This window comes from Parasphingorhabdus flavimaris (assembly GCF_013371215.1).
GTDB classification, from domain to species: domain Bacteria; phylum Pseudomonadota; class Alphaproteobacteria; order Sphingomonadales; family Sphingomonadaceae; genus Parasphingorhabdus; species Parasphingorhabdus flavimaris.
Map to the genome: position 1 here is coordinate 284,103 of NZ_JABWMH010000003.1, position 358,398 is coordinate 642,500.

The 358,398-nt window shown below is 57.1% G+C and carries 332 protein-coding genes, 4 tRNA genes and 2 pseudogenes (2 of these 338 running past the window's edge); 212 read left to right on the plus strand and 126 right to left on the minus strand.

The window, feature by feature from the left end; translation table 11 throughout:
- On the minus strand, nucleotides 1-88 hold the 5' end (the start) of the coding sequence (locus tag HUO14_RS10290; protein WP_176279812.1) for an alpha/beta hydrolase. 1,157 nt of this gene lie to the left of the window's left edge; the window shows 88 of its 1,245 coding nt (coding positions 1-88); its start codon is at nucleotides 86-88; the stop codon falls past the left edge of the window.
- A gap of 8 nt (nucleotides 89-96) precedes the next feature.
- Nucleotides 97-1,071: a class II fructose-bisphosphatase gene (glpX, locus tag HUO14_RS10295; protein ID WP_176279813.1), complete on the minus strand. Its 975-nt coding sequence runs from the start codon at nucleotides 1,069-1,071 to the stop codon at nucleotides 97-99.
- A gap of 61 nt (nucleotides 1,072-1,132) precedes the next feature.
- Between glpX and HUO14_RS10300 the strand changes: the two genes are divergently transcribed.
- Nucleotides 1,133-1,609, plus strand: coding sequence for a hypothetical protein (locus tag HUO14_RS10300; protein WP_176279814.1), 477 nt, complete (start codon nucleotides 1,133-1,135; stop codon nucleotides 1,607-1,609).
- Here the strand turns inward: HUO14_RS10300 and HUO14_RS10305 are convergent, their stop codons facing one another.
- Nucleotides 1,610-2,908 carry a homoserine dehydrogenase gene (locus HUO14_RS10305; protein WP_176280175.1) on the minus strand — a complete coding sequence of 433 codons (1,299 nt, stop codon included), beginning with the start codon at nucleotides 2,906-2,908 and terminating at the stop codon, nucleotides 1,610-1,612. It lies immediately after the preceding gene.
- Between the two features lie 87 nt (nucleotides 2,909-2,995).
- Complete coding sequence (locus HUO14_RS10310) at nucleotides 2,996-3,832, minus strand: hypothetical protein (protein WP_246255487.1); 837 nt, start codon at nucleotides 3,830-3,832, stop codon at nucleotides 2,996-2,998.
- A gap of 266 nt (nucleotides 3,833-4,098) precedes the next feature.
- On the opposite strand from HUO14_RS10310, the gene HUO14_RS10315 reads away from it, so the two are divergent.
- The 5 genes from HUO14_RS10315 (at nucleotide 4,099) to HUO14_RS10335 (ending at nucleotide 7,501) form a co-directional block, all read left to right on the plus strand.
- Nucleotides 4,099-4,755 (plus strand): energy transducer TonB, encoded by a 657-nt coding sequence (locus tag HUO14_RS10315; protein ID WP_176279815.1) that lies wholly within the window; start codon nucleotides 4,099-4,101, stop codon nucleotides 4,753-4,755.
- Between the two features lie 79 nt (nucleotides 4,756-4,834).
- Nucleotides 4,835-5,605, plus strand: a complete 771-nt coding sequence (locus tag HUO14_RS10320) for a MotA/TolQ/ExbB proton channel family protein (RefSeq protein ID WP_176279816.1) — start codon at nucleotides 4,835-4,837, stop codon at nucleotides 5,603-5,605.
- A gap of 108 nt (nucleotides 5,606-5,713) precedes the next feature.
- The gene (locus tag HUO14_RS10325) at nucleotides 5,714-6,235 is read left to right on the plus strand and encodes an ExbD/TolR family protein (protein ID WP_176279817.1); all 522 of its coding nucleotides are present in this window, start codon (nucleotides 5,714-5,716) and stop codon (nucleotides 6,233-6,235) included.
- A gap of 38 nt (nucleotides 6,236-6,273) precedes the next feature.
- The gene (locus HUO14_RS10330) at nucleotides 6,274-6,726 is read left to right on the plus strand and encodes an ExbD/TolR family protein (protein WP_176279818.1); all 453 of its coding nucleotides are present in this window, start codon (nucleotides 6,274-6,276) and stop codon (nucleotides 6,724-6,726) included.
- 175 nt (nucleotides 6,727-6,901) lie between these two features.
- Nucleotides 6,902-7,501, plus strand: a complete 600-nt coding sequence (locus HUO14_RS10335; RefSeq protein ID WP_176279819.1) for a hypothetical protein — start codon at nucleotides 6,902-6,904, stop codon at nucleotides 7,499-7,501.
- Nucleotides 7,502-7,546: 45 nt separating this feature from the next.
- Here HUO14_RS10335 and HUO14_RS10340 read toward each other — a convergent pair whose 3' ends face one another.
- Nucleotides 7,547-9,361 carry an ABC transporter transmembrane domain-containing protein gene (locus HUO14_RS10340; RefSeq protein ID WP_176279820.1) on the minus strand — a complete coding sequence of 605 codons (1,815 nt, stop codon included), beginning with the start codon at nucleotides 9,359-9,361 and terminating at the stop codon, nucleotides 7,547-7,549.
- Between the two features lie 260 nt (nucleotides 9,362-9,621).
- Here HUO14_RS10340 and HUO14_RS10345 point away from each other — a divergent pair, with 260 nt between their 5' ends.
- The 3 genes from HUO14_RS10345 to HUO14_RS10355 all read left to right on the plus strand — a co-directional run bounded on the left by HUO14_RS10345 (nucleotide 9,622) and on the right by HUO14_RS10355 (nucleotide 11,213).
- Nucleotides 9,622-10,170, plus strand: a complete 549-nt coding sequence (locus tag HUO14_RS10345; RefSeq protein WP_176279821.1) for a TspO/MBR family protein — start codon at nucleotides 9,622-9,624, stop codon at nucleotides 10,168-10,170.
- Between the two features lie 49 nt (nucleotides 10,171-10,219).
- The gene (locus HUO14_RS10350; RefSeq protein WP_176280177.1) at nucleotides 10,220-10,564 is read left to right on the plus strand and encodes an accessory factor UbiK family protein; all 345 of its coding nucleotides are present in this window, start codon (nucleotides 10,220-10,222) and stop codon (nucleotides 10,562-10,564) included.
- A 142-nt stretch (nucleotides 10,565-10,706) separates the two neighbouring features.
- Entirely contained in the window at nucleotides 10,707-11,213 is a 507-nt protein-coding gene (locus HUO14_RS10355) for a type III secretion system chaperone family protein (RefSeq protein WP_176279822.1), read from the plus strand.
- Nucleotides 11,214-11,239: 26 nt separating this feature from the next.
- On the opposite strand, the gene HUO14_RS10360 is transcribed toward HUO14_RS10355, so the two are convergent.
- Complete coding sequence (locus HUO14_RS10360) at nucleotides 11,240-11,752, minus strand: MarR family winged helix-turn-helix transcriptional regulator (RefSeq protein WP_176279823.1); 513 nt, start codon at nucleotides 11,750-11,752, stop codon at nucleotides 11,240-11,242.
- Between the two features lie 102 nt (nucleotides 11,753-11,854).
- Here HUO14_RS10360 and HUO14_RS10365 point away from each other — a divergent pair, with 102 nt between their 5' ends.
- The 7 genes and pseudogenes from HUO14_RS10365 (at nucleotide 11,855) to HUO14_RS10395 (ending at nucleotide 20,321) form a co-directional block, all read left to right on the plus strand.
- A complete protein-coding gene (locus HUO14_RS10365; RefSeq protein ID WP_176279824.1) occupies nucleotides 11,855-12,952 on the plus strand; it encodes a branched-chain amino acid aminotransferase in 1,098 nt (365 codons plus the stop codon).
- A 92-nt stretch (nucleotides 12,953-13,044) separates the two neighbouring features.
- Nucleotides 13,045-13,119: transfer RNA gene (locus tag HUO14_RS10370), tRNA-Gln, on the plus strand.
- A gap of 682 nt (nucleotides 13,120-13,801) precedes the next feature.
- Nucleotides 13,802-14,557, plus strand: a complete 756-nt coding sequence (locus HUO14_RS10375) for a helix-turn-helix domain-containing protein (RefSeq protein WP_100093760.1) — start codon at nucleotides 13,802-13,804, stop codon at nucleotides 14,555-14,557.
- Nucleotides 14,558-16,804: an AAA family ATPase gene (locus HUO14_RS10380; protein ID WP_100093761.1), complete on the plus strand. Its 2,247-nt coding sequence runs from the start codon at nucleotides 14,558-14,560 to the stop codon at nucleotides 16,802-16,804.
- A gap of 147 nt (nucleotides 16,805-16,951) precedes the next feature.
- Nucleotides 16,952-17,653 (plus strand): annotated as a pseudogene (locus HUO14_RS16540) (type IIL restriction-modification enzyme MmeI).
- Between the two features lie 185 nt (nucleotides 17,654-17,838).
- Complete coding sequence (locus tag HUO14_RS10390; protein ID WP_123906289.1) at nucleotides 17,839-18,414, plus strand: hypothetical protein; 576 nt, start codon at nucleotides 17,839-17,841, stop codon at nucleotides 18,412-18,414.
- A 962-nt stretch (nucleotides 18,415-19,376) separates the two neighbouring features.
- Nucleotides 19,377-20,321 carry a LysR family transcriptional regulator gene (locus tag HUO14_RS10395; RefSeq protein ID WP_159645595.1) on the plus strand — a complete coding sequence of 315 codons (945 nt, stop codon included), beginning with the start codon at nucleotides 19,377-19,379 and terminating at the stop codon, nucleotides 20,319-20,321.
- Between the two features lie 21 nt (nucleotides 20,322-20,342).
- Here the strand turns inward: HUO14_RS10395 and HUO14_RS10400 are convergent, their stop codons facing one another.
- The gene (locus HUO14_RS10400) at nucleotides 20,343-20,714 is read right to left on the minus strand and encodes a DUF983 domain-containing protein (protein WP_159645592.1); all 372 of its coding nucleotides are present in this window, start codon (nucleotides 20,712-20,714) and stop codon (nucleotides 20,343-20,345) included.
- 344 nt (nucleotides 20,715-21,058) lie between these two features.
- Between HUO14_RS10400 and HUO14_RS10405 the strand changes: the two genes are divergently transcribed.
- A complete protein-coding gene (locus tag HUO14_RS10405; protein ID WP_201295655.1) occupies nucleotides 21,059-21,988 on the plus strand; it encodes a DMT family transporter in 930 nt (309 codons plus the stop codon).
- Between the two features lie 620 nt (nucleotides 21,989-22,608).
- Here the strand turns inward: HUO14_RS10405 and HUO14_RS10410 are convergent.
- From HUO14_RS10410 to HUO14_RS10460, 11 genes are all read right to left on the minus strand, one after another.
- Nucleotides 22,609-23,955 carry an APC family permease gene (locus tag HUO14_RS10410; RefSeq protein ID WP_236553978.1) on the minus strand — a complete coding sequence of 449 codons (1,347 nt, stop codon included), beginning with the start codon at nucleotides 23,953-23,955 and terminating at the stop codon, nucleotides 22,609-22,611.
- Between the two features lie 17 nt (nucleotides 23,956-23,972).
- Nucleotides 23,973-24,320: a hypothetical protein gene (locus HUO14_RS10415; RefSeq protein ID WP_100093767.1), complete on the minus strand. Its 348-nt coding sequence runs from the start codon at nucleotides 24,318-24,320 to the stop codon at nucleotides 23,973-23,975.
- Complete coding sequence (locus HUO14_RS10420; RefSeq protein WP_100093768.1) at nucleotides 24,317-24,778, minus strand: hypothetical protein; 462 nt, start codon at nucleotides 24,776-24,778, stop codon at nucleotides 24,317-24,319. The genes HUO14_RS10415 and HUO14_RS10420 overlap by 4 nt, the downstream gene beginning before the upstream one ends.
- A gap of 82 nt (nucleotides 24,779-24,860) precedes the next feature.
- Nucleotides 24,861-27,989, minus strand: a complete 3,129-nt coding sequence (locus HUO14_RS10425; RefSeq protein WP_100093769.1) for an efflux RND transporter permease subunit — start codon at nucleotides 27,987-27,989, stop codon at nucleotides 24,861-24,863.
- Nucleotides 27,986-29,476 (minus strand): efflux RND transporter periplasmic adaptor subunit, encoded by a 1,491-nt coding sequence (locus tag HUO14_RS10430; RefSeq protein WP_100093770.1) that lies wholly within the window; start codon nucleotides 29,474-29,476, stop codon nucleotides 27,986-27,988. Before HUO14_RS10430 ends, HUO14_RS10425 begins: the two co-directional genes overlap by 4 nt.
- Entirely contained in the window at nucleotides 29,473-30,702 is a 1,230-nt protein-coding gene (locus HUO14_RS10435) for a TolC family protein (RefSeq protein WP_240616931.1), read from the minus strand. The genes HUO14_RS10430 and HUO14_RS10435 overlap by 4 nt, the downstream gene beginning before the upstream one ends.
- Before the next feature lie 819 nt (nucleotides 30,703-31,521).
- Nucleotides 31,522-32,211: a DsbA family oxidoreductase gene (locus HUO14_RS10440; RefSeq protein WP_100093773.1), complete on the minus strand. Its 690-nt coding sequence runs from the start codon at nucleotides 32,209-32,211 to the stop codon at nucleotides 31,522-31,524.
- A gap of 169 nt (nucleotides 32,212-32,380) precedes the next feature.
- Nucleotides 32,381-32,836 (minus strand): hypothetical protein, encoded by a 456-nt coding sequence (locus HUO14_RS10445; protein ID WP_100093774.1) that lies wholly within the window; start codon nucleotides 32,834-32,836, stop codon nucleotides 32,381-32,383.
- Nucleotides 32,837-33,032: 196 nt separating this feature from the next.
- A complete protein-coding gene (locus HUO14_RS10450) occupies nucleotides 33,033-33,290 on the minus strand; it encodes a DUF5676 family membrane protein (protein ID WP_100093775.1) in 258 nt (85 codons plus the stop codon).
- A gap of 105 nt (nucleotides 33,291-33,395) precedes the next feature.
- Nucleotides 33,396-35,762: a heavy metal translocating P-type ATPase gene (locus tag HUO14_RS10455; RefSeq protein ID WP_100095515.1), complete on the minus strand. Its 2,367-nt coding sequence runs from the start codon at nucleotides 35,760-35,762 to the stop codon at nucleotides 33,396-33,398.
- A complete protein-coding gene (locus HUO14_RS10460) occupies nucleotides 35,755-36,042 on the minus strand; it encodes a hypothetical protein (protein ID WP_100093776.1) in 288 nt (95 codons plus the stop codon). Before HUO14_RS10460 ends, HUO14_RS10455 begins: the two co-directional genes overlap by 8 nt.
- 128 nt (nucleotides 36,043-36,170) lie before the next feature.
- Between HUO14_RS10460 and HUO14_RS10465 the strand changes: the two genes are divergently transcribed.
- The gene (locus tag HUO14_RS10465) at nucleotides 36,171-36,443 is read left to right on the plus strand and encodes a metal-sensitive transcriptional regulator (protein ID WP_100093777.1); all 273 of its coding nucleotides are present in this window, start codon (nucleotides 36,171-36,173) and stop codon (nucleotides 36,441-36,443) included.
- Nucleotides 36,444-36,490: 47 nt separating this feature from the next.
- On the opposite strand, the gene HUO14_RS16425 is transcribed toward HUO14_RS10465, so the two are convergent.
- From HUO14_RS16425 to HUO14_RS16295, 3 genes are read right to left on the minus strand one after another with little or no spacing between them, the layout of a single operon-like run.
- Nucleotides 36,491-36,832 (minus strand): hypothetical protein, encoded by a 342-nt coding sequence (locus HUO14_RS16425; protein ID WP_201295654.1) that lies wholly within the window; start codon nucleotides 36,830-36,832, stop codon nucleotides 36,491-36,493.
- Nucleotides 36,833-36,857: 25 nt separating this feature from the next.
- Nucleotides 36,858-37,325 carry a DUF411 domain-containing protein gene (locus tag HUO14_RS10475; RefSeq protein ID WP_100093778.1) on the minus strand — a complete coding sequence of 156 codons (468 nt, stop codon included), beginning with the start codon at nucleotides 37,323-37,325 and terminating at the stop codon, nucleotides 36,858-36,860.
- Between the two features lie 55 nt (nucleotides 37,326-37,380).
- Nucleotides 37,381-38,178: a DUF2231 domain-containing protein gene (locus HUO14_RS16295; RefSeq protein ID WP_236553976.1), complete on the minus strand. Its 798-nt coding sequence runs from the start codon at nucleotides 38,176-38,178 to the stop codon at nucleotides 37,381-37,383.
- Between the two features lie 128 nt (nucleotides 38,179-38,306).
- On the opposite strand from HUO14_RS16295, the gene HUO14_RS10485 reads away from it, so the two are divergent.
- From HUO14_RS10485 to HUO14_RS10520, 8 genes are read left to right on the plus strand one after another with little or no spacing between them, the layout of a single operon-like run.
- On the plus strand, nucleotides 38,307-38,603 hold the full coding sequence (locus HUO14_RS10485) for a hypothetical protein (protein ID WP_100093779.1): 297 nt from the start codon (nucleotides 38,307-38,309) through the stop codon (nucleotides 38,601-38,603).
- A gap of 13 nt (nucleotides 38,604-38,616) precedes the next feature.
- A complete protein-coding gene (locus HUO14_RS10490; protein ID WP_100093780.1) occupies nucleotides 38,617-39,054 on the plus strand; it encodes a periplasmic heavy metal sensor in 438 nt (145 codons plus the stop codon).
- Complete coding sequence (locus HUO14_RS10495) at nucleotides 39,055-39,633, plus strand: RNA polymerase sigma factor (RefSeq protein ID WP_236553974.1); 579 nt, start codon at nucleotides 39,055-39,057, stop codon at nucleotides 39,631-39,633.
- A 52-nt stretch (nucleotides 39,634-39,685) separates the two neighbouring features.
- Nucleotides 39,686-41,509, plus strand: a complete 1,824-nt coding sequence (locus HUO14_RS10500) for a copper resistance system multicopper oxidase (protein ID WP_100093781.1) — start codon at nucleotides 39,686-39,688, stop codon at nucleotides 41,507-41,509.
- Complete coding sequence (locus tag HUO14_RS10505; protein WP_100093782.1) at nucleotides 41,506-42,663, plus strand: copper resistance protein B; 1,158 nt, start codon at nucleotides 41,506-41,508, stop codon at nucleotides 42,661-42,663. Before HUO14_RS10500 ends, HUO14_RS10505 begins: the two co-directional genes overlap by 4 nt.
- Nucleotides 42,664-42,683: 20 nt before the next feature.
- Nucleotides 42,684-43,157 (plus strand): YybH family protein, encoded by a 474-nt coding sequence (locus HUO14_RS10510; protein ID WP_100093783.1) that lies wholly within the window; start codon nucleotides 42,684-42,686, stop codon nucleotides 43,155-43,157.
- 47 nt (nucleotides 43,158-43,204) lie between these two features.
- Nucleotides 43,205-43,933, plus strand: a complete 729-nt coding sequence (locus HUO14_RS10515) for a PepSY domain-containing protein (RefSeq protein WP_159645589.1) — start codon at nucleotides 43,205-43,207, stop codon at nucleotides 43,931-43,933.
- A gap of 51 nt (nucleotides 43,934-43,984) precedes the next feature.
- The gene (locus HUO14_RS10520) at nucleotides 43,985-44,509 is read left to right on the plus strand and encodes a DUF305 domain-containing protein (protein ID WP_100093785.1); all 525 of its coding nucleotides are present in this window, start codon (nucleotides 43,985-43,987) and stop codon (nucleotides 44,507-44,509) included.
- Nucleotides 44,510-44,818: 309 nt separating this feature from the next.
- On the opposite strand, the gene HUO14_RS10525 is transcribed toward HUO14_RS10520, so the two are convergent.
- Entirely contained in the window at nucleotides 44,819-45,217 is a 399-nt protein-coding gene (locus HUO14_RS10525) for a MerR family transcriptional regulator (RefSeq protein ID WP_100093786.1), read from the minus strand.
- A 103-nt stretch (nucleotides 45,218-45,320) separates the two neighbouring features.
- Between HUO14_RS10525 and HUO14_RS10530 the strand changes: the two genes are divergently transcribed.
- The 4 genes from HUO14_RS10530 to HUO14_RS10540 are packed head-to-tail and all read left to right on the plus strand — an operon-like array spanning nucleotide 45,321 to nucleotide 47,636.
- The gene (locus HUO14_RS10530) at nucleotides 45,321-45,680 is read left to right on the plus strand and encodes a mercuric transporter MerT family protein (protein ID WP_100093787.1); all 360 of its coding nucleotides are present in this window, start codon (nucleotides 45,321-45,323) and stop codon (nucleotides 45,678-45,680) included.
- Between the two features lie 10 nt (nucleotides 45,681-45,690).
- On the plus strand, nucleotides 45,691-46,044 hold the full coding sequence (locus tag HUO14_RS10535; protein WP_100093788.1) for a cation transporter: 354 nt from the start codon (nucleotides 45,691-45,693) through the stop codon (nucleotides 46,042-46,044).
- Complete coding sequence (locus tag HUO14_RS16430) at nucleotides 46,044-46,262, plus strand: GDCCVxC domain-containing (seleno)protein (RefSeq protein ID WP_100093789.1); 219 nt, start codon at nucleotides 46,044-46,046, stop codon at nucleotides 46,260-46,262. The genes HUO14_RS10535 and HUO14_RS16430 overlap by 1 nt, the downstream gene beginning before the upstream one ends.
- 15 nt (nucleotides 46,263-46,277) lie before the next feature.
- Nucleotides 46,278-47,636, plus strand: a complete 1,359-nt coding sequence (locus tag HUO14_RS10540) for a dihydrolipoyl dehydrogenase family protein (protein ID WP_100093790.1) — start codon at nucleotides 46,278-46,280, stop codon at nucleotides 47,634-47,636.
- 246 nt (nucleotides 47,637-47,882) lie between these two features.
- Here the strand turns inward: HUO14_RS10540 and HUO14_RS10545 are convergent, their stop codons facing one another.
- The 12 genes and pseudogenes from HUO14_RS10545 to HUO14_RS10600 form a co-directional block, all read right to left on the minus strand.
- Nucleotides 47,883-48,431: a manganese efflux pump MntP gene (locus tag HUO14_RS10545; protein ID WP_100093791.1), complete on the minus strand. Its 549-nt coding sequence runs from the start codon at nucleotides 48,429-48,431 to the stop codon at nucleotides 47,883-47,885.
- 156 nt (nucleotides 48,432-48,587) lie between these two features.
- Nucleotides 48,588-49,412, minus strand: a complete 825-nt coding sequence (dmeF, locus tag HUO14_RS10550; protein WP_217907992.1) for a CDF family Co(II)/Ni(II) efflux transporter DmeF — start codon at nucleotides 49,410-49,412, stop codon at nucleotides 48,588-48,590.
- A complete protein-coding gene (locus HUO14_RS10555; RefSeq protein ID WP_159645583.1) occupies nucleotides 49,409-49,684 on the minus strand; it encodes a metal/formaldehyde-sensitive transcriptional repressor in 276 nt (91 codons plus the stop codon). Before HUO14_RS10555 ends, dmeF begins: the two co-directional genes overlap by 4 nt.
- A 120-nt stretch (nucleotides 49,685-49,804) precedes the next feature.
- A complete protein-coding gene (locus HUO14_RS10560) occupies nucleotides 49,805-50,473 on the minus strand; it encodes a phosphatase PAP2 family protein (protein ID WP_100093794.1) in 669 nt (222 codons plus the stop codon).
- A 126-nt stretch (nucleotides 50,474-50,599) separates the two neighbouring features.
- Nucleotides 50,600-52,612 (minus strand): annotated as a pseudogene (locus tag HUO14_RS10565) (heavy metal translocating P-type ATPase); the annotation flags it as partial.
- Complete coding sequence (locus HUO14_RS10570) at nucleotides 52,588-52,926, minus strand: DUF190 domain-containing protein (protein ID WP_100093796.1); 339 nt, start codon at nucleotides 52,924-52,926, stop codon at nucleotides 52,588-52,590. The gene HUO14_RS10570 and the pseudogene HUO14_RS10565, both read right to left, overlap by 25 nt.
- Nucleotides 52,927-52,939: 13 nt before the next feature.
- Complete coding sequence (locus tag HUO14_RS10575; RefSeq protein WP_100093797.1) at nucleotides 52,940-56,209, minus strand: efflux RND transporter permease subunit; 3,270 nt, start codon at nucleotides 56,207-56,209, stop codon at nucleotides 52,940-52,942.
- A gap of 28 nt (nucleotides 56,210-56,237) precedes the next feature.
- Nucleotides 56,238-57,389 (minus strand): efflux RND transporter periplasmic adaptor subunit, encoded by a 1,152-nt coding sequence (locus HUO14_RS10580; RefSeq protein ID WP_100093798.1) that lies wholly within the window; start codon nucleotides 57,387-57,389, stop codon nucleotides 56,238-56,240.
- Between the two features lie 211 nt (nucleotides 57,390-57,600).
- Nucleotides 57,601-58,830 carry a TolC family protein gene (locus HUO14_RS10585; RefSeq protein ID WP_236553972.1) on the minus strand — a complete coding sequence of 410 codons (1,230 nt, stop codon included), beginning with the start codon at nucleotides 58,828-58,830 and terminating at the stop codon, nucleotides 57,601-57,603.
- A gap of 65 nt (nucleotides 58,831-58,895) precedes the next feature.
- On the minus strand, nucleotides 58,896-59,261 hold the full coding sequence (locus tag HUO14_RS10590) for a hypothetical protein (RefSeq protein ID WP_159645580.1): 366 nt from the start codon (nucleotides 59,259-59,261) through the stop codon (nucleotides 58,896-58,898).
- A gap of 140 nt (nucleotides 59,262-59,401) precedes the next feature.
- Nucleotides 59,402-61,342: a cytochrome c/FTR1 family iron permease gene (locus HUO14_RS10595; RefSeq protein WP_100093801.1), complete on the minus strand. Its 1,941-nt coding sequence runs from the start codon at nucleotides 61,340-61,342 to the stop codon at nucleotides 59,402-59,404.
- Nucleotides 61,335-61,970 carry a cation efflux transmembrane domain-containing protein gene (locus HUO14_RS10600; protein WP_100093802.1) on the minus strand — a complete coding sequence of 212 codons (636 nt, stop codon included), beginning with the start codon at nucleotides 61,968-61,970 and terminating at the stop codon, nucleotides 61,335-61,337. Before HUO14_RS10600 ends, HUO14_RS10595 begins: the two co-directional genes overlap by 8 nt.
- 82 nt (nucleotides 61,971-62,052) lie before the next feature.
- Here HUO14_RS10600 and HUO14_RS10605 point away from each other — a divergent pair, with 82 nt between their 5' ends.
- The 10 genes from HUO14_RS10605 to HUO14_RS10650 all read left to right on the plus strand — a co-directional run bounded on the left by HUO14_RS10605 (nucleotide 62,053) and on the right by HUO14_RS10650 (nucleotide 71,945).
- Nucleotides 62,053-62,508 (plus strand): MerR family transcriptional regulator, encoded by a 456-nt coding sequence (locus HUO14_RS10605; RefSeq protein WP_100093803.1) that lies wholly within the window; start codon nucleotides 62,053-62,055, stop codon nucleotides 62,506-62,508.
- A gap of 55 nt (nucleotides 62,509-62,563) precedes the next feature.
- Nucleotides 62,564-62,956 (plus strand): MerR family transcriptional regulator, encoded by a 393-nt coding sequence (locus HUO14_RS10610; RefSeq protein ID WP_100093804.1) that lies wholly within the window; start codon nucleotides 62,564-62,566, stop codon nucleotides 62,954-62,956.
- A gap of 339 nt (nucleotides 62,957-63,295) precedes the next feature.
- Complete coding sequence (locus HUO14_RS10615; protein WP_123906290.1) at nucleotides 63,296-64,303, plus strand: hypothetical protein; 1,008 nt, start codon at nucleotides 63,296-63,298, stop codon at nucleotides 64,301-64,303.
- Nucleotides 64,304-64,442: 139 nt separating this feature from the next.
- On the plus strand, nucleotides 64,443-64,946 hold the full coding sequence (locus tag HUO14_RS10620) for a hypothetical protein (RefSeq protein WP_100093806.1): 504 nt from the start codon (nucleotides 64,443-64,445) through the stop codon (nucleotides 64,944-64,946).
- On the plus strand, nucleotides 64,943-67,561 hold the full coding sequence (locus HUO14_RS10625; RefSeq protein ID WP_100093807.1) for a relaxase/mobilization nuclease domain-containing protein: 2,619 nt from the start codon (nucleotides 64,943-64,945) through the stop codon (nucleotides 67,559-67,561). Before HUO14_RS10620 ends, HUO14_RS10625 begins: the two co-directional genes overlap by 4 nt.
- A gap of 135 nt (nucleotides 67,562-67,696) precedes the next feature.
- Nucleotides 67,697-68,587, plus strand: a complete 891-nt coding sequence (locus tag HUO14_RS10630) for a 3'-5' exonuclease (RefSeq protein WP_100093808.1) — start codon at nucleotides 67,697-67,699, stop codon at nucleotides 68,585-68,587.
- Between the two features lie 70 nt (nucleotides 68,588-68,657).
- On the plus strand, nucleotides 68,658-69,500 hold the full coding sequence (locus HUO14_RS10635; protein ID WP_100093809.1) for a 3'-5' exonuclease family protein: 843 nt from the start codon (nucleotides 68,658-68,660) through the stop codon (nucleotides 69,498-69,500).
- Between the two features lie 165 nt (nucleotides 69,501-69,665).
- Entirely contained in the window at nucleotides 69,666-70,244 is a 579-nt protein-coding gene (locus HUO14_RS10640) for a hypothetical protein (RefSeq protein ID WP_100093810.1), read from the plus strand.
- Nucleotides 70,245-70,444: 200 nt separating this feature from the next.
- On the plus strand, nucleotides 70,445-71,125 hold the full coding sequence (locus tag HUO14_RS10645) for a hypothetical protein (RefSeq protein ID WP_100093811.1): 681 nt from the start codon (nucleotides 70,445-70,447) through the stop codon (nucleotides 71,123-71,125).
- Nucleotide 71,126: 1 nt separating this feature from the next.
- Nucleotides 71,127-71,945, plus strand: a complete 819-nt coding sequence (locus tag HUO14_RS10650; protein ID WP_100093812.1) for a hypothetical protein — start codon at nucleotides 71,127-71,129, stop codon at nucleotides 71,943-71,945.
- Nucleotides 71,946-72,784: 839 nt separating this feature from the next.
- Here the strand turns inward: HUO14_RS10650 and HUO14_RS10655 are convergent.
- The gene (locus HUO14_RS10655) at nucleotides 72,785-74,599 is read right to left on the minus strand and encodes a site-specific integrase (RefSeq protein WP_236553969.1); all 1,815 of its coding nucleotides are present in this window, start codon (nucleotides 74,597-74,599) and stop codon (nucleotides 72,785-72,787) included.
- 528 nt (nucleotides 74,600-75,127) lie between these two features.
- Between HUO14_RS10655 and HUO14_RS10660 the strand changes: the two genes are divergently transcribed.
- The 16 genes from HUO14_RS10660 to HUO14_RS10735 all read left to right on the plus strand — a co-directional run bounded on the left by HUO14_RS10660 (nucleotide 75,128) and on the right by HUO14_RS10735 (nucleotide 90,530).
- Nucleotides 75,128-75,910, plus strand: coding sequence for a DUF2569 domain-containing protein (locus tag HUO14_RS10660; protein ID WP_176279825.1), 783 nt, complete (start codon nucleotides 75,128-75,130; stop codon nucleotides 75,908-75,910).
- Nucleotides 75,911-76,034: 124 nt separating this feature from the next.
- Entirely contained in the window at nucleotides 76,035-77,060 is a 1,026-nt protein-coding gene (locus HUO14_RS10665; protein WP_176279826.1) for a phosphatase PAP2 family protein, read from the plus strand.
- 323 nt (nucleotides 77,061-77,383) lie between these two features.
- Complete coding sequence (locus HUO14_RS10670) at nucleotides 77,384-77,617, plus strand: Flp family type IVb pilin (RefSeq protein ID WP_343046090.1); 234 nt, start codon at nucleotides 77,384-77,386, stop codon at nucleotides 77,615-77,617.
- A gap of 114 nt (nucleotides 77,618-77,731) precedes the next feature.
- Nucleotides 77,732-78,652 (plus strand): Flp pilus assembly protein CpaB, encoded by a 921-nt coding sequence (gene cpaB / locus HUO14_RS10675; RefSeq protein ID WP_176279827.1) that lies wholly within the window; start codon nucleotides 77,732-77,734, stop codon nucleotides 78,650-78,652.
- Nucleotides 78,639-80,123 (plus strand): type II and III secretion system protein family protein, encoded by a 1,485-nt coding sequence (locus tag HUO14_RS10680; RefSeq protein WP_176279828.1) that lies wholly within the window; start codon nucleotides 78,639-78,641, stop codon nucleotides 80,121-80,123. The genes cpaB and HUO14_RS10680 overlap by 14 nt, the downstream gene beginning before the upstream one ends.
- Nucleotides 80,113-80,400: a hypothetical protein gene (locus tag HUO14_RS10685; RefSeq protein WP_176279829.1), complete on the plus strand. Its 288-nt coding sequence runs from the start codon at nucleotides 80,113-80,115 to the stop codon at nucleotides 80,398-80,400. Before HUO14_RS10680 ends, HUO14_RS10685 begins: the two co-directional genes overlap by 11 nt.
- 23 nt (nucleotides 80,401-80,423) lie before the next feature.
- Nucleotides 80,424-81,980 (plus strand): pilus assembly protein TadG-related protein, encoded by a 1,557-nt coding sequence (locus tag HUO14_RS10690; RefSeq protein ID WP_343046091.1) that lies wholly within the window; start codon nucleotides 80,424-80,426, stop codon nucleotides 81,978-81,980.
- A gap of 41 nt (nucleotides 81,981-82,021) precedes the next feature.
- Entirely contained in the window at nucleotides 82,022-82,477 is a 456-nt protein-coding gene (locus tag HUO14_RS10695) for a TadE family protein (protein ID WP_343046092.1), read from the plus strand.
- A complete protein-coding gene (locus tag HUO14_RS10700; protein ID WP_176279831.1) occupies nucleotides 82,474-83,097 on the plus strand; it encodes a TadE/TadG family type IV pilus assembly protein in 624 nt (207 codons plus the stop codon). Before HUO14_RS10695 ends, HUO14_RS10700 begins: the two co-directional genes overlap by 4 nt.
- A gap of 52 nt (nucleotides 83,098-83,149) precedes the next feature.
- Nucleotides 83,150-84,310 (plus strand): CpaE/TadZ family protein, encoded by a 1,161-nt coding sequence (locus tag HUO14_RS10705; protein WP_176279832.1) that lies wholly within the window; start codon nucleotides 83,150-83,152, stop codon nucleotides 84,308-84,310.
- A gap of 95 nt (nucleotides 84,311-84,405) precedes the next feature.
- Nucleotides 84,406-85,701 carry a TadA family conjugal transfer-associated ATPase gene (locus HUO14_RS10710; protein WP_335646960.1) on the plus strand — a complete coding sequence of 432 codons (1,296 nt, stop codon included), beginning with the start codon at nucleotides 84,406-84,408 and terminating at the stop codon, nucleotides 85,699-85,701.
- Between the two features lies 1 nt (nucleotide 85,702).
- The gene (locus HUO14_RS10715; protein ID WP_176279834.1) at nucleotides 85,703-86,704 is read left to right on the plus strand and encodes a type II secretion system F family protein; all 1,002 of its coding nucleotides are present in this window, start codon (nucleotides 85,703-85,705) and stop codon (nucleotides 86,702-86,704) included.
- Nucleotide 86,705: 1 nt separating this feature from the next.
- Nucleotides 86,706-87,677: a type II secretion system F family protein gene (locus HUO14_RS10720; protein WP_176279835.1), complete on the plus strand. Its 972-nt coding sequence runs from the start codon at nucleotides 86,706-86,708 to the stop codon at nucleotides 87,675-87,677.
- Nucleotides 87,678-87,682: 5 nt separating this feature from the next.
- Nucleotides 87,683-89,164 (plus strand): tetratricopeptide repeat protein, encoded by a 1,482-nt coding sequence (locus HUO14_RS10725; protein WP_176279836.1) that lies wholly within the window; start codon nucleotides 87,683-87,685, stop codon nucleotides 89,162-89,164.
- Nucleotides 89,152-90,000: a tetratricopeptide repeat protein gene (locus HUO14_RS10730; protein ID WP_176279837.1), complete on the plus strand. Its 849-nt coding sequence runs from the start codon at nucleotides 89,152-89,154 to the stop codon at nucleotides 89,998-90,000. Before HUO14_RS10725 ends, HUO14_RS10730 begins: the two co-directional genes overlap by 13 nt.
- The gene (locus HUO14_RS10735) at nucleotides 89,997-90,530 is read left to right on the plus strand and encodes an A24 family peptidase (RefSeq protein WP_176279838.1); all 534 of its coding nucleotides are present in this window, start codon (nucleotides 89,997-89,999) and stop codon (nucleotides 90,528-90,530) included. The genes HUO14_RS10730 and HUO14_RS10735 overlap by 4 nt, the downstream gene beginning before the upstream one ends.
- Before the next feature lie 27 nt (nucleotides 90,531-90,557).
- Here HUO14_RS10735 and HUO14_RS10740 read toward each other — a convergent pair whose 3' ends face one another.
- Together HUO14_RS10740 and HUO14_RS10745 are read right to left on the minus strand one after the other, a co-directional pair.
- A complete protein-coding gene (locus HUO14_RS10740) occupies nucleotides 90,558-91,199 on the minus strand; it encodes a response regulator (protein WP_176279839.1) in 642 nt (213 codons plus the stop codon).
- A complete protein-coding gene (locus tag HUO14_RS10745) occupies nucleotides 91,192-92,952 on the minus strand; it encodes a sensor histidine kinase (protein WP_176279840.1) in 1,761 nt (586 codons plus the stop codon). Before HUO14_RS10745 ends, HUO14_RS10740 begins: the two co-directional genes overlap by 8 nt.
- A 643-nt stretch (nucleotides 92,953-93,595) precedes the next feature.
- On the opposite strand from HUO14_RS10745, the gene HUO14_RS10750 reads away from it, so the two are divergent.
- The 6 genes from HUO14_RS10750 to HUO14_RS10775 are packed head-to-tail and all read left to right on the plus strand — an operon-like array spanning nucleotide 93,596 to nucleotide 110,335.
- Nucleotides 93,596-103,603 carry a DUF5801 repeats-in-toxin domain-containing protein gene (locus HUO14_RS10750; RefSeq protein ID WP_176279841.1) on the plus strand — a complete coding sequence of 3,336 codons (10,008 nt, stop codon included), beginning with the start codon at nucleotides 93,596-93,598 and terminating at the stop codon, nucleotides 103,601-103,603.
- Between the two features lie 45 nt (nucleotides 103,604-103,648).
- Nucleotides 103,649-104,359 carry an OmpA family protein gene (locus tag HUO14_RS10755; RefSeq protein WP_246255490.1) on the plus strand — a complete coding sequence of 237 codons (711 nt, stop codon included), beginning with the start codon at nucleotides 103,649-103,651 and terminating at the stop codon, nucleotides 104,357-104,359.
- A 16-nt stretch (nucleotides 104,360-104,375) separates the two neighbouring features.
- Nucleotides 104,376-105,773: a TolC family protein gene (locus HUO14_RS10760; RefSeq protein WP_246255492.1), complete on the plus strand. Its 1,398-nt coding sequence runs from the start codon at nucleotides 104,376-104,378 to the stop codon at nucleotides 105,771-105,773.
- Between the two features lie 52 nt (nucleotides 105,774-105,825).
- Complete coding sequence (locus HUO14_RS10765; protein WP_246255493.1) at nucleotides 105,826-107,970, plus strand: type I secretion system permease/ATPase; 2,145 nt, start codon at nucleotides 105,826-105,828, stop codon at nucleotides 107,968-107,970.
- Nucleotides 107,967-109,070, plus strand: coding sequence for a cell wall hydrolase (locus HUO14_RS10770; protein WP_176279842.1), 1,104 nt, complete (start codon nucleotides 107,967-107,969; stop codon nucleotides 109,068-109,070). Before HUO14_RS10765 ends, HUO14_RS10770 begins: the two co-directional genes overlap by 4 nt.
- Nucleotides 109,067-110,335: an HlyD family type I secretion periplasmic adaptor subunit gene (locus HUO14_RS10775; RefSeq protein WP_176279843.1), complete on the plus strand. Its 1,269-nt coding sequence runs from the start codon at nucleotides 109,067-109,069 to the stop codon at nucleotides 110,333-110,335. Before HUO14_RS10770 ends, HUO14_RS10775 begins: the two co-directional genes overlap by 4 nt.
- A gap of 9 nt (nucleotides 110,336-110,344) precedes the next feature.
- On the opposite strand, the gene HUO14_RS10780 is transcribed toward HUO14_RS10775, so the two are convergent.
- Nucleotides 110,345-111,631 (minus strand): transglutaminase-like cysteine peptidase, encoded by a 1,287-nt coding sequence (locus tag HUO14_RS10780; protein WP_176279844.1) that lies wholly within the window; start codon nucleotides 111,629-111,631, stop codon nucleotides 110,345-110,347.
- Nucleotides 111,632-111,847: 216 nt separating this feature from the next.
- Here HUO14_RS10780 and HUO14_RS10785 point away from each other — a divergent pair, with 216 nt between their 5' ends.
- The 4 genes from HUO14_RS10785 to HUO14_RS10800 all read left to right on the plus strand — a co-directional run bounded on the left by HUO14_RS10785 (nucleotide 111,848) and on the right by HUO14_RS10800 (nucleotide 117,707).
- Complete coding sequence (locus tag HUO14_RS10785) at nucleotides 111,848-112,804, plus strand: tetratricopeptide repeat protein (RefSeq protein WP_176279845.1); 957 nt, start codon at nucleotides 111,848-111,850, stop codon at nucleotides 112,802-112,804.
- Nucleotides 112,805-113,317: 513 nt separating this feature from the next.
- Nucleotides 113,318-114,013, plus strand: a complete 696-nt coding sequence (locus HUO14_RS10790; RefSeq protein WP_176279846.1) for a response regulator transcription factor — start codon at nucleotides 113,318-113,320, stop codon at nucleotides 114,011-114,013.
- A gap of 2 nt (nucleotides 114,014-114,015) precedes the next feature.
- Nucleotides 114,016-115,383 carry a FecR domain-containing protein gene (locus HUO14_RS10795; RefSeq protein ID WP_176279847.1) on the plus strand — a complete coding sequence of 456 codons (1,368 nt, stop codon included), beginning with the start codon at nucleotides 114,016-114,018 and terminating at the stop codon, nucleotides 115,381-115,383.
- A 50-nt stretch (nucleotides 115,384-115,433) separates the two neighbouring features.
- On the plus strand, nucleotides 115,434-117,707 hold the full coding sequence (locus HUO14_RS10800; protein WP_176279848.1) for a CHASE2 domain-containing protein: 2,274 nt from the start codon (nucleotides 115,434-115,436) through the stop codon (nucleotides 117,705-117,707).
- Nucleotide 117,708: 1 nt separating this feature from the next.
- Here HUO14_RS10800 and HUO14_RS10805 read toward each other — a convergent pair whose 3' ends face one another.
- From HUO14_RS10805 to HUO14_RS10825, 5 genes are all read right to left on the minus strand, one after another.
- On the minus strand, nucleotides 117,709-118,260 hold the full coding sequence (locus HUO14_RS10805; RefSeq protein WP_176279849.1) for a hypothetical protein: 552 nt from the start codon (nucleotides 118,258-118,260) through the stop codon (nucleotides 117,709-117,711).
- An 86-nt stretch (nucleotides 118,261-118,346) separates the two neighbouring features.
- Nucleotides 118,347-118,580 (minus strand): hypothetical protein, encoded by a 234-nt coding sequence (locus tag HUO14_RS10810; RefSeq protein ID WP_176279563.1) that lies wholly within the window; start codon nucleotides 118,578-118,580, stop codon nucleotides 118,347-118,349.
- Between the two features lie 2 nt (nucleotides 118,581-118,582).
- Entirely contained in the window at nucleotides 118,583-119,956 is a 1,374-nt protein-coding gene (locus tag HUO14_RS10815; protein WP_176279850.1) for a class II 3-deoxy-7-phosphoheptulonate synthase, read from the minus strand.
- A gap of 120 nt (nucleotides 119,957-120,076) precedes the next feature.
- On the minus strand, nucleotides 120,077-121,228 hold the full coding sequence (locus HUO14_RS10820) for a cell wall hydrolase (protein WP_246255497.1): 1,152 nt from the start codon (nucleotides 121,226-121,228) through the stop codon (nucleotides 120,077-120,079).
- 299 nt (nucleotides 121,229-121,527) lie between these two features.
- Nucleotides 121,528-122,961 carry an MATE family efflux transporter gene (locus HUO14_RS10825; RefSeq protein ID WP_281365396.1) on the minus strand — a complete coding sequence of 478 codons (1,434 nt, stop codon included), beginning with the start codon at nucleotides 122,959-122,961 and terminating at the stop codon, nucleotides 121,528-121,530.
- Nucleotides 122,962-122,999: 38 nt separating this feature from the next.
- On the opposite strand from HUO14_RS10825, the gene HUO14_RS10830 reads away from it, so the two are divergent.
- From HUO14_RS10830 to HUO14_RS10840, 3 genes are read left to right on the plus strand one after another with little or no spacing between them, the layout of a single operon-like run.
- Nucleotides 123,000-124,205, plus strand: a complete 1,206-nt coding sequence (locus HUO14_RS10830; protein ID WP_246255498.1) for a DUF2891 domain-containing protein — start codon at nucleotides 123,000-123,002, stop codon at nucleotides 124,203-124,205.
- Entirely contained in the window at nucleotides 124,202-125,377 is a 1,176-nt protein-coding gene (locus tag HUO14_RS16515; RefSeq protein ID WP_176279852.1) for a histidine kinase, read from the plus strand. The genes HUO14_RS10830 and HUO14_RS16515 overlap by 4 nt, the downstream gene beginning before the upstream one ends.
- A 2-nt stretch (nucleotides 125,378-125,379) precedes the next feature.
- Nucleotides 125,380-126,102 (plus strand): LytR/AlgR family response regulator transcription factor, encoded by a 723-nt coding sequence (locus HUO14_RS10840; RefSeq protein WP_176279853.1) that lies wholly within the window; start codon nucleotides 125,380-125,382, stop codon nucleotides 126,100-126,102.
- On the opposite strand, the gene HUO14_RS10845 is transcribed toward HUO14_RS10840, so the two are convergent.
- The 5 genes from HUO14_RS10845 to HUO14_RS10865 form a co-directional block, all read right to left on the minus strand.
- A complete protein-coding gene (locus HUO14_RS10845) occupies nucleotides 126,099-127,139 on the minus strand; it encodes a CaiB/BaiF CoA transferase family protein (RefSeq protein WP_176279854.1) in 1,041 nt (346 codons plus the stop codon). The two genes, HUO14_RS10840 and HUO14_RS10845, sit on opposite strands and share 4 nt — an antisense overlap.
- A 125-nt stretch (nucleotides 127,140-127,264) precedes the next feature.
- Nucleotides 127,265-127,627 (minus strand): PilZ domain-containing protein, encoded by a 363-nt coding sequence (locus tag HUO14_RS10850; RefSeq protein WP_246255499.1) that lies wholly within the window; start codon nucleotides 127,625-127,627, stop codon nucleotides 127,265-127,267.
- 191 nt (nucleotides 127,628-127,818) lie between these two features.
- Nucleotides 127,819-128,286, minus strand: a complete 468-nt coding sequence (gene dksA, locus HUO14_RS10855; protein WP_176279855.1) for an RNA polymerase-binding protein DksA — start codon at nucleotides 128,284-128,286, stop codon at nucleotides 127,819-127,821.
- 735 nt (nucleotides 128,287-129,021) lie between these two features.
- Nucleotides 129,022-129,330 (minus strand): hypothetical protein, encoded by a 309-nt coding sequence (locus tag HUO14_RS10860; RefSeq protein WP_176279856.1) that lies wholly within the window; start codon nucleotides 129,328-129,330, stop codon nucleotides 129,022-129,024.
- 114 nt (nucleotides 129,331-129,444) lie between these two features.
- A complete protein-coding gene (locus HUO14_RS10865; RefSeq protein WP_176279857.1) occupies nucleotides 129,445-129,897 on the minus strand; it encodes a hypothetical protein in 453 nt (150 codons plus the stop codon).
- Between the two features lie 126 nt (nucleotides 129,898-130,023).
- Between HUO14_RS10865 and serS the strand changes: the two genes are divergently transcribed.
- The 5 genes from serS (at nucleotide 130,024) to HUO14_RS10890 (ending at nucleotide 135,092) form a co-directional block, all read left to right on the plus strand.
- Nucleotides 130,024-131,304: a serine--tRNA ligase gene (gene serS, locus HUO14_RS10870; protein ID WP_176279858.1), complete on the plus strand. Its 1,281-nt coding sequence runs from the start codon at nucleotides 130,024-130,026 to the stop codon at nucleotides 131,302-131,304.
- Entirely contained in the window at nucleotides 131,304-132,068 is a 765-nt protein-coding gene (gene surE / locus HUO14_RS10875) for a 5'/3'-nucleotidase SurE (protein ID WP_176280186.1), read from the plus strand. The genes serS and surE overlap by 1 nt, the downstream gene beginning before the upstream one ends.
- Before the next feature lie 97 nt (nucleotides 132,069-132,165).
- Nucleotides 132,166-133,227, plus strand: a complete 1,062-nt coding sequence (locus HUO14_RS10880) for a M23 family metallopeptidase (protein ID WP_246255503.1) — start codon at nucleotides 132,166-132,168, stop codon at nucleotides 133,225-133,227.
- A 7-nt stretch (nucleotides 133,228-133,234) separates the two neighbouring features.
- Complete coding sequence (locus HUO14_RS10885) at nucleotides 133,235-134,296, plus strand: potassium channel family protein (protein WP_176279859.1); 1,062 nt, start codon at nucleotides 133,235-133,237, stop codon at nucleotides 134,294-134,296.
- A gap of 76 nt (nucleotides 134,297-134,372) precedes the next feature.
- The gene (locus HUO14_RS10890; protein WP_176279860.1) at nucleotides 134,373-135,092 is read left to right on the plus strand and encodes an esterase/lipase family protein; all 720 of its coding nucleotides are present in this window, start codon (nucleotides 134,373-134,375) and stop codon (nucleotides 135,090-135,092) included.
- A gap of 18 nt (nucleotides 135,093-135,110) precedes the next feature.
- Here the strand turns inward: HUO14_RS10890 and HUO14_RS10895 are convergent, their stop codons facing one another.
- Nucleotides 135,111-135,521, minus strand: coding sequence for a DUF1761 domain-containing protein (locus HUO14_RS10895; protein WP_176279861.1), 411 nt, complete (start codon nucleotides 135,519-135,521; stop codon nucleotides 135,111-135,113).
- Nucleotides 135,522-135,748: 227 nt separating this feature from the next.
- On the opposite strand from HUO14_RS10895, the gene rimO reads away from it, so the two are divergent.
- Nucleotides 135,749-137,131: a 30S ribosomal protein S12 methylthiotransferase RimO gene (rimO, locus tag HUO14_RS10900; RefSeq protein WP_176279862.1), complete on the plus strand. Its 1,383-nt coding sequence runs from the start codon at nucleotides 135,749-135,751 to the stop codon at nucleotides 137,129-137,131.
- A gap of 15 nt (nucleotides 137,132-137,146) precedes the next feature.
- Here the strand turns inward: rimO and HUO14_RS10905 are convergent, their stop codons facing one another.
- Nucleotides 137,147-137,488, minus strand: a complete 342-nt coding sequence (locus HUO14_RS10905) for a hypothetical protein (RefSeq protein WP_176279863.1) — start codon at nucleotides 137,486-137,488, stop codon at nucleotides 137,147-137,149.
- A 250-nt stretch (nucleotides 137,489-137,738) separates the two neighbouring features.
- Here HUO14_RS10905 and HUO14_RS10910 point away from each other — a divergent pair, with 250 nt between their 5' ends.
- The 8 genes from HUO14_RS10910 to HUO14_RS10945 all read left to right on the plus strand — a co-directional run bounded on the left by HUO14_RS10910 (nucleotide 137,739) and on the right by HUO14_RS10945 (nucleotide 146,543).
- Nucleotides 137,739-138,029 (plus strand): hypothetical protein, encoded by a 291-nt coding sequence (locus tag HUO14_RS10910; RefSeq protein WP_176279864.1) that lies wholly within the window; start codon nucleotides 137,739-137,741, stop codon nucleotides 138,027-138,029.
- A 227-nt stretch (nucleotides 138,030-138,256) separates the two neighbouring features.
- Nucleotides 138,257-140,614 (plus strand): chemotaxis protein CheA, encoded by a 2,358-nt coding sequence (locus HUO14_RS10915; protein ID WP_176279865.1) that lies wholly within the window; start codon nucleotides 138,257-138,259, stop codon nucleotides 140,612-140,614.
- Nucleotides 140,611-141,045, plus strand: a complete 435-nt coding sequence (locus HUO14_RS10920; protein WP_176279866.1) for a chemotaxis protein CheW — start codon at nucleotides 140,611-140,613, stop codon at nucleotides 141,043-141,045. The genes HUO14_RS10915 and HUO14_RS10920 overlap by 4 nt, the downstream gene beginning before the upstream one ends.
- A 52-nt stretch (nucleotides 141,046-141,097) precedes the next feature.
- A complete protein-coding gene (locus HUO14_RS10925) occupies nucleotides 141,098-141,466 on the plus strand; it encodes a response regulator (protein ID WP_176279867.1) in 369 nt (122 codons plus the stop codon).
- An 82-nt stretch (nucleotides 141,467-141,548) separates the two neighbouring features.
- A complete protein-coding gene (gene cheB, locus HUO14_RS10930; RefSeq protein WP_176279868.1) occupies nucleotides 141,549-142,583 on the plus strand; it encodes a chemotaxis-specific protein-glutamate methyltransferase CheB in 1,035 nt (344 codons plus the stop codon).
- A complete protein-coding gene (locus tag HUO14_RS10935) occupies nucleotides 142,574-143,425 on the plus strand; it encodes a CheR family methyltransferase (protein ID WP_176279869.1) in 852 nt (283 codons plus the stop codon). Before cheB ends, HUO14_RS10935 begins: the two co-directional genes overlap by 10 nt.
- A 122-nt stretch (nucleotides 143,426-143,547) precedes the next feature.
- The gene (locus tag HUO14_RS10940; RefSeq protein ID WP_343046093.1) at nucleotides 143,548-145,068 is read left to right on the plus strand and encodes a putative bifunctional diguanylate cyclase/phosphodiesterase; all 1,521 of its coding nucleotides are present in this window, start codon (nucleotides 143,548-143,550) and stop codon (nucleotides 145,066-145,068) included.
- Nucleotides 145,069-145,079: 11 nt separating this feature from the next.
- Nucleotides 145,080-146,543, plus strand: coding sequence for a methyl-accepting chemotaxis protein (locus tag HUO14_RS10945; RefSeq protein WP_246255504.1), 1,464 nt, complete (start codon nucleotides 145,080-145,082; stop codon nucleotides 146,541-146,543).
- Nucleotides 146,544-146,549: 6 nt separating this feature from the next.
- Here the strand turns inward: HUO14_RS10945 and HUO14_RS10950 are convergent, their stop codons facing one another.
- Both HUO14_RS10950 and ccmA read right to left on the minus strand, forming a co-directional pair.
- Nucleotides 146,550-147,206 carry a heme exporter protein CcmB gene (locus HUO14_RS10950; protein WP_217907993.1) on the minus strand — a complete coding sequence of 219 codons (657 nt, stop codon included), beginning with the start codon at nucleotides 147,204-147,206 and terminating at the stop codon, nucleotides 146,550-146,552.
- Nucleotides 147,197-147,784: a heme ABC exporter ATP-binding protein CcmA gene (gene ccmA, locus HUO14_RS10955; RefSeq protein WP_343046094.1), complete on the minus strand. Its 588-nt coding sequence runs from the start codon at nucleotides 147,782-147,784 to the stop codon at nucleotides 147,197-147,199. Before ccmA ends, HUO14_RS10950 begins: the two co-directional genes overlap by 10 nt.
- A gap of 59 nt (nucleotides 147,785-147,843) precedes the next feature.
- Here ccmA and HUO14_RS10960 point away from each other — a divergent pair, with 59 nt between their 5' ends.
- Nucleotides 147,844-148,173, plus strand: a complete 330-nt coding sequence (locus HUO14_RS10960; RefSeq protein WP_343046101.1) for a 4a-hydroxytetrahydrobiopterin dehydratase — start codon at nucleotides 147,844-147,846, stop codon at nucleotides 148,171-148,173.
- A gap of 3 nt (nucleotides 148,174-148,176) precedes the next feature.
- Here the strand turns inward: HUO14_RS10960 and HUO14_RS10965 are convergent, their stop codons facing one another.
- Complete coding sequence (locus tag HUO14_RS10965) at nucleotides 148,177-149,007, minus strand: SDR family oxidoreductase (RefSeq protein ID WP_176279872.1); 831 nt, start codon at nucleotides 149,005-149,007, stop codon at nucleotides 148,177-148,179.
- Between the two features lie 109 nt (nucleotides 149,008-149,116).
- Here HUO14_RS10965 and HUO14_RS10970 point away from each other — a divergent pair, with 109 nt between their 5' ends.
- The 4 genes from HUO14_RS10970 to HUO14_RS10985 are packed head-to-tail and all read left to right on the plus strand — an operon-like array spanning nucleotide 149,117 to nucleotide 152,745.
- Nucleotides 149,117-149,890 (plus strand): ATP-binding cassette domain-containing protein, encoded by a 774-nt coding sequence (locus HUO14_RS10970; RefSeq protein WP_176279873.1) that lies wholly within the window; start codon nucleotides 149,117-149,119, stop codon nucleotides 149,888-149,890.
- Entirely contained in the window at nucleotides 149,887-151,422 is a 1,536-nt protein-coding gene (locus HUO14_RS10975) for an ABC transporter permease/substrate-binding protein (protein ID WP_176279874.1), read from the plus strand. The genes HUO14_RS10970 and HUO14_RS10975 overlap by 4 nt, the downstream gene beginning before the upstream one ends.
- Nucleotides 151,419-151,949 carry a thioredoxin domain-containing protein gene (locus HUO14_RS10980; RefSeq protein WP_246255505.1) on the plus strand — a complete coding sequence of 177 codons (531 nt, stop codon included), beginning with the start codon at nucleotides 151,419-151,421 and terminating at the stop codon, nucleotides 151,947-151,949. Before HUO14_RS10975 ends, HUO14_RS10980 begins: the two co-directional genes overlap by 4 nt.
- Before the next feature lie 34 nt (nucleotides 151,950-151,983).
- On the plus strand, nucleotides 151,984-152,745 hold the full coding sequence (locus tag HUO14_RS10985) for an SDR family NAD(P)-dependent oxidoreductase (protein WP_246255507.1): 762 nt from the start codon (nucleotides 151,984-151,986) through the stop codon (nucleotides 152,743-152,745).
- On the opposite strand, the gene HUO14_RS10990 is transcribed toward HUO14_RS10985, so the two are convergent.
- A complete protein-coding gene (locus HUO14_RS10990; RefSeq protein ID WP_176279876.1) occupies nucleotides 152,746-153,363 on the minus strand; it encodes a DNA-3-methyladenine glycosylase family protein in 618 nt (205 codons plus the stop codon).
- A 94-nt stretch (nucleotides 153,364-153,457) separates the two neighbouring features.
- On the opposite strand from HUO14_RS10990, the gene HUO14_RS10995 reads away from it, so the two are divergent.
- On the plus strand, nucleotides 153,458-153,775 hold the full coding sequence (locus HUO14_RS10995) for a 2Fe-2S iron-sulfur cluster-binding protein (RefSeq protein WP_176279877.1): 318 nt from the start codon (nucleotides 153,458-153,460) through the stop codon (nucleotides 153,773-153,775).
- Nucleotides 153,776-153,840: 65 nt separating this feature from the next.
- Here the strand turns inward: HUO14_RS10995 and HUO14_RS11000 are convergent, their stop codons facing one another.
- Both HUO14_RS11000 and rlmB read right to left on the minus strand, forming a co-directional pair.
- Nucleotides 153,841-154,584 (minus strand): hypothetical protein, encoded by a 744-nt coding sequence (locus tag HUO14_RS11000; RefSeq protein WP_176279878.1) that lies wholly within the window; start codon nucleotides 154,582-154,584, stop codon nucleotides 153,841-153,843.
- A 3-nt stretch (nucleotides 154,585-154,587) separates the two neighbouring features.
- On the minus strand, nucleotides 154,588-155,334 hold the full coding sequence (rlmB, locus tag HUO14_RS11005) for a 23S rRNA (guanosine(2251)-2'-O)-methyltransferase RlmB (RefSeq protein ID WP_176279879.1): 747 nt from the start codon (nucleotides 155,332-155,334) through the stop codon (nucleotides 154,588-154,590).
- A 136-nt stretch (nucleotides 155,335-155,470) separates the two neighbouring features.
- On the opposite strand from rlmB, the gene HUO14_RS11010 reads away from it, so the two are divergent.
- Nucleotides 155,471-155,556 (plus strand) — tRNA-Tyr (locus HUO14_RS11010).
- Nucleotides 155,557-155,820: 264 nt separating this feature from the next.
- On the opposite strand, the gene HUO14_RS11015 is transcribed toward HUO14_RS11010, so the two are convergent.
- From HUO14_RS11015 to HUO14_RS11030, 4 genes are all read right to left on the minus strand, one after another.
- Nucleotides 155,821-157,038: a M14 family metallopeptidase gene (locus HUO14_RS11015; RefSeq protein WP_176279880.1), complete on the minus strand. Its 1,218-nt coding sequence runs from the start codon at nucleotides 157,036-157,038 to the stop codon at nucleotides 155,821-155,823.
- A 60-nt stretch (nucleotides 157,039-157,098) separates the two neighbouring features.
- Nucleotides 157,099-160,143, minus strand: a complete 3,045-nt coding sequence (locus HUO14_RS11020; RefSeq protein ID WP_176279881.1) for a TonB-dependent receptor domain-containing protein — start codon at nucleotides 160,141-160,143, stop codon at nucleotides 157,099-157,101.
- A gap of 366 nt (nucleotides 160,144-160,509) precedes the next feature.
- Nucleotides 160,510-160,764 (minus strand): hypothetical protein, encoded by a 255-nt coding sequence (locus HUO14_RS11025; protein ID WP_176279882.1) that lies wholly within the window; start codon nucleotides 160,762-160,764, stop codon nucleotides 160,510-160,512.
- A gap of 163 nt (nucleotides 160,765-160,927) precedes the next feature.
- Nucleotides 160,928-161,557, minus strand: coding sequence for a GNAT family N-acetyltransferase (locus HUO14_RS11030; protein ID WP_176279883.1), 630 nt, complete (start codon nucleotides 161,555-161,557; stop codon nucleotides 160,928-160,930).
- 143 nt (nucleotides 161,558-161,700) lie between these two features.
- On the opposite strand from HUO14_RS11030, the gene HUO14_RS11035 reads away from it, so the two are divergent.
- The 7 genes from HUO14_RS11035 (at nucleotide 161,701) to argC (ending at nucleotide 169,244) form a co-directional block, all read left to right on the plus strand.
- The gene (locus HUO14_RS11035; protein WP_176279884.1) at nucleotides 161,701-163,230 is read left to right on the plus strand and encodes a flavin-containing monooxygenase; all 1,530 of its coding nucleotides are present in this window, start codon (nucleotides 161,701-161,703) and stop codon (nucleotides 163,228-163,230) included.
- A 92-nt stretch (nucleotides 163,231-163,322) separates the two neighbouring features.
- Nucleotides 163,323-163,655 carry a PilZ domain-containing protein gene (locus HUO14_RS11040; RefSeq protein ID WP_176279885.1) on the plus strand — a complete coding sequence of 111 codons (333 nt, stop codon included), beginning with the start codon at nucleotides 163,323-163,325 and terminating at the stop codon, nucleotides 163,653-163,655.
- 56 nt (nucleotides 163,656-163,711) lie between these two features.
- Entirely contained in the window at nucleotides 163,712-165,226 is a 1,515-nt protein-coding gene (locus HUO14_RS11045; protein WP_176279886.1) for a flavin-containing monooxygenase, read from the plus strand.
- Between the two features lie 39 nt (nucleotides 165,227-165,265).
- Nucleotides 165,266-166,684, plus strand: coding sequence for a leucyl aminopeptidase family protein (locus HUO14_RS11050; RefSeq protein ID WP_176279887.1), 1,419 nt, complete (start codon nucleotides 165,266-165,268; stop codon nucleotides 166,682-166,684).
- 128 nt (nucleotides 166,685-166,812) lie between these two features.
- Nucleotides 166,813-167,160 carry a hypothetical protein gene (locus HUO14_RS11055; protein ID WP_176279888.1) on the plus strand — a complete coding sequence of 116 codons (348 nt, stop codon included), beginning with the start codon at nucleotides 166,813-166,815 and terminating at the stop codon, nucleotides 167,158-167,160.
- A 220-nt stretch (nucleotides 167,161-167,380) separates the two neighbouring features.
- Nucleotides 167,381-168,307 (plus strand): C40 family peptidase, encoded by a 927-nt coding sequence (locus HUO14_RS11060; RefSeq protein WP_246255509.1) that lies wholly within the window; start codon nucleotides 167,381-167,383, stop codon nucleotides 168,305-168,307.
- Between the two features lie 7 nt (nucleotides 168,308-168,314).
- Nucleotides 168,315-169,244, plus strand: a complete 930-nt coding sequence (argC, locus tag HUO14_RS11065) for an N-acetyl-gamma-glutamyl-phosphate reductase (protein WP_176279889.1) — start codon at nucleotides 168,315-168,317, stop codon at nucleotides 169,242-169,244.
- A gap of 7 nt (nucleotides 169,245-169,251) precedes the next feature.
- On the opposite strand, the gene lepB is transcribed toward argC, so the two are convergent.
- The 4 genes from lepB to pyrE all read right to left on the minus strand — a co-directional run bounded on the left by lepB (nucleotide 169,252) and on the right by pyrE (nucleotide 172,013).
- Nucleotides 169,252-170,118, minus strand: a complete 867-nt coding sequence (gene lepB / locus HUO14_RS11070; protein WP_246255511.1) for a signal peptidase I — start codon at nucleotides 170,116-170,118, stop codon at nucleotides 169,252-169,254.
- Between the two features lie 41 nt (nucleotides 170,119-170,159).
- Complete coding sequence (gene acpS, locus HUO14_RS11075; RefSeq protein WP_176279891.1) at nucleotides 170,160-170,561, minus strand: holo-ACP synthase; 402 nt, start codon at nucleotides 170,559-170,561, stop codon at nucleotides 170,160-170,162.
- Nucleotides 170,562-170,688: 127 nt separating this feature from the next.
- Nucleotides 170,689-171,417, minus strand: coding sequence for a pyridoxine 5'-phosphate synthase (locus HUO14_RS11080; RefSeq protein ID WP_176280193.1), 729 nt, complete (start codon nucleotides 171,415-171,417; stop codon nucleotides 170,689-170,691).
- 2 nt (nucleotides 171,418-171,419) lie between these two features.
- Entirely contained in the window at nucleotides 171,420-172,013 is a 594-nt protein-coding gene (gene pyrE, locus HUO14_RS11085) for an orotate phosphoribosyltransferase (protein WP_176279892.1), read from the minus strand.
- A 238-nt stretch (nucleotides 172,014-172,251) separates the two neighbouring features.
- Here pyrE and coxB point away from each other — a divergent pair, with 238 nt between their 5' ends.
- From coxB to HUO14_RS11165, 16 genes are all read left to right on the plus strand, one after another.
- A complete protein-coding gene (coxB, locus tag HUO14_RS11090; RefSeq protein ID WP_176279893.1) occupies nucleotides 172,252-173,277 on the plus strand; it encodes a cytochrome c oxidase subunit II in 1,026 nt (341 codons plus the stop codon).
- 11 nt (nucleotides 173,278-173,288) lie between these two features.
- A complete protein-coding gene (ctaD, locus tag HUO14_RS11095) occupies nucleotides 173,289-174,950 on the plus strand; it encodes a cytochrome c oxidase subunit I (protein WP_176279894.1) in 1,662 nt (553 codons plus the stop codon).
- Nucleotides 174,951-174,982: 32 nt separating this feature from the next.
- Complete coding sequence (locus HUO14_RS11100) at nucleotides 174,983-175,888, plus strand: heme o synthase (protein ID WP_176279895.1); 906 nt, start codon at nucleotides 174,983-174,985, stop codon at nucleotides 175,886-175,888.
- Complete coding sequence (locus HUO14_RS11105; RefSeq protein WP_176279564.1) at nucleotides 175,885-176,046, plus strand: hypothetical protein; 162 nt, start codon at nucleotides 175,885-175,887, stop codon at nucleotides 176,044-176,046. The genes HUO14_RS11100 and HUO14_RS11105 overlap by 4 nt, the downstream gene beginning before the upstream one ends.
- On the plus strand, nucleotides 176,046-176,633 hold the full coding sequence (locus HUO14_RS11110) for a cytochrome c oxidase assembly protein (RefSeq protein ID WP_176279896.1): 588 nt from the start codon (nucleotides 176,046-176,048) through the stop codon (nucleotides 176,631-176,633). Before HUO14_RS11105 ends, HUO14_RS11110 begins: the two co-directional genes overlap by 1 nt.
- A gap of 31 nt (nucleotides 176,634-176,664) precedes the next feature.
- Nucleotides 176,665-177,525: a cytochrome c oxidase subunit 3 gene (locus HUO14_RS11115; protein WP_176279897.1), complete on the plus strand. Its 861-nt coding sequence runs from the start codon at nucleotides 176,665-176,667 to the stop codon at nucleotides 177,523-177,525.
- 6 nt (nucleotides 177,526-177,531) lie between these two features.
- Nucleotides 177,532-177,927: a DUF983 domain-containing protein gene (locus tag HUO14_RS11120; RefSeq protein ID WP_176279898.1), complete on the plus strand. Its 396-nt coding sequence runs from the start codon at nucleotides 177,532-177,534 to the stop codon at nucleotides 177,925-177,927.
- Nucleotides 177,924-178,529: an SURF1 family protein gene (locus HUO14_RS11125; RefSeq protein ID WP_176279899.1), complete on the plus strand. Its 606-nt coding sequence runs from the start codon at nucleotides 177,924-177,926 to the stop codon at nucleotides 178,527-178,529. Before HUO14_RS11120 ends, HUO14_RS11125 begins: the two co-directional genes overlap by 4 nt.
- Before the next feature lie 13 nt (nucleotides 178,530-178,542).
- Entirely contained in the window at nucleotides 178,543-179,946 is a 1,404-nt protein-coding gene (gene thrC / locus HUO14_RS11130; protein ID WP_176279900.1) for a threonine synthase, read from the plus strand.
- Nucleotides 179,939-180,823, plus strand: coding sequence for an RsmD family RNA methyltransferase (locus HUO14_RS11135; RefSeq protein WP_176279901.1), 885 nt, complete (start codon nucleotides 179,939-179,941; stop codon nucleotides 180,821-180,823). Before thrC ends, HUO14_RS11135 begins: the two co-directional genes overlap by 8 nt.
- Before the next feature lie 37 nt (nucleotides 180,824-180,860).
- Nucleotides 180,861-181,232 (plus strand): dihydroneopterin aldolase, encoded by a 372-nt coding sequence (locus tag HUO14_RS11140; RefSeq protein ID WP_176279902.1) that lies wholly within the window; start codon nucleotides 180,861-180,863, stop codon nucleotides 181,230-181,232.
- A complete protein-coding gene (locus tag HUO14_RS11145) occupies nucleotides 181,229-181,996 on the plus strand; it encodes an SDR family oxidoreductase (protein ID WP_176279903.1) in 768 nt (255 codons plus the stop codon). The genes HUO14_RS11140 and HUO14_RS11145 overlap by 4 nt, the downstream gene beginning before the upstream one ends.
- A 124-nt stretch (nucleotides 181,997-182,120) precedes the next feature.
- Entirely contained in the window at nucleotides 182,121-182,702 is a 582-nt protein-coding gene (locus HUO14_RS11150) for a fasciclin domain-containing protein (protein WP_176279904.1), read from the plus strand.
- Between the two features lie 178 nt (nucleotides 182,703-182,880).
- Nucleotides 182,881-183,450, plus strand: coding sequence for a fasciclin domain-containing protein (locus HUO14_RS11155; protein ID WP_176279905.1), 570 nt, complete (start codon nucleotides 182,881-182,883; stop codon nucleotides 183,448-183,450).
- A gap of 102 nt (nucleotides 183,451-183,552) precedes the next feature.
- Nucleotides 183,553-183,963, plus strand: coding sequence for an EVE domain-containing protein (locus tag HUO14_RS11160; protein ID WP_176279906.1), 411 nt, complete (start codon nucleotides 183,553-183,555; stop codon nucleotides 183,961-183,963).
- The gene (locus HUO14_RS11165; RefSeq protein ID WP_176279907.1) at nucleotides 183,960-184,919 is read left to right on the plus strand and encodes a glutaminase; all 960 of its coding nucleotides are present in this window, start codon (nucleotides 183,960-183,962) and stop codon (nucleotides 184,917-184,919) included. The genes HUO14_RS11160 and HUO14_RS11165 overlap by 4 nt, the downstream gene beginning before the upstream one ends.
- A 44-nt stretch (nucleotides 184,920-184,963) precedes the next feature.
- Here HUO14_RS11165 and HUO14_RS11170 read toward each other — a convergent pair whose 3' ends face one another.
- Nucleotides 184,964-185,137, minus strand: a complete 174-nt coding sequence (locus HUO14_RS11170) for a hypothetical protein (RefSeq protein ID WP_176279908.1) — start codon at nucleotides 185,135-185,137, stop codon at nucleotides 184,964-184,966.
- 201 nt (nucleotides 185,138-185,338) lie between these two features.
- Between HUO14_RS11170 and HUO14_RS11175 the strand changes: the two genes are divergently transcribed.
- The gene (locus tag HUO14_RS11175) at nucleotides 185,339-185,791 is read left to right on the plus strand and encodes a response regulator (RefSeq protein ID WP_281365407.1); all 453 of its coding nucleotides are present in this window, start codon (nucleotides 185,339-185,341) and stop codon (nucleotides 185,789-185,791) included.
- A 27-nt stretch (nucleotides 185,792-185,818) separates the two neighbouring features.
- Here HUO14_RS11175 and HUO14_RS11180 read toward each other — a convergent pair whose 3' ends face one another.
- Together HUO14_RS11180 and HUO14_RS11185 are read right to left on the minus strand one after the other, a co-directional pair.
- On the minus strand, nucleotides 185,819-187,468 hold the full coding sequence (locus HUO14_RS11180; RefSeq protein ID WP_176279910.1) for a thiamine pyrophosphate-binding protein: 1,650 nt from the start codon (nucleotides 187,466-187,468) through the stop codon (nucleotides 185,819-185,821).
- Nucleotides 187,469-187,664: 196 nt separating this feature from the next.
- A complete protein-coding gene (locus HUO14_RS11185) occupies nucleotides 187,665-189,098 on the minus strand; it encodes an NAD-dependent succinate-semialdehyde dehydrogenase (protein ID WP_176279911.1) in 1,434 nt (477 codons plus the stop codon).
- Between the two features lie 86 nt (nucleotides 189,099-189,184).
- Between HUO14_RS11185 and HUO14_RS11190 the strand changes: the two genes are divergently transcribed.
- The 9 genes from HUO14_RS11190 (at nucleotide 189,185) to gspM (ending at nucleotide 198,731) form a co-directional block, all read left to right on the plus strand.
- Nucleotides 189,185-190,105 (plus strand): SMP-30/gluconolactonase/LRE family protein, encoded by a 921-nt coding sequence (locus tag HUO14_RS11190; RefSeq protein ID WP_176279912.1) that lies wholly within the window; start codon nucleotides 189,185-189,187, stop codon nucleotides 190,103-190,105.
- A gap of 44 nt (nucleotides 190,106-190,149) precedes the next feature.
- Nucleotides 190,150-190,797, plus strand: a complete 648-nt coding sequence (locus HUO14_RS11195; protein ID WP_176279913.1) for an HAD-IA family hydrolase — start codon at nucleotides 190,150-190,152, stop codon at nucleotides 190,795-190,797.
- Between the two features lie 108 nt (nucleotides 190,798-190,905).
- Complete coding sequence (locus HUO14_RS11200) at nucleotides 190,906-191,715, plus strand: type II secretion system protein N (RefSeq protein WP_176279914.1); 810 nt, start codon at nucleotides 190,906-190,908, stop codon at nucleotides 191,713-191,715.
- Nucleotides 191,715-193,868, plus strand: coding sequence for a type II secretion system secretin GspD (gspD, locus tag HUO14_RS11205; RefSeq protein WP_176279915.1), 2,154 nt, complete (start codon nucleotides 191,715-191,717; stop codon nucleotides 193,866-193,868). Before HUO14_RS11200 ends, gspD begins: the two co-directional genes overlap by 1 nt.
- The gene (gene gspE, locus HUO14_RS11210; protein ID WP_176280194.1) at nucleotides 193,868-195,415 is read left to right on the plus strand and encodes a type II secretion system ATPase GspE; all 1,548 of its coding nucleotides are present in this window, start codon (nucleotides 193,868-193,870) and stop codon (nucleotides 195,413-195,415) included. Before gspD ends, gspE begins: the two co-directional genes overlap by 1 nt.
- Complete coding sequence (gene gspF / locus HUO14_RS11215) at nucleotides 195,408-196,631, plus strand: type II secretion system inner membrane protein GspF (protein WP_176279916.1); 1,224 nt, start codon at nucleotides 195,408-195,410, stop codon at nucleotides 196,629-196,631. The genes gspE and gspF overlap by 8 nt, the downstream gene beginning before the upstream one ends.
- A 19-nt stretch (nucleotides 196,632-196,650) precedes the next feature.
- A complete protein-coding gene (gene gspG, locus HUO14_RS11220) occupies nucleotides 196,651-197,124 on the plus strand; it encodes a type II secretion system major pseudopilin GspG (protein WP_176279917.1) in 474 nt (157 codons plus the stop codon).
- A gap of 12 nt (nucleotides 197,125-197,136) precedes the next feature.
- A complete protein-coding gene (locus tag HUO14_RS11225; RefSeq protein WP_176279918.1) occupies nucleotides 197,137-198,261 on the plus strand; it encodes a type II secretion system protein L in 1,125 nt (374 codons plus the stop codon).
- Nucleotides 198,258-198,731, plus strand: a complete 474-nt coding sequence (gene gspM / locus HUO14_RS11230; RefSeq protein ID WP_176279919.1) for a type II secretion system protein GspM — start codon at nucleotides 198,258-198,260, stop codon at nucleotides 198,729-198,731. The genes HUO14_RS11225 and gspM overlap by 4 nt, the downstream gene beginning before the upstream one ends.
- 19 nt (nucleotides 198,732-198,750) lie before the next feature.
- On the opposite strand, the gene HUO14_RS11235 is transcribed toward gspM, so the two are convergent.
- Together HUO14_RS11235 and HUO14_RS11240 are read right to left on the minus strand one after the other, a co-directional pair.
- Nucleotides 198,751-199,839 (minus strand): acyl-CoA desaturase, encoded by a 1,089-nt coding sequence (locus HUO14_RS11235; protein ID WP_176279920.1) that lies wholly within the window; start codon nucleotides 199,837-199,839, stop codon nucleotides 198,751-198,753.
- A gap of 218 nt (nucleotides 199,840-200,057) precedes the next feature.
- On the minus strand, nucleotides 200,058-200,786 hold the full coding sequence (locus HUO14_RS11240; protein WP_176279921.1) for a hypothetical protein: 729 nt from the start codon (nucleotides 200,784-200,786) through the stop codon (nucleotides 200,058-200,060).
- A 175-nt stretch (nucleotides 200,787-200,961) separates the two neighbouring features.
- On the opposite strand from HUO14_RS11240, the gene HUO14_RS11245 reads away from it, so the two are divergent.
- Together HUO14_RS11245 and HUO14_RS11250 are read left to right on the plus strand one after the other, a co-directional pair.
- Nucleotides 200,962-202,359, plus strand: coding sequence for a cytochrome P450 (locus tag HUO14_RS11245; RefSeq protein WP_343046095.1), 1,398 nt, complete (start codon nucleotides 200,962-200,964; stop codon nucleotides 202,357-202,359).
- Between the two features lie 429 nt (nucleotides 202,360-202,788).
- Nucleotides 202,789-203,160, plus strand: coding sequence for a DUF4345 domain-containing protein (locus HUO14_RS11250; protein ID WP_176279922.1), 372 nt, complete (start codon nucleotides 202,789-202,791; stop codon nucleotides 203,158-203,160).
- A 50-nt stretch (nucleotides 203,161-203,210) separates the two neighbouring features.
- On the opposite strand, the gene uvrA is transcribed toward HUO14_RS11250, so the two are convergent.
- Nucleotides 203,211-206,258 (minus strand): excinuclease ABC subunit UvrA, encoded by a 3,048-nt coding sequence (uvrA, locus tag HUO14_RS11255; protein ID WP_176279923.1) that lies wholly within the window; start codon nucleotides 206,256-206,258, stop codon nucleotides 203,211-203,213.
- A 189-nt stretch (nucleotides 206,259-206,447) separates the two neighbouring features.
- Between uvrA and HUO14_RS11260 the strand changes: the two genes are divergently transcribed.
- Nucleotides 206,448-207,314, plus strand: coding sequence for a hypothetical protein (locus tag HUO14_RS11260; RefSeq protein WP_176279924.1), 867 nt, complete (start codon nucleotides 206,448-206,450; stop codon nucleotides 207,312-207,314).
- Between the two features lie 96 nt (nucleotides 207,315-207,410).
- Here HUO14_RS11260 and HUO14_RS11265 read toward each other — a convergent pair whose 3' ends face one another.
- On the minus strand, nucleotides 207,411-209,435 hold the full coding sequence (locus tag HUO14_RS11265) for an NAD(P)/FAD-dependent oxidoreductase (protein WP_176279925.1): 2,025 nt from the start codon (nucleotides 209,433-209,435) through the stop codon (nucleotides 207,411-207,413).
- A 281-nt stretch (nucleotides 209,436-209,716) separates the two neighbouring features.
- On the opposite strand from HUO14_RS11265, the gene HUO14_RS11270 reads away from it, so the two are divergent.
- Nucleotides 209,717-210,340: a hypothetical protein gene (locus HUO14_RS11270; protein WP_176279926.1), complete on the plus strand. Its 624-nt coding sequence runs from the start codon at nucleotides 209,717-209,719 to the stop codon at nucleotides 210,338-210,340.
- 104 nt (nucleotides 210,341-210,444) lie between these two features.
- Nucleotides 210,445-211,077, plus strand: a complete 633-nt coding sequence (locus tag HUO14_RS11275) for a hypothetical protein (protein WP_176279927.1) — start codon at nucleotides 210,445-210,447, stop codon at nucleotides 211,075-211,077.
- A gap of 35 nt (nucleotides 211,078-211,112) precedes the next feature.
- On the opposite strand, the gene gmk is transcribed toward HUO14_RS11275, so the two are convergent.
- Entirely contained in the window at nucleotides 211,113-211,781 is a 669-nt protein-coding gene (gmk, locus tag HUO14_RS11280; RefSeq protein WP_176279928.1) for a guanylate kinase, read from the minus strand.
- Nucleotides 211,782-211,905: 124 nt separating this feature from the next.
- Between gmk and HUO14_RS11285 the strand changes: the two genes are divergently transcribed.
- Nucleotides 211,906-213,024 carry an AI-2E family transporter gene (locus HUO14_RS11285; protein WP_176279929.1) on the plus strand — a complete coding sequence of 373 codons (1,119 nt, stop codon included), beginning with the start codon at nucleotides 211,906-211,908 and terminating at the stop codon, nucleotides 213,022-213,024.
- A gap of 3 nt (nucleotides 213,025-213,027) precedes the next feature.
- Here the strand turns inward: HUO14_RS11285 and HUO14_RS11290 are convergent, their stop codons facing one another.
- From HUO14_RS11290 to HUO14_RS11305, 4 genes are all read right to left on the minus strand, one after another.
- Nucleotides 213,028-214,308: an MFS transporter gene (locus HUO14_RS11290; protein WP_176279930.1), complete on the minus strand. Its 1,281-nt coding sequence runs from the start codon at nucleotides 214,306-214,308 to the stop codon at nucleotides 213,028-213,030.
- A 262-nt stretch (nucleotides 214,309-214,570) separates the two neighbouring features.
- Nucleotides 214,571-214,834, minus strand: a complete 264-nt coding sequence (locus tag HUO14_RS11295; RefSeq protein WP_176279931.1) for a hypothetical protein — start codon at nucleotides 214,832-214,834, stop codon at nucleotides 214,571-214,573.
- A gap of 15 nt (nucleotides 214,835-214,849) precedes the next feature.
- Nucleotides 214,850-216,244, minus strand: a complete 1,395-nt coding sequence (gene fumC / locus HUO14_RS11300) for a class II fumarate hydratase (RefSeq protein WP_176279932.1) — start codon at nucleotides 216,242-216,244, stop codon at nucleotides 214,850-214,852.
- Nucleotides 216,241-216,726 (minus strand): SspB family protein, encoded by a 486-nt coding sequence (locus tag HUO14_RS11305; RefSeq protein WP_176279933.1) that lies wholly within the window; start codon nucleotides 216,724-216,726, stop codon nucleotides 216,241-216,243. Before HUO14_RS11305 ends, fumC begins: the two co-directional genes overlap by 4 nt.
- Nucleotides 216,727-216,839: 113 nt before the next feature.
- Between HUO14_RS11305 and hisB the strand changes: the two genes are divergently transcribed.
- The 10 genes from hisB (at nucleotide 216,840) to HUO14_RS11355 (ending at nucleotide 223,250) form a co-directional block, all read left to right on the plus strand.
- Nucleotides 216,840-217,433 (plus strand): imidazoleglycerol-phosphate dehydratase HisB, encoded by a 594-nt coding sequence (hisB, locus tag HUO14_RS11310; protein WP_176279934.1) that lies wholly within the window; start codon nucleotides 216,840-216,842, stop codon nucleotides 217,431-217,433.
- 165 nt (nucleotides 217,434-217,598) lie between these two features.
- Nucleotides 217,599-218,219, plus strand: a complete 621-nt coding sequence (gene hisH / locus HUO14_RS11315) for an imidazole glycerol phosphate synthase subunit HisH (protein ID WP_176279935.1) — start codon at nucleotides 217,599-217,601, stop codon at nucleotides 218,217-218,219.
- A 94-nt stretch (nucleotides 218,220-218,313) separates the two neighbouring features.
- On the plus strand, nucleotides 218,314-219,042 hold the full coding sequence (gene hisA, locus HUO14_RS11320) for a 1-(5-phosphoribosyl)-5-[(5-phosphoribosylamino)methylideneamino]imidazole-4-carboxamide isomerase (protein WP_176279936.1): 729 nt from the start codon (nucleotides 218,314-218,316) through the stop codon (nucleotides 219,040-219,042).
- A gap of 96 nt (nucleotides 219,043-219,138) precedes the next feature.
- A complete protein-coding gene (hisF, locus tag HUO14_RS11325) occupies nucleotides 219,139-219,900 on the plus strand; it encodes an imidazole glycerol phosphate synthase subunit HisF (RefSeq protein ID WP_176279937.1) in 762 nt (253 codons plus the stop codon).
- Between the two features lie 197 nt (nucleotides 219,901-220,097).
- Nucleotides 220,098-220,451, plus strand: coding sequence for a hypothetical protein (locus HUO14_RS11330; protein WP_176279938.1), 354 nt, complete (start codon nucleotides 220,098-220,100; stop codon nucleotides 220,449-220,451).
- Nucleotides 220,452-220,644: 193 nt separating this feature from the next.
- Entirely contained in the window at nucleotides 220,645-220,965 is a 321-nt protein-coding gene (locus HUO14_RS11335) for a phosphoribosyl-ATP diphosphatase (protein ID WP_176279939.1), read from the plus strand.
- Complete coding sequence (locus HUO14_RS11340) at nucleotides 220,965-221,345, plus strand: histidine triad nucleotide-binding protein (protein WP_176279940.1); 381 nt, start codon at nucleotides 220,965-220,967, stop codon at nucleotides 221,343-221,345. The genes HUO14_RS11335 and HUO14_RS11340 overlap by 1 nt, the downstream gene beginning before the upstream one ends.
- A gap of 51 nt (nucleotides 221,346-221,396) precedes the next feature.
- Nucleotides 221,397-222,866 (plus strand): sodium-dependent transporter, encoded by a 1,470-nt coding sequence (locus HUO14_RS11345; RefSeq protein ID WP_176279941.1) that lies wholly within the window; start codon nucleotides 221,397-221,399, stop codon nucleotides 222,864-222,866.
- Nucleotides 222,867-222,869: 3 nt separating this feature from the next.
- On the plus strand, nucleotides 222,870-223,073 hold the full coding sequence (locus tag HUO14_RS11350; protein WP_176279942.1) for a DNA gyrase inhibitor YacG: 204 nt from the start codon (nucleotides 222,870-222,872) through the stop codon (nucleotides 223,071-223,073).
- A gap of 101 nt (nucleotides 223,074-223,174) precedes the next feature.
- Nucleotides 223,175-223,250, plus strand: a tRNA-Phe gene (locus HUO14_RS11355).
- Between the two features lie 124 nt (nucleotides 223,251-223,374).
- Here the strand turns inward: HUO14_RS11355 and HUO14_RS11360 are convergent.
- Nucleotides 223,375-225,264, minus strand: coding sequence for an AsmA family protein (locus HUO14_RS11360; protein ID WP_176279943.1), 1,890 nt, complete (start codon nucleotides 225,262-225,264; stop codon nucleotides 223,375-223,377).
- 310 nt (nucleotides 225,265-225,574) lie between these two features.
- Between HUO14_RS11360 and HUO14_RS11365 the strand changes: the two genes are divergently transcribed.
- The 7 genes from HUO14_RS11365 (at nucleotide 225,575) to HUO14_RS11395 (ending at nucleotide 233,836) form a co-directional block, all read left to right on the plus strand.
- Nucleotides 225,575-226,765 carry an acyl-CoA dehydrogenase family protein gene (locus HUO14_RS11365; protein ID WP_176279944.1) on the plus strand — a complete coding sequence of 397 codons (1,191 nt, stop codon included), beginning with the start codon at nucleotides 225,575-225,577 and terminating at the stop codon, nucleotides 226,763-226,765.
- A 45-nt stretch (nucleotides 226,766-226,810) separates the two neighbouring features.
- Nucleotides 226,811-227,644 carry a sterol desaturase family protein gene (locus tag HUO14_RS11370; protein WP_217907995.1) on the plus strand — a complete coding sequence of 278 codons (834 nt, stop codon included), beginning with the start codon at nucleotides 226,811-226,813 and terminating at the stop codon, nucleotides 227,642-227,644.
- A gap of 102 nt (nucleotides 227,645-227,746) precedes the next feature.
- Nucleotides 227,747-229,897: an FAD-dependent oxidoreductase gene (locus tag HUO14_RS11375; protein WP_176279945.1), complete on the plus strand. Its 2,151-nt coding sequence runs from the start codon at nucleotides 227,747-227,749 to the stop codon at nucleotides 229,895-229,897.
- Nucleotides 229,894-231,162: a NupC/NupG family nucleoside CNT transporter gene (locus HUO14_RS11380; protein ID WP_176279946.1), complete on the plus strand. Its 1,269-nt coding sequence runs from the start codon at nucleotides 229,894-229,896 to the stop codon at nucleotides 231,160-231,162. The genes HUO14_RS11375 and HUO14_RS11380 overlap by 4 nt, the downstream gene beginning before the upstream one ends.
- A gap of 26 nt (nucleotides 231,163-231,188) precedes the next feature.
- Complete coding sequence (locus HUO14_RS11385) at nucleotides 231,189-231,791, plus strand: CDP-alcohol phosphatidyltransferase family protein (RefSeq protein ID WP_176279947.1); 603 nt, start codon at nucleotides 231,189-231,191, stop codon at nucleotides 231,789-231,791.
- Between the two features lie 108 nt (nucleotides 231,792-231,899).
- Nucleotides 231,900-232,901: a threonine aldolase family protein gene (locus tag HUO14_RS11390; RefSeq protein ID WP_176279948.1), complete on the plus strand. Its 1,002-nt coding sequence runs from the start codon at nucleotides 231,900-231,902 to the stop codon at nucleotides 232,899-232,901.
- A complete protein-coding gene (locus HUO14_RS11395; protein WP_176279949.1) occupies nucleotides 232,898-233,836 on the plus strand; it encodes a DMT family transporter in 939 nt (312 codons plus the stop codon). The genes HUO14_RS11390 and HUO14_RS11395 overlap by 4 nt, the downstream gene beginning before the upstream one ends.
- Before the next feature lie 3 nt (nucleotides 233,837-233,839).
- On the opposite strand, the gene HUO14_RS11400 is transcribed toward HUO14_RS11395, so the two are convergent.
- Together HUO14_RS11400 and HUO14_RS11405 are read right to left on the minus strand one after the other, a co-directional pair.
- Nucleotides 233,840-234,631: an SDR family oxidoreductase gene (locus HUO14_RS11400; RefSeq protein WP_176280197.1), complete on the minus strand. Its 792-nt coding sequence runs from the start codon at nucleotides 234,629-234,631 to the stop codon at nucleotides 233,840-233,842.
- A 15-nt stretch (nucleotides 234,632-234,646) separates the two neighbouring features.
- Nucleotides 234,647-235,942 (minus strand): M48 family metallopeptidase, encoded by a 1,296-nt coding sequence (locus HUO14_RS11405; RefSeq protein ID WP_176279950.1) that lies wholly within the window; start codon nucleotides 235,940-235,942, stop codon nucleotides 234,647-234,649.
- A 102-nt stretch (nucleotides 235,943-236,044) separates the two neighbouring features.
- Here HUO14_RS11405 and pepN point away from each other — a divergent pair, with 102 nt between their 5' ends.
- The 6 genes from pepN (at nucleotide 236,045) to HUO14_RS11435 (ending at nucleotide 244,447) form a co-directional block, all read left to right on the plus strand.
- Entirely contained in the window at nucleotides 236,045-238,642 is a 2,598-nt protein-coding gene (pepN, locus tag HUO14_RS11410) for an aminopeptidase N (protein WP_176280198.1), read from the plus strand.
- Nucleotides 238,635-239,396 carry a peptidoglycan editing factor PgeF gene (gene pgeF / locus HUO14_RS11415; RefSeq protein WP_176279951.1) on the plus strand — a complete coding sequence of 254 codons (762 nt, stop codon included), beginning with the start codon at nucleotides 238,635-238,637 and terminating at the stop codon, nucleotides 239,394-239,396. Before pepN ends, pgeF begins: the two co-directional genes overlap by 8 nt.
- Before the next feature lie 118 nt (nucleotides 239,397-239,514).
- On the plus strand, nucleotides 239,515-240,921 hold the full coding sequence (locus HUO14_RS11420) for an SLC13 family permease (protein WP_176279952.1): 1,407 nt from the start codon (nucleotides 239,515-239,517) through the stop codon (nucleotides 240,919-240,921).
- Between the two features lie 49 nt (nucleotides 240,922-240,970).
- On the plus strand, nucleotides 240,971-242,296 hold the full coding sequence (locus HUO14_RS11425; RefSeq protein WP_176279953.1) for a cystathionine gamma-synthase family protein: 1,326 nt from the start codon (nucleotides 240,971-240,973) through the stop codon (nucleotides 242,294-242,296).
- Nucleotides 242,297-242,361: 65 nt separating this feature from the next.
- The gene (locus HUO14_RS11430; RefSeq protein ID WP_176279954.1) at nucleotides 242,362-243,198 is read left to right on the plus strand and encodes an HAD-IIB family hydrolase; all 837 of its coding nucleotides are present in this window, start codon (nucleotides 242,362-242,364) and stop codon (nucleotides 243,196-243,198) included.
- 34 nt (nucleotides 243,199-243,232) lie between these two features.
- Entirely contained in the window at nucleotides 243,233-244,447 is a 1,215-nt protein-coding gene (locus tag HUO14_RS11435) for a glycosyltransferase family protein (RefSeq protein WP_176279955.1), read from the plus strand.
- 11 nt (nucleotides 244,448-244,458) lie between these two features.
- On the opposite strand, the gene HUO14_RS11440 is transcribed toward HUO14_RS11435, so the two are convergent.
- Entirely contained in the window at nucleotides 244,459-246,237 is a 1,779-nt protein-coding gene (locus HUO14_RS11440; protein WP_217907996.1) for a sugar phosphorylase, read from the minus strand.
- 103 nt (nucleotides 246,238-246,340) lie between these two features.
- On the opposite strand from HUO14_RS11440, the gene HUO14_RS11445 reads away from it, so the two are divergent.
- The gene (locus HUO14_RS11445) at nucleotides 246,341-247,561 is read left to right on the plus strand and encodes a glycerate kinase type-2 family protein (protein WP_217907997.1); all 1,221 of its coding nucleotides are present in this window, start codon (nucleotides 246,341-246,343) and stop codon (nucleotides 247,559-247,561) included.
- Between the two features lie 34 nt (nucleotides 247,562-247,595).
- Here HUO14_RS11445 and HUO14_RS11450 read toward each other — a convergent pair whose 3' ends face one another.
- The 4 genes from HUO14_RS11450 to HUO14_RS11465 form a co-directional block, all read right to left on the minus strand.
- On the minus strand, nucleotides 247,596-248,063 hold the full coding sequence (locus tag HUO14_RS11450; RefSeq protein WP_176279957.1) for a GreA/GreB family elongation factor: 468 nt from the start codon (nucleotides 248,061-248,063) through the stop codon (nucleotides 247,596-247,598).
- A gap of 3 nt (nucleotides 248,064-248,066) precedes the next feature.
- Nucleotides 248,067-248,276, minus strand: coding sequence for a hypothetical protein (locus HUO14_RS11455; protein WP_176279958.1), 210 nt, complete (start codon nucleotides 248,274-248,276; stop codon nucleotides 248,067-248,069).
- A gap of 65 nt (nucleotides 248,277-248,341) precedes the next feature.
- Complete coding sequence (locus HUO14_RS11460) at nucleotides 248,342-248,908, minus strand: DUF1993 domain-containing protein (RefSeq protein ID WP_176279959.1); 567 nt, start codon at nucleotides 248,906-248,908, stop codon at nucleotides 248,342-248,344.
- Nucleotides 248,909-249,053: 145 nt separating this feature from the next.
- On the minus strand, nucleotides 249,054-249,725 hold the full coding sequence (locus HUO14_RS11465; RefSeq protein WP_246255514.1) for an HAD family hydrolase: 672 nt from the start codon (nucleotides 249,723-249,725) through the stop codon (nucleotides 249,054-249,056).
- 115 nt (nucleotides 249,726-249,840) lie between these two features.
- Here HUO14_RS11465 and HUO14_RS11470 point away from each other — a divergent pair, with 115 nt between their 5' ends.
- The 4 genes from HUO14_RS11470 (at nucleotide 249,841) to HUO14_RS11485 (ending at nucleotide 253,385) form a co-directional block, all read left to right on the plus strand.
- Nucleotides 249,841-250,953, plus strand: a complete 1,113-nt coding sequence (locus HUO14_RS11470) for an ABC transporter permease (RefSeq protein WP_176279960.1) — start codon at nucleotides 249,841-249,843, stop codon at nucleotides 250,951-250,953.
- Nucleotides 250,953-251,768, plus strand: coding sequence for an ABC transporter ATP-binding protein (locus tag HUO14_RS11475; protein WP_246255517.1), 816 nt, complete (start codon nucleotides 250,953-250,955; stop codon nucleotides 251,766-251,768). Before HUO14_RS11470 ends, HUO14_RS11475 begins: the two co-directional genes overlap by 1 nt.
- A 65-nt stretch (nucleotides 251,769-251,833) precedes the next feature.
- Entirely contained in the window at nucleotides 251,834-252,781 is a 948-nt protein-coding gene (locus tag HUO14_RS11480; RefSeq protein ID WP_176279962.1) for an MlaD family protein, read from the plus strand.
- A gap of 10 nt (nucleotides 252,782-252,791) precedes the next feature.
- Nucleotides 252,792-253,385: an ABC-type transport auxiliary lipoprotein family protein gene (locus HUO14_RS11485; protein WP_176279963.1), complete on the plus strand. Its 594-nt coding sequence runs from the start codon at nucleotides 252,792-252,794 to the stop codon at nucleotides 253,383-253,385.
- 17 nt (nucleotides 253,386-253,402) lie between these two features.
- Here HUO14_RS11485 and HUO14_RS11490 read toward each other — a convergent pair whose 3' ends face one another.
- Both HUO14_RS11490 and lgt read right to left on the minus strand, forming a co-directional pair.
- Complete coding sequence (locus tag HUO14_RS11490; protein WP_246255522.1) at nucleotides 253,403-254,482, minus strand: class I SAM-dependent methyltransferase; 1,080 nt, start codon at nucleotides 254,480-254,482, stop codon at nucleotides 253,403-253,405.
- Nucleotides 254,475-255,341, minus strand: a complete 867-nt coding sequence (lgt, locus tag HUO14_RS11495; protein WP_176279964.1) for a prolipoprotein diacylglyceryl transferase — start codon at nucleotides 255,339-255,341, stop codon at nucleotides 254,475-254,477. The genes HUO14_RS11490 and lgt overlap by 8 nt, the downstream gene beginning before the upstream one ends.
- Before the next feature lie 79 nt (nucleotides 255,342-255,420).
- Between lgt and HUO14_RS11500 the strand changes: the two genes are divergently transcribed.
- Complete coding sequence (locus HUO14_RS11500; protein ID WP_176279965.1) at nucleotides 255,421-257,130, plus strand: class I adenylate-forming enzyme family protein; 1,710 nt, start codon at nucleotides 255,421-255,423, stop codon at nucleotides 257,128-257,130.
- On the plus strand, nucleotides 257,127-259,907 hold the full coding sequence (locus HUO14_RS11505) for a [protein-PII] uridylyltransferase (RefSeq protein WP_176279966.1): 2,781 nt from the start codon (nucleotides 257,127-257,129) through the stop codon (nucleotides 259,905-259,907). Before HUO14_RS11500 ends, HUO14_RS11505 begins: the two co-directional genes overlap by 4 nt.
- Here the strand turns inward: HUO14_RS11505 and HUO14_RS11510 are convergent.
- Both HUO14_RS11510 and HUO14_RS11515 read right to left on the minus strand, forming a co-directional pair.
- The gene (locus tag HUO14_RS11510) at nucleotides 259,904-260,431 is read right to left on the minus strand and encodes a YceD family protein (RefSeq protein WP_176279967.1); all 528 of its coding nucleotides are present in this window, start codon (nucleotides 260,429-260,431) and stop codon (nucleotides 259,904-259,906) included. The genes HUO14_RS11505 and HUO14_RS11510 overlap by 4 nt on opposite strands.
- On the minus strand, nucleotides 260,428-260,961 hold the full coding sequence (locus tag HUO14_RS11515) for a ubiquinol-cytochrome C chaperone family protein (RefSeq protein ID WP_176279968.1): 534 nt from the start codon (nucleotides 260,959-260,961) through the stop codon (nucleotides 260,428-260,430). The genes HUO14_RS11510 and HUO14_RS11515 overlap by 4 nt, the downstream gene beginning before the upstream one ends.
- A 156-nt stretch (nucleotides 260,962-261,117) precedes the next feature.
- On the opposite strand from HUO14_RS11515, the gene HUO14_RS11520 reads away from it, so the two are divergent.
- Nucleotides 261,118-261,600, plus strand: a complete 483-nt coding sequence (locus tag HUO14_RS11520) for an outer membrane protein assembly factor BamE (RefSeq protein ID WP_176280202.1) — start codon at nucleotides 261,118-261,120, stop codon at nucleotides 261,598-261,600.
- A gap of 59 nt (nucleotides 261,601-261,659) precedes the next feature.
- Here HUO14_RS11520 and HUO14_RS11525 read toward each other — a convergent pair whose 3' ends face one another.
- Complete coding sequence (locus HUO14_RS11525) at nucleotides 261,660-263,930, minus strand: NADP-dependent malic enzyme (protein ID WP_176279969.1); 2,271 nt, start codon at nucleotides 263,928-263,930, stop codon at nucleotides 261,660-261,662.
- A gap of 240 nt (nucleotides 263,931-264,170) precedes the next feature.
- On the opposite strand from HUO14_RS11525, the gene mutS reads away from it, so the two are divergent.
- From mutS to HUO14_RS11560, 7 genes are all read left to right on the plus strand, one after another.
- Nucleotides 264,171-266,750: a DNA mismatch repair protein MutS gene (gene mutS / locus HUO14_RS11530; RefSeq protein ID WP_176280203.1), complete on the plus strand. Its 2,580-nt coding sequence runs from the start codon at nucleotides 264,171-264,173 to the stop codon at nucleotides 266,748-266,750.
- Nucleotides 266,751-266,754: 4 nt separating this feature from the next.
- Nucleotides 266,755-267,309: a peroxiredoxin gene (locus HUO14_RS11535; protein ID WP_176279970.1), complete on the plus strand. Its 555-nt coding sequence runs from the start codon at nucleotides 266,755-266,757 to the stop codon at nucleotides 267,307-267,309.
- A 43-nt stretch (nucleotides 267,310-267,352) separates the two neighbouring features.
- Complete coding sequence (gene argB, locus HUO14_RS11540; protein ID WP_176279971.1) at nucleotides 267,353-268,270, plus strand: acetylglutamate kinase; 918 nt, start codon at nucleotides 267,353-267,355, stop codon at nucleotides 268,268-268,270.
- 98 nt (nucleotides 268,271-268,368) lie between these two features.
- Nucleotides 268,369-268,665 (plus strand): YggT family protein, encoded by a 297-nt coding sequence (locus tag HUO14_RS11545; protein WP_176279972.1) that lies wholly within the window; start codon nucleotides 268,369-268,371, stop codon nucleotides 268,663-268,665.
- The gene (gene folD, locus HUO14_RS11550) at nucleotides 268,662-269,558 is read left to right on the plus strand and encodes a bifunctional methylenetetrahydrofolate dehydrogenase/methenyltetrahydrofolate cyclohydrolase FolD (RefSeq protein WP_176279973.1); all 897 of its coding nucleotides are present in this window, start codon (nucleotides 268,662-268,664) and stop codon (nucleotides 269,556-269,558) included. The genes HUO14_RS11545 and folD overlap by 4 nt, the downstream gene beginning before the upstream one ends.
- Nucleotides 269,558-270,280 (plus strand): hypothetical protein, encoded by a 723-nt coding sequence (locus HUO14_RS11555; RefSeq protein ID WP_176279974.1) that lies wholly within the window; start codon nucleotides 269,558-269,560, stop codon nucleotides 270,278-270,280. The genes folD and HUO14_RS11555 overlap by 1 nt, the downstream gene beginning before the upstream one ends.
- Nucleotides 270,277-270,894 (plus strand): MarC family protein, encoded by a 618-nt coding sequence (locus tag HUO14_RS11560; RefSeq protein ID WP_176279975.1) that lies wholly within the window; start codon nucleotides 270,277-270,279, stop codon nucleotides 270,892-270,894. Before HUO14_RS11555 ends, HUO14_RS11560 begins: the two co-directional genes overlap by 4 nt.
- 15 nt (nucleotides 270,895-270,909) lie before the next feature.
- On the opposite strand, the gene HUO14_RS11565 is transcribed toward HUO14_RS11560, so the two are convergent.
- The 8 genes from HUO14_RS11565 to HUO14_RS11600 all read right to left on the minus strand — a co-directional run bounded on the left by HUO14_RS11565 (nucleotide 270,910) and on the right by HUO14_RS11600 (nucleotide 277,268).
- Nucleotides 270,910-272,619, minus strand: a complete 1,710-nt coding sequence (locus HUO14_RS11565; RefSeq protein WP_176279976.1) for a tetratricopeptide repeat protein — start codon at nucleotides 272,617-272,619, stop codon at nucleotides 270,910-270,912.
- Nucleotides 272,620-272,681: 62 nt separating this feature from the next.
- A complete protein-coding gene (locus HUO14_RS11570) occupies nucleotides 272,682-273,164 on the minus strand; it encodes a JAB domain-containing protein (protein ID WP_176279977.1) in 483 nt (160 codons plus the stop codon).
- 41 nt (nucleotides 273,165-273,205) lie between these two features.
- Nucleotides 273,206-273,595, minus strand: a complete 390-nt coding sequence (locus tag HUO14_RS11575) for a hypothetical protein (RefSeq protein WP_176279978.1) — start codon at nucleotides 273,593-273,595, stop codon at nucleotides 273,206-273,208.
- Nucleotides 273,596-273,732: 137 nt separating this feature from the next.
- Nucleotides 273,733-274,101 (minus strand): hypothetical protein, encoded by a 369-nt coding sequence (locus HUO14_RS11580; RefSeq protein ID WP_176279979.1) that lies wholly within the window; start codon nucleotides 274,099-274,101, stop codon nucleotides 273,733-273,735.
- A gap of 59 nt (nucleotides 274,102-274,160) precedes the next feature.
- Entirely contained in the window at nucleotides 274,161-274,688 is a 528-nt protein-coding gene (locus HUO14_RS11585; RefSeq protein ID WP_176279980.1) for a helix-turn-helix transcriptional regulator, read from the minus strand.
- Nucleotides 274,689-275,533: 845 nt separating this feature from the next.
- A complete protein-coding gene (locus HUO14_RS11590) occupies nucleotides 275,534-275,722 on the minus strand; it encodes a Trm112 family protein (RefSeq protein WP_176280204.1) in 189 nt (62 codons plus the stop codon).
- Between the two features lie 20 nt (nucleotides 275,723-275,742).
- Nucleotides 275,743-276,363 (minus strand): LON peptidase substrate-binding domain-containing protein, encoded by a 621-nt coding sequence (locus tag HUO14_RS11595; RefSeq protein ID WP_176279981.1) that lies wholly within the window; start codon nucleotides 276,361-276,363, stop codon nucleotides 275,743-275,745.
- A complete protein-coding gene (locus HUO14_RS11600; protein ID WP_176279982.1) occupies nucleotides 276,360-277,268 on the minus strand; it encodes a tetratricopeptide repeat protein in 909 nt (302 codons plus the stop codon). The genes HUO14_RS11595 and HUO14_RS11600 overlap by 4 nt, the downstream gene beginning before the upstream one ends.
- A gap of 222 nt (nucleotides 277,269-277,490) precedes the next feature.
- Here HUO14_RS11600 and HUO14_RS11605 point away from each other — a divergent pair.
- From HUO14_RS11605 to HUO14_RS11620, 4 genes are all read left to right on the plus strand, one after another.
- Nucleotides 277,491-277,565, plus strand: a tRNA-Gly gene (locus tag HUO14_RS11605).
- 734 nt (nucleotides 277,566-278,299) lie between these two features.
- Nucleotides 278,300-280,387, plus strand: coding sequence for a TonB-dependent siderophore receptor (locus HUO14_RS11610; RefSeq protein WP_176279983.1), 2,088 nt, complete (start codon nucleotides 278,300-278,302; stop codon nucleotides 280,385-280,387).
- Nucleotides 280,387-280,965 (plus strand): hypothetical protein, encoded by a 579-nt coding sequence (locus HUO14_RS11615; RefSeq protein WP_176279984.1) that lies wholly within the window; start codon nucleotides 280,387-280,389, stop codon nucleotides 280,963-280,965. The genes HUO14_RS11610 and HUO14_RS11615 overlap by 1 nt, the downstream gene beginning before the upstream one ends.
- A complete protein-coding gene (locus HUO14_RS11620; protein WP_176279985.1) occupies nucleotides 280,962-282,272 on the plus strand; it encodes a PepSY-associated TM helix domain-containing protein in 1,311 nt (436 codons plus the stop codon). Before HUO14_RS11615 ends, HUO14_RS11620 begins: the two co-directional genes overlap by 4 nt.
- Nucleotides 282,273-282,568: 296 nt before the next feature.
- Here the strand turns inward: HUO14_RS11620 and HUO14_RS11625 are convergent, their stop codons facing one another.
- On the minus strand, nucleotides 282,569-283,405 hold the full coding sequence (locus HUO14_RS11625) for a nucleotidyltransferase family protein (RefSeq protein ID WP_343046096.1): 837 nt from the start codon (nucleotides 283,403-283,405) through the stop codon (nucleotides 282,569-282,571).
- A 240-nt stretch (nucleotides 283,406-283,645) separates the two neighbouring features.
- On the opposite strand from HUO14_RS11625, the gene HUO14_RS11630 reads away from it, so the two are divergent.
- Entirely contained in the window at nucleotides 283,646-284,830 is a 1,185-nt protein-coding gene (locus HUO14_RS11630; RefSeq protein WP_176279986.1) for a hypothetical protein, read from the plus strand.
- A 16-nt stretch (nucleotides 284,831-284,846) separates the two neighbouring features.
- On the opposite strand, the gene HUO14_RS11635 is transcribed toward HUO14_RS11630, so the two are convergent.
- Nucleotides 284,847-285,029, minus strand: coding sequence for a DUF1674 domain-containing protein (locus HUO14_RS11635; protein WP_176279987.1), 183 nt, complete (start codon nucleotides 285,027-285,029; stop codon nucleotides 284,847-284,849).
- 85 nt (nucleotides 285,030-285,114) lie between these two features.
- On the opposite strand from HUO14_RS11635, the gene HUO14_RS11640 reads away from it, so the two are divergent.
- On the plus strand, nucleotides 285,115-286,014 hold the full coding sequence (locus HUO14_RS11640; protein WP_176279988.1) for a M48 family metalloprotease: 900 nt from the start codon (nucleotides 285,115-285,117) through the stop codon (nucleotides 286,012-286,014).
- 36 nt (nucleotides 286,015-286,050) lie between these two features.
- On the opposite strand, the gene HUO14_RS11645 is transcribed toward HUO14_RS11640, so the two are convergent.
- Nucleotides 286,051-286,839 (minus strand): SDR family NAD(P)-dependent oxidoreductase, encoded by a 789-nt coding sequence (locus HUO14_RS11645; protein WP_176279989.1) that lies wholly within the window; start codon nucleotides 286,837-286,839, stop codon nucleotides 286,051-286,053.
- Between the two features lie 121 nt (nucleotides 286,840-286,960).
- Between HUO14_RS11645 and HUO14_RS11650 the strand changes: the two genes are divergently transcribed.
- Nucleotides 286,961-287,875 (plus strand): LysR family transcriptional regulator, encoded by a 915-nt coding sequence (locus HUO14_RS11650; RefSeq protein WP_176279990.1) that lies wholly within the window; start codon nucleotides 286,961-286,963, stop codon nucleotides 287,873-287,875.
- A gap of 246 nt (nucleotides 287,876-288,121) precedes the next feature.
- On the opposite strand, the gene HUO14_RS11655 is transcribed toward HUO14_RS11650, so the two are convergent.
- Nucleotides 288,122-288,448, minus strand: a complete 327-nt coding sequence (locus tag HUO14_RS11655) for a hypothetical protein (RefSeq protein WP_176279991.1) — start codon at nucleotides 288,446-288,448, stop codon at nucleotides 288,122-288,124.
- 405 nt (nucleotides 288,449-288,853) lie between these two features.
- On the opposite strand from HUO14_RS11655, the gene HUO14_RS11660 reads away from it, so the two are divergent.
- The 4 genes from HUO14_RS11660 (at nucleotide 288,854) to purH (ending at nucleotide 294,290) form a co-directional block, all read left to right on the plus strand.
- Nucleotides 288,854-290,131 carry an RsmB/NOP family class I SAM-dependent RNA methyltransferase gene (locus tag HUO14_RS11660; RefSeq protein ID WP_246255526.1) on the plus strand — a complete coding sequence of 426 codons (1,278 nt, stop codon included), beginning with the start codon at nucleotides 288,854-288,856 and terminating at the stop codon, nucleotides 290,129-290,131.
- 120 nt (nucleotides 290,132-290,251) lie between these two features.
- Nucleotides 290,252-290,911, plus strand: coding sequence for a ribulose-phosphate 3-epimerase (gene rpe, locus HUO14_RS11665; protein WP_176279992.1), 660 nt, complete (start codon nucleotides 290,252-290,254; stop codon nucleotides 290,909-290,911).
- Nucleotides 290,908-292,695, plus strand: a complete 1,788-nt coding sequence (locus tag HUO14_RS11670; RefSeq protein ID WP_176279993.1) for a heparinase II/III family protein — start codon at nucleotides 290,908-290,910, stop codon at nucleotides 292,693-292,695. The genes rpe and HUO14_RS11670 overlap by 4 nt, the downstream gene beginning before the upstream one ends.
- Nucleotides 292,696-292,697: 2 nt before the next feature.
- Nucleotides 292,698-294,290 carry a bifunctional phosphoribosylaminoimidazolecarboxamide formyltransferase/IMP cyclohydrolase gene (purH, locus tag HUO14_RS11675; protein ID WP_176279994.1) on the plus strand — a complete coding sequence of 531 codons (1,593 nt, stop codon included), beginning with the start codon at nucleotides 292,698-292,700 and terminating at the stop codon, nucleotides 294,288-294,290.
- An 88-nt stretch (nucleotides 294,291-294,378) separates the two neighbouring features.
- Here purH and HUO14_RS11680 read toward each other — a convergent pair whose 3' ends face one another.
- A complete protein-coding gene (locus tag HUO14_RS11680) occupies nucleotides 294,379-294,687 on the minus strand; it encodes a hypothetical protein (RefSeq protein WP_176279995.1) in 309 nt (102 codons plus the stop codon).
- A gap of 230 nt (nucleotides 294,688-294,917) precedes the next feature.
- Nucleotides 294,918-295,736, minus strand: a complete 819-nt coding sequence (locus tag HUO14_RS11685; protein WP_343046097.1) for an NRDE family protein — start codon at nucleotides 295,734-295,736, stop codon at nucleotides 294,918-294,920.
- A gap of 130 nt (nucleotides 295,737-295,866) precedes the next feature.
- Here HUO14_RS11685 and HUO14_RS11690 point away from each other — a divergent pair, with 130 nt between their 5' ends.
- Both HUO14_RS11690 and HUO14_RS11695 read left to right on the plus strand, forming a co-directional pair.
- Complete coding sequence (locus HUO14_RS11690) at nucleotides 295,867-296,214, plus strand: DUF6481 family protein (protein ID WP_176279996.1); 348 nt, start codon at nucleotides 295,867-295,869, stop codon at nucleotides 296,212-296,214.
- 37 nt (nucleotides 296,215-296,251) lie between these two features.
- Nucleotides 296,252-296,542: a DUF167 domain-containing protein gene (locus HUO14_RS11695; RefSeq protein ID WP_176279997.1), complete on the plus strand. Its 291-nt coding sequence runs from the start codon at nucleotides 296,252-296,254 to the stop codon at nucleotides 296,540-296,542.
- A 62-nt stretch (nucleotides 296,543-296,604) separates the two neighbouring features.
- Here the strand turns inward: HUO14_RS11695 and HUO14_RS11700 are convergent, their stop codons facing one another.
- The 8 genes from HUO14_RS11700 to purE all read right to left on the minus strand — a co-directional run bounded on the left by HUO14_RS11700 (nucleotide 296,605) and on the right by purE (nucleotide 305,223).
- Nucleotides 296,605-297,012: a DUF3035 domain-containing protein gene (locus HUO14_RS11700; protein ID WP_176279998.1), complete on the minus strand. Its 408-nt coding sequence runs from the start codon at nucleotides 297,010-297,012 to the stop codon at nucleotides 296,605-296,607.
- Nucleotides 297,013-297,067: 55 nt separating this feature from the next.
- Nucleotides 297,068-297,595, minus strand: a complete 528-nt coding sequence (gene lspA, locus HUO14_RS11705; protein ID WP_176279999.1) for a signal peptidase II — start codon at nucleotides 297,593-297,595, stop codon at nucleotides 297,068-297,070.
- 162 nt (nucleotides 297,596-297,757) lie between these two features.
- Nucleotides 297,758-300,655, minus strand: a complete 2,898-nt coding sequence (gene ileS / locus HUO14_RS11710) for an isoleucine--tRNA ligase (RefSeq protein ID WP_176280000.1) — start codon at nucleotides 300,653-300,655, stop codon at nucleotides 297,758-297,760.
- 271 nt (nucleotides 300,656-300,926) lie between these two features.
- Entirely contained in the window at nucleotides 300,927-301,850 is a 924-nt protein-coding gene (locus tag HUO14_RS11715; RefSeq protein WP_176280001.1) for a bifunctional riboflavin kinase/FAD synthetase, read from the minus strand.
- Between the two features lie 65 nt (nucleotides 301,851-301,915).
- Nucleotides 301,916-303,130, minus strand: coding sequence for a dipeptidase (locus tag HUO14_RS11720; protein ID WP_176280002.1), 1,215 nt, complete (start codon nucleotides 303,128-303,130; stop codon nucleotides 301,916-301,918).
- Entirely contained in the window at nucleotides 303,127-303,621 is a 495-nt protein-coding gene (locus HUO14_RS11725; RefSeq protein WP_176280003.1) for a dihydrofolate reductase, read from the minus strand. The genes HUO14_RS11720 and HUO14_RS11725 overlap by 4 nt, the downstream gene beginning before the upstream one ends.
- 35 nt (nucleotides 303,622-303,656) lie before the next feature.
- A complete protein-coding gene (locus tag HUO14_RS11730) occupies nucleotides 303,657-304,727 on the minus strand; it encodes a 5-(carboxyamino)imidazole ribonucleotide synthase (RefSeq protein WP_176280004.1) in 1,071 nt (356 codons plus the stop codon).
- Between the two features lie 7 nt (nucleotides 304,728-304,734).
- Nucleotides 304,735-305,223: a 5-(carboxyamino)imidazole ribonucleotide mutase gene (gene purE / locus HUO14_RS11735; RefSeq protein ID WP_176280005.1), complete on the minus strand. Its 489-nt coding sequence runs from the start codon at nucleotides 305,221-305,223 to the stop codon at nucleotides 304,735-304,737.
- Between the two features lie 233 nt (nucleotides 305,224-305,456).
- On the opposite strand from purE, the gene HUO14_RS11740 reads away from it, so the two are divergent.
- Nucleotides 305,457-306,029: a GGDEF domain-containing protein gene (locus tag HUO14_RS11740; protein WP_176280006.1), complete on the plus strand. Its 573-nt coding sequence runs from the start codon at nucleotides 305,457-305,459 to the stop codon at nucleotides 306,027-306,029.
- A gap of 27 nt (nucleotides 306,030-306,056) precedes the next feature.
- On the opposite strand, the gene gpmA is transcribed toward HUO14_RS11740, so the two are convergent.
- Nucleotides 306,057-306,743 carry a 2,3-diphosphoglycerate-dependent phosphoglycerate mutase gene (gene gpmA, locus HUO14_RS11745; protein WP_176280007.1) on the minus strand — a complete coding sequence of 229 codons (687 nt, stop codon included), beginning with the start codon at nucleotides 306,741-306,743 and terminating at the stop codon, nucleotides 306,057-306,059.
- A 363-nt stretch (nucleotides 306,744-307,106) separates the two neighbouring features.
- Here gpmA and HUO14_RS16305 point away from each other — a divergent pair, with 363 nt between their 5' ends.
- From HUO14_RS16305 to HUO14_RS11775, 7 genes are all read left to right on the plus strand, one after another.
- On the plus strand, nucleotides 307,107-307,955 hold the full coding sequence (locus HUO14_RS16305; protein ID WP_246255528.1) for a TonB-dependent receptor plug domain-containing protein: 849 nt from the start codon (nucleotides 307,107-307,109) through the stop codon (nucleotides 307,953-307,955).
- Nucleotides 307,956-307,975: 20 nt separating this feature from the next.
- Nucleotides 307,976-309,652 (plus strand): TonB-dependent receptor domain-containing protein, encoded by a 1,677-nt coding sequence (locus HUO14_RS11750; RefSeq protein ID WP_246255530.1) that lies wholly within the window; start codon nucleotides 307,976-307,978, stop codon nucleotides 309,650-309,652.
- A 105-nt stretch (nucleotides 309,653-309,757) separates the two neighbouring features.
- Nucleotides 309,758-310,918 carry an iron-containing alcohol dehydrogenase gene (locus HUO14_RS11755; protein ID WP_176280008.1) on the plus strand — a complete coding sequence of 387 codons (1,161 nt, stop codon included), beginning with the start codon at nucleotides 309,758-309,760 and terminating at the stop codon, nucleotides 310,916-310,918.
- Nucleotides 310,902-311,354 (plus strand): acyl-CoA thioesterase, encoded by a 453-nt coding sequence (locus HUO14_RS11760; protein ID WP_176280009.1) that lies wholly within the window; start codon nucleotides 310,902-310,904, stop codon nucleotides 311,352-311,354. The genes HUO14_RS11755 and HUO14_RS11760 overlap by 17 nt, the downstream gene beginning before the upstream one ends.
- A 29-nt stretch (nucleotides 311,355-311,383) precedes the next feature.
- A complete protein-coding gene (locus HUO14_RS11765) occupies nucleotides 311,384-312,526 on the plus strand; it encodes an acyl-CoA dehydrogenase family protein (RefSeq protein WP_176280010.1) in 1,143 nt (380 codons plus the stop codon).
- 104 nt (nucleotides 312,527-312,630) lie between these two features.
- On the plus strand, nucleotides 312,631-313,554 hold the full coding sequence (locus HUO14_RS11770; RefSeq protein ID WP_176280011.1) for a DMT family transporter: 924 nt from the start codon (nucleotides 312,631-312,633) through the stop codon (nucleotides 313,552-313,554).
- Between the two features lie 7 nt (nucleotides 313,555-313,561).
- Nucleotides 313,562-314,728: a winged helix-turn-helix domain-containing protein gene (locus tag HUO14_RS11775; protein ID WP_176280012.1), complete on the plus strand. Its 1,167-nt coding sequence runs from the start codon at nucleotides 313,562-313,564 to the stop codon at nucleotides 314,726-314,728.
- Nucleotides 314,729-314,742: 14 nt separating this feature from the next.
- Here the strand turns inward: HUO14_RS11775 and HUO14_RS11780 are convergent, their stop codons facing one another.
- Entirely contained in the window at nucleotides 314,743-315,330 is a 588-nt protein-coding gene (locus tag HUO14_RS11780) for a hypothetical protein (protein WP_176280013.1), read from the minus strand.
- A gap of 217 nt (nucleotides 315,331-315,547) precedes the next feature.
- Between HUO14_RS11780 and HUO14_RS11785 the strand changes: the two genes are divergently transcribed.
- The 3 genes from HUO14_RS11785 to HUO14_RS11795 all read left to right on the plus strand — a co-directional run bounded on the left by HUO14_RS11785 (nucleotide 315,548) and on the right by HUO14_RS11795 (nucleotide 323,524).
- Nucleotides 315,548-317,641: an autotransporter assembly complex protein TamA gene (locus HUO14_RS11785; protein ID WP_246255532.1), complete on the plus strand. Its 2,094-nt coding sequence runs from the start codon at nucleotides 315,548-315,550 to the stop codon at nucleotides 317,639-317,641.
- A complete protein-coding gene (locus HUO14_RS11790) occupies nucleotides 317,642-321,811 on the plus strand; it encodes a translocation/assembly module TamB domain-containing protein (protein WP_176280014.1) in 4,170 nt (1,389 codons plus the stop codon).
- Between the two features lie 252 nt (nucleotides 321,812-322,063).
- Complete coding sequence (locus HUO14_RS11795) at nucleotides 322,064-323,524, plus strand: MFS transporter (protein WP_246255534.1); 1,461 nt, start codon at nucleotides 322,064-322,066, stop codon at nucleotides 323,522-323,524.
- 130 nt (nucleotides 323,525-323,654) lie between these two features.
- On the opposite strand, the gene glnA is transcribed toward HUO14_RS11795, so the two are convergent.
- From glnA to HUO14_RS11815, 4 genes are all read right to left on the minus strand, one after another.
- Entirely contained in the window at nucleotides 323,655-325,067 is a 1,413-nt protein-coding gene (gene glnA / locus HUO14_RS11800) for a type I glutamate--ammonia ligase (protein ID WP_176280015.1), read from the minus strand.
- Between the two features lie 48 nt (nucleotides 325,068-325,115).
- Nucleotides 325,116-325,454 carry a P-II family nitrogen regulator gene (locus tag HUO14_RS11805; RefSeq protein ID WP_176280016.1) on the minus strand — a complete coding sequence of 113 codons (339 nt, stop codon included), beginning with the start codon at nucleotides 325,452-325,454 and terminating at the stop codon, nucleotides 325,116-325,118.
- Between the two features lie 252 nt (nucleotides 325,455-325,706).
- Nucleotides 325,707-327,830 carry a PQQ-dependent dehydrogenase, methanol/ethanol family gene (locus HUO14_RS11810; protein ID WP_176280017.1) on the minus strand — a complete coding sequence of 708 codons (2,124 nt, stop codon included), beginning with the start codon at nucleotides 327,828-327,830 and terminating at the stop codon, nucleotides 325,707-325,709.
- Between the two features lie 158 nt (nucleotides 327,831-327,988).
- Nucleotides 327,989-329,080 (minus strand): sensor histidine kinase, encoded by a 1,092-nt coding sequence (locus HUO14_RS11815; protein WP_176280018.1) that lies wholly within the window; start codon nucleotides 329,078-329,080, stop codon nucleotides 327,989-327,991.
- 376 nt (nucleotides 329,081-329,456) lie between these two features.
- On the opposite strand from HUO14_RS11815, the gene HUO14_RS11820 reads away from it, so the two are divergent.
- Nucleotides 329,457-330,338 (plus strand): OmpA family protein, encoded by an 882-nt coding sequence (locus HUO14_RS11820; RefSeq protein ID WP_176280019.1) that lies wholly within the window; start codon nucleotides 329,457-329,459, stop codon nucleotides 330,336-330,338.
- Nucleotides 330,339-330,451: 113 nt separating this feature from the next.
- Here HUO14_RS11820 and HUO14_RS11825 read toward each other — a convergent pair whose 3' ends face one another.
- From HUO14_RS11825 to HUO14_RS11835, 3 genes are all read right to left on the minus strand, one after another.
- Nucleotides 330,452-330,595: a hypothetical protein gene (locus HUO14_RS11825; RefSeq protein WP_176280020.1), complete on the minus strand. Its 144-nt coding sequence runs from the start codon at nucleotides 330,593-330,595 to the stop codon at nucleotides 330,452-330,454.
- A 221-nt stretch (nucleotides 330,596-330,816) separates the two neighbouring features.
- On the minus strand, nucleotides 330,817-331,446 hold the full coding sequence (locus HUO14_RS11830; protein ID WP_176280021.1) for a peroxiredoxin: 630 nt from the start codon (nucleotides 331,444-331,446) through the stop codon (nucleotides 330,817-330,819).
- A 295-nt stretch (nucleotides 331,447-331,741) separates the two neighbouring features.
- Entirely contained in the window at nucleotides 331,742-332,083 is a 342-nt protein-coding gene (locus HUO14_RS11835) for a hypothetical protein (RefSeq protein ID WP_176280022.1), read from the minus strand.
- Between the two features lie 156 nt (nucleotides 332,084-332,239).
- On the opposite strand from HUO14_RS11835, the gene HUO14_RS11840 reads away from it, so the two are divergent.
- The 6 genes from HUO14_RS11840 to HUO14_RS11865 all read left to right on the plus strand — a co-directional run bounded on the left by HUO14_RS11840 (nucleotide 332,240) and on the right by HUO14_RS11865 (nucleotide 337,452).
- Nucleotides 332,240-332,488, plus strand: coding sequence for a type II toxin-antitoxin system ParD family antitoxin (locus tag HUO14_RS11840; protein WP_176280023.1), 249 nt, complete (start codon nucleotides 332,240-332,242; stop codon nucleotides 332,486-332,488).
- The gene (locus HUO14_RS11845; RefSeq protein WP_176280024.1) at nucleotides 332,481-332,771 is read left to right on the plus strand and encodes a type II toxin-antitoxin system RelE/ParE family toxin; all 291 of its coding nucleotides are present in this window, start codon (nucleotides 332,481-332,483) and stop codon (nucleotides 332,769-332,771) included. The genes HUO14_RS11840 and HUO14_RS11845 overlap by 8 nt, the downstream gene beginning before the upstream one ends.
- 250 nt (nucleotides 332,772-333,021) lie before the next feature.
- Nucleotides 333,022-334,401 (plus strand): MFS transporter, encoded by a 1,380-nt coding sequence (locus HUO14_RS11850; RefSeq protein WP_176280025.1) that lies wholly within the window; start codon nucleotides 333,022-333,024, stop codon nucleotides 334,399-334,401.
- 99 nt (nucleotides 334,402-334,500) lie between these two features.
- Nucleotides 334,501-334,713 (plus strand): type II toxin-antitoxin system RelE/ParE family toxin, encoded by a 213-nt coding sequence (locus HUO14_RS16545; RefSeq protein ID WP_425500487.1) that lies wholly within the window; start codon nucleotides 334,501-334,503, stop codon nucleotides 334,711-334,713.
- A gap of 136 nt (nucleotides 334,714-334,849) precedes the next feature.
- Entirely contained in the window at nucleotides 334,850-336,424 is a 1,575-nt protein-coding gene (locus tag HUO14_RS11860; RefSeq protein WP_176280026.1) for an ATP-dependent nuclease, read from the plus strand.
- Entirely contained in the window at nucleotides 336,409-337,452 is a 1,044-nt protein-coding gene (locus tag HUO14_RS11865) for an AAA family ATPase (RefSeq protein ID WP_176280027.1), read from the plus strand. The genes HUO14_RS11860 and HUO14_RS11865 overlap by 16 nt, the downstream gene beginning before the upstream one ends.
- 183 nt (nucleotides 337,453-337,635) lie before the next feature.
- Here the strand turns inward: HUO14_RS11865 and map are convergent, their stop codons facing one another.
- Nucleotides 337,636-338,460, minus strand: a complete 825-nt coding sequence (gene map, locus HUO14_RS11870) for a type I methionyl aminopeptidase (protein ID WP_176280028.1) — start codon at nucleotides 338,458-338,460, stop codon at nucleotides 337,636-337,638.
- A 123-nt stretch (nucleotides 338,461-338,583) separates the two neighbouring features.
- Here map and HUO14_RS11875 point away from each other — a divergent pair, with 123 nt between their 5' ends.
- Nucleotides 338,584-340,326 carry a sulfatase-like hydrolase/transferase gene (locus HUO14_RS11875; protein ID WP_176280029.1) on the plus strand — a complete coding sequence of 581 codons (1,743 nt, stop codon included), beginning with the start codon at nucleotides 338,584-338,586 and terminating at the stop codon, nucleotides 340,324-340,326.
- A gap of 40 nt (nucleotides 340,327-340,366) precedes the next feature.
- Nucleotides 340,367-341,125, plus strand: a complete 759-nt coding sequence (locus tag HUO14_RS11880; protein WP_176280030.1) for a competence/damage-inducible protein A — start codon at nucleotides 340,367-340,369, stop codon at nucleotides 341,123-341,125.
- 133 nt (nucleotides 341,126-341,258) lie between these two features.
- On the opposite strand, the gene HUO14_RS11885 is transcribed toward HUO14_RS11880, so the two are convergent.
- Entirely contained in the window at nucleotides 341,259-341,966 is a 708-nt protein-coding gene (locus tag HUO14_RS11885; RefSeq protein WP_176280031.1) for a hypothetical protein, read from the minus strand.
- 92 nt (nucleotides 341,967-342,058) lie between these two features.
- Here HUO14_RS11885 and HUO14_RS11890 point away from each other — a divergent pair, with 92 nt between their 5' ends.
- From HUO14_RS11890 to HUO14_RS11925, 8 genes are all read left to right on the plus strand, one after another.
- Nucleotides 342,059-342,646 (plus strand): SOS response-associated peptidase, encoded by a 588-nt coding sequence (locus HUO14_RS11890; protein WP_176280032.1) that lies wholly within the window; start codon nucleotides 342,059-342,061, stop codon nucleotides 342,644-342,646.
- 303 nt (nucleotides 342,647-342,949) lie between these two features.
- A complete protein-coding gene (locus tag HUO14_RS11895) occupies nucleotides 342,950-343,804 on the plus strand; it encodes an HTH domain-containing protein (RefSeq protein ID WP_176280033.1) in 855 nt (284 codons plus the stop codon).
- A complete protein-coding gene (locus tag HUO14_RS11900; RefSeq protein ID WP_176280034.1) occupies nucleotides 343,797-344,663 on the plus strand; it encodes a hypothetical protein in 867 nt (288 codons plus the stop codon). The genes HUO14_RS11895 and HUO14_RS11900 overlap by 8 nt, the downstream gene beginning before the upstream one ends.
- Nucleotides 344,650-345,585: an AIR synthase related protein gene (locus tag HUO14_RS11905; protein ID WP_176280035.1), complete on the plus strand. Its 936-nt coding sequence runs from the start codon at nucleotides 344,650-344,652 to the stop codon at nucleotides 345,583-345,585. The genes HUO14_RS11900 and HUO14_RS11905 overlap by 14 nt, the downstream gene beginning before the upstream one ends.
- The gene (locus tag HUO14_RS11910; RefSeq protein WP_176280036.1) at nucleotides 345,573-346,124 is read left to right on the plus strand and encodes an adenylyltransferase/cytidyltransferase family protein; all 552 of its coding nucleotides are present in this window, start codon (nucleotides 345,573-345,575) and stop codon (nucleotides 346,122-346,124) included. Before HUO14_RS11905 ends, HUO14_RS11910 begins: the two co-directional genes overlap by 13 nt.
- A 140-nt stretch (nucleotides 346,125-346,264) precedes the next feature.
- Nucleotides 346,265-348,949 carry an aconitate hydratase AcnA gene (gene acnA / locus HUO14_RS11915; protein WP_176280037.1) on the plus strand — a complete coding sequence of 895 codons (2,685 nt, stop codon included), beginning with the start codon at nucleotides 346,265-346,267 and terminating at the stop codon, nucleotides 348,947-348,949.
- Nucleotides 348,950-348,995: 46 nt separating this feature from the next.
- On the plus strand, nucleotides 348,996-349,649 hold the full coding sequence (locus HUO14_RS11920; protein ID WP_176280038.1) for a carboxymuconolactone decarboxylase family protein: 654 nt from the start codon (nucleotides 348,996-348,998) through the stop codon (nucleotides 349,647-349,649).
- Nucleotides 349,646-350,176, plus strand: a complete 531-nt coding sequence (locus tag HUO14_RS11925) for a VOC family protein (protein WP_176280039.1) — start codon at nucleotides 349,646-349,648, stop codon at nucleotides 350,174-350,176. The genes HUO14_RS11920 and HUO14_RS11925 overlap by 4 nt, the downstream gene beginning before the upstream one ends.
- Here the strand turns inward: HUO14_RS11925 and HUO14_RS11930 are convergent.
- Nucleotides 350,173-350,811 (minus strand): TetR/AcrR family transcriptional regulator, encoded by a 639-nt coding sequence (locus HUO14_RS11930; RefSeq protein WP_176280040.1) that lies wholly within the window; start codon nucleotides 350,809-350,811, stop codon nucleotides 350,173-350,175. The genes HUO14_RS11925 and HUO14_RS11930 overlap by 4 nt on opposite strands.
- A 159-nt stretch (nucleotides 350,812-350,970) precedes the next feature.
- Here HUO14_RS11930 and HUO14_RS11935 point away from each other — a divergent pair, with 159 nt between their 5' ends.
- The 3 genes from HUO14_RS11935 to HUO14_RS11945 all read left to right on the plus strand — a co-directional run bounded on the left by HUO14_RS11935 (nucleotide 350,971) and on the right by HUO14_RS11945 (nucleotide 355,585).
- Nucleotides 350,971-352,542: a DUF389 domain-containing protein gene (locus HUO14_RS11935; protein WP_246255537.1), complete on the plus strand. Its 1,572-nt coding sequence runs from the start codon at nucleotides 350,971-350,973 to the stop codon at nucleotides 352,540-352,542.
- Nucleotides 352,543-352,606: 64 nt separating this feature from the next.
- Nucleotides 352,607-353,992 carry a DUF4139 domain-containing protein gene (locus HUO14_RS11940; RefSeq protein ID WP_176280041.1) on the plus strand — a complete coding sequence of 462 codons (1,386 nt, stop codon included), beginning with the start codon at nucleotides 352,607-352,609 and terminating at the stop codon, nucleotides 353,990-353,992.
- A gap of 15 nt (nucleotides 353,993-354,007) precedes the next feature.
- The gene (locus HUO14_RS11945; protein WP_246255539.1) at nucleotides 354,008-355,585 is read left to right on the plus strand and encodes a DUF4139 domain-containing protein; all 1,578 of its coding nucleotides are present in this window, start codon (nucleotides 354,008-354,010) and stop codon (nucleotides 355,583-355,585) included.
- Between the two features lie 11 nt (nucleotides 355,586-355,596).
- Here HUO14_RS11945 and HUO14_RS11950 read toward each other — a convergent pair whose 3' ends face one another.
- Both HUO14_RS11950 and HUO14_RS11955 read right to left on the minus strand, forming a co-directional pair.
- A complete protein-coding gene (locus HUO14_RS11950; protein ID WP_246255540.1) occupies nucleotides 355,597-356,019 on the minus strand; it encodes an acyl-CoA thioesterase in 423 nt (140 codons plus the stop codon).
- Nucleotides 356,009-356,308, minus strand: a complete 300-nt coding sequence (locus HUO14_RS11955; protein WP_176280042.1) for a hypothetical protein — start codon at nucleotides 356,306-356,308, stop codon at nucleotides 356,009-356,011. The genes HUO14_RS11950 and HUO14_RS11955 overlap by 11 nt, the downstream gene beginning before the upstream one ends.
- A 119-nt stretch (nucleotides 356,309-356,427) precedes the next feature.
- Here HUO14_RS11955 and HUO14_RS11960 point away from each other — a divergent pair, with 119 nt between their 5' ends.
- Complete coding sequence (locus tag HUO14_RS11960) at nucleotides 356,428-356,856, plus strand: CBS domain-containing protein (RefSeq protein ID WP_176280043.1); 429 nt, start codon at nucleotides 356,428-356,430, stop codon at nucleotides 356,854-356,856.
- A gap of 43 nt (nucleotides 356,857-356,899) precedes the next feature.
- Here HUO14_RS11960 and HUO14_RS11965 read toward each other — a convergent pair whose 3' ends face one another.
- Nucleotides 356,900-358,398, minus strand: partial view of a lipopolysaccharide biosynthesis protein gene (locus HUO14_RS11965; RefSeq protein WP_176280044.1) — the 3' portion only. It continues 13 nt past the right edge of the window; the window shows 1,499 of its 1,512 coding nt (coding positions 14-1,512); the start codon falls outside the window, past its right edge — the gene reads right to left on this strand; the stop codon is at nucleotides 356,900-356,902.

The window sequence follows — 358,398 nt, forward strand, 5'->3', positions numbered from 1 at the left end:
GAGAAATGCAGGCTGTTACCAATATTGGTAATATCAGCAGCAAGTGACGCAGTTTCTGGAACCGATGCAAGTTCTTGTCAGCAAACATCCCTTGCATCAGGTTTTGCGATGTTCGCTTTTCACCCAGCGTACGGTGCCGGACGACGCGCGCATGACTACGCTTTCCGTGGTCATCTTGCCGCTGCGCAATTTCTTGACGCCTTCCAGCAACGAGCCATGGGTAACGCCGGTCGCCGCGAAGATCACATCGCCTTTGGCCAGTTCTTTCAGGTCATAGATCTTATCGAGATCCTCGATGCCCCATTTATAGGCGCGCTGGCGCTCGTCGTCGTTGCGGAACAAGAGGCGTCCCTTGAACTGTCCGCCAACGCAACGCAGCGCCGCCGCCGCGAGCACGCCTTCGGGTGCGCCGCCGCTACCCATATACATGTCCACGGTCGTATCTTCGTCAGACGTTGCAATCACGCCGGCCACATCGCCGTCGGGGATCAGCATGATTCCACAGCCGATGCTGCGCAATTCGGAGATGATCTTGTCGTGCCGCGGACGGTCGAGAACGCAGACGATGATGTCCGCCGGTGCGACGCCCTTTTCCTTGGCAACGGCTTCGACATTTTCGGTCACGGATTTGTTGAGATCGATAATGCCGGGTGAATAGCCGGGCCCGACGGCAAGTTTGTCCATGTAAACATCCGGAGCGTTCAGCAGATTGCCCTTTTCCGCAATAGCGAGAACGGCCAATGCGTTGGCGCCCGCCTTGGCGGTAATGGTTGTGCCTTCCAGTGGATCAAGCGCGATATCAATCGCCGGCGCTTCGCCTTCACAGCCGCGGCCCACTTTTTCGCCGATAAACAGCATCGGCGCCTCGTCGCGTTCGCCTTCACCGATGACCACGGTACCACAGATGTCCAACTCGTTCAGCGCCGCGCGCATCGCTTCCACAGCAGCGGCATCAGCAGCCTTTTCATCGCCGCGACCGATCAAATTGGCAGCCGATATGGCAGCCGCTTCGGTAACGCGTACCATTTCCATGACGAGTACGCGGTCCAATATTTGGCTTGCTTCGGGCATATTGTGGGCTAGTCCTTCTATAGGGGTAATTTTGAACTCTCGATAGGGGAGCGATATTACAATGTCGAGACCGGTTTTAGTGTTCTCTTTGCTCATCCCGTCCGGCGCGATGGGGCAGGCGCTTCCGCCTGATGACCGGACGTCCATGTTGGTGGAAAACGCACGGCAGATGGTGGCGGTTGACGCTGACGGCTGCCTCCTCAGCCAGGCGAATGATGATATTCTGGTCTGCGGCACTTCGGATATCGATCGAGAACAGCGACTGCCATTTCCGGAACTGGCTGGACCAAACCGAAATCACGGACCGCAGCGCGGAGAGATTCCGGCGGCGAATTCGTCCCGTGTCGTTTCTGGAAGTTGCGGGGTTTCGCTACAGGATAGCGGTTGCTCGCTTGAAAGGCTCAAATCGGTTGTCGGCAACGGAAAAAGCGGTCGGATCCTGGACGCACTGCAGAAGATCGCCGGGGATGAAAATGCGGATGTCCCGTCCAAAGATTATCAACAGCAATTTCGTGACGGTGTTCTGACCGGAGATTGATCAGTCTTGATCACTCAGCAAATGCATCACTACCGGAGCAGCCTTCAGGCTTGTCGAACTGGACAGGGCGGCGAGGCCCAGTGATACGTCCCGCTCGCGGCTGTCATGGGTTACCATCGAGATCAGCACCGATCCCTCGGCGGCTTTCTCGGTCTGGATGAGGCTTTCGATCGATACTTCCGCATCGCGCATGGCCGCGGTAATTTCGGCGAGAACGCCGGGCTTGTCAGCGACGATGAACCGAATGTAGCTCTTGCCGATCCGGTTGCCACTTTCGGCGCGTTCGCACGGTTCCATCTTGCTGGCCGGCGTGGCAAAAACGGTGCCGGCATCGCCCCGGGCGATGTCGATAAGGTCGGCGACTACCGCAGAGGCCGTCGGGCCTTCGCCCGCGCCCGCGCCCTGAAACATGAGGCGACCGGAAAAATTGCCTTCGGCGACCACCGCGTTGGTCGATCCGTCGATATGGGCGAGTGGATGGTTTTCGGGCACCAGATAAGGATTGACCCGCTGGAACAATTTTCCGTCATCGATCCGGGCCATGCCGAGCAGGCGGATGCGATAGCCAAGCGCCTTGGCCTGGCCGATATCGGCCGCCATGATGTGGCGTATGCCGTCGATCTCGACGCCCTCGAAGTCGAGCGCCTTGCCAAAGGACAATGCGGCCAGAATGGCAAGCTTGTGGGCTGCGTCTACACCATCAATGTCGAAACTCGGATCGGCTTCGGCATAGCCGATTTCCTGGGCATCCTTGAGGACGTCGTCAAAGGCGCGGCCGTGTTTTTCCATTTCGGTGAGGACATAATTGCACGTGCCATTGAGAATGCCGTAAACCCGCTCGATCCGGTTGGCCGAAGCGCCGTCGCGCAGCCCCTTGATGACCGGTATTCCGCCTGCAACCGCTGCTTCATATCGCAGCGACAGATTTCCGGTTTCTGCCGCCTTGGCCAGTTCCATCCCGTGATGGGCGATCATCGCCTTGTTCGCTGTGACGAACGATTTGCCCGATGCCAGACTTTTGCGCGCGAGTTCCAGGGCGGTGCCGTCGGAGCCGCCAATCATCTCCACAACGCAGTCGATATCGTCCAGCGCCGCAAGCTGTTCAGGCTGGTCGTACCAGGGATATGCCGCCAGATCGATGCCGCGATCACGGCTCCGGTCGCGCGCCGAGATGGCGGATACAATGATGGGCCGGCCGGCTCGCTGCGCGATCATCGCGCCATTTGCCTCGATTAGCCGGATAACACCGGTTCCTACGGTGCCTAGTCCAGCGAGCGCGATACGAAGCGGGGCAGTCATGGTCATAAGCCTCTTTATGTTTCAAGTGAGAGTTTCGGCGCCTTATTAGCGACGCCTTGAGCGAATGCCAGTACTAGTTCTGCCGCGTCAGGGCTGTCGTGATCTCGGGCAGGTGCCTAGGTCGCGCAGGACCAGCCGATAATCGCTTTGCGCCTGGCGCGCATTGACCGCGCTAACACCGCTCAATGCTTCGGCAGGAAGCTCGCGGGGAAGAAAGCAGGCCAGCCGGTACCAGAGCAGGCTGTTTCTGACCGGCGCCCGTGCTGCCTCGTCGACAATCTCGCCGAGGGAAACGGCCCAGAATTTCTGCAGGCCGTCGCGCTTCAGCACGGTAATCGAAATGGGAGATCCGGTCTCGGTTTCCATGAATATCTGGGTTTCGCCTTCACCGATAATAGTGCCCGGTACGTGGAAGGCGCTGGCGATCCGGGTAATGGCGGGTGGTGCATCGCGACTGACCAGTTCGCGGACCAGGGAACGCACTCTCTGTTCGCGAACTTCTGTCCAGGCAATCTGCCCGTCCTTGGCTATTAGTTGGACATTGTCGCCGCCGCTCGATGGTCGACGGGCGAAAATAATGAACGGCTGCTTCTTGATCTTGGGGGCCCGACCCCGCGCATCAAGCGGCAGATCAACGACGTAACGAATCGTTTCTCCGACCCCGCCCTGACCGCGAATCAGCGCGTTGGTAGATGCGACAATATAAAAGCGTTGCGTTCCCGGAGGAGCGTTTGGCGCCCTTTCCGGAGCGACTTTAATCGCTTCCTTGATCGTCGCGTGGACGATGATCGGCGCTTCGGCGCTGAGGTCGGCGAGGTCCGCATATTGCAATGGATCGTTGTCGCCCGGCACCTGTGATAAAGCCGGAAACAACGCAATTTCGCTAAAAAGCAAGGCGAAGGCAAAAAATGTGAAGGAGCGCATGTTTTCCTCGGGGCTGGGTTTCAGGATGCTTGGTTTTAGCCCCTATAGTGGGTCTTTGACAGCTTAATCGATGATGAACCAATAAAGCGATTGCCTGCGTGGAACTACCACGTTAAAACAAATTTAAGATGGCTTTCATGCGAACGAAAAGCTGTCATGGGATAACAAAGGTCGCGATGGTTTTTTTCAAGCCTCATGCCTTTGTAAAGGGCTTCAGCGATGAGGCACGCGACCTTACGATGGGGAAAAAGGAGTTACATTGCTGAATGGCTTATGCTGACCAAGAGATGAGTTCGAGCAAGATTGTATCAATCTTTCTTGTCGTAATCATTCACCTGTTACTTGGCTATGCGCTGGTCACCGGACTAGCTTATAGTGCGGTCAAGAAGGTTGCTACGCAGCTGGACATGATCGATATTCAAGAGGAAGAACCGCCGGAAGAACCGGAGGAGCCACCACCACCACCACCTGAAAAGCCGATCGAGCCGCCACCAGTGGTATCGCCACCGCCCATCGTGGCGCCCGTGGTTGCACCTCGCCCGGTCATTCGGACGGTTCCAACCGCGCCGCCTCCACCGCGTCCGGTTGTAGCGCCTCCACCACCTCCACCACCTCCACCGCCGCCACAAAGGGCGACGCCGGAGCCACGTGGTAATCCTGGCAGCTGGGCCAATGCGAACGATTATCCTTCGCGGGCTCTGCGCGAGGAACGGGAAGGCACCACACGTTTCCGTCTGACAGTCAATGCGGACGGACGGGTAAGCGATTGCCAGATAACCGGTTCTAGCGGCCATGCTGATCTGGATGAAGCTGCCTGCAAAAACTTGACTCGACGTGCGCGGTTCCGTCCTTCTCTGGACGCAAACGGAAATGCGACGACCGGATATTATTCCAACGCCGTTCGTTGGGAAATACCCAAATAATATATAGGGGAGGGCATTATACGATGTCCTTCCCGCTCCAGATTTTTTGCTACAAACTTATCCTGAGGGGAATGTTAAAATGTTGATTGAAATTTTGGCCGCTGGTTCGACAGCACCACAAAACGCTTTCGGTTTCTGGGAGGCCATGGAACAGGGCGGTGTTATCGCCTGGTCCGTTCTCGCAATTCTGACAATTATGTCTGTGTCTTCTTTCTACATCCTGTTTTCGAAACTTTTCGAGCAGAACAAAGTGATGAAACAGGGCCAGGCCATGCGCTCGACCTTCTGGCGTGCCGGAACGCTTAAAGAAGGCGCTGCGAAGCTCGACAAGAACTCCGCTTATCGCCAGATCGTCGACGACGCGATCAAAGCCGATGCCGATCACGCGAAATTGACCGATCCGGTTGAAGCGCATGACTGGTTGCACGGTTCGATCGAACGTTCGCAGGACCTGATCAAGTCCAAACTGGCAACCGGCCTTCCTTGGTTGGCTACCGTTGGTGCGACATCGCCGTTTATCGGATTGTTCGGTACGGTTATCGGTATTTACCGCGCGCTGATCAAAATCGGTATCGCTGGTCAGGCATCGATCGATGCTGTTGCTGGCCCGGTTGGTGAAGCACTGATCATGACCGCACTTGGTCTTGGTGTGGCTGTTCCAGCCGTTCTTGCCTACAACTGGTTGCAAGGACGCAACAAGCGGATCGCTGAACAGCTGTCAGCATTCTCTAACGACGTTCTGGGCTACATGGCTTCGGATGGCGGCGTTAAACCAATCGCAACAACTGCTGGTGGTGTTAAGACCGCTCCGGCTGCTGCGAAGCCTGCTGCGCCTGCCGCAAAGAAATAAGCCGGGGGCCGGGTTGCTTGCCGCATGTCGCGGCGGCAACCTGGCCAACGCACGACAAGGGGGCTTTCGTTCCCTTCAGATGGTTTAGTTTTGAGAGGATAAAATCCTATGGCAATGAATGTTGGGGGCGGTAGCACGGAGGAGACTCCTCTATCCGACATTAATACAACCCCACTTGTGGACGTTATGCTGGTCCTGCTGATCATTTTCCTGATCGCGGTTCCGGTGGTTATCCAGACAGTGGAACTCGAGCTTCCGGTGCTTCCGTTTGAAGTGACCACGACGAAGCGCGAAAATGTGCTGCTGTCGGTTACGACGACCGATGCCGCAGGACGTGATCCGGGTGAAGAAGGCTATTCAGGAGCCACTCCTGGCGGCAATTGCCGGGTGTACTGGAACACTACTCCGGTCAATTCCAGCGAACTGGTGACCCGGGCCGTGAAACAGCTCGAAGACCAGATCGATTCCTTTGGCGGGGTGGAAAATATGACACCGGAAGATATGCCCGAAGTGCACATCCGCGGTGATATCAACACGCCCTATAAATGTATCGGCGGTGCTATCTACACAATGCAGCGCGCCGGTTTTGCAAAAGTGGGCTTTTTGTCCACGCCAATTGTCGTCGAATAAATTCGACCGGCAACCAGAGTTATTAAGGAGACGCACGAATGGCTATGAGTGGCGGAAGCGATGATGGCGAGCCAATGATGGAGATGAACACGACGCCGCTCATCGACGTCTTGTTGGTTCTTCTCATCATGTTCATCATCACAATCCCTGTGCAAACGCACGCGGTAAAGATCGACCTCCCAGTTGCAGACGATAGTCCGCCGCCGGAAGATTTTGTCGATCCGGTCAAAAACCGTCTCGGGATCACGGCAACCAACCAGATTACCTGGAACGATAGCGAAGTAACGCTGAACCAGGTCAAGCAATATCTGGCCCAGACGAAGTCGATGGTTCCCGAACCAGAACTCCAGTTCCAGCCCGATCCGCTGAGCGCCTATCTGACCACCGATCGTACATTGGCGGTGATCAAGGACAGCGGCGTGACCAAGTTCGGTTTTGTCGGCAACGAACAATATGGCAGCTTCAACAAGGCTAGCCGCCCGCCTAACTAAGGTTTAGGCAATGTGTTGATAGGGGTCGCGGTAGCAATATCGCGGCCCTTTTTTTATGGTAACGCCGGCAACGCCTGTGTCGTCATTTTGCTGGAAGCGATTTAAGTGAACTGCAACCTGCCAAACAGTTTCGCGCAGTCCATATAGCATGCAGCCGAAGACGAGAGGGCAACCGATGACCAAGAGCAAAACAGCGAAAATTGACATTCTCGTGCTCTTGTTGATCGGGCTGATGCTGACCTATTCGGCTGCCATTTTCCTGTCCGCCTATCTGTCCGGAACGGACATGGGCGCATGGGTCTGGGAAAGACACCAGAATCTCTTTTCCTGGTATTCACGTCCCTTGTTCATCATCCCCGCCGCTTATTATGCGTATCGGCGGAAGGTCTGGCATGTGCTTGGTTTCATGCTGCTGCTCGCGACCAGCCTGTTCTGGTTTGCCGCTCCTGCTACGACAGATCCGGCGATCCGGGATTATTTGCAATGGGAGGCGGATCTCTTTCTATCCAACAACAGCAGTTTTCCCCTTCTTGCCCTTATCCTTGCGGTGCTGATATTCCTGTTCTTGCTATTTTACGCCTTCTGGCAGCGCAATCCCTGGCTGGGCCTGCTGGTGATCAATGTCGGTACCATTCTGAAAATCGTCGTCAGTCTCGTCTTCGGGGAATCGGCAGGCGAAGCCGCTATTGTACCGTCGCTTTCCAGTCTGCTGGTGATCAATCTGTTCGCCTATTTTCTATATCGCCGTTTCCGCCAGTCGCGGAAACCGGGATAAGCCGGCCCTGATCCATCGCAACCGTCGCGACAGCGACAGGGCTGGTCAGGATAGCATTTTAGACCGGCCTGACTCGGCGCTGCTGAACTGCAGCTCGGCAAGCCGCGCGTAAAGGCCGTTCTTGGTGATCAGGCTGTCATGATCGCCCTGTTCAACGATCCGGCCCTCGTCCATAACGATGATCCGGTCTGCCGACCGTACCGTCGCCAGACGGTGTGCGATGACGATCGTGGTGCGGTCCTGCATCAAATGCTCCAGAGCGTCCTGCACCAGCTTTTCGCTCTCTGCGTCCAGCGCCGATGTCGCTTCGTCGAGCAGCAGGATCGGCGTGTTGCGCAGCAAGGCGCGTGCGATCGCGATGCGCTGGCGCTGGCCGCCCGAGAGACGGGTCCCGGATTCGCCCATGAAGCTGTCCAGACCCTCGGGCAGGGCCCGGAGGAATTTCTCGGCATTGGCAACCCGTGCGGCTTCCCAGATTTCCTCATCGGTCGCTTCCCAGTTCCCGTAACGCAAATTGTCGCGTGCCGAGGCGGCGAATAAAACGGTCTCCTGCGGCACCAGCGCCATGCGATGCCTGATCTCCGCCGGATCGGCCGAGGGCAGGGCAACGCCGTCTATGCGTACCGAGCCGCCCTGCGGGTCGTAAAAGCGCTGCGCCAGCTGAAACAGCGTCGATTTGCCTGCACCGGACGGGCCGACTACTGCGACCGTCTCGCCAGGCGACACGGTGAGCGAGAAATTGGCGAGCGCCTGCGTTTCCGGGCGGGCCGGATAGCAAAAGGTGACATTGTCAAAGGCGATCTGGCCGCGCGAAGGCTCCGGCAGCGCGATCGGATTCTCGGGGGCTGCAATGCCCGGCTTCTCGGAAAGCAATTCCGCCAGTCGCCCGGCGGCGCCGGCACCGCGCAGCAGATCGCCGTAAACTTCGGTGAGGGCGCCGAACGCGCCCGCAACCAGACCGCCGGTCAGCACGAAGGCCGCAATTGTCCCGCCGGATATCGATCCGTCCGCAACCCCGATCGCGCCCCGCCACATCAGCATGACGATGCCGGTAAAGATCAGCCCGATAACGATAGCGGTCATCGCGGCGCGCAGCCGGATACGTCGTTTGGCAGTATCAAAGGTGGCTTCCACAGCACCGCCAAAACGCTCGTGCTCGCGTTCTTCCTGGCCGAAAGCCTGGACGATTTTCATCGCCCCCAGAGTTTCGGCAACCATCGCCCCGACATCGGCAACCCGGTCCTGGCTGGATCGCGAAACGTTGGTCAGTTTTCGACCGATGAATACGATCGGCAGAATGATGACCGGGATGGCCAGCAACAACCCGGCGGTCAGTGCCGGCGCGAGAGTGAACAGATAGATGATTCCGCCAATCCCGATGACGATATTCCGCAAGGCCACAGAAACAGTGGTGCCGACGACCTGTTCGATGACCGCGGTGTCGGATGTCATCCGCGAGGCAATTTCAGAGGGACGGTTTTCTTCGAAAAAGCCGGGTGCGAGGCTCAGCAAATTGCGTTGCACCGCCAGCCTGATGTCGGCAACCACGCGTTCGCCGAGCCAGCTAACAAAATAGAAGCGGAAGGCCGTCGCTACCGCAAGAACGGCAACCACACCCAGAAGTCCCTGGAAATAGGGCGCGATATCACCGTTACCGGCCATGAACCCCTTGTCGATGATGGTCTTGAAGCCTGCGGGGATAGCCAAAGTCGCCATCGCCGCGACAAACAGGGACAGCATCGCAAATATGATCGCCTTGGGATATTTCGCGGCGCGTTCGAACACCATCCGCAAATTGCCGATCTTCTTGAGCCGGGCGGGAGGGTCATCCTGCGCACTGGAATTTGTTTTATCGTTCATGGCAAAGCGCTTAGCAGCACGTCCTGTTTGTCACAATCACTGGATTGTTGGGTTTCCATGGGGATGTTCCCATGCAACCAACATGGCGATCAAACGGGAAATACCAAGTGCGGTACCTATCTTATTGTCAAAATCTGGATTCCCGCAAAATCGACGGCATAACGCTGGCCAAATGCAGAGAGATTGTTAGAAGCATAAAAGGCTTGGGAACAAGCCTGCCCGGACGATTCGTGTAATTTTCGATCAAGGATGCTGCCCCTGTGAATCAGATTGCTTCAAAAGGTCAGCTGCGGATGTCCTTGTTCCGTTGGATATTGTTCATCGTCCCGATCACCGTTTTGCTGGGTTTCATGTTCAGCCAGTTTGCTAATTCCGGTGAAGAAAATCGCTGGTTCCAGTCATTGGTAAAACCGGCGGCACAACCGCCAGGCTGGGCATTTGGCGCTGCCTGGGCGTTGCTTTACACGCTGATGGGAACCGCGTTTGCGATGGTGCTGCATGCCCGCGGTGCGCCTTTGCGCGTTCCGGCGATCATTTTATATCTCGTGCAATATGCGCTCAATCTTTTCTGGCCCATCCTGTTCTTCGGCATGCATCAGGTATCGGCTGCCTTCTGGTTTCTCGTCATCATTTTCCTGGTGGCGCTGGCAACGACGGTGGTTTTCGGACGCATTCGCAAAGCGGCCGCCTGGCTGATGGTGCCATATCTCGCGTGGCTCTGTTTCGCGGCGGTCCTCAACAAGGAAATCGACTGGCTCAATCCAGGCGCCGAAACCCTTGTGGTTCCGGCTGCGAGATCCCAGATATAGGCTATCAGTTTTTCTCGGGTCCGATGGACCAGCGATGGAGTTTATCAAGATGCAAAGCCAGAACCGTTTTTTCGATGATATTTCAAAGGTATTAAATGGCCTTGCCGGCACCGTTGCCGGTGTCGGACGAGAAGCCGAAGCCGGCGCGCGCGAACGTGCCAAGGAATGGTTTGGCGGCATGGATTTCGTATCCCGCGAGGAATTCGAGGCGGTGAAGGAAATGGCCGCCAAGGCTCGCGCCGAAGCCGATGCGCTGAAGAAGCGGATCGATGCTCTCGAAAAAGGCAACGCCACACCAGCCAAGAAGCCGGCTACGAAAACTGCTGCCGCCCGCAAGGCAGCGCCGCGCAAACCGGCGGTACGAAAAGCGGCTGCTCCGAAAACCGGCGGCTGATCGACAGCCCTGACCGGCGGTCGTTCGCCGTTCCTTATCCACAGCGTTCCCACAAACAATCTGGCGGCAGAGGCTCGCTTGTCTTGCCCTGATCCGGCGAGTGCGCCACTACGCTTTCCTGCACAAAGGATCTGGAACCACAATGCTCGACGACCAATGGGAACAGCTTGATCAGGACGAAGCGCCACCGGTGGATATGCTGGCGGCCTTTTTCGAGGCGCGGGGCTGGTCAGTCGATCGGGTCGGCGAAGACGAGCTGTCGGTCGAGATCAAGGGCAATTGGACAAGCTACCAGATGCGGGCCGTCTGGCGGAACGAGGACCATGTCCTGCAAATTCTGCTGTTGCCTGAAATTCGCGTTCCCGATGAAAAGAAGCCGGTCATTTACGAGACGCTGGGACTGATAAACGAGCAGCTATGGCTTGGCCATTTCGATCTGTGGTCGAATAATAATATCTTGCTGTTCCGCCATGCAACCTTGCTGGGTGGTAGCGGCATGCTCGGACTCGATCAGGCGCAGACGATTGTCGATCTGGCTATAGAAGAATGGGAACGCTTCTATCCGGTCTTTCAGTTCGTCCTGTGGAGCGACAAGAGCCCCCAAGACGCGATCGAGCACGCGATGGTCGATACAGCGGGCGAAGCCTGACAAGGTCGCTCAGGACCGTTTTGCGCTCAGCCGTTATCGCCGCGCAAGTCGAACACCATCTTGCGGTCGCTGCCCGGGATCAGTCCCTCCAGAACATGCCAGAAGCCGGTTACTGATTCCTGGCCGGCCGACACATAGGCGGAGGAGAGTCTCTCTCGCAACTGTCGGAACAGCTCGGCTTCGAGCCTGGCACCTTTCTCGGTCAGGCGCAGCAGCTTCTGGCGCCGGTCGACGATGCCGGGCGATGTCAGAATGAAATCACGCTCCTGCAATTCCTTCAACACCCGTCCCAGCGATTGCTTGGTGATCGCGAGCAGTTGCAGCAGTTCGCCCACCGTCAGGTCGGGCTGCCGGGCGATGAAATATAATGCCCGGTGATGCGCCCGCCCGAGACCCTGTTTGACAAGTTCCTGATCGATCGAGTTGGTCAATCTGGTATAGCCGAAATAGAGCAGCTCGATGCCGCGGCGGACTTCGTCTTCACGCAGAAATAGCGGAGAAGCGCCGGGGGATGTGGCAGGGCGAGATACGTCAGTCATGTTGACGTATCTTGACAGGCTGATTAGGGGATTGCAAGACAATTGGATTATGCCTCCAACTCTTCCAGTGGCTGGCATGTATCACAGCGAAGGCGGCAGTATATGGCAGACGGAAAAACTCTCGAATTCAACCTGGAGCCCTGCGCCACGCCAGTGCACGCCAGCGAGCGTGAGCGGTTGCTGGAGAACCCGGGTTTCGGAAGCCTGTTCACCGATCATATGGCGATGATCCGCTACAGCGAAGCCCAAGGATGGCACGACGCCAGGATCACCAAGCGCGAGCCGATCCTGATGGATCCCGCGTCCTCTGTGCTGCATTATGCCCAGGAAATATTCGAAGGCATGAAAGCCTATCGCCTTGCTGATGGCGCGACGGCACTGTTCCGTCCGGAAGAAAATGCCAAGCGCTTTCAGGCGTCGGCGCGGCGAATGGCGATGCCGGAATTACCGGAGCCGCTTTTTCTCAAATCTGTCGAAGCTCTGGTCGATATCGACCGCGAATGGTTCCCTTCGGTCGAGGGCGGCTCGCTCTATCTGCGTCCGTTCATGTTCGCCAGCGAAGTGTTTCTCGGCGTCCGTCCGGCGAAGGAATATCTCTATCTGGTGATCGCATCCCCGGCTGGCGGCTATTTCAAGAGCGGGGCCTCGGCGATCAGCATCTGGGTGTCCGAACATTACAGCCGGGCTGCACCGGGCGGCACCGGCGCGGCCAAATGCGGCGGCAATTATGCCGGCAGTCTGATTGCCCAAGCCGAAGCCATCGAGCAGAATTGCGATCAGGTCGTCTTCCTCGATGCGGCGGAGCATAAATGGGTTGAAGAACTCGGCGGCATGAATCTGTTCTTCGTCATGAATGATGGCACGCTCGTCACGCCGCCATTGAGCGGAACGATTCTGCCCGGGATTACCCGCAATTCGATCATGACGCTCGCTCGCGAAGAAGGCCTGACGGTGGTAGAGCAACCTTATGCGATCGACCAGTGGGAGGCCGATGCGGCCAGCGGCAAGCTTGTCGAAACCTTCGCATGCGGCACCGCAGCGGTGGTCACTGCGGTCGGTACGGTCCGTTCCAGCGGCGGCGCGTTCACCATCGGCAGCGGTGGTCCGGGCCAGTTGACGGAAAAGCTGCGGCGCCGTCTGGTCGACATCCAGCGGGGGATTGCACCCGACGATCACGGCTGGGTCAAAAAATTGTTCTAAACTTAGATATAACTGCCTCTTGCCCCCCGAGGGCAAACTGGATAATAGGCCCGTTCACCAGCGGGACCGGACAATATTCGGTCCTTCGCTATTGGGGTGTCGCCAAGTGGTAAGGCAGCGGCTTTTGATGCCGCCATGCGCAGGTTCGAATCCTGCCACCCCAACCAACTTTTGTTTAACAGCTAAGCGCCTGAAAAACCTTTGGTTTCTCTGCGAGTCAAAACCCCGTGGCACCCTGCCGTGGCACCCTCTCGTGGCTCTGATTTTGCACCATGACTCGCGCGCCGTTTCGAATCAAGTCGGCAACCGCGATTTTGCGTTTTTCCACTGATTTATCCACATAATTTATGGGACATACTGCAAAGGCCTAGTCGTGCTCCGCAAGGTGGCGAATGGAGCCCTTCGCAGGTTCGGACCGTGATAAGGAAATTTGAAAAATAATTTACTGGTCAATAGCCGGCCAAGCGCTGAGAGTAGAACAGCTCACCATGGATTTGGTTTGGATGATGTCTAATTTGGATATCAAATAAGTTTCGAGTTTTTCATATTATAATCATATAATTCAGCTCGGTTATAGGTTGGGAAAAGATCAAAATTTGGCAGTCGGTGGAATGACTGTTCGAGATTGCGCGATTAATCAACAATTGCCGTTAGAGTGAAGTTGCTGCCACCTGATAAAACCCATCATGTTTCGACCGTCAGAACGCATGTCGTTCAGGAGGTCACAAACACATGGTGGTCACCGATCAAGCCGTTGCCGGTTACATGCCGGTCTTTGCCGATGGTATGCCGACTATACACCCAAATAGCTTGCTATTGCGCTTTTAGACGAACTAAAAGGAAATGTGCATGAAACAAGTTACACCAAATGGTCATCTTATTAAAGAGTTGCGCTCCAACTTGGAGAAGAACTCGACACAAAAAGAACTGTCATACGCAATTTGCATCAGTGAGCGGAAGTTGCGTCAAATTGAAAATGAAAACGCACCGATATCAGTAAAAACGCTCGATCGATTGGCGAAAGAGCTGGGTGTAAGGCGCGAACAGATTTCGATGAGCCAACCCGTTACAAACATTCTACCAGCTTCCGAGCACAATATATTTGAGGCCGTCCTTAACGACTTTCGTAAAGAGAAGCTTGTCCCTCGTTTCGATTACGACCTTGCAACCGTGACAATGGATGAGGGTTTGCTAATCAAGTCGGCGAACCAATCCAACGACTTCGTCTGTGAAATCATGGTTCCACTCACCGATATGACGGCTCAATACGCCGAGGATTTGATTGCGGCCCTCACTTCATTGACTTGGAGTGAGCGCAGCATCTTGGATACGATAACGTCCACAGAGGAAATCATCCTGCGTCGCCGTGTAAAGCAGCTCATGGTGCTATTGCGTGGCAACGATATCTGGATTTATCACACGACCCTTTTCCGCAGATTGCCAGAGCGCCACACCCTTCCGCCGGAAAACGAGCCAAGTGAGTTATCGTCGCGGTTCATTGTTGCACTCGCGGCCCCAGGAGAATACGGCGAGACTAGCATCGAGGTGCAAGTCGATCACGGCCAGCCTTTCATCATTCCGGCGTTAGACGGGAAGGTAAGTTAGATGCTAAAATCCATCAAAAAAATCACGAAGCTCGGTATTTTTGATAGCTTCATCGCTGCGAACGATCTTCCCGATTTTGCGCGTTACAATTGTATTTACGGCGACAATGCTTCGGGGAAAACTACGCTGACACGGCTACTGGGAGCCCTGAATCAAGCCCACCACCCCGATTATCCGGAACTAACATACGAGATCAAGGTCGAGACGGGAAAACTTAATCAAGGGACTGCATACAACCGCAAGATCCGCGTCTTCAATGCCGATTTCATTGAAGCAAACATCGGTCAGTTTAAAGGCCCACTCCGGCCCATTCTGATAGTAGGAGAGGAAAACAAGGTTCTGGCGGAGGAAGCCTTAGCTGAACAAGCGATATTTGATGCGCGCCAACTGAAAATCAAGGAATTCAAAGAAACTATCCAAAGGGATGAAGTTTCCAAAGGAAAACTATTTTCCGAGGTCGCAAAAACAATTAGTGAGGCCACGAGCGGAACAGCATTGCGGAACTATCGTAAGCAAAATTCAGAAAAGGCATTTGATAAAATTACAGAGCCAATAACGCTGTCAAAGAGAGAGCTGGAGCTTCATCGCACGAGCGTCCGTCAAGAACAACAGGACTTGATCAAACCCTTTAGGCAACCAGTGGTTGCATTACTCTCTGATAATAGTGCCCGGCCTTTATCGGAATGGGTAGAGATTGCCGTCGAGCAGACACGATCCCTTACGATGCGCTCCGCGCAAGGCAGCGCTCTTGCGCGTTTGAGTGAACAGCCCGCTATCGCTAAATGGGTGGAAGAAGGCTTGTCTATCCACCGCGAGCATGCGTCGACTTCGTGCGAGTTCTGCTCACAGCAGCTTCCACCGGATCGTTTAAGCCAGCTTGCAAAGCATTTCGGAGTCGAGGACCAGCGACTAAAAGCCGATGTAATGGCGATACGTGCTCTTACCGGACATATTCTGCGCGCCATCGATGACATGAACCCCCCGCCAAAACCGGCGTTTTATTCGGAACTTCGCGATCAAGTAGATAGTGCCGCTGCAATGTTTGAGGCTGCTGCAAACGAAGCTCGCGCACAGCTTATTCAATTGACGAACATTTTGGTTGAGAAGCTAGATCGTCGCGCTGTCTCTTACGAGGTCGATATTTGTATAGATTGCTCGAAATTATTCACCGCGATCGATGCGTTATGCTCCCTTGTTGACCAAAACAACGCCAAGACCAACGCCTTCGCCGAAACCTTGGCTGCGGCACGTGAGCGCATCGAAGCACATTATATCTCAAGCATAAAAGTGCCAGTGAAGGATCTGCAAGACAAGATCGATATCGTGACAAATGAGATCACGAAGCTAGTCGATGGTTCAATAGGCTTTGCCGATCCCCGAAGTCTGAGCGACCTCAAAGACTCATTCGAAGAAAAGCGCGCTAAGGTTTCTAGTTCTCACGCAGCAAGCGCCGAGCTGACCAGCAATGTCCGCACATTCTTGGGCCGCAGTGACCTTAAGTTCGAGTCCGATGTTGAAGGTTACCGGGTCGAGCGCAGCGGCAAGCCCGCTAAACGATTGAGCGAGGGAGAAAAAACTGCAATCGCGTTCGTGTATTTTCTTGTGCAACTCGGCGATCAGGATTTCAACTTGAGCGAAGGCGTCGTGGTAATAGACGATCCAATTTCCAGTCTGGACGCATCGGCCATCTATCAGGCATTTTCGTTCCTGAAAAACGGCGTAAAGAATGCCAAACAAGTATTCATTCTCACTCATAACTTTGAGTTTCTTCGGCTACTGCTGAATTGGCACAATCAAAACAAAAAGGCTGCTCGGCACTATATGATCCGTTGCAACGATAACACCGACGCCCGCAACGCGATTATCATCCCGCTCGACCCTCTGCTTCGCGACTATTCTACTGAGTATCACTACTTATTTAAGCAGTTATACAGCTACACGTGCGATGGCACTATCGCTAATGCATACCATCTGCCCAATATCGCTCGCAAAGTGCTAGAGACGTTTCTCGAATTCTACACACCCTCCTCAAAAAGCTCGTATCGGAAGCTTGAGGGGGTGCATTTTGATGAACACAAAAAAACAGCAATTTACAAGTTTGTGAACGACCAGTCCCACCCAACCGGGAAAAGCTTCGACCCTTCTCTTGTAGCGGAAACCAAAAAGAATATTAGCTTTTTGTTAGAGATGATAGATACGTTGGCGCCCGTTCACTATCAGGGACTCAAGGCCCTGTGCACAACTTGATATCCTCAAATTCGCACGATGACATTTTGCATTCGCCCGAAATAAAACTGTTGTTTTCGATAATCACGACCCAGCAACGTATGAATAATTGAATGCTCTAGCCGTTCTTTCTTGCCAGCCGTTGCCGTTCCAAGTTAGCGCTGCAATATGAATGCAGTTGAAATCGAACAAGCCATATCGGAATTGGCCGAACAGCCCTTTGATGCTGCTGAATTTTCCTATCAATTTCTGGCTGCGTTCGGGAATAAAGCCACCACGATCAAGCAGCTGAAAAGCGGTAACAGCGACCAGAGCAATATGGATGGCGCGGTCTTACAGCGCAATCATATCCATATTGCAACTTGCGACACAGGCACGGTCGACGGCACGCTGAAAGCCCTGCGGGAAAGCCCGAAGACGCAATCTGCCAAGGCCAAATTCATTCTCGCCACAGATGGCGAGACTTTGCATGCCGAGGACTTGACCGGTGGCGAAACCGTGGACTGCGACTATGTTGATTTCCCGAACCATTTCGGCTTTTTCCTGCCGCTCGCGGGTATCACTACGGTCAAGCAGATCCGCGAAAGTTCCTTCGACATTTGAGCGACCAGCCGGCTCAATCGGCTGTATTTGACGCTGCTACAAGACAATCCAAATTGGGCCACCGCCGAGCGGCGCGTCAATATGAATCATTTCATGGCGCGGCTGATCTTCTGCTTTTTTGCCGAGGATATCCAAAAGGCGGCATTCGTGGATTTGGCAATGGCCGAGATGGTCTATCCATCGGCTAGTCGACATCCGTTAACTTGGATTCGATGTTGGCCCAGAGAATGCGGGGCAACTAGCATTTTTGGCTCGAGGCGAGGGTAGGGGGTTAGGGCCTGCTATCGGGTCAGACGTAAGATGCGGGGCAGCACAGCATCGGGATAGGTAATTCAGAAGAGAGTAATTCTTTCAGAACAGCAGAAAATTTGAATCATGAAGTTGAAAGGAAAAATTCCAGCTTCGTGGTTCGAAACCACTCAGCGCGGCAAAGCCGCAAAGGAAAGAATCTTATGAACTATACCATTCCAGTTAACCCATCCGACTACCAATGCGGTGTAAATGATATCTTGCTCGCAGTTGAAAACGAATTCTGTGCCTCCATTGCTACGCCATGCCCGGGGTTGAATACACTGGTTATGGGAGGCAGCAGACTGACCAAAGAAGCGGAATTCGACATTGCCGAATACTCTTTTGAACAGGACTGGAACATAATCTATGTCGCTATAGATAAGTCAAAATACAATTCCAAGCATCGGCTGGACGACATGAAAATCAGCTTTTTCGACGCAAGCGGATGGGGCGAAGCCACAGTGTATGATGACTGCAGAATTTGGAAAGAAGGAGCCTTGGCCCGTCTCGTGCTTCAAACTAGCGAACCGCTTGAGATGAATGTAAGAATAAACGGAGATGTCGAAATACGCGATGGCGAATGTTCCTACCACGAGCACGGGTTCGACCTCGCCCGCAAGGATCTAGGAAAGCGAACGACGCGGAAGCAGTTGTCGGTCCCGGTCATCGGCACGATCGGAGATGCCAATGTAATTTTTGATATACAGACCTTGCCTAAAGCCTGGGTCACCGATTGATCGGTTAAAACCGAAGCGGCAATCACAATAGTTCGCAAGACGCGAACACCTACAAATCAATACCCGAGTAATGAAAGGGTTATTGAATTAGGGGGTAGAGGGGAAAAGCGGAGGCCGAGCCCGGCCCCGTGGCTTCGCCATAACTGGGAGACAATTAAGAAACTGTAAAGAGCATGCAAGATAATTGCTGACAAGCTGCTCAGCAGCCACTGGGGGACGCAGAAAAAGGTCTGCGTCCCCCAGAGCGCCTGAGAGGCGCCTTTGTCCGCTTACGGCGGACGTGCCCGAAGTTCTATATATCGGGATTTTCCACTCTCCTCTTCATAATCATTTATTGGCTTAGGCATCGTGATCGACTGCAAGTCGTTTATAAATTTTACTATTTTCATTTTTCAGGACTCCATATGCCGACGCATGCGGCTATATTCTTTTTTCCCTTCAACCCGGGAATTTCAAATTTCCCGTTCTTCAATCAGTTCTTTTTGAAACTGCCGCTATCGCGCCGCAGAAAAGCGGACCTCAGTGAATGGTGCTCTTGGTGTCGGCATGGTATACTGACCGATTGTTGCCATTAATTCCCGGACGCGTTGAGTTCAGGCGATGGTAGCTTCTAGGAACGAGCGTCGACCTTGGGAATGACGTCATTTGGGCGCATTTCGCTCCGTCTGTAGTTGGGCCGATTGCGGACTGTCCGGTTCTGGATAGCCAGCCCAACTAGCGGACATTAAACGCGGAGCGATTGTAATGTCAGCTTCCGCCGCAATCCCGGCCACTCCTGAGGTGTTTGCGTCCGCTCGAAAGTGGACGCGATCTTCGTGCGTTCAAAGTGAGAAAAGTCCAAGACCCGCTACGATTTCATCCTTAGTCTGCTCGCTGATCTCCCGGCCCCGCTAGCCCAAACTTGATTGTTGACTTAATATCATCAAACGTAAACATGCTATTGTATGGATTCCATTGGAGAAATGTCGGTTTTCGCTGAGGTCGTGCTAACAGGAAGCTTCGTTGGCGCAGCGCGGCGGTTTGGACTTACCGCTTCTGGTGTAAGCAGAAAGATTAGCCGATTTGAGGAACGGCTTGGTGTCCGATTGTTTAACCGGACAACGAGAGCCTTGTCTCTAACTGAGGCCGGTGAGGCATTGTTCGAGCGCTGTGAGGGGATACTCCAATCTATCGATGACGCTGAGAGCGCAGTCCGCGACTTAAGTGGCAATCCAAGAGGAATATTGCGGGTCGCTGCATCCGATGCATTCTCAATGCACGTTATTGTCCCGTTCTTGAAAACCTTTTCTCAAAACTTTCCAGACCTTTCCATTACCCTGATGCAGGCTGATGGTGGGATTAATTTACTCGGCGAACGAATTGATGTCGCTATTCTTTTTGCGAAGCCTGACGAAAATTCATTCATTATCCGCAAGCTTATCGATGATCCTTGGGTCGTCTGCGCGTCTCCTGACTACCTAGAGCAACATGGCACGCCAGCTTTGCCCAGCGAGCTGTCTGAGCATCGCTGCCTAACCATACACGCAAGAGGCACCACAAATGACCAATGGAAATTTGGAACTGATGGCAAAATTGAGACGATATTTATCGAGAGCAATTTTTCAGGAATAGGCCTCACAGTTAAGAAAGCGGCATTGCAAGGAATGGGCGTCGCGCGTTTGGCGCATTTCCTGGTTAGCGATGATTTAGCCGCAGGACGGCTCAAGCCGCTGCTCATGAACAATGTCATTCAGGACGACCGTGCTATATTTGCTGTCTATCCAAACCGCCAACATTTACCTTCGAAATCACGGGTTTTTATCGATGGATTGTCGAACTATATCGAAAAAACATTGATTGTGCCTGCTCCCACAATGAAAACCGATGATACTAAATTGTGTCCGCAACCCGATAGCGCGACAAAATAAGCTTGTCGTAAAACCCGTCCGTCAGCTTGCTACAGATCCTTCACCCGAATTATGTTCAATCTGTAAATTCAGCAATATTGCCTTAACTGGTGGAAGAAGAAGTAAGCAAACTATGACCCCTGTTAAAATACCGATTATGAATGCGATTGCTTTGGCGATCCAGCTATCGAATGACAGGATTGCAACAAGGATTAACGGTGTGATCACAATCATTGTAAAGAAACCAACGAAAAAAGCTGGGCCGTCGGCGGTATCGGCAACTGTTAAATCTAATCCGCAGTTTGGGCAGCTATCGTAGAATTTTAGATAGGATCTGAATAAGCTTCCTTTTTCACATGCCCCGCACTTGAGCCTAATTCCTGATTTGATAAGCTCGCTAGTCTCATGTTGCATGCTTGTATCCTTATGAAATAACATATTTGCTGACGCCCCGTCATCGATCTGAGCATATTTGTAGGTCGCGGGATATCTCCAGCCGGTGGTAATATAGAGATGGAATTGGCCTGCACCTATATTGCAAGCAGCATGACATTAGTGACAAATAGTCATTAATATCCTGTCCAATAGCTTATGCCGCTACACTGGCCATCGAGCCCATAACTGGATAACAGATGAATCATTAGTGGGCATAGACTGTGATTGGATCAGGAAGCTTAGCCATCGAGAAACAGGCGGAAATCGGCCAATTGGCAATCGTCGATCCTGTCATCAAATCGAAATATTAAATTGGGCAAACTGTGACCATCAAAAACGTAAGCGATCATAATGAAAACTTGTTTGGTAGCATTTGGATGGTCGTTGGCATGGCCATTTTTGCGATAGAGGATGCATTTGTCAAAGCGGCGGCTGTTACACTACCGGTCGGTCAGATTCTCATCATGTTTGGCTTAGGCGGGGCGTTCATATTTGCCTGTGTGATCAAGCTCAACGATGATCCTCTCTTTGTCCGGGAAGTCGTTTCACGCTCTATGCTCGTCCGCGTTTTCTTTGAGGTCGTCGGGCGATTGTTCTACGTGCTAGCCATTGCTTTGATCCCACTGTCGGCCGCTACCGTGATCCTTCAGGCAACGCCGCTTGTTGTCGTGGCAGGGGCGGCATTGATCTTTGGTGAAAAGGTAGGATGGCGAAGATGGACGGCAATCATCCTTGGATTGATCGGGATCGTGATTATCGTCCAGCCAGGGACCGATAGCTTTTCCATGCTTTCAATTTTGGCTGTCGTGGGAATGATAGGGTTCGCGGGTCGCGATTTGGCTAGCCGCGCCGCGCCGGCATCGCTGAGCACGTGGATTCTCGGATTATACGGGTTTTTGTCGATCATTCTTGCCGGGGTTTTGGTGTCCGTTTGGCAAGCGACTTTATATGTCCAGCCTAACTTCGAAATGTCTCTCTATATATTGGGGGCAGTCCTCGCGGGCGTTTGTGCTTATTCGTGTCTGATGAAAGCAATGCGAACGGGTGAGGTCTCAGCCGTTACCCCGTTCAGATATACGCGGCTCCTTTTTGGTATTGCCCTTGGCATTGCGCTCTTTGGTGAACAGTTAAGCCATTCAATGATGGTTGGATCAGCATTGATTGTGATTTCGGGTCTGTTCATTCTCTGGCGAGGAAAACACGCTAAAAAATATGAAATTGATATCAACGGGCAACGAATTTCAGACCAATAACAAAAGGTGCCTAGGCCCGTTAGTATTTGGCGCAAACAGTCACCTTCGACCGATAAAGGAGCATCTGCCTTCACGCATTGTGGCTCTTAAAACAGACAGTCCGCTTTCCACCCAGAAGCGGACATCTCCATTATAGAAAAAACCCCGACGACCGGGGAGGTCGACGGGGCGTTGGAACGGCGGGTCGCGAATGTCGTTCCATCGTTGATACTAGCGCGCAGGCATCTGGTTGAATTGTATAAAATGGACTCGCGGGTCACCACCCAGTTATTGCCATTATGGTGCGACTGCATCGACTTCAGGCAATGACAGCTTCCAGGAACCAGCGTCAGCCTTCGGAATGACGACAATTGGGCGCGAAGCGGACATAAAGCCGGGCAGCTGCGAATGTCTCCAAAAAGGGGCGTTTGCCGACCAGCCGCTTTTATGTTCCATCCAATCAATTCTAATGACCGAAACTGGTGCGGAAGCTGACATTGCAATCGCTCTGCGTTTTTGTCCGCTAGTCGGACCAGCTGCACAGAACCGGACCGTCGGCAATCGGCCCAATCGCAGACGATCTGAAATGCGCCCAAGAACAGACCATTACTCAAAAATTGATTTTGACCAAAAGCCGACATTCAATTGCCATGCCCTCCATGCGTGTTGGCGTCGGTTAAACTTCGCTTGTTTGACAAATAATATTTCTCGAACCCGACGATGATAACGATGCCGACAAATGCGATGACTATAATCCACGGATCACTGTTGGCTTTCATCATCAGGAAAGCGCCGAGCACAACGACATCGAAAAATATCGCGCTCAGCAATACCCATCCTTGGGCTCCTACATCCTTACGTAAATATCTGAACACACCCCAGTGGATGACGATGTCCATCACCAGATAGAAAATCGCGCCAAGCGATGCGATACGGCCCAGATCAAAAAATGCGGCCAGCAAGCCTGCTGCTATGACGGTATAAACCAATGTATGCGTCTGAATGCCGCCAGGCATGCCAAAGTGACGGTGCGGAATAAGCTCCATATCGGTCAGCATCGCAAGCATGCGGGAGACCGCAAACACACTGGCAAGAAGTCCCGATGCCGTTGCAATAATGGCAATGGCAACGGTAAACCAAACACCATAGTCACCAAAGGCCGGGCGGGCCGCTTCAGCGAGCGCATAGTCCTTCGCCGCGGCAATTTCATCAATGCCAAGCGTCGAGCCGACCGCAAAGGCCACCGCCATATAGACGAGCAGACAGATCGCCAGCGAGATCATGATCGCACGACCTACGTTCTTTTCAGGATGGACAACTTCTCCGCCGCTGTTGGTAATTGTCGTAAAGCCCTTGAACGCAAGAATGGCGAGGGCAATCCCGGCGATAAATCCGGTCGGAGAGGCCGCGCTTTCTGGCGCACTTTGCGCAGATTCAAAGGTGAAACCAGCGGCCCAAAGTATCGCGAGAGAGAATATCAATATGCCGCCGATTTTGAGTATTGCAGTGACCGATGAAATCGACCCGATAATCTTGTTGCTTGCGATATTGACGAGAAAGGCAAAAATGATCAGGCCGATAGCGAGTATCGGCACCAAGATGGAATCGCGGCCAACGTCGAAGAGTTGCAATGTGTAAGTCCCGAACGTCCGGGCAACGAGGCTTTCATTGATGATCATCGAGAAGGCCATCATTAGCGCAGCGGCTCCCGTCACTGTCGCGGGTCCATAGGCCTTTTGCAGGATCATGGCGATGCCGCCAGCGGAAGGATATTTATTGGACACCTTGATATAGGTATAAGCGCTAAATCCGCTGATCACGGCGGCAATAAGGAAAGCCAGCGGGAATAATGGGCCGGATAATTCCGCAACCTGCCCGGTCAGAGCAAATATCCCCGCACCGATCATAACACCGGTGCCCATTGCCACTGTTCCCGCCAATGTCAGGCTGCCCGCTTTGTAGGACGAGGTTTTTTTACCGGTTTTCACAGCGCTCCCGTGGTCGTTCATCGCCATTCACTTCTAAATCGCGCTGCCCGGTCCGCAAAGCGGTTCATATGCGATACCGCTTCCGTTGTCAGAGGATGTTGTGTCGCATCCTCCCTGGGTGAAATAAGTTCTGCCAATGCACGAACTTTTTCATGGGTTTTATCTGGGCTTTCCGAAAGCAGAGCCAACACGATATTCTCCAGTGCAATAACGCGAACTCTAAGCTGGACGAGTTCGGCGTTACCTATGTGCGGATATTCCGATGTCCGGTTATCCTCTTCGGTTTGTGCGCCACCTTCATTGTCCCAGCGGGAAAGCGCACGATAAGGGTCCCGATATAGCTCGGCGTCTTTTTTATCAGTCATGGATCTTTCCTGTCTACTTGGGGCTGCCTTCTCGCGAACCAGAGTGTGATCGAAGGTATAACGATCCACATCACAATAGGGATCAGGCCGACATCTACAAACGGTATGACCGGCATAAGGTCGCTATAGCGCCAACCCCAATCCCAGTCGCGCGGCACCTTCGTCGCGAATATTTCGATGACTAGCGTGATTGTCAGACCCGTTCCCAAATAGACCCCCAACATCCAGATCTTTGGATCGAACATCCAGTATCTATTTCGTTTGAGCAAAGAGACGAGCGAATAGGCGACGAGCAGGATCCCGGCATCGCCGAAACTTGCTTGCGTGCAGCCCAATGTCCTCTCCCAATAGGTTGCCTGTCCGACATCAAAAAAGGGCATCTGCAGAAACTCCCAGATGAAGGAGGTCATAAAGCCGAAAATCGCGACGTGCACTTCAGGTTGCTTGTCAAAGTTCATGATACGACAACTCCGGTTTTGAATAGCGAAACAGGACCCGCTGCGGTCGGGAAACTGTGCAATGTAGGAAGTTGGGTCAAAATCATTTCAGCTTTTCCGCCTCGCGTCTGCGAAGCAGATAATATGCTGCGGGCACAACAAATAGCGAAAGCAAAGGCGCGCTCAGCATGCCGCCGACCATCGGAGCGGCAATCCGGCGCATCACTTCCGACCCGGCGCCTTCGCCGATGAGGATCGGGAAAAGGCCTGCCAAGATCACCGCTACGGTCATCGCCTTTGGCCGTATTCGCAGCAATGCGCCTTCACGCACTGCCTGTTTCACCTGCTCTGCGTCCGGCTTTTCGCCGCGCGCTTCCAGTGCCTGTTTCAGATAGATCAGCATCACCACGCCAAACTCTGCTGACACGCCGGCAAGCGCGATAAAACCAACCGCAGTTGCAATTGACTGGTTGAGGCCCATCGCATAGAGCAGCCATAATCCGCCGGTGAATGCGAATGGCAATGTTGCCATGATCAGCAACGCTTCATCAAAACGGCGGAAGGTCAGATAGAGCAGAAAGAAGATGATCGCCAAAGTGGCGGGCACGACCACCATCAGCCGATTGGTTGCGCGTTGCAGATACTCGAACTGCCCGGTATAAGCCACGCTAACACCCGGTGGCAGATCAACCTCCTTGCCAATGGCCGCTTGCAAATCTGCAACCACCGACACCAGATCGCGTCCCCTGGTATCGACGTATATCCAGGTTGATGGCCGCCCATTTTCACTGCGCAGCATCGGCGGACCGGAACTGATGTCAATGTCGGCGACCGTGCCCAAGGTAATCTGCTGCAAGGATGGCGTGAGAACCGGAAGATTTCGCAGGTTTTCCAGGCTATCACGTATCTCCCGCGGATAGCGGACGCTTATCGGATAGCGGGCGAGCCCTTCGACGGTTTCGCCAACATTCTTGCCCCCGATTGCGCTCGATACGACAGACTGGACATCGGAAATATTGAGTCCGTAACGGGCGGCAGCCGCGCGGTCGATATCAATGTCGATATAGCTTCCGCCGGTCAGTCTTTCCGCCAGGGCCGAACTGACACCTTCAACCTTTTTGGCAGCAGCCTCGATTTTCTGGGCGACCTTGTCAATTGCATCGAGATTATCACCCGACACCTTGATCCCGATCGGGCTTTTAATTCCCGTCGAGAGCATTTCGATACGGTTGCGGATCGGCGGAATCCAGAAATTGGCCAGTCCGGGAACCCTGACCGCTTTGTCGAGCTCCTCAATCAGCTTGTCCGACGTCATGCCCGCGCGCCATTCTTCCTTCGGCTTGAAATGGATGGTCGTCTCGAACATGGTTAGCGGAGCAGGATCAGTTGCTGTATCGGCGCGCCCAGCCTTACCGAACACTGTTTCCACTTCAGGCACCGATTTTATCAATCGGTTGGTCTGTTGAAGCAGTTCTGAGGCTTTCGCCGGAGATAGCCCCGGCAGGGCATTGGGCATGTAAAGCAAATCGCCTTCATCCATTTGCGGCATGAACTCGCCGCCAAGCTGGCTGATCGGCCAAGCGCTGGTAGCAAAGATGAGCAGCGCGATCACGAGCAGTTTTTTCGGGCTTTTGAGCGACCAGTCGAGTGCTGGCCTATAGATTTTCATGAGGAAGCGACTGATCGGATTTTTCTCTTCGGACGGTATTTTTCCGCGAATGAAATAGCCCATCAAAACCGGTATCAAGGTGATCGAGAGAATGGCAGCCCCCGCCATCGCGTAGGTTTTTGTGAATGCCAGTGGGGAGAATAGCCGTCCTTCTTGCCCTTCCAGGGTAAAGATCGGCAGGAATGAAAAGGTGATGATGAGCAGGCTGAGGAAAAGCGCCGGGCCAACTTCAACCGCTGCATCGACGATCAGCTGCCATCGCTTTTCGCCCGGCATTTCGGCGTCCGGGTTGTCATTCTGCCATTTTTCAAGATGCTTGTGCGCATTCTCAATCATGACAATGGCGGCATCGACCATCGCGCCAATGGCAATGGCAATTCCGCCAAGCGACATGATATTAGCGTTAATCCCCTGAAAGCGCATGACCAGAAATGCGATCAATATACCAAGCGGTAGGGTTAGAATAGCCACGAGCGCAGAGCGCGCGTGCCAAAGGAACAATGCGCACACAATTGCAACGACGATAAATTCTTCGAGCAATTTCGTGGTGAGATTATCGACCGCCTTGTCGATCAGTTCGGAACGGTCATAGGTCGTCACAACCTCGACTCCGGGCGGCAGGCTCTGCTTGAGCGTCGCAAGCTTCGCTTTCACCCCGGCAATAGTCTCGCGGGCGTTTTTACCGGAGCGCAAGATGATGACGCCGCCAGCCACTTCGCCTTCACCGTTCAGTTCTGCTATCCCGCGTCTGATTTCGGGGCCTATTTGAATCCGCGCAATATCACCCAAGGTGACGGGAATACCGCCGCGCGCGGTTTTTAAGGGAATGGCCCGGAAATCATTTAGATTTTCCAGATAGCCGTTGGCCCTCACGATATATTCGCGTTCGGCCAGTTCCACGATCGAACCGCCGACTTCCTGATTTGCGTTCTGGATCGCCTTGATCACGCTGTCTTGGTCAATCCCCAGAGACACCATCCGGTCAGGATCAAGCACAACCTGATATTGTTTCACCATACCGCCAATGGACGCGACTTCCGCAACGCCGGGAATGGTCTGCAATTCATAGCGGAGGAACCAGTCCTGCAACGAGCGAAGCTGGGACAGGTCATTGCGCCCGGTTCGGTCGACAAGGGCATATTCATAGATCCAGCCGACACCGGTTGCGTCTGGCCCCAGCGTCGGGACAACGCCGGTCGGCAGATCGGCTTGAACCTGATTGAGATATTCCAGAACCCGCGAACGTGCCCAATAGAGATCGGTGCTGTCATCAAACAGCACATAGACATAGCTGTCTCCATTGAATGAATAGCCGCGCACCGCGCGTGACCCCGGAACCGACAGCATTGTGGTTGTGATGGGATAGGTAACCTGATTTTCGACGATCTGCGGAGCCTGTCCGGGATAGGGGGTGCGAATAATGACCTGCACATCGGAAAGGTCCGGCAGGGCATCGACCGGCATGGTTCTGACGGCCCAGATACCCGACGCCAGCAATGCCGCCATTATGAGCAGGACAAATATGCGCGCATTTACGCTGAGCCGTATGACCTTTTCGATCATTGGTTGGCCTCTGCGCGGCTAATGCTGGTGATGGTTGATCCGGTTTCCATTTGCATGAAGCGGAAGGTCACGCGGTCGCCTTTTTTAAAGCCGCGCAACAAACCCGGTTTGGCGAGTTTGAAGTCCATCGTCATGGCTGGCCATTTGAGGGCAGGCACGGGTTCGTGCGACAAGGTGACCGCGCCGCTTGTGATCGCTTCAATTCTGCCGGATGTTTGATAGCCGGACATTTTCTTGGGCGCGCTTTTCTGCTCACCCTCAATCGGACGCACTTTGATCCCTGAAAGGCTCGCTTCTGAATCGACCAGAAACTGGCCAGAAACAATTACTTTTTCACCTGGTAATAGGCCGGCCAATATTTCCGTCTGTCCGCCGCCTTCGCGGCCTATTTTGACCTCTGCCGGGCGATAGCGACCCTTGCCATTCGCTAGCATTACCAAGTTGCGCGTTCCGGTTGCGATAATCGCTTCGGTGGGGACCAGAATAGCAGGACTGCCCGTGTCACCCATATCTACGGTAGCGAACATGCCGGGACGAAGTCGTCCGCCTTTATTGGCTAGTTCGATCCGTCCGGTGAGCGTTCTGCTGCCGCTTTCGACGGAAGGCAAAATCGCAATGACTTTGCCCGCAAACTCCATATCGGGGAAGCTTTGCAGTTCAGCAACGGCGCGCTGCCCTACCCGTATTTCCGAGGCCCTTGCTTCGGGAATGGCAACATTCAGCCATACGGTATTCAGTCCGTTAATCTGTGCCAGCGGCTGGCCTTCAGCCAAGGTCATACCTTCTCTTACGCTCAGGCTTTCGATCACCCCGCCGATGGGCGCGGACACCGTGTAAACGCTTTGCTGCCTTCCACTTCGCTCTACCCGGCGGATCAGATCGTCTGGCATGCCCAGCAGCCGCATCCGTTCCTTTGCCGCTGTGGCAAAGTGGTCATTGCCGCTTCGTGCTAGCGCAAGATATTCTGCCTGTGCGCCGCCCCAGTCGGGCACCAATATGTCAGCCAAGGGAGCTCCAGCGGGCACAATGTCGCTGGGAGCACGGCGATAGGTGCGCTGGACAAATCCGCCCGACCTGGCCTGAACAATGGCGATATCGCGTTCGTTAAACTCGATTGTTCCCGTTACACGGAGCTTGGACTCAATTTTTCCAACCAACGCCTCAGCGGTGCGGATACCCAGATTTTGCGCAATATCCGGAGAAATGGTGATCCCCGGCTCGCTGGCATTCCCATCACTGGCTTCGCCAGCATATTTGGGAACAAGCTGCATATCCATGAACGGAGACTTGCCCGGTGCGTCAAATTTTTGCTGGGGAAACATCGGATCATAATAATAGAGGATATCCCCGTCGCCCTGCGTAGTCGCGGTTTTACTGCTATCGCCCGCCCCGCCAGTGCCGAGCCAATATCCGCCACCGCCCGCGGCCAGAACCGTAGCAAGAACAAGCACGCGCCATTTATTGTCTTGGATGGATGTCAGCGTCATGGCTGGTTCCTCTCATAAGTATATTTGATGCGAACTGTGTCGCGAACCAACGTGGCTTCCCGGTCGAGCAGATCGATTTCCGCCTCTGCGAAGGTCACGGCTGCATTGAGCGCCGTGTCCAGATCAACGCGGCCGGCGCCGTAGCTAACCCGTTCCAGTTCAGCCTGTTTTTTGGCCAAGGGTAAAAGTGTGTTTTTGGACCGTTCCCAGTTTTCCCGGTAAGACCGGTTTGCAGCGAGATCGCTGGAGAGCTCTGCGTGCAATTGCCTTTCCAGATCATTGGCTTCCAGCCGGGCTGCGCTGGCTTCCAAAATTCGCGCGTCGATGATCGGGTTTTGCCGCTTTTTTGCAAATAACGGTAGATCGATCGTTACACCAACCGAGACATATTCGCCATATTCCGGCCGGCGATGCACATAAGAGGCATTCACACTGAAGTCGGGTCGCTTGTTCGCCCGCGCCAGTTCCACGTCGGCGTCGGCCCGTTCGACTTTCGCATCCTGAATGTCCAGAATGGGTAGCTCCTTGATCGTGCTGACAAGAGCATCCCGGTCAATGGTGAATTCAGGGAGCGTCCCTTCGGTTTCGGGGCTTTCGACGCCGGTCCACCGAGCGAGCATTGCCCGTGCCTTTTCAATATCAGCGGCACGCAGCGAGCGCCGGTCAGCTAGTTTCGCGATCAGCCGTTCCGGCTCGAACGCTTGAGCTGGACGTGTGGTCCCTGATTCAAGGCGCGCGCCAACCGTTGCCGACACTTCATTGAGGCTTTGCTGCAAAACTTCCAGTATTTGGAGCCGCCGCTGGGCGTAATAGAGATCGATCCAGGAAAGCGCAGAATAAAGCTGCACATCCTGAACCAAAGTTTCCTTATTGGCTCTAGCCACTGTTATGTCCGCCATCGCCTGACCTGCCCGGGCGCGTCTTTTTGCGCCATTGGGAATATCCTGGCTGATACCGATCCTTTGCCTGGGAAATCCGTCACGACCCGGCCGCGGAGAAATCTCGAATGGGCCAGCAATTCTCCGATCCATTATGTCGACGCTGAGTTTCGGATCTGGAAGTTGATCGGCCGCAATCGCGGCGCTCTGCGCCGCTTCAACAACGAGCGACCGGGCCTCTATTGCTGGCGTCGCTGTCTCTGCCAGTTCGACCGCTTCTGCGAACGTGAGTGGTTCGGCTTGAAGGGAAAAGACGGGGACATATAGCGCTAAGGCCGGCAATGCCAACAATGGGCGCCGGGATCTTGCCTGGCGGGTTTTCGGTCGATATTTCATTATGCTTGCTCACTAAAATAGTAGGGCGAACATGCCGTCATCGGTGGCGGCAATTTTTAACCTTGGAGGTTAGATGTTCGAAAGTTTGCGGGCTTGCTTCTCGCCGGTATGCCAGAGCAATTTCACAGAAATCGGACAGAGATCGCAAGAATATCGTCACCCTAAAAAAGGCGGTATTCGCGATCTGCGTTCAAGCAATAATGGGAGGCTTTATCTCGGGAATGCTATGCATGCCAGTTGGGTTTCCAAACAGACGGCGCGTGTGGGACATAGCTTTAACGGCGATTGTTTCGGCGAAAGCTGGGCTAGCTAGAAAAGTCGTAGTTGTCTGAGAACATTGCAGCATCGCCGCGCAATCTGACCCACAACAATCCTTGGATTCATTGCCGTTTGTGGACGTTTCATTCATACCCGGTTCGCTGCAATGGGACATTTCCACACTACCAGCATCGCTTTTCGCTAGGGATAGGCAGGACATCGGACTGGCGATTCCCTGTCCAGCTAAGGCAAGTCCAAGAAGAACGAATAGAAAGAGCTGTTTAAACACGAACCGAGTGTCCGGTGTTTTCCGATCCCCGTCAACCCAATCTTTGACCGAGATGATGGCGGTGAGGCAAGTCTTTGCGCCACTGTCCCACGGTAATGTGAATTGCCCACTTTCGCGATACTGAAGCCACATTGACAATGCCCTTTCTAGGCGAATAACCGGAATAACCTATTACCTTACAGAACCTTGTTGTTCGCGGACCTACGCCAACCTCGTGCGGTTCATCAGCACAGGCTCGCTGCATCCACACCTTGACTGGCCAACATTTCGTTCACATTTGCTGCAATCACACCGTAACTGACATTTCCGAACAGCTTCTGGCGGCCTTCGTTGATCACATATGTTGGACTGCCCTCGATCCCGTGTAGCTGAGCAAGGTCATAATCCTTTGTGAGCTTTGCAATGGCTTCACCGGTTTTGAATTTATTCAATATATTGTCAAAATCGACATGCAAGAGCCCTGCTATTTCTCGTTGCACATCCCAATCCGAGACATCCTCTGCTCTTGTAAAAAAGGCAGAGCGCAGTTCCCGCGCGGCGAGGATGGATGGTCGTTCAGCAACAGGGGCTTTGGATATGAAGCCCTCTTGCTCGATCAATTCCACCGCCTTGATGAACAGATGTGGGCTCGCCGATGAGCGCGGCCGTGTCTTTGCCCAGGTATCGCTGTGAATCGGCAAATTCTCGAATTTCCCGGCGATGCCTTGGACATGGTTCGCATAACCATCAAAACCGCCCCGGTCTGTCCATTGAGACGCGATTTTTGTCCATGTATCCGGGAATACAGAGCAGAAATGGATGTTGATAGTTATCCGATCACCAAACTCTGCTGTAAGCCGATCAAAATTGCTCTGGGAGGCATAGGCCCATACGCAAAGTATATCTGAAAAATGGTCAATTTGAGCGGTTGGCATTGCGACTGTCTTTCTGAAAGGCTGATAACCACCAGCCGCTATTACCAATGTGCAACGGGAAGCTCGGCGGCAAACTATTCAATGCGGGAATAGTGCATAGAAAGTGGGAAGAACCCGGCTTGTTCACTAGCTTGGCTTCTTCCCGCTTAATTGACCGCGGTCCTTTGCGCTATTTTTTTGGCGGCATCATCAGTTCCTGCTGCATCATCAGGCTTTCCATCATCTCATGCATCATACCCATATGCTGCTTCATTTTCTCCATATGTGCTGGGTCCATCTTCATCATGCCACCCTCGGCGATCTTGGCCTTCATTTTTTCTTTATGTGCCGGGTCCATCGCCATTGGCTTCTTTCCCTGTGCCATCATACCGCCTTCGGCCATCTTGGCCTTCATAGACGCCATATGGGCTTTCATCATGGCCATGTTTTCGGTCATGAGCTTTTCTCGCTCTGCAGGCGTCTTGGCGTTCTGGGCTCGCTCCATCATCTGTTGATGCGCGGAATGATCGCCCATCGGCATGGCATGACTCTGCATGGCGGGCTTCGGTTCCGGGGGCGCTGCGTAGGCCGCACAGCCGGTCAGCATGGTGAAAACAGCGACGGTGGCAAGGTAGGGAGTTCTCATGTATAATTTCCTTTTTGTGTAGTTGCCCTCATGGAGGACGAAATCGGCGGCGCGACATTATATTTTCACCAGTAAATACTGGGGTCAGAGGAATTATTCGCTCGAACTTCTGCTCGTCAATCAGCGCGTTTGATCATGTATTATGGTTTGGATTACAGGCGACATCTCGCATGATTGGCACCTCGATCCGTCGTCGCTAAGCAAGCAAGCGATTATAGGTAGCGGTAATCGCCCAGACGAATAGCCCGGAGAAAACACTCCACGTGACAAGCCCGACAAAAAAGCCTGTCCAATGCAATGACCAGCCCATACCCTCAAAATTCGAGTGGACCATATGACCGCTCATTTGCATCATACCGCCAGGGGCCAAGATGACAAAAAGACTGCATAATATCCACGCAACTCCGAAGATAATTGCAGTGGCTAAACCAAGCTTAATGGCATCGAACTTCATTTCGCTCTCCTGATTGAAAACCAGCCGCCCCGAAAATCGGAGACATCTTGCAACCAGTTACCAACTGACAATAACAGGCCATCCCTTCTACGCTCATAGGTAATATTACTGAGCCAGCGCTTTGCGGCGCAAGCGCAAGGCGTTAGCGATTACCGAAACAGACGATAGGCTCATCGCCGCCGCCGCGATCATCGGGCTGAGTAAGATGCCGAACCACGGATAGAGAATGCCTGCCGCAACCGGCACACCAAGCCCGTTATAGATAAACGCAAAGAACAAGTTCTGTCGGATATTACCCATTGTTAGCTGACTGAGGTGGCGTGCCTTGGCTATGCCACCCAAATCACCCTTGACCAGCGTGATACCCGCGCTTTCCATCGCCACATCGGTGCCAGTGCCCATCGCAATTCCCACATCGGCCTTGGCGAGAGCGGGAGCGTCATTGATGCCGTCTCCTGCCATTGCGACTATTTTACCCGCCGCTTGAAGCTCGCTGATGACCCGGTGTTTGTCTTCGGGTGACACATTGGCGTGGATTTCATCGATCCCTATCATCTTGCCAACGGCTTGCGCGGTGGCTTCGGCATCTCCGGTTAACATGACCACGCGGATATTGGCTTTGTGCAGCGCTTTGATCGCTTCTGCCGTGGTCGGTTTGATCGGATCGGCGACACCGATAAGACCCGCCGGTTTGCCATCGACGGCCACAAACATAACGGTTTGCCCTTGTGATCGGCCGTCCTGCGCCTTGGCAATCAGGTCCGCGCTCTCGGCACCGAGCCGGTCCATCATTTTTTCATTGCCGATGGCGACGCGCTTACCGCGTGCGCTGGCTTCAACCCCTTCGCCGGTCACCGACTGAAAATCGGTTGCCGCATCAAACGAAAGCCCCTTTTCCTTTGCGCCGGTTACAATTGCGGCTGCCAGCGGATGTTCACTCGCCATTTCGATTGCGGCCACAAGCGCAAGCATTTCGTCGCTGTCAAAACCCTTTTCCGGTTCGACCGAAACCAGTTTAGGCTTGCCCTCGGTGAGCGTGCCGGTTTTATCGACCACGATTGTGTCAATCTTCTCGAGAGTTTCGAGCGCCTCGGCATTTTTGATCAAAATACCGTTTTGCGCGCCCTTGCCGGTGCCAACCATGATCGACATCGGCGTGGCAAGGCCAAGCGCACAAGGACAAGCGATGATAAGGACCGCGACCGCGTTGACTAAGCCATAGGCCAGCGCCGGTTCTGGCCCCCAAATGGACCATATAATGAAAGTGGCAATAGCGATCAGAACCACCGCGGGCACAAACAGGCCAGCAACCGTATCAGCCAGTTTCTGGATAGGAGCACGGCTGCGCTGTGCTTCGGCGACCATCTGGACGATCTTGGCGAGAAGCGTATCCTTACCAACGCGTTCGGCGGTCATGATAAAGCTGCCAGTCTGGTTGACCGTGCCGCCGGTGACAACATCACCTTCAGCTTTCGCAACCGGTATTGGTTCCCCCGTAATCATTGATTGATCAATCGTGCTGGACCCCTTGGCAATGGTGCCATCAACGGGAACTTTATCGCCCGGACGGACGCGCAAGCTGTCGCCGCTCTGCACCAGGTCGAGAGATATTTCCTCTTCCGAGCCATCCGCGCCAACGCGCAGCGCAACTGGCGGTGCCAGTTCAAGCAACGCGCGCAACGCACTTGATGTCTGTCCGCGCGCTTTCAGTTCCAACACTTGCCCCAATAACACCAGGGTCGTGATGACAGCCGCTGCTTCGTAATAGACAGCCACGCCCCCATCATGGCCGCGGAATGCTGCCGGGAAAATGCTAGGAAACAGCGTCGCAACCAGACTGAAGCCATAGGCAACTGCCACGCCTAGACCAATCAGCGTGAACATATTGAGGTTCATGGTTTTAAGCGAATTCACGCCGCGCACAAAGAACGGCCACGCGCCCCACAGAACTACTGGCGATGCCAGCAAAAGCTGCAACCATTGCGATACTCCCGGCTCAAATAAACCTTCAAACGGCCTGCCCGGAATAAGGTCGCCCATCGCGTAAATAAAAAGCGGGATGGAAAACAACGCACTGACCCAGAAGCGCTTGCGCATATCGAGATATTCGGGATCGGGGCCAGTATCGAGACTAAAGGTCTCGGGTTCAAGTGCCATCCCACAGATCGGACAGGAACCCGGTCCTTCTTGCCTAATTTCTGGATGCATCGGGCAGGTGTAGATCGTGCCCGCTGGAACATTTTCTGATACTTCGCGGTGCTTTCCAGTGAGGTAATGCGCTGGGTCGGCGATAAATTTGGTTTTGCATCCGGCTGAACAGAAATGATAATCCCGAGCCGCATGATGCGCATGATGCTCGCTCTTGCTCGGATCAACATCCATACCGCATACGGGGTCTTTTACAGTCCCTACAGCAGTCTCTTTGTCTTTGCAGCAGCACGATTTGGCGGTCTCACTATCATTCTCAGACATGATCAGCACCTGCAACCTTGCGGCCTATCCACGCGCGCAGCGGGATAACCAACAATGCAATATACCATCCATAGAGAAAGCTACCGACCGCGCCTGCAAGAAAACCTTGCAAAGTCAGCCACTCAAATCCGGGCAGCAACGGCGCCCAAGACTCATGCATATGCATTGACTGCGGCGCTAAAAGACCAAAGCCAATGCAGATGAGGTAGCTGAAAAGCAAAAACAGGCTCAGGGTCCAGCCCCATATGAGGATTTGTTTGCGGTTTGAAACATGCGTCATTTCTAGCTCCTCTTGATCATTAACAAAATATACTATAGGGGGGTATAGTAGTAAGGCGGCGAAGTGTCAAGGTTGATGCCGCCGCTTCTTTAGATTGATCACGCTCCAAAATTTGGCATAAGGGCATCATGACAGACAAATTCACCAAAGAAATCGTGCGCATGCGAAAGATCGAGGGTCAGGCGCGCGGAATAGCTAAAATGATGGAAGATGATCGCTATTGTATCGATATCCTCCAGCAATTCTCCGCGATGGAAGCCGCCCTGCGCTCTACCAAAATGAAAATTCTGGAAATCCATACCAATCATTGCGTCGAGGAAGCTTTGACCTCGGGCAGCAAAGCTGACCAGAAAGAGAAAGTTGCGGAATTGGTGAACCTGTTCGGCAAGATGGGGAAATAGTCTGGCCCGAAGAATCGTAAAGCGGAGCTCCGAGCCAGACTATTCTCTTATTCAGGCGCGTCTTTTTTGGGCTCCATCATGCTATGATCCATCTTCGAATGGTCCATCTTCGGATCCATAGCTGGTTGCGCTTTGTCACTCGCATCCGGGGCTGACATTTTAGAGTGATCCATTTTGCTGTGGTCCATCTTCGAGTGATCCATCATCTGGCAGGACATTTTGCCATCGGCACCCTTCATCATCATGCCCGGCATTTTCATACCGTCTTTCATCATTTCGCATTTCTGCATCGCAGGCGCGCCGGCTTTCGGTGCCGTATGGTCATGAGCCAATACCGCCCCGCCAGACGTCAGAGCCATGGCTCCCAAAAATAGTGTAAGCTTTTTCATGATATTTCCTTTCTTGGTTTAAATTTCAATTGTAACTAGCGAAAACGCGTTGGCCGCTGTCGCCAAACGCTATAACTTGATAAGGCTGGGTTTGGTTTTGATATTCCATTCCAGGCGAGCCGACCGGCATTCCAGCGACGGCAAGGCCCTTCACTCCAGTAGGTTTTTCCCGCAGTAATTTGGCAATAGCATCGGCGGGCACATGCCCTTCGATAACATATCCCTCAACAATCATGGTATGACAGGATCGCAACGTTTCCGGCACTGCGTTCGCGTCTTTGACAGCGCTCATATTTAGGCTGTTCCGTGTTTCCACATCCTGTTTCATATTCGTTTCAATATGCTCGGCCCATTTTTCGCAGCAGCCGCAGCCCGGGTCGCGGAACATCACAAGCGGGGCAGCTTGAGCGGCGCTGGTGCAGGCAGCGAGCAAGCCAAAGAGCACCGATGCCAAAAGCGGGTTTTTCTTCAGTTTGCGGATGTGATTGAACATCTATCTTTCCTTCGGGTAATAACGAGCCATCTGCTCGATTTGGAGCTTGGCGTGTTTAGAAATTCATATGATTCATGCCGCCATGCATGAATGTGCCGCCCAGAAACGCTTGAATCAGCACGCCGATCGTCAATAGGCCCAGCAAGACGGCGAACAGTATTTCTTCGCTGCGATTGTGGTGAAAACGGCGTAGCCCGGCCCATGCCAACAGCACCGATCCGATTGCGACGGTCATTCCTAGATAGCGATGCGTGGTGAGGATCAGGTTGCGGTCATAAAGATAGAAACCACCAGCAAACCAGCCAAAAAACGCTGCGGCTACTGCGCCCAGGGCACCAATGACGAGCATAATTCGCGCTGCCGAACGCCAGTCAGGCTTACCGCGCGCAACACCAAACGCTTCGGCTGCAAACGCGGCAACAATCATGGCAATTGGAAAATGGATGACAACCGTATGAAGTTTGCCCAGCCAGATGAACAGGCGCTCACCAAAGCTCTTATTACTATTATCTGCCGCTTCGCTATGATCCATCATGCCTCCATGGCCGTCACCCATACCTTCTAAGTGGTTGCCTTCCGGCGCCACGGGGGCTGATCCATCGGGTATCATCGGCATCGTGCCATCATCCATCATATCCTGCATATCGGCGTTCTGCGCAGCTTCACCGGCTCCGTTAGCTTTTTCATGATGGTCTGCGCCAGTTCCCGGACCAGCGCCCATCTCGGTCGGATCGCCGTGCGCAAGAGCAGGAACGCTGAGCGAACTGAGACCAATTGCAATGCACATCATAAATTTGCGAAACTTCTTAATTGGCATCTCAGCCCTTCCTGTAAAAAATTTGAGGTCGCGCATTGCCGTGTCCTTGATGACCGCTAACCAATAATACGCAGCGATAATGGCCACCCCTCAAAAATAATTTCGAGGGCAAAGCTGTCCAGCATGCGTATAAAGAACAGAAACGACGAAATGGGATAATATCAATGCCGCTATCTGACACTAAACTTGATGCGATGCTTGCAAGCTTGCGGGCCGATCAATCAACCGAGGCGCTGGCAAGCGATGATGGTTTCCACAATGATGTCTGGCTCCGTGTCGGCGAAATGAATAGCAGCCGGCTTTCGCGCCAGAAAAGTCTACTGGCGGCGCTGATGTTCGTGACCGCGCTGGGCGCTGGGTTTGGAACGGCCGATCAGCCTGCGCTGGCGATGAACCAAACCAGCCCTTTGATTGGCGGTGCGGATTACTCGCCCGCCAACCTTCTTCACGTTTCACAGTGACGGTGATGAGCATATGAAATTCGGACCAATACAAATTATCCTTCTCGTCCTGCTGGCGCTTGGCGCAGGCTGGATCGGTTCCCTCGGTGCCAAACACTGGAGCCAAAGCGACGACCAAAATGTTGGGGTCCACAGCTTCGTTCACGAAGAGCTTGATCTTGATAAGGCACAAGAGAAGCAGCTTGCAGAGCTGGAAAGTGATTTCGGGATCAGGCGGCAGGCACTGGACCTCGCGCTGCGATCGGCCAATGCCGATCTTGCCGCTGCCATCGAAGAAGAACATCAATACGGCCCCAAGGTTTCTACCGCGATTGAAGCGGTGCATGTTCAAATGGGATTGTTACAAAAAGTCACTGTCGAACATCTCTTCAAGATGCGCGCTTTGTTAAATCCCGACCAGCAAAGGGCGTTTGACGAGCGGGTATCAAACTCGCTGACCGCAGGGTATTAAGTGCAAAAGTCGCAGTCTGACGCGCAAGTTCCGGAAAATGCGCTCATCGCAGAGGCTGCAAAAGGTAGCAAAACTGCATTCAACCGTGTGATGAACCAGCAAGCGCCCCGGCTGCAAAATATCGCCCTGAGAATGATGGGCAACAGTTCAGATGCCGAAGATGCCGTTCAGGAGGCGCTGGCAGCTGCTTGGTTCAAGCTCGCCAGCTTTGATTTGTCGCGACCCATTTCTCCGTGGCTCACCCGGATTACAGTCAATAAATGCCGCGATCTTTTGCGTAAACGTCGGATCAGGCAGTTTTTTGAATTTCACAGCGACAATGAAGCTGGCATGATAGTAGCTGACGATGCACCTGACCCAAGTGCAGAATTGCAGGCGCGTCAGGCGCTTGAAGTCATGCAAAAAGAGATCACTCGCTTGCCAGCGACATTGCGTGAGCCGTTTGTTCTGGTCACTTTTGGCGAGAATAGCCAAGCCGAGGCGGCGCATATTCTCGGAATATCTGAGAAAGCCGTCGAAACGCGAATTTACCGTGCCCGCAATCGCCTGCGAGAAATTTCTGAAAAATTTGAGGGGTGAAGGAGTCTCCTCCGTATTGAGAAGCATATCGGTTTAGTAATCAGGATCACATATGCTTTCTCTTCCCCGTCGCCGCTTCCTTTCATCTGCTCTGCTTGCTGGCGGCGCGGTCGGATTTTCCTCTTCCATGCCTGCTTGGGCACGCGGAGCAATGGCAGGTTCGGTGCGTAAGGGCATTGACGAAGTTTCAGGCTCAAGCATTGATCTTGCCATCGGACGCGGTCAATTTTCAACGGGCGGACGCAGCGGTCATGCAATCGCGGTGAACGGCACCGTGCCGGGGCCGCTGGTAAGGTTACGCGAGGGGCAGGATGTCCGACTGAATGTTACCAACAACCTCGATGAGGATAGCTCAATTCACTGGCACGGCATATTGCTTCCCTTCCAGTTTGATGGTGTTCCGGGCGTGTCCTTTCCCGGTATCAAGCCCGGCGAGACCTTCACAGCGCCCTTCAAGGTGCGCCAGAGCGGCACCTATTGGTGGCACAGCCATTCGGGGCTGCAGGAACAGATGGGGCATTATGGCCCAATCATCGTCGATCCTGCAGGGTCAGACCCGGTAGCTTTTGATCGCGAATATATCATCCTTCTCAGCGAATTTACGCCGATGCACCCACATGTCATCATGAAGAAGCTGAAACATGCTGATGGCTATTTTGACTATCAGAAAACCACTGCCACTGATGATCGCAAATTGAGCGGCAAAGAACGCCGAATGTGGGGCAAAATGCGGATGTCACCCACCGACATACTTGATGTGTCGGCGGCAACTTATACTTATCTTATCAACGGGCACGGCCCTGCCGATAATCTAGAACTGCTTTTCAACCCTGGAGAAAGGGTGCGGCTTAGGATTATCAATGGCAGCGCAATGACCTTCTTTAATCTGCGGATCCCAGGCCTGCCGATGACGGTGGTGCAGGCCGATGGCCAAAATGTCATGCCAGTAGAAACCGATGAATTACAGATCGGGGTTGCAGAAACCTATGACGTCGTTGTCCAGCCAACCGCGGACAAGGCCTTCACCTTCGTAGCAGAATCTATGGACCGCTCGGGCATGGGCGTTGCTACCTTGGTTCCCCGTGCAGGAATGCGCGCCGAAGTCCCGGCCCTGCGCGATCCGCCAATACTGACGATGGCTGACATGGGGATGGCGGGCATGGATCATGGAGCATCGGGTGGTGCGCCAGCAAGCGGCATGGACCATTCGCAAATGGATCACAGCAAGATGAGCGCTGATGAGATGGCCAAGATGGATATGCCCGGGATGGATATGAGCGGCGGTGATGGCATGGCCGGTGTGGACATGAGCGGTATGAAAATGCGCGACACGTCGATGCTGCCGTCCGATGTAAAAGTCGGTCCTGGCCTAGACATGGTTTCAATGAATGCGGCGGACCGCATGGGCGATCCCGGAATCGGACTCGACAAAGTCGATCACCGTGTCCTCAATTACAAGCAGCTCGCGGCTCTGATCCCGAGCACGGACCACCGCAAGGCCTCGCGCAACATGGAAATCCATCTAACCGGCAGCATGGAACGCTATATGTGGTCGTTCGACGGCCAGAAATTCTCAGCCGTCTCCGATGAACCAATCCGCTTCGCCTATAATGAGCGCGTTCGGGTGAAACTCGTCAACGACACGATGATGGCGCACCCGATCCATCTGCACGGACATTTCTTTGAACTGGTCAATGGTCAAAAGAACCAACCGCTCAAGCATACCGTGATTGTTCAACCGGGCGGCAGCGCCAGTTTTGACCTGACCGCCGATGAACCGGGCGACTGGGCGTTTCACTGTCATTTGCTTTATCACATGCACGCAGGGATGTTCCAGATTGTCACGGTTGCCTCACAATCGGGAGCGGACGCATGAAATCGCTGATAATCATTCTCGCGGTCGGTGTATCCGCACCTGCAATGGCGCAACATCAAGGCCATGACATGAGCATGCCAGGGATGACAATGCCCGCGCCAAAAGCAAAGCCCGAACCAAAGCCAACGCTAAAACCCAAGCCTGCGTCTGTTGCGCCGAAGCCCGCGCTTGCCAAACCACAAGCCAAGGCTGCGCCAAAAGCCAAGCCTGCAAAAATTCAGCCCGGCCCTCCCAACACGGTCCCCACCGAAGCGCCAATGGTGATGGACCATGGTAGCATGGATCATAGTCAAATGGACGAGCAGCCAGCGATGGCGGATATGGATCATTCGACAATGGATCATGGCCAGATGGATCATGAAGCTATGGATATGCCAGGTAATGACATGGCCGATATGACGGCGCCCATGGCTGACGAAACACCTCCTCCCGAAGCTGGTAGAGGGCCTGCGCGTGCTGCCGATGCGATATGGGGAGCTGACGCTATGAGCGGCTCCAGGAAGCAGCTGGCGGCGGAAAATGGCGGCATGAAAACGCTTTGGGTGATGGCTGATCGCGCTGAATATCGTGTGCGAGATGGCAAGAACGGCTACTTGTGGGACGGTCAGGGCTATTATGGCGGCGATATCGACAAATTCTGGTTCAAGAGCGAAGGCGAAGGCAATTTCGGCGAAAAGATAGAAAGCGCAGAGGTGCAGGCGCTATGGAGCCATGCCATTGCACCATTTTTCGATTTGCAAGCGGGCGTGAGGCAGGATTTTGCGCCGCGCGACCGGACCTATGCAGTTATTGGAATACAGGGTCTTGCGCCTTACCTGTTCGAAATCGATGGGGCAGCATTTTTGTCTGACCGGGGCGATTTGACTGCGCGCTTCGAGGCTGAATATGACCAGCGCATAACGCAGCGACTGATCCTGCAACCCCGCGCAGAACTCAATCTTGCGGCGCAGGATGTTCCTGAATTGGGGATTGGCGCGGGGATCGATGCTGCTGAACTGGGAATACGCTTACGATATGAATTTGCCCGCGAGTTTGCGCCCTATATCGGCATCGAACAGGAATGGAAAGTTGGGCAAAGCGCCAGATACGCGCGGGCGGGCGGAGAAGATCCCAGCGTCACCAATTATGTTATCGGGATTAGATTCTGGTTCTAATATTTTTAGGGGGGGGGAGTATGGAATATATTGGTTTGGCGCTAATTTTGACGCTTTCTACAATTTCTTATCAAGCTGTGGCGCACGATAAAGACGCAGAATCTGCATCTATGATGGGGACACCTGAAAGCACGCTCGAAGCATATCGAAGCGGCATAGAAAGTCTCGATGATACCAATATGCCCCGCCTATTCACGGATGACGCGCTGGTATTTGAAAATGGAAAAGCGGAGGGCAGCTTTAGCAATTATCTTGCCCATCATCTCAGTCCTGAACTCAAAGAGTTTGAGAGCTTTACATTCAACAATGAGACTATCGATATATCTGTCATAGGTGAAACAGCAATCGCCTGGGAAACCTATACATATACGATAGTGCTAAAGGATGGCCGGATTATCGAAAGGCAAGGCGTTGCCACTGCGGTTCTCGTGAAACGAGACGAAAGCTGGAAAATTGCTCAATATCACTCATCTTCCCGCACGCCCAAGAAATAGCATGGCAAGACAGCAATAAAACCGATGCCTTTTTGGGAGGAGATAGCGTGACACAAAAGACCCATATACGGGCGAGTAAAATTCATAAATGGCTCGCGCTCTTTATCGGTGCACAGTTGCTGCTCTGGTTTGCAAGCGGCGTTATTATGAGCGTTGTGCCAATCGAGACGGTCCGCAGCGAACATCTTGTCGCGCGAGAGCCTGAACAACTCAATAGCCTTGTTGGGCTAGTGACACCTGAAAATTTGGGTCGCGAAATATCGGGGAACGTGGTTTCCTTGCGATACCGTAGTGTCTTAGGCAGGCCTGTTGCTGAACTTGAAAATGGGCGAGGCGAGACATTCCTTTACGATGCCAAAACGGGCATCAAACGTAGCCAAATAACGTCAAAAGAAGCCGGGTTAATAACGTCTCGCGCTTGGATAACCGGTCGCCCCAATATTGCGGCCGTCGAAAAGGTTGTGACCGGCTCCACAGAATATCGAGGCGCGCTTCCTGCTTGGCGAGTTGATACCGAGGATGACGTTTCTGTCTATATTCCGCTATCGACTGGCGAGATTGCAGCGGTGCGTAGCACAACTTGGCGTGTTTATGATTTCTTCTGGGGTCTGCATATCATGGACTGGAAAAACCATGAGAATTTCAACAGCTGGTGGCTCGTCATTTTTGCATTGGGCGGCCTGACTATGGCTCTTTCTGGATTGTTACTCATCATTAAGCGATGGCCGTTTCGGCGAAGTCGTAAGGGCCGGAACCTTCACACTACTCACGCGTAGTCTGGCCGTATTAAAAACACTTGCGCCTGATAAAAATAGGGAGAGGAAAACATGGGTAAATACACACGTTTCATCGTCATGATACTGACTTCAACGCTTGCGATGTTCGGGCTGATGTATCTCAACACCTATGCATTCGACCACGTATATTTTAGTGAGACACGCACATGGATGGCAATCTACATGGGCGCTGCGATGGCGATTATCATGTTGTTATTTATGCTTGGCATGTATGATGATAAGCGCAAGAATGCGATGATATTGGGCGGCGCAGTTCTCATATTTGCCGGCTCCTTGTTTCTTGTCCGATCGCAGGATACGGTTTCCGATCAGGCGTGGCAAAAGGCGATGATACCTCATCATAGCATTGCCATACTGACAAGTGAGCGCGCCAATATTGAAGATAAAAGAGTGCGCGAGCTAGCCGATGGAATTATCAGAGCCCAACGGAGAGAAATCAAAGAAATGGAATGGTTGATCAACGATATCAATCAAAATGGCAAGGCAACGACAGATGCAGAAGCCTCGGCGCGCGCCGTCCCAAAATTTGAAGGCGAGCTAAATCCCGCCGACTAACGCTAATGCTCACATCATTACAAACGTCCGAGTAGTTATCTATAAAGCCATTTTTTTCTGATGCCCGTCTGTTAGTTCTGATGTTGGATCAATATTGAGAGTTGAGCTGCTGTAGTTGCGAAGATTGAAACTATATGGTTGGAGATGCTAACCGTAGACTAGCAAGCGGTGCCTGCTTCCACTCAACTGAACATTGGAAGCCGCCATATCGCCAACGGCCCAATAGCAGTCGGTCCGATACGCGCCCATTTGAAGACATTAGCGTCTGGGCTGCCATAACCCGATAGCGGGCCTAAGGCCGAGCCATATTCAGTGAAACATTGCATCAACGATGGCGCAGTCCGGGACTTCTCCGCCATCGCATTTCTGCGCCATGTCCGACAATGTTTGCTCCAAACGTTTCAGGTCGGATATTTTCTGTTGAATAGTGGTAATGTGATTGTTGGTTACGGCCAGCACTTCGCCGCACGTATATTCGTTGGAATCGACCAGGCCGAGCAGGCCTCTCAGCTCTGCAATTGAAAAACCGAGTTCCCGTGCGCGCAGAATGAAGCGTAACCGCGCCTGATCATCGGACGAATAGACCCGGTGACCACTGCTCGTGCGATCTACGGCGCGTAACAGCTCGATATTCTCGTAATACCTTATCGTTTCGATGTTACATCCGGCGATTTTCGCCAGTTTTCCGCGCTTGACAGATGGTTGCATAAAAAGTCCTTGTTCCTGTAGTTACTACAGAGAGTATAGTCGTCTCCATCGAAGATCAATCGCAATGAAAGAGTATATTTTGCCAGGGACTATCCAGACAGAAATGCCTGCTCCATCACCGGACAAACGCAGTTGGTGGGCTGTTGGCGGCATCTCCGGGGCTATATTGGCATCGTCCTGCTGCATCGCACCACTCGTCCTTGTAACACTTGGAGTTAGCGGAGCGTGGATCGGAAATCTAACTGCGCTCGAACCCTATAAGTGGTATTTTGTGTCAGTGACCCTCGGGTTTCTGGCTGCGGGTTTTTGGCATGTCTATTTTCGGACAAAACCTGCCTGTGAAGAAGGCTCATATTGTGCCCGACCACAATCCACCATCGTCACGAAAACCGCTCTCTGGGTGGGAACATTGCTCATCGCTCTATCCATCACAATCGATTGGTGGGCACCGTATTTTTATTAGGAGAAAGATTATGAAACCTGCTTACATCATTTTTACAGTCGTTGTCGCTCTTGGAGCAGGCGGACTGGGAGCGGTGGCATTGTTGCCGACGTCCGGTGCTCAAGCCGTTGCAGAAGCGGCATCTCAGAATGCCCCAAAAACTGAAACATTCGATATCGAAAAAATGACCTGCGCCGCCTGTCCGATTACAGTCAAGAAGGCGATGGGCAAGGTCAGCGGCGTGTCTTCTGTCGATGTCGATTTTCAGGCAAAAACCGCAACAGTGACCTTTGATCCCAAACTGGCAAATGCATCCGCAATTGCTTCTGCATCGACCAACGCCGGTTATCCAGCCAGCATAGTGGCTGATGGAGCGGATCGCTGATGCAGCCTCAATCCAGATTGACCTGCCCTGATTGCGGGCATCAGGAAACCGAGACCATGCCGACCGATGCCTGTCAGTTCTTCTATGACTGCAAGGGGTGCAAGATTGTTTTGCGACCCAATGCGGGCGATTGCTGTGTCTACTGCTCCTTTGGCACCGTTCCGTGTCCGCCCATTCAGGAGGCTCAGGCATCTGGCGCAATCGCGTCCTGTTGCTGAGATTGAGGGATTCAAATGGAAACACAAAAATTCGATCTTGTTGTTCTGGGCGTCGGCATGGCGGCCGTCACCGCGGCTAACAAATGTGCGTCAGCTGGCTGGTCAGTCGCAGTCGTGGACGAGCTACCCTATGGCGGCACATGTGCCCTTAGAGGATGCGACCCCAAAAAGATGTTGAGGCGCGGCGCCGAAATATTCGACGCTGCTTCCTTGATGAAGGGCAAGGGCATAGAGCCCGGCAGCCTGGCTATCAACTGGTCGGACCTGATGGCGTTCAAGCGGACATTCACGGAAAAAATGCCGCCAAAAATAGAATCTGGACTCGATGTGAACGGTGTCACCACGTTGCACGGCAGCGCAAAATTTATCGGCAAAAATAAAATCGAGATTAGCGGTAATACGCTGCTGGAAGCGAAGAAGGTGCTGATTGCTACAGGTGCAAAGCCCCGAAAAATTGATTTGCCTGGGGCGCAGTATCTCATTGATAGCACAGAGTTTCTGGAACTGGAGAGCCTCCCGAAAAAGATCTTGTTTGTCGGTGGCGGGTTCATCTCCTTCGAGTTCGCTCATATCGCGGCGCGCGCGGGCAGCGACATTCAGATCATTGATCGCGGCGAGCGTGCGCTCAAGGGATTTGATCCCGATCTTGTCGATAAATTGCTGGAGCGAAGCAAAGAGGCAGGAATCGAGGTGGTTCAGAAGACCAGTCTCGTCTCCATCGCCCAAGAAGGTAGCGGCTATTCGGCTACCCTTGATGTCGACGGCAACACGCAAAAATATTCGGTTGATCTGATCGTGCATGGCGCGGGGCGCGTTCCTGCGATCGACTATCTCGATCTGGACAAGGCGGGCGTCGATTCCAGCGCCCACGGCGTCAAAGTGAATGAATTTCTGCAAAGCATCTCCAATCCGTCAATTTATGCAGCGGGTGATGCGGCGGACACCAAAGGTGCACCGCTCACGCCGGTGGCCGTGTTTGAAGGCAAGGTGGCTGCGTCAAATATGCTGAAAGGCAATCATGCCAAACCGGACTATAAAGGCGTTCCCACAGTGGTATTTACGATACCCGAACTGGCGCGCGTGGGCATGCTGGAAGAAGAAGCAAAAGCGGCCGGTTACAAGCTGCGCATCGCGACAAACGATACAAGCGGCTGGTATTCCAATCTTCGGGTGGGGGAGACCTGCGCTGCAACCAAAGTCATCATCGACGATGAAACCGACAAGATATTGGGCGCGCATTTGCTGGGGCCGGAATATGCCGAAATCATCAATTTCTTCAGTCTGGCGATGCGGCTTGATTTGACCACCAGCGACCTGAAAAAAATGGTGAGCGCCTATCCATCGGTTGGTTCCGATATTGGCTCGATGTTGTGAGGTAAACTGCTATAACTTTGAAGATCGAAATTAAATCGTTGGAGGTCGTTAAAGTGAACAAACCGATGACCTCTGCTTTCGCACAACCGAACATTGGAAGCCGCCAGTCTGAAATGCGTCCAGTTGTTGTCGTTCCCGCGATCTGTTCTCGATACTGAAAGCTGAATTTCAGCGTATCAAACTTGCAGTCGCAGCCAAGATACACTGAAAATATAATCTCAGATCAATTGGCTTTATCCAAGGTAGCTAGTGTTCGACGAAGATTTTGATTCCCAGGCCAATGAGAATGACGCCTCCTGCGACTTCGGCATGTCTCCCGATGCGCGAGCTTGCCATTCCGCCGATCATCACGCCCAAGCTGGAAAGCAAAGCTGTAACTGTCCCAATAATAACACAGGCCAGTAAAACCGGAAGGCCAAGAGCAGGCAGCATGATGCCGGCAGCAAAGGCGTCTATGCTCGTTGCTATCGCAGCCGTTCCCAGCGCCCAGCCTGAGAGACTGGACACCGCATCTCTTTCGTTCCTGCCCAGCGCTTCCCAAAGCATTTTTAACCCTAAACCGCTGAGCAGAATGAGAGCAATCCAGTGATCATAAGCGCTGATCTCCGAAACAAAAGCTATTCCAAGGGCCCATCCCAGAAATGGCATGATGCCCTGCGCTACGCCAAATGCCATTCCCGTTCGAGTGGCGTGAAACATGGAATTATGTCCTGCAGCCCCTTGAGCAACCGCCACCGCAAAGGCGTCCATCGCCAAGCCCACAGCAAGAGCTACAATGAGAAACAGGTTTTCCATTTAATGCGCTTTCCCAGCCGTCTAAGCTGGATTCACTTCCACGGTGATATGAGAAAGCCCCACGGTTTCGGCCAGTCTCTCGCGATAAACAGCGGGGGCTGTATCACTTTCCGTAATGACTGCTACAATAGCGGCATGGTGTCCTGGACCCAGTTGTCAGACATGCAGGTCGGAGATTTTGTCTCCAGCTTCCTCGATGATCGAGCGGATTTTTGCTGAGACTGGGTCGCCCGCTTTTCTGTAATCCAGCATCGTTGAGCCGGTATCGCGCATCAAACCCCATGACCAGCGCGCAATGACAAGCGAACCGACGATACCCATGAGCGGGTCAAGCCATATCCATCCGTAGATGCTGCCGGCTATCAGCGCAATTATTGCCAATACCGATGTTAGAGCATCAGCCAGCACATGGAGATAAGCAGCGCGCAGATTTTGGTCCCGGCCATGGTGTTCAGCATGATGGTCGTGATCGTGGCTATGATCGTGATGATGGCTGTCCCCATGATGATGATCATGATCGTCGCGGAGAAACCAAGCACTGACCAGATTCACAATTAGGCCAATGATGGCCACGAAGATTGCCTGGGGGAAGCTGATCGGGATCGGATTTGCCAGTCTGACGACACTTTCCCATCCTATCAGTAGCGCAACCAACGCCAGAACAATTGCGCTGGCGAAAGCTGCAAGGTCCCCCACCTTGCCGGTGCCGAATGTGAAGCGGGGGTTCTTGGCATTGCGGCGTGCATATAGATAGGCGAGCGCAGCGATCAGCATCGCAGCGGCGTGCGTGGACATATGCCAGCCATCGGCGACCAGCGCCATCGAACCGTAAATTGTCCCGGCTGCAATCTCGACAACCATCATCACGCTGGTCAGGGCAATAACGAACCAGGTCCGGCGTTCGTTCCGTTCGTGATTTTGGCCTAAAAATACGTGATCATGTTCGTGTCCGGCTTGAGTTGCAGCTTCGGAGGTTATCATTTCAAATATGTCCGGATAACCTGGATCAGATCTGTCGCGCCTTGAGCGCGCGCTTCATCAGTGTCCGTTTCAGGATTGGAGACATGTTCGCGGACATGATCCTCAATCAATTCCACGGTAAGCCCATTTACGGCTCCTCGAACCGAGGCGACAAGATTGAGTATCTCACCGCAAGGAGCCTTGTTTTCCAAAGCCCGCTCAATGGCTTCTAGTTGCCCTTTAAGGCGGCTGACGCGCGCCAGAAGCTTTTTATCATCCGATGTATGTGACATAGCATAGGGGGCTACCCTATATTCTGAATTTTGTAAAGGACCTGTTGAATCGCAATAGATTATGTCCCCCGTCAGCGATTGATTGAGTGTTCATCGCGTTGGCTTGGCGTGGCAGTGGTTTTAGATGTATTGCGCATCTGTTCTACTATTTTTCAATAGCCACAAACAGCACCAACTGAGCCCAAAAATCCAACCGCCCAGCACATCGCTTGGCCAATGGACGCCCAAGGCAATCCTCGACGTGCCGATCAAGACAGCCAATAATAGCGCACCACAAATCAGGGAAAAACGTGCATATCGGCCTGGCACGAGTTTAAATAGCGCCAGTGCGGTAAGGATATAGGCGATAGTCGAGTTCGCGGCATGGCCGCTTGGAAAACTCGCTGAATTGGGAACAGAAAGATATTCTACAATCGCAGGTCGCGGCCTGCCGAAAAAATCTTTTAATAAGGATACTGCCCAAAATCCACTGAGAGACAAAGCGGGCAACAAGAATGCATTGAAATAGGCTTTTTTGGCGATCAGAAAGAATGATACGGCAAATATGACCAGAAGCAGGAAGGTTGAATCTCCCAAAAAGGTGATATTGCGGACAAATTGGAGCAGCCAGTCCGGGCCCATCAGTATATCCGAATTTCTCGGCGATCGAAAAGCAAGCAAAAGGGTTCTATCTATTGCATCTAAATGACCTTTCGCCACCTTCGACCAGAATACCAAGAAAATTCCGGCTAGAATGAATGATGGTATCAATTCGAAACCGCGCTGAAATATCTTTAGACGAACGCTCATATCTTCACTCGTTTTTTGCGTTTTGGGTCAACCCTGCTTGATTGCATTAAACTCGGCTCAAATCTGATATTCAACAGGCTCTCGCTCTTCCATCCATGAGCACGACCGGCATGATGGCCGCACCGATTAACTTTCCTTATATCCCAGCAGCCGCAAGGCATTTATGACCACGACAAGCGTCGATCCTTCATGCATCACGACAGCGGGGCCGATCCCCAGGCCGAAGAGTGTTGCCGGGATCAATACGGCCACCACGCCGAGACTGATCCAAAGATTTTGACGGATAATGCTACTTGTCGATCTGCTGAGACCAACGGCAAAAGGCAATGTTGCCAGATCATCTGCCATTAACGCGATATCTGCCGTTTCAAGCGCGACATCGGAACCGGCGGCTCCCATGGCTATTCCAACAGTCGCATTTGCCATCGCGGGGGCATCGTTCACACCATCACCAACCATCGCCACTCCGCCCTGATCGCTCAGTTGAGCAATTTTCTCGACCTTGTCATCCGGCATTAGGTCACCAAAGGCTTCGTCAAGACCTACTTCCAGGGCGATCGCGTCGGCGACTTTCTGATTGTCGCCAGAAATCATCATCATCCGTGAGATTCCAATAGACCGGAGCTTGTTTATCACTTCGGACGCTGCAGCGCGGGGCGTATCCATGAGGCCGAGAACGCCAATAAATTTGCCGCCACGCCTGACAATCATGGTGGTGCGACCGCGTGAAGACATTTCGGTGACTTTTTGGGCGACATCTTCAGGAAGCGAATCCTGATCATCGTCGAGAAACAGCCCCGCTTTTCCTATCAAGACCTTTTCGCCATTGATTTTGGCAGTAACGCCTTTGCCCGTTATGCTCTGAAAATTTGTAGCGATCAGATCCGATGATCCGAGGCGTTTTTCTGCAGCACGCACAATAGCTTGCGCCAGAGGGTGATCACTATGCACTTCGACAGCGGCAGAAATAGCGATGAGTTCGTCTGCTCCAATTTCTCCGAAAGGCACCGTTTCGACTAACTCCGGTTCGCCAATCGTAAGGGTCCCGGTTTTGTCAAAAGCGATCGAATCAAGCTTACCCAGCATCTCGAGAGGCGCGCCGCCCTTTATGAGAACGCCGCCCCGCGCTGCACGGGCAATCCCGCTTAAAACAGCGCTGGGTGTTGCAATAGCCAGCGCACAGGGGCTGGCGGCAACGAGGACTGCCATCGCCCTGTAAATGCTATCGGAGACTGGCTCGTCTATCACCAACCAAGAAAATCCAGTTGCGATTGCAAGCAGAATGACAACCGGCACAAAAATCCGCTCAAACTTATTGGTGAAGCTCTGCGTTGGCGATTGACGCGTCTCCGCATCGTTCACCATTTCGACAACCCGGGCCAATGTGGTTTCCGACGCCAATCGGGTGACTTGCACTTCGAGGCTACCGCTTCCGTTTATGGATCCGGCGAAAACCCTATGTTCGGATTTGACTTTATCGGCTGCTTTGGCCGCCGCTGCAGCATTGTCGACCGGACGCTTGTCGACCGGGACGCTCTCACCGGTTATGGGAGCCTGGTTGACGCTGCTCGCCCCTTTGACAACAAAACCGTCTGCTGGAAGTCGCTCGTTGGAGCGGATGATTACAATATCGCCGATTACCAACTCGGCCACGGGCAATCGCAATTCCTCTCCATCCCTGCGGACCACCGCCTCCTCGGGAGCAAGGTCAGACAGTGCGGATATGGCATTGCGCGCGCGGGCCATTGCATAATTTTCAAGTGCATGGCCGATGCTGAACAGGAATAATAGAAATGCTCCCTCTGCCCATGCCCCGAGCCACGCCGCCCCGCCGGCGGCAACGATCATGAGAAAATCTATTTCAAATTTTCGATTTCTGATTTTTTCGAAGGCTTCCAATATCGTAAAATAGCCGCCGAAAAAATAGGCCGCTACCAAAAACCAGAACCCAATATTCGCCGGCAGAAGATTGATTTTTGGTCCCAGCCATCCGGCAAGAAGGGTTGCACCGCAAAGGCCTGCAAATACCATTTCTGCACGGCCACCAAGCAGCCTGTCGATTAGCCCTCCGTGCGAGTGATCCGAATTTTCCGAATGCTTGCTGTGCTCATCGGTCATTTCTGTTCTGCCGCTCGCGTGAGAACATCAACCTTTTCGAGGCTGACTAGCCCGATCCCCCGCAGATCGTCTAGCTGAGTGTAGAAATCTTCCAGTCGTGCCCGGGCATCGATTATTTCGATCACCACCGGTGGATTATCGCCAATTCCGAACGCGTGATGTTCATGAACAATGGAAGACGAGGAGAACCCCAATATTCCTTTCAGGACGGTGCCTCCGCGAAGGCCATAAGATCTGGCCCGATCAATAATGGTGGTAACAACTGTCTCGTCCCCATGCATTGCGGCTTCATCGGTATAAATCCGCATGAGTGATATTTGTTGCGGCTTTTGCATTATGCACTCCTTCTCATTCTGGCTTTGGACGGAAACGTTGCAGGATTGGAAATTTGTCCAAAGAGGGCGTGAATCGCTTGATATGCGGCCTCAAATCGGGAAATTCGCGCTCAAGCATCAACCGTGTCACGGCGGGCAACACGAAAAGCGTCAAAATCGTTGCGGTGATCAAACCGCCGATAACCACGATCGCCAACGGCTTTTGCACCTCAGCGCCTGTGCCAGTCGCGATTGCCATCGGAACGAAGCCCAATGACGGCACGATGGCTGTCATCAGAATGGACCTGTAGCGTTCGACTGCGCCAGAGTAGATGGCCTCAACCAATTCCACGCCAGATTCAAGACGCCCCTGAATGGCGGTCATCATCACAAGTCCATTGAGCACCGCCACGCCGGCCAGAACAATAAAGCCCACAGCAACCGAGATAGAGAATGGCAGACCCGTTGCTGCTAGCGAGAATATCCCGCCTGCAATTCCCAGAGGGACTGTGACAAATACTGCGGCAGCCATACGGAAGTTACCGAGAGCCATGACCAGCAGACCAAAGATCAACAGCGCTATGACAGGAACAACAAGATTGATTCTTGCCTGAGCGGCCTGCAGGCTTTCAAATTGCCCGCCCCATTCGAGGATGACTCCTGATGGTAGAGCGACATCGCGCTCAATTTGGGACTTCGCTTCGTTCACAAAGGAGCCAACATCGCGGCCTCGAACATTGAGCTGCACAACAACGCGCCGCTGTCCGTTTTCCCGGCTGATCTGATTGAGGCCTTCGGTTTCTTTCAGGGTAGCCAAGGATCGGAGTGGAACCGACGACCTTTTCCCGAAACCATTTTCCGGCAAAATAACTGGTAGCGCTCCGATAGCGTCGATATCGTTACGCACTTCGCCAGGTAGCCTCACAACAATATCAAACCTGCGGTCGCCCTGAAATACCAGCCCGCTTTCGGCGCCGCCCAATGCGGCGCTGACGGTTGCGGCCACTTCATCAACGGTGAGACCATGGGCTGCAATTGCCGAATTATCGAATTGCACGTCCAATGTCGGAAAGCCCTCGGTTTGCTCGACGCGGACATCCGCAGAACCTTCAATACCCGAAAAAACGGTCGCAAGCTGATTGGCAGTGGCCGACAGCTGCTCGAGGTCGTCGCCAAATACCTTGACGGCAACATCACCCCGCACACCTGCAATCAACTCATTGAAACGCATTTCAATGGGCTGACTGAACTCGTAATTCTGGCCGATGAGATTGGCTAGTTTCGCTTCCATCTGTTCCACCAGCTCTGTCTTTGAAAGCGACGGGTCGGGCCATTCATCTTTCGGACGCAAAATGATAAATGCATCGGAAATATTGACCGGCATGGGATCGCTGGCCACTTCAGCTGTTCCGGTTTTTGAATACATGAAGCGGACCTGTGGAAATTTGGAAATCTCCCGCTCGATCTGTTTTTGCATTGAAACAGATTGATCCAGCGAAGTGGACGGTATTCGGATCGATTGAAGGGACAGATCCTGTTCGTCGAGTTGCGGCATGAACTCGCTACCGAGAAAGCCGAACATACCGATCGACAGTCCAAATACGGCAAGGCCTGCCAAGGTTGCCCGTCCGGGCCATTTCAGTGCTTTTCGTAATGCCGGTTCGTATTTGCTTTTGCTCCAGCTCACCATCCGAACCTCTTTTTCAGAAACACGGCCGCTTATCAGCAGAGCCAATAATGCCGGGACCAAGGTCAGTGAGAGAATAAACGCCGATATGAGCGCAAGCATTACGGTGATGGCCATCGGCGAGAAGGTCTTTCCTTCAACACCCTGGAAGGTGAGCAATGGCACGAAAACCAGCAAAATTATCGCCTGGCCAAATAGCGAAGGCCTGATCATTTCTCTTGTTGATGCGATCACTTCTTCCAGTCGTTCGCCTAGAGATAGAAGTCGCCCTTCTTCATGTTGCCGGCCTGCCATCCGGCGCAGGAAATTTTCCACGATGATAACACTGCCGTCAACGATCAAGCCGAAATCAAGAGCGCCCAAGCTCATGAGATTTCCCGAAACGCCAAATCGATTCATGCCGATTGCCATCATCACAAAGGAAACGGGAATGACGAGCGCGGTAATCAGCGCTGCCCTGAAATTGCCAAGGAGCAGGAATAGCGCGACGATAACCAACAAAGCTCCCTCGGTCAGGTTTTTTTCAACCGTGCTGATAGTCGCATTGACCAGTTTCGAACGGTCCAGAACGACTTCTAATTTTATGTTGGGAGGCATTGTCTTGACGATTTCTGCAAGCCTTTCACCGGTTGCAGCGGCAACCGCACGGCTGTTTTCACCAAGCAGCATCAATGCGGTTCCGACAACGACTTCTTCGCCATTCTCGGTTGCCGCGCCGGTTCGCAAATCGCCGCCATTGCTGACGGATGCAACGTCACGGACGCGAACAGGAATGCCTTCGCGTGTCGCGATGATCGAATTTTCAATTTCTTCCAGCGATTTGAGTCGTGCGTCTGCCCGCACCAGAAATGCCTCTCCGCCGCGTTCAACGAAGTTTGCGCCAACAGAAAGATTGACCCTTCCAAGCGCTTCGGAAAGATCGTCAAAACCGATACCGTAGGAAGAAAGCCGAGCCGCCGAGGGGGTAACGACAAATTGTTTGGCGTAACCACCAATCGAGTCAACACCAGCGATGCCCTTGACGTTGCGCAATTGCGGTCCGATTACCCAGTCTTGAAGCGTGCGTAGATACGCCGCCTTTGAGACTTCATCGTTCAAGCGTTCACCTTCGGGAGTCAGGTATGAACCATCAGATTGCCAGCCAGAACCGCCCGCAGCTTTTCCTTTTTCAAATGGCTCGTAGCTGACCGTCCACATCAAAACCTCGCCAAGCCCTGTGGATACCGGTCCCATTGCCGGTTCGGCAGTGGCCGGCAGGCTATTGCGAACAGTGGTCAGTCTTTCGGCCACCTGTTGACGAGCAAAGTAGACGTCGGCGCTATCGTCGAATATCGCCGTAACCTGCGAAAAGCCGTTCCGGGAGATGGATCGGGTCGTCTGCAGTCCCGGAATGCCCGCCAGCGATGTTTCAACCGGATAAGTCACCAAGCGTTCAATATCGAGCGGTGAGAGAGTAGGGTCGACAGTGTTGATCTGGACCTGATTATTGGTGATGTCAGGGACAGCATCAATTGGCAGATTAACCAGATTAAAGACTCCGAGTGCCGCGACTGCAGCAAGAAACAATACGGTAAGATACCGATTGCGGACGGACATTTCGACGAGACGTGCAATCATAGCCGTTGCTCCAATGGGAATGTATTAATCAATGTTCTGCTTCGCCGCGGCCAAGTTCAGATTTCAGGAGAAAGGCGTTTTTACCGGCGATTTGTTCGCCGGACTTGAGACCGTCGACAATCTCGATTCTACCGCCGCTCTTCGCTCCGGTCGTAACGGACCGTGCACGGAAACCAGATTTGGTCTTTACAAACACGACGTTGCGTCCTTCGACGGATTGGACAGCCTCTGCGGGAACAATCAATGCCGTAGACTGATCGCTTGTCGCCTGCTGAAGTATCCGCACCCGCACATATTCTCCGGGGACGAGTCTGGCGCCTGAAGCAGGGGCAAGCACGACAATGGCCGCTCTGTTTTCCGGATCGGCAGCTGGCGTAACCGCCAATACCCGAGCGGAGATTTCACCCTCGGGCGTTTCGACCGTGGCCGCTGCTCCAGTGCTGATCTTGCGCGCATCTTCCGCAGGAACTGCCGCCTCAATTTGAATAAGGTTCGGATTGGCGATACGGAAAAGCTCATCCTGTGCGGTGACATAGGAGCCGAGAATTGCCGGGCTTGACGTTATTCGGCCGCCAATCGGTGAGCGCACAGCAATAAATCGTCCGCTGACACCTGACGCAGTGGCCGCCTGGCTTGCCCGTCTTGCTTCTGCGGCAGCCTGTTGATTTTCTGCTCTCGCCGTTTCAAGATCTGCCCGTGCGGTGATTTTCTCATCGAAGAGGCGCTGCTCACGGTTCAGCTGCGACCGGGCAAGCGCGGCCCGAGAAGCTGCCGATGTAACTTCGGAACTAATTGCGGCGGCTTCGCGGCTCTCTATGGTAGCTACTGTCTCGCCGCGCCGAACCGCATCTCCCAACCTCTTTTTGATGTTCGTGACCCTGCCTTCAGCGCCTGCACTCAATATGGCCTGCCCTTGGGGAGACGGTGCAACACTACCCTGCGCAATAATCTCGGCATCAAGCGAACTTGGAGCCACATCGAATATTCCGATTTCAGAGGCGCGCAGCTGTTCTTCTGTCATTTCGACAACGCCCTCTTCTTCGGAATGATTTTCTTCTGTGGTGTTGGCAGCGCCCTGATTTTCCGCGCTACCGCCGGTTGAGCCATTGAAAATTACTCCCAGCACAACCGCAAACGCGATGGCCAGGCCAGCGATTATGATCCATTTTCTGTTGTTCATTTTATATATCCCTGCTCGAATTTTGTGACCGTCCCGCAGTCAAACTCTGGTTTTGTGGAGGCCCGCTGTCACCGGAAAAACTGGTTTCTGTAGTGACGCAATCTGGCACCGCTATTGCGATCGAAGTCAGCATGAACAGGCCGGTTAGAACAGTCAGCATGGTGAAGATGCCAGCCAATATTATGACGTGATCTACTTCCAGTTTTCTCATCTATCTGGCCGCCAATCTCAGCAGTGTAATCACCGCCTCCGCTCTCGCTACCTTGGCTTCCAACAGGCCGAGTTCAGCCGTGTCTCTTGCTGCTGCAGCGTCCAGGACATCCAACAGGGTAAATTTTCCGTATTGATATCCCAGTTGGGCCAGCCTTGATGCTTCTTCAGCTTGGGGCAGTGTCTGGCTTTCCAGAGTTTCCACCCGGCTTTGCGTTGCTTCCAGTTGATTGCTGGCAATATTATATTCCCGGTTGATCGCTACCAACCGCAAAGCGCGACGCGCCTCAGCTCCGCGAACGCTCGCTTCTGCCGCTTGAATGCTGCCCTGGTTGCGATTTCCAAACGGTATGGCAATCGAAGCACCCACGATGAACGCAGTATCCCCGCTTTCTTCAAAACGTCTGGCGCCGCCGCTTAACGTTAGATCCGGAACAGCATTTGCGCGTTCGCGCGTGACAATGGCACTGGCAGCGTCCCGGTTCGCTTCTGCGGCTTTGATCTGTAGGGATTGGGACAGGTCGGCCTCAAATTCTACGTCACCGCCGCTGAGCCAGACCGGCTCAACTTCCTGAGGTGGTGTTTGCGAGCCCCAAAGCGATGCAAGTAGCAATCTGGCGGAATATTCCTCTGCCCTTGCGGCTTCCAGTGCTGCTTCCGCTTCGCCAAGCGCAGCGTCAGCGCGCAATGCTCTAAGCGGCGGGTCACGGCCAGTTTCAACGAGGATTCTAGCAATTCTTGACAGCTCCCGGTTGCGACCGACGACGCGCGTTGCAAAGTCAAGGCGGCTCTGAGCAGCAACTGCTTCTGTATATGCCAAACGCACGGAGCTGGCCAATTCGGCCTGAGAGATAGCAGCTTCTACCTCTGCCAGGCTTGTCTGCGCTCGCGCCGCACGTGTTCTGGCTCCGCGTTTACCGCCGAGCTCCAATCTTTGCCCAACAGAAACTGTATATTCGGTTGAACGCAGGCCTTTGAAAACGCCGCTCCCGGCGACGTTTTCAACCTCTACCGAGACCTCGGGATTTGGTCCGAGGCTCGCTTGTTTTTGGTTTCCGCGCGCGATATCAATCTCTGCTTGGGAAATTTGCACGGCAGGCGATTCAGCTCCAGCGCGCACTAAGGCCTCGTTTAAACTAACACTCTGATCCTCGGCCAGAGCGGCAGTGGCAGGGCTCGCGGCAAATATCATTGCCGCACAGAGGCGCAGGCGCGCCATTTTCTTCAACATTTCTGAGAAATCCTCGCTTAACTAATTGAAATAACGCCATGAGTCTGGCGCAAGTCAGAATTAGTTCAGACGCGAGGTGGTCGTTTTAAACGGGATGAATGCGCAGACAGCGCAAATTGATCGGCATTGCTGCTGAAGCTGGAACTTACCAGATTCACTGAACCGTCGAAGCCCAGCAACCGTTCTGTGGTAACGCTGCCGTTATGGCAATGACCATGCGGACAGATTCCATGTTTACCGGCGTCATTATCCGAAGGGGCTTCATCCGAGTGTCCGGCGTCGGAAATCAACATCAGTTCGGCGTTTTGTGGTTCGCTGGCGCATTCAGCTGCTTCGGCTACCGTCATGCTCGACATAATCAGAACGAGCAAAACCGCCATCAGGCGAAAGAGCCCTGACGTTTTTTCATTTATGCCGCTGCGTTCATTCATGGTTCCGCCCAATACATTATCTCGTTAGTTCATCAAGTGCTTTTGAACAACATTTCCAATATTTCATGCAGTTAGATATGTAATATCATCAAATTTTGTGGTCTTTGATCGGTTTAAGAATTAGTAAAAATCACGAAGAATTAAGTCTTCCTAGCATTATACCAATAGCCGATAGCGATGACTCCCATTGCCACAATCTGGGCCAAAATAGACTGAACCGCAGGGAAAATTCCCAACATCGAAATCTGCAGAAAATCAGGAAGCGGAGTCACGCTTATGAAACCGGCTTCCTGTAACGCAGCAATTCCTTTTCCGGTGAGAACCACTGTCAGCACGACCATCAATGCTGAGCTGTAAGCGAAAAACTTACCTATCGGCAATTTCCGGCTGTAGCTTAGCATTGCCCAGGCAATGGCCATAAGCAAAAAGATCGCGGCTCCAGAGCCAACCAGAATGATCATACCATTGTCCGCAGTCCAGAGCGCCGCAAAAAACAGTATTGTCTCAAAGACCTCACGGTAAACGACAATGAATGCTAGCCCAAAGAGAAACCATGCAGATCCCCGCGACAATACTTTGCTCATTGTTTCGCGGATATAGCGTTGCCACTCATCGGCGCGGGACTTGCCGTGCATCCACAAGCCCACAAAAAGCAGGATTACCGCTGCAAATAGCGAACCAAAGCCTTCGGTCAGTTCACGGCTAGCGCCGCTGATACCTATGAGATAGGTGGCAGCGAACCATGTGATGCCGCCTGCGAGAAGCGCCGTTATCCAGCCCCCATGCACATACAACATGACTTCGGGACGTTCGGCTTTGCGCAGAAACGCAATCATGGCAACCACGATCAGTAATGCCTCCAGCCCTTCGCGCAGCAATATCGTGAAGGCTCCTACGAAAGCCGATGCCTGGCTGGCTTGATCGGCGTCCAACGCGGACTCTGCTTCCGAAAAAAGCCGATCAAGCGCGTCGATCCGGCTCTCCACCTCTGCTACAGGAAGATCGTCACCGATAGCAGCGCGGACACGGGCCATCGAGCGTTCAATGGCTTTTAGCAAAGAGGGATCGCGAGAGGCCAGCGCAGGTTCCAGAGGTTCAAAGCCGTCAAGATACGCAGATAATGCTAGAGTTTCTGCCTCGTCTTTTCTGCCTGCTTGATAAGCAGCAAAACTTTCTTTTAGTTTGGTCCGCGATAGTGCCAGAGAACCGCTTGAGGTAGCCCCAATGGCATCCGGGTGGTTCCGCAGGAATGCCATCACCGCATCTGCTTTTTCTGGTCCAATCTGCTTTCCAAGATTGGCAGGAGTCATGCTTGCCAGAGCTGCGAGATCAGGAAACAGAGCGCGAATAGACGCGTCATTTTCCCAAAGCTCTTCTCCCTTGGATGCCTCAGCAAATGCAAAGCCGCCCACATAGGCGGCCATGTCCCAAAGATCCTGAGCAGGCAAATCGGCAAAACTCTGCATTGCTGTCCCGTCAAGCCCCTGACCTATAACCTGATAAAGTGCGAACAGGCTGCGTTCTCTTGCTCGAGCGCCATCGGTAAAAGCAATAGGAGCGGGGTCGAGCTGCTCTGCATTCGGCCCTTGGCCGTTACCAGACATGCCGTGGCAACTGGCACAATTTTGAGCATATAGCCGTTTGCCATTTTGTATGTTTGGTGCAATTTTGGGTGCAAGTGGAACAGGATAACTGCGTAGCAACTCCGTTGCCAGCAGGCGTGCCTGCCGCGCGACTTTATCCGGAGACGTTTTATTATCAATGGCCGCATTAAGCTCGTCACCTTTTGCAACCAGGTCGGCTCGACCCGGCTTTGGTGGCAGCTTTGCCAAACCGTCGACGACAGCTCCCGAAAACTCCTCCATTTCGGAATATTCAGCGTCGTTTGTCACCTTGCCTTTATCTACTGCGCCGGGATAATCGACCGCAATATAATCCAGCAATCGCCACAGCGTTTCAACCTCGGCAATTTTTACCTGCGCATAAGCCGGAATAGAAATGGCGGCCAGCATCAAGAGCGATATCAGAATGAATGATATTCTAGCAAAATGACGCATTAGGTTCGCAATTCTCTCAGGCATTTTGAAGCTGCATTTCGGCAACCGCGTTTTGTATGATTTGGTATGCTGAGTGAATGAAAAGCATCGCAATAACGGCAGCCACGGCGATATCGGGCCAGGCTTTTCCGGTCCACGCCACGAGACCGGCAGCACCTATTACAGCGACGTTTGCGATCGCGTCATTGCGGCTGAACAGCCATATGGCTTGAACATTTGCATCACCATCACGAAACTGTGACAGAACGTAAGCCGACGCTATATTTATCCCGAGCGCGACAAAACCAATTACCCCCATAATACCGGCTTCTGGCATTCCCGGACTCATAGCCCGCCAGATGGCAAACCCGATCACGCCTATACCTAGCAGTCCGAGAAAAATGCCTTGGACGAGCGCCACACGCGAACGCGCAAGCGCTGTCCACCCAAGTGCGAAAAGCCCGATCAGCGTGATTGAGCCATCACCCAGAAAATCGAGCGCGTCTGCCTTGAGTGCCTGACTATCAGCAACAAATCCGCCAATAATCTCGCATAGCCCAAACCCGATGTTGAGGATCACAACAATCCACAAAGCACGCCGGTATGCTGGATCATCCTGAGCCCTTACGGCATCACCAGCGCAGGCGCAGCCATCTTCATCATTCTTACTCATAGGGTTGCTCTACAACCTCTAGTGACTGTAGAAGCAAGCAGTTTTTGCAAATGCAAGTCATTAGGAGGTTATTTTGGCAAAGATGATGATTGGCGAACTTGGAAATCGCACAGGCACCAAAGTGAATACCATTCGGTATTACGAAGATATCGGGATATTGCCCCCACCTGTGCGGACAGATTCAGGGCGACGCACCTATGCTGAATGCGACGTAAAAAGACTATCTTTTATAAGGCATAGCCGCAGCTTCGGCTTTTCCCTTGCTGAAATTAGGTCGCTTCTAAGTCTATCAGATAGTCCAGAACAGGATTGCACTCTGGCATCGACCATCGCAAAATCGCATCTTGAACGAATTGATATGAAGATAAGCCAGCTTGAAGGATTGCGGCATTCGCTCTTGGCGTTTGCGATATCTTGTTCCGGTGGGCGAGCGGAGAATTGCGAAATCATTGGTGCACTCTGCGAAGTTTCACTTCCCCAGCGGACCCCCGGTTCCACAGGCATCGGCGCAGCAATTATCAGGCCTGATTTTTCATAGACAAAATTTGATTCGCCGACACTTATGCACCCTGTAGTAACTATAGGATCAAACGATGAAAATTGGAGCACTGGCAAAGGCGACAAAGACAAAAGTTGAAACCGTCCGCAACTATGAGAAATTCGGCCTGTTACCGCCCCCAGCACGAACGACTTCAAACTACCGGGATTACGGAAGCGACCATCTCGCCAGGCTTCCGTTCATCCGCCGTGCCCGAAATCTCGGCTTTACCCTGAAGGCACTGCGCGAATTGCTGGAATTATCGGACAATCAAGATCAATCCTGTGAAGCAGTTGATGATATTGCGAGCAGGCACCTTGCCGAGATTGATCAGAAAATTGACGACCTGACCACGCTACGTTCTGAGCTGGATCGCTTGATTGGTGCTTGTCAGCATGGAACAGTAGGGGAATGCAAAATCATTGAGACGCTGGCACCGAGAATTTAAAGATGGCAGAAAGGATCTGGCGCATCGCGAGTTCTGTCAACGAATTCCAGTATTTGCAAATATTCCCGTGACCGCTTTCGGCCCCGCCGGAGCTACATGTGAATGACCTAAACGAGGGCGCGAAGTAGCCATCCTATCGCACTACTGATCCCCCAGGAGGCCACCCGCTTCCAATAAATATCGACCATAAATTGCGAAACATAGTCCTTTGTCCACGGTGCGGAATCTATCTTGCGACTAGCCAAGCAAAATTATCCGAAAAAATTATTCACCAGAACCTTTGGGTGTTTTTTTACCACGTCCTATAACCTTTAGATAACTATGTAATCGAGGTATATTATGGACAAAAACTATCCGGATGAGAACGCCAAAGGCCAAGTCTCACCGCCCGCTACTAAGAGGAAACCCCTATCAAAAGCTGCAAAAGAACGTCGCCGTATTAAAAAGCTGCAGCGCCAATATCCGACGGGTAAATTCTCTCAAATTGGTTCTGACCCTGAACCAGGTTTTCCAAATTTGCCACCGGAAGCCAATGCCTACATTCTCAACGAACTACGCAGGACACTCCGGTCCGGAAGAACGGCCTACGGAAAAAACATGGCAAAGTCCGTCATGAAAGTTTTCGGCCGCTTGCCCAGCGATGAACCTGCTGAACTTGAAAACTGGATCAATTGGCTTTGCCGGAACCGGGAAGAATTGATCAGCGGCAAATATTCTCCCAGTAAACTGAATGATGCATCGCAAGATCCTGAAGCGAGCAGAGCAGTCCTGGATGAAGGAAGCTCACTAAAGTCGGAATTTTCCGATATGCACAACCAACGTTCGGATCTCGGCAAAGCTCCAGAGAATTTGGCAATAACTGATGAGGCTCCACCCCCCAAGGGTCAAAATAGCTTGCCCGATCAGGACCATGATCAAATGAAAAACAATTTGACCGAGGGGGAAGAGGTCAAGCGTTTTGAAGACGTTCCAACGCCGACCGCAACTCAGGATCGCGGGGCAGCAACTTTGGACAAGGTGTCTAAAGAACCATCATACCAACCTGCGAATTATGCGCCCAGCGATTCTGCCGTTCAACCGCATATCGAATATGTGGAGCATGCTACCAACGGGTCAGTCGCTAAAATGCCGGACAAATTCGACTTTTATTTCAAGAAGGATGGTGCTGGCAAAGCAAACAAATTCTTTGGAAGCATCCGGTTTAACGAGAGCCTAGAACAAGTCCTCGAGAACGCTGGTGCTCTTGCGTCAGACAAAGCGGCCGTAGATGAGGTTTTAAACCGAGGCCCGACAGAGCGGGCTTATCTGATTAAAGCGATGCGCGAACTACAGGTCCCTTTACCATGAGAAACCATGTCCAAAAGGGGCCTAAACTTAAGCAGGATGAATGTGGGATTCCCACATTTTATTGCCATCGTGTCGCTACGCTTCGTGACGGCATGCAGGTTTTCAGTTCGTTACTAGATTTTAGCGGAGGAGAAATCTGATGTCAGGCGGTTCCAAGCCGAAGCGGAAAGACCTTCGCACTTCGCGGCCCCGTATCGTTGTCCATTTTGGAAGCAAAGAAGAGGTCGAGTTCGTTAAAAAGTCAGCGCAGGGTGCCTCAACCTCTGAATATTGCCGCGAGCGCATCTTATTGTCAAACGGCTTCCGAGATCCCGTATACGACATAACGTCGAGGTTGTTGGTTACAGTAAATCTCGTTCAGAATGATCTATTCACAATTTGCGACGTTATCCGGGCCCTTACTTCGTTGCGTAAAGCTATCCCGAAGCAATCCGATGGTAGGCCAATCCAAACCCCTGAGATGTCCCGTCTGATCCAGCAAGCGAGCGATGCAATCGCCACAATGATTGAGAGAAACAGCGAGCGAATGGAGATAGATCACGATCTGGTCAAAATTTCTCGGGAGATCGTCAATTTACTGACCGACCGCGAGATCAACAATCGTTCTTCTGCGATCACTGACTGGCGTAAGCCGACGCCATGATCATCAAAATCTGGCAATATCGCGATCAAATAAAAGATCTTGTAGGCGGAGCGGCAAAACAAGCGCGCAGCTTTGATATCGCGATAGGCTGCTCCTCATACATAATCGGGCTCGCTGCCTCGGGCGAGCACCATCATGCTTTTGTGACCGCAGAACGAGTTGGTGAATATGCAATAATGGACCCGGAAGGTGAGGGGTCGCATCGTATAGTAGAGCGATACGCCGACAATCTGTCTTCAAATAAGGTCCAAGATCATGTCAGAGATATGGCCGTATATGCAGCTGGCGCAGGTCTCGACCGCCTTTGGCACATGACATGGAGCCATCGCAAAGGCGAAGCGGTCGACAGCGCATCAATGAGGCGTCAGCGAGCAACGATCTGCCGTATAATGGGAATCGAAGAATGTCCGTCAGTAGGCGCATTTCACGGTGATACCCCAAACTCCCACGGTCATCATCTCTCTGTTTCTATCAATGCCGCAACTGGCGGCAATGTAAGTTTTGGATACGGCTGGTGGAAAGAAGCCGCACAAATCGCGATCGCTGTTTGTGAATATCAAGAGGGCCTCGGGCCCGAACCGAACAGGAGATATGTGGCAGACGAAACCGGCGTCTATCATACCTTCTCAGACATAAAAATTGCAGACGCGCGCGGTTCAATAATCAAAAATGCTGATGGGAAGGTTGACCATCAGCTCATTCATAGCATCCAGAGCCAGCATGAAATTATCTTTGATAACAACAAAGCGGGACCAAAAGACCTCGCCGGTGAAGAATGGCCTATGTCAAGAGTTGCGCACATTCTTGCAGCACCCCGGATACAAAATGCGAAAGACTGGCCTGATCTCCACAGTAGGCTGGCGCGAGTAGGACTTCGCTATGTTAAAGTTGGTAACACAGCTGTTCTTGAAACCGTGCCGCAAAATGGAAAGCAGAAATCTTTAAAAATTGCAGCAGGAAAGGCTTACTCGAACGCAGCGTTAGGCAAGCTGCAGGCCAAGTTCGGCACACCCTATGTTCCGCCTTGTCCAAGCCTAAAAATCAGGCCGTTCGTAATGCCGCGCTTCGACAAGCCAACCACCGATGCGAAAAAGGAAAACTCGGCGGCAAGATGGGACCTTTCCCAGGAAGCAAAAAAACTCACCTCTCACATGCAAACCGATAATCTTCATCGACAGGAAGATTATCGTGATGGCAAAAAGGGCGCAAATTACAATTATCTAGCAAGCAGGCAACGTCAAATGGCTGAAGAGGAGCTATCCGTTGCCAAGCAATTTGCTGTAGCCATCGGAGCGAGACGAGCCCGCCGCAAGCGATCGCCGGACACGGGCAAGCTGCTGCCAAAACCTACAATATCCACACAATTTTTGGCAATTATATGGAGCAGGTTCAAGCCAGATAATGGAAAGGTCAAAGCTGATATCAAGGGCAAGTTGGCAAAGCGATACCAGATTAAGAAGCGGCTTGGCCGGATTGAATATTACGAAGGTATGCGGCTGATGTTCGTAGAGACTCAAAACATGATCGCCATCAGATCAACTGCGCGGCGAGCGCAGATTGATGCGCTTCGTCTTGCCGCAGCGAAACTTTCATCGGTTCGAATTTTTGGCAAACCTGCTGCAATTGCCAACACTGTATTTTTGGCCGCTGAACTTGGGCTGCAGCTCGAAGACCAGCAAAAGTCTTCCGGTGAAAAACACTGCGACAAGATTGAAAGGGAACGTCATCGCGGGATTCTAGAACGACACCGAATTTGGCTCGATTTGGTTCCAAAACTCAGGATTTATCGGGATAAAGAGCGAGCAGCCAAACAAAAGCGGCGCAAGCAAGCTGAGTTGTTCACAGATTCCAAAATTGAGACTTTAGGAATGCGCAATCAGATCGCGCGGGAGGCGGCACGAAACAAACAATTGAACGATCCATTGCCAGGAAGGGCCAGCCGAATATTAGACAATATGGATCGAAACACCTTGCTTCTGGCCTCTTCGCGGGGAACACGCGGCGGCTATCGCTATCTCGATGATCCTGCACTGTTTAATGCTTTTTCAAAAACTCCTGAGGCGTTGCTTTTATCGGAAACACAAATGCGGCTCGAAGCAATCGAGCATATACAAATGGAGCAACGAAAATGGTTTTGCGCCGCTATGCATTCAGATCGGATCATTGTTAAGGAGGGCAAGGTTGAAATTTCCAAACCAGAGGATCACTGGGTTATGGCGTTTTACGAGCAACAAAAAGATGATCCGACGTTCAACCGCTTAATAGCAGTATCTTACCTGCGGCCAGACCGCTTTAAGTTTGATACTGATATACCGCCGGAAATTGTTACATGGCGCTCCGCGCGCGCTACCAATAAACAACAAATGGCCGATTATATTGCCGATGAACTGCATCTGCGGGCAAGAACCGATAAGCGCGATCCTAAGAGCGGAGCCGAAGAATGCAGGCGGATATTTAATCTCATACCGTATGAAGCGCAGGCCTTGCGCGATACGCCGGGACATTTTCTCAGCCAGTATAAAAACTGGTCCTTTCGTAAACCTGACGAGAGTGAAGCTCAGTGGGAGCGTAGACGTAAACTAATTATCCGTAACAATAATTCTTGGGGCCGCTGACGCTTCAGCGGACATCTGTGTTGTAGAAGAAAAAATACATTGAAAGTGCTTTGCCGGTGAAGCCGGCAGGTGAGAGGAAAAAAGAGCAGTAGCGCTCGGCAAAGCCTCGCCGGTTTCCCAACAGGAGAAACCAAAATGAACATGTTACAAAACCAATCAGAGCTGGAGGAAATTTCCAGACGGCTTGACCGTGAAGAAGGCTACCGCGTGCTGCGCGCCGTCCCGAAACGCTTTTCTCATATGCCGGAAGACGGCGTGCCGCCCGATGGCAGATGCATTGCAATTTTAGACACTGAAACTTCGGGACTAAACGTTCATGAAGACAAGCTGATCGAACTCGCGATTATGCTGGTGTGGGTGGATGATGACGGAGAGGTCAGCGGGCACATGGGGCCGGTAAGTTGGCTGCAAGATCCCGGAATAGAACTGGAACCGGAGATCACGTTGATCACCGGCCTTGCCAATCATCATTTGGCCCACAAGCAGATTGATGATGCAGCAGCATTGGGCTTCCTCGATCGAGCGGATCTGCTGGTCGCCCAGAACGCAAAATTTGATTTGGCTTGGATCGAGCAGCGCTATCCAAAACTGAAAGGCAAGGCCTGGGCTTGTTCCTGCAGCGAGATCGACTGGTTGAAGCTTGGCTACGAAGGACGCTCGCAACAACATCTGCTGGCTCAGCATGGCTGGTTTACCAATGCCCATAGGGCTGAGGCAGACGTCTGGTCATTGTTCTGGTTGCTGCAGCAGCGTCAGCGGGGGCCAGGCGACAGTCCGGTCCAGAGCCATCTGCAGCGTCTGCTGCAAGCTGCCGAGACGCCGACCGTGCTCGTTGAAGCGTTGCGCGCGCCATATTCTGCAAAGGATAAGCTCAAGGCTCGAGGTTATCGGTGGGATGCTGGGCGCCGCATCTGGTGCAAAGAAATGGCAGAGGAAAAGCTGGCTGTTGAACGCAGCTGGTTCCGAACCGAGGGACTTCCACTGTTCGGAGCTAAAACGATGACCGCAACTGAGCGTCACCGGTAAAAATTAATCACAAGCCTCAACAACCACGGCCTGCCTTTCGGCGGGCTTTTTTTATGAAAGAAATATACTCATGACCAACCCAACAGAAATTGAACGACAGCTGTCACGCGAAGCCAATCTATTTGCAGCGCGCGGCAGTGCAGCCCATCACGACAGAACCCGCACCTATATCGTTGCTGACTTTGAATATGGCTATGACCGGGACCGCCATAACGGATATGGCGTAGCTGAAGGCAAAGACGCCGAGGAAAAGATACGTTGGCCGTTTCACCGCGTGGCGGCGGCATCTTGGTGCGTGATGCGCTTCAAGCGGGGTTCGGATATTCCCGAGATCCAAGGTCCGATTGTTCTCTCTGCCAATGACCACAGCGAAAAGGAAATGGTCTCTGTTTTCTTTGATGCCTTGGACCAGGAACCAGGCGCTGTGCTGGTGACATGGGGCGGGGAGCATAAGGATCTGGCCGTTCTGCGCCGAACCGCTGGTGAGCTTGATCTGATCATGCCCGGGCAGCTGCGCGAACTCTCGCCAGTCTCTGACCGTAGGATCGATCTATGCGGCGCCGTCTCGATCCGCGCGGAATCGGTTCATCTTCCGGAATATGCAGCAGCTTGCTCGATACCGGCAAAGCCGTCGCCATCCAAAACCATCGGCGAGCTGGTCGAGAAGGGGATGTGGGGGGATGTCGAGGAGCAGGTGCTGGCTGACGTCATGACGACAGCGATCATCATGTTGCGCCATCTCAAATCCCACGGGCTGATCCGCTGCGCCATTCCAGCATGCAGTTTGGCGCTGGCAAATGCAGCGACGAGCGCGAACCCGGAGAGCGAGTTTCTGAGGCGAACGTTCAAGCCCTGGGCTCAGCTCAAAGATAGCACAGCCAATTATACCTGTCCGATCTACCGGGCAGCGTAGCTTCTATTCTACGCTCCATCACGAGCGTGGACATTTTTAAAGTCGAGCCGGCGTGATCACGGGCAGCGCTCTATTGACGACTGGCTCTACCAATATCTTCTAACCAATCCTCAAGCGGGCGGCATCTCAGGATGACCGCCCGCTTGGCATTTCAGGATAATTTTTATGAAACTTCCCATATATTCGGAGCGGATCGTCACCTTCTCCGTCGTCTATCATCCCTATCGCCGCAACACCGAACGGTTCATACGCGCCTTTGGTGCCTTCGAAGTCAATTTCCAGCCTGGTGATGACATATTGTTCACGCGCCATCATCATACATATCCGGATAAGGATCGAACCGCTCCTTTACTGGAAATGACGAAGCTGCTCGATCAACAGACCGACTGCGTTTGCGCGGTTCTGGAAGCTCCGGGCGGGTCTCACCGGCCAAAAACCAAAGCCGACTTTGCGAAAAATGTCCTTGATGCACTGCCGATCTTCAATCTGGGTCTCCACCGCAAGATCCATGTTCACCGGACAGAAGACCAATATGTCAGGGTCAGCGCCGAACTGTTTGGCATAACTTTGGCGTCCAAGATGGCCGGGCCGTCAGAAAAATCCCGGCGAGCAGCAGACCACGCTCAAGCGCTGTGGCTGTCCTGGGTGTTCAATTGCCTTGCTGAGGATCCGGATCAGGCGAACCTGGTTGCGGCCTTTCAGGCTTGGCGCTGCGTCGACGACCTGCGTCCCGTGATATTTTAAAGAACAGGCATTCGCGTAGCGGCCACTGACCTTCGGGGCAGCGTCTGCCGCGCGGCATCATCAATCAATAACAGCAGGAGCAGAAATCATGTAGTAAACTCACCAAGACCCTGCAGCGGGCAAAACGCTGCACACATCATCAACCAAGTCGCTCGACATTTCGTCGTTGCGGCTTTTTTTATATCTAAAGGAAATATATCATGGCGAAGAAGCCAACCAATAATCGCGCGCCGACAAAGGCCGAGCCCAACAAGCCTTATAAAATCGCGGGCACTTCCATCGTCCCGGCCCAGCTATTCCATGTTCCCTCGCTTCAGCCAAGAAAGGAGGGGCCGTGGCGCGATGAACCCGATAAGCTTTCATGGACTGATAAAGCCACCGGTATGCCCTGCATAATGCTCCGCGCCCGGCTTGGCACTTTATCAGGCTATGTCGCGGTAAACACCGAGCATCCTCTGTTCGGCTTCGACTACCGCGCTGTTCCAGCAGACCTTGGCATTCAGCCTCACGGCGGCCTGAACTACAGCGCGCCCTGCGATGAAGAAGCGGACGAACGCGTTTCTGTCTGCCATATTTCACAGCAGCCCCGGGAACGGGTCCGCCATCCGCGCGGCAAGCAGGAGCATCCTCCATTCAGTGAAGAACTATGGTGGTTCGGGTTCGCCTGCGACAAATCCTACGATTTGGTTCCTGGCTGCTACCAAATCCATATGTCGGCTGAAAACGGGCAGACTTATCGCGGCGAGGATTACGTATTCACCCAGTGCACAAATCTCGCGCATCAGTTGGCTGCGGCTGGTGGCGAGATGGGTTCGGGCGTTCCCATCGATACGAGCAGCTTTACCGTGCCGCCTGTCGGTCTTGATGCAGGGGAGAAGTAAGATGGACGAGAACATTCCATACGAAAAACGCCGCAATCCCAATCTGCCTTGGGGATACTGGATGGCAGCTCCAGGTGAAACCACAGGCGATCAGGTTCTGATCGATGAAGATGGCAGCCGGTGGGCGTCTGTTCGTGAATGTCTGTGGGTCAAGCGCTTTAACATGGCGATGCCCGAGCATCTTCCGTATATTGACCTCGAACTGGAGTTCCTGCTCACCTTTCTGGTCATCACGGAACGCCGGATCATTCGGGTTGAGGAGAAGGCCATTGACATATTTGGTGACCATGACAGGGCCCGGTTCTACCAAAGCTGGCTGATCGACAAGAAGCTCATGACGTATGATCGGGGCGGTTGCCTATTTCCCGAACTCACCCCGGAAGCCTTTGCTATCTTGCTGATGCTGGCCAATACACGCAGCCTGAGGAACCAACCGCTGCCGGTCGGCCTGCCGACGCTGGAGCGATGGCATGGGCTCGACCCGGAAGCCATGACGCCCGAATGGGAAGCAGCGCTGCAGAAACTGGAGCGCTATGCCGACCGGCTGCCATATCGGTTTGAGCGGGTGATGATCGGCAAGCTTAATGCCATTAGGCTGGTCGGTGATGGACTGGGGCCGAACATCCCGCTCCGCCGGACCTTGTGGTCGCTCACCTTCCGGGATCAATATGCGCGGGACCGGTTCTACTACTGGCTTTGCCACCGCGTCGATCGGTGGAGCGATTGGGGGACGCGCGCTTGGGAAAATGGCCCCCGAGCGCTCAGCGAATATTTGCTGCAGCTGAAATTTGCAGATGAACCGGCCGTGATGCCAGACTGACCAAGCAGCATGATGCCAAGAACAACGGGCGGGCTCTTCGGAGGCCGTCCGTTGTCATTTACCTAGGCGTAAATTTACCAAAAACCCGCTTCCCTCTAGTTCATCCGGAGCACCTCGCCATCTAGTCTCCCATGCTTCGTTAGCCTACAAGGTCAGGTGACCAATCGATTTACTCGGTCGCTGCGTTGAAAGTTACCTCTGAATCCGGAGCAGACATGCCCTGAGTTCGACTCCGGCATTTCCGACGTCGGTCCAGACAAAGCCGCAGGCCATGGTCCTCTTTTCAGATTAGCTTATTGAAAGCCGGCAGTCGCGAATCCACCTAGTAATTGCAGTTCTGGCGCGAGCAAATTCTGAGCGCTGGACGGCAGCTTTCAGAATCGAGAATGGGTCGAGGAGACGGCAACAATTGCGCGTAATTTCGGACCGACTGTAGTTGGGCCGGAAGCGACCATAGAACATGATCGCCGTAGATGCACTTATGGAAAGCCGGGCGAAATCTGACAATCGACTTATACTTTCCGTCAATACTGGCTGCGTTGATTGCAGGCTATCTCCGCCAGAGGTCAAATGCGGGTGTCGCGCCGATTTTTGCGTAACGAACAGAGGAACCTGCTCGCCAGCATCTCGTCACGGTTCGCCGAGGCAGCATAATATAGTTGAACGGGGCGGTCTGGAAACATTTTTCCAGACCGCCCAGTCAAAACGAATGTTCAAACCTACTGCCGGTAAAAACGAACGATCCCGCGCAACGAGGTGCGCAGCGGCGCCTAAATTGTCTTCAAGCTCTCCATAAGCCTAGTCGCCAAAGGCATATTATGCAGTTCTGGCGGCAAATATTATTTTACTCGCGCTTTTCTTGGCTCACGAAGTTTTGCAGGAAGCAAAGAAACAGGGAAGGGGTCCAGATGCTTCGTTACTTCCGGTATCGTTGCTACGGCATTACGCAACAGTGCCATATGCGCCTTCGAGTAACGTCCTTCAGTTTCCCCTTTGAGAGCATGGCCAGCAAAATCTGCTCTGATTTCAGATGGGATTCCAGCACCCTTCATTGAATCTATCGCGGTGTGACGAAATGCGTGCATTGCTTGGCCGCCTTTAAGAAATGCTAGTTCCTTGGCTATCTTGGTCCAAATACGTTTATAATAGGCATCGCCCATCTGGCCCAAGCCGCTCTCAGCTACTAGCTCCGGAAATAGGGTCTTCTCTCCCGCTTCGCGTAGCGCCGTCACATAATCAATCAAGCCCAATCGCTGCAATTCCTTCGCCACCGGCACTTTGCGTGCCGAACTAATGGTCTTCACCCGGCGCACGTCATTGGCGCGAACGTTGAAGAACCAAAAACCATCTTCCGTTTCCACATCATTGACGTCCAGGCCGCAAATTTCATCGCGGCGCATCCCTGAATACCACGCGATCAGGGGCACGAAATACCACGCATCGTGAACGAGCAAATCGCCTGGCTGCATACGCCGCGCATGTGATTTTGAACCTGTCCATGGCGGGAGATTGAAAATCTCCCTGCCTTGCTCCACGGTATAGACCGATTGTAGTTCACGTTGGTTACGAGTGTCGTTCATAATGAATGCTCCATAGTCAAGTCGTCCCAATGGGTGGTGTTTGTTAAACCAGCCAGTGAGCTGGCGCAGGAAGCCCCAATGCCGGTTGGTCGTAACAACGCCCAACCCAAGTTCTTTTCGAGAAAGGTGCTCGGCCGGCTTAATTTTTGTATCTGTAACTCGCCCTTTCCGCTTCGCTTCTTTTTTCATCGCTTCTTCACCAGCAACGACTTTGGCTTCGGTTTCGTCGATGATTTGCCAGATCGTCATATCGCGATGCTTGGGGGATTTACGAAAGGAGGGGCCGTGCAGCTTTTCGAAACACTGGTCTAGTTTGACGAGATCGTCATGCGTGACGGTCGCCAGCGCTCGCCCGTCCATGACCTGCTCGAGAAGCATTGCAGGAAGTTCGAACTGGTTGCGCGTTTTCAAGGTCCAAGGTTCGCCTTTTTTTCGCGAATTGCCGTCCTTGCCGCCTGTGCGCGGATTATGCTCAAAAAATCTGAGCACTGCTTCGCTTGGTGTCATGGTGACCCACTCGTTAGCTACAGGCTGGTGAGAAGTTACGGTAGGTGAAGAATTTTGAGGGTTTATTGGTTCATAACCCGCCACTTGGACCGGAGCATAAGCCGTGCTTGGATCGGCGAGAACGCGGCGGAATTCCCGGACTGCCTCAATGCGCGCCTGATTGACCACTTTGCGCGCCATGGCTTCACGCAATACAGTTTCTTCCACGCCGATTTCGGCCAGTCTTGTGACGGCTGCCTCCTCAGCGCCATCCTGCTGAATTGATTCGGCAAGGTCCGACCAAGCCATGATGACAATGGGTTCATCGTCGTCGTCGGGATCTATCCGGGCGATCAGGAAATCATCGATTTTGCCTTTTACGACGCCGTCACTTGCTGCTGATTCGCTAGCGCCCAGACGCAGCGAGAGCGCTTTGTCTATATCGTCGTGATCTTCTGGAGGAATAATGTGGAGGTTTGCGTGCATGACTTCGAGTCGATCGCGCTCAATCAGCATTTGGCGGCGATAGATTTCCGCCCGCTGAGCGCTGGTCAGTCCGTCGCTCCTAATATTCGTCATCATGTTCATCGCGACCCTCTCGCAAATCAAAGTCAGCGCTGGAGCGAGTAACGCTGCATGCCTTCGATTCGTAGTCTTGAGGGACATCCTTAACCGAAAAGGCTTATCAAGCCCTAAACGTATGAGGCGGCGATAATAATAGGTGCCGTGCTTGCGAGTGACGTTTTGTATTCCGCACATGGGTGGTGGTATCCTTCCGTGGCACCCTGTCGTGGCGAACCACGACGGGGTAAGAGAAAGAAACCAAATATTTCAAGAGCTTATGTCATTGTTGGCTGGGGCTCCTGCCACCCCAACCAACTTTTCATCGATCAGATCATTGGACTGCGGGTAGCAGACCACAAAGCGCAAGCTCGTCCTGGATACAGCAGGATCAGTGACGGCCATCGGCGTATTTCCGTCAGGAACAGGGCCTGGCAAGGTGAATGAGACACCAGCTCTGAACAATCCGGCGGAAGGCAGTAAGCTATCATTAACCAAATAGGAGCATTGATTATTTTCCGGCCAAGCCATAGTCTCGGGAAACAGGTGTCAGATATGGGCAAGACGTTTGAAAAACTGAATCTGAAGAGCATAGCGCTCATGGGCAGTTTACACCGCAATCTGCGAACTATCGCGGTCGCGTGGATATTGGTGATGAGCTTTGCCTGCGGGTTGCGCTTGGCATTTTCGGCGACGGATATTGTTTTCGGCTGGTCGGCGGTGGCTGCCGTAGCGCCCTATTTCCTCGTCATAGCCTCACCGGTTGCCGTCCTGTTCTTGTTGTTGCGGATTTTCCCGGCCAATGGTCTGTTCGCTCAGCCAGAGATACGGCTGGCGCGCTATGGCAGGTGGCGGGAGCTCAGCTGTCTGGAAGCCAACGGCCATCCGCTGTTCGGAACAACAGGCATGATGGCGTCGCTGGTGATCGGAATGCTGATCAACGTGCCGTTTCGCAGCATCGAATTCTTGATGGCTATTCCCGCGCTGGGCAGCCATCCGCCCTTGTGGTTCAGCGATTTGTTCACCCTGATGGCCGCCGACCTTATCGTCATGAACGGCCTCTATATTACCGCTTTTGTCATGGCGATCCGCCATGTGCCATGGTTTCCGAGATTTCTTCTGCTGGTCTGGGGCGTTGATCTTTGTTCGCAACTGGCGATCGCGCAACTGGTCGCCGCAACGCCAAATGTCCCGGCTGCGGTATCGAGCGCGCTATCGGGACTGTTGGTCGGAAACCTGCAGAAAGTTTTGATCAGCGCGGCAATCTGGTTACCGTATCTGCTGCTGTCGGACCGCGTCAATCTGACCTATCGTCGGCGGGTGCGGGTTCAAACATAGCTTGGCGGAAAATATCTATAACCAGGTTGCAAAAATTCTCGATCGAAGGCAAGGGCTTACAATAGTCGCCCTGTAATTTCATTGCGGAAAAGGCCGAGAGTGCTTTTTGCGCTCAGGGACTCTTATGGAACAATTTATTTCAGGTCTAAGGCGTGACCGTTTGCCGATTATTATCGTTGCCGTTTTTATTGTCGTCGCAACTGCTGTTCGCATTTATTACGGATTTGCCCCGTTTAAGCTGTCGTCTTTTTTAAACAATTCAGCGATCATCGCATCTGGGCTTTTTGGTCTCGCCAGTGTCTGGACATTATTCAAGCTGGTAAAGGAAAGACCCGACTCTCCGATAATATTTTTGCGAACGAACCCGGTTGTTCGGAATGTCTTTGCCAGACTTCCAGGGTTGCTGCCGATCCTGTTTGCACAGGCGCTGTTCATGCCAACGTTTTCAGCGATGAAGTTATTGGTGGGAAAAATGTTTCCTTATACTTGGGATCAATTGTTCATCTACTGGGACGTGGTTCTTCATGGTGACCATGCGTGGATATACTTGCAGCCATTTATTGGGCATGCTGCAATCACTTCCGGCATAGCTCTGGTTTATCATATCTGGATATTATATCTTTATCTGGCATTTCCTATGGTCTGTTTTTGGCGCGGTAATCCAATACGCAGAGAGCAATTACTTGTTAGCTATTTTCTATGCTGGATTATTATCGGCGTCGTTATGGCTAATGGTCTGGCTTCCGTGGGGCCATTTGCTCTCGAAAGCATTAAGAGCGACCTGACATTTACGCCTTTGATGAACTATCTTTATCAGGCTGGAGAAGTGTTTCCAGTATTGACTCTTGATGTTCAAGAGACGCTGCTGGTCTGGCATCAGTTACGCGACGATGGCTTAGGGCGTGGGATTTCTGCCATGCCGTCAATGCATGTCAGCATAGCAATGTTGTTTGCGATTTTTGGTTGGCACGTATCTAAGCGCATTGGATTGATACTCACAGTGGTTTTTCTTCTAATTTTGCTGGGCTCGGTCCACCTCGGATATCATTATGCCGTGGATGGCTATGTCGCCATTGTTGCAACTTTCATAATCTGGATCACTGCAGGATTGTTCGTCAAGAGCAGCACATTCAAAACTTCCGCTCACTGAGAATGATCGAATATCATGCCCGACAGGCTGGCGACTCGGAGATGGATTCCGGCCAAACTAAACTAAAGTATTAAAACTATAGTAACTCATTGGGATATAACGAAATATATTGATTCGGACAGAAGCTAAGGCCCAGGGTTAACTGGTTAACAAAATCTTTACATAAAACTTTGTAAATAAACGATTATTTATGCCCCATTGACAAAAAAGCTGCCGGGGTCCTCTCTAGTAGCTGTTCACGGGTTGGACTTGCTGCATCGGTCGTCTTTATTTCGACCACGGGTCGCAGACGTTCGGTAGCCCCCGCCCGATGGACTTGTAAGATGCTGGAAATGGTTTCGGCAGAAAAACGGGGATTAACTATGACTAAATTTTTGAAAAACTTTGCTATGGACGAAAGCGGCGCATCGGCGGCTGAATATGCGCTGATCCTGGCGATTGTTGGTTCAGGCATTGCCCTTGCAGCGTTCGCTCTTGGCGGTGCAATTGAGACCGCGATCAGTGACGCAACATGTCAGATCGAAGCAGATGACACAGCTGGATTAGCAAACTGCTGATGATTTAATTAACTGGTTAACCCCACCAAGCTGTGTCGGGCGACAGCGGCTTGGTGGGGTGCCACCAGTTATTAATCTAAATATTCAGATTGCATTCCAGGGGGAAGCAGTGTCATGCCGCAAAATCGATCTTTAATCGTATTGGGTCTCGCGATCCTTTTGGGACTGGCGGCGGTATTTGTCGCCAACAGCTATTTGAGCGGCGTCGAGCAGCAGGCGGAAACCGTCGACAAAACACTGGTCCGCGTCGCCGTGGCGCGTGTCCCGCTGGAATATGGTACGGCCGTAACCACCGAAAATATCAAATTCGTTTCCTGGCCAAGAGCTTCACTGCCGGCCGGAACCTTTCCAAGCCGGACCGGGCTTGTTGTCCCCGGCGCACCCCGCGTGGCGTTGCGTCCGATCGAGGTCAACGAACCGATCATGAAATCAAAACTTTCCGGCGAAGGCGGCAGGGCGTCGATATCCGCCGTCCTTCCCGCCGACAAGCGCGCCATTGCCGTCCGCGTGGGCGACGTGACCGGCGTTGCCGGCTTCGTTCTTCCTGGCGACAGCGTCGATGTGTTTATCACGAGGCAGGTCACAGACAGCAATGGCGACCAGTCGGGCCAGATCACCGATGTCCTGCTCCAGAACATCAAGGTCATCGCGATCGACCAGAATGCCAATGACAATGCCAATCAGCCCAAAGTCAGCAAGACAGCGACCCTCGAAGTGGATCCGGTCGACGCGCAGAAGCTGGTTCTGGGTGAAACGGTCGGCAGCCTGTCGCTGGCACTGCGCAATGTCGCCAATCAGGACACCGAAGCGGTCCAGACTGTCAGCATCGATGATCTGCAGGATGGTGCCTATAGCGGCCGCTATCGTTCGCCATCCTCGAGCTATGCCAATTACACTCGGGCGCCGGTTTATCGCGTCCGCAGGAGCAGCGGCGGCGCTGCAAGACCAAAACGCCCATCAAACACAACCAGCGTGCAAATCGTGCGTGGAACCGGGGCGACAAATTACGAGGTGAAACGTCATGCTGGTTTCTAGATTGGGAAAAAGGCTGTCCGCCTGCACATTGCTGGCACTGGCATGCACCACAGCAACCACTCCGCTGTTCGGACAGTCGGTCTATACCGCCGATCAGTATAGCGGCGCCCATGGCGGCCAGCTGGATGTCCCGCTGAACAAGAGCCAGATCCTCAACGTCGACCGGAATTTTTCGCGCGCGATGATCGGCAATGACGAAATTGCCGACATATTGCCGATGACCAACCGGTCGCTCTATGTGCTCGGCAAGCAAATGGGCACGACCAGCCTGACGCTCTATGACAGCAGCAACCGGATGATATCGGTCGTCGATGTCGCCGTTGGCCCGGATGTGGTTTCGCTGCGCCGGCAACTCGAACAGCTCATTCCCGGCGAGAAGGTCGGAGCCAATATATCCAATGATTCGATTGTCCTGACAGGCGTGGTGTCGAACGCGCCCGCGGTTGACAGGGCCGTGCAACTGGCGCGGACCTACGCCGGCGACAATGTCGTCAACATGATGTCGGTCGGCGGTACCCAGCAGGTGATGCTCGAGGTCCGCTTCTCCGAGATGAACCGCCAGGTTGGCAAGCAGATGGGACTCAATGCGGCATTCATGTCGCGCAACGGGCGGTTTCAGGGCGGATTCGGGACCAATGCCCCGTCTACCGCTCTCCTCACCAATCAGAATGGCAACCCGACGATCAATATCGGGGGAATATTGGAAAGCTTCGGGATTGTCGCAGGATCGTTCAATATCGGAAATCTGGATATTTTTGGTGCCCTTGATGCTCTGGAACGCAAAGGGGTTGTAAAAACGCTTGCCGAACCGACCCTGATCGCATTGTCGGGTGAAAGAGCATCTTTCCTCGCGGGCGGTGAATTCCCGGTCCCGATTGCGCAGAGCAATGGTGATGGCGGCAACGGCAGTGGCGGCATCACCGTCGAATTCAAGCCGTTCGGAGTAAGCCTTGCCTTCACCCCGACGGTTTTGGCCGATGGCGTGATCAACCTTGTCGTGGAACCGGAAGTCAGCTCGATCGATCCATCGGCGTCCATCAGTGTAAACGGGCTGGTGATACCGGGCTTGCAGACCCGGCGGGCCAATACTACGCTTGAATTGCGCGACGGGCAGTCGTTTGCCATTGCCGGATTGATCCGTCAGGATTTTCAGGACACGGTTCGACAGTTCCCGATCCTGGGATCCATTCCGATTATTGGTTCATTATTCCGCTCTACCAGCTTTGCAAAACAGGAAACCGAACTGGTCATCATCGTTACGCCGCGGCTGGTGCAGCCAATGAAGGCCGACATGGTCAGCCTGCCAACCGACCGGGTAAAGAATCCGACCGAGCTGGAATTGTTCCTGATGGGCCGGACCGACAAGGCAGTCGGGGTCGATCCGTTTGATCCAGACGCACCGCCACCAGAAGCCGACACAACCATTCCAGCAGAAGGCGGCTTTATCGGGCCGAACGGATATGAATTTTAAATGCACCCTGATCTCCGCAGCGCTCGCTGCCGCGACCGTTGCCGGTCTTTCGGCCTGTACCGCCAACGACACCACTTTTGGGGGCGCCGTCCGGCAAAATTACGCCGCGCAAATCGTCAATCCGGATCCGCAATATGAAGAGGCACAGACCACTGATGGCACTCTCGGAGCTGCTGCGGTCGAGCGCTATCGCTCGGACCAGGTCAAAAAACCGGTGAGCATCAGAACCACCAGTGGATCTGGTGGATCTGGTGGATCAGGTAGTGGTCCGAATTGATCGCAAAAGAAAGGGAATGAAAAGTGAAGCGCGTGAAATGGAGCAAGTTCAGGGACGATGAGGGCGCAGCGGTTGCCCCGACAATCGCGCTGTCTTTATTCGCTCTGATCGCGGTTGGCGGGGTCGGCTTCGACTATGCCCGGATGGCTGCAATGGATAGCGAGCTTCAGAATGCGGCGGACCAGGCAGCGCTTGCAGCGGCAACGCAACTGGATGGCCAGACCGGAGCCATGACCCGTGCCACGACCGCAGCGCAATCTCTGGTCACCAATTCAACTCTGTTCTCCAACGATAATGTCGGCAGCACGGCCATTTCCATTCCGACGGCCAATGTGGTTTTCTATGTCGACAAGGCCAAGGCAACGGTCGCCACCACGGATGCAGACGCTAATTTCGTGGAGATAACGACGGTTACGCGTACTGCCGATTTCGCGTTGACGCCAATTGTCGCGGCATTTTCATCCGGGCCGCTCGCTGCGATCGCTTTCGCTGGAGTGGGGTCGTCGATTTGCAAATCCCCTCCGGTGATGTTTTGCAATCCGAGTGAACCGCCCGGCAATTTGGACCAGAATTTTGGCTTTAACGTTAATTCGTATATTGGATCAGGCTTGAATTTGGTTTCCGTGGGCAATGGCAGCGGCTCTTGGTCCCCCGGTAATTTTGGTTATCTCAGTAGTCACGGTGGAAGCAATGGCGTCCCGGGTTTGCGGGAGGCGCTCGGTTGGGACGCCCTGCCGGGCGATTGCATTTCCGGTTCGGGTGTTGATACAAAGCCTGGCGCGAGCGTGGATGTTACCGATTCACTCAACACTCGTTTTGATGTTTATCAAGACGGCCCGACATGCCCCGCCGGCGGCACCTGTTCTCCCTCCGTAAACTCGGTCAAGGACCTGATCAAAAAACCGGGAACCAATGGCAATAGTTGCAAGATCCACAATCAGGGCTGGCAGGAATCATCGGCTCCCTATCTCGCTCCCTCGGCAACCACTGCAATGACGAACGCTCAGGCAGATGCCGTGAAATCAATGGGGCACCCGCGTGACATGTGCCATGCGATCAGCAGCAACGGGTCCTGCGCCGATGGTCGCCTTGGCGACGGGATTTGGGATATCAACGCCTATTTTCGCATTAACTACGGGTCGGGTTTCGCCTGGGCAACTGCAATGACTGCCGCATACGGGACCAGTGACGTTACCCGTTACCAGGTTTATTTGTGGGAAATTGCTCAGACAGGCACCCATTACCCTCGCGCCGCCGAAGGCAGCGGAATGAATACGCTTTATGCTCACCGTACACCGGTATGCGGCGGCCCTGGTTTGACTCCGGGCGCCAACACAGTCGATCGTCGCCGGCTTTCGGTAGCAGTGATCAATTGTGATGCAAATAATGTGAGCGGAAGCTCCACAGGTGTACCGGTCTTGAAATGGGTCGATCTTTTTCTCGTCGAACCTTCATATAATCGTGCGCGCACTGGTGCGGGCGATGTTTATGCAGAAATTATCGGTGAAACCAGCGCTAGCGGTACCGGAGCAACCGTTGGGCAGACGGTGGCACGCAATGTGCCCTATTTGATCGAATGATCATGGGACCGGTTATTCGCATTTTACGTCAAACAGACGGAGTGGCCGCCGCCGAAATGGCGCTGGTCACCCCATTGCTTATAACCCTGATGTTCGGCTCCTTTGAACTCGGCAATTATTTTCTGAGCGAGCATGTCGTCGTCAAGGCCGTTCGGGATGGCGCCCGCTATGCCGGCCGGTTGTCATTCACAGAATATGATTGTTCTGCGCCCTCGTCTGACGCGATCGACAAGACCCGCAATGTGACGCGAACAGGGCAGGTCGCTTCGGGTGGGGCCGCACGTCTTACAGGCTGGACAAGCCCTGCAACCATTACAGTTTCTGTGAATTGTTCCGCAACAACCACCGGCGGAATCTATAAGGACAAGACCGGCGGCGCACCTGTGGTTACAGTATCGGCGAGCGTTCCTTACAGTTCACTTTTGGGAACTGTCGGTCTCGCCAATCCCAGCCTGACTCTCAACGCGCAGTCGCAATCGGCGGTGCACGGCATATGATCGCGCAATTCCAACAGTTCATTCGGGACGAGCAGGGAGGCCCCGCAGCAGAATTTGCAATGGTTCTGCCAATTCTGTTGATATTCCTGTTGGGAACAATCGATGTCGGCCGTCTCATGTGGGACTGGAACAGAGCGGAAAAGGCCACTCAGATGGGCGTCCGCTTCGCTGTAGCCACTGAGATTGTGCCATCGGGATTGAATACATATAGTTTTGCGGTGGATGGCGGCATTCCTCAGGGGGACCCGGTGCCTCTGGCGAATTTCCCGGGATTGTCGTGCACTGGCACGACATCATCTGCGACATGTACCTGCAAGTCCGGAGGGACCTGTGCGTTTCCGCTCACCGGAAACCATATCGCATTCAACAATATCGTTGACCGCATCAATATGTTCAAATCAGATGTTACAACCGCCAATGTCATCATCGACTATGACTATTCCGGGCTTGGTTTTGCAGGCGACCCCAATGGACCTGACGTTGCCCCTCTGGTAACAATCCGTCTGCAAAACCTCGACTTCCAGCCGCTTCTGACCCAGATTTTCGGTGCCACCGTATCGCTTCCCGATTTCAGCGCTGCGCTGACGCTGGAAGACGGTCAAGGCACTTATTCGAACTAGAGGATGAACAGTGGGCATTTTTGATCATAACAAACCTGAACAGGAGTGGGCATTGTCGCTCGATAACAATCACATCCATCTGATATTGTCGGAAAAGGAACTGGCTGCTTCAGAACTGTCTGATGCCGAAGGCGGCGCGGTGTCCCTGACCGTCGACATGCTTGACCTCGATGCACCGCTGCCGACCGATCTGCTCGAGGAATCTCGAATTGTCGTTATCGAGGTGGATAATGAAGTTCCCTCATCAATCGACCGGATTTCGAATATAGGGAAAGCATTTCCCAACCTCCCGGTCATCGCTGCCGTCCGCAATGCAGCCTTGCCGCTCGTTCGGACCCTGCTGAAAAACGGCGTAGCCGATGTGGTAGAGCTGCCGCTGTCCTATTCCGATTTGTCGGAGGTGCTTCAACAAGTTCTGTCCAGCATGACGAAAGACCAGAAGGCAGAAACCAGTCCGGCCAAGGTCATTTCCGTAATCAAGAGCATAGGTGGTGTTGGTGCCAGCATGATCGCGACCCAGGCCGCCAGCCGATATGCGGAAATGCACCCCAATGATAAAGCCGGAACCTGCCTTTTTGATCTCGATCTGCAATTTGGGAGTATAGCGTCTTATTTGGGGGTCAATCAGCCGCTCAACCTTTCGGATCTGCTCGATGCCGGTTCCCGGATTGACGGCGATCTGCTGCAATCAGTTGCATCCCACCTCCCGACCGGCTTGAAGGTGATCCCCGCCCCGGCAGACATCATGCCGATGGAAGCCGTCAACGCAGAACAGATTTACCGGATCATCGACATTGCATCGCGCGAATTTGACACGATTTTCATCGACCTACCTGGTAACTGGACCAACTGGTCAGTCTCGCTGGTAGCACGGTCGGATATAGTTCTGCTTGTGGTGGAATTGACTATCGCAAGTCTGCGACAGGCAAAACGACAGATCGCCCTTTTGGAAAGTCAGGGCATTTCCGGCGATCATGTTCAGGTTGTTGTCAACCGGGTCGAAAAAAAGCTGTTCCGTTCGATCAATCTCGAGGATGCGGAAAAAGCCATAAATTATCCAGTCCGGCACAGTCTGCACAATGATTATCCGTTGGTCAGCGCCGCTCAGGATCAAGGTGTGCTGATCGAGGAAATTCGTCGCAAGAGCAAAATCAGCAAAGATATAGAGGTCATATTGGAAAGTATTGACGAAACTCTGGGCAGGGCTGACTAGTCATGTGGCAAGTGCGCAAAACGAACGAATTGAAGCCGGGCTTCGGCGCACTCGAAGAAGTCGATGACGATGCCCGGGTCGCCGATACTTCTCTAATGCAGGGCGACAAAGAGGTGCCAGCTGAAAATCTCGATCTTAAGGTCGAACTGCATCGGCGGCTTATCGATCTGATCAACCTTTCGGCGCTGGAAAAGATGTCCAGAGATCAGATCGAAGTTGAAATCGGAGAGATTGTTCACGAACAGCTCGCTCTTCAGCGTCATGCGCTGAACAAAGACGAACGCAAGCGTCTCGTCTCAGATATTCTCGACGAACTGCTGGGCTTGGGGCCGCTCGAACCGCTGCTGCAAGATCCCGCCATCACCGATATCCTGGTCAATGGCCATGACATTGTTTTCGTCGAGAGACACGGGTTGCTCACCCGGACAGAAGTGCGATTCAAGGATGAAAAGCATCTGCTCCGGATCATCCAGAAAATCGTGTCTGCCGTCGGACGCCGGGTTGATGAATCGTCGCCATTCGTGGACGCCAGGTTGGCGGACGGCTCGCGAGTAAACGCGGTTGTGCCGCCCCTTGCTGTCGATGGTTCGCTACTTTCGATACGAAAATTTGCGAAAATTCCGATCAGTATGCAGCGGCTGGCAGAATTGGGCAGCGTCCCGGCCGAGATCGCCCAGGTTTTGCAGGCCGTCGTTCAGGCGCGCCGTAATGTCCTGATCTCCGGCGGTACGGGTTCCGGTAAAACCACTTTGCTCAATGCCATGTCATCCTTCATTGATGAACAAGAACGCATCGTGACGATCGAGGATTCAGCAGAGCTGCAATTGCAGCAAATTCACGTCGCTCGGCTGGAAACACGACCGCCCAATATCGAAGGGCGCGGCGAGGTTTCTCAGCGTGACCTTGTCAAAAATGCGCTGCGAATGCGGCCGGACCGGATCATCGTTGGTGAGGTCCGCGCCGGTGAGGCCTTTGACATGCTGCAGGCAATGAACACCGGCCATGATGGTTCAATGACCACAGTTCACGCCAATACCGCCCGGGATGCACTGTCCAGGGTTGAACAGATGATCGGGATGAGCGGCATCGAAATCTCGCCACGGTCCGCGCGCGGACAAATGGCATCCGCGATCAATGTTGTAATCCAGATTGGCCGACTGGCTGATGGCAGACGGCGTCTTTTGAGCTTGTCGGAACTGACAGGCATGGAAGGCGACGTCATCACCATGCAGGAAATATTCCGCTTCCGGATGAAGGGGCGTGACGAGGATGGGACAGTTCTGGGCCATTTCGAAGCAACCGGCATCAGACCCAAATTCATGAACGAATTGAGCGATCGCGGCCTGACCCTTCCTTCGGAATTATTCCGGCCAGAGAACAGGATTGAATGACATGACCCCTGCCATCATCCGACTATTTGTGCTGATCTTGATTTTTGCATCGGTATTTCTCGCTGCCGAAGCGACGATAAGTTGGATGCGGTCGCGCAGCGGCAGCAGTCGTGCGGTCAACAAGCGGCTAAAGATGATGGAAAGTGGCCTCGACCGCGACGTCGTTCTATCGCAACTGCGCCGGTCGACCGGAAGCAATTTCGATTTCTTGCCTTTCGGACTCGGGAGCCTGGCCCATCGCTTCGAACGCATTTTGCAATCCAGCGGTATCAACATGCCAGTGAGAAATATTGTTTTTCTGATGTTGGCTGGCACCGGGTTGATTTTTGCGGTCACTCTTTTTGGCGCCGCTGCTGCAGGCTACAGCGTGTCTGCCGGTATCACCCAGCTGGCAATAGTCTTTTCGGCCGTGATGGGCATTGGTGTGCCTCTCGTTATCTTTACGCGCCTTAGCGACCGGCGAAGGGCCAAAATGCAGCAGCAATTTCCGGTGGCGCTCGATGTTTTCGTCAGGGGGCTGCGCGCCGGCCATCCGATTTCGGCGGCGTTGGACCTTCTCACTACGGAAATGCAGGATCCGATTGGCAGCGAATTCGGCATCGTGGTTGATGAAGTCAACTATGGCGCAGATCTGCGTGACTCGCTGCAGGGCATGGCGAACCGATGGGAAATGGAGGACATGCAGATGTTTGTAGTATCCCTGTCTGTCCAGAGCGAGACGGGCGGCAATCTGGCGGAAATCCTTGAAAATCTTTCCGGTGTCATTCGGGAGCGCGCGAGCATGATGATGAAGGTCAGGGCGCTGAGTTCTGAAGGTCGGATGACGGCATTGATCCTTACGGCATTGCCGATACTCTCGTTCGCGGGTCTGTTTCTTGTAAAACCGAGCTTCTACCTGGATATCGCGACAGACCCCGCGTTCATCATTGGGTTTTCAGGTTTGGTCCTGCTCTATTTTATCGGGTTTTTTACGATCCGCCGACTGATCGATTTGAAAGTCTGATATGTTTTCTGATCTAGCCCTTTCCGGAACCGTTCGCATCGCCGTTTTGGTAGGCGTGTTTGCACTCGTTTCTGTGGCAGTTATTCTATTATATTCCTTCCTGTCTAAACGCGCTGCGGTGCAGTCGCGTCTGGGTGAAATGCAGCAGAGTGCTGGCAGCGCTTCGGGAACTGGGGGATTGCGCGCAGACTCGCTGAATAGCAGCTGGACACGATTGGCAGACGTCATCGAAAAGCGTGGTGTCTCGCTGGTTGACACGCGTGGCGATTCTCTGCGGACCAAACTGATCGCAGCCGGTTACAGATCTCCTGTAGCGCCGCGGATATTTACCTTGGTTCGACTGATCCTGACACTGGGTCTGCCGTTAATTTTCGTCTTGTTCACTTTGACTTCGGCTTCCCCGCCATCCTTGCTGAAGCTCTATCTGGTGGGACTGACTCTCGCTCTTGTTGGTCTGTTTCTGCCAAACCTGTGGGTTCAGGCACGGGCCGATCGGCGCGAGCAGAAAATCGTCAATGGCTTTCCTGACAGCCTCGATTTGATGCTGGTCTGTGTTGAAGCAGGTCTTGGACTGGAGGCGGCATTTGATCGCGTGGGACGCGAGATGGCGTTATCCTGCCCGCTCGTCTCGGAAATGCTGTGCCTTGCCGTGCTGGAATTGAGAGCTGGCAAGAGCCGTGAAGAAACCCTGCGCATGATGGGCGAGCGCAATCAGATTGATGATATCCGGTCATTCACGACACTGCTTATCCAATCCGACAGTCTGGGGTCGAGTATCGGAACAACATTACGGATTTATGCAACCGAGATGCGGGAAAAGCGCAGGATGCGTGCGGAAGAAAAAGCGCACAGACTGCCTGTTTTGTTATCGATCCCGCTCGTTGCATGCATGTTGCCGGTGATGATCGGTGTATTGATGCTTCCGGCTGCCATTCGTGTCATTCGCGAAGTTGCACCGGCATTGGCGGGGTGAGGAATATGAAAGCACAAAAAATTCTATTGTTAATCACGGCCGGCGCGATGGCCAGCGGTGTAAATGCAAGGGATCGCAAGCTTGATATTGACGTCCAAATCAACAGCGATGCATCACAATCAGCCGCTTCGATGGAGCAAAGCCATTTCTTGATCAGAAACAGGCAATATGGCCTCGCAGTTGACGGTCTTCGTAAAATCATCCGTAGCCAACCCGACAATGCCAAGGCCTACAGCGCCATTGCCGTCGCTTACGACGGTCTTGGCAGGCCCGATCTGGCACGCAAAAATTTTGAAATGGCTTTGGCATATGCGCCCCTTGAAGAAAGGCATTACCGCAACCTGGCGCGCCATCTGGATACCAATGGTGAACGAGCGCTTGCCCGCAATATTATGAACGATTTTGAAATCGCTCGGGCTCAGAAAGCGCAGGACAATGTCTCTCCAGTCATGGAGCCTGCCCTTGATATTACGGCATTGCTCACCCGGCTGGACCGTGAGAATCCAAGCGTTGCCTCGAAAATCTTGGATGACCGGCCATCTGATCCAGCACCGGAGGCACCGGTCAAAAGAGATTCCGCCATCGTCATTGGAGATGACAGGTGGTCCTCCAAGTCTGCCGCAATATTGGAGCCGGATAACGTCGGCAATGGTACAAGTGGTGACAAAGGAGGTGGCCAAGACGCGACGACCGGCGGAACAGAACAAAGCTATGCCATTTCATCGACCACTATCGATGATCTCGATGCTACCATTGCTGACATTTATAAGGGTCTGGGCATAGCGGATGCCGAGCTCGATGCGTCGATCCCCGATCCTGAGAAAGCTGAACCCCTGGAGCAGATCGCCAGATCGCACGCCAGCTTTAGCGATGAGCACAACGTCCAGACCGCCAGCATCCAATCCGAGCCAAATCTGGCTGACTGGCTGAATAACCTCTCAGAGCACCAGGCAGATGGTGCGCGCGAGGTCCAATTGCTGGAGCGACAAAAGCCTTCCCGTTTCACGCCGATGGAATCACAAGTCAGTACCGGTAATTTTCAACTCGTGAGACAATCATTGGGTGAGGTTTTATTGACCTCAAAGCGAACCGATTTTCTGGCACCGAAGCCGGTTAGGTCAGCAAGCAGGGCGATGGACAGCCTGTCACAGCAAAAGCGCCTTGGCGCCCGGCAAGAGGATGCGGGCCACTATCTTGCAGCGATCCGGTCTGTAGTGGATAGCGGCGCAAATCGAACGGCGATGGCGTCAACCGATGTCCTTGCCACTCTGGCGATGAAACAGCTTGATGTGGCAATGGCTGATCTCGCGAAAAAGCGCCACAGCCGCCTGCCGAGAATCGACCAGGGACCATCACGGCAATTGCGGACAATTGCAGCGATGCTGTACCGCGAGGCCGATGCGGCCCGAACCTTCCGACTTCCGCCGGCCAGGCAAAATATACGCGTCACCCTATTCTATCGGAACGAAGCTGCATGCGTGGCCTGAGCTTTTTTCTTTTGCTGGTTTTCTTGCTTCAGACCCCTGGCACGCTGTGGGCAACTGTAACCGAGCAGCATGCACAATCAGGCCGCGGCGCGATAATCGAGGCGGCCATCGAGGGCGGACGGCTAGTGCAAGCCTCGGAAATGTTGTCTGAAATGAGGAAGCGTCACCTGGATTCCGAAAAAGCCGAGCTGGAGATTCTCGAAGCGGAGCTGGCGATAACCCGCAAAGACGATCAGCGGGCGATCAAGCTATTTGCTAATCATTTATATCATCCGCAATATCTGTGCCGCGCCAAGGAGGGCAGTGGTATCGCACGTGCGCGGTCAGGTGAGTGGCAGGCCGCAATGGAACTTCTCGCCGATGTGACAATAAAATGTCCTGATCGATGGAAAGCCTGGAACATGATGGGCATATCACTGGCGCATTTTGGTAAATTTCAGGCCAGCAGATATGCATTCGACACCGCACTTTTCCGTTCCGATTATTCTCCCGTCGTGCTCAACAATCTCGGCTACTCTCTGTTGGCCAGACAAGAATATGCAGAAGCTGCGGAGATTTTTGAAATGGCGATCGTCAAGCAACCTGAAAATGAAAGATTGCAGAACAATCTGGATATTGCGCGGGCTGCCATTGGTGAAGCGCCGAAGAGGTCCACGAAAGAATCACAATCACGCTGGGTCGAGCGGCTAACCAACAGTGGCTATGCGGCGCTTCTGACCGGGAACAAGCAGGCCGGTATTGCGCTTCTGTCCAATGCGGTCATCGGTTCCAGTTCCATGGCATCCAAGGCTGCAGCCAATATGCGCTTGAAAACAGGCGGCGTTGATAAGCCATGACATTGAATTGGATATTGTTAGCTCTAACCGCTCTGCTGGTCCTTGCCGCGATCCAGGACGCAGTGTCGATGCGAATTTCAAACCTGTTTTCGGTTGCGGTCGTAGGGTTATTCGGCCTGTGGATCGTGGTTCACGGTTTCCCTGATAATGGATGGGAAAATGGGGTGCATTTTGCGATCGCCCTGGCGGTGGGCATGGGTCTGTTTGCGATGGGATGGTTTGGGGGCGGCGACGCAAAATTATACGCTAGCTGTGCTTTGTGGTTTGACTTCGCATCCAGCATAGTCCTGTTGTTCAGCATCTCCATGGCAGGATTGATCCTGATGCTGGCCATGCTGGTTACGCGCCGGTTTCGAAAAAAACGGGCCCATCCTAATCCTTTTGAAGATGAGAACGTTAGAAAAACAATGCAAATGCCCTACGGCGTGGCGATCGCAGCAGGGACTATCCTCACGATTTACTGGGTTGGTGTGAATCCAAGCGGTCTTGAAGCTTTTGATCCGACTGCGGTATCTGTGCCCCTGAATTAGGGCAGCGCTTTTTGCCTGAAAAGAACGTCAGCTATGGTTGTCCGTTGTAATCTGGCTGAGAGCGATCAGAAGCTGCGTTCTCGATTTGACCGCCATTTTGCTAAAGATATTGTGTAGATGGGTTTTAACAGTGCCTTCGGTCAATCCGCATTCCTCTGCTATTTCTCTGTTTCTCAGGCCAGAAGTAACATGCGACACGATTTCGCGCTCCCGAGCGGTCAAGCTGTTCAAGGCGTCCGTCCGAGCGGAAGGATTCTCGACCGAATGATGCAATGCGCGTTCGGTTACTCCTCTATCGAAATATGTGTTTCCAGCCAGGACCGTTGTAATGCAGTCCATAATTTCTGACGGTGCGCTTTCTTTCAATATAATGCCACGGACGTCGAGTTTTAACGCTTCCACGGTATCTTGCGGCTTTATGTGAACGGTAAGGAAAATTACCGGAACTTTTGACCCTGCTGCATGGAGCGAGCGCAAGATATCCATCCCGCCGCCGCCTATGATCGTGATGTCCAACAGGAACAGGTCGAATTCATTTTCTTCTATCAGTTCCGCAGCTTCTTCAGCTGATTGGGCGCAGAAGACTTCGTATCCGTCGTGGGTTTTGATGAATTGCTTTAATCCATCGAGAAAAATGGGATGATCGTCGACAAGTAGAAGTTTAATCATTTTCTGTAAAATCCATAGGGATGCTGATAGCGAGCAGGGTACTATCTTCTAAGCCAACTGCATAGGCTTGACCGTTGACCATTTCCAGTCGTTGCGACAGGGAACGGGATGCTAATATGTCTCTGGCCGCATGAGCGCTGTTAGTCTGCGTATTGGAGGCGTTCAGATCGTCTTTCAGAGACATCATCAAGTCTCCTTGGCTTAGCGCCAACGCAAATGTCAGCTGCTTGGCTTTCGCATGACGGATTGCGTTGGCGATGATCTCGCGGACAAGATGTTCTATGTTTTCGGCAGATTCGCGATCGACCGGAAGAGCCGGTTCTTGCGACGCCAATTTGATCGAGATATCCCATTGGAGGCTTAAGGTTTTTAGGCATACTTCGATCATTTCGACGAGGTTTACCGATTCATCGCCGACTTCATCATCGTGCAGTAAAGACCTTAATCTGGTCTGTTCTACGGTTATCATATCAATGGTCTTGCGCAAGGCGTCCAATTCGGGGTTGGAGATGGAAGCCGGGGTCGAAATGATTGTAACCAGACGCATTTTCAGCGCCGCGAGGGACTGCAATATGCCATCATGCATATCCCGACGGGCGAGGTCGCGCGCCAGTCCCATCATGTCCTGACGTCTTTCATCCCACTTTGATGCATCATCAAAATATCGCTCCAGTTGTCTGGTTAGCGTTATCAAATCGTTTCTCAGCGTCTCTTCAATTGGCGTGCAGGTCGAGAAAAACATCCGCCCTCGAATGTTACCAAGTTCAAAATCGAACAAAACCCCGTCGCTGAAACCTAGCCCGGCCAGTCCGCGTGCCATTCGTTCAAAAGAAGCAGGCACCGGTGATCGCTGACCACTTCTAATATCGGTCTGAATGCCATGATCGAGTTCTACAATGTTCGGTTCACCGCCATGAGATACATAATCTGTTAGCTGGGATCTCAATGCGTCTGCTGATGATGGTGGAATGGCGGTGCTGGTCAATATCGTCTTGCCTTCCCGCCTGTTTGGGCTGTCCAAGATGCAAACAAGCTTGCTACCCGGATATATCCGGTGGATGCAGTCAAAGACCGGTGGGATATTGTGCTTGCCCAATCCGACGGCAAACTTTTCCCGCCACGGTTGCTGGAATGGTAGAAGCCGTTCGACGACGCTAATGTGCATTATCGTCAAGAATGACAATAGAACGGCAGATAACGACAGCAGAAATAGCAGTATTTCACCCGCCACATTCAATTCGAAATACCTCGCAGGCCAGTCGACGCCCACCATGTCGAAGACAGCAAGGGGCCGAACCAGCAATGCCGCAACCGGAATGATGGCAAGAAATGCATCTAAACGGCCCGAGCGTCTCAAGATCAGAAATATTAGGGAGAGGCCAGCCAATGCCAGCGCGGACAACGTATAGACGGGAAAGAATACAATCACGACCGCACTGACCAACATGTCGGTCACAACCATTAGTCGGCCGCCAAGCCTCCAACGGAATTGGCCGGTCAGCGCAAGTATAATAGATACTATGGCCCAAGAGATTGGAACCAGCGCAATCCAATCTATCGTTGTCCAACCAATGTCACTCCAGTTTACAGCAGAATCGAGCAAGGTGATCGAAAATAGAAACCTCGCAAGAGGCAAGGCGATATTGAAAATAACCACAATGTCGCGGCGAAGGAAATCGACAATATCAAATGCTTCTGTTGGCGACTCGGAGTTGATTCGAACGCTATTATATTCCTTTGGCGGTGAGTGCATGAAATAAACCCTGCATCAATTATTCACATTTGTCAGCAGTTATATCCTTTCTCATACTTTTGGTATAAAACTTTAGGTAAAATTTTGTAAAAATTGGATAAAATTTTTCTAAAATCCCTAATAAATAGTTAATGGTCGTGACTCTGAAATTGAATCAAAATATAAATCTGAGTGCGGATTGAGCCTAATTTCAAATTTTCGGGTCGCCCCTCAATCCAATTTTTGTTTCGGGTCCGGCTCGGAGGAAATTCCTCTCGCTGAACCCCATATGGCTGCGGGGCGATTATGCAGAACAGGCGAGTTTTTTCGATTTATTTCCGACCATCTTTCGATGCGATCATCGAGGGCGGCGAGAGTCTATCCGATACGAAAGCAGCCGGCACCCTCGCGGGACATTTCTCCCGAAGCTTTTCTGCTTCGCCAGCTATCAAGCAACTCATCCTGACGGGAATTTAATATGGATTTCGAGCACAATAGCCTGGACCAAGGTTTCGACACCCCAGACCAAAACGATGTCCGGGAGCCCGGAAGTTATGTTGGGGAAGCTTCGTTTAGCTCAACGGTTAGTCTTCAGGCTGCAGGGTCCATTCCGATGCTCCAGGCAGGGACGCAAAACACGGTCATTTTGCCGGCAGGCGTTGAATTGGATGACATTCGGGTAGTCGGCCGCGATCTCGTGATCAGCCTGCCTGACGGAAGCGATATGGTAATCCCTGACGGCGCGGTGTTCATCCCTCAGTTCGTCATTGACGGCGTGTCTGTTCCTCCTCTCAATCTGGCGGCCTTGCTGGTCGGCAACGAACCACAGCCTGCTGCTGGTCCGCCGCAAAGTTCGGGCGGTAATTTTGCCGATCCGGTGGGCGATATCGGCGACCCCTTTGAATTGGGTGATCTGTTGCCGCCGACCGCACTTTCTTTTCCGGAATTCGAGCAGGATGAATTGTTCCCGTTCGAACCCGAGGATGAGGAAGACGAGCTGCCGGCCGCAATCATCGTTACACCGGACAATCCGACCGGTGCTACCAATGCCTCCAGTAGCGTCGACGAATCCGGTCTTCCTGCGCGCGGCAGCGAACCGGAAGGAACAAATGCTTCTGGCAATGGCGAAACCACCGTCGGCTCTATTATATTCAATCCCGGCGATGGCCCGGCAGTTGTTTCGATCAACGGAGTCGCTATCACCGCTGTCGGGCAAAGCTTTGCCGGCAACTTTGGCACGCTGACGATTACCAGCATAAGCAATGGCTCCATCGGTTACACCTATACGCTGGACGATAATACATCGGGGGATAATACGGCTGACCAGTTTGCGGTTTCCGTGGTCGATGCAGATGGCGACGTCGCCAATGCCGATCTGACTATTTCCATTATCGATGATGCGCCGGTTGCCGTGATGGACACGGACAGCATTGCGGCGGGCGAATATGGTCCTGCGACCGGCAATGTGATTACCGATAGCGAAGCCGACGGCGGTGCGGACATCCAGGGCGCGGACGGCGCGCTTGTGGCCGGCGTTGCGGCAGGAGACACGGGCGCTGTGCTGGTTGATGCCGGCACGGTCGGCACCAGCGTCAACGGCCTCTACGGGGTTCTGACCCTCAACGGCGACGGCAGCTACAGCTACGCGCGCAATCCCGACAGCCCGGGCGGCGTACAGGACGTATTTACCTATACGTTGCTGGACGGGGACGGCGATACGTCTGTCACCACCCTGACCATCGACATTGCCGACAGCCCTGTCACCCTGACCCTGCCGGTAAGCGGCGACGCGGGGGCGGTGGTCGACGAAGAAGGTCTGCCTGCCCGTGGCGCGGAATCGCCTGGTTCCAACGAAGCGTCCGATCTTGAAACGACTGCGGGAACGATCAGCTATAATGCAGCCGACGGACCGGCAACGGTAACCATCAACGGCGTGGCCGTGACTGCGATTGGCCAGACCTTTGCAGGTGCATCGGGCACTTTGACCATTACCGGTATCGCCAACGGCGCTGTCACCTACAGCTATACGCTGGCCGACAATACGTCGGGCGACAATATAAGCGACGATTTCGCTGTCGTGATCACCGATCAGGACGGCGACTCCGCCTCCGGCACGCTGAGTATCGCGATTATCGATGATGCGCCGGTTGCGGTGATGGACACGGACAGCATTGCGGCGGGCGAATATGGCCCTGCGACCGGCAATGTGATTACCGATAGCGAAGCCGACGGCGGCGCGGACATCCAGGGCGCGGACGGCGCGCTTGTGGCCGGCGTTGCGGCAGGAGACACGGGCACTGTGCTGGTTGATGCCGGCACGGTCGGCACCACCGTCAACGGCCTCTACGGGGTTCTGACCCTCAACGGCGACGGCAGCTACAGCTACGCGCGCAATCCCGACAGCCCGGGCGGCGTGCAGGACATATTTACCTATACGTTGCAGGACGGGGACGGCGATACGTCTGTCACCACCCTGACCATCGACATTGCCGACAGCCCTGTCACCCTGACCCTGCCGGTAAGCGGCGACGCAGGCACTATCGTGGAAGAATCGGGCCTGCCCAATCGTGGCGCTGAGCCGGAAGGCACGAATGAACCTGCAGATAGCGAGACGACGGCGGGAACGATCACATTCGATGCGCCGGACGGCCCCGGTACTGTCACGATTGACGGCGTTGCCGTGACTGCTGTCGGCCAGACTTTTGTCGGCAGCTTCGGAACATTGACCATTACCGGCATCACCAATGGCGCGATCACCTACAGCTACACGCTGGCCGACAACAGCTCCGGCGATGCGACCAGCGACAGCTTTGCCATAGTGGTTACGGATATAGACGGCGATATTTCGAACGGTGTTTTGACGATAGATATCATCGATGATGCACCGATTGCCTTGGACGATCTGGCGATAACGCTGGCAGAAGATGCGCCGGGCACCGTGGGCGGCAATGTGCTGGCCAATGATACGCAAGGCGCTGACGGCGCGGTTGTCACCTCTGTCACGATCGGGGGCATTACGACGACGATAAACCCAGTCGGTACAACCGATGTGGTAACGGCTAACGGGACCTATTCGTTCACGGCTGCTGGAGCCTGGACATTCGATCCGAACCCCAATCTCGACCAGAGCGGCGGTGATGTCGATGCTTCCTTCACCTATACAATCACCGACGGCGACGGCGATATCGCGACGGCCGAGCAGCCTATATCGATCACCGATGGTGCCGATCCGCTCGCAGGCGCGCCGATAACACTGACCCTTGATGATCAGAATCTGGCCGACGGTTCGACGCCGGCGGGTCCCGACTTCGTTGACGGGAACATCACGTTTACTGCCGGATCAGATGCGATCAGTTCGATCGTTTTCGGTACGGATCTCAGCGCCTTGTCGGGTGGGCTGACGTGGGTGCGTGTTGACAGCAACACGATCACGGGCAGCGATGGCACGAATGTCATCGTCACCCTGTCTCTCTCGGTTTCCGCAAATGTTGCGACGGTAACAGCAACGCTGAACGACAATTATGACAGCCATCCGGTGTTTACCGCCGATGATCTGCAAGCACTCGGCTCGGTTACGGTGGTGGCGACAGACAGCGATGGCGACACCGCCACCGGTACGGTCAACATCAATGTTTCCGACGATGTCCCGACAGCCTTTGCCGACTTTGACTCGGTCAAGGAAGACGGCGGGTTAATCGCCGACGGGAATGTGCTTACCGGCATCGGCGGCGCCGATGCCAACAGTACCGACGGCGTTGCGGATGTCCAGGGCGCAGACGGAGCGACGGTCACCGGCCTTGCATTTGGCCTGGTAGCGGGCACTCTGGGGATTGCGCTGGATGGTGCCTATGGCAAACTGACGCTGAACGCGGATGGCGGCTACAGCTATATGCTGACCAACAATGACCCGGCGGTTCAAGGGCTCGATGACGGTGAGACGCTGACCGAAATATTCACCTATACGATCACCGACGCGGATGGCGATGAAGCCAGCACGACCCTGACCATCACCATCAATGGCACCAATGATGCTCCACAAGTGGGCGCTTCGATGGCGGCGGTCTCCGAAGAAGGACTGCTCGGCGGCATTGCCGACGGCGTTGCTGCAGCGGGAAGCAGCGACACGACCGATGCAGCCACTTTCACGGGCCAGATCGCCATCACCGATGTCGACGGCGAGGCGCAGACAGTAACGCTGGGAGATCCCGGTGCGGTTCTGACTTCGGCAGGCGCTGCTGTCACGTGGAGCGGCGTCGGAACGCAGACGCTGACCGGATCGGCGAGCGGAAGTGCCGTTATCCAGATCACTATCGACAATAGTGGCAATTACACGATTAGCTTGATCGGCAAGATCGACCATGCCGACGCGGGCTTTGAAACGGCCGGCGAAGATCAGCTGGTCTTCACCGTCCCCGTGACATCGGATGACGGTAGGGTCAGCACGACCAATGCGACAGGCCTGACCATTACCATAGAAGACGACAGTCCGTCTGCCGTTGCCGACACCGCCACCGTCGCCGAAGGCGCAACGATCGGCGGAAATGTCGTCACCGATGCGGTTACCGGCGATTCAGCCGGTGCCGACGGTTTCGCATCTTCCGGCGCCGTGACAGGCGTCGCGACCGGCAATGATACAAGCAGTGCGGTTTCGGGTAATGTAGGCATTGTTGTCAACGGGACCTACGGCAAGCTGACGATAAGCAGTGACGGCACCTATAGCTATATGTCGACGCCAGGGAGCGTGCCTCCAGGCGGCGCGACAGACACATTTGTCTATACGGTTACAGACGGGGACGGCGACACTTCTACCACCACGTTGACGATCTCGCTCAACGACTCCGGTCTCGCGGCAAGCAGCGACGATGTCAGTGTCAACGAAGCCGCGCTTGATACGGTGGGCAGCGATCCTGCCAGCAATGCCGAAACGATATCGGGCACGATTGCCGATAATGTTACCGGCGGCACCGGACCCTATAGCTATACTGTTGTCGGGAGCAATGTCGGCTCCAACGGCACGCTTACCCTCAATCCGGACGGCAGCTACAGCTATACGCTGACCACGCCGGTAACCGGGGCGACCGCCAACAACGGTACGAACATCGAAAATAATGTCGAAACCTTCACCATCGAGGTCAAGGACGCAAACGGCAATACAACGACAACGACGATCACGGTCGATATAATTGACGATGTTCCGTCGACCACGAGCAACACGGCGGTTCAGCTGGATGACGATGCCCTTGGCGGCAATGCCGGCGGAACCGGCGACGTTGATCCGGATACGGCGAACACCGCCGGTACACTGAACCATGTGTTCGGCGCAGACGGCGGCACGCTGGCCTTGCTCGCCTCTGGCACACCGCCAACCGGTTTCACCTATGAAATCTCTGGCGGCGATCTGCTGATCAAGCAGGGCGCGACAACCGTGATCACAGTGACGCTGGACAGCGCCACTGGCGCCTATACGGTGACCCAGAATGCAGCGATTGATCACGCCGCAGGTCTCGATGAGAACGATATCAGCTTCACGCTCAACTATCAGGTGACCGACGGTGATGGCGACGTTGCTGCGGGCAGTTTGCAGATCAACGTCGATGATGACACGCCAACGGTAAGCGTCGTTAGTCCGCCCGTTTCGCTGGTGGTAGACGAAACCGACCTGGGCACCGACGCAAGCGCAAGTTTTGCCGGTATCTTTGCCAGCAGCTTCGGTGCGGATGGCGCGGGGTCCATCACCTATACGCTTGGTACAATTGCCGGACCAAGCGGTCTTGTAGACACTGCAACGGGCCAGAATGTCATATTGTCGCTGAACGGAACAGTGGTTGAAGGCCGGACCGAAACAGGCGGTGATCTCGTATTCACGATTACGGTAGCGGCCAACGGAACCGTCACGCTCAATCAAATACAGGCGGTTGTGCACGGCACCAATCCGGATCCCAACGATCCGGCAAGCCTGTCTGCCGCCAATCTCGTTACATTGACCGCAACGGTCACCGATGGCGACGGCGACTCCGCCACCGCCATCGCCGATATTGGATCATCGTTTGTCTTCCGCGACGATGGTCCATCCATTGATGCCGCTGTATCGGATGCTGACACAGTGATGCTGGTCACACAGGATGCCGATACGGTTGGTCCCGCTTCAGATACAGCTGTTTCCACAGCCAACTTCGGTGGCGCCTTCTCGATTGCATCTTCCAGCTATGGTGCGGATGGTGCGGGCAGCACGGTCTGGTCCTATGCACTGGTCGTCGACAACGCCGTTTCGGGTCTCTCCAGCGATGGGGTGCCTATCACGCTGACGCTTAACGGCACGGTTGTCGAAGGCCGCGTTGGCGCAGAGCTGATCTTCACGATCGCCACCGACGCGACCAGTGGTGTTGTCACTCTGACCCAGTTTGCCGAGATTGATCATGGCCTGCCGGGTGATAGCTCCGGCTATGATGCTCAACTGGCCACTCTGGCGAATGGTCTGGTTTCGCTCAACGGCACCGCCACGATCACCGATGGTGATGGTGATACGGCCAGCGAAACTGTGTCTCTGGACCTGGGCGGCAATGTCAAATTTGCCGATGATGGTCCTTCGGTTACCGCTACGCCTACCGCGGCCATGCTGATGGTCGACGAAACCACTCTTGGCACGGATGCCACCGCCGATCTTTCGGGCGCGTTCACGGTCGCCTATGGCGCGGACGGAGCGGGAACAACCACCTATGCGCTGTCAATATCCGCTACGGACGCCGATAGCGGTCTGGTCGATGTTGCCACCGGGGAAGCTGTGCTTCTGCGGGTCAATGGCAATATTGTCGAAGGCTATAGTGCTACTGGCGGGGTGGTCTTCACACTTTCGGTAAACGCCAGCGGTGTCGTCGAACTCGACCAGCTGCGCGCGGTGGAGCACACGCCCGACACCGGGGCAGATCAATCCGCAGGATTGGCCGGGACGAACCTCATCACGCTGACCGCCACCGCCACCGATGGCGACGGCGATACAGCATCGGGTGCAATTGATCTGACCGGTGCCTTGACGTTCAAGGATGACGGGCCGAGCATTGATGCTGCTGTTGACGCGGCCACTGCCGTGATGCTTGTAACCCAGGATGCGGAAACCGATGGCGATCCGACGGATCAGGATATTGCAAGCACGACCGCCAATTTCGGCGGCGCTTTCTCGATCGCTTCATCCAGCTATGGTGCCGATGGCGCGGGATCGATTGCCTGGTCCTATGCCTTGGTGGTCGACAGTGCCACTTCCGGCCTGACCAGCGGCGGAGACGCGATCAACCTGTATTTGGTCAGCGGAACCGTCGTTGGTTCCACAGCCGCGGATGCCGGCTCGATTACGGCGGGTAACACGATTTTCACGATCGGAACCGATGCCGTAACCGGTGTTGTGACGCTGACGCAATTTGCCGAAATAGATCACGACACTCCAGGAGTCGGCTCCGGCTATAATCTGCAGCAGGCAATGCTCGGCAACGGTCTGGTTTCGCTGGAGGGAACCGCGACGATCACCGACCGTGATGGCGACAGCGCATCTGAAACGGTATCGCTAGATCTTGGCGGTAATATAAAATTTGATGATGACGGTCCATCGGCTAACCCGGGGAATTCGACAGGAACCGTCGACGAAGACGGCCTTGCGGGCGGTATCGAGGGGGGCACGGGCGATGTTGCCGGTGTGATAACAAACGTATCGGGCAGCGTCACCACGCTGTTCAACGCCGGAGCAGATGCACCGCTCACTTACCAGCTCCTGACCGACACGAGCGGTCTGCCGGCTCTGACATCGGGTGGAGCTACCGTGACATATGCAGTGGTCAACAATGTCCTGACGGCATCGGCTGGCGGCAATCCCGTATTCACATTCACTTTGAACGAAACATCCGGCGCATGGGACTTCGTCCTTTCGGGACCGCTCGATCACGCGACCGGTGACAATGAAAATGATATCGTGCTCAGCCTTGGCAGCCTGTTGCAGGCGACCGATTTTGATGGCGATTTTGTAACGGCTGCGGGTTCGGTGGTTATCACGATTGATGATGATACGCCGACTGCAACCAACGAAGCATCGCAAAATGTCAATGAAGGCGCCACCGTTTCGGGGACGCTGGATTTCATGGGCGGCGCTGACAGTGCGACCGTTACCCATGTCAATGGTGCAGCGCTCGTCTTCACGGCCGGCCCTGCCGAGTTTAGCGACTGGGTGGATATTGGCGACGGCATGATCCGCGTGAAAGCTGACGGATCATATGAGTTTACCGCTGACAATCCAACGATTAGCCCGGTAACGCCAACGACGGCCACCTTCACGGTTACCGATGGCGATGGTGATACGGCCACCGCCAATGTGAGCTTCCAGATCCTGGATGCCAATGTTCCGACCGCCGGCACGAGCGCAGCTCTGGTTGACGATGATGGTCTGGCTGGCGGCAACCCGCTCAGCACGATTGATGGCGCAACCGATGCCAATGCCGATGGCGACAATAACCCCGCTACCTTTGGCGGCATATTGACCCACAATTTCGGCGGCGATGGCGCTGGATCAATCAATTTTGCATCGATGGACGGTCTGACTGCAACCATCGGCCAGGAGACGGTTACCTATGCCTGGTCAGGCAGCACGTTGACCGCGACCATCACCGGTGGAGCGCGCAATGGGATCGACCTCTTCACGGTCGAGGTCACTGACTCCGCAACAGGGGCTTATGAAGTCACCTTGCTCGACAATGTCCTGCATGCAACTGGTCCCAACGAAGAGAATGCAGTCGATCCGGTTGCGGCGCTTGGCTATACGGTGCTGGATGCCGATGGTTCGAGCGCATCGGGGACTTTGAACATAAGCTTTGACGATGATGCGCCGACGCTGAGTTCTTTCTCCGATGAAACGGTCGCGAACGCTGCAGGACAAGTGGCAAATGGCACGTTTACCTATGCCCCGGGCGCTGACGATCATGCCAGCTTCAATATTTCCGGGCCGACTCTGGACGGTGTGACCAACACCGTGACGCAAAATGCAGATGGTGCGCTGCTTACAGCCACCGTCGATGGCAGCGGTGAAATTTTGTATACCTTGCAAGTCAATACTGACGGAACATATGATTTTACGCTGGTAACTCCGGATGCGGGATCGACTGAAACCATCAGTCTGCTCGGTCTGGGTGCAAGTGGTCCGGATGGCTTTTTGGAAGTGCCTGCCGGTAATGTCGAATTTACCGACAATGAAACGGGTGAAGGGATTAATTCCTCAACCCAGGGCTTCGGTATCCAAAATCAGTTTGTCGGCAATGGTGAAAGCTTCACCATGGAATTTCACGATCCCGGTATTGTCGGTGACGAACCGACTGCGTCCAACCCGAATCTGATAGATTCGGTGGCCTTGGGTAACAACAATATCAACGGCTCTTTGACAATTCAGTGGACGGCTACAAACTCCGTTACCGGCCAGACAGAAACAGGGGTCATTGTTGTCAGTGGCACGACCACTCTGATTGACCCGACGATATCCTTCAACCACCTTTTGATCGAAGGAATCGGTGGTAACGGTCAGGGCGTGCGGTTCTCCTCGCTGGATATTACCAAACAAATTATTCCTCAGGATCTCAATCTGCCATTCCAAGTGTCGGCAGTGGACGGCGACGGAGATGTGACCCAGCTGGACGATTTCAACGTCTTTATAGATGCGTCGCTAGCACCTACTCTGGCCCCTCTCGCTCCGATCAACTTCCTCGGTTTCGAGAATGAACCGGTCTTCATGGCGCTGGATTCCGATGGCCAACCGGCCTCCAACGACAATGGCGGCCTGATGCTGCAGAACATCAATGGCCTGGGTGAGAATGTCGCGCTGATCGAGCCGGCAAATGCCGAGGTAACACCGGCTGCCAAGACCATGCTTGCCAATTCCAACGAGGCGCAAGCGGCCCGGGCCGGAGTGAAAGCACCGGCAGCGGCGCAGATCGCGCTGGCTGCAACCTTGCTGGCTGCAAATAGCCAACCCGAGGAATCGGCCGGTAGCAGGGATGCATCGCTTGGTGAGATCGGCAATAAAGCAGCTCTGGATTTCGGGGCGGCTGAAAATCAATCACAGCCCGAAGCCGTCGAGCTCGATGGCGTCCAGGCCGCGAATGAGGAAGCCGGCCCCGCTGGCCAAGCGTCCGCGTCCGGTGACTATAGCGGCGGATCTGACGAAGCATCGGCTGAATCCGCGGTCGACGGTGGCGAAGAGATGTTTGCCGAGGAAAGCTCGGGCAGCAACGACGCGCAGCCCGGATTCGATGCGAGCGAGTTCCAGCCCGCCTCCGGCCTGCAGCTCGACATGGGCATTGCGATGAATGTGGAAGCGCTGGCTCCCGTTGGCGAAACGCCCGCACCGGTGCAGCTCGACATTGCGGCCCCCGACACGCCACCGGCGACTGTTGAAGAGATCGTCGCCGATGCGATTGACGGTGGTTCACCGGAGATTGTTTCGATTGACGCAGTGATTGATGCCTTCGCCGGTAATGAAACCGAAGGCGGTCGCGGAGCGATCGAGCATCTTCCGGAACAGGCGCTTCCGGAGCAGATTCTGGACATGTTTGTCATGGGCGATGCCGGACCGCTGTCTCCGGGCGTATCAGACGGTCTGCAGACGCATATCGACATGGCGGATGCCGGCCAAGCGGCGGGCTAATTAAAAAGAATCAATGATTGGGAAACCGACTTTTCGGAGGGCAAAATGAAGAAGAAGATAGAAAAATTAACCATGTTTTTGGGCGGATGTGCGATCGCATTCCCGGGCATGGCGCTGGCGCAGGACGGCGCCTTGATGTCTTTGGGCAAAGCCGAATTGCGCGGAGAAGTGGAAAGCCGCTACGACGCTGCTGTTGCGGCGACGCTTGACGAAACTGTCCTGAGATCAACGGATTCCCGATATTATTGGGCTTCGGAGACCAAGGTCCAGTGCGGTATCGCGATGGGTTTTCTGAAGAGCGGAACCAAAGATGCCGACAGCGTCAGCAAGTGCGAGAAATTCGCGTTGCGCATGGTTGGCGATCCGTTGCCACCACCGCCGCCTCCGCCGGTAAACGAGATTCAGTGTACCGAGCAAATGCCCATGTATGTCTATTTCGACTGGGATTCGGCGGCACCACCACCCGACGCTTCGGCAACGGTCTCGCTGATTACTGAAAACAGCGCGGTTTGCGGTTGGAACGCCTTTTCCGTGATCGGCCATACAGACCGGTCCGGTTCCGACAGCTACAACTTCCCACTCTCTGTCGAGCGTGCGCAAGCGGTGGCGCGGATGATGGAAGGCGCCGGTATCTCTGCGTCGTCGATGACAATAGATGGCCGGGGAGAAACCGAACGCAAGGTCGAGACGCTCGATGGCGAACGCAACCCGTCCAATCGCCGGGTAGAAATCAATGCAATGCCTGCAACTCGTTAAGCAGGGGGGATGAAAAATGAGAATTAGTAAAATGAAATGGTTGGCTTTCGGTTCCGCTATATCGGCGCTCGTGGCGTCCAATCCGGTATCGGCGCAAACGGTCGAACTGGTAGAGGCTGTCGAGGCAGCTCTGGAATCCAATCCTGAGATCAATCAGGCGATTCAAAACAAGGAAGCCATCGAGTTCGAGCGGGAACAGGCCCAGGGTCTGTTCTGGCCGCGCATCTCGGTTGAGGGACAGGCGGGCGCGCGCAAACTGAAAAATGTGACTCGCCGCGCGCTTGGCATTGCCAATCAGACACTTTATCCGGCGGAACTGAGTATTTCCGGCGAGTGGACAATTCTTGACGGTGGTCGCCGGAGTGGCGAATTGAAACGTCAAGCAGCCCGCACCGACGGTGCGGCGTTGCGCGTGGAAGAGAGATCAGAATTTATCGCCCTTCAGGTCGCTAGGCAGTATCTTGATCTCTTGTTGCAACAACGGATTGTTGCAGCTTCTGATGACAACATCACCTTCCACCGCAACCTGGTTACCGATCTTTCCGAAGGCGTACGCCAGGGATCTATCAGCATCGCCGATCAGCAGCAGGCCGAAGAGCGGATGCAGGCGGCACTCGTTCGGCGGACCGAGGCTGAGGAAGACATGGTGAATGCAACGATTGCGCTCCGCAGTCTTACAGGTCTCTCGATTTCCGATGTCGCAATGCCTGGCTCGAGCCGCTCCAATGTTGCTCCGACCTTGGCTGATGCTGTTTCGCTAGCCCGCACGGGCAACCCTAAGGTGCAGGAAGCCAAGGCGGATGTAGATGCTGCGCACGCCATGGTGCAGAAAGCAAAGGCCGATCTCGCGCCAACAATTGGCGTCGAAGCCAGAGCCCGAGCCGGTGATGATGTCGACGGCTTCCGCGGGAGAACCAGCGATTATATGGCGATGGTTGTCATGCGTTGGAACATATTTGACGGCGGTATCAATCGCGCGAAAGTCCAGGAAATGGTGCGGCGCGCCAGCGAGGCTCGTTTCCGCCTGCATGAGATGGACCGTGAAGCTGAGAGCGAAGCGAGAACATCCTGGAACCGTCTGACCACCCAGGGCAAGCTACTGGAAGAACTGAGCCAGCAAGGTCGAGTTTCCGACGACCTGCTGATCTCCTATCGACAACAGTTTAATGTTGGCAGGCGCTCGCTGCTCGATGTGCTGGATGCACAAAACACCCGCTATAATGTGCAGGTTCGAACCGAAACGGCACGCTTTTCCGAAATGTTTGCGGAGTTCCAGTTGCTGGCTGCGACCAATCAGTTGCTCGAAGCCCTGAATTTGGGCGCGCCGGAAGCGGCCCGAGCCTATGCCAGAGAGCGCTATAATGTCGGACCCACGCCTCCAGCTGAAACTGACTATCGTCGGTATCCGAGATAATATTGTTTGCGTTGTAATTTGGTAGTTGGATGACAAGGAACCTGCGTTGAACATGGAAACGCCTGATATGCCAGGCAATGATGAAAGTCGTAGCGACGAGGTTCTGAATTGCTTGGTGTTTCTGGCCGAGCATTTCGGTCAGACAACATCTGCGCCAATCCTGCGCTCGGGACTGGCGGTTGACGAAGCCGGCTGTCTGCCGTTTCATCAGGTAGAACCGGCACTCGAACTTCTGGGCCTGAAAGCCACTCCCGTGACATGCAAACTGGCGCGACTTTCGGATAAAAATCTGCCTGCGATAATTTCGTTGCAGGATGGTAACGCTGCCGTGGTGCTGGAAAAAATCGAAGATGAATTTCTTGTCTGTCGGCCATCTGCGAATGGAATACAGTCGATATCAATCAGCGAACTTGCGACTGAACATGATGGAGAGATAATCTCTGTAGCGCCAGATGCTACAAAAATTCGCCAACATGAACGGCCTTGGGACGCTGCACGAAAGAGCCATTGGTTCTGGGATGAAATGCGCAAGGAAAGCGGTGCATTCAAGCAAGTTGCTGGTGCGGCCCTGTTTATTAACATGCTTGGCTTCGCGCTCCCGCTTTTTACGATGAACGTCTATGATCGGGTCATTCCGAACAAGGCGGCAGCAAGTCTCTGGGTGCTCGCCGTCGGCGTTTTTCTAGCCTTCACTCTCGAATTTGGCATGCGGCTGGCGCGGGCGCGGCTTATCGATGAGACCGGCCGCAAGCTTGATACCAAATTGTCGCAGAAACTATTCGAGAAGATCGTCAATATCCCGCTGGGTAGCCGCTCCGGTAGTACTGGCGCGATGGTGCGCCGGGTGTCGGAATATGAAATTGTCCGCGATTTTTTTGCGTCCACCACCATTGTTCTCATTATCGACATGCTGTTTCTGGTAATATTCGTCGCGCTGATTGCAGTGCTGGCTGGCTGGCTGGCGCTGGTACCGGTCGTGATGATCATCATCATGCTGGTTGCAGGTTATATCCTGCAGCAAAAAATGGGGGTTGCGGCTTTTGAAGCGCAGGCGGATTCCAGCCTGCAGCATTCGATGCTGGTTGAGTCCATCGCAGGTATTGAAACGTTGAAGGCCTGTGGCGCCGAAGGCCGGATGCTGTCGCGTTGGAGAAACTACGCGCAGATGAGCGCCGATACGCAAGAAAAAATGCGACGATTGGGCGCTGTCGCGATCAACCTGGCATCCCTGTGCCAGCAGATCACCAGCATCAGCCTGATTATCGGCGGATTTTATCTTTTCAATGCCGGCATCATTTCCATGGGTGCGATCATCGCTATCGTCATGCTCGCCGGGCGTTCATTGAGCCCGGTCGGCCAGCTGGCATTTCTGATGACGCGGGGCCGCCAGGCATTTTTGACACTCGACAGTATTCAGGCGATGACCGAGCAAGTCGATGAACGCGGTCTGGGTAGCCGCTCGATAACGCCAGAGGTCAGCGCTGGCGAGATTGTTTTTGACAACGTAAGCTTTGCCTATCCCGAAGCCGACACTGAATCCTTGTCGGGTCTGAACGTAACGTTCCGGCCAGGCGAAAGGGTTGCGGTCATCGGTCGTGTTGCTTCTGGCAAGTCTACATTGGGCCGATTGATCTGTGGGCTATACCCACCGGCGTCCGGCGCAATATTGGTCGACAGTCTGGACAGCCGGCAATATCCCCCGCGCGGACTGCGATCCGTCTTTCGTTACGTCGGCCAGGATTCCGAACTTTTCAGCGGCTCCATCAAGGAAAACCTGACGCTTGGCGCTGCAAAAAGCGATCAGGAACATATGATGGCAGTATTGCGAAAATCCGGTGCTGACAAGTTCCTTGCCCGTGATGCCGTCGGCTTTGACCGGCTGACCGGAGAGCGCGGTGCGAGCTTGTCCGGCGGACAGCGCAGCTTCCTTGTTCTTGCCCGTGCGTTAATGAGCCCGTTTAAGCTGCTCTATCTTGATGAACCGACCGGCGCGATGGACGTCGAGACAGAACGCCAGTTCATCGATCATCTCAAAAATGCGCTCGAACCCGATCAGACGCTGGTAATTTCCACCCACCGCCAAGCGATTTTGTCGATTGTCGATCGAATTATCGTGATGGACCATGGCCGCATTGTCGCGGACGGCCCGCGGGACGAAATTTTGTCGCGGGTCGGTAATGGCGAGAAATTGTCATGATACACCAATCCAAATTCGGAGCGGCTGAACCAATACGCGAAGCGTTGATAGGTTCGGACAACGGTCAAAGCACGGACCAACGGCCGGTATTTTTCCTGTTATTGCTGTTGATTGCCATCGCCGTGATAACCTGGGCGACCTATGACCGCTGGAGTGGTCCGGTCCTCAACTGGCTTGATGCCGATGGCGAAAATATGCCGGAAGCAGCAACGATGTTTGCTAAACGGACAGCCGAACAGAAAATGCTTATTGAAGTCACACAAGGAGAGCTTGCGGAAGCCGTTGTGACTGGTGAAACTGCCAAAGCCGCAAACGAAGCGCTGCCATTTTCTGATCAACTTGTTTCCGCAGCTCGCCCTTTCCGACTGGTTGATATCGCCGCGAACGAAGTCGCGCGCGCCGAAACCTGCCTCACGCAGGCTATCTATTACGAAGCGGGCTTTGAATCACTTGGTGGCAAGCGTGCCGTCGCTCAGGTTGTGTTGAATCGCATGCGCCATCCTGCTTTTCCTTCGTCGGTATGCGGTGTCATATATCAGGGGCATCAGGCACGTGTTTGTCAATTCAGCTTCACCTGTGACGGTGCCTTGTTTCGCAAACCGCAAAAAGCTGCCTGGGCGGTTTCAAGATCGGTTGCAGAAGCCGCGCTTGCGGGCTTCGTCGAAGCCAGCGTAGGAACGGCAACCCATTACCATGCCGACTATGTATCGCCTTACTGGGCTCCCAAGCTCGCCAAAATCAAACAGCTGGGAGCGCATATCTTCTATGCTTGGCCCGGTGCCTGGGGACAGCGAGCCGCTTTCAGCAGTCGATATTCGGGTCGCGAATATATTCCTTCGCTGGACTTGATTAGAAAGCCGTCCGAAGAGATCGAAGACGCGGCTGTTATCGATTTCGCGAAAACAGGCCTTTCGGTTGCACCCGCCGTGACAGACCGTCACGCGAAAACCGACGTTGGCGGCCGGCTTGACGTCAACAAGGGGTGGACATTGCGGATTCCGGAGCCTTCGGAAACAAGAGGGAATTTCGCCAAATTGACAAATATTCAGCATGCGCCGGTAGCGGCCCCTAAAACTGGTTCGGAAGGCGTCGGCCAATGAAATCGCTCCTGTCTTCGCTGAGCCGGTTGAACGGTAGTCAACGTATCCTGTTGATCGGAGCGTTGGGCCTGTTCCTGTTTCTGGTCTGGGCCAGTCTCGCTCAGGTCGATGAAATTACCCGCGGTCAGGGACGCGTGATACCTTCGAGCAAGGTGCAAGTGGTGCAGGCGAGTGATCCGTCGACCGTTTCCGACATTCTCGTTCGATCGGGAGAACAGGTTAAAAAGGGGCAATTGCTCGCGAGACTGGATGATACTGATTCCTCTTCGGAACTCGGGCAAATCCAGGCCGAGAACAGATCCCTGTCCGCACGCGCTGCACGTCTCGGGCAGGAAGGTCGCGGCACGGCTAGCGACTGTCCGCCCGGAGCGCCCTGTGCCGAAGAAGCGGTGTTGCAACAAACTCGTCAGGCAGCCTTGCGTTCCAGATTATCCGGACTATCTGCCGCTATTGAACAACGGCGACGGGACCAGAGCGAGGCGCAGGCGACAGTTTCCAGTCTTCAGAGCAGTGTAAAATTGGCGCGAGACCAGGTAAATCTTTTGCAACCTCTCGCGGCAAAATCGATTATCCCGCAAACCGAGTTGATGACAGCGCAGCGCGAATTGGTTGATTTGCAAGGTCGGCTTGCAGCCGCGCGCCAAAGCGTAGGGCGCGCAGGCGCGGCGGTACGGGAGGCTCAGGCGCAATTGTCCGAAGCAAATCTCCAGTTCCGTCAGGAAGCGCTGAACGAACGCAGCCAGGTTGCTGCAAAAATAGCAGTAAATCAGGAATCCATTCGGGGGGCGCAGGGCCGCCTGGAACGTTCTGAAATTCGGTCTCCGGTGGATGGCATCGTCAACGATGTGCAAATAACCACAATCGGCGGATTTGTAGGGCCCGGTGAAAAAATCATGCAGGTGGTTCCGATCGGCGACAAATTGTTGATCGAGGCGAGGGTTCGGCCCAGCGACATTGCTTTTATCCGGGTCAACGATCGCGCCAATGTCAAAGTGACAGCTTATGATTTCTCGATTTACGGCGGCCTGCAGGGCAATGTCGTGCAAGTCTCGGCAGACAGTATTTACGATGAAGTAAAGCAGGAGGCCTATTTTACCGTTATCGTCGAAACCGACCAGGCATGGCTGCAATCTGGCGGGAAAAAATTGCCCATCACCCCCGGCATGATTTGCGATGTCGAAATACTCACCGGTCGGAAAAGCATATTGAGCTATTTGCTCAAGCCGGTACTGCGGGCGAGATCACAGGCGCTGACCGAACGCTAAGGCGTGTGACTACCTGCCGACAGCAAGCGACGCGATCTGGGTTCCGCTTGGCTTGGCCGGATAGCCGTGTAGCCATTTTCCGTTGGCGCTGTAGCTCATGATCGGCCGGTAATCGCGGACATCGTCCGCGTTCAGTATCTGGTCTGTCTCGTTGTCCAGTACCAGCATCCGGTTTCCGACCCGAATGACAAGCAAGGAATGATCGGCCCGGCGAACCAGATCCTTGGCAATTACCAGAAACATATCGGATGCCTTTACGCCGCTGGCTTGCAGTAGCTGCATTTTGGCGATGGCAAAATCTTCGCAATCGCCGCGTCCGGATCGCAAGGTTGCGCCCACACTGGCCCAATGATCAGCCTGCCCGTAGAGTTTGCGATCTTCCACATATTTTATATTGGCGTTGATCCACCGGTTTACCGCACGAATATTCGTTTCCTGATGGCTTGCATCAACGGTCCCACCGGCCCGGACCAACGCGGCTCTGGCCATCGTCCTTTCCCGGCTGTTTTGCGCGCCGGTCCATTTTCGGTCCAGTGGCGTGTGACTGACCCGCAAGGCCACTGAGCCGAAAATATCGGGTTTACCGTTGAACGGTGTAATCACAGCGCGTTCAGATTTTGGTTCTTTTAAAGCATTAGGTGCCGGCAGTTCATTCCCGTCGGATATCTCCGCGCTTGCGATTCTCGCATAAGGCTCGACGGGCGTTGTTTCCCGAGGTGGAAAATGCACGGGATTCAAGGGAAGTCTGAAATTGGCAAACGCAGTACGCGCAAACGGCGCGGACTGCTGGCGGAACTGATCTTCGGTCAGGATGGCTGGAGCCTGTTTCAATACTGCAGGGCTTGTCCTGATGGCGAGCGCCTGTGCCAGCCAGGGTGGGTTTGTCGTGATGGCCGACATTTTTACCGCATTGTAAGAACGGGCGAATGGGCTGAACGCGGCAAGGGGCAGTTGGTTCGATACAATCACGGCCGGCTCGGATGAAATCGCCGAGGCGCCGCGGCAGGCTGGTTCCGCATCCACACGCTGGTTCGCCTGTATGGCTTCCAATGCACTCATTGTCCGCCCCAGTATCGCTTCGGATTTGCTGGCAACCGGATTCACAAAGGTCCTGCATGAACTGTCATCATGCCGGTCGACGTCGATGGACGAGGCCATCGCGGCATTGGACAGGGCCAATTGAAATATAAGCGCGGGGATGGCGGTTTTCCAACACATGCATTTGGCCAGCGCAGCCGTCGTGCCGCCAGATAGCGAACTGCTTTTCGCGCCAGAAAAGGATCGTGAGATGCTCATCACTCACGTCATGTCAGACCCGCAATAAAGTTCGGTTCACACATGTAGTTAGTGAGCTTTGAAAAAGCCTGGTTAACGGTCAAATAATCTCTGTTTATCAGCTAGTTATGTGGGCCTACCCCCTTTGACAACATGGTAGTTTTTTGGTAATCTCGGGTCTTCGAAACAGGAGGAGAAATCATCACCACCGAAAGTACAAATGTCAGGCATAAATTTTTGATTTGTTTGGCATTGATTGGGGCATCCCCGACATGGGCTGCTCAATCCTCAGCGCCATCTCCATCCACGGAAATTGGCGGCGACCTGTTACAGAAGAAAATAATCAGCTTAGGAAAATCATCCCAGGTTGCCTTTGACAAGCTTGAGATTTTGCCGGCGGTAGATGCTTCGGACCAGATCTTGAATATGGTCAAAAGCGTGGCGGACAATAACGGACATAGCTCAGCCGGTGTCTACAAATCCTACGCGATCATTTTGCATAAGGCTGGATTTTTTTTTGCTGCGGAACGGCTGTTTTATAGCGCCTATCGGATCAATGCCACTCAACTGGGGGAACATCATCCTTTCACATTGTCCAGCCTCAATAACCTAGCGTCCAATCTCAATGAACAAGGACGTCATGTAGATGCGGCGGCATATTATGAGGATGTATTGCGTTTCCGAACGCTGGTTCTCGGTTCACGGCACGCTGCGACAATCGATAGCCTCGCCAATCTGGGCTATACATATGATCGGCTGGGACAACTGGACAAAGCTCGGGAATTATTGGGTCGCGCTATCCATTTAAGCGTTGAAACACGAGGGCGGGATCATCCCGATAGCGCAAAGCTAATGGTCCTGTTTGCCGATATCCTCGGAAATGCCGAAGATGCTCCGGAAGCTGAAACCTATCTTCGTGATGCATTGAAGACGCTAACAGCGGTCCGCGGCCCTTATCACGAAGACACTATGAGCTGCCTGCAGCGGCTGGGCACGAACCTGTTTGAACAGGATAGATTTCAAGAGGCGGAGTCCTATTTCTATCATGCTTGGAGCCGACGGGAGAGTCGATTGGGCAAAGATAATTCCGCGACCAACCAGAGCAGGGAAAGCTTGATCGCAAGCTTGAATCGCCAGGGCCTTCACGAGGAGGCAAAAAAGATACTTGGACCTGAAGTCGCGGGTGCAGAATGATTCCTGCGATTTGCCTCGCTGGACATATTGGGGAACAATTTATTTCCAACACTCGAGAGGTAATTGGATGTTGCCCGTCGGCTCTCACTGTACCCAATTTGGTTTAGTCGACTGTGGTTTTGAATATGAAATATCGTAAACAGTCAGGAGGCTACGAAACACTTCTGGATGGAGTCTTGATATTGATAAGTGTGAGTAAATTTGCGCGAATTATTTTGGTCGAGAATCATTGTTTCGACGACTGTTTTTTCGAGTGTTTCGCGCCAGTTAGCATTAGAATTGATGTGTCCGAGCAAGACGGATTCAATCTGAATAATTCGGCCAATTCCGTAAAGTCCTGACATTCTACGACTTTCTGTCCCGATGTTCTCAATCTACATGTAAATGATTGTAAATCAACAACTAAGCATTTGGTAAACTTTCTGTAAATGGATAGTAAATCGTATAGGACGAAGCCACCAGAACAGGCAGTGTTTGCGGAGTTGAATCCAGACGACCGCCGGGAGAATGTTAATGCGTATTGCGATAGCCGATGACGATCCAGAAATTATCGAATTTTTGGGTAAAATAGTCGAAGGACTAGGTTATGTTTATTCGGGCTATGTGGACGGAACGAGCCTGACCAACGCATTGTTGCGCGACACGTTCGACCTGGTGATCCTTGACTGGAATATGCCGGGCAAGACCGGCATGGAGATTCTGCAATGGATGGCCAGCGCGGTCGAAGATTGCCCGCCGGTTGTGATGATGACCAGCCGGACTGCCAAGCAGGATGTCAGCGATGCGCTTAACGCCGGGGCCGACGACTATATCACCAAGCCGGAAGACAAGAATGTTATTGCAGCCCGCATCAATGCCTTGTTGCGCAGAAATAGCGGCGCGTCGGCGATGGAGCCGACTGCTGAATATGGTGATTATCGGCTCAACCGTATCGAACAGACGGTCAGGCATGGCGACAAGGAAATCGCCCTGACCGCGAAAGAATTCGAACTTGCGGACCTGATGTTCCGTAATCGTGACCGGACCCTGTCACGCCGCTATATTATGGAAACCGTCTGGCGCACCAACGCTCATCTCGCCACGCGAACCCTCGACATGCATGTTTCACGCATTCGGTCCAAGCTGGCGCTGAAGCCGGAAAACGGGTTTCGGATTTTCACGGTTTTCGGCTATGGCTACAGATTGGAGACGCTTGGCAACGGAGGATAATAGTGTTTGGAGACGTGCGGAATTTCATTCCACCATCGGGCCTTCGTATTTTTGCCACTTTTCTGATTTTTGCGCTGGCCTGCGCGCCTCAACAATCTGCTGCCCAGAAAAGTCGCGATTCCGAGCAGATTTCCTATATTTTCAAACGCGGCGATACCCTGTTTGACCTGGCCACCAAATATTTGCGCAAACGGTCGGATTATCTTGCGGTCCAGCGCATCAATCGCATCGCCAATCCACGCCAGATTCCGATGGGCAAATCGCTTCTCATTCCTGTCTATCTGCTGAAATATCGTCCGAGCGAGGCCAGTTTGAGCGCCTTTCGCGGAGATGTCTCGATTGCGGCTGGTGGGCAGAACCTGACGCCCGTTCAGGGACTTGACCTCGAAGAAGGCAGCCGGATTACAACCGCCGCGCGGAGTTTTTTGACCCTCCAATTGGAAGATGGCTCCCGGGTATCCATTCCGTCCAACAGCAATGTCAGGATAACCCGTCTTCGCCACATATTGCTTACCGATAGCGTCGATTATGAAATCGCCGTCGACATGGGCCGCCTCCGGTCGAAAGTTGCACCGTTGCAAAAGAAAGCTGACCGTTATCGGGTCCGGACTCCAGTCGCGGTTTCCGCTGTACGCGGTACCGACTATCGCACCCGGGTTGATGAAATTTCGGGCACAGCATTCTCGGAAACGGTGGAAGGCGAAGTGGTCGTGGCGGCCGGGGAAAGCCTGAATAGCGGTAATCTGGTTGCTATACCGGCGGGTACCGGCGCAGCAGCGACGGCGACCGGGGCGCTCGCCAAAGCTGAATTGCTGCCCCCGCCGGAGCTATTGGACCCCGCGAAGGTACAATCGGATGCGGCGCTGCAATTTGCCGTTGAACCGCGCGCCTCTGCCATCGGTCATCGCATCATGATTGCGTCCGATGCCGGATTTGTCGATATTGTCGCCGAGGGTCAGGAGATGGGCGCGGTGATTGAACTGCCAGCGATCCCCAATGGCCGATATTTTGCCAAGGTGACTGCTCTGGCTGCCGACGGTTTCGAAGGCATGCCGGCAACCTATAGTTTCAAGCGCCAGCTCAGTACCCTTGGTGGCAGCGCGGATGCGGGGGACTTCGGCTACCGGTTCAAATGGTTCGGTGAAGGCGAGGGCCAAAGATTCTATCGGCTTCAAATCGTCAAGGACAGCAAGACAGCCATTCCGATCATCGACGAAGCGGCACTTTCGACGAATACTGTTACCTTGTCGGAACTGGCTGACGGGGAATATTACTGGCGCGTGGGCGTGATCCAGTTTTCCACGGACCCGGAAGACAATGAGGCGATCGAGAAATGGACCGATTTTGAAAAATTGACCGTGGCCAACTAGCTGCCCGGGTTTCGAATCTTGATCAGTCTTCTACCGAGGCACAATTACCGATGAAGCTGCGTCAGCGTCTTGCTATGGAGTGGCTGGCGGTAGCGTTGCTGGCGTCCTGTGTGGTTGCGGCGCTGACTTCCTGGGAGAGCCTTTCTCGCCTGGACAACCTGGTCTATGACCAGCTGTCAGCGATTGATCGTCCGACTCCACCATCCGAGATTCTGATTGTCAAAATCGATGAGGACAGTCTGGCAGCCTACGGGAAATGGCCGTGGTCCCGGCAGAGGCATGTCGAACTATTCGATCAATTGGCCGTCGGCGATCCCGCGGCGATCGGTTTTGATATTCTACTCAGCGAACCGGGCGACCCCGAGGACGACGCTCGGTTGGCGCAGTCGATAGCCGGCAATCGCGATCTGTACCTGCCGCTCCATTTTGTCTTTCCCGGCAGCAATGGAGCGGAATATGATGTTAAACAGCCAATCGAGCCATTGCGCCAAGCCGCAGCGGGAATCGGCCACGTGAATCTGGCGATTGACACGGATGGCGTGGTCCGTCGTGCAGCCTTATGCTTTGGCGACAAGGCGGCGAAGGAAGATTGGCCGCATCTGATCGAGCTGATCTATCGGGCGGTTCACCGACAGCCATCCCCCGCTTATGATCGACTGGAAGATTGCGAGAAAAGGCTGTTGATGCCCTTCGCCGATCGCGGCAGCTACACATCTGTTTCTTATGCCGCCTTGGCCGAAGGACAGGTCCCCCTCACTTTCCTGCAGGACAAGATCATTCTGATCGGAGCGACGGCTAACGGTCTCGGGGACCAATATCCGGTGCCGCTCGGCGATGGAGGAACCCTTGCCGGTGTTGAAATCATGGCCAATCTCTTCGGCGCGATTGCGCGGGATGATTTTGTTCTTCCGCTTTCCTTTCCACAGCAGCTGGCGCTATCGCTGCTTCCCACTTGGATATTGCTGATCGGCTTCTGGCGCTGGCGACCAAGGACCACGATTATCGTCTCGTTTGGCCTGATATTGGCTATTCTGTTGTCCAGCGTGCTCTTGATGCAATTTCAACTCTGGCTTGCTCCAGCAGCGGCCCTGGTGGGCGTTATTCTCGTCTATCCGATCTGGGGGTGGCGACGGCTGCAGGCGACCAGCGACTTCATGGACAGCGAGCTGCAGAATTTTCATCGATCGAGCGTCGATATCCCGATCATGCGGCCTGATCTTGGTCCTGTTGATGTCATCACCGGTCAAGCCGAAAAGCTGACCCACGCGATCTCCCATATTCGTGATTTGCGGCGGTTCATCAATGACGCACTCAGCAATTTGCCCGACCCGATGTTCATCACCGATCTCGACGGCAAGGTGAAATTCGTGAATCGCCTGGCGCAGACGGGAATGGAGGACGGCGCTCAGGACCTTGCGCTGGACGACATGCTTGATCGCTTTGTCTCGCCTACTGATCTGCAGGGGGTGCACGAATATCTTGATCTGAAAAACCGGCCGACGAAACATGATTATGTCGACTTCACATCGCTTGACGGTCAGATTTTTGCGATGCGCCGCGCGCCGGTCGTGTCGGACGACGGAGTGCTCAGAGGTCATATCCATTATCTCGCGGACATAACGGAAGTAGCCCATGCAGCGCAGCAGAGGGAAGAAGTGCTCGAATTGCTATCGCATGACATGCGCGCGCCGCAGGCGGCCATTCTGGCCTTGCTGGACGGGAAGGAGCCAGATGACACCACAAGCCGGATCGAAGATCACGCAAGACGCACACTGGCCCTGGCAGACAATTTTGTCGGACTGGCACGGATCGAATCCAGCGAATTCGAAGGCGAGGACATATTGCTCGCCGAACTGGTCGCAGAAGCCAATGACAGCTTGTGGCCGCTCAGCAATGCACGATCCATTGTCTGTGAACTGGAGGATCAGTCTGACGGGGCCTTTATCAGCGGCGAACCCTCCAGCCTCTACCGCTCGTTCGTCAACCTGATCGATAATGCGATCAAATATAGTCCGCATGGCGGCAAGGTGGAAATCACGATAAGGGTTACCGAGCTGGATCGGCAACCTCATGTTTCAGTATCGGTTGCTGATCAAGGCTCGGGAATGTCGGATGAGATGCTGGGTCAGCTTTTCGAACGATTTGCCAGCGATGACCGAGAGGCTCATTCTTCGATCAAGGGGGCAGGGCTCGGGCTGAATTTTGTCGCCAAGGTCATAGAACGGCACGGCGGGCATATCAGAGGTGAAAATCGCCGGTCTGGCGGTGCGTGCTTCACTGTGGTTCTGCCCTTGGCGCCGGAGATCGAAAGTCAGGACGACTGAATCATTCGACGCCCTGACGGGTCCTGATCGTTTTCGATGGAGCTTCGGTCAATTCGCGATCCAATCCGGAAAGCGCGGAATCGACCAGAAACGGCACAGATTGCGCAATCGTACCCTTGCAGTGATATTCGGCGGCATTGCCGGTATATAGCTTCGTCCCGCGTGCTTGATCGAACAGGCTGACGGTCAACCGGTGTTCCTGATCCTTGCACGACTGGAACCGCTTTTGCTGTTTGGCGCTCGCGATCGTGTGCGAACTGTCTTTTTCGCCGCCATCGACCGCAATGTCAGCCGCCCGGCCCGAGAGAGCGACATGGACCAATATCGATGCGTCTGGCGCGGACTGATAGCCCTTCGCGATCAATGACTTCGCAACCAGATCGCGGGTCATCGCCAAATCGCGGTTTTCCGGAGCATCTTTTGGCGAAAGGGTAAATTGTTTGGGTGCCGCCGCCGCGATAACCTGATGCGTCTGGACGCGGGTCTCAATAGGTCCGGCGCAGGCAGAAACTGCCAGTGCGCCAATCAATATCCATGAGAGTGATCGGGTCATCACCTTCTCCAGCTGAAATTTTTTCTGCTCTTTTGATAGTGCGCCAGCCTGTTAAAGTCACGAAGATTGGCGTCGGCTGGAGAGACCTATCGCGTCAATGCGTAGTAAATCACATAGAGCCACGAGAAAAATCCGTGGATGACCGCCCAGAAAATCGACTTGTGCGTCGTGAAGCTGATGGCGATGGCAAGCGCGCTGCCAAAGCCGACGCCTTTGCTGACGATCTCCTTGCGGACATAGGTTGCACTGCGTCTCATCGGTGATTCTCCAGGCGCATAATCTTCCGGGCGCATGCGTTCGGCTTTGGCTTTCTCGACCATGATCAGGCGGCTTCCCGCGCTCGATCGGACAATTCCTGATTGAGCATTTCTGCCAGCAGGAAGGCCAGCTCCAGCGACTGTGCCGCATTAAGCCGGGGATCGCAGTGGGTGTGATAGCGGTCGCCGAGCGATGCGTCGGTGACTGCCACTGCTCCGCCGGTACATTCGGTGACATTCTGACCGGTCATTTCGCAATGTATTCCGCCAGCGAACGTGCCTTCCGCCCGGTGGACGGCAAAAAACCCGCGTACCTCGGTGAGAATGCGATCAAACGGCCGTGTCTTGTAGCCGCTCTCCGCCTTGATGACGTTGCCGTGCATCGGATCACAGGACCAGATGACCGGATGTCCCGATTGTTTAACCGCACGCACCAGCGGTGGCAGTCCGCTTTCGATCTTGTCGTGACCGAAGCGCGTAATCAAAGTAATCCGGCCAGGCTCGTGCGCGGGGTTGAGCGTATCGAGCATTTTTATCAGCGCGTCGGGTGTCAGCGACGGGCCGCATTTCAGTCCGATCGGATTGCCGATGCCGCGCAGAAACTCGACATGGGCCGAACCCTCGAAACGCGTGCGATCGCCAATCCACAGGAAATGCGCGCTGGTATCATACCAGTCGCCGGTCAGGCTGTCCTGACGGGTCAGGCATTGCTCATAGGGGAGCAACAGCGCTTCATGGCTGGTGTAGAAGGACGTCGCCTTCAATTGCGGTGCCGTATCGGGATTGATGCCGCAGGCTTCCATGAAAGCCAGCGCCTCCCCGATCTGATCTGCCATTTTTTCGAATTTCTTCGCCCACGGGCTGCGCGCCATGAAGTCATGGGTCCAGCCGTGCACCTGTTTCAGGTTGGCGTAGCCGCCGGTGGAGAAGGCACGGAGAAGGTTGAGCGTCGCAGCGGCCTGGTTATAGGCACGGACCATACGGTCGGGGTCTGGATCCCGGCCGGCGCTGTCGAATTCGATGCCGTTGATAATATCACCGCGGTAGCTCGGCAATTCGACGCCATCCTGCACCTCGACATCGGAGGAGCGAGGCTTGGCGAACTGGCCTGCCATACGGCCGACTTTGACGATCGGGAGCTTTGACGCATAAGTCAGCACCACCGCCATCTGCAGAATAACGCGGAATGTGTCGCGGATATTGTTCGGATGGAATTCCGCGAAGCTCTCGGCGCAATCGCCGCCCTGCAGCAAAAATGCCTTGCCCGCCGATACTTCGGCCAGGTCCTGCTTCAGGCTGCGTGCTTCACCGGCAAAGACCAGCGGCGGATAGCTGCCAAGCAGTTCTTCCGTTTCCGCCAGCTTGGCGGCATCGGGATAGTTGGGCATGTGCAGGCCTTCAAAATCCCGCCAGCTATTTGCCGTCCAATTCGTCGCCATCAGAGCGCTCCGTTCCGTTTCCTTTAAAATCGAGAGCCTTTAGGCGGGAGTCAAGAGCGATGGCAAGGAAAACCCATTGTTGGTTGCCAGCGAAACTATTGGGTGGCCGGCCGTCCGCCGCTAGCTTCCAGGCTTGTTCTTCCAGCTGCCGCTGTTGCGGAATTCAGGCTTGATCTGGCTGACGTCCGGAAGCTTCTGTCCAGCGAAGGCGCTGTCGCCACCTTTGGCTTTGGCTTCCCTGCTGTAATTGGGCGCCTGATAGATTCTCGGCGCATTGACATCGAGAGCGGGAACAGCCCGATCATGCCGACGGGCATTGTCAGCAGCCAGAGCCGCCGCTTTCTCGGAATTGGCTGCTTCGGCTTCGGCCTTGCGTCGGCCGGCTTCATAAGCCTTTTCCAATGCAATAGGGTCGAGCGACGAGCCGCTGTCTGTATCGGCGTTGGCAATCGCACTGCGTGGCTTGGGCACCGGCAACGGCTCGCCTCCGCGATAACGCTGTTGGAAGGCGCTTGCCTTGCCGGCATTGCCTTTCCAGCTGTAGAAACGATGCGCGCCGACGGTGCCCAGGAACCGCAGGCTCGGGGCCCAGTAAGGATAGACATAGGTCGCGTGATAATGGGTTGCGGTCCCGACAGAGCTATAGCTTTTCCCGGCCAGCGCTTCGGCGGCTACCTTTTTGGCCCGGTCCCAATGGAAACGCGCTGCTTTGCGGCGGAGAGAGCCGTCGCAAGTATAGGAAAACTGGCAACCCGTCTTGCGCTCGCTACCCTGATAGATCACGCCGCACACAGTGCCGGGATAGCTGGGGTGGCGAACGCGGTTCAAAATAACCTGGGCGACACCCCGCTGACCGGCATCCGGCTCCATCCCGGCTTCATAGTAGATGGCTTGGGTCAGGCAATGAAGCGCCCGGCTATCGTCTACTGCTGAACCTCGAAAGGCGGTTGGGCGGATCAGATGCGCAGTCGATGCCCGATCACCATCACTTGCCAGGATATCCGGCAGGCCATGGATCGATCCGGTACCCGGTTCGGAAAGCGGATCAATGCCGATCCCGCCATAATTTTGCGGGATCGCGTAATTGGGATCGATGAAATAAAAGGCCGAGCCTGCAAAATTATCCTCTGCGCGTTCGACCGATTGCAGCCGCGGGTCGCTGGGGTTGAACTGCTGCGCGTCGACGCTTGCTTGCGGCATTGTCGTGGGAATCAGGATCAGGCCGATCAGAACAAAAGCGGTCAAAATTCGTTCGCGCACCGTCAGTCTCATGAGAAATTTGCCCGGAACCGACTGTGCTGAAGAACTGATATCCACTGCTGGCTCGACAGTTTTTGCCTGGGCCGGTTCCCTGTCGATTATGGTTAACGCTTCCTGAGCCCTGCTACCTTGTCCATAATCGGGAATATGGCCGCTCAGATGCGGAACATAAGGAGGAGGAACGCGCACGGATTATCTAATTGCCTGAATAAGCCCAATCGGGCGGTTTGCGCAGGATATAACCGCTTTTTTCGAGTGTCGCTCGGTGCAAAAATAGACTGTTCCATCGCGGGACGTGGTCGCTGGGCAAATTAACTGGTTAACGTTGCCTGTTGTTCCCGCTTGCTGACCAGATATTGCGCAACCATATATCCGGCAATTCCGAACATGATGCCCCCGAAAGCCGGCCCGAGAACAATCCCGTCAAGCCCGTAATATTCGCGACCGAGCCACAGGAAGGGGACGAGCCCGACCGTGTTGCGCAGCCAGTTCATCAAGGTCGACCAGGTGGGCCGACCAAGATTGTTGCAGGCGGCATTGCCGATGAAAAGCATGCCGTTGAAGAAGAAAAGAGGGGTCAATAAGGCGGCAAAAAGCCAGAACACATGGCGGCCTTCTCCGGTAAGATTGAATGCGTCGCCGATCGGACCGTTGAGAAGATAGAGGATCGGCCAGATGGCGAGCGTATAGGCCAGGGCGAACAGGGTCGCTTGCTTGATCGTTATCCGGATCCGGTCAAATTTTAGCGCACCGAAATTCTGGCCGATAATCGGCCCCACGGCCCCGGAAAGCGAGAACAACAGGCAGAAAGCGACCGGCACGACCCTGCCGACGACGGCAAAGCCGGCGATTACATCGTCGGAATAGTCGGCGATGAACCGGTAGGAAATAAATCCCCCGATCGGTGTGGCAATGTTTGTCAGGATCGCGGGAAGCAGAATTGCCATGATCGGTCTCATGTCAGCGCGAAAAGCGGGCAGGGAAGGGTGGCTGAAGCCCCCGTAGCTTCGGATGATCGGCGAGATTGCAAATATGGTCGAAACAACCGCTGCACAGGCGCTGGCGATCGCCGCACCTTGCATGCCCCAGTCGAAGCCAAAGATGAATATCGGGTCGAGAACGGCATTGGTGATACCCATGCTGAGCGTTACGTTCATCGCTCGCCGCGCCGCGCCATGGGCGCGAAGAAAGCCGGAGCAGACCATGGCTGCGACGCTGAACGGCATGAATGGCGCGATGATCCGGATATAATCGGTGGCGGCCTGATTGGCGGCTCCGTCAGCCCCGGCCAGTTCCAGAATTTCGGGCGCAAAAATGAAAAACAGGGCGGCCAGTGGGACCAGCAACATCATGCTGAGAATCAATATATTGGTCAGATAGCGTCGCGCCTGCGCCGGATCGCCTTGACCGATATGGCGAGAAGCCAGCGCACTGGTGGCAATCATCAGGCCGATATGGAAGGCCGTACCGAAATACAGGACGGTCGCGGCAAAACCCATCGCTGCAGTCAGGGCGCTGTCGCCCAGTTGCGCGATATAGAAAAGATCGGCGAAATCGACAATGAACATGGTGAGCAGACCGATGCTGGCGGTCAGCGACATTGTTGCGATATGCCGCAACGGGCTACCGGTCAGAAATATGGCGGGTTGTGTCGCGACTTTATCTGTTCCACTGCAAATCGCCTGGCCGAAACTGCCAATGGCGGAGGAGATATTTTGCCCTATAGTCTTTTGCCAAGGGGTCAATTCATCTCTATTGGAAAATGATCTTTGGAGGGCGTTGGATGGTCTATAGAAAAGCAGTAGCAGGATTGATGATCGCGATGCTGGCGGGTTGTTCGGTCGCCGAAGAGGATGACCGTCAGACGGCCCAGGAACGCGATATTTTCGAGCGTCGAAATGTAGCGCCCGATCCCGCCGACAATGGCCAGACTCCCCGCAAAGCAGAACATGCCTATGCGAGGATAGCGCTCAACTGCATCAACAAGCAATATCCCAACAAGATAAGCCATGTGTTGAACAGCGCGGTCGATGTGGCGGAGCCGTCAAAGCTGACTCCGGTCTTCTACGGTTGTTATGACTGGCACAGCGCCGTTCATGGGCACTGGTTGCTGACTCGGCTTTGGGGACAGGATCTGGTGCCCGAGATGGATGAAGAAATTGCCGCAGCGCTGGCCGCGAATTTTACCGCCGAAAAAATTGTCGGCGAACTGACCTATTTGAGCAGCGAGGACCGCAAAGCATTCGAGCGACCCTATGGCATTGCATGGTTTCTTCAATTGACCGCCGAATTGCGGGACATTGCGGCCGGCGAGGGGGGGAAGGCGGAGCAGGCAAAAGCCTGGCTCCCGCGACTGGAGCCGCTCGAAACGTTGATAGTCGGCAATATCAAGGACTGGCTGCCAAAACTGGCTTATCCGATCCGGCTCGGGACTCACAACCAGTCCGCTTTTGCATTCGGTCTGTTTCTCGATTGGGCAGAGCGCAGTGGCGACACCGAAATGGCCAGTCTGGTGCGCAACAAGGCATTGGCTTTCCATAGCAAAGACCGAAACTGTCCGATGGCCTACGAGCCTTCGGGCGAAGACTTTCTGTCCTCCTGCCTGATGGTTGCCGACTTGATGCGGCGGGTGATGGACGAGGCTGAATACGCCACCTGGCTATCTGGTTTTCTGCCTGATATCCCGACGAATGGTAGCGACGACTGGCTGGCAGTGGGCATTGTCAATGACCCGACGGACGGGAAATTGGTTCATCTTGACGGGCTCAATCTCTCGCGGGCCTGGGCGCTCGAAGGCATGGCTTCGGCGCTTCCCGCCGACGACCAGCGCCGTGCTTCGTTGCTTGCATCAGCGACTCTGCACGGCAATTCCGGCGAGGAGGCTGTGCGCACCCCCCATTATGCGGGCAGCCATTGGCTGGCCAGTTTTGCGACCTATTGGCGAACGCGGAGGGGGATCGACGCAAGCCGCAGCAATCAAGCTTCGTGAAGCTCGTTTCTGCCCGGGATCTGGCGCACGACGCGCGCGGGCAAACCCGTTCGATGCTCGACCGCCTGTTCCCGGTCAATCAGGGAATCGCCATCAAGTCGATGTTCGGCATATGGGGCGCCTATTTCCTGTTCGTAACGAGCCGTTTTCTGTACAGGATGCAGGACAATGCCGATGCATTGTTCTTCCAGCGCATATTGATGACCAGCGTCTGTATCACCGTAACCTGGCTGCTGTATCGGCTGCTCATTGCGGTGCGCCGCAACGGCATGGGGGCGGCGATATTCATGCTTACCTTGCCGACTATCGTTCTGGCCAATTATATTGCGATCCTTGATCAGATCATCTTCGATCATGATGCGGCAATGCTCGACTTTTCCTATCTGCTCGACCCGGTCAATCTGGTTACATTTGACTGGGCCTATGTTCTGGACGAAGCCTTCACCCGTTATTTCATACTGGCAAGCTGGGGCGCTCTATATTTGGCATTGGCCCATAGTCACGACCTGCAGCGCATGATGGTGCACAGTAGACAACTGGAACAGCTGAATCGCGAGAGCGAGCTAAGGGCGTTGCGCTATCAATTGAACCCGCATTTCGTCTTCAACGCTCTTAACTCGGTAAGCAGCCTGATCATCGACCGGGAAAACGAGCAGGCCGAAAAACTGGTGGATGATCTGGCGGATTATATGCGTGCGGTGCTGACCGATGGAGGTCAGGACATGGTGGCGGTGGAACAGGAGATCGCGCAGCAGGTGCGTTATCTCGAGATCGAGCGCATGCGTTTTCCCGATCGGCTACACTATAGCGTTGATATTGATCCTGCCGCAAAAGGTTGGAGCATCCCGGCACTCATCATCCAGCCCCTGATTGAAAACGCCGTCAAATACGGTGTTTCAGGAACGGACCGACCGGTCAACATCAACATCTCGGCACATATAGAAGGCGACCGCCTCCGGATCACCATCGCGAATGATGGGCGGGTTCAGACAGGCGCTGGTATTGCGCAAGATCGCACTGCGGGGACCGGGACGGGCCTTATTAACATCCAGGATCGGTTGAAGGCCTTATATGGCCAGAATGCTTCGCTACTGTTGGCCAACAACAAAGAAGGGATGGCAACCGCGACCGTTGTCTTGCCGGACCCATCCCTGATTTTTCAGGATATCTGAGCATGCTTGCTAAGCTGCCATCGGTCCTCATTGTGGATGATGAACCGCTTGCCCGCTCGCGCCTCAAGGCGTTGTGCGAGCGGACCGGGCTTTTCGGAAACATGCATCTGGCCAATGGCGGCTTGCAGGCCCTGGAGAAAATACGGCAACTCGAGCCTGATATCTTGCTGCTGGACGTCGACATGCCCGATTTGTCAGGCCTTAAAGTGGCAGAAAAATGCGAAAGTCTGCTGCACATCCCGCAGATCATTTTCACGACCGCCCACAATAAATATGCGGTCCAGGCATTCCGGCTGGAAGCAACGGATTATCTGTTGAAACCGGTCAAGGAGGGGCAATTACGGGAGGCGGTAGAGCGCGCCATTGTCAATATTGCACGCAGTCGCAAGGACCAGGAACCGGAGGTCGCTCAGGCGCTCTGGGTGCAGGACGGAACCGGATCACTCCAACTCAATATTCTTGATATCGAATGGGTTGAGGCGGAACGGGATTATATGCGGCTCTACCTGCGGGGCCGCAGCTATCTGCTGCACCAATCCATGCGCTCGCTGGAGGACCAGTTGCCCGACAGCCTGTTTGTCCGCGTTCACCGGTCGGCTATCGTCCGGCGTGATTGTATCGCGGAAGTTCGCCGAAAAGGGCGCAAGCGATTTGTCATTCTACAGGACGGCAGTCAGTTGGCCATTGGTCCCCGCTACGCGGACCGTGTCATTGGTACGGGTTAAGCGGGACGCTTGGGCGGGTCCGAAACCGTAACCGAATAACGCGGTGCCGGCGCCGGTTGTTTCATCCCTCCGACATCGACAAAGGTCTCCCTGGCGACATTATGGGGATGTTCCTTCGCCTCTGCGAGCGACAGGACGGGAGCGAAACAGATGTCCGTTCCTTCCATAAGGTCGCACCATTGCGAACGAGTCTTGGTTTTGAACAGCGCGGTCAGTTTGTCCTTCAGAGCCGACCATTGCCTCGGATCCATCTGTGCGTCGAAGTCGGAATCCTCCGTCAGGCCCGCTACCTCTCGAAGTTGCGCATAGAATTGCGGCTCGATTGACCCGATCGAGATAAATTTGCCGTCAGATGTTTCATAACTGTCGTAAAAATGGGCCCCCGTATCCAGCAGATTGACGCCGCGTTCGTCTTTCCAGTGACCGATATTGTGAAAATCGAAGATCATGGCCATCAACGCGGCGGAACCGTCGGTCATCGCGCAGTCCACGACCTGGCCGCTGCCGCCGGTCTTGGCGTGGAGCAGCGCGGAAACCATGCCCAGCGCGAGCATCATTCCGCCGCCGCCGAAATCGCCAACCATGTTGATGGGAGGGGTCGGTTTCTCGCCGGCCCGCCCGAAGCTGTGCAACGCGCCGGAAATCGAAATATAATTGATGTCATGCCCTGCTGCAGAGGCCAGTGGACCGCTTTGTCCCCAGCCCGTCATCCGGCCATAAACCAGCTTTGGATTGTCGCCGAGCAAGATATCGGGTCCCAGCCCGAGTCGCTCCATAACGCCGGGACGAAAGCCTTCGATCAAGCCATCGGCATTTTTCACCAGATTGCGTGCGGTCTCGATTCCCTCGGGCGATTTGAGATCAACTTCGACCAAATTGCGAGAGCGGGAGAGGGCGAGGCGTGGATCCGGGGCGCCGCCCGCGCGATGGAGAACGGTGACCGTGGCGCCTTGATCCGCGAGCATCATGCCGCAAAAAGGGCCGGGACCTATCCCGGCGAATTCGATGATATTGATACCATTTAGCGGCCCTGCCATGCCAAAACTCCCGTTTAATCGATTGATTAACAGGTCCTATGCAGGGAAAGATTTCTAATCAAGCTTTATATGGAGGCCGAAGCCTTAGTCAGACAGGAACGCAGGTTGTAAGCTTTGTTGGCTGGTTAACGTAAATAGCGCGGCACATCCGATTTTTTCTGGCCGACTGGTTGTCTGGCCAGCTTCGGATCAATCGGATGATCAAAAGCGACGCCGAATCTGCCTTGGGCAACCCAGGCTACATAACCGGTAATCCGGCCAATATTGCGCAGTTCGATTTGGACATTGTCGCCCCGTTTGGCGAGAACAGGCGCTTCGGCCATCAGACCGCCTGCCGACAGGTTGCGAATACGCACTTCGCCGCAGTCATCGCCGTTGATAAAACGCAGGGATGCTTTCAGAAAGAGGCTGTCCCGGTCAAGCTGACGCTTCGGATGGTCAACCGCCTGACTATTCATCTTCAGATTATCGTCAAATGTCTCTTTCATACGATTCCCGCAGCCGATAAATGTAAATTCATGTTTCTTGAGACCGGAAATAGCCCAGAAAAGGTGCAAATTTGGTTAATGTTCGGCAATTTTTTCCGGTGATATATTTGCGCCACTGCGCTCGTTCGAGCTAGTGTCCCGACCGTAAGGCAGCAAAAATGTTAATTATTCTGCCGAGGCAGCAAATCAGATCACTGATCGCGCGAGATTTTCTCGTTTCGCTCATGCGCTTCCTGCGCTTCGACGGTCATCGTCGCTATTGGCCTGGCCTTCAGCCGGTCGAGCGAGATTTGTTCGCCGGTGACTTGGCAATAGCCATATTCGCCTTCGTCAATCCGTCGCAAAGCCGCATCAATCTTGGACGTAAGCTTGCGCTGACGGTCGCGGGTTCTCAATTCCAGGCCCCAGTCGGTCTCGCTTGATGCGCGGTCATTCAGGTCGGCTTCCTGGATCGGACCATCCTGCAAATGTGCCAGAGTCTCTTTGGATTCCTCGATGATTTCCTGTTTCCATTTTTTCAAGGCCTGCTTGAAAAATGCGAGCTGCTGCTCGTTCATAAACTCTTCGTCTTCGCTTGGCTCGTAGCCGTCTGCAAGGACTGGATCAGCAGCATTGGTGCCATTTTTAGCGGATGCTTTTTTTACCGAGGATGCCAACATACTCTCCAAACATCTCCCCTCGCGAATCCGGAGGGTCAAACCATCTATACGGCGGGCCTATACCCAGCACACCTAGCGGAAACAAGGCGCAAAATTCCTTATGATTCATTAATCCTAAATTGGGAAAACCCGGCGCAGCAAAATTCGACTGGGGGTATTTTTGAAAGCCCTTCAAATGGATATGGTCTAAGTCCGGGGCACCTGAGACATTCGCGATTTCTCCGCGCTGTCGCAACAAAGGCATCTGCAACGGTTCCAATTCGGGACATTAACCGTGGTTGGATACAGGCTGCTAAGGCTTTTTGCCATTTTCGATCGAGAAACAGGGTTAACGCAATTGTAGTTTACGATTTCTTCTGCGTTTCTGATGCATGTCGAGAGAGCGAACGGGAATATCAGCGGTTAATGCTGATTGAACTGGTCGCCTCCACAGCGGAAGAGAGATGTTATTATGTCGGTACGGATGGCTTTAGCAAAATTATGCGCCTGCACTTGCGGCGGGGCACTGATTGGCGGCGGCGCAGTTCATGTGTCGGAAGCGCCTGCAGCACCTTATGTAAAGCAGGTCTCGAAAAAGAAACCGGTTCGCGCACGTTTGGTCCGCAAAGGTGAGCCTGCCCGCAAAATAAAACGCACGCGGCGCACCGTCACCAAAACGGTGACAGCTTGCCAGCCGACGGTGGTTACAATTGCTCAGGCCCCTGCGGCCCAACCTGTTCCGATTCCATTGCCTCCTTACATTCCACCTGCTCCGCCGTTGCAGGATGGTGGTAGTTCTATACCTGTCGTGATTGGCGGCAGCGGCGGATATGGTGGCGGCGTTGGCGGCGGCTTCTTTGGCGGCTTCTTCGGCGGCGGTGGTTCCGGCGGAGGTAGTGTTGTCATTTCCTCCACCAGCAGCGGTGGATCAACAAGCACGTCTTCCGGCGGAAGCTCTACCAGCGGTGGATCGACCAGCACATCGACTGGCGGCGTGACAAGTACCGGTGGTTCAACGAGCACCTCTACTGGCGGCGTGACCAGCACCGGCGGTTCAACCAGCACATCGACCGGAGGCAGCAGTTCGTCTTCGTCCAGTTCATCCAGTAGCTCTTCGAGCAGTTCATCGAGTTCCAGCGGCGGTGACGGTTCAACCGGTGGAAAAGGCGGTTCAGGCGGTCACGGCGGTTCGGGCGGACATGGTGGCTCAGGTGGGCACGGCGGTTCCGGTGGCCATGGTTCTTCCGGTGGAGGTTCCAACGGGTCTTCGGGAAGCTCTGGTTCGTCAGGCAGTTCCGGTTCGTCAGGCAGTTCCGGTTCTTCGGGTAGCTCAGGCTCTTCGAGCAGCTCGTCCGGTAGCTCCAGTTCGTCTTCGTCAAGCTCGGGTGGCAGTTCCACCAGCAGCTCGTCGGGTGCAACGGGTGGTTCTTCGAGTTTCGGTGGCAACAGCACGTCCACCGGTTCTTCGGGCAGCTCTTCCAGCTCCAGCTCTTCGAGCAGCAGTTCCAGTTCGTCTTCCTCAAGTTCGGGTGGCAGCACCGGCGGATCGAATGGCGGTACCGAGGTTCCGGCACCACCGATCGTCTTGCTGTTCGGTGCAGCGGCAGCAGCATTGTTTGCCCGCCGTCGCAAGTCGAAAAAGATGATTGCAGCCTAAGCAGCATAAACCAAATTTCTGAAAAAGCGGCTGGAGCAATCTGGCCGCTTTTTTCTTTGCAGTCTTGCAAGTGAAACAGTCGCTCGGCATAGGCTATAGCCATGCATGATATAAAATATATACGCGAAAATCCTGATGATTTTGACGCAGCGCTGGCGAAACGCGGTGCCGCAGCAGCTGCGTCCAATTTACTGGCGCTCGATGAGCAAAGTCGCGCTCTGAAAACGCAGTTGCAAGAGGGTCAGGCGCGTCGCAACGAGGCATCGAAAGCGATCGGAAAAGCGAAAGGGCAGGGCGATGAGGAGACCGCTCAGGCGTTGATGGCCGAAGTCGCCGAGTTGAAAAGCAAGTTGCCCGAGCTGGAAGTACAGGAAAGCGCGGTGTCGGGCCGATTGCAGAATGTTCTTGCTGCCCTGCCAAATCTGCCAGGCGAAGATGTCCCGCCGGGCGACAATGAAGATGACAATGTCGAGGTTGATCGCTGGGGCGAGCCGCGCAAGTTTGATTTCGCTCCGAAAGAGCATAGCGATATTGGGCTGGCTCTGGGGCTCGATTTTGAAACGGCCGCAGCAATGTCCGGCTCGCGCTTTGCGTTTCTACGCGGCCAGATGGCGCGATTACAGCGGGCGATCGGCCAGTTCATGCTCGACCAACAGACGATGGAAAATGGGTTTCAGGAATGCGCTCCACCGGTACTGGTGCGCGATCAGGCAATGTTCGGCACAGGACAGCTCCCGAAATTTTCAGAGGACTCGTTCCAGACGACCAACGGCCACTGGCTGATTCCGACCGCAGAGGTCAGTCTGACCAACAGCGTGCACGGGCAAATATTGGATGAAGCGCAGCTGCCCATCCGGTTGACCGCGCTTACCCCTTGTTTCCGGAGCGAAGCTGGATCCGCAGGCAAGGATACGAAAGGTTTGATCCGTCAGCATCAGTTTGAAAAAGTCGAAATGGTCGCGATCGTCCATCCTGACAATAGCGATGCCGAACATCTGCGGATGACCGAAGCCGCAGAATCGATCCTCAAGCTGCTCGAGCTGCCCTATCGCAAGATGCTGTTATGCACCGGTGATATGGGCGCTACGGCCCGCAAAACATATGATCTGGAAGTGTGGCTGCCGGGGCAGGACACCTATCGCGAGATTTCGAGCATCTCGACTTGCGGCGAATATCAGGCGCGACGGATGAACGCTCGTTTCCGGCCCGAAGGCGAAGAAAAGGGGACAAGATTTGTTCACACGCTCAACGGCTCGGGTCTGGCCGTCGGACGCACGCTTGTGGCAGTGCTTGAAAATTATCAACAGGCTGACGGTTCTGTCACCATTCCGTCGGCCTTGCTGTCCTATATGGGCGGCATCGACACACTGGAGCCGGGATGATGCGGATATTGCTGACCAATGACGATGGTTTCGACGCGCCGGGGATGAAAATCCTGCTCGATATTGCGCAGCATTTCTCCAACGATATCTGGATTGTCGCGCCGTCTGATGAAAATTCGGGAGCCGGTCACTCGCTGACCATCACCCGGCCGCTGCGGATTCGCAAGCGCGGCGACCAGCAATATTCGGTCGACGGCACACCCACGGACAGCGTGATGATGGCGGTCGCCAAAATCATGAAGGACGGGCCACCGGACCTCATATTGTCCGGCGTCAATCGTGGTGCCAATCTGGGCGAAGATGTCACCTATTCCGGTACCGTATCGGCGGCGATGGAAGGCGCATTGGCTGGGATTCCGTCAATCGCGCTCAGTCAGGCCTATGCACGAGGAGACATGGGTGCCGATGTTCCGTTCGACGCCGCTGTGCAATGGGGCGAACGGGTTTTGCGGCCATTGGTCAAGCAACGCATGGATCATCGCACGCTGGTCAATATCAACTTTCCGGCCCTTCCGGCAAGCGAGGTCAAAGGCGTACGGATAGTGTCGCAGGGCATTCGCGATTACGGCCGGCTGCAGATCGTCAGCAACCGCGATCCGCGCGGTTTCGAATATCACTGGTTCGGACTCGGTCCCATGGTCGAGACGCCAGCGCACAGCACCGATCTCGAGGCGATAGCCGACGGCTATGTCTCGATTACACCGCTCCACCTCGATCTAACCCACTATGATTCGATGGAGGGGCTGAAAAAACTTTACCGCTGATTGCAATTGTCAGTCCTGCGAATTCGCTATGTTTGCGAGAGCGGGGCTGGCAAGCAGTGGTTTTGCTGCTAATAGCGGTCAGCAGGGGGAATGGTTAATGGGGTCAGATATGCGTCACGTTGCGATCCTGGTATTGCTCTTGGGGATTACTGCCTGCATTCCAGCCGGTCGCGATGATTATGCGCCGCCGCCGGTACGTCCGCAATTGGCCACGGATCCTGCCGTCCTTGGCACTAACCCGCAACCGACACTGTCTTCGCCGTGGGAAGCCAGCTCTGTCACAGCCAATGCCCGTACAGTGGCCCCGGGAACTTATGTTGTCCGACCAGGAGATACGTTGCGCGGGATTGCCAACCGGATAGGTGCGGGATCTCAAATCATTGCGTCGGCCAACGGATTGGTCGAACCTTATGTTATCCATCCGGGCCAGCGCCTCAAGATTATCGGCGGACGCTATCATACGATCAACGCGGGTGAGACCGGCATTGCCATCGCCCGGGCTTACGGGGCGCCGTGGCGTGACGTCGTGGAGCTGAACGCACTGGAAGAACCTTATGTCCTGCGGGTAGGGCAGAAGCTGTTGCTGCCGGCTTCCGCTCCCCAGGACCCGGCCAATTTGACCATCGAGCAACGCGCTGCGGCCTTTGACCTCGATATTGACGATATCGTGACCGGCGGGCAGCCCGCGTTGGCTGACGGCGCAGCTGCGAAAGAGCCTTCCGACTGGCGCAAGGCGATCGCACCCAGTACAGCCATCGCCACTCCGGGGGCCTTCTCCGGCCAGTTCCTGTGGCCGGTCAAAGGCACAGTGATCTCCAGCTTCGGCAGCAAAGGCGGCGGCAAGGTGAATGATGGTGTCAACATCGGCGTTGCCAAGGGTACGCCGATACGGGCTTCAGCTGGCGGAGTGGTCGCTTATAGCGGTGATGAAATCGGCGTGTTCGGCGGGCTGATTCTGATCAACCATGGTTCCGGCTGGGTTACCGCTTATGGCCATGCCGACAGGCTGAATGTGACGCGCGGCCAGCAGGTTAGCGCGGGTCAGGTGATCGGTCTCGCCGGCGAAAGCGGTTATGTGCAGGAACCGCAACTGCATTTCGAGATCCGCAAGGATCGCAAGCCGGTCGATCCCAAAATTCATCTGCCGAAAAATAGCTGAACCGGTCATGGCCAGGCAAACCCAGCGGAAAATGTCCGATTATTTCACCTTGCGGCGGCGTTCGAGTCTGCCGATCTGGGCGGATATCGCCTGGCGCGTCGCCTTTGTCCTCGGCCTCATCGGCATGGCTGTCGCGGTGCATTATTTCGACCGCAACGGCCTGCAGGACAGCTATGACGGTGATGTCAGCTTTCTCGACGTCGTCTATTTCACAATGATCTCGATCACCACCACCGGCTATGGCGATATCGCTCCGGTAACCGAGCGGGCGCGGATGTTCGATGCGCTGGTTGTGACTCCTATTCGGATCTTCGTCGTGCTAATCTTTGTCGGCACGGCCTATAATTTTGTTTTCAAACGAACCTGGGACAATTGGCGCATGAAACTGATTCAAAGCAATTTGCACAACCATATCGTGATTGCAGGCTTTGGTACCAGCGGCAGCGAAGCGGTTCAGGAACTGCTGGCACGCGGGACCAACCCGGAGGAAATCGTCGTGATCGACACCTCGGATGACGCGCTGGCGCTGGCCGAGAAGCTTGGCTGCGCCGTGATCAACGGCGATGCCACCCGCGACAATGCGCTGATGAACGTCAAGATTTCGCGAGCGCGGTCGATGATCGTCTCGGCGGGACGGGACGACACCAGCATATTGATCGTCCTCACCGCCCGGCATCTCGCCTATCATCTGCCGATCAGCGTCTCGATCAAGGCGGCGGACAATGAACTGCTGGCGCGGCAGGCCGGTGCGACGACCGTCATCAATCCTGTCAGCTTTGCGGGTCTGCTGCTTGCCGGAAGCTGCGAAGGCGCCAAGATTTCCGACTATCTCAGCGATCTGGCGTCTGCCACCGGCCGGGTCAAGCTGGTCCAGCGTGCGGTTACCGAGGACGAAGTCGGCATGGCGATGAACGACGTCGTCGGTGCCGGACTGGGAGTGCGCATATATCGTGGCGACACGGTGATCGGCTTCTGGGAAACCGAAGCGAAGAAGCTCGAGGCTGGCGACATCATTGTCGAGATCATCCCCGGCAACGGCTCTGAGCATCCGGCAGCGGAAGACGCCTGATCCAGCCTGTTCAATGGTTCATGTTGCACCTGCGAGATAAGTCCCTATCTTGATGCTTCAACCATGGAGCTTGCCGATGGCCACCCAGATACCAATGCCCACCGGGCTTCGCCCGCCCCGCAGACTGGCGCAGCTGGGCGAGCTGTCCCTGCCGCTTGATCTGCTGCGCTTCGGCCTGCAATGGCCGCGGCTGGTTACGGCCCCGCGCGGCGATGGCCGTCCGGTCTATCTGATCCCCGGCTATGGCGGCAGCGAGCTGTCGATGAGGCCGCTGGAAGCCTTTCTGGCGCGGATCAACTATGACGTCGCCGACTGGTCGCTGGGCCGCAACAAGGGGTCGGTGGACCGCGATGTCGCCCGCTTTACCGCCGTTGCCGAGCAACGGTTCGCCGAGAATGGCGGACAGGCCTTCACCCTGATCGGCTGGTCGCTGGGCGGAATTATCGCCCGCGAGACCGCTCGCCTCTCGCCCCATCTGGTCCGCGAGGTGATCACCATGGGCACCCCGATCATCGGAGGCCCCAAATATACCACGCCGGGCCAGCGCTACGCCCGGTCGGCCAATATCCAGCTCGACCGGTTCGAGCGCGAGGTCCATGACCGCAACAGCATCGGCTTCGACCAGCCGTTGACCGTGCTCTATTCGAACCGCGACGGCATTGTCGGGCCCGATATCGCCCGGGACATCTACAATCCGCAGGCCCGCAACATCCGCGTCGATGGCGGGCATATGGGCCTCGGCTTCAACCCCAGGGTCTGGCGGATCATCGCCGACACGCTGGCCGGCAACAGCTGATCCGGGCGGTTTCCCGGCTCAGCCAAGCCAGGCGTGGACGACCCCCATCGCGACGTAGAACAGCAGCCAGTAACCCGCGTCGATGAAGAACAGCGTCTTGCTCTTCTGCGAGAAAAGATAGTTGGTGCCGATCGCCGGGACGATGAAGCCCAGTGCCACCCCAAAGGCGGTCAGAACCTTCACCCCGAAATCCAGATCCGCGGCATAGGTCGCGAACGTATGCGCGAGCGTCCAAGAAGCAATCAGGCTGAACGCAAAGGCGCCGCCATAGATCATGCCCATATTGCCTTCCTTGATCTGCTCTTCGGTCAGGCCGACCGCGCCCATCCATTTCTTGCCCATCACCGGGCCGTACCAGATGCCGCCGACCAGAAAGCCCGCCAGCGCGGCCAGTACAACCGCAATCCAGTTTACATCGAAAATATTCATATCATCCTCCCCAGAATGTCACCCGGCGCCGACCGGGCAGGGTTTCCATAGCAAAATCGGGGAGTTCCGGCAATTGGTGCGCGATCAGGCGTCGCAGGGCTGCCCCGCTTCCGCCATGACCAGTGGTGGAAGTTTGCGAGATCGGCCCTCGCCTGCGCTGGAGGATGGGGCGCGGTGGCAACATTGATCGTGACTCGCCGGTCAAACAGGCCTAAAGGCCGCGCAATATGGCAACGCAAATTCCTTCTCCGCCCAAAGTGGGCATGGTATCGCTCGGCTGTCCCAAGGCTCTGGTCGACAGCGAACGCATCCTGACTCAGCTCAGAAGCGACGGCTATGACATGTCGGCAGACTATGCCGGCGCCGATGTCGTGCTGGTCAACACCTGCGGATTTCTCGACAGCGCCAAGGAGGAGAGCCTCGAGGCGATCGGCGAGGCGATGGCCGAGAATGGCCGGGTGATCGTCACCGGCTGCATGGGCAATGAAGCCGACCTGATCATGAAGCGTTTCCCCGATGTGCTCGCCGTCACCGGCGCGCATCAGTATGAAGATGTCGTGACCGCGGTCCATGCGGCGGCCCCGGCAGCCCGCGGCGCGTTCGTCGATCTCGTCCCCGAAGCGGGTCTCAAGCTGACGCCCCGCCATTACAGCTATCTCAAGATTTCCGAAGGCTGCAACCACCGCTGTTCCTTCTGCATCATCCCCAGCCTGCGCGGCGATCTGGTCAGCCGCCGCCCCGACGCGATCCTGCGCGAGGCGGAGAAGCTGGTCGCGGCCGGCACCAAGGAATTGCTGGTGATCAGCCAGGACACTTCGGCCTATGGCGTCGATATTCGTCACGAACCGCGCGTCTGGAACGGCCCGACCGGACAGGGCCGCGAAGTCCGCGCCCATATGACCGATCTCGCCGCCGCGCTCGGCGAACTCAGGACGCCGGAGGGGCAGGGCGTGTGGACCCGGCTCCACTATGTCTATCCCTATCCCCATGTCGACAAGGTCATCCCGCTGATGGCCGAGCGCAAGATCACGCCCTATCTCGACATCCCGTTCCAGCATGCCGCGCCGAACGTGCTGAAGCGCATGAAGCGCCCGGCCAACGAGGCCAAGGTGCTGCAGCGGGTCAAGAGCTGGCGCGACATCTGCCCCGACCTCACCATCCGCTCGACCTTCGTCGTCGGCTTTCCCGGCGAGACCGAAGACGACTTCAAATATCTGCTCGACTGGCTCGAGGAAGCCCAGCTCGACCGGGTCGGCGCCTTCCGGTTTGAACCGGTCGAAGGCGCTGCGGCCAATCTGCTCGACGGCGCCGTGCCCGAGGCGGTCAAGGAAGAACGCTACCAGCGGATCATGGACGTCACAGCCCGGATCAGCGCCGCCAAGCTGCAGGCCAAGGTCGGCCGCACGCTGCCGGTGATCATCGACGAGATCGGCGAAGCCGACGAGGACGGCGACATCGGCGCCACCGCCCGCTCCGAAGCCGATGCGCCCGAGATCGACGGCAATGTCTTTCTCCGCAACGTCCCCGCCAGCCTGTCGGTCGGCGACATCATCGACGCGGTGATCGAGGATGCCGACGAGCATGACCTGTTCGGGGTTGCTGCTTCGTAATCCGTCATCCTGAATTCATTTCAGGACCTCTTCCCACTTGCCACCAACTTCCGATTTAGACGGCCTAGATCCTGAAACGAGTTCAGGATGACGAGTTTGCTCTTCCTTCTTAAGCCCCTCCTTTTCAAAGGAGGGGTTGGGGTGGTTTTTCTCGTTTGAGTGCCGCGTTTGCGTTTCTAATTCCCCACCACCTCCACCCGTTCGTGTCGAGCGAAGTCGAGACACATCTTTGCCACCACCGGTCTCTCGACTGCGCTCGAGACGAACGGATTTATCTCGAGCATCCTCCCCACCATCCCCCGCAGCCTCACCCCGCACCACCCGCAAGCGCCGCACAAATTCATCCTGAAATGTCATAGGTTTTACTCCTTATAAGGGACCATCCCGACCGCGGCATTATGGTGCGGCGGGCCTAAAATGGTTGTTAGAGAAAGGAAATATAACCTATTAGGTTTTATGTAGGAAAGCCGTGGATTGAATATTCCGTGTCTAATGCCTGCTCCATTCTTGCAGCAGATGTTAGCTTTGACCGTGATTGAAGGCAGAAAACGGCTGGAACGTCAAAACCTGGGTGGAAAGCTGTTATCTCGTCAGCTAGTCTGTTGTCATGACCTCCAACGCCAATTTTCAACTTTCTCGCTTGCGTGAGATCGGCTGGTCTCAATGGGACCCGATTGGCCTAAATGACCATGAAGATTGGCCCGAAGACGAATACGACACTTACTTGATGCAGGCAGCCGGACGCCTTTGGAGGGGCGTGGGCGAGGAGGATGTAGCTGATTATCTCGTTGATGTGGAAGCGAACTACATGGGTATGGGGCCATCCGCTGATAGCCGCGTAAGAGCGAATAAGACTGTGATCTTGATTAACGATTACATCTCGGAACTTCGGTGCTAACCGACCGCAATTGGGGCGCTAGCAGACTTTCCGGTTCACTATCTTCAATGTCCCCTCTGCGGCTATACCGGACGATACGCAATCAAGCCTTAAGTAAGGCCGCCAACCGCTCCCACCCCTCACCCCAACCACGTCACACCCCCAAATTACACCGCGTTACAATATTTAACCGTTCATCAACCATCTCTGTGCCATCTAACGCCGGATTATATTCGAGGTGGGGTAATATGGACGATCTGCTGGCAGAATTCATCGCCGAAACGCGCGAGATGCTCGAGGCGATGCAGGGCGAGCTGGTGACGTGGGAGGCCGATCCCACCGACCGCGAGCGGCTGGATACGATTTTCCGCTTTGTCCACACCGTCAAGGGCAGCAGCGGCTTTTTCGACCTGCCGCGAATCGAGAAACTGGGCCACGCCGCCGAAGGGGCGCTGGCCGATGTGCGGGCTGGCAAGCGCGCTGCCGACGGTCCCCTGATCAACGCGGTGCTGGCGACCATCGACCGGATTGTCGCGATGGTCGACGCAATCGACGCGGGCGAGGCCTTTCCCGAGGGTGGCGATGACGAATTTGTCATGGCGCTGGAGCCCGACGCCGAAAATGGCAGCGAGGTCGAAGCCCTGATCGCCGACCAGCTGAATGACGAAGGCCGCAAGAATGTCGTCCGGCCGGCCCGTTCGATCCGCCTGCCGGTGCCGTTGCTCGACCGGGTGATGGCGGGGATTTCCGATATTGTTCTGGTCCGCAACGAACTGGCCCGCGCGATTCGCCATTCGGAGGTCGATCCGGTGGTCAGCTCGACCTTCGACCGGCTCTCGACGATCGTCGACGATGCACGGCAGGATATATCGCGGATGCGAATGCAGCGGCTGGAACATCTGTTCGCCACGATGCCGCGGCTGGTCCGTGACCTCTCGGCCGAGCTCGGCAAACATGCGATGGTCGAGATCGAAGGCGGGCAGGTCGAACTGGACCGCGAATTGATCGAGCTGCTGCGCGATCCGCTGATGCACATATTGCGCAACGCGATCGACCACGGCATCGAAAAGCCCGCCAGGCGGCTGGCCGCGGGCAAGAGCGAGATCGGACTGATCCACATTTCCGCGCGCCAGACCGGCAACAGCATCATCATCTCGGTGACCGATGACGGCTTTGGTATCAATACCGACAATCTGGTCGACCGCGCGATTGCAGCCGGTGTCGTGACTGCCGAAGCCGCTGCGCAACTGCCCGAAGAAGAGCGTATCGCGCTGATGTTCCAGCCCGGCGTTTCGACCGCTGACCAGGTGACGTCGGTTTCCGGTCGCGGTGTAGGCATGGATGTGGTGCGGGCCAATATCGAAAGTCTTGGCGGCCATATCCGGGTGACCAGCCAGCCGGGCAACGGAACCCGCCACGTTATTTCGCTGCCGGCGACGCTCAGCATCATTCCGGCACTGACGGTCAAGGCGGGCGGCCAGAGCTTCGGTATCCCGCGCTCCTATGTCGAGGAAATCGTCAGCGTCAAATCCCAGACTCTCGAATTCGACCAGGCGGGCGATACGCTGCTGGTCAAGTTTCTCGGCCAGCGCCTGCGCTGCTGCTCGCTGGCCCGGATTCTCGATCTCGAGCCGGTCGCCGGGTCGCAAAATGCAGCCCTGCTGATGATCCGGCTGGCCGGTGGCGATCTGTTCGGACTGGCGGTCGACGAGGTTATCGATCACCAGGAGCTGGTGATCAAGCCGCTGCCCCCGTCGATCACCGCGACCCAGCTCTATACCGGCAGTTCGCTGCTCGACGACGGCAGCCTGATATTGATGCTCTACATGGGCGCTATCGCGATCCGCGAGGGCCTGGTCAGCGATGTCAGCAAATCCAGCCGCAAGTCGACCCTAAAGGGGCGCCAGAAAGCGATTGCGACCGCAGAGGTCTCGGCCCTGCTGGTCGTTGGTCTCGACGGCAAGCGCCGGATCGTGCGGATGGACCCGGTCAGCCGCATCCAGAAAGTCGACAGCGCCGCCGTGCGTCTGTCGGACGAGGGCGCACAGGTGGTTATCGACGGCGACATCTATCCGCTGGCAGGGACCGGCTATGGCCCGATCGGCGACGGCGAGGTCAATCTGCTCATATTCAGCGATGGCGCCAACCATCTGGCCTATGCGATCCAGAATGTTGTCGACACCATCCACATCGCCAATGCGGTATTGCCGGGCGAGAAGAAGGGCGAGATCGAAGGCGTCACCCTGTTCGACGGCGAAGCGGTCGAGGTGCTCGACTGCCACTGGCTGTTTGCGCAGCATGATGGCCAGGGCCAGCGGACAGCATCGCGGACCTGCCAGATCGATGAAGCGGACCCGTGGGTACGCACGATCCTTCGCCCGATGGTCGAGGCCGCAGGTTACCGGATCGTCGATGCTGACTCCGGGGAAGATGTCGATATCGCGATCACGATGGGCCAGCAAGAAACGATGCCAGCGCGCGCCGGCCAGGTGATCACCCTGACCAACGATCCCGAAGCCGCCGACCACAAGGACGGCGTCATTTATCGCTATGACCGGGGTACATTGCTGGAATCCCTGATGAAACAGCAGAGGAAATCGGCATGAACATCTCGGTCGTGCTGGTGGAACTGGCCGGGCAACGCATCGCCTTGCCCTCGCTTGAAATTGATTCGGTCATCGAGATCGACAAGATAACCCCGGTTCCCGGTGCGCCGGACTATATCGCCGGACTGGCATCGCTGCGGAGCAGGGCGCTGACGGTGATCGACTGTGTCAGGATGCTCGGGCTCAACGACTATGAGAATGACGACTATCAAAGTGCCGTCGTCTTCAATTGCGGGGGCCATGATTATGCGCTGCTGGTCGAGGTCGTCGAGGATGTCGCCGACGCCACGACCGAGCCGGTGCCGGTGCCGGGCGGAGCGGGAGAAATGTGGTCGAAAATATCGGACGGACTGATCGAGACCAATGTCGGCCCGGCGATGCTGATCCGCACCGAAACACTGATCAATAGTCTGAAACAGAAGAAGCGTTAAGTCTTTGGTCAGGCTTGACCGTTAACTAAAGTGCATAATTGAGAGAGTTGAAATGAGCAAAACCTGTTTGATCGTCGACGATGCCAGCGTGATCCGGAAGGTTTCAAGGCATATTCTGGAGTCCCTCGGTTTCGAGGTGAGCGACGCCGAAAATGGTCTTGTCGGTCTCGAAAAATGCGCCGAGCATATATATGACCTGATCCTGCTCGACTGGAACATGCCGGTCATGACCGGTATTGAATTCATCAAGGAACTGCGAGCCCGGCCGGATGGGGCTATTCCCAAGATTGTCTTCTGTACGACCGAGAGCGATGTCGACCATATTCGGGAGGCAATGACCGCCGGTGCGGACGAATATGTCATGAAACCCTTTGATCACGAAACCCTGCAGATAAAGCTTCAAATCGTCGGATTTGATTGAGGTCGCGACCATGACCATGGCCGATAGCAATCAGAATGGCCAAAGGCGTGCTGATTCCAGTCGGACCGGGACGATCCGGGTCATGATTGTAGACGACTCACTGATCGCCCGCACCGTGCTGAGCAAAATGATCGAGCAGACCAGCGATCTTGTGCTCTCGGCGATGGCCAATTGTGCCGAGGATGCGATCGAGAAACTGTCAAAAGTCGATGTCGATATCATCCTGCTTGATCTGGAGATGCCGGGCATGGGCGGTCTGGCCGCGCTGCCCGAAATTCTGGATCGTGCTGGCGGAGCGCAGGTCATCGTCATCTCTTCGCTGACGGCCGAAGGGGCTGAAGCCACCGTGACGGCGCTATCGATGGGCGCGGCGGACACCATACTCAAACCGCGACCCAGCGAGTTCACCTCGGATTATCGCAGCGAACTTGCCACCCGCATCCGTGCCATCGGCCTGTCATCAACCGAGCCGAGAAAAACATGCTTTGTCCCGCCGGTAAAAAAGCCCAGGCAAACCGACATCGCACCCAAACCGGCCAATGTCATCGCAATCGGAGCGTCGACCGGCGGCATTCATTCGATGTGCCAGATGTTGCACGATCTGCCCAAATTTATCGATCAGCCGATTCTGGTGTCCCAGCATTTACCGCAAAGTTTCATGCCGGTTTTTGCCCGCCAGCTGGAAATTGCCGCTTCGCGCAAGACCAGAATAGCGGAAGACGGGATGGCGGTGATACCCGGAGAGATCATGATCGCGCCGGGTGACGGGCATCTGGTCATTGCCTTGAAAGACGGCCGGCCGGTCGCCCGTATCGCCCGCCACACGGTGCCAAATGGTTGTTTTCCTTCGGTTGATCCGATGCTGGAATCCCTGGCCAAAAGCTATGATGGCGCGATCCTCGCGATCATCCTGTCGGGCATGGGACGGGATGGCGCACTCGGCGCCCGGTGCGTTGTCGATGCGGGGGGGACGATATTGGTCCAGAACCGCGAAACTTCAGCGGTCTGGGGCATGCCCCGCGCGGTGGCGGAGGAGGGGCTGGCATCGGCAATATTGTCACCCGAAGATCTCGCATTACGGATTTTATCCAGCAAGGTAGTTACCAAATGGACATGAACTTCGGGTCGCAAAAGATCATTGCGGATTTGCTTGCAGCCCGGACCGGGCAACAGCTGACGGAGGACCGTAGCTGGCGAATTGGTACTGCGCTTTCGGGTATATTCCGGCAAATCGGAATATCCAACGTCGATCAGCTTGTGTGTCTGCTCGATCAACCCAGCCATGCGACCTTGTCCCAACAAGTGGTGGAGGCTCTGTTGAATAACGAGACATATTTTTTTCGGGACCGGGCGATGTTTAACCAGTTGTCCGACCTGGTTCTCCCGCAAATCGCCAAAGAGCGCAGACAGGAACGGACGTTGTCGATTTTATGCGCTGGCTGCTCGACCGGACAGGAAGCGCTGTCGTTGGGAATGGTCCTGCTCGAACAGAAGGCGCGCTGGGCGGGCTGGAAGATCGAGATCACCGGTATCGATATATCCCACGGGGCCATCGCGACCGCGCGCGCGGGCACATATTCGCAATTCGAAATTCAACGGGGCCTGCCGGTCGCGCAAATGCTTGCGCATTTCACCGAAACGCCGATCGGGTGGGAAGCCAATGAAGAATTGCGAAGCCTGGTGCGATTCAGGGTCCACAATCTGCTCGATCCGATGCCCGCAATCGGGCCGTTCGATCTTATACTTTGTCGCAATGTCCTGCTCTATTTTGATGCAGCGACCCGGAGGCGCGCCTTTTCGCGGTTGATGGAGAGTGTGAATCCGGAAGGCTGGGTCATGCTTGGCGCCGGAGAAACCATAGTCGGTCACACCGACCAGCTCGCATTGGTCAAGGGAGGGATAGGACTGTATCGCCCGACCGGATCCAGGCTGGAAGCCAATTTCATGAAGCGCGCATGAGCGCATCGACTCTGAAATTATATGTAGAACTTTGTATGTAGAACTTGCTAAAAATGCATTTACCAATCCTTAGGTAAAGAAATGTAAAACGCTCCAAAGTATCCCTTGCAGAGGATCATGAAGTGAGGAAATATCTGAAAGATTTGGGGTTAAGCGCAAAAAGCTTAGTCTTCACACCATTGATCGTCCTGACCTTGATTTCGGGTACAGTGGCATTTCTGCTGGTCGTCAACGACGCAATCTCGATACCGTTGACATCGCCGGTGATACTGGGCGGTATCGCCATATATGCGATCGCTGCGGCGGTCTTTGCGCGACTGGGCATATTTTATGTCGGCCATCTTGAAAGCCTCGGGATGACGGACAGTCTGAGTCTTCTGCCCAACCGCCGCGCCCTTCATGTAGATGTTCAACGTTATGGCGCAAGAGAATCGGAATTGGCGATCGCGCTGATCGATCTGGACGGGTTCAAGCTGGTCAATGATCAATATGGCCATAATGTCGGTGACCAGGTGATCAAGAACTGTGCAAAAATGCTGTCCGACTTATGCGGTCAGGATGCCCGATGCTATCGCCTCGGCGGCGACGAATTTGCAATTTCCATGAACGGTTCGCTCGCCGGAACGATCGTCGAAGGCATATCCCGGAGTTTTATCGACCTGTTCAAGAGACCAATCACCGTAGACGACCGGCGGATCGTGCTTGGCGCGAGTATCGGGATATCGAGCAGCAAGGGGGAAGACAGGCAAAATTCGTCCGAGCTGCTGCGCCGTTCGGATGTGGCAATGTATGCTTCCAAGCGTAACGGAAAAATGCGGTGCACCTGGTATCAGCCCGAGTTCGACCGCAACCGTGAGGCCGCCCAGAAAATTGACAGCGATATGCGTCAAGCCTTGGCAAATGACGAATTCTATGTGCTCTACCAGCCTTTGGTATGTGCCCAGACGTCCAAAATCGTTGCGGTGGAATCCCTGCTGCGCTGGGCCCGGCCCGATGGAGAGCCGATTGGGCCCGATGTCTTCATCCCGATCGCCGAAGAAACCGGATTGATCAATCCGATCGGATTGAAGGTATTACGCCAGGCCTGCAGGGATGCATTGGCTTGGCCCGATATCACGCTCTCGGTAAATATCTCTCCGGCCCAGTTGCGGGACGTCGAGTTTCCGATTCAGCTGGGACAGATACTCGAAGAGACCGGCTTTCCGGCCGAACGGCTGGAGCTGGAAATAACGGAAACATGTCTGGTACTTGACCCGATACTCGCGGAACGGACTTTGGATGTCATCCGCGGATTTGGTGTCAATATCTCTCTGGATGACTTTGGCACTGGCTATGCCTCTATCGGTTTCTTGCGGATGTTCCGCTTTGAAAAACTGAAACTGGATCGCTCTCTCGTCGTCGACGCGGGAGATGATGAAGGTTCCCGTGCGATGATGGTCTCGAGCATCAGCGTCGCGCGTGCGCTCAATATGGCGGTCACTGCCGAAGGGGTCGAAACCCAGCAACAAGCGGATTTGGTCAGGACGGCTGGCTGTGACCAGATTCAGGGCTGGCTCTATTTCAAGGCATTGCCCCCCGAGGAAATAACCCACCACCTCAATCAGCAGAATTTCCAGGATTCAAATTTAAAGTTAATTGGATAGGACCAGGTATCATGGCGACAGCATCAACCACCAAGGCCGACCTCGGCGCGGCTCACACGGAAACCAAGGAAATGCTCCTCGAGCAGTCGAGCCGGGTCGGCAATTCCTTGTGGAACAGATATATTGATTGTTCGGTCGGGACGAAGCTCAACATCTATCATGCGATAAATTCGCTCATTGGCCTGGCGATGCTCGGGGTTGCCTGGTTTTCGCTAAGCGCGATTCAGGCCAATTTGCTGGAGGAGGGCATTGATGCTCCGGTGGTTACGGAAATCGCCAGCCGGGCGGAAATGTGGCTGGGAATAATCATGATCCTCATCGCAGGATGGGCCGTGATCGCGATTTATCGCGTCAGCAAGGATATTACCGGCAGTCTCCAGCAACTCGTACCGATGTTGTGGGATGTGATCGAGGGCAAGATGGACATGGATATCCCTTTCCTCGACCGCAAGGACGAGATGGGCGACATGGCGCGATCGATTGAAGTGTTCCGCCGTGCGTCTGTCCAGCTCCAGAAGGTTCGCAGCGAACGCGAAGAATCCTTCGAACGGGAAAAGGAAAATGAAGCGAAGCAGGCCCGTTTGCGCGACGAGCAAACCAAGAAAATACGGGAAATGGCCGACAAGTTCGAACGCACGATCAGCGACGTTGTCAGCAGTGTGGCTTCCGCGTCGGCCCAGTTGCAATCGACAGCGACGTCGATGGCTTCCACCGCGGAACAGTCTTCGACCCAGACCGGCAATGTTGCACGGGCGATGGAAGATGCTTCCAAAGGTGTCACCGCCGCAGCCGCCGCCAGCGATGAATTTGCAATGTCGATCGGCGAGATCAGTCGTCAGGCGTCCAGTTCTGCAGAACTGGCCCGCAAGGCAGCCGATGCGGCGGGTGACGCAGACACGACCATGTCGGCTCTTTCCGACTCGGCCGAACAGGTCGGCCAGATTGTCGAGCTGATCCAGAGCATCGCCCACCGCACCAATTTGCTTGCGCTCAACGCTTCGATCGAAGCGGCGCGCGGCGGCGAAGCGGGACGCGGATTTGCAGTCGTTGCTTCCGAGGTCAAGGAACTGGCTTCGCAGACCAGCAAGGCGACCCAGGATGTCGCTCACCAGATCGGCAATATGCAGGAATCAACCACGGCAAGCGTGGATGCGCTCCGTTCTATCGGCTCGCAGATCCAGAAACTGGAAACCACCGCTGTTTCGATCGCTGCTGCGGTTGATCAACAGGCCGTGGCCGGTCAGGATCTGGCGCGCAGTATCGACGCGACCGCTCAGGGCACCGAGGAAGTTTCAAACAATATTGCGCAGGTCAGGGAAACGTCCCGCGTGACGGGGACTTCGGCGACGCAGGTGTTGGGATCCGCAACGGACCTCGAGAAGCAGGCTGCCAAGCTCAACCAGCATGTCGAACAGTTCCTTGGCCATATTCGCGAGTGGGATTTCTTCGCGCACGACGAACAGAAAACCGGCTGACCGGCTTCACTCCCTGTTTGCGCTCAGCGCCGCTCCCGCTGCAAGGGGGGTGATGGCGACGAGCAGCAGGGAGATCGCGGCCAGAAACAGCAGGGCGCTGTTGCCGTGGGCCGAGAGGCTGCCGGCGCCGAAGATCAGCAGCGGGATGGCCAGCGGCACCAGAAGCAGGCCGCCGAGCGCGCCCGCTCCCTTGAGGCCGGCGGTAAGGGCCGCGATCATCACGGCCAGACCTGCCAGGGCCGGGGTCGCTATCGCCAGGCTTGCCAGCAGCGTGCCGAGCGCCGCGCCCTCCAGTCCCATCAGGCCGCTGGCCAGAAAGGCCGCGAGCAGCAATGGCGGTCCGAAGGAGAGCCAGTGCGAGACCAGCCGGGCCGCCGCGATCATCTCGTCCGACAGGCCGCGCACGATCATCTGGTCGTAGACGCCGTTGTCCAGATCTGGCTGGATCAGCCGGTCGAGCGGCAACAGGGTCGCGAGCAGCGCTGCTATCCACAATATGCCGCCGCCGGTCTGCAGCAGCAGCGCGCGGTCCGGTCCTACGGCAAAGGGGAATAATGTCGCAGCAGAGAGGTAAAATATTACCGGCAACCAGGTCCCGCCACTGGCGTAGCTCTGCCGCACATCGCGCCAGATGATCGTGGCGATGCTGCCGATCACAAACATGCTTCCAATTCTTCCAGCGGTTCGAGCTTCAGGGTGAGATCAAAGCCAATCGGCAGCGGGATATGGCTAGCGGCGAGAATGATTCCGCCGTTGTCGAGATGATCCTGCAAGACGGTTCCGAGCCGAGCGACCGAATCGGTATCGAGGCCATTGGCAGGCTCGTCGAGCAACCATAATCGTGCATCGGTCAAATAGGTGCGTGCCAGCCGCGCCCTTTGTCTTTGTCCGGTCGAGAAATAGCGGACCGGAACTTCGGCGAGATGGCTCAGGCCCGCCCGGGCCATTGCGGCGGTCACATCTGCGTCGTCACTGCCGTCCAGCTTCGCCCAGAAGCGCAATGCCTGATCCAGGGGCAGGTGCTCGTCGAGGGCCAGCCGGTCATCGCACAGGGCCCTGGTTTCCGGCACTATGCATGACCCGGTTGATGGTTTGAGCAGACCGGCGATCAGCCGCAACAGGCTGGATTTGCCGACGCCATTGGGTCCGGCCAGCAATCCGGCCTGTCCCGGTTCAAGCGCAAAGGTCAGGTCGCGGAACAATATCCGTCCGCCGCGCACACAGCTGAGTGCCTCGGCCACGAGCCGATCACTGCTTCCGGTTGACTGTCCCTGATTCATCGCACAGACTTAAGACATGGATTGGCGCGAAAGCCAAGCAAGGAGCAATAAATATGGTGGCGCAACTGAGTGATGACGAACGCAAAGCGGCTCTCGCCAAGCTGGCCGGCTGGGAATATGACGCAAAGCGCGACGCGATCAGCCGCTCGTTCAAATTTTCCGATTTCACCGAAGCCTTCGCCTTCATGACCCGCGTAGCGCTGCACGCGGAGAAAGCCGATCATCATCCCGAATGGTTCAATGTCTACAATCGCGTGGACATAGTGCTGACCACGCATGATGCGGGCGAAAATGGCGGCCTGTCGCAGCGCGACGTGGACCTGGCCCAGATAATCGAGCGCTGCGCCTAGCCGCTATTTTTCTTCTCCGGCCAATACTTCGCCGAGGTCGCTGGTCAGGCTGACGGACTGCTTGCGCACACGGCCGGGCATCCAGCGTGCGGCAAAGGCCAGTTGCTTCGCCATCTTGTTGACCGGCGTGTGTACCTTGTCACCGTGGACGGCAGCCCAGGCTGCCGGACCGATGATCGCAACGGGACTGACCATGACGCCAGATTCTTCCAGACGTTCCTTGCCGCTCTGGTTGGTGCCTTCGACGACATTGGAAATGATATTGGTGTCGATGAATCCGGGCATCAGCGAGCGTGACTTGATGTCATGTTTGCGGAACTCGATGTCATGCGATTCGGCCAGCCCGCGCACCGCAAATTTGGTCGCGCTGTAGACGCTGAGATCGGCGACCCCGTAAATACCGGCTGCCGACGCCGTATAAAGCACGCAGCTGTCCGGCGTATTCTTGAGCATGTCGAAACAGGCGCGGGTGCCGCTGATCACGCCGGTCAGGTTGATCGCGATCATCCGGTCGATTGCGGCGTCTTCCATGTCCTGGATTGCGCCACCTTCGCCGATACCGGCATTGTTGAACAATACCGTCATCGTGCCGCCGGTGATCGCGGCAAATTCGGACACCGCCTTGGTCCATTGCGCGCGGTCGGTCACATCGAGCCGGTGGGTCGAGCTCTGGCCCTCCGGCAAAAGCGTTGCGGTTTCGGCCATGCCCTTTTCATTGACATCGGCAATCCCGACGAACCATCCTTTGTCAGCAAAATAGCGACCCACTTCGCGGCCCAGACCGGATGCGCCGCCCGTGATGAAAATAGTCTTCTGTCCGCTTTGATAGCCCATGAATCCGCTCCCGCCTCGTTATTAACATTGATGTTTATTCGAGCGGTTTTTGACGTAAACGTCAAGTGAAGTTGGACAAGCCCGGCAAAGCGCGTCACTATATATTCCAATGCCTGTCCCCGGTCCATCTATCAGCCTGCGCGAGCTAAGCCGCGATTACGGTACGGTTCGTGCGGTGGACTCGGTGTCGCTGGAAATCCCGGCAGGCGCTCTGGTTGCGCTGGTGGGCCTGTCTGGATCCGGAAAATCCACATTGTTGAAGATGATCAACCGGCTGGTCGAACCGACCAGCGGCACGATCCGGATCGGTGACGAAGCGGTCGACTCGATCGATGCCCATGTCCTGCGCCGCCGCATCGGCTATGTTTTCCAGAATATCGGCCTGTTTCCGCATATGACGATAGCCCGCAATATCGCGATCGGACTGGAACTGGCGGGCGAGATGACCGGTCGCGATGAACGGATCGCACAATTGCTCGATCTGGTCGAATTGCCGCAGGAGATGGCGTCGCGCATGCCCGATCAACTCAGCGGCGGACAGCAACAGCGGATCGGCGTCGCCCGTGCGCTGGCAACGCGGCCCGGGCTGATGCTGATGGACGAACCCTTTGGCGCACTGGATCCCGTGACCCGCGACAATCTGACCGAACAATATAAGGCGCTGCATCAAAAGCTCGGCCTGACCACGATCATCGTGACCCACGACATGGCCGAGGCGCTCTATCTCGCCGACCGTATTCTGGTGATGGAAGGCGGTCAGATCAAGGCGGATGCCACGCCCGCGCAGCTCTTGTCCGGCAATGTCGGTGAAGAAGCAGAGGCTCTGGTCGCCATTCCGCGCGCGCAAGCGGCGCATCTCATCGCGCTGGGCAAACAGGCATGACGGAGGCATGGAAACAGGCCTTTGCCAGAGTACCGGAATTGCTCGCGGCCCATGTCCAGATCAGCGTTTCTGCGCTGGTCCTGGCGATGCTCATCTGCCTGCCGTTGGCGATCTGGGCCTCGCGGGCACCAAAAGTCGCGACATTCACCCTGGCTATTGCAAGCCTGATCCAGACCATCCCCGGGCTGGCCCTGCTGGCGCTATTCTATCCGCTGCTGCTGGGCCTCTCGGCATTGATCGGAGGCGGCATATCCGCATTCGGCTTTCTCCCGGCGCTGCTCGCGCTGACGCTTTATGCCCTGTTGCCGATTTTGCGCAACGCCGTGACCGGATTGGCCGGGGTCGACCCGGCCGTGGCCGAGGCGGCGGACGGTCTCGGCATGACCCAGAGTCAGAAACTCTATCTGGTCGAGGCGCCACTGGCGGCTCCCACAATCATGGCCGGCATCCGCACGGCGGCGGTATGGACCATCGGCGCGGCGACACTATCGACCACGGTCGGCCAGCCCAGCCTGGGGGATCTGATATTTGCCGGGTTGCAGACACAGAACTGGACGCTGGTGCTGACCGGCTGCCTGTTTTCCGCATTGCTGGCCATTTCGGTCGATTTGCTGCTCGGCTTGATCGAGATGGGCATCCGCAAGCGACGGAAGATCTTGGTCTGGACAGGAATGGCGGTCATCGCCGCGGGCCTGCTGGTCGCGACGCTCCCGCTGATGATTGCGCGGGACAATGTGGTGGTGATCGGGGCTAAGGGATTTTCCGAGCAATATATTCTTGCGCGGCTGATCGGGTCACGGCTTGAAGAGGCGGGATATACCGTCCGCTACCGCGATGGACTGGGTTCCGCCGTCGTCTATCAGGCGCTGTCAGAGGGTGATATCGATGTCTATGTCGAATATTCGGGTACGATCTGGACCAATCAGATGGAGCGCACCGACAGCCAGCCCAAAGCGGCAATGCTCCAGACGATCGCGCAATGGACCAGTTCGAATCACGGCGTAAAAATGCTCGGCGAACTGGGGTTCGAAAACACCTATGCCTTTGCGATCAGGCCGACAGACGCTCGGGAAAAGACGCTGAAGACGCTGGATGATCTTGCCCGGGTGTCGAGCGATTTCAATTTCGGCACCGATGTAGAATTTCTGGAACGGCCCGAGTGGCAAATGGTTCAGGACGCCTATCCCATCCGCTTCAAGGATGCCCGTTCGTTCAGCCCGACCTTCATGTACCCGGCACTGGCCAGCGGCGAAGTCGACGTTATTTCCGCATTTTCCTCCGACGGCAGGATAGCTGCCAACAATTTTGTCGTGCTGGAAGATCCGAGGGGTGCCGTACCCTCCTATGAGGCGATCATGTTGCTCGCGCCGGACCGTTCGAGCGATGACAAATTTGTCGCAGCATTAAATCCGCTGATTGGTGCAATCACTGTGGAAGTCATGCGCGAAGCCAATTATATGGTTGATCGCAAGGACGACAAGAAAACATCAAGACAGGCCGCACGCTGGCTGAATGAAAAGTTGAGGGAATGAACGTGAAATCCGGTTTTGCATATCTATTGAAAATGGTCGGTCTGGTCGCTCTGCTCTGCATGGCAAGTTTCTCGGTAACCGCGCGCGCTGAAGTGACGGTCACTTTCTACTCGCACGATTTCGGCAAGAATTTCCCGCATGCCTTTTTCATTGCCAAGGGTGAGACTGCCGATGGCAAAAAGGTCGATACAGGCTTTGGTTTCACCGCGATCAACGTGTCTCCGGGTATATTATTCGGCTCGGTCAACGGCCATGTGAAGGCACCATCGGCTGATTATATCGCCAGCAGCAATTCCCACTTCACCGTTAAGGTGACCGATAAAAAATATCGCGAACTCCTGGCGGTGGTGAAAAAATGGCAGACCATTCCCCAGAAAAGCTACAGCCTCAACAAGCGCAATTGTGTCCACTTCATCAACGACGTAATCAGGGCGCTCGACCTAAAGACCAATCTGAAAACCGCCAACTGGAAGAAACCCCGATCCTTCATGGAAGAAGTCATGAAGCTCAATCCGTTTCTCAAATGATAGAATAAGGGTACGCGATATGACGGACGTTTGCATGGTAATCGGAGCAGGCGCCGGCATTGGCGGGCATGTCGCAAAGAGATTTGCCCGGGAAGGCTATCACGCAGCGCTCTGCCGTCGCAGCGACCAGGATGGTCTCGTGAGGATGGTCGCCGAAATCGAGGCGTCCGGAGGGTCCGCGTCGGGTCATCTGCTCAATGCCATCGAAGATGGAACGATCGAAGAAGCAATCGAGAAGATCGAGGCCGAGGCCGGTCCGATCACGACATTGGTCTATAATCTCGGCGCGCAGGTCGGCAACCGGCCGCTGGCCGATACCCATCACAAGATGTTCGAAATGGGCTGGCGGCTGGGAACTTACGGCCTGTTCCGGGCGGCCAAGGTGCTGATGCCGTTGATGGAAGCGCGCGGCGGCGGGACTTTTCTGGTTACCTCGGCGACGGCAGCGGTTCGCGGCAATGCAGGCCAGCACAGCCATGCGGCGGCTATGGCCGGCCGACGGATGCTCTGCCAGACGCTCAACGCCGAATTTGCGCCCAAGAACATCCATGTCGCGCATATATTGATCGACAGCGCGGTCAACGCGCCGGACACTTTGGGCAAGATGCTCGGAGCAGAGCGCTTTGCAAAATTGCAGGAAGCCAGAGCGAACGGCAAGGACGAGATCATGGAGCCGGATGCAATTGCGGATACCTATTTCCATGTCGCGCACCAGCATCGCTCGGCCTGGACATTCGAGCTGGATATGCGCGCCTTTACCGATACCGCCTGGTGGAACCACCCGGTCGATATCTAGCTACATCACCATCACATGATAATGGTGCCAGGTGAATATCGCCACGGCTCCCCGATGCGGCGACCAGCTCTCGGCGCGCTCGCGTATGTCTTTTTCGGACGGACGCTCTGCCAGCCCGAGGAAATTGCCGACGCCGACCTGGATTGCAAGATCACCGGCCGGCCAGATATCGGGACGGCCCTGCGCGAACAGCAGGTAGATTTCCGCTGACCAGCGACCGATCCCATTGACCTTGGTCAGCAAGCTGATCGCCTCTTCGTCATCCTGCGGCAGATTGTCGAGGTCGAGGCCGCCGGACAGGATGAGCTCGCCGAGGCTTCGTGCATAGCCCTGTTTCTGGCGAGACAGGCCGCAGGCGCGCAATTCGTCGAATTCAGTGGCGATCAGCGCTTCTGCCGGACATCCCTCTCCCAGCCGCGCCTCCAGCTTGTTCCAGACCGCCGCCGCCGATGCGACGCTGACCTGCTGGCCGACAATGGTGCGGAGCAAGGTCTCATAGCCTTCCGGTCGGATCCGCGGTTCGGGATAGCCGGACTGCGCGATCGCCGTTGCCAGACGCGGTTCAAGCGCGCTGACATGGTCGAGTCCGGCTTTGATCATTTCTTTCGACAGGCCCATTGAATATCCGTCCCCGTTTCGGCCCTTGATTCTTTCTGGCGGTCCGGACATAGCGTGCGGGATTTATTTTTAACAGTCACCACAAGGGGTAGCTATGCCAACAATCCACGTAACGGGCCGCGATGGCGAAGAAAAACCAGTTTCCGTCGAGAGCGGAATGAGCGTGATGGAAGCGATCCGCGACAATGGCTTTGACGAGTTGCTGGCGCTGTGCGGCGGCTGCTGCTCCTGCGCAACCTGCCACGTTCATGTCGACGCCGACTGGAAGGCCAAATTGCCACCGATGAGCGAAGACGAAGACGATCTGCTGGAAAGCAGCGACCATCGCGACGAATATTCGCGGCTCAGCTGCCAGATCGAATTGTCCGATGATCTCGAAGGACTGAAGGTCCGGATCGCCGAAGAAGACTGAATATTGGCCGACAGGCCATGACAAAAGGGAGCGTTTTGCCGCTCCCTTTTTTGTGTCCGGTCGTTCTATCTTGCCAGTTTGACAATGGCCCGTGGGCTACCAGCGGTGCTGCTCGCTTCGTCGATCTTCCACTGCAACTTCTTGGTGGAACCTTCGCTTTCATAGCCGTCTGCAGTGTTGTTGCTCAATATCTCGCCATCCGTCTCTATGGTGAAGCGGCCATCGATCGGCTGTGTCTCGCCCTCGGCGGATCTGCCCATCGGCATCGGTCCCATCGCGCCAGCCAGACCCCCCGGTCCGGCCATCGCCGGAGTCGATATTTCCAGCTCGCCGCCGCTGCGACGGATGATCTGGACGAAGGGAAATTGCATTGTCGCGCCGGGTATTGTCGGAAAGGCGAACATCTGGTCGAAATTGCCACTTATCATATATTCGACTTCAAACAGATTTTCGCCGACATATTCGACCTTGTTCCAGCCGTCATATTTGGCAAGCTGGACGGCAAATTCCTTCAGACCCTCGTCATCACCGGGCACCGCCCCTCCGAAGATTGAGCGCATGGCAGCATTTGTCTGCTGGTCGCCCCTGCCAACGTCTTCGGAAGAATCGTCATCATCCGCCTCGCCGGAGGGAAGAGGCATCGACTTGCCGTCGCCTTCGGCCAGTTGCATCTGGCCATTGTAGGTAAAGACATAGGTGCCGTCGTTCATCAGCCGCAGCTGGGAATCAAACTTTCCGGGAATCAGCAGGCAACCGGCCAGCAATAACGGTATCGAGAGAGCTGCAACCAATTTGACAAGCTGGTTCATAGACTATTCCCCTTTGTTCCTCGTATACTCCGCATAAAGGCTGATGGCCGCAGCGTTGGAGACGTTCAGGCTCTCCATCTTGCTGCTCATCGGCAAGCGAGCCAGTGTATCACAATGGGCGGCGACATTCTGCCGCAGGCCTTCGCCTTCCGCGCCCATTACCAGAGCTATCTTGCCGCTGCCCATCGCGCCTTCCAGTTCGTCCGTGGCATCGCCATCGAGTCCGATCCGCCAGTAGCCGGCTTCGGCAATATCATCGAGCGCACGCGAGAGGTTTACCACCCGCACCCACGGCACGGTTTCCAGAGCGCCGGACGCCGATTTTGCCACGACACCCGACTCGGGAGGAGCGTGGCGGTCCTGGGTGATGATCGCGGCGGCATCGAAGGCTGCGGCTGAGCGAAGAATCGCGCCGACATTATGGGGGTCTGTGACCTGATCGAGCAGCAGCAGAGGACGGTCGCTCTGCTCGTCCAAAATGTCACCGAGCCAGATATCGGGCAGGGGATCGACATCGGCGACCATGCCCTGATGCGGCGCATCGCGCGGAATGACCCGCCCGAGATCGGCAACATCGCAGATTACAACCGCGATATCGTCAGGAATTTCCAGCGTTGCAAGCGCCTCGCGGGTGATGGAAATCTTCTTGATCACCCGCCTCGGATTGTCCAGCGCTGCCTCGATCGCATGCCGTCCCCAGAATTTGAGTCCGCCGCCGGTTTTCTTTATTGATTTGTTTTTACGTGCCATAATTGCTCTCTAGACGGTAACCCTTCTGCGGACAGCCCTTTTTTTCTACGAAATTGCGCGGGGAGGCATTGACAGTTTGCCCTGCCTTCGTCATTGAGCCGCTCTTGTCGCCGTTGGCGGCCTTGGATAACCTGATGGACAGGTGGCCGAGTGGTTAAAGGCAGCAGACTGTAAATCTGCCCGTGTAAGCGTACATAGGTTCGAATCCTATCCTGTCCACCATCCCTTTATATTGCAGGACATCTGGCGTTCGCTGCCAAGCGGTTCCCTCGGGTCCGTGTGGCTTTGCCGGGCTGGCAGATTATATCTCCCGGTGGTGGAAGGCCCGCATCCTGTTGCCCGGACTTGCTATGAAATAGCCCGCGCGCGGGGGTCAGCCAACTTGTCTGGCGTCTTGCTCGAGCAGTTTGGCAACCACGCGGTAGGGCCGTCTGCCGTTCCCGGGCGGGCATTCTCCCGCTTGCCGTGACCGGTTACGCGATAGCGTCAGCCATCGTTCAGCAGGCTCTCCATCATCGCGATCGCGGATTCCCGTGCGAGCCTGATGATGAGCTGGCGGTCGGTCTCGTCGCCGATCTCGAACGTGACCGTTGGCGCGCCATAGGTCTTGTAGACATGGTTTTTGGAATTTGCCTGGCCGAGATTGTGATTGGCGTCTCGGTTGACCTTATAGTCGGGCATCCGGGCCTGCAGCCGGTCCAGCCAGCTCTTCAGGAACAGCGGCGGATTTGTCGGACTCTCGTCCGGAATTGTGTAGAAAATATCATTCTGGGTCGAATGGAAGTCGACGAACAGGCGGAGCTGCCTGCCGCGATCCGTTTCGATCTTGCCGAGCAGTGCGTCCATCAATCTGGTTTCGGGCTGTACGAACGGCCCCCAGTCCCGGTTCAGGTCGGTGCTGCCGCTGTTGTGACGCCAATAGCCGCGATCCACGCCGTCGGGGTTGAGCATCGGGACGACAATCGTTTCGAACCGCTCGCGAAAGCGGCGGGCGAGCGGTTCGTCGGACAATAAAGTTTCGACAAAGGGCATCATCGCCAGTGCGCCGGTCACTTCCGGAGGATGCTGGCGACCGACAAGGACGATCTGCTCGCGCGGCTTGCTGGCCGGAGACTTGATCGTCAGGGCCGGAATGTCACGACCTTCGGCTGACTGGCCGAGCGACCAGGTTTCGACGAAGGGTGAGGCCGCTGTGCGGTCGATCCACTGGCGATAGGATACGGAAGAGATGATCTCCTGCCCGGCGATAAATAGTGGCTGGTCGGCCAGCGCCAGCGTGATCCTGGCCTGTCTGACGCCGTCTACTTCGTAAACCTCGACCGCGTCCTGTGGCAGATCGGTCCAGGTGATGCCGTCGCTGCTGCTCTTGGGCCAATAGCGGTGGCCGCAATGTTCGTAGGTCAGGTTGACGGTAACGGTTTCCGCCTTTTGCGGCGTCAGGCGAAACGCATACCAGGCGCTGCAGTTGATCGGCGGCGCATCTTCCGGTTCTATGCTGATCGACAGTTCAGTGTCGCCCAGCGGCTCGCAAGACGCGATATTGCCGGTCAGAAATTCTGTATCAAGCGTGACGTCGGGCGTGCTGCAGGCAGTCGCCATGATCGCGGTCGGCGCTGGCCGCGCTGACTGTGTTTCAACCGTGCGTGCGCAACCGGCGAGCAATGGTGGCACGCACAATAGCCACAGATGATTTTTCAGCGACATGGATTGTCGTCCTTCCGATTGGCGGGACAACGGAAACCCGTCATCCCGCCTTTTTTGGTATCAGAACTTCTTGCGCAGCTCGACGGTAAATTGCCGTCCTCGCGCGCTGTGCAACTCGCTGAAATAGCCATAAGCTTCGTCTGCCAATGGCGGATCTTCGTTGAACAGGTTGTTGACGCCGAATTTCAACCGGGTTCCGTTGAGCGCCGTGTCATTGTCAACCGTGTAGCTGATCGACGCATTCATCGTGAACTGATCTTTGACCCGATAGAAGTTTGCATTGGGATCATCGGAGACAACAAGGACATCGCGGGTAACGCTGGTGTCCCAGACCTCGCCGATATATTTGCCGAACAAGGTCACATCAACCGGACCGCTGCCCCAGCTGACCGAACCACTGAGCCGCCATTTCGGACGCCCTTCGATTTCCAGCAATTCGCCAAGGCCGCCGACCCCCACGTCGGTCGGCAAGCTGCCTGCCGCGATCGCATCGAGCAATTCCTGCCCATCCGGTCCTGCCGACTGAACGAAGGATTTGAGTCGCGCTGCGTTGAGGCGCAGACGAATATCACCGATGCCAAATTCGGGAATATTGTAGAACAATCCGAAATCCCAGCCCTTGGAAGAACGGCTGTCGAGGTTGAGGTAGGGATCGAGCACCTGGATGATGCTGCCTGCCGCTTCGAGGCTGGTACCGGCAAACAGGGCAATCGCATCCGCATCAGGTGCATTGCGTATCACATTCGGGTTGGTGCTTCCGTTCTGGCGACGGACCAGGTCGAGCGCAATTGCATTGTCATCCCCGAACACCCCGACGATGCCACGCTGCTTGACGCGCCAGTAATCGGCGGTGAGCGTCAGGCCCGGAATGAATGCCGGCTCCAGCACGACACCAAGGTTGACGCTCTCGGTTTTCTCCGGTTCCAGGGTGTTGGTACCGGTACGCAGACTGACCGTGCCGGTCCCGCTGCACACGCCGAGATTGGCAATGATGTTCTTTTCGACCTGTGCCTGACAGGTAACAAAGTCATCGCGGGTGTTGGAGCGGGTGGTGCCGGCGTCGTTAACCTGCACGAGATTGGGTGCGCGGAAACCCTTGGACCAGGCACCACGAAAGATAACGCCCTGGACCGGCGTCCATGCTGCCGCGGCGCGCGGGACAACTGCGGTCTGATCGATATCCTTGAAATGTTCGACCCGCCCGGCAATTTGTACATTGAGATCGCGGATCAGCGGGATGCCCATATCGTCGGAAACCAGCGGAATGAAGGCTTCTGCAAATGCCGAATATACATCCCGTCGGCCGCTGGTGTCGGGAGAGGGGCTGGATCCGACGACGTCACTGCCATTGAAGTCACCGGTCACGCTGTCGGTAAAGGTAATCGTGCCGTCGAGACGCGGGTCACGATCATCCCTGAACGTCTCGCGCCGGAATTCGACGCCGGCCGCAATGCCGATATCACCGCCCGGCAAGGCAAACAGATCATCGCGCGACACCTTGAAGTCGGCTAGCGCCAGGGTTGTTTCACCCTTCCGGAATACATCTATCGTGATGTCGTCGATCACGCTTTGCGGATTGGGGGTACAGTCACCATTGTTGGGACCGGTTCCCTGATTTTCCAGGCAACCGCCGTTGAACGGATTATAGGCATCGGCGGTTGTCCGGTTGATCACCTCCTGGAGCTTGGTCAACGAGATGCGTCCGCGCGTCAGGTCGGTGCTATTGGCTTGTGAATAGATAAATCCGGTGTCGAAATCCCATGCGCCGAAATTGCCCTTGAAGCCTGCGACAAGCCGGTAGCTATCCTTGTTGACCGACACATCGCGGGTCCCGACGTCGACAAAGCGCATGCGCTCCATGATGACATCCGCGCCGCCAGCAGGGATCGTGGTGCCCGGCAAGCGGTTGGGATTGGCAACACCATTGCGTGTGGTGGGGCCGAATGGATTGTAAAAGGCGTCCCGGGAAATCCCCAGCGGTACCGCAGACAGCAATGCTGTGGCCTCGTTCGCGCGGCGGCTTTCAGAGCGGTAATAGCTGCCTTCCATATAAAATTCGACAGCATCGCTGATTTCATAATTGAACAATGCAGCGGCGTTGTAGCGATCTTTCTTTGAGAAGAGATCTACTCCGAAATTGGTGTTATAACGCACATCGGTGGCAGGTGTCGTCCCGGCCCGGGCGCAAATGCCGTTGCCGAAATCAAGTCGGCAGCCACCCAAGGTTGCCGGCACCAGATAGAAATCATCATCGCCGATTGGTGTGTTGTTTGAGGGTCGCTGAATATCAAACTGGCCAAATGGTGAACTTGTGGACCGGTTGTTGAATGAAGCATCGTCCTCGAATGGCGTGCCGTCGAACAGGCTCCGGCGATCATCAAAGGCGGCATAGTCGCGGATGGTGACCGGAGCGCCATTTTCATGGAAATAATTGCCATAGACGGTCAGATTCGCCCGGCCATCGGCAAAGTCGAAGCCATAGCCGCCGGAGATGCTGCTGCTGTAAAGGCTCGTCCCGTCGGATGCGCGCCAGTCAGCTTCGACGAAGCCGCCGGTCATATTGCCTTTCAAAATGGTGTTGACGACACCGGCAACCGCATCGGCGCCATAGACGGCGGACGCACCATCGCGGAGTATTTCCAGTCGTCTCACGCTGCCCGGTGAAATCTCGTTGGTATCCGGGGATACCACGGGCACCAGCAATTCTGTCTGGAACCCGGGATGCAAGTTCATCCGGCGTCCGTTGATTAACAGCAGAGTATTGCCGGTCCCGAGGTCTCGCAGGTTGATTGATGCGATGTCGCCGCGCGCGCCATTGACGCCGCCGGTTGTATTCTGTTCGTTGAAGGCAGTCGTGCCGACTTGCGGAATGGAGCTGAACAGCTCTTCGCCCGATGCGGCCCCGGTTGCTTCGATAGCGGTCTCGTCGAGGACGGTGACCGGCAGAATGTCATTGATTTTGGCGCCCTGAATTTGGCTGCCGGTTACGACGATAATATTCTCGTTGTCAGCTGATTCATCAGCTGATTGTGCATAAGCGCCATTGGCGCTGACCAGTGCTGTTGTCCCGAGCAACAACGCGCAGACATTACGGATTCCAGACATAACTTAACCCCCCGTGTAAAAAAACAGAAAACAAGCAGAACGAAACAGATATTTAATTTTCAGATGTGCTGTAGCTAGATCGCGCAACCCTCATTGGCGCAATTTTGATACAGCCAAATCCAAAAAGGCGCATATTCCATATTGGTCAATCGGGATTCGAGATAGAATTGTTCGTTTTATCGATGGCGTGGTATTTTGGTCACAGAGTGGTTGTTGACCGGAGAAACTTCGCTGAGCAGCGGCATAGCGTCCCGAAATGCCGGTCTGTCACACCCATAAGATAATAGAAAATACTTCGTTTTCAGTGACTCCCCGACCGGCGAAAACGCATCGGCCCGCTGTCCGGCAGCTGCCGACGGACCCGGATCAGCCCAGTCCGGTGATATCCAACCCGATCATGACAAATGCATAGCCCAATGCTCCGTACATCATCGCCCGGAATACAGGGTAGGGGATGCGTGCTTTTTCGGGATAGCCTTCCGGGTGGACGATTTCGACCAACTCGCCGATCACCGGTGTGGGGAAGGGCGTGTAGAGCGGGTCGCGGACCTCGATAAAACCGCCCTTCTGGTCCGGCAGGAGCAGGATGGCGCTGTACATGATGGTGCGTCTGCCGCTCATGCGGTGGTGGCGCACGATCTTGGCCTGGGCCCGGCGGGTGCCGTTGCGGATGAACAGCAGGTCGCTGCGCAGCGTCAGCGCCAGTCCCGAACCGGCCAGTGCCAGTCCAATCCAGAGGAAGAATGTTTCGATGGGGTCCCGCTATCACAGGTTCTGGAGGCTGTTAAGAGCCGTCTGCGTCCCGTTCCCACTCGGCCCGCGAAACTTCCCATACCAGCGATGGCCGGGTGGTGCCGTCGGCACGCTGGCTGATGATTTCGCCCATTCGCCGGAACCCCAGTCCGTCGAGCAAATGCGCGGTCCGGTGATTGTCGAGCGAAGCGGTCTCGCAGATCAGGTCGAGGCCCAGAAACTGGAACATCCAGTCGAAGCTCAGTCGGGCACCTTCTACGCCGCGTCTTTTGCCCTGGCGATCAGGATGAACCGCGCCACCCAGTTCGCCGGCCGCCCATTCGGGCCATACGGCAATATCGGAATAGCCGCCGATCGCGCCCTGTTCGTCAAAGTTGAGAAACAGCAGGCCGGTGCCATGTTCGCGTTGGCCCTGGTGGTCCGCGATAAAGTCGCGCACCGTCTCGACGGTGAGCGGTCGGGGCAAGGTATAGATCGGGGCGTGAATCTGCGGGTCGCTCAGAAATTCATGGAAGGCCGCGGCATCCTCGACAGTCGCAACGCGGGACGATGCATTTTCTGTCGTGATCGCGGTGGCGCCGCTGACCGCCGCGCGAATGGCATCGGCTTTCTCGCTTGCGACTCGCCGTCTGGTGATTGGAATATTGCTCCTGTTCGTCATAATATTCATCCAGCCTTTGCTCGGGTTCGACGGCATGGCCGAGGATAATCCCTTGAACAAGTGTCTTAACTGCCCAATTAAATTGTCAATTGCAACTCGTCCCTACCAATGGCATAACCGTTCAAAAGCTGGGAGAGACGGCAATGGCTACAAAGGTTGCGGACAAGAGTGCCGCCACGGCAATATCGGTCGACGTATTGATCGTCGGCGCCGGGATTTCGGGAATCGGCATGGCGGTTCATCTGCGGGACAAATGTCCCGGCAAGAGCTTTGCCGTGGTCGAGCGCCGCGATGATATCGGCGGGACCTGGAACCTGTTCCAATATCCCGGCATCCGCAGCGACAGCGACATGCACACATTGGGTTTCAAATTCGAACCGTGGACCGAGCAGAAGGCGATTGCCGACGGTCCCTCGATCATGGACTATCTCCACCGGATCAAGGCCAAGCATGATCTCGAAAAGCACATGCATTTTGGCCACAAGGTGCTGTCTGCGAGCTGGTCGAGCGAAGATGCGCGCTGGACGGTAACGGCGGAAAAATCGGACGGCAGCCAGGTCACGATGCACGCCAATTTCCTCTATATGGGGTCAGGCTATTATGATTATGACAATCCCTATGACGCCCAGATAGAAGGCTTGCAGAATTTCAAGGGCGATGTCGTTCATCCGCAATTCTGGCCTCAGGATCTCGACTATTCGGGCAAGAAGGTGGTGATCATCGGCAGCGGCGCGACCGCGGTGACAATCGTCCCCGTGATGGCGGAAAAAGCCAGTCACGTCACGATGCTGCAACGGACACCGACCTGGTTTTTCGCGCGTCCGGCAAAGGACTGGCTGGCCAATTTGCTGCGCAAGATCATGCCCGAAATGTGGGCCTATAAAATCATCCGGTTCAAGAATGTCCAGTTGCAGAATATCGCCTTCAAAATGGCGCGCGACAACCCGCAGAAGGTCATCGAAAAGCTTGAAAAACCGCTCAAGAAAGAACTGGGCGACAAATATGTAAAGGAAGATTACACGCCGCCTTACGGTCCGTGGGAGCAGCGCCTGTGCCTGGTTCCCGACAGCGACATGTTCAAGGCCATCGCCGCCGGCAAGGCCGATCTCAAGACCGGCCATATCGAGACGGTGACCGAGACGGGAATAAAGCTGAAATCGGGCGAGACAATCGACGCCGATATCATCGTCACCGCGACGGGTCTCAAGCTGGCGGTTGCCGGCAAGGTGGCGTTCGAAGTCGATGGCAAGCCGGTGCACTGGCCCGACCATTATTATTACAAGGGCTGCATGTTCTCCGACATTCCCAATCTGGCGGTCGTATTTGGCTATCTCAACGCCAGCTGGACGCTCAAGGCGGATGTCGTGTCGGAATTCACCTGCCGCCTGCTGCACCATATGGACGCGACGTCGACGCGGATCGCCAATCCGGTTCTGGATACAACGCTGGAGCAGGAGGATTTGTTCGACTTCTCGTCTGGCTATATCCAGCGCTCGCTGTCGGAGCTGCCGCGCAACAGCACCACGATGCCTTGGAAGCTCAGTCAGGATTATCTGTTCGAAAAGAAGGTGCTGGTCAACGACCCGATCGACGACGGGGTGCTCCGGTTTTACGGCCCCAATTCCGAGAGACCGGCTGACGGAAGCGAAGCGACTCTCGAAGCCGCCGAATAGTTCTGCTGTCAGAACATAGGGGGTGAATCATTTTACGCATGTTTACCATTTGTTGAGCAGAATTCGCTAAGGCCTTGGTCGAGGGGCTGACCATGGGATATATGAATTCACAATTTCGGACGGTGAAGCCGGCGCTGATCGAACATCGTAAAGTGTATCGCCATCCCGTCCAGATTCAGCGCGCCGCGATCCGGCAGCATGGCAAGACCGGGAAGGCTGGCGAACTGGTCGATGTTTCGATTTATGGATGCAGGATTGCCTGTGATTCGCGCTTCAGAGCCAGCACACGTCTCTGGTTGCGCTTCGATGACAGCAGCCCGATTCCGGCAACCACCATCTGGTGCAAAGACGGTCATATCGGCTGCCGCTTCGACGAAAAGCTGGACCACGGCCTGTTCCGCAGCCTGACTCTGATCAGCGAATAGACCAGCCCCAAAACCCCTCACTTGCCAACTAACATCTGTGTCAGTAAGGTGGCGGGATGAAAAACGAGATTCTTGACGTTCTGATTGTCGGTGCCGGCCTGTCCGGTATCGGTGCAGCGGTTCACCTGACCAAAAGATGCCCCGGCAAAAGCTTTGCCATTGTCGAAGGGCGAGAGCGGCTCGGCGGCACCTGGGACCTGTTCCGTTATCCCGGTATTCGCTCGGACAGCGACATGTATACATTGGGTTATAATTTCAAACCCTGGACCGCGCGCAGGGCGATTGCCGATGCGCCGTCGATCCTCACTTATCTCAACGAAACCGTCGCCGAATATGATCTGGACGACAAGATCCGCTTCAACCGCAAGGTGGTGGACGCCAGCTGGTCGAGCGAAACCGCCCTCTGGACGGTCAGCCTGCAGCATGGCGACGGGTCGCTGAGCACCGTCCAGTGCAATTTCCTCCACATGTGCTCCGGCTATTATAACTATGAGGAAGGCCATAATCCCGACTTTCCCGGCAAGTCCGATTTCGCCGGACCTATTGTCCATCCGCAATTCTGGCCCGAGGACCTCGACTATGCAGGCAAGAAAGTGGTTGTGATCGGCAGCGGCGCGACCGCAGTGACGTTGATTCCGTCGATGGCGGACACCGCAGCGCATGTCACCATGTTGCAGCGTTCCCCGACCTATATCGTATCGCTGCCGGGCGAAGATAAATGGGCTTTGCGGTTCCGCAAATTCTTGCCGAGCAAGGCTGCCTATATGTTGACCCGCTGGAAAAATGTGCTGTGGGGTCTGTTTACCTTCAATCTGGCCCGGAAGAAACCGGCCGGCTTCAAGGAACGCCTGCTCAATATGGTGCGCGAGGAAATGGGGCCGGATGTCGACATGACCAATTTCACGCCCAGCTATAATCCGTGGGATCAGCGGCTATGTCTGGTGCCGGACAGCGATCTGTTCGCTTCGATCAAATCGGGCAAGGCATCGATTGTCACCGACCAGATCGAAACCTTTACAAAGCACGGCATAAAGCTGAAATCCGGCAAGACGATCGAGGCGGATGTCATCGTGACCGCCACTGGGCTGAAAATGCTCACCGGCGGCAGCGCCAAAATTTCGGTGGATGGCGAACCGGTCAATTTCGGTGAGAAGATCAATTACAAGGGCGTTATGTTCTCCGGCATTCCCAATTTCGGGATGACGATGGGCTATACCAATGCAAGCTGGACGCTGAAAGCCGACCTGACCAGCGAATATGTCTGCCGCCTGATCAACCATATGGACAAGAAGGGCACGCCGATCGCGACCCCGACCCTGCCGGCAGGTGAAGAGATGGGAACCGAGCCGATGCTTGATTTCAGCTCCGGCTATGTCCAGCGGGCGATAAAGGATCTGCCGAAACAGGGCGATCGCAAACCGTGGCGGCTCAACCAGAATTTCCCGAAGGACATTATCAATCTGCGGCACAAGGCGGTGGATGATGGCGTGATGGTCTTTTCCAGGCCGACTGCTGCGGCGGTTTCCTCTCCGGACAACCAGGTCGAAGCAGAATCCATCGCGGCTGAATAGACTCTCGCGCTTCGCAAATTCTGTGGCTATAGCGATCAAATGACTGATTTTAAGGCATTGATCGAGGCCGACACCGGCCAGGCAGCACGCAATATCCAGATATTGGATGTCGGCAGTTTCGAAGACTGGCTGAAGGGCCAACCGGAGACCATCCGCGCGATTGTGAAGGCCTATCGCTTTGTCGCCAATCCCGACTCCTATCTGCTGTTGCCTCCGGTCGGCGGCAAGAGCGATGACAAGTTGGTCGCGGACGACTTTTCGGTTGTTGCCGGTGTCACCGACCGGAACAAGCTTGATGCCTGGTCGCTGGCCAAGCTCGGCGGCAGCCTGCCCGAGGGAAATTATCGTCTGCAGGACGCCAGCGCCAAGGGAACATTGTTCGGCTGGCTGATTTCGCAACATGAATTTGATCGTTATAAAGAGCTGCCGGACCGTCAGGGACCGAGCGTTTTGCTGGTCAACGACGCGATCGGTCAGCGCGACGAAGCCGTTCGGCAGGCGGAAGCCACCGCGATGGTCCGGGACATGGTCAACACGCCGGCGGCAGACATGGGGCCGGACAAGCTGGAAGATATTGTCGACAAGCTGGCGGCGCAGCACGGCGCAGAGCTGAAAGTGACGCGCGGCGATACGCTGGAGGAGCATTTCCCGATGATCCACGGCGTCGGCAAGGCTGCGATGCGCGCCCACGCGCCGCGCCTGCTGGAACTGAAATGGGGCAGGGCCGATCATCCGAAGATCGCGATTGTCGGCAAGGGCGTGACCTTTGACAGCGGCGGATTGTCGATGAAATCGCCGGCCGGCATGATGCTGATGAAAAAGGACATGGGCGGTGCTGCCCATGCCATCGCGCTCGCCCGCATGGTGATGGAAGCCAAGCTGCCGGTGCGCCTGCATCTGCTGGTGCCGGCGGTGGAAAATTCGATTGATGGCCATGCCTTGCGGCCCGGCGACATATTGCACAGCCGCAAGGGGCTGACCGTCGAGATTACCAACACAGATGCCGAAGGGCGGCTGGTATTGGGCGATGCGCTGACTCTGGCCGGCGAGGAAGAGCCGGAGATGATCATCGATTTCGCCACGTTGACCGGCGCGGCGCGGGTAGCCCTCGGTCCCGATCTGCCGGCGATGTTCTGCGATGATCGCGCCATGGCGGAGGGCCTGGTGCAGGCCGGCGACGGCGAAAGCGACCCGCTTTGGCAAATGCCGCTCTGGTCGGGCTATGATGCGATGCTGAACAGCGAAATTGCCGATTGTGTGAACAGCGCGTCGGGTGGCTTCGCCGGATGTATCACCGCGGCGCTGTTCCTGAAGAAATTTGCGCCGGAATCGGTGCCCTGGGCGCATTTCGACACTTTCGCCTGGCGTCCGGCGGCCAAGCCGGGACGGCCAAAAGGCGGCGAAGCGCTGGGCCTGCGGGCGAGCTGGCGCTATTTGCAGGGGCGTTTCGGGCAGTAGGAAAGACGAGAAAGATCTTCCTGTGGAATTTCGGCTACCGCCCCAATTGTGGAGGTACAATCTAGGCCGCTAAAATGTCTGTTCCGGGCGCAGTTGATGCCATTGTCTTGAAGTGATACCGGAAACATATGCAAGTCGAAATTCATCACGGCGGAAAGCTAATTGGTTGCAGCCATCTCGATGCAGCAGACCCACCGATGGGCGTAGCGACTGGTTTTTTCGAACCCACAACGAGCTATGATCCGAAAATCCACGCAGGTGAAATTGACGGCGTTCATCAGCCGGAGGTTTACAATTTAACCTTGGTGGTGAATTCTCTAATGCATGGAAAAATCGAGTGCCACTCAGTTTTCATTGAAGACTATAGCGAAAGCCTAGACGAGAGGCATGTCTCTATCCTAGCAATACCATACCCTGATTACGAAACGTATTTTGGTGATTATCCTGCATACAAGGCATATTGGAACCAAAGCTAATGTCCGCTTTCGGGATGAAGCAGTCATTCTCGACGGCATATCTTAGTGTCCGCTCCCCACCTAACAACAGAAATTCAGCCTGAGACAGCGGGCTTCTGCGACACCGCTTGATTAACCGCCCTCAGGTCGTCTAAAGGCCGTCGATTGTCACCGCTTTGTCACATGGCGCATAAGCCGCAGAGTCACGGACATTTTTATCGCTATTGGGATTTCGAAACGCATGGACATGGAAACTGCAGATACTGGCGCGCACAAGAAATTCGTGCTGAACGGTCCGGAAGGAGATTTCGATCCCCGGATTACCGCGCATCGCGGCGACCTGGCGGATATTGCGCTGGCGGGCAAAATGTTTGCCCCGCATTATGCCACGCCGATGCCGATGCGCTGTTCCGCGCCAAAGGCGATGCTCCGCAAGCAGCCCGGCAAGGATCATGAAGCGATTTCCGAATTGCTGCACGGCGAGGATTTCCACGTGCTGGATATCGCCGGCGACTGGGCCTGGGGCTATTGTGGGCATGACCATTATGTCGGATATGTGCCGGTCCATGCGCTGCAGCATCAGAAGAAGACGCCCGAGCCGACCCATTTGATCTTTGCCCGCGCGGCGCTGATCTTCATCGAACCGGATTTCAAATCTGGCGTTATGAAGCGACTGCCGATGGGATCGCGGATCGCTTGCGGCGAAGCCAGCGAATGCGGCAATTTCCTGAAGACCGGCAAGGGCTATGTCCATGTCCGCCATGTCCAGCCGATCGGTACCAAGGTCGTTTTCGACGGAACCAATGGTACGGCGGCGCTGGCCGAACAGCTGATCGGCGCGCCCTATCTATGGGGTGGCCGCAGCGGCGATGGTCTCGATTGTTCGGGTCTGATCCAGATGATATTGATGCTGACCGGGGTTGACGCTCCGCGCGACAGCGACCAGCAAATGGCAGCGCTGGGCGAGGAAATTGCCGCCGACGAGGAGCTGCGACGCGGCGACCTTGTGTTCTTCCCCAATCATGTCGGCCTGATGATCGACAAGGAAAGGATCGTCCACGCCAATTCCCACATGATGCAAGTGGCGATCGAACCATTGGCGGATACGATAGCCCGCTTTGCCAAGACAGCTGACAAGCCAGTATTGGCTCGCAAGCGGCTGTCCTGAGGCTGCTATGACGAAGACTGTTTTCATCGACGGCGCGGTTGGTACGACCGGACTGGAAATCGCCGAGCGGCTTTCCGGGCGGAGCGAATTTGCTCTCGTCCAGTTGCCAGAAGACCGGCGCAAGGACGTCAATGCGCGGCGCGAGGCGATCAACGACAGCGATTTCGTCATATTGTGCCTGCCCGACGACGCAGCGACAGAAGCGGTCTCTCTGATCGATAATGACAGCACGCGGGTGATCGATGCATCGACGGCACATCGCGTTGCCGATGGCTGGGCTTATGGTTTCGCCGAATTTCGCGATGGCCAGCGGGCCGCAATCGCCAGCGCGCGTTTTGTATCAAATCCAGGCTGTTACCCGACCGGTTTTCTCGGTCTTGTCGCTCCGCTGATTGCTCGTGGCCTGCTGCCCGCAGACTGGCCCTATGTCATGAATGCAGTGTCCGGATATTCGGGCGGCGGCAAGGCGCTGATCGAGCGGTTTGCCCAGGAACCCGATCTGGGTTTTCGTAGCTATGGCCTGAATTTCGATCATAAGCATCTGCCGGAAATGAAGGCCTACGCCGGCCTGAGCCACGATGTCATTTTTGCGCCTTCGGTGATCCGTGCCTTTCGCGGGATGCTGGTCGATATTCCGCTGCATCTGGGCGCTATCGGATCGGTGCGCACGGACCAGCTGCTCGAAGAGCTGACCGCCTTCTATGCCGGTTCGAAAATCGTCTCGGTTCAGGGCAGGGGCGACCTGTCAGAGCTGTTGATCAGCGAGAATGATGCCCCGACCGACCGGCTTGAGCTGTTTGTCTGCGGCAATGCGGAAGGCTATCACGCCCGCCTGATTGCGCGGCTGGACAATCTCGGCAAAGGAGCGTCGGGCGCGGCTGTCCAGAATCTCAATATCATGGCCGGTCTCGACGAGACCGCGGGGCTGCGGCTCTAGGCTTCGCTTATTTGGCGGCTGCAACCGCCTTGCCGGGACGCAGGCTGGTGCCTGCCCGTCCACCACGGAACGAACCGAGCCAGCTCAGCGGGTTGAACGTCGTCGTCCCATCGAGCGAGAATGTGATGAACTCCGCCCGTCCGCCGATATTTTCCCAGGGTATGGTTCCACCGAGACCAAGCGGACTGGCAACCCGGCTGTCCGCGCTGAGATCGCGGTTGTCACCGAGCAGATAGACCTCATGTTCCGGAATTTCCACCGGCGCCACATCATCGGTATATTGGGGGCCGAGATCGATAATATCGTAGCTCACGCCGTTGGGCAGTGTTTCGCGGACAATCGGCAGGCGGCACACCGGATTGCCATTGGCGTCTTCGCTGCGGGCACCCGGAAATTCGTTCAGGCCACAGGGCGAATTAGCATCGATCGGGATCAGCAGATCGGGCTGGACGTCCTGTCGCACGCCAATGCCGTTGAGGAATATCTGACCGCCCCGCAATTCAATCGTGTCGCCGGGCAAGCCGATCACCCGCTTGATATAATCGCTGCTCTGTTCTTTCGGGGTCAGGATCACGACATCGCCGCGTTCGGGCAGACTTCCGAACAGGCGGCCTTCCAGGCGCGGCAATATGTGGAATGTCGGCGACACCCAGGACCAGCCATAGGCATATTTGCTGACGATCAGCCGGTCACCGACCAGAAGCCTGGGCATCATCGATACCGAAGGGATGTAAAAGGGCTTGGCTACCAGGCTGTGGAAGGTGAGAACCGCCAGCAACAACAAGCCAATGCTCTTGATCTCGCCGATCCAGTCGGTTTTCTCTTTTTCCGGTTTCCCAGTGGAACCGCTGCCAGCAGTATTCTCTATAGCCATATTTTTATCTTTGGTTTCCTCGTCCATGGGGAGCGCATTTCCTACAGCGGATGGGCTTCGATGATCACGAATGCCTGCGCCCATGGATGATCGTCGGTGAGTGTGAGATGAACGATTGCCTCATATCCCGCCGGTGTCAGCGCGTCGAGGCGTTTTTTCGCGCCGCCGGTCAGCGCCAGCGTCGGCGCTCCGCTTCTGGCGTTGATCACGCCGATATCCTTCATGAACACGCCAGCCCGAAAGCCGGTGCCGACCGCTTTGGAATAGGCTTCTTTCGCGGCGAAACGCTTGGCATAGGTGCCGGCGATGGTGAACGGCCTTCGGCGGGCCTTTGTGCGTTCCAGTTCGGTGAAGACGCGATTTTCAAATCGCTCGCCAAAGCGGTCGAGCGAATTCTGGATCCGCTCGATATTGCAGAGGTCGGAACCGAGGCCGATGATCATTTTTTATCCTCCCTGCAGCAAAGCTGCGGGGAGGTGGCGCCGAAGGCGACGGAGGGGTGCCCCTCCACCACCCTTCGGGCGGTCCCCCTCCCCGTCTTCGACAGGGAGGAAAGATTGGCAGACATACTCACCGGGCTTCGTCCATCAGGGCGCGCATCTGTTTGATGCTGCCGTCGAGGCCGCTGAAAATCGCCTCGCCGATCAGAAAGTGGCCGATGTTCAGCTCCACGAGCTGCGGGATTGCGGCGATCGGGACGACATTGTCGAAAGTCAGCCCGTGTCCGGCGTGCGGTTCGATTCCGTTTTTGGCCGCGAGAGCTGCGGCATCGGCGATCCGGCGCAGCTCGGTTTCGCGTTCGGCGCCCGTAAGCTCCGCATAATGGCCGGTATGAAATTCGACCACCGGCGCGCCGAGGCGGATCGCTGCCTCGATCTGGCGCGGGTCGGGTTCGATGAACAGGCTGACGCGGATATTCGCTTCCCTCAGCTGACCGACAAAATCGGCCAGCTTGTTGTGCATCCCGGCGGCATCCAGCCCGCCTTCGGTGGTCCGTTCCTCGCGATTCTCCGGGACGATGCAAGCAGCGTGCGGCTGGTGGCGCAGCGCGATCTGCAGCATCTCGTCGGTCGCCGCCATTTCCAGATTGAGCGGAATGGTCAACGTGTCCATCAGCACGGTCAGATCGTCATCGCGAATATGGCGCCGGTCTTCGCGCAGATGGGCGGTTATGCCGTCTGCGCCAGCTTCGGCGGCGACCAGCGCCGCTCGCACCGGCTCGGGATGATCGCCACCGCGCGCGTTGCGGATCGTCGCGACATGGTCAATATTGACGCCGAGCCTGAGCGGGTTGGATATGCTCACGCTGGCGAAGGTTCCGCCCGGCTGCCGGGCTTGGTCGTGGGAATGGCGGCCAGTTCGGCGGGGACCTCGTCAGCGGCATAAGATGGCACGTCGAGTGCGACCAGGGGGAAGAAGGGGATATCGAACTGAGCTGCGCCATTGGAACGGTCGATCAGCGCGCCGGCCGCAATCACGTCACCGCCCGCGTCGCGGATCGCCTGGATAGCTTCGCGGGATGACAGGCCGGTGGTCACGACATCTTCCATCATCAATACTTTCTGGCCCGGTTCGAGCCGGAATCCCCGGCGCAGCTCGAATATGCCTTCAGGGCGCTCGAGAAACAGGGCTTCAAGCCCAAGAGCCCGGCCCATTTCATGGCCGACGATCACGCCGCCCATTGCCGGAGAGACGACGATATCGATCGAGCGTCTGATATTCTGGGGAATTTTCGCGACAAGCGCTTCGGCCATGCGCGACGCACGGGCAGGGTCCATCAGCAAGCGCGCGCATTGCAGATAGCGGCTGCTGTGGCGGCCGGAGGAAAGGATGAAATGGCCCTGCAACAAGGCGTCGCAGCTACGGAATTCTGATAAAATCTCTTCTTCTGTCAATTTTCCATCCCTGTCTGTATTTCGCCTTTCTGCCCAAATGGGCATATTGCCGCTTCATTGCCAGATAAATTAAAGCCAAAAAACTGAAAAAATATGTATTCCGTAGCTTGAGGCTTGGGTCAACCATGCCTATAAGCCGCCCCAATCGGACTATTCCAGGCCGGGCTCGCTGATTCCAAAAGTCGGGCCACTGCCGGAAAACTACCGAAACTTGGGGTAAGATAGGGTTGAGCGATATATGACTCATTTTGTGAAAGCTTGGATTCTGGCCATTGGCTTGATTCTCACGCCGACTGCATTGTCGGCGCAAGAAGCGTTGCCGGCGGCACCGGTTGTGGATCCAGTAGCGTCCAGCGAGCTGGAAGCGGCGGAAGTGCCAGCAGAGGCCGCAGCCACTGCGTCCGGACTTGATCCTGCGCTTTACACCCCGATGAAACCGACCGAAGGCATCGGCATGCCGGTCGATGGCGGCATCGATTTCCAGGAACAGTTCAGCGAAACCGGCAAAACCGCGCATTGGATCAACAATGCGATCCTGGTTCCGATGATGGTCGGTGTCAGTCTGCTGGTTCTCTTTCTTCTGATATGGGTTGTGTTTCGTTTTCGTCGTGGCGCAAATGCGGTTCCTTCAAAAACAACCCACAATACTTTTATCGAGATCATCTGGACGGTCATTCCTGTTCTGATCCTTGTTGTAATCGCCGTGCCGTCGATTAGCCTGCTCGCGGAGCAGTTTGAACCGGCACCGGAAGATGCCCTGACCGTGAAAGTTACCGGATATCAATGGTATTGGGGTTATGGCTATCCCGACAATGGCGATTTCGAAGTCATTTCCAACATGTTGACCGAAGAAGAAGCCGACGCGCGCGGAGAGCCCTATCAGCTCGCTGCTGACAACCGGATGGTCATTCCGGTCGGAAAGCCGGTCAAGCTGTTGATCACCGCAGCAGACGTGATTCACAGCTTTGCCATTCCGGCAGCATGGTTCAAGCTTGATGCGGTTCCCGGACGGATCAATGAAAAAGTTCTGCAGATTGATCGCGAAGGCGTCTATTATGGCCAGTGCTCCGAACTTTGCGGCGCGCGTCACGGCTTCATGCCGATCACCGTTGAAGTTCTGTCTGAAGAAAAATTCAACAACTGGGTTCGCGCCAATGGCGGTACAGTGAAGGGCGAAGCAGCAGAAGCCGCTCCGACCGACGCCGACGCCAGTGAAGCGACCACCGAAATCGCGTCTGCCGATGCAGCCGCTGCGACCAACTGAGGGTTAGAGTAATGACAACAATCACAGCAGATGGCCACATCGACGATCATGCGCATGACGCCGATCACAAGCCAGCCTTTTTCCAGCGCTGGTTCATGTCCACCAACCACAAGGATATCGGTACTCTCTATCTGATTTTCGCGATTGTCGCGGGTATCATCGGTGGCGGGATTTCCGGTCTTATGCGGCTGGAACTGGCCGAGCCCGGCATCCAGTATCTGCAGGCCTGGGCCAGCATGTCCAACGGCACCGAAGCGTCGATGGATCAGGCCTATCACCTGTGGAACGTGCTGATCACAGCGCACGGCCTTATCATGGTCTTCTTCATGGTGATGCCGGCGATGATTGGCGGCTTTGGTAACTGGTTCGTGCCGCTGATGATCGGTGCGCCGGACATGGCCTTCCCGCGGATGAACAATGTCAGCTTCTGGTTGCTCGTCCCCGCGTTCCTGTTGCTTCTCGGTTCCTCTTTCGTGCCAGGTGGTACCGGCAACGGTGCCGGTACCGGCTGGACGGTTTACGCGCCGCTCTCGACGAGCGGTTCGGTTGGCCCGGCGGTCGATATGGCGATTCTATCGCTCCATCTTGCCGGTGCATCCTCGATCCTCGGTGCGATCAACTTCATTACCACCATTTTCAACATGCGCGCGCCGGGCATGACCCTGCACAAAATGCCGCTGTTTGTCTGGTCGGTTCTGGTTACCGCATTCCTGTTGCTGCTCGCGCTTCCCGTGCTGGCTGCAGCAATCACGATGCTGCTCACCGACCGTAATTTCGGAACAACCTTCTACGATGCCGCAGGTGGCGGTGATCCGGTGCTGTACCAGCATCTGTTCTGGTTCTTCGGGCACCCCGAAGTCTACATCATGATCTTGCCCGGTTTCGGTATGGTCAGCCACATTATCTCGACCTTCAGCCGCAAACCGATCTTCGGTTATCTCGGCATGGCATATGCCATGGTTGCGATCGGTGTCGTCGGCTTCGTGGTCTGGGCACACCACATGTTCACCACCGGCATGTCGGTTAACGTGAAAATGTATTTCACCGCAGCGACCATGGTGATCGCGGTGCCGACCGGTATCAAGATCTTCTCGTGGATCGCGACCATGTGGGGCGGGTCGATGACCTTCAAGACGCCGATGATGTGGGCGCTTGGCTTCATCTTCATGTTCACCGTTGGTGGCGTGACCGGTGTTGTGCTTGCCAATGGCGGGATCGACGACAATCTCCACGACACCTATTATGTGGTCGCTCACTTCCACTATGTGTTGTCGCTTGGTGCGGTCTTCTCGCTCTTTGCCGGCTTCTACTACTGGTTCCCGAAAATGTCGGGCCGGATGTACAACGAACTGCTGGGGCAGCTCCATTTCTGGATATTCTTCATCGGCGTGAACATCCTGTTCTTCCCGCAGCATTTCCTCGGACAGCAGGGCATGCCGCGTCGTTATGCCGACTATCCTGAGCAGTTTGCTTACTGGAACCAGATCAGCTCGCTCGGCTATGCCGTGATGCTGGTTGGCGTGCTGATCTTCTTCGTGAATATCGCATACTCCATGTTCGCCGGCCGCAAGGCAGAAGGCAATTACTGGGGTGAAGGCGCAACGACGCTGGAATGGACATTGTCCAGCCCGCCGCCGTTCCACCAGTTCGAAACCCTTCCTCAAATCAAGTGATTTGAGGACCAGTCGGGAATTTGGGAATAGAAATGACCACTGCGTCACAAACAATGCAAGGCCTGGCCAGCGCGAAGGATCTCTTCGCGCTGACCAAGCCGCGCGTGATGTCTCTGGTGATCTTCACCGCCCTGTGCGGACTTCTGGCGGCGCCCGGAACAATTCATCCGGTCATCGGCTTTACCGCAATCCTCGCGATCAGCCTGGGGGCAGGGGCTTCGGCCGCGCTCAACCAGTGGTATGAATATGATATCGATGCGATCATGAAGCGGACCAGCCAGCGGCCTCTGCCCGCTGGCCGTATGGATCGCGAGACCGCGTTGCATTTCGGGATCGGACTGTCGGTCTTCTCGGTGCTGCTGATGGGCGTCGCGGTCAACTGGTTCAGCGCCATATTTCTTGCATTCTCGATCTTCTTCTACGCCGTGGTCTACACCATCTGGCTGAAACGCAGCACGCCCCAGAATATCGTTATCGGCGGCGCTGCCGGCGCTTTCCCGCCTGCGATTGGCTGGGCCGCGGTGACCGGCGACGTGACGCTGATGCCGGTCCTGCTGTTCGCGATCATCTTTTTCTGGACGCCGCCGCACTTCTGGGCGCTCGCGCTGTTCATGAACAGTGATTATTCGAAAGCCGGCGTGCCTATGATGCCGGTGGTTGCCGGGCAAAGATCGACCCGCAACCAGATTTTCGCCTATAGTCTTATTCTGACGGCAATCGCTATCGCGCCTTTCGCTCTCGGGCTGGCAGGTTCGGTCTATGGTGTTGCGGCAATCGCGTTGAGCCTGATATTCTGCCTGCTGTCATTGCAGGTCGCTCGCAGCAAGACGACCAAGCCGGATGAAATGGCAGCGGAAAAGCGCCTGTTCAAATTTTCGATTCTTTACCTGTTCGCGCTGTTTGCAGCGCTCGTAGCTGACCGGATGATATTCTCATGAGCGAGATTGATAATGGCAAAGCTCCGATGAGCCCTGAAGAACAGAAAGCCTATCAGGCACGGCAGAAACACCGGGCGGTCATTCTGGCCGGACTGCTGTTCTTCATGGTCATCCTATTCTATTTCATCACCATCGTTAAAATCAGCGGTGGTTCCTGATGACCGCCGCGAAAACCTCACTTTCTGGCAAAAACCTGCGCAGCGGCATGATGGCCGGTGCGATGGGTCTCGGCATGTTGGGCCTCGGCTTTGCTGCCGTGCCGCTCTACGAGGTATTCTGCCGGGTGACAGGCTATGGTGGAACAACCCAGCGAGTTGGTGAAGCGCAGGCAGCGACGATTGAAGCGACCAGTCAGGTGATGTCGATCCGGTTCGATTCCAATGTCAATTCTGCGCTGCCCTGGTCGTTCAAGCCGGAGCAGGCGGTTGACCGGGTCAGCGTCGGTGCGCGCGACATGGCGATTTTCATCGCGACGAACGAGAGCGACCAACCGGTTGTTGGTACGGCCACCTTCAATGTCACGCCGCTTCTCGCCGGCAAATATTTCAACAAGGTGCAATGTTTCTGCTTCAGCGAGCAGATGCTGAAGCCGGGGCAGACGGTCCGGATGCCGGTGCTATATTATGTTGATCCTGCGATCATGGAAGATCCGGAAACAAAAGATATCAAGGAAATCACGCTCAGCTATACTTTTTATCGTTCGACGGACGAGCAGGCAGTAGACGCCGCTAACGGCGATAGCTAAGAGAAATTCAAGTCAAGGTTAGGGAAATAATATGGCCGGTGCCAAAAATCATGATTATCACATCTTGCCGCCAGACATCTGGCCGCTGGTCGGTTCATTTTCCGCCTTTGTCATGGCAATCGGCGGCATTCGCTGGATGCATGACATGTCCTTCGGTCCGCTGGTCTTTGCAATCGGCTTTGCTGCGATTGCGCTGACCTTCTATGCCTGGTGGGCCAATGTGATCAAGGAAGCCCATGCTGGCGACCACACACCCGTGGTCCAGCTGCACCTGCGCTATGGCATGATCCTGTTCATTGCCTCGGAAGTCATGTTCTTCGTCGGCTGGTTCTGGGCATGGTTTGACTACGCCCTTTTCCCTCAGCCGCTTGAAATGGTTGACGGCATTGTCACCAATTATATCGGCCAGGACGGTGCTGCGGCGCTGTTGCAATGGCCGCCCAAGGGCATCGAAGTGCTCAACGCCTTTGAATTGCCGCTGCTCAACACGATGATCCTGCTGTGTTCCGGCACCACCGTGACCTGGGCGCACCACTCGCTGATCCATGGCGATCGCAAGGGCCTGATCACCGGCCTTTGGCTGACGATCATTCTGGGCGTGTTGTTCTCCTTCATCCAGGCCTATGAATATAGTGTTGCGCCATTTCCGTTTGCCGGCATCAACTATAGTTCGGCATTCTACATGGCGACCGGCTTCCACGGCTTCCACGTTCTTGTTGGCACGATCTTCCTGATCGTCTGTCTGGCGCGGGCCTATAAGGGCCACTTCACCCCGAAACAGCATTTCGGCTTCGAAGCAGCTGCCTGGTACTGGCATTTCGTCGATGTCGTCTGGTTGTTCCTGTTCATCGTCGTCTATGTCTGGGGCGGATGGGGCGCACCGGTTCACTAGGCTATAATGTTGAACGACACCGAAAATACAAAGGGGCAGCCGGATGTTCTTCCTGCTGCCCTTTTTGGTCTCTGCCCTAATTGCGGGCAAAAGACGCTATTTGCCAATTTTACGAAATTCTCGGACAATTGCCGCGCCTGCGGACTGGATTATTCGGAATATAATGTCGGAGACGGTCCGGCCGCGTTTCTGACCTTGATCGTCGGCGCGATCATTCTGGGCCTGGCCCTCGCGGTCGAGGCCAATTTTCATCCTCCCTTCCTGGTCCATGTCCTGCTCTGGGTACCGTTGACAGTGGCTGCGGTCGTCGTTTCGCTGCGGGTCTCGAAAGCGATATTGCTGATATTGGAGCATCGCAACCAGGCTCGCGAAGGCAGCATCAGCAAGCGCGAAGGCGAATGAGCGGACGGATTCCGATAATCGGGACAGTGCTCGTCTCGCTTGCGATCGCCACGATGGTCGGTCTCGGCATTTGGCAACTGCAACGGGCAGAATGGAAGAACGGGCTTCTGGATACTTATGCGGCGGCGTCAGAACTCCCTGCTATTGCCTATCCCGCTGTCCCCGATCCAGAAGACGCGCCCTATTTTCGCAAATCGACCGTCAATTGCCTCGCCGTGATCGGCTGGCGTTCGACCAGCGGGCGCAATATCAATGGCCAGTCGGGCTGGGCCCATATCGCCCAGTGCCGCACCGCCGGGGCCGAGGGCCCGGGCGCGCAGATTGTCGCAGGCTGGTCGGCTCGTCCGGATGACCCGGACTGGGAGGGCGGTATAGTGGACGGCATCATAGCACCGGACAGCCAGTATATCATCCGCCTGGTGGCCAGCGAGCCGGTTGCCGGGCTTCAGAAAAGCCAGCCGCCAGCGCTGGAGGATGTCCCGAACAACCATCTGTCCTATGCGGTGCAGTGGTTCCTGTTCGCCGGTATCGCGCTGATCATTTTTCTGATCGCTTTGGGGGCGCGCAACAAGGGCGTTGCCCAATCCGGCAACTTGTCCTAACCCGCTCGCCATCATGGAATATATCTCTACCAGAGGCGCTGCGTCGCCATTGAATTTCGAACAAGTAACCCTGGCCGGACTGGCTGGCGATGGCGGGCTCTACGTGCCGCAATCATGGCCGTCCTTCAGCCCCGCCGAGATTGCCGATATGGCTGGTCTATCCTATGTGGAAACCGCGGTCCGGGTGATGTTGCCCTTTGTCGGCGATGCGCTCGACGAGACGGAATTGCGGGATATTTGCGAGCAGGCCTATGGCCGTTTTTCCCACGCCGCGGTGACGCCGCTGGTCCAGCTCGACGGGCAACAATGGCTGCTCGAGCTGTTCCATGGCCCGACACTGGCGTTCAAGGACGTTGCGCTGCAATTGCTCGGCCTGCTGTTCGAAAAATTCCTCGCCCGGCAGGACAAGCATCTGACCGTCGTCGGAGCTACTTCGGGTGACACCGGCTCGGCGGCGATCGACGCGCTGGCCGGACGCGACAAGGTCGATATTTTCATGCTTCACCCCGATGGCCGGATTTCCGATGTCCAGCGGCGGCAGATGACCACGGTGCGCGCGCCCAATGTCCACAATATTGCGATTGACGGCAGTTTCGACGACGCCCAGGCAATGGTCAAACGGATGTTCGCCGATCAGGAAGTGACCAACCGTTTCTCGATCTCGGCGGTCAACTCGATCAACTGGGCGCGACTGATGGCCCAGGTCGTCTATTATTTCTACGCGGCCAGCCAATTGGGCGCACCGCATCGCAAAGTCGCTTTTTCCGTGCCGACCGGCAATTTCGGTGATGTCTTCGCCGGCTATGTCGCGTCGAAAATGGGATTGCCGATCGAGCAGCTGATCGTCGCGACCAACGTCAATGACATATTGCATCGCGCGCTGAGCGCCGGCGACTATTCCACCGGAACCGTAACCCCGACCGCAGCGCCATCGATGGACATTCAGGTAAGCAGCAATTTCGAGCGATTGCTGTTCGATCTGGAAGGCCGTGACGGTGCCAAGACAGCGGCCCGAATGGCGGCTTTTGAAAAGAGCCACAATATGCAGCTGGAGCCTGCCATGCGGGAGGCTGCATCCTCGATTTTTACCAGCCACCGTGTCGATCCGGACGATATGTCGATTGCCATGCGCTGGGCGCAGGACAGGGCCGGTCATGTGATCGATCCGCACAGCGCCATCGGGCTGTCCGCCGCGCAGAATGTGGGCCTTGATCCCGCGGTGCCCGTGGTGACGCTGGCGACCGCTCATCCGGCGAAATTTCCAGATGCGGTGGAACGAGCGACGGGCATCCGCCCGGCCTTGCCACGCCGTGTCGGCGATCTGTTTGACCGCGAGGAGAATTATACGAAGCTCCCCGGCACCTATGATGCGGTAAAATCCTTCATCATGTCCAACGCCACGCCGTCCGATGGCTGAAACCAGTACCGCTCCGATATTGATGATCAGCGAGCCGCGCAGCGACTATGCGCTGGTCGACTCTGGCCTCGGTCGCAAGCTGGAACGCTACGGCGAATTTCATTTCATCCGCCCCGAACCGCAGGCGATGTGGGCACCGGCGAAGGATGACTGGCAGGCGGATGGCGAATTCATTCCAGCCTCCGACGAGGATGGCGGTGGCCGCTGGCATCTGAATGCCAATGTCCCGGAAGAGGGATGGCAGATGGACTGGGAAGAAGTCAGCTTCACCGCCCAGTGCACGCCGTTCCGCCATCTCGCCTATTTCCCCGACATGGATCCTGTCTGGCGCTGGTTCCGCGGCAATTTGCAGGATCTTGAATCGCCGCAGATGATGAACCTGTTCGGCTATACCGGGGTTGGGACGCTCGCGCTGTCCGCGGCGGGAGCCAATCTGGTGCATGTCGATGCGTCGAAGAAATCGGTGACCGCGGCGCGCGACAATGCGGCGCTATCGGGGATGACCGAACGTCCGATTCGCTGGATCATCGATGATGCCGCTAAATTTGCTGCCCGCGAAGTAAGGCGCGAACGCCGTTACGACGCGATCCTGATGGACCCGCCGAAATATGGTCGCGGTCCGGATGGCGAAATCTGGCGGCTCGAAGAGCATCTGGCCGGGCTGGTCGAGGATTGCGGAAAGCTGCTCGATGGCGACAGCCGTTGCATGTTTCTTACCGTCTATGCCGTGCGCATGTCTGCGTTGGCGCTGGGATCACTGCTGAACGAGAAACTCTCCCATCTCGGCGGAACGATCGAAGTCGGTGAACTGGCCGTGCGCGAAGAGGCGCGGGGATTGCTTTTGCCGACTGCGATATTCGCCCGCTGGTCCGCCTAACTTGCCATTTTTCCGCTAACATGGTCAGATATTATCTATGACAGACACATTGCTTCTGGAAGTCAACGACCTCGATGTCGACGTGCTGACCGGGATTTATTCCGAAGAAACCCATTTGCCGCAGCCGCTGCGCATTTCGATCGCGGCGGAGCTCAAGATTCAGGAACGCTATGAAGCGGATACCCCGCTTGATCAGTCCAAAAATTACATGGACCTCAAACATGCTGCGACCGAGGCTCTGCCCGAAGGTGTGCATTTCAAGCTGATCGAGGCGGTTGCCGATCATATCATCGAAACGCTGTTTCTGCAGGACAAGAATATCCTCCGGGTCACCGTCAAGATCGTCAAACTGCTGATCTCCGAAAAAGGGGAGCAGATCGGCATCACGCTTAGCCGGGGCCGGAAATGACCAGACCGCTGGCGCTGGTCACCGGCGGCGTGAAGCGGGTCGGTGCGGCTATTGCTGGCCGGCTGGCGGACGCCGGCTATGCGCTGGCGCTCCATGGCAATAGCGATATCATTCCCGAGGACGGGCTGGCGAAGAAGCTGCAAGAAACGGGCTGTGACTGGTCCGGCTTCCAGCAGAATTTTCTGGAAGACGGCGCCGCCGAGTCGCTGATCGAGCACGTGGCTGGGCATTTTGGCCGAGTGCCGGATCTTATAGTCAACAGCGCCTCTATTTTTGGCCAGGATATGGCCGATGAGGTCGAGGAAAGAGAACTGCTGGATCATTATCGGGTCAATAGCCTGGTGCCGGTCCTGCTGACGACTGCGCTCCACCGGCGCCGTCCCGCAGGCAGTGACCGCGCCTGTGTCATCCATATTCTCGACCAGCGCATCCGCAATCCCAATCGCGACCAGCTGAGCTACACGCTTTCCAAACAGGCCCTGGCCGGATCAGTACGATCGCTGGCGGTTGCCTGTGCCGACCGGTTGCGCGTCAACGGCGTTGCCCCCGGGCTGACTTTGACGGCGGGGGAATATGGTCAAGACCAGCTGGCCAAAATCACGGCGATGATGCCGCTCGACCGGCTTCCCGAACCCGATGATATCGCCGATGCCGTCTTATATCTTGCTCAAGCCGAAGCTGTTACGGGGCAGATCATCTATGTTGATGCCGGCGCCAATCTCAAGAGCTTCGACCGGGACTTCGTACATCTCGGCAAGGCTTGAGCCACTTGATACGCCCCAAAGGACAGGTTTGAACCGGTTCTGATCTAGCCCATATCTTGCATATTCGAGGACCGGTCGTTGTTTTGACCGGAATAGATAAACATGTAATTTTGAAAGGCTTATCATGCGTATATCCCCTAAAATGATACTGACCACGACTGCTGCTTTGGCTCTAACGGCCTGCTCGACCGAAGCCCCGCAGGCAGCTGTTGACGAAGGTTCCGCGGACGCGATGATGGATTCGGCTGCGACCGCCGAAACCGGTACCATCGTTGACGTCGCCGTCGGCAATGATGACTTCTCGACCCTCGTTGCGGCTGTGACCGCTGCCGACCTTGGCGCGACGCTGAGCGGCGACGGACCATTTACCGTTTTCGCCCCGACCAACGATGCTTTTGCCAAGGTCGATCCAGACACGCTGGCGGCGCTGCTGACGCCTGAAATGAAGGCCGATCTTACCGGGCTTCTGACCTATCATGTCGTAGCCGGCAAACTGACTGCCGCGGACGTCGTAAAGGCCATCACGGATGGCGGCGGAACTGCCACTTTGACCACTGTTCAGGGCGCATCGCTGAAAGCAATGCTTGATGGTGATTCCGTGATCCTCGAAGACGCGGCCGGCGGCAAGTCGACGGTCATAATGACCGACGTCGACGCTTCCAATGGCGTGATCCATGCGATCGATACAGTCGTCATGCCGGGATAGTTTTCATCCCCCGAACTAGGATGGACTGGAAAGGGCCTCGCCGACCGGCGCGGCCCTTTTTTTACGAATTTATTGGGGATTTGCTTTCTCCGGCAGGGGGGAGTAATTCGCGCCTTGGAATTTCATCATAGTCACCCGCATGTTGCGGGACGCAAAATGATTAAAAGAAAGGAAATTCATGTTTAACGCCCCCAAAATTATTCTTTCATCTCTCGTCCTGGCGATGGTGCCGGCTTGCTCGTCCGAATTGAGCAAAGAGGAACAGGAAATCCTCGACGCGCGCCTCGCCGACGAGGAAAAGCCAACCAGTCTGACGGCCGTGGTGCAGGACCAGCCCGAACTCTCGACCGCCACGACCATGGTAGGTCTCTCCGGTATTGCTCAAGAGCTTAAGGACGGCGGCCCATTCACAGCATTCACCGCAACCAATGATGCGTTCAACAAGATGGATGCCGACCAGCTCAAGGACCTGATGAATCCTGAAAACAAGGCCGAGCTCGTCAAGATCGCAAAATTTGGACTGGCCGATGGTAATATGACATCTGCTGATATTGCCAAGGCTATCGCCGACGGCGGCGGCACTGCGGAGATTACTTCGGTGGAAGGCAGTGTGATCAAAGCCTCGATGAACGGGGACAAGATCGTTCTCGAAGACGGTGCCGGCAACAAGGCAACGGTTATCAAAGCCGATATTCCTTCAACCAACGGAACGCTCCACATCATCGATACGGTGTTGATGCCGGGTTAAGTCTCGCTTTAATCTACGACACAAGAGGCCCTGCCAGTCGGTGGGGCCTTTTTTGTTTCTGCCTGGTAGGTTATTGGGGAGGCCGAGAAAAAGGAAATCAGGATGTCACAATATTGGTTGATGAAATCAGAGCCGAACGAATATGGCTGGGATGATCTGGTAGCCGAGGGCGAAGGCACCTGGGATGGTGTAAAAAACGCGCAGGCATCGAACAATATGAAGGCGATGAAAAAGGGTGATCAGGTTTTATTCTATCACTCTCGTCAGGGGCTGGAAGTTGTCGGCATCATGCAAATATCGGAGGAGCATAGCCCCGATGTGACGACCGACCCGGAACGCTGGGTCGTGGTCAAGGTCAAGCCGTTGCGGAAAATGGGCAAGCCGGTCCCGCTCAAGGCGATGAAGCAGAACCCCGAGCTCAAGAATCTGGCGATCCTCCGGCAATCCCGGCTATCTGTTGCGCCGGTGACGAAGGATGAATGGGACGCGATCCTGACGATGGCTGGAGAATGAGCGTAGAGAATCCGGCAGTGGACTGGGGGCAGGCGCTCGCTTCGATAGAGTCAGCGGTTAATCCCCATATCGGATCGGGCAAAGTTGCCGATTATATTCCGGCGCTGGCCCGTGTCGATCCGAACAAATTCGGTCTTGCGGTGGCGCTCGATGGCGGAGAAATGCATGCTCTGGGTGACGCCGACGAGAGCTTTTCGATGCAGAGTATCTCGAAAATTTTCACGCTGGCGCTGACGCTCAAGCAGATTGGAGACGATCTGTGGGAGCGTGTGGGCCAGGAACCCTCCGGATCACCCTTCAACTCGATCGTCCAGCTCGAGGTCGAGCAGGGCATCCCGCGTAACCCGTTGATCAATGCCGGAGCCATCGCGACGACCGATTCTCTGGTGTCCGCATATGGCGGCGGCGAAGCGGGGGCGGACAAGGCAATCGCGGATTTGCTGCAACTATTCCGTCGCCTGTCCCAGGATGACAGTATCGCGATCGATTTGAATGTCGCGAGGTCGGAATCGGATACCGGGTCGCGCAATCGGGCATTGGGCCATTTCATGGCCAGTTTCGGGAACATGACCAATCCGGTGGAAGCGGCTTTGTCCGCCTATTTTCGCCATTGTTCGCTCGCCATCTCTTGCCGTCAACTGGCTCGTGCTGCCCTTTTTCTCGCATTTGACGGCACCGATCCCGAGACCGGAGAGCAAATTATCACCAAAAGGCGCTGCCGGGGGATTCTGGCGGTGATGATGTCGAGCGGCCATTATGATAATAGCGGAGAATTTGCCTACCGTATCGGACTGCCCGGAAAAAGCGGTGTCGGCGGTGGCATATTGGCGGTAGCACCCGATCAGGGAACGATAGCGGTCTGGTCGCCCGGCCTCAACCAGGCCGGGACGTCGATGGTCGGGAGCCTCGCACTGGGTGAATTGGTCAAGCAGACGGGCTGGTCGGTGTTCGGGTAAGCGTCGGCTCATCAACCATCACGCGAACGCGGCGTGCGATGAATCTAGCCTGCCAGGATAGTGGCCGCTGTCTCTTCGATGGTTCCGGCGACCAGAAGCGGCAATCCTCCGACCATGCCGACTTTGGTTTGACCATCGGCGTCGGTGCGCAACCACGCAATATTCTCGACAACTACCATGTAATTGCCGCCGTGTGATTCGAGTAGAACGAATTTCATGTGGGTGTCTCCAGACACCCTCGCTTATGCGCGGCAAACCTCTTTTTTCGATTAACCCCGGACAGCCTGTTTGCGCGTCCAAGAATCTAATTTCCTTATGGAACAGGAGGATAGCCGGGACAATGGTTAATGAACCGTCATTATTGCCGTATATCAATAGGACCGCCCAAGCATTCGGCTGGGCGAGAGGAGACAAGGATCATGTTAGGCGCCATCAGAACCCTCATCGTCGACGATTCTTCAACACTAAGAGCAATGCTAGATGTTGTGATCAGCGACAACCGGGATTTTCGCCCTCCTGAACATGCTGCAAATGCATCTCAGGCCATCGAACTTCTGGAAGAGCGATTGTTCGACCTGGTCTTGCTCGACATCAATATGCCGGGGATGGACGGGCTGCAGCTGCTTGATCATATTGTAGAAAATGAACTGGCCCGGGTCATGATCGTCTCATCCTCCTCGGTTCGCGGATCCGATATCAGAGCCGATGCTCTCAAACGGGGTGCCGTTGCCTGTTACGACAAGGCCGATTGCATCAGGAAAGGCGACAAGCTCGTGGAGCTTATTCGCCAGATTGTCGCCCAGAACCATGAATCGCCGTTATGGCTGGAAAGTATGGACCGGTCGGAAGGCCGGGTCGCAGAAGAAGCCTAGCCTATCGCTAGGCGGAGTGGACCGGTTCTAACGTGACCGCAACCCGCTCACCGTAGCCCCCGCTGCCGTCAAAAACTCGACATCGGTTTTCAGGTGCAGCAACCGCAAACCCTTGCGCTTCATTGCCTCCGCCAGTGCGGGTGCGAATTCGCCGGTATTCTCCACCGTTGCGCTCCATCCGCCATAAGCCTTTGCCAGTGCGGCAAAGTCCGGGTTCTTTAGAGACGTGGCCGAAAGCCGCGCCGGATATTCGCGTTCCTGGTGCAGGCGGATGGTCCCGAAACTGCCATTGTCGATCACCAGCACCAGCAGATTTGCGTCATACTGGATTGCGGTGGCGAGTTCCTGGCCGTTCATCATGAAATCGCCGTCGCCTGCGACCACCACCGACACGCGCTCAGTGAAGCGCAGGGCGGCTGCCACCGAGGCGGGAACGCCATAGCCCATGGCACCGGAGGTCGGGGCGAGCTGGCTGGGGAAAGCGCCATATTTCCAGTAGCGGTGCCACCAGCCGGAAAAATTGCCGGCACCGTTGCAGATGATCGCGTCGGCAGGAAGTTGCTCCTGCATCGCTGCCACGCAAAGACCGAGGTCCAGCTTCGCAGCCGTGGGTTGTGGCGTGGACCAGGCGAGATAATCGTCATGCGCGGCCTTGCCTGCGTCGAAAGTCAGCAGATCATCCTCCCACAGGGCGACCTGTTCGGTAAATTCGTCCATCTCCGCGCAGATCGGCAGGTCGGTGCGATAGACATGGTTGAGTTCGTCGGGGTCGGGATGGACGTGGACCAATATCTGGTCGGGATGGTCGGGGGTGATCAGCGTATAACCGTCTGTCGTTGCCTCGCCGAGCCGGGCGCCGACCGCGAGCACGAGATCGGCATCCCTGATCCGCTGGGTCAGCCTGGGATTGGGGCCATAGCCGAGATTGCCGGCGTAGACCGGGCTGTCATTCGGAAAATTATCCTGTCGACGGAAGGCTACCGCCACGGGGAGCCCGATACGTTCGGCATATTGGGCGAAATAGTATTTGGCCTTTTCGCTCCATCCCGCGCCACCGATGATTGCAATCGGGTCGGTGGCATCGCGCAGCATGTCGGTGAACGTTGTCATCGCGTCCGGACACAGCGGCTGGGCCGGGGCGACCACCTTGGGCCGGTCGAGCGCTTCAACCTCGTCGCGAAGCATGTCTTCGGGCAGGGACAGAACGACCGGGCCCGGGCGTCCCGAACTGGCGGTATCAAAGGCCCGCGCCAGATATTCCGGTATGCGCGCGGCATTGTCGATCCGCGCAGCCCATTTTGCCAATGGCGTGAACATTGCCGTAAAATCGACTTCCTGGAAACCTTCGCGGTCGCGGTCGTCGCGGGCGACATCGCCGATGAACAGGATCATCGGGGTGCTGTCCTGCATCGCGGTATGGACGCCGATGCTGGCATTGGTCGCGCCGGGACCGCGAGTGACGAAGGCAATACCGGGCGCGCCGGTCATCTTGCCGTCGGCCTCGGCCATGAAGGCGGCACTGCCGTCCTGTCGGGTGGAGACGGTCTGGATCGAGCCGCAGTCGTGGAGGGCGTCGAGGACGGAGAGGAAACTCTCGCCGGGGACGGTGAATATCCGGTCGGTGCCCTGGATGACCAGCTGGTCGACCAAAATCTGCGCGCCTGTGCGTTTATTCATATCCTGGCCTCTCACTATCTCGCCCGCAGCTTTGGCTGCGCTATTGGTTTATAGGACTCGCACGAAGACACAAAGCCACGAAGTAACGACCTTCTCATATCCGCTTTGTGCCTTCGTGTATTTGTGCGAGTCCTTCTGAATGCTGTCGCGGTCATAGACGATGCCGGGTGTTTCGAGACCGAGGCACGCTAAAGGTCTATGCCTGATGGATCGCCTTGGTGACCATATAGGCTTTCAGTCCGTCCGGACCGTCTTCCGATCCGTGGCCGCTTTCCTTGACTCCGCCGAAGGGTGCGTCACCCGGGCTCACGGTCAGATTGTTGATCGCCACCATGCCCGCCTCGATCCTGTCGCCGACGAGATTGGCCGTGCGCAGATTTTCAGTGAAGGCGTAGGCCGCCAAACCCAGCGGCAGGCGGTTGGCCTGTTCGATCGCCTCGTCGAGCGTGTCGAACGGGCGCATTACCGCCACGGGGCCAAAGGGCTCCTCGTTCATGATGCTGGCATCGAGCGGGACGTGGGACAGCACGGTCGGGTCAAAGAAAAAACCCTTGTCGCCGCGCCGTTCGCCGCCGAGCCGGACATCCGCGCCCTTGGTCCGCGCGTCCTCGATCATCGCGCCGACGGCGCTTGGCCGGCGCGGGTTGGCGAGGGGGCCCATCTCGACCGCGTCAAAGCCGTCGCCGACGCTGACCTTCTGGGCGCGTTCGGTGAAGGCTTTCTCGAACCGGTCATAAATGCCCGACTGGACATAGAAGCGGGTCGGCGAGACGCAGACCTGACCGGCATTGCGGAATTTTCCGGTGACTACCAGATCGAGCGTCTTTTCCAGATCACAATCGTCGAAGACCAGCACCGGCGCATGGCCGCCCAGTTCCATGGTGGTACGCTTCATGCCCTCGGCGGCGAGTTTCATCAGATGCTTGCCGACCGGGACCGAGCCGGTGAAGCTGATCTTGCGGATCACCGGCGAGGCAATCAGATGGCTGGAGACTTCGGCCGGATCGCCGAAAACGACTTGCGCCACACCGGACGGCAGGCCTGCATCGACGAGACAGCGGATCATTTCGATCGGGCTCGCCGGGGTTTCTTCGGCGGGCTTGAGAATGATCGAGCAGCCAGCGGCAATGGCCGGGGCCAGCTTGCGCACTGGCGTGAAGACCGGGAAATTCCACGGGCTGAACGCCGCAACCGGTCCGACCGGCTGATATTTCACGAAGCTATTCTGACCTGCCGGGCGTACCAGAACGCGGCCGTAGCAACGCTTGGCTTCTTCCGCCATGATATCGAAATGGCTGGCGGAAGCGGTGACTTCGCCAATCGCCTGGCCCAGGGGTTTGCCTTGCTCGTAGGTCATCAGACGGCCGATTTCCGGTGCCCGTTCGCGCATCAGGTCGGCGGCTTTGTGCAGAATCGCGGCGCGCTCGGCTACCGGTGTGTCGCGCCAGACCGGGAAGGCGCGGTCTGCGGCATCCAGCGCCCGGTCGAGATCGGCTGTCGTCGCCTTGGGCAGATCGGAAATAGTCTCGCCGGTTGCCGGGTTGACGACCTGATGGATATCGCGGTCCTCGCCATCAATCCATTCGCCATCAATATGGAGTTGCAATTTATCGGGATAAGCGTTGGACATAGTTGCTCCTGAAACTGTCTGTCTTGCTACTAGACTTGTCACCGAAATCCCGCAATGACTGTAAGAAAAATTGGGAGGATATATTGATGGAGATAGTCACCGAAGGCCTGCGCTTTCCCGAAGGGCCGATTGCGATGCCCGACGGCAGCGTCATTTTGGTCGAGATCGAGGCGCAGCAACTCACCCGGGTCCTGCCGGACGGCACCAAGCAGCTGGTCGCGAAAACCGGTGGTGGTCCCAATGGGGCGGCGCTGGGGCCGGACGGTAAGATTTATGTCTGTAACAATGGCGGGTTCGAATATAATGACCAGAATGGTTTCCTGACTCCCGCGGGCATCGCCAAAGATTATGCCGGCGGCAGTATCCAGCGAGTCGATCCCGACACCGGCGAAGTGGAGACGCTCTACAATGACGGCGACTTTGGCTGCATCCTGCGCGGCCCCAATGATATCCAGTTCGATGCCCATGGCGGTTTCTGGTTCACCGACCACGGCAAGACCGATTATGAAAAGCGTTGCCACGACATCGTCGGGATATTTTATGCCAAGGCAGACGGCAGCCATCTGGAAGAGGTGATTTTTCCTTCCAACAATCCCAACGGCATCGGCCTGTCACCCGATGGCAACACGCTTTACGCCGCCGAGACCTTCACCTGTCGCCTGATGAAATTCAATATCACCGCGCCTGGCAAGGTCGCGCCGGACGCCGGGCCCGGCGGCCCTGGCATCCCGCTCTATCGACCCTCGGGCTACAAGTTTTTCGACAGTCTGGCGATGGAGGAATGCGGCAATATCTGCGTCGCGACCATCGGCGAATGCGGAATCAGCGTCGTCTCTCCCGAAGGCGAGCTGGTCGAATTTGTTGAAACGCCGGATATCTTCACCACCAATATCTGCTTTGGCGGCGAGGATATGATGGACGCCTGGATTTGCCTGTCGGCAACCGGCAAGCTGGTCAAAACCCGCTGGAAACGGCCCGGAATGAAACTGGAATATTTGAATAAATAGCAGACATCGTTTGATCACAATAAAACAGAGTAGGCACAAGCAACTTGAATTATACCACCATAGTTTTCGATTTCGGCGGGGTTATAACCTCGTCACCATTTGAAGCATTCAACCGGCTGGAAGCCGAAAAGGGCGTGCCCAAAGACAGCGTCCGCCGGATCAACAGCGCCGATCCGGACAATAATGCCTGGGCCAGGTTCGAGCGCGCCGAGCTGGATGAAGCCGGCTTTGACAACGCCTTTGCCGATGAAGCAAAAGCCATCGGTATCGAACTGCGCGGCGCGGACGTGCTGGCGCGACTGGCCGGCGATGTGCGGCCCGCGATGGTGGCGACGATCGACCGGTTGAAAAGCGAGGGATTCACCGTTGCCTGCATCACCAATAACGTACCCGCCGGCAAGGGCGCGGGCATGGCGATGAGCGATGAAAAAGCCGCAGCGGTCAAAGCGATCATGCTGCGGTTCGATCACATTATCGAGAGCAGCAAGGCCGGCATCCGCAAGCCCGATCCGCGTATCTACCAGATGATGTGCGATGCGCTGGACGTCGAACCGGCACAATGTATCTATCTCGATGATCTCGGGATCAACTGCAAACCGGCGGCCGCGCTTGGCATGGCCGCGATCAAGGTGTCGGCTGAGCAGCAGGCGCTTGATGAACTCGGTGTTCTGCTGAACATGCAATTGCCCTGATAGGTTATGCCCATTCGATTAAACCTGTAATATTTTTGTCATCAATGAGTCGTCGAATGGTCGTGAAATCGCTATAGCGCGACGGGGATTGCAAGGTTGCGGGGATTCGTGAAAGATAGTTTTTCGGACAGATTTGGCACGATGGCCCGCTGGTATAACCAGAAGGGTCCTTACCCTGTCCTGCTTGCAATACTGGCTGTTTTGCTTCTGGTTCAGGCGGTTCGCCTGATCTGGCTGGTCCTGACCCCGCTGGGCCCTGTCGGTGATTATCGCGCTGATGCGGTACAAATCCTCTCGCCGCAATCGCGCCTGACCCTGTTCAGCAGCTTCGACCCGTTTTTTCGCAGCGACGCGGCGCAGAGCGCTAGCGTCGTGACCTCGCTGCAATTGACACTCTTCGGCATCCGGATGAACGAGGCGTCGGGGCTGGGGTCGGCGATTCTGGCAGGGCCGGACGGCGTGCAGACAAATTATGTCGTGGGCGAGGAAATCATGTCCGGTGTCACGCTGGACAGCGTCGAGTTTGATCATGTCATCATAAATCGCGGCGGAGTCCGCGAGAGTCTTTATCTCGACCAGTCGATACCGGCGCAGACGGTGGGCACGGACGATCCGGTTGCACCTGCATCGCTGACAGCAGCGGATAATGAAATTCCGGGTGTCGCATCGCTGGCGCCGCGCAACGACCAGGGCCGGGTTACCGGCATCGTGATGTCTCCTCTGGGAGATGGCGCTCTGTTCAACAGCGCCGGTTTTCGCAACGGCGATATCATCGTGTCGATCAACGGTAATCCGGTCGGTTCTGCCGCTGATATCGAAGCATTGAAAAATCAAATCCGGCTAGGCGCGCGCCTGTCTGTCGAAGTCGAGCGCGGAGCCGATAAAGTTCCGATAGCCGTCAATCTGGGAGCCCCTTGATGCGTAGCTTTTTCACCCGGTTGATGGCCGTCCTCGCTGTCTGTGCGTGCCTGTTGGCGGCGCCCGTGTCGGCCCAGCACACGCTGAATGTCCGCGATGCCGATATCCGCGCGTTTGTTCAGGATGCGGCCAAGGTTACCGGCCGGACCTTCATCCTCGACAGCCGAGTGCAAGGCAAGGTCTCGGTGGTTACCGACCGGCCGCTTAGCCGCTCGGAATATTTCGAGATATTCCTGTCGACGCTGCGTGCCAATAATCTGGTCGCGATTCCGACGACTCGTGGTGCCTATCGCATCCAGCCCGCCGATGGCGCGGCTTCGCAGCCGACCCGGATCGGCTCACGCGGCGCAGAGGGCAATCAGCTGGTGACCGAAGTGGTGCGGCTCAAATCAATAGTGGCGACCGAAGCGCTGGAAACGCTGCGTCCGCTGGTCAGCAAGCAGGGCTCGATCACCTCGAACCGCAACGCCAACAGTCTGGTGATCGTCGACTATGCCGACAATATCCGCCGGATCCGCAGTCTGGTCGGAGAGATTGACCGCGACAGCGCCGCTAGCACCATCATCACGCTGAAAAACGCTGGAGCCCGGGAAATCGCGACTTCGCTGCAGGCGCTGGCCGCACAGGGTGGTGGCGAAGGGCTGCGCGCACCGGTTACCGTGGTGCCGATCGACAGCAGCAACAGCATCGCGCTGCGGGGTGATCCGGGCGCGGTTTCGCGCTTTGCGCAAATGGCGCGGGAACTGGACAAGGGCGCGGAATCGGGGACCGAGATACGCGTCCACCGGCTCGATTATGCCAATGCCGAACATCTCCTGCCAGTGATCGAGAATCTACTGGGCAGCAACGGCACGGGCGGCAGTTCGGCAACGGTTGCGCCAGCCAGCGGTGGCGAAGGCGCGGCAGCACCGCTCGCTGCCAGCACCAGCGGCAATGGCATCGCAAGTCGTGGTCCCTCGATCGTAACCCGTCTGGAAGGGACCAATGCGATCATTGTCGCGGCCAATCCCGACGTGCAACGTATGATCGGCGAACTGATCCGCCAGCTCGACACCCGGCAGGAACAGGTGGTGGTCGAGGCGATCATCGTCGAGATTTCGGAAACGCTGGCCCGCGAGTTGGGCGTGCAATGGCTGGTGGGCGGCAAGGATGTGCCCTTTGCGGTGACCAATTTCTCCAATGCTTCTCCCAATATCGTCGACGTCGCGGGTGGTTTGCTGGCCGACCAGTTTGATACGACAACCACTACCACGACTGATACCGCGACCACCGTGACGACCAACAGCGCGGTCGGCGATGCGTTGCGGCAAAATGCAGCGGATGCGGTACTTGGCGCGCGCGGCGGCTTTGGCGGTTTTGCCACCAGCCTCGGCGGCAGCGCCGTGCTCGGCGCGATCATCAATGCGGTGCAGTCGGACAGCAATAGCAATGTATTGTCGACGCCTTCGCTGACGGTGAACAATAATCTCAAGGGCAGCATCCTGTTCGGTCAGGAAATACCGGTGTCGACCGGTGAAGCCTTGTCGGGCAATTTCGACAATGCCTTCCGCACGATCCAGCGGCAGAATGTCGGAATCGAGCTGGAAGTGACACCGCAGATCAATGCCGGTGACGAGGTGCGGATGGAATTGCGCCAGCAGGTCAGTTCGATTGCCGGGCCGGTCTCCGACGATTTCAACGAGCTGATCATCAACAAGCGGGAAATCAACACCACTGTGACCGTCGGTGATGGCGAGATTATTGCGCTCGGCGGTCTGCTCGACGACAATGAACGGCGCACGATCCAGAAAGTACCGTTTCTGGGCGACATTCCCGTTCTTGGCGAATTGTTCCGGTCGCGCGGCAAGTCGCGGATCAAGACCAATCTGATGGTCTTCATCCGCCCGACGATCCTGAAAGATCCCAATGACGCACGGCGCTTCTCGAGCGCGCGCTACGGCTATATCCGCGACCGGCAACTCAGCCGCAATCCGGATCAGGAGCCGTCGATTGATGCTCTGGTTCGCGATTATCTCGGCACCGTACCGCCATCGGTCGAAGCGCGGCCGGATGACCAGATCATCTATGCCCCGGGCGATATGCCCGCAGTCCGTGACAGCGGCATGATCGAGCAGGCCCCGCTGCCAGCGAGCGAGACCACCGGGAAGCGATGATGAAGATCGCTCGGGGAACAGAAGCGGTGGTCTCCGGAGCGGATGACGGACTTGTGGCGCCGGCGATCGCCAGGGACCTGCCTTATGGCTATGCCCGTGATCATGGTCTGCTGATACAGGACCGCAGCGGTGAACGGCTGTCGATTGCGATGCGCGAAGGCTCCGATCCGCAGGCGTTGCTCGAGGTGCGCCGCTATCTGGCGCTGCCCTTTGATGTCGAACCGGTCGATGGTCCGGCGTTCGAGAAATTGCTCAGCGCCCATTATGCGATGGACGGCAGCGCCGCTGCCATGGCCGGTGATTTGGCGCTGGCCGGCGAGGGGCTGGACGATATTGCTGGCGACATTCCCAGCGCCGAGGATCTGCTCGACAGCGCCGACGACGCACCGACGATCCGGTTGATCAACGGAATTATCGCCGAGGCCGCACGGCAGGGTGCCTCGGATATTCATATCGAACCCTATGAGACCGGTCTTGTCGTCCGGATGCGGGTCGATGGCGTGCTGACCGAGAAATTGCGGATGCCACCGCATGTCGCCGGCGTGATCGTCAACCGGATCAAGGTGATGGCGCGGCTGGATATTGCCGAGCGGCGCATTCCGCAGGACGGTCGGATCAGCCTGACGCTCGGCGGCAAATTGCTCGACGTGCGCGTATCCACCTTGCCGAACCGGGCGAGCGAGCGCGTGGTGATGCGTATTCTCGACAAGGAAAGCGCCGGTATCTCGCTTGATCTGCTTGGCATGTCCGAGAGCACCCATGCGATCCTGACCGATGCGCTCAGCGAACCCAATGGCATCATCCTGGTCACTGGCCCTACCGGCTCGGGCAAGACGACCACGCTCTATGCGGGCCTCAAGCAGTTGAACGACGGCAGCCGCAATATCCTGACGGTCGAGGACCCGGTTGAATATGCCATCGAGGGCATTGGCCAGACGCAGGTCAATGCGAAGGTAGGTCTGACCTTCGCTGCCGGTTTGCGTGCCATATTGCGGCAGGACCCGGACGTGGTGATGATCGGCGAGATTCGTGATCGTGAGACGGCAGAGATTGCGGTGCAGGCGAGTCTCACCGGCCATCTGGTGCTCTCCACCGTGCACACCAATGATGCGGTCGGCGCAATCACGCGGATGCGGGACATGAAGGTCGAGCCGTTTCTGCTCGCCTCGACCTTGCGCGCGGTAATTGCCCAGAGACTGGTCCGTAAATTGTGTGAGCATTGCCGCACGCCGTTTCAGGTTGATGGCGGTCTCGCTTCATTGCTCGGGTTCGACAACGGCACAGTGGTCTACCGCGAAACCGGCTGTGACCAGTGCAACCAGACCGGCTTTCAGGGGCGTATCGGAGTGTTCGAGGCGATCCGCATCGACGACACGCTGCGCAAGCTGATCAATGATGGCGGCGACGAGGCGGCGATAACCGCCCATGCGTTTCGCAACCAGCCCCATCTCGGCGTTGCCGCGAGAGCCTTGGTGCGCGAGGGTTTGACCACGCCCGAAGAAGCCATCCGCATCTCCCGCCGCGAAAGCGAAGCGGTCGATGCCTGAATTTGCCTATACCGCGATCGACCCCAAGGGGCGAGAGAAGACCGGACGGCTGGCGGCCGCCAGCGACGATGCGGCGCGGGCCAAGTTGACCGAACGCAATTTCTATATCGTCAAGATGGAAGCGGCGCAGGGCAAGCCGGGCAAGCAAAGCAAAGAATCTGCCGGCCTGTTTGGTCCGAAAAAGCTGACATCAAAAGAACTCACCCTGTTCACGCGGCAATTGTCCTCGCTGGCTCAGGTGAGCCCGCTTGAGGAAGCGCTGCGGCTGATCGGCAACCAGAATGAGAAACCGCATGTGCAGCAACGGATCGCGACCGTGCATGGCGGGGTGATCGAGGGGCAGCGCCTGTCGGAGGCGATGCGCCGCGAACCGAAAAGCTTTCCGCCGCTCTACCGGGCGATGATCGCGGCGGGTGAGAGCTCCGGTACGCTACCCGATATCACCGAACGGCTGGCCGATCTGCTCGAACGCCAGGCCGAATTGCGCGGCAAGCTGATCGGCACATTGGCCTATCCGGCGGTGCTGGCTCTGGTCTCCGTCATTGTGGTTGCGCTGCTTATGATCGCGGTCGTGCCCAAGGTGGTCGAGCAGTTTGACGATGTGAACCAGCAACTGCCGCTGGTCACGCGCATCGTGATCGGCATATCCGGTTTTCTGGCTGACTGGTGGTGGGCGATTGCGATCGTGATCGGGGTGGCGCTGGTGATCGGCTGGCGCGCGCTCAAGGAGCCACAGCTGAAATATCGCTTCGACGGCTTTCTGCTGCGCCTGCCGTTCTTCGGGCGCTTGCTGCGGGATTTGCACGCGGCGCGACTGGCGAGGACGTTGTCGACGATGGTGGCCAGCCGGCTGCCGATTATCGAGGGGCTGCGTCTGACCACCGAAACAATCAATAACAGCGTGTTGCGCAAGGCGTCTGAAGATATGGTGGAAGCCATTAGAGGCGGCGGCAGCCTGTCCACCGCGCTCAAGAATAGCGGCGTATTTCCGCCGATGCTGGTCTATATGACCTCCAGCGGCGAGGCATCGGGGCAGCTGGACGACATGCTGGCGCGGGCGGCGGGCTATCTCGAACGGGAATTTGACAATTTCAGTTCAACCGCCCTGTCGTTGCTCGAGCCGCTCATCATCGTGGCGCTTGGCGGGCTGGTCGCCGTCGTGATATTGGCGATATTATTACCGATCTTGCAACTGCAGAATCTTGCCGGACTATAGGCCGGAAAAAGGAATGATCATGACTACAGAAATCGAAAATCCAGAAGCGGGTAAGGCCGCAGAAGCAAGAGGGAAGCCGAAGCGCAACGGCTTCACTCTGGTCGAGCTGATGGTAGTAATCTTCATCCTCGGGCTGCTGACGACGATTGTCGTGATCAATGTATTGCCCAGTCAGGACCGTGCGATGGTGCAAAAGGCGCAGGCGGACATTGCGACGCTTGGTCAGGCGCTGGAGATGTATCGGCTCGACAATCTGAGCTATCCCGGCTCGTCCGACGGCCTGCAGGCGTTGATTGCTCCGCCACCATCATTGACCACGACCGCACGCTACCGGCAGGGCGGCTATATCAAGAAGCTGCCCGACGATCCGTGGGGACGGCCCTATCAATATGACAATCCCGGCCGTCAAGGTCCCGGCTATGATCTTTACTCGCTGGGCGCCGATGGCGCGCCGGGTGGTGATGATGACAATGCCGATATTTACGCCGAATAAGATTCCCAGCGCGTGAACCCTGATCTTCTCCTGATTGCCTTCCCGGCCAGCGACGACGAGGCGCTCTATTGGTGGCGTCTGGTCGATGGCGTCGTGCAGGCCGCCGGATGCGATCCCGACCCCCTGGCAGCATCGCAGCAGGATGGGACGGACGAGGGGCAGGGGGATATTCGCGTGGTCGCGCTGATTGCATCCCATCTGACCACTATCATGGCGCACGAAGCAATCAGCGACGCGACGCAAAGCCAGGCCCTGACCGCGGCGATCATGGCTGCAAAAGCCAATAGCCTCGATCGCGACAATCTCCACATCGTCTCGACGATGGTTGGCGCAAACGGAGTGGTCACGGCGTCGGTGGGGCGAGATATATTGTCTGCCGGACTGGTTCGCTTGAAGGCGCTGAACCTCGATCCGGATGCGATTCTGCCGTCGGGCTGGTTGCTGCCGGGTGCAGACGAGGGAGCAGTTTCTGCCGATTTCGGATTTGATCAGGTCGTCAGAGCGGGCAATCTCGTCACCACCGACGATCCGTCGCTAAGGGAATTTCTGTTCGCTGACCAAGTCGCCGCGCCGATCACCGGCGATGCGTTTGACGCCATGCTGGCCGGCGCTACTGAAAAGGCGGATCTGAATTTCCGCAGCGGCCTCTTTGCGAAAAAGACCCGGCGCTCGATGGACGAGAAGCAAAAGCGCCGGCTCGGCTGGATGGTCGCGGCGCTGTTCGTCATTTCTGTTGCCATTCCGCTGGTGCAACTGGCCCAATATCATTGGGCAGCCAGTGCGGCAGATGAGGCTGCTCTTGCCAGCGCCGCTCCTGTTGTGGGCGAGCAGGAAAGTCCCGACAGTGCCGAACGGGCGCTGGACCAGCGGCTGATTGCTGAAAATCGGGGCAATATCATGTTCCCAGTTCCGGCGTCGGCGCTCTATTCCGCGCTGCAACAGGTCCCGAACGTATCGATCACGCGCCTGGCTTATGGTGAAAACGGAATTGTGTCGGCGACATTGTCCGCCGTTCGCAACGAGGATATCAATCCCGCCCTGCTCGCGTTGCAGGAAGCGGGCTTCATCATAACCGCGACCCCGCGCACCGATGCGACCGGTTCGGCGCAGGCGGATATAACGGTGAGGGCGCCATGATTGACAATGCACGAAACTGGTTTTCCGGACTCAGCCAGAGGGAGAGGCTTTTGGTCGGGGTCGCCGGCCTGCTGCTGGTCGGACTGGTCGGCTATTATGGGGTCGCGCGGCCAATGGTCGGCGCAATGTCCGCATCGGAAGATCGCTATATGAACGCAGTCGAGCAGCAGGGGCGGATAGAGGCCAAGGTTGCCGCGCTTCTGCAGCCGGTCCAAGGGACGACAGTCAAGTTCAGCGGCGCCATCGACAATTTTGTCAGTCAGAGCGCGGGTGAAACCGGAATCGCGGTTGGCTCGATCAATCCACAGTCGGATAGCCGGGTCAATATGGTGGTAGAATCGGCCAAGCCGACAGCATTATTTGGCTGGCTGGCGCGGATTGAACGCGAAGGAATCGCGGTTGAAAACCTTAACGTCGATCCTGCCGGCAATGGAACCGTATCAGCAACCCTGACCTTGCGATCGCATTAGTCGACCGCAGAGCGGCCTTTCACTCCGCCGGTTCGATATGTGGCTGCCTGTCCTTGGCGGGGAACAATATGCCGCCATCGTCGGCCGACATGACTTCCGGTTCGGCGATGCCAGCCATTGCAACTTTCGCCTTTTTGAGCACCCATTCACCCTTGTCGTTGCGGATATAGGCAGGCGCGCGCTGAACGTTCCAGACCAGACCCATTTTTTCCCACGCATAGATGATCTGGCCATTGAGATCGAATTCCCACCAGGCAATTTTCGAAGACGCGGCGCGCGGGTGCTGGTGGTGGTTGTTGTGCCATCCGTCGCCGAAGGTCATCCAGGCCATGAACCAGTTGTTGCGCGATCCGTCCTTGGTCTCGAACCTTTGCGAGCCAAAAACGTGGCCGATGCTGTTCACGCCCATGACGAAGTTCAGGAAGAAGAAATTGCGGAAAAAGCCGCCTATCAGGATGGTGCCGATGATATGTTCCGGTCCACCGAATGCCAGCGCCCAGAGAGCAGGCAGGACGATGCTAGAGAAGATCGCAATCGACCAGCGATGCTTGTGGCACCACAATACCTGCGGGTCGTCGATCAGTCCCTTGCCGTAGACCTTCATATCCGATGTCGTATTGTCGAACAACCAGCCGAAATGGGCGATGCCGAGCCCTTTGAGTTTGCCCATTTTCTTGCCGTGCCCGTCGATATAGGGGCTGTGCACGTCACCGACGCCATCGGCAAAGGCATGGTGGCGACGATGGTCGGCAGCCCATTTCAGGACCGAAGCCTGGCAGGCCATTTGCGCCATGATGCCGATGGCGAGGCGCATTTTTGGCCCTGCTTCAAATGCGCGGTGGGTGAAATAGCGATGATAGCCGATGCCGACGCCCATGTTGATCAGGGCGAATCCGAACAGAAAGGCGGACCATTCGACCCAGCCGGTGGCATGGGTGAGCGTCCAGTATAAGGCGCCGAGCGAACCCAGAACCATGGTCGAAAGCAATATCCCATATTCGATGCGTTTGGCCCGCGCGGCCGGCCCGCCAATGATGACGCCGTGCTGCGGATGCTGTTCCGACGGGACATATTCGTCGGGTTGAATGTCGCTGAATGCGCTTGCCATCGACCAATTTCCTCGAAAATTTAACTCATTTTACGAGGATATAGGCTATTGAACATGATTACAATTGTCTTAACCATTTGCCTGAAGGTCGGCGAGGAACTGACCAATCGGGCCTATTCCAGGATGCTGCTTCCACTATCGGGGCGGCTATCGTTTCGCGCGGTACTGCCAACGCCGGCGTTTAGTAATTGGAAACCGCTCAAGCCTTGTCAGAGCGTCTAGTCGTCATTCAGGCGTTCACGGTCAATACGACTGGTCCTTTCGGAATAGCGGGGACGTTCCGCACGCGCTGGTCGGGATGTCTGCGCCGAACGTGCTGCGGGCCGGGCTCGGGATTGCGGCTGTACTGACGGTCTCGCGTCAGTCGCTCTCGCTGTACGCCGGCTTGGCCGTTCCGCACGATTGTCGCGATTGCGGGTTGGTGCCGCTTGTCCTTCGCGATCAGGTCGCGCTGTTCTTCTCACCGTCCGGTTGCCGCGGTCGCCGCGGGCGGCTCTGTCGTCACGATATTGGCCTCTCCGCTGATCTCGCGTTGCATCACCGCGTAAATCGCGGCGGTCACGCCGATCTGCATGTCGTTCCGGATTCCGATCCTGTCCTCTGGCGTGATGCCCGCCAAATTCGGCTCGTTGTCTGGCCCAGTGGCGTCTGTGAGTGTCCCGCATCGCATGGCGCCTGCCGACGCGATCGAAGATATAGACGCCATAGCCGGGATAATAATATTGATCGTACCAGCCGCCGCCAAAGCCGATATTGGCAAATCCATAGCCGGAATCGCACGCATAATAATCGTCAAACGGCGCATAAGGATCGCATTGATAGCCAGCATTGTTGACATAGCCGTCACCATAATAGCCGGTGCCGCCATACATGCAGCCGCCCAGCCCCAAAAGCGCGCCGACCGCCACGACAGATTTCAGGGTTCCGGGTATCTTAAACTGGATCATGATTTTTCCCATCGGAACCGGCCATAGCGGCACTGCATGTGCCGAGTCGCGATTCATTTTCAACTGTTGCCAATCCTATGTTGCAGCGATTGAATAACGGATGAATGGAGGCTCTTGCTGACATTGATGAAAGTAGCTAGTAAGATCATGTAACTTTAATTCAGGAGCTCTACCCGTGGCGACAATTTCAGCAAAACCGCATGGATATCCCTATCAGGAAAGTGCGAATCCGCATTGGGTAAAAACTCCAAGCGAAGATCAACTGGCACATATCCCGGGCGAAAACGGCATCCCGATATTCGGAACAACGCTGAAGGTTATCAAGGACCCGATCGGTTTCGGCAAATATATGTTCGATCGCTATGGCTCGGTTTACCGCACCTATAGTTTCGGCAAGCAGAATGTCATGCTGCTCGGAGCGGACGCGACCGAAATGGTGATGTTCAACAAGGACAAGATATTTTCCAGCGAACAGGGCTGGGGCCCGGTTCTGAACAACCTTTTCCCGCGCGGGCTTATGCTGATGGATTTTGAGCGACACAGAGCCGACCGCAAGGCGCTCTCGGTTGCCTTCAAGCCCGGACCGATGAAGCATCATTGCCAGGTACTCGGGACCGGCATATTGGAGCGTGTCGCCGAATGGGGCGACACCGAATTCGAATTTTACCCGGCGATAAAATCGCTCTCGCTCGACACCGCGGCCAGCGCCATTCTCGGCATCCCCTGGGGACCGGAAGCGGACAAGATCAACAAGGCCTTTGTCGATGAAGTCCAGGCTTCGATCGGTATTGCACGCAAGCCGATCCCGTTTACGAAAATGTGGAAAGGCGTAAAGGCGCGCGAATATCTGCTCGAATATTTCACCCCGCAGGTGAAGGAACGGCGGGCCAAGGGCGGAGAGGATATCTTCACCCAGATTTGTCTGGCAACCCACGAAAATGGCGAGCTGCTGACCGAGGACGAGGTCGTCGACCACATGAACTTCCTGATGATGGCGGCGCATGACACGATCACCTCTTCGGCGACCAGCATGGTCTATTTGCTGGCCAGGAATCCCGAATGGCAGGATCGTCTGCGCGAAGAGTGTCTGTCGGTGGCGCCGGCCGGCACGGTGCTGACCATGGAACAACTGGGCAAGCTCAACCTCACTGAAATGGCGTTCAAGGAGTCGCTTCGCCTGATCCCGCCGGTGCCGAGCATTCCGCGCCGAGCGCTCAAGGAATTTACTTTCCGCAACTACCGGATACCGGCAGGAACCAACGTCGGTATCAGCCCGCAATTCGTCCACAAGATGGAAAAACACTGGCCCGATCCGGAAAAATTCGACCCGCTGCGCTTCACGCCGGAAAACAGTGTCGGACGCCACAAATATGCATGGGTTCCGTTTGGCGGCGGCGCGCATATGTGTCTCGGTCTGCATTTTGCCTATATGCAGATCAAGATATTGATGCACGCGATGCTGACCCAGAACCGTATCGTCCTGCAGGGCGGGGATGATCACGAACCGGAGTGGCAGGCCTTTCCGATTCCTCAGCCAAAGGACGGATTGCCTGTCCGGCTTGAACGGCTTTAGTCTAGCGGTTGCGGAATATTGGCGGCCATCACGATGTAGGCTGCCGTGCGTGGATGGACGGCCACCTGTCTGTTTTTGATCGAGGATATTTTGTTGAACACAAAAATTGACAGGCGAATCCGTCCGTGTCAGTCTCCAATTGTAAAATGTAAAATGAGGGGCGCGCACCCGTTCAGGATTCATGTCGTCGAGCCGAACTCTTGTTCAGGCGCAGGAGTAACGCACGGTCAATGATTCGGGTAAATCTTCTCCCTTGCGGAAAAACAGATGGCAGGCTTGCGGATATGTTCGCCGGTCGAAGCCAGACGAGGGGGCAATCGTCGGAAGGCCTGTACAGCTTCAATCAAATGCGGTTCGGCAGGCATTCTGCCCGGTCGCGAAATCCTTCTCCGTCCAAGGAGCAGAGGATAAGATAATAGGGGATAGAACATGATTGCCTTTCGCATTGTCACCATATTGATCGGCTTCATTCCGCTTTGGTTCGGGATCAACGGTGTGTTTTTCGGCGCGGCAGAGCATATGGCCGGCGAGCCTTTCAGCAGCGCGATGGACAATCAATATCGTTATCTTTCCGGCGTCTACATCGGGGTCGCGCTGATGATATTCTACAGTTCCGGCGATATCAGGCGCAGAGGTGATCTCTTCCGCTTTGCCATCATCGCCATCTTCATCGGCGGCTGCGCGCGGGCGATCTCCTATCTTACGGTTGGCGCCCCGCCGACCGAACAATTCGCCGGGATGGTGGTCGAATTGCTGGCCCCTCTATTGCTGCTCTGGCGGGTACGGGCGGTACGATACTAGGCGAGGGGGCCTGAACCGACAGGCCGGAACGCTTCCCCCTGGATCGCCGGTCACTTCGCCAGCATGTCTTTCAGATAGCCGCCGGTAAAGCTGGCCTTGACCTTGGCCACTTCTTCCGGCGTGCCTTGCGCGACAATTTCGCCGCCCCGCACGCCGCCTTCGGGACCGAGGTCGATGATATGGTCGGCGGTCTTGATGACATCGAGATTATGCTCGATCACCACCACGCTATTGCCCTGCTCGACCAGTTGGTGGAGCACCTCCAGCAACTTCCGAACATCCTCGAAATGCAGGCCCGTTGTCGGCTCGTCGAGAATATAGAGCGTCTGCCCGGTTGACCGTTTCGACAGTTCCTTGGCCAGCTTGACCCGCTGGGCCTCGCCGCCCGACAGGGTGGTTGCCTGCTGGCCGACCTTCACATAGCCGAGGCCGACTTCGTAGAGCATCGCCATCTTGTCGCGGATCGGCGGCACCGCCTTGAAGAAGCTGACCGCATCCTCGACCGTCATGTCGAGAATATCGGCGATCGACTTGCCCTTGAACTTTACCTCGAGCGTCTCGCGATTATAGCGCTTGCCGTGGCATTCCTCGCAAGTGACATAGACATCCGGCAGGAAGTGCATCTCGATCTTGATCAGCCCGTCACCGCGGCACACTTCGCAGCGGCCACCCTTGACGTTGAAGCTGAACCGGCCCGGCTTGTAACCGCGCACTTGCGCTTCGGGCAGACCGGCGAACCAGTCGCGGATATTGGTGAAGGCGCCGGTATAGGTCGCGGGATTGGAGCGCGGGGTGCGGCCAATCGGGGACTGGTCGATGTCGATGACCTTGTCGCAATATTCCAGGCCGGTGATCTTGTCATGCGCGCCGGCAATCACCCGCGCGCCATTGAGCGTCCGGGCGGCCGAAGCGTAGAGCGTATCGATGGTCAGCGAGCTTTTGCCCGAGCCCGACAGGCCGGTGATACAGGTGAAGGTCCCGAGCGGGATCGATGCGGTGACATTCTGCAGATTATTGGCGGTCGCACCGTGCACGGTCAGCTTCTTGCCATTGCCCTTGCGGCGCTTGGCCGGGACCTCGATCTGGCGCGTGCCGTTGAGATAGGCGGCGGTCAGCGATTTTTTCGATTTCAATATCTGCTTGAGCGTGCCCTCGGCGACGACCTCGCCGCCATGAACGCCGGCACCCGGTCCCATGTCGACAACCCAGTCCGCGGTGCGGATGGCGTCCTCGTCATGCTCGACCACGATCACCGTATTGCCGAGATCGCGCAGGCGCTTGAGCGTGGTTAGCAAGCGGTCATTGTCGCGCTGGTGCAGGCCGATGCTCGGCTCGTCGAGCACATAGAGCACGCCGCTCAGGCCCGACCCGATCTGGCTGGCGAGACGAATGCGCTGGCTCTCGCCACCGGAAAGCGTGCCGCTGGTCCGGTCGAGATTGAGATAGTCGAGACCGACATTGTTGAGGAAGCCCAGCCGCTCGATGATTTCCTTGAGGATCGGTTCGGCGATCTGGCTCTGGGTCTTGTTGAGCTTGGCGCCGAGACCTTCGAAAAATGCCAGTGCATCGCCGACGCTGCGCCGGGTGGAGATACTGATGTCCTCGCCGGCAATCTTGACCGCCAGCGCCTCCGGCTTCAGCCGCGCGCCGTGGCAGGTTTCGCAAGGAGCCGCCGCCTGGAATTTGGCCAGCTCTTCCTGCATCCAGGCGCTCTCGGTCTGCAGCATCCGGCGATTGAGATTGCCGACGACGCCCTCGAACGGCTTTTTTACTTCATAGGATTTGCGCCCGTCCTGGAAGCGCAGCGTCACCGGCAGGCCCTGGGTGCCGTTGAGGATCACGTCGCGATGATGCTCGCTCAATTCATTCCACGGCGTGTCGAGATCAAATTCGAAATGGCGTGCAAGGCTGCCCAGAACCTGCATATAATAAGGCGAGGGCGGGTTGGACTTGGCCCATGGCACGACCGCGCCCTTCTTGATGCTCAGCGCCGGATTGGGGACGATCAGCTGGGTGTCGAAATGGAGCTTCTCGCCAAGACCGTCGCAGGACGGGCAGGCGCCTTGTGGTGCGTTGAACGAGAACAGCCGCGGCGCGATTTCCTCGATGGTGAAGCCGCTTACCGGGCAGGCGAAGCGTTCGGAAAAGACGATCCGGTTTGGCGGGAGGCCGGTGCCTTTCATGCTCCCTTCCCGCTTGAGGGAGGGGCCGGGGGTGGGGATTTCTCGGGTGTCCGGCTGGCCCACCCCTGGCCCCTCCCGCAAGCGGGAAGGGGAGTTATCCGGTTCCGGCTTGAAATTTGCGCTGGCTTCTGCAACGCCTTCCGTTCGCGCTGAGCCTGTCGAAGCACCATTGGCAAGCGCTTCCTCAACCGTACCATCCGCCAAATCCACAAAAGCCAGCCCATCCGCCAGCCGGAGCGCGGTCTCGAAACTGTCGGCCAGCCTTTGCTCCATGCCCTCGCGTACCACGAGACGGTCCACGACCACCTCGATGTCATGCTTGTATTTCTTGTCGAGCTTCGGCGTTTCCTCGATATCGTAAAATTCGCCATCGACCCGTACGCGGGTGAAGCCGGCCTTCTGCCACTCGAGCAATTCCTTGCGATACTCGCCCTTGCGGCCACGGACCACGGGCGCGAGCAGGAAGAATCGGGTCTTCTCGGGCAGGGTCATTACCCGGTCGACCATCTGCGAGACGGTCTGCGCGGTGATCGGCAGGCCGGTTGCGGGGGAATAAGGCACGCCGGCGCGAGCCCAGAGCAGGCGCATATAGTCGTAAATCTCGGTCACCGTTGCGACGGTCGAGCGCGGGTTGCGGCTGGTGGTCTTCTGTTCGATCGAGATCGCCGGTGACAGGCCCTCGATATGCTCGACATCGGGCTTCTGCATCATCTCGAGAAACTGCCGTGCATAGGCCGACAGGCTCTCGACATAGCGCCGCTGCCCCTCGGCATAGATGGTATCGAACGCAAGGCTCGACTTGCCGCTGCCGGACAGGCCGGTGATCACGATCAGCTTCTCGCGCGGAAGCTCGATATCCACGCCCTTGAGATTATGCTCTCGGGCGCCTTTTACTTTGATGTGGGTCAGACTCATGCGGATGCTTTGCAGAAGATGCCGGAGAGAGTCCAGCGGGCCAATGGGACAGGGTGATCTGCGCTATATGTTCAATGTTTGTTCCGTTTTCAAGAGGGAGTTTTTTGGCGAGGCGTGATGGGGGTCACGGGTGTTGGGGGCCAAAGCGAAGCAACAATCCGCGCACTGTTCAATTTCATGAGGTGCCAAATGAAAAATCCGCTCTTACTCGCAATTTCGACTTCGATGCTCGCGGGGTGCGCGACTGCTAGCTTTTCGCCCCCGTCGACTAATTTGGCCAATGTGATGGAAACCCGAGGGAGTAATCGCTCCGTTAGCCAAAGCTGCAAATCCTTTGAAAAGCTCTCTTCTGGACAGCCTATACCGATACTTGAAACTGTAGATGGTGCTCGCAGTTTGATAAATAACTTCATTTTGATGTACAGATGCCGAGCGCACAGTGCCGCAAATGGTCGGCAAATTTTTGAGATACCTGCATTTCTAACAGCGGTAGGCACAATTACCGCCACCGCATTTGGCGCTGGATCGGATGTTTCGGTTGCAGGTGGTTCTGCCGCTGCAGTCCTAAATGGTGCTAAAGGCTACTACAGCCCAAAGCAAAAAGCAGATATTTTCGACAGTTCCCTTGATGCCTTGATTTGCATAAAAATGGAAGCTGTCGGAATTGATGGTTTTGAAATCAAGAAGGTCCAGCAGGAGGCTGCTAAACAAGCAAAAGCTGCCGGGAACAAAGGTCGCTCTAATGGCGTCGAAATTGGTCCCGAAACGCAATATTATGATTTGATCTCTGCATCTCTGTTGTCAGTTGAGCGAGTGCTTGCTCAACGGCTGAGTGCGGTCGGAGTCTATGATCCTGCGGGTGTGGTAGCAGAGATTAAGCAGCTATCTGAGGAAATTGCGGAAGCGGAATCGGTGCCATCTGTTTCGGCCGCTCAAAACAAAACTCAACCCATGCAGCTATCTGCGTCAGAAAAGGCTACCGCTACACAAACTTTGGTTGAGATAAAATCCTTGCGGCCAAAGTTGCAAAGCTGCGTTGTCAGAGCAAAGCTTTAGTTGTCCAGATTGATCCGCTAGCGTCTCACTTTGGTCGATTATCGAAATTCAAAACGAACGGGCTCTGCTCGACATTTCAGATTCTTTTTTTACACTTCAACCCATAACCCGCCCAAAAACCGCACGATAGCGCTCAAAAAACCCAACCATCTCCGGCGACCTTTTGCTCTTCATGTCGCAAAAGAACTTCCGGTTCCACCCCTTCGCGGTACCCAGATGGATCATCGCGTAAACATAGGCGAGTAACCCTGCCGAAAACGCAAAAGCCGCGCCCACGCCGGCCGCTGCCCACACAACTGCCGCCACAACCGGATAAGCCAGCACCGGAAAGCTGATCGCCTTGCGGTAATTGAATATTGCCTTGCTCTCTCTGGTCGGCAATCCGAATTTCCCGACCAGCGTCGAGGTAAACGGCAGGCGGTTGTGGATGATCGCGGCGGGGACCTTGACCCACCACGGCACCGGCGCGAGCAGGATCGTGCCGAGCGCGAGCAGTTCGAAAAACGGGTAGCGGATGACCAGCAGCGCCAGCACCTTGTAATCGTGATATTGTTTTGCGGTGTGGCTGAGCAGCTCGTCGACGCCGTCGACCGCATAGCGGCCGGTCTCGCGGAAGCGGAAGACATTGTTCGGATACATATAATATTTCATCAGACCCTTGAGGCCGGGCGTGTCGCTGCGTTTCGGGCGGATGCCGAGTAGTCGGGCGACCTCGTCGGTATAAGTGCCGTACCAGACCAGATGGTCGGTCTTGCTCTCTGGCCGTTTGGCATAATAGTTCGCGTTATAGTTCGCGATCCGCTGCTCGATATTGGCGTTGATGCCGTTGCGGAATTCCGGATCGCTGATCATCCGGTGGACCAACAGGCACTGCATCTCGCTGATATTGTTGAGCCCGCCGGTGAACGGACGGGTGAAGCCTATGGTGTATATGTTGCGCAGGCGGGGGGATATCACGCCGAGAAACTGCTGCCGCGTCTTGTAGATGAAATGCTCCGACGCGCGGTCGCCGCACAGCCGGATTTCGGGGATATTGGGCACTTCCTGGTCGCCGTCGATGATCTCGTCAAACGTCGCCGTCTCGCCGCCCTCGGTCAGCGTCATCGCTTCGCGGTCAAGCGTGGCGACCGCCTTGTCCCACAATTTCACATGGCCATGTTCGAGGAAGAAGGGCAGGTCGTTGATCAGATAGCCGTCGCTGATCTTCTGCTCGAGTGTGTCGTCGCAATAGAGTTTGTAGACATCGATCGGCCAATATTTGATCGCGATATGGCCGTTTTCAATCGGTGCCCTGGCTTCGAAAAAGGTCCGGAGACTTTCGTGCGGCCGGATGCTTCTGGGGTGGCGCACGCCGAGGCTGTTGCGGTCGAAAAGCTTCGCAAACCAGCGGTGGATCAGGCCGTGGATATAGCCGCCGTCGATGAAGGCGCGATAGCTCCATTTGCTGACTTCGGAGAAATTATGGCATTCGAGCTGGTCGAGCGGGACGAAACGCGGGCCGTCGTCGAACGGCGAGAAGGTGGCGAACATCTTGTCGAGCATGATGAAGCCGTTGGTGACCAGATGCACTTTGGCGCCATGAGCGACCAGCTTGGCAATCAGCAGATTCGAGCTGTCGCCGGTCGAGGTGATCGCGACATTCTTGCCGGCATAGCTGGCATCAATTTTGATCTGCTTGAGATTGGCATTCATCTGCCGCCGGAAAGCGGTGGCGACGACGACATGCTGCGCGCGGAACTGCTCGCCACTCTCTAGGCGGACAATGCTGTGATCCGGATGATTGTCGATACTGCCGACCCGCCCGTGGTGGATATGGTCGGCGTAGCGCGCGGCATATTTCTTGTGGATCGCGTAAAATTCGCGGGCGGTCGGGAAACCGTCGGTGAAATCCTCGCCTTGCTCCCTGAGCATGTCGACCAGCTCGAAGGAATAGACGCTGCTCTGCAGGGAACTGACCAGATCGAAATCCAGCGCATCCGACGCTTCCAGCTGCTGCCAGATCGGGGTCATTTCCGACACCATCAGCCAGCGGATCCCGCTGGCGTCCAGCTCTCGGACCAGCGGCATGGTCGAAAAGCCGCCGCCGACGATCAGGACATCAATTTCACGCGTTTGCACCATATTCGTCCCCCTGCAGCGATCCGCTGTTGTCACTTCTGGTAAACGCTCGCAGCCGCAAAACCAATGTTCATTTCGCCGTGACGGGCGTTTCGGAAAGGATTTCTGTCCGATTTTGGGAAATCAGGGCTTTCCGCTTTTTCATCGACGGTCAATTGCCGTTGGTCGAATGAAAGCCGGAACGGCGCGCGCCTGTGTTATGCTGCGACCAGCCGAGTGATGACCCGGATACAGCGCAAAAGCTCCCGGGTCGTATCGAAGCTCAACCACGGGGGGATGGCGTCATGATGCGACATCGCAAACAGCTGGACCGGAGAAAATTGCCTACCGCATGGGCAAGCTCCATTCTCCGGGTCCGCCGGGCCGCCGTCCGCCCCCTATTGGGCGCGGCCCTTGCGACGCTTCTGGTGCCATCCCCTTTGGTTGCGCAGCAAGCGGCGCCTGCCGCGGTCTCTCCTGCGCCCGCGGCCTGCGCCACCGGCGATCACCGCGCTTTCGACTTCTGGATCGGTATATGGGATGTAACCGCCGCCGGACAGGACCAGCCCACGGCGGTAAGCCGCATATCGGCTGAACATGGCGGCTGCGCCATTCGCGAGGACTATGCCACCAAGGGCGGCTATACCGGTATGAGCATCAGCTTCTTCGACGCAGCCCGGAAAAAATGGCACCAGACGTGGATGGGCGTCGATGGCGCGGCGCTATATGCCGAAGGTGGCATCAATGACCGGGGCGAGATGGTGCTCAGCAACCGGAATACGCCTTATTATCAGGCGGGTGCCGCAATCAACCGGATCACCTGGACACCCCGAGCGGACGGCAGCGTTCGGCAGCACTGGCAGGCATCACAGGATGGCGGCGAGACATGGCGCACGGTTTTTGACGGGCTCTATGTGAAAAAGCGCTGATTGCAGGGCGTTGTTCGAAGAGCGTGTGCGGCAAGTCCGTTGGAAGCGGTGAAGACGCTTGTAACTTTTTCCCGACGAAGATAAAAATACCGGCGGGGGTCCTGATGAAAGGACTGAATATGTGGCACGGAAAAATATTCTGCTTCAGCGCGCTTCTGACGGCGCTGTTTTCGAGCGGCACGGCGACAGCACAGGAACCGGATATCGATTGCGAGAGTGCCAAGCGCTATCTGGTCGAGCAATATGACCGGTCTGATCCGGCGACCAACGAAAAATATTACGAAATATGGTCCAGCGCGCAATGCGTGCGGGCGCGGGAAAATGCAGAATTACATGTCGATCCCGACATTGCATCGAACGAGCAATTTATCAGGAGCCTCAGCCAGGATTATGATGCGCGACTGGCTCAGCTTCCGGCCATATGCCAGTCGATTGTCGACAATCGGTGGTCTCAGGCCAGCGAGAAGTTCAGATTGCAGCAGAAAAAGAGCGAGCTGCTGGCCTCGTGTATCCGCAACCGGCAGCATTCGGTTCGGGCAGAATATCTGAATCGGCTGAACAAGGAAGCGGCAGCACAATTTGTCGAGAAACAGCGATTGAACCGCGAGCAAATAGCCGCTGACGAAGCTGCCGATGCCATGCGGCGCGCCGAGTATGAAAAGAAAATGGAACAATGGCGCGATGCGGTAAAGCGATGCGAAGCCGGAGACGTGCGCTATTGCTCGTCAGGATTGTGAGACAGCCGGCGTCGGGACAGGGCTGACGGCCGCTTCTACTCTGCCATCAAGTCCCGCACGAATCCGATCAGGCCGGTTTGCCGCGCACGGCGCATCCGTTCGGTGGCGAGGATCTGCTTTACCTTGGCAAAGCAGGCCTCGAGATCGTCGTTGATCAGGACATAGTCATAGCCGTCCCAATGGCTGATCTCGCTGGTTGCGCGCTGCATCCGGCTTTCGATGATTTCCGGTGAATCGGTGTTGCGGCTGTCCAGACGGCTCCGCAATTCGCCGAGCGTGGGCGGCAGGATGAACACCCGGACGACATCCTGTCCGGCGCGTTGATAGAGTTGCTGCGTGCCCTGCCAGTCGATATCGAACAGGACATCCTGTCCGTCCGCCAGACTCTCGTTCACCGGCACCGCAGGCGTTCCATAGCGGTGCCCGAAGACGGTGGCATATTCCAGGAAGCTGTGGTCGGCGACCATCTCTTCGAATTCCTCACCGCTGACGAAATAATAATCCTTGCCATGTTCCTCGCCGGGCCGTTTGGCGCGGGTTGTGACGGAGACGGACATCGCGATTTCATCGTCGGCCTGAAGCAGCATGCTGGCCAGCGTCGACTTTCCAGCGCCCGAGGGCGAGGAAAGCACGAACAGCAAGCCGCGACGGCTCAGCTCGCGATGATCATTGTCGATGTTCTGGGAAGAAATATTGTCGGCCATATCGGCTATTGGCCGAGAAGGGCGCATGGCGTCAAGATTCAAGATGCCCTTATGACGTTTTATTGTTGCCGCTCCGTGCAATCATCCTGATGACAGTCTGGTAAATTGCGGCTATTCGCAGATCATGTTTCAGGGACGCATCAGCACCATATTTTTCGCGATCGGGATAACGATCATGGTCGGCTGGCTGTTTTACGTCGGCAAGGACATCATATTGCCGATCGTGACAGCGGTCATCCTGCTGCAGATCCTCTATGCCGCCAGCGCCACCGTCGCGCGCATCCCCGGATTGGGCATGACGCCCTTGTGGCTGCGGGCCACGCTGGCCCTCATCGGTGTGCTGGCTCTGCTTTTCGCGATGACCCGGATGCTGGTAGCCAGCCTGCAGAATCTCGTGCCGTCGCTGCCGGTCTACCAGCGCAATCTGGAAAATCTGTTTGCGGCATGGTTCCCGGCTCCGGCCACCGGCGGGATCGGCCAGCCGCAGGTTTCCGAATTGATGGCATCGCCGTCCGCGATATTCGACCGCGGTACCGAAGCGGTCGCCAAGGCGGTTAGCGAATTCGCGACCAGATTTTTCACCGAGATAGATATTGCCGCGCTCGCCCAGTCTTTATTGTCCTCGCTGACCAGCTTCGGCGGTTTCCTCTTCATCACGATATTATATGCTTCGTTCCTGCTCAGCGAGATCACCGGATTTCCCGAAAAGGTGCGCCGGGCCTTCGGTTCCGACAGCGCGTCGACCGATACGCTCAACATGTTCACGCGGATCAACCATGATATCGGCAGCTATCTTGCGACCAAGACGCTGATCAATATCATCCTCGGCGTTGTCTGCTGGTTGATATTGCGGATACTGGGTGTCGAATATGCCGCTCTGTGGGCGATTATCATCGGCCTGCTCAACTATATCCCCTATATCGGGTCCTTTGTCGGCGTAGCCTTTCCGGCGCTGTTTGCCGTGGCCCAGTTCGGCAGCCTGACGGTTCCGTTGATCGCCACCGGCCTGATGACCGCGGCGCAGGTGGTTATCGGCAATATCGTCGAGCCGAAGATGCTCAGCAAGTCGGTCAATCTCAGCCCGATGGTGGTGCTCGTGTCTTTGGCGATCTGGAGCAGCCTGTGGGGCATTCCCGGAGCGATACTGGCGGTGCCGTTCACAACCATCTTGATGATCGTGCTCGCCCGCCGGCCCGGCACCCGCCCGATTGCGGCGCTGCTCTCCAGCGATGGTAATGTCTAGGCTTTAGCCTGGCGCGCGCGGCGGCTTCATCAGAAACGCGGCGACCATCGCGGTGGAAAGCAATCCGATCGCAATCGCAAAGGCGAGATCATAGCTGCCGGTCGCCTCGAAGATATAGCCGCCGCCAGCAGGCGCTGCCGCCGCAAAGGGCAGCATCACCGGCGCGATCACCGAATTGATGATCGGAAACGCGCGTTCGCCGTAATAATTGCCAGTCACCACCGGGCCCAATACCAGCATGCCGCCGTAGCCGGCGCCGAACAGCATGCCCATCGCCGAGAGCAGGACGACGCCCTGACCAAGCCAGAAGCCGGCCAGCCCGATCGCCATCAGGGCGACAAAGCCGAACACCGTCCAGCGCAGCTCGAACTGGTCGCCCAGCCAACCCGCCGGTATCCGCGCCAGGCCGCTGCCCAATATCGCCAGCCCGATGATCGAGGCCGCCTCGAGACTTGAAAGCCCGCTGTCGGTGAGGTGCAAAATGCCGTGGTTGAGCAGAAAGAAGAATGTGCCCAGATAGGCGACCGTGATCAGCATGAGCAGATAAAGCATCGGCGTCCGGACCACCTGCTTGATCGTCCAGTCATGGCTGGTCCGGTGGGTCCTGGGGCGCAGGCCGGCGGCCAGGGCCTCCTGCGCCGCCATGCCCGGATCGACATTGTCGGGGAATTGACCGATATCGCCGGGGCGATTGATGACAAACCGGGTGGCGATCAGCGCGATCACGACCATGGCGGCGGCGATCAGCCAGGCCGCGCGCCAGCTGTCGAACCGGTCCATCATGCTCGCGAGTACCGGCTGCGCAAGCGCTCCGCCCAAGGCCCCGCCGGTCATCACGATACCGATAGTGGTTGACCGTTTGATATTGAACCAGCTGATCATCGCGGTCTGCGAACAGATCGGACCGGTCAGGGCAAAGGACAGGCCCATGACGCCGCCCCAGATCAATATCCAGTGCCAGACTTCGCTGACCGCTGAAACCAGCAGCAGGAGCCCGGAAAGCATCACCAGCAGCCCGATCGTCACCGTCTGGCGGACGCCGTATCGGCTGAGCAGATAGCCGGTTAGCGGATAGGCGAGGCCAAGCATGACAAGCGCGATCGACTGGGCCAAAGCCGCATTGCCGCGGTTCCAGTCCATCGTCTCGACCATCACCGGAAAGACCACCGAATAGGCGAAATAGACAAAGCCCGAGGCGGCAAACTGGATGAAGAAGAACAGACTGACATTGGACCAGCCATAGAATCTGCGGGGCGCCTGCCCGGATTGCGCGGTCGTCGCCACATCACTCTCCTGTACCGCTTGATATCAGCGACTTGGGAGGAGCTTACAGCAATGTCAGTTACAATCAATATTGCAGTTGGGCGGATGGATTATGGCCACTCGGAAGGGATCAAACGGTATCGCGGCGAAGCGTGCCATGCTTTAGCAAATGCAGGGGCAAGGTCCAAAGTTTGTCAAAGTTGGGGCCAAGGACGGTTTGTTCTGCGCGATGTTGGATAGATTGTTGCAGATGTAGGAAATATTATTTCGAAGGTCCGGACAATCAGCCAACGGGTTCCTTGGGCACCGGACGGCCTTCAATCTCTATCACGGCTTCCGATGCGGGAAGCGCTTCGGCCTCTTTCTTGTCATCATAAATCTTCTTGGCGATCAGCGCCCCGCCGACCAGCAGCGCGCCGGGGACCGAGCGGGTGGCCAGACGGGCGGCGAGCATGCCGAGGCCGAAATTGCGCAGGCCATGGCCCTGCGTGTGCTTGCGCGCCTCGTAACCGACGGCGGTGGTGAAGATATTTCTGATTAGCGACATGTTCTTGTTCCCGGATCAGGAATGATTTCCGACCATATTCTCAGGCCTTACATGGGTATCGTAGGTTTTTTCGTCAACCAGACCAAGTTCCAGCGCGGATGCACGCAGGGTCTGGCCGGTCTTGTGGGCATATTTGGCAATGGCCGCGGCCTTGTCATAGCCGATCACCGGAGCCAGCGCGGTCACCAGCATCAGGCTATTGTCGACCAGCTCCCTGATCCGCGCTTCATTTGCCTCCAGACCTTCCACGCAGCGTTCGGAAAAGCTCGACATGCCGATAGAGATAATCTCGATCGAGCGCAGCACATTGGCGCCGATCAGCGGCTTGAACACATTGAGCTCGAGATGGCCCTGCAGTCCGCCGACGGTGACCGCCTGATGATTGCCGATGACCTGCGCGGCGACCATGGTCAGCATTTCGCACTGGGTCGGATTGACCTTGCCGGGCATGATCGAGCTGCCCGGTTCATTGGACGGCAGATCGATCTCGCCGAGGCCTGACCGCGGGCCCGAGCCGAGCAGGCGGATATCATTGGCGATCTTGGTCAGCGACACCGCCAGCGTGTTGAGCGCACCGGACAATTCGACCATCGTGTCATGCGCGGCCAGCTCGGCGAATTTATTGCTGGCCGTGTTGAATTTCAGCCCGGTAATTTTGGAGATTTCCTTGGCGATATGCTCGCCGAAATTTTCAGGGGCGTTGAGGCCGGTTCCGACCGCGGTGCCGCCTTGCGCCAGTTTCAGCAGCCGCGGCAAGACCGCCTCGACCCGGTCGCGCGCGGCCACCAGCTGCGCGGCATAGCCGGAAAATTCCTGCCCGAGGGTCAGCGGCGTCGCATCCTGCAAATGGGTGCGGCCGATCTTGACGATGGATTTCCATTGCTGCGCCTTGTCGGCCAGCGCATCGTGCAACTGTTCCAGCGCCGGAAACAGCTCGACCTCCAGCGCCAGCGCTGCGGAGATATGCATGGCGGTGGGAAAGCTGTCATTGGACGATTGGCCGCGATTGACATGATCATTGGGATGGACCGGATATTTGCCACCTCTTGTGCCATATATCGCTTCGTTGGCGACACCGGCTATCACTTCGTTGACGTTCATGTTAGACTGGGTGCCCGACCCGGTTTGCCAGATAGTCAGCGGAAATTGATTGTCATATTCGCCGGTCCGCACCGCATTGGCTGCTTTTTCGATGGCGGCGGCAATCTCCGGGTCCAGTCCGTGAATGCCATTGACCCGCGCCGCCGCCTGCTTGACCGCAGCGAGGCCGTGGATCAGCCGGATCGGCATGCGTTCCTGGCGGGGAAATGGAAAATTCTCGATGCTGCGCTGGGTCTGTGCGCCCCAATAGGCGTCGGCGGGGACTTCTATCTCGCCGAGTGAGTCGGTTTCTATGCGGGTGCCGCTCACTTTTTCTTGCCGAAGTCCACCGTCACCACGTTGGAACCGTCATCAGCAGTTTCGACCGCTTCCGCATCGCCGTCATTTTCGGCCGGATCGTGATCGTTGACATCGCCCTCGACCTCGTCGACGTGGAACTGCAGCGCAAAGTCGACCGCCGGATCGACGAAAGACGTAATCGCGGCAAACGGGATATGCAGCATCGAGCTGATCTGGTTGAAGCTCAGACCGACTTCGAACCGGTCCTCGTCAACCTTCAGGTCCCAGTAGCGGTTCTGGATGACAATCGTCATCTCGTCGGGGAATCGGGCGATCAGATGATCGGGAATGTCGACACCGGGCGCGCGGGTCTTGAACGTGATATAGAAATGATGGTCACCGGGCAGGCCGTCTCTGACGACTTCCCCGAGCACCCGGCTCACCACCGCGCGCAGCGCTTCCTGCACGATTTCGTCATATGGAATCAGGCTATCTGGGGCTTCGTCGCTCATTTGCACTTCGTGGCGGCAACCGAGCATCGGGTCAAGTGTGTAAAATGAATTTTGCATGGCCAAAGGCCGCGAAATTCTTGCCTGATTTGTCCAACCCTTTATAGGCCGGTTCCATGAGAACAGCGACAATCGAACGAAATACCAAGGAAACCGAGATTTTTGTCGAGTTGAATCTCGACGGGGCCGGTCAATTTGACGTGTCTACCGGCATCGGCTTTCTCGACCACATGGTCGAACAATTTTCGCGCCATTCGCTGATCGACCTGAAAATGAAGATCAAGGGCGACCTCCACGTCGACCAGCATCACACCACCGAAGACAGCGCGATTGCGCTGGGCCAGGCGATCAACCAGGCGCTCGGCGACAAGGCAGGGATCGTGCGCTACGGCAGCGCCTATTCGCCGATGGACGAAACATTGAGCCGGGTCGCGCTCGATATTTCGGGACGCCCCTATTTCGTCTGGAACGCCGGATTTACCCAGGATCGGCTCGGCGAGATGGATACCGAACTGTTCAAACACTGGTTCCACAGCGTCGCCGACGCCGCAGGAATAACGCTCCATATCGAATTGCTCTACGGCGAGAATAACCACCATATCGCCGAAAGCATGTTCAAGGGTTTCGCCCGGGCCATGCGCCAGGCGGTAGAGCGCGACCCGCGCAAGGGTGACGCGATTCCCTCGACCAAGGGGCAATTGGGTGGCTGAGATGCGCATCCCGCGCCAGCGGGCTTTTTCTAGTCTTTTTGTCACGCGACGCCGCGAAGGCGCAAAGAAGGCGCGGTTTGCCGCTAATCTTCGCGCCTTCGCGGCTTCGCGTGAAAATAGTCGAGGGCTTTCAAATTTGAGCGCTTCCGGCGGTTGAGCGGCACCATGTCTGAAACTATCGCTCTCATAGATTTTGGCGCAGGAAATTTGCACAGCGTCCACAATGCACTGATGGCCGCCGGTGCCGGAAATGTCTCGGTAACAGCCGACCCCGCGCTGGTGGCAAGGGCGGACCGGATCGTCCTGCCCGGCGTCGGCGCTTTTGGTGCCTGTCGCGACGCGCTGGTTGCAATCGATGGCATGGTGGCCGCGCTGGATCAGCGGGTCCGCGGAGAGGCCATTCCGTTTCTCGGCATCTGTGTCGGGATGCAGATGCTCGCCGACAAGGGTATCGAATTTGGCGAACATGCAGGCCTCGGCTGGATCGGCGGCACGGTGCGGGCGATCGAGCCGTCCGACGCCACGATAAAAATTCCGCATATGGGCTGGAACGACGTGACTCCGACCGAGGGCCATGATCTGCTCGAATCGGGCGAAGCTTATTATCTGCACGGCTATCATTTTGAAGCTGCGGATCAATCCGATGTGCTGGCGACGACCCATCACGGCGGCCCGTTGGTTTCAGCGGTTGGCAGCGACAATATCGTCGGCGTGCAGTTTCACCCCGAGAAAAGCCAGGCCTACGGACTGGCCTTTCTGGGTCGTTTTCTGGAGTGGAAGCCATGACCATGCCGAACGCCGTTCGTCCTGAGCCTGTAGAAGGATGTGTTCCGTCGGACAAATGTGGTTCGACAAGCTCATCACGAACGGAGTTTCTGAAATGATCGTATTTCCCGCCATTGACCTGAAATCCGGCGAAGTTGTTCGCCTCGCCGAAGGTGATATGGACCGCGCCACCGTCTATGGAGATAATCCGGCGGAACAGGCGGGCCTGTTTGCCGCTGCCGGAGCCGAGCATATCCATGTCGTCGATCTTGACGGCGCTTTTGCCGGAGCCCCCCAGAACGCCGAAGCGGTGGAAGCGATCGTCGCGAGCTTTCCCGGCTATGTCCAGCTGGGCGGCGGTATTCGCAATCGCGAGACGGTCGAGCGCTGGTTCGAACTGGGCGTCGCCCGGCTGGTAATCGGAACGGCTGCGCTCAAGGATCCCGATTTCGTCAAGGATATGGCGAAGGAATATGAAGGCGGCATCGTCGTTGCTGTCGACGCGCGGGACGGCATGGTTGCCACCGAAGGCTGGGCCGACGTTTCCGATGTCAGTGTCCGCGACCTTGCCCGCCGGTTTGAAGACGCGGGCGTGGCCTCGATCTTGTTCACCGATGTCGGCCGCGACGGCATGCTCACCGGCTGCAATATCGAGGCGACAGTCGATCTGGCGCGCGGCGTTGATATCCCGGTTATCGCCAGCGGCGGGGTCAAGGGTCTGGACGATATCCACATGCTGGCACAATTTGCCAAGGATGGCGTCGAAGGCGTGATCACCGGGCGCGCGCTTTATGATGGCCGGCTTGATCTGGCGACGGCGATTGCGATGGCCAATCGTGGTTGAACTGTTTCAATCCGTTCGTGTCGAGCGCAGTCGAGACACCTTGAAATCGGAGGTCGGCGTCTCTCGACTTCGCTCGAGACGAACGGCAGGCCGCTCATGACCGTCCGTATCCGCGTCATCCCCTGTCTCGATGTCGCCAATGGCCGGGTGGTCAAGGGCGTCAATTTCGTCGACCTGCAGGACGCTGGTGATCCGGTCGAGCAGGCGCAGGCTTATGACGCCGCCGGTGCCGACGAGCTCTGCTTTCTCGATATCACCGCATCCCATGAAAATCGCGACACGATCCTCGATGTCGTCCGGCGTACCGCCGAGGTCTGTTTCATGCCGGTGACGGTTGGCGGCGGCGTCCGTACGGCTGACGATGCCCGCGCTTTGCTGATGGCCGGAGCGGACAAGGTCGCCGTGAACAGCGCGGCTGTATCGCGGCCCGAAGTGGTCAGCGACATCGCCACCCGTTTCGGCAGCCAGTGCATGGTTGCCTCGATTGATGCACGGAAAGTGGCCGAAGGACGCTGGGAAATATTCACCCATGGCGGACGAACCCCGACCGGCATCGATGCTCTGGAACATGCCGTTCGCATGGCTGATCTGGGGGCAGGGGAGTTGCTGGTCACCTCGATGGACCGCGACGGCACCCGCGACGGCTATGATCTCGAACTGACCCGCACCCTGGCCGATGCAGTATCGATTCCGGTTGTTGCTAGCGGCGGGGTCGGCAATCTCGACCATCTAGTCGAAGGGGTGACCAAGGGTCATGCCAACGCGGTGCTCGCCGCCTCGATATTCCATTTTGGTCAGTATAGCATAGCCGATGCCCATGCCGCGCTGCGCGCTGCCAGACTGCCTGCCCGGGCCTGATCGGGCTTTAACCACATATTTTCCCGCATGTTCATGCCTGTAGGCGATGGTTAATGTCGGTTCACTTTACAGATTCAGATTTTTCGAAATCGCGTTAACCACCTTGTTCTCCGGAAGCCGCGTGTTTCAGCGATCTGGCAGGGCTCTTGCTTAACTATTCCCATGATATTTTTTTAATGCGGGAATGGAAGAGAATCATGAAACTGGTGAAATATACAATCTGGACTGCCGCAGCGGCAATCGCCTTTGCCGCCGCCGTCCCGGCTGGTGCGACCTGGAACAGTGACAATCGCGGAAGTGTCAAAGGCTGGGGCAGCTCGGGCTGGGGCAGTTCCGGTTGGGGCAGCTCGGGCTGGGGCAGTTCCGGTTGGGGTAGCTCGGGCTGGGGCAGCTCGGGTTGGGGTAGTTCAGGATCATCGGGTTCATCCGGTAGCGGCGGAACGACGAGTTCGACCGGCGGCACCGGTTCCTCGGGCGGATCGTCATCCGGCGGCACTCCGGTTCCCGAACCATCCAACCTGATGATGCTGGGCCTTGCCTGGTCGGCCTGATCGGAGGCCGCCTGGTTGCCCGTCGTCGCAAGAAAGCCTGATAATCGCATTTCCAGAGCCGCCCGCCTTTCAGGTGCGGAGTGGCCGGAAGCGGACCGTCAGTCGGGGGGCTGGCGGTCCTTTTTTTTGGCCGGGGCAAACTTGTACCACTAATGCTTGACGAACAGGCGATCTGTCGCCCAAACCGCCGCGGATGAACGATATTCTCGAATCTCTCGAACGGACGATCCGCGAGCGCCGCAAAGCCGAGCCGGATACAAGCTATGTCGCCAGTCTCCGCGCCAAGGGCCGGGCCAAAATGGCTGAAAAGCTTGGTGAAGAGGCGGTGGAAGCGGTGATTGCCGCGGTCCAGGATGACAAGGCGGCGATGACCGGCGAGGCTGCCGACCTGCTGTTCCACCTGATGGTCCTGCTCGCCGACATGGATCTGTCGCTCGAGGATGTGACTGGAGAACTGGCCCGCCGCGAGGGGCTGTCGGGCCTGGAAGAAAAAGCGGCAAGAGGAGCAAGTTGATGGCAATCGATCCGACACAGGCATATGATGACGACAATATTTTTGCGAAAATCCTGCGCGGCGAAATTCCCAACAAGACCGTCTACGAAGACGAATGGGTACTCGCCTTTCACGATATCAATCCGCAGGCCCCCGATCATATATTGGTGATTCCCAAGGGGCGTTATGTCAGCTGGGATGATTTTTCGGCAACCGCAAGCGAGGCGGAAATCGCCGGATTTGTCCGCGCCGTCGGCCATGTTGCCCGCGAAGCAGGGATGGTCGAGCCCGGCTATCGCCTGCTCGCTAACATCGGCAAGCACGGCCATCAGGAAGTGGCACATTTGCATGTCCATATTTTTGCCGGAAAACCGCTTGGCCCGATGTTGATGCGCAGCTAGTAACAAAAGCAACAAGGCCGTAACCGGTCCTGAATATTGGGGAGTTTGATAATGGCAGGCGCAGCAGCACCGGGTGGCGAGGGTTGGTCCTCGCGAACAGCATTTGTATTGGCGGCGATTGGCTCTGCCGTAGGGCTTGGCAATCTGGTTCGGTTTCCCGCCGAAGCCGGGGCAAATGGCGGTGGTGCTTTTGTCATATTCTATATTTTCTGCGTATTGCTGATCGGTTTGCCCATTCTTCTGGCCGAAACGCTCATTGGTCGCCACGGCAAGGGCTCGGCGATTGAAAGCATGAAGAAGATCGCGCTCGAATCCCGCGCATCGAGCTGGTGGTCGGTGGCTGCCGGTATCGGAATGCTCGGCGCTTTCCTGATCCTGACTTATTATAGCGTTCTGGCGGGCTGGATTATCCATTTTATCGGCGTGTTCGTGGGGGATTTCGCCAGCACCCTCGGTTCGGGCAATATCGCCCAAGGGGCGTTGCAAGGCAGTTCGCTGGATGAAGTGCAGGGCATATTGCCCGCCTTGCAGGCGAACAGTAACGAGATGCTGGCGATGCACGCCATCTTCATGGCCCTGACAATCGCGGCTGTTGGTCGCGGTGTAAGCAATGGCATTGAAAAGGTAGCGGTCTGGTTGATGCCGATTTTCTTTCTGTTGCTGATCGCCATTACGATTTACGGGGCCTTCACCGGATCGTTCGGTGCGGCGCTCAACTTCCTGTTTGATTTCGAGCCGGCACGACTGCTGGATCCTTCGGTGCAGCTATCGGCGCTCGGGCAGGCGTTGTTTTCGCTGTCTCTGGGGTCTGCGCTGATGATCACTTATGGTGCCTATGCGGCGCGGGACATCAATCTTGCTAAAACATCCGCCCAGATCGCCACCGCCGATACATCGGTTGCGATTATTGCCGGTCTGGCGATATTTCCGATCACATTTGCCGCACTGGCTCCGGCCAGTCTGACTGCCATATTGGAGGGCCAGGAACAGGTTCAGGGCGGTCTTGGACTGTTGTTCGTCAATCTGCCGGTCGCTTTCCAGACCATGCCGGCGGGATCGCTGATCGGATTGCTATTCTTCATCATGGTGTTTTTTGCAGCGCTTACAAGTTCGGTTGCGCTGCTGGAAGCGTCCGTCAGTTGGGCGATCGGCTATTTCAAAAAGCCGCGCTGGCTGGTGACAATCGTTCTTGGCGGGCTTGCCTTCCTGATCGGTGCCTGGGCGAGCTTCTCCTTCAACAGCCAGGCCGATTTCCAGCCGTTTGATTTCATGATCTTTTCCGGCCAGCCGGTGTTCGGCATTATCGACGAGTTTACCGCAAAAATTCTATTGCCAACATCTGCGCTGCTGGTCGCCATTTTCGTCGGCTGGATCGCCGATCGTCGGTTGATTGACAGCGAAAACGGCCTCGACGGCAATTTGCATCGCATCTGGCTTTTTCTGGTACGCTGGCTCTGCCCGTTGGTGATATCTGCAATCCTGTTGACCGGCCTGTTTCCCGGTCTTTTGGCACAAGCATAGCAAATGGCCGGCTCAAAACCGCCCAAATGCCCGGTTTGCCGCGGTCCGGCGTCTCAGCAATGGGCGCCTTTCTGCAGCGCCGGGTGCAAGGACCGCGATCTGCTGCAATGGCTGGGTGACGGCTACAAGATACCCGGACCAGCGGTTTCGCCGGATCAACTGGCCGATCATTTCGCCAGTGATTCCGGCCGCGATGGCGAGGACTGAGCGGGCATAATAAAACCGCCATTTTTGGGCTGGACAAGCAGCAATCCCCCCGCCTATAGCGTCGCTTCCTAACCGGGCCAGCGCATCGCGCAGGCCCAGATGCCCGAGTAGCTCAGTTGGTAGAGCAAGCGACTGAAAATCGCTGTGTCGGTGGTTCGAATCCGCCCTCGGGCACCACTTTTTCCTTAAATTTGGTGCCGCAGAATTACTCGGGGAAATCCGGGATGAGAGGCCTTGTGGCGTGGGTTACGCGTTCGCCCGCTTAGCCAATGGAGATGACTGGGGAAGGGGAACTGCCGGCCTATCGCATCGCTGCCGCGACCACCGCGCTGCAATTCAGCGACTTGGGTTTGCGGATGAAGGCTTTTTTCTGCTCGTCGCTGTCGCCGATGCCCAGAGCGCTGCCGATGGATTTGCCCGCAACCTTCAGGACATCGCCCAGCGACGGCTTCTCCGCGTCCTCTGCCTTGCCCAGCCCTGCTACGGACACGTCCGGCGCAGTAAGCGTCCCCGAAATCCGGATCGGATCGACAATCCGCAACGCGCTTTTCCCCTTCGCGCCGCCGCGCAGGACCAGGGAGATCTGTTCGCCGTCCAGCGTGATCCGTCCCTCGCCGCGTCCGATCGACACCTCCGTATCAATCGCCAGTGGCTGTGGTCTCAAAACGCCGTTGCGCGCACTGAAATTGGCGACGAGACAGCGCATCGGTACTCGCGCTTTCGGATTGCCGATGATTTCCTCGACCGCACCGCCGAGATTCTGGCCCAGAACATGCGCGACCGTGGCGCGGACGCTGCCCCGCGTGGCGACCATTGCAGCCTTGCCATCGGCTTTTTCGAGCGCCTCCCTGAACGTATCGCCGGAACCGGATAATCTCACCCGGCCCCGCATGGTCGCGGTGACGATATCGCCGTTGCCGATCAGGTCGGAGAGGGACGCACCATTGAGCGTCAGGTCGGTCGACAGTTTCGGTGCGCCGCTGCGGTGGTCGACCTGGATGCTGCCGTTCATCCGCCCGCTTTTCAGGCCGACGTCGAGACCGGTGATCTTTATGACCTTGTGATCGAGCGACAATTTTCCTTTCAGGCTGCGGAAAACCGTATCGCGGCGTGAGAGCAGGCGGTTGACGGTAAAGTTCAGTTTGCCGTCAGTCGGGCCCATTTTGGACAGGTTGATCCTTGTATTGGGGAGGACGCGGGGGCCGATCCGCCGCGTCAGCGCCGCTGCCCGTGCGCGGCCTGCATCATCGGCCAGATCATCGAAATCCAGCGTGGCGGCATTTATATCGGCGTCTATCCTCGTGCGACCGTCGCGCTTGAGGATCGTCGCTTTGCCGGACAGTCGCGAACGTCCGATCGATCCGTTCAGGGTCTTGATATACCAGTCATTGTTATCGTGGCGGATATCGGCCCGCAAGTCGATCGGCTGGGTCCCGAACAGGCCTGCCTCGATAATCCGGTCGAGATTCTTGAGAGTCGGCGCGCGGGCGGAGAGGGATGCGGTGAAATTGTCGGTGTTCAATGCGCCACTCATCTTGCCCTTGGCGGCCAGTGTCAGGGCCGGTGATTGCAGCTTGAGGCTGAACGGATAGTCGGCTTCGGGATCGATCCCGGCAATCGCGCCGCCGGTGAACAGCAGCGTTGCCTTGCTTTTCAGGAACGTGCCGCGGCCCTCGGCCCGCAGGCCGTCTGTGCTGCTGACAGATACCGGGCCTGACAGCGAGAGATCGCGCTTGTGATCGATTAAACTGAAGCGGGAATTGATGATATCGAGATCGGTCAGGACCGGGGCGCTGCCCTTCCTGTCGTCATCATCACCATCATGCCAGTTGCTGCGGCCATTCTTGTCGCGCACGAGCACTATGTCGAGACCGTCGATTCGCACGCGATCGGGTCTTGCGGCGCCGGTGAGAATATCCAGCACGGAAACGCGCGCCGAAATCGATTTCAATGTGAGAAAATCGCCTTTGCCCGCCCAGGATGGTTGTGCGACGCGGATATTTTCGACGGTGATAACGGGAGAGTAGGAAAAGAAACTGTCCCTGCTGACCGTTCCGATTTCGACGTGGCGTTCCGATGCGCCCTGCAGTTTCTCGCTGACCACGCCGCGCAGGAGGCCTGCCGGCACAGCGCCCAGCGCCAGGACGGCAAGAAGCAGGACGACGAAAATCCCGATGACGACATTGCGCACCCACCTGTGCCGGGATGAGGGAGAGGGCTGTTCCTGGCCGGGGCTCAATTAACGGTCTGCCGCTGGTGTGCCGGCGCTCTGCATCATCGTCGCGTCGGGCAATATGGATTTCGTGAGCTGCGCAGTCATTATATTCCGGGCCTGTTTCCATGTGTAATGACTGATAATTTCAGCGGTGTCCGGTATACGCCTTGCGCGGGAAAAGGTTGCTCAAGGTGCCGACACGTATAGGGTTATGCACCACAAAGAGAAATTCCGTGATAGTGAGACCCAGCATCGACTCACGCCAAGGTAGAAAGACCGGACCGCCATGAAATTGAGCCATGATCCTGAACTGCAGTCTTTCCGCGAGAAGATGCGGGCCTATTTTGCCGATGAATATCCGCAGGATATATTGGCGAAAACCGCCACCGGCGCGAGCCTGACCACCGCCGAAGTCCGGCGCGCCGAGATGGCGCTGGGCGAAAAGGGCTGGCTGGCGAGCGCGTGGCCGGAAGAATTTGGCGGCCCGGGCTGGTCGATCGAAGAGCAGTATATTTTTGACGAGGAACTCGAGAAGGCAGGTGCGCCGACGGTCACGCCAATGGGCGTCATCTATGTCGGGCCGGTGATCTTCACATTCGGCACCGACGCCCAGAAAGACAAATGGCTGCCCGGATTGCGGGACGGCTCGGTCGGCTGGGCGCAGGGCTATAGCGAACCCGAGGCGGGTTCCGATCTGGCGTCGCTGCAATTTTCCGCAGTGCGGGACGGGGACGAATATATACTCAACGGCACCAAGATATGGACATCTGCGGCCCAGCATGCCGACTGGATATTCCTGTTGACCCGGACATCGCGCGAAGAGAAAAAACAGGCCGGCATCACCTTTATCTGCTGCAAGCTCGACCAGCCGGGCGTCACGGTCAAACCGATCATCACCATCGACGGCAAATATTATCTCAGCCAGTGCGAATTTGTCGATGTCCGGGTCCCGGTCTCCAACCGCATCGGCGAGGAGGGCAAGGGCTGGTCCTATTCGCAATATCTGCTCGGTAACGAGCGGACATCTTATGCGCGGATCGGCGGCAAGCGTAAGCAACTGGCCGACGTGCGGAAAATCGCATCGCAAATCCCGACAGGCGGAAACCAGCGGCTGATCGACGACAGTTTCTTCGCCAGCCGGTTGTGCGAAGCGGAAACGCGGCTCGACGCGCTGGAGATCACCGTGCTGCGTGTGCTGACGACGGTGCGGGACGGCGGTTCTCCGGGCGACGAGGCCTCGATCCTGAAAATCATGGCGACCGATCTGGCGCAGGACATCACGACCCTGTTTCTGGAAGCCGCTGCCGAGCACGGAAACCGCAAGTTCGATGACAGTGTCAGCCCGGACTGGACGGGGGATTCCGCCTTTGCCGCTCCCGGCGTTGCCAGCTATTTCGGCACCCGCGCGCAGAGCATCTATGGCGGGACCAACGAGATCCAGCGCAACATAATCGCCAAACGTGTCCTCAATTTATAGCCGCTATCCGGAAGGTCCCTCTATGGCGCAGCAGAAACATTCTTGATGATCGATGATCTTGCCCAATATGGCCTGGCTCTGTCTGTTCTCCTGTTCGTCCTGCTGGTCGGGCTCGAAGCGGTCTTCCCGCGGAAAAAACGCTCGATGCCGCGCGGCAAGCGCTGGCTGACCAATATCGCCATCATCATCGTCGACAGCGTGGCGCTCAGGTTGATGGGCCCGGTAGTCGCAATTGCCGCTGCCAGCTATGCGGCGGAAAACGGCATCGGCCTGTTCAACTGGACCAGTCTGCCGGGCTGGCTGGAATTTCTGCTCGCTCTGGTCATCTTCGATCTGGCGATCTACGCGCAGCATGTGATCAGCCACAAGATCCCGCTGCTGTGGGCGCTGCACAAGGTTCATCACGCAGATCGGGATATCGACGTGACGACGGCGGTGCGCTTTCATCCGGTCGAGATCATCCTGTCCATGCTCTACAAAAGCGCACTGGTCTTGCTGCTCGGTCCGTCGGTGCTGGCGGTGTTCGTTTTCGCCTTGCTGCTCAACCTCTTCGCGATGTTCAACCACGCAAATTTGCGCCTGCCGCTGTCGGTCGACAGGGTTTTGCGGCTGTTTGTGGTGACGCCCGACATGCACCGCGTGCACCATTCGACCGTGAAGACGGAAACCGACAGCAATTTCGGGTTCAGCATCGCCTTGTGGGATCGGCTGTTCGGCACCTACACGGCACAACCGGCCGCTGGTCATGACGATGTCCTCATCGGTCTCGACGAATATCAGTCCGATCATCCGAACGAGCTATGGTGGAGCCTCACGCTTCCATTCCATGATCGCTATCGTTCGAAAGCGGGCTATGGTTACAAAAGAAATTCTTCATGACCCTCTAAAATCGGCGGGTTCCCAAGCGGTTAGAAGCTCCATATAGGAAGAATTATAGATTGCTGCCATTGCACCGGAGCCCCGTCGGGCAGAAAGTTCCTGATGAAAAAAATATTGATCCTCATCCTTTTTGCCATGGCCGTGGCGAGCTTCTTCTATTTTGATCTCGGTTCGCAACTGACACTGGCCAATCTCAAGGAACAGCAGGCCGCTTTTGACGAGCAATATAGGGCCGCGCCCTTTCTGATCATCGCGATCTTCTTTCTCGTCTATGTGGTGACGACGGCGGCCTCCTTGCCCGGCGCGCTGATCCTGACGCTGGCAGCGGGTGCGCTGTTCGGCGTCGTTGTCGGCACGATCATTGTTTCCTTCGCTTCCTCTATTGGCGCAACCATCGCCTTTCTCTCGTCACGCTATCTTTTTCGCGACGCGGTCAAGACCCGCTTCGGCGACCGGTTGAAGGCGATTGATCGCGGTGTCGAAAAAGATGGTCCCTTCTATCTGCTGACCCTCCGTCTGGTTCCCGTATTCCCGTTTTTCCTGATCAACCTGCTGATGGGCCTGACGGCGATCAAGGCCCGCACCTTTTATATCGTCAGCCAGATCGGTATGCTGCTCGGAACACTGGTTTACGTCAACGCCGGTACCCAGCTCGCCAATATCGATGAAGTCAGCGATATCGGTTCGCCGGGCCTGCTGTTGTCCTTCGCCGCGCTCGGTGTGACGCCGTGGATCGGCAAGTGGATCGTGGCCCGGATCAAGCGCCGGAAAGTCTATGCCGGCTATAGCAAGCCGAAGAAATATGACCGCAATCTGGTGGTGATCGGGGCCGGTGCCGCCGGATTGGTTTCTTCCTATATTGCCGCGACCGTCAAAGCCAAGGTGACCCTCGTTGAAGCCGGCGAGATGGGCGGTGATTGCCTCAACTATGGCTGCGTGCCCAGCAAGGCGCTGATCAAGAGCGCGAAAGTTGCGCAGCAGATGCGCCAGGCCGATGCCTACGGACTGCAGAAGACCGACCCGCAATATAGTTTCAAGGCGGTGATGCAGCGTATTCACAACGTGATCGCGGACATCGCCCCGCATGACAGTGTCGAGCGCTATACCGATTTGGGTGTCGATGTGGTCAAAGGCTATGCCAAAATCATCGATCCGTGGACGGTCGAGATCAAGCGCAACGATGGCGAGACCCAGCGGCTGACCACCCGCTCGATCATCGTCGCCACCGGCGGAGCGCCCTTCGTTCCGCCGCTGCCCGGTCTCGATGCAGTCGGCTATGTCACCAGCGATACGCTCTGGGAAGAATTTGCGAAGCTCGATGATATTCCCAAACGGATGATCATTCTCGGCGGCGGTCCGATCGGCTGCGAGCTGAGCCAGGCTTTCGCGCGTCTCGGCGCAGAAGTAACCCAGGTCGAGCGGGAAGACCGTCTGCTGGGCCGCGAGGATGAAGATGTTTCCGCTCTTGCGCAGGCCGCTCAGGAAGGTTCCGGCGTCATTGTCCGAACCGGTCATGACGCGGTCCGCTGTGAAGTGGTGGATGGCGAAAAACGGCTGATCGTCAGCGCAGATGGCAAGGAACAGGCGATCGCTTTTGACGCTCTGGTTATCGCCGTCGGTCGCTCGGCGCGGCTCTCCGGCTTCGGACTGGAAGAGCTCGGCATCGAGACCGGGCGGACCATCGTCACCGATGATCTTCTCGCCACCTCCTATCCCAATATATTCGCAGCGGGCGATGTTGCCGGACCCTATCAGTTCACCCATGTCGCGTCGCATCAGGCCTGGTATGCCTCGGTCAACGCGCTGTTTGGGAAATTCAAGACGTTCAAGGCCGACTATCGCGTCATTCCCTGGACGACTTTCATCGATCCGGAAATTGCTCGCGTCGGTCTCAACGAACAGGAAGCCAAAGAGCAGGATATCGCTCACGAGGTGACGACATACCAGATGCACGAACTCGACCGGGCGATAGCCGAAAGCGCGACGCAGGGTTTTGTCAAAGTGCTGACCCCGCCGGGCAAGGACAGGATTCTCGGGGTGACCATCGTCGGGGACCATGCGGGCGAATTGCTCGCCGAATATGTGCTGGCGATGAAATACAAGCTCGGCCTCAACAAGATATTGGGTACGATCCACACTTATCCGACGATGGCGGAAGCCAATAAATATGCGGCGGGCGAGTGGAAGCGGGCGCATGCGCCGGAAGGCCTGCTGCGCTGGGTCGAGCGCTATCACAGCTGGATGCGCGGATGATCGATTTCCTGCAGCAGGGGCAGGGACTGATCGGCCTGACGCTGATCCTGTTGTTCGCCTGGGCCATCTCGGAAAATCGTCAGGACCGGCCAAGCTGGAAATGGATCGGCGGGGCATTGCTGCTCCAACTGACCATCGCGCTGGTCATTGTCCGGGTGCCGTTCGTCTGGGAAATCATCGGCCTCGCCAACCAGGGCGTGATGGCGATTGAAAAAGCGACACTGGTCGGATCATCCTATATGTTCGGCTATGCCGGCGGGGCGGAATTGCCCTTCGTGTTGAAAGAGGGCGCGCAGCCGCCTTTGATCATTGCCTTTCAGATATTGCCGCTGGTGATTGTATTCTCGGCGCTCTCGGCCCTGCTGTGGCACTGGGGCGTGCTCGCGTGGATCGTGCGGGGCCTGTCCTGGGCGCTGCGCAAGACCATGGGGGTGAGCGGCGTGGTTGGTCTCGGCGGCGGCGCCAATATTTTCCTCGGCGTGGTAGAATCTCCACTGGTGCTGCGCGCCTATTTCGAAAAAATGAGCCGGGGCGAACTGTTCATGGTGATGGTGCTGCCGATGGCAACCATATCGGGCGCCATCCTGATCCTCTACGCTTCGACCCTGTCGCAGGCGGTTCCCAACGCGGTCGGTCATATGATCTCCGCATCGTTGATCTCCCTGCCAGCCGCGATACTGGTGGCTCGCCTGATGGTGCCGGGCAACGGGGAGACCGAAGCGAGCGAGGAGCAGCCGGGGCTGAAATATGACGGCAGCATCGACGCGCTTGTGCGCGGAACGATGGAAGGCGTGCAGGTGTTTCTGGCGGTTATCGGGATCATCCTGGTGGTGTTTGCGCTGGTCGCGCTGGCCGACCAGATATTGACGATTTTGCCTTATGTCGACGGTCAGGCGGTGACGATCAAGCGCGCCTTCGGCTGGCTGTTCGCGCCGCTGATGTGGACGCTCGGCGTGCCCTGGGATCAGGCGCCTGCGGCCGGCGCGCTGATGGGGACAAAAACGATCCTCAACGAATATGTCGCCTATCTCGATCTGGCGGCGATCCCCGAGGGGACCTTCGATCCGCGCAGCCAGTTGATCGTCGTCTACGCGCTTTGCGGTTTTGCCAATCTTGCCAGCGTCGGCTTGCTGGTCTCGACCATCGGAACGCTCGCGCCCTCGCGCCGGGCCGAGGTCGCGGGGCTGGGCGTGAAAAGCTGGATCGCCGGCAATTGTGCCACCGCGATGACCGGAGCGGTGATCGGACTGGTCACCCTTGCCTGACGGTGCGCAATCGACGAGGATAGTCCATGCTTGATTCCCGTCTCCGTCCGATCATCGATCCCCCGCTCGACGCGCTGGGCGCCCGGCTGGCGCGGATCGGCCTGACCGCCAATCAGGTAACGCTGGCCGGCGGCGCGGTCGGCATCGCAGCGGGCGTGGCGATCGGATATCAGCATTATCTGATCGGTCTGGCTCTGCTCCTGTTCAGTCGCCTGTTCGACGGGCTCGACGGCGCGATCGCCCGGGCTACAAGACAGACCGATTTCGGCGGCTATCTCGATATCGTCAGCGATTTTGCTTTCTATATTGCGGTGCCGATCGGCTTCGGTTTCGCCGCGTCCGCCAATCTTCCGTTCGCGCTGATACTGGTCGGCAGCTTCACCCTGACCGGGATAAGCTTTCTCGCCTATGCGGTGATGGCGGCCAAACAGGGGCGGGAGACCGAGGCGCACGGCAAGAAGAGCTTCTTCTACAATAGCGGCCTCGCCGAAGGCACGGAGACGATCACCGCCTTTGTCCTGATGTGCCTGATGCCCCAATATTTCACCATCATCGCCGCCATATACTCGGCGATGTGCGTGGTCACCGTGTTCCAGCGAACCCTCGCCGCCAAAGCGGATTTTTCCTGAACCCGGAGGTGGCGGGCCTGCAATCCCGAGGGCCAGGGAAAGCGCAACCTGTCTGGTCATCGATCATCCTGTCTTGACGCGCCAGAGGCCGTGAGCCATGCGCTGCACATGCGATTTTTCTCTGACAATGCCGCGTCTGTGCACCCCAAGTTGCTGGAATCGCTGGTCGAAGCCAATGGACAGGACACGGCCTATGATGGCGATGGTCTTAGCGCGCGGCTCAACGGGGCTTTTTCCGATCTGTTCGAGACCGAGGTCGAGGCGATGTGGGTGGCGACCGGGACGGCGGCCAATTCACTGGCGCTCGCCGCGATGTGCCAGCCGCATAAGGGCGTGATCTGCCATCGCGAAGCCCATATCGAGCAGGATGAGGCGGGTGCGCCCGGTTTCTATACTGGCGGCGCAAAGCTGATGCTGCTCGACGGCCAGGGCGCAAAATTGTCTCCCGAAAGCGTCGAGGCTTGTTGCGCGGCGATCCGCGACGATGTCCATCAGGTTCAGCCCGCCGCGGTGTCGATCACCAATGCCAGCGAATATGGCATGGTCTACCATCCGCACGAAGTCGCCGGACTTGCCGAAGTCTGCAAGGCGCGCGGGCTCGGCCTGCACATGGACGGCGCGCGCTTTGCCAATGCGGTGGCGACGCTCGGCTGCTCGCCCGCCGAACTGACCTGGCAAGCCGGAGTCGACGCGCTGAGTTTCGGCTTTGTCAAAAATGGCGGGATGAGCGCCGAGGCGCTAATATTCTTTGATCGTGAGCTGGCCGCCGACACCCATTATCGCCGCAAGCGGGCAGGCCATTTGCAGTCCAAGGGCCGGTTCCTCGCCGCGCAGATACTGGCGATGCTCGAGGACGACCTGTGGCTCGACAATGCGCGTGCCGCCAATGCTGGCGCCCAGATCATTGCCAAGGCCGCTCGCGACCGGTTGCTCTATCCGGTCGAGGCGAACGAGGTCTTCATCAGATTGTCGACCGATGAAGCGGCGCATTTGCGGAGCATCGGGTTCGATTTCTACGACTGGGGCGCGGGACAGGCGCGGCTGGTGACCAGCTGGAACCAGAGCGTCGAGGATATCCGTCCGCTGGCCGAGGCGATTGCATCCTTATGAACGCCGGTGAAGAGAGCGAGCCAAGCCTGCTTACTCCCCGCATATTGATCCCGTTCCTGCTGGTCTCGCTGATCTGGGGGTCTACCTGGCTGGTGATCAAGGACCAGATTTCGACGGTGCCGCCCAGCTGGTCGGTGAGCTACCGGTTCATCATCGCCGCCGCCGCCATGTTTGTGCTGGTCGCCTATAAACGCCTGTCCTTCCGGCTTGATCGCACAGGCTATCTGTTCGCGCTCATTCTCGGGCTCTTCCAATTCTCGTTCAATTTCAATTTTGTCTATAACGCCGAATTGTTCATCACCTCGGGTCTTGTCGCGGTGCTGTTCGCGCTGCTTATGGTCCCCAACGCGCTGATGGGCCGTATCTTTCTGGGCCACAAGATATCCGGCGCCTTCCTCGGGGGCTCTGCCATTGCCGCTGTCGGCATCGCGATGCTGTTCTGGCACGAATATCGCGCATCTCCGGCCAGTCTCGAACAGGTGCTGATCGGCGCGGCGCTGGCCTTCGGCGGGATCATGTCGGCCTCGATCGCGAACGTGATGCAGGCGGGGCAGCGGCTGAAATCCTATCCGATCATCACCGTTCTCGCCTGGGCGATGCTGTTCGGGGCGCTGATCAACATCGTGCTGTCCTGGGTCACCGTCGGTCCGCCGGTCTATGAAACGCGCGCGGCCTATTGGGGCGGGATTGTCTATCTCGGCGTGATCGGTTCGGTGGTGACCTTCCCGCTCTATTTCTCGATGATCCGCGAAATCGGACCGGGCAAGGCGGCCTATTCCAGCGTATTGGTGCCGGTGGTGGCGATGATATTGTCGACGATCTTCGAGGATTATGTCTGGACCTGGTTGCCGGCTGGCGGTGCCGTTCTGGCGATGCTGGGATTGATTGTAGCACTGCGGGCGCGCAAGCCGAAAACCCCGCGTATATCGGCCTGATGGTCAGTCGAGCAGCGACTGCAGCCCTGCTTTGTAATCCGGATATCGCGGCTCCCAGTTGAGCATCCGCTTCGCCTTGCCATTGGCAATGCGCCGGTTCTCTTCGTAAAAGCCCAGCGCGGCTTTCGACAGATTGGCGTCCTCCAGCGACAGCAAGGGCGGGACATCCATGCCCAAAAGCCGCGCGGCATGGGCGACCACCTGGTGCTGCGGAGCGGGCAGATCATCGGAAATATTATAGACGCCCGCCGGGCCATCGAATGATGCGATTACCGCCGAGACAATATCCTCGACATGGATGCGGCTGAACACCTGTCCGGGCATGTCCACCCGCCTGGCCCTGTCGTCTCGGACCCGGGTGAGCGGGCTGCGGCCCGGGCCATATATGCCGGGCAGCCGGAAAACGTGGATATCGCTGCGCAATTTCTGCCAGCGCTGGTCGGCCTCGCTGCGCGCCTTGCGGCGACCCGAGCCGATTGGCGCGCTTTCGTCCACCCAGGCACCATCGACATCGCCATAAACGCCGGTCGCGGAGAGATAGCCGCTCCATTGCAGCGATGCCGCGCGGATCGCCTCCCCGTAATGGTCGAGCACCGGTTCACTGTCGTCCTTCGCAGGCGGGACCGAGGAAAGGACATGCGTCGCCTCCGCCAGCGCCGCAAGAACCGAAGTCTCGTCATCAAAAGCAATGCAGCCGTCTTGCGCTTCGCGACGGGTGCCGGTCACGGTCCAGCCCTCGCCGCGCAGCCGCTCGGCTAGCCGCAAAGCGGTATAGCCCATCCCGAAGATCAGCATGCGGCCGGTCACAGTCTATTCCTTCTCCAGCTTGCCTGGATTCTGTATCACCGGATTTGCGACATTGTCGGCCTTCCACTGCATCGCCATGCGCACACGTGTGGCGCCGGAGGGGTGATCGAAGAACAGCATTTCTTCCACCGGTCCCGGTTCGATTTTGCGATATTCCGACAGGCGCATGGCGACCTTGGCAAAACCGTCCGGTTCTCTGGCCGTATCAAGCCCGAATTGGTCAGCTTCGCTTTCGGTGATTCTGACCAAGCTGTTAAGCGCTGGCGTCGCGGCGAAGAAATAGGCAGTCAGGATGAGGCTGAGCAACGGAATCGCGGCAGGATCGGATATGCTGCGCACGCCCCATTTCCCGCCGTGGCGCTCGATCAGTCGCGGCGCGACGAGCGCCGTAACGAACAATCCGACGGCCATGATAAGCGACAGGATGAACACCGTCCGCCAGATATGGCCCAGAACATAATGGCCGAGTTCGTGGCCCATCACCGCCGCGACTTCGTCCGGATCGGTGCGCTCGAGCAGATTGTCATTTAGCGAAATCCGGATCGTCGGTCCGATGCCGGAGACATTGGCCGATATCCGTTTGTGCTGTTTGGACTGGTCGAAAACATAGATATTTTCGGCCGGAATATCATATTCCGCTGCCATCGCGACAATCTTGTCGCGCATCGGTCCCTCTGCCATCTCGTTATATTCGTTGAACAGCGGCGAAATGAAGATCGGCCCGAGCATCATGCCGATGAACAGGAAGATGGCAATCACGCCGGTTCCCCAGATCCACCATGTTTTCGGCGCGCGCCGGATCACCGCGAAAATGGCCATGACCAGCAGCGGGAACATGATCAACGATATCACGAGACCAACCATCTGCTCGCCGAACCAGCTACCAAAATCCAGGCTCATCAGATCATATTGCTGTTCCCGGAAAAAATCGGTGTAAATGGTCCAGGGCAGAGCGATCAGAAATCCGACGATGATATAGGGCAGGGCATAGAGCGCGGGCTGCAGCCATTTGCGGCTGGTTACCCGTTCGGCCCAGTCCCGGAAGCGAGCGGACAGGCGCGACTGCAGGATCAGAAAGTCGACCAATATGCCGACCAAGGCGCCCCACAGGATCAGCCAATAGCCGCCTTCGAAATAGCTGTTGGATTTCTCCAGATCTGCGCCCTGCAACGTATCAATATAGGCGCGGCTGGCCTGTTCGACGTCAAACGCCGCGCTGCCGGATTGCGCGAACAGCATTTCCGTTGGCAGACCGGCGATCAACATGGCGGCTATAACGAACAGCAATAATCTCGACATGACCCACTCCCTTTTGCTCCAGCCATAAACGCAATTGCGCGGGGTGCAAATGGCTCTTATGGCAAGCCCATGTTAGATATTCAAAAAGCACCGAATGACGAAATGGCCGATGCCGCGCCAGCTCCCAAGGATCCGGCCACCATCCGTCGCGAGGATTACCGGCCACCGGCCTGGTTCATTCCGGAGGTCGAACTGGATTTCCAGCTTGATCTCGAGCGGACCGTGGTGCGCTCGAAGCTGGACGTCCGGCGCTCGAAAAGCGCAAAGGCGGACGAGCCGCTCGTTCTGCAGGGCGACGACATCAGCCCGACATCGGTAAAGGTCGACGGCGAAGCCCGCACCGACTGGACATTGGTCGAGGGCGATCTGGTCCTGCCATTGAACGGTGCATCCCATAGCGTCGAGATCGAGGTCGAGCTCGACCCGTCGACCAACACCCAGCTTATGGGGCTCTACGCTTCCAATGATATGCTGTGCACCCAATGCGAGGCAGAGGGTTTTCGCCGGATCACCTTCGCGCCCGACCGCCCCGATGTGCTGAGCCGCTATCAGGTGCGGATGGAGGCCGACAAGGCGAAATTCCCGGTGCTGCTGTGCAATGGCGACAAGGTTGCGGAAGGCGACGGCGAGAACGGCCGCCACTGGGTGCAGTGGAATGATCCCTGGCCGAAGCCGAGCTATCTCTTTGCCTTGGTCGCGGGTGATCTCGTGGCCAATAATGACAGCTTCACCACCCGTTCGGGCAAGCCGGTCGAGCTCAACATCTGGGTCCGCGACGGCGATCTCGATCGCACCGGCCATGCGATGAAGGCGCTCAAGGATTCGATGCGCTGGGACGAGGAAACCTACGGCCGCGAATATGATCTCGGCCTGTTCAACATCGTTGCGGTCAGCGATTTCAACATGGGGGCGATGGAGAACAAGGGGCTGAATATCTTCAACTCCCGCTATATTCTCGCCGATCCCGAAGTCGCCACCGACGCCGATTTCGATGGTATCGAAGGCGTCGTCGCGCATGAATATTTCCACAACTGGTCCGGAAACCGCGTCACCTGCCGCGACTGGTTCCAGCTCAGTCTGAAGGAAGGCTTCACCGTCTACCGCGACCAGAGCTTCTCTGCCGATATGGGTTCGGCGGCGCTGAAACGGATCGAGGATGTGCGAATTTTGCGCGCGGCGCAGTTCCCTGAGGATGCCGGCCCGCTGGCCCATCCGATCCGGCCGGAAAGCTATCAGGAAATCTCCAATTTCTACACTGCGACCATTTATAACAAGGGCGCGGAAGTCATCCGGATGATGAACACGCTGATGGGGGCGGAGAGTTTTCGCAAAGGCACCGATCTCTATTTCGACCGGCACGACGGCGAGGCCGCCACTTGCGAGGATTTTGTCACCGCGATGGAAGACGGCGGCGAGATTGATCTCAAGCAATTCCGCAACTGGTATGAAACGCCAGGCACGCCACGGGTGACTGCCAATCTGTCACACGATCCGCAAACCGGAACCGCGACCGTTCATCTCAGCCAGAAAATCGCGCAAAATGGCGAGAAGCCGAAATCGTCAGAGCTGGTCATTCCGCTCAAGACTGCCTTGCTGGACCCGGAAACCGGTGCCCATCAAGGGGAACAATTGCTGCTGCTCGACCAGACCGAAAAGAGCTTCGTCCTCGAGGGCTACAGGGACCATCCGGTCCTGTCGATCAACCGCGGCTTTTCCGCGCCGATCATCCTTGAAAGCAGCCAGACCGCTGAGCAGCTGGCATTTCTGTCCGCCCATGATGACGATCCTTTTGCCCGGTTCGAAGCGGTGCAAAGACTGATGACCGGTTATCTGACCGCCAAGGTTCTGGGCACGCCGGTCGACCGCGATATCATCCTGCATGCGGTGGCGAAAATACTCGGGGATAAAGAGATTGACCCCGCCTTCCTCGCCGAATTGCTGGTGCTGCCCAGCGAAGCCTTTCTGGGCGACCAGATGGTCGAAGTCGATCCGCAGGCGATCCATGACGAACGCGAGAAATTGCGCGGCAAGATTGCGGTGCAGTTCGAAAAACAGTTCCGCAAGCTTTACAAAAGCTGCTGGCCGGGTGAATTCTCGCTTGATGCCGAAGCGCGGGCGAACCGCAAATTGCGCAATGTGACGCTGGGCTATCTGGCTGCATCCTATACCGACGACGCCGCCGAGCTCGCGTTCGAACAATATCGCGAGGCGGACAATATGACCGCGATGCAGGGCGCGCTGGCGGTCCTGTCGCATCTCGAGGCGGAAGAACGCACGATCGCCTTTGACGATTTCTACGCGAAATTCAAAAGCAATCCGCTGGTTCTCGACAAATGGTTCAGCCTGCAGGCCATGTCGCTGCGTCCGGATACGGTGAAACGGATCGACAGCCTGTCGCGGCATCCTGACTTCACCCTGTCCAATCCCAACCGCGTTCGCGCGCTGTACGGTGCATTTACCGGCAATCAGGTCCGGTTCCACGATCTGTCGGGCAAGGGCTACCAGATGATCGCCGATATGGTGATCGCGCTGGATAAGCAGAATCCGCAGACGGCGGCGCGCTTCATCCCGCAGCTCGGACGCTGGCGGCGCTACGAACGCGAACGGTCGGAACTGATGCGGCTGGCGCTCGAGAAGATTGCCGCACAGCCGGAATTGTCGAAAGACGTATCCGAACAGGTCCACAAAAGCCTTGCTTGATATCAGCACGTCTTCCCTGCTGGGTGGCGCTGCCCATGGCTTTCTCGGCCGGGCAGGGGGTGTTTCGGAAGGTATCTACGCCGGGCTGAATATCGGTCTCGGCAGCGATGATGACCGCGAAGCGATCATGGCCAACCGGCGGCTGGCAACCGAAGGCGTGCTCCCGGGGAGCGAACTGGTGACCGTGCACCAGATCCACAGCGCCGAGGTCGTGACCGTGACCGGACCTCTCCCGCTCGACCAGCGGCCAAAAGCCGATGCGATGGTGACGGATAGGCCCAATCATTTGCTCGGCATTTTAACCGCCGACTGCGTGCCGGTGCTGTTTTACGATGCAAGGGCCCGTGTCATCGGTGCTGCCCACGCCGGCTGGAAGGGCGCGCTGGCCGGTGTCACCGACAATGTGATTGGCGCGATGGAAAAGCTCGGTGCTGACCGCGACAATATCGCCTGCGCCATCGGCCCCTGCATCGCGCAGGCCAGCTATGAAGTTGACGCAGCCTTCCGCTCGCGTTTTGTAGATGCTGATTCAACCAATGACCGCTTTTTCGCGGCAGGCAGGCCGGACCATTTCCAGTTCGATATTGAAGAATATGTCGCCGCCCGACTTGGCCGGGAAGGCATCGCCAAGATCGATAAACTCGGCCTCGACACCTATGCCAACGAAGACCGTTACTTCAGCTATCGCCGCTCCTGCCATCGCGCGGAAGCGGGCTATGGCAGGCAGATTTCGCTGATCGGGCTTGCGGAATAATATTGATTTCCGCCGTCACCCCAGCGAAGGCTGGGGCCCAAACCAATCTGGCCTCTAGGAAAGACCGGCCGGTTTGCACGCCAGCAGAGACCAGCAGAACAGGGGAACGGGAGAGGGCATGAACGCACAACGCATCGGTCTATGGGCAGGACTTGCCGGATTTGTCATCATGCTGCTGGTTCCGGCTCCGGAAGCCATGTCGACGCCCGCCTGGCATGTCGCCGCGCTGACCCTGCTGATGGCGACCTGGTGGATGACCCAGGCGATCCCGCTGACCGCCACCGCGTTGCTGCCGTTTCTGGCGCTGCCGACAATGGATGTCATGTCGGTCAACGAAACCGCCAGCCAATATTATTCGCCCATCCTTTTCCTCATCCTCGGCGGCGCTTTTCTGGCGCTGGCGATCGAACGGGTCGGCCTGCACAAGCGTCTGGCGCTGGCGATTATCGGCCTGTCGGGCAAGACCGCCTGGGGCATATTATTCGCCTTCATGATAGCCACCGCACTGCTCAGCATGCTGATTTCCAACACCTCCTCGACCCTGATCATGATCCCGATAGCGCTGGCGGTATTGGTCGCGGGCGGGGTCAAGGATGGCGAGACCGACGGTTTTGCCGGAGCCCTGATCATGGGCGTGGCCTTTGCCGCCTCGATCGGCGGGCTCGGCACATTGGTCGGCAGCCCGACCAATGCGATTGCCGCCGGCCTGATCAACAAGACTTTGGGCATGAATCTCAATTTTCTCAGCTGGCTGAAATTCGGCATCCCGATCGTGATTATCGGCATTCCTGTTCTCGCCGCTATCCTGATAGCCGTCCAAAAGGTCGGGCAGCACAGTTTTGATGGTGTAAAAGCAAAGCTGGCGATCGGCTCGCCGGGGCCGTGGAGCGTGCCGGAAAAACGCCTCGTCCCGGTCGTCGCGATTGTCGTGCTCGGCTGGCTGTTCTTGCCGCAGATCAAGACGCTCTTTCCCGACAGCGCGCTGCACGATGGCAGTATTGCGATTCTTGGCGGCCTGCTCCTGTTCTCCCTGCCCGATGGCACCGGGCGGCGGCTGCTCAACTGGAACGAAGCCGACAAGGCGCCATGGGGCGTGATCATGCTGTTCGGCGGCGGCCTCGCGCTGGCGGCCGGGATTATCGAATCCGGACTGGCGGATTGGCTCGGCGGCGCGCTTGAGCCGCTGCGGTCGGTGCCGGTGCTGGTCATCGCCATCGCGCTGGTCGCGCTGGTCATCCTGGTCACCGAATTTGCCTCCAATGTCGCCACCGCCAGCGGCATCATGCCGGTGGTCGCCAGCCTGATCCTTGCCACCGGGGTCGATCCGGTGTTGCTCGCCGTCCCCGCCGCGATGGCGGCAAGCTGGGGCTTCATGCTGCCCAGCGGGACCGGTCCCAATGCGATTGCCTGGTCGACCGGCCATATCGAACTGCCGAAAATGCTGAAATCGGGGCTGCTGCTCGACCTTGCCGGCATCCCGATCATAATCGGCTGCATCTGGATGGTTTCCATTGTAACCAGTTAGATTTTCGGGCAAGACTTCATGCAAATATATTGATGTGGAGAGACAGAATATGGCCAAGCAAGAAGATCCCAACGCAGCCGTCCCGGTCACGCGCCGCATGCCCAAGGCACCGATCGAGAAAATCGGCGGCCGCAAGCTGAAACCGGCGACCCTGATGATGGGGCACGGCTATGATCCGGAACTGTCCGAAGGCGCGCTCAAACCGCCGATTTTTCTCACCTCGACCTTTGCCTTTGAAAATGCCGCGGCCGGCAAGCGCTTCTTCGAGGGGATCACCGGCAAGCGTCCCGGCGGTTCGGACGGACTCGTCTATTCGCGCTTCAACGGCCCCAACCAGGAAATCCTGGAGGACCGGCTGAGCATCTGGGACGAGGCCGAGGATGCGCTGGTATTTTCCAGCGGCATGTCGGCCATTTCGACCGTGTTGCTGGCCAATGTCAACCAGGGCGATGTCGTTGTCCACAGCGGACCGCTCTATGCCGCGACCGAGACATTGATCAACAAGATCCTCGGTCGTTTCGGCGTAACCTTCCTAGATTTCCCGGCTGGCGCTGCTCCGTCCGAAGTTGCCGTGATGCTCGAGCAGGCCAAGCAGCAGGCCGCGGCCAATGGCGGCAAGGTCGCGATCATCTATCTCGAAAGCCCGGCCAACCCGACCAACGCTCTGGTCGATATCGAAGGCGTTGCCGACGCGCGCGAGCAGGTCTTCGGCGCCGACGGCGCGCCACCGATCGCCATCGACAACACCTTTCTCGGCCCGCTCTGGCAGCAGCCGCTCAAACATGGTGCGGATATCGTCATCTACAGCCTGACCAAATATGTCGGCGGCCACAGCGATCTGGTTGCCGGTGGCGTGCTCGGCAGCAAGGCCCATATGGACCCGATCCGCGCGATCCGGAACACCATTGGCACGATCTGCGATCCCAATACCGCATGGATGCTGATGCGCAGCCTCGAGACGCTGGAATTGCGGATGACCCGGGCCGGAGAAAATGCCGAAAAGGTCTGCGCCTTCCTGCGCGACCACCCCAAGGTCGAAGGCCTCGGCTATCTCGGTTTCATCGCGGACGCGCGCCAGCAGGATATTTACGACCGTCATTGCAGCGGCGCCGGATCAACCTTCTCGGTGTTCATCAAGGGCGGCGAAGCAGAGGCCTTCCGCTTCCTCGATACAATGAAGATCGCCAAGCTGGCGGTGAGTCTCGGCGGCACCGAAACGCTGGCCAGTCTGCCAGCCGCGATGACCCATATCTCGGTCCCCGACGAACGCCGCGCCGCGCTCGGCATCACCGACAATCTGGTGCGCATTTCGATCGGTGTCGAGGACCCGGACGATCTGATCGCCGATTTTGACCAGGCTCTGGCGGCGGTTTGATGGCAGACTGAAAGCTTCTCCAGATTAGCGCTTTCCGGTTCAGGCCGGAATGCTATATCACGGTCATGACAAAGCGACCCGTCTACCCTGTGATATTCACCGATCTGGATGGCACGCTGCTCGACCATCACAGCTATTCGGCCAAACCGGCCGATGCGCTGGCGGCAAGGCTTTCCAGACAGTCGCTCGCGGAAATCATTCCGGTCACCAGCAAGACCCACGCGGAACTGCTCTGCCTGCAGCAGGAAATTCCGCTTCCTTTCTCGCTATGCGTGACGGAAAACGGTTCGGTCATCCATGGTCCCGAAAGCTATTTTCCGGGCGAGGATGGTCGATCCGGCAGGATCACGCTGGGCATCGCCTATCCGGCAATAATGGATCAGATCGGCAAATTGCCCCGTTCGCTGCGCAGCCATTTCCGCGGTTTTGGAGATATGTCCGTCGACGAGGTTGTCGATGCCACCGGACTGGCCCCCGATGACGCGCGGCGCGCGAAAGACCGTCAGGCGACCGAGCCCTTTCTCTGGTCCGGTACGGACGGCGAACTGGAAACGCTCGTGGCGATCGTCGCCGAAGCCGGTCTGCGGATTCAGCGCGGCGGGCGATTCTACCATCTGACCGGCCGCGCGACCAAGGAACAGGCGATGGCACGGATCATCGAAAAGATCGCCGGTCACAAGCCCGATTGCAATCTCGTTTCGATCGCTCTCGGGGATGGGCCCAATGATCTGGCGATGATCGAGACGGCCGATTTCGGGGTGATCATGCCCAATCCGCAAGGCGTTACCATCATTTCGACCAGGCCCGCCGTCCGCACCGCTCCGGCGCCGGGACCAGCGGGCTGGGTGACCGCGGTGACAGAAATTCTGGCAGAATTGGGTTTAAACATTCCCGAAAGCTGATTAGGCTCGTCTCTCTGCAAGAACAGGGACATCTATGGCTGATTTTCATCAAAACGGTTCAATTTCCACGCTCCACAACCTGTCCGATCGCTCGGTAGAATCGCTGGAAGCCGATTTGATGGGCTTTCGCAAAGCCAACCCGATGGCGCTGGTTTTACCCAGCCTGTTTTCCGAACTGGAAGGCCCAGCGCTTGAAAATATCGTCGATGAACTTTGCAAGGTGCCCTATCTGGACGACATCATCATCGGACTGGACCGCGCCGACAAGGAACAGTTCGAATATGCAAAGCAATATTTTGCGCGCCTGCCGCAACGCCATCATATCCTGTGGAACAGCGGCCCGCGGCTGACCGCGCTTGATGGCGAGCTGAAAGAATGCGGCCTGTCACCAGCGGAACCGGGGAAGGGACGCAATGTCTGGTTCTGCTTCGGCTATTTCCTCTCCGCCACCAATGCCCAGGTGGTCGGGCTGCACGATTGCGACATATTGACCTATGACCGGGAATTGCTCGCGCGGCTGATGTATCCGGTGGCCAATCCGACATTTCCCTATGTTTTTTCCAAAGGCTATTATGCACGAACAACCGAGGAGAAATTCAACGGTCGCGTCGTCCGCCTGCTGATCGGCCCCTTGCTCGCCGCTCTCAAGAAAGTTTGCGAGCCCAACGACTATATCACCTATCTGAACAGCTTCCGCTACGCACTGGCCGGCGAATTTGCGATGGGCCGGCAGGTGGTCAAGAATATCCGCATCCCCTCCGACTGGGGTCTGGAAGTGGGGGTCCTGTCCGAAGTGTGGCGGAACCAGTCGACCCAGTCGATCTGCCAGGTCGAGATTGCCGACAATTACGACCACAAGCACCAGTCGGTTTCGCACGACAATCCCGAAGGCGGTCTGTCGAAGATGAGCATCGACATCACCAAATCGCTGTTCCGCAAGCTGGCAACCGATGGTCAGGTCTTTTCCTCCGGTACCTTCCGCACACTGAAAGCGACCTATTTCCGGATTGCACTCGACAGAATCGAGACCTTCTACAATGACGCAGTGATGAACGGCCTGACGCTCGACCGGCACGAGGAAGAAACGACGGTTGAACTGTTCGCGCAAAATATCATGACCGCTGGGGAAGTCTTTCTCGAATCACCGAACGAAACGCCCTTCATGGCCAACTGGAACCGGATCAACAGCGCCATTCCGGATTTCACCGACCGGTTCAAGGAAGCGGTCCGGCTCGACAACGAAGATTAGGCCAGGGAAGACTAGGCCGGGTCGGGCGCGACGTTGCTGAACCAGACGGTGCGATAGGGCGACAGGCTGAAATCACCCTCGATGTCGGTGATGATATGGCCGGAGATCAGATCCCACCAGCGGTCACCGGCGATCAGATTGATGTCCGCGAGCGACAGTGTCTTTTCGTCATTTGTCACATTGCTGATCGCGAAGATGCTCTGTGTCCGTTCGCGACTCTGGCGCCAGATGCCGAACAGCCCTTCGGGCAGCGCCAGCGTGAATTGCACCGCATTGGGGTGAAAGGCCGGTTGCTGCTTGCGGATCTCGACCAGTGAAAGAAACCGCGAGAAGACCTGCGCCTCGACGGTTTCCGGGTCGGCCAGTTTCGCGCTGATCATATCATAGTCCAGCTGGGACCGGTTGATCGACCGGTTGTGCCCGGTCAGGTTGACATCCTCATAGCTGTTCGGCGTCGCCAGCAGGCTGTGGATATAGATGGCCGGAATCCCCTCCAGCGCCAGCATGATCCCCATCGCCGCCATGAACCGGTCGATCTGATATTCGTCCGGTCCGTCCAGCGTGCCCTGCATCGCTTCAAAAAAGGAGATGTTCATCTCATAGGGCTTCTCGGTTCCGCCCGGACCGCGCCGCATCGACACGCGCCCGCCAAAGCCCTGGATAGTGGCCAGCATCTGGTCGACCTCGCCTTGCGGCAGCGCCCCCTCGGTCGGACGCAGGCCGATCCCGTCGTGGCTGGCGGTGAAATTGAGATAGGTGCAGCCGGTCAGCGCCGGCGGATTGCTCCGCGTCAGACGTTTCAGATAGAGTGCGTTGCCGGTCAGCAGCGCGTGGACCAGCAGCGGCGGCAGCGAGAAATTATAGATGACATGCGCTTCGTTCTGGTTGCCGAAATAGGTCAGATTCTCGTGATTGGGAATGTTGGTCTCGGTGATGATGATCAGCGTCTCCGCATGATGGTCCATCAGCGTCCGGAGGAGCCTGATGATCTCGTGGGTTTCGTCGAGATTGATCGAGGGCGTGCCGATTTTCTTCCACAGGAACGCAACCGCGTCGAGCCGGAAAATCCGCACGCCATGGTCGATATAGGCGGCGATGATCTTGACAAATTCGATCAGCAGCTCGGGATTGGTGAAATCGAAATCCAGCTGGTCGCGGCTGAATGTGCTCCAGACATGGCGGTCGCCGGACGCCGTGCGAAACGGCGTCAGCAGCGGATGTGCCCGCGGACGCACCACCTGCCCGAGGTCGGCGGCTGGATCGGCGGTATAATAATAATCCTTGCCCGGCGCTTCATCGGACAGAAATTGCTGGAACCAGACCGATTTGCTCGATCCGTGATTGATCACCAGATCGCCCATCAGCCGATAGTCGCCGGCAATGGCCTCGATATCGGACCAGTCGCCCAGCTCCTCGTCGACCGCGAGATAGTCGATCACCCCGAACCCGTCATCGCAGCTATAGGGAAAAAACGGCAGGATATGCACGGCACCGATCGTCTGGCCGATATGCTGCTTCAGGAAGCGATGCAGTGTCCGCAGCGGCCGCTCGTCATCCGAGCGGATCGTGCCGCCATAGGTGATCATCGCGACATCGCTCTCGTCCCACAAATGCTTGTCGGCGATTTCCGACCGCGGGATCATCTTGCTCTTGTCGGGCCAGAACAGTTCGACGATGCGCTTTGCCAGCGCCTCGCAATCATGATCGGGGTAGACCGCGCCCAGATGCGCCGTCAGCCGTTGCAGAAGATGGTCGATAGTGGCGCGGTCGTTCATGGCTGCTTCTGTCACTCCGAAAATCTTCTTGACCCCGGCGGAACAATCGGGCCCTTATTGTGCAGTGCATCAAACAACAAATCCCGATTCAATAAAAGCCTTTTTAGCGGATCTCTATTTGCAGGCGCTACAACCGGCGCTTCCGACCAACGCGATGCGCGCCGTCCAATGGCCACAGGTGCCCGGCCGGACCTACCTGCTGTCCATTGGCAAGGCGGCCAGCCAGATGGCTTCTGCTATCCTCGATCGTCTGCCGGAAAATGTCGACGGTTTGATCGTCACGCGTCAGGGCTATGTCGAGCCGAGCTTTGCGCCGGACAATCTGCAGATTGTCGAAGCCTCGCATCCGGTCCCGGATTCGGTCGGCGCGGAGGCGGCGCAACGCGCATTGCAGGCGGCGGACGCGCTTGGCGCAGATGATCTGCTGCTGGTGCTGATGTCGGGCGGCGCCAGCGCGCTGCTCCCCGCTCCGGCCGACGGGATATCGCTGGCCGAGAAACAGGCTGTCACCCGAGCTTTGCTGGGCAGCGGCGCGCCGATCAGCGAGATGAACATGGTCCGCAAACATCTCTCGGCGATCAAGGGAGGAAGGCTGGCGGCGAGAGCCTGGCCGGCGGCGACCCATATGATCGCCATTTCCGATATTCCCGGCGACGATATCGCGATGATCGGCTCGGGTCCTACGGCCGCGGACAGCTCGACCTGCGCCGATACGCTGGCGATTGCCGACAAATATGACATCATATTACCGCCAGCGATCCAGAGCCGGTTGCTCTCCGGCGCGCTGGAAACGCCGAAGGCCGACGATCCGAAGATGCAGCGGACGACCGCCACCCTATGCGCCCGGCCGGCGGATATGTGCGCGGCGGCGGTCGAAGCCGTTCGTGCCATGGGCTATGAAGCGATCATGCTGGGCGATGCGCTGGAGGGCGACGCGCTGGAACTCGGGCGCGACCATGCCGCACAGGCGCTGGCAATCAAGGCCAGTGGTCGCAAGGCGGCCCTGATATCCGGTGGCGAGGCGACGGTGACCTTGCGCAACCGCAATGGTCGCGGTGGCCGCTGCACCGCCTATCTGCTGGCCTGCGCCCTGGCATTGCAGGGTGAGCGCGATATCTGCGGCTTTGCTGCCGACAGCGACGGCATCGACGGTTCGGAAGACAATGCCGGTGGCTACTTGTGGCCCGGGATATTGGACCTGATGGGCGGGGCAGGGCAGGCGCGAGAACTGCTCGAACAGGACAATAGCTATCTGGCCTTTGAAAAGGCCGGCGCCCTGCTGATGACCGGGCCGTCGGGCACCAATGTGAACGACTTGAGAGTGATCCTCGTCGGCTGATTCAACAGCCGCCCTGCAACTGATCTGGCCTGAGTCAGGCCGTGGCCGCGATCGCCAATATCTCGATGGCATCTTCCCGCCCGGCAAAATCACCGAGGTCGCCGGGTTCCAGCCCGATCAGCGCGCGGCTGACCGGCGCGGAAAAGGACACCAGCGCGCTGGCCGGATCGGCTTCGTCATCGCCGACGATGGAAAGAGTCTTTTCCTTGCCGTCGAGCAGGAACGTGACCGTGGTGCCGAATTCGACCTTTTCGCCGCTCGGCACCGGCGGCAGTTCCGCGGTCGATTGCCTGGTGTTCCAGTAGCGCAGGTCGCGCTTGGCTATTTTCAGCGCCACCTCGTCGTCGGTCAGCGCAGCGACCTTTGCCTGCAATTCCGCCACACGGTCCTTGATCAGTTGCAATCCGCGCGGTGTGACCAGATTGGGCCCGACGGGAATCGGATGCTCGAACTTGGGTTCGAGATGCTCGTCATCACCTTCTCTGCGGAAAGCAACGCTCATCGCTCAGGCTTTGGCTGCTTTTGGTGTTACCCAGATCGAGACCGGCGCAACAAATTTGCCATGCGCCGGCGTGCCGACGTCGATGCGTTCGGCGGTGACCAGTTCACCGCTCTCGAGGCTGAAGGAGGCCCAGGGTTTGGGCATGCGGCCAAAGGTCATCTTCTGGATCGGCTGACCGGTGGCGCTGTTCATGATGGTTGCGATAATTGCCATGCCGCGCCGCTTGCGACGGAAGGGCCGGACTGTCAACTATATGGTGACGCCCTGCAGCCCGGCCATCAACTTTTCGGTATCGTATCGGCCCGAATATAGGGAAACATGTGCGGAATATAATCGGCCTTGCCGAGTTCTACCCCTTCGCGGCGCATTATCGCATAAGCGGTCATGAGGTGGAAATAGAACTGGCCGAGCGTCCAGTCCCGGGCATATTGCTCCGCGGTGAGGTCAAACACCATGCCGTTCGGCAGTTCGTGCGCGATCGCTTCGCCCGGATCTCTATCCAGCGTGTCGGGGCTCAGCTTCTCCAGCAGTGCCAAGGTTTCCTCAATCCTTGCCTTTGCATCCGCGAACGAACTGGGCTGTTCTCCCGCATTGCGCCCTTCATCGACAAGTTCTCCGAGCGCAGTGGGAAAAATCTCGCCTTGCAGACGGAACACCGCTTCCTGCGCTTGCACGCAGGCAAAGCGAATTTGGGTGGACAGGGGAAACATGTCGGGCGCGAGGCGCGCAGACAGCAGCGCATTCGCTTCCGCTTCTGGCAACTGATCCTGGGCCTTCTCGAGCCAGCCCGAGAGAGCCTTCAGCATTTGTGTATAGGTCGGTACGAGCAACTGCGTGAGTGACATGTGTGGTTTTCTCCGAAAGGGGCCCATGGCTGGCAATCCAGTCGATTTGGTTTATCGCCGCTTGCCTGTCCACCGGAATCAGGATGCTGGTTATGGCAGAATCAGTTTTTGGCCCCTCGCTCTGACAGATTTGGTCTCTGTCGGGTCAGCGCCAGTCGACGATTTTCCAGCCGCGCTGCTTCGCCAGATGGCGCAATTTGGGGGTCGGGGTTGTGGCTATCGCCTCGTCGGCCCATTCCAGCATCGCCTGATCGCTGACATGGTCGGAATAGGCGCGGACATGGGATTGGGAGCGCTGCCATCCCTGGCTGGCGAACAGCGCCTCGATCCGGCCGATCTTGGCGTCGTCATAGCAATTCTCGCCGATGATCTGCGGCAACACGCGTCCTTCGTTGTCGACCATTAGCTGGGTGCCGATCAGATGATCAAATCCCAGACGGCGGGCTATGGCTTCGGCGTAAAGTTCATAGGATGCGGTAACCAGCACCAGCTTGCGTCCGTCCGCGCGGTCCGCTTCCACCTGCTCGATCGCCTTTTTGTGATGGTTGGAGCGCAGGACCTTGTCCACGAAACGCTCGATATGCGGTTGCAATAGCGACAGTTCCGGACCGTTGCCGAGCAGCATCTGCTGGTTGAACGTCTTCAGTCGCCCGCGGCTGATCAGCTTGAGCCCATAGGCGATGAAACCGAACGGCAGGATCGGCAGAAACACCAGCCGCCACGGCGCTCTGGCAAAGACCATATGGAACAGGAACGGCGTATAGGTTCCGCGCACGGTGATCGTGCGGTCCATGTCGTAAAGTGATATTTTCTGCATGCTGTCCCGATATTGCCGTTCGCGCGCTCCTTAGCAGCCCGCCTGCCAAAGCACCAAATATTTGAACAGTTTAATCTCTTGAGCTTTGTCGCAATTTCCGTCACCTATAGGCGCGATGTCGATACCCAGCGATTTTGTCGAAGAGACAGCCGAGGATGGTGCGGTTACGCTGCATTTTTCCGGCGACCTCTCGATTGCCAGTATCGGCGACCTGCCGGAGCGGCTGAGAGACTTTGCTAGCCAGGCCAAAAGGCTCGATATTTCCGGTACCGGCTATGTCGACACGGTCGGGGCATGGCTGATCCACCGCACCGCGCGCGATATGGAAGCCGAGATTGTCGGTGCCGATGATGACGCGGAGCGGCTGATTGCCGCCGTCGCTGGTGCCGATCAGGCGACCGAAATCCGGCCCGACGCATTGAACCCGGTGGTCCGTGTACTCGGGGAAATCGGCGAATCGACCGCTTTGGCCTTTACGACATTGACCGGCCTCATCGGATTTTTCGGGGCGATCATGGTCGGTTTTTTCCGGCTGGTCCGCCATCCCGGCCAGATCAGGTGGAATGCGGTGATCCAGCGTTTCGACGTTGTCGGCGTCCGCGCTCTCGGCATTGTCGGCCTGATGAGCTTCCTGATCGGGCTGGTGATTGCCCAGCAGGGCGCTGTGCAATTGCGGCAATTCGGCGCGGAAGTGTTCACCGTCAATCTCGTCGGCCGGCTGACGCTGCGCGAACTGGGCGTGCTAATGACCGCGATCATGGTTGCGGGACGCTCCGGCTCGGCCTTTGCCGCACAGATCGGCACAATGAAACTGACCGAGGAAATCGACGCGATGCGCACCATCGGCGTGTCGCCGATCGAGGCCCTGGTGCTGCCGCGCTTCCTTGCTGCGGTGATCATGCTGCCCTTGCTCGGTTTTTACGCATCGGTCGTGGCGATCATCGGCGGCGGCCTGCTGAGCTGGGTTGAACTGGACATTCCACCGGCAACATTCTTTGCCCGCATCCGCGAGGTCGTGCCGCTGACCGACGTCTATGTCGGGCTGGTGAAGGCGCCGGTATTCGGTGCGATCATCGCGATCACCGGCTGCTATCAGGGCATGCAGGTCAAGGGCAATGCCGAGGATGTCGGCAAGCGGACAACCGCAGCGGTGGTCCAGGCCATTTTCCTGGTGATCGTGCTCGACGCCTTTTTCGCGGTCTTCTTCAGCTGGATCGGATGGAATTGATGAGCGCGTCGCAGACCATCGCCTATAATCCTGACTATGACGGTCCGATCATCAGCGTGCGCGGGCTGCGCAACAGCTTTGGCGAACAGGTGGTGCACGACAATCTCGATCTCGATGTCCGGCGCGGCGAGATCATCGGCGTCGTGGGCGGGTCCGGTACCGGCAAATCGGTGCTGATGCGTTCGATCATCGGATTGCAAATGCCCAATGAAGGCGAAGTCGAGGTTTTTGGCCAGCATATCCTCGGCAAGTCCGACGCCGAGACAATCGAGATCCGCAAGCGCTGGGGCGTCTTGTTCCAGGGCGGCGCGCTATTTTCCACGCTGACCGTGGCAGAAAATGTCATGGTGCCGATCCGCGAATTCTATCCCGATATGGATCGCGAGTTCCGGCGGGAAGTGGCCAAATATAAGGTCTGTCTTTCCGGATTGCCGCCCGATGCGGCGCCGAAATATCCCTCGCAATTGTCGGGTGGAATGCGCAAGCGGGCAGGCATCGCGCGGGCGCTCGCGCTCGATCCCGAGCTGCTGTTTCTCGATGAACCGACCGCAGGGCTCGACCCGATTGGCGCCGCCGCGTTCGACAATCTGACCAAGGAGTTGCAGCAGACGCTGGGGCTGACGGTGTTCCTGATCACCCATGATCTGGATACGCTCCACGCGATTTGCGACCGGGTCGCGGTACTCGCCGATCAGCAGGTGATTGCCGTCGGCACGATCGACGAATTGCTCGCGCTCGACCATCCGTGGATACAGGAATATTTCAACGGGCCGCGCGGCCGGATGGCCTCCAGCGGCAAAAAGATGCTAGGATGAGAATGGGCCACCGGTTTAGAGAATTGTTGCAGCTGACGGCACCGCCGGTCATAGAGGTGAAATAGATGGAAACGCGCTCGAACCATATCCTTGTCGGTGTTGTCACTTTGGCGATGCTGGCGCTCGTCGCTGCCTTTCTGGTCTGGATCGTCCGTTTTGGCGATGGCGCGACCAAGGAATATGATATTTTCTTTGCCCAGTCGGTTGGCGGGCTGGCCTCGGGAACCGGTGTGACATTTGCGGGTGTCCCTTCCGGCCAGGTGACCAAGGTCGAGCTGTGGAAGAAGGACCCGAATTTTGTCCGCGTCCGCATCGCGGTGAGCGAAGACACGCCGATCCTCGAAGGCACTACCGCCACGATCCAGAGCGTCAGCTTTACCGCGCCACCGAATATCCAGCTCGACGGCGCCAAAAAGGGCGCGCCGCCGATTACCGATCTCGGCCCCGAAGGGGTGCCGGTCATCCCGACCAAACCGGGAGCGCTAGGGGAATTGCTCAACAGCGCGCCGCTGGTGGTCGAGCGGCTGGCAACATTGACCGACCGGCTGACCCTGTTGCTGTCGGACGACAACCAGAAATCGATCAGCGGAATTCTGGCCAATACCGACAAGTTGACCGGCACGCTGGCAAGACAGGCGCCGGCCCTCGAGGCACTGATGGAAGAATCGCGGATCGCCATTCGCAACGCCGGCCAGACCGCCGAGAAGCTGGGGCTGGTCGCCGACAATACCAATGCTTTCCTGACCGACAACGGCGAGCCTGTGGCGAAAAATCTCGCTACCACGCTGGATTCCGCCTCCAAGAGCCTGCTCGCTCTCGAAGGCGTATTGAAAAATGCGCAGCCCGGTGCGGAGCGTTTCTCGAACAAGACTTTGCCGGAAATCGACCAGCTGGTCGAGGATATGCAGGCGCTGACCAAATCGATGACCAATGTGACCGAGCGGCTGGATCAGGGCGGGGCAGGGTCCCTCTTGTCGGCACCGACACTGCCGGATTACGAGCCAGGAAAATGAAGGGGCAGATATGATGAGCAAATTTTTGAAAGCCGTCGGTCTGCTGGCCGCAACCACCGCGCTGGGCGCCTGCGTGAGCTTTGGCGGCGCTGAACCGCCCCCGTCGCTATTGGCGCTGTCGCCCGACCAGAAGCTTTCGGCCGGGGCCGTGCGCAGCGGACCGCAGGCCGGTTCTCTGGTCGTTGCATTGCCCGCCGCGCCCCAGAAGCTGAATACGATCCGGGTGCCGGTACAAACCACCGGTACCGGCATCGCCTATCTCAAGGACGCCGTGTGGGTCGACAAGCCGGCGCGCCTGTTTCAGGACCTGCTCAGCGAAACCATCGCTGCCACGAACAACCGGCTGGTGCTCACGGCAACCGAAGCGGGCGGCAACGCGCAAACCTATATTACCGGTGAACTGGTCAATTTCGGCCTCGACGGCCCCAGCCTGACCGTCACCGTCACCTATGACGCGGTAAAGATGGTCACCGACAAGCCGGTCGAGAAAAAGCGCTTTCAGGCCAGTGAAAAGGTCTTTGCGGCCGAACCAAATCCGGTCGGAGAAGGTCTGAACCGGGCGGCCAACAAAGTGGCTGCGGAAGTCGCTGAATGGGTGGGCTAGCAGCCTAGCAGCGCCCTTTATGCCTCGCCGTAGCTGAAACCCTCGGGTTCCGGCCAGTCGATCGGGGTCGCCGCCATCACCCGGAACAGGCATCCCATCTCGTCGGCATGGGTTAGCCGCTGGTGCGCAGCCCGGATATTATCGGCCTGTTTCGGCGTCGCATTGATCAATGCCTCCGCGCGCTGGTCAATCCCGAGCGACTTGAGCCATTGCCCCTGTTCCGCAGGGCCGTGAACGGAAAGCAGACGGTTCCGGGCGATATTTGCCAGCGTATGAAAGTCGACATGGGCGGTGAGATCGGACGTGCCCGGACTGTCGAACGGGCTGATCGGCATATGGCCTTTCACCGCCTGCAAGGTGCTGCCGGTCCCCGGACGCGCATAGCCATAGTCGATGATCAGCAACGTGCCGCCCTGTTTGGCCAGCCGATTGGCAAGATGACCGGCCAGTTCGACGCTGACCGGGGAACGTTCCAATATCGTGCCGTCCGGAAAGCCGCTCATGCTGCCGCCAATCCGGTCTTCTGCAACTTCGGCACTCGCCACGGCGACAAATTTGCTCCGGTCGCGCGCGACCATCTGCCGTCGCCAGCCGCCGGATGTCGCGACAAATTGCTCGATCGGCAGCGCGTCGAAAAATTCATTGGCGACGACCAGCAGCGGACCGTCGTCGGGCAGGCTGCCTATATCGTCATGCCAGATTGCTTCAGGATGCAGCAGCGCCTGCTTGGCTTTCAATACCGGGCTGGTCTCGACGAAATGGATCGTCGGCGTGCAGCCGAACTTGGCGAGGGAACGCAGCGCATCCTGGGCCAGGGTTCCGCGACCGGGTCCCAGCTCGACATAATGGCAATGGTCCGGTGACCCTTTGCGCAGCCAAAGATCAGCCAGCCAGATGCCGACGATTTCTCCGAACATCTGGCTGATCTCGGGCGCGGTGACAAAATCGCCCTCTTCGCCGAGCGGGTCCTTGCTGGCATAATAATGTTCGTTGGCGATCGCCATATATTCGCCGAGCGGAATCGGACCTTCGCGGTCGATCCGGTCGGCAATTACATGGGCTGCGCTGGGTCGGTCCGCCTTGATGCCGTCAGGCAACGCTCTTGTCTCCGGCCACCGCTTCAACCCGTGCACGCCGCCGTTTTGCGGTCAGAACCAGCCAGGCGCCAAGCAATATCATCGGCACCGTCAGCCACTGGCCCATGCTGAAGCCCGACTGTTCGACCAGCCAGGTCAGCTGGACGTCGGGCTGGCGGAAGAATTCAACGGTGAACCGGCTGAAGCCATAGACCAGCAGGCCGGCCCCGAGCAATTTGCCGGGCTGGTAGCGGGCGTCGGTTTTCCAGAACATCAGCGACAGGATGATGAAATAGAGCAGGCCTTCCAGCCCCGCTTCGTAAAGCTGGCTTGGATGGCGGGCAACCTCGCCGCCCATCGGGAAGATGATCGCCCAGGCGACGTCGGTTTGCCGTCCCCAAAGCTCGCCATTGACGAAATTGGCGAGCCTTCCGAAGAACAGGCCGAAGGGAATGACGCAGGCGATATAGTCACACATCCGCAGGAAATCGAGCTTCTCGCGCCGCGCGCTCCACCACAGGGCAAGCACAACACCGATCGTGCCGCCGTGCAGCGACATGCCGCCGTTCCAGACCTGCAATATCTTGACCGGTTCGAGCAATATTTCGGGATTGTAGAAAAACACATAGCCCAGTCGTCCACCGACTATGATGCCGAGCGTTGCCCAGAAGATCAGGTCATCGGCATGGCGGCGGGCCATTGGTGAACCCGGCTGGGCGACCAGTTTGATCAGATACCAATAGCCGATCAATATTCCGGCCAGATAGGCCAGCGAATACCATTTGAGCTGAAAAAATCCGAGGTCGAGAGCATTGGGAGACAGGCCAAGTTCCTCAAACCGCGTAAACTGTGCCGCATTGGCCAATATAATATCAATCAACTCTTTTCCCCGCGTGGTTTCCTGTCCATATAAAGGGAAATCCCCTGAGACCAAGAGGGAACAATTGGAGACTTGAATAATGGCTGCTTCTGAACTGGATATGGTAATCGACAAGACGCTTGAAGTGCTCACGCAGCCCGGTCAGCTGCTCGAGCTCGACACGATCAATAAATATGGCGTCGATATGCCGATCTTCAAGAACGCGCCACAGAATGTTTCCGACTATCTCGCCTATTTCTGCCATCAGCACGCCGACAAGGAATTTCTGATCGATGGCGATATTCGCCTGACCTTCGGAGAGACTTACGCCGCTGCCCGTGTATTGGCTGGCGGACTGGTCGAAGGCTATGGTGTCCAGAAGGGCGACCGAATCGGAATTGCCGCGCGCAACTCCGCCAACTGGGTCATTCTCGACATGGCGATCACCATGGCCGGTGGCGTTTCGACTAAATTGAATGGCTGGTGGCAGGGCGACGAGCTGGCCGACGGAATTGAGGATGTCGGCTGCCGCTTCGTGTTCGCCGATCGTCAGCGGGGCAAGCGACTGGTGGAATCGAAACGCGATCATGGCGCCGAGTTGCTGATATTCGAACATGACAAGCAACCGCTTGAAGGGTTGAAAGTCATGCTGGAAAAAGGCGGCGGAGCCGAGACGCCGTTGCCGCAAATGGCGCCGGAAGACAATGCGACGATATTGTTTACCTCGGGCTCTACGGGCCGTTCCAAGGGCGCTTATGCCGAACATCGTTCGGTTGTGCAGGGGGCGATGAGCTTCGTTGGCACGGTGATGGTGCTGGTCCATATCATGGAAAAGCAGGGCACGATGCCGGAGGGGCAGCCCACGGCCATGGTTTGCGTGCCACTGTTCCACGTGACCGCTTCCGTGCCTCTGGTGCTGGTGAGCTATGCGATTGGTCGCAAACTGGTGTTTCTCAACAAATGGGATGCCGAAGAGGCGATGCGCCTGATCGAGAAAGAGCGGGTGACCTATTTTGTCGGCGTGCCGCTGATGAGCATGGAAATCTATTCGCATCCGAATTTTGACAAATATGATCTTAGCAGCTGCGTCACCATGGCCGCTGGTGGCGCACCGCGCCCGGCGGAACATGTCAAACGGATCAAGGAGAAGATGGGGGATGGCTATCCGGTGATCGGCTACGGCCTGACCGAAACCAACGGTGTCGGCTGTTCCAACCAGAATGAAAATTATCTCGCCAAGCCGGACAGCACCGGTCGCGCGACGCCGCCGATTGTCGAAGTCGCAATTCTCGATGATGACGGCAACAAGATGCCGCAGGGCGAGCGCGGCGAGGTCTGCATCCGTACGGCAGCGAATTTCACGGGCTATTGGAACAACGAAGAAGCGACCAGAGACGCCTTTACCGATGACGGCTTTTTCCGCACCGGTGACATCGGCTATCTCGACCCCGAAGGCTATCTTTTCATCGTCGACCGCAAGAAGGAAATCATCATCCGCGGTGGCGAGAATATCAGCTGTCAGGAAGTCGAAGCCGCAGTTTATGCCAATCCGGCGGTCGCAGAAGCCTGTATCTTCGGCGTGCATGATGAACGGTTCGGAGAGGTTCCTGCACTGGTCTATCATACCAAGGACGGTCACAGCCTGACCGACGAGCAATTGCTGGAATCGCTCAAGAGCCAGCTCGCGCCCTATAAAATGCCGGTCCATGTCTGGCAATATGACGAGCCGTTGCCCAAACTCGGCACTGCCAAAATCGCCAAGATCGTCCTGGCGAAAAAGCATCGTGACGAACTGGCCGCTACCGGATGAATGTTCGCGCCAATATTCCCGCTGCCCCCGACGATCCGGGCAAGCGGATCGTGCGACAGCGGGACATTATCAATCGTCGGGCGCTTGCTGAAGAAATAGAAGAGCTTATCGCCGAGCATGGCATGCCCGATGCCCGGTCGAAAATCCTCCCGCTGCTGCAGAATGCGCTGTCGGACGGCCGGGCGGAGATCAGCAGGCGGTTGCTGAAAAGACCCTCGGCTGGTCATGAAATGGCAGCCGCTCAGTCATTCCTGGTCGATCAGCTGGTCCGGTTGATCCACGATATTGCCGTCCAGCACCAATATCCGGTCGGCAACCCCTCGTCGGGCGAGCGAATCGCGGTAATGGCGGTCGGCGGCTATGGCCGGGGCGAAATGGCACCGCATAGCGATGTCGATATCGCGTTCCTGACACCGCACAAGGCCACCAGCTGGACCGAGCAGGTTGTCGAGGCGATGCTCTACTGGCTCTGGGATCTCGGACTGAAGGTGGGCCAGAGCAGCCGCTCGATCGACGAGATGGTGCGGATGGCCAAGAGCGACCTTTCGATTCGCACCGCACTGCTTGAAGGCCGTTATATCTGGGGCGATACCGGTGTCTATGAAGAGGCGAAACATCGCTTCTTCCAGGACGTCGTTGCCGGAACCGACAGTACTTTCGTTGCGGAAAAGCTGGCCGAGCGCGATTTGCGGCACAAGAAAATGGGCGACAGCCGCTATGTCGTCGAACCCAATGTCAAGGAAGGCAAGGGGGGGATGCGTGATCTGCAAACCCTCTACTGGATCGGCAAATATATTCACCAGGTGGCGTCGGCCGAGGATCTTGTCGAGGTCGGCCTGCTGACCGCCGATGAATTCAAGCGTTTCCGCAAGGCCGCCAATTTCCTGTGGGCGGTTCGCTGCCACATGCACGACATGACCGGTCGCGCAGAGGACCGGCTCACCTTTGACCTGCAACCCGAGGTGGCCCGGCGAATGCATTTTGCCGACCGGCCCGGCAAATCCTCGGTCGAGCGGTTCATGCAATATTATTTTCTCAACGCGAAAGTGGTCGGCAACCTGACCGGCGTGTTCCTCGCCCATCTCGACGAAACGCATAATGCGGGGGTCCGACGCTTCCTGCCGTCGCTGACCCGCAAGCCGAAGAAGCTCAAGGGCTTCGTCCTCGATCGTGGCCGTCTCGCTCTGCCGGACGAAAGTTTTTTCGAAGAGGATCCGGTCCGGCTGGTCGAGATATTCTGGCTGGCCGACAAGCACGGACTTGAAATTCACCCGCTGGCGATGCGGGCGGCGCGGCGCGATGCCAAGCTGATCGACAACAAGGTCCGCACGGATGCGCGGGCCAACAAGCTGTTCCTCGACGTGCTCTGCTCGCCGCGCGACCCCGAGCTGGTGCTGCGCTGGATGAACGAAGCGGCGATTTTTGGCCGGTTCATTCCCGATTTCGGCCGTGTCGTGGCGCAGATGCAGTTCGATATGTACCATCACTATACGGTCGACGAGCACACTATCCGTGCCATCGGGCTGCTCGCCAGGATTGGGCGAGGAGATCTCGCAGCCGATCATCCGAACAGCACCGCGACGATGGAAAAATTGCAGAACCGGCGAGTGATATTTGTCGCCACCCTGTTGCACGATATTGCCAAGGGCCGCGGCGGCGACCACAGCATATTGGGCGCGGAAGTCGCGATGAAACTCTGCCCGCGACTGGGGCTGAAGCCGCACGAAACCGAACTTGTGGCATGGCTGGTCCGCAACCATCTGCTGATGTCTGCGGTTGCTTTCAAGCGAGACCTGTCCGATTTCAAGACCATTCAGGATTTTGCCAGCCAGGTGAAAAGCGTCGAACGGCTCCGCCAGCTTCTGGTCCTTACGGTGGTCGATATTCGCGCGGTTGGACCCGGCGTCTGGAACAGCTGGAAACGGCAGTTGCTGACCGATCTGTTCGAGGCAGCGCAGGAAATGCTGCTGCTCGGCCACAAGCAGCGCGGACGCAAGCAGCGGATCGACGAGAAGAAGGCGGTTCTGGCGGAAACGCTTAACCTGCCGGAAGCGGAATTCAGGAAGCTCGCCAAGCGGTTTACCGATCCTTACTGGATCGCCGAGCCCGACGACATCATCGCCCAGAATGCGCAGCTCGTGCTCGATGCAGGAGAAACCAACCTTGCAATTTTTGGCGATGTCTATGCGGAGCGCGGGGCGACGTTGATCACCGTCTACGCAGCCGATCATCCGGGCCTGTTCTACCGGATCGCCGGCGGCATCCATGTCTCGGGTGGCAATATCATCGACGCGCGTATCCACACCACCCGCGACGGCATGGCACTGGACAATTTTCTCGTTCAGGACCCGCATGGCAAGCCGTTTTCCGAAGACGGGCAAGTGGACCGGCTCAAGCAGGCGGTTGAAGACGCTCTGGCCAACCGGTCCAAGCTGTCGACCAAACTGGAGGCGAGACCGCTCGCCCATTCACGGGCCGGTGCCTTTGCCATCACGCCTTTCGCGCTGGTCGACAATGACGCATCCAACCGGTTTACCGTGATCGAAGTCAATGCGCAGGATCGTCCGGCCTTGCTCAACGAACTCGCCTATGCATTGTTTGAATCGAAAGTGACGGTGCACAGCGCCCATATCGCCACTTATGGCGAGCGCGCGGTGGACACATTCTACATCACCGATCTTCTGGGTTCCAAGATCACCAGCAAGCAGCGGTTGAACGGGCTTCAGAAACGCCTGACCAAGGCCGCAGCGGCAAATCCCGACAAGGTGGCTGCCTAGCCGAGCTTGTCCTTCAGCGCCGCCAAAGCGCCAAAAGGACCGGCTTCTGCTTCGGATTTCAGGCCTCTTTTTCTGGCCACCTCATCCGCGTCCGGGCCGCGCGGATAGGGGTCGAGCGACAGATAGAGGGTTTGGGCAATCGCCTCGCCAAGATCGATCTGGGCCTGTTCATATTCGACGATGTCGCATTCATCCTCGGTCAGCTCGATTTCTTCTTCCAGATCGCCTGGGTCCGGCTTCGGAACGAACAGAATATCAAACTCGTCACGAATCTTGACCGGGATGGCTTCGCCGGTAATCGCGCAGCTCTGGTGCAGATCGGATGCCAGCGATCCGGTGAACGCAATGCCCCTTTCCCCGGCGATCAGCTTGTAGGTTGCTGTCATCGAGGAAATTTTCGGAATATCGAACCGCAAGGCCAGTGCGTTTCTCTCTTCTGCGTCAGCGGCAAGCTTGCCGGTCTGCGGCTTCGATCCGATTTCGGACAGTCTGACGATATGGGAAAATTCGGGCGTATCGATCATTTTGCTGATCCGCTGTCGGGGAGTTTGCCGGCGATGATCTCGCTGCTATCCAGGCCTTGCAGCGCGGCGTGATAGGCAGCCAGTTGCCGGGCAACATAGGCGAGCGCCGCATCATCGGGCTTCTCGCCGCGGAAAATGTTGCGCAATATGGCGTCTTCGAGGTTCGCGCCATTTTCCAGCGCTTCGCGATAGGCACCGACCCGGCCACCCAGCGCGCCCATCATCCGTCCGACATGCTTGCCGACGACCATCTCGCCGATACCGATCTGGCGCAATTGGCCGTCCATGTCGGAGATGAATATTTCGGTCAGCCACGCAATGTCCTGGCCCCGGTCCTCCTCTTTCTCGAGCCGGATCATGACCAGAGCGAATATCGCGGCAATCATGTCGAACCGGCCGTCGATACTGTCCGGAACCTGACCTTCCTCATACCAGGCGATCTGCCGTCCTTCCTGCACGATCGATTCGTACAATGGCCGCATCCCGGCATTGGGTTTGTCTTTGGAAAATATCTTGCTGAAAAATGACATTGCTGGTTCCGCTGGTTGGATCGCAAGTTTATGGACGATCGGGTCGTTTGTTAAGTCTGGATACAGGGCATATTGATATTTATGGCGCGAGATGCAATGGGCGATGACAAGTCAGGCACCGGTACGGTGTCGGCTGTACAGTGGAGAATCAGTTCGATGGTCGGCAATATCAAAAAACACAGCTTGTGGCTTGGGCTCATGGCTGGCGCCATGACGATGGCGGGATGCACCCAGGTGCGCGGTCATCAGGGATATATTGCCGATGAAGTGTTGATGTCCGCCATTCAGGCCGGCGTCGACAACCGTCAGTCGGTGGAAGCCTCGCTCGGTCGGCCGACCTTCACCGGCCAGTTTGACGATGATACATGGTATTATCTGTCCCGCGATACCCGCCAATATGGCTTCAGCACCCCGCGTCCGCGCGAGCAACAGGTTATGCGGGTGAAATTTGATGCCGCAGGAAATGTGTCGGCGGTTGACCGCACCGGTCTGGAACTGGTTGCCAGCATCAGCCCGGATGGCGACAAGACACCGACGCTGGGCCGCGACCGCTCCTTCTTCGAAGAATTGTTCGGCAATATCGGCGCGGTTGGCGCTCCCGGCGCTCAGGGCGGCAGCAACGACCCGACCCGGCCCTAGAAAATGACCGAAACAGGGCGCCCTTTCCGGGCACCCTGTTCATTTCCTGTTTTTGAGTCCTATTTGGCGATCCCGCTGGCGGCCAATACTGCCAGTGTCACCAGTTCCGATGCCGTCGACGCCATTGTCGCGATCTGCACGGATTTTTCCAGTCCGACCAGCATTGGTCCGATAACCGAATCGCCGCCCAGTTCGCGGAGCAGTTTTGCCGACAGATTGGCCGACTGAAGGCCGGGCATGACCAGAATATTGGCTGGCTGTGACAGGCGGCTGAACGGATAGTTGGCCATTAGCTTGGGGTTGAGCGCAACATCTGGTGCCATTTCCCCTTCATATTCGAAATTGACCCGCCGTTGATCGAGCAACGCCACGGCTTCCCGCAGATTGTCGAGCCAGCGTCCTTCGGGGTTGCCAAAGGTCGAATAGCTGAGAAACGCAACACGCGGTTCGTGACCCATTTGCCGGGCAACCGCTGCCGTCTGTTCGGCGATATCTGCAAGTTCATGCGCGGTTGGCCGTTCGTTGACCGTGGTGTCGGCCATGAAGACGGTATGATGCTGGCCGACCATGACGTGAATGCCAAAGGCGGTGCGGCCTTTTTCGACATCGATCACCTTGGCGACATCGCGGAACGATTGCGAATAGGGACGGGTCACCCCGGTGATCATCGCGTCGCCCTGATCCATCGAGAGCAAGGCGGAGCCGAAGATATTCCGGTCCTGATTGACCATGCGCTTGATATCGCGCTCCATATAGCCGCGGCGGTGAAGCCGTTGGTACAACATGTTCACCATGTCGGGGACCAGCGGACTGTTGCGGCTATTGTGTATTTCGAACCGGTCGGGATCGCGGACCCCCAGTTCCTTGAGCTTTTCGCGGACGCGGTCATCGCGCCCGACCAGAACCGGCGTGCCGTAGCCACCGTCCTGGAACTGGATCGCCGCGCGCAGCACGACATCTTCCTCGGCTTCGGCGAAAATAACCCGCTTCGGGGCGACACGGCAGGCCTGATAGACCTGGGTCAGGACCGATGTTGTCGGATTGAGGCGCGCCTTCAGGCTCTGACGATAGGCGTCGAGATCCTCGATCGGTTTCTGGGCAACGCCGCTATCCATGGCCGCTTTGGCCACCGCGGCGGAAACCACGTCCATCAGGCGCGGGTCAAAAGGAGCCGGGATGATATAGTCGACGCCAAAGCTCGGTGCCAGTCCGCCATAAGCGACGGCGACCTCTTCGGGGACCTGTTCGCGGGCCAGTTCGGCAATCGCGTGGGCGGCGGCAACTTTCATTTCTTCGTTGATGCGGGTCGCCCGGACATCGAGGGCGCCGCGGAAGATGAAAGGAAAGCCGAGTACATTGTTGACCTGATTGGGATAATCGGAGCGGCCGGTCGCGATAATCGCATCGGGGCGCGCGGCCTTGGCATCGGGAGGAGAAATTTCCGGATCGGGATTGGCCATCGCAAAGATGATTGGCTTGGCCGCCATGTCCTTGACCATTTCCGGTTTCAGGGCGCCGGCAGCAGACAGGCCGAGGAAGACATCGGCGCCCGAAAGCGCGTCCGTCAGCGTGCGCGCATCGGTGTCGATGGCATGGGCAGATTTCCACTGGTCGACATCGTCGCGGCCACGATAGATAACGCCGGTCCGGTCACACATGGTCAGATTGTCATGCGGAACCCCAAGGCTCTTGATCAGCGAGGCACAGGCAATGGCAGCGGCGCCGGCGCCGTTGACGACAACCTTGATATCCTCGATCTTGCGGTCGGTCAGCAGGCATGCGTTGATGATCCCGGCAGCGGCGATGATCGCCGTGCCATGCTGGTCATCGTGAAAAACAGGGATATTCATCCGGTCGCGCAGGGTCTGCTCGATGATGAAACAGTCGGGCGCGGCAATATCTTCCAGATTGATGCCGCCGAAGCTGGGCTCCATGATCTGGACCGCATTGATGAAGGTTTCCGCGTCCTCGGTATCGAGTTCCAGATCGATGGCATCGACATCGGCGAAGCGTTTGAACAATACCGCCTTGCCTTCCATCACCGGTTTCGACGCAAGCGCGCCGAGATTGCCCAGGCCAAGGATCGCGGTGCCGTTTGAAATGACGGCAACCAGATTGCCCTTGGCCGTATAATCATAGGCGGTTGACGGATCTTCGGCGATGGCGCGGACGGGGACTGCGACGCCGGGCGAATAGGCCAGGCTCAGGTCGCGTTGGGTGGCCATCGGTTTCGACGCTATGATTTCGATTTTTCCGGGACGGCCGTGGGAGTGAAACAATAATGCTTCGCGTTCGGAGAATTCTAGATCGTTATCGTTCTTGTCGGCCAAATTATATCTCCGTTCATAGATAGTCGGCCCGCGTGTGCCGATTTGATGTTCACGTCCCGGTTCACCGCCTACTCGTTTTGTCGCTGAGCCGCAATATTAAGTAAATTTCAAAAGGATCTAAGCGCCACTCTTTTATGTATCGCTACACTCGGCTATCGCGATGCCATGACAGTGCGGACTCAGAAAAATGTGAAAAACGCGGATCGGGATTCTGCGCCGGTAGCGGCCAAGGTCACGCCGATGATGGAGCAATATTTCGCCCTCAAGGAAAAGGCGAGTGACTGCCTGCTTTTCTATCGCATGGGGGATTTTTTCGAACTATTTTACGATGATGCCAAGCTCGCTTCGGCGGCGCTCGACATCGCTCTGACATCGCGCGGAAAAAATGCCGGGGATTCGATCCCGATGTGCGGGGTTCCGGTCCACGCGGCGGAAAATTATCTGGCAAAGCTGATCCGCGCCGGTTTCAAGGTAGCGATTGCAGAGCAGACAGAGACGCCCGCCGAGGCAAAGGCGCGCGGCGGGTACAAGGCGTTGGTGGCGCGGGACATCATCCGCTATGTCACCGCCGGGACGCTGACCGAGGATAATCTGCTCGACGCGCGGAGCGACAATATACTGGTCGCGCTGGCGCAGGTGCAGGGCGAGATCGGGCTGGCATCGGCGGACATCTCGACCGGTAGCTTCGAACTGGCAACGATAGCCGATGATGCTCTGGACGCCGAACTGGCGCGGCTGGCTCCGTCGGAAATCATCTGTTCGCCGGGACTTATGCCACGGCTGCTGCGGGCAACCGAGTGGGGCAAGGAGCATTTCGACAGCGTCGGCGCGGAAAGGCGTCTCCAGGATCATTTCGGTGTCGCGACGCTCGACGGCATGGGTGAATTTTCGCGGGCCGAACTGGCGACCGCCGGTGGCCTGCTGGCCTATGTCGAACATGTCTCGCAGGGCAATATGCCCTATCTCCATCCGCCGGGCAGGCGCGAGACCCGGGAATTTCTCTCGATCGACGGTCCGACGCGGGCCAGTCTCGAGATTGACCGGACCCTGGCCGGAGCGCGCGAGGGCAGCCTGCTCCACGCCATCGACCGGACGGTCACGCCGGCTGGCGCGCGTTTGCTGGCGCGGGACTTGTCGGCGCCCTTGTTCAATGAAAAGCAGATCAACCAGCGGCTGGGGCTGGTGCAGTGGTTCCACGACGGCTCGGCGGTGCGCGATGATGTGCGGACCGAGCTCAAGGCCTTGCCCGATATTGGCCGGGCGCTGGGCCGGGTCTCGGTCGGGCGCGGCAGCCCGCGCGACCTCGGCCAGATCCGCGATGGCCTGGCCGGTGCACGGATATTGCGCGAGCGGCTGACTTTGGTGGCCGGTCTGCCGGAACTGCTCGATCAAATTCTCCCCGCGCTCGATGGTCATGGCGAACTGGTCGATCTGCTCGACCGTGCGCTGGTCGATGCCCCGCCCACCGATATGACCAATGGCGGCTATATCGCCCAGGGTTTCGATCCGGCGCTCGACGAACTGCGCAGCGCCGGTTCCGATGGCCGCAAGTCAATCGCGATACTCGAAGCGCGCTACCGCGAAACGACCGGGATCAACACGCTCAAGATCAAGCATAATGCCGTGCTCGGCTATTTCATCGAAGTGCCCGCCCGGCATGGCGATGGCCTGATGGCGGAGAATTCCGGCTTCACCCATCGCCAGACGCTCGCCGGGGTGGTGCGGTTCAATTCGACCGACCTGCACGAAGAAGCCGTGCGGGTATCGCAGGCCGGTGCCCATGCGCTGGCCGCCGAGGCCGCGCATTTTGAAGAGCTGGTCGAAAAGGTTCTGGCCCGCAAGCACGAGATTGGCGAGAGCGCCGATGCGCTTGCTCGGATCGATGTTTCCGCGGCGCTAGCTGAACGCGCCGCCGAAGGCCAGTGGAGCCGCCCCGAATTTGTCGACGGCAACGTTCTGGATATACAGGCCGGACGTCATCCGGTGGTGGAAGCCGCGCTGTCGGCCAAGGGCGATCCGTTTGTCGCCAACGATTGCTGCCTCGCCCAGGACGAGCGGCTGTGGCTGGTCTCCGGCCCCAATATGGGCGGTAAATCGACCTTCCTGCGGCAAAATGCTTTGATCGTGATCCTGGCCCAGGCCGGCGGTTTCGTACCGGCGTCTTCCGCGAGGCTCAGCCTGGTCGACCGCCTGTTCAGCCGCGTCGGCGCGTCCGACAATCTGGCACAGGGCCGTTCGACCTTCATGGTCGAGATGGTCGAGACCGCCGCGATCCTGTCACAGGCGACCGAGCAGAGTTTCGTCATTCTCGACGAAGTGGGCAGGGGGACCTCGACCTATGATGGTCTGGCGCTGGCATGGGCGGTGGTCGAGGCGGTGCACGAAACCAACCGCTGCCGCTGCCTGTTCGCGACCCATTATCACGAACTGACCCGGCTGGCCGACCGGCTCGACGCGCTGTCGCTCCATCATGTCCGCGCCCGCGAATGGAAGGGCGATCTGGTCCTGCTCCACGAACTGGCCAAAGGTCCGGCGGATCGCAGCTATGGTCTGGCGGTCGCGAAACTGGCAGGCATCCCCAAGCCGGTGCTCAATCGCGCCAAATCGGTGCTCGACAAGCTCGAGGCCGGAAAGGCCGAAACCGGCGGGCTCGCGGCCGGTCTCGGCGATCTGCCGCTTTTTGCGGCCACCCTTGCGGATGTCGAGGAAAAATCGGATGGCCTGCGGGACGCGCTGGGTGCGATTGACGTCGACGCCCTGTCCCCGCGGGAAGCGCTGGATCAGCTCTATGCGCTGAAAGCGCAACTGGAACAGGAATGACAAGATGAAAAAATGGATCGTGATCCTGATGACAGTGGCCATCGCCGCGGGTGGCACCTACGTCTATCATGCCCGCAGCAACAACAGCGAACCGTTGGAAATCGGCACCACCGCGCCCGATTTCACCACTATCGGCGCGCTGGCCGGCAAGGAATTCCAGTTCTCGCTGGCCGACAAGCTCAAGGACGGTCCGGTCGTGCTCTATTTCTTTCCCAAGGTGTTTACCGAAGGCTGCACGATCGAAGCCAATATGTTCGCCGATGCTACGGCGGAATTCAATGCCGCAGGCGCGACCGTGATCGGCATGTCGGGTGATGATATCGAGGGGCTGAAGAAATTCTCGGTTTCCGAGTGTCGCGACAAATTCGCCGTCGCCCGCGCCGATGACGAGATTATCGAATCCTATCAGGTCCGCATGTCACCGGGGCTCGCGATGACCAACCGGACCAGCTATGTGATCGACCGCGAAGGCAGGATCGCCTTCGTTCACAGCGCCACAAAGCCGCAGGGCCATGTCACCGGCACGCTGGCAAAAGTGAAAGCCCTCTCCAAAAGCTGATTAAATACTTGCATTTGCCGCGCGGCTAGACAGAAAGACGCTCATGACCGATCACGCACCAGATCCAGCCATGCTTGCCAAGGCGGAAACACTCACAGACGCATTGCCCTACATGCAGCGCTATGCCGGCAAGACCTTTGTCGTCAAATATGGCGGCCACGCGATGGGCGACGCCAGACTGGCGCGCAATTTTGCCGAGGATATCGTCCTGCTCAAAGCGGTCGGGATCAATCCGGTTGTCGTGCACGGCGGCGGCCCACAAATCGGCGCGATGCTGGCGCGGGTCGGTGTCGAGAGCGAATTTGTCGACGGTCTGCGGGTCACGACCAAGGAAACCGCGGAAATCGCGGAAATGGTGCTGTCCGGTGCGATCAACAAGGAACTGGTCAGCTGGATCGGACAGGCCGGCGGTAGCGCCATCGGCATTTCCGGCAAGGATGGCGGCTTTGTCAAAGCGACCAAGCTGCGTCGCACCAATCGCGATCCGGATAGCAATATCGAACGGATCATCGATCTCGGCTATGTCGGCGAACCAAAACGGGTTGATCGCAGCGTCGTCGACCGGATTTCCGCAGCCGGGATGATCCCGGTCATCGCGCCGATCGGAGTGGGTGACGATGGTGCGACCTATAATATCAACGCGGACACCATGGCCGGTGCTGTCGCCTCGGCCCTGCGCGCGGCGCGCCTGTTCCTGCTGACCGATGTCCCCGGCGTGCTCGACAAGCAGGGTGAATTGCTGACCGACCTTGATCCGGCGAAAATCCAGGCCCTGGTCGACGAAGGCACGATTTCCGGCGGGATGATTCCGAAGCTGGAAACCTGCGTCAAGGCGGTCCAGGAAGGCGTCGATGCCGCCGTCGTCCTTGATGGCCGCATTCCCCATGCGATGCTGCTCGAAATCTTTACCAGCAAGGGCGCGGGTACGCTGGTAAAGGACGATATTCATCCGGTTGAATAATCGCCTGACTGTGTTATATTGTTGATACAGTAAATTACTGGCGTTACCGGCGACAAATCTCTAGCCGCTATGCCAGATTATCGATAAAGGGTCCGTCCATGGCATTCGCAATTCTTCAAATCATCGCAATCCTGCTCAACGTGGCGATTACCGTCATCATCGTGCAGGCGATCATGAGCTGGCTGCTCGCGTTCAACGTCATCAACCTGCAAAATGATATCGTCAACGCGATCTGGACGACGTTGGACGCGCTGACCGCGCCAATCTATCGGCCGATCCGCAAAATCATGCCGGATTTCGGAGCGATCGACCTGACCCCGATGGTCGTCATCATCGCCATCATCATCCTGCAGGACGCAATCCTGCCTCCCCTGGCGCAAGCACTGCTCAGTTGACCACAGCGCGGATCATTGACGGCAAGGCCTTCGCCGCCGGTCTTCGCGAACGGATCAGGGAAGCGGTCCCTGCCTTTCAAAAGCAGGCCGGTCGTGCGCCCGGTCTCGCCGTGGTTCTGGTTGGCGAAGATCCGGCCAGCCAGGTCTATGTTGCCTCCAAGCACAAGGCGACCATCGCTGCCGGCATGGAAAGTTTCGAACATAGGCTCCCCGCCGATGTAGCCCAGGACGATCTGCATGCTTTGATCGATCGGCTCAACGCCGACGAGACGGTGGACGGCATACTCGTTCAATTGCCACTGCCAAAAGGCCTCGACGAAAAAGCCGTGGTCATGGCGATCGATCCGGACAAGGATGTCGACGGCCTCCACGTGATCAACGCCGGACGTCTCGCCAATGGCGAAGAGGCGCTGACTCCCTGCACCCCGCTGGGCAGCCTGATGCTGCTTAAGGATACATTGGGCGATCTGACCGGCCTCGACGCTGTCGTCGTTGGCCGGTCGATCCTGGTCGGCAAACCGATGGCGCAGTTGCTGCTCGCCGAAAATTGCACCGTCACCATGGCGCACAGCCGGACCCGGGACCTTCCCGATGTCGTCCGCCGCGCCGATATTGTCGTGGCTGCGGTTGGCCGCGCCGAGATGGTCAAGGGTGACTGGCTGAAACCCGGTGCCGTCGTGATCGACGTCGGTATCAACCGGCTGGAAGCCGCGCCGGGCGAGAGCAAGGGACGTCTGGTCGGCGATGTCGCCACCGCTGAAGCCATGGATCATGTCCGTGCGATCACCCCGGTGCCAGGAGGGGTTGGCCCGATGACCATTGCGGTGCTATTGCGCAATACCCTGGTCGCTGCATCCGCACGCGCCGGGCTGGAGAAACCGGAGAATCTGTAATGCGCCTGTTTGCCGCAATCGGAATCACGCTGATCCTGGCAGGCTGTGCCAGCGGCGGCGGGCGTATGAACGACCGCGAACGCTATAACCGTGCTGCCGGCAAACCGGTCGCCAATCCCAGCGCCGTGGTAAAGGCGGAACTGTCCTTTGCCCGGCTGGCGCAGGAAAAGGGACAATGGACCGCTTTCCGCGAAACGGCGGCGGATGATGCGATCATGTTCGTGCCGGCTATCACCGAAGCAAAGCAATGGTTGAACGGCAAGGCTGACCCCCAATCGGCGGTCGAATGGCAGCCGCACAGAATATCCATGTCCTGCGACGGCAGTCTCGCCGTGTCGACGGGCGCCTGGCAGGCCGCCAATGGCAGCACCGGCTCCTTCGTCACCATCTGGCGGCTGGAGAATTTTGACGAACGCCATCGCGGCAAGGATCAGGAGTGGAAGTGGGTATTTGATCACGGTACGCCGCTGGATGAACCATTGCCCGCTCCCGATTTCATCGAGACGGAAGTTGCTTCCTGCACCGGTAAAACGCCCGAGCAAACCGGGGAGGCCGGTGCGCAAAAGCCAGCGGACAGGCGGGTTGGAAAATCGCCCGACGGCACTCTGGTCTGGGATGCCGTGCAATATTCCGGCAAGAATCCTTCGATCACCGTGCGGGCATGGGACGGCAATAGAATGCAGGCTGTCGAACATGCCCTAAAGGAAGACCAACCGCAGTGATCGAGCTCTTCATCTCTTCCTTCATCACCTTTTTCGTGGTGATCGACCCGCCCGGCTGCGCTCCAATCTATGCCAGCCTGACCAGCAGCGTGCCACCGCGCGATCGCCGGATCATGGCCATCCGGGCGATATTCGTCGCCGCCATCATTTTGCTGGTTTTCGCACTGTTCGGCGAACAGATGCTCGGCGCGCTGGGTATCAGCCTCGACAGTTTCCGGATTGCCGGTGGTATCATGCTGTTCCTGATCGCGCTGGAAATGGTGTTCGAAAAACGCACCGAACGGCGCGAAGACAGGGCGCAGGAGATTATCGAGCAGCCCGAGATAGAGGATGTCTCGATCTTTCCGATGGCGATGCCGATGATCGCCGGACCGGGGTCGATTGCCGCGGTCATGCTCCTGACGTCGCAGAATGACGGTATCGACAATGCCATGGTCATTCTTGGCGCGCTCGGCGCGGTGCTGCTGCTCACGCTCGCCGGACTGATCGCCGCCGGACCGCTGATGCGGATCCTGGGGAACAAGGTCGAAGCGGTGATCACCCGGGTTCTGGGTGTGCTGCTGGGCGCGCTTGCCGTGCAGTTTGTGGTCGACGGCCTGATCGCCAGCTTCTGATTCAGGGTTTCGCGTTCACTCGGTGATCACACCGGTGATGGACAGCAGCAGGAAGGCCCGATTGGCCAGCGACGGATTGAGAATCAGGCGGTCCAGAAATTCTCGCGGGCTTTCCTCTGTCTTGCTGCCATAAGCCGCAACCAGTCGGTCCCACGCTGCCCGGGAATCCTCGATCCGGCCGTTTTTGGCATAGACCATGGCCATCGCAACGTCATAATATGGCCCGACACTGTTGCTGGAAGGCATGATGCTCTCCGCAAATTCCAGCGCTTCCTTGTCCTTGCCCTCGGCCAGCAAGGTGAACACCAATGCCGTTTCGGCCAGAATCGAGCCCCGCGGGTCGAGGGCAATCGCACGGCGCAGATATTGGATTGCGGACGGATCGCTGCAGGCAAAAAGAAACGCGCCGGTTTCCGCATGCATGGTGGCTTCATACGGATCGAGTTCAATTGCTTTTTCGGCAAATTCCTTGCCGCGGGCACAGTTGCGACTGAAAAAGCTGGCTCTGGCAAGAGCGAAGTTCGCGGACGCCTCTTCCCGGCCCCGCACCATGGCCTCACGCGCAAAACGCATTCCCGCTTCCGGATCGGGCGTCCGTCCGGTTTCGTCTTCCCGCAAAAAGGCGACGAAGGAGGCTGCTGCAAGAATCCGGCTGTCCAGCGGATCGGCGGCCAGCGATTGTTCCAGGCAGGATTCGACCACGGGTAACAGTTCGGGGTCACGGTCGGCGCGATAGCTTTCGAACCGCAGAAGACATGCATGTCCCATCATCGCATCGTCGGGCAGATGCTTGCGCTGGTCGGTAGCTATGACACCATATACGCTCGCAATGCGGCTGGCGATCGGGCCCAGTTCGTCAGGATAATTTGCCGCGGACTCCGGAGCCGCAATCGTCGCTGACCAGATCACTTCGTTTCGTGCTAGCGAGGTTAGGGAAAATATGACCTCCGGGCCATTCTGGCCAGGGACCCACTGGATATCGAACCGATAGGCGTTTCGATAGGGTTCGGAACTGCTGTCGGATATGTCTTCTGCTCCCAGACGCACTTGCGAGGAATTGGCAAGGGCATGTTCCATGAACAGCCGGATTTCAGCCTCTCTGCCCGGTTCGTTCGCGGGAAGCTCGTCATTTGCGGCTGTAAAATAGATTTTCGGTGGCAGGATATAATAATCGGACATGGTTTTCTCGTCCGGAAGGTCGTCGTCGAAGAGACCCGTCGACCACGCGAACGCCATCACTGCGATCAGGAGGATCGCCGCCAGACCAAGGATCATCTTTTTCTTGTGAAACCACCGGTCTCCCCCGGCTGCCGCAGGAGAGGCAAGGGCGGGCGCGTCTGTCTCCCCGTCCGGGATGTCGGGTTGCTGGTCTATATTGTCATCATCCATGTGGATTTCGACGGTATAGTGGCCGATCGGGATGCGCAGCCTTTCCGGGCTATCCGCTGCGGCATAATGGGCCGCCAGCATCTTCCGCAGCCGTCCGACCTGGACGCGCGGGTAGCTGTCGGCCTGGACATCAAAATCCTCGGACCGGCCCAGTCCGTCAACCGCAACCTGATAGGCTTTCGGAGGGTTGTCGGGGTTGGTGATCGCTTCTTCGACCAGATATTTCAAAAGCTGAGACATGACCGGAGACCGGACAAAGTCCGGCGAATGCAGAAGCGTGTTGGCTTCTGCCCGCAGCATCTCTGCTCTCTGTCCGTCCGATATCGCCGATGACATAGCCTGAAGTCCTTTCCTCATGTAACTTGAGGTAAATTAGGGGGAATTGGCAAGTAGAATCATCATTCGAATTCTGCCCAATCGCGAAGGCTGACCCAGCCTTCACAACCGACAATTATGTGGTCGTGGATGGTCAGGTCCAGCTCTTTGGCTGCTTTCACCAGCCTTTCGGTGGCCTCTATGTCAACCTCGCTCGGCTGTGGATCACCCGACGGATGGTTGTGGGCGATGATTAGGGCACTGGCGTCCAGCACCAGGGACCGCTTCAATATTTCCCGCGGGTAGATGGGGGCCGATGAAATTGTGCCCCTGCTGACAACTTCATCGCTGATCAGTCGGTTCTTGCTGTCTAGAAACAACACGCGCACCTCTTCTACCGGCAAACGTGCCATGGCAATGACCAGATATTCGATCACGTCGGTCGCCTTGGACAGGCAGATGCGATCCAGCATCTGTTCGCGCGACGAGACAAGCATCGCCTCGCGGACCAAAGACAGGATAGCCCGAGCGGGATCCTGTTCGTTCGACCGCGAATCGGCGTTCAATATGGCCCCGATGGAACCGAATTCGTTGATCAGGCCCGCGGCTACCGCTGGTGCATCATCGATTCTCGAGAGGATGAAAAGTCGCTCCAGGATCTGTCGACCCCGAATTGCCGCAGGCGTTGCTGATGGCGGTAGGTGCCGATCGCCAATGTCAGCAGCATGGGATAGGCCCAGAACGCTATTACTACATAATAGGCTTGGGGAAGCAGTTCGGGGATTATCATTTTGGGGATATGGGACAGAACCTGTATCACCTGCATGGCGCATATCCATATAGTCCAATACCTTTCGGCGCTAAGCGCCAGCATCATGAATGCGAACAAAATCGCCATATCAGTGACCAAAATGCCAAATTCCAGTTGCGCATACCTGTCGGCTGACAACGGTGTTACAATGAAGGTCGTCCCGACACCGATAATGAAAATCACCACAGCCCATCTTTCGGGCGGGCCTCCTTTGATAGCCGAATAGGAGCAAACAACCATCATGAGCGAGAAGAACAATTCTATAGGCAGCATAGGTTGACCGGACCAAATAAGTGCGGTCCGGTCAAGCGTTGCCTAATGCGCTAAGCGCTTTCTACTACCCGGAGAGGGCTCAATTTCTCATCTGCAGCGCTAGCCTGGTTTGGCGGGCATTTGCCCACATCACCAAGACCAATCGTCCGCAATCCGGCATCATCCCGGTCTTCGACCAGGTGGCCGTGGGCTTCTACGACTTCGCGATAACTGCGGGCGGTTCTGGCTGCTGCGGCGATCAGTTTCTCCGAAGCATCCATGCCGGCGGTCAGGGAAAAACGCGTGCCCGGTGCCATACGCGCGGCAGCAATGCTGCTCATCAGTTCACCCATCTGGATCATCGTGAGATTGAGGGATTTTTCGACTTCATTGATTTTTTTGGCAATGGGGCGGGCGGCTTCGATACGTTGATTCAACATGAGTGTCTCCAGACGCCGGACGACACCGGCGACGACTATTTGGTCAATAATTACAGAGATTAGTTGGGGTTGATCAACCGGCTCACGAGCATCGCTGCAAGACAGACAAAGGCGAATGCAAAGGCGAGCTTGACCGAAAGGTCGGCGATCGCCCAAATTCGTGCCCCTTTGCTTAGATCATTACCCGTTTCTCCCTGCCTGCGGAACGGCACCGACAGGAGCGGGTTCGAGGAAGTGGCATAAGACTGATAAGTCGTCTGCATTTCCCTGACCCTGTCCCGGTCCGGTGACGCTGCCTGATGTCCAGGCAGGGGGTAAATTGCGTCGGATTTGGGCTTTTGGACAATGCCAATATCCTTGGGCACAATAAATTTGGGAGCGATCCCCTCGTGGTCAGCCAGCATTCGCGCCGCCGCCTTGCTGCTGGTAACCTGCAGTTTCTGTCTTGCCGACCGCAACCGTTCGTTGATGATATTCGGCGTCACACCGATTGTCTGGGCCGCGGTTTTGGCATCATGACCCTGCAAAAGCAGGTGGAGGGCCGCCTTTTCATTGTCGTTGAGATCATCACAAGCCACTCTGGTCATAACTGGATCATAAATGAGGTGGCTCCGTTTGGCAAAAAAGATCGACCGGAAATGTCTGATTCTGTGCGTGCTCTGCTTTCAAGGAGCATTTTACCCTCGTTTACCAGCGTTAAATCGAATGTTACCGCTACAAAAGGTTAACAAAAATGCCGGAAAGCAAGTCATTTTTGACGGAAATCCAAGATGTAAATAGTTGTAACATTAACTTGTAACCCCTCTAGGGGTAGGTGACACGGGTTGAAACTCGAGAACTGTGCGCGACCGGCCCATAACCCGTCTAGTTCGTTCGAGAATAGCGAGGCAACGTTCGTTCGGAATGGCGACATCATGGTTCCGGTCCCCCTGGATTCAGGTCAACATTGTTAAACATTCGTTGTCGTAAGACACGGAATATTCTGGTCAATGTTCTGCTGTCGGATAAAATTCCCGAGCTAACCCTAGATGAAGCGATTGATAGCCTGTCGCTTCTTTAGACAATCAAATCCGGGTCGGTTCGCTCTCTCCCAGAGCGGATCGACCCGGACACGATTTCAACCGACAGGGCAAGTTCGTCCTCTGCCAAAACTTTGTTCTCGGATATTTCAGCGTGCCTGAAAACCGCAGTTGGCGACAGGAATATGGGTCTCGGGCCAACCGGGATGGCCAAAATGCAGATGGAATGATTTGAGATGAAATTAGGAAAGAAAGCCCGGAACCGGAGGGACAAGGAACTCCTGCTTGGCAATCTTGTGACCTGGGGATCTCTGATTGCCGCCGTCACGCTGGCGATTTCGCTGTAATTTCCTAAATCGTCCTCGCGATCGGTGCCCGGCGCGACAATATTCCCGCCGCCCCCGAAGCAATATCTATAGCCTGCGCGCCTCTTCGACCAGCATCACCGGAATGCCGTCGCGTATCGGGTAGGCGAGCCCTGCCTTTTCGCTGATCAGTTCCCGGGCTTGCGAATCATGGACAAGGGGTCCCCGGCTTGCCGGGCAAACCAGTATCGCCAGCAATTCGGGATCAATTGTCTTGTTTTCCTGTCCGCCCGGCAGATCATCTGCTGCGTTGTCTTTCACTGCAACGTGACCCGATCGTCGTCACCGTCCTGCCGGCCGAAAAACTGCAGCAACTGGATGATCAGTTCGGCGCGGTTGGCCAGGCCGTCGACTTCGAGCAAGGCCTGTTTCGATGCCGCATCGAAGGGCGCGATCTGGGCAATGCCGTTGACAAAGGCTGTGTCGTCAAGCCGTCCGATACTGTCCCAGTCGACCTGATAGCCCTGCAATTCGGCAAATTTTCGGGATTCGATCTCCAGCGCAGCGCGCTCGGCGCTGGCCAGCACTTCATCCTGCTCACGGTCTTCCTCGATTTCGGCGCGAACCTGCCGAAAAGCGGTGGAGGCGTCGATTTCCTCGATAACCCGGAACCGGGCGACGCCCTCCAGCACGACGTTGAAGCGGCCGTCGTCCAGCGCCTCGATGTCGATGATCTTGCCGAGGCAGCCGACGTCGAACAGGGCAGGGTGACTTCCCGCTTCCTTGGGCTGGATCATCCCGATCTGCCGGTCACGCGCCATCGCGTCGTTGATCAGTGCCCGGTAACGCTCTTCGAACACGTGCAACGGAAGGTGCATGCCGGGAAACAGCAACGCTCCGGCCAGCGGGAAGATTGAAAGTCGTTTTGTTTCGGTCATCCGAACAGCACGGCGCTGAGTTTGCGGCGGGTGGCCGAAACCCACTCGTCCTCGAGACCGACCATTTCGAACAGCGAGAGCAGTTTCTGCCGTGCCGCGCCGTCGTTCCAGTCCTTGTCGGCAGCGATGATCGACAGCAGATGCTCGGCTGCTCCGTCGTGGTCGCCGTTGGCGATCAGCGCACTGGCAAGGTCGAATCGGGCCTGATGGTTTTTCCCGTCGGCTGCAACCGCCGCTTCGAGCTCGGCAAGCGCTGCCGAATCGGGCTTGTCCTTGGCCAGCTGCAAAGTCGTCTGGGCGCGTTCGATCGCCGGGTCGCTGCGCATTTCTTCCGGCAACGAGCCGAGGGCGGTTTCCGCCTGGTCGAGATGGCCGGCTGCGATCATCGCCCGAATCAGTCCGCCAACCGCCAGCGCATTGTCGGGGTCCATCTCGGCAATCTGCCCGAAAATGCCGGCGGCCCGTTCCGAATCGCCTTCCGCCAATATTCCTTCGCCCATCGCGAGCAGCGGCGCGACATCCTGCTGCGGCGCTGCATCGCCGCCCACGGGCAGCTTCTCGAGCAGCTGGTCGAGCATGGCCGACAACTGGCTTTCCGTCCGGGCGCTGGTCAGGTCGGCCACCGGCTTGCCCTGAAATATGGCATAGACGGTGGGAATCGACTGCACCTGAAATTGCGCCGCGATAAATTTATCTTCGTCGACATTGAGCTTGGCCAATATAACGCCGCGGTCGGCATATTGCGCCGCGACTTTCTCCAGCACCGGCGTCAGCGCCTTGCACGGCCCGCACCATTCTGCCCAGAAATCGAGGATGACCAGCTTGTCCATACTGGGTGCGACCACCGCCTGTTGAAAGGCCTCGACCGATTTCTGTTCTTCGACTGTCAGTCCTGCTGTTGCCACATCATGCTCCTGTTATGGCGCAGCGGCCGAAGCCATATTCCGCGCCCAAATCGTTTAACTTATGGGCTTTATGTGGGGAGCGGCCCGTCAATGCCAAGGATATTTTTGCATTTGCGGGCAACAAGAGGTTGATTGGGGCTTGCGGGGTCGAAAAACCCATGCTAACCGCGCGCCTCAACTGCTGCTGACCAAGTGATTACCCAAGTGTCGCAGCAACGCCGAGCGGGCGTAGCTCAGGGGTAGAGCACAACCTTGCCAAGGTTGGGGTCGAGAGTTCGAATCTCTTCGCCCGCTCCAGTTTTTCGGAAAAAATGACAATCCGGCGGATTGTCATCCGAAAAACTCCCGACCGCAAGGGAGGGTGGAACACCCCAATATCCCTCAGTACCATCCCCCCGCGAGTTTCCCACCCCGAAGCAATGGCAATCCGGCGGATTGTCATCCGAAAAACTCCCGACCGCAAGGGAGGGTGGAACACCCCAATATCCCACAGCACCATAATCCTGCGAGTTTCCCATTTCGAAAAATGACAATGCGGCAGATGTTTACCCAGAAAACTCCCGGTCGCGAGGGAGGGTTGGTTGCCCCCCTTTCTACATCCACCCACATCTATAGAGTTTTCCACCGACGCAATTCTGCATCTATTCCTTGATGACAAAGATAAGTTAACGCGTTCCGGAGCCGACACCGGCGTAATGGCGGTTTTGTCTCGATAGCGGACGTTAGCTATTCACTGCGGAAATGACCGAAACGGGTGGAAAGCGGTCATTCGATTGTAATGGCTAGAATTAGGCCCTCAGCGGACCGACTTCACTCGCGCAGAGAAATCATCATAGCTGCCGTTCAAACGGCTCATGGGCTTAGCCGGCTGTTGCCGAATTCCCGCCCGTTGCCGGATCGGACCCGGACCCCTCGGTCCTTGGCCGCAAATAGCGTCGGACCAGAGAGGAACACTCAAACCAATATATCTATTGCAAATGATAATGAGTCGCATTAGTAGAAAGCGCAAGATTGGGATGTGAGGGAAATTGATGCGACTTCTGAAAACTGTCATGCTTTGCGCGAGTGCGCTGTCCTCTTTGCCGGCCTGGGCCGAGAGCGCGGCGGGGGATGCAGAGCAACGCACCATCGTTGTCACCGGTGCGCTGGAGGAAGGTAGCACCGCGACCAAGACCGACACGCCGATTATCGAAACCCCGCAACCGATCACGGTAATCGACGACGAGCTCTTTCTCGCCCAGGGCGCGGTCAGCATCGGCGATACGCTGAATTACGTGTCGGGTGTGACGGCCAACCCCTATGGCCCTGACAGCCGGGTCGACGGCGCCTTCGTCCGCGGCATCAACGCGCTGCAGTTCCGCGACGGCATGCGCGATATATACAGTTTTTACGCCAGTATCCGCGCCGATCCCTATAATTTCGACCAGGTAGAGCTGGTTCGTGGCCCGGCCTCGGTTCTGTTCGGCCAGGGCGCGCTCGGCGGGATCGTCAATCTGGTTTCCAAGCGGCCCGAGTTCGAGGCGAGCGGGGAAGTCTCGCTGCGCTATGGCTCGTTCGATCGCAAGGAAGCACTGGTCGACGTTACCGGTCCGCTTGGTGATACGGTCGCTGCCCGGGTCGTGGCCCGTGTCCGCGACGCCGGCACGCAAACCGACTATGTGCCGGACGACCGGATAATGGTCTCGCCATCGATTAGTTTCAAACCGTCGCCCGACACGGATCTGACGCTGATCGGCCTGTATCAGGAAGATGACAGCGGCTCGACATCACAATTCCTGCCGCTGGTCGGGACGATCCTGCCCAATCCGAATGGCCAGCTGCCGAACGATCTGTTTGTCGGCAAGCCCGGCTGGGACCGTTACGACGGTCGGCTTTTGCAGGGAACCGCGCTGTTTGAACATCGTTTCGGGGATAGCGCCAAGCTCAACCTCAAGGCGCGCTATATCGACAGCGATCTGACCTATTTCACCCATTATCCGAATAATTATTCCAATCCGACCAACCCCTATCTCGACGCGGACCAGCGGATAATCGGCCTCTATGTCGACGGCAGCATCGCGCGGATGGAAGTTTTCTCGACCGACAATAATGTCCAGTTCAACTTCAACACCGGATCTAATGTCGAACATACGTTGCTCGCCGGTGTCGATTTCAGCTTCAATTCGGTCTACAAGACGGGCGGTTTCGGCTTCGAGACAATCGATATTTACGATATCGATTATAATGCACTTTCCGATTATGGCGGCGGCCTGCCGACACCGACCTATGTCTCCGAAGATGTCGATCAGGACCAGCTTGGCATATATGTGCAGAACCAGATGCGCTTCTTTGACCGCGTCTCGATCGTGCTCGGCGCGCGCCGCGACTGGACGAGCGCGCAGAGCATGGGCGGCGCGACCCGCGAAGATGCGGCCACGACCTTCCGCGCCGGCGTCATTGCCGAAATCGTTGAAGGCGTCTCGCCCTTCTTCAGCTATACCGAGAGTTTCGAACCGATCGCCGGAACCGCCAGTGACGGCAGCGCCTTCATCCCGAAGGCGGGTCGCCAGTTCGAGGCGGGAGTCAAGATCCACCCGGCCGACAATATTCTGATGACTGTTACCGGCTATCATATCAGGGAAAGCAACCGGCCGGTTTCGGACGACAGCACCACCGACCCGTTCGACCAGATCCAGATCGGTTCGATGACTTCAAAAGGCATCGAGTTTGAGGGCAATGTCTCGCTGCCGGGCGAATTTGCCGTGATCGCCAACGCCAGCTATAATCAGGCCGAGGTGGAGGGCACCGGGCAGCAGCTCGACAATGTGCCGAAATTCAACGCCTCGCTTTGGACAACCAAGGGCTTTGCGCTGGGCAATGATACCAGCCTGCTGCTCGGCGGCGGTGTGCGCCATGTCGGCAAGCAGCGGTCCTTCGGGCCGGCCTTCCCCGATGGCGTGCTGACACCGTCCTTCACTCTGGTCGATATGCTGGCTGAAGTGACCTATGAGAACTGGAGTTTCGCGCTCAACGCCACCAACTTGTTCGACAAGCGCTATTATTCGGCCTGTCTGGCTCGTGGTGATTGCTTCATGGGCAGCGAACGCAATGTCATGGGCACCGTCAGCTACCGTTTCTGATGATCGGTGAGCTCCTCTTCCTGACCGGTTCGGCGTGCGCCATTGCGGCGGTTTTGGTTTTGCGCTTTTCCTGGGCGAGACCGCTGCGCTCGCGGCCTCTTAACACCGCAGGCTGGTTCCTGATCGCAGTATCAATTGCCGCGGGATGGTCTTTCGCCGGAGCATGGGGTGTGACCGTCATGTTGCTATGGATGACCATGGCCGCCTTCTTCATCCTCGCCTTCGCGGCATGGAAGTCGCCACCAGCCAGGCGTAAGCCATCCAATCGCCGGGCAGGAATGCTCCCGGAATCAGGCGAACCGCTGCGACTCGGCAGCCGCTTCATAACATTTTTTCTCGTTGCGCTCGCCGCTATGGTCTCGTCCGTCGCTCTCGCAATCGCCACCCGCTGGATTGCGCTGATTGCGGACGCCAGCGACGCAAATGCCAATGTGCTGGCGCTTTTTGCGGCACCGCTCGGCTGGACGATTCTGGCGTTCCTCATCCTGATGAGCGACAGCCGCAAATGCCAGCTGGCAATCCTTGCCGTTCCGGTCGCTGCCGCCATTCCGGCATTCATTACAGGAAGCCCGCTATGAACGCGATCATCGAACCGGCGACGGTCAAGAAGGCCCTGTCCGCCCATGCGGCCATCGGCCTCGTTGCGGGCGCATTGCTCTACATCGTTTCACTGACCGGCACGGTCGCGGTCTTCTATCAGGAATTGCAGCGCGTCGAGCAACCGAACGCGCCCGAAATGGCCTCGATTGCGCCCGAAGCCGTGCAACGCGGCGTCGAGGCGGTTCTTGCCAGCGAAGCAGGCCAGCCGAGCACAACCCATCTTTATGTCCATCTTCCCGACAGCGAGTTGCCGCGCACTACAGTCACCACCGATACGCAGGCTGTCCATCTGGCGCAGGACGGCTCGATCGCCGGGCCGGAACAGATCGCCTGGTCGGATTTTCTCGTGAAGCTGCATTATACGCTCAATCTGCCGACTCTCGTCGGGATCACGATCGTCGGCATACTCGGAGTGATGATGCTGGCGCTCGCGGTAAGCGGCGTGGTCGCCCATCCGCGCATCTTCCGTGATGCGTTTCGCCTGCGCGCCCGGAATGACAATGGCGTCGGGCTCGCCGACTGGCACAATCGCCTGAGCGTCTGGACCTTGCCCTTTTCCGTGGCGATCGCGCTGACCGGCGCGCTGATCGGGCTGGCCACCATTACCGCTTATGGCATTGCCGCCGATGACTATGACGGCGACGTCGAGGCGGTCTACGGACCGATCTTCGGCGAGGAAGGCGAGGCTGATCCCCGGCCGGCAGCGGTGCCCGATGTCGCCGCTGTGCTTGCGCATATGGCCCGCGAATATCCCGCTGTGCGTCCGACCTACGCGATTCTCCACGATCCGCTGACCATGGGACAGCATGTCCAGATTGTCGGCGAACATGACCAGAGGCTCATTTTTGGCGAATATTATGGGTTCAACGCCGACGGCGGTTTCACGCATGTGGCGGGTCTCGCGGACGGTGAATGGGGACAGCAGGCAGCAGCCTCCACCTATCAACTCCATTTCGGTACGTTCGGCGGTCTTGCGGTAAAGCTTGCCTATCTCCTGTTCGGGGTCGCGCTTACCGCCATTTGCGCCACCGGCACTTATATCTGGCTCGGCAAGCGCCGACGCAGAGGAATTGAGGAACCGGGGCTCCGCGGTGCCTGGCACGGGGTCATCATAGGCACGCCGCTGGCGCTGGCTATCACGCTGTCCGCACGGCTCGTCATGGGCAATGACTTTCCCTTTGCGATTACATTCTGGATCGTCCTGGCAGTCGCCGTTGCTGGCGGAGCGGAGGTCATGAGGCGAAACTCTGTCACGCGGATCGCCGCTTCGAGCCCGACCGTCTAGCTTCAAATTTTCAGAGACTGGATTAAATTTATCTCGTCAAAGCCGGGAACTGTATGCCGATGCGGAATGAGATGACTGCATGACTGCTTTTGATCGGATCTCGTGCAAAAACGAGCGCCCGTAACCGGAGCATAAAGCGGACGCAAGGTCACACAAACATCAATGTCCACTTCTGCAGCGCTAGCTGAAGAGCCGCCTTACGTCTCCAATGCCTTTTTTCCCCGCCACACCGGACACATCGATCGGGCCTTACGCAACAGATGAAATAGCCTGCCAATGGGCCAGTTTTTCCCGGGCTAACCCTCGCGCCGTTGCAATATCCCGGTAACCAGTGCCAGATCATCCAGCTTGTCCACATCGATCGCGGCCTCGGCTATCGGCAATATGATCGGTCCGGCCCGCAAGCCCATGCGCTGGCCAGCCGTGCCCATCGCCTCGCTGAAGCCGATTGTCCGGCTGAGCGCGCGGAACAATAGCCGGGGGCCGAAATGGGCGAAGATTTTCCATCCCTTCTTGCGATCCTTCTCGACCGCAGACCAGAATGCTACAGCGGCTTTGGCCGCATCATTGTGCAGGGCGAACAGATTGGCGCCGCTATAGGCCCCGCCGTGAAATTTCAGCCAGGTCCGGCGGGCGTCGGGATAGGCGGCCAGCATCGTCTTGCGCTCGACCACCGCGACCGCGACATCCTGTCCGTCGTGCGCCCGAAAGAAATGGTCGAGGATTTCGCCGGTCAGCAAAGCATTGTCGGCGGTGGTCACCAGAACCGGCCACGGCGCAATGTCTGTGCCGATGATATTGTGAATGCTCGTCGCTATGCCGTTGTCCGAGGCGATGAAGCTGATCCGCTCCTGCATCGCAAGGTCGGGACTCAGTCCCGCCTTCAGCTCTTCGGGCGACTGGGCCAGGACGACGATCCTGCCGATATCTGCAGAGCCGATCAGGGCGCGCGTGACCCGTTCGAGCATCGTCTGCCCGTTGATCGGGATCAGCGCCTTGTGGGTGACGTGGCAATAAGCGGCCATCGGATCGCCCTCCGGACGCTGGCCCGCCAATATGATCGCCGTCCACAATGCATTCCTGTCGGGGTGCCCGTCACGGGGGCATGTCTCTGGCTGGCTAACAGGGGTCACGGGCGTCCTTGATCTGGTCCATCGCGTCCTGCGAAAACCGGTTATGCTGACCGCCTGTTAGCTGCAGCGAACGCATTTGCAAAGCGGCCATGAGGTCATCGCTTCCGGTCTGGTCATGCGCCGCGCCCCGATCAGCTCTCCGTGGACTTTCGCGGCAAACCTGTTCAAGGACAGAAAGCGGCGGATTGGTTCCGCCCGTGGTTTGAGCGCAGATGAGGTCGGACATCCGATGGAAATGAAATGACGTCCGGTTCATCGACCGATCCGCAGCGTATCGGCTTTCTGTTCAATCATGACGAATTGCACCAGGTCGCCCATACCGCGCCGATAATCTCGGCTCTGCAGCGTCAGGCCCCGCGCGCGCGGGTCGAGGTCATCACCTCGAGCGACCGCCAGGCCGATGCGGTGCGGCAATTTCTCGACCCCGCTTTGCCGACGCCCGCCTTCTGGTCGATCCGGCCCAATCGCTGGAGCCGGCTGGCCGAGAAGATTCTGGGGCAGGTGGTGCCGCTCAACCGGCTGAGCAGTCTGAAGCGAAGCACCGAATTGTTCCGGCATTTCGACGCGCTGGTGGTTCCCGAGACGACCACGACCTTTCTCAAGAAAAGCGGCAAGATGGCCAGACCAAAGCTGATCTTCTTTCCCCATGGGGCCGGCGACCGGTCGATCGGCTTCTCGCCCGAAATCCGGCAGTTCGACTTTGTTCTGCTGCCCGGCAAAAAAACCCGCGACCGGATGCTCGACGCCGGCGTGATTCGCCCCGACGATCACCGAATCGTCGGCTATCCCAAATTCGACGCCTTTGCCGCCCGCCCGCCGGTCAGGCTATTCGACAATGACAAGCCGGTCGTGCTCTACAACCCGCATTTCGATCCGCTGCTTTCGTCCTGGTTCCGTTTCGGCGAGCAGATTCTGGACTATTTCGCAGGCCAGACCGACTATAATCTGATCTTCGCGCCCCATGTCATGCTGTTCCAGCGCAAATTGCTGGCCTCGGTAGAGCACCGCATGCTGCGCTTTCGCCAGCAGGTCGATCCGCGCTTTGCCGCGTTCGATCATATCCATATCGACACCGGCAGCAGCCGCAGCGTCGACATGACCTATACAAACGCCGCCGACATCTATCTCGGCGACGTCAGCAGCCAGATTTACGAATTTATCCAGAAACCGCGCCCGGCGATTTTCCTCAATTCGCACGGAGCGGAATGGCAGGGCAACGCCAATTATGAACATTGGAATTTCGGTCCGGTTCTGGACGATGTCTCGGGTCTCGGGGCGGCGCTGGACACAGTCTCGCCGCTATCCGAATCGTACAGCGAGGCCCAGGCGCGCGCCTTTGCCTATTCCTTCGATGTCGATGATCAGCATCCACCGGCGCAGCGCGCAGCCGCAGCAATCGCCGATTTCATGGATATTCCGCAATAGTTGCAGTCGAAACGCGCTAGAAGTCGACCGCAATGCCCTTGCGTTCCCAGTCGCCATAGCGGGTCGGGCCGTTTTTCTCGGTAATTTCCTCCGCCTTGTCCAGCGGATCGGGTTCCGGCACCGGCTTGTTCGGGGAAAGATGCGCGGGCGCCTTTACATGGGCTGGCCGCTCACCGGCTTTTCTATCGCTTTGGGTCATATTTTTGCCTGTCCGCCAATTTGAATCGTCCCGCCTCAAACCCTATATTGAGGTTGGAACGAGGATTATCAAGCGAGCAGAGACGATGAACTTTATGAAAACAACCATGTTGCTGGCGGCGCTGACCGCATTGTTCATGGCATTGGGCTATTCGCTGGGCGGCAGCGGCGGCGCGATCATCGCCCTGGTCGTCGCGGCGGGCATGAACCTGTTCACTTACTGGAACGCCGACAAGATCGTGCTGAAAATGCACAATGCGGTGGAGATTGATGGCAAAAGTCACCCCGAATTCTACAAAATGGTCGAAAATCTGGCGAAAAGGGCACAATTGCCGATGCCGAAAGTCTATATCGTCGACCAGGCCCAGCCGAACGCCTTTGCCACCGGCCGCGATCCCGAACATTCGGCGGTCGCCGCCACCACCGGCCTCCTTCAGATGCTCGACCATGACGAGATCGAGGGTGTGATGGCGCACGAGCTGGGCCACGTGAAAAACCGCGATACATTGATCATGACGATGGTCGCGACGATCGCCGGTGCCGTCTCGATGCTGGCCAATTTCGGCCTGTTCTTCCGCGACCGCAACGCCGGCATTGCCGGTCTGATGGCGGTCCTGATCGCGCCGTTCGCGGCGATGATCGTGCAAATGGCGATCAGCCGCACCCGCGAATTCGGTGCCGATGCCGCAGCCGCGCAGATCAGCGGCAAGCCGCTGTCGCTGGCCGCCGCCTTGGGCAAGATTTCCGGCGTTGCTGCCCGGACACCCAACCCTGTCGCCGAACGCAATCCGGCGGCGTCGCAACTTTATATCGTGCCGGGCGGCGTCCGCCAGATGTTCTCCACCCATCCCGCCACCGAAGACCGGATAGCGGCGCTGGAGGCCATGGCGCAGGGCGGTGGCTCAGGCGGCTGGTCCGGAGGTCCCGATGAAATCGGCGCCACGGGACGGCTGCGCAAGCCAAGCGCGCTAGATCCGACGCGCTAAGGCTGCCTGCACATCATTTTGCGCGCCGAACGCCGATCAGGATATCGCCCGGACAATGCCGCCATCCACGCGCAAGGCCGCGCCATTTATCGCGGATGACTTCGGGCTGCAGAGATAGGTAACAAAAGAGGCGATTTCCTGGGGATCGATCAGGCGCTCAATCAGAGACGTTGCCCGATTTTCCTGCATGAACTTCTTCTCGGCCTGATCATATGGCAAATCGGGAAAAACATCCTGGACGAATTTTTCAACGCCCTCTGTCCGGGTTGATCCGGGAAGCACCGAATTGACCGTCACGTTCGTGCCTTTGGTTAGCTCTGCCAGACTTCTCGATAGCGATAATTGCATGGTCTTCGTCGCGCTGTAATGGGCCATTTCCGGCGCCGGGTTCAACGCGGATTCACTGGACATGAAAAGCACTTTGCCAGCGTTTCTGGCGAGCATGGCGCGCAGATAGTGGCGGGTCAGTCTCACGCCGCTCATGATATTCACGTCAAACAGTCGCTGCCAGGACTCGTCGGTCTCGTCAAAGAAACCAACGGCTTCGTAAATGCCGAGATTGTTGACCAGGATATCCACTTCCGCGAACTTCTCGATAGTTGCCTGACAGCCGTCGGGCGTTCCATTGTCGGCGACAAGTCCGTTCAATTTGGCGTCGGCAACATCCTGTTTTATCGACTGGATCGCCGTGTCGACGCTCGCCCGGGTGCGGCCATTGACGATGACGTTCGCCCCTTCAGCGGCAAGCGAGCGTGCAATTTCAAGGCCGATTCCTCCGGTTGAGGCAGTGACCAGAGCGGTTTTGTCATTGAGGTTCAGATTCATAATATATCTCTTTTCCGTTTCTAGCGGGACGGTTGCCCGCTGGTGATGCACCTCGTATGAAATATGTATTGTTGCGGAAAAAGAGGCTTATATGCATTAGATAATTGTTCTATATGCAATTATGCAGATAAATTCCCAAGAACTCCTGACCTTCGTCACGGTCGTCGATTGCGGTCAGGTCGGCCTTGCCGCGCAGATGCTCGGCCAGAATCCGTCCAGTATAAGCCGCACCCTCGCAATGCTTGAGGAAAAGCTTGGGGTAACCTTGCTGGCCCGCACGACCCGCCGGCAGCAATTGACCGAGGAAGGAATCTTCTTCCTCGATAAGGCGCGGCTGGTGCTGAGCGAGATGAAATCGGCCGAAGATATCCTCAGGGATCGTGACCGGACACCGTCCGGGCGCCTGCGGGTTGATGGGGCCTCGCCATTCATGCTGCATTGCGTTGTGCCGCACATCCCGCTTTTCTGCCAAAAATATCCGCGGATCGAGCTTGAGCTGACCAGCAGCGAAGGCAATATTGATCTGATTGAACAACGCACGGATGTCGCCTTGCGCATCGGCACGCTGAAGGATTCGGCGCTTCACGCGAGACCATTGGGCGTGTCGCAACTCCGGTTGCTGGCCAGTCCGGAATATCTGTCTCGCAGAAACGCACCCCAAACGGTCGAGGAACTGGGCCGGCACGACCTGATCGGTTTCACTCGACCCGAGAGCCTGAACATCTGGCCGCTCAAAACGCCAAACGGGGCCACATCGAAAGTGGACCCAAAGACCAGGGCGTCGAGCGGTGAAACGATCAGGCAACTCGCCTTGCACGGACAGGGTATTGCCTGCCTGGCCGACTTCATGACTCACGAGGACCAGCGGCAGGGACGGCTGATCCCGGTCCTTGCCGAACATACGATCCCCGATTGGCAAGAAATTAGCGCGGTCTTTTATCGACAGACCGAACTGGCGTCGCGGATCCGTGTTTTTATTGATTTTATCGTCGAGAATGCGGTTCAATCAGGAGGCTTGATTCGCCGCATGCCTTGACCAGGACGATAGCTCAAAAGCGTATCGCGCTCAAATAGCCAAGGAAGGCGCGCTGTTTTGAAGCGGCGGCATTGCCTCATCCGGATCGGCCATGCCAGGCCGGACATCGCTTCGCGCTACACGTCCCTGCGGCACCGGCTGCAGGAATATCAGGTTCGGGAAACAGCCGAGAATTCGCGTTGGATAGGCATCAATCGCACGGCAGAGAAGAATCTCTGCCGTGCCAAATGTTATGCCTGATTTGGGTTACTCGGCGAGCATTTCATCATAGACGGCGCAAGCTTCGACAATTCCAAAGCTTCCGTCGGCGGCACCCTTCTGCATCTTCTCCTGAACTTCCTGCATCTTGCTGGTCATTTTCTGCATAGCTTCAGGATCGCTGGCCAGGCCTTGCATCTTTTCGCCAAGCTTCGTTGCTTTGGCCATCATCGCATCCTGGGTACATTCCTCAGTAGATACAGCCTCTGCAGTTTCTTCCGTTGCGGCAGTTTCCGATGTTTCATTGCTGGTACCGCATGCACTGAGCGCGAATGCGCTCGCAAAAACTGTCAAGGTCGCAATCGAATTTTTCATAGTTGATTCCCGTTATTTTTATTGAATGCCGCCTTTGCTGGCAATGGGCCAGAACCCGGCAGCGGACGTGGTTTTTTTCACTGATCTTGCATCGGTGAAATTTCGGATTGATCCACCAATATTCCATTCGGACAGCTTTCTTGCGGCACGATCACGGCAATGCACAGGGCAGCAGCGGTAGGCGAGATAGTCATCGTTAAAGGTCCCCGGGATCAATCCAGATGTTGACCTAGCGTGGCTCGCGAACGGGTGAGTGATGTAGATCACAACGTGACGGTGGGTAAATTTCGGTTTTCTGGCCTGATCCGCCTACATCCTAAAGCTTGATCGAAACGCGGGAGGGTCTATGCGGTGGGACAGAGCGAACCATCCGGGTTCTTCATGCCAAATTATCGCGGAATAAAAATGAACGAACCCAATAATAAAGTCCCCGGCCTCGCTACGCGCCAGTCCGCCATTCGCCTGCTCGACGCCGTCTGCCGGCGTGGCGAGACGCTGGATCAGGCGATGGCCGCGGCTACCGGCAAACTCTCCAATCCGTCGGACAAGTCGCTGGCCCATAATATCGCCGCCAATGTCCTGCGCTGGATGACCGCGCTCGATGCGATGATCGACAGCGCGACCCGCAACCGGCTGGCCGATGATGCCAAGCCGCGGATGGCGCTGCGCATTGCGCTGGCCCAGGTGCTGATCCTCGACACGCCGCAGCACGCCGCGATTTCCACCGCCCTGCCGCTGGTCCACGGTGGCCCCCGCCGGCTGGTCCACGGAGTGTTCTCGACCGTCATGCGCGGTGTCGAATCGGGCAAGCTGAAACTGCCGGAATATCCGGAAATTCCCGGCGAGACGCTCGATCGCTGGACCGGCAACTGGGGTGAGGATGTCGCCAATGCCGCGAGCCAGGCGTGGGCCAGGCCTGCGCCGCTCGATCTCAGCTTCCGGTCCGATGATACAGGCTCGCTGGAAGGCGAGAAGCTTGCCCCGAACCATCTCAGGATGCTTCCAGCTCTTCCAGTCACCGCGCTTGACGGCTTCGACGACGGCGCCTTCTGGGTGCAGGATCTGGCCGCCTCGATTCCCGCTCGATTGTTCGGCGCAGGCGAGGGGCGGACGATATTCGACCTCTGCGCGGCCCCCGGGGGCAAGACCATGCAACTGGCCAGCGCCGGCTGGAAAGTGATCTCGGTCGATAACAGCGCCAAGAGAATGGAACGCTTTCACGACAATCTGGTACGCACCAAATTGCAGGCCGATGAAGTCATCGCCGACCTGATGCAGTGGGAACCGGCGGAACCCGCCGACGCTGTGCTGCTCGACGCTCCGTGCAGCGCCACCGGCATCTTCCGCCGGCACCCCGACGTTCTTCATTGTATCGGTTCGCGCCAGATCGCCGATCGGGTCGACGTCCAGCGAGCCTTGCTCGACCGCACCGCGCCCTGGGTCAAGCCCGGCGGAACTCTGGTCTATGCGGTCTGTTCGCTCGAGCCGGAAGAAGGCGAAGAGCAGATCGAGGCGTTTCTCGAAAGGCATGAGGATTTCACGATCGATCCGGTCACCGCAGACGAATTGCCGGCGCATATTCTGCCCGGCGAATCCGGTTGCGTTCGTACCCTGCCGACCACGCTGGCGGAACAGGGTCATGTCGACGGATTCTTCATCGCGCGCCTGCGCCGGAAAGCCTGATTTTCTACATATTGTGAACCTGTCCCCAATCTGTCCACAAGGGACTGTGGAAAGGTCCGAAACGCGCCTTGCCTGCACCGGACAAAAATTATAGAGGCGGGCGCAGTTTAAGGAAGAGCCATGTCCGACATCCGTATTGCCCCATCCATTCTCTCTGCCGACTTTGCCCGTCTGGGCGAAGAGGTGCAGGCCATCGACAAGGCCGGTTGCGACTGGATCCATGTCGATGTGATGGACGGCCATTTCGTTCCCAATATCACGATCGGTCCCGCCGTGATCAAAGCGCTGCGTCCGCACAGCGCGAAGCCGTTCGACGTCCATCTGATGATTTCGCCGGTCGACCAATATCTCGAAGCCTTTGCCGAAGCAGGCGCGGATATCATCTCCTTCCATCCGGAAGCCGGTGCCCATCCGCACCGTACGGTGCAGACTATCCATTCGCTGGGCAAGCAGGCCGGGCTGGTGCTCAATCCGGCGACTCCGCTCGACATACTCGATTACCTGATCGACGATCTCGACCTCATTCTGGTGATGAGCGTCAACCCGGGCTTTGGCGGGCAAAGCTTCATCGACAGCCAGCTGCGCAAGGTCGAGGCGATCCGCAAGCGGATCGACGACACCGGCAAGGACATAAGGCTGGAGGTGGACGGCGGTATCGATCTCAAGACCGCGCCCAAGGCAATTGCTGCTGGTGCCGATACGCTGGTAGCGGGAACCGCAACCTTCCGCGGCGGCCCGGATCAATATGCGGCCAATATCAGCGGCCTGAGGGGTGAATGACCACCGGCGGGTCTGACCGGCTTGATCTGGGCGATGGCCACCCGGAAGAGCCAGCGACCCATGACGAAAATGCTGCCGCCGGAGAAGGCCGCAGCCTGACTCTCCGCCACGACCGCGATCGCGGCCAGTCGCTCGCCGAACAGGCGACCATGCTCTATTACCGGATGACCTGGCGGATGCCGATGCACCGGCTGCGCCTGTCCGGCAAACTGCCTTTGCGCCTGCTGGCCGTTCCGGTCGATCCGGTTGACGGTGACCGCGTCCAGGGCATGGCGGTCCGCGCCGGATATTTCCTGTTTCGCGGTCTCAAGAAGAAACACGAGAAAATCGATTTCGCCGAGCTCAGGCTGCCACCGCAATTTGAAGATTATGTCCACCGTTTCCAGTGGCTGCGCGATCTCGACACCGCCGCGTCGCGCGATCAGGCGGTGCCGGTGGCGGAAAATCTGATGAACCAGTGGCTCGATGCCAACGGCGGAGTCATTCGTCAGCCGGCGTGGCGGCCTGACAATTGCGCCTGGCGCCTGTTGATCTGGGCCAGCCATGCGCCGCTGATCCTGTCTTCCAAAGACCTGATCTATCGCTCCAAGCTGCTCAACAATATCGCCCGCACCGCCCGTCATCTCGACCGCACGGCGGACAAGGCCCAAAGCAGCCTCGGCCGGCTGGTCGCCTGGAGCGGCGTTGTTGCCGCTTCCCTGCTGCTGCCCGAAGGCCGGGTGCGCCAGATTGTTGGCGAAGCGGGTCTGGAAAAGGCGATGGGCGAATTTTTCTTTGCCGACGGCGGCACCGTCTCGCGCTCGCCGCTCAACCAGATGGAAGCGGTGATCCTGCTGTCGATGCTCAAGCAGGTCTATATTGCGCGCAAGGAAGACCCGCCGGTATTCCTCCAGGAAGCCCTCAACAAGGCGGTTCCGCCGCTGACCGCGCTCACCCATTTTGACGGATCGCTGGGCAATTGGCAGGGCAGCGGAGCGACATCGGCGGAACAGGTTGCGCAGGTGGTCGAGGCCAGCGGCGTGCGCGCACGGCCGCTGCGGCAGGCGCGCGAATGGGGCTATCAGCGGGTGTCCTCCGGGCGTTCGGTGCTGATCCTCGACGCGGCACCGCCGCCGATCGCGCGCATGGCGGTGGCCGGCTGCGCCTCGACACTGGCCTTTGAATTTTCCCATGGCGATTGCCGGATCATCAGCAATTGCGGCGGCGCAGGACTGGTCGGCGCGACGATCCCGGCCGCGCTGGCACGGGGCCTGCGGACCACCGCAGCCCACAGCACCTTGTGCATCGCCGATAGCAACAGCACCTCGATCCTCGCCGATGGCAAGCTCGGCCGCGGGGTCAGCGAAGTCGAGCTGTTCCGCCGCGATGTCGAAAACGCGACCCGGCTCGAGGCCAGCCACGACGGCTACGCCCGCCGCTTCGGTCTGATCCACAAACGGCTGCTGCTGTCGCGCTCGGACGGTCTCGAATTGCGCGGCGAGGACATGCTGATTCCCGACGGCAAGAAACGCCGGCGACGCAAGGACGATATCGCCTATGCGTTGCGCTTCCATCTCGGACCGGATATTGAAAGCGATCTTGTCTCCGAAGGCAAAGGCGTCTTGTTGCGCCTCAAAGACGGGAATTTGTGGCAATTCCGCTCGACGAGCGGCGAAATTCAACTGGAAGAAAGCCTCTGGGTAGACGGCATGGGCATTGGCCATGAAGTCCGGCAGATGGTGATCAGCGGTGCAGTGGGCAGGGGCGGTGGTGCCACCGGCTGGCTGCTCAAACATATGGGGTAGTAATGACGGAAAATATCAAAATCAAACGCGCGCTTTTGTCGGTCTCGGACAAGAGCGGGCTCGCTGATCTCGGCAAGCAGCTGGCGGCGATGGGCGTGGCGCTGATCTCGACCGGCGGCACCGCCAAGACGTTGCGCGAAGCGGGCCTCGAGGTCGCCGATATTTCCGACGTCACCAATTTCCCCGAAATGATGGATGGCCGGGTCAAGACCCTCCACCCCAAGGTCCACGGCGGTCTGCTCGCCCGGCGCGACGACGCCGGCCATGTTGCCTCGATGGAAGAACATGATATCGCCGGGATCGATCTGGTGATCGTCAATCTCTACCCCTTCGCCCAGACCGTCGCCAAGGGCGCAGAGCGGGACGAGATTATCGAGAATATCGACATCGGCGGCCCTTCTATGGTCCGTAGCGCGGCGAAGAACCATGATTTCGTCACCATCGTCACCGATCCTTCCGACTATGACACCCTGCTCACCGAACTGCAGCAGAATGACGGCGGCACCTCGCTGGCTTTCCGCAAGAACATGGCTGCCAAGGCCTTCGCCGCGACCGCCAGCTATGACAGCATGATCGCCCAGTGGTTCGGCTTTGCCGATCAGGGCAAGATGTTCCCCGATACGCTGCCGGTCACCATGAGCCGCCCGGTCGAGCTACGCTATGGCGAGAATCCGCACCAGAGCGCCGCGCTCTATCTGCCTGACGGCCCGTCCGCGAGCGGTATCGCTCAGGCAGAACAGCTGCAGGGCAAGGCGCTAAGCTATAATAATTACAACGACGCCGATGCCGCGCTCGAACTGGTCAGCGAATTTCGCGACGGCCCGCCGACCGTGGTGATCGTCAAGCACGCCAATCCGTGCGGCGTTGCCAGCGCCGACAATATTCTCGACGCATATAAGGCCGCTCTGGCCTGCGACAGCGTCTCGGCCTTCGGCGGTATCATCGCGGTCAACCGCCCGCTCGACGGACCGGCGGCCGAAGCGATGACCGGCATCTTTACCGAAGTTGTCTGCGCGCCCGCCGCGAATGACGAGGCCAAGGCCATTTTTGCCAAGAAGAAGAATCTGCGCCTACTGCTGACCGGAGAGCTTCCCGATCCGGCCCGCACCGGCATGGGTTTCAAATCCATCGCAGGCGGATTTCTGCTCCAGTCCCGCGACAATGGACAGATTGCCCAGACAGACCTGAAATGCGTCACCAAACGCCAGCCAAGCGAGCAGGAAATGAACGATTGCCTGTTCGCCTGGACGGTTGCCAAACATGTCAAATCCAACGCCATTGTCTATGCAAAGGGCGGCGCGACGGCGGGCGTCGGTGCCGGCCAGATGAATCGTCTCGAATCGGCGCGGATTGCTGCGTGGAAAGCCAAGGATGCAGCTGAAAAAGCAGGTTGGAGCGAGGCTCGCACAAACGGTTCGGCGGTTGCGTCCGATGCCTTCTTCCCGTTTGCCGACGGTCTGTTGGCCGCGGTTGAAGCGGGCGCGACAGCGGTCATTCAGCCGGGCGGTTCGATCCGCGATGATGAGGTGATCGCGGCGGCGGACGAAGCAGGCCTGGCGATGCTGTTCACCGGAATGCGCCATTTCCGCCACTAGATCCTCGCGACCATGAATCCCGGTCCATATCCGAATGCGGGATGGACCGGGTCTTCAATGGATTAGCTGCGCCGCACGGACGGTTCGATCATCCAACGATCTTGGAAAACCGGTTGGTGACGCCGGGCCGTCTGGTCGAGCTTTGGGTCTTGAAACCGGTCCAGACATGGCCGTTACTGGTTGGTTGGACAAAATGACGCTGCTTGTTGTCATCGGTAAAATTGAACATTTCGACGTTTACAGGCTCCGAAAACAGCACCCCGAAATTCTGTCCTTCGGTCCAGCGGACTTCACCGACAATCCGTCCATATCCTTTTTTTATGACCGTGATCAGCTCAAACGGCCGGAGAAAACCCTCGGTACGGCCACCCATGCCCTGTTCAGATAAATTGGTCACAATAGCCGAGAATCCCGGTCCATTCTCTCGTTCGATCTCCACCCGGATCAGCTTGCGCGCTCGTGCCTCGCGTTCCGCGGCGGGAATTTGGTCGTGGAAATTGTCTGCGTTGCAACTAGTCATGGTTTATATAACGGTAAAATCGGGTAACATTAAGCAATCAGGCCGGTCTCGGATTATTTTCTTACAGGCAGATATTGTTCTGCGATCATGGCCCGGAAAGCAGCCGTTTATCGCGGCGTCGGCCAGGCGAAGGGCAGGCGGGTTTCGCCTGTCGCCAATCCCGAAGCCGCGAACCGGCGTTCGGTGAACATCCCTTTGCCGCGGCGATCAACCGTCACCACCGTGCTGCACCGGGTCCCGTAGGTCGGGTTGCGGATAAAAATGGCCGAATGCTCGGGCTGCAGGCCGGTGGGCGAGGATTGACCGGAAAGGCCAGCGGGTTCGTGGGTGGTCTGGTCTAGCAGATGGTCGAACAGCTCTTCCGGATCGCTCGATCCTTTTGCCATCCACTGTTCGAGAGCTCCGTTGAGCCGGGGCGACTTTGCCCAGGGTTGCCGGACCATGCCGTTGGACAGGCCGTGCACCCCGTGACCGAGCAGCTCTGTCTCGCTGTCGGGCCGGTTGCTGTGCACCCGCGCCTCGCCTTCTGCGACGGTTATCAGGTTGAACGGATTGAAATCCGAATAATCGGCAGCGCCGATATCGGCATATTGCCCGTCTCCTAAGAGAAAATCTTTCAGCAGATCGCCCCGCGATGCGCGCTCCGCCACCGGCGGGCCATGGCCGTATAAATTGGTGACGACCGCAAAGCGGCCCTGTTCGGATATGCCCAGCCAGGTTCCGCCGGCCAATATATCCCTGCCCGCAAGCAAATGCTCCGCGCCTTCCCAGCGATGTGCAGCGTCTGCCGGTCGCGCGTGCAATTCATCGCGATTGCCGATGGCAACCAGCTGCCATTCGGGATGGGCTTTCCAGGCAAATGCAACGATACACACGGTCGCGATGATAGCCGGATATATCGAACTTGCGACCAAAATCTCGGCCACAAGGCGCAATAATCCGGCATAGTTGCTTAAACATTGCCCGGCTGCTCTAATGTCTGTACGACTTGCAACGCCTTTCGGGCACCAACCGGTGTATTGATTACATCGTTCAATCAGGGAAATATAAACTCGTATGCCGCCATTTTCAGAACCGACCTTTCAAGAACGCACGCAAATGGCCGCCAAAGCCAAGCAGGCCGCACTCAAGCAGTTGAAGGCGCAGCCGACCGTCAGCGATGAAGTGCTTGCCGAACGCAAGGCTGCACGCATTGCCCGCGAAGAGAAAAAGGCGAAAGCGCGCGAAGAGAAGCGCGCGGCATTCGAACTGGTAAAGGCGGAACGCAAGGCTGCGAAAGAGCAGGCTGCTGTTGAAAAGGCTGCCGCAGAAGAAGCAGCGGCTCCACCCCCGCCGCTCACCGAAGCCGAGAAAAAGGCCGCCCGCGACCTGCGCTATGCCAACCGGAAAAAGCGCCGGAAATAAAGTCCGGCCTTCGCGCCGCGTCTGTCCGCAGGGTTAAATGGCAAAGAAGAAACTGTTTGTGGCTGCCGGAGATATTCTCTCGCTCGCCAGGAACGGCGAGCTGACCGTCAGGGTGACGCCCAATGCGGGTGACAACAGCATCAGCATGCCGAAAGACGATGACGCCGCGTGTGTCCTGTCGGTCCGCGTCACGGCGACGCCGGAGAATGGCAAGGCCAATGCGGCGGTTCTGAAGCTGCTGGCCAAGGCGCTCGGGCTGCCCAGGACATCCCTGGTGATTGTCCGCGGCAGCAATAGCCGCACCAAGACCATTGCCATTCCGCAATGATGTCTGGATTTCCGCTTTACCGCTAAATTCTTGGTCAGGCCAATCAGGCGCGACCGGAACGATTATTCCGGTGTCGCGGCCTGTGCATTTTGTCCGTCACCTTCCGGTGCGGCGATGATGTCGCGCGTTACGCTGCCCTTGTCGACGGTGAATGTTTCCGGATCACCCACCGAGGAGCGAATGCCTGCTTCGGAGCTGCCAGCCTGGCCGACAATCGCCGATTCGGTGACGCTGCGTGCTTGCGGTCCGCCGAACAGGGCTTCCAGAGTCTGCTGCTGCAAACCACCGGTCTGCGGACGAGGCTGACCGGGCTGAGGCGGGGTCAGCGTGAAATCGGGCGGGATGACCAGCGGAGGCTGGCGCGAAACCGCGAATTCATCGGGCCGTTCGCGGTCGAACAGGCCGCTGGAACCACAAGCCGTCAGGCTGGCCAGCGAAACAAGGCTGATGGCGACGGTCGATTTACGCATGTTATTGTCCCTCAAAAATCTCTTACGGAGCCTGATAGCGCGCTCCTGTCACAGGTCAACTTTCGTCAAGCTGAACATGGTCTTTTGTCTCGTCCGTCTTTTCGCGGATTAACAGCGCCCGCGCAAGCAGGATTACCACGCCGATGCTGATCGATGCGTCGGCGAGGTTGAATATCAGGAACGGACGGAATTCACCGATGTGCAGATCGGCAAAGTCGGCGACATAGCCGAGCCGCGCGCGGTCGACGATATTGCCCATTGCCCCTCCCAGCACCATGCCGAGCGCGATAATGTCCCACTTGGCCTTTTCCTTGTTCATCCAGACCCACACCGCGATCCCGATCAGTCCGGTCAGCGTGACCAGAGCCCAGCGCTGAAAATCGGTCGAGGCGGTGAGAAAACCCATCGAAACCCCGTAATTTTCCGCCCAGGTCAGGTTGAAGAACGGGATCAGCTCGATCTGGCCCTTGGTCGGCAGCTGGAGCAGCTGCATCACGACAAATTTGCTCGCCTGATCGATGAAGAAGATCATGAAGGCGATGATCAGGCCGGTGCGGCGGTATTTCTTGATGGGGTCGGTCATATCAAATTCCGTTCCAAACAGCGCCACGGCGAGACAAAAAGTCGTCATTGTGAGGCAAGGCGTCGTCATCCTGAACTCGTTTCAGGACCCCGGCGGGCTTGGTGCTCTGTTGAGAGAGATCCTGAAACAAGTTCAGGATGACGAATGAGTGCCTGTCACTCATTACGCCAAAACCTCCGCACAACGCCCGCAAAGCGCGCCGTCTTCTTCCACTTCCGGCAGCAACCGCCAGCAGCGGCCGCATTTGTGATTGTCGGTTTTGGTGACGGCAATCGCATCGCCATCACTGACGTCCGCGACAATCGCGAGCTCGGCGAATTCTTCGGTGCTGATCGGCAGGTCGGTCATCGGATAGACGACTTCGGCTTCCAGACTGGAACGAATGGTTTTTTCCCGCCGCAGCGGTTCAATCGCCTCGGTCACCTTCTCGCGGGCATCGCGGATGGTCTGCCATTTGCCCGCCAGATCGTCATCCAGCCACCCGGCATCAACCTCGGGCCATATCTTCAAATGGATCGAGTTATTCTCATCCGGGAACCGGCTCTGCCAGATTTCCTCGGCGGTAAACACCAGTACCGGTGCAATATAGCGGGTCAGCGCGTGGAACAATATGTCCATCACCGTCCGATAGGCCATGCGCTTCGGATCATCCTGCGCGTCGCAATAGAGGCAATCCTTGCGGATATCGAAGAAGAAGGCGCTGAGATCTTCCTGCGCAAAGGCGTTCAGCGTCCGCATATAGGGACCGAAGGCAAAATCATTCACATGTTGCTTCAGCTCGGCGTCGACCTCGGCCAGCCGGTGCAGGATATAGCGTTCCAGCTCCGGCATGTCTGCCACCGCGACCCGCTCGGCATCGGTGAAATCACCCAAGCCGCCCAGCATATAGCGGAAGGTGTTTCGCAGCTTCCGGTAACTGTCCGAAACCCCTTTCAGGATTTCATCACCGATCCGGTGATCCTCGGTAAAATCGACGCTCGCCGCCCACAGCCGCAATATGTCCGCGCCCTGCACGTCGATGATCTTCTTCGGATCAAGCGTGTTGCCGAGCGACTTCGACATTTTCTTGCCGCTCTTGTCGAGCGTCATCCCGTGGGTGAGCACCGCCTTGTAGGGCGCCCGCCCCCGCGTGCCGCAGGACTCCAGCAGGCTCGACTGGAACCAGCCGCGATGCTGGTCGCTGCCTTCCAGATAGAGATCCGCCGGCGACTGCTGGTCCGGCCATTTGCCGCTTTCCAGCACGAAGGCATGGGTGCAGCCGCTGTCGAACCAGACGTCGAGAATATCGGTGATCACCTCATAATCGTCGAGCGCATGGTCGTTGCCGAGAAAATCCTGATGATCGGCATTGAACCAGGCATCGGCTCCGCCAGCCTTGAACGCTTCGATAATCCGCGCATTGACCGCCGGATCGTTGAGATATTCGCCACTCTTGCGATTCACATAAAGCGCAATCGGCACGCCCCAGGCCCGCTGGCGCGACAGCACCCAGTCGGGGCGGCCTTCCACCATCGATTCGAGCCGGCGACTCCCGCGTTCCGGCACAAAGCGCACCTTGTTGCGGATTTCGTCCAGCGCAACATCGCGGAGGGTGGCCCCTCCACCATGCTGCGCATGGTCCCCCTCCCCGTCGCTGCGCGCCAGGGAGGATGCTTCCCCTTTTCCTCCCTGCGCCAAAGGCGTGGGGAGGGGGACCGCCGAAGGCGGTGGAGGGGCCGTGAGCGGCGCATCCATCGGCACAAACCATTGCGGCGTGCAGCGATAGATGATCTTCGCCTTCGACCGCCAGCTGTGCGGATAGCTATGGGTAAAATCGGCGCTCGCCGAAAGCAGCGCCCCCGCCTCGCGCAGGTCCGAACAGATCGGGCCTTGCGGGCCGTTGAAATTCTTGTTGATCACCCCGCCGGCGCGCTCGTCGCCGCGCGGCAGCCATTCCCAGTCTTCGCGATAGACGCCATCGGCATCGACCGCGAACACCGGATTAATGCCATTGGCCTTGCACAGGTCAAAATCATCCTCGCCATGATCGGGCGACATATGGACGAGGCCAGTGCCCGCATCGGTGGTGACAAAATGCGAACCGTCGAGGAACGGGCGCGGCTTGGTGTAGAATTCGCTGTCGGGAAACTTGTCGGCCATTGGGTGTTTGGCGGTGGCATCCTGCAAAACGGAGCCTTTAAATGCGCGGATAGTATCCTGCCCGGCAAAAGCGGCAATCACTTTAGCTCGTTCAACTGACAGAACGTATCGGCGTCCATCTGCATGTTCAAATATTCCGTATTCAACATCCGCCCCATAAGCGAGCGCCTGATTGACCGGAATAGTCCACGGCGTGGTCGTCCAGATCACCGCATGGGCGCCAACCAACTCCGGCGCATTCGGCGCGTCGACAATCTCGAACGCCACATCAATCTGGGTCGAGACAATATCCTCATATTCCACCTCGGCCTCGGCCAGAGCGGTCTTCTCGACCGGCGACCACATCACCGGCTTGGCACCGCGATAGAGCCGGCCCGCCTCGGCGAATTTCAGCAGCTCGGCAACAATCGCTGCCTCGGCGTCATAGTCCATCGTCAGATAGGGCTTGTCCCACTGGCCCATCACGCCAAGGCGCTTGAATTCCTCGCGTTGCACATTGACCCACTGGTCGGCATAGGTCCGGCATTCAGCGCGGAATTCGCTGGCCGGAACCTCGTCTTTGTTGCGCTTCTTCTTGCGATATTGTTCCTCGATCTTCCATTCGATCGGCAGGCCATGACAATCCCAGCCGGGCACATAGGGCGCGTCCTTGCCGAGCAGAGACTGCGAGCGCACCACCAGATCCTTCAGCGTCTTGTTGAGGCTGTGGCCGATATGGATATTGCCATTGGCATAAGGCGGGCCGTCATGCAGAATGAATTTCTCGCGACCGGCGCGGGCTTCGCGCAGCTTTTCATAGAGACCGATCTTCTGCCAGCGCTCCAATATCGCCGGTTCCTTTTGGGCAAGGCCGGCTTTCATCGGGAAATCGGTTTTCGGCAGGAAAACCGTGTCTTTATAATCTGCTTTGGGATCGGTCATGATCGCGGGGATTAGGGGAGGCGGGGCTTGGGTGCAAGCGGGATTTGTGCCACGCGAGAGCCACGCGATTTGCTCGTCATTGCGAGGGCTGGAAGCCCGTGGCAATCCAGTGCGGCGAGCGGCCCTGGATTGCTTCGCTTCGCTCGCAATGTCGTACAGGGCTGCTTAAACTCCTGCATCCGTTAGCCCTGAGCTTGTCGAAGGGCGCTTTCCGACGAGAGGCGTGGTTCGACAAGCTCACCACTAACGGATACGCTCTAACGGATAATCCTCAGGCCAGCAATTCCCGCGCCCGGTCGCAATCCTTCTCCATCTGCACCTTCAGCGCATCGAGATCATCGAACTTCTCTTCCCCCCGCAGGAAATGGTGCAATTCGACCTCGATGGTCTGGCCGTAAAGATCCTCGCTGAAATCGAAGAAATAGGGCTCGAGCAATTCCTTCGGCGGATCAAAGCTCGGGCGGATCCCCAGATTGGCCGCGCCGTTCAGAACCCGCCCGTCGGGCAGGCGGCCCTTGACCGCGTAGATGCCATATTTGGGCCGCAGATAATGGCTCATGTCGACATTGGCGGTCGGATAGCCGAGCAGCCGGCCGTTCTTGTCACCGTGAATGACCTCGCCCTGTATGGTGAACGGGCGAGTGAGCAGGCGGCGTGCTTCTTCGCAAAGGCCTTCTTTCAACGCTTTGCGGATGCGGCTGGAGGAGATGACATCATCGCTGTCGCTGATCGCGCTGACCGCTTCGCTCTTCAGCCCGCGCGCCGCGCCGACTTCGCGCAGCACATCGATATTGCCTTTCGCGCCCTTGCCGAAAGTGAAATCAGCGCCGGTAACCACGCCCGCCGCGCCAAAACGCTCGACCAGCAGCTTGGCGACAAAATCCTCTGCCGTTGTTGCGGCCAGTCCGGCGTCAAATTCGAAGACCAGCATCGCGCTGGCCCCGGCATCGGCAAACAATCGCTGGCGCTGGTCAAGCGACGTCAGCCGGAACGGCGCGACATCGGGCTTGAAGAATCGCACCGGATGCGGATCGAATGTCGCGATAATAGTCGGGCGGCCCTCTTCCCGGGCCCAGCTCAGCGCCTTGCCGGCCACCGCCTGATGGCCGAAATGAAAGCCGTCAAAATTGCCCAGCGCAATGATCGCGCCGCGCAGGTCGCCCTCGATCCGCTCTTTTCCGTTCAGTCTTATCATCGAATCGCTATTGCGGGATTTTGCATTTCATTCAACAAATTCGTCATGCCAGCGCGGGCGGGCATCTAACCCGCATCCGTAGTGCGGTCATCGCGATCGGGTTGGTCCCCAGCCTTGGCTGGAGCGCCAGGTGCCGATAAAGGCACCAGACCCGCCCTGATCACCCGCAACGCATTCAGCCCCATCACCGCGCGAGTTTCCGCTTCGCTGAACCCCGCGTCCATCAGTGCCTGGGTAATATGGACAATGCCGCTGGTGTCAAAACGCGTGGTGACCGCGCCGTCAAAGTCGCTGCCCAGCGCGACATATTCTATCCCGACCAGATCGCGGACATGCTTGACCGCTCTGGCTACAGTCGCCGGATCGGTATCGCACATCGCGCCGTCCCAATAGCCAAGACCGATGATCCCGCCGGTCGCCGCCACGCCCCTGATCTCCGCGTCAGTCAGGTTGCGGTTGACCCCGCACACCGCCTGGACGCCGCCATGGCTGGAGACCACGGGCCGCTTCGCCATTTTCAATATGTCGGCCACCGTCGCATGGCTGCTATGGGCGATATCGACGATCATCCCCATCTGCTCCATGTCGCGAACGATTGTCCGTCCGAAATCGGTCAGCCCGCCCTTCTCAATCCCGTGCATCGATCCGGCCAGCTCATTGTCGAAAAAATGCACCAGCCCCGCCATCCGCATGCCGGCACCATAGAGCTTCTTCAGATTGGCGCGATCGCCTTCCAGCGTCTGCAATCCTTCGGCGGAGAACAGCACGCCGATCGATTTGTCGAGCCGGTCGAGATGCGCCGGCTGGCTGATCGAAGCCAGTCTGCCGCCCGATGCGGCAACCGCCTTGTCCAGTTTCTGCGCGTGATAAAGCTGGCGCTCGAGCAACGAAAACCAGGTCCGCACCGGCTGCAACTGGGTGATCGCGAGCGCGGTGATATTATCCGTGTCTGCGCTGTTGCTGTCGTAATTCTGGCCCTTGGGCGTCTTGGTCACGCTGGAGAATATCTGCAGCCCGACATTGCCCGCTTCCAACCGTTCGAGGTCGATATGACCATAGTCGACGCTGTCGGTGATCTTGCGTTTCCACAATAATGTATCGCCGTGGAGATCAACGATCATCAGGCTGTCGTGCAACTCTTGCGCTTCCGCTCTGATCTCCGGCAGCGGCTTGCCGTCGACCATATTGGTCTGCTTGTCGAACCATGCCGGTCCGAAAATCAGGAAGGCGGCGAGGGCGATCCCGCCGAGGCCCAGAAGCGCCAGCAGGAATTTCCTCATCCGGTTTTCCTTTTTAGAGTGACGAAGCTGTAACCGGGCTTGTCATTTTTCGGCTCATGATCCTCGCGCATCGTCTCTTCCCAGACGCTGTCGTCGAAGGCCGGCATCTTGATATCGCCCTTCGGCTTGATATGCACTTCGGTCAGTTCGATCCGGTCGGCGCGGTCGAGAAAGACCTTGTAGATTTGCGCTCCACCGATCACCGCGATATGCGGTGAATTGGCTATTTTCAGGGCGTTTTCTGTGCTGGTTGCGATCTCCGCGTCATCGGCTTCCCAATCCGTGTCCCGGGTCAGCACGATATGACGCCGTCCGGGCAACAGGCCGGGCAGGCTGTCGAATGTCTTGCGGCCCATGATCATCGGCTTGCCCATGGTCATGGTCTTGAAACGCCGCTGATCTTCCGGCAGGCGCCAGGGAATAGTGTCACCGTCACCAATCACGCCATTGTCGGCGCGGGCGAGGAAGAGAATGATTTCAGGATGGTTCATGGGCGACGCCTAGCGCAGTTCCGGCAGACTGCAAATTAGAAATGCAATTTTGTAACATGGCCCATTTTGCGACCCGGCCGACTCTCGCCCTTGCCGTAGAGATGGAGGTGGTTTGCACCGTCGGATAACAGGCTCTGCCAGTCGTCGGCCTGCGCCCCGATCAGATTGTGCATCTCGACCTTTTTCGCCGCCAGTCCAGTATCACCCAATGGCAATCCACAAACCGCCCTTATGTGATTTTCAAACTGGCTGGTGACCGCCCCTTCGATCGTCCAGTGGCCGCTATTGTGCACGCGCGGTGCCATTTCATTGAACACCGGGCCGTCCCTGGTGGCAAAAAACTCGCAGGTCAGAACGCCGACATAGTTCATCGCCTCGGCCATTTGGGCGGCGAGCGCGCGGGCACTGTCCTGCTGTTCGATTATCTCGGCTGGAGCAGGCGCGGTCGAGACCGACAATATGCCGCCGACATGGACATTGTGCGGCGTGTCCCAAAAACGGATCTCGCCATCCTGGCCGCGCACCAATATGACCGAAAATTCATGGTCGAATGTCACGAAGCCTTCTGCGACGCAGGGCTGATGCGCCACCGCTTCCCAATGCTGGTCGAGATCATCGCCCGGCTGAATCCGTGACTGGCCCTTGCCGTCATAGCCCATGCGGATGGTCTTGAGGATCGCCGGCGCGCCGATCTCGGCAATCGCCTTGTCCAGTCCTCCCCGGTCGAGCACTTCGGCAAAGGGCGCGGTCGTCCCGCCATGGTCGCGGGCGAAAATTTTCTCGGCGATTCTATTCTGGGCAATGTCCAGCGCCGCGATCGGTGGATGCAGGGGCGCGCAGGCCTCGATCTGGTGGAGCGGATCGACCGGTACATTTTCAAATTCGAAGGTAATCACGTCACACGCGTCGGCAAAGCGGGTCAGCGAAGCAATGTCATCATCTTTCGCGCAGGTGAACTCCGCCGAGACTTCGGCCGCCACGCTGTCGGTGTCGGGCGCATAGATATGGCAGCGATAGCCCAGCTGTGCCGCAGCGACGCCGAGCATCCGGCCAAGCTGGCCGCCGCCCAATATGCCGATGGTTGATCCGGGGGGAATTGTTCTCATGCCGGCTTTATTCAGGCTGCTCGGCGACGGATTCGGTTTGCGCCGCGCGCCACGCATCCAGCCGTTCGGCCAGCGCCGGATCCTGATTGGCGAGAATGGCTGCTGCCAGCAGCGCCGCATTCTTGGCTCCCGCGTCGCCAATAGCCAAAGTGCCGACAGGAACGCCGCCGGGCATCTGGGCGATGGAAAGCAGACTGTCCATGCCGCTCAGCGCCTTTGACTGGATCGGCACGCCGAGTACCGGAGTGCGGGTCATCGACGCCACCATGCCGGGCAGATGGGCCGCGCCGCCCGCGCCGGCGATGATCACTTTCAGTCCGCGATCCACAGCCGAGGTTGCATATTCGTAAAGTCGGCCAGGGGTCCGGTGCGCGGAGACGATCTTGGTCTCATGCGCCACGCCGAGCTGATCGAGAATGTCGCTCGCGAGCTTCATCGTCGCCCAGTCGGACTGGCTGCCCATGATAATTCCAACCGGAGGAGGTGCTTCGACCATTTTTGCCCCTGACAAATGCTACGGAAGCAATGCGGTTTAGTAGGGAAGTGTCGCCGACGCAATGACACTTATGACGGCTGTGAAAATTTCTGTCGATCCAGGCGGGGCCGCCGGAGCAGTGCTGAATCCCGACAAGTTCGGGAAATCCGCCGCTCCCCGTACGTCAAATAATTATGTTGTTTATTCAGATAGATAAAATATAGACGGTCGCGAAACCAAGAATGGCGAACAATATGCACCATGATGCAACAAGCAGCGAACAAAATTGTGCCAACTGTAGTGAACTGGAGCAGCAAATAAGCGCGTTGAAAGACCAACTCGCTAAAATGGAGCAATATGCCTACCATGACGTACTGACCGGACTGTCCAACCGGCGGTTTTTTCTTGATAGCCTTGAAAGCCGGATTTCGCGATGTCAGCGATATGGCGACAATTGTGCTTTGCTGTTTCTCGATGTCGACGATCTGAAAGCGGTCAATGATCAGCACGGCCATGGTGCGGGCGACCTGCTGCTGGCCCGGCTGGCGGAAATATTGAAACTTCACACACGTACGTCTGATGTGGTTGCGCGGATCGGCGGAGATGAATTCGGCCTTCTGCTCGACAATCTCGATGCCGACGAGGTGGTCCGGAAAATCGCCTTTCTCGTAGACCAGTTCAGCAAGGCAAATTGCACCTACGCCAACACCTCCCTGAAACTGGGTGCGGCGATAGGCTATTGTTTTGTCGGTCCCAAAGATACGGTCGGCGGCCTGATGTCCCGCGCCGATGCCGCCATGTACCGCGCGAAGGACAAGGCTCAATAAGCGGCCGCGCGCAACAGTCGCGGCTGGCTACCGCTCCGAGAGATAATAATGTTCGATCTCGTTCAGATCGTCGTCCAGCTCGTAGATGATCGGCTGGCCGGTCGGTATTTCCAGGCCGGTGATTTCGTCGTCCGGAATATTGGAGAGATGCTTGACCAGCGCGCGAAGGCTGTTGCCATGCGCGGAAATCAGGACCGTCTGGCCATTTTGTAATTCCGGTGCGATCCGCGTCTTCCAATAAGGCAATACCCGGACGATCGTGTCTTTCAGGCTCTCGGTCGCCGGCACTTCGATTCCCTTGTAGCGCGGGTCGTTGGACATCTGAAATTCGCTGTCGGTCGCCATTGGCGGCGGCGGCGTATCAAAGCTGCGGCGCCAGATATGAACCTGTTCGTCGCCATGCTTGTCACGGGTTTCCTGCTTGTTCAGACCGGTCAGGCCGCCATAATGACGCTCGTTGAGCCGGTAATTTTTCTCCACCGGCAGCCACAGGCGGCCCATTTCCTCCAGCGCGAGATTGAGCGTCTTGATCGCCCGTGTCTGAAGGCTGGTGAAGCAGATGTCCGGATCAATGCCGCGCTCTTTCATCAGCTGGCCCGCCGCCAGTGCCTCTTCAATGCCCTTCTCGGTGACGTCCACATCCCACCAGCCGGTAAAGCGGTTTTCGAGATTCCATTGCGACTGGCCATGGCGAAGCAGGATGAGTTGTGGCATCTTTGTGTCCTTACACTGGTGGATGATTTTCCCTAGCGGCGATGATGCTGGTCGCCAAGGGTGATTTCGGGATAATGCAACGGTGATTTCAGGATAATGGTCGCCGGACCTGCCGGCAAAGACAGCGAAGGCGGAAGCCTTTTGTGTGATTTTGGTGTCTCTCTGCCGATGGAATGCCTGATTTCCGCTATTCGACATTGTTACATTTTTGCAACGTTGTTTCCCTAATCGGCTTGGAGCGGTTGTTCACGGCTTGATTTAACGGCGCAATTAACGGACTGACACAACCGTAGCGGTCGGAAAAACAAGCCATCCCCCCAGGAAATCGGCGATGATGACCGCGAGTATAACTGGAGAAGATAAATGAGAGCCTTCAATAAATTCCTCATGGCTGCACTTTGCACCACCGCCATGACCACCCCAGCTTTCGCGCAGGACGAAGCGCAAGAAGTTGAAGCCTTCGACGATAACGTGATCATCGTGACGGCAACCCGCCGTGCCGAAGACGTTCAGGACATTCCGATTGCCGTGACCGCGGTCAGCCCGGCTCAGCTCGAGCAGCAGGGCGTTGTCAATGTTCAGAATATCGGCAGCGTCTCGTCAAGCTTCTCGACCTCCAACGCGCAAACGGCATCCGGAACGGTTGTTCTGCGTATTCGCGGTGTCGGTACGACTTCCAATAACATCGGCTTTGAATCCGCTGTCGGTATCTTTGTCGACGGTGCCTATCAGTCCCGTCCCGGCGTTGCGCTTGGCGAATTTGTCGACGTTGAACGCGTCGAGGTCCTCCGCGGCCCGCAGGGTACATTGTTCGGACGCAACACCTCGGCAGGCGCCCTGAACATCACCAACGTACGGCCTGACCTCAACGATTTCGGTGGTTTCGTAAACGCGACCTATGGCAATTTCGACCATATGAGCCTCCAGGGCGCGATCAACGCTCCCCTGATCGAGGACACTCTGGCGTTGCGCGTAACCGGTGCATACCGGAAGCGTGACGGCTATGTTGATATCATCGACAGCGCCGGCAACAGCGTAGGTGATTCGAACGACACCGATCAATATCTGCTTCGCGGCCAGCTCGGCTTCGAAACGCCTGGTGGCATCAGCGGTCGTCTGATTGCAGATTATTCGAAGAGCACTGCAAGCTGCTGTGCGGCAATCGAGGTCCTGCATCTCCGGTTGAAACAGCTGGTCTCTTTGGCGCTGTAGGCCTCGGTGCACGCGGCGGCATGGCCGCTCCCGATGTTGCGGTGAACCCGTTTGATACGGTCACCATGCAACGCGCCTTGGATAACCGGATTGCGACCTCGGATCAGAGAGCCGACCCGTCCAATGATCAATGGGGTGTGACCGGCGAAATCGAATTTCCGATCGGCGACAGCGCAGACCTGATCTATATCGGTTCCTATCGCGAATTCCGTGCGGACGAATCCTATGACTCGGATTTCTCCGGTCTGGATGTGTTCAATGTTTTGCCAGGTGGCGGAACCGCGATCAATACCATGACCCACGAATTGCGCTTGCAAGGCGAAGCCTTCGGCGGCGCACTCGAATGGCTGGTCGGTGGTTATTATTCCGACGAAGATATTACGCAGTCCGTCAACTTTGGTCTGGGTGCAGACTATGACCGTCTTGTCGGAGCCCTGCTGGCAGCCGGTACCGGCGGCGCATCGTTGAACCCGGCGAGCCCACTGTTTGCAGGTGCGACACCTTTGCAGACATTGACCGGTGTCGATCCGTCTACCGTTCGCACCACCAATGACTACACGCAAAGCAGCAAAAGCTGGTCTATCTTCACGCACAACACTCTGGAAGTGGCCGAGGGTCTGAAGCTGACAGTTGGTCTGCGCTATTCGGATGAAAGCAAAGACGGTTCCTTCTCGCAGCCATCGGTCAACAACGATCTCTGCCCCGCGACATTGGGCCAGATTTTTGCCGGAAACCTTCCCGGAGGTCCGGGCAGCCCGCTTACCAACAGCTATTTTGGACTGGGTTGTTTTGCCTTTGTCGCGCCAGCAATCGGAACGGATGCAAATCCATTCCCGCTGCCACGACCATTCACCAGCAATTTTAGCGATGAAGAGCTGATCTACACCGGTAAAGTGAGCTATGAATTTGCTTCGCCCGTGACGGTTTATGCCAGCTTCACGCACGGCTATAAATCGGGTGGTTTCAACCTTGATTCCACGGCCGCATCCGGTGGTGCTGATCCGCGCTTCGCTTCGGAAGAAGTCGATGCCTATGAAGTTGGCCTGAAAGCTAAATTCCTGGACAATGCGGTGACCTTGAATGTTGCGGGTTTCCATGAGGAATTCACAAACTTCCAGGTTCTGGAATTCACTGGTGCCCAGTTCACGACCTTCAACGTTCCGCTTGCGAAATCGACCGGTGTTGAAATCGAAACTGTGATTCGTCCGAGCGATAATCTGACGATTAACGGCGGATTGACTTACACCAACGCCAGATATCCGGATAATTGTGCTGGCACGCAGACTTCGAACAATGTTCTCAGCCTGTGCGGAAATTCGCTGACCAACGCTCCGAAATGGGTGGGTATCATGGGTGCTACCTATGATCGCGATATTGGTGACAGCCTGAATTTCTTCATCAACGGTCAGTTGCGGATGGAAAGCGATCGTCGCACGTCGACGCAAGCCTTTGATCCGGCGGATCTGACGACGCGGACGCCAGTGCCATTTGATGTTCAGGATGGCAACATCAAGATCAACATGCGTGCCGGTCTCGGTGATATCGACGGTGCATGGGGTGTTGAAGCCTGGGTTACCAACCTGACCAACGAAATCACGCGCGGTGTTACCTTTAACACTGTGCTGCGTTCCGGCTCGCGCTCGGCCTTCATTCAGGAGCCACGCATGTTCGGTCTGACCCTTCGCGGCAAATTCTAGGTCCGAATGAAATGCGGCGGCAAATAGCCGCCAGATGAACAGGGGCCGGTTTTTCCGGCCCCTTTTTATTGCGCGGCACAGCCATCGGTGCAAAAGACTGATGCCATGAAAAACTTTATCTTCCAGACCGTCCCCGTGCTTCATTTTGGCGAAGGCTGTCTCGCCGAATTGCCCGGTCAGATCGCCGTCCTGCGCGCGTCCCGCCCGATGATTGTTACCGACAAGGGGATCGTCGGCGCAGGCCTGATCGCTCCGGTTGACCGGACCTTGCGGGAAGCCGGTCTCGAGGTCGCGATTTTCGATTCCGTGGTTGCCGACCCGCCGGAGGCGATCGTCCTGCAGGCTGTAGAAGCGGCAAAAGCGGCGGACGCGGATATTGTCATCGGACTGGGTGGCGGCAGCTCGCTCGATACCGCCAAGGTGGTTGCGGCGCTGGCCGTGGATGGCGCGCAACCGCTTTCCGATATTTACGGCATCGGCTTGCTGGAGCGCAAGGGCCTGCCGACCATCCTGATCCCGACCACCTCCGGCACCGGATCGGAAGTCACCGCCATATCGATCCTGACCACCGGCGAAACCACCAAGGCCGGCATCATCTCGCCGCATCTCTTTGCCGATGTCGCGCTGCTCGACCCGGCGCTGACGACCGGGCTCCCCGCCAGCGTCACCGCCGCCACCGGTATCGACGCGATGGTCCATGCGGTCGAATCCTATACCAGCCGCAACGGCAAGAATCCGGTCTCCGACATGCTCGCGATCGAGGCGCTGAAACTGCTCACCGCGAATATCGAGACCGCCTGTTCCGACGGGAACAACATGCCGGCGCGCGAAGCGATGCTGCGCGGTTCGATGCTCGCCGGACAGGCTTTTGCCAATTCGCCCGTCGGCGCGATCCACGCGCTCGCCTATCCGCTCGGCGGCATCTATCATATCCCGCACGGCCTCTCCAACGCGCTGGTCATGCCCTATGTGATGCAGTTCAACCTGGAGGCTGCCGCACCGCTCTATGCCGAGCTCGCCGATGCCCTCGACCTGCCGCGCGGCAGCGAGAACAGCAGCGAAGCGCGGGCGCAGCAGCTGATCGACTATCTCGAGGCGCTGGCGGTCAAGGTGAAGGCACCACGCAAGCTGCGCGAAATCGGCATCGCACAGGACGCCACCACCGAACTGGCCGAGGCGGCGATGCTGCAAGGCCGGCTCTTGGACAATAATCCCCGAGAAGTGACGCTGGCCGACGCGCAGAGGATATATGATGCCGCCTGGTAAGAGCCCCAGGGCCGAACCGCCACGGCGCGATGCCTATCGCACCGGCTCGGCGATTACCACGCGCTGGAACGACAATGATCCTTATGGTCACGTCAACAACGCGATCTATTATTTCTGGTTCGACACCGCGGTAAACCGCTATCTTATCGAGCAGGGCGCGCTCGACATCACCGGCGGCGCGACCATCGGACTGGTGGTCAACACCAGCTGCGACTATTTCGCGCCGATAGCCTTTCCCGACGAGGTGATGGCGCGGATCCGCGTCGACCGGCTCGGCAACAGCAGCGTCACCTACGGCGTCGGCCTGTTTCGCGGTGACGAGGATGTGGCCTCGGCGGCCGGCAGCTTCACCCATGTCTATGTCGACCGCGAAAGCCGGCGACCGGTTCCGCTGCCATCTCCCTTGCGTTCCGCGCTGGAAGCGATAAAGGTTTAATCAGACGATTAAATCGCTAGGAGAGAGACATGCTACGCCCCTTTGAAAATGAAGAGCGGCGCCAGTTCCGCGAAACCTGCCGCCGCTTTGCCGAAACCGAATTGCAGCCCTTTGCCAACGAGTGGGACGAAGCCGGGGAAATTCCCTGGGAGATGCACGAGAAAGTCGGCGCGCTTGGCGTCTGGGGCTTCGGTGTTGACGAAAAATATGGCGGCCTCGGCATGGACGATGTCTTCATGCGCGCGGCCTGGGGCGAGGAAGCGGCGCGGGCGCACAATGGCGGCACGCTGGCAGCGCTCGGCGGGCGCAGCATTTCGATCGGCCCGATCCACAAGCTCGCCTCGCAGGATATCAAGGACCGCATCCTGAAGGATATCGTGCTCGGCAAAAAGGGCTCCAGCCTCGGCATCACCGAACCGGGTGGCGGATCGGACGTCGCCAATATGCAGACCACTGCGCGGCAGGATGGCAATCACTGGGTGATCAACGGCGCCAAGACGTTCATCACCGGCGGCATGACCGCCGACCATTATGTCATCGGCGCGCGCACCGGGGGCGAAGGCCTGAATGGCATTTCACTGTTTCTGGTCGACGCCGATGCCGAGGGCTTCTCGCGCACCGCGCTCGACAAGAAAATGGGCTGGTGGGCGTCGGACCAAGCCTCGCTCTATTTCGACGAAGTCCGCGTTCCGGCTGAGAATATGCTCGGCGAGGAAGGCCGCGGCTTCATCCAGATCATGCACAATTTCAACCATGAACGGCTCGGCATGGTCGCCCAGTCGCTCGGCATGATGCGGGTGCTGCTCGAATATGCGATCGACTATGCGCAGCAGCGCGAGACCTTCGGCAAGCCGCTGATCCGGCATCAGGTGATCCGCCACAAGATCGCCGAGATGTCGGCCCGCGTCGACCGGCTCGACGCCTGGCTGAACCAGATATGCTGGCTCGCGGATCAGGGCGAAATGCCGGTGGCGCAAATCTGCAAAGCCAAGTTCAGCGCCACCAAGGATCTCGAATATTGCGCCAGCGAGGCGATGCAGATTCTCGGCGGGGCCGGCTATCTCCGCGGCAATCCGGTCGAGCGTTTCTACCGCGAGGTCAAGGTCATGGCGATCGGCGGCGGCTCGGAAGAAATCATGCGCGATCTTGCGGTCCGGCAAATGGGCCTCTGATCCCGCTTGCCATTTCGGGCGATCCGGCGATAACCGGCGAGACTTGAAAACCCGTTCGTGCTGAGCCTGTCGAAGCACCGGGACTGGGGCAATTGGAACACTATATGGCTGACATAATATCCCCTGACCCACGATCCGAAAACGCCCCGATCCTGCTGCCGGCGGGCTCGGTGCTCTTCGGTCTGCTCACATTCGCGATGATGGACGTCGCGATGAAAAGCCTGTCGATCGAGCTGGGTGCCTATAATGCCATTCTCTGGCGGGTGCTGCTCGCGCTTGTGATTGTGTCCTTGGTCTTCTTCGCCCGCCGCCCGAGAATGCCGGGCAAGGCCGCCCGCAAGGTCCATCTGCAGCGCGGCATCATCATCGTCTTCATGTCCTATCTGTTCTTCTGGGGCCTGGCGCGGGTGCCACTGGCCGAAGCCATTGCGCTGTCCTTCATCGCACCGATTATCGCGCTCTATCTCGCAGCGGTTTTTCTCGGCGAGACCATCCACCGCAACGCCATCTACGCCTCGGCGCTGGGCTTTGCCGGGGTGCTGGTGATCGCATGGGGCAGGGCGAGCGGCACATTTGAAAAAGAGGCGCTGCTCGGCATTGGTGCCATACTTGTGTCGGCGGTACTCTATGCCGGCAATCTGGTGATCCAGCGGCAACAGGCGCTGCTCGCCGGCCCAATCGAGATCAGCTTTGCCCAAAACCTCGTCGTCGGCGCGTCCTTCCTGCTGCTCGCACCGTTTTTTGCGGTCGTGCCGGACATGCAGTCGCTGCCCTATATCGGTGCGGCTGCCCTGTTGTCGATCATCTCTGCGGTGTTCATCGCCTGGGGCTATGCCCGGGCAGAAGCGCAGAATCTGATCAATCTCGAATATAGCGCTTTCATCTGGGCGGCGATCTTCGGCTGGCTCTTCTTCCGCGAACCGATCACGCTGACCACCGTTTCCGGCGCGGCCATGATCGTCATCGGTTGCATATTGGCCACCCGGCGCGACCGGAAAGTCGCGCATATCGAAACCACTGCAGTCTGATTGGGTGATGCTGCGGATCGACAACCGGAAGGCGCGCTGGCTCTGGTTGCAGGCGCAGGGTCTGTCCGATACCCCGATCGGCCCGCTCGACCTGCCGGAGATGATCCGGCGTCTCGGCTATGTCCAGCTCGACACCATCCAGAATGTCACCCGCGCCCACCATCATATCCTGTGGAGCCGCAACCAGAATTACCGCGAACCGATGCTCGACCGGTTGCTGGGCGAGGACAGGGCGGTGTTCGAGCATTTCACCCATGACGCCTCGGTCCTGCCGATGGAATTTTACCCGATGTGGCAGCGCCAGTTCCGGCGTCTCGGTGACAAGGTGGCGGGCTATGCCTCGTTCAAAAAAGCGGTCGCGGAGATCGGGGGCGAAGAGATAAAGGCGCGGATCGCGGCGGAAGGGCCGCTGTCGACACAGGCCTTTGATACGAAGGTTACCGGCAAGAAACAGATGTGGGACCGCCCGCCGCACAAGCGCGTAATGGACCAGCTCTGGTATTCCGGCGAACTGGCGACCTCGCACAGGCTCAACTTTACCAAATATTACGACCTCAGCGAGCGGGTGATCCCCTCGCATCATCGCGAGGCGACCGATGACGACGAAAGCCAGATCGACTGGCTGTGCCGCAACGCCCTCGACCGGCTGGCCTTCGGCTCGCTCGGCGAAATCCAGCGTTTCTGGGACGCGGTGAATGCGAAGGAAACGCGGCTGTGGGCAGATTCGGCCAAGGACGCTGTTACGGTCGAGGTCGAGAACCATGAGGGCCAGTGGCTCAAGGCCCTGGCACCGCCCGATATCGAGGTCCGTCTGGCAACCCTGTCCCGACCAACCACGCGCCTGCGCATCATCAATCCGTTTGATCCAGCTGTCCGCGATCGCAACCGCCTGCTGGCCCTGTTCGGCTTCCACTATCGCAACGAAATGTTCGTGCCCGCGGCCAAGCGGCAATGGGGCTATTATGTCTATCCGATCCTAGAGGGTGACCGCTTTGTCGGCCGGATCGAGATCAAGGCGGACCGGGCGGCAAGCCATTTGCGCGTCACGCAATATTGGCCCGAGCCGGCGGCACGCCGGTCCGCCGCCCGCCACGACAGGCTGAGCGCGGAACTGGCGCGGCTGGCCCGCCTGATCGGGGTCGAGCAAGTGCTGTGGGAATGTGATCGACTGTGACGCGCGGCCAGGCCTTATTTGACGATGCCGCGAAAGCGCAGTTCACCGGATGCGCCGGGGGCGATCGGGGACGTCAGGACCCAGCGGATATGGGTGACATCGGACGCGACCGCCGGGCGGCTGGTCTGCACCGGAGCAGCCGTTTCGCCAGTTTCTTCGGTGCCAGTCGCCACCGTTTCCGTGACGGTCAGTTCGGACAATTTGCCGAAATTCTTGCCGCCATCGACCGAGACCAGAGCCCAGTCCTCGACCACTTCTGTCAGGGCGACCGCAGCGTGGACGGGATTGTTGACAACAAATCCTGTCACCGCATTCTGGCCGGTATTGCGATAGGCGTTGACGAACAGCAATTTGTCGCCGGGAATGACTTTGACAGTCGCGGGATCAAGCAGCTTGGTCACCGTTTCGCCGGATGCGCTTGTTTCGCTCCGTTCGACCATTATCGTGCTGTCAATTTTTACATCGGCCCGCGGATCGGTTGCTGCGGCCTGAGCCGAGGCTGAAAGCGGCGTCGCATGTGCAACCTGAGATACGGTCATACCAGCCAGCAACACGCTGGTCACCATCGCCGCTTCGATCAAAATCATACGCATATCAGACATTTTTAACGATCCTGTTGAACATTTGCCGACCCGTCAAAAGCGACCGGTCCCTATTCACCGGAAAATATGGCCCATGTTGGTTAACGATAGATTAAAGTCGACCATCAAAATGGCGACATAATGACGGCGTCACGGAGTATCCTGCAAAAAGAATAGCTTGGCGAAAAGCCGTTCTTATTCATTGGCGTCGGGATTATCCAAGGCTAAAGAGACTGCAATGGGTCTGATCGCTTATCGTAGCTGCTTCGGTATGCTTGTTGTTCTGCTGATGGGTTCGCCCGTTCGGCCGATCTACGCTCAAACCGCCGACCCGGTGGTCTCCGCTCCCGACGATCAGGGGGAATTTGACGAGCCGCTCGACCCGGATCAGGAGCTGACCGAATTCCCGGATTTCGGCGTCGAATGGCCGGATCTCGAGCAAGTCGCCGAACCGGTGTTCGAGGAAAGCGAAGAGGAGAGCGAGCCTGCGCTGGCGGAAAATGACGAAGCCGATGATCAGACGATCCAGACGGCATCGGAAGAACTGGCCGCCGATGCCCCGCTGAACGTCTACCGTCCGACCGATGCGCTGGCCGAAACCGCTTACCGGATATCCTTCGACGGCCTGCCCGAGGCGATCGGGGAAGCGTTCATGACCCGCTTCAACATATTGTCGGTCCTCGAGCAATATCGCGGTGACGAAGCCAATTTCGCCCAGATCCGGCGGAGGGTGCAAAGTGACGAAGAGCTGGTCGAGCGCCTGCTCCGGATCGAAGGCTATTATGACGCGGTCGTGCAAAGCCGCTTTGAAGCAGATGGCGACGAACGGCTGGAGGTCATCATCAACGTGCAGGCGGGGCCGCAATATCAGCTCGACGAGATCGCCTTGCCCGGTCTCGAAAGCGCGCTTGCCCCCGATCCGGAAAATTTCCGCGAACGCTTTGGCCTGGAGTCGGGAGAGGTCATCAACAGCGACCGGATCATGGATGCCAAGGGACGGCTCGATCTGGCGATGGCGGAAAATGGCTATCCGTTTGCCGAAACCGCAGAACCGGAACTGGAAATCGACCATGCCGAACGGCTCGGTGATCTCGATATAAAGGTCACGCCCGGCGGCAAATATAACTTCGGTTCGATTGTCATGGACCGGACCGACCTGTTCGGTCCCGATCATGTCCAGATGATTGCCCGCTTTGATCCCGGTGATGTCTATCAGGCGTCCGATGTCGAGGACCTGCGGCGCGCCCTGATCGCGACCGGACTGATCTCGACAGTCTCGATCGACCCGGTTGTTGCGGAAGACCCGGCCGCGGTTGATATCGCCGTCAATGTAACCCCGGCACCGCTGCGCACGATAGCCGGCGAGCTGGGCTATGGCACCGGCGAAGGCGCGCGCGCCGCGGCCAGCTGGGAGCATCGCAATTTCTTTCCGCCCGAAGGGCTGATCCGCTTCTCCGGCGTGCTCGGGACCCAGGAACAATCGGGCAGTATCGCCTATCGCCGCAGCAATTACCGGCGCCGTGACAATATATTGAACGGGCGCACCGCATTGAGCGTTGTCGATCGGCCGGCGTTCAAGGCCCAGACCTTCTCGGTCGCTGCAAATATCGAGCGGCTCAGCAATCTGATCTATCAGAAACGCTGGAGCTGGTCGGCGGGTATCGAGCTGCTTGCATCGCGCGAAACCGATGTCACCGGCCCCGCTGACGCCACTGGCAGGGAAACGTTTTTCATCGGATCATTGCCGGGGCTGGTCACCTATGACGCCAGCGACGACCTGCTCGATCCGACCAGTGGCTTTCGCCTCTCCGCACGCGTCGCTCCCGAAGCCTCGCTGCAAAATGGCAGCTTCTTCTATGTCCGCAGCCAGGTTGACGGCAGCGCCTACTTCCCGGTCTCGGATAAGATTGTGCTTGCCGGCCGCGCGCGGCTGGGATCGATTGTCGGTGCCGGCAACAACCGCATCGCCCCGTCGCGCCGTCTCTATTCCGGCGGCGGCGGTTCGGTGCGCGGCTATGGCTATCAGAGCATCGGACCGCGCGATGCGAATAATGATCCGGTGGGCGGCCGTTCGCTGGTGGAATTTTCGCTCGAAGCACGCGTCCGCACCGGTTTCCTGGATGGCAATCTCGGCATCGTACCCTTCATCGACGCGGGCAATGTCTATACCAGCAGCACCCCTGGTGTTTCCGGCATGCGCTACGGCGCCGGTCTCGGGATGCGCTATTACAGCGATTTTGGGCCGATCCGGATCGACGTCGGCACGCCGATCAATCCCCAGCCCGGCGACTCTCCGGTCGCGGTCTATGTCTCGCTCGGGCAGGCGTTCTAGATGGCCGAAAGCCCCGACAAGCCGCGCTCCAAACTGGTGACCTGGCGCTGGCCCATGCGCAGTCTGGTGGCTTTGGCGGTACTGCTCATCCTTGGGCTGATCGGGGCCGCGATCTGGCTGGACAGCGATTCCGGCCATCGCTTCATCATCAGGCAGGTCGAGGCCCAGGCACCGGAAAACGGCCTGCGTATCCGCATCGACGATATCGAAGGGTCGATCTACGCAGGTGCACAGGTTCAGGGTCTGGAGCTTGCCGACCCCAAGGGGCGGTTCTTCCATGCCGGTACGGTTGCGGTCGAGTGGAACCCGCTCGCCTGGATATTCAACGAACTCAACATCTCCGAAGCGGTCATTACCAGGGCGAAGCTCGATCGCCTGCCGGAACTGATCGACAGCGGGGAAGACCAGCCCTTGCTGCCGAATTTTGACATATTCATCGGGGCTTTTCGGGCGGATAATCTGGAACTCGGGCCCGCGATCACAGGCTCCAGCCAATTTGCCGACCTGTCCGGCTCGGCCGACATCCGCGCCGGTCGGGCGATGGTGCTGCTGGATGCTGCGACGACGCGCAGCGGTGACAAGATATTGCTTGCCCTCAATGCCGAACCGGATCGTGAAAAGCTCGATATCGACGCAGAGATAATCGCGCCTGCTGGCGGGGTTCTCGCGGGGATGCTGGGCCTCGAGCAGGATCTGTCCGTCACCCTGGAAGGGGACGGCAGCTGGCGCAAATGGGATGGCGAGTTCAAGGCGCTGATCAACGGCGATCCGGCGGCCCAGGTCACTCTCGAGGCCAGGGAAGGCCTGTTCGCTTATGACGGCCAGCTGACCGCATCGATGCTGCCCGACGGGGTCGCGCAGAAGCTGGCCGCACCCAATCTGGTGCTGAATGGCACCGCCAGTTTCGAAAATCGTCTGGTCGCGCTCGATCTCGAGGCGCGTTCCGCCGCCTTGTCCTTCACCGCCAAGGGCGGAATTGATCTCGGGCGCAACAGCCTTGATGCGATGCGGCTCGAGACAAGGCTGATCGATCCATCCGCGCTGGCGGCCAATTTGAAGGCGCAGGATTTCGAGCTCAAGGCACTGCTCAACGGAAAATTCTCCGAACTGCGCTATCAATATCTGCTGACCGCGCCGCAACTGGCCTTGGGCAAGACCCTGCTGACCAATGTCCGGGGCGAGGGTGAAGGACAGCGCGATGCCGGCGGCTGGAGCATTCCGGTGGAGCTGTCTGTCGCCAAGCTGATCGGCAACGGCGAATTGCTCCAGCAATTGCTCTCGGGCTTCAACGCCAAAGCCTTGCTGCGCTATGAAAACGACCTGTTGTTTGCCGAGCGCGCCCGTGTCGCGACCAACGTCGCAAACGGCACATTGGATCTTGAACTGCGACCGTCGACCGGCGATTTCTCGGTCGATATCGATGCCAATGCTCCCGGCTTTGCCGTGCGAGGGGTCGGGGTGGCTGATATTGTCGCCAGCATCAATCTCGGTCCGGCTTCCTCGGGACTATCGGTCGACGGTCAGGTCAACGCCAGGCTGCGTCGTTTCGATATCGGCTTTCTGCGGGAGTTGGCGGGTGGCTTGCCCGAATTGCAGACCGGCCTGGCTCTCGGCCCGGACGGATTGCTGCGGTTCACCGATCTTGTCGTCAAGGCTCCGGAAATTTCGTTCAGGGGTTCCGGCAAACAGACCGGAGCGGCGACTTTCGCCTTTCAGGGGTCCGGCAGGCAAGATACCTACGGTCGTTTCGATCTCAAGCTCGACGGCGCGCTCGACCGGCCCAGAGTGGCGCTGCTGTTAGACAGTCCGCTGCCCGCACTCGGTCTGTCTGCGGTCAGCCTGCAACTTACCCCGGCGACGGCCGGTTTCGCCTATATCGCATCCGGTGGATCGACATTGGGGCCGTTCAGCAGCAATGGCATGATCGTGACCGCAACGGGTCAGGATACGGCGGTCCGGGTCGATCGCCTGCTGGTATCCGACACGCTGGCGACCGGGACGATCAGGCCGACCGCCCAGGGTCTGGCCGGAAGGCTCGCGATCAGCGGTGGCGGCGTCAACGGCGATGTGGTTTTCCGTCCGGGCAGTGACCGGCAATTGATCCGCGCCAATCTCAAGGCCGAAAATGCCCGCTTCGACGGCAATCCGCCGATTTTCATCCGCACCGGCGTGCTGGATGCCGATATCGTGCTGATCGACGGCAAGTCGAATATCGACGCCACGCTGCGGGCGCAGGGCATCAGCCGCGGCGAACTGATGGTCGGTCGCATCGCCGCCAATGCCAAGCTGGTCAACGGAAGCGGTAGCGCGACATTCACGGTGGCCGGCACCCGCGGCAGCACGTTTGAATTCCAGGCCAAAGCCGACATCACACCGGATCGCTATCAGCTGACCGGCAGCGGCCAGTTCGAAGGCCGCGTCCTGCGCTTGACCCAAAAGCTCGACCTCCGGCGGTCGGGCGATGGCTGGACGATGGCCCCGACCACGATCAGCTACGGCAGAGGCAGCGCCCGCATGTCCGGACGATGGGCGACGGGGAATTCCAATCTGGTGATGGCCCTGACCAAAATGCCTTTGTCTCTGGTCGATATCGCCTATCCCGACCTCGGGCTGGGCGGCACGGTCAACGGCACGGTAAAGCTGACCCAGTCGCGCTCGCAGGTCCCGGTCGGCGAAGCGAAATTGACCGTGAAGGGCCTGACCCGATCCGGCCTGATCCTGACCTCCGCTCCGGTGGACCTGGGTCTCAATATCGCCATTTCGCAGCGCAATGCTGCGGCACGGGGGATCATCAAGTCTCCTGAGGGTAAAACCATCGGCCGGTTCCAGGGACGGGTCACCGGCCTGGGCGGAGGACGTTGGCAGGACGAACTGATGCGCAAACCGCTGTTCGCCCAGGCCCGGTTCAGCGGCGGTGCGGAAAGCCTGTGGCGGCTTACTGGCGTGGAAACCTTTGACCTCACCGGACCGGTGTCGGCGAGCGCGGATGTCAGCGGCAGCCTCGCCAATCCGCAGATCGAGGGTCTGGTCCGGACCAGCAACGCGCGGCTGGAAAGCCCGCTGACCGGCACCGTCGTCTCCAACATCAAGACGGTTGGCCGCTTTGACGGTTCGCGTCTGGTCCTGCCCAAATTGACCGGTGTCACAAGCGGTGGCGGAACCGTCAGCGGCAGTGGCAGCTTCAACTTCGCGGTCGAACCGGACGAAGGCATCGGGATCGTGATGGACATCAATGCCCAGCAGGCAGCGTTGATCGCGCGGGATGATTTTGCCGCCACGGTGACCGGTCCGATCAAGATACGCAGTTCGGCGGATGGTGGCCTGATCTCGGGCGATGTCACTCTCAATCGCAGCTTCTTCCGCTTTGGTCAGGCGAGCGCGACCGCGAGCCTGCCCGACATCAAGACGCGCGAGATCAATCGCCGGGCCGACGAACGGCCGGTACAGGTACGCAGCCGGCCATGGCGCTTTGACCTGACGGCGGATGCCCCCAACCGCTTGCGGGTTGAAGGGCTCGGTCTCGACAGCGAATGGGGTGCCAATCTCAAAATTACCGGACCGGTGGATAATTTCATCATGGTCGGCGACGCCAATCTGATCCGCGGGAATTATACGTTTGCCGGCCGTCGCTTCCGTCTCGAGCGCGGACGGATCCGCTTTGTCGGCAACCAGCCGGTCAATCCGATACTGGATATCGAGGCGGAGGCCAATCTGACCGGGCTGAACGCCACGATCAATGTCACCGGCACCGGCAACCAGCCCGAAATCGCCTTTACCAGCATCCCGGCTCTGCCCCAGGACGAGTTGCTGTCACGCGTCCTGTTCGGTGCGTCGATTGCCGATCTGTCGGCACCCGAGGCAGTCCAGCTGGCGGCGGCGGTGGCCTCGCTCAACAGTGGTGGCGGCCTCGATCCGATCAACCAGTTGCGCAAGGCAGTGGGTCTCGATCGTTTGCGGATATTGCCGTCCGATACCGACACCGGTTCGGGCACCTCGATCGCGGCCGGCAAATATATCACCCGCCGCGTCTATGTGGAACTGATCACCGACGGCAAGGGCTATAGCGCCACCCAGCTGGAATTTCAGATCACCCGCTGGCTGTCGATCCTGTCAACCATCTCGACCCTCGGCCGCCAGAGCGCCAACGTGCGGATCAGCAAGGATTATTAAAGACAGGGCTGACGGAGCCTGAGCGCGAAAGCCGGGGCTGCGGCGACGGGCAGGCATGGCTTCCGCCCCAGCGCTGACAGCTATTCTCCTTGCTTTGCACGCACTTCACTGTTGCAGTACTCGAGATAATCCTTGTCCATCTCCCCGATCGAAGGCAGGTTGCGACTGACATTCCGGAAAATGCCGGATGATCAGGGGCGTCCAGCAGTTGCTTCGGCTTCGAAGCTGGGGCTACCGACAGGGAGAGAGAGATTGACTGAAGCCATCATGGCGCCTTCATCCGTCCGCAAACCGTCGCTCTGGACAAAATTGGCTTATGGTTTCGGCACCGTGGCATATGGCACCAAGGATGCCGGTCTCAAATATTTCCTGCTGCTGTTCTATTCCCAGGTGGTCGGGATGGATTCCCGTCTCGTCAGTCTCGCCATCTTGGTCGCACTGGTCTTCGATGCGATCAGCGACCCGATAGTCGGCTACTGGTCAGACAATTTCCGATCCAGATGGGGCCGAAGACATCCGTTCATGTACGCCGCCGCCCTCCCGGTCGCCGTCAGCTATTATTTCATCTGGACGCCGCCCGAAGGCTGGAGCGACGAGGCCCTGTTCGGATATGTCCTGGTCCTGGCCATCACAATTCGCACCTTCATCACCTGCTACGAGACGCCCAGCACCGCGCTGGCGCCGGAGCTGACCGATGATTATGACGAGCGCAGCAGCATCTTGAGCTTTCGCGGTTTCTTTGGCTGGGTCGGCGGCAATGCGATGACGGTCATCGCCTTCACGATTATCTTCCCTGCGTTCGTGACGGTTGCGATTCCCGACGGGCAGTTCAATCCGGATGCTTATGCTTTTTATGGCCTGATGGGATCTGTAGCAATTTTCTGCGCGATCATGATTTCGGCCCTGGGTACGCATCACTATATTCCCAAACTGAGGCAAGCGCCGCCAAAGCGGGACATGACGCTCAAGATGATCTTTAAAGAGATTTATCAAACCGTCGCTAGCGGTTCCTTTTTCGCTCTTTTCTCTGCCTCGCTCATAGCCTTTACCGCCAGTGGTTTTGCTGCAGGCCTGTCGTTCTATTTTTCCATCTATTTCTGGGGATTTACCTCCGCACAGATCGGCCTGATCACGCTAGGTGTGTTTTTGGCGGCGGTTATCGGAGGTTCGCTGGCACCATTTGTGACACGAAAACTGGGCAAGAAACGCGGGGCTCTCACCGTTGGTCTGGTTGCCTTTATCGGACTGCCGCTACCGATTTTCCTCCGGCTGATTGACATGTTGCCGGAAAATGGGACTCCAGAGATTTTCTGGATAATAGCGGTCGCCAACACGCTCGATGTTGGCCTGATCATTTGTTACCAGATACTCGCGATGTCGATGATGGCCGACCTGGTGGAACAAGGTGAAGCAAAAACGGGAAACCGATCGGAAGGCCTGTTTTTTTCGGCCTATACATTCATGCGTAAATTTGGCGAAGGCTTTGGCGTTGTGATTGCAGGCTTTGTTCTATCAGCAGTTGGTGTAGCGGCCGGAGCCACGCAGGGTCAACTGTCGGACAGCACATTGTGGAATCTGGGAGCGGTCTATGTGCCGGTCATATTGGGGCTTTTCCTTACGGTTCTCGTAATCATCAGCTTTTACAAGGTCGACCGGGCCAAGCATGAAAAGACGGTGAGGGATCTGGCGGCACGGAAAGTCGCGTCATCATAGGCGGGGCGCAACAGCCTTTTCCCGATCCCGCTTGAGAGCCTGCGCCGATGATTTTTTCACCGGCTCGCCACTAAAAAGCCCGGAGCAATCGCTTGCCCCGGGCTTCCTGTTTCCAGTCTGATCGGAAGGATCAGCTCGAATAATACATGTCGAACTCGACCGGGCTCGGTGTGGTTTCCCAACGGCTGACTTCTTCCCATTTCAGTTCGGCATAGGCATCGATCTGGTCCTTGGTGAACACGTCGCCCTTGAGCAGGAACTCGTAGTCTGCTTCCAGCGCTTCCAGTGCTTCGCGGAGCGAACCGCAAACCGTTGGCACTTCGGCCAGCTCTGCCGGTGGCAGATCATAGAGATTCTTGTCCATGGCTTCGCCCGGGTGAATCTTGTTCTCGATGCCGTCGAGACCCGCCATCAGCAGGGCTGCTGACGAGAGATAGGGGTTGGCAAGCGGATCGGGGAAGCGGAACTCGACGCGCTTCGCCTTGTCGCCCGCTCCGTAAGGAATACGGCAGGATGCGGAACGGTTACGGCTCGAATAGGCGAGCAGCACCGGCGCTTCAAAGCCGGGAACCAGACGCTTGTAGCTGTTGGTCGTCGGGTTGGAGAATGCGTTGACCGCCTTGGCATGTTTGATCACGCCGCCGATATAGTGCAGGCACATTTCCGAGAGGCCGGCATATTCGTTGCCGGCGAAAAGTGGCTTGCCGTCTTTCCAGATCGACATATGTGTGTGCATGCCGCTGCCGTTATCGTCCTTGATCGGCTTGGGCATGAAGGTTGCGGTCTTGCCATAGGCATGGGCAACCTGCTGCACGACATATTTGTAAACCTGAACGCGGTCGCAGGTCTGGGTCAGCGTGCCGAAGGTGATGCCGAGCTCGTGCTGGGCGGATGCAACTTCATGATGATGCTTGTCCATCGGCAGGCCCATTTCCAGCATCGTCGCAACCATTTCGCCGCGAATGTCGACGCAGCTGTCAACCGGAGCGACCGGGAAATAGCCGCCCTTGGCGCGCGGGCGGTGACCCATGTTGCCGACATCATAGTCGCGGCCGCTGTTGGTCGGCAGCTCGATATCGTCGATCTTGAAGCCGGAGCGGTCGTAGCCGGTTTCGAACTTCACATCGTCGAACATGAAAAATTCGGGTTCCGGTCCGACAAAGACGGTGTCGCCGATGCCGGTCGATTTCAGATAGGCTTCTGCGCGGACAGCGGTCGACCGGGGGTCGCGATTGTACAGCGAGCCGTCACCCGGTTCGACAATATTGCAGACCAGGATCATCATCGGCGTAGCCGAGAACGGGTCCATATACATGGCGTCGAGATCGGGACGCAGGATCATGTCGGATTCGTTGATCGCCTTCCAGCCCTCGATCGAGCTGCCGTCGAACATGAAACCTTCTTCCAGCACATCTTCGTCGATGACACCGGCGCACATTGACAGATGCTGCCATTTGCCGCGTGGATCGGTGAAGCGAACATCGACCCATTCGATCTCATGTTCCTTGATCAGTTTAACAATATCGGATGCTGTATAGCCCATTAGTTAGTCCCTTGGTTCTGGTGTGTTTATTTGGTTGCGGAAAATAGATCAGATGGCGTCATTGTCGCGCTCGCCGGTGCGGATGCGCAGTGCTGATTCGACCGGAATGACGAAAATCTTGCCGTCGCCGATGCGTCCGGTCTGTGCCGCCGAGGCAATCGCTTCGACCGTGCGGTCTGCCAGACTGTCCTCGACCACGACTTCAAGCTTCACCTTGGGCAGGAAATCGACAACATATTCCGCACCGCGATACAGCTCGGTATGGCCCTTCTGCCGGCCAAAGCCCTTGGCTTCGGTCACGGTGATCCCGGACACGCCGACTTCGTGTAGCGCCTCTTTGACTTCGTCCAGCTTGAAGGGCTTGATAATGGCTTCGATCTTTTTCATTTTAATACGTCCCCGTATACCACTTGCTCGGCGCATCCTCCTGCGCAGGAGGAAAGCGCCTCGGCCGGGCACTATTGCCCGATACTATTCAATTACCATGCCAGAATCGATTCGCTCTTAGAATCGCTGATAGGCGTTGATCCATTGCTATAGGCTATTCGGACCGCTGACAATGCTGCCCAAAAAACAGGCATCTGCAGCGGCCGATGTCCATTTTTTGGGCAGGTGTTTTTTGCTGCCGATAGCGCGAATTTACCGCGGCGTCGGTGCCGTCATTTCCGGCAGGTTTTCCTTGGTCCAGCGTGACCGGTTGACCACATAGTGACGGATATTCTCCACCTGGGTTTCGCTCAGCTGTTTTCCGAAGCTCACCATGCCGGCATGTTTCAGCGCCCCGCCGGTGACCACCGATGCCCAGGCATCCTTGTCACCGAGCACGCCGCTGACCCTGAGGTCGGGCGTGAAGCCGTTGCCGATCGCGCTATCGCCGTGACAGACGATGCAATTGCGACCGAACAATGCCTTGCCGGCGGCGATCTGTTCGGGGGTTCCTTCCTGTACCGGAGGTTCCCAGATCACTTCGCCTTTTTCAGGCAGGGCCGGCAGTTTTGCCTTTCCGCCGAGTTTCATCACCACCAGCCGGGGGATGTTGGGAAGCTGGCGCGTTACCCCGCCAGCGACACCGGCGACCAGCGGAAAGGCACCGCCCTTGCTGGTCAGGAAGGCGACATATTGCTCACCGTCGATCATATAGGTCGATGGCGCGCTGACGATGCCGGACTGCATCTCCATGCTCAGCAGTTCCTCGCCCTTGTCGGCGGAATAGGCCTTTAACAGGCCGGTGCTGGTGCCCTGGAATACCAGATTGCCGGCGGTGGTCATCGTGCCGCCATTCCAGGCCGCCGGATAATCGCTGCTCCATTCGACCTTGCCGGTTTTCGGGTTGAACGCCACCAGCTTGCCGGTGGTCGCGGCGATCGCCGCCCTATAGGCATCCTTGTCGTCGGGAAGCTGGCCGATCGACCAGCCAATGCCGACGTTGAAGCCGAGTCGTTCGCGTTTCTTGTCGATCTCGCTGACCGGCACGTCATAGCCCTGCGGGATCTGCTGGGCCGGAATATAGACGAGGCCCGTCTCCGGATTATAGCTCATCGGATGCCAGTTATGCGCGCCCAGAGCGCCGGGGATCGCGATAAACGGCTTGCCGGTCTTGTAGAATCGCGCGTCCGGATTCTCGATCGGTCGGCCGGTTGTCAGGTCATAGCCGGTGGCCCAGTTGATCCCGTCGACAAAGGGTTCGGCGCTGATCAGGGTTCCGTCGATCCGGTCGATGACAAAGAAAAACCCGTTCTTCGGCGCGTGATAGAGCACCTTGCGCATCACGCCGTCGATTTCGAGTTCGGCCTGAATGATATGCTGGGTGGCGGTATAGTCCCAGGTTTCCGCCGGGGTTTCCTGATAATGCCAGAGATATTTGCCGGTGTCGGGGTTGACCGCGACAATCGACGAGAGGAACAGATTGTCGCCTTCGCCGCCGGAGCGCAGCCCGTGGTTCCACGGATTGCCGTTGCCGACGCCAAAGTAAAGCTGGTCGAGGTCCTCGTCATAGACGATGCTGTCCCAGACCGTGCCGCCGCCGCCGGATTCCTTCCACTCGCCGTCGCTCCAGGTCTTGGCCGCCGCCTTGGCGAAAATCTCGTCGCTCGCGGCACCATCCGGTTTCCCTTCCGGATTGGGGACGGTGTAGAAGCGCCATTTCAATGTCCCGTCGCGGACATCATAGGCCGAGACATAGCCGCGCACGCCGAATTCCGCGCCGCCATTGCCGATGATCACCATATTCTTGACCACCCGCGGCGCGCCGGTGATGGTATAGGGCTTGCTGTTGTCGGTGGTCTGGGTTTCCCAAAGCCGTGCGCCGCTGATCGCGTCGAGCGCGATCAGGCGACCGTCGATGGTCCCGAAGAATAATTTGCCACGGTTGATGGCGACTCCGCGATTGACGACGTCGCAGCAGGCGTCGACCGCTTTCTCGCCCGAGACTTCCGGATCATAGGACCAGAGTTCCTCGCCGGTCTTTGCATCATAGGCAAAGACCTTGGACCATGCGGTCGAGATATAGAGCTTGCCGTCGACGACCACCGGAGTCGCTTCCTGGCCGCGCGCGTCGGGCAGGTCCTTGAACCAGGCGATACCAAGCTCGCCGACATTGCTTTCGTTGATCTGGTCGAGCGGGCTGTGCCGCTGTTCCTTGGCGTCAAAGCCGATATTGTTCCAGTCCGCGTTGACCACCGCATCGGGCGCCGCCGGATCATCGGCCTGATTCTGGCAAGCCACCAGCAAAAGTGGAGCCAATAAAAATCCCAGCCTGCGCATCACCCGTCTCCCAAAAAGTGCCGGACGCTTGCCATCCGTACATTTAACTGACTAGCTAAATCGGGAGCACTTGGTCAAGGCTTATAGGAAGGGGCGTCCGGTCGGCGCGACTTTCCGGGCTGGCCGCGTTTGAGGATCCCCGAATCCGGGATCGGCGGCTATGCCTCGGCCAGACTGGCGAGTCTCAGTTCCATGCCGTGGCCACTGGCGCGCCAGTCAAGCGATGCGCCGAGCGAGCTTGCCAGCGAATTAATCACGCGCGTTCCCAGGCCCGATGCCGACGCGGCGAGCGCGGCATCCTTTGTGTCGGCCGATCCATTGTCCTTGCAGACGATCGACCATTGATCCTCCTCTGTCGTAATCACGAACTCGATTCTGCCCCCGGTTTCCGTCAGTCCGTGTTTCACGCTGTTCGACACGAATTCGTTGACGATCAGCAGCAGGCCGTTCGCCAGATGCGGGGACGCCCGTCCCCCGCGCACATCGGCGGACAGCGAAACACCTTCGGGAAGCAATTGCTCGAGATCCATGCAGACCCGGCGGAACAGCGATTCGAGGTCGACCGACTGGCCCTCTTCGAGATCGTGCAATTCGGCGTGCAGCGATGACAGCGACCGAATTCGCATGCTCGCGTCTTCCAGCGCGATCCGCACATTTTCGTCCGGCGCGGTTCTTGCCTTCATTGAAAACAGCGAACCGATCGACGCGAGCGAGTTTTTCACTCGATGGTCGATTTCACGGCGCAGCATCTGCTCTCTTTCCAGCGCCTGACGCAAATCCAGTTCCCGCATGACCTGGTGCGAGAGCGCCGTGATCACCTTGCGCTGCAAGTCGCTGAGCACGCGCGGCTGGTGGTCGAGCACGCACAGGGTGCCGAGCGGCAGCCCGTGGCTCCCTTTCAACACCGCACCGGCGTAAAAACGGAATCCGGGATCGCTGGTACAGAGAGGATTGTCGGCCATCCGCACGTCGGCGAGCGTATCGGGGATTTCGACGAACTCGTCCTGCAATATCACATGGCCACACAGGCTGGTTTCGAGCGGCGTCGACCGCACGCCCAGACCCGTTTCCGCCTTGAACCACTGCCGGTCCTTGTCGATGAAATTGACCACCGAGACCGGCGCTTCACACAATAGTGCCGCCAGTTCGACAATTTCGTCAAACGCCTGTTCGCGGTCGGTGTCGAGTATGCCATAGCGGCGAAGTTCGCGGAGACGCTCTGTCTCCTGGGGGTGCTGTTCGGGCTTCATCCCGCGTTATTAGCAGATTGTCTTGGCGAAGGAAGGGGCTGTCGCGCCGGACATCATATCTGCAAAATGCGGTCGGAATTTTTGTCGATCACTGGCCGTTTGCGATCAGCGCCGCAGCCGCCGGTCCGGTTCCCCGCTGCAACGGTTCGCCCCGCGCCGGTCTCGGAACGTCCCCATAATGGGCGCCCATGCCGGCGGTGTTCATCGGGCAGACAGGATGACGCGACCAGTCGGGAGGGCGACAAGTTCACGGGTGGTCGAAAGGCCGCGCATTTGTGCCGCCAACCACGAGGGAGACCGGGAGGCGGCACATCATCCCGAATCCGGCGAGGCGGAGCCGGACAATCATGACGAACCATTTTGAAGGAGAAGACTAATGAGCAATATTTCCACCATCAACCGGGCGAGCCTGCTGCTCGCCACTGCCGCCCTGCTGGCCCCGGCCAGCGTTTCCGCGCAACAGGAAAACCGCGAGGATATCGTCGTCTCGGGACAGCAGGAGGCGCAGGCCATCGTCGACCTGTCCGAAGCCCCCCGCGGACCGGAGATCGAAGGCATCATCTCCGCACGCGACAGCAGCCGTCTGCAGGTCACCGCGGACGATGGCAGCAAGACGATCGTCGGCTTTTCCGACCAGACCGAGATCAAGGCCAGCAAGGGCCTGTTCGGCCTCGGCCGCAAGGCGCTCGCCACTGACGCGCTGCTCAACGGCCTGCCGGTCAGCGTCGAAACCGTCCAGGTCGGCGACGAACTGGTCGCCAGCCAGATCAGCCTGCGCGACAAGGATCTCAAGACCGCGAGCATGATCCACAATGGCACCGCCCAAGGCTTTGCCGAACAGACCGCGGCAACCGAAGCGCTGCGCAGCCGCGTCGGCGATATCGACAAATATAACGTCAAGGGCACGACCAACGTGAACTTCGACACCGGCAAGGCGACCCTGTCCTCGCAGGGCAAGGCCGATCTCTGCGCCACGGCACAGCAGGCCGACGCGATGGACAATGCGCTGTTGCTGGTCGTCGGCTACACCGATTCCACCGGCGATTACGAATATAACCAGCAGCTCAGCGAAAAGCGGGCCAGCCGCGTGGTCAACTATATCCAGCAGAATTGCGGTTGGAAGCCCTATCGCATGCTGACCCCGACCGGCATGTCCGAAGCCGATCCGATGGCCAGCAACGACACCGCCACCGGCAAGGCGCAGAACCGCCGCGTCGCGGTCAATATCCTGGTCAGCAAGGGCCTCGACGGACTGTAAAATCGCGCGGGGGCGGGCCTGGCCCGCCCCCGCTCATATCCTGTCGGATGATGGCAGGGAAAAATGCTTTGGTAGCCACGCTGCGAAAGCAGGCGGCGGTCCGGATCAGCGGCCTAGCGCGGCTCGCTTCTGCGATCCCCCTTGCGCCGGTCCCCGCTGCGGCGCTCCGGCCCCTTATAGTCCGGATCGTCCTGCACGCGCCGGTCTGATGAGCGGCGATCGGATGATGATCCGTCGCCCGGATTTTCGCTAGACATACTCTTTGCTCCTCCCGAACAAATTTGCGCGCCCTTTCAAAAGCTTATTCCAAAGATTAAAGACTGTAAACCATATTCGGGCAAGCCACCGGGCGGCGCGGATTGCCGCCGTTGTCGCGCCCGTCCCGCATTACCACCCGACGATTGCCAGCCCGGTTGCCGGGCCAAGGGGGCCCGCCGGGCTGGCGTCGCGCTGTCTGGGGAGGGACAGATCAGCGCGATTAGCTGACGTCGGTGGTCCGCAGATAGGGCCGGTGCTCGGTCCAGCCTTGCGGGAACAGGCCTTTCGCCTCTTCGTCGCTGATCGACGGCGGGATGATCACTTCCTTGCCGATCTGCCAGTCGGCGGGCGTCGCGATCCGCTTGCGGTCGCTCAGCTGCAGCGCGTCGATGACCCGCAGGATCTCGTCAAAATTCCGTCCGACGCTCATTGGATAGGTCATCGTCAGCCGCACCTTCTTGTCGGGATCGATGATGAACACCGACCGGACCGCCGCGGTCTCGCTCTCGTCGGGATGGATCATGTCGTACATCTTGGCGATCGCCAGATCGGCATCGGCGACGATCGGGAAGGTGAGGTTGGTATTCTGCGTGTCGTTGACATCGGCAATCCACTTGCGATGCTCGTCGGCGGTGTCGGTCGACAGGCCGAGCGGCTTGGTGTTGCGCGCGTCGAACTGTTCGGCGAGCTGCGCCGTGCGCCCCATTTCGGTGGTGCAGACCGGGGTGAAGTCGGCCGGATGGCTGAAGAAGAATACCCAGCTGTCGCCGGCCCAGTCGTGCAGGCTGATCTCGCCGTTCTGGGTGTCGACGGTAAAGTCGAGGGCGGTGTCTCCAATATGCAATGTCATGTCATTTCCTTTCTGATGGTGGAGAGTTTTTACCGCCCCGATCCTGAAATATCCAATTCATTTACTCAATTACATTAAGTGAACAAGTGAATATGAAGGGAAGCCGAAAAACGCACCCCCGCCGTCACTGCCCCGAGCCCAAGACGACGCGGCAATCCGGCACGCCAAAAGACGCAGCGGATCGCTCCGCCGCGCGCAAGTCCGTCAATCCATCCTGATCCGTCCGGCAAAGGCCTCGGTACCATCAGCCTTCAGGCCGATACCGCGCCGTCACCCGAAGCCGCAGCCAGCCCGCTCAGCGCTGTTTTTTGGCGATCGTCGCGTTGAAGTCCGGGTCCTTCTTCGCCACCCAGTCGACAAATTTGCGCACCGCCGGATCGGCGAGCAGCCCCTCGACGTCCATCCCGTGGCGCTGCAGCTCGCTGTTGCTGAACTGGGTGATCAGCATCTTCTGGCAAATCGCATGCATCGGCACGGTATCGCGCCCGCCCCGGCTCTTCGGCACCGGATGATGCCAGACAATCGTCTCCCCGGTCGACCGCGCACACAGCCAGCAGGCCGGCGCCTCGGCCGGAGCTTCTTCCGCGTCGGGCTGCAGATCCTGCCAGCCGCCATGTTTCGAATGTTTGCGGGCCATGTTTCGGGGTCTCGGTTGGTGGGAGGTGAGGGGCTTGCCTAGCGGCGGACGGTCGGGATGGCCAGATAAAGCTGGCTGGCGCAAAACTGTCTTGGCCTCTTTACAAGCCCCGCCTGCACCAATAATATGACGATCCGTCTGCAAGGAGCATCAGCCATGGCCACCGTCCGCAAGACCATCACGCTCAGCGCGAGCCAGGACGCATGGATAAAATCCCGGATTGCCGACGGCGAATTCACCAATGACAGCGAATATATCCGCGATCTGGTCAAGCGCGACCAGTCGCAGCAGGACCGGCTGGCCACGTTGCGCGCGGCGATAGCAGAGGGCCTCGACAGCGGCACCAGCGACCAGTCGCTGGACGATATATGGACCGCCGCCGAAGACCGCGCCACAAATGGCTGACCTGCGCCTGAGCAGGCGCGCCGCCAGCGATCTGGCCGAAATAGCCGATTACACCATAGCCGAATTCGGCATCGACCAGGCCCGGCGCTATCGCGACCAGTTGCACGCCTGTTTCCAGTCCCTGCTCGCCAACCCGCAGCTCGGTCGCAGCGCGGAGGCAGTCGCCCCGGGCCTGCGCCGCATCCGCCAGCAGGCACATGTTGTGTTTTACAGAGTTGAGCGGGAGGGGTTGCTGATCGTGCGGGTGCTGCATCACAGCATGGATTTTGAGCGGCATCTATGATGGTGCGGTGAAATCATGAGATGTGGGTCTGGTGTATTTGGTAAGCTGTCACCCTAATCCATATCATCAAGCCGGTGATTTCCGCTATATTTTACAAAGTGTTCCATTCGTGTATATTCGTCACAGGGGAGCGGCGATCAGGAGTTTCCGAACGTCGCGCTGATCTGGGTGAGATATTCGGTAGCCTCTGATCCATTGAAGGAAATGAAAAGGAAGCAATATTCTTTTCTTTCCTTTCGGGGGATATATCTTGGAATCAGCTTCTCTGGCGGGGCCTTCGAGCCAGCCCGTATTTCTGGCCGAAAACAGAAACCTGCGCCTGTTCACAATATTCCTGCTCTATGCCGGGCAAGGCATTCCGCTTGGCCTGTTCGATTTCACCATACCGGCGTGGATGGCAGTCAGCGGCGCTTCCGCCCGGGATATCGCGTTCGTGGTGGCGATGACCGGGATACCCTGGAGTTTCAAGTTCATCGCCGGGTTCATGATGGACCGTTACACGCTGCTCGCCATGGGGCGTCGAAGAATCTGGATCATCGGTGCGCAAATCGTCATGATCGCGCTGCTGGCAATTTTCGCGATCATCAGTCCAGGACCGCGTGATGTACTCATTCTCGGCCTCGTTGCCCTGGCGGTCAATACGGCCACGGTGTTTCAGGATGTCGCGGTCGACGGCCTGACCGTGGACATTCTCCCCGAGGAGGAACGATCGATGGGCGGGGCGCTGGCATCGGGCGGTCAGGTCATCGGTATCGCCGTATCGGCGGGCCTGACGGGCACCATGGTCTATGCCTTTGGCGCGAGTGCGGCCTATATCGCCTGCGCGCTGCTCGTCGTTCTGGTCACCGTACATGTCATTTGGGTGCGGGAACGTGTGGGCGAGCGCCGCCTTCCCTGGTCCCGCGGCGAGGCCCAGCAAGTGAATATTCTGGCCCAGGCCGATCACTGGCTGCCATTGCTGAAAGGCGCGCTGCGCAACACGTTTTCGCGGCAAAGCCTCAGCTATTTCCCGATACTGGTCAGCGTCGGCCTGACATACGGAATATGCCTGATCGCCGTGCCGATGATCGCCACCGGCGAGACCGGCTGGGCGGAAGATCAGCTGGGATCCCTCAACGGCACCGCACAGCTGGTCGCGGGCGTTGCCACCATCGCCATCGGCGGGTTCGCGGTCGGCAAGCTGGGCGCCCAGCGCGCGTTCTGGATATCACGCTGTGCGTTTATCGCGCTCACCGGGTGGATGATATGGGTGGCCGACAGCTGGAGCGATCCGCGGGTCCTGATCATTTTTGTGCTCGGCTGGACCGTGCTGCATTTTTTCGGCGCCATCAGCGAAGTCGTCATCAACATGCGGCTCAGCCCGCCGGCGATCGCGGCGACCCAGTTTTCGATCTTCATGGCCTTTTCCAATATGGGCATCAGCCTGGCCGGCATTTTGATCGGATCGATCGCGATGCTCTCCGAACCAAAGGCCATGCTGATGTTTCTGATCGGCGTGCATATTTTGTCGGTGTTGATCTTGCTGGTGGTTAAATATCCGACCCGCCAGATCGGCGCCCTCGATATACCAGCGGCCACCGGGACAGATCCCGCCGTCGCTGACCCGATAGCCCATCCAGCGCGCGACTAGTTTTCCCGGCGGATCGGGGAATGGGGGCAGAATGCCGGGCGCGGGTGAACGCAGACGGTGTGGATTTGGTGCATTGGATAGTCTGTCACCGTAATCGGCATCGATCAGGCCCGGCGCTATCGCGACCAGCTGCAGGCCTGTTTCCGGTCCCTGCTCGCCAACCCGCAGCTCGGCCGCAGCGCCGAAGAAGTTGCCCCGGGTTTGCGGCGCATCCGTCAGCAGGCGCATGTTGTGTTTTTCAGGGTTGAAGGGGAGGGGCTGCTGATCGTGCGGGTGCTACACCACAGCATGGATTTTGAGCGGCAGTTTTAGGATCATGGTGGCGGTGCACTTTTTCTAGGGATCACCATGATGAAGTTAATGGTGCACTGTCGCCGTAATTCCATATTTGACCGCTTATTCTCGATATTAGGATAGATATTATACAGTTGTCTGTTATTCTTTTGCTATGCCAGATCAATACATCGAGAAAATCCATCTAAAAAATTTTAAGGGATTTAGAGATCGAAAGGTTCAAAGCCTCGACAGTGGGTTGAACATCTTTGTTGGAGATAATGAAACCGGTAAGAGCTCGATTTTGCTAGCGGTAGAATTGGTTCTCGGTGCAAATCCCTATCGAGTAGAGTCTATTGGTCTGGACAGGTTACTCAATCAGCAAGCCGTCGCAGAGTTTTTGGCCAAAGACCAACGCAAGTTCGAAGATTTACCAGAAATGGAAATCGACATATATCTCGGCGGTTGCAGTCAAGAAGAGTTCGATGGCCAAGCTAACCTTGAGCATACCGACGCATTTGGCATTTACCTACGTTGTCGGCCGAGAGATGATCTGCACGAAATTATCACGCAACTGATTTCAGCGGCCGATCCAACATTCCCATTCGAATACTATATGATTGAGATCAAAGGATTTAGCGGTAGTCCGATCACTCCGTACAACAAGCCGATCAATCATCTCTTGATAGACAATACTCAGATTAGCAATGAACATGCTTCGCGGGCTTATGTGCGTAAGATGTACGATGAGTATACCGTAGAAAATGAGAAACAGCGTCTAAAATACGAGTATCGACAATCGAAAGCGATATTTTCAAAAGAGCAGTTCGAGGAGTTAAATAAACGCATAGAAGGGGATTACGCTTTCGCTGTGAAGAGTAATTCAAAAGCAAACCTCGAGACCGACCTCACTATCGCAGCTGCAGGCGTTGATATCGAAAACATGGGAATGGGTGCACAATGCTTCATCCGGACCGAATTTGCGCTTTCCAAGCAAACCAAGATCGATGTGGTCCTGCTTGAGGAACCGGAAAACCATTTGAGTCATGAGCGAATGAAGGAATTGGTCAAGATTATCGGCGACGCCAGCCAATCTCAAGTCTTCGTGGCCACACACAGTTCTCTCATATGCTCGCGACTTGATCTTCGGCGCGCAGTTTTCCTTGGAGACCTGTATGCCGATCCGATCAAGCTTGATAGGCTGTCAGAAACAACAGCCAAGTTCTTTATGAAGGCACCGAACAGCGCAGTACTGGAATTCGCGTTGGCTAAGAAATGCCTGCTGGTTGAAGGGCATGCCGAATATATGTTGATTGAGACCTTTTTTCAGTCTGTGACCGGCGGACCGCTCTCGGGGTCAGGAGTCAGCGTGATTTCAGTTGGGGGTCTGAGCTTCCCAAGGTTTCTTGAGATAGCTCAGTTTCTGGGCATTAAGACTGCTGTCGTGACCGACAATGACGGTGACTGGCAGCACACCTGCGTTGATCGGTATAAGGCATTCGCTGGTTCGGAAAACATCGAAATATTTGCTGACAACAACAATCAGCGAAGTACCTTTGAAATCTGCCTATATGAAGACAATTCTGCGTTATGTGATGAACTATTTGAGAAAGGCCGGAAAACACTTTCTGTTCAAGACTATATGCTGTCGGACAAGGCTGAAGTGGCTTATCAGTTGGCCTCCAATCTGGGCGACAAACTCACATGCCCTGAATACATCAAGAACGCGATCACATGGCTAAACAGCTAATTTTTGCCGTTGCTGGATCCGGAAAAACGACGAAAATTCTCGATGCTATCGATGATAATCAACGGTCGTTGATCATTACCTACACCCACGAAAACCGTCGCAGCCTGGAAGCTGGTATCGTTCACAAATTTGGTCATTTGCCGAAACATGTGACGGTCGTAACTTACTTTTCATTCCTTTATCGTTTCTGCGTCCGTCCCTATTTTTCTTACGAGTTGAGAGACAGATCTTTCACGTGGAAAGCACCGCCGAGGTTTCCTTCATGGAGAAAAAACGACGACCGCCATTACATGAATGGAGCTGGATATATCTATGCAAATCGTGCCGCCAAGTTGATTTCCGAATTTGATGCAGTCAACGACATAAACGCCCGACTCGCGCGGCATTTCGATTGTTTTTTCGTTGATGAAGTCCAAGATTTTGCTGCCAACGACTTTAACCTTCTGCTTGCGCTTACAGATGCTGATCTTGAAATCATGCTTGTCGGCGACTTTTTCCAGCATACGTTTGATACTAGCCGTGATGGGCAGGTTAAAAAGAACCTCCATAAAAAGGGTGTAGAAGCGTATTTAAACGAATTCCGCAGGGTTAATATCGACATTGACACGAAGTCGCTCGACAAGACCTATAGATGTAGTCCCTCGGTATGTGATTTTATCACGAATGTGGTTGGTATTCCGATCATTAGTCACCGAACGGAAGATAGTACCGTTCAGTTCGTTGATGATGCGGAAACAGCGTTGAACCTAGCTCGCGCCCCAGGAAACGTGACTTTATTTCTTCGAAATTATCGCAAATTTGATTGTCATGCGAATAATTGGGGTCGCAGCAAAGGACTAAACTCTTATCAAGATGTTTGCGTAGCTCTGAACCCCGGCACTTTCAAACACGTCTCGCGCGGAACAGTGGATCAGTTACCTAATGAGACCCGAAACAAGCTCTATGTAGCTTGCTCCAGAGCGCGAGGGGATCTTTACTTGTTTGAGGAGAAGTTTCTGACCAGTCTGCGCTATTCATCGAGCGTATAGCGGAGTATGAGGACAGGCCAGCTCGAGAACAGAAAACGGCTTTCAAGCCGAGTTGGCAAGACTTAAGGAGGAGCGGGAAATTGAAAGATAAAGACTTCACCGGCATCATCGCCGGCATCAAGGATGCAACCGCCTTCGTTCAACGCAACCAATCCCGCGCGCGAGTGGTGCGACCACAAAAACTCAATAAGGCGGACAATCCAGCCCGGCCGCACTCTTCGTAAAAATCTCGTTCCCGTCTTCGGTAATCCCGATACTATGCTCGAACTGCGCGGTTAGCGAGCGGTCGCGGGTGACCGCGGTCCAGCCGTCGTCGAGCATCTTGCAGGCATATTTGCCGATATTGATCATCGGCTCGATGGTGAAGAACATGCCGGGGCGCAGCTCCGGGCCGGTGCCGGGGCGGCCGGCGTGGACGACTTCGGGGGCGTCGTGGAACATCTGGCCGAGCCCGTGGCCACAGAAATCGCGGACCACCGAATAGCGGTGGGCCTCGGCGTGGCTCTGGATCGCGTGTGCGACATCGCCCATCCGGTTGCCCGGCTTGGCCTGCTCGATGCCGAGCATCATGCATTCATAGGTGACCTGGACCAGCTTGCTCGCCTTGATCGGGGTCTTGCCGACCAGATACATGCGGCTGGTATCGCCGTGCCAGCCGTCGACGATCACGGTGACGTCGATATTGACGATATCGCCCTCGGCCAGCTTCTTGTCGCCGGGGATACCGTGGCAGACGACATGGTTGATCGAGGTGCAGCAACTGTGGGTGAAGCCGCGATAGCCGAGCGTCGCCGGGACCGCGCCGGCGGCAAAAGCCTGTTGCCGGACCATGTCGTCGAGCGCGCCGGTGGTGACGCCGGGTACGACGTGCGGGACCAGGCTGTCGAGGATATCGGCGGCGAGGCGTCCGGCCTTGCGCATGCCTTCAAAACCTTCCGGCCCGTGCAGCTTGATCGCGCCGGTGCGGGATTGCGGGGTGGTGTCTTCTACGGTCATATAGTCTGTCATACGGCCTATATAGGCATCGCGCGGGCGTTTGGCGAGACCCGAAATATCGGTGATTTTTGCCGGATATTAACCCGCACCCGCTAGGCCTTCGCCTGAGAAACGGAAGCGGATTCCCGAGACCTGATGCAAAATCGCCTGAAATATATGCTGCTGGGGCTCAGCCTGCTGCTCGGCGCCGGGGAAATCTGGCACCGGCTGGCGATGCTGGCAACGCCCGAGATCCAGCCGGCGGGGCTGGTCGCCTTTGCCGGCCTGTGGCTGCTCTGCGCGATCAGCCTCGCGGGCTTTGCCCTGATCAGGAGCGGCTGGCTGCGCTGGCCGCTGGCCGCGTTGCTGGCGGCGGGGTCGCTGCTGGTCGACGGCTATCAATGGGCGGTCGGCGATTTCATGGATTACGAGAGCTTCGTCACGATGGTCGAGAGCGCCGGCGATATCGGCAGCGCGATGGCGCAGCAGGGCGGGGCACTGCTGCTGGCGGGGGGCAAGGCGTTGCTGCTGTTGCTGGCGGTCGGTCTGAAGCCGTCTGAAGGTGGCGGGCTGTGGGCGCGGGGCGCGCGATGGGCGGCGCTGCCGATCCTGCTTGGTCTGTCGGTGCTTTTATTCTTTCGCGGCGGGGAGGGGGGCAGCGGCCTGCCGTCTTCGCACAGCGGCACCAGCCTCGCTTTGCTCCACGTCTATGACCGGGCGACCAGCGAAAGCGGGCCGCGGCAGCAGGTGGCGCTGAAACCCGCCGCGACGCCACGCCGTTCCGACATCGTGCTGATCATCGACGAAAGCATCGCCGGCGCCTATCTCGATATCAACAGCGCGAGCGGCGTCTATTCCGGTCTCGGCGCGGACGGGGCAGCGGGCAGGCCGCCGATCCACAATTTCGGGCTGGCGACATCGGTCACCCATTGCAGCGTCGGCAGCAATGTCGTGCTGCGCTTTGGCGGGACGCGGGACAATTATCGCCAAACGGTCCGCACCGGTCCGTCGATCTGGGCTTATGCGCATTCCGCGGGTCTCGGCACAGTCTATCTCGATGCCCAGCGCACCGGCGGCCGCTACCAGAACCGGATGGACGGTGCCGAACGCGCGCAGATCGATCACTGGCACCAGTTTACCGATGTGCCGGTGGTGAACCGCGATCATGCCGTGGCCGACCGGCTCGCCACCTATCTGGCTGACGGCAAGCCGCAGCTGGTCCTGGTCAACAAGGTCGGCGGCCATTTCCCGGTCAGCGACAAGTTCCCGCTCAGCCACGCCCGCTACCAGCCGATGCTCAAGCGCGGCCGCTTCGCCGATGTCACCGACATGGCGACCCGCGACGGCATGGACGGGCGCGCCGCCAACTGGCGGCTCTACCGCAACAGCTACCGCAACACCCTGGTCTGGAGCGTCGGCGGCTTTTTCGACCGGCTGTTCGATCGGGCCGGGCCGGCAATCGGCGACGCGACGATCCTCTACACCGCCGACCATGGCCAGAGCTTCCACGAGCGCGGCGGTGGTGGCGAGGCGACCCATTGCACCCCCGCGCCGCAGATCGAGGAAGGCGTGGTGCCGCTGGTGGTGATCGGCGGCGAGAGCGACGGTGACGGGGAAAAGGCCGCGCGCTGGACCCGGGCCGCGGCGGCGGGCAGGGACCGCCTGTCCCACTATCGCCTCTTCCCGACCATGCTCGGCCTGATGGGCTACGCCCCCCGCGACATCGCCCCGCTCTACGGCCCCGACCTGTTCTCTGTCACGCCCGATCCGTTCAGCTTCAACACCCGCTTCAACGCGCGGCTGGGCAGCGAACCGCAATGGCTCCGCGTCCCGCTCGCCGAGATCGCCCAGCCGCCGCTGTCCGACTATCGGACGCCAGCGACAAGCGGCACCAAATAACATATTCCCAAAGCGCCCGGCATCGCTCTATAGCAGCGGCATGACACAAGAAAAAATCTGGACCGCCGCGCTGATCGTGATCGGCGATGAAATCCTCTCCGGCCGCACGCAGGACAAGAATATCGCGCAGATCGCCAGCTGGCTCAACGTCCAGGGCATCCGCCTCGCCGAGGTCCGCGTGGTCGCCGACGACATGGCGCTGATCGCCGAGGCGGTGAACATATTGCGCGCCCGCAACGACTATCTCTTCACCACCGGCGGCATCGGCCCGACCCACGACGACATCACCGTCGACGCGGTCGCCGCGGCGCTCGGCGTCGAGGTCGTGATCCACCCGACCGCCCGCGCGATCCTCGAGAAATATTACGAGACCCGCGGCGGCCTCAACGAAGGCCGGCTGCGCATGGCCCGCGTGCCGCAAGGCGCCGAGCTGATCGAGAACCGCATGTCCGGCGCGCCGGGCATCCGCATCGAGAATATGTTCCTGATGGCTGGCGTCCCGCACATCACCGCCGGCATGCTCGACGCGCTCACCGGCACGCTCGAGGGCGGCGCGCCCCTGCTCAGCGTCACGCTCGGCGCCTGGGCCCCGGAAAGCGAGATCGCCGGCGTCCTCCGCGACGCGGAAAAGGCGCACGAAAGCTGCGTCATCGGCAGCTATCCCTTCTTCCGCAACGGCACCGTCGGCGCCAATTTCGTCGTCCGCTCGACCGAGCCGCATGATCTGGAGACTTGCCGCGTGGCGCTCAAGGCGGGGCTGGAGGCTGCCGGTTACGAGGTTACCGACGGCGGCATCTAGGGGCGGGGCAGAGGGCGCGCACGCCGCTTCCCCCCAATCGTCATCCTGAACTCGTTTCAGGACCTCGTGAGATTGCGCTGTGCCGGTGGGGGTCCTGAAACGAGTTCAGGATGACGAGAATATCCCGCACCCGTCACCCCTCGCCATATTTCGCCTCCAGCGCCGCAACCCGCGCCTCGCGTTCCCGCAGCGCCTGCTCCTCCCGCGCCCGCCGCGCCTGCAATTTTACCCGCATATCGGCCAGTTTCCTGTCGAGCGACGCCCGCACCGCCGCCGCCTCTTCGGCGCTGCTGACCTTGTTGCCCTGCTCGTCAAAGACGATTCCGTCCTGCCATTCCTCCCAGGTGATCAGCCGGTCCGCGTCCTGCTCGGTCAGATTGCCCTGCTTGATCAGCAGCGCCAGCAGCGAGTCCGACGGCGTCACCCGCCGCTCGACCTCCTTGCCCGCCCGGATGATCACGGTCTCCCGCCCGACCACCGCGCGCTCGTGCGCCACCGCGATAAGCCCGGTGCGCGCGCTGGCCTGCGCCGCTTTCCAGCGCCCCGCAAATTCCGCATCCTGCCGCCGCAGCCGGTAGGCCGACGTGCTCGACATCGCCGCCACCCGGCAGGCATCGCGCACACAGCCCGCCTTGCGCAACGTCGCCAGAAACACGGCACGGGTCGCCGGGGTCCAGCCGTCATGGCGCGGCGCGCGGGGTTTTTTGGGCTGGTCGGGTTTGGAGGGGTTCTTTTCCGCCGTTCGTCCTGAGCCTGTCGAAGGACCTTGCGCGCGCTCCACCTGTGCTTCGACAGGCTCAGCACGAACGGATCTATTCTTGTTTCCCGTTATTTTGGCCATGCAAGAATATATATCAGAACCGCAGGCCTGTAGGAAAGCCTGTTGGATTTCACCCGCTGGACGCCACGTCGCCACGCTGCCATAATCCCCCGATGTGCAATCATTATCGCAATATCCCCGGCGCGCTTCATACGATCGAGAGCTGGGCCGATTATGTCAGCCATTTCCGGCTCGATGGCGCGGCAGAGGATGTCTGGCCCGGGCGACAGGGCGCGATTGTGCGGGTGGAGGACGGCGCAAAAGTCGCCGAGACCATGCACTGGGGCTTTCCGTGGGTCGGCAAGGGCAAGCGCCCCGGCACCACCCGAAAGATGAACACCACCAATGTCCGCAACCTGCAAAGCCCGCTCTACCGCAATGTCATCAACAAGGCCGAGCATCGCTGCCTGGTCCCCTTTCACCAGTTTGCCGAGCCCAAGCCGGGCGCTGGCCGGGAGGAAGTCTGGTTCAGCGTCAACGAACAGCCCGTGTCCTGCTTCGCCGGTATCTGGCGGCAACAGGAGGAGGGGCCTTGCTACGCCTTCCTGACCTGCGAACCCAATCCGCTGGTGAAGCCGATCCACCCGAAGGCGATGCCGGTGATCCTGCAGCCGGAAGATTACGACCGCTGGCTGTCCGGCGATGATGCGCAGGCGCTGCAAGCGCCGTTTCCGTCGCAGCTGATGGCGGTGGTGGGTTAGCCGAGTTGTTCACCGGCGTAGGCGCACAGGCGACTGGCCATGCGGGGCATGGCCATCAAGCCGAGCGCCCAGAACAGTCCTGTCCGATCGGCAATTAGTGCATTTAGTAAACTGTCACCGTAATCCCAGAGGAAAAGGCAAGGGGTCGGGGCGCAGTCCGTTTGTCTTGCCCATGCGGAAGAGTGGGCAGAGCGAGAGGAAAGAAAGGGGCCTATTGCCAAATAATGTATTTTGCCTAGTATAGTATCCATGAATATTGGGGGTCGAAAAAAAGTTTCATTACTGAGCGCGATAGAGACGTCAATGTCTGAGGTGAACCGGCCGATGTCAGGGAAGGAAATAGCTTCGCTTGTTCAGGAGTCATATCCTGATCTGATTGGTGGAATGACTCCTTGGAAAACTGTCGGTGCTCGATTGGCTTCAGATATTAAAGGCAACCCTGATTCTATTTTTGTCAGGGCCGGGAGAGGTTCTTACGCTTTAAAAGAGTGGGAAGACGTACCACAATTCACTGTTAAACCGAGAAAAGTAAACCCGCTCGAAGAAAATATTTTGGTTGTTCCTAGGCCAGAATTCTTGCCTTTTTTGCCTCAAGATTCCGGTCACTATCTCCGCACCGTTTCTTTAAAAACGATTATGCATCATTCTGTGACCATGCGCAGGTTGGATGCGGAAAAAACAGATAAGTTTGTCCAACTAATTCCGAGTTTCATTATCTTCAAATCAGACGAAGTTTTAAGTTACAAACGAACAAAAAAATCTCCCGAGAGCCGACTCCACGAGACTCACTCGATCATATTCGGCGGGCATCTCCAAGAAGAAGACAATCCAACACTGTTTCAGGAGGATCCTGAGATAATGACGGATTTTATTTTCAGGGAATTATACGAAGAACTAACATTCAGTGATCCAATCCGGAACCACTCATTTTGTGGCATTCTTTATTTGCAGAAAACAAAGTTCGAACGTCAACACGCGGGGATCGTATTTGCTATCGAGATAGGTGATGACACTAACGTTGCGAGCGGAGAACCGGGCTATCATTCCAATTTGGAGTTTTTAAACTGGGACGAAATTGAAGATAGTTCAGTAATGCAAGATACTTGGTCGAACCAATGCATTCAACACTTGAAGCAGTCGGATCAATCGCATGAGTGAATTTTGGACAAATAGACTAGTCGCATTGTTCGATGAGGGAATCGCAATTGCGGTAACTGGAATTTTTATTTTCGCCGCATCAAAAATCAAAATTCCAATATTTTTAAACAAGTTTAGCCTCAGATGGAAAGTAAATGGCTATATTTTAGTATCAATATTTCTAGGCCTCATAATTTTCTATTTTACCGAGCGCAATTTAATTTTAACTTCAGTCTCAGTCTCAGTCTTTTTGATATTTATATGTAATTTAATGATCTCAAGTTTTTCTGCAGTAGGAATTATCAATGTTTTTCCGACCACTGAAAAAGGCATTATGCCTGCTAAATCACTTACGATGATTCAAACCGATGTAGACTTTCTTGGCATTGGAGGAGCGAAGCTAACAGATCACAAAGAAGAATTTGTCAACATGCTCAAGAGGATAAAGAGCAACGCTGGTAAAGCTAGGTTTTTGCTTTCTTTGCCCGATAACCAAACTCTCGAATCTTTAGCTAATAAGTATGGGAGAGATGAAAAGCGTTATCAACTAAAGGTAATTGGGAGCGCACGAGAGATCACAAGCCAGTGCGAAAGTATCGGTGTTGAATACGAATTGCGATTCTACAATCTCGATAATCGATTCTCTTTGCCAGCATTCCGACTAATGTTGGTGGACAAGAAGCTTTGTATATTCAGTTTCCTTAACTGGACGAAAGCGGAAGGCCTCGACAATCCTCAAATGATTGTGCGTAAGTCAGGTCGGAAATCGCAAAGTGCGCTCTATAAATCGATGCTTCAATATTTCGATAGCTTGTGGGAATCGGACTCCGCCATAAAAGTTAGTGATCAACGCGCGCAGAATTTTCTTGTCGATAGTTGATCCTCAGCATTTTGGCTGTTCCGCAAAATTACCGTTCGACGAAAACGAACGGCTAGCAGAGATCGCTTCTGATTTTGGATTTGGTTGCCGTGACTTCTCTCGGTTAAACTCTGATAAATCTGTAATCCAATCTATCGATAAAGTTTCGCGCTGTTCTGAAAGTTGGAACAAGTTTGCTACAATAGCGATTGTGCACGGTCTAAATGACATAGTAGCGGGTGGTGCAGACCCAGAGCAACTAATGATAGCATTCGAATTTGGACCTGATGCCGAAAGTTCAAATGACCGTGAAAACGCAACGAAAGCATTCTTAGATGTGGCATCGCATTTTGGTTTTCATGTCGGCAAATGCCATTCATCTGTGGGTTACGGCCCTACATCGGTCACTATCGCTTGCATTGGCCGTCAAGCTAAAGCGGATTTGCCAGAAATAGGCACAGAGGGGCAATTATTTCTCAGCAATCCTCTAGGAGCCTTCAAAGTTCACTATTTGGCGGAGTTGGGGAGCATACCAGATGATAGAGGCGCTTATGATGTAATGAAAAATAGGATGTCAGAATATAGCCGAGTATCCGAAAACTCTACTGTGGTAACAGATGTCACGGGGCATTCGTTTCTGGGCCAGATAATGACATTTGCCCATAACTATAACGTGGACATCGATATAGCGTTGAAGCCTCAACACATGTTCCATGCAGAGGTGTTGGGGATACCGGTGGAATGTTTACAGAATGAAGTGGGGCAATATGGTCATGATGTCAGGGTGATTGACGACATTGCTGGTGATCTAGCAGTGATAAAGGAGACGGCAGGCCCATTTCTTGCACTCAAGAATTCGGAATTCTGTACGCAAAACGATCCAATGTCTGTTGGGCATTTTAGGGATGGCAGCGGTAAGGTTGAGCTAAAGTGGATAAAATAAAAATTGGCTCGGTACACGGGCGTTTTCAGCCGTTTCACAACGGTCATCTTGACTATGTTTTGCAAGCTTTTGCGCGAGCGGATCATATTTTTATCGGCATAACTCAAATTATTCGTCCGACTTCTAGAAATGATGATAAAAAAAGAGAGACGTCGGATGCAAACCCGTTTAGTTTTTTTGATCGGCGAGCACTGCTAATAGAAGGCTTGTTAGAGAACGATATTCCTAGGGATCGCTTTTCATTTATACCTTTTCCGATTGAAAAACCGAAGCAAATTTCGGAATTCTTTCCACGTTTAGGTGTTTGCTACACAACCGTTGTTGACGAATGGAATCGAGAAAAGATCAAACGCTTAAATTTACAAGGATACAAGGTCGTTGAACTGGATGTCTCGCCCGCCGACAACATTAGAGTGACGTCAGGAACTGAAATTCGCAGAATGATAAGGGCAGGTGATAATCAATGGAAAAGATTTGTTCCAGTATCAGTCGCTGAAAAGATCAGTAGAGAGATGCTTCCTGAAATTCTTTCAGTTTAAAGCACCCCTTCCCCAACTCCCTCACATCAGCTAAAGCGCTCCCGAACATCCGAATCCCACCTCCGCCACGGCCCCAACCGGCAAGGCACTCCCCGTAGTGTGGGTTTCAAAATAATAGTAACGAAAGGCCACACTCCACCATGACCACCACCGGCAAAGACTCACTCGGCACCCGCTCGACGATGACCGTCAACGGCACCGAATATAGCTATTACTCGCTCGCGAAAGCGGCGGAAAAGCTCGGCAATATCGACAAGCTGCCCTACACGCTGAAAGTGCTGCTGGAAAATATGCTGCGGTTCGAGGATGGCGGCTTTACCGTCGACGCGAAGGACGCGCAGGCGGTGGTCGACTGGCAGAAGGAAGCGAAAAGCCCGGCGGAAATTCAATATCGCCCGGCCCGCGTGCTGATGCAGGATTTTACCGGCGTGCCCGCCGTGGTCGATCTCGCCGCGATGCGCGACGGGATCAAGGCGCTGGGCGGCAATGCCGAGCAGATCAACCCGCAGGTGCCGGTGCATCTGGTCATCGATCACTCGGTGATGGTCGACGAATTCGGCACGCCGCAAGCGTTCGAACATAATGTCGAGCTGGAATATCAGCGCAATATGGAGCGTTACGAATTTCTGAAATGGGGTTCGAAGGCGTTTGACAATTTCTCCGTTGTGCCGCCGGGAACCGGCATCTGCCATCAGGTGAACCTGGAAAATATCGCCAAGGCGGTCTGGTCGTCGAAGGACGCCGAAGGCAATATGGTTGCCTATCCCGACACCTGCGTCGGCACCGACAGCCACACGACGATGATCAACGGTCTCGGCGTGCTCGGCTGGGGCGTTGGCGGGATCGAGGCGGAAGCCGCGATGCTCGGCCAGCCGGTATCGATGCTGATCCCCGAAGTGGTCGGATTCAAATTGTCCGGCAAGCTGGCCGAGGGCATTACCGCGACCGATCTGGTGCTGACCTGCGTGCAGATGCTGCGCCATGTCGGTGTGGTCGGCAGCTTCGTCGAATTTTACGGCCCCGGCCTGAAGGAACTGTCGCTCGCCGATCGCGCGACCATCGCCAATATGGCGCCGGAATATGGCGCGACCTGCGGCTATTTCCCGATCGACGAAAAAACGCTGGAATATCTCGAACTGACCGGCCGCAGCGCGCAGGATATCGCGCTGACCGAAGCTTATGCTCGCGAGCAGGGCTTCTGGCGCTATGACGAGACCACCAAGGACGCGATCTACACCAAGACGCTGGAACTCGACATCAGCACCGTGGTGCCGTCGCTCTCCGGACCGAAATTGCCGCAGCAGCGCGTGTCGATGGCCGAGCTGGACGAAGAGTTCAACCGCGATCTCAAGAAGGTCTTTGGCGTCGATGATGACGGCAAGCGGGTCGATGTCGACGGCAGCGACCAGGGCTTTGCCCATGGCGATGTCGCGATTGCCGCGATTACCAGCTGCACCAACACCTCCAACCCGACGGTGCTGATCGCCGCCGGTCTGGTCGCGCGCAAGGCGCGGGAACGCGGTCTGCAGCGCAAGCCTTGGGTCAAATCATCGCTGGCACCGGGATCGCAGGTGGTTACCGACTATCTCGACAAGGCGGGGCTTTCGGAGGATCTCAACTATCTCGGCTTCAATCTGGTCGGCTATGGTTGCACCACCTGTATCGGTAACTCGGGGCCATTGCCGGCGCCGATTAGCAAGGCGATCAACGAAAATGATCTGGTTGCCGCGTCGGTGCTCTCGGGCAACCGCAATTTCGAGGGCCGGGTGTCGCAGGACGTCCGCGCCAACTATCTCGCTTCGCCGCCGCTGGTTGTCGCTTATGCGCTGAAGGGCACGGTGCGTCAGGATATGTATGAAACGCCGATCGGGCAGGGCAAGGACGGCGAGGACGTGTTCCTCAAGGATATTTGGCCGACCAACGCCGAAGTGACCGACATGGTCAACAGCTTCGTCAATCGCGAAATGTTCGAGAGCCGCTATGCCAATGTCTATGACGGCGACGAGCAGTGGCGCGCGATCGACGTCACCGGCGGCGACACCTATCATTGGCGCGCTGGCTCGACCTATGTTGCCAACCCGCCCTATTTTGACGGCATGACGATGACGCCGGAGCCGATCAGCGACATCATCGAGGCGAAAACCCTGGCGCTGCTGGGTGACAGCATTACCACCGACCACATCTCGCCAGCCGGCGCGATCAAGGAAGACAGCCCTGCCGGAGAATATCTGAAAAATCATCAGGTTAACAAGGCCGACTTCAACTCATACGGCTCCCGCCGCGGCAACCACGAAGTCATGATGCGCGGCACTTTCGCCAACATCAGAATCAAAAACGAAATGGCCGACGGCAAAGAAGGCGGTTACACAAAATATAACGGCCAGGTCATGCCAATCTACGACGCGGCAATGAAGCACAAAGCCGACGGCACCCCATTGGTTGTTATCGGTGGCGAGCAGTACGGCACCGGCTCCTCCCGCGACTGGGCGGCCAAGGGCACCAATCTGCTCGGCGTTCGCGCTGTCATCGTCGAAAGCTACGAGCGGATCCACCGTTCGAACCTCGTCGGCATGGGCGTTTTGCCATTGCAATTCGGCGAAGGCACCGATCGCGAAATTCTCAGCCTCGACGGTTCGGAAAGCTTCACGATCAAGGGCGTTGCGACATTGAAACCACTGCAGGAAGTCGAAGTCGAAATGACCCGCGCCGACGGCACGACCTCGACCTTCAAGACGATCTGCCGGATCGATACCGCCAATGAAATGGAATATTTCCTCAACGGCGGCATCCTGCATTATGTGCTGCGGAATCTCGCGAAAGGCTAGAACGCCACGCTATATTGTGCATAGTCGGGGCATAGGAGAGAGACCCATGCCCCGACTGCGCGAAATACCCCGGTCCGAAGTGACCGACGACTATGTTCTCGGTCTCTATAATATTTTGTTCGGCGACCGTGATCCGGTGGCCGAGCCCGGAACGGCAACCGGCACGCCGGGCAACTGGTGGACCGTCTTCGCCCAGGTTCCCGATGCTTTCAGGCATACCAGCGAGGGCTTCGGTTTCTACCGCTCTCCCGATCGCAAGCTCGACCCCAAATTGCGCGAACTCGGCCAGATTCGCGCCGGCTATGCAGTGGGCTCACAATTTGTCTATTCCCAGCACAGCAAGGCAATGCGCTTCGAAGGCTTTTCCGAAGAGCAGGTCAAAGCCGTTCCCAACTGGCAGGTCGCCGACTGCTTCAGCGACGTCGAACGCGCAGTGCTGGCTTATGCTGATTGCCTTGTGCTCGAGCGGGGCAGGGTGCCCGACGGCGTCTTCGCGGCGCTGAAAAAACATCTCGGCGAAGTCGAGATACTCGAACTCACCTACATCACCTGCACCTACATGATGCACGCGGTGATGAGCCGGGCGCTGAAGCTGGAGTTCGACGACGTACCGGAACGGGTTGTCGAAGTGCCCGCTCCCGATGGTACCACCGCCGATGTCATGGGCATGGTCGACAAGCGGAACGGAGCGAACCAATGAGCTACCACCATCTCGCCCTCGCGGCGAAAGACATGCAGGCGATCCACACATTTTACGAAGTCGTGATGGGCTTCGAACTGGTCAAGGTCGAGATCGCGCCGGTGATGGGTGGCGGCTGGGGCAAGCATTTTTTCTACCGGATGGACGGTGACGACAGCCGGTTCATCGCTTTTTGGGAATTGATGGATACGCCGGGAGAAGGGGAATATAGCTTCGACCTCAACGAAGCTGCCGGAACACCACAGGGTACCAACCATTACAGCTTTGCCGTCAACACCGCTGAGGAACTGAACGGCTGGCGGGCAAAATGGAATGCTGCGGGACTCGACGTGCTGGAGATCGACCACAATTGGTGCCACTCGGTCTACACGCGTGATCCCAATGGCAATATGGTCGAATTCTGCCTGACCACCGGCAGCTTCACCGCTGCAGATCGCGCCCGGGCGTTGGCGGCGCTGGACGAGACGGAATTGAACCCAAGCCCGCCGCCTGCGATGATGAAGCAATGGCTAGCGAAGGACGCCTAGCTGGCGATATGCAGTCCAGGTTTTGCTCTGGCCTGCGGCTCTCTGGCCTGCATGCCGTTCAAGATGGTGCCGATCACGATCCTCAGCCGCTCTTCGGTAGCGAGGTGCATCATCTGCATCATCAACCGGGGATTGCAAAACGGCTGCACCATGGTGTTGACCAGTGATACGACAGTATCAAGTTCCAGCCCTTTGAAATAGCCTTTCTCCATCGCTTCGGCGAGGATTGACGCCATGTAATGATCGGCCAGATCGACATAGCCCTTTATCACTTCGAAATGTTCGTCACCCAGTTCCATATAGGATTCAAAAAGCTCCGGATCCTCTTCGTAGCGCGCACGTTTGATCACCACGCGCTTGGCAAAAAACTGATAGAGTTTTTCTTCGACCGGCATGTCGGCGGATACCAGTCCCTCCATAATGACAAGCAGCTCGGCGAACCATTCTCCGGCCATTGCCTCCGCCAATGCATCCTTGCTCTCGAAAAAGCGATAAAGATTGGATGGCGACATGCCGACCGCCGTCGCGAGGTCGGTCATGGTGAAGCTGATCGCACCTCTTTCCTGGATTATCCGGTCAGCGGCATCCATGATTCTGATGCGCGTGGCTTCGATATCGGTTTCGGGACGGGGCATGGTTGGCTCCTGCAAGGGCTCCTTGGCTCGGCAAAATAGCCGCCGTGACTTATATAGGCGATACGGTTTCATGATAAAAGACGAGATTCTTCATTTTTCAATTACGTCAGGGATCATGTTTTTCTATTCGCGCTGGCAGCGGGACGCTAAGAGACTGTTATGACAAACGATAAAGCTGATCCTGTCGGTGCAAAAAAAACGAAGGCAAAAATGCCGTCCAGTCCTCTGGCCCCGATTAGCGGCAGCATTCGATTATTTCGTCGCTGGTGGCGGCTTGCCGTGCGCGCCGGAGTCGATCAGCAAACGGTGATCGACAAAGTGCGTGAGGATAGTGGCTTCACCCCGCATTTCGCGTTCATGACCTCAATGTCGGCGGGCATCGCTATCCTCGGGTTGCTGCTCTCGTCCCCGGCAGTTGTTATTGGCGCCATGCTTCTCTCACCGTTGATGGGGCCGATCATGGGTGCCGGCTTCGCACTCGCCGTTGGCGATTCCGTGTGGCTGAAGGAAAGTGGCAAGGCGATCTTGCTGGGAACAATAATTTCCATATTGTTTGCCGCACTTGTGGTGACCATGTCGCCCATCCAGACTGTCACCGCTGAGATTGCGGCCCGTACGCGACCCAATCTGTTTGATCTCGCCGTCGCTCTCTTTTCCGCATTAGCCGGTGCCTACGCGATGATCCGGGGCCGGATGGGTACAATTGTCGGTGTTGCAATCGCGACGGCGTTGATGCCACCTCTCGCGGTTGTCGGCTTTGGCCTTGCGACTTTCAACTGGTCGGTTTTCGGCGGTTCGCTACTGCTGTTTTTCACCAACTTGATGACGATTGCGCTGACGGCGACCGGGATGGCGCGCCTTTACGGTTTCCGCTCTGTGCTGTCGGAACGGCAGTCACAGGTTCAGGTGGCGATCATGACCATCGTGTTTGTCGCGCTTGCGATTCCACTAGGCTTCTCGCTCAAGCAGATTGCCTGGGAAGCAAATGTGTCCCGATCAGCCAATGGCTATATCAAGGATCAGTTCGGCGACCGCGCCAGCGTTTCGAAAATCGAAATTGATTTCGATGCAGAGCCCATTGTCGTCAATGCGACGGTTTTCACGCCCAGGATACTGGCTGGCGCAAATGAACAGAGCGCGCGGGTGATAAGCCGCAGCTTGGGCCAGTTGATTGCGGTGAAGATCACCCAGTTCAAGGTGGAATCGGGTGATGACGCCCAATCTGCGGAACTGGCTGCGGCGAGAGCCCAGGCGCAGGCTCAGCAGGCGGAGATCCAGGTAACGAGGTTGAGAGAGAATCTCGCCCTGATTGCTGGTGTCCCGATGGATGATGTCACGCTCGATACGACCAGGCGCCGCGCCATGGTGATTGCAAAACCACTGCCAGGCGCATCTCTTGCATCCTATTATGCGCTCGAACAGCGGGTCGGAGCAGGGGCAAAGAACTGGACGATAAAGTTGCAGCCGCCAGCCGCTGCCCTGCCGGAGCTGACGATCAGCGATGGCGCTCTGCCTGAAGCGTCCGCTCGCAATCTCGATCTGATAATTTGGGCATCCGAGCGCTTGAACCTGCCATTGAGCATGAGCGGGGGTTTTGCAGATATGGCGGTAGCCAAGCAGGCCCTGGCTGCCAGAAATGTGACGGTGACCGAGCAATTTAATGCTGCTATTCCGAGTGGAGCGGTGAGACTGCGCTGGCTGTCTCCGACAGAGAATATTGGCTCGCAGTAAAACATGTTTAGCTCAGGTTCATTTCCAAGGGGTTAGCTTCGATTCTCGATAGGGGAGAAAGACAATGCGGCGTTTCATGTTCACCGGACTTTTGTTGGCGAGCGTTGCAACGCAAGCTGTTGGCCAGTCGTCGACGGATGAATCTGCGCAAGGTGCCGTCTCGGTTACCATCTACAATAACAATCAGGCGCTGGTGCAGGATATTCGCAGTCTAAATTTGCCCAAGGGCCGCAGCAAGCAGCAATTCCCCGATGTCTCCGCCCAAATCCGTGCTGAAACCGTGACGCTCTCCGGTCCCGGCATCGGCATCGTTGAACAGAATTTCGATTTCGATCTGCTCACCCCGGCCAAGCTGATGGAAAAAGCGGTGGGGCAGACGGTGACCCTGATCCGGACCAATCCTGCAACAGGTGCAGAAACCCGGGTGCGTGCGGAAATACTCGCGGCCAACGGCGGCGTGGTGATGAAAATCGGTAATACGATTGAAGTGCTGCGCGACGACGGTCTGCCGGTGCGGGTGATTTTTGATCGCGTGCCACCCAATCTGAGGGCGCGTCCAACGCTATCCATCACTTTGGAGTCGACGGGAGGGCAGGTGCCGACGACGTTGAGTTACCTGACCCCGGGGCTCGGCTGGAAGGCGGATTATGTGACCCTGTTTGACGACGCCAAGCAGACAATTGACGTCCAGGGCTGGATCACGCTGACCAATAATAGCGGTACCGATTATCGCAATGCCAACACCCTTTTAGTTGCGGGAAGTCCCAACAGTGGCGGAGGGCGGAACAGCTATCCGCAATGGCCGACCGGTACGATTGACAGCGCCGGAACCGAATCCAATGATCGTGAGCGGCTGGGCGATTATTATCTCTATCCGCTAGCGGAACGGACCACGATTGCGAATGCCCAGCAGAAGCAGGTCAGTTTTCTCGATGTAACGGCAGCGCCCGCGCGCAAGGTCTACGAGTTCACGAACAGTTGGCTGGGGACCCGCGATGCTGCCAGCGCCAATTCGGTGCTGAAATTCTCGACCTCGCGCGCCGGTGGTCTGGGCGACCAGCTGCCGTCCGGTATCATGCGGGTCTATATGCGCGACAAGCGTGGCGATCCGCAATTTATCGGCGAGAGCCAGATCGAGGCGACACCCATGGGTTCGTCAATGTCGATCCGCACGGGCGAAGCCTTTGACGTAAAGGTCAAGACCGTCGTCGAGGAGCGCACCCGCCGCTCGTCGAGCCGCTGGCGGAGCAAGATGCGCTACGAGGTTACCAATGCGCGGCCCGAAGCGGTCACGGTCGACCTCGCTCAGTCCGGACTCTGGGGAGACGTTCGCATCGAGCAGGAAAGCCAGGCCAGCGAGCGGGTGTCCGCCGACAAGGTGGAATGGCGACTCAACGTGCCTGCCAATGGCAGCGTGACGGTGACCGCGACTTTCGATAGCCGTTACTGATCGGGGGCGAGCGGCATGACCGTCTCCCGGCTTCTGCCCTTTCTGATATTGGCGTTTTGCGCGCAGGCTGGTCCGCTTGCCGCGCAGCAGCTTGTGGTTTCCGAGGAGGCTAGCAGCGTGTCGATCACGATCTACCGCGCTCCCGGAAGGGGGGATGGCGCTATCAATGTCAATTGGCCGCAAGGCTATGCCCTGATTACTGAAACCCGCACGGTGCATCTGCCCGCCGGCGACGCGACGGTGCGCTTCGAGGGCGTTTCGGAAGGCATGTTCCCGGAAAGTGCGATGGTTACGGGATTGCCCCAAGGCGTCCGGGAAAAGAACCGCGATGCGCGGCTGTTGTCTCCACAAGGTTTGGTGGACGCCTATCTCAAACGCGAAGTCTCGATCACCCGCGCCGACAAGGCGACTGGCGTCTCGCGCACGCAAGATGTGTTCATCACCGCCGGGCCGGATGGCGGCGTAATCTTCGAGAGCGATGAGGGCTTTGAGGCGCTCCGCTGCACCGGCCTGCCGGAACGGATGACCTTTTCGGAAATCCCGGCAGGTCTGTCTGCCAAGCCGACCCTGTCGATCCTCACCACTTCACCGCAGGCTGTGACGGCAAAATTGACACTGACCTATCTGGCATCCGGCTTCGACTGGCAGGCCGATTATATCGCGACGGTCAAGCAGCGCGAAGTGCAGGAAAAGCCAAAGATGGATCTGTTCGCCTGGCTGACCGTAGCCAATGGGGGCAACCAGAGTTTCGCAAATGCCAACATGATGGTGGTCGCCGGAGAACCCAACCGCGAACGGCGCACCGATCAGGTGCGTCCCACCGGAGGCGCGCTGATCATCCGCTGCTGGCCGATGCAACGGACACATCAGGTTCCCTATAATCCTGGATATATTTCCGCTCCGCCGCCACCACCGGCTTATGCTCCCATGATGTATGAAGACGAGGGAGCAGAGATCATGGTCACGGCGACGCGGCGTAGCGAAAAAATGATGGATATGGCCTCGCCGGTAGCGGTTGTTGTCGCGGAGCAGGAGGATCTTGGCGATCTCAAACTATATCGGGTTCCCGAGCGCGTGATGGTGAATGCCAAGGGCCAGAAACAGGTGGCTATGATCGTCAAGCCAGACGTTACCTTTGAACGTGTCTATGTGGCGAATGCCGGAAATTATAATGAGAGCAGCGCCGCGATCAGTTATGTTCTCCGCAGCAAGAATGATGCGGAAAACGGACTGGGTGTACCGCTGCCGGCTGGGCGGGTTGCGGTGTTTGAAAATAGTTTCGCCGGACCGCTGCTGGCGGGGGAAGGGGCTTTGCCCGATCGGGCACTAAATAACGAGATTGAGGTCGAAGTGGGCCGTTCATCCGATGTGCGATTGTCGGTGGTTTCAACACGCCAGTCCAGGCGCAAGCAAAGCTGGCGCGCGGTGGTGACCAATGCCCGCGATCACCCGGTGACGTTTGAAATGGAAATCCCCCATATTATCTCGGGCCTGGTCAGGGGTGTTGAGGTGATTGACGGTGTTCCGACTTGGCGGGTGACGGTTCCGGCCAATGACGAAGCGAAACTTTCCTACGCAATCAAATTGCGCTGACCAAAAAGCGATCAGTCTTTGCGATATTTCTGTTTTGATTCTTCGGGTATCAATCTCGGGTGATGGTTCTCATCTAGAGCAACGAAGGTAAACAGCCCGCTGGTCACCGGAACGCGTTCTTCTCCCAAATTCCGTGAAGCGATAACGTCCAGCCGGATCGCGACTGATGTCCGCCCGATCCGTTCGACCCGGGCATAGACCGAAATCAGGTCGCGGGTCAGGATCGGGGCGATAAATTCCATTGCCTCAATGGCGACCGTTGCGGTCGATCCGCGCGCCACTCTTGCCGCCATGATCCCGCCGGCGATGTCCATTTGTGACAATACCCAGCCACCGAAAATATGGCCGTTATTATTCAGATCACGCGGTTGCGGCGCGACCCGCAGCACCGGCTGCATCTTTGCCAATGCGGCCAGATCATCATCACTCATCATCAAATCCATCCGGTGAGAACGGATCATCAATCGACTCGTCATGTCCGGTACCGCTCGACAGGAACACCAGTCCCATCAGCGCCGCCGTCAGCATCAGCGCAAAGGCTATGCCGCCGGCTGTGGCGATGTATAAATGTATCGAGACCCAGCCATGCAGATAGAATAGCACCGACAATGTGGCTGCCGTGCATATCAGCGTGAACAGTGCCATGCCGCGCATCAGGCGCCAGTATCGGGCCCAGGCCATGCTGGCGTAAAGGGGGTCATCAAGGCGGGAAGGTTGAGGCAAAAGACGCTCCGTCGGTTTTCAGTGCATTGGACGCTAATCCTGTTACCATCAAGCCCAATGACTTTCAAAAATATGTTATAGAGGTGCAATAAACAGAATCAAAGCGGAGGAGAGGCACGATGACGATTCATTCTATTTTGCAGGGACGCAGCGGCGAAATTTATAGCTGTACTGCAGATATGTCGGTTTCGCAGGCTGTAGAAATACTGGCAGAGAAGCGCATCGGCGCCCTTCCGGTGCTCGATGGTGCCGCGATCGTGGGCATATTCTCCGAGCGTGATGTCCTCCATTGCATCCGGCAATATGGCGCTGCCGCGATGGACCACGCGGTGCGCGACGTGATGACCGCCGATGTTATCACCGTCGACCGGAAAAAAAGCGCGATCGGCGCGCTGTCGCTGATGACCAAAAGAAGAATTCGTCACTTGCCGGTGGTCGAAGATGGCGAATTGGTCGGTTTTGTCTCGATCGGCGATCTGGTCAAATATCGCATCGATAAAATCGAAAGCGAGGCGGCGGCGATGCGGGACTATATCCAGTCGGCATGAACAACGGTCAGGAACAGAAACGGCGATGCTGATCGCATAAGCTCTATCGAGCCTCCGGCTGTAGTTCCGCAAGCACCGGTTCCGGCGGCTTGCGGCGGACGATCAGCTGGATCACCTCGATCAGCGTCGGCTTGGCCAATATATATAGCAGGGCAATATAGGCGAGGCCGCCAATTGCGACCAATAGCGCCAATCGCGCATAGACTATCATGACCGGCAGCATTTGATCGGCGAGATAGACGATGGCCGCCATCGCGACCGAGGCAGAAAGGCCGGGCCAAACGGCCTTGGCAATTTCCCACCCGTTTATGCCGATATGGCGATGGGATTGCGAGTAAGTGAATATCGTCAGTAACGGGAAGGCGATGACCCAGCCCCAGGCGAGGCCGTAAATCCCGAACTGGATGCCGATCAGGAAGGTGGCCGGCATCAGGAACGCGCCGAACATATTGGTGCGGGCGGTAATCTGCGGGCGGCCAAGCGCATTATTGGCGGGCGTGAACAATATCTGCAGCGTCATCACCGGCATCGCCAGCGCCAGTATCGCGACAAAGGGAGACATTTCGGTCCACTTGGGACCGAATAACGTCTCGACCAGCGGATAGGCGGTGACCGCCATTCCGAGATAGAGCGGGCAGGAGATCAGCATGATTAGCCGGATCGCCTTGAGAAAGGACCAGGCCAGCGCCCGCGGATCGGATTGCAGCCGGGAATAGGCCGGGAAGGCCACCTCGTTCAGCGGCGGGACAAACTTCGCGGCGAAAATCGTCGTCAGGAACAGGGCCTCGGCATAAAGGCCGAGTTCGTGCGGATCGAGAAAACGGCCGGCGATGAATATGTCGGACTGGCTCTGGATGGTCCAGAACAAGTGGCTGGCGAGCAGGGTTGCGCCAAAGCCGAACATGGGGCCGGCACCCTTGAAGTTGAATGTCGGCAATATGTAGAATTTGACCGCTATCACCAGACAGATGGCTCTGGTCCAGAATATCGCCAGCGGTGCATAGATCAAAGTCCAGACGCCATGGCCATTATAGGCAAAATAGAGAGCGGTGACAGCGCCGGTCACTCCGGAGATCAGATTGATGATGGCCGGTTTCTTGAATTGCAGATCCCGGCTCAACAGCGCCTCCGGCAGAACCATGAACGGAGTCGCCAGAAAGATCAGCGCCTGCACCCTCAGCAGGTCGGCGATAATCGGCTGGCGAAAATAGTCGGCTGCCACAGAGGCGAGGGCCACCTGGAGAATGGCGATACCGCCATTCAGCAGCAGCAGCATGCCAAAGGCCTGCCGAATCTGGATTGTCTCGACTTTCTCGGCCTGGATGATCGAGCTGGCCAGGCCATATCCGTTCATGAAGCTCAAAAAGATCAGAACAACCTGGGTCATTGCGAAAATGCCGTAATCTTCCGGGTTGAGGATACGAATCACCGCCAGCGTCGAGCCCCAGGTAATGATCTGGGACAGGATCTGGGTTCCGGAACGCCAGAAAACGGCGCTCCTTACGCGACTGCCGAAGCTGCTGTCGCCCGCCAATGGTTCGT

Excerpts from the sequence above, each read along its gene's own strand:
- glpX (WP_176279813.1), bottom strand. The coding sequence starts at position 1,071 with ATGCCCGAAGCAAGCCAAATATTGGACCGCGTACTCGTCATGGAAATG.
- HUO14_RS10300 (WP_176279814.1), top strand. The coding sequence starts at position 1,133 with ATGTCGAGACCGGTTTTAGTGTTCTCTTTGCTCATCCCGTCCGGCGCG.
- HUO14_RS10305 (WP_176280175.1), bottom strand. The coding sequence starts at position 2,908 with ATGACTGCCCCGCTTCGTATCGCGCTCGCTGGACTAGGCACCGTAGGA.
- HUO14_RS10310 (WP_246255487.1), bottom strand. The coding sequence starts at position 3,832 with ATGCGCTCCTTCACATTTTTTGCCTTCGCCTTGCTTTTTAGCGAAATT.
- HUO14_RS10315 (WP_176279815.1), top strand. The coding sequence starts at position 4,099 with ATGGCTTATGCTGACCAAGAGATGAGTTCGAGCAAGATTGTATCAATC.
- HUO14_RS10320 (WP_176279816.1), top strand. The coding sequence starts at position 4,835 with ATGTTGATTGAAATTTTGGCCGCTGGTTCGACAGCACCACAAAACGCT.
- HUO14_RS10325 (WP_176279817.1), top strand. The coding sequence starts at position 5,714 with ATGGCAATGAATGTTGGGGGCGGTAGCACGGAGGAGACTCCTCTATCC.
- HUO14_RS10330 (WP_176279818.1), top strand. The coding sequence starts at position 6,274 with ATGGCTATGAGTGGCGGAAGCGATGATGGCGAGCCAATGATGGAGATG.
- HUO14_RS10335 (WP_176279819.1), top strand. The coding sequence starts at position 6,902 with ATGACCAAGAGCAAAACAGCGAAAATTGACATTCTCGTGCTCTTGTTG.
- HUO14_RS10340 (WP_176279820.1), bottom strand. The coding sequence starts at position 9,361 with ATGAACGATAAAACAAATTCCAGTGCGCAGGATGACCCTCCCGCCCGG.
- HUO14_RS10350 (WP_176280177.1), top strand. The coding sequence starts at position 10,220 with ATGCAAAGCCAGAACCGTTTTTTCGATGATATTTCAAAGGTATTAAAT.
- HUO14_RS10355 (WP_176279822.1), top strand. The coding sequence starts at position 10,707 with ATGCTCGACGACCAATGGGAACAGCTTGATCAGGACGAAGCGCCACCG.
- HUO14_RS10360 (WP_176279823.1), bottom strand. The coding sequence starts at position 11,752 with ATGACTGACGTATCTCGCCCTGCCACATCCCCCGGCGCTTCTCCGCTA.
- HUO14_RS10365 (WP_176279824.1), top strand. The coding sequence starts at position 11,855 with ATGGCAGACGGAAAAACTCTCGAATTCAACCTGGAGCCCTGCGCCACG.
- HUO14_RS10375 (WP_100093760.1), top strand. The coding sequence starts at position 13,802 with ATGAAACAAGTTACACCAAATGGTCATCTTATTAAAGAGTTGCGCTCC.
- HUO14_RS10380 (WP_100093761.1), top strand. The coding sequence starts at position 14,558 with ATGCTAAAATCCATCAAAAAAATCACGAAGCTCGGTATTTTTGATAGC.
- HUO14_RS10390 (WP_123906289.1), top strand. The coding sequence starts at position 17,839 with ATGAACTATACCATTCCAGTTAACCCATCCGACTACCAATGCGGTGTA.
- HUO14_RS10395 (WP_159645595.1), top strand. The coding sequence starts at position 19,377 with ATGTCGGTTTTCGCTGAGGTCGTGCTAACAGGAAGCTTCGTTGGCGCA.
- HUO14_RS10400 (WP_159645592.1), bottom strand. The coding sequence starts at position 20,714 with ATGCAACATGAGACTAGCGAGCTTATCAAATCAGGAATTAGGCTCAAG.
- HUO14_RS10415 (WP_100093767.1), bottom strand. The coding sequence starts at position 24,320 with ATGACTGATAAAAAAGACGCCGAGCTATATCGGGACCCTTATCGTGCG.
- HUO14_RS10420 (WP_100093768.1), bottom strand. The coding sequence starts at position 24,778 with ATGAACTTTGACAAGCAACCTGAAGTGCACGTCGCGATTTTCGGCTTT.
- HUO14_RS10425 (WP_100093769.1), bottom strand. The coding sequence starts at position 27,989 with ATGATCGAAAAGGTCATACGGCTCAGCGTAAATGCGCGCATATTTGTC.
- HUO14_RS10430 (WP_100093770.1), bottom strand. The coding sequence starts at position 29,476 with ATGACGCTGACATCCATCCAAGACAATAAATGGCGCGTGCTTGTTCTT.
- HUO14_RS10440 (WP_100093773.1), bottom strand. The coding sequence starts at position 32,211 with ATGCCAACCGCTCAAATTGACCATTTTTCAGATATACTTTGCGTATGG.
- HUO14_RS10445 (WP_100093774.1), bottom strand. The coding sequence starts at position 32,836 with ATGAGAACTCCCTACCTTGCCACCGTCGCTGTTTTCACCATGCTGACC.
- HUO14_RS10450 (WP_100093775.1), bottom strand. The coding sequence starts at position 33,290 with ATGAAGTTCGATGCCATTAAGCTTGGTTTAGCCACTGCAATTATCTTC.
- HUO14_RS10455 (WP_100095515.1), bottom strand. The coding sequence starts at position 35,762 with ATGTCTGAGAATGATAGTGAGACCGCCAAATCGTGCTGCTGCAAAGAC.
- HUO14_RS10460 (WP_100093776.1), bottom strand. The coding sequence starts at position 36,042 with ATGACGCATGTTTCAAACCGCAAACAAATCCTCATATGGGGCTGGACC.
- HUO14_RS10465 (WP_100093777.1), top strand. The coding sequence starts at position 36,171 with ATGACAGACAAATTCACCAAAGAAATCGTGCGCATGCGAAAGATCGAG.
- HUO14_RS16425 (WP_201295654.1), bottom strand. The coding sequence starts at position 36,832 with ATGAAAAAGCTTACACTATTTTTGGGAGCCATGGCTCTGACGTCTGGC.
- HUO14_RS10475 (WP_100093778.1), bottom strand. The coding sequence starts at position 37,325 with ATGTTCAATCACATCCGCAAACTGAAGAAAAACCCGCTTTTGGCATCG.
- HUO14_RS16295 (WP_236553976.1), bottom strand. The coding sequence starts at position 38,178 with ATGCGCGACCTCAAATTTTTTACAGGAAGGGCTGAGATGCCAATTAAG.
- HUO14_RS10485 (WP_100093779.1), top strand. The coding sequence starts at position 38,307 with ATGCCGCTATCTGACACTAAACTTGATGCGATGCTTGCAAGCTTGCGG.
- HUO14_RS10490 (WP_100093780.1), top strand. The coding sequence starts at position 38,617 with ATGAAATTCGGACCAATACAAATTATCCTTCTCGTCCTGCTGGCGCTT.
- HUO14_RS10500 (WP_100093781.1), top strand. The coding sequence starts at position 39,686 with ATGCTTTCTCTTCCCCGTCGCCGCTTCCTTTCATCTGCTCTGCTTGCT.
- HUO14_RS10505 (WP_100093782.1), top strand. The coding sequence starts at position 41,506 with ATGAAATCGCTGATAATCATTCTCGCGGTCGGTGTATCCGCACCTGCA.
- HUO14_RS10510 (WP_100093783.1), top strand. The coding sequence starts at position 42,684 with ATGGAATATATTGGTTTGGCGCTAATTTTGACGCTTTCTACAATTTCT.
- HUO14_RS10520 (WP_100093785.1), top strand. The coding sequence starts at position 43,985 with ATGGGTAAATACACACGTTTCATCGTCATGATACTGACTTCAACGCTT.
- HUO14_RS10525 (WP_100093786.1), bottom strand. The coding sequence starts at position 45,217 with ATGCAACCATCTGTCAAGCGCGGAAAACTGGCGAAAATCGCCGGATGT.
- HUO14_RS10530 (WP_100093787.1), top strand. The coding sequence starts at position 45,321 with ATGCCTGCTCCATCACCGGACAAACGCAGTTGGTGGGCTGTTGGCGGC.
- HUO14_RS10535 (WP_100093788.1), top strand. The coding sequence starts at position 45,691 with ATGAAACCTGCTTACATCATTTTTACAGTCGTTGTCGCTCTTGGAGCA.
- HUO14_RS16430 (WP_100093789.1), top strand. The coding sequence starts at position 46,044 with ATGCAGCCTCAATCCAGATTGACCTGCCCTGATTGCGGGCATCAGGAA.
- HUO14_RS10540 (WP_100093790.1), top strand. The coding sequence starts at position 46,278 with ATGGAAACACAAAAATTCGATCTTGTTGTTCTGGGCGTCGGCATGGCG.
- HUO14_RS10545 (WP_100093791.1), bottom strand. The coding sequence starts at position 48,431 with ATGGAAAACCTGTTTCTCATTGTAGCTCTTGCTGTGGGCTTGGCGATG.
- dmeF (WP_217907992.1), bottom strand. The coding sequence starts at position 49,412 with ATGATAACCTCCGAAGCTGCAACTCAAGCCGGACACGAACATGATCAC.
- HUO14_RS10555 (WP_159645583.1), bottom strand. The coding sequence starts at position 49,684 with ATGTCACATACATCGGATGATAAAAAGCTTCTGGCGCGCGTCAGCCGC.
- HUO14_RS10560 (WP_100093794.1), bottom strand. The coding sequence starts at position 50,473 with ATGAGCGTTCGTCTAAAGATATTTCAGCGCGGTTTCGAATTGATACCA.
- HUO14_RS10570 (WP_100093796.1), bottom strand. The coding sequence starts at position 52,926 with ATGCAAAAGCCGCAACAAATATCACTCATGCGGATTTATACCGATGAA.
- HUO14_RS10575 (WP_100093797.1), bottom strand. The coding sequence starts at position 56,209 with ATGATTGCACGTCTCGTCGAAATGTCCGTCCGCAATCGGTATCTTACC.
- HUO14_RS10580 (WP_100093798.1), bottom strand. The coding sequence starts at position 57,389 with ATGAACAACAGAAAATGGATCATAATCGCTGGCCTGGCCATCGCGTTT.
- HUO14_RS10585 (WP_236553972.1), bottom strand. The coding sequence starts at position 58,830 with ATGTTGAAGAAAATGGCGCGCCTGCGCCTCTGTGCGGCAATGATATTT.
- HUO14_RS10590 (WP_159645580.1), bottom strand. The coding sequence starts at position 59,261 with ATGAATGAACGCAGCGGCATAAATGAAAAAACGTCAGGGCTCTTTCGC.
- HUO14_RS10595 (WP_100093801.1), bottom strand. The coding sequence starts at position 61,342 with ATGCCTGAGAGAATTGCGAACCTAATGCGTCATTTTGCTAGAATATCA.
- HUO14_RS10600 (WP_100093802.1), bottom strand. The coding sequence starts at position 61,970 with ATGAGTAAGAATGATGAAGATGGCTGCGCCTGCGCTGGTGATGCCGTA.
- HUO14_RS10605 (WP_100093803.1), top strand. The coding sequence starts at position 62,053 with ATGATGATTGGCGAACTTGGAAATCGCACAGGCACCAAAGTGAATACC.
- HUO14_RS10610 (WP_100093804.1), top strand. The coding sequence starts at position 62,564 with ATGAAAATTGGAGCACTGGCAAAGGCGACAAAGACAAAAGTTGAAACC.
- HUO14_RS10615 (WP_123906290.1), top strand. The coding sequence starts at position 63,296 with ATGGACAAAAACTATCCGGATGAGAACGCCAAAGGCCAAGTCTCACCG.
- HUO14_RS10620 (WP_100093806.1), top strand. The coding sequence starts at position 64,443 with ATGTCAGGCGGTTCCAAGCCGAAGCGGAAAGACCTTCGCACTTCGCGG.
- HUO14_RS10625 (WP_100093807.1), top strand. The coding sequence starts at position 64,943 with ATGATCATCAAAATCTGGCAATATCGCGATCAAATAAAAGATCTTGTA.
- HUO14_RS10630 (WP_100093808.1), top strand. The coding sequence starts at position 67,697 with ATGAACATGTTACAAAACCAATCAGAGCTGGAGGAAATTTCCAGACGG.
- HUO14_RS10635 (WP_100093809.1), top strand. The coding sequence starts at position 68,658 with ATGACCAACCCAACAGAAATTGAACGACAGCTGTCACGCGAAGCCAAT.
- HUO14_RS10640 (WP_100093810.1), top strand. The coding sequence starts at position 69,666 with ATGAAACTTCCCATATATTCGGAGCGGATCGTCACCTTCTCCGTCGTC.
- HUO14_RS10645 (WP_100093811.1), top strand. The coding sequence starts at position 70,445 with ATGGCGAAGAAGCCAACCAATAATCGCGCGCCGACAAAGGCCGAGCCC.
- HUO14_RS10650 (WP_100093812.1), top strand. The coding sequence starts at position 71,127 with ATGGACGAGAACATTCCATACGAAAAACGCCGCAATCCCAATCTGCCT.
- HUO14_RS10655 (WP_236553969.1), bottom strand. The coding sequence starts at position 74,599 with ATGAACATGATGACGAATATTAGGAGCGACGGACTGACCAGCGCTCAG.
- HUO14_RS10660 (WP_176279825.1), top strand. The coding sequence starts at position 75,128 with ATGGGCAAGACGTTTGAAAAACTGAATCTGAAGAGCATAGCGCTCATG.
- HUO14_RS10665 (WP_176279826.1), top strand. The coding sequence starts at position 76,035 with ATGGAACAATTTATTTCAGGTCTAAGGCGTGACCGTTTGCCGATTATT.
- HUO14_RS10670 (WP_343046090.1), top strand. The coding sequence starts at position 77,384 with ATGCTGGAAATGGTTTCGGCAGAAAAACGGGGATTAACTATGACTAAA.
- cpaB (WP_176279827.1), top strand. The coding sequence starts at position 77,732 with ATGCCGCAAAATCGATCTTTAATCGTATTGGGTCTCGCGATCCTTTTG.
- HUO14_RS10680 (WP_176279828.1), top strand. The coding sequence starts at position 78,639 with ATGCTGGTTTCTAGATTGGGAAAAAGGCTGTCCGCCTGCACATTGCTG.
- HUO14_RS10685 (WP_176279829.1), top strand. The coding sequence starts at position 80,113 with ATGAATTTTAAATGCACCCTGATCTCCGCAGCGCTCGCTGCCGCGACC.
- HUO14_RS10700 (WP_176279831.1), top strand. The coding sequence starts at position 82,474 with ATGATCGCGCAATTCCAACAGTTCATTCGGGACGAGCAGGGAGGCCCC.
- HUO14_RS10710 (WP_335646960.1), top strand. The coding sequence starts at position 84,406 with ATGCAGGGCGACAAAGAGGTGCCAGCTGAAAATCTCGATCTTAAGGTC.
- HUO14_RS10715 (WP_176279834.1), top strand. The coding sequence starts at position 85,703 with ATGACCCCTGCCATCATCCGACTATTTGTGCTGATCTTGATTTTTGCA.
- HUO14_RS10720 (WP_176279835.1), top strand. The coding sequence starts at position 86,706 with ATGTTTTCTGATCTAGCCCTTTCCGGAACCGTTCGCATCGCCGTTTTG.
- HUO14_RS10725 (WP_176279836.1), top strand. The coding sequence starts at position 87,683 with ATGAAAGCACAAAAAATTCTATTGTTAATCACGGCCGGCGCGATGGCC.
- HUO14_RS10730 (WP_176279837.1), top strand. The coding sequence starts at position 89,152 with ATGCGTGGCCTGAGCTTTTTTCTTTTGCTGGTTTTCTTGCTTCAGACC.
- HUO14_RS10735 (WP_176279838.1), top strand. The coding sequence starts at position 89,997 with ATGACATTGAATTGGATATTGTTAGCTCTAACCGCTCTGCTGGTCCTT.
- HUO14_RS10740 (WP_176279839.1), bottom strand. The coding sequence starts at position 91,199 with ATGATTAAACTTCTACTTGTCGACGATCATCCCATTTTTCTCGATGGA.
- HUO14_RS10745 (WP_176279840.1), bottom strand. The coding sequence starts at position 92,952 with ATGCACTCACCGCCAAAGGAATATAATAGCGTTCGAATCAACTCCGAG.
- HUO14_RS10755 (WP_246255490.1), top strand. The coding sequence starts at position 103,649 with ATGAAGAAGAAGATAGAAAAATTAACCATGTTTTTGGGCGGATGTGCG.
- HUO14_RS10760 (WP_246255492.1), top strand. The coding sequence starts at position 104,376 with ATGAGAATTAGTAAAATGAAATGGTTGGCTTTCGGTTCCGCTATATCG.
- HUO14_RS10765 (WP_246255493.1), top strand. The coding sequence starts at position 105,826 with ATGGAAACGCCTGATATGCCAGGCAATGATGAAAGTCGTAGCGACGAG.
- HUO14_RS10770 (WP_176279842.1), top strand. The coding sequence starts at position 107,967 with ATGATACACCAATCCAAATTCGGAGCGGCTGAACCAATACGCGAAGCG.
- HUO14_RS10775 (WP_176279843.1), top strand. The coding sequence starts at position 109,067 with ATGAAATCGCTCCTGTCTTCGCTGAGCCGGTTGAACGGTAGTCAACGT.
- HUO14_RS10780 (WP_176279844.1), bottom strand. The coding sequence starts at position 111,631 with ATGAGCATCTCACGATCCTTTTCTGGCGCGAAAAGCAGTTCGCTATCT.
- HUO14_RS10790 (WP_176279846.1), top strand. The coding sequence starts at position 113,318 with ATGCGTATTGCGATAGCCGATGACGATCCAGAAATTATCGAATTTTTG.
- HUO14_RS10800 (WP_176279848.1), top strand. The coding sequence starts at position 115,434 with ATGAAGCTGCGTCAGCGTCTTGCTATGGAGTGGCTGGCGGTAGCGTTG.
- HUO14_RS10805 (WP_176279849.1), bottom strand. The coding sequence starts at position 118,260 with ATGACCCGATCACTCTCATGGATATTGATTGGCGCACTGGCAGTTTCT.
- HUO14_RS10810 (WP_176279563.1), bottom strand. The coding sequence starts at position 118,580 with ATGGTCGAGAAAGCCAAAGCCGAACGCATGCGCCCGGAAGATTATGCG.
- HUO14_RS10815 (WP_176279850.1), bottom strand. The coding sequence starts at position 119,956 with ATGGCGACGAATTGGACGGCAAATAGCTGGCGGGATTTTGAAGGCCTG.
- HUO14_RS10820 (WP_246255497.1), bottom strand. The coding sequence starts at position 121,228 with ATGAGACTGACGGTGCGCGAACGAATTTTGACCGCTTTTGTTCTGATC.
- HUO14_RS10830 (WP_246255498.1), top strand. The coding sequence starts at position 123,000 with ATGGTCTATAGAAAAGCAGTAGCAGGATTGATGATCGCGATGCTGGCG.
- HUO14_RS10840 (WP_176279853.1), top strand. The coding sequence starts at position 125,380 with ATGCTTGCTAAGCTGCCATCGGTCCTCATTGTGGATGATGAACCGCTT.
- HUO14_RS10845 (WP_176279854.1), bottom strand. The coding sequence starts at position 127,139 with ATGGCAGGGCCGCTAAATGGTATCAATATCATCGAATTCGCCGGGATA.
- HUO14_RS10850 (WP_246255499.1), bottom strand. The coding sequence starts at position 127,627 with ATGAAAGAGACATTTGACGATAATCTGAAGATGAATAGTCAGGCGGTT.
- dksA (WP_176279855.1), bottom strand. The coding sequence starts at position 128,286 with ATGTTGGCATCCTCGGTAAAAAAAGCATCCGCTAAAAATGGCACCAAT.
- serS (WP_176279858.1), top strand. The coding sequence starts at position 130,024 with ATGCATGATATAAAATATATACGCGAAAATCCTGATGATTTTGACGCA.
- surE (WP_176280186.1), top strand. The coding sequence starts at position 131,304 with ATGCGGATATTGCTGACCAATGACGATGGTTTCGACGCGCCGGGGATG.
- HUO14_RS10880 (WP_246255503.1), top strand. The coding sequence starts at position 132,166 with ATGGGGTCAGATATGCGTCACGTTGCGATCCTGGTATTGCTCTTGGGG.
- HUO14_RS10885 (WP_176279859.1), top strand. The coding sequence starts at position 133,235 with ATGGCCAGGCAAACCCAGCGGAAAATGTCCGATTATTTCACCTTGCGG.
- HUO14_RS10890 (WP_176279860.1), top strand. The coding sequence starts at position 134,373 with ATGGCCACCCAGATACCAATGCCCACCGGGCTTCGCCCGCCCCGCAGA.
- HUO14_RS10895 (WP_176279861.1), bottom strand. The coding sequence starts at position 135,521 with ATGAATATTTTCGATGTAAACTGGATTGCGGTTGTACTGGCCGCGCTG.
- rimO (WP_176279862.1), top strand. The coding sequence starts at position 135,749 with ATGGCAACGCAAATTCCTTCTCCGCCCAAAGTGGGCATGGTATCGCTC.
- HUO14_RS10905 (WP_176279863.1), bottom strand. The coding sequence starts at position 137,488 with ATGACATTTCAGGATGAATTTGTGCGGCGCTTGCGGGTGGTGCGGGGT.
- HUO14_RS10910 (WP_176279864.1), top strand. The coding sequence starts at position 137,739 with ATGACCTCCAACGCCAATTTTCAACTTTCTCGCTTGCGTGAGATCGGC.
- HUO14_RS10915 (WP_176279865.1), top strand. The coding sequence starts at position 138,257 with ATGGACGATCTGCTGGCAGAATTCATCGCCGAAACGCGCGAGATGCTC.
- HUO14_RS10920 (WP_176279866.1), top strand. The coding sequence starts at position 140,611 with ATGAACATCTCGGTCGTGCTGGTGGAACTGGCCGGGCAACGCATCGCC.
- HUO14_RS10925 (WP_176279867.1), top strand. The coding sequence starts at position 141,098 with ATGAGCAAAACCTGTTTGATCGTCGACGATGCCAGCGTGATCCGGAAG.
- cheB (WP_176279868.1), top strand. The coding sequence starts at position 141,549 with ATGATTGTAGACGACTCACTGATCGCCCGCACCGTGCTGAGCAAAATG.
- HUO14_RS10935 (WP_176279869.1), top strand. The coding sequence starts at position 142,574 with ATGGACATGAACTTCGGGTCGCAAAAGATCATTGCGGATTTGCTTGCA.
- HUO14_RS10945 (WP_246255504.1), top strand. The coding sequence starts at position 145,080 with ATGGCGACAGCATCAACCACCAAGGCCGACCTCGGCGCGGCTCACACG.
- HUO14_RS10950 (WP_217907993.1), bottom strand. The coding sequence starts at position 147,206 with ATGTTTGTGATCGGCAGCATCGCCACGATCATCTGGCGCGATGTGCGG.
- HUO14_RS10965 (WP_176279872.1), bottom strand. The coding sequence starts at position 149,007 with ATGGGCTATCAAAGCGGACAGAAGACTATTTTCATCACGGGCGGCGCA.
- HUO14_RS10970 (WP_176279873.1), top strand. The coding sequence starts at position 149,117 with ATGCCTGTCCCCGGTCCATCTATCAGCCTGCGCGAGCTAAGCCGCGAT.
- HUO14_RS10975 (WP_176279874.1), top strand. The coding sequence starts at position 149,887 with ATGACGGAGGCATGGAAACAGGCCTTTGCCAGAGTACCGGAATTGCTC.
- HUO14_RS10980 (WP_246255505.1), top strand. The coding sequence starts at position 151,419 with ATGAACGTGAAATCCGGTTTTGCATATCTATTGAAAATGGTCGGTCTG.
- HUO14_RS10985 (WP_246255507.1), top strand. The coding sequence starts at position 151,984 with ATGGTAATCGGAGCAGGCGCCGGCATTGGCGGGCATGTCGCAAAGAGA.
- HUO14_RS10990 (WP_176279876.1), bottom strand. The coding sequence starts at position 153,363 with ATGGGCCTGTCGAAAGAAATGATCAAAGCCGGACTCGACCATGTCAGC.
- HUO14_RS10995 (WP_176279877.1), top strand. The coding sequence starts at position 153,458 with ATGCCAACAATCCACGTAACGGGCCGCGATGGCGAAGAAAAACCAGTT.
- HUO14_RS11000 (WP_176279878.1), bottom strand. The coding sequence starts at position 154,584 with ATGAACCAGCTTGTCAAATTGGTTGCAGCTCTCTCGATACCGTTATTG.
- rlmB (WP_176279879.1), bottom strand. The coding sequence starts at position 155,334 with ATGGCACGTAAAAACAAATCAATAAAGAAAACCGGCGGCGGACTCAAA.
- HUO14_RS11015 (WP_176279880.1), bottom strand. The coding sequence starts at position 157,038 with ATGTCGCTGAAAAATCATCTGTGGCTATTGTGCGTGCCACCATTGCTC.
- HUO14_RS11020 (WP_176279881.1), bottom strand. The coding sequence starts at position 160,143 with ATGTCTGGAATCCGTAATGTCTGCGCGTTGTTGCTCGGGACAACAGCA.
- HUO14_RS11025 (WP_176279882.1), bottom strand. The coding sequence starts at position 160,764 with ATGAGCGGCAGACGCACCATCATGTACAGCGCCATCCTGCTCCTGCCG.
- HUO14_RS11030 (WP_176279883.1), bottom strand. The coding sequence starts at position 161,557 with ATGACGAACAGGAGCAATATTCCAATCACCAGACGGCGAGTCGCAAGC.
- HUO14_RS11035 (WP_176279884.1), top strand. The coding sequence starts at position 161,701 with ATGGCTACAAAGGTTGCGGACAAGAGTGCCGCCACGGCAATATCGGTC.
- HUO14_RS11040 (WP_176279885.1), top strand. The coding sequence starts at position 163,323 with ATGGGATATATGAATTCACAATTTCGGACGGTGAAGCCGGCGCTGATC.
- HUO14_RS11045 (WP_176279886.1), top strand. The coding sequence starts at position 163,712 with ATGAAAAACGAGATTCTTGACGTTCTGATTGTCGGTGCCGGCCTGTCC.
- HUO14_RS11050 (WP_176279887.1), top strand. The coding sequence starts at position 165,266 with ATGACTGATTTTAAGGCATTGATCGAGGCCGACACCGGCCAGGCAGCA.
- HUO14_RS11055 (WP_176279888.1), top strand. The coding sequence starts at position 166,813 with ATGCAAGTCGAAATTCATCACGGCGGAAAGCTAATTGGTTGCAGCCAT.
- HUO14_RS11060 (WP_246255509.1), top strand. The coding sequence starts at position 167,381 with ATGGACATGGAAACTGCAGATACTGGCGCGCACAAGAAATTCGTGCTG.
- argC (WP_176279889.1), top strand. The coding sequence starts at position 168,315 with ATGACGAAGACTGTTTTCATCGACGGCGCGGTTGGTACGACCGGACTG.
- lepB (WP_246255511.1), bottom strand. The coding sequence starts at position 170,118 with ATGGCTATAGAGAATACTGCTGGCAGCGGTTCCACTGGGAAACCGGAA.
- acpS (WP_176279891.1), bottom strand. The coding sequence starts at position 170,561 with ATGATCATCGGCCTCGGTTCCGACCTCTGCAATATCGAGCGGATCCAG.
- coxB (WP_176279893.1), top strand. The coding sequence starts at position 172,252 with ATGACTCATTTTGTGAAAGCTTGGATTCTGGCCATTGGCTTGATTCTC.
- ctaD (WP_176279894.1), top strand. The coding sequence starts at position 173,289 with ATGACAACAATCACAGCAGATGGCCACATCGACGATCATGCGCATGAC.
- HUO14_RS11100 (WP_176279895.1), top strand. The coding sequence starts at position 174,983 with ATGACCACTGCGTCACAAACAATGCAAGGCCTGGCCAGCGCGAAGGAT.
- HUO14_RS11105 (WP_176279564.1), top strand. The coding sequence starts at position 175,885 with ATGAGCGAGATTGATAATGGCAAAGCTCCGATGAGCCCTGAAGAACAG.
- HUO14_RS11110 (WP_176279896.1), top strand. The coding sequence starts at position 176,046 with ATGACCGCCGCGAAAACCTCACTTTCTGGCAAAAACCTGCGCAGCGGC.
- HUO14_RS11115 (WP_176279897.1), top strand. The coding sequence starts at position 176,665 with ATGGCCGGTGCCAAAAATCATGATTATCACATCTTGCCGCCAGACATC.
- HUO14_RS11120 (WP_176279898.1), top strand. The coding sequence starts at position 177,532 with ATGTTGAACGACACCGAAAATACAAAGGGGCAGCCGGATGTTCTTCCT.
- HUO14_RS11125 (WP_176279899.1), top strand. The coding sequence starts at position 177,924 with ATGAGCGGACGGATTCCGATAATCGGGACAGTGCTCGTCTCGCTTGCG.
- thrC (WP_176279900.1), top strand. The coding sequence starts at position 178,543 with ATGGAATATATCTCTACCAGAGGCGCTGCGTCGCCATTGAATTTCGAA.
- HUO14_RS11135 (WP_176279901.1), top strand. The coding sequence starts at position 179,939 with ATGGCTGAAACCAGTACCGCTCCGATATTGATGATCAGCGAGCCGCGC.
- HUO14_RS11140 (WP_176279902.1), top strand. The coding sequence starts at position 180,861 with ATGACAGACACATTGCTTCTGGAAGTCAACGACCTCGATGTCGACGTG.
- HUO14_RS11145 (WP_176279903.1), top strand. The coding sequence starts at position 181,229 with ATGACCAGACCGCTGGCGCTGGTCACCGGCGGCGTGAAGCGGGTCGGT.
- HUO14_RS11150 (WP_176279904.1), top strand. The coding sequence starts at position 182,121 with ATGCGTATATCCCCTAAAATGATACTGACCACGACTGCTGCTTTGGCT.
- HUO14_RS11155 (WP_176279905.1), top strand. The coding sequence starts at position 182,881 with ATGTTTAACGCCCCCAAAATTATTCTTTCATCTCTCGTCCTGGCGATG.
- HUO14_RS11160 (WP_176279906.1), top strand. The coding sequence starts at position 183,553 with ATGTCACAATATTGGTTGATGAAATCAGAGCCGAACGAATATGGCTGG.
- HUO14_RS11165 (WP_176279907.1), top strand. The coding sequence starts at position 183,960 with ATGAGCGTAGAGAATCCGGCAGTGGACTGGGGGCAGGCGCTCGCTTCG.
- HUO14_RS11170 (WP_176279908.1), bottom strand. The coding sequence starts at position 185,137 with ATGAAATTCGTTCTACTCGAATCACACGGCGGCAATTACATGGTAGTT.
- HUO14_RS11175 (WP_281365407.1), top strand. The coding sequence starts at position 185,339 with ATGTTAGGCGCCATCAGAACCCTCATCGTCGACGATTCTTCAACACTA.
- HUO14_RS11180 (WP_176279910.1), bottom strand. The coding sequence starts at position 187,468 with ATGAATAAACGCACAGGCGCGCAGATTTTGGTCGACCAGCTGGTCATC.
- HUO14_RS11185 (WP_176279911.1), bottom strand. The coding sequence starts at position 189,098 with ATGTCCAACGCTTATCCCGATAAATTGCAACTCCATATTGATGGCGAA.
- HUO14_RS11190 (WP_176279912.1), top strand. The coding sequence starts at position 189,185 with ATGGAGATAGTCACCGAAGGCCTGCGCTTTCCCGAAGGGCCGATTGCG.
- gspD (WP_176279915.1), top strand. The coding sequence starts at position 191,715 with ATGCGTAGCTTTTTCACCCGGTTGATGGCCGTCCTCGCTGTCTGTGCG.
- gspE (WP_176280194.1), top strand. The coding sequence starts at position 193,868 with ATGAAGATCGCTCGGGGAACAGAAGCGGTGGTCTCCGGAGCGGATGAC.
- gspF (WP_176279916.1), top strand. The coding sequence starts at position 195,408 with ATGCCTGAATTTGCCTATACCGCGATCGACCCCAAGGGGCGAGAGAAG.
- gspG (WP_176279917.1), top strand. The coding sequence starts at position 196,651 with ATGACTACAGAAATCGAAAATCCAGAAGCGGGTAAGGCCGCAGAAGCA.
- gspM (WP_176279919.1), top strand. The coding sequence starts at position 198,258 with ATGATTGACAATGCACGAAACTGGTTTTCCGGACTCAGCCAGAGGGAG.
- HUO14_RS11235 (WP_176279920.1), bottom strand. The coding sequence starts at position 199,839 with ATGGCAAGCGCATTCAGCGACATTCAACCCGACGAATATGTCCCGTCG.
- HUO14_RS11240 (WP_176279921.1), bottom strand. The coding sequence starts at position 200,786 with ATGATCCAGTTTAAGATACCCGGAACCCTGAAATCTGTCGTGGCGGTC.
- HUO14_RS11250 (WP_176279922.1), top strand. The coding sequence starts at position 202,789 with ATGATTGCCTTTCGCATTGTCACCATATTGATCGGCTTCATTCCGCTT.
- uvrA (WP_176279923.1), bottom strand. The coding sequence starts at position 206,258 with ATGAGTCTGACCCACATCAAAGTAAAAGGCGCCCGAGAGCATAATCTC.
- HUO14_RS11260 (WP_176279924.1), top strand. The coding sequence starts at position 206,448 with ATGAAAAATCCGCTCTTACTCGCAATTTCGACTTCGATGCTCGCGGGG.
- HUO14_RS11265 (WP_176279925.1), bottom strand. The coding sequence starts at position 209,435 with ATGGTGCAAACGCGTGAAATTGATGTCCTGATCGTCGGCGGCGGCTTT.
- HUO14_RS11270 (WP_176279926.1), top strand. The coding sequence starts at position 209,717 with ATGATGCGACATCGCAAACAGCTGGACCGGAGAAAATTGCCTACCGCA.
- HUO14_RS11275 (WP_176279927.1), top strand. The coding sequence starts at position 210,445 with ATGAAAGGACTGAATATGTGGCACGGAAAAATATTCTGCTTCAGCGCG.
- gmk (WP_176279928.1), bottom strand. The coding sequence starts at position 211,781 with ATGGCCGACAATATTTCTTCCCAGAACATCGACAATGATCATCGCGAG.
- HUO14_RS11285 (WP_176279929.1), top strand. The coding sequence starts at position 211,906 with ATGTTTCAGGGACGCATCAGCACCATATTTTTCGCGATCGGGATAACG.
- HUO14_RS11295 (WP_176279931.1), bottom strand. The coding sequence starts at position 214,834 with ATGTCGCTAATCAGAAATATCTTCACCACCGCCGTCGGTTACGAGGCG.
- HUO14_RS11305 (WP_176279933.1), bottom strand. The coding sequence starts at position 216,726 with ATGAGCGACGAAGCCCCAGATAGCCTGATTCCATATGACGAAATCGTG.
- hisB (WP_176279934.1), top strand. The coding sequence starts at position 216,840 with ATGAGAACAGCGACAATCGAACGAAATACCAAGGAAACCGAGATTTTT.
- hisH (WP_176279935.1), top strand. The coding sequence starts at position 217,599 with ATGTCTGAAACTATCGCTCTCATAGATTTTGGCGCAGGAAATTTGCAC.
- hisA (WP_176279936.1), top strand. The coding sequence starts at position 218,314 with ATGATCGTATTTCCCGCCATTGACCTGAAATCCGGCGAAGTTGTTCGC.
- hisF (WP_176279937.1), top strand. The coding sequence starts at position 219,139 with ATGACCGTCCGTATCCGCGTCATCCCCTGTCTCGATGTCGCCAATGGC.
- HUO14_RS11330 (WP_176279938.1), top strand. The coding sequence starts at position 220,098 with ATGAAACTGGTGAAATATACAATCTGGACTGCCGCAGCGGCAATCGCC.
- HUO14_RS11335 (WP_176279939.1), top strand. The coding sequence starts at position 220,645 with ATGAACGATATTCTCGAATCTCTCGAACGGACGATCCGCGAGCGCCGC.
- HUO14_RS11340 (WP_176279940.1), top strand. The coding sequence starts at position 220,965 with ATGGCAATCGATCCGACACAGGCATATGATGACGACAATATTTTTGCG.
- HUO14_RS11345 (WP_176279941.1), top strand. The coding sequence starts at position 221,397 with ATGGCAGGCGCAGCAGCACCGGGTGGCGAGGGTTGGTCCTCGCGAACA.
- HUO14_RS11350 (WP_176279942.1), top strand. The coding sequence starts at position 222,870 with ATGGCCGGCTCAAAACCGCCCAAATGCCCGGTTTGCCGCGGTCCGGCG.
- HUO14_RS11365 (WP_176279944.1), top strand. The coding sequence starts at position 225,575 with ATGAAATTGAGCCATGATCCTGAACTGCAGTCTTTCCGCGAGAAGATG.
- HUO14_RS11370 (WP_217907995.1), top strand. The coding sequence starts at position 226,811 with ATGATCGATGATCTTGCCCAATATGGCCTGGCTCTGTCTGTTCTCCTG.
- HUO14_RS11375 (WP_176279945.1), top strand. The coding sequence starts at position 227,747 with ATGAAAAAAATATTGATCCTCATCCTTTTTGCCATGGCCGTGGCGAGC.
- HUO14_RS11380 (WP_176279946.1), top strand. The coding sequence starts at position 229,894 with ATGATCGATTTCCTGCAGCAGGGGCAGGGACTGATCGGCCTGACGCTG.
- HUO14_RS11385 (WP_176279947.1), top strand. The coding sequence starts at position 231,189 with ATGCTTGATTCCCGTCTCCGTCCGATCATCGATCCCCCGCTCGACGCG.
- HUO14_RS11390 (WP_176279948.1), top strand. The coding sequence starts at position 231,900 with ATGCGATTTTTCTCTGACAATGCCGCGTCTGTGCACCCCAAGTTGCTG.
- HUO14_RS11395 (WP_176279949.1), top strand. The coding sequence starts at position 232,898 with ATGAACGCCGGTGAAGAGAGCGAGCCAAGCCTGCTTACTCCCCGCATA.
- HUO14_RS11400 (WP_176280197.1), bottom strand. The coding sequence starts at position 234,631 with ATGCTGATCTTCGGGATGGGCTATACCGCTTTGCGGCTAGCCGAGCGG.
- HUO14_RS11405 (WP_176279950.1), bottom strand. The coding sequence starts at position 235,942 with ATGTCGAGATTATTGCTGTTCGTTATAGCCGCCATGTTGATCGCCGGT.
- pepN (WP_176280198.1), top strand. The coding sequence starts at position 236,045 with ATGGCCGATGCCGCGCCAGCTCCCAAGGATCCGGCCACCATCCGTCGC.
- HUO14_RS11420 (WP_176279952.1), top strand. The coding sequence starts at position 239,515 with ATGAACGCACAACGCATCGGTCTATGGGCAGGACTTGCCGGATTTGTC.
- HUO14_RS11425 (WP_176279953.1), top strand. The coding sequence starts at position 240,971 with ATGGCCAAGCAAGAAGATCCCAACGCAGCCGTCCCGGTCACGCGCCGC.
- HUO14_RS11430 (WP_176279954.1), top strand. The coding sequence starts at position 242,362 with ATGACAAAGCGACCCGTCTACCCTGTGATATTCACCGATCTGGATGGC.
- HUO14_RS11435 (WP_176279955.1), top strand. The coding sequence starts at position 243,233 with ATGGCTGATTTTCATCAAAACGGTTCAATTTCCACGCTCCACAACCTG.
- HUO14_RS11450 (WP_176279957.1), bottom strand. The coding sequence starts at position 248,063 with ATGAGCGTTGCTTTCCGCAGAGAAGGTGATGACGAGCATCTCGAACCC.
- HUO14_RS11455 (WP_176279958.1), bottom strand. The coding sequence starts at position 248,276 with ATGGCAATTATCGCAACCATCATGAACAGCGCCACCGGTCAGCCGATC.
- HUO14_RS11460 (WP_176279959.1), bottom strand. The coding sequence starts at position 248,908 with ATGTCACTCACGCAGTTGCTCGTACCGACCTATACACAAATGCTGAAG.
- HUO14_RS11465 (WP_246255514.1), bottom strand. The coding sequence starts at position 249,725 with ATGCAGAAAATATCACTTTACGACATGGACCGCACGATCACCGTGCGC.
- HUO14_RS11470 (WP_176279960.1), top strand. The coding sequence starts at position 249,841 with ATGTCGATACCCAGCGATTTTGTCGAAGAGACAGCCGAGGATGGTGCG.
- HUO14_RS11475 (WP_246255517.1), top strand. The coding sequence starts at position 250,953 with ATGAGCGCGTCGCAGACCATCGCCTATAATCCTGACTATGACGGTCCG.
- HUO14_RS11480 (WP_176279962.1), top strand. The coding sequence starts at position 251,834 with ATGGAAACGCGCTCGAACCATATCCTTGTCGGTGTTGTCACTTTGGCG.
- HUO14_RS11485 (WP_176279963.1), top strand. The coding sequence starts at position 252,792 with ATGATGAGCAAATTTTTGAAAGCCGTCGGTCTGCTGGCCGCAACCACC.
- HUO14_RS11500 (WP_176279965.1), top strand. The coding sequence starts at position 255,421 with ATGGCTGCTTCTGAACTGGATATGGTAATCGACAAGACGCTTGAAGTG.
- HUO14_RS11505 (WP_176279966.1), top strand. The coding sequence starts at position 257,127 with ATGAATGTTCGCGCCAATATTCCCGCTGCCCCCGACGATCCGGGCAAG.
- HUO14_RS11510 (WP_176279967.1), bottom strand. The coding sequence starts at position 260,431 with ATGATCGATACGCCCGAATTTTCCCATATCGTCAGACTGTCCGAAATC.
- HUO14_RS11515 (WP_176279968.1), bottom strand. The coding sequence starts at position 260,961 with ATGTCATTTTTCAGCAAGATATTTTCCAAAGACAAACCCAATGCCGGG.
- HUO14_RS11520 (WP_176280202.1), top strand. The coding sequence starts at position 261,118 with ATGGTCGGCAATATCAAAAAACACAGCTTGTGGCTTGGGCTCATGGCT.
- mutS (WP_176280203.1), top strand. The coding sequence starts at position 264,171 with ATGATGGAGCAATATTTCGCCCTCAAGGAAAAGGCGAGTGACTGCCTG.
- HUO14_RS11535 (WP_176279970.1), top strand. The coding sequence starts at position 266,755 with ATGAAAAAATGGATCGTGATCCTGATGACAGTGGCCATCGCCGCGGGT.
- argB (WP_176279971.1), top strand. The coding sequence starts at position 267,353 with ATGACCGATCACGCACCAGATCCAGCCATGCTTGCCAAGGCGGAAACA.
- HUO14_RS11545 (WP_176279972.1), top strand. The coding sequence starts at position 268,369 with ATGGCATTCGCAATTCTTCAAATCATCGCAATCCTGCTCAACGTGGCG.
- HUO14_RS11555 (WP_176279974.1), top strand. The coding sequence starts at position 269,558 with ATGCGCCTGTTTGCCGCAATCGGAATCACGCTGATCCTGGCAGGCTGT.
- HUO14_RS11565 (WP_176279976.1), bottom strand. The coding sequence starts at position 272,619 with ATGTCATCGGCGATATCGGACGGACAGAGAGCAGAGATGCTGCGGGCA.
- HUO14_RS11580 (WP_176279979.1), bottom strand. The coding sequence starts at position 274,101 with ATGTTGAATCAACGTATCGAAGCCGCCCGCCCCATTGCCAAAAAAATC.
- HUO14_RS11585 (WP_176279980.1), bottom strand. The coding sequence starts at position 274,688 with ATGACCAGAGTGGCTTGTGATGATCTCAACGACAATGAAAAGGCGGCC.
- HUO14_RS11595 (WP_176279981.1), bottom strand. The coding sequence starts at position 276,363 with ATGACCGAAACAAAACGACTTTCAATCTTCCCGCTGGCCGGAGCGTTG.
- HUO14_RS11610 (WP_176279983.1), top strand. The coding sequence starts at position 278,300 with ATGCGACTTCTGAAAACTGTCATGCTTTGCGCGAGTGCGCTGTCCTCT.
- HUO14_RS11615 (WP_176279984.1), top strand. The coding sequence starts at position 280,387 with ATGATCGGTGAGCTCCTCTTCCTGACCGGTTCGGCGTGCGCCATTGCG.
- HUO14_RS11620 (WP_176279985.1), top strand. The coding sequence starts at position 280,962 with ATGAACGCGATCATCGAACCGGCGACGGTCAAGAAGGCCCTGTCCGCC.
- HUO14_RS11630 (WP_176279986.1), top strand. The coding sequence starts at position 283,646 with ATGACGTCCGGTTCATCGACCGATCCGCAGCGTATCGGCTTTCTGTTC.
- HUO14_RS11635 (WP_176279987.1), bottom strand. The coding sequence starts at position 285,029 with ATGACCCAAAGCGATAGAAAAGCCGGTGAGCGGCCAGCCCATGTAAAG.
- HUO14_RS11640 (WP_176279988.1), top strand. The coding sequence starts at position 285,115 with ATGAACTTTATGAAAACAACCATGTTGCTGGCGGCGCTGACCGCATTG.
- HUO14_RS11645 (WP_176279989.1), bottom strand. The coding sequence starts at position 286,839 with ATGAATCTGAACCTCAATGACAAAACCGCTCTGGTCACTGCCTCAACC.
- HUO14_RS11650 (WP_176279990.1), top strand. The coding sequence starts at position 286,961 with ATGCAGATAAATTCCCAAGAACTCCTGACCTTCGTCACGGTCGTCGAT.
- HUO14_RS11655 (WP_176279991.1), bottom strand. The coding sequence starts at position 288,448 with ATGAAAAATTCGATTGCGACCTTGACAGTTTTTGCGAGCGCATTCGCG.
- HUO14_RS11660 (WP_246255526.1), top strand. The coding sequence starts at position 288,854 with ATGAACGAACCCAATAATAAAGTCCCCGGCCTCGCTACGCGCCAGTCC.
- rpe (WP_176279992.1), top strand. The coding sequence starts at position 290,252 with ATGTCCGACATCCGTATTGCCCCATCCATTCTCTCTGCCGACTTTGCC.
- HUO14_RS11670 (WP_176279993.1), top strand. The coding sequence starts at position 290,908 with ATGACCACCGGCGGGTCTGACCGGCTTGATCTGGGCGATGGCCACCCG.
- purH (WP_176279994.1), top strand. The coding sequence starts at position 292,698 with ATGACGGAAAATATCAAAATCAAACGCGCGCTTTTGTCGGTCTCGGAC.
- HUO14_RS11690 (WP_176279996.1), top strand. The coding sequence starts at position 295,867 with ATGCCGCCATTTTCAGAACCGACCTTTCAAGAACGCACGCAAATGGCC.
- HUO14_RS11695 (WP_176279997.1), top strand. The coding sequence starts at position 296,252 with ATGGCAAAGAAGAAACTGTTTGTGGCTGCCGGAGATATTCTCTCGCTC.
- HUO14_RS11700 (WP_176279998.1), bottom strand. The coding sequence starts at position 297,012 with ATGCGTAAATCGACCGTCGCCATCAGCCTTGTTTCGCTGGCCAGCCTG.
- lspA (WP_176279999.1), bottom strand. The coding sequence starts at position 297,595 with ATGACCGACCCCATCAAGAAATACCGCCGCACCGGCCTGATCATCGCC.
- ileS (WP_176280000.1), bottom strand. The coding sequence starts at position 300,655 with ATGACCGATCCCAAAGCAGATTATAAAGACACGGTTTTCCTGCCGAAA.
- HUO14_RS11715 (WP_176280001.1), bottom strand. The coding sequence starts at position 301,850 with ATGATAAGACTGAACGGAAAAGAGCGGATCGAGGGCGACCTGCGCGGC.
- HUO14_RS11720 (WP_176280002.1), bottom strand. The coding sequence starts at position 303,130 with ATGAGGAAATTCCTGCTGGCGCTTCTGGGCCTCGGCGGGATCGCCCTC.
- HUO14_RS11725 (WP_176280003.1), bottom strand. The coding sequence starts at position 303,621 with ATGAACCATCCTGAAATCATTCTCTTCCTCGCCCGCGCCGACAATGGC.
- HUO14_RS11730 (WP_176280004.1), bottom strand. The coding sequence starts at position 304,727 with ATGAGAACAATTCCCCCCGGATCAACCATCGGCATATTGGGCGGCGGC.
- purE (WP_176280005.1), bottom strand. The coding sequence starts at position 305,223 with ATGGTCGAAGCACCTCCTCCGGTTGGAATTATCATGGGCAGCCAGTCC.
- HUO14_RS11740 (WP_176280006.1), top strand. The coding sequence starts at position 305,457 with ATGCACCATGATGCAACAAGCAGCGAACAAAATTGTGCCAACTGTAGT.
- gpmA (WP_176280007.1), bottom strand. The coding sequence starts at position 306,743 with ATGCCACAACTCATCCTGCTTCGCCATGGCCAGTCGCAATGGAATCTC.
- HUO14_RS16305 (WP_246255528.1), top strand. The coding sequence starts at position 307,107 with ATGAGAGCCTTCAATAAATTCCTCATGGCTGCACTTTGCACCACCGCC.
- HUO14_RS11750 (WP_246255530.1), top strand. The coding sequence starts at position 307,976 with ATGGCCGCTCCCGATGTTGCGGTGAACCCGTTTGATACGGTCACCATG.
- HUO14_RS11755 (WP_176280008.1), top strand. The coding sequence starts at position 309,758 with ATGAAAAACTTTATCTTCCAGACCGTCCCCGTGCTTCATTTTGGCGAA.
- HUO14_RS11760 (WP_176280009.1), top strand. The coding sequence starts at position 310,902 with ATGATGCCGCCTGGTAAGAGCCCCAGGGCCGAACCGCCACGGCGCGAT.
- HUO14_RS11765 (WP_176280010.1), top strand. The coding sequence starts at position 311,384 with ATGCTACGCCCCTTTGAAAATGAAGAGCGGCGCCAGTTCCGCGAAACC.
- HUO14_RS11770 (WP_176280011.1), top strand. The coding sequence starts at position 312,631 with ATGGCTGACATAATATCCCCTGACCCACGATCCGAAAACGCCCCGATC.
- HUO14_RS11775 (WP_176280012.1), top strand. The coding sequence starts at position 313,562 with ATGCTGCGGATCGACAACCGGAAGGCGCGCTGGCTCTGGTTGCAGGCG.
- HUO14_RS11780 (WP_176280013.1), bottom strand. The coding sequence starts at position 315,330 with ATGTCTGATATGCGTATGATTTTGATCGAAGCGGCGATGGTGACCAGC.
- HUO14_RS11785 (WP_246255532.1), top strand. The coding sequence starts at position 315,548 with ATGGGTCTGATCGCTTATCGTAGCTGCTTCGGTATGCTTGTTGTTCTG.
- HUO14_RS11790 (WP_176280014.1), top strand. The coding sequence starts at position 317,642 with ATGGCCGAAAGCCCCGACAAGCCGCGCTCCAAACTGGTGACCTGGCGC.
- glnA (WP_176280015.1), bottom strand. The coding sequence starts at position 325,067 with ATGGGCTATACAGCATCCGATATTGTTAAACTGATCAAGGAACATGAG.
- HUO14_RS11805 (WP_176280016.1), bottom strand. The coding sequence starts at position 325,454 with ATGAAAAAGATCGAAGCCATTATCAAGCCCTTCAAGCTGGACGAAGTC.
- HUO14_RS11810 (WP_176280017.1), bottom strand. The coding sequence starts at position 327,830 with ATGCGCAGGCTGGGATTTTTATTGGCTCCACTTTTGCTGGTGGCTTGC.
- HUO14_RS11815 (WP_176280018.1), bottom strand. The coding sequence starts at position 329,080 with ATGAAGCCCGAACAGCACCCCCAGGAGACAGAGCGTCTCCGCGAACTT.
- HUO14_RS11820 (WP_176280019.1), top strand. The coding sequence starts at position 329,457 with ATGAGCAATATTTCCACCATCAACCGGGCGAGCCTGCTGCTCGCCACT.
- HUO14_RS11825 (WP_176280020.1), bottom strand. The coding sequence starts at position 330,595 with ATGTCTAGCGAAAATCCGGGCGACGGATCATCATCCGATCGCCGCTCA.
- HUO14_RS11830 (WP_176280021.1), bottom strand. The coding sequence starts at position 331,446 with ATGACATTGCATATTGGAGACACCGCCCTCGACTTTACCGTCGACACC.
- HUO14_RS11835 (WP_176280022.1), bottom strand. The coding sequence starts at position 332,083 with ATGGCCCGCAAACATTCGAAACATGGCGGCTGGCAGGATCTGCAGCCC.
- HUO14_RS11840 (WP_176280023.1), top strand. The coding sequence starts at position 332,240 with ATGGCCACCGTCCGCAAGACCATCACGCTCAGCGCGAGCCAGGACGCA.
- HUO14_RS11845 (WP_176280024.1), top strand. The coding sequence starts at position 332,481 with ATGGCTGACCTGCGCCTGAGCAGGCGCGCCGCCAGCGATCTGGCCGAA.
- HUO14_RS11860 (WP_176280026.1), top strand. The coding sequence starts at position 334,850 with ATGCCAGATCAATACATCGAGAAAATCCATCTAAAAAATTTTAAGGGA.
- HUO14_RS11865 (WP_176280027.1), top strand. The coding sequence starts at position 336,409 with ATGGCTAAACAGCTAATTTTTGCCGTTGCTGGATCCGGAAAAACGACG.
- map (WP_176280028.1), bottom strand. The coding sequence starts at position 338,460 with ATGACAGACTATATGACCGTAGAAGACACCACCCCGCAATCCCGCACC.
- HUO14_RS11875 (WP_176280029.1), top strand. The coding sequence starts at position 338,584 with ATGCAAAATCGCCTGAAATATATGCTGCTGGGGCTCAGCCTGCTGCTC.
- HUO14_RS11880 (WP_176280030.1), top strand. The coding sequence starts at position 340,367 with ATGACACAAGAAAAAATCTGGACCGCCGCGCTGATCGTGATCGGCGAT.
- HUO14_RS11885 (WP_176280031.1), bottom strand. The coding sequence starts at position 341,966 with ATGGCCAAAATAACGGGAAACAAGAATAGATCCGTTCGTGCTGAGCCT.
- HUO14_RS11890 (WP_176280032.1), top strand. The coding sequence starts at position 342,059 with ATGTGCAATCATTATCGCAATATCCCCGGCGCGCTTCATACGATCGAG.
- HUO14_RS11895 (WP_176280033.1), top strand. The coding sequence starts at position 342,950 with ATGTCTGAGGTGAACCGGCCGATGTCAGGGAAGGAAATAGCTTCGCTT.
- HUO14_RS11900 (WP_176280034.1), top strand. The coding sequence starts at position 343,797 with ATGAGTGAATTTTGGACAAATAGACTAGTCGCATTGTTCGATGAGGGA.
- acnA (WP_176280037.1), top strand. The coding sequence starts at position 346,265 with ATGACCACCACCGGCAAAGACTCACTCGGCACCCGCTCGACGATGACC.
- HUO14_RS11920 (WP_176280038.1), top strand. The coding sequence starts at position 348,996 with ATGCCCCGACTGCGCGAAATACCCCGGTCCGAAGTGACCGACGACTAT.
- HUO14_RS11925 (WP_176280039.1), top strand. The coding sequence starts at position 349,646 with ATGAGCTACCACCATCTCGCCCTCGCGGCGAAAGACATGCAGGCGATC.
- HUO14_RS11930 (WP_176280040.1), bottom strand. The coding sequence starts at position 350,811 with ATGCCCCGTCCCGAAACCGATATCGAAGCCACGCGCATCAGAATCATG.
- HUO14_RS11935 (WP_246255537.1), top strand. The coding sequence starts at position 350,971 with ATGACAAACGATAAAGCTGATCCTGTCGGTGCAAAAAAAACGAAGGCA.
- HUO14_RS11940 (WP_176280041.1), top strand. The coding sequence starts at position 352,607 with ATGCGGCGTTTCATGTTCACCGGACTTTTGTTGGCGAGCGTTGCAACG.
- HUO14_RS11945 (WP_246255539.1), top strand. The coding sequence starts at position 354,008 with ATGACCGTCTCCCGGCTTCTGCCCTTTCTGATATTGGCGTTTTGCGCG.
- HUO14_RS11950 (WP_246255540.1), bottom strand. The coding sequence starts at position 356,019 with ATGATGAGTGATGATGATCTGGCCGCATTGGCAAAGATGCAGCCGGTG.
- HUO14_RS11960 (WP_176280043.1), top strand. The coding sequence starts at position 356,428 with ATGACGATTCATTCTATTTTGCAGGGACGCAGCGGCGAAATTTATAGC.